At 42.8% G+C, this 461,373-nt stretch carries 407 protein-coding genes, 9 tRNA genes, 3 rRNA genes, 1 other RNA gene, 11 pseudogenes and 2 other annotated features (2 of these 433 running past the window's edge); of the genes and pseudogenes, 263 read left to right on the top strand and 168 right to left on the bottom strand.

The annotated features are described in order from the left end of the window. Positions 1-634: the 5' portion of a succinyldiaminopimelate transaminase gene (gene dapC / locus QJS82_RS09840; protein ID WP_281490351.1), read on the bottom strand. Its footprint begins 623 nt before the window's first position; only the first 634 of its 1,257 coding nucleotides appear in the window; its start codon is at positions 632-634; the stop codon falls past the left edge of the window. Positions 635-967: 333 nt separating this feature from the next. Between dapC and QJS82_RS09835 the strand changes: the two genes are divergently transcribed. The 5 genes and pseudogenes from QJS82_RS09835 to QJS82_RS09815 form a co-directional block, all read left to right on the top strand. Next, complete coding sequence (locus tag QJS82_RS09835) at positions 968-1,633, top strand: hypothetical protein (protein WP_281490350.1); 666 nt, start codon at positions 968-970, stop codon at positions 1,631-1,633. 91 nt (positions 1,634-1,724) lie between these two features. After that, positions 1,725-2,123, top strand: a pseudogene (locus tag QJS82_RS09830) (IS1595 family transposase); the annotation flags it as partial. A 35-nt stretch (positions 2,124-2,158) separates the two neighbouring features. Next, positions 2,159-2,479 carry an IS630 transposase-related protein gene (locus QJS82_RS09825; RefSeq protein WP_025651424.1) on the top strand — a complete coding sequence of 107 codons (321 nt, stop codon included), beginning with the start codon at positions 2,159-2,161 and terminating at the stop codon, positions 2,477-2,479. Positions 2,480-2,492: 13 nt separating this feature from the next. Further along, on the top strand, positions 2,493-2,996 hold the full coding sequence (locus QJS82_RS09820; RefSeq protein WP_068407314.1) for an IS630 family transposase: 504 nt from the start codon (positions 2,493-2,495) through the stop codon (positions 2,994-2,996). Between the two features lie 12 nt (positions 2,997-3,008). Then, positions 3,009-3,263: pseudogene (locus tag QJS82_RS09815) on the top strand (transposase); the annotation flags it as partial. Positions 3,264-3,584: 321 nt separating this feature from the next. Here QJS82_RS09815 and glnD read toward each other — a convergent pair. Together glnD and map are read right to left on the bottom strand one after the other, a co-directional pair. Continuing rightward, entirely contained in the window at positions 3,585-6,365 is a 2,781-nt protein-coding gene (gene glnD / locus QJS82_RS09810; protein WP_281490349.1) for a [protein-PII] uridylyltransferase, read from the bottom strand. Positions 6,366-6,572: 207 nt separating this feature from the next. Further along, the gene (gene map / locus QJS82_RS09805; protein WP_372830273.1) at positions 6,573-7,364 is read right to left on the bottom strand and encodes a type I methionyl aminopeptidase; all 792 of its coding nucleotides are present in this window, start codon (positions 7,362-7,364) and stop codon (positions 6,573-6,575) included. Positions 7,365-7,723: 359 nt separating this feature from the next. Between map and QJS82_RS09800 the strand changes: the two genes are divergently transcribed. The 7 genes from QJS82_RS09800 (at position 7,724) to QJS82_RS09770 (ending at position 13,045) form a co-directional block, all read left to right on the top strand. After that, complete coding sequence (locus tag QJS82_RS09800) at positions 7,724-8,821, top strand: esterase/lipase family protein (RefSeq protein WP_281490348.1); 1,098 nt, start codon at positions 7,724-7,726, stop codon at positions 8,819-8,821. 158 nt (positions 8,822-8,979) lie between these two features. Next, complete coding sequence (locus QJS82_RS09795) at positions 8,980-10,110, top strand: lipase secretion chaperone (protein ID WP_281490347.1); 1,131 nt, start codon at positions 8,980-8,982, stop codon at positions 10,108-10,110. Positions 10,111-10,407: 297 nt separating this feature from the next. Further along, positions 10,408-10,902, top strand: coding sequence for an META domain-containing protein (locus QJS82_RS09790; protein ID WP_281490346.1), 495 nt, complete (start codon positions 10,408-10,410; stop codon positions 10,900-10,902). Positions 10,903-11,140: 238 nt separating this feature from the next. Continuing rightward, on the top strand, positions 11,141-12,136 hold the full coding sequence (locus QJS82_RS09785; protein WP_281490345.1) for a Xaa-Pro aminopeptidase: 996 nt from the start codon (positions 11,141-11,143) through the stop codon (positions 12,134-12,136). 31 nt (positions 12,137-12,167) lie between these two features. Beyond that, the gene (locus QJS82_RS09780) at positions 12,168-12,338 is read left to right on the top strand and encodes a DUF2256 domain-containing protein (RefSeq protein ID WP_021813321.1); all 171 of its coding nucleotides are present in this window, start codon (positions 12,168-12,170) and stop codon (positions 12,336-12,338) included. Positions 12,339-12,377: 39 nt separating this feature from the next. Then, entirely contained in the window at positions 12,378-12,518 is a 141-nt protein-coding gene (locus QJS82_RS09775; protein WP_183621348.1) for a DUF2256 domain-containing protein, read from the top strand. Positions 12,519-12,544: 26 nt separating this feature from the next. Next, entirely contained in the window at positions 12,545-13,045 is a 501-nt protein-coding gene (locus QJS82_RS09770) for a hypothetical protein (protein ID WP_281490344.1), read from the top strand. Positions 13,046-13,144: 99 nt separating this feature from the next. On the opposite strand, the gene metH is transcribed toward QJS82_RS09770, so the two are convergent. After that, positions 13,145-16,801, bottom strand: coding sequence for a methionine synthase (gene metH, locus QJS82_RS09765; RefSeq protein ID WP_438656706.1), 3,657 nt, complete (start codon positions 16,799-16,801; stop codon positions 13,145-13,147). Positions 16,802-17,704: 903 nt separating this feature from the next. On the opposite strand from metH, the gene QJS82_RS09760 reads away from it, so the two are divergent. Further along, entirely contained in the window at positions 17,705-18,259 is a 555-nt protein-coding gene (locus QJS82_RS09760) for a fasciclin domain-containing protein (RefSeq protein WP_201620458.1), read from the top strand. Positions 18,260-18,339: 80 nt separating this feature from the next. On the opposite strand, the pseudogene QJS82_RS09755 reads toward QJS82_RS09760, so the two are convergent. Both QJS82_RS09755 and QJS82_RS09750 read right to left on the bottom strand, forming a co-directional pair. Further along, positions 18,340-18,723, bottom strand: a pseudogene (locus QJS82_RS09755) (transposase family protein); the annotation flags it as partial. Positions 18,724-18,731: 8 nt separating this feature from the next. Further along, the gene (locus QJS82_RS09750; protein WP_281490342.1) at positions 18,732-19,172 is read right to left on the bottom strand and encodes a transposase family protein; all 441 of its coding nucleotides are present in this window, start codon (positions 19,170-19,172) and stop codon (positions 18,732-18,734) included. A gap of 433 nt (positions 19,173-19,605) precedes the next feature. Between QJS82_RS09750 and QJS82_RS09745 the strand changes: the two genes are divergently transcribed. Further along, positions 19,606-20,214, top strand: a complete 609-nt coding sequence (locus QJS82_RS09745; RefSeq protein WP_281490341.1) for a fasciclin domain-containing protein — start codon at positions 19,606-19,608, stop codon at positions 20,212-20,214. Between the two features lie 278 nt (positions 20,215-20,492). Here the strand turns inward: QJS82_RS09745 and QJS82_RS09740 are convergent, their stop codons facing one another. Continuing rightward, a complete protein-coding gene (locus QJS82_RS09740; RefSeq protein ID WP_281490340.1) occupies positions 20,493-22,043 on the bottom strand; it encodes an alanine/glycine:cation symporter family protein in 1,551 nt (516 codons plus the stop codon). Between the two features lie 1,017 nt (positions 22,044-23,060). Here QJS82_RS09740 and QJS82_RS09735 point away from each other — a divergent pair. The 4 genes from QJS82_RS09735 to QJS82_RS09720 all read left to right on the top strand — a co-directional run bounded on the left by QJS82_RS09735 (position 23,061) and on the right by QJS82_RS09720 (position 26,892). Beyond that, positions 23,061-23,693 (top strand): LemA family protein, encoded by a 633-nt coding sequence (locus QJS82_RS09735; RefSeq protein ID WP_201562725.1) that lies wholly within the window; start codon positions 23,061-23,063, stop codon positions 23,691-23,693. A 138-nt stretch (positions 23,694-23,831) separates the two neighbouring features. Then, complete coding sequence (locus QJS82_RS09730; protein ID WP_281490339.1) at positions 23,832-25,055, top strand: TPM domain-containing protein; 1,224 nt, start codon at positions 23,832-23,834, stop codon at positions 25,053-25,055. A 77-nt stretch (positions 25,056-25,132) separates the two neighbouring features. Further along, entirely contained in the window at positions 25,133-25,657 is a 525-nt protein-coding gene (locus QJS82_RS09725) for a TPM domain-containing protein (RefSeq protein ID WP_201562721.1), read from the top strand. Between the two features lie 236 nt (positions 25,658-25,893). Beyond that, on the top strand, positions 25,894-26,892 hold the full coding sequence (locus QJS82_RS09720) for an adenosine deaminase (protein WP_201620379.1): 999 nt from the start codon (positions 25,894-25,896) through the stop codon (positions 26,890-26,892). Positions 26,893-27,022: 130 nt separating this feature from the next. Here the strand turns inward: QJS82_RS09720 and QJS82_RS09715 are convergent, their stop codons facing one another. Then, the gene (locus QJS82_RS09715; RefSeq protein ID WP_281490338.1) at positions 27,023-27,823 is read right to left on the bottom strand and encodes an SIR2 family NAD-dependent protein deacylase; all 801 of its coding nucleotides are present in this window, start codon (positions 27,821-27,823) and stop codon (positions 27,023-27,025) included. A gap of 35 nt (positions 27,824-27,858) precedes the next feature. Between QJS82_RS09715 and QJS82_RS09710 the strand changes: the two genes are divergently transcribed. Continuing rightward, a complete protein-coding gene (locus tag QJS82_RS09710; RefSeq protein ID WP_201620381.1) occupies positions 27,859-28,224 on the top strand; it encodes a hypothetical protein in 366 nt (121 codons plus the stop codon). A 163-nt stretch (positions 28,225-28,387) separates the two neighbouring features. Here QJS82_RS09710 and QJS82_RS09705 read toward each other — a convergent pair. Then, positions 28,388-28,464 (bottom strand) — tRNA-Arg (locus tag QJS82_RS09705). A 372-nt stretch (positions 28,465-28,836) separates the two neighbouring features. Here QJS82_RS09705 and QJS82_RS09700 point away from each other — a divergent pair. From QJS82_RS09700 to queF, 4 genes are all read left to right on the top strand, one after another. Next, positions 28,837-29,514, top strand: coding sequence for a c-type cytochrome (locus QJS82_RS09700; RefSeq protein WP_201562714.1), 678 nt, complete (start codon positions 28,837-28,839; stop codon positions 29,512-29,514). Between the two features lie 348 nt (positions 29,515-29,862). Continuing rightward, positions 29,863-30,825 (top strand): ABC transporter ATP-binding protein, encoded by a 963-nt coding sequence (locus QJS82_RS09695; protein WP_201562712.1) that lies wholly within the window; start codon positions 29,863-29,865, stop codon positions 30,823-30,825. Between the two features lie 17 nt (positions 30,826-30,842). After that, a complete protein-coding gene (locus tag QJS82_RS09690; protein WP_201562788.1) occupies positions 30,843-31,655 on the top strand; it encodes an ABC transporter permease in 813 nt (270 codons plus the stop codon). 99 nt (positions 31,656-31,754) lie between these two features. Continuing rightward, a complete protein-coding gene (gene queF / locus QJS82_RS09685) occupies positions 31,755-32,633 on the top strand; it encodes an NADPH-dependent 7-cyano-7-deazaguanine reductase QueF (protein WP_281490337.1) in 879 nt (292 codons plus the stop codon). 112 nt (positions 32,634-32,745) lie between these two features. On the opposite strand, the gene QJS82_RS09680 is transcribed toward queF, so the two are convergent. Next, a complete protein-coding gene (locus QJS82_RS09680; RefSeq protein WP_281490336.1) occupies positions 32,746-34,464 on the bottom strand; it encodes a proline--tRNA ligase in 1,719 nt (572 codons plus the stop codon). Positions 34,465-35,052: 588 nt separating this feature from the next. Between QJS82_RS09680 and QJS82_RS09675 the strand changes: the two genes are divergently transcribed. Both QJS82_RS09675 and QJS82_RS09670 read left to right on the top strand, forming a co-directional pair. Continuing rightward, a complete protein-coding gene (locus QJS82_RS09675; protein ID WP_281490335.1) occupies positions 35,053-35,802 on the top strand; it encodes a DUF4230 domain-containing protein in 750 nt (249 codons plus the stop codon). 222 nt (positions 35,803-36,024) lie between these two features. Beyond that, entirely contained in the window at positions 36,025-36,243 is a 219-nt protein-coding gene (locus QJS82_RS09670) for a hypothetical protein (protein ID WP_281490334.1), read from the top strand. 47 nt (positions 36,244-36,290) lie between these two features. On the opposite strand, the gene QJS82_RS09665 is transcribed toward QJS82_RS09670, so the two are convergent. After that, the gene (locus QJS82_RS09665; RefSeq protein WP_281490333.1) at positions 36,291-37,913 is read right to left on the bottom strand and encodes a cryptochrome/photolyase family protein; all 1,623 of its coding nucleotides are present in this window, start codon (positions 37,911-37,913) and stop codon (positions 36,291-36,293) included. Between the two features lie 238 nt (positions 37,914-38,151). Between QJS82_RS09665 and QJS82_RS09660 the strand changes: the two genes are divergently transcribed. The 9 genes from QJS82_RS09660 (at position 38,152) to QJS82_RS09620 (ending at position 49,656) form a co-directional block, all read left to right on the top strand. Further along, the gene (locus QJS82_RS09660; RefSeq protein ID WP_281490332.1) at positions 38,152-38,823 is read left to right on the top strand and encodes a phosphoribosylanthranilate isomerase; all 672 of its coding nucleotides are present in this window, start codon (positions 38,152-38,154) and stop codon (positions 38,821-38,823) included. A gap of 137 nt (positions 38,824-38,960) precedes the next feature. After that, positions 38,961-40,235, top strand: a complete 1,275-nt coding sequence (gene trpB, locus QJS82_RS09655; protein WP_281490331.1) for a tryptophan synthase subunit beta — start codon at positions 38,961-38,963, stop codon at positions 40,233-40,235. Between the two features lie 113 nt (positions 40,236-40,348). Next, positions 40,349-41,173, top strand: coding sequence for a tryptophan synthase subunit alpha (gene trpA, locus QJS82_RS09650; protein WP_201629462.1), 825 nt, complete (start codon positions 40,349-40,351; stop codon positions 41,171-41,173). A gap of 321 nt (positions 41,174-41,494) precedes the next feature. Further along, positions 41,495-42,448, top strand: coding sequence for an acetyl-CoA carboxylase, carboxyltransferase subunit beta (gene accD, locus QJS82_RS09645; RefSeq protein WP_281490330.1), 954 nt, complete (start codon positions 41,495-41,497; stop codon positions 42,446-42,448). A gap of 387 nt (positions 42,449-42,835) precedes the next feature. Next, entirely contained in the window at positions 42,836-44,203 is a 1,368-nt protein-coding gene (gene folC, locus QJS82_RS09640; protein WP_281490329.1) for a bifunctional tetrahydrofolate synthase/dihydrofolate synthase, read from the top strand. A gap of 291 nt (positions 44,204-44,494) precedes the next feature. Then, positions 44,495-45,703 carry an SPOR and LysM peptidoglycan-binding domain-containing protein gene (locus QJS82_RS09635; RefSeq protein ID WP_281490328.1) on the top strand — a complete coding sequence of 403 codons (1,209 nt, stop codon included), beginning with the start codon at positions 44,495-44,497 and terminating at the stop codon, positions 45,701-45,703. A gap of 328 nt (positions 45,704-46,031) precedes the next feature. Next, positions 46,032-46,562 (top strand): DUF2726 domain-containing protein, encoded by a 531-nt coding sequence (locus tag QJS82_RS09630; RefSeq protein ID WP_281490327.1) that lies wholly within the window; start codon positions 46,032-46,034, stop codon positions 46,560-46,562. A gap of 254 nt (positions 46,563-46,816) precedes the next feature. Continuing rightward, positions 46,817-48,277: a hypothetical protein gene (locus QJS82_RS09625; RefSeq protein WP_281490326.1), complete on the top strand. Its 1,461-nt coding sequence runs from the start codon at positions 46,817-46,819 to the stop codon at positions 48,275-48,277. Between the two features lie 92 nt (positions 48,278-48,369). Beyond that, positions 48,370-49,656: a hypothetical protein gene (locus tag QJS82_RS09620; protein ID WP_281490325.1), complete on the top strand. Its 1,287-nt coding sequence runs from the start codon at positions 48,370-48,372 to the stop codon at positions 49,654-49,656. A 67-nt stretch (positions 49,657-49,723) separates the two neighbouring features. Here the strand turns inward: QJS82_RS09620 and QJS82_RS09615 are convergent, their stop codons facing one another. Further along, on the bottom strand, positions 49,724-50,680 hold the full coding sequence (locus tag QJS82_RS09615) for a DUF1853 family protein (protein WP_281490324.1): 957 nt from the start codon (positions 50,678-50,680) through the stop codon (positions 49,724-49,726). 141 nt (positions 50,681-50,821) lie between these two features. Here QJS82_RS09615 and QJS82_RS09610 point away from each other — a divergent pair, with 141 nt between their 5' ends. Continuing rightward, positions 50,822-51,124: a monooxygenase gene (locus QJS82_RS09610; RefSeq protein ID WP_281490323.1), complete on the top strand. Its 303-nt coding sequence runs from the start codon at positions 50,822-50,824 to the stop codon at positions 51,122-51,124. 80 nt (positions 51,125-51,204) lie between these two features. Here the strand turns inward: QJS82_RS09610 and QJS82_RS09605 are convergent. From QJS82_RS09605 to gatC, 4 genes are all read right to left on the bottom strand, one after another. After that, a tRNA-Pro gene (locus tag QJS82_RS09605) sits at positions 51,205-51,281 on the bottom strand. Between the two features lie 114 nt (positions 51,282-51,395). Continuing rightward, a complete protein-coding gene (gene gatB / locus QJS82_RS09600) occupies positions 51,396-52,922 on the bottom strand; it encodes an Asp-tRNA(Asn)/Glu-tRNA(Gln) amidotransferase subunit GatB (RefSeq protein ID WP_281490322.1) in 1,527 nt (508 codons plus the stop codon). Next, positions 52,922-54,424 (bottom strand): Asp-tRNA(Asn)/Glu-tRNA(Gln) amidotransferase subunit GatA, encoded by a 1,503-nt coding sequence (gene gatA / locus QJS82_RS09595; RefSeq protein ID WP_201562663.1) that lies wholly within the window; start codon positions 54,422-54,424, stop codon positions 52,922-52,924. Before gatA ends, gatB begins: the two co-directional genes overlap by 1 nt. A gap of 69 nt (positions 54,425-54,493) precedes the next feature. Next, positions 54,494-54,808, bottom strand: a complete 315-nt coding sequence (gatC, locus tag QJS82_RS09590) for an Asp-tRNA(Asn)/Glu-tRNA(Gln) amidotransferase subunit GatC (protein ID WP_281490321.1) — start codon at positions 54,806-54,808, stop codon at positions 54,494-54,496. Positions 54,809-55,752: 944 nt separating this feature from the next. On the opposite strand from gatC, the gene QJS82_RS09585 reads away from it, so the two are divergent. From QJS82_RS09585 to rplQ, 34 genes and pseudogenes are all read left to right on the top strand, one after another. After that, the gene (locus tag QJS82_RS09585; RefSeq protein ID WP_201562784.1) at positions 55,753-56,790 is read left to right on the top strand and encodes a rod shape-determining protein; all 1,038 of its coding nucleotides are present in this window, start codon (positions 55,753-55,755) and stop codon (positions 56,788-56,790) included. A 576-nt stretch (positions 56,791-57,366) separates the two neighbouring features. After that, positions 57,367-58,227 (top strand): rod shape-determining protein MreC, encoded by an 861-nt coding sequence (gene mreC / locus QJS82_RS09580; RefSeq protein ID WP_281490320.1) that lies wholly within the window; start codon positions 57,367-57,369, stop codon positions 58,225-58,227. A 193-nt stretch (positions 58,228-58,420) separates the two neighbouring features. Then, entirely contained in the window at positions 58,421-58,906 is a 486-nt protein-coding gene (gene mreD / locus QJS82_RS09575; RefSeq protein ID WP_201619945.1) for a rod shape-determining protein MreD, read from the top strand. A 62-nt stretch (positions 58,907-58,968) separates the two neighbouring features. After that, complete coding sequence (locus QJS82_RS09570; protein WP_281490319.1) at positions 58,969-59,703, top strand: Maf family protein; 735 nt, start codon at positions 58,969-58,971, stop codon at positions 59,701-59,703. A gap of 119 nt (positions 59,704-59,822) precedes the next feature. Continuing rightward, entirely contained in the window at positions 59,823-61,415 is a 1,593-nt protein-coding gene (locus tag QJS82_RS09565) for an Rne/Rng family ribonuclease (protein ID WP_281490318.1), read from the top strand. A gap of 434 nt (positions 61,416-61,849) precedes the next feature. Then, on the top strand, positions 61,850-62,161 hold the full coding sequence (rpsJ, locus tag QJS82_RS09560; protein WP_010196670.1) for a 30S ribosomal protein S10: 312 nt from the start codon (positions 61,850-61,852) through the stop codon (positions 62,159-62,161). A gap of 48 nt (positions 62,162-62,209) precedes the next feature. Further along, entirely contained in the window at positions 62,210-62,848 is a 639-nt protein-coding gene (gene rplC / locus QJS82_RS09555; protein ID WP_201562653.1) for a 50S ribosomal protein L3, read from the top strand. Between the two features lie 14 nt (positions 62,849-62,862). Further along, a complete protein-coding gene (gene rplD / locus QJS82_RS09550) occupies positions 62,863-63,465 on the top strand; it encodes a 50S ribosomal protein L4 (RefSeq protein WP_149490930.1) in 603 nt (200 codons plus the stop codon). After that, positions 63,462-63,812, top strand: coding sequence for a 50S ribosomal protein L23 (gene rplW / locus QJS82_RS09545; RefSeq protein WP_183621135.1), 351 nt, complete (start codon positions 63,462-63,464; stop codon positions 63,810-63,812). The genes rplD and rplW overlap by 4 nt, the downstream gene beginning before the upstream one ends. A gap of 11 nt (positions 63,813-63,823) precedes the next feature. Continuing rightward, entirely contained in the window at positions 63,824-64,651 is an 828-nt protein-coding gene (gene rplB / locus QJS82_RS09540; RefSeq protein ID WP_149490928.1) for a 50S ribosomal protein L2, read from the top strand. A gap of 12 nt (positions 64,652-64,663) precedes the next feature. Beyond that, positions 64,664-64,939, top strand: a complete 276-nt coding sequence (gene rpsS, locus QJS82_RS09535) for a 30S ribosomal protein S19 (RefSeq protein WP_021813372.1) — start codon at positions 64,664-64,666, stop codon at positions 64,937-64,939. Between the two features lie 10 nt (positions 64,940-64,949). Further along, positions 64,950-65,279, top strand: a complete 330-nt coding sequence (rplV, locus tag QJS82_RS09530) for a 50S ribosomal protein L22 (RefSeq protein ID WP_068408473.1) — start codon at positions 64,950-64,952, stop codon at positions 65,277-65,279. A 3-nt stretch (positions 65,280-65,282) separates the two neighbouring features. Next, positions 65,283-66,075 (top strand): annotated as a pseudogene (gene rpsC / locus QJS82_RS09525) (30S ribosomal protein S3). Next, complete coding sequence (gene rplP / locus QJS82_RS09520; protein ID WP_183621137.1) at positions 66,015-66,428, top strand: 50S ribosomal protein L16; 414 nt, start codon at positions 66,015-66,017, stop codon at positions 66,426-66,428. The pseudogene rpsC and the gene rplP overlap by 61 nt, the downstream one beginning before the upstream one ends. Next, positions 66,428-66,625 (top strand): 50S ribosomal protein L29, encoded by a 198-nt coding sequence (gene rpmC, locus QJS82_RS09515; protein WP_011279794.1) that lies wholly within the window; start codon positions 66,428-66,430, stop codon positions 66,623-66,625. The genes rplP and rpmC overlap by 1 nt, the downstream gene beginning before the upstream one ends. Further along, entirely contained in the window at positions 66,622-66,897 is a 276-nt protein-coding gene (rpsQ, locus tag QJS82_RS09510) for a 30S ribosomal protein S17 (protein WP_201562651.1), read from the top strand. The genes rpmC and rpsQ overlap by 4 nt, the downstream gene beginning before the upstream one ends. A 181-nt stretch (positions 66,898-67,078) precedes the next feature. Next, positions 67,079-67,447, top strand: a complete 369-nt coding sequence (rplN, locus tag QJS82_RS09505; RefSeq protein WP_010196702.1) for a 50S ribosomal protein L14 — start codon at positions 67,079-67,081, stop codon at positions 67,445-67,447. 8 nt (positions 67,448-67,455) lie between these two features. Then, entirely contained in the window at positions 67,456-67,773 is a 318-nt protein-coding gene (gene rplX, locus QJS82_RS09500; protein WP_011279796.1) for a 50S ribosomal protein L24, read from the top strand. Positions 67,774-67,794: 21 nt separating this feature from the next. Beyond that, positions 67,795-68,331: a 50S ribosomal protein L5 gene (rplE, locus tag QJS82_RS09495; protein ID WP_102077550.1), complete on the top strand. Its 537-nt coding sequence runs from the start codon at positions 67,795-67,797 to the stop codon at positions 68,329-68,331. Positions 68,332-68,343: 12 nt separating this feature from the next. Beyond that, the gene (gene rpsN, locus QJS82_RS09490) at positions 68,344-68,649 is read left to right on the top strand and encodes a 30S ribosomal protein S14 (protein ID WP_011279798.1); all 306 of its coding nucleotides are present in this window, start codon (positions 68,344-68,346) and stop codon (positions 68,647-68,649) included. 11 nt (positions 68,650-68,660) lie between these two features. Beyond that, positions 68,661-69,059: a 30S ribosomal protein S8 gene (rpsH, locus tag QJS82_RS09485; RefSeq protein WP_201562649.1), complete on the top strand. Its 399-nt coding sequence runs from the start codon at positions 68,661-68,663 to the stop codon at positions 69,057-69,059. A 224-nt stretch (positions 69,060-69,283) separates the two neighbouring features. Next, positions 69,284-69,817, top strand: coding sequence for a 50S ribosomal protein L6 (rplF, locus tag QJS82_RS09480; protein ID WP_183621140.1), 534 nt, complete (start codon positions 69,284-69,286; stop codon positions 69,815-69,817). 11 nt (positions 69,818-69,828) lie between these two features. Beyond that, positions 69,829-70,179 carry a 50S ribosomal protein L18 gene (gene rplR / locus QJS82_RS09475; protein WP_149490924.1) on the top strand — a complete coding sequence of 117 codons (351 nt, stop codon included), beginning with the start codon at positions 69,829-69,831 and terminating at the stop codon, positions 70,177-70,179. Positions 70,180-70,181: 2 nt separating this feature from the next. Next, positions 70,182-70,697, top strand: coding sequence for a 30S ribosomal protein S5 (rpsE, locus tag QJS82_RS09470; RefSeq protein WP_010196711.1), 516 nt, complete (start codon positions 70,182-70,184; stop codon positions 70,695-70,697). A 20-nt stretch (positions 70,698-70,717) separates the two neighbouring features. Then, entirely contained in the window at positions 70,718-70,897 is a 180-nt protein-coding gene (gene rpmD, locus QJS82_RS09465) for a 50S ribosomal protein L30 (protein ID WP_068408453.1), read from the top strand. Continuing rightward, positions 70,897-71,337 (top strand): 50S ribosomal protein L15, encoded by a 441-nt coding sequence (rplO, locus tag QJS82_RS09460; RefSeq protein WP_068034621.1) that lies wholly within the window; start codon positions 70,897-70,899, stop codon positions 71,335-71,337. Before rpmD ends, rplO begins: the two co-directional genes overlap by 1 nt. Before the next feature lie 19 nt (positions 71,338-71,356). Next, complete coding sequence (gene secY, locus QJS82_RS09455; RefSeq protein WP_183621185.1) at positions 71,357-72,688, top strand: preprotein translocase subunit SecY; 1,332 nt, start codon at positions 71,357-71,359, stop codon at positions 72,686-72,688. A gap of 32 nt (positions 72,689-72,720) precedes the next feature. Continuing rightward, complete coding sequence (gene rpmJ / locus QJS82_RS09450) at positions 72,721-72,837, top strand: 50S ribosomal protein L36 (protein WP_010196721.1); 117 nt, start codon at positions 72,721-72,723, stop codon at positions 72,835-72,837. 66 nt (positions 72,838-72,903) lie between these two features. Next, the gene (locus QJS82_RS09445) at positions 72,904-73,113 is read left to right on the top strand and encodes a hypothetical protein (RefSeq protein WP_201624038.1); all 210 of its coding nucleotides are present in this window, start codon (positions 72,904-72,906) and stop codon (positions 73,111-73,113) included. Then, positions 73,092-73,448, top strand: a complete 357-nt coding sequence (gene rpsM / locus QJS82_RS09440; RefSeq protein ID WP_021813384.1) for a 30S ribosomal protein S13 — start codon at positions 73,092-73,094, stop codon at positions 73,446-73,448. Before QJS82_RS09445 ends, rpsM begins: the two co-directional genes overlap by 22 nt. Positions 73,449-73,468: 20 nt before the next feature. Then, positions 73,469-73,858 carry a 30S ribosomal protein S11 gene (gene rpsK / locus QJS82_RS09435; RefSeq protein ID WP_010196728.1) on the top strand — a complete coding sequence of 130 codons (390 nt, stop codon included), beginning with the start codon at positions 73,469-73,471 and terminating at the stop codon, positions 73,856-73,858. 48 nt (positions 73,859-73,906) lie between these two features. After that, positions 73,907-74,548, top strand: a complete 642-nt coding sequence (gene rpsD / locus QJS82_RS09430) for a 30S ribosomal protein S4 (RefSeq protein ID WP_011279807.1) — start codon at positions 73,907-73,909, stop codon at positions 74,546-74,548. Positions 74,549-74,629: 81 nt separating this feature from the next. Continuing rightward, a complete protein-coding gene (locus tag QJS82_RS09425) occupies positions 74,630-75,637 on the top strand; it encodes a DNA-directed RNA polymerase subunit alpha (RefSeq protein WP_068408445.1) in 1,008 nt (335 codons plus the stop codon). A gap of 19 nt (positions 75,638-75,656) precedes the next feature. After that, complete coding sequence (rplQ, locus tag QJS82_RS09420; protein WP_183621142.1) at positions 75,657-76,016, top strand: 50S ribosomal protein L17; 360 nt, start codon at positions 75,657-75,659, stop codon at positions 76,014-76,016. A gap of 68 nt (positions 76,017-76,084) precedes the next feature. On the opposite strand, the gene QJS82_RS09415 is transcribed toward rplQ, so the two are convergent. Both QJS82_RS09415 and QJS82_RS09410 read right to left on the bottom strand, forming a co-directional pair. After that, positions 76,085-76,705 carry an L-threonylcarbamoyladenylate synthase gene (locus QJS82_RS09415; protein WP_201624036.1) on the bottom strand — a complete coding sequence of 207 codons (621 nt, stop codon included), beginning with the start codon at positions 76,703-76,705 and terminating at the stop codon, positions 76,085-76,087. Positions 76,706-76,990: 285 nt separating this feature from the next. After that, a pseudogene (locus tag QJS82_RS09410) lies at positions 76,991-77,323 on the bottom strand (elongation factor P hydroxylase); the annotation flags it as partial. 362 nt (positions 77,324-77,685) lie between these two features. Here QJS82_RS09410 and QJS82_RS09405 point away from each other — a divergent pair. Together QJS82_RS09405 and QJS82_RS09400 are read left to right on the top strand one after the other, a co-directional pair. After that, positions 77,686-79,275 (top strand): class I SAM-dependent DNA methyltransferase, encoded by a 1,590-nt coding sequence (locus tag QJS82_RS09405; RefSeq protein WP_281490317.1) that lies wholly within the window; start codon positions 77,686-77,688, stop codon positions 79,273-79,275. Continuing rightward, entirely contained in the window at positions 79,265-80,371 is a 1,107-nt protein-coding gene (locus QJS82_RS09400; protein WP_281490316.1) for a restriction endonuclease subunit S, read from the top strand. The genes QJS82_RS09405 and QJS82_RS09400 overlap by 11 nt, the downstream gene beginning before the upstream one ends. Before the next feature lies 1 nt (position 80,372). Here QJS82_RS09400 and QJS82_RS09395 read toward each other — a convergent pair. Then, positions 80,373-81,592, bottom strand: a protein-coding gene (locus QJS82_RS09395; RefSeq protein WP_438655963.1) for an IS3 family transposase whose coding sequence is annotated in 2 segments (ribosomal slippage) — positions 80,373-81,316 and positions 81,316-81,592 — 1,221 coding nt in all. Because the reading frame shifts where the segments join, the coding sequence is not laid out codon by codon here. Beyond that, positions 81,201-81,317: a sequence feature (AL1L pseudoknot), on the bottom strand. Its footprint overlaps the gene before it by 117 nt. A gap of 52 nt (positions 81,593-81,644) precedes the next feature. Between QJS82_RS09395 and QJS82_RS09390 the strand changes: the two genes are divergently transcribed. The 4 genes and pseudogenes from QJS82_RS09390 to QJS82_RS09375 form a co-directional block, all read left to right on the top strand. Beyond that, positions 81,645-81,914, top strand: coding sequence for a restriction endonuclease subunit S domain-containing protein (locus QJS82_RS09390; RefSeq protein WP_281490315.1), 270 nt, complete (start codon positions 81,645-81,647; stop codon positions 81,912-81,914). Positions 81,915-81,967: 53 nt separating this feature from the next. Continuing rightward, the gene (locus QJS82_RS09385; RefSeq protein WP_281490314.1) at positions 81,968-82,807 is read left to right on the top strand and encodes a hypothetical protein; all 840 of its coding nucleotides are present in this window, start codon (positions 81,968-81,970) and stop codon (positions 82,805-82,807) included. 77 nt (positions 82,808-82,884) lie between these two features. Then, positions 82,885-86,067 (top strand): type I restriction endonuclease subunit R, encoded by a 3,183-nt coding sequence (locus QJS82_RS09380; protein ID WP_281490313.1) that lies wholly within the window; start codon positions 82,885-82,887, stop codon positions 86,065-86,067. A gap of 331 nt (positions 86,068-86,398) precedes the next feature. After that, a pseudogene (locus tag QJS82_RS09375) lies at positions 86,399-86,616 on the top strand (IS3-like element ISPar2 family transposase); the annotation flags it as partial. Positions 86,617-86,705: 89 nt separating this feature from the next. Here the strand turns inward: QJS82_RS09375 and QJS82_RS09370 are convergent. The 5 genes from QJS82_RS09370 to QJS82_RS09350 all read right to left on the bottom strand — a co-directional run bounded on the left by QJS82_RS09370 (position 86,706) and on the right by QJS82_RS09350 (position 92,187). Beyond that, the gene (locus QJS82_RS09370; RefSeq protein ID WP_068408280.1) at positions 86,706-87,149 is read right to left on the bottom strand and encodes an MgtC/SapB family protein; all 444 of its coding nucleotides are present in this window, start codon (positions 87,147-87,149) and stop codon (positions 86,706-86,708) included. Between the two features lie 56 nt (positions 87,150-87,205). Further along, positions 87,206-88,129 carry a DUF808 domain-containing protein gene (locus tag QJS82_RS09365; RefSeq protein WP_281490312.1) on the bottom strand — a complete coding sequence of 308 codons (924 nt, stop codon included), beginning with the start codon at positions 88,127-88,129 and terminating at the stop codon, positions 87,206-87,208. Between the two features lie 59 nt (positions 88,130-88,188). After that, complete coding sequence (locus QJS82_RS09360; RefSeq protein ID WP_011512374.1) at positions 88,189-88,713, bottom strand: TIGR00645 family protein; 525 nt, start codon at positions 88,711-88,713, stop codon at positions 88,189-88,191. A gap of 163 nt (positions 88,714-88,876) precedes the next feature. After that, the gene (locus QJS82_RS09355) at positions 88,877-89,944 is read right to left on the bottom strand and encodes a DUF475 domain-containing protein (protein ID WP_281490311.1); all 1,068 of its coding nucleotides are present in this window, start codon (positions 89,942-89,944) and stop codon (positions 88,877-88,879) included. Between the two features lie 452 nt (positions 89,945-90,396). Further along, positions 90,397-92,187, bottom strand: a complete 1,791-nt coding sequence (locus QJS82_RS09350) for a potassium/proton antiporter (RefSeq protein ID WP_281490310.1) — start codon at positions 92,185-92,187, stop codon at positions 90,397-90,399. Between the two features lie 172 nt (positions 92,188-92,359). On the opposite strand from QJS82_RS09350, the gene QJS82_RS09345 reads away from it, so the two are divergent. Beyond that, complete coding sequence (locus QJS82_RS09345; RefSeq protein ID WP_144297953.1) at positions 92,360-92,719, top strand: hypothetical protein; 360 nt, start codon at positions 92,360-92,362, stop codon at positions 92,717-92,719. Between the two features lie 97 nt (positions 92,720-92,816). Here QJS82_RS09345 and QJS82_RS09340 read toward each other — a convergent pair whose 3' ends face one another. Further along, the gene (locus QJS82_RS09340; protein WP_281490309.1) at positions 92,817-93,182 is read right to left on the bottom strand and encodes a MerR family transcriptional regulator; all 366 of its coding nucleotides are present in this window, start codon (positions 93,180-93,182) and stop codon (positions 92,817-92,819) included. A gap of 86 nt (positions 93,183-93,268) precedes the next feature. Here QJS82_RS09340 and QJS82_RS09335 point away from each other — a divergent pair, with 86 nt between their 5' ends. From QJS82_RS09335 to QJS82_RS09315, 5 genes are all read left to right on the top strand, one after another. Further along, on the top strand, positions 93,269-94,147 hold the full coding sequence (locus QJS82_RS09335) for an alpha/beta hydrolase family protein (RefSeq protein ID WP_281490308.1): 879 nt from the start codon (positions 93,269-93,271) through the stop codon (positions 94,145-94,147). Beyond that, positions 94,122-94,517 carry a hypothetical protein gene (locus QJS82_RS09330; protein ID WP_281490307.1) on the top strand — a complete coding sequence of 132 codons (396 nt, stop codon included), beginning with the start codon at positions 94,122-94,124 and terminating at the stop codon, positions 94,515-94,517. Before QJS82_RS09335 ends, QJS82_RS09330 begins: the two co-directional genes overlap by 26 nt. Before the next feature lie 74 nt (positions 94,518-94,591). Beyond that, positions 94,592-95,116, top strand: coding sequence for a PaaI family thioesterase (locus QJS82_RS09325; protein ID WP_193006322.1), 525 nt, complete (start codon positions 94,592-94,594; stop codon positions 95,114-95,116). A gap of 263 nt (positions 95,117-95,379) precedes the next feature. After that, entirely contained in the window at positions 95,380-96,558 is a 1,179-nt protein-coding gene (locus tag QJS82_RS09320; protein ID WP_404672168.1) for an acyl-CoA desaturase, read from the top strand. Between the two features lie 365 nt (positions 96,559-96,923). Continuing rightward, on the top strand, positions 96,924-97,514 hold the full coding sequence (locus QJS82_RS09315) for a recombinase family protein (protein WP_281490305.1): 591 nt from the start codon (positions 96,924-96,926) through the stop codon (positions 97,512-97,514). Between the two features lie 137 nt (positions 97,515-97,651). On the opposite strand, the gene QJS82_RS09310 is transcribed toward QJS82_RS09315, so the two are convergent. The 3 genes from QJS82_RS09310 to QJS82_RS09300 form a co-directional block, all read right to left on the bottom strand. Next, the gene (locus QJS82_RS09310) at positions 97,652-97,936 is read right to left on the bottom strand and encodes a putative quinol monooxygenase (RefSeq protein WP_025651774.1); all 285 of its coding nucleotides are present in this window, start codon (positions 97,934-97,936) and stop codon (positions 97,652-97,654) included. Between the two features lie 20 nt (positions 97,937-97,956). Then, positions 97,957-98,955: a zinc-binding alcohol dehydrogenase family protein gene (locus QJS82_RS09305; RefSeq protein WP_281490304.1), complete on the bottom strand. Its 999-nt coding sequence runs from the start codon at positions 98,953-98,955 to the stop codon at positions 97,957-97,959. A 73-nt stretch (positions 98,956-99,028) separates the two neighbouring features. Then, positions 99,029-99,769, bottom strand: a complete 741-nt coding sequence (locus tag QJS82_RS09300; RefSeq protein ID WP_034617111.1) for an SDR family oxidoreductase — start codon at positions 99,767-99,769, stop codon at positions 99,029-99,031. Positions 99,770-99,904: 135 nt separating this feature from the next. On the opposite strand from QJS82_RS09300, the gene QJS82_RS09295 reads away from it, so the two are divergent. Continuing rightward, positions 99,905-100,804 (top strand): LysR family transcriptional regulator, encoded by a 900-nt coding sequence (locus QJS82_RS09295; RefSeq protein WP_281491707.1) that lies wholly within the window; start codon positions 99,905-99,907, stop codon positions 100,802-100,804. Between the two features lie 50 nt (positions 100,805-100,854). On the opposite strand, the gene QJS82_RS09290 is transcribed toward QJS82_RS09295, so the two are convergent. Beyond that, a complete protein-coding gene (locus tag QJS82_RS09290; RefSeq protein ID WP_281490303.1) occupies positions 100,855-101,871 on the bottom strand; it encodes a zinc-dependent alcohol dehydrogenase family protein in 1,017 nt (338 codons plus the stop codon). Further along, entirely contained in the window at positions 101,861-102,856 is a 996-nt protein-coding gene (locus tag QJS82_RS09285) for a zinc-dependent alcohol dehydrogenase family protein (protein ID WP_281490302.1), read from the bottom strand. The genes QJS82_RS09290 and QJS82_RS09285 overlap by 11 nt, the downstream gene beginning before the upstream one ends. A 467-nt stretch (positions 102,857-103,323) precedes the next feature. On the opposite strand from QJS82_RS09285, the gene QJS82_RS09280 reads away from it, so the two are divergent. The 3 genes from QJS82_RS09280 (at position 103,324) to QJS82_RS09270 (ending at position 105,154) form a co-directional block, all read left to right on the top strand. After that, positions 103,324-103,599, top strand: coding sequence for a metal/formaldehyde-sensitive transcriptional repressor (locus QJS82_RS09280; protein ID WP_001133624.1), 276 nt, complete (start codon positions 103,324-103,326; stop codon positions 103,597-103,599). A gap of 21 nt (positions 103,600-103,620) precedes the next feature. Further along, on the top strand, positions 103,621-104,733 hold the full coding sequence (locus tag QJS82_RS09275) for an S-(hydroxymethyl)glutathione dehydrogenase/class III alcohol dehydrogenase (RefSeq protein ID WP_281490301.1): 1,113 nt from the start codon (positions 103,621-103,623) through the stop codon (positions 104,731-104,733). Positions 104,734-104,839: 106 nt separating this feature from the next. Next, on the top strand, positions 104,840-105,154 hold the full coding sequence (locus QJS82_RS09270) for a putative quinol monooxygenase (RefSeq protein ID WP_281490300.1): 315 nt from the start codon (positions 104,840-104,842) through the stop codon (positions 105,152-105,154). A 506-nt stretch (positions 105,155-105,660) separates the two neighbouring features. On the opposite strand, the gene QJS82_RS09265 is transcribed toward QJS82_RS09270, so the two are convergent. From QJS82_RS09265 to QJS82_RS09255, 3 genes are all read right to left on the bottom strand, one after another. Next, a complete protein-coding gene (locus tag QJS82_RS09265) occupies positions 105,661-106,059 on the bottom strand; it encodes a hypothetical protein (protein WP_281490299.1) in 399 nt (132 codons plus the stop codon). Further along, entirely contained in the window at positions 106,044-106,319 is a 276-nt protein-coding gene (locus QJS82_RS09260; protein WP_281490298.1) for an excalibur calcium-binding domain-containing protein, read from the bottom strand. Before QJS82_RS09260 ends, QJS82_RS09265 begins: the two co-directional genes overlap by 16 nt. 275 nt (positions 106,320-106,594) lie before the next feature. Then, entirely contained in the window at positions 106,595-106,804 is a 210-nt protein-coding gene (locus QJS82_RS09255) for a helix-turn-helix domain-containing protein (RefSeq protein ID WP_281491706.1), read from the bottom strand. Positions 106,805-106,888: 84 nt separating this feature from the next. Here QJS82_RS09255 and QJS82_RS09250 point away from each other — a divergent pair, with 84 nt between their 5' ends. Further along, entirely contained in the window at positions 106,889-107,569 is a 681-nt protein-coding gene (locus QJS82_RS09250) for a hypothetical protein (protein ID WP_281490297.1), read from the top strand. Here QJS82_RS09250 and QJS82_RS09245 read toward each other — a convergent pair. Further along, positions 107,542-108,423: an IS982 family transposase gene (locus tag QJS82_RS09245; RefSeq protein WP_281490017.1), complete on the bottom strand. Its 882-nt coding sequence runs from the start codon at positions 108,421-108,423 to the stop codon at positions 107,542-107,544. The two genes, QJS82_RS09250 and QJS82_RS09245, sit on opposite strands and share 28 nt — an antisense overlap. Before the next feature lie 82 nt (positions 108,424-108,505). On the opposite strand from QJS82_RS09245, the gene QJS82_RS09240 reads away from it, so the two are divergent. Next, positions 108,506-109,171 (top strand): hypothetical protein, encoded by a 666-nt coding sequence (locus tag QJS82_RS09240; RefSeq protein WP_281490296.1) that lies wholly within the window; start codon positions 108,506-108,508, stop codon positions 109,169-109,171. Positions 109,172-109,222: 51 nt separating this feature from the next. Here QJS82_RS09240 and QJS82_RS09235 read toward each other — a convergent pair whose 3' ends face one another. From QJS82_RS09235 to QJS82_RS13770, 5 genes and pseudogenes are all read right to left on the bottom strand, one after another. Further along, positions 109,223-109,732 (bottom strand): elongation factor P hydroxylase, encoded by a 510-nt coding sequence (locus QJS82_RS09235; RefSeq protein ID WP_281490295.1) that lies wholly within the window; start codon positions 109,730-109,732, stop codon positions 109,223-109,225. 102 nt (positions 109,733-109,834) lie between these two features. Then, positions 109,835-110,254, bottom strand: a complete 420-nt coding sequence (locus QJS82_RS09230; protein ID WP_281490294.1) for a hypothetical protein — start codon at positions 110,252-110,254, stop codon at positions 109,835-109,837. Between the two features lie 8 nt (positions 110,255-110,262). Beyond that, positions 110,263-110,988 (bottom strand): hypothetical protein, encoded by a 726-nt coding sequence (locus tag QJS82_RS09225; RefSeq protein WP_281490293.1) that lies wholly within the window; start codon positions 110,986-110,988, stop codon positions 110,263-110,265. Positions 110,989-111,045: 57 nt separating this feature from the next. Further along, positions 111,046-112,265 (bottom strand): IS3 family transposase gene (locus QJS82_RS09220; protein WP_438655963.1). Its coding sequence is split into 2 segments (ribosomal slippage): positions 111,046-111,989 and positions 111,989-112,265, totalling 1,221 coding nucleotides; the frame shifts between segments, so codons are not numbered across the junction. Continuing rightward, positions 111,874-111,990, bottom strand: a sequence feature (AL1L pseudoknot). It overlaps the preceding gene by 117 nt. A gap of 166 nt (positions 112,266-112,431) precedes the next feature. Further along, a pseudogene (locus tag QJS82_RS13770) lies at positions 112,432-112,707 on the bottom strand (elongation factor P hydroxylase); the annotation flags it as partial. 389 nt (positions 112,708-113,096) lie between these two features. On the opposite strand from QJS82_RS13770, the gene QJS82_RS09210 reads away from it, so the two are divergent. The 6 genes from QJS82_RS09210 to lysM all read left to right on the top strand — a co-directional run bounded on the left by QJS82_RS09210 (position 113,097) and on the right by lysM (position 117,649). Then, positions 113,097-113,690, top strand: coding sequence for a YceD family protein (locus QJS82_RS09210; RefSeq protein WP_281490291.1), 594 nt, complete (start codon positions 113,097-113,099; stop codon positions 113,688-113,690). 328 nt (positions 113,691-114,018) lie between these two features. Continuing rightward, entirely contained in the window at positions 114,019-114,201 is a 183-nt protein-coding gene (gene rpmF, locus QJS82_RS09205) for a 50S ribosomal protein L32 (RefSeq protein ID WP_079691010.1), read from the top strand. 397 nt (positions 114,202-114,598) lie between these two features. Further along, positions 114,599-115,567 (top strand): ACP S-malonyltransferase, encoded by a 969-nt coding sequence (fabD, locus tag QJS82_RS09200; protein WP_201624029.1) that lies wholly within the window; start codon positions 114,599-114,601, stop codon positions 115,565-115,567. After that, positions 115,558-116,292, top strand: coding sequence for a 3-oxoacyl-ACP reductase FabG (gene fabG / locus QJS82_RS09195; RefSeq protein WP_265088596.1), 735 nt, complete (start codon positions 115,558-115,560; stop codon positions 116,290-116,292). Before fabD ends, fabG begins: the two co-directional genes overlap by 10 nt. 283 nt (positions 116,293-116,575) lie before the next feature. Next, positions 116,576-116,812 carry an acyl carrier protein gene (gene acpP / locus QJS82_RS09190; RefSeq protein WP_025652201.1) on the top strand — a complete coding sequence of 79 codons (237 nt, stop codon included), beginning with the start codon at positions 116,576-116,578 and terminating at the stop codon, positions 116,810-116,812. Between the two features lie 327 nt (positions 116,813-117,139). Further along, entirely contained in the window at positions 117,140-117,649 is a 510-nt protein-coding gene (lysM, locus tag QJS82_RS09185; protein ID WP_201562638.1) for a peptidoglycan-binding protein LysM, read from the top strand. Positions 117,650-117,724: 75 nt separating this feature from the next. Here lysM and queG read toward each other — a convergent pair whose 3' ends face one another. Continuing rightward, positions 117,725-119,014, bottom strand: coding sequence for a tRNA epoxyqueuosine(34) reductase QueG (queG, locus tag QJS82_RS09180; protein ID WP_281490290.1), 1,290 nt, complete (start codon positions 119,012-119,014; stop codon positions 117,725-117,727). Positions 119,015-119,207: 193 nt separating this feature from the next. On the opposite strand from queG, the gene QJS82_RS09175 reads away from it, so the two are divergent. Next, positions 119,208-120,995: an NAD(P)H-hydrate dehydratase gene (locus QJS82_RS09175; RefSeq protein WP_281490289.1), complete on the top strand. Its 1,788-nt coding sequence runs from the start codon at positions 119,208-119,210 to the stop codon at positions 120,993-120,995. A 57-nt stretch (positions 120,996-121,052) separates the two neighbouring features. Here QJS82_RS09175 and QJS82_RS09170 read toward each other — a convergent pair whose 3' ends face one another. Further along, a complete protein-coding gene (locus tag QJS82_RS09170; RefSeq protein ID WP_201562632.1) occupies positions 121,053-121,553 on the bottom strand; it encodes a DUF4124 domain-containing protein in 501 nt (166 codons plus the stop codon). An 844-nt stretch (positions 121,554-122,397) separates the two neighbouring features. Here QJS82_RS09170 and QJS82_RS09165 point away from each other — a divergent pair. From QJS82_RS09165 to QJS82_RS09135, 7 genes are all read left to right on the top strand, one after another. Beyond that, the gene (locus tag QJS82_RS09165; protein ID WP_201562782.1) at positions 122,398-124,230 is read left to right on the top strand and encodes an acetolactate synthase 3 large subunit; all 1,833 of its coding nucleotides are present in this window, start codon (positions 122,398-122,400) and stop codon (positions 124,228-124,230) included. Continuing rightward, positions 124,230-124,727, top strand: coding sequence for an acetolactate synthase small subunit (gene ilvN, locus QJS82_RS09160; RefSeq protein WP_183621152.1), 498 nt, complete (start codon positions 124,230-124,232; stop codon positions 124,725-124,727). Before QJS82_RS09165 ends, ilvN begins: the two co-directional genes overlap by 1 nt. Positions 124,728-124,890: 163 nt before the next feature. Beyond that, the gene (ilvC, locus tag QJS82_RS09155) at positions 124,891-125,907 is read left to right on the top strand and encodes a ketol-acid reductoisomerase (RefSeq protein ID WP_201562628.1); all 1,017 of its coding nucleotides are present in this window, start codon (positions 124,891-124,893) and stop codon (positions 125,905-125,907) included. A 266-nt stretch (positions 125,908-126,173) separates the two neighbouring features. Continuing rightward, positions 126,174-126,599: a hypothetical protein gene (locus QJS82_RS09150; protein WP_201619956.1), complete on the top strand. Its 426-nt coding sequence runs from the start codon at positions 126,174-126,176 to the stop codon at positions 126,597-126,599. Between the two features lie 368 nt (positions 126,600-126,967). Then, on the top strand, positions 126,968-127,180 hold the full coding sequence (locus tag QJS82_RS09145) for a cold-shock protein (protein ID WP_057758834.1): 213 nt from the start codon (positions 126,968-126,970) through the stop codon (positions 127,178-127,180). An 847-nt stretch (positions 127,181-128,027) separates the two neighbouring features. After that, positions 128,028-128,777: an electron transfer flavoprotein subunit beta/FixA family protein gene (locus tag QJS82_RS09140; protein WP_201562624.1), complete on the top strand. Its 750-nt coding sequence runs from the start codon at positions 128,028-128,030 to the stop codon at positions 128,775-128,777. A 155-nt stretch (positions 128,778-128,932) separates the two neighbouring features. Then, the gene (locus QJS82_RS09135; protein WP_281490288.1) at positions 128,933-129,865 is read left to right on the top strand and encodes an electron transfer flavoprotein subunit alpha/FixB family protein; all 933 of its coding nucleotides are present in this window, start codon (positions 128,933-128,935) and stop codon (positions 129,863-129,865) included. 98 nt (positions 129,866-129,963) lie between these two features. Here the strand turns inward: QJS82_RS09135 and QJS82_RS09130 are convergent, their stop codons facing one another. Both QJS82_RS09130 and QJS82_RS09125 read right to left on the bottom strand, forming a co-directional pair. Beyond that, positions 129,964-130,758, bottom strand: a complete 795-nt coding sequence (locus QJS82_RS09130; protein ID WP_281490287.1) for a TrmH family RNA methyltransferase — start codon at positions 130,756-130,758, stop codon at positions 129,964-129,966. Positions 130,759-130,872: 114 nt separating this feature from the next. Next, positions 130,873-131,856, bottom strand: coding sequence for a class 1 fructose-bisphosphatase (locus QJS82_RS09125; RefSeq protein ID WP_281490286.1), 984 nt, complete (start codon positions 131,854-131,856; stop codon positions 130,873-130,875). Positions 131,857-132,284: 428 nt separating this feature from the next. Here QJS82_RS09125 and QJS82_RS09120 point away from each other — a divergent pair, with 428 nt between their 5' ends. From QJS82_RS09120 to QJS82_RS09105, 4 genes are all read left to right on the top strand, one after another. Next, positions 132,285-133,358 (top strand): aspartate carbamoyltransferase catalytic subunit, encoded by a 1,074-nt coding sequence (locus QJS82_RS09120; protein WP_281490285.1) that lies wholly within the window; start codon positions 132,285-132,287, stop codon positions 133,356-133,358. A 142-nt stretch (positions 133,359-133,500) separates the two neighbouring features. Beyond that, positions 133,501-134,595 carry an RNA-guided endonuclease InsQ/TnpB family protein gene (locus QJS82_RS09115; protein WP_281490284.1) on the top strand — a complete coding sequence of 365 codons (1,095 nt, stop codon included), beginning with the start codon at positions 133,501-133,503 and terminating at the stop codon, positions 134,593-134,595. 80 nt (positions 134,596-134,675) lie between these two features. Further along, positions 134,676-135,857 carry a dihydroorotase gene (locus tag QJS82_RS09110; protein ID WP_281491705.1) on the top strand — a complete coding sequence of 394 codons (1,182 nt, stop codon included), beginning with the start codon at positions 134,676-134,678 and terminating at the stop codon, positions 135,855-135,857. Next, a complete protein-coding gene (locus tag QJS82_RS09105; protein ID WP_281490283.1) occupies positions 135,850-136,407 on the top strand; it encodes a DUF2127 domain-containing protein in 558 nt (185 codons plus the stop codon). Before QJS82_RS09110 ends, QJS82_RS09105 begins: the two co-directional genes overlap by 8 nt. A gap of 298 nt (positions 136,408-136,705) precedes the next feature. On the opposite strand, the gene QJS82_RS09100 is transcribed toward QJS82_RS09105, so the two are convergent. The 4 genes from QJS82_RS09100 to QJS82_RS09085 all read right to left on the bottom strand — a co-directional run bounded on the left by QJS82_RS09100 (position 136,706) and on the right by QJS82_RS09085 (position 141,036). Further along, the gene (locus QJS82_RS09100; RefSeq protein ID WP_281490282.1) at positions 136,706-137,041 is read right to left on the bottom strand and encodes a cation:proton antiporter domain-containing protein; all 336 of its coding nucleotides are present in this window, start codon (positions 137,039-137,041) and stop codon (positions 136,706-136,708) included. Then, positions 137,029-137,430 (bottom strand): cation:proton antiporter domain-containing protein, encoded by a 402-nt coding sequence (locus tag QJS82_RS09095; protein WP_281490281.1) that lies wholly within the window; start codon positions 137,428-137,430, stop codon positions 137,029-137,031. Before QJS82_RS09095 ends, QJS82_RS09100 begins: the two co-directional genes overlap by 13 nt. A gap of 145 nt (positions 137,431-137,575) precedes the next feature. Next, complete coding sequence (locus QJS82_RS09090; RefSeq protein WP_281490280.1) at positions 137,576-139,213, bottom strand: DUF2254 domain-containing protein; 1,638 nt, start codon at positions 139,211-139,213, stop codon at positions 137,576-137,578. A 263-nt stretch (positions 139,214-139,476) separates the two neighbouring features. Then, positions 139,477-141,036, bottom strand: coding sequence for a YihY/virulence factor BrkB family protein (locus tag QJS82_RS09085; RefSeq protein ID WP_281490279.1), 1,560 nt, complete (start codon positions 141,034-141,036; stop codon positions 139,477-139,479). 432 nt (positions 141,037-141,468) lie between these two features. Here QJS82_RS09085 and wrbA point away from each other — a divergent pair, with 432 nt between their 5' ends. After that, positions 141,469-142,086 carry an NAD(P)H:quinone oxidoreductase gene (wrbA, locus tag QJS82_RS09080; protein ID WP_201562602.1) on the top strand — a complete coding sequence of 206 codons (618 nt, stop codon included), beginning with the start codon at positions 141,469-141,471 and terminating at the stop codon, positions 142,084-142,086. A gap of 62 nt (positions 142,087-142,148) precedes the next feature. Next, on the top strand, positions 142,149-142,646 hold the full coding sequence (locus tag QJS82_RS09075) for a hypothetical protein (protein ID WP_281490278.1): 498 nt from the start codon (positions 142,149-142,151) through the stop codon (positions 142,644-142,646). Positions 142,647-142,767: 121 nt separating this feature from the next. Here the strand turns inward: QJS82_RS09075 and QJS82_RS09070 are convergent, their stop codons facing one another. Beyond that, on the bottom strand, positions 142,768-143,538 hold the full coding sequence (locus QJS82_RS09070; RefSeq protein ID WP_201562598.1) for a DUF3108 domain-containing protein: 771 nt from the start codon (positions 143,536-143,538) through the stop codon (positions 142,768-142,770). Positions 143,539-144,103: 565 nt separating this feature from the next. Here QJS82_RS09070 and QJS82_RS09065 point away from each other — a divergent pair. Together QJS82_RS09065 and groL are read left to right on the top strand one after the other, a co-directional pair. Next, positions 144,104-144,394 (top strand): co-chaperone GroES, encoded by a 291-nt coding sequence (locus tag QJS82_RS09065; RefSeq protein WP_010196840.1) that lies wholly within the window; start codon positions 144,104-144,106, stop codon positions 144,392-144,394. Positions 144,395-144,536: 142 nt separating this feature from the next. Then, positions 144,537-146,186 (top strand): chaperonin GroEL, encoded by a 1,650-nt coding sequence (groL, locus tag QJS82_RS09060; RefSeq protein ID WP_281490277.1) that lies wholly within the window; start codon positions 144,537-144,539, stop codon positions 146,184-146,186. 207 nt (positions 146,187-146,393) lie between these two features. Here the strand turns inward: groL and yaaA are convergent, their stop codons facing one another. Further along, complete coding sequence (gene yaaA / locus QJS82_RS09055; RefSeq protein WP_281490276.1) at positions 146,394-147,194, bottom strand: peroxide stress protein YaaA; 801 nt, start codon at positions 147,192-147,194, stop codon at positions 146,394-146,396. A gap of 501 nt (positions 147,195-147,695) precedes the next feature. Here yaaA and QJS82_RS09050 point away from each other — a divergent pair. The 6 genes from QJS82_RS09050 (at position 147,696) to QJS82_RS09025 (ending at position 152,514) form a co-directional block, all read left to right on the top strand. Then, positions 147,696-148,853 (top strand): NAD(P) transhydrogenase subunit alpha, encoded by a 1,158-nt coding sequence (locus QJS82_RS09050; RefSeq protein ID WP_281490275.1) that lies wholly within the window; start codon positions 147,696-147,698, stop codon positions 148,851-148,853. Positions 148,854-148,969: 116 nt separating this feature from the next. After that, a complete protein-coding gene (locus tag QJS82_RS09045) occupies positions 148,970-149,317 on the top strand; it encodes a proton-translocating transhydrogenase family protein (protein WP_201625636.1) in 348 nt (115 codons plus the stop codon). A 14-nt stretch (positions 149,318-149,331) separates the two neighbouring features. Further along, on the top strand, positions 149,332-150,711 hold the full coding sequence (locus QJS82_RS09040) for an NAD(P)(+) transhydrogenase (Re/Si-specific) subunit beta (RefSeq protein ID WP_201619981.1): 1,380 nt from the start codon (positions 149,332-149,334) through the stop codon (positions 150,709-150,711). Positions 150,712-151,001: 290 nt separating this feature from the next. After that, positions 151,002-151,541, top strand: a complete 540-nt coding sequence (locus tag QJS82_RS09035; protein WP_281490274.1) for an acyl-CoA thioesterase — start codon at positions 151,002-151,004, stop codon at positions 151,539-151,541. A 174-nt stretch (positions 151,542-151,715) separates the two neighbouring features. After that, positions 151,716-151,925 carry a Fe-S cluster assembly protein IscX gene (gene iscX / locus QJS82_RS09030; protein WP_011279849.1) on the top strand — a complete coding sequence of 70 codons (210 nt, stop codon included), beginning with the start codon at positions 151,716-151,718 and terminating at the stop codon, positions 151,923-151,925. An 88-nt stretch (positions 151,926-152,013) separates the two neighbouring features. Beyond that, positions 152,014-152,514: a GyrI-like domain-containing protein gene (locus QJS82_RS09025; RefSeq protein WP_281490273.1), complete on the top strand. Its 501-nt coding sequence runs from the start codon at positions 152,014-152,016 to the stop codon at positions 152,512-152,514. Between the two features lie 363 nt (positions 152,515-152,877). Here QJS82_RS09025 and QJS82_RS09020 read toward each other — a convergent pair whose 3' ends face one another. From QJS82_RS09020 to QJS82_RS09010, 3 genes are all read right to left on the bottom strand, one after another. Next, complete coding sequence (locus QJS82_RS09020) at positions 152,878-153,183, bottom strand: hypothetical protein (protein ID WP_281490272.1); 306 nt, start codon at positions 153,181-153,183, stop codon at positions 152,878-152,880. Between the two features lie 176 nt (positions 153,184-153,359). After that, entirely contained in the window at positions 153,360-154,565 is a 1,206-nt protein-coding gene (gene dapE / locus QJS82_RS09015; protein ID WP_281490271.1) for a succinyl-diaminopimelate desuccinylase, read from the bottom strand. Between the two features lie 90 nt (positions 154,566-154,655). Then, entirely contained in the window at positions 154,656-155,411 is a 756-nt protein-coding gene (locus tag QJS82_RS09010; protein WP_281490270.1) for a 2OG-Fe(II) oxygenase, read from the bottom strand. Positions 155,412-155,551: 140 nt separating this feature from the next. Here QJS82_RS09010 and QJS82_RS09005 point away from each other — a divergent pair, with 140 nt between their 5' ends. From QJS82_RS09005 to rrf, 8 genes are all read left to right on the top strand, one after another. Next, a complete protein-coding gene (locus QJS82_RS09005; RefSeq protein ID WP_201562574.1) occupies positions 155,552-156,427 on the top strand; it encodes a 23S rRNA (adenine(2030)-N(6))-methyltransferase RlmJ in 876 nt (291 codons plus the stop codon). Between the two features lie 10 nt (positions 156,428-156,437). After that, on the top strand, positions 156,438-157,310 hold the full coding sequence (gene pssA / locus QJS82_RS09000; RefSeq protein ID WP_281490269.1) for a CDP-diacylglycerol--serine O-phosphatidyltransferase: 873 nt from the start codon (positions 156,438-156,440) through the stop codon (positions 157,308-157,310). A 673-nt stretch (positions 157,311-157,983) separates the two neighbouring features. Continuing rightward, complete coding sequence (locus tag QJS82_RS08995) at positions 157,984-158,325, top strand: hypothetical protein (protein ID WP_281490268.1); 342 nt, start codon at positions 157,984-157,986, stop codon at positions 158,323-158,325. A gap of 722 nt (positions 158,326-159,047) precedes the next feature. Then, a 16S ribosomal RNA gene (locus tag QJS82_RS08990) occupies positions 159,048-160,586 on the top strand. 76 nt (positions 160,587-160,662) lie between these two features. After that, positions 160,663-160,739, top strand: a tRNA-Ile gene (locus tag QJS82_RS08985). An 8-nt stretch (positions 160,740-160,747) separates the two neighbouring features. Beyond that, positions 160,748-160,823: transfer RNA gene (locus tag QJS82_RS08980), tRNA-Ala, on the top strand. 357 nt (positions 160,824-161,180) lie between these two features. Then, positions 161,181-164,043 (top strand): 23S ribosomal RNA (locus QJS82_RS08975). A 186-nt stretch (positions 164,044-164,229) separates the two neighbouring features. Further along, positions 164,230-164,344 (top strand): 5S ribosomal RNA (gene rrf / locus QJS82_RS08970). Together the 16S, 23S and 5S rRNA genes with 2 tRNA genes alongside form the textbook arrangement of a ribosomal RNA operon. 195 nt (positions 164,345-164,539) lie before the next feature. Here rrf and QJS82_RS08965 read toward each other — a convergent pair. Next, positions 164,540-165,290 (bottom strand): IS5 family transposase gene (locus QJS82_RS08965; protein WP_281490267.1). Its coding sequence is split into 2 segments (ribosomal slippage): positions 164,540-165,077 and positions 165,076-165,290, totalling 753 coding nucleotides; the frame shifts between segments, so codons are not numbered across the junction. Between the two features lie 140 nt (positions 165,291-165,430). On the opposite strand from QJS82_RS08965, the gene QJS82_RS08960 reads away from it, so the two are divergent. From QJS82_RS08960 to QJS82_RS08945, 4 genes are all read left to right on the top strand, one after another. Continuing rightward, a complete protein-coding gene (locus tag QJS82_RS08960) occupies positions 165,431-165,835 on the top strand; it encodes a hypothetical protein (protein ID WP_281490266.1) in 405 nt (134 codons plus the stop codon). 333 nt (positions 165,836-166,168) lie between these two features. Next, positions 166,169-166,579, top strand: coding sequence for an OsmC family protein (locus QJS82_RS08955; protein ID WP_281490265.1), 411 nt, complete (start codon positions 166,169-166,171; stop codon positions 166,577-166,579). A 68-nt stretch (positions 166,580-166,647) separates the two neighbouring features. After that, positions 166,648-167,112 carry a flavodoxin family protein gene (locus QJS82_RS08950; RefSeq protein ID WP_281490264.1) on the top strand — a complete coding sequence of 155 codons (465 nt, stop codon included), beginning with the start codon at positions 166,648-166,650 and terminating at the stop codon, positions 167,110-167,112. An 81-nt stretch (positions 167,113-167,193) separates the two neighbouring features. Then, entirely contained in the window at positions 167,194-167,844 is a 651-nt protein-coding gene (locus tag QJS82_RS08945; protein WP_281490263.1) for a DUF938 domain-containing protein, read from the top strand. 107 nt (positions 167,845-167,951) lie between these two features. On the opposite strand, the gene QJS82_RS08940 is transcribed toward QJS82_RS08945, so the two are convergent. Further along, on the bottom strand, positions 167,952-168,755 hold the full coding sequence (locus tag QJS82_RS08940) for a dienelactone hydrolase family protein (RefSeq protein WP_281490262.1): 804 nt from the start codon (positions 168,753-168,755) through the stop codon (positions 167,952-167,954). 424 nt (positions 168,756-169,179) lie between these two features. Here QJS82_RS08940 and QJS82_RS08935 point away from each other — a divergent pair, with 424 nt between their 5' ends. The 4 genes and pseudogenes from QJS82_RS08935 (at position 169,180) to QJS82_RS08925 (ending at position 173,256) form a co-directional block, all read left to right on the top strand. Beyond that, positions 169,180-171,267 carry a catalase gene (locus QJS82_RS08935; protein ID WP_281490261.1) on the top strand — a complete coding sequence of 696 codons (2,088 nt, stop codon included), beginning with the start codon at positions 169,180-169,182 and terminating at the stop codon, positions 171,265-171,267. Between the two features lie 187 nt (positions 171,268-171,454). Next, the gene (locus QJS82_RS08930) at positions 171,455-171,895 is read left to right on the top strand and encodes a transposase family protein (protein ID WP_281490260.1); all 441 of its coding nucleotides are present in this window, start codon (positions 171,455-171,457) and stop codon (positions 171,893-171,895) included. Between the two features lie 8 nt (positions 171,896-171,903). Then, a pseudogene (locus tag QJS82_RS13765) lies at positions 171,904-172,287 on the top strand (transposase family protein); the annotation flags it as partial. Positions 172,288-172,473: 186 nt separating this feature from the next. Beyond that, on the top strand, positions 172,474-173,256 hold the full coding sequence (locus tag QJS82_RS08925) for an MBL fold metallo-hydrolase (protein WP_281490259.1): 783 nt from the start codon (positions 172,474-172,476) through the stop codon (positions 173,254-173,256). Positions 173,257-173,360: 104 nt separating this feature from the next. On the opposite strand, the gene QJS82_RS08920 is transcribed toward QJS82_RS08925, so the two are convergent. The 7 genes from QJS82_RS08920 to leuS all read right to left on the bottom strand — a co-directional run bounded on the left by QJS82_RS08920 (position 173,361) and on the right by leuS (position 182,581). Next, positions 173,361-173,436 (bottom strand) — tRNA-Lys (locus tag QJS82_RS08920). Between the two features lie 161 nt (positions 173,437-173,597). Then, positions 173,598-173,673 (bottom strand) — tRNA-Lys (locus tag QJS82_RS08915). Between the two features lie 419 nt (positions 173,674-174,092). Next, on the bottom strand, positions 174,093-176,087 hold the full coding sequence (locus tag QJS82_RS08910; protein ID WP_281490258.1) for a MacB family efflux pump subunit: 1,995 nt from the start codon (positions 176,085-176,087) through the stop codon (positions 174,093-174,095). A 104-nt stretch (positions 176,088-176,191) separates the two neighbouring features. Then, positions 176,192-177,577 (bottom strand): permuted SH3 domain-containing protein, encoded by a 1,386-nt coding sequence (locus QJS82_RS08905; protein ID WP_281490257.1) that lies wholly within the window; start codon positions 177,575-177,577, stop codon positions 176,192-176,194. Positions 177,578-177,767: 190 nt separating this feature from the next. After that, on the bottom strand, positions 177,768-178,886 hold the full coding sequence (locus QJS82_RS08900; RefSeq protein WP_281490256.1) for a DNA polymerase III subunit delta: 1,119 nt from the start codon (positions 178,884-178,886) through the stop codon (positions 177,768-177,770). 115 nt (positions 178,887-179,001) lie between these two features. After that, positions 179,002-179,721, bottom strand: a complete 720-nt coding sequence (locus QJS82_RS08895; RefSeq protein ID WP_281490255.1) for an LPS-assembly lipoprotein LptE — start codon at positions 179,719-179,721, stop codon at positions 179,002-179,004. A 142-nt stretch (positions 179,722-179,863) separates the two neighbouring features. Continuing rightward, positions 179,864-182,581 carry a leucine--tRNA ligase gene (gene leuS / locus QJS82_RS08890; RefSeq protein WP_438655942.1) on the bottom strand — a complete coding sequence of 906 codons (2,718 nt, stop codon included), beginning with the start codon at positions 182,579-182,581 and terminating at the stop codon, positions 179,864-179,866. A gap of 227 nt (positions 182,582-182,808) precedes the next feature. On the opposite strand from leuS, the gene QJS82_RS08885 reads away from it, so the two are divergent. After that, complete coding sequence (locus QJS82_RS08885; protein WP_281490254.1) at positions 182,809-183,186, top strand: arsenate reductase; 378 nt, start codon at positions 182,809-182,811, stop codon at positions 183,184-183,186. Between the two features lie 97 nt (positions 183,187-183,283). Continuing rightward, positions 183,284-183,643 carry a hypothetical protein gene (locus QJS82_RS08880; RefSeq protein WP_281490253.1) on the top strand — a complete coding sequence of 120 codons (360 nt, stop codon included), beginning with the start codon at positions 183,284-183,286 and terminating at the stop codon, positions 183,641-183,643. A gap of 84 nt (positions 183,644-183,727) precedes the next feature. Here QJS82_RS08880 and argB read toward each other — a convergent pair whose 3' ends face one another. The 5 genes from argB to QJS82_RS08855 all read right to left on the bottom strand — a co-directional run bounded on the left by argB (position 183,728) and on the right by QJS82_RS08855 (position 190,698). Continuing rightward, the gene (gene argB, locus QJS82_RS08875) at positions 183,728-184,639 is read right to left on the bottom strand and encodes an acetylglutamate kinase (RefSeq protein ID WP_201625626.1); all 912 of its coding nucleotides are present in this window, start codon (positions 184,637-184,639) and stop codon (positions 183,728-183,730) included. A 121-nt stretch (positions 184,640-184,760) separates the two neighbouring features. After that, the gene (locus QJS82_RS08870) at positions 184,761-186,497 is read right to left on the bottom strand and encodes a phosphomannomutase/phosphoglucomutase (protein WP_281490252.1); all 1,737 of its coding nucleotides are present in this window, start codon (positions 186,495-186,497) and stop codon (positions 184,761-184,763) included. Positions 186,498-186,556: 59 nt separating this feature from the next. Further along, the gene (gene dut / locus QJS82_RS08865; RefSeq protein ID WP_281490251.1) at positions 186,557-187,021 is read right to left on the bottom strand and encodes a dUTP diphosphatase; all 465 of its coding nucleotides are present in this window, start codon (positions 187,019-187,021) and stop codon (positions 186,557-186,559) included. A 146-nt stretch (positions 187,022-187,167) separates the two neighbouring features. After that, on the bottom strand, positions 187,168-188,571 hold the full coding sequence (gene mgtE, locus QJS82_RS08860) for a magnesium transporter (protein WP_281490250.1): 1,404 nt from the start codon (positions 188,569-188,571) through the stop codon (positions 187,168-187,170). A 93-nt stretch (positions 188,572-188,664) separates the two neighbouring features. Continuing rightward, entirely contained in the window at positions 188,665-190,698 is a 2,034-nt protein-coding gene (locus QJS82_RS08855; RefSeq protein ID WP_281490249.1) for a UvrD-helicase domain-containing protein, read from the bottom strand. A gap of 943 nt (positions 190,699-191,641) precedes the next feature. Here QJS82_RS08855 and ndhC point away from each other — a divergent pair. From ndhC to QJS82_RS08775, 16 genes are all read left to right on the top strand, one after another. After that, entirely contained in the window at positions 191,642-192,265 is a 624-nt protein-coding gene (ndhC, locus tag QJS82_RS08850; protein ID WP_281490248.1) for an NADH-quinone oxidoreductase subunit A, read from the top strand. Positions 192,266-192,395: 130 nt separating this feature from the next. Continuing rightward, complete coding sequence (locus QJS82_RS08845) at positions 192,396-193,064, top strand: NuoB/complex I 20 kDa subunit family protein (protein WP_201562543.1); 669 nt, start codon at positions 192,396-192,398, stop codon at positions 193,062-193,064. Between the two features lie 198 nt (positions 193,065-193,262). Further along, positions 193,263-195,038 (top strand): NADH-quinone oxidoreductase subunit C/D, encoded by a 1,776-nt coding sequence (gene nuoC, locus QJS82_RS08840; protein WP_281490247.1) that lies wholly within the window; start codon positions 193,263-193,265, stop codon positions 195,036-195,038. A gap of 189 nt (positions 195,039-195,227) precedes the next feature. Further along, positions 195,228-195,737, top strand: a complete 510-nt coding sequence (gene nuoE / locus QJS82_RS08835) for an NADH-quinone oxidoreductase subunit NuoE (RefSeq protein WP_201562539.1) — start codon at positions 195,228-195,230, stop codon at positions 195,735-195,737. Beyond that, positions 195,734-197,158: an NADH-quinone oxidoreductase subunit NuoF gene (gene nuoF / locus QJS82_RS08830; RefSeq protein WP_281490246.1), complete on the top strand. Its 1,425-nt coding sequence runs from the start codon at positions 195,734-195,736 to the stop codon at positions 197,156-197,158. Before nuoE ends, nuoF begins: the two co-directional genes overlap by 4 nt. Before the next feature lie 10 nt (positions 197,159-197,168). Beyond that, positions 197,169-200,246, top strand: coding sequence for an NADH-quinone oxidoreductase subunit NuoG (gene nuoG / locus QJS82_RS08825; protein ID WP_281490245.1), 3,078 nt, complete (start codon positions 197,169-197,171; stop codon positions 200,244-200,246). Positions 200,247-200,295: 49 nt separating this feature from the next. Then, positions 200,296-201,291 (top strand): NADH-quinone oxidoreductase subunit NuoH, encoded by a 996-nt coding sequence (nuoH, locus tag QJS82_RS08820; protein ID WP_201562763.1) that lies wholly within the window; start codon positions 200,296-200,298, stop codon positions 201,289-201,291. A 68-nt stretch (positions 201,292-201,359) separates the two neighbouring features. Next, on the top strand, positions 201,360-201,908 hold the full coding sequence (gene nuoI / locus QJS82_RS08815; RefSeq protein ID WP_079691073.1) for an NADH-quinone oxidoreductase subunit NuoI: 549 nt from the start codon (positions 201,360-201,362) through the stop codon (positions 201,906-201,908). Continuing rightward, on the top strand, positions 201,905-202,675 hold the full coding sequence (nuoJ, locus tag QJS82_RS08810; RefSeq protein ID WP_281490244.1) for an NADH-quinone oxidoreductase subunit J: 771 nt from the start codon (positions 201,905-201,907) through the stop codon (positions 202,673-202,675). The genes nuoI and nuoJ overlap by 4 nt, the downstream gene beginning before the upstream one ends. 98 nt (positions 202,676-202,773) lie before the next feature. Then, entirely contained in the window at positions 202,774-203,082 is a 309-nt protein-coding gene (nuoK, locus tag QJS82_RS08805) for an NADH-quinone oxidoreductase subunit NuoK (protein WP_045445153.1), read from the top strand. 4 nt (positions 203,083-203,086) lie between these two features. Further along, positions 203,087-204,961: an NADH-quinone oxidoreductase subunit L gene (nuoL, locus tag QJS82_RS08800; RefSeq protein ID WP_281490243.1), complete on the top strand. Its 1,875-nt coding sequence runs from the start codon at positions 203,087-203,089 to the stop codon at positions 204,959-204,961. Position 204,962: 1 nt separating this feature from the next. Further along, positions 204,963-206,588 (top strand): NADH-quinone oxidoreductase subunit M, encoded by a 1,626-nt coding sequence (gene nuoM / locus QJS82_RS08795; RefSeq protein ID WP_281490242.1) that lies wholly within the window; start codon positions 204,963-204,965, stop codon positions 206,586-206,588. A gap of 3 nt (positions 206,589-206,591) precedes the next feature. Further along, positions 206,592-208,070 carry an NADH-quinone oxidoreductase subunit N gene (locus tag QJS82_RS08790; protein ID WP_281490241.1) on the top strand — a complete coding sequence of 493 codons (1,479 nt, stop codon included), beginning with the start codon at positions 206,592-206,594 and terminating at the stop codon, positions 208,068-208,070. A 222-nt stretch (positions 208,071-208,292) separates the two neighbouring features. Further along, entirely contained in the window at positions 208,293-209,141 is an 849-nt protein-coding gene (locus QJS82_RS08785) for a ferredoxin--NADP reductase (RefSeq protein ID WP_281490240.1), read from the top strand. A 304-nt stretch (positions 209,142-209,445) separates the two neighbouring features. Beyond that, entirely contained in the window at positions 209,446-209,931 is a 486-nt protein-coding gene (locus QJS82_RS08780; protein WP_281490239.1) for a winged helix-turn-helix domain-containing protein, read from the top strand. A gap of 29 nt (positions 209,932-209,960) precedes the next feature. Beyond that, the gene (locus QJS82_RS08775; RefSeq protein ID WP_281490238.1) at positions 209,961-210,482 is read left to right on the top strand and encodes an IS630 family transposase; all 522 of its coding nucleotides are present in this window, start codon (positions 209,961-209,963) and stop codon (positions 210,480-210,482) included. A 32-nt stretch (positions 210,483-210,514) separates the two neighbouring features. Here QJS82_RS08775 and QJS82_RS08770 read toward each other — a convergent pair whose 3' ends face one another. Further along, positions 210,515-211,285 (bottom strand): hypothetical protein, encoded by a 771-nt coding sequence (locus QJS82_RS08770; protein ID WP_201625283.1) that lies wholly within the window; start codon positions 211,283-211,285, stop codon positions 210,515-210,517. Between the two features lie 446 nt (positions 211,286-211,731). Here QJS82_RS08770 and QJS82_RS08765 point away from each other — a divergent pair, with 446 nt between their 5' ends. Both QJS82_RS08765 and QJS82_RS08760 read left to right on the top strand, forming a co-directional pair. Then, on the top strand, positions 211,732-212,619 hold the full coding sequence (locus QJS82_RS08765) for an energy transducer TonB (protein ID WP_281490237.1): 888 nt from the start codon (positions 211,732-211,734) through the stop codon (positions 212,617-212,619). A gap of 145 nt (positions 212,620-212,764) precedes the next feature. Continuing rightward, positions 212,765-213,640: a mechanosensitive ion channel family protein gene (locus QJS82_RS08760; RefSeq protein ID WP_281490236.1), complete on the top strand. Its 876-nt coding sequence runs from the start codon at positions 212,765-212,767 to the stop codon at positions 213,638-213,640. A gap of 29 nt (positions 213,641-213,669) precedes the next feature. Here the strand turns inward: QJS82_RS08760 and ybeY are convergent, their stop codons facing one another. Next, on the bottom strand, positions 213,670-214,314 hold the full coding sequence (gene ybeY / locus QJS82_RS08755) for an rRNA maturation RNase YbeY (protein ID WP_281490235.1): 645 nt from the start codon (positions 214,312-214,314) through the stop codon (positions 213,670-213,672). Between the two features lie 130 nt (positions 214,315-214,444). After that, on the bottom strand, positions 214,445-215,533 hold the full coding sequence (locus tag QJS82_RS08750; RefSeq protein ID WP_201628913.1) for a PhoH family protein: 1,089 nt from the start codon (positions 215,531-215,533) through the stop codon (positions 214,445-214,447). A gap of 703 nt (positions 215,534-216,236) precedes the next feature. Between QJS82_RS08750 and QJS82_RS08745 the strand changes: the two genes are divergently transcribed. The 5 genes from QJS82_RS08745 to QJS82_RS08725 all read left to right on the top strand — a co-directional run bounded on the left by QJS82_RS08745 (position 216,237) and on the right by QJS82_RS08725 (position 221,258). Further along, positions 216,237-217,484: an FAD-dependent monooxygenase gene (locus QJS82_RS08745; RefSeq protein ID WP_281491703.1), complete on the top strand. Its 1,248-nt coding sequence runs from the start codon at positions 216,237-216,239 to the stop codon at positions 217,482-217,484. Positions 217,485-217,591: 107 nt separating this feature from the next. Further along, positions 217,592-218,887 (top strand): FAD-dependent monooxygenase, encoded by a 1,296-nt coding sequence (locus tag QJS82_RS08740; protein ID WP_281490234.1) that lies wholly within the window; start codon positions 217,592-217,594, stop codon positions 218,885-218,887. 27 nt (positions 218,888-218,914) lie between these two features. Further along, complete coding sequence (locus tag QJS82_RS08735; protein ID WP_281490233.1) at positions 218,915-219,070, top strand: YajG family lipoprotein; 156 nt, start codon at positions 218,915-218,917, stop codon at positions 219,068-219,070. 268 nt (positions 219,071-219,338) lie between these two features. Next, positions 219,339-220,220 (top strand): IS982 family transposase, encoded by an 882-nt coding sequence (locus tag QJS82_RS08730; protein ID WP_281490017.1) that lies wholly within the window; start codon positions 219,339-219,341, stop codon positions 220,218-220,220. Between the two features lie 414 nt (positions 220,221-220,634). Beyond that, complete coding sequence (locus tag QJS82_RS08725; RefSeq protein WP_281490232.1) at positions 220,635-221,258, top strand: OmpA family protein; 624 nt, start codon at positions 220,635-220,637, stop codon at positions 221,256-221,258. A gap of 36 nt (positions 221,259-221,294) precedes the next feature. Here the strand turns inward: QJS82_RS08725 and QJS82_RS08720 are convergent, their stop codons facing one another. The 3 genes from QJS82_RS08720 to nadA all read right to left on the bottom strand — a co-directional run bounded on the left by QJS82_RS08720 (position 221,295) and on the right by nadA (position 225,383). After that, positions 221,295-222,206, bottom strand: a complete 912-nt coding sequence (locus QJS82_RS08720; RefSeq protein WP_281491702.1) for a LysO family transporter — start codon at positions 222,204-222,206, stop codon at positions 221,295-221,297. Between the two features lie 233 nt (positions 222,207-222,439). Beyond that, a complete protein-coding gene (gene nadB / locus QJS82_RS08715; RefSeq protein ID WP_281490231.1) occupies positions 222,440-224,242 on the bottom strand; it encodes an L-aspartate oxidase in 1,803 nt (600 codons plus the stop codon). Between the two features lies 1 nt (position 224,243). Further along, on the bottom strand, positions 224,244-225,383 hold the full coding sequence (gene nadA, locus QJS82_RS08710; RefSeq protein ID WP_281490230.1) for a quinolinate synthase NadA: 1,140 nt from the start codon (positions 225,381-225,383) through the stop codon (positions 224,244-224,246). A gap of 373 nt (positions 225,384-225,756) precedes the next feature. Here nadA and QJS82_RS08705 point away from each other — a divergent pair, with 373 nt between their 5' ends. From QJS82_RS08705 to QJS82_RS08695, 3 genes are all read left to right on the top strand, one after another. After that, a complete protein-coding gene (locus tag QJS82_RS08705) occupies positions 225,757-226,857 on the top strand; it encodes an NUDIX hydrolase (RefSeq protein ID WP_281490229.1) in 1,101 nt (366 codons plus the stop codon). A gap of 203 nt (positions 226,858-227,060) precedes the next feature. Then, positions 227,061-227,921 carry a carboxylating nicotinate-nucleotide diphosphorylase gene (gene nadC / locus QJS82_RS08700; protein WP_281490228.1) on the top strand — a complete coding sequence of 287 codons (861 nt, stop codon included), beginning with the start codon at positions 227,061-227,063 and terminating at the stop codon, positions 227,919-227,921. Between the two features lie 249 nt (positions 227,922-228,170). Continuing rightward, positions 228,171-228,812, top strand: a complete 642-nt coding sequence (locus QJS82_RS08695; protein ID WP_201625269.1) for a MarC family protein — start codon at positions 228,171-228,173, stop codon at positions 228,810-228,812. A 105-nt stretch (positions 228,813-228,917) separates the two neighbouring features. Here the strand turns inward: QJS82_RS08695 and QJS82_RS08690 are convergent, their stop codons facing one another. Both QJS82_RS08690 and QJS82_RS08685 read right to left on the bottom strand, forming a co-directional pair. Then, positions 228,918-229,280 (bottom strand): hypothetical protein, encoded by a 363-nt coding sequence (locus QJS82_RS08690; protein ID WP_281490227.1) that lies wholly within the window; start codon positions 229,278-229,280, stop codon positions 228,918-228,920. Beyond that, positions 229,277-230,206, bottom strand: coding sequence for a flagellar biosynthesis protein FlhF (locus tag QJS82_RS08685; protein WP_281490226.1), 930 nt, complete (start codon positions 230,204-230,206; stop codon positions 229,277-229,279). Before QJS82_RS08685 ends, QJS82_RS08690 begins: the two co-directional genes overlap by 4 nt. A 188-nt stretch (positions 230,207-230,394) precedes the next feature. Here QJS82_RS08685 and QJS82_RS08680 point away from each other — a divergent pair, with 188 nt between their 5' ends. After that, positions 230,395-231,699, top strand: a complete 1,305-nt coding sequence (locus QJS82_RS08680; protein ID WP_281490225.1) for an RNA-guided endonuclease InsQ/TnpB family protein — start codon at positions 230,395-230,397, stop codon at positions 231,697-231,699. Positions 231,700-231,982: 283 nt separating this feature from the next. Beyond that, positions 231,983-233,365, top strand: coding sequence for a trimethylamine monooxygenase (locus QJS82_RS08675; protein WP_281490224.1), 1,383 nt, complete (start codon positions 231,983-231,985; stop codon positions 233,363-233,365). 94 nt (positions 233,366-233,459) lie between these two features. Here the strand turns inward: QJS82_RS08675 and QJS82_RS08670 are convergent, their stop codons facing one another. Next, positions 233,460-234,062: a LysE/ArgO family amino acid transporter gene (locus QJS82_RS08670; protein ID WP_281490223.1), complete on the bottom strand. Its 603-nt coding sequence runs from the start codon at positions 234,060-234,062 to the stop codon at positions 233,460-233,462. A 247-nt stretch (positions 234,063-234,309) separates the two neighbouring features. On the opposite strand from QJS82_RS08670, the gene QJS82_RS08665 reads away from it, so the two are divergent. Continuing rightward, complete coding sequence (locus tag QJS82_RS08665) at positions 234,310-235,044, top strand: hypothetical protein (protein ID WP_281491701.1); 735 nt, start codon at positions 234,310-234,312, stop codon at positions 235,042-235,044. An 86-nt stretch (positions 235,045-235,130) separates the two neighbouring features. Here QJS82_RS08665 and QJS82_RS08660 read toward each other — a convergent pair whose 3' ends face one another. Beyond that, the gene (locus tag QJS82_RS08660) at positions 235,131-236,099 is read right to left on the bottom strand and encodes an IS4 family transposase (RefSeq protein ID WP_281491656.1); all 969 of its coding nucleotides are present in this window, start codon (positions 236,097-236,099) and stop codon (positions 235,131-235,133) included. A gap of 382 nt (positions 236,100-236,481) precedes the next feature. Here QJS82_RS08660 and QJS82_RS08655 point away from each other — a divergent pair, with 382 nt between their 5' ends. Beyond that, positions 236,482-237,177 (top strand): hypothetical protein, encoded by a 696-nt coding sequence (locus tag QJS82_RS08655; RefSeq protein WP_281490222.1) that lies wholly within the window; start codon positions 236,482-236,484, stop codon positions 237,175-237,177. A 38-nt stretch (positions 237,178-237,215) separates the two neighbouring features. After that, on the top strand, positions 237,216-237,773 hold the full coding sequence (locus QJS82_RS08650; protein WP_281490221.1) for a hypothetical protein: 558 nt from the start codon (positions 237,216-237,218) through the stop codon (positions 237,771-237,773). A 126-nt stretch (positions 237,774-237,899) separates the two neighbouring features. Here QJS82_RS08650 and rluB read toward each other — a convergent pair whose 3' ends face one another. Together rluB and QJS82_RS08640 are read right to left on the bottom strand one after the other, a co-directional pair. After that, positions 237,900-238,820, bottom strand: coding sequence for a 23S rRNA pseudouridine(2605) synthase RluB (rluB, locus tag QJS82_RS08645; RefSeq protein ID WP_281490220.1), 921 nt, complete (start codon positions 238,818-238,820; stop codon positions 237,900-237,902). Positions 238,821-239,119: 299 nt separating this feature from the next. Next, on the bottom strand, positions 239,120-240,001 hold the full coding sequence (locus tag QJS82_RS08640) for an IS982 family transposase (protein ID WP_281490219.1): 882 nt from the start codon (positions 239,999-240,001) through the stop codon (positions 239,120-239,122). Between the two features lie 193 nt (positions 240,002-240,194). On the opposite strand from QJS82_RS08640, the gene QJS82_RS08635 reads away from it, so the two are divergent. From QJS82_RS08635 to QJS82_RS08510, 26 genes are all read left to right on the top strand, one after another. Then, positions 240,195-241,289 carry a polysaccharide biosynthesis/export family protein gene (locus QJS82_RS08635; RefSeq protein WP_281490218.1) on the top strand — a complete coding sequence of 365 codons (1,095 nt, stop codon included), beginning with the start codon at positions 240,195-240,197 and terminating at the stop codon, positions 241,287-241,289. 11 nt (positions 241,290-241,300) lie between these two features. Further along, positions 241,301-241,732 carry a low molecular weight protein-tyrosine-phosphatase gene (locus tag QJS82_RS08630; protein ID WP_281490217.1) on the top strand — a complete coding sequence of 144 codons (432 nt, stop codon included), beginning with the start codon at positions 241,301-241,303 and terminating at the stop codon, positions 241,730-241,732. A 60-nt stretch (positions 241,733-241,792) separates the two neighbouring features. Further along, positions 241,793-244,036, top strand: coding sequence for a polysaccharide biosynthesis tyrosine autokinase (locus QJS82_RS08625; RefSeq protein WP_281490216.1), 2,244 nt, complete (start codon positions 241,793-241,795; stop codon positions 244,034-244,036). 51 nt (positions 244,037-244,087) lie between these two features. Next, positions 244,088-246,052 (top strand): polysaccharide biosynthesis protein, encoded by a 1,965-nt coding sequence (locus tag QJS82_RS08620; RefSeq protein WP_281490215.1) that lies wholly within the window; start codon positions 244,088-244,090, stop codon positions 246,050-246,052. A 64-nt stretch (positions 246,053-246,116) separates the two neighbouring features. Beyond that, positions 246,117-247,394, top strand: coding sequence for a Vi polysaccharide biosynthesis UDP-N-acetylglucosamine C-6 dehydrogenase TviB (gene tviB, locus QJS82_RS08615; RefSeq protein WP_281490214.1), 1,278 nt, complete (start codon positions 246,117-246,119; stop codon positions 247,392-247,394). 28 nt (positions 247,395-247,422) lie between these two features. Further along, positions 247,423-248,451 carry an NAD-dependent epimerase/dehydratase family protein gene (locus QJS82_RS08610; RefSeq protein ID WP_281490213.1) on the top strand — a complete coding sequence of 343 codons (1,029 nt, stop codon included), beginning with the start codon at positions 247,423-247,425 and terminating at the stop codon, positions 248,449-248,451. 9 nt (positions 248,452-248,460) lie between these two features. Beyond that, the gene (locus tag QJS82_RS08605) at positions 248,461-249,966 is read left to right on the top strand and encodes a lipopolysaccharide biosynthesis protein (protein ID WP_281490212.1); all 1,506 of its coding nucleotides are present in this window, start codon (positions 248,461-248,463) and stop codon (positions 249,964-249,966) included. 48 nt (positions 249,967-250,014) lie between these two features. After that, positions 250,015-251,160 carry a glycosyltransferase family 4 protein gene (locus QJS82_RS08600; RefSeq protein ID WP_281490211.1) on the top strand — a complete coding sequence of 382 codons (1,146 nt, stop codon included), beginning with the start codon at positions 250,015-250,017 and terminating at the stop codon, positions 251,158-251,160. A gap of 8 nt (positions 251,161-251,168) precedes the next feature. Next, positions 251,169-252,542: a glycosyltransferase family protein gene (locus tag QJS82_RS08595; RefSeq protein WP_281490210.1), complete on the top strand. Its 1,374-nt coding sequence runs from the start codon at positions 251,169-251,171 to the stop codon at positions 252,540-252,542. Then, positions 252,539-253,669 carry a glycosyltransferase family 4 protein gene (locus QJS82_RS08590; RefSeq protein WP_281490209.1) on the top strand — a complete coding sequence of 377 codons (1,131 nt, stop codon included), beginning with the start codon at positions 252,539-252,541 and terminating at the stop codon, positions 253,667-253,669. Before QJS82_RS08595 ends, QJS82_RS08590 begins: the two co-directional genes overlap by 4 nt. Then, positions 253,669-254,598 carry a glycosyltransferase family 2 protein gene (locus QJS82_RS08585; protein ID WP_281490208.1) on the top strand — a complete coding sequence of 310 codons (930 nt, stop codon included), beginning with the start codon at positions 253,669-253,671 and terminating at the stop codon, positions 254,596-254,598. Before QJS82_RS08590 ends, QJS82_RS08585 begins: the two co-directional genes overlap by 1 nt. A 27-nt stretch (positions 254,599-254,625) precedes the next feature. Then, a complete protein-coding gene (locus QJS82_RS08580) occupies positions 254,626-255,738 on the top strand; it encodes an EpsG family protein (protein WP_281490207.1) in 1,113 nt (370 codons plus the stop codon). Beyond that, entirely contained in the window at positions 255,735-256,037 is a 303-nt protein-coding gene (locus QJS82_RS08575) for a glycosyltransferase family 2 protein (RefSeq protein WP_281490206.1), read from the top strand. The genes QJS82_RS08580 and QJS82_RS08575 overlap by 4 nt, the downstream gene beginning before the upstream one ends. After that, positions 256,025-256,597 carry a hypothetical protein gene (locus QJS82_RS08570; protein ID WP_281490205.1) on the top strand — a complete coding sequence of 191 codons (573 nt, stop codon included), beginning with the start codon at positions 256,025-256,027 and terminating at the stop codon, positions 256,595-256,597. Before QJS82_RS08575 ends, QJS82_RS08570 begins: the two co-directional genes overlap by 13 nt. A gap of 4 nt (positions 256,598-256,601) precedes the next feature. Next, complete coding sequence (locus QJS82_RS08565; protein ID WP_281490204.1) at positions 256,602-257,336, top strand: glycosyltransferase family 2 protein; 735 nt, start codon at positions 256,602-256,604, stop codon at positions 257,334-257,336. Between the two features lie 254 nt (positions 257,337-257,590). Beyond that, positions 257,591-259,006 (top strand): mannose-1-phosphate guanylyltransferase/mannose-6-phosphate isomerase, encoded by a 1,416-nt coding sequence (locus QJS82_RS08560; RefSeq protein ID WP_281490203.1) that lies wholly within the window; start codon positions 257,591-257,593, stop codon positions 259,004-259,006. Positions 259,007-259,080: 74 nt separating this feature from the next. After that, on the top strand, positions 259,081-259,986 hold the full coding sequence (locus tag QJS82_RS08555) for a glycosyltransferase family A protein (protein WP_281490202.1): 906 nt from the start codon (positions 259,081-259,083) through the stop codon (positions 259,984-259,986). A gap of 9 nt (positions 259,987-259,995) precedes the next feature. After that, positions 259,996-260,562 (top strand): acyltransferase, encoded by a 567-nt coding sequence (locus tag QJS82_RS08550; protein WP_281490201.1) that lies wholly within the window; start codon positions 259,996-259,998, stop codon positions 260,560-260,562. Positions 260,563-260,833: 271 nt separating this feature from the next. Continuing rightward, on the top strand, positions 260,834-261,829 hold the full coding sequence (locus QJS82_RS08545; RefSeq protein ID WP_348651563.1) for an IS4 family transposase: 996 nt from the start codon (positions 260,834-260,836) through the stop codon (positions 261,827-261,829). A 66-nt stretch (positions 261,830-261,895) separates the two neighbouring features. After that, entirely contained in the window at positions 261,896-263,035 is a 1,140-nt protein-coding gene (locus QJS82_RS08540) for a glycosyltransferase family 4 protein (RefSeq protein ID WP_281490200.1), read from the top strand. Positions 263,036-263,063: 28 nt separating this feature from the next. Then, a complete protein-coding gene (locus QJS82_RS08535; protein WP_281490199.1) occupies positions 263,064-263,687 on the top strand; it encodes a sugar transferase in 624 nt (207 codons plus the stop codon). Continuing rightward, entirely contained in the window at positions 263,680-264,339 is a 660-nt protein-coding gene (locus QJS82_RS08530; RefSeq protein WP_281490198.1) for an acetyltransferase, read from the top strand. The genes QJS82_RS08535 and QJS82_RS08530 overlap by 8 nt, the downstream gene beginning before the upstream one ends. Positions 264,340-264,436: 97 nt before the next feature. Continuing rightward, the gene (locus QJS82_RS08525; RefSeq protein ID WP_281490197.1) at positions 264,437-265,636 is read left to right on the top strand and encodes a DegT/DnrJ/EryC1/StrS family aminotransferase; all 1,200 of its coding nucleotides are present in this window, start codon (positions 264,437-264,439) and stop codon (positions 265,634-265,636) included. A gap of 121 nt (positions 265,637-265,757) precedes the next feature. Continuing rightward, a complete protein-coding gene (locus tag QJS82_RS08520) occupies positions 265,758-267,200 on the top strand; it encodes a capsule assembly Wzi family protein (RefSeq protein ID WP_281490196.1) in 1,443 nt (480 codons plus the stop codon). Between the two features lie 250 nt (positions 267,201-267,450). Beyond that, positions 267,451-268,356, top strand: a complete 906-nt coding sequence (gene folD / locus QJS82_RS08515; RefSeq protein ID WP_281490195.1) for a bifunctional methylenetetrahydrofolate dehydrogenase/methenyltetrahydrofolate cyclohydrolase FolD — start codon at positions 267,451-267,453, stop codon at positions 268,354-268,356. 104 nt (positions 268,357-268,460) lie between these two features. Continuing rightward, positions 268,461-268,943 carry a phosphate-starvation-inducible protein PsiE gene (locus QJS82_RS08510; RefSeq protein WP_438656698.1) on the top strand — a complete coding sequence of 161 codons (483 nt, stop codon included), beginning with the start codon at positions 268,461-268,463 and terminating at the stop codon, positions 268,941-268,943. 136 nt (positions 268,944-269,079) lie between these two features. On the opposite strand, the gene corA is transcribed toward QJS82_RS08510, so the two are convergent. After that, positions 269,080-270,303 carry a magnesium/cobalt transporter CorA gene (gene corA, locus QJS82_RS08505; RefSeq protein WP_201618883.1) on the bottom strand — a complete coding sequence of 408 codons (1,224 nt, stop codon included), beginning with the start codon at positions 270,301-270,303 and terminating at the stop codon, positions 269,080-269,082. 104 nt (positions 270,304-270,407) lie between these two features. Next, complete coding sequence (locus QJS82_RS08500; RefSeq protein ID WP_201562997.1) at positions 270,408-270,797, bottom strand: DUF2237 family protein; 390 nt, start codon at positions 270,795-270,797, stop codon at positions 270,408-270,410. A 604-nt stretch (positions 270,798-271,401) separates the two neighbouring features. Here QJS82_RS08500 and QJS82_RS08495 point away from each other — a divergent pair. Further along, on the top strand, positions 271,402-272,718 hold the full coding sequence (locus QJS82_RS08495; protein WP_281490193.1) for an ATP phosphoribosyltransferase regulatory subunit: 1,317 nt from the start codon (positions 271,402-271,404) through the stop codon (positions 272,716-272,718). A 163-nt stretch (positions 272,719-272,881) separates the two neighbouring features. Beyond that, positions 272,882-274,171, top strand: a complete 1,290-nt coding sequence (locus tag QJS82_RS08490; protein ID WP_183619033.1) for an adenylosuccinate synthase — start codon at positions 272,882-272,884, stop codon at positions 274,169-274,171. A 228-nt stretch (positions 274,172-274,399) separates the two neighbouring features. On the opposite strand, the gene QJS82_RS08485 is transcribed toward QJS82_RS08490, so the two are convergent. Next, the gene (locus QJS82_RS08485) at positions 274,400-275,707 is read right to left on the bottom strand and encodes an RNA-guided endonuclease InsQ/TnpB family protein (RefSeq protein ID WP_281490192.1); all 1,308 of its coding nucleotides are present in this window, start codon (positions 275,705-275,707) and stop codon (positions 274,400-274,402) included. Positions 275,708-276,049: 342 nt separating this feature from the next. Between QJS82_RS08485 and ndk the strand changes: the two genes are divergently transcribed. From ndk to QJS82_RS08435, 10 genes are all read left to right on the top strand, one after another. Further along, positions 276,050-276,481: a nucleoside-diphosphate kinase gene (gene ndk, locus QJS82_RS08480; protein ID WP_193011877.1), complete on the top strand. Its 432-nt coding sequence runs from the start codon at positions 276,050-276,052 to the stop codon at positions 276,479-276,481. A gap of 366 nt (positions 276,482-276,847) precedes the next feature. Beyond that, the gene (rlmN, locus tag QJS82_RS08475; RefSeq protein WP_281490191.1) at positions 276,848-278,077 is read left to right on the top strand and encodes a dual-specificity RNA methyltransferase RlmN; all 1,230 of its coding nucleotides are present in this window, start codon (positions 276,848-276,850) and stop codon (positions 278,075-278,077) included. Positions 278,078-278,435: 358 nt separating this feature from the next. Beyond that, positions 278,436-279,299, top strand: coding sequence for a type IV pilus biogenesis/stability protein PilW (gene pilW, locus QJS82_RS08470; RefSeq protein ID WP_438656696.1), 864 nt, complete (start codon positions 278,436-278,438; stop codon positions 279,297-279,299). Continuing rightward, positions 279,296-280,114: a helix-turn-helix domain-containing protein gene (locus QJS82_RS08465; protein ID WP_281490189.1), complete on the top strand. Its 819-nt coding sequence runs from the start codon at positions 279,296-279,298 to the stop codon at positions 280,112-280,114. Before pilW ends, QJS82_RS08465 begins: the two co-directional genes overlap by 4 nt. Positions 280,115-280,338: 224 nt before the next feature. After that, positions 280,339-281,454 (top strand): flavodoxin-dependent (E)-4-hydroxy-3-methylbut-2-enyl-diphosphate synthase, encoded by a 1,116-nt coding sequence (gene ispG / locus QJS82_RS08460; RefSeq protein ID WP_201562989.1) that lies wholly within the window; start codon positions 280,339-280,341, stop codon positions 281,452-281,454. Between the two features lie 110 nt (positions 281,455-281,564). Then, on the top strand, positions 281,565-282,863 hold the full coding sequence (gene hisS, locus QJS82_RS08455) for a histidine--tRNA ligase (protein ID WP_281490188.1): 1,299 nt from the start codon (positions 281,565-281,567) through the stop codon (positions 282,861-282,863). Positions 282,864-282,943: 80 nt separating this feature from the next. After that, the gene (locus QJS82_RS08450) at positions 282,944-283,735 is read left to right on the top strand and encodes a YfgM family protein (RefSeq protein ID WP_281490187.1); all 792 of its coding nucleotides are present in this window, start codon (positions 282,944-282,946) and stop codon (positions 283,733-283,735) included. Between the two features lie 279 nt (positions 283,736-284,014). Continuing rightward, complete coding sequence (gene bamB / locus QJS82_RS08445) at positions 284,015-285,223, top strand: outer membrane protein assembly factor BamB (protein ID WP_281490186.1); 1,209 nt, start codon at positions 284,015-284,017, stop codon at positions 285,221-285,223. 393 nt (positions 285,224-285,616) lie between these two features. Further along, positions 285,617-287,059 carry a ribosome biogenesis GTPase Der gene (gene der / locus QJS82_RS08440; protein WP_201546843.1) on the top strand — a complete coding sequence of 481 codons (1,443 nt, stop codon included), beginning with the start codon at positions 285,617-285,619 and terminating at the stop codon, positions 287,057-287,059. A gap of 241 nt (positions 287,060-287,300) precedes the next feature. Then, positions 287,301-289,307, top strand: a complete 2,007-nt coding sequence (locus tag QJS82_RS08435; RefSeq protein WP_281490185.1) for a sensor histidine kinase — start codon at positions 287,301-287,303, stop codon at positions 289,305-289,307. Positions 289,308-289,453: 146 nt separating this feature from the next. Here the strand turns inward: QJS82_RS08435 and QJS82_RS08430 are convergent, their stop codons facing one another. Both QJS82_RS08430 and QJS82_RS08425 read right to left on the bottom strand, forming a co-directional pair. Continuing rightward, entirely contained in the window at positions 289,454-290,620 is a 1,167-nt protein-coding gene (locus QJS82_RS08430) for a D-alanyl-D-alanine carboxypeptidase family protein (protein ID WP_281490184.1), read from the bottom strand. An 876-nt stretch (positions 290,621-291,496) separates the two neighbouring features. Further along, positions 291,497-291,934 (bottom strand): MCR_0457 family protein, encoded by a 438-nt coding sequence (locus tag QJS82_RS08425; protein WP_201562977.1) that lies wholly within the window; start codon positions 291,932-291,934, stop codon positions 291,497-291,499. A 483-nt stretch (positions 291,935-292,417) separates the two neighbouring features. On the opposite strand from QJS82_RS08425, the gene QJS82_RS08420 reads away from it, so the two are divergent. The 6 genes from QJS82_RS08420 to QJS82_RS08395 all read left to right on the top strand — a co-directional run bounded on the left by QJS82_RS08420 (position 292,418) and on the right by QJS82_RS08395 (position 297,675). Further along, a complete protein-coding gene (locus QJS82_RS08420) occupies positions 292,418-292,810 on the top strand; it encodes a 5'/3'-nucleotidase SurE (protein ID WP_281490183.1) in 393 nt (130 codons plus the stop codon). 21 nt (positions 292,811-292,831) lie between these two features. After that, positions 292,832-293,167, top strand: a complete 336-nt coding sequence (locus QJS82_RS08415) for a hypothetical protein (protein ID WP_281490182.1) — start codon at positions 292,832-292,834, stop codon at positions 293,165-293,167. Between the two features lie 67 nt (positions 293,168-293,234). Then, positions 293,235-293,846 (top strand): IS607 family transposase, encoded by a 612-nt coding sequence (locus QJS82_RS08410; protein WP_281490181.1) that lies wholly within the window; start codon positions 293,235-293,237, stop codon positions 293,844-293,846. Continuing rightward, a complete protein-coding gene (locus QJS82_RS08405) occupies positions 293,843-294,997 on the top strand; it encodes an RNA-guided endonuclease InsQ/TnpB family protein (RefSeq protein ID WP_281490180.1) in 1,155 nt (384 codons plus the stop codon). Before QJS82_RS08410 ends, QJS82_RS08405 begins: the two co-directional genes overlap by 4 nt. Positions 294,998-295,416: 419 nt before the next feature. Next, on the top strand, positions 295,417-296,223 hold the full coding sequence (locus QJS82_RS08400; protein WP_281490179.1) for a peptidoglycan DD-metalloendopeptidase family protein: 807 nt from the start codon (positions 295,417-295,419) through the stop codon (positions 296,221-296,223). A 147-nt stretch (positions 296,224-296,370) separates the two neighbouring features. Next, on the top strand, positions 296,371-297,675 hold the full coding sequence (locus tag QJS82_RS08395; protein ID WP_281490178.1) for a lytic murein transglycosylase: 1,305 nt from the start codon (positions 296,371-296,373) through the stop codon (positions 297,673-297,675). Between the two features lie 138 nt (positions 297,676-297,813). Here the strand turns inward: QJS82_RS08395 and QJS82_RS08390 are convergent, their stop codons facing one another. Next, positions 297,814-298,668 carry a UDP-2,3-diacylglucosamine diphosphatase gene (locus QJS82_RS08390; protein ID WP_281490177.1) on the bottom strand — a complete coding sequence of 285 codons (855 nt, stop codon included), beginning with the start codon at positions 298,666-298,668 and terminating at the stop codon, positions 297,814-297,816. Between the two features lie 87 nt (positions 298,669-298,755). Further along, complete coding sequence (locus tag QJS82_RS08385) at positions 298,756-299,271, bottom strand: peptidylprolyl isomerase (RefSeq protein ID WP_348651549.1); 516 nt, start codon at positions 299,269-299,271, stop codon at positions 298,756-298,758. Positions 299,272-299,544: 273 nt separating this feature from the next. Between QJS82_RS08385 and QJS82_RS08380 the strand changes: the two genes are divergently transcribed. From QJS82_RS08380 to QJS82_RS08355, 6 genes are all read left to right on the top strand, one after another. Continuing rightward, positions 299,545-301,284 (top strand): glutamine--tRNA ligase/YqeY domain fusion protein, encoded by a 1,740-nt coding sequence (locus tag QJS82_RS08380; RefSeq protein WP_281490176.1) that lies wholly within the window; start codon positions 299,545-299,547, stop codon positions 301,282-301,284. Between the two features lie 142 nt (positions 301,285-301,426). Then, complete coding sequence (locus QJS82_RS08375; RefSeq protein WP_281490175.1) at positions 301,427-302,185, top strand: phospholipase D family protein; 759 nt, start codon at positions 301,427-301,429, stop codon at positions 302,183-302,185. Positions 302,186-302,430: 245 nt separating this feature from the next. After that, positions 302,431-303,069, top strand: a complete 639-nt coding sequence (locus QJS82_RS08370) for a peroxiredoxin (protein ID WP_281490174.1) — start codon at positions 302,431-302,433, stop codon at positions 303,067-303,069. 238 nt (positions 303,070-303,307) lie between these two features. Then, positions 303,308-303,970, top strand: coding sequence for a glutathione S-transferase family protein (locus QJS82_RS08365; RefSeq protein WP_281490173.1), 663 nt, complete (start codon positions 303,308-303,310; stop codon positions 303,968-303,970). 340 nt (positions 303,971-304,310) lie between these two features. Further along, positions 304,311-305,462 (top strand): IS200/IS605 family element RNA-guided endonuclease TnpB, encoded by a 1,152-nt coding sequence (gene tnpB, locus QJS82_RS08360; protein ID WP_281490172.1) that lies wholly within the window; start codon positions 304,311-304,313, stop codon positions 305,460-305,462. 163 nt (positions 305,463-305,625) lie between these two features. Continuing rightward, complete coding sequence (locus QJS82_RS08355) at positions 305,626-306,546, top strand: META domain-containing protein (RefSeq protein ID WP_281490171.1); 921 nt, start codon at positions 305,626-305,628, stop codon at positions 306,544-306,546. A 295-nt stretch (positions 306,547-306,841) separates the two neighbouring features. Here the strand turns inward: QJS82_RS08355 and ruvC are convergent, their stop codons facing one another. Continuing rightward, positions 306,842-307,426, bottom strand: a complete 585-nt coding sequence (gene ruvC, locus QJS82_RS08350) for a crossover junction endodeoxyribonuclease RuvC (RefSeq protein ID WP_045446965.1) — start codon at positions 307,424-307,426, stop codon at positions 306,842-306,844. A 153-nt stretch (positions 307,427-307,579) separates the two neighbouring features. Here ruvC and QJS82_RS08345 point away from each other — a divergent pair, with 153 nt between their 5' ends. Then, positions 307,580-308,200 carry an FxsA family protein gene (locus QJS82_RS08345; RefSeq protein WP_201562955.1) on the top strand — a complete coding sequence of 207 codons (621 nt, stop codon included), beginning with the start codon at positions 307,580-307,582 and terminating at the stop codon, positions 308,198-308,200. 135 nt (positions 308,201-308,335) lie between these two features. On the opposite strand, the gene ssrS is transcribed toward QJS82_RS08345, so the two are convergent. Continuing rightward, positions 308,336-308,531: non-coding RNA, 6S RNA (gene ssrS / locus QJS82_RS08340), on the bottom strand. Between the two features lie 245 nt (positions 308,532-308,776). Here ssrS and gpmI point away from each other — a divergent pair. From gpmI to QJS82_RS08325, 3 genes are all read left to right on the top strand, one after another. After that, positions 308,777-310,435 carry a 2,3-bisphosphoglycerate-independent phosphoglycerate mutase gene (gene gpmI, locus QJS82_RS08335; RefSeq protein ID WP_201624929.1) on the top strand — a complete coding sequence of 553 codons (1,659 nt, stop codon included), beginning with the start codon at positions 308,777-308,779 and terminating at the stop codon, positions 310,433-310,435. A gap of 357 nt (positions 310,436-310,792) precedes the next feature. Next, positions 310,793-311,947 (top strand): IS200/IS605 family element RNA-guided endonuclease TnpB, encoded by a 1,155-nt coding sequence (gene tnpB / locus QJS82_RS08330; protein ID WP_281490170.1) that lies wholly within the window; start codon positions 310,793-310,795, stop codon positions 311,945-311,947. A gap of 319 nt (positions 311,948-312,266) precedes the next feature. Next, positions 312,267-313,820 carry a S41 family peptidase gene (locus QJS82_RS08325; protein ID WP_281490169.1) on the top strand — a complete coding sequence of 518 codons (1,554 nt, stop codon included), beginning with the start codon at positions 312,267-312,269 and terminating at the stop codon, positions 313,818-313,820. A gap of 47 nt (positions 313,821-313,867) precedes the next feature. Here QJS82_RS08325 and QJS82_RS08320 read toward each other — a convergent pair whose 3' ends face one another. Continuing rightward, complete coding sequence (locus QJS82_RS08320; RefSeq protein WP_281490168.1) at positions 313,868-314,206, bottom strand: helix-turn-helix domain-containing protein; 339 nt, start codon at positions 314,204-314,206, stop codon at positions 313,868-313,870. Between the two features lie 308 nt (positions 314,207-314,514). On the opposite strand from QJS82_RS08320, the pseudogene QJS82_RS08315 reads away from it, so the two are divergent. Then, a pseudogene (locus QJS82_RS08315) lies at positions 314,515-315,263 on the top strand (IS5 family transposase). Here the strand turns inward: QJS82_RS08315 and QJS82_RS08310 are convergent. The 6 genes from QJS82_RS08310 to QJS82_RS08285 all read right to left on the bottom strand — a co-directional run bounded on the left by QJS82_RS08310 (position 315,256) and on the right by QJS82_RS08285 (position 319,190). Further along, a complete protein-coding gene (locus tag QJS82_RS08310; RefSeq protein ID WP_281490167.1) occupies positions 315,256-316,056 on the bottom strand; it encodes a sigma-54 interaction domain-containing protein in 801 nt (266 codons plus the stop codon). The pseudogene QJS82_RS08315 and the gene QJS82_RS08310 sit on opposite strands and share 8 nt — an antisense overlap. Before the next feature lie 30 nt (positions 316,057-316,086). Continuing rightward, complete coding sequence (locus tag QJS82_RS08305; protein ID WP_281490166.1) at positions 316,087-316,428, bottom strand: response regulator; 342 nt, start codon at positions 316,426-316,428, stop codon at positions 316,087-316,089. Positions 316,429-316,604: 176 nt separating this feature from the next. Then, positions 316,605-317,255, bottom strand: coding sequence for a sensor histidine kinase (locus QJS82_RS08300; RefSeq protein ID WP_281491699.1), 651 nt, complete (start codon positions 317,253-317,255; stop codon positions 316,605-316,607). Between the two features lie 45 nt (positions 317,256-317,300). Further along, on the bottom strand, positions 317,301-317,438 hold the full coding sequence (locus QJS82_RS08295) for a hypothetical protein (protein WP_281490165.1): 138 nt from the start codon (positions 317,436-317,438) through the stop codon (positions 317,301-317,303). A gap of 41 nt (positions 317,439-317,479) precedes the next feature. After that, entirely contained in the window at positions 317,480-318,478 is a 999-nt protein-coding gene (locus QJS82_RS08290) for a hypothetical protein (RefSeq protein WP_281490164.1), read from the bottom strand. Between the two features lie 76 nt (positions 318,479-318,554). Further along, on the bottom strand, positions 318,555-319,190 hold the full coding sequence (locus tag QJS82_RS08285) for a response regulator (protein ID WP_149488971.1): 636 nt from the start codon (positions 319,188-319,190) through the stop codon (positions 318,555-318,557). A 475-nt stretch (positions 319,191-319,665) separates the two neighbouring features. Between QJS82_RS08285 and QJS82_RS08280 the strand changes: the two genes are divergently transcribed. Further along, on the top strand, positions 319,666-320,775 hold the full coding sequence (locus QJS82_RS08280; protein ID WP_281490163.1) for a serine hydrolase: 1,110 nt from the start codon (positions 319,666-319,668) through the stop codon (positions 320,773-320,775). 93 nt (positions 320,776-320,868) lie between these two features. After that, on the top strand, positions 320,869-321,540 hold the full coding sequence (locus tag QJS82_RS08275) for a thiamine phosphate synthase (RefSeq protein WP_281490162.1): 672 nt from the start codon (positions 320,869-320,871) through the stop codon (positions 321,538-321,540). 29 nt (positions 321,541-321,569) lie between these two features. Here QJS82_RS08275 and QJS82_RS08270 read toward each other — a convergent pair whose 3' ends face one another. Further along, complete coding sequence (locus QJS82_RS08270) at positions 321,570-321,899, bottom strand: TraR/DksA family transcriptional regulator (protein WP_281490161.1); 330 nt, start codon at positions 321,897-321,899, stop codon at positions 321,570-321,572. 371 nt (positions 321,900-322,270) lie between these two features. Between QJS82_RS08270 and QJS82_RS08265 the strand changes: the two genes are divergently transcribed. The 5 genes from QJS82_RS08265 (at position 322,271) to ruvB (ending at position 327,641) form a co-directional block, all read left to right on the top strand. Continuing rightward, a complete protein-coding gene (locus tag QJS82_RS08265; RefSeq protein ID WP_281490160.1) occupies positions 322,271-323,485 on the top strand; it encodes a phosphoglycerate kinase in 1,215 nt (404 codons plus the stop codon). Between the two features lie 276 nt (positions 323,486-323,761). Then, positions 323,762-324,148: a hypothetical protein gene (locus QJS82_RS08260; protein WP_281490159.1), complete on the top strand. Its 387-nt coding sequence runs from the start codon at positions 323,762-323,764 to the stop codon at positions 324,146-324,148. Between the two features lie 432 nt (positions 324,149-324,580). Continuing rightward, positions 324,581-325,618 (top strand): class II fructose-bisphosphate aldolase, encoded by a 1,038-nt coding sequence (fba, locus tag QJS82_RS08255; protein WP_281490158.1) that lies wholly within the window; start codon positions 324,581-324,583, stop codon positions 325,616-325,618. Positions 325,619-325,737: 119 nt separating this feature from the next. Next, entirely contained in the window at positions 325,738-326,358 is a 621-nt protein-coding gene (gene ruvA / locus QJS82_RS08250) for a Holliday junction branch migration protein RuvA (RefSeq protein ID WP_281491698.1), read from the top strand. 302 nt (positions 326,359-326,660) lie between these two features. Continuing rightward, a complete protein-coding gene (ruvB, locus tag QJS82_RS08245; protein WP_201563046.1) occupies positions 326,661-327,641 on the top strand; it encodes a Holliday junction branch migration DNA helicase RuvB in 981 nt (326 codons plus the stop codon). Positions 327,642-327,864: 223 nt separating this feature from the next. Here the strand turns inward: ruvB and QJS82_RS08240 are convergent, their stop codons facing one another. The 5 genes from QJS82_RS08240 to QJS82_RS08220 form a co-directional block, all read right to left on the bottom strand. Beyond that, positions 327,865-329,301, bottom strand: a complete 1,437-nt coding sequence (locus QJS82_RS08240) for an FAD-binding oxidoreductase (RefSeq protein WP_281490157.1) — start codon at positions 329,299-329,301, stop codon at positions 327,865-327,867. A gap of 186 nt (positions 329,302-329,487) precedes the next feature. Next, on the bottom strand, positions 329,488-331,146 hold the full coding sequence (locus tag QJS82_RS08235; RefSeq protein ID WP_281490156.1) for an ABC1 kinase family protein: 1,659 nt from the start codon (positions 331,144-331,146) through the stop codon (positions 329,488-329,490). Between the two features lie 105 nt (positions 331,147-331,251). Then, positions 331,252-331,947 (bottom strand): ubiquinone biosynthesis accessory factor UbiJ, encoded by a 696-nt coding sequence (locus QJS82_RS08230; protein ID WP_281490155.1) that lies wholly within the window; start codon positions 331,945-331,947, stop codon positions 331,252-331,254. Positions 331,948-332,111: 164 nt separating this feature from the next. Then, positions 332,112-333,236, bottom strand: a complete 1,125-nt coding sequence (gene ubiE, locus QJS82_RS08225; RefSeq protein WP_281490154.1) for a bifunctional demethylmenaquinone methyltransferase/2-methoxy-6-polyprenyl-1,4-benzoquinol methylase UbiE — start codon at positions 333,234-333,236, stop codon at positions 332,112-332,114. A 136-nt stretch (positions 333,237-333,372) separates the two neighbouring features. Beyond that, entirely contained in the window at positions 333,373-334,083 is a 711-nt protein-coding gene (locus QJS82_RS08220; RefSeq protein ID WP_281490153.1) for an FFLEELY motif protein, read from the bottom strand. 285 nt (positions 334,084-334,368) lie between these two features. Here QJS82_RS08220 and QJS82_RS08215 point away from each other — a divergent pair, with 285 nt between their 5' ends. Further along, a complete protein-coding gene (locus QJS82_RS08215) occupies positions 334,369-336,015 on the top strand; it encodes an ATPase (protein ID WP_281490152.1) in 1,647 nt (548 codons plus the stop codon). A gap of 225 nt (positions 336,016-336,240) precedes the next feature. Here the strand turns inward: QJS82_RS08215 and QJS82_RS08210 are convergent, their stop codons facing one another. Further along, positions 336,241-336,387, bottom strand: coding sequence for a hypothetical protein (locus tag QJS82_RS08210; protein ID WP_201628795.1), 147 nt, complete (start codon positions 336,385-336,387; stop codon positions 336,241-336,243). Positions 336,388-336,683: 296 nt separating this feature from the next. Between QJS82_RS08210 and QJS82_RS08205 the strand changes: the two genes are divergently transcribed. Beyond that, a complete protein-coding gene (locus QJS82_RS08205; protein WP_281490151.1) occupies positions 336,684-338,291 on the top strand; it encodes an inorganic phosphate transporter in 1,608 nt (535 codons plus the stop codon). A gap of 225 nt (positions 338,292-338,516) precedes the next feature. On the opposite strand, the gene QJS82_RS08200 is transcribed toward QJS82_RS08205, so the two are convergent. Beyond that, on the bottom strand, positions 338,517-340,175 hold the full coding sequence (locus tag QJS82_RS08200; protein WP_281490150.1) for an aminotransferase class I/II-fold pyridoxal phosphate-dependent enzyme: 1,659 nt from the start codon (positions 340,173-340,175) through the stop codon (positions 338,517-338,519). Between the two features lie 585 nt (positions 340,176-340,760). Here QJS82_RS08200 and msrB point away from each other — a divergent pair. The 4 genes from msrB to QJS82_RS08180 all read left to right on the top strand — a co-directional run bounded on the left by msrB (position 340,761) and on the right by QJS82_RS08180 (position 342,352). After that, a complete protein-coding gene (msrB, locus tag QJS82_RS08195; protein ID WP_201562918.1) occupies positions 340,761-341,186 on the top strand; it encodes a peptide-methionine (R)-S-oxide reductase MsrB in 426 nt (141 codons plus the stop codon). A 152-nt stretch (positions 341,187-341,338) separates the two neighbouring features. Further along, positions 341,339-341,824: a glutathione peroxidase gene (locus tag QJS82_RS08190; RefSeq protein WP_281490149.1), complete on the top strand. Its 486-nt coding sequence runs from the start codon at positions 341,339-341,341 to the stop codon at positions 341,822-341,824. A gap of 321 nt (positions 341,825-342,145) precedes the next feature. Beyond that, positions 342,146-342,221 (top strand) — tRNA-Val (locus QJS82_RS08185). Between the two features lie 54 nt (positions 342,222-342,275). After that, positions 342,276-342,352 (top strand) — tRNA-Asp (locus tag QJS82_RS08180). Positions 342,353-342,753: 401 nt separating this feature from the next. On the opposite strand, the gene QJS82_RS08175 is transcribed toward QJS82_RS08180, so the two are convergent. Together QJS82_RS08175 and QJS82_RS08170 are read right to left on the bottom strand one after the other, a co-directional pair. Then, positions 342,754-343,497 (bottom strand): siderophore-interacting protein, encoded by a 744-nt coding sequence (locus QJS82_RS08175; protein ID WP_281490148.1) that lies wholly within the window; start codon positions 343,495-343,497, stop codon positions 342,754-342,756. A gap of 105 nt (positions 343,498-343,602) precedes the next feature. Next, positions 343,603-345,807 (bottom strand): TonB-dependent siderophore receptor, encoded by a 2,205-nt coding sequence (locus QJS82_RS08170; RefSeq protein ID WP_281490147.1) that lies wholly within the window; start codon positions 345,805-345,807, stop codon positions 343,603-343,605. A 422-nt stretch (positions 345,808-346,229) separates the two neighbouring features. Here QJS82_RS08170 and QJS82_RS08165 point away from each other — a divergent pair, with 422 nt between their 5' ends. After that, positions 346,230-347,729, top strand: coding sequence for a PepSY-associated TM helix domain-containing protein (locus QJS82_RS08165; RefSeq protein WP_281490146.1), 1,500 nt, complete (start codon positions 346,230-346,232; stop codon positions 347,727-347,729). Positions 347,730-347,824: 95 nt separating this feature from the next. Here the strand turns inward: QJS82_RS08165 and QJS82_RS08160 are convergent, their stop codons facing one another. From QJS82_RS08160 to QJS82_RS08130, 7 genes are all read right to left on the bottom strand, one after another. Beyond that, the gene (locus tag QJS82_RS08160; protein ID WP_281490145.1) at positions 347,825-349,537 is read right to left on the bottom strand and encodes a multidrug ABC transporter permease/ATP-binding protein; all 1,713 of its coding nucleotides are present in this window, start codon (positions 349,535-349,537) and stop codon (positions 347,825-347,827) included. 153 nt (positions 349,538-349,690) lie between these two features. After that, positions 349,691-351,823: a TonB-dependent receptor gene (locus QJS82_RS08155; RefSeq protein WP_348651548.1), complete on the bottom strand. Its 2,133-nt coding sequence runs from the start codon at positions 351,821-351,823 to the stop codon at positions 349,691-349,693. 355 nt (positions 351,824-352,178) lie between these two features. Next, positions 352,179-354,152 (bottom strand): Fe(3+)-hydroxamate ABC transporter permease FhuB, encoded by a 1,974-nt coding sequence (gene fhuB, locus QJS82_RS08150; protein ID WP_281490143.1) that lies wholly within the window; start codon positions 354,150-354,152, stop codon positions 352,179-352,181. Further along, entirely contained in the window at positions 354,149-355,114 is a 966-nt protein-coding gene (locus QJS82_RS08145; protein WP_281490142.1) for a TroA family protein, read from the bottom strand. Before QJS82_RS08145 ends, fhuB begins: the two co-directional genes overlap by 4 nt. Then, complete coding sequence (locus tag QJS82_RS08140) at positions 355,111-355,872, bottom strand: ABC transporter ATP-binding protein (protein ID WP_348651567.1); 762 nt, start codon at positions 355,870-355,872, stop codon at positions 355,111-355,113. The genes QJS82_RS08145 and QJS82_RS08140 overlap by 4 nt, the downstream gene beginning before the upstream one ends. 92 nt (positions 355,873-355,964) lie before the next feature. Further along, positions 355,965-357,134: a siderophore-interacting protein gene (locus tag QJS82_RS08135; RefSeq protein ID WP_281490140.1), complete on the bottom strand. Its 1,170-nt coding sequence runs from the start codon at positions 357,132-357,134 to the stop codon at positions 355,965-355,967. A 555-nt stretch (positions 357,135-357,689) separates the two neighbouring features. After that, positions 357,690-358,625, bottom strand: coding sequence for a LysR family transcriptional regulator (locus tag QJS82_RS08130; RefSeq protein ID WP_281490139.1), 936 nt, complete (start codon positions 358,623-358,625; stop codon positions 357,690-357,692). A gap of 98 nt (positions 358,626-358,723) precedes the next feature. Between QJS82_RS08130 and QJS82_RS08125 the strand changes: the two genes are divergently transcribed. Together QJS82_RS08125 and QJS82_RS08120 are read left to right on the top strand one after the other, a co-directional pair. Beyond that, positions 358,724-359,158, top strand: a complete 435-nt coding sequence (locus tag QJS82_RS08125) for a DMT family transporter (RefSeq protein WP_201621889.1) — start codon at positions 358,724-358,726, stop codon at positions 359,156-359,158. An 8-nt stretch (positions 359,159-359,166) separates the two neighbouring features. Further along, positions 359,167-359,628: a DMT family transporter gene (locus QJS82_RS08120; RefSeq protein WP_281491697.1), complete on the top strand. Its 462-nt coding sequence runs from the start codon at positions 359,167-359,169 to the stop codon at positions 359,626-359,628. Between the two features lie 44 nt (positions 359,629-359,672). On the opposite strand, the gene QJS82_RS08115 is transcribed toward QJS82_RS08120, so the two are convergent. Next, positions 359,673-360,578: an alpha/beta fold hydrolase gene (locus tag QJS82_RS08115; protein ID WP_281490138.1), complete on the bottom strand. Its 906-nt coding sequence runs from the start codon at positions 360,576-360,578 to the stop codon at positions 359,673-359,675. A gap of 61 nt (positions 360,579-360,639) precedes the next feature. Further along, positions 360,640-361,182 carry a PaaI family thioesterase gene (locus QJS82_RS08110; protein ID WP_281490137.1) on the bottom strand — a complete coding sequence of 181 codons (543 nt, stop codon included), beginning with the start codon at positions 361,180-361,182 and terminating at the stop codon, positions 360,640-360,642. Positions 361,183-361,814: 632 nt separating this feature from the next. Here QJS82_RS08110 and QJS82_RS08105 point away from each other — a divergent pair. The 3 genes and pseudogenes from QJS82_RS08105 to QJS82_RS08095 form a co-directional block, all read left to right on the top strand. Then, positions 361,815-362,410, top strand: a pseudogene (locus QJS82_RS08105) (IS3 family transposase); the annotation flags it as partial. A 45-nt stretch (positions 362,411-362,455) separates the two neighbouring features. Then, positions 362,456-363,196, top strand: a pseudogene (locus QJS82_RS08100) (IS256 family transposase); the annotation flags it as partial. Positions 363,197-363,565: 369 nt separating this feature from the next. Then, positions 363,566-364,570, top strand: a complete 1,005-nt coding sequence (locus QJS82_RS08095) for a D-cysteine desulfhydrase family protein (RefSeq protein ID WP_281490136.1) — start codon at positions 363,566-363,568, stop codon at positions 364,568-364,570. 61 nt (positions 364,571-364,631) lie between these two features. Here QJS82_RS08095 and modB read toward each other — a convergent pair whose 3' ends face one another. The 16 genes from modB to QJS82_RS08015 all read right to left on the bottom strand — a co-directional run bounded on the left by modB (position 364,632) and on the right by QJS82_RS08015 (position 383,804). Then, entirely contained in the window at positions 364,632-365,333 is a 702-nt protein-coding gene (gene modB / locus QJS82_RS08090; protein WP_201618824.1) for a molybdate ABC transporter permease subunit, read from the bottom strand. Between the two features lie 144 nt (positions 365,334-365,477). Then, the gene (modA, locus tag QJS82_RS08085) at positions 365,478-366,320 is read right to left on the bottom strand and encodes a molybdate ABC transporter substrate-binding protein (protein WP_281490135.1); all 843 of its coding nucleotides are present in this window, start codon (positions 366,318-366,320) and stop codon (positions 365,478-365,480) included. Between the two features lie 94 nt (positions 366,321-366,414). Next, positions 366,415-366,906 (bottom strand): molybdenum cofactor biosynthesis protein MoaE, encoded by a 492-nt coding sequence (locus QJS82_RS08080; protein WP_201628832.1) that lies wholly within the window; start codon positions 366,904-366,906, stop codon positions 366,415-366,417. A gap of 135 nt (positions 366,907-367,041) precedes the next feature. Next, entirely contained in the window at positions 367,042-367,332 is a 291-nt protein-coding gene (locus QJS82_RS08075; RefSeq protein ID WP_055125092.1) for a MoaD/ThiS family protein, read from the bottom strand. 60 nt (positions 367,333-367,392) lie between these two features. Continuing rightward, positions 367,393-367,830: a cyclic pyranopterin monophosphate synthase MoaC gene (moaC, locus tag QJS82_RS08070; RefSeq protein ID WP_281491696.1), complete on the bottom strand. Its 438-nt coding sequence runs from the start codon at positions 367,828-367,830 to the stop codon at positions 367,393-367,395. A gap of 190 nt (positions 367,831-368,020) precedes the next feature. Next, positions 368,021-368,803 (bottom strand): molybdenum cofactor guanylyltransferase, encoded by a 783-nt coding sequence (gene mobA / locus QJS82_RS08065; RefSeq protein ID WP_281490134.1) that lies wholly within the window; start codon positions 368,801-368,803, stop codon positions 368,021-368,023. A 3-nt stretch (positions 368,804-368,806) separates the two neighbouring features. Continuing rightward, a complete protein-coding gene (gene moaB / locus QJS82_RS08060) occupies positions 368,807-369,337 on the bottom strand; it encodes a molybdenum cofactor biosynthesis protein B (protein ID WP_201618819.1) in 531 nt (176 codons plus the stop codon). A 57-nt stretch (positions 369,338-369,394) separates the two neighbouring features. Further along, entirely contained in the window at positions 369,395-370,504 is a 1,110-nt protein-coding gene (gene moaA / locus QJS82_RS08055) for a GTP 3',8-cyclase MoaA (protein ID WP_281490133.1), read from the bottom strand. A gap of 367 nt (positions 370,505-370,871) precedes the next feature. After that, positions 370,872-372,167 (bottom strand): molybdopterin molybdotransferase MoeA, encoded by a 1,296-nt coding sequence (locus QJS82_RS08050; RefSeq protein WP_281490132.1) that lies wholly within the window; start codon positions 372,165-372,167, stop codon positions 370,872-370,874. Positions 372,168-372,320: 153 nt separating this feature from the next. Next, positions 372,321-373,331, bottom strand: coding sequence for a peptidylprolyl isomerase (locus QJS82_RS08045; RefSeq protein ID WP_201618816.1), 1,011 nt, complete (start codon positions 373,329-373,331; stop codon positions 372,321-372,323). Positions 373,332-373,576: 245 nt separating this feature from the next. After that, entirely contained in the window at positions 373,577-374,758 is a 1,182-nt protein-coding gene (locus QJS82_RS08040) for a globin domain-containing protein (protein WP_281490131.1), read from the bottom strand. 245 nt (positions 374,759-375,003) lie between these two features. Then, entirely contained in the window at positions 375,004-375,729 is a 726-nt protein-coding gene (narI, locus tag QJS82_RS08035; protein WP_281490130.1) for a respiratory nitrate reductase subunit gamma, read from the bottom strand. A gap of 14 nt (positions 375,730-375,743) precedes the next feature. Beyond that, a complete protein-coding gene (gene narJ / locus QJS82_RS08030) occupies positions 375,744-376,553 on the bottom strand; it encodes a nitrate reductase molybdenum cofactor assembly chaperone (RefSeq protein ID WP_281491695.1) in 810 nt (269 codons plus the stop codon). A 58-nt stretch (positions 376,554-376,611) separates the two neighbouring features. Continuing rightward, the gene (gene narH, locus QJS82_RS08025; protein ID WP_144297179.1) at positions 376,612-378,150 is read right to left on the bottom strand and encodes a nitrate reductase subunit beta; all 1,539 of its coding nucleotides are present in this window, start codon (positions 378,148-378,150) and stop codon (positions 376,612-376,614) included. 107 nt (positions 378,151-378,257) lie between these two features. Next, entirely contained in the window at positions 378,258-382,016 is a 3,759-nt protein-coding gene (locus QJS82_RS08020; protein ID WP_281490129.1) for a nitrate reductase subunit alpha, read from the bottom strand. Between the two features lie 408 nt (positions 382,017-382,424). Next, on the bottom strand, positions 382,425-383,804 hold the full coding sequence (locus QJS82_RS08015) for a NarK family nitrate/nitrite MFS transporter (RefSeq protein ID WP_201618812.1): 1,380 nt from the start codon (positions 383,802-383,804) through the stop codon (positions 382,425-382,427). A 513-nt stretch (positions 383,805-384,317) separates the two neighbouring features. On the opposite strand from QJS82_RS08015, the gene QJS82_RS08010 reads away from it, so the two are divergent. Both QJS82_RS08010 and narL read left to right on the top strand, forming a co-directional pair. Continuing rightward, positions 384,318-386,369: a histidine kinase gene (locus tag QJS82_RS08010; protein ID WP_201618811.1), complete on the top strand. Its 2,052-nt coding sequence runs from the start codon at positions 384,318-384,320 to the stop codon at positions 386,367-386,369. 196 nt (positions 386,370-386,565) lie between these two features. Next, positions 386,566-387,225, top strand: a complete 660-nt coding sequence (narL, locus tag QJS82_RS08005; protein ID WP_201624899.1) for a two-component system response regulator NarL — start codon at positions 386,566-386,568, stop codon at positions 387,223-387,225. Positions 387,226-387,432: 207 nt separating this feature from the next. Here the strand turns inward: narL and QJS82_RS08000 are convergent, their stop codons facing one another. Next, on the bottom strand, positions 387,433-388,914 hold the full coding sequence (locus tag QJS82_RS08000) for an MFS transporter (RefSeq protein ID WP_281490128.1): 1,482 nt from the start codon (positions 388,912-388,914) through the stop codon (positions 387,433-387,435). Positions 388,915-389,211: 297 nt separating this feature from the next. Between QJS82_RS08000 and QJS82_RS07995 the strand changes: the two genes are divergently transcribed. The 3 genes from QJS82_RS07995 (at position 389,212) to QJS82_RS07985 (ending at position 393,516) form a co-directional block, all read left to right on the top strand. After that, on the top strand, positions 389,212-389,640 hold the full coding sequence (locus tag QJS82_RS07995) for a TehB family protein (protein ID WP_281490127.1): 429 nt from the start codon (positions 389,212-389,214) through the stop codon (positions 389,638-389,640). 133 nt (positions 389,641-389,773) lie between these two features. Continuing rightward, a complete protein-coding gene (locus QJS82_RS07990; RefSeq protein WP_281490126.1) occupies positions 389,774-390,691 on the top strand; it encodes an HpcH/HpaI aldolase/citrate lyase family protein in 918 nt (305 codons plus the stop codon). A 551-nt stretch (positions 390,692-391,242) separates the two neighbouring features. Further along, positions 391,243-393,516, top strand: coding sequence for a nitric-oxide reductase large subunit (locus QJS82_RS07985; protein WP_281490125.1), 2,274 nt, complete (start codon positions 391,243-391,245; stop codon positions 393,514-393,516). A 63-nt stretch (positions 393,517-393,579) separates the two neighbouring features. Here QJS82_RS07985 and QJS82_RS07980 read toward each other — a convergent pair whose 3' ends face one another. After that, positions 393,580-394,881: an IS4 family transposase gene (locus QJS82_RS07980; protein ID WP_281490124.1), complete on the bottom strand. Its 1,302-nt coding sequence runs from the start codon at positions 394,879-394,881 to the stop codon at positions 393,580-393,582. A gap of 517 nt (positions 394,882-395,398) precedes the next feature. On the opposite strand from QJS82_RS07980, the gene QJS82_RS07975 reads away from it, so the two are divergent. The 3 genes from QJS82_RS07975 (at position 395,399) to copM (ending at position 398,277) form a co-directional block, all read left to right on the top strand. Continuing rightward, positions 395,399-396,394, top strand: coding sequence for an IS4 family transposase (locus QJS82_RS07975; RefSeq protein ID WP_348651563.1), 996 nt, complete (start codon positions 395,399-395,401; stop codon positions 396,392-396,394). Between the two features lie 137 nt (positions 396,395-396,531). Next, positions 396,532-397,209 carry a DUF411 domain-containing protein gene (locus QJS82_RS07970; protein ID WP_438655888.1) on the top strand — a complete coding sequence of 226 codons (678 nt, stop codon included), beginning with the start codon at positions 396,532-396,534 and terminating at the stop codon, positions 397,207-397,209. Positions 397,210-397,512: 303 nt separating this feature from the next. Further along, positions 397,513-398,277 carry a CopM family metallochaperone gene (copM, locus tag QJS82_RS07965; protein WP_281490123.1) on the top strand — a complete coding sequence of 255 codons (765 nt, stop codon included), beginning with the start codon at positions 397,513-397,515 and terminating at the stop codon, positions 398,275-398,277. A 158-nt stretch (positions 398,278-398,435) separates the two neighbouring features. Here the strand turns inward: copM and QJS82_RS07960 are convergent, their stop codons facing one another. Continuing rightward, complete coding sequence (locus QJS82_RS07960; RefSeq protein ID WP_201618804.1) at positions 398,436-398,951, bottom strand: hypothetical protein; 516 nt, start codon at positions 398,949-398,951, stop codon at positions 398,436-398,438. A 368-nt stretch (positions 398,952-399,319) separates the two neighbouring features. On the opposite strand from QJS82_RS07960, the gene recJ reads away from it, so the two are divergent. Then, positions 399,320-401,176 (top strand): single-stranded-DNA-specific exonuclease RecJ, encoded by a 1,857-nt coding sequence (gene recJ / locus QJS82_RS07955; RefSeq protein WP_201618803.1) that lies wholly within the window; start codon positions 399,320-399,322, stop codon positions 401,174-401,176. A gap of 18 nt (positions 401,177-401,194) precedes the next feature. On the opposite strand, the gene QJS82_RS07950 is transcribed toward recJ, so the two are convergent. The 7 genes from QJS82_RS07950 to QJS82_RS07920 all read right to left on the bottom strand — a co-directional run bounded on the left by QJS82_RS07950 (position 401,195) and on the right by QJS82_RS07920 (position 407,373). Beyond that, positions 401,195-401,857, bottom strand: a complete 663-nt coding sequence (locus QJS82_RS07950; protein ID WP_201618802.1) for a trimeric intracellular cation channel family protein — start codon at positions 401,855-401,857, stop codon at positions 401,195-401,197. 123 nt (positions 401,858-401,980) lie between these two features. Next, positions 401,981-402,616 (bottom strand): trimeric intracellular cation channel family protein, encoded by a 636-nt coding sequence (locus QJS82_RS07945; RefSeq protein ID WP_201618801.1) that lies wholly within the window; start codon positions 402,614-402,616, stop codon positions 401,981-401,983. A 14-nt stretch (positions 402,617-402,630) separates the two neighbouring features. Continuing rightward, complete coding sequence (locus QJS82_RS07940; protein ID WP_201618800.1) at positions 402,631-403,809, bottom strand: multidrug resistance efflux transporter family protein; 1,179 nt, start codon at positions 403,807-403,809, stop codon at positions 402,631-402,633. Between the two features lie 123 nt (positions 403,810-403,932). Then, positions 403,933-404,673 carry a 7-carboxy-7-deazaguanine synthase QueE gene (gene queE / locus QJS82_RS07935; RefSeq protein WP_201618799.1) on the bottom strand — a complete coding sequence of 247 codons (741 nt, stop codon included), beginning with the start codon at positions 404,671-404,673 and terminating at the stop codon, positions 403,933-403,935. 252 nt (positions 404,674-404,925) lie between these two features. Next, positions 404,926-405,747: a 2,3,4,5-tetrahydropyridine-2,6-dicarboxylate N-succinyltransferase gene (dapD, locus tag QJS82_RS07930; RefSeq protein ID WP_201618798.1), complete on the bottom strand. Its 822-nt coding sequence runs from the start codon at positions 405,745-405,747 to the stop codon at positions 404,926-404,928. Positions 405,748-405,925: 178 nt separating this feature from the next. Further along, positions 405,926-406,864, bottom strand: a complete 939-nt coding sequence (locus tag QJS82_RS07925; protein ID WP_201618797.1) for an alpha/beta hydrolase — start codon at positions 406,862-406,864, stop codon at positions 405,926-405,928. Between the two features lie 433 nt (positions 406,865-407,297). Further along, positions 407,298-407,373 (bottom strand) — tRNA-Asn (locus QJS82_RS07920). A gap of 359 nt (positions 407,374-407,732) precedes the next feature. On the opposite strand from QJS82_RS07920, the gene QJS82_RS07915 reads away from it, so the two are divergent. The 3 genes from QJS82_RS07915 (at position 407,733) to QJS82_RS07905 (ending at position 410,460) form a co-directional block, all read left to right on the top strand. Beyond that, positions 407,733-408,275 carry an acyl-CoA thioesterase gene (locus tag QJS82_RS07915; RefSeq protein WP_201562794.1) on the top strand — a complete coding sequence of 181 codons (543 nt, stop codon included), beginning with the start codon at positions 407,733-407,735 and terminating at the stop codon, positions 408,273-408,275. A 301-nt stretch (positions 408,276-408,576) separates the two neighbouring features. Then, positions 408,577-409,665: a cation diffusion facilitator family transporter gene (locus tag QJS82_RS07910; protein WP_201618796.1), complete on the top strand. Its 1,089-nt coding sequence runs from the start codon at positions 408,577-408,579 to the stop codon at positions 409,663-409,665. Between the two features lie 105 nt (positions 409,666-409,770). Further along, positions 409,771-410,460, top strand: coding sequence for a DUF2059 domain-containing protein (locus QJS82_RS07905; protein ID WP_227670368.1), 690 nt, complete (start codon positions 409,771-409,773; stop codon positions 410,458-410,460). A 144-nt stretch (positions 410,461-410,604) separates the two neighbouring features. On the opposite strand, the gene dps is transcribed toward QJS82_RS07905, so the two are convergent. Further along, entirely contained in the window at positions 410,605-411,087 is a 483-nt protein-coding gene (dps, locus tag QJS82_RS07900; RefSeq protein WP_193031191.1) for a DNA starvation/stationary phase protection protein Dps, read from the bottom strand. 537 nt (positions 411,088-411,624) lie between these two features. Here dps and uvrB point away from each other — a divergent pair. The 3 genes from uvrB (at position 411,625) to QJS82_RS07885 (ending at position 415,753) form a co-directional block, all read left to right on the top strand. Further along, on the top strand, positions 411,625-413,736 hold the full coding sequence (gene uvrB / locus QJS82_RS07895; protein WP_201562790.1) for an excinuclease ABC subunit UvrB: 2,112 nt from the start codon (positions 411,625-411,627) through the stop codon (positions 413,734-413,736). A gap of 226 nt (positions 413,737-413,962) precedes the next feature. Beyond that, a complete protein-coding gene (locus tag QJS82_RS07890; RefSeq protein WP_227670367.1) occupies positions 413,963-415,048 on the top strand; it encodes a pyridoxal phosphate-dependent aminotransferase in 1,086 nt (361 codons plus the stop codon). 321 nt (positions 415,049-415,369) lie between these two features. After that, positions 415,370-415,753, top strand: a complete 384-nt coding sequence (locus QJS82_RS07885; RefSeq protein WP_201618795.1) for a hypothetical protein — start codon at positions 415,370-415,372, stop codon at positions 415,751-415,753. A 217-nt stretch (positions 415,754-415,970) separates the two neighbouring features. Here QJS82_RS07885 and QJS82_RS07880 read toward each other — a convergent pair whose 3' ends face one another. Together QJS82_RS07880 and QJS82_RS07875 are read right to left on the bottom strand one after the other, a co-directional pair. Further along, on the bottom strand, positions 415,971-417,656 hold the full coding sequence (locus QJS82_RS07880; RefSeq protein ID WP_201618794.1) for an alkaline phosphatase D family protein: 1,686 nt from the start codon (positions 417,654-417,656) through the stop codon (positions 415,971-415,973). Between the two features lie 144 nt (positions 417,657-417,800). Continuing rightward, positions 417,801-418,187 (bottom strand): hypothetical protein, encoded by a 387-nt coding sequence (locus QJS82_RS07875; protein WP_201618793.1) that lies wholly within the window; start codon positions 418,185-418,187, stop codon positions 417,801-417,803. Positions 418,188-419,140: 953 nt separating this feature from the next. Here QJS82_RS07875 and QJS82_RS07870 point away from each other — a divergent pair. From QJS82_RS07870 to QJS82_RS07860, 3 genes are read left to right on the top strand one after another with little or no spacing between them, the layout of a single operon-like run. Then, on the top strand, positions 419,141-420,172 hold the full coding sequence (locus QJS82_RS07870; protein ID WP_201618792.1) for a TAXI family TRAP transporter solute-binding subunit: 1,032 nt from the start codon (positions 419,141-419,143) through the stop codon (positions 420,170-420,172). Then, positions 420,150-420,695 carry a DUF1850 domain-containing protein gene (locus tag QJS82_RS07865; RefSeq protein ID WP_201618791.1) on the top strand — a complete coding sequence of 182 codons (546 nt, stop codon included), beginning with the start codon at positions 420,150-420,152 and terminating at the stop codon, positions 420,693-420,695. The genes QJS82_RS07870 and QJS82_RS07865 overlap by 23 nt, the downstream gene beginning before the upstream one ends. Continuing rightward, the gene (locus QJS82_RS07860) at positions 420,667-422,784 is read left to right on the top strand and encodes a TRAP transporter permease (RefSeq protein ID WP_201618790.1); all 2,118 of its coding nucleotides are present in this window, start codon (positions 420,667-420,669) and stop codon (positions 422,782-422,784) included. Before QJS82_RS07865 ends, QJS82_RS07860 begins: the two co-directional genes overlap by 29 nt. 91 nt (positions 422,785-422,875) lie before the next feature. On the opposite strand, the gene QJS82_RS07855 is transcribed toward QJS82_RS07860, so the two are convergent. The 4 genes from QJS82_RS07855 to QJS82_RS07840 form a co-directional block, all read right to left on the bottom strand. After that, positions 422,876-423,715 carry an IS3 family transposase gene (locus tag QJS82_RS07855; RefSeq protein ID WP_281491693.1) on the bottom strand — a complete coding sequence of 280 codons (840 nt, stop codon included), beginning with the start codon at positions 423,713-423,715 and terminating at the stop codon, positions 422,876-422,878. Beyond that, entirely contained in the window at positions 423,703-424,221 is a 519-nt protein-coding gene (locus tag QJS82_RS07850) for a helix-turn-helix domain-containing protein (RefSeq protein ID WP_281490122.1), read from the bottom strand. The genes QJS82_RS07855 and QJS82_RS07850 overlap by 13 nt, the downstream gene beginning before the upstream one ends. Before the next feature lie 106 nt (positions 424,222-424,327). Beyond that, positions 424,328-425,371, bottom strand: coding sequence for a lipoyl synthase (gene lipA, locus QJS82_RS07845; protein ID WP_201618789.1), 1,044 nt, complete (start codon positions 425,369-425,371; stop codon positions 424,328-424,330). A gap of 213 nt (positions 425,372-425,584) precedes the next feature. Further along, a complete protein-coding gene (locus QJS82_RS07840) occupies positions 425,585-425,995 on the bottom strand; it encodes a carboxymuconolactone decarboxylase family protein (protein WP_438656691.1) in 411 nt (136 codons plus the stop codon). Positions 425,996-426,484: 489 nt separating this feature from the next. Here QJS82_RS07840 and acnB point away from each other — a divergent pair, with 489 nt between their 5' ends. The 3 genes from acnB to QJS82_RS07825 all read left to right on the top strand — a co-directional run bounded on the left by acnB (position 426,485) and on the right by QJS82_RS07825 (position 430,329). Next, a complete protein-coding gene (acnB, locus tag QJS82_RS07835; RefSeq protein ID WP_281490120.1) occupies positions 426,485-429,088 on the top strand; it encodes a bifunctional aconitate hydratase 2/2-methylisocitrate dehydratase in 2,604 nt (867 codons plus the stop codon). A 218-nt stretch (positions 429,089-429,306) separates the two neighbouring features. Continuing rightward, a complete protein-coding gene (locus QJS82_RS07830) occupies positions 429,307-429,735 on the top strand; it encodes a DUF805 domain-containing protein (RefSeq protein WP_281490119.1) in 429 nt (142 codons plus the stop codon). Between the two features lie 147 nt (positions 429,736-429,882). Continuing rightward, entirely contained in the window at positions 429,883-430,329 is a 447-nt protein-coding gene (locus QJS82_RS07825) for a PACE efflux transporter (protein ID WP_281490118.1), read from the top strand. A gap of 114 nt (positions 430,330-430,443) precedes the next feature. Here QJS82_RS07825 and QJS82_RS07820 read toward each other — a convergent pair whose 3' ends face one another. Then, positions 430,444-431,241 carry an enoyl-CoA hydratase/isomerase family protein gene (locus QJS82_RS07820; protein ID WP_281490117.1) on the bottom strand — a complete coding sequence of 266 codons (798 nt, stop codon included), beginning with the start codon at positions 431,239-431,241 and terminating at the stop codon, positions 430,444-430,446. 417 nt (positions 431,242-431,658) lie between these two features. Here QJS82_RS07820 and QJS82_RS07815 point away from each other — a divergent pair, with 417 nt between their 5' ends. Next, on the top strand, positions 431,659-432,471 hold the full coding sequence (locus QJS82_RS07815; protein ID WP_281490116.1) for an alpha/beta fold hydrolase: 813 nt from the start codon (positions 431,659-431,661) through the stop codon (positions 432,469-432,471). Positions 432,472-432,635: 164 nt separating this feature from the next. On the opposite strand, the gene QJS82_RS07810 is transcribed toward QJS82_RS07815, so the two are convergent. From QJS82_RS07810 to QJS82_RS07780, 7 genes are all read right to left on the bottom strand, one after another. Next, on the bottom strand, positions 432,636-433,337 hold the full coding sequence (locus QJS82_RS07810) for an IS1 family transposase (RefSeq protein ID WP_281490115.1): 702 nt from the start codon (positions 433,335-433,337) through the stop codon (positions 432,636-432,638). A gap of 112 nt (positions 433,338-433,449) precedes the next feature. Further along, the gene (locus QJS82_RS07805; protein ID WP_281490114.1) at positions 433,450-434,526 is read right to left on the bottom strand and encodes an HpcH/HpaI aldolase/citrate lyase family protein; all 1,077 of its coding nucleotides are present in this window, start codon (positions 434,524-434,526) and stop codon (positions 433,450-433,452) included. 182 nt (positions 434,527-434,708) lie between these two features. After that, a complete protein-coding gene (locus tag QJS82_RS07800; protein ID WP_281490113.1) occupies positions 434,709-435,908 on the bottom strand; it encodes a cysteine protease StiP domain-containing protein in 1,200 nt (399 codons plus the stop codon). A gap of 83 nt (positions 435,909-435,991) precedes the next feature. Further along, complete coding sequence (locus QJS82_RS07795; protein WP_281490112.1) at positions 435,992-436,813, bottom strand: HAD hydrolase family protein; 822 nt, start codon at positions 436,811-436,813, stop codon at positions 435,992-435,994. Positions 436,814-436,935: 122 nt separating this feature from the next. Further along, positions 436,936-438,261 (bottom strand): phosphoribosyltransferase domain-containing protein, encoded by a 1,326-nt coding sequence (locus QJS82_RS07790; protein WP_281490111.1) that lies wholly within the window; start codon positions 438,259-438,261, stop codon positions 436,936-436,938. 46 nt (positions 438,262-438,307) lie between these two features. Continuing rightward, entirely contained in the window at positions 438,308-439,561 is a 1,254-nt protein-coding gene (locus tag QJS82_RS07785) for a trypsin-like peptidase domain-containing protein (RefSeq protein WP_281490110.1), read from the bottom strand. 86 nt (positions 439,562-439,647) lie between these two features. Continuing rightward, entirely contained in the window at positions 439,648-440,811 is a 1,164-nt protein-coding gene (locus QJS82_RS07780) for an ATP-grasp domain-containing protein (protein WP_281490109.1), read from the bottom strand. Positions 440,812-441,126: 315 nt separating this feature from the next. Between QJS82_RS07780 and QJS82_RS07775 the strand changes: the two genes are divergently transcribed. Next, positions 441,127-442,410 carry a TerD family protein gene (locus QJS82_RS07775; protein WP_281490108.1) on the top strand — a complete coding sequence of 428 codons (1,284 nt, stop codon included), beginning with the start codon at positions 441,127-441,129 and terminating at the stop codon, positions 442,408-442,410. Positions 442,411-442,518: 108 nt separating this feature from the next. Here QJS82_RS07775 and QJS82_RS07770 read toward each other — a convergent pair whose 3' ends face one another. The 3 genes from QJS82_RS07770 to QJS82_RS07760 form a co-directional block, all read right to left on the bottom strand. Beyond that, positions 442,519-443,127, bottom strand: coding sequence for a TerD family protein (locus QJS82_RS07770; protein WP_281490107.1), 609 nt, complete (start codon positions 443,125-443,127; stop codon positions 442,519-442,521). 166 nt (positions 443,128-443,293) lie between these two features. Beyond that, positions 443,294-444,046 carry a TIGR00266 family protein gene (locus QJS82_RS07765; protein ID WP_281490106.1) on the bottom strand — a complete coding sequence of 251 codons (753 nt, stop codon included), beginning with the start codon at positions 444,044-444,046 and terminating at the stop codon, positions 443,294-443,296. A 217-nt stretch (positions 444,047-444,263) separates the two neighbouring features. Continuing rightward, complete coding sequence (locus QJS82_RS07760) at positions 444,264-444,839, bottom strand: TerD family protein (protein ID WP_281490105.1); 576 nt, start codon at positions 444,837-444,839, stop codon at positions 444,264-444,266. 365 nt (positions 444,840-445,204) lie between these two features. Between QJS82_RS07760 and QJS82_RS07755 the strand changes: the two genes are divergently transcribed. Continuing rightward, a complete protein-coding gene (locus QJS82_RS07755) occupies positions 445,205-445,870 on the top strand; it encodes a 7-cyano-7-deazaguanine/7-aminomethyl-7-deazaguanine transporter (protein ID WP_281490104.1) in 666 nt (221 codons plus the stop codon). A 436-nt stretch (positions 445,871-446,306) separates the two neighbouring features. Here QJS82_RS07755 and QJS82_RS07750 read toward each other — a convergent pair whose 3' ends face one another. The 8 genes from QJS82_RS07750 to queC form a co-directional block, all read right to left on the bottom strand. Beyond that, on the bottom strand, positions 446,307-447,371 hold the full coding sequence (locus tag QJS82_RS07750; protein ID WP_201618775.1) for a DUF475 domain-containing protein: 1,065 nt from the start codon (positions 447,369-447,371) through the stop codon (positions 446,307-446,309). A gap of 446 nt (positions 447,372-447,817) precedes the next feature. Next, positions 447,818-448,393: a TerD family protein gene (locus tag QJS82_RS07745; protein WP_025650997.1), complete on the bottom strand. Its 576-nt coding sequence runs from the start codon at positions 448,391-448,393 to the stop codon at positions 447,818-447,820. A 308-nt stretch (positions 448,394-448,701) separates the two neighbouring features. Then, entirely contained in the window at positions 448,702-451,008 is a 2,307-nt protein-coding gene (gene rlmKL / locus QJS82_RS07740; protein WP_281490103.1) for a bifunctional 23S rRNA (guanine(2069)-N(7))-methyltransferase RlmK/23S rRNA (guanine(2445)-N(2))-methyltransferase RlmL, read from the bottom strand. 212 nt (positions 451,009-451,220) lie between these two features. After that, on the bottom strand, positions 451,221-452,408 hold the full coding sequence (locus QJS82_RS07735) for a mechanosensitive ion channel family protein (protein WP_227692326.1): 1,188 nt from the start codon (positions 452,406-452,408) through the stop codon (positions 451,221-451,223). 215 nt (positions 452,409-452,623) lie between these two features. Continuing rightward, a complete protein-coding gene (locus QJS82_RS07730) occupies positions 452,624-454,120 on the bottom strand; it encodes a dihydrolipoyl dehydrogenase (RefSeq protein ID WP_281490102.1) in 1,497 nt (498 codons plus the stop codon). Positions 454,121-454,193: 73 nt separating this feature from the next. Continuing rightward, entirely contained in the window at positions 454,194-454,691 is a 498-nt protein-coding gene (locus QJS82_RS07725; protein ID WP_281490101.1) for a peroxiredoxin, read from the bottom strand. A gap of 170 nt (positions 454,692-454,861) precedes the next feature. Next, positions 454,862-455,191: a hypothetical protein gene (locus QJS82_RS07720; protein ID WP_201618771.1), complete on the bottom strand. Its 330-nt coding sequence runs from the start codon at positions 455,189-455,191 to the stop codon at positions 454,862-454,864. Between the two features lie 399 nt (positions 455,192-455,590). Further along, the gene (gene queC, locus QJS82_RS07715) at positions 455,591-456,307 is read right to left on the bottom strand and encodes a 7-cyano-7-deazaguanine synthase QueC (protein WP_281491692.1); all 717 of its coding nucleotides are present in this window, start codon (positions 456,305-456,307) and stop codon (positions 455,591-455,593) included. A gap of 646 nt (positions 456,308-456,953) precedes the next feature. On the opposite strand from queC, the gene ttcA reads away from it, so the two are divergent. After that, the gene (gene ttcA / locus QJS82_RS07710; protein WP_438656689.1) at positions 456,954-457,973 is read left to right on the top strand and encodes a tRNA 2-thiocytidine(32) synthetase TtcA; all 1,020 of its coding nucleotides are present in this window, start codon (positions 456,954-456,956) and stop codon (positions 457,971-457,973) included. A gap of 280 nt (positions 457,974-458,253) precedes the next feature. Here the strand turns inward: ttcA and QJS82_RS07705 are convergent, their stop codons facing one another. From QJS82_RS07705 to ccoP, 3 genes are all read right to left on the bottom strand, one after another. Next, positions 458,254-458,835 carry a FixH family protein gene (locus QJS82_RS07705; protein ID WP_201565695.1) on the bottom strand — a complete coding sequence of 194 codons (582 nt, stop codon included), beginning with the start codon at positions 458,833-458,835 and terminating at the stop codon, positions 458,254-458,256. Between the two features lie 200 nt (positions 458,836-459,035). Further along, the gene (gene ccoG / locus QJS82_RS07700; RefSeq protein ID WP_201618769.1) at positions 459,036-460,439 is read right to left on the bottom strand and encodes a cytochrome c oxidase accessory protein CcoG; all 1,404 of its coding nucleotides are present in this window, start codon (positions 460,437-460,439) and stop codon (positions 459,036-459,038) included. A 510-nt stretch (positions 460,440-460,949) separates the two neighbouring features. Further along, positions 460,950-461,373 carry the end of a cytochrome-c oxidase, cbb3-type subunit III gene (ccoP, locus tag QJS82_RS07695; protein WP_281490099.1) on the bottom strand. It continues 737 nt past the right edge of the window, so the window shows 424 of its 1,161 coding nt (coding positions 738-1,161); the start codon falls outside the window, past its right edge; its stop codon occupies positions 460,950-460,952.

The following is a 461,373-nucleotide window of genomic DNA, read 5'->3' as shown; positions in this document are numbered from 1 at the left end:
ATAGGTACTCCCAATCGTCCATGGTCATCACTGAGCCAGTTGGATTGTTCGGGCTACAGACAAACAATAACTGCGTGCGCTTCCAGACGTCTTTTGGTACAGCGCGGTAGTTACCTTTAAAATCATTATCAATGGTGCAAGGCATAAAGTACGGCGTCGCTTGCGCCAATATCGCCGCGCCCTCGTATATCTGATAAAACGGATTGGGCATCACAACCGTAGGTGGTTGCGCAGATTCCGGCGTTTTTTTACTGGCTGACTGATTAGAAATGCCTTCGGATAACTCGGTTGATGTATGGTCAATCACCGCTTGCACCAAGCTAAAAATCGCCTCGCGCGTGCCCATGACGGGCAATACTTGGCTATGGGGATCGAGATGATTTAAAAAGAAGCGCTTCTCTAGCCAATGGGCGATGGTTTGGCGCAGCTCGAACAGCCCATTAGTGGTTGGATATTGGCCTATTTTGTCCAAGTTTTCGCGTAGTACGTCCAACACAAAGGCGGGTGGCTCATGTTTTGGCTCGCCAATACCCAGCTTAATTTCACTGTGGTTATGGGCTGGCGTACTGTTGGCAAGTAAAGTCGCCATCTTAGCGAACGGGTAAGGATGCAGAGTCGTTAAGTTGTGATTCATAAGTAGGCTAACTATAATGGACAATTAATAATAAAGTTATAAAGAAAAATTACATTTGAGCAGTGTAGCACTTCTCTTATTTTTTGTCTTTTTCTTCTCATGCTTATCATTGTCCATCAAAAGTAACCTCTTCAAGCGATTTAGATAGGCGCTTTTTGAAAGACAGCGAGTAATGACAATAAGTTTTAACAACGAGTTTTAACAATGAGTTTTGAGTCTAGCCAATTTTCATCATGCTGTTAAGCATCGATAAGATTGAGCAGGTGTAACTTATTAACCAAGCAAAAAATAACTGTATGCATCAACGACAGATTATTTTAAGGATACTTTGATATGTCTAGTGTTTTACAAACTGATGAGCGCAGCGCTAAAGATATCAATGACAAAGGTTTTGATGGGAATCAGCGTGCCGAGCTGTACGCGCAATTAAAACAACGCGAGCACAATTGGTGGCAAGCGCGGCAGCAGCTGACACTATTAAAAGAACGGCAGATGTTTTGGTTCGGTGACAACAGCCTAATGATGTGGCTGCTTTGGCAATTGGTCAGCTATGTTATTGTGGCGATGGTACTGATGCTGCTAAGCAAGCTGTTAGATATCGCGCTGCCTTTATGGCAGTATATGAGTTTTTTTGTGGTACATACGCTAATCTTTATCGTTATGCTGGGCTTTAAAGGTCGTATTGCCACTCATTTACAGCATAAGATCAATCAAGCCGATGTCTTGCGTGAAGAAGCGCTTAACGAGATGACCATTTTGGCAGCTGACACGCTTTTTACGGATGTACATGCAAAAGCACCGATTTCTTTACAACAAATCTATGAGTACTACGATGCTGAATTTCATTTAGCCAGTTTGCATCGCTTGCTACAAAGAGAGGTGGATGCTGGACGATTGATGCTTGGGCAGCAGGTAGAAGCTGAGATTTTGCCGTTGGAGCTTGCCGATGAGGAGCTCAAAGAATTAGCAAGCGAGATGGTCTATAAAAGCGTGTTATAGAGATATGCTATCTATAAAATAGTTGATTGGATAATCTGCTTTAAAATATATGGGGCTGTCCTAGATAAGTAAAATAATCTAGGATAGTCATATGAGAAAGAGTAGATTAAGTTGGTACAAACAAACTAAGCTTATCGAACTATTTGTTGCCGGTTCTACCGCAAGAACAGCAGCAAGCTTAGTGGGTGTTAATAAAACAACAGCCAGCTATTACTTTCACAGGCTAAGACTATTGATTTATGAAAATAGTCAGGAGCCAGGCCTTCTAGAAGGCGAAATAGAAGTTGATGAGAGCTACTTTGGCGGCAGACGCAAAGGCAAACGTGGTCGCGGTGCTGGTAACAAAGTTCCTGTTTTTGGACTGCTTAAGCGCAATGGTAGCGTCTATGCTTGTATCATCCCTAATGCCAGAGCTGATACCTTAATCCCTATTATAAGAGAGAAAGTAAAGCCTGATAGTATCGTTTACACAGACTCCTTTAGAAGTTATAGTAAAAGAAACAAAAATCCGCTACAGTATATAATATGGCATACTCAAAAGACTACCGACAACTGATCCTCAATAAGCTTGCAGAAGGCTATAGCATTCGACAACTTGCAGAGGAATATCAAATTAGCACCAACACTATTCAGCGTTGGAAAAAATTTCCTGAGCGTAAAAAACGTCAGTTTACCCCAACTAAAATAGACGATGCATTACTGAGAGCGGATGTAGAGGCTTATCCTGATGACTATCAGCACGAACGAGCTCGGCGTTTTAATTGTACTCAAAGAGCGATAGGCATTGCATTAAAACGAATCGGCATCACTCAAAAAAAAGAGCTTAACTCATCCAAAAGCAGATGATAAAAAACGTTTAATATTTCTTGAAAAGTTAGCGCAATTTGAGTTTGATGATAAGCCTATTATCTATCTTGATGAAAGTGGCTTTAAGTCTCATGAGAACAGGCCTTACGGTTACTCTAATAGAGGTAAAAAATGCTTTGGACAATACAACTGGCAGCTTAAAAACCAAACCAATGCGATAGGTGCTATTTACAATAATCAGCTGTTCGCTGTTGGACTTTATGATCGCAGTGTCAATAGTGATGTATTTCATAGCTGGGTTGAACAACTGCTGCTACCAAGCTTACCGAAAGACAGTGTAATCGTTATGGATAATGCAACCTTCCATAAGCGCAAAGACACAACTGAACTTATAGAAGATGCAGGGCACACTATTTTATGGCTGCCACCTTACAGTCCTGATTTGAATCCTATCGAGCAAATGTGGGCTTGGGTCAAACAAAAACGTAAAGAGTGGCGGCTAGATTGCGTTGACACACTGTTCTTTTATTTCTTATGGCTGTGTGGCGATTTATAAGTTCTTTGACTATACAACGCACTTGATGTCAGTGAGTTTACCCATTACCGCATTAACCATTCAAAAGAGTTTGTACAAGACAGTAATCATATTAACGGAATAGAGAACTTTTGGAGTCAAGCAAAGCGTCATATGCGTAAATATAATGGCATCCCAAAAGAGCATTTCCATCTGTTTTTAAAGGAATGTGAGTGGCGTTTTAACTACAGTGATCCGAAACGTCAATTACGTCAGCTAAAACAATGGGTTAAAAAGGAACTGAACTAGTTATCTAGGACAGCCCCAAATATATATATCCTCTTTATATGAACGAGGTTTTATCTTATAAAAAAACGCTTGATAGTTAATAGCTATCAAGCGTTTTTTGTCAGTGTTTAACAGTTAGGCTTTTACCTTGTTAACGATAAATATTTAAGCTCAAATAAAACATAAATAAAGCACCTAAATATAAGCGCTTCAAAACAAAATCGACACCTAAAGAGTGATGTGCGACTGGTTAAATTTTTCTTGCTTGCTGTTATCACAGAGGCTACGAAAAATTCATCCCAGTCGCACTGTCGCGGCTTTAAAATGAATATCCTAGATACATTAAGCCTCGTTGCGAATGCTAAGACTTTCTATCAATGTCGCTTTTAACGTCTCAAGCTTATCAGCCGATAATGCCAAATCGTCTTGATCACTGATATAAAACATATCTTCGGCACGCTCGCCTAACGTGGTAATACGGGCGGCATGCACCTCAATCTTTTGTTGTAAAAACACTTGTCCGACGCGGGCAAGTAAGCCTGGTTGATCAAGGGTTTCTAAACTCATGATATGCTGATTTGAAGCTTCATTAAACTCAAAGTTAATCGTCGTTGCTACATCAAAGTGACGCAGCTGACGCGGAATCTTACGATGCGTCAGCTTAGGAACGGTCGGATTTTTAAAGGCATCGATTAAGCGCTGTTTAAGTTCTTGTTGGCTGTCGATATCGACCAATAACGTGCCGCTACGATCGAGCAATACATATGAATCCAAAGCAAAATCACGGGTGGCGGTAATAATACGCGCATCCAATACATCTAGATTCATCTGATCAAAGACTGCCATAGTAACGGCAAATAAATTGACCTGATCTTGGGTATAAACAAAAACTTGCACCGCATCCAGCGCCAGCTCACGATGCTCGCGCAATACCACCAGTGGCGTGCTATCGGCATCAGAGGCGCGACCAAGGGGTGGATGGTTTAAGATAGCTTCGGTATGCCATAAGATATCTTCTGCAATCTCGCGCAAGAAATACTCATCGCCCAAGTCATCCCACAGCCTTAAGACTTCATCGCGATTCATATGCTGATTGTCAACATTATCAAGCATGGCCAGCGCCTGTTTGCGTGTGGCACTAATCATATCTTGGCGGTTGGTCGGCGCGTCGATATCGGCGCGTAAGATGCGCCTAGTTTGTGAATACAACTGTTTCATCAAGGTCGCGCGCCAGCTGTTCCAAAGCTGTGGATTGGTGGCATTCATATCAGCAACTGTCAGAACATAAAGATGGTTTAGGTGGGTAACGTTACCGACTAAATCTGCAAACAGCGTCACCACTTCTGGGTCTGAGATGTCCTTTTTCTGTGCCGTCATCGACATCAATAGATGATAGCGGGTCAGCCAGCCGACCAAATGCGCGTCTGCGGTACTCATGCCGTGAGCAAGACAAAACTCAATTGATTCCGTTTCGCCAAGCAAGCTATGGTTGCCGCCACGACCTTTGGCGATATCATGGAACATCGCCGCCAATACCAAAATCTCTTTGCGCTCGATACGTTGGAAAATAGAGCTGACCAGTGGAAATTCTTCAGAAAAGCGCGGATCGGTAAAGCGGTGCAAAATACGAATTAAAAATAAAGTATGGGCATCGACCGTATAGCGGTGAAACAAGTCGTACTGCATCAGCCCTGTTACTTGGGCAAAAGCAGGAATGTAGCTGCCCAAAACGCCATAACGATTCATGGTGCGCAGACGATGAAATAGGTAGTTTTGCTCTTTTAAATTGGCTAAAAAAAGCGCTTGATGCGTCGGGTTGTCTCTATAAACCTGATCGATACCGCGAGCCGCTATTTTTAGCGCGCGCAGGGTATGGGTACGGACATTTTTGATGCCGTACTGACCCATGAGTAAAAACATCTCTAAAATTGACTCTGGGTGCTGGGCAAATACCCGATGATGTGACATCGCGATTTGTTCACCGACTTGATTGAAGCGGGCGTTGATAGGATGTTTTTTTGGCCGCTCTTCATCCGGTAATTGCGGCTCTATAATCGTCTCATAATAATGATTGGTCAGCATCTCAGACAATGTCGATATCTGCATGGCGCAGCGATAATAATCACGCATAAAGCGCTCAACGGCAGCATTAGGCTGATCATCGGGCTGCGTCTCGTAACCCATTAACTGGGCAATTTCACGCTGATAATCAAACAACAGCTTGTTTTCATTGCGACCGGTCAGCTCATGTAAATAATGACGTATTTGCCATAAATAGCCTTCGGCGAAGTTAAGCTCATCAAACTCTTTTTCCGTTAAAAAGTTTTGTTGTACCAAGTCATAAAGCTTACTGACCCGAAAGTAGCGCTTGGTCACCCAACCGATAATATGAATATCACGCAGACCGCCGGGCGCGGTTTTGATATTGGGCTCAAGATTATACTCGGTAGCATTGTGCTGTAAGTAACGCGATTTTGCTTCAGCGATTTTTACCTCATAAAAATCACGTGGTGACCACTGTGTATTGACGATTTTATGGGGTACTTCTTGCAGCTCCTCATTGCCGATTAATAGCCGTGCTTCTAATAGGGTGCTCGCAATAGTATGGTCTTGTGCCGCTTCCAAGCATTCACTAACGCTGCGTACGGATAGGGCAGGCTCAAGCCCGATATCCCATAGGAGCGCGACTAAATTATCAATTTTCTCACTGCTATCAGCCGTAATCTCATTTGGCGTTAGCAGTAAAATATCGACATCGGAATATAATGACAGCTCACCACGTCCATAGCCGCCGGTGGCAAACAATGCCAAGTCAGTCTTATCAAGCTCAAACCAGTTAAATAAAGCAATCAGTAAATCGTCGATGACGCAGGATCGCGCCGTGACCAATTGGCGAATATTGACGCCGCGTTCGAGCGCGCGGCTGATATCGTCATTGATTTGCACTAGCCATTCAGGAAGCGCGGCTATTGCTATATCCGTTGCATGAACGGCGTTGCTTCTCTCGCTGTCATCTACTAGCGGTGAAACAGTTGCCACGCTATCGGCTGAGAGTGTCGCGCTATTAGTTGAGAGTAAAGGCATGGGCGTTAAATCAATGGCCGCGACATCACAATTAAACATGAGTGTTATCCAGTTAAAAATTTGCAAATGAGGGTACTAAAACGAACGTGCTACTGAGAGTATTAACAGTGCTGTCATCAAACTTAGCACTAAAGTTATTATTAAAACTACTATTAAAATTATCAAAATAAAAATCAATAAGCAGCATGGTCAATATGCCTGAATTATAAGGCAAAAAAAAGACCGCCTAGGCGATCTTTTATGATATTACTGGGTCAAAAAGCTTAAGTCTTCTTCGGGGCGAGTGGTAAATACCTCACAGCCATTGTCTGTCACCACCATGGTATGTTCCCACTGCGCTGACAGCTTACGGTCTTTGGTGATAGCCGTCCATTCGTCCGGTAAAATCTTGGTCTGCCACGTACCTTGGTTAATCATCGGCTCAATGGTAAAAGTCATGCCAGTTTTTAGCTCAAAACCCGTGCCTTTTTTACCATAGTGCATGACTTGTGGCTCGTGGTGGAATTCATTACTGATACCGTGTCCACAGAACTCGCGCACAATACTAAAGCGTTCCGGTTCGACCACTTCTTGGATAGCCGCACCGACATCGCCCAAGCGTGCGCCGTTTTTGACCACACTCATACCAGCATAAAGGGCTTCTTGCGCCACTTTGCAAATACGCTGCGCCATGATTGAGCCATTGCCGACAATCCACATTTTTGAGGTATCGCCATAATAGCCGTCTTTAATGACCGTGACATCGATATTGATGATATCGCCATCTTTTAGCAGCTTGTTGTCGGTTGGAATACCGTGACAAACCACGTGGTTGACCGAGGTGCAGATAGATTTTGGGAAGCCATTATAGTTAAGGGGCGCAGGAATCGCTTCTTGTACATTAACAATATAATCATGGGCGATTTGGTTTAATGCTTCGGTGCTGATGCCCACTCTGACGTGTTCGTCGAGCATTACAAGGACATCACTGGCAAGTTTACCAGCCACGCGCATTTTTTCTATGGCTTCAGGAGATTGGATAAGGGATTTTTTAGTCATCATGGTCGTACTTATATTTATAGAATTTGGGTTGTCAATTATACCATAAATGTAGTAGGCACTGTTTTGCAAAGTGCTTAGCGAGTTTGTACGTATCTACCAAATCAGTGCAATATACTGATACCAATCGTCTCAGCGCATTTATATGCATATACGTGACTATAAAGTCATTGAAATAGGCTTTAGACATAAAAAAGCGGTTGAATGTTGCAGATTATAGAAGTATTGTAATTTTGTTTGCTAAATGAATTGGCAACGGTTTTTAGCGCTTGGTGCAGGATGCAATAACTGAGCGCTAAAAAATAAGCACGATAAAAACCTCTTTAAACCCCCGTTTTTACAATAACAAGGATGTTGTTATGACTCTCAAAGACCGTTTTCGCGCGCCGCTCACGCCACGTGCACTTTTACCATCATTAGGTGCCGCGGGCTCTATTGCCGCTGGTGTGCTGCTGATGACCCTGCAAACCACCTCCGCCCAAGCAGCTGGACAGTATTATAACTGCGCCAATCCAACGGGCTGTAAACTGGTCAGTAGCAAGTATTTTACCTCAAGCCATACCGATACCAAATATCCTGTCGTAATGGCGCATGGGCTTGGCGGCTGGACGAAGCTGTTTGGCGTGCTTGACTACTTTTATGGCATTCCTGAAACCTTGATGGCAGGTGGCAGTGAGGTTTATAGCACTAAGACCTCCGCTGTTAATAACAGTGAAGTGCGCGGTGAGCAATTGCTACAACAAATCAAAACCATTACAGCGATTTCAGGTAAACCCAAAGTAAATTTATTTGGTCACAGTATGGGCGGTATCGATATTCGTTATGTCGCTGGTGTGGCGCCTAATTACGTTGCCTCTGTGACCGCGGTTTCAAGTCCCGAGCAAGGCTCAAAAATGGCCGACTGGGTTATTAAGCAAGTCGTGGAAGGTAGCGCGAATAGTGGCTATGCTGAAGGTGAATTTAACGTAGGCTCTCAGATTGCTTTAGGCTTCTTTAAGTTCGTTGGTGGTTTTATGGACGTCGGCTCAGGTATCAGCTTTAAAGAGATACAAGAGCAAGATGGCTGGGAGGCGGTAACGGCGCTATCTACTGCATCTTCGGCGAAGTTTAATGCCAAGTTTCCAGCCGCTATGCCTAGCAGTTATTGTGGTCAACCTACCAATACTGAAGTCAACGGTATCAAGTACTACTCTTTTAGCGGTATCGGTCAAGTGACCAATGGCTTAGATCCCAGTGATTATCTCTTAGCATTGACTGGCACCACCTTTGATGGCGAGAGCAATGATGGCTTGGTTTCTGCTTGCTCTAGCCGTTTAGGCTACGTGATTCGTGATGACTATGAAATGAACCATTTAGATTCATCAAATCAAGTATTAGGCTTGACGGCATGGGGACAGCCAGACCCTAAAACCTTGTATCGCGATCAGGTTAACCGCCTGAAAAAAGCCAACTTATAAAGCTATTTTTTAAAGCTTGTTTTAGAGCTCATTTATAAGTTAGCAAATTAACCGCTTTTAAATAAAAGGGTCAGTTCATAGTGACCCTTTTATTTTATCCCATTTTATGGATAGTAACTTCCTATATAAACCGCTTAATTAAATAAGATATTCTCGTTATGTCACATAATCGCCGTGTACCATTTTTGCCCGTTATCATCGCTGTCATAGTCGTTTTAGTAGGAGCGATTATTTGGTGGTTTAAGCCGAATAATTCTAGTAATGCTTATTCTGAAGCGCAGTCTACAGCACTGGACAATCAAACAAGTGCCAGCTTTACAGACGAAGCAAATGTTAATAATGGCATTGACACATTATCCAAGCAAAGCAGTAGCCAATTTACGACAGGTCTTGAGAATCTACCGCGCTCCTTACAAGGGACGGATGTAGATGGTGAGATTATCATTGATGAAAATAAGCAGTTGGTCGTTACTGAAGGCTTAAGGCGCTTATTTGATTATTTCTTATCGGCGCTAGGCGAAGAAGAGGAAGCCGTCATTTATGCTCGTGTGGAAAGCTATATCCGAAGTCACACGCCAGAACCAGCGGCAAGCCAAGCGGTGACGATATTTGACCAATATGTGGCCTATCTTAAAGCGATTCCTACTATAGAAAACCGTTATGGCAATCTACAATTACAAGCGACAAAAACTGGCGATCTGGATTTAAATATGGTCGCACAGCAAAAACAAGACGTCGCCAAATTGCGCCAACAGCATTTTGATAAAGAGACCATTAAAGCCTTCTTTGGGGCAGAAGATGAGTATGATGATTACAGTCTTGCGATGGTCAAAATCAACCAGGACAAGCAGCTATCTGACGCGCAAAAAGAAGCGGCCAGACAGGATTATATTAGCCGTATGCCAGACAACGCGATTAAAACCAATATCGCTCAGCAAGCCAATCTTAATGAGCTAATTACTCGTACAGAACAGATGCAAGCCAAGGGCGCAACGGCTGAAGAATTATATAATATGCGTCGTGAGTTGGTTGGCGCACCAGCAGCAGCAAGGCTTGCGCAAGTGGATCAACAAGACGCTGACTTTGATCAACGTTTTAAGCAGTATCAAACACAAAAACAGCAGCTGTTAAGTCAAAATGCAGATAAAGTACAAGCGCAAACCCAAATCAATCAAATAGAGCAGCAATTATTTAATGAGACAGAACGCAAACGCTTAGCAGGATATGCGGCTTTACAAAAGCAAAAGGCAGCTGCTTTAAATTCTAGTGTCAATTCCAATCCTAATTAATTTAATGCTTGATTAAGCTCGATAAAGGCTTGGCTTCGAAATGAACTATTGGTTAAAGCGTTAGCAGGTAATACTTGTTCATACAAGGTGCGTTAGCAAAAAAACCATATAGTGGAACAAATATCGCGGTAATCGATACCCAATCTATAATGACAGTCAGCTATCATTTGTGCACAATAGCGCCATTGTTTAGGTTAATGAAGAAGACAATAAATTAATCATAATAAAAATGCATACTTAAAATAAAAGATAATGACTACTTTTTTATTTTGAATGTTAACCATTACAGGAGCTAATATGAAAAACATGACTAAAATGATGATGGCTGCAACCCTTGCTGTGGGTACACTTGCTGCAGCGGGTTGCCAAACCACGATCCCTAGTGTTACCGCACCTGTGACTCAGCCAATTACTGCTGATGCCCTACAAGCGCATAACTGGCAGCTTGTCGATGCTAAGCGCACCAATGGCGAGAAAGTAAGCCAATTATTCTTTGATCCAGCAAAACCATTAACGCTAAAATTCTTTAAAGATGGCACCACCAACCGTGTAACCTTTACTAATACTTGTAATAACATGGGCGCTAGTTATAGCGTCGTAAATGGCAATGTTGTATTAGGTAATGTCATGTCGACGATGATGGCATGCCCTGAGCCACAAGCCAGCTTTGATACCGCCACATTGGCGACGGTACAAGGTAAATACAGCATCAATAATAATGCTAATAATGTACCTGTTTTGACTATTAAAAACGACAATCAAGTCGCTTATTTTAAAGCCGTTGCTAAATAAAGCAGTCTGTAAGTAACTGATTTATTTAATACAAATGCTATAAAATTTAATATAAATAATGCCTCACTAATCAGTGGGGCATTTTTTTATCTAAAATTTGCCATGGTTTACGCTACACTGTCATGAGCTGCTAAACCAAATATTCAGGCAGCAATGATGTTTTTATGCTATTCATTTTTAACCTTATTTACTAAGATTCTCAGTACGCAATAATCAACACTTTATTGGATGTCATCTTATGTTTAAAATCTTTGTATCAGAGTCATTCTTCGATATACGTACGCTGAGTAGCATCACGGCGATAATGGCGTTTAGTTTGTTAGCGGGTTGTCAAACATTAACAACAAATAATATGGCTCAAACACCTGCTGATATGCGTGCAAGCAATTCACTGACGGCGCGCATGCCAGCGATAGATCGGCAAGGGCGCATTGCTTATGTCGAAGAGCAAGGGTCTGGTGCTGCAAAGATATCGACACTTTATAGCATTCGTCCTGATGGTAGCGACCGCCAATTGATAGATCAGTTAAATGGCTATATCTATGCGCCAGCGTGGTCAGCAGATGGTCAAATGCTGGCCTATAGTAAACAAGCAGCGCGCCAGCATCCCAAAATTTATCTTTATGAGCGCAAAAGCAACGCGCAACATCTAATCGTAGATGCGGAGGGCAGTAATTTATCAGCCTCATTTTCGCCAGATGGGCAAAAACTGCTTTACAGCTCAACGGTGGGTGGTAATGCTGATATCTATGAGATGCGCCTAAGTGACGGCAATACCAAACAGCTGACCACGCTGCCAAGTACTGAGGTGCAGCCAAGCTATGCTGCCGACGGGCAAAGCTTTGTCTATACCAGTGATAAAGTTCGCGCTGGTCGCCCAAGTATTTATCGTTATAACTTTGCCATGGGTCATGCGAGTATTATACCGACAGCCGGCTATGCGGCCAGTCCGCAACTGAGTTTAGATGGTCAACGTTTGGCATATCTTAATGGTCGTAAGGCAGCGGTGATGACGCTCGCCACAGGACAAGTTATCAATCTAGCAGAAACAGGACTTGATGAGCCCGCGCGACTGTCACCTTCTGCACAGTATGCTGTCTATCCCACCAAGCTTCCACAAGTGAGCGGTCAAAATGGCGGTAGCTTAGTTATTCACTCATTATCCGGTAATACAAGCTATGCGATTAGCAGTAAAACGGGCGGGGTAGTGCGCTCACCCATTTGGGGTCGTTAAACGTTTTTTTAATCTAAAGGTAATAAATATCATGGCGCACAAGAAAAAGAATGTCCGCAAAAAAGAGTGTCCGGTCTGTGAGCGCGAGTTTAGCTGGACTAAAAAATTGGATAAAAACTGGGAGAGTATGGTTTATTGCTCAGACCAATGTCGGCGTATTAAAAAATATGAGGGTCTGGATCATCAAAAAGAAGATAAATAGGGGTCAATAGTGAAGTAAAGATATAAAAGGGAGCAGACGATGGCACATAAAAAGGTAAACTTACCGCAAAAAATCTGCCCCGTTTGCCAGCGTCCTTTTACTTGGCGTAAAAAGTGGGAAAAGGATTGGGAGCAGGTGATTTATTGTTCTGAGCGGTGTCGGCGTGGGAAAGTAAACTAAGTTACTCCAAAATATTAAGGCAAAGTATGAGCAAACATTTCGAACATTCAAGCTTACGAGAAAAGCTTATTGAACATTTATTTATCGGTGAAATGCTTAAGTTATCGTGGCTAAAGGACGATTGTCAATTAGAAGTCATGAAACCTGAAGTTGATAACGCAGGTTGTGATGTTGTTCTTGAAGACAATAATATTATTCGCCATATTCAACTAAAAACTTCAAAATTAGGTGCTAAAGCGTCAGGCCAAAAAGTGAATGTTCGCTTAGCCACTAAGCCTTCGGGATGTATTGTTTGGATAGTATTTGATGAAAATACTTTAGAGCTGTGCTCGTTTTATTTTTTTGGTGCTGAGGCTGGAAGGCCACTAACTGGACTAGAGAATGCTAAAGTTGCAAAACATACTAAAGCTAATGTGGATGGTTTAAAAGCTGAGCGACCCAATATACGTATACTTAATAAAGGACAGTTTACTCGATACGATAGTATTGAAGATCTATATAAAGTTTTATTTTTTCCACAGAATTAGAGGTAATTCGATTCAAACCTTGGTCTGAATCGAATACTCTATAGTTTTTTAAAAATAGTGGTTTATTGATTCTAAAATGAACATAAACAAATTATTAACCTACAAATTCGGATTCAACCACTTCTCAGCCGTTTTCATATCCCAACCTTTACGCTCAGCATAGCTCTCTAACTGATCGCTGCTGATTTTACCGACGTTGAAGTATTCACTCTCAGGATGCGAGTAGTAGAAGCCGCTGACCGATGAAGCAGGCCACATCGCATAGCTTTCAGTGAGTCTCGTACCGATAGCATCAACGGTGCCTAGCCAGTCAAAAAGTTTACCTTTTTCGGTATGCTCAGGGCAGGCAGGGTAGCCAGGTGCAGGGCGGATACCGACGTATTTTTCTTTGATCATCTCATCATTGCTGAGTGACTCAGTCGGCTGATAGCCCCAATACTCTTTACGAATCAACTCATGTAGATGCTCAGCAAAGGCTTCAGCTAAGCGGTCAGATAATGCCTGTACCATGATGGCATTATAGTCATCGCCAGCGGCTTTATACTTTTCCGCCAATGCTTCTGTCCCAACGATTGAGACCGTAAAGCCACCAAGATAATCGGTATGAGCTTCCGATGGCGAGATAAAATCTGCCAAGCTAAAGTTTGGCTTGCCGCTGGCTTTGTCACTCTGCTGACGCAAATGCTCAAATTGATATTCTGCTGTGCCGCCCTCAGTCGGTGATTTGTCATAGACGGTGACGGTATCGGCACCGGTACGACGGGCTGGCATGAGCTTAAAGACGCCTTTGGCAACGATTAACTTCTCATCAATCATTTTTTGCATCAAGTCATTAGCATTATCAAACAAATCGCGCGCCGCTTCACCAACCACCTCATCTTGCAAGATTTTTGGATATTTGCCAGCAAGTCCCCAAGAGATAAAGAACGGCGTCCAGTCGATATAAGGCAGTAGGTTAGTGATGGGGTAATCATCGAATATCACTTGTCCGAGCTTATTAGGCACTGGCGGTACATAGTTGTCCCAATCATCTTTAAAACCAAGCTCTATTGATTCAGCATAGGATATTTTTGCCGCTTTTGGTTGACGCTTAGCAAGGCGCTCACGTACTTTGATGTATTCTTCGCGCGTCTCATCGATTAAGCCTTGACGGTGCTCTTTGGATAGCAGCTTAGTTACTACGCCAACTGAGCGTGAAGCGTCCGATACATAAATGACGGCATCGTTTTGATATTGTGGCTCGACTTTAACTGCCGTATGGGCTTTAGAAGTCGTTGCCCCGCCAATCATTAAGGGTAGGGTCATGCCGCGCTCTTGCATTTGCTTAGCGACATAGACCATCTCATCGAGGCTTGGGGTAATCAGACCTGATAGCCCGATGATATCGACTTCTTCAGCGATGGCGGTATCAAGGATTTTCTCACAAGGTACCATCACGCCCAAATCGACGATATCGTAGCCATTACAGCCAAGTACCACGCCGACGATGTTTTTGCCGATATCATGGACGTCACCTTTGACCGTTGCCATGAGGATTTTGCCTTTCTTTTCGCCCTCGACTTTTTCGGCTTCGATATACGGGTTCAACCACGCGACCGATTGCTTCATGACGCGAGCAGACTTCACCACTTGCGGTAAGAACATTTTACCGGCACCAAATAAGTCGCCGACGATATTCATACCGTCCATGAGCGGTCCTTCGATAACTTCTAATGGCTTGGGATACTTCTCCCACGCCTCTTTGGTATCGGCATCGATAAAGGTGGTGATACCTTTTACTAGCGCATGAGCAATACGTTCTTCGACCGTGCCTTCGCGCCATGACATATCGACGGTGCTGTCTTTTTTCTTACCGCCATCTTGATAGCTTTCAGCGATGGTCATCAGACGTTCGGTAGCATCTTGACCGCTCTCGCCTTGGTTGCGATTGAGCATGACATCTTCGATGGCGTCGCGGGCTTCCTTTGGAATATCATCATAGAGCTCAAGCATCGCTGGGTTGACGATACCCATGGTCAAGCCGTTTTGAATCGCATGATAAAGGAATACCGAGTTGATGGCTTCACGAATCGGGTTACCACGGAAACTAAACGAGACGTTAGAGACGCCGCCCGATACCATGGCGTTTGGTAAGTTTTCCGTAATCCATTTGGTGGCATTAATAAAGTCAGCACCGTAGTTATTATGCTCAGTGATACCGGTCGCAACCGCAAAGATATTGGGGTCAAAGATGATATCTTCACTCGGGAAGCCGACCTCATTAACCAAAACATCGTAGCTGCGCTGACAAATCTGAATTTTACGCTCGTAAGTATCAGCCTGACCGTCTTCATCAAATGCCATGACGATGACCGCTGCACCATAACGCATACAAAGCTTGGCGCGCTCGACGAACTCGTCATAGCCTTCTTTTAACGAGATAGAGTTGACGACGGATTTACCTTGGATACGTTTGAGACCTTCTTCGATAATGTCCCATTTAGACGAGTCAATCATCAAGGGTACGCGGCTGATATCCGGCTCACCAGACACCAGATTGACGAAGTGAATCATCGCCTGCTTGGAGTCGAGCATGCCCTCATCCATATTGATATCGACGATTTGCGCGCCGCCTTCGACTTGATCGCGGGCGACATCCAGCGCTTCGGTATAGGCTTCGGTTTTAATCAAGCGTAAGAATTTCTTTGAGCCAGTAACGTTAGTACGCTCACCGACGTTGACGAACAAGCTCTCAGGCGTAATAGTAAATGGCTCAAGTCCCGATAAGCGGCAGGCAGGGGCGATTTCAGGAATGACGCGCGGTGGATAATTGGCCACCATATTAGCGATTTGGCGAATGTGCTCAGGCGTCGTACCACAGCAGCCGCCGACGATATTTAAGATACCCGCTTTGGCAAAGCCTTCAAGCAGTGCCGCGGTTTCTCTAGCGCTTTCATCATACTCACCAAATTCATTGGGCAGACCAGCGTTCGGATGCGCAGATACATAAGTATTGGCAATATTTGATAGTGTCTGGATATGTGGACGTAGCGCATCAGCACCCAAAGCACAGTTGAAGCCAACTGATAATGGTTTGGCATGGCGAATCGAGTTATAAAACGCCTCAGCCGTTTGACCTGAAAGGGTACGACCCGACGCATCAGTTATCGTACCCGAAATCATAATCGGTAACTCAAAACCAATATCATCGAAGACGCCGGTTACCGCAAAGATGGCCGCCTTGGCATTTAGCGTATCAAAAATGGTCTCGATTAACAGGATATCGACGCCGCCTTCTATCAGTGCCAACGTCGCCTCGCGGTAGTTCAGTACCAATTCATCAAAGGTAATATTACGAAAGGCGGGGTCATTAACATCGGGAGATAATGAACAGGTACGCGACGTCGGACCAATAACCCCAGCGACAAAGCGCGGCTTTTCTGGGGTCTTAGCGGTAAATTCATCAGCAGCTTCGCGTGCAATTTTGGCAGCAGTTTTATTCAGTTCCGGCACCAGATGTTGCATATTATAGTCGGCCATCGATAGGCGCGTACCATTAAAGCTATTGGTCTCAATGATATCCGCACCGGCTTCCAGATGGGCAATATGAATCTCTTTAATCATTTGTGGCTGCGTGAGTACCAGCAAATCATTATTACCACGTACATCTTGCTCAATATCGGCAAAACGCTCACCGCGATAATCTGCTTCCTCGAGCTTATAGTTCTGAATATGCGTGCCCATCGCCCCATCTAACATCAAAATCCGCGACGCCATCTGCTCGGTGATACGAGCGCGCGCGTCCTGTTGCTGCGTCTTATAAGGAAACACAGCCGGCGGCGTGAGAATAAAGTCATTAGCCGTGTTTGATGCATTAGCTATATCTGCATTAGCTACATCTGTATAGCTATCAGCGGGAGAGGAGGTCGGTGATGTGGTGGTGTTTTGAGTCATAGGAGCGCTGCTTATAGAGTCAAGATAATAAAGGGAAGGAGGTAACGTTATTCAATATTTTTTAGGGTTAGCTTGGTAAATTAGCTTAGTAAGAAAATAGGGCATTTAAATCATATACTTTATAAAATAACGGCTTAAAACCGATAAGCAAATCTGGATTATTCTAGCATGAAATGTCTATGAATCACGGAATTGTACTTATTCCGCTTTGGCAAAACCATTGCAGCCATCGCATTTAAACATATTTGAAATTTGGCGTTTTACAAATAACTTTATGATTAAACGTGCCATGGCTCACACATGATAGTGTTAGATTTTATGGCATTGATTTTCTTGTATTGATTCTATTGGATAATGCCATTTGGTACAAATGAATATCCTTTCACGCAATGATTACATAAAGCTTTGCTTTCAATAGTGAAACTCTGATTATTCACCTAAAACACTGACAAAACTTACATCGATAGCACAAAAAATAGCGTAAACGTAAATTTATAAAGACCAGCTATATGTTAATTTAAGTTCAGAAGGATTGGCGTTTCATAAGCAATGCTTATTAGTAACTGCTAATGATTTTTATTTGTGAGTGATTAACAATTGGGAATCAACCAGCGATGTAAGCAGTGCTTCTGATATAAGCAGTGGTTCTAAGGAAAGACAATCTGACTGTAAGACGGTCATAAAAACTGAATAAATTATAGTCATTCAATCATTAAGGACAATGTTATGAAACTAGTTAAAATCGCCACCCTTGGCACTCTGGCACTTTCTATCGCAGGTCTTAGCGCTTGTAATAATATGATGCCAACCAAAAGCCCCACTATGAAAGCACCGATGCATAGCCAAGCTACCACCAGTATGAACGTGGTACAAATCGCTCAAAGCAATCCAGATTTTTCGCTATTGGTTGAAGCGGTGGTCGCTGCTGATTTAGCAGGCGCATTATCTGATACCAGTGCAAGCTATACGGTATTGGCACCGACCAATGCCGCCTTTGTTCAAGCATTACAAGAAACGGGCATGACCAAAGCTGAGCTGTTTGCCAACAAACCATTGCTCACTAAGATTTTGACTTACCATGTGCTAAAAGGTAACACGCCCGTTTATCAAAAACACGTCAGACCCGGTAATTACACCATGCTAAGTACGGATACATTGGTCATTACACCACAAGGCAGACTCATGGATGAAAATGGTCGCATAACCAAGATTCTAAAAACTGATATCGCTGCGAGTAATGGGGTGGTGCATGTGATTGATAGAGTACTGATGCCTAAATAAGTAATTAACTAAGTTCTTAAATAAGCTCTTATATAAGTTGTATAAATTCAAACAAGTATTTAATAGACCTCTTGCAAAAGTCATAGACCAAGCTCGAAATTAACAACACCGGCGAATAGCTTAATTCTAAGATCATAGCGCTGACGACGGTTGCGATATTTATGAGCAACAATTTTGAACAATTTAATTAAGCCTATTTTATGTTCAACCATAATACGAAACTTTGCCAGATAGTGATTGGCTTGTTTGCAAAGCTCTAACAGCTGACCCTCACGTGGCTTTTTAAAGGGGGTGAAGCTCTGTTCATGTAACTTTGCAATACCTTGATAGCCACTATCGGCTAATAGTTTAGCGTCACAAGGTAACCAGTCAGGACAAGTATCTTTATAGAGCTTAAAATCGTGAATAGACCCTTTAGACGTTTGAACATCTAATATCAAACCTGTTTTCCAGTGAACGATTACTTGAGCTTTTAAGGTGTGTTGTCTCTTCTTGCCACTGTAGTAATCTCTTTGGTTTTTTTTGGACGCTCAATAGGGGTTTCAGTGGCATCGACGATGACGACTGACCAATTAATATCGTCATCGACTCTACTAGGAAGCTTTTTAGGTAAATCAAACTTGCCTGAATTGATAAGAACATCTTCTACTTTACGAATGATACGGCTGGCAGAAGATTCATGAATCCCGAAGTCCATACTGATGTGGTACAGCTTCCGGTATTCACGCCAATAAGTAAGGGCCAGTAATATTTGTTCCTCCAGACTAAGCACGCTTGGTCTACCTGCTTTGGTCTTTTGGGTTTCATGCTGCTGCATGGCCTCAAGCATTTCATAAAAGGTCGCTTTATGAATACCTGTATAGCGTTTGAAGCCTGCGTTATTTTGTTCGAGTAGCTTATCTATGTTTGGCATGGTTCTTAGCCAGTTGTGAATGTATTAGTTATTGTAAAATCCTCTGCTACTTTTGCAAGAGGTCTAATAAGCTGCTTATTTAGGTAGTACACAAGCTCACATAGTACAAAGCGATATTATTAGCCTATAAGCCAATATTGGTTTTTAAGCTAAAAAGGGTTATTAACCTAACAAGGGCTTTGTACACGTGATCGATACAGTGGCGCTACCTAAGTAAGCACCAATTAAAAAATAATCAGCTAATATGGTAGTCATTGAAATCGTTGGCTTATTTCTAGAATCCACAAATTAACTAAGTGTTTAATTATTGAAATTCCACCTATTCACTAAATTACTTATTTATAAGCCATTCACTCAAATCCTTACCCATCCTCCAACCTTTACCCATTTATAAATATCCAATCACCAACCATTTACCCCAAAGGAATACCCTATGTTAAAGAAAAACCTATTATCTATCGCCGTCGTTACCGCTGCATTGTCACTAGCTGCTTGTAACGATAAAGAAGCCGTTACCGAGCCAGTTGAGCCAGAAGCGACTACTGACGTCGTCGTTGAGCCAGAAGTTGCCCCTGAAGCAATGGCTGAAGCAGACGCGACTGCGATGCCAGCAGATATGGCTACCCAAAGCATTGGCGAGATGGCGGCCGGTAATGAAAATCTAACCATTTTAACGGCAGCACTACAAGCCGCCGACCTTGATGACATGATGATGGCAGAAGGTCAGTACACCGTATTTGCACCAACTGATGATGCCTTTGCTGCTTTATTAACCAAGCTTAACATCACCAAAGAACAGTTATTGGCAGATAAAGAGATGCTCACTAGCGTCCTGACTTATCATGTCGTACCGATGGTAGTAAAAGCTGCTGATATCCCTTATGGCAATTCTATTGAAACCGCAAACGGTCAAACGTTCTCTATCAGCGATGCCAACGTCATTACTGATGCGAGCGGCAATACGGCTAATATCGTTGGCACAGATATGATGGCGACCAATGGTGTAGTCCATGTGATTGATAATGTATTGCTACCTAAATAATCTGATTTTATCGCTATAAACAACAGTAAAAGCATCTAAGTATTTGAGAAGCCCAGCCACCGAGCTGGGCTTTTTGTATTTAATGACTTATTTCATGACTCATCGCAAAATGTATCACTGTCTTTATGACAACATTACGTGCATAAAAAAGCCCGAGACGATGGGCTCGGGCTTTTGTTTTTTATCGATGTTATCAATGCTATCGATACTATTCATGCAATACTATCAATGTCATCGATACTATGAATACTGCTTAGACAGCACTACAGTAGGGTGAATTATAGACGCTCTTTATGTAGTGGATCTTGGGCTGCCATTCTTTGTTGTTGCTTAAGATGACGCTCTTCCCAATACGGCGCGTTTTTGATACCGAATTTTGCTGGATCAAAAGTATAGTGCTTCACGCCAGCTTTACGCTGTGCTTCATAGTCTTTAAGCATGGTAAGCGTTGGACGCGCGACAAAGAAGATGACCAAAATACCAACGATATTAAGCCAAGCCATAAGACCAACACCGATATCACCAATTGCCCAGATATAACCGGCTGAGTTAAGACCACCGTAGGCAACCATCACCATAATTAGTACTTTAACTAAGAATAGACCGGTTTTATTGGCACCGCGGCTGATAAAGCGCGTTAAGTACGCAACGTTTACTTCAGCGATATAGTAGTAAGCCAAGATGGTGGTAAAGGCAAAGAAGAATACGGCGATAGCGATAAAGGTGTTACCAAATTGACCGTATACTGATTCCATTGCCATTTGGGTAAAGGCAGGCGAGTTAATCTCAACACCCGCCGCAACGTTTTGTACGATATATTGACCGTCAGGTAGCGTACCTTGGATGTTATAAGTACCCATGGTCAAAATCATAAAGGCAGTCGCCGAACAAACCAATAAGGTATCAACATAGACTGAAAATGCCTGTACCAAACCTTGCTGTGATGGATGCTCAACTTCAGCCGCACCAGCAGCATGAGGACCTGTACCTTGACCGGCTTCGTTAGAGTAAATACCACGTTTTACACCCCAACCGATGGCCGCACCAAAACCGGCTTGAGCGGTAAAGGCATCACCAATGATTAAGCCAAATACTTCTGGAATCATCTGGTAGTTTGTAAACATAATGACTAGCGCTAGACCAATATAACCCAGTGCCATAAAAGGAACCGCATACTCAGTAAAGGTTGCGATACGTTTAATACCACCAAAGATAATAATCGCTAGTACCACTAGAATGATACCCAATGCGACAAGACGCATAGAGCCCACTTCTAAGCTACCGATACTCATCACGGTGCCTTCACCCATCACCTGTGCAAAGGCATTGATAACGCCGTTTGCTTGCACACCAGGTAAGAACATACCACAAGCTAAGATAGACGCGATGGCGAAAATAATGCCGTACCAGCGTTGACCAAGCGCGCGCTCAAAGTAATAAGCAGGACCACCACGATATTCGCCAGTGACGACGTCTTTTTCTTTATAAATCTGCGCAAGGGTTGATTCGACATAAGCGGTAGATGCGCCTAAGAAGGCCACAACCCACATCCAAAATACCGCACCAGGACCACCGAAGCCGATAGCTGCTGCTACCCCTGCGATGTTACCCATACCCACACGACCTGCTAAGGATACGGCAAGTGCCTGAAATGATGAAATACCCTGTGCACTCGACTTACCTTTAAATAGTAAGCTGATCATTTCACTGAATAAACGTACTTGTACGAAGCGCGTCATGATGGAATAAAATAAACCTGCGCCCAAGCATAAATAAATTAATGCCGGGCTCCAGATAATTCCGTTTACTACATTAACTAAACTTTCCATATGTATATATTCCTAGTACTGTCTCAAAGTGGCTATATATGATGATGCTTAGAGTAAGTTTGCTATTTAATTTCCTTATTAAAACCAACTTCTCAAATAATCGGCATCTACTTAAAGCTATCGATTAAGTTTCATACGCGCTTAGCCACCAAGAATGGACTGTAGTTTTCTGTCTTTATCCGCTGGGTCTATTAGCAATATTGATCGCAGGCAAGCGCTTATTGGCGCTAGCTAGTAATCAAATTCACTCCTTATTAACTGCTTATTTATAAATGGCAATAAATGAGCGACGGTTGCTATTCTTATCTATCTTTTTATCTATCTTTTTGCAGTTTGATAACGGCGATATTTTGTTATCACGTCATAAATGCTTAAGCAGTTATCAATAGATCAGCGGACAAAGCAGGCGGTTATAATATTAAATCTCCATCCTCAAGGTGATGGCAATCCACTTTCTATGAGTCATATCGGTCGCTTACATCTCTATGTTAAGATTGATAAGCAAGCATCTGTTTGCTTATCAATCTTTTTTTAAGGGGTTGTTATCAATTCTTTAGTACCAAAAATGTAACAAGTCCACTACCAAATGTATTCAAACCGTACGGCTACGTAACTGCAATTTGCCATATTTTTTAGCCAATTACTAGAATTTTCTTTATAAAGGCGTTTATATAGTATTGTTTATTCACACTGAATTTATGCCAGAGAGTGATAAAATCCTTTGTTTATCACGCTTTTTTCATCACTTCTTCAATGTTGCTGAAAATATCGTCAGGATTTATGAGTTAAGAAAGCTCGAAAAAAGCGCTCAAACTCTTGCTAGGAGCCGTGCCTTTGCGGTTGTGTTTTGGTAACGATGAATTGTAAAAGTAACCTGATAGCGCCATTATTAGCACAATGTATGGCAGGCGACACATTTGTAGCGGAGGCGATATACGTCTATATAAATGTGTATGATTAAAAAAGTGCTTAAAAAAACGTCTTGTTTGTTATTTATCATTTTTAGGAGAGTCAAAAATGACGCGTAAATCTATTGTAAAACCTATGTTGCTAGCAGCCGTATTGGCCACTTCTACCGTTGGCTTAACAGGTTGTGGTTATAACAATCTGCAAGCGCAAGATGAGCAAGTCACTGCGTCGTGGTCGGAGGTGGTCAACCAATACCAGCGCCGCTCGGACTTGGTGCCAAACTTAGTTAAAGTTGTGCAGCAATATGCGGAGCAAGAACAAGAGGTATTTACCCAAGTTGCTGCGGCGCGCTCACAAGCTGGCGGTATCACCATCACTCCAGAGCTGCTCAATGACCCTGAAGCGATGGAGCGTTACGCTGCTGCCCAAGACCAGATGACTGGGGCACTATCACGTCTAATGGCGGTTTCTGAGCGTTATCCTGATCTAAAGTCAGATGCGTTGTTCCAAGACTTGCAAGCTCAGCTTGAAGGCACGGAAAACCGTATCGCTGTGGCGCGTAATCGCTATATCCAAGAAGTTCAAGGCTATAACACCACAGTGCGCCAGTTCCCAACCAATATTACTGCCAAAGTATTTGGTATGGATCCAAAGCCAAACTTTAGCGTTGCCAATGAAAAAGAGATATCGACTGCACCCAGTGTAGACTTTGGTGATGACGATACGAAGACCGCTCAGTAAAGTAAAATCGTGGCGGATAAAAATAAGTGTTTATAGTGAGTTTTTCTATTGAGCGCTTTTATATCCGTCGCCTTGCCGTTAGCTTGGTTTTGCAGCCATTAATTTAGTCCAGATGTTATTTGAGGTGGTATAGATTAGATGAATAATTCAAAAGCACTTTTATCCGCATTATTATTCACCCTAAGCATCGCTAGTGGCTCGGTGCTGCATGCTGCGCCCAATACCGATGCTAATACCAACGGCAGTGTTAATGATAATATTGCTGTCGCTAGCGATAGCGCCTCAGATATGCAAAATCGTAGTGTCGAGGATTTGGTGGCGATTGCAAAAGCCGCAGAATCTAATGAAGCCCTTAACGATGCCGTCTTAGGTAACGAAGCGATTAATGAGGCCATCATTGGCAATGATGCTATTAATCCCAATGCGGCAAACGCTAATAATGGTAGTGGCGAAAAAGGGACAGGCGCGTCGACAGCCACTAAACCAGCTGTGCAGTCGAGTGCCAAAAGTGTCGATGCTGATAAGCTCATCCTAAATTCACCCGTTATTGATCAAGCCAATATCTTAAACCCGCAAGAAAAACAACGCTTAGAGGCGCAGCTAAGAGGTATTTATCAGCAAGGTTTGGCGCAAGCTGCGGTTGTCATTGTACCGACGACCAATGGCATGCCAATCTTTGACTATGCGTTACAGGTCGCCGAAAAATGGCAGCTTGGTAATAAAGACATTGATGATGGCTTGCTGATGGTCGTCGCCGTCAATGACCGCGATATGTACATTTTGACCGGTTATGGGTTAGAGGGTGTGTTGCCCGATTCTGCGGTCAACCGTATTATTCGTGAAGATATTACGCCGCTATTTAAGCAAAATGACTATGGCGCTGGGATATTGGCCGGCGTTGGTGCCCTGCAAAATCGTCTGACCGCTGACCCTGAAGTGTTGGCGCGTGCCGATGCGCAAGCGGCTGAACGCAGTCAAAGCCAAAGTGATATTGGTGAAAATCCATCACCGGTGTTTTTATTCGTGATGGCGATGATATTTGGTAGCTTTATTACCAGTATCTTTGGGCGCATCTTTGGTTCTATCCTGACTGCGGGCGGTTTCTTTGCAGGCTCGCTTGCCTTGGGCGGCGGTTTCTTTATGACCTTAATTATGGCGATATTTTTATGGCTGTTTTTAATTTCGCGCGGCTCAGGTGGCGGGCGCGGTGGTCGTGGAGGACGCGGCGGCGGTGGTATGGTGTTCTTACCGGGTATGGGCGGCAGTAGTGGCGGCGGCTTCGGCGGTGGTGGTTTTGGCGGCGGCGGCTTCGGAGGAGGTGGCGGCGGCTTTGGCGGCGGCGGGGCAGGCGGCTCTTGGTAAAGGCGGTTTTGATAAAGGCGTGTTAGGTTCAGACATTAGATGACTGCCAGCAATGGCGTACTTGAGGAAATAATATAATGGTAAAAAGCAATTCGTCGCAGGCAAGTTTTGCTCGTTGGTGGCGTCAAGTACTGTTTGTCCCTATGCTGCATAGCAAATGGCTAACGCCAGCGGCTAAAGCGCGGCTGACAGAGCAGGTGACGTTGGCTGAGCGTGGGCATCGCGGTGAGGTGTTTTTAATTATAGAAAATCACTTACCTGTCCAAGATGCCTATCGTCTTGATTGTCGTGATCGGGCGATTGATTTGTTTAGTGAATATCGCGTTTGGGATACGGAAGAAAATACGGGTGTTTTAATCTACGTCAATATCTGCGAGCATAAGCTTGAAATCGTCGCGGATCGCGGTATTAGCACGCATGTGAGCCCGACTGTGTGGCGCGCCATGTGTGAAAAAGCCGTTTCAGGTATTGCCAATCAAAAAACTGAAGAAAGCTTAGCGGAGCTACTAGATGAGGTGGGTCAGTTATTGCGTCAGTATTATCATCTAGGCGATGATCCCGCCGGTAATGAGCTGTCTGATACTGTGGTATTTTTAAAATAGCGTTTTTAATACTGTATTTTTGAAATGGCTTTTATGCAGTAGCCCTTATTATGAAGCAACCCTTATTATAAAGTTACCATTATTATAAAGTCACCCTTATAAAGTCGTGTTTATAGCTGAATGCAAGGGTTTGCTGTTTGTCTATGGGGTTTTACGGCCAATTGAAATATAATAGCCTTTATAGATATACCCCGCTGACAAACGCAGCGCTTAATAAAAGCCACTACTGGAACACTATGATTGAATTAATAAAGAAATTACCCAAAGCAGAGCTGCATTTGCATATTGAAGGCTCATTAGAACCGGAGCTGATGTTCAGATTGGCGAAAAAAAATAATATAGACATTCCTTATAATGACATCGAAGATGTACGCCGCGCCTATAATTTTACCAATCTACAAACCTTTTTAGATATCTATTATGCGGGCGCCAATGTCCTGATGACCAAAGACGATTTCTACGATTTAACGTGGGAATATATTCTAAAATGTGTTGAAGACAATGTCATTCATACTGAGATATTTTTTGATCCGCAAACCCATACCGCAAGAGGCGTGCCTTTTGCAGCCGTTATTACGGGTATCAAAGAGGCACTCGATGATGCTAAAGAAAAATACGGCATCACTTCTTGCATTATCATGTGTTTTTTGCGCCATTTATCGCAAGAAGAGGCCTTTGAAACCTTAGAAGAAGCGATGGCGTTTAAAGACGATATCATCGGTGTCGGTCTTGATTCTTCGGAGCTGGGTAACCCTCCTGCCAAGTTTAAAGAGGTCTTTAAAAAGGCAAAAGAAGCCGGCTTTACATTGGTCGCCCATGCTGGCGAAGAAGCCGATTTTTCGTATATTTATGAAGCGTTGGATTTACTGGGTATTAGTAGAATCGATCACGGCGTGCAATCGATAAAAAGTGCCGCATTGATGCAACGCCTAAAAGAGGAGCAAATGCCGCTGACGGTTTGCCCAAACTCTAATATCGAACTTAAAGTTTTTGACAGCTATCAAGCGCATAATATCAAAGCGCTGTTAGATTATGGTCTTAATGTCAGCGTCAACTCCGACGATCCTGCTTATTTCAAAGGCTATATCAATCAAAACTTTATCAATCTATGTGAAAATCTGCCGCTAACGGAAAACGATATCATTACTTTGGTAAAAAATTCTTTTAGATCATCATTCATAGATGATGAATTAAAAGAAGCGTACTTAGCGAGAGTTGATCTTGCGCTGCAATAAGCATTGATGTAGTAAAGCACTGATTGAATAAAGCACTGATTGTATATATCTTTAATAATAAAGGTTAACGATTGATATCAATCGTTAAGCCTTTTGTTTTGTAATTTGCTATTATTTTAGGGTCAAGCGATTATAACGCAGTGATTTTTTGGATTAATAACGGCATCACCATTCCTGCTTTTTCCGCTAAGGTGATATCCACGATGGCATTGGGTGTCGGATTTGGGTTTATCTCGATGATTTTGGCACCATTATCTTTTGCTAACTGTGCCAGCCCAGCGGCAGGGTAGACGAGACTTGACGTACCAATACTGATAAAAGCTTCGCAATCAGCCGCCGCTTGTTCAGCCGTCTCCCATGCTTGTACGGGCAACGCTTCACCAAACCAAACGATATCTGGTCTAATATAACCATCACAATGCGGACAGTTAATCAGCGCCTCACTATAATCCATAGTGTCGGCGCTGCTGTATGAGCCTCTAGACTGCTTCTGATAGGGTGTCTTACATTGGCTACAGCGATTACGCCATAGATGTCCATGCAGATGAGTGACTGTACTGCCAGCCTGTTCATGCAAGTCATCGACATTTTGAGTAATAAGCGTTATGTGCTGGCCAGAGGATTGGCTATGATACTGCCACTGCGCTAAGGCGTCATGGGCGGGATTTGGTTTTTTATCGGCGACCACTTGTCTGCGCCACTGATACCATGACCAGACCAGCTTTGGGTCACGTGCAAAAGCCTCTGGCGTCGCCAAATCTTCAGCGCCATAATTTTCCCAGAGGCCTGTTTGCTTATCTCGAAAAGTGGGAATACCGCTCTCTGCGGAAATCCCTGCGCCTGTTAAGATACAAATGCGCTGTTTTGCGCCAAGTAGTTTGGCCGCATGGTCGACTTCTGCTATTAACGCTGCTGATAATTCTGCTAACATGACCTAACCCTTATTAACAATGGATATAGACTTCTATGATAGATGGAATGTGGTGGCTTGTCATATTGCTGGCAGTCGTCGTTGGATTATGGTTTTTGGCAAAATCGCGCGCACCAAAAGTCGCTGATAAGCACAGTTCAAAGTCGACAGGTATGAAGACACCGATAAATGATGCGCTGCAAAAAACCTCAGAGTTGCTAAAGCAGCATTTTCCTGACTATCGTGTCAACCGCAAAGCCAATCATTTGCTTATCAGTAAACAAGATAAAAAAATTGCCATGATTACGATTGATAAAAAGATTGCCGCCGGTCAGCGCCGTTTGGGTGACGTACCTGTAATTAATTATCACCGTGTACCCAGCCGCGCTCAATTAACCGCAAATTTACAGGATGCAGAGTAGGGTTATATAAATTAAATGGTTTTAACAACTCTATGTACAACATTTTATCGATGTTAGCGCACAACGATAGGCAGCAGTTAAGAACGCCAAGCGTTGCTGTCAAAGGGTTATAGAGATGATAGGTGAGACTAGGAAAAGGTAAAATACTACTGATTATGGTGATTGGTGCGCTCGGCGGGAATCGAACCCACGACCCTCGGCTTCGGAGACCGATACTCTATCCAACTGAGCTACGAGCGCATAATTTATTGACTAACACCGTACTAATTAACGCCCTGTATAAACGAGGATAATTAGCTGTCGTTAATACTGCGAGACGTCTAAAAATTAAGACCGCTTAGTCTAACAAATAAAAGCCATAAAGCCAATGAATGAAGGTCGCTATTGAGGTTTTTTAAGAAAAAACACCATAGTCAGCAAACAGGCATGGCAATCTACCTGTCTTTTCCCTTATAATGTCAGGGAGAATCCATATTTATAATCACCGATTACAAGCGCGCCTGCATGCGGGATGGCTGTTTGCTATTGATAACTGGTTTGGTTGTCAAAGGAGGACAGACAGAATGTCCAAGCCGTGTCGGCCCTTGTATACGCAATAAGAGAACGTGACGAATGAGAAAAGTAGTTATGTTATCGGCAGCTGCCATTCTAGGAATCGCTAGTATCGCTGTGAGCCAAGCTGAAAGTGTTGTAGACACTCCTGTAACCATCTCTGATGTTGCAGAAGGGCAAGACGTTGTCGAAAATGCGCCGCAAAAACTGGGTGATGATACCCAAGCGGCTGCAGATACCACCGATGGGGCTGCACCTGCTGACGCCGCTGCAACTGCAACAGACGGTGCTGATGCCGCTGCGCCAGCTGAAGCAACTGCCGCTGCAGCACCTGCTGCTGAAGAGCCAATTCCAGAGGACACGCCGCAAGTACAAAAGCTGATTGCTTTGTATCCTAACTTGATTGCTCGTATTCAACCTGTTGCTAAAGTATGCTTTGAAGACGACGAAGTCTGTGACGTGACCGCACGTTCTGCTGGTCCAGCTGCAGGCGATGGTCCTCGTGATGGTAAAGATGTGTATAACGCTGTCTGCCAAACTTGTCATGCGTCAGGCTTACTTGGCTCACCTATGTTAGGTGACGCTGGTGCTTGGGGACCTCGTATCGCAAAAGGTACAGAGACTTTGTATACCCATGCTATCAACGGCTTCAACGCCATGCCGGCCAAAGGCGGCGCGGATATTCCTGATGAAGAAGTACAAAGCGCGGTTGATTATATGATTGGTGAAGCAAGCTAGTTATTAGTTATTATTTGCTAGTTATTATTTGCTAGATAATAAGCTACATTTAGCCAAATGATTTTTAGGCTGATGAGTTAACTGTGTAAGCATGATTTATTGCTAATAAATCTATTCAGCCCTTTAACGCCTGTATTGATAAAGCGTCTATTTCATTTAATGAGGTAGGCGCTTTTTTAATGATGAGTATTATCAATATGATACTTCTCATAGGGCACAGTTGAAATTCATTGCTAGTAGCCTCACTTTATGACATTACATCGTCTCTTCTAGATATTAGTATACTAAAAATACCAGTATGCTAAAAATCGCTGTCCATACAAATTTATAACCAATAAAGAGGTATTCATGTCTGAAGTACCAGCACTTGCTATTCAGAATTTATCCAAAACCTATAGCAATGGGTTTTCGGCACTCAAAGATGTCAGTTTAACCGTCCCGCAGGGTGGTTTTTTTGCGCTGCTTGGGCCAAATGGTGCTGGTAAGTCAACGATGATTGGCATTATTAGCTCACTGTTTAAGCCGACGGCCGGTAGCGTAAAAATTTTTGGCACGGATTTATTAGAAAATCCCTCGGTGGCCAAGCAATACCTTGGGGTCGTGCCGCAAGAGTTTAACTTTAATCAGTTCGAAAAAGTGGAAGACATCTTGATTACTCAGGCGGGTTACTTTGGTATTTCTGCCAAAGAAGCACGTCCACGGGCAAAACGCCTACTGACCGCGCTTGGTCTATGGGACAAACGTGATAGCAAATCACGCGAATTATCAGGCGGTATGAAACGCCGCTTGATGATTGCTCGTGCATTGATTCATAAGCCAAAACTGTTGATTCTTGATGAGCCAACGGCTGGTGTTGATATCGAGCTGCGCCGCTCTATGTGGGAGTTTATGCAGCAGATTAATATCGAAGAAAACACCACCATTATTTTGACCACGCACTACCTAGAAGAAGCAGAGCAGCTGTGTAAGCGTATCGCGATTTTGGATCATGGTGAGATTCGTATTAATACAGAGATGAAAGATTTACTCGCTCAATTGTCGGTTGAGACTTTTGTTTTTGATTTAGAGACGCCGCTTACGCGTCAATTAGATTTGACTGGGATAACGGGATTGTCGCAGCCAGATGAGCAGACGCTGGAAGTGACTTTAACAGAAGGCGAGTCGTTAAATGGTGTCTTTAACCAATTATCAGAGCAAGGCATTACTGTGGCGAGTATGCGTAACAAGGCCAACCGCTTAGAAGAGTTATTTATGCGCTTGGTAGACAAAAATATCGATAGTGCAGACAGTATGAAGGAGGCGGGACTATGAGTCAGGACATGAGTGATATGAATAAAGCAGCACAGGTATCTCGTCCTCATGACGGCTTAACCATCGCCCAAAAGTGGATTGCATTTCGCACTATCTTAGTCAAAGAAGTGCGCCGAATTTTACGTATTTGGCCGCAAACGTTGCTGCCGCCAGTCATTACTATGAGCTTATACTTTGTCATCTTTGGTAAGATGATTGGCTCGCGTGTTGGTGAAATGGGCGGCGTGCCATATATGCAATTTATCGTACCCGGTCTCATTATGATGTCGATTATCACCAACAGTTACTCTAACGTGGTTTCGAGCTTCTTTAGTGCTAAATTTACCGCCAGTATCGAAGAGCTTTTGGTCTCGCCGGTGTCTAAGCATGCGATTTTGATGGGTTATATCAGTGGTGGTATCTTTCGCGGACTGGCGATTGGTATTATCGTTTCGATAGTGGCGCTATTCTTTACTGACCTTGGTATCGAGCATTTATTTGTGACGGTATTTACGGTGCTTGGCACCTCTATCTTGTTTTCATTGGGCGGCTTTATTAACGCAGTATTTGCCCGCTCATTTGATGATATCTCCATCATTCCAAGCTTTGTACTAACACCACTGACTTATCTTGGCGGGGTGTTTTACTCGATGGAAAATCTGTCACCATTTTGGCAAAACGTCTCGTTATTGAACCCGATTGTCTATATGGTGAATTCGTTCCGTTATGGCATCTTGGGATATTCTGATGTCAATGTTTGGTATTCGATGGCGGCGATTTTTGTATTCTGTGCGATATTTTATACCATCGCTTATCGATTATTGAGTAATGGTTCACGCGTACGCTTGTAGCATGCAACGTTTAAAAGGTCGTGCTTTTACTGTCTGCTTGAGCTTATTGCTAAGTCACTAATTTTGTTAAATTTTAACGCTTTAATATTAGGAAGATAAATGAGTATTCACGGTATCTTGGGTGAGCAAACCACCGACTATCCGACTGAGTATAGTCCAGAGACGCTATATCCGATTGCTCGTAGTATGGGACGTGATGCGATTGGCTGGCATGATGAAAAACTAAAAGTCGGCGTTGATTGGTGGCAGGCGTTTGAGATGTCTTGGTTAAATTCCCAAGGTATTTCACAAGTGGCTATCGCTCGCTTTGGTATTCCCGCAAGCTCGCCATTTATCGTTGAGTCAAAGTCGCTTAAGTTATATTTAAACAGTATTAACTTTACTGAGTTTTCTGGCTGGGACGAGGTGCAAGCGCTGATAGCCAAAGACTTATCAGCCTGCGTACAAGCAGAAGTAACCGTTGAGCTATTTGATTTAAATGATGACCTGAACGATAAAGCAACAGGCTTATTGATTGCACAACCTGAAGGTGTTTGCATCGATGAGGCGCTTGCAAATAGTAGTGAGAAAGTAGCGCTAACGGAACATCCTGATGCGTCATTATTAGCTAAAAATGAAAGCGATTTGAGAGACTCTGAAAAAGAAGTTGGCAAAAATTTCAGCTTTTATTCTAACTTGCTGCGTAGTAATTGTCCGGTGACCAATCAGCCAGATTGGGGCACATTGGCGGTTTCAATAAGCAGTGAAAAGCCAGTTAATACTGCTAATATGCTGCGTTATATCTTAAGCTTTCGTCAGCATAATGGTTTTCATGAGCAATGTGTCGAGCAGATATTTGCTGATTTGAGTCAATACTATCAGCCAAGTACATTGATGGTTCGCGCATGGTATACACGCCGCGGCGGTATCGATATCAATCCTTGCCGTGTCAGTGATATGAGCTTATTACCTAAACCAAGCCGTTTAATACGTCAGTAGGTAAAAGGTTGGCTTTTCATCAGTTACTGAGCAATTAGTGTAGACATAAAAAAGCGCCTATCTTATTCACTAAGATAGGCGCTTTTCTATGACATAAGTTTTATTAATAAAACTATTTGCTGCTTACTTTTGAGATCACTTCTTCACGGCTGAGCATTTGCTTTTCTGCCTCACGGCGATTGACGTATTCGTATTTGCCTTCAGCCAAGTTACGGTCTGAAACCACGATACGATGTGGAATACCAATCAATTCAAGATCGGCAAACTTAACGCCTGGACGCTCGTTACGGTCATCAAGTAGGACATTGATGCCTTGCGCTTTTAGCTCTTCATACAAAGCGGTCGCCGTCTCCATGACGGTCTCTTCTTTTGACTTCATCGGAATGATAGCCACTTCAAAAGGCGCAATCGAGTCATCAACGGTTGGCGTTTTTGGCCACATGATGCCGTTTTCGTCGTTGTTCTGCTCAATAGCAGCAGCGATGATACGGCTAACGCCGATACCATAACAACCCATCATTAGGGTAACAGGCTTGCCATCTTCACCAGATACGGTAGCATTCAGCGCTTGCGAGTACTTATCACCCAACTGGAAGATATGACCGACTTCGATACCACGTTTGATTTTTAGCGTGCCTTTACCATCTGGAGAAGGGTCGCCTTCTTGTACGTTGCGCACATCAACAATACGAGTAATGCTTGCATCACGTACCCAGTTCATACCAACGGTATGTTTATTGACTTCATTCGCGCCCGTGACAAAATCTGACAAGGTGGCGGCTGAGCGATCAACAAATACTGGCATATCCAAATCAACACCGATAAAGCCTTTATGCAGACCCGCTGCTATGAGCTCTTCATCAGAGGCCATCGTAAGAGGCACATTGGCTTCTTCGATTTTTTCAGCTTTAATGGTATTGAGCTGATGATCGCCACGTAAAACGATAGCGATTAATTGTGGCTCACCATCTTCAGTATGACCATGAACGATTAAGGTTTTCACCGTCGTCTCTAGCGGTACGCCTAGATGTTCAGCAACCACTTTACAGCTGGTCATGTTTTCCGTTAAGACGTCTTCGCGCTCCATTTTTGGTGGCTGACGCTCAGCGGTGCTTACCGATTCAGCAAGCTCGACGTTGGCCGCATAATCAGAAGAATCTGAGAAGGCGATATCGTCTTCGCCGCTGTCTGCCAACACATGGAACTCATGCGAAGCAAAACCGCCGATAGAACCCGTATCCGCTTGTACCGCACGGAAATCCAAACCCAAACGGGTAAAGATTCGCGTATAAGCGTCATACATATCATGGTAAGTCTTAGCGAGTGACGCTTGGTCAACATGGAACGAGTAGGCGTCTTTCATGGTAAATTCACGCGCACGCATTACGCCAAAACGCGGACGAATCTCATCACGGAACTTACCTTGGATTTGGAAAAAGGTAATCGGTAACTGCTTATAACTGCGCAGCTCACCTTGGGCAAGATTGGTGATGACTTCTTCGTGCGTCGGGCCCAAAACAAAATCGCGGTCATGACGGTCTTTGAAGCGTAATAGCTCAGGACCATAATCGTCAAATCGACCGGTCATCTGCCAAAGCTCGGCAGGTTGAGTCATTGGCATCAGCACTTCTTGAGCGCCGACGTTTTGCATCTCTTCGCGAACGATGCGTTCGACTTTTTGCAACACGCGCAAACCCATTGGCAACCAGATATATAATCCAGAAGCGATTTTACGAATAAGACCTGCTCTTACCATTAATTGGCTTGAGGCGATATCAGCATCGCTGGGAGTTTCTTTTAGCGTGGCAAACAAAAATTGACTGGCTTTCATAAATAAAGCATAACCTTATCAACGATAAAATAAATAAGAAATAGTAGGATATTGAGCGTGTGCTTTGATGGCCGACGCAAGCTTACCTTTTATCACTTGGTAATAGTCTAGGACATGCCTAGCTAAAAAGTACTGCGACAAACAGTACATCAGTAGAAAGTGCGTTCATAAAACGCCTTGCAAAAAGGCTGGAACTTTTCATTTTGTATTAAACGTCCATATTGGCAACGTCATATTTTAGACATATAAGCCAGAAAAATAGGTGTACGCCAACATTTTGCTTATACAATCTGACTATGTTAGGTAAAGTTCGCCTAAGACGCAATGACTTTTTGTTTTTTCAGCCAGAACATTACTTAAAGAGCCAAATATGCTGGTTTTAATTCGATTATTTGCCAGTTTTAAGCATATTTATAGCAAATAATGAGCTGACTTCCTCGCCATAGCACTATTGAGAATTATGTAGAGTATTGGTAGTTATTACTTGAAGTTAACGCGCGCAACTAGCATTTATATCTTAGATTTTGATACTAAATATTTAGCTTTTTAACTCGCTTATAAAAACAAAAAAACTTTGAGGTAGCTTACATGACCAATCCTGAGAACCATTCTTCTATCAGTAATAATAATGCCAATCAGCCGCCTGCGAAAAAACCCATTGCACTGATGTCGTGGCTAGTATTGATTATTGGTCTTGCCGCGCTCATTTTTGCGATTTATAGTCTGCAAAAAAGTAGCAAAGAAGCGCCGATAGAGACCATTACCCGTGAAGGGGTGGTGATGCAGATTCAGAAATTGAATCGCTTGGAGACGGTGGCGTTTAGTGTTGATACTATCATTACCAGTCAAAAAGCAGGCAGTTGGATGAAGCTGTGGCAAGATGAGCAAAAGGGCTTGTTTATCGCTCGTGGGCGCGTAGAAGCGGGGATTGATTTGAGCGCTTTAACGCCTGAGATGGTACAAGTGATAGCGCCTGCTGAGGCTGCTATAAAAAATGCTGAAAGCGTTGATGCCAATAATCCTGTCTCTATCATGCCGCAGATTCATATTACTTTACCGCCATCAGAGATATTTTCGGTTTATCTAGACGATATCGAGATTTATGATTGGCAAACGGGCGCTTTTGGCATGATGCAGGTTGATCCAAAGATTTTGCAACAAGCGCAAAGTATGGCAAAAAAGGAAGTGCTTGAACGTGCTTGCCGCGGTGATGTGATGAATATGGCATTAGAAAATGCGCAAACCCAGTTGCAGCAGTTATTTTCATTAACTGGCGCAGTAGTAACGGTAACCACGCAGGGCGCAGGAGCATGTCAGATGCCAGTGACTAATGCTTAGACGGCTTAAATAGCTTAGATTTTAGCATTGTAAGGGGTTAGGACGAGGAGAGAGGTTTCGGTGTTCTGATAAATATCTTCGCCAGTTAACAGTTGTTGCTTGAAATGATGAGTAATAGGGTTATTATATTATATAGCAGGACTTATTTGTGATTAACGACAGACTTATAAATGCTGTCGTTCAAATAGGTCTATATCTCATATAATGTAAGAGGTGGCATCTATGACAACTTCTAATAATCAGCCGTCTGCCCATGAGAAGCGCAAATTAACCAAACATCCTAAAGCAAAAGGGTCGCTATCGTTTGCGACTTGGGTACTGTTAATCCTCAGTTTTACCTTATTCGCTTATGCCATTTACACCATTAAGACGCGGATATTAGAGTCAGATACTGATAGAGCGAGTGCGCCACAAAGTAGTTTGGTGCACATAGACAGCTAAGGCTTTTAAAATCATGACTGTTTTTTAAATTTAGAGCCGTTTACGTCTTATCTTTTAAATTCTGCAATCGCTAATTGCCGAGCCGCTTTGTGTTCAACTATTGGTATTGGATAGTTAATATTAGCAAACTTACTACCCTTAGCCAGTTCTTTACGCATTTTATCCTCGCTATGCAAGATACTGTCAGGAATATCTTTTAGCTCAGGCAGCCAAGTCTTGATAAATTCGCCATCGGTATCATGAGTTTTGGCTTGGCTAAAGGGGTTCATAATACGGAAGTAGGGCGCAGCGTCCGTACCTGTTGATGCACTCCACTGCCAGCCGCCGTTATTTGAGGCAAAGTCACCGTCTATCAGCTGCTGCATAAAGTAGCGCTCACCTAAGCGCCAATCAATCAGTAAGTCCTTGGTCAAAAACATCGCCGTGACCATCCGTAAGCGATTGTGCATAAAGCCAGTGGCATTTAGACAGCGCATTGCGGCATCAACTAAAGGCACGCCTGTCTTACCTGTATACCACGCCTCAAAATCATCCTTATTATATGACCAATGAATCTTACTATCTGTCTCTTCTTTATAAGCCTTGTGGCGGATGAGCGTTGGCTTATCTACTAAGACATGACGATAAAAATCTCGCCAAGCAAGCTCGCTTATCCAGCGATTAATGTCATTGTTGTCAGAGTTCTTAAGGGCGTTGCCATCATCACTGTGCAATTCTGCCAGCGCTTTTGTGGCTTGCAGATAACAAAGTCTAGGACTGATTGAGCCAATAGTCAGGTAGGCTGATAATTGACTAGTCGCGTGTAAGCTTGGCACATCGCGACTGATATCGTAGTTATCAATATCTTCGGCGATAAATTCCTCTAAACGCTGGCAAGCAGCAGCTTCACCAGCAGGGTAAGCTGCACGAGCGTAATCAAGCTGTGCGTCTGTATCAATGTGTGCTAATAGGCCAGTAGTTTGCAGTACCTTTTGATAGTCATCAACAGTTCCTTTACTTAATTTTTCGATATCTTTAATAGTCGTGGCGCTGGCTTTCGAGGTTTTTAGCTTGGCGTTGTTATTGTTATTTATAGCTGCTGCTTCATGCATTTGCATGGTGCTAACATCTAAGGTATGCCGCCATTTTTTATAAAATGGAGTGAATACTTTATACATGCTGTCGCCACCATTGGTGGTAATGCTGTGCGGCGGCAAGATACATTGGTCATGCCAGCGAATAAATTCGATATCGTTTTTTGCCAGTTGTTTGGTGAGTTTTTCATCACGCTCAATCTCATTGCCTTCGTACTCATGATTTGCCATCACACAGCTGATGTTATTGGCCTCACATAATGTGCTTAGCGCCTCGACACAATCAGAAAAGCTTGGACAAACCTGTACGTTCAATGTGATATTCAATTGTTTATGCAAAGATGTTGCTAAGATTGGCAAGGTGCGGGCGATGTGGTCGAGCTGTGTGAGTGACATATCGTGCGCTTGCCACTGTTCAGGCGTAAGGAAAAATATAGCACTGACTTGCGCCTTGTCTGCGTTCGCCCGCTCACAAAGTGCCGCCAACGCCGTATTGTCATGCAGCCGCAAATCACGACGAAACCACATTAAGTAATGCGGCATACTGACATTCGTATTACCCTGGTTTTCGCCCTTAGCTGACGCCGTGTTAGACATTCAATTATTCCTATTTTAGTCAATCGCAATCATAAACAAAACTACGAATAAAAGTATGCTAGGATAAGTTTTTGGATGCAATTGATTTGCTATGCGCTTAACAAATCAGCATCATTCCTTATGATTAGCATTTGGCGTAATATCGCTGTTGGTGGGATTTATAGAAGCTTTTATTTTTAGCCTATTATTTACTGCCTTTACCGAAATTTTAGCAAGCTTATAAAAAAAAGGTCATATAATGCACGTTAAGTTTTGCGGCTTTACCCAGCTTGATGATGTCAATACCGCTGTGCAGTTGGGTGTTGATGCAGTCGGTTTGGTATTTTATCCACCCAGTCCGCGTGCGGTGACGCTAGCGCAGGCGCAGATATTAAGCGCTGCCTTGCCTGCTTTTGTCAGTGTCGTGGCATTAGTGGTCAATATGCCTGAAGATGAGCTGATTGAACTGGCAAATAATATCCCTTTTGATATCATTCAATTCCACGGTGATGAAACGCCTGAGCAGTGTCAGCAGCTGGCAAGTGCCGTCAATAAACGCTGGATGAAAGCGCTACGTATCAATGCGGAGCAAGACACCCTTGCTAGTGTAAGCGCACGTATTGATAGTTTTGCTGCAGCAGGGGCGAGCAGTATTTTGCTTGATGCTTATCATCAGTATAAATATGGCGGTACGGGCGCGCGCTTTGATTGGAGCCTGATTCCAGATAATAGCTCACTGCCGATTATCTTAGCGGGTGGACTGGATGCCGACAATGTCGCTGCGACTCTTGATTTGCCTATTTATGGCGTCGATGTTAGCGGTGGCATCGAGGCTGATAAAGGTAAAAAAGACGCTGCTAAAATGCGTGCCTTTATGAAAGCAGTCAAGCGTGACCGATGGCAAAACGAGACGGTCACTGACGTCATCTAAGATAACTGCTATATTTGTGATATTTATTCTTATTTAAACGTTATTCCGACTTCCTGATTAAATCTAATTTTTCTTTATCCTAATATTTATACGACCAATCCTTATACTAAAAGATACCACCTATCGTAGGAATTATCATGAGTCATGCCACGAACAAAGCACCATCTGCTACTGCACAATCTATCAATACCTTTACCAATCCAACAGACGTACAAGACTTTAACCAATACCCTGACGCACGCGGACATTTCGGCGTTCACGGTGGTCGTTTTGTCTCTGAAACCCTGATGGCGGCATTAGAAGAGTTAGAGGCGCTATATACTAAAGTAAAAGCCGACCCTGCGTTTTGGGAAGAATATCATAATGACTTGGTCAATTATGTTGGTCGCCCAACACCGCTGTATCATGCTAAGCGTTTAAGCGATGAGGTTGGGGGCGCGCAAATTTACTTTAAGCGTGAGGATTTGAACCATACTGGCGCACATAAAGTGAATAACACCATTGGGCAGGCACTACTTGCCAAGATGTGTGGTAAGAAGCGTATTATCGCTGAGACCGGCGCAGGTCAACATGGCGTTGCGACGGCGACGATAGCTGCTCGCTTAGGGTTAGAGTGTATCGTTTATATGGGCGCGGACGATGTCGAGCGCCAAAAGATGAACGTTTATCGTATGCGTTTGCTAGGTGCGACCGTTGTGCCAGTGACTTCTGGTTCACGAACCCTAAAAGACGCGATGAATGAAGCCATGCGTGATTGGGTGACCAACGTCGATAGCACGTATTATATTATCGGTACGGTTGCCGGCCCACATCCTTATCCGCTATTAGTACGTGATTTCCAAGCGATTATTGGTAAAGAAGCGCGTATCCAGCATTTAGAAAAAACGGGCAAATTACCAGATGCACTAGTTGCTTGTGTTGGCGGTGGCTCGAATGCTATTGGTCTATTCTTTGATTTCCTAAACGATACTGAAGTCAAAATGTATGGCGTTGAAGCGACAGGTGATGGCATAGAAACCGGTCGCCATTCCGCGCCATTGGCTGCTGGCCGTATCGGCGTGCTACATGGCAATCGTACTTATCTGATGGCAGATGATGAAGGTCAAATTCAAGAAACGCATTCTATCTCAGCGGGACTTGATTATCCGGGTGTCGGTCCTGAGCATAGCTTCTTAAAAGATATGAAACGTGTTGAATATGTTGGCTGTACCGATAAAGAGTCATTGGCAGCCTTTCATGAAGCGACACGTAAAGAAGGTATTATCCCTGCGCTCGAATCTGCCCATGCGGTTGCCTATGCGCTTAAGCTGGCTAAAACCATGACCCCTAAGCAAACCATTATCGTTAATATGTCAGGTCGCGGTGATAAAGACTTGCATTCGGTAATGAAGGCAGAAGGGATTGAGTTGTAGTCGCGTATTTTATTGCGCACTATAAATCCGCTTTTATAAAATAAATTGATTGGCTCTCTCATCAAATCGTAGAGGGTCAATATAGCCAGTTTGAATTAATTGTAGAGAACACTATGACCCGAATTGAAAGCACCTTTGAAACCCTAAAAGCCCAAAATAAAAAAGCCCTGATTCCTTACGTGATGGCGGGCGATCCAACCCCTGATAACTTTGTTGGCTTACTACATGACTTAGTCAAGCACGGCGCAGATATGATTGAAGTGGGCTTACCGTTTTCTGACCCAATGGCCGATGGCCCAACGGTCGCATTGGCGGGCGAGCGCGCCTTAGCAGCGGGTACCAGTACGCGTGATGCACTAAAAATGGTGGCAGAATTCCGCAAGCAAGACACGCAGACGCCAATTATCCTCATGGGTTATCTTAATCCCGTTGAAATCATTGGTTATGATAACTTTGTCGCTTTATGCGAGCAGTCAGGCGTCGATGGTATTTTGATGGTTGATTTGCCACCAAGCGAGGCGGGCAGCTTTACTCAGCATTTAACTGAACATGCGATGAATGAGATTTTCTTATTATCGCCGACCACTTTGCCTGAGCGCCGTGAGCAAGTACTGACCCATTGCGGTGGTTATATTTATTACGTGTCGCTTAAAGGCGTGACGGGCTCAGCAACACTAGATACTGATGATGTTGCGACCCAAGTGCAAGCGATTAAAGCGGAGACCGATTTGCCAGTATGCGTGGGCTTTGGGATTCGTGATGCAGCATCGGCCAAAGCAATCGGTAAGCATGCCGACGGTATCATTGTGGGAAGTGCGCTGGTGCAAAACTTTGCTGATATCGATGCTAAAGATGCCTCTGCGGTTGCAAGCGCTCAGCAAAAAATCATGGCAAAAATGGACGAGCTACGCGGCGCACTCGATAGTTTAACGGTCTAATATTATATCGAACGTATTGGCATCAACGTGTGTATGGCTCAGCAACGTCATTATCTTACTATTTATAAGAGGGGCGATAGCTGTTTTTATAGAAAAGGTTATCGTAACTTTTATAACAATGTTTATAAAGACACGGTTAAATGACTTTGCTAAAGTTAGTTTACGTGTGTAAACTAACATCACATATAAATTGTTACAGTTGCGCGTAAGCGTACTTTATAACTGCTCATGTTATAAGGATATGTGACTTTTAAATTGATTCTTATAAACGGACTTCTTAGGGACAAGTAACTAAGCCAACTTGTCGATAAGCCTTTGATAATGGCGAATAATATGACTGATACCATAACACCAGACACTATAAATAATAATGCTGCGAATAACGGCGCTGCGCCAAATAATACCGCAGGACAATCGTGGTTTAACCGCCCGATACCAGGTATTAAGCAGCAACTGACCGCACCTTTAACGGCGGTAGAGACCGAACCGTCAACCAAATGTAGCAGTTGTCATTCAATGATTACCAATACCGCGCTGATTTTTAATTGCTATGTCTGCCCGCATTGTGACCATCATTTACCGATGAGTGCTCGTGAGCGCTTAAACTGGTTGCTCGATCAAGTAGAGGGTGAGCTAGGACAGCAGTTCACTGCCAAAGATCCATTGAGCTTTGTGGATAGTAAGCCGTACCCGCAGCGCATGACCGAAGCACAGGACAAAACCGGCGAGTCTGAAGCGCTAATTGTGATGTACGGTAAATTGCGCAATCTTGATATCGTTACTTGTGCCTTTGACTTCCGCTTTATGGGCGGCTCTATGGGCTCGGTGGTTGGCGACCGTTTTGTAGAGGCCGCTGAAAAAGCCCTTAAAGATAAATCTCCCTTAGTCTGCTTTGCTGCTTCTGGCGGTGCGCGCATGCAAGAAGGGCTACTATCATTAATGCAAATGGCTCGTACTGCGGCGGCGATTGAACGCTTACGAATTGCTGGCGTGCCATATATTGTGGTATTAACCAATCCTGTTTATGGCGGGGTGACAGCATCGCTTGCTATGTTAGGTGATATCCATTTAGCAGAACCAAAAGCCATGATTGGTTTTGCGGGCAAGCGCGTGATTGAACAAACGGTGCGTGAGACGCTAGAAGAGCCGTTCCAACGTGCTGAGTTCTTGTTAGAGCATGGCGTGGTCGATGAAGTGGTACATCGTCATCAATTGATTGATACCATTTATCGTTTGCTTGCAAAGCTATGCCGCGTACCGAATGTTGCTGCTTAACATGTGCTGAGCTGGTAAAAAAAACAGGCAATTGAGCTTATCAATACTTAATAGCAGGCTTAGCTTTGCCGACTAAGTAAAATTATTTCAGTATAAAATAAGAACGTTAGAAATAGCGTTCTGCTGGTATAAATTTTTCTCGCTTGCTGTGCGCTTCGCACTCCAGAGGCTTTGCAAAATTTATCCCAGCAGCACTGTATTCTTTTTAAACTGTATACTTTTTAAATTAAATCGACTAAGTAAGAATTACGAATAGCATTTATCGTTAATAACGGTAAATGCTATTTTTGCTTTTTGGTCAGGTAGTTATATACTATCTCTATTTTCTTAATGAATATCTTTTAAATAACTAGTTCCTAACCGACTATTTCAATATAGGTTCCGCTCATGTCTGACTCTTCACTTTCTACCTCTAACACTCCTACTGAGCACTCGAGTTTGACCGAATGGCTTGATTATATGCAGCAGATTCATGTCTCGGCGATAGATATGGGATTGTCGCGAGTATTGCCGGTTGCTGAGGCGTTAGGCGTGGTACAGTCAGCCAAAGACGATGCTTATGTATTTACGGTAGCGGGCACCAACGGTAAAGGCTCAACGACTGCGGTCATCGCACAAATGTGCCAAGCAGCAGGTTATAAAACGGCGCTGTATCAATCACCGCATCTGAGCGTATTTAACGAGCGCGTGCGTATCAATGGCGAGATGGTCAGTGATGAGACCTTAATTGATGCCTTTAGCAAGGTAGAGGCGGCGCGGTTGCGGTGCGCTTTAACCTTGTCATTCTTTGAGATGACAACACTTGCTGCATTATTAATCTTTGCCGAAGCAGATTGCGATGTCTGGGTATTAGAAGTTGGGCTCGGCGGTCGCCTTGATGTGGTCAATATTATTGACCCTGATATGGCAGTGATTACCAATATCGCTATCGATCATGTCGATTGGCTAGGGGATAATATCGAAGATATTGGCCGTGAAAAAGCAGGTATTTTACGTGAGGGCATTACTCTAGTTTATGGTGCTACTGCGATGCCAGCTAGTGTACAACAAGCGATTGATACGCATAAGGCAACTTGTTATCAAGCTGGGCAAGACTTTGATTATCGTGAAGTGGATGCCGACGTTTGGCAATACAGTAATGCCGCTGTCACCATGCAACTACCACGCCCAGCACTGTCATTGACCAATACGACCAATGCCTTATCAGCGGTGTTGGCAAGCCCATTAAATATTGATAAAAAGGCTATCGAACAGGCATTGCAGACGGTCAAGCTCGCTGGTCGTTTTGATTATCGTGAGACGCATAACCGTCATTGGTTGTTTGATGTGGCGCATAACGAGCAAGGCGTTGAGTTTTTATTGGCGCAATTATTACCGCTTTGGCAGCAGCATATAGCGAAGCAAGATGGCTCTGAACAAGTAACTAGTAAACCTGCCAGCATTAAAATGCTGTTTTCTATGTTGGGCGATAAGGATATCAATAAAGTCGTGCAACGTTTGACCGAAGCGGGCTTGCCTATTAGCGATTGGTTTATCGCTGAGATTGATTATCCACGGGCGGCGAGCACTGAGCAGCTGCAAAGTATCTTAGCAAGCTATGTCGATAGTGCGCAAATACATGAGTTTAAACGTTTATCAGAAGCCACCGATGCCGTTATAAATGACAGTCAAGCGCAAGACTTAATCGTGGTATGTGGCTCGTTCCATACGATTGGTGAGGCGCTAGCGGCAATTGCCGATGATGATTTAAGTTAAAATCGTATTTGTATAATGTTAATCTTAGCAGTAGCATGATGGCAGACAGTATGAAAAATATGCTTTATAATCAAATTGATTTAGCATCCTGCTATACAATGCTATGAGAGAGATGCTCGGCATAACCTTTATAAATGGATGGACGTAACCGGCGGCAATCGCAACTATTTAACTATCAAGGCTGTTTATCAAAGCGATTTAAACTATTTAAGTATAGTTTTAAGACGACAGCTTTGAAACGACAGTTGCGCCGCGCAATCAACCTTATTACCAACTAAGAGACGTAAACGGATGAACTTTTCGAGACAAGCCTTATTGGGCATTGGGATGATTATAGGCGGTAGCGTGATGCTATACGCCATGGTGCAACAAATTGGTGATAGCAACAAACTCCAACCAGCGTCAGCGATGATAGATAAGCCAAGCCCCGCACAAGAGTCTCCGCAGCCATTGACGACTGATATCGAGACTGAAAAGCGCATCTTGGCACAAAAACAAAAAGAGCGCGCTGCTCGTGTTGCAGAACAAGAAAAGCGTGCTCAGCAGTTCTTAACCGAACAAGAAGCGGCTGAAGCACAAGCATTGGCAAAAGCCCGTGCGGAAAGTCAGCAATATATGGCCAGTAGCGCACCAGCTGTTGAAGAAAGTAAAGAGTCAGAAGCTGCAAAAAACAACCTTGCAACGCCAACGGTAAAGCCTCGTACTGATAGCAACAGCAGCACTACTGCTTCAGCTGCAAATGATGCAAAAGCTCGCGAGCAGCAAAAAGCTGCCCAAGCACAACAAGAAGCTCAGCGCCAAGCCGCCCTTAAAGAACAAGCGGCTGCTAAGAAATTAGCAGATAGTAAAAAGGAAGCTGAGGCAAAAAAGCAGGCTGATGCTAAGAAACAAGCGCAAGCTGCCGCTGAGAAAAAGCGAGAGGTAGCAGAAGCAGCTAAAAATGAGCCACCAAAGTCGCCTTCTGATTACCAAGTAAAAAGAGGCGATGGGCTGATTAAACTGGCGCGGCAATATAACATGCCGGTAGAAGTCTTGGCACAAGCGAATAATCTATCACCTTCGACATCACTACAACTGGGTCAAAGTATTATCATTCCATCGCGCAAGCAGGTGGAGCGCTTAGCGCGTGAAGCAGCGGCAGCTGAGCAGGCGCGTGAAGACAAGCGTCAAAAAGAAGAAGCGTTAGCCAAGAAATCGGCCGATGCCAAGCGTGAAGCGCAACAGAAACTTAGTGAAGCGCGCAAAGAAGTGAAAGAAACCGATGCTAAAGGTAGCTTTGGCGTGCAAGTGGCCTTGGCAAATGACCAAGCCAAAGCGGATGAGCTGGCAAAAAAATTCCAATCTGCCGGCTATCAAGTAAAAACTAGTCCTACTAGTCGCGGTGTACGCGTTATCGTTGGTCCTGAGCGTGGTAAAGTTGCGGCATTGGCCTTAAAAGATAAGATTAATAGTGACCCCAAAGTTAATACGACAAGTGCTTGGGTCTTATACTGGCGCTAAAATAGCGTTTATGGTGCTGCAATCCGATAACTATTATTGCTAAATAAATAGCACAATTTTAATTAGGCTGGTTTATATTTTTATCGCTGTAGCTAATTTTATTCAAACACGACATCTATTGTCGTGTTTTTTGTTTTATCGTTTGCCGATTGGCGCAAGCTTGGTTACGATGAGCGCCGCTCTTTCCTATTTCTTTCTGTTCCTCTCTGTACTGTATAACCTGTCAGCCTACAAAGGCTGCCCTGTCGCGGTTGGCCATGTGTTGTCATTTTTTTTAGTGACATCAGCACACATAGCTGACGGCTTTCATTATGTATAAGGTAAAACCATGTCATTTGGCGTTATATTTTTAATATTGGCGGTTGGATTTGTAGGGCTGATCACCCTGCCAAAACTGTTTTCTTCTAAGCAAGTTGCTGAGCCTGAACCGCCGCCTGTACGCGGTGATGAGCTGGCTATTTGGCCCTTTGCGCCGATGCCCATTATGACGGACACGGAAGTGATATTTTTTAATAAGTTAAAAAATGCTTTGCCGGAATATCATATTTTTGTTCAAGTTCAGCTGTCACGTATCATCGAAGCCAGTAGCAGTGAAACCTCAGAACGCAGTTTTTGGTTTAATCGTATTTGTCGTCAAAGCGTCGACTATGTCATCGTTGATGTCGATGCACAGACTACTTTGCTCGCCATTGAGCTTGATGATTGGACGCATAGCAGTAAAGCGCGGCAAAAGGCCGATGATAAAAAGGATAAAGCGCTTGCCAGTGCGGGTATCGCTATCGTGCGTTTTCATGCCGAGCGTATGCCAAGTGCTGATATGCTGAGATATGAGCTGATGCAGGTGATTGAGAGTTATTAGTGTAAATTATTTTATTATCAGGCAAGTATATTTAAAAAATAAATCCTCATTTTTGTGTAATATTAATTATATATTTCTTTACTTTATAGATAGATTCCAAAAATAAATAGCTTATTTTTTTTAATAAGGAGTAAACTTAAGTTTCTTAGAATGGAGTGCAGTCTATGGTCTTAAGTGGATCTTCATAACTTAGATTCATAGGTTCATTTCTATCACTGTTTTTTGGAAGATATTTAAAATATAAGGATTATGTTATGAAGGTTTTTAAATTAACAGCATTAGCGTTTGCTAGCACTTTGGCATTGGCGGGTTGTGGTAGTGATAGCGACAACAATGGCTCTAATACTCCAACTGTTCCTACTAAACCTCCTGTCGATAACGGTCTTTCTGAGAGTGAGCAGGCAAAAGAGATGATTCGCACGGCCAAGCTTTTTGTCAGTGACAATAAGGCAGTCACAGAGGCTTATAAAGGTGCGAGTGATATCCTAACAGAAAAGCAAGAAGCACGTCTTAGCTATACCTTTGATGTGCCAAATAGCCTGCATTATTATATGCAGGAAAATGGTTTATCACAATTAAAGGCGACTGATATTATCGCTTTGGCTAATGATCAAGAGTTTAATAATACTTTAGGTGATTTTGTACTGACGCCAGAGAGTGGTTTTTTAGCAATATTAAATGCTGATGGACAATTTAAGCTATCAGGTACTACTAAGGTCGTGGTTAAAGAATACGATTATATCTATAATCCAAATACTGGTGTATATAACGAAACACTTGTTAGTCAAGATACTTTCACGAGTGCATTTGATGGTTTTGAAAATGCATTAAGTTCTAATACCAGCAATACTAGTTTCAATGGTGGTATTGGGTTTAAGAGTATAAAAATAGGGTCTGGAACTGACGCCGTCACTCTAAGCTCTACAACCAAAGGGTTTACGGTCAATGGTCAGTTCAGTGACAAAGTGGTGGTCGATGACGAATTTGATCTTAATGATGTCAACCGAGCGGGCATCACTTTAGAGAAGGCTACTATAAAATTAGGCAACTTGAAGCTGTCGGCTAATGATAGCGTAATTGAAGCGAAAGACTTTGAGTTTGCCGCGCTGGATATCAGTAAAAAGCTGAAAGATGGCCAATTGGTCGTTAGAACCATACCTTATAAATTTGCTGTCACAGGTAAGATGACCAAGCAAAAACCTAGCACGGATGTCACCATTACACTTAATGCTACTGCTAATGATGCAGATATCAAAAACTTTCTAACAGTCACTGACAACGGTAATATTGAAGAGACAGCCAATAAATATGTAGGTATGGAAGTTATATTGGTGCTTCAAGGTAAAGTAGCTAAAGAGGGTGCAACGGCGACGATTCCGCTTGACTTTCAAGCCAATCTTAAACGTACTGCACGTAACGTTGTAGAGCTTCGCGGTTTAACGGCTAGTGTAGACGGCAAAACACTTTTTGTCACCGGTAAGACTAATTTAGATAATGATTATAATGCAGTAAGTACTCAGTTTATCGTTGAGCAAAATAAAGCGTCGATTAAGTTAAGTGTCGATGCCAATGGTGATTTCATTAAAGATAAAATGGGCAAGCTAGGCGATATCATGGTTAATGGCAAAGATTACGGTGATTTAATGGATAATAAAGGCAAAATTACTGCTGTATTCCCTAATAGTAATGGTTCAGTTGACACTATTATTCTATAAATATAGTAATCATGTCAGTTCTCAAACGTGGTTAATAGCGATTGAGCGATAGCAATATCGAAAAAAGAGGCAGTAAGTACTGTCTCTTTTTTATGCCTTTTAATATACGTGAGAAATTTATGTCATTCTTTAGCCAAGCTATCTATATATTTTCACAACAGGATTTAGCGTTTTTCGCCAAACGTAAGCTGTCATTTATTGTTCCAACAACAATCGCTATCATGGCCTCAACGTCTACTTCAGCTCAGAGTGAAAATCCTAACTTATACTCTAATCTCAACTCGCCATCTAATCCTACTACAGATTTATTGAATAATCAGAATATAAACGAAAAGTCTCAGGTGGATTGGACAGTGATGGCAACCGCCCACAGCCCCGCACAGCCTATTACTGCTTTTATTGGTGATTGGGATGCCCCATTAGACTCAGGTGAGCACGCGTATTTACAAGGACGTGCAGATTTAAAGGTACGCCCTGCTGGTAGCGTAATGAGCTATGGTTTAGGCTGGCGCTACGATTACTTAATGACGTTTAGCGAAGAGACAGCAGAGGTATATTGGCAATATGAAAACAAACAGCCATCGAGCACTAGCCAATCATACCCATTATTTTTAGATGCTAAGCATAATGAGAGATTTGGCGCTAATGTCGGTTTTACCCAGCCACTAAGTCCTAATTGGCAGTTAACGACTCATGCCAATATATGGCAAGGATTACATGCACTTGAAGGTAAGGTTTCGGGCAATCTGACCACAAGAGTGTTGCCTGATACTGAAGTAAATAACATAAGGGACAGCGTTGATAAAGCCGATGCCTATGTTGATTACTACTATGATGAGCCTGCACTGGGTGAAGAAAATCTAAACTGGTATCCTGCTAAACCTTCTGGTTATGGCTATTCCTTAGATTTACAACTGGCAGGAAAACTATCTGATAAAACGCAGTTGACACTTAGTGGCTACGATATATTTGGGCGTATGTACTGGAAGAATATGCCAAGCACGCGCTATGCGTTAGATTATGATGCCAATGGTCGACCTTTATATACGATTGAGGGTCAGCTTAGCACTAAGGATGTCACACAGACGCTACCATGGCGAGTTGAAGGTAGTCTAATACATCAATTAAATAATCAGTGGCAGCTTGGGGCACATGCGCAAGTCAATGATATTCAAGACTTGTATCAACTATCGGCAGGTTATCAGCTGACCGCTAATAATTATCCCATGACCATCACTGGATTGATTGAGCCACAGACTAAAGCGTTAGGTATAGCGTTAGATAGTAAATATGGTGGCATCAAGTTATTAACGGATGATATTGATTCAGAAAAAGCCAAACGCAGCGAGATTAGTCTATATGGACGTTATGCTTGGTAAGGATTCAATTAAGTCAATCTCATTAGTTATCAAGAAAAATAACTGTTCAAATAAAAGCTAGGCAAAATCAATCATCTACACCATCACGCAGCCGAGGATAAATGACAATCGGTCTATCACCTTCAAAGTAGAGCCCTGTTTTTAAGATTCCGTTTTCAGAATTGATAAGTGGTAGCTGACGACCATCGTAGAAGTCGCGCTTGCTAAACCATTCGATATAATGGGCAGCGCGCAATACGCTGATATCAAACTTCGCAAGACTAGCGCTATCAGTGGTATCGCACCATTCGTGCATGGGAAAGCTAGGTGTTAGCCAGTGAGGATAGACGAAATTAGCGATATTCATTGGCAAAAAGAATCGCCCTTTTATGACGCCATAACGCTTATCAATCTTAACTTGTCCATGCTTCTCAGTATCGACCCAAACGCTACAAAACTGCTTGGTTTGCATATGGGTCATTTTGCGCTGTAGATTGTCGTTGGAGTTGATCCCAACCCAATTAATCGGCTCAAAAGGTGCGGCACCCATAAAAAACTTAATCGCCAATTCCCAATGTTCAGTGAGCTTTTCCTCATGATTATATAAAATCAAATCCAGCTCACCAATCGTCTGTTTGCCATTGTATAACTGCACGTTATTAGCAAGCGTCTCATACGGATGCAATTTGCGCGCAAAGCCATCTTCTAGCCAAAATGACAATAAGCCTTCAAAGTGAAAACCCAAGCGATTGGGGCTAGGACGTTTTAATAAATAGCGAGTCAGCGCCTGATAGTCATTGGTGGTATCCAACTCTTTTAAACGCTGCTGATAAGCTTCAAACTGCTGTTGCCAAAAGCTTGCGCTATGTACGAAGATAGCATGGGTGTTTTGGTACGGTGCTACATCTAGCCACTTCGTCAAGACGTTAGGGCAGGCAAGCACATACGCCAAATCGCGCACATAAGGTCGCTGGTACGCTTCCCAAGGCGCATAATTGGCATGAGTTGCGAGAGTTGTAGGGCGTGGCGCGCTAAGCTCAGACATAGGTCAAATCAGAATAAATATAAAGTATTTACCCTAGCGGCTCAATTGCTAAAAGTCTATAGGCAATCGTAATATGTTAAGATTGTGGTCATCTGGCGGCATGTATTTTGCCGACTATTTAATAATAATGAGGGTTAAAAAATGAAATATCTTTTGCAAGTCGACTTTCCTTATAGCGGACCTTTTGGCAGTGCGTTTTTTGACGCCATGAAAGAGCTGGCCGAAGACATCGCAACCGAGAACGGTCTGGTCTATAAGCTATGGACAGAAAATGAAAAGACGCAAGAAGCGGGTGGCATTTATGTATTTGATAATCTGAACGATGCCAACAGATATTTAGAAAAGCATACTCAAAGGCTGACCTCATTTGGTTTTAAAGACATTAAATCTAAAGTATTTGTCATCAATGAAGCGCTAAGTACGATTACTAAAGCATCTTTGTAATACTTAATGGAGAATAGTTAAGTATAAAAAAAGCCAACCATTAAAAATAATGATTGGCTTTTCTCTTTAACTACTATGTTTGGTCGGAACGGCAGGATTTGAACCTGCGACCACTACACCCCCAGTGTAGTGCGCTACCAGACTGCGCTACGCCCCGAATGACTGACTATTTTACGCAAAATTATGCATATTGCAAGGGCTATTTATTTTAGCCAAAATCTACAGTCGCATTTTACTTATCATAGTCAGCATAACCAATGAGCAGTTAACCTTAACCCAATAGCTCTTTTAGGATTTGGTTTACTTGTTGTGGATTGGCACTACCACGGCTAGCTTTCATCACTTGCCCGACCAGACCGTTAAAGGCTTTTTCTTTACCGCCGCGATACTCGTCGACCATCGCTTGATTTTTCGCGATGACCTCTTCAACGATGGCTTTGATAGCGCCGGTATCGGTTTCCTGCTTAAGCCCTTTTTCTTCGATGATTTTATCAGCGGCGTCATCAGCGGCGCCGCCTTCACGCTCATATAGAGCACTAAAGACTTTCTTAGCCAATTTGCCAGATAAGGTATCGTCTTTAATACGCGCTAGCATACCAGCCAATTGCTTGGCACTGATAGGCGAGTCGATGATGTCTTTATCATCTTTGTTAAGTGCACCGAGCAGATCGCCCATGACCCAGTTAGCCGCCATTTTGGCATCTTGTTGTCCAACCTCAGCGACGACATCTTCGAAATAATCGGCTAGCGGACGGCTACCGGTTAGGATACGAGCGTCATATTCTGATAGACCAAGTGCCTCTTCAAAACGTGCACGGCGGGCAACAGGCAATTCAGGCATCGCTGCACGAATGCTATCAACGGTATGCTGCTCGATACGGACAGGCAGCAAGTCAGGGTCAGGGAAATAACGATAATCGTTGGCGTCTTCTTTGGTACGCATGGTGCGAGTTTCATCGCGCTCTGGATCGTACAGCATCGTGGCTTGGATGACCTTACCGCCGTCCTCAATGATATCGATTTGACGCTCGATTTCACGATTAATAGCGCGCTCGATAAAGCGGAACGAGTTGAGGTTTTTCAGCTCAGTACGAGTCCCAAGCTCGCTTCCTGGCTTGCGCACAGAGACGTTACAGTCGCAGCGGAATGAGCCTTCTGCCATGATGGCATCAGAGATACCAAGCCATGTAACCAGTTGGTGAATGGCTTTGATATAAGCAAGGGCTTCATGAGCTGAGCGCATATCAGGCTCAGAGACGATTTCGATTAATGGTGTACCAGCGCGGTTCAAATCCACGCCCGTCATGCCATCGACAGCATCATGCACAGATTTACCGGCATCTTCTTCTAAATGGGCGCGGGTGATGCCCATGCGTTTAGGGTATTCGTTTTTATCGCCTTCATTGACCACGACATCTATATAACCCTTGCCAACGATAGGATTGGCCATTTGGGTGATTTGATAGCCTTTTGGCAAGTCAGGGTAGAAGTAGTTTTTACGATCAAACGTATTAAATAAACCCAGCTCAGCATTGACGCCAATGCCGAATTTTAAGGCGCGATCGACGACGCCACTGTTTAATACGGGCAAGACACCCGGCAGACCTAAATCGACGATACTGGCTTGGGTATTTGGCTCATGACCAAAGTCAGTCGGCGCGCTGGAAAATATCTTACTTTCGGTATTGAGCTGGCAGTGAATCTCAATCCCGATGACCACTTCATAGCCATCGACGAACAGCTCTTTACGGACGATTTCTTGGTGAGCGGCATTATCAGTAGTAGTTGCTGTGTTCATTATACCGTCTCCTTCGCGATGGTAGAGTGTTGTAAATGGTGGTCTGTATGCTGCTGGAATAGGTGCGCGGTAGAGAGCAACTTGCTCTCTTGCCAATATTGTCCAATCAATTGCAAACCAATAGGCAAGCCGTTTGAGGTTAAACCAACTGGCTGACTAAGCGCAGGTAAACCGGCTAAGTTAACACCGATGGTATATACGTCACCCAAATACATCGTTGCAGGGTCGAGGTCTTCACCAAGCTTATAAGCAGCGGTTGGCGCAGTTGGGCTGGCGATGACATCACAGTTAGCGAAAGCGTCTTCGAAGTCTTTGACAATGAGTCGACGTACTTTTTGTGCCTTGGTGTAATAAGCATCAAAGTAACCAGCAGATAGCGCGTAAGTACCGGTCAAAATACGACGTTGTACTTCAGGGCCAAAGCCTTCTGAGCGTGAGCGCGTGTATAAGTCGAGCAGGTCGGTTGGGTTTTCACAGCGATAACCAAAACGTACGCCATCGAAACGTGACAGGTTTGATGATGCTTCTGCGGGTGCGAGCATATAATAAGTCGCAAGGGTAATCTCAGGGTCAGTAATATTGACCTCTACAATCGTTGCACCAAGCGCTTCGTATTGCTTTAGCGCTGCACGTACCGCTTGTTCGACTTCCGTATCTAGTCCGCTCGTAAAGTACTCTTTTGCCACGCCAATACGTAAGCCTTCTAATGGCTTCGCATTATCACCAGCGGCAGTGACCGCAGCATTCAAATCTTGGACATAATCTGGCATATCATGTTTGATAGAAGTGGCATCGCGTGGATCATGACCAATCATCGGTTGTAGCAGATAAGCACAGTCCATGGCACTACGACCCATGCTACCTGCTTGGTCAAGACTTGAGGCGTAGGCAATCATACCGAAGCGCGAGATACGACCATAAGTTGGCTTGATACCGGTTAAACCACAAAATGACGCTGGCTGACGAATAGAACCACCCGTGTCACTAGCCGTAGCAACGGGCACAAAGCCTGCGGCGACGGCGGCAGCACTACCGCCTGATGAGCCACCGGGGACGTGATTTAGATTCCAAGGGTTGTGCACCGCGCCATAATGCGAGCTTTCATTGTCTGAGCCCATCGCAAACTCATCCATATTGAGCTTACCAAGGCTAATCATGCCCGCTTTATCAATATTGGTGACGATAGTTGCATCATAAGGTGAAATAAAGTTATGCAGCATTTTTGAGCCACAAGTCGTCAATACGCCTTGGGTACAAAAAATGTCTTTATGTGCCATTGGTACGCCAAGCAGAGGACGCTTGTCGCCTTGGGCACGCATCTCGTCGGCCGCTTGTGCTTGTGCGCGCGCGGTTTCAGAGGTATGAGTGATAAAACTGTTAATCTTGCTGTCGAGCGCGTCGATGCGCTTTATATAATGTTCAGTTAATTCCGCGCTGCTAAATTGTTTGTCTTGCAAGCCCGTAATAAGCTGCTGAGTACTTAAGAGGTGAAGTTCAGACATAAGGTGTCGTCCGTCAAAATGTGAGTAGCAGTAAATAGGATAAAATAAAGGTAAAAGTTATTAGAATAATTATTCAATCACTTGTGGCACAAGGTATAGACCCGCTTCAACAGCAGGGGCCATTGATTGATTGCGCTCGCGATTGATATCGTGTTTGGCGACGTCTGCGCGCAAATCTTGGCAAGCTTCATGAATGTTTGACAAGGGTTTGATATCGGTGGTGTCTACATTACCAAGCGTTTGCATCAGCTTTAGTACTTTGGTGATATCGTCGGCGTAGCTGCTGGCGGTGTCTTCATCAACACCTAAGCGCGCAAGGCGGGCAACTTCTAAGATTTCTTGACGGCTGACAGTATTCTCAGTCGTGGGGGTTGGCTGTGACATAATTTCTCCAGTTAAGGACAGTTTTTATTAGAGTAGGGTATGACTAAAATGGGTCAGTATTAAGAGAGATAATCGTTAAAACATACTAAAACAGGTTAAAAAATATGAAAACACAGGCTCTATCTGTATGTTTTATAGAGAGTGTCCTTATTATAAAGCATCTCAGCCAAGATTACAGAGCAGGGCTTTGTTTGATTGCTGCATTATTATCTATGCTTTATTGGTCTTTATGCTTCATTCATTTTTATGTTTTGCTCGTTGGCTTTATGAGGCGCTGCTGTCATTAAGCCTTGCTGTTACTAAGCGTGCAACTGTTTTTATTAATATAGTCAATCTTAAATGAAACAAGTACAAGTATTATAACGCGCTACTGGTATTCATTTTCCTTGCTTGCTGTGCCTATGCAGACAGAGGCTGCGCAAAATGAATACCAGTAGCTCTGTGTTCATTTTATAGCGGATCGCCTATAGGCTGACTTTATAAAATAGCCCTATTTGCAAAATTGACCGGATAGTTATGGATTGATTATCAATTACTCACTATTTGGTTATGAAATACGTTACAGTATGCACCCACTGCTAAGCAAATTAATAAGTAAAACACTCAGCAGAAATATCACATGGCTGTAGCGCCTTGTTAGTTATTGAATTAAATGATGTTTCATATAATGGAGTGGTATTGTCCGCCATTTCAAACTTTGTAACAAATTTTAGCGCTTAAGAGCAAAATCCTAGCGTACTGATGCAAATATCTGTGTTTTTTTTGAGCTAAATCGGTATAATTTAGCTCAGTTTTTGCATTTCATCATTATGGCTTCGGTTTGACTTGTTGCGATGATAAACTCTCGCCACAGGTCATGTCTAACGACGACCTGCTCAACACTGACGAGTAAACCCTCAGTCAATTTCGTTCGCCTCATTCGCCTCATTTGTAAGACGCTGGATATATTAGTCATGAACCTGTTTGGATTTTTATCAAATAATATCGCAATCGACCTCGGTACTGCGAACACCCTTATTTTTATTCCTGGTAAAGGCGTGGTGCTCGACGAGCCTACGGTGGTCGCGCTACGAAGTAATCGTACCCAGAACCCTACCGTTGCTGCCGTTGGTATTGATGCCAAGCAAATGCTAGGTCGTACGCCTGCCAATATTACGGCGATTCGCCCGTTAAAAGACGGCGTGATTGCGGATTTTGAAGTGACGCAAAAAATGCTCAAGCATTTTATCACTAAGGTAAGAGCCAAGCGTTTTATGGCACAGCCTAACGTGGTGGTTTGTGTTCCTTGCAAATCAACCCTTGTTGAACGTAAAGCGATTCGCGAAGCGGTCTCATCAGCAGGCGCAAGCAAAGTATTGTTGCTAGAAGAGCCTATGGCGGCAGCAATTGGTGCTGGCATGCCGGTTCATGAAGCCAGTGGTTCGATGGTCGTTGATATCGGTGGTGGTACCACTGAGATTGCTGTTATCGCCTTGTCAGGTTGCGTCTATGCGGAGTCGATTCGTATCGGTGGCGATATGTTTGATGAAGCGATTATCACTCATGTACGCCGTACCCACGGTTGCGTGATTGGTGAAACCACCGCTGAGCGTATCAAACAAGAAGTTGGCTCGGCATTAAATGAAGACAGCCAGCTAGAAGTTGAAGTTCGCGGTCGTAGTATGGCAGAAGGCGTGCCAAAGACCTTTACGGTCAATTCAGAAGAGGTGCAAAAAGCCCTTAGCGATCCATTAAGTGGTATCGTCAGCGCGGTAAAAACTGCACTTGAGCAAACACCACCTGAGCTGTCATCAGATATCGCAGAACGCGGTATTGTATTGACTGGCGGCGGCGCGTTATTAAGAGGTTTAGATAAGCTGATTTCAAAAGAAACCGGTCTACCTGTCACTGTCGCTGAAGACCCATTAACTTGCGTCAGCCGTGGCGGTGGTATTTCGCTTGATTTTATCAATAACAAAAGTCTTAATATGATTTTTGTCTAAATCGGTACTGCTTATATAGGTGGTGCTAACTATATAGTTGGTACTCTTTATTTCGTACTGCCTATATAGTTAGTAATCAGGCATGCCTATATTTGCTCTGTTTGATGAACGCTAGCATGACATTGCGTGCGCGCTTTATCATAAAAACCGTTTTTTCTTATTCGTTTTATCCTATTAAAGGTAGCCAATCAGGTTGCCTTTAATAACATTAATCCATGCCAAAACCTATGCCAAAATTCATGCTGAAACTAAGTAGCAGGACGATATTACTTGCTTGGTCGTTTTGGTCATTGGTTTTTAGCATTGCTATAGTTAGTTTAAAATAAAAGCGCGACGTTATAGCTATGTGCGACTGGTATAAATTTTCCTTGCTTGCTGTTATCACAGAGGCTACGAAAAATTCATCCCAGTCACACGGTATAGATTTTAAAATTGTATTGATTTTAAAGTAGTTCTACTATATCGAGATGCTAAGTACAAAATTTTGATAGGGTCATATTTTATATCTTGATATTTGCTATTGTTATGTCAAGTAGCCGTTATTGCTCACATTAAAACCTCTAGATTAGACCAACTATGATTCCAAGTATTTTTGCTCGCCAACCGCTAGCGCTTCGTAAGACTGCTATTGTATTGATAGTGGCGCTTATATTGATGTGGTTTGATAGCAAAAATCCAGAATGGTTCAATCCCATACGTACGACCACCCATGCCGCCATGCAGCCCATTTATGAGCTGTCGTTATTGCCAAGCTATGCAAAACACTGGTCAAGTGGCAGTCTGCAATCTAAAGAAGCGCTACGCCGCGAAAATATGCAGCTAAAGTCGCAACTTATCCATGCTCAAGCTAAGCTGCAGCAGCAAGATTATATCTTGGCACAAAACGCCCGCCTGCAAGGTATCCTATCGACCACACGTCCCGAACAGTTTGATTTAAATTTGGCCCAAGTGATTGGTACTGATACCAATCTGCTCAGGCAAATCGTGGTGCTCAATAAAGGTGAGCAAGATGGTGTGCAAGTGGGTCAAACGGTCATCGATGAAGATGGTATTTTAGGGCAGATTATTAATGTCTATCCCAATACCAGCCGCTTGTTATTGATTACCGATGAGCAGCAATCGGTTGCCGTGACCGTCAAGCGTACGGGACAGCGCGCCATTGTCACCGGTGAGGGCATACCAACCTCTTTACGCCTTAATTACGTCTTTAAAACCTCAGATGTGCGCGTCGGCGATGAGCTGGTGTCATCAGGATTGGGCGGGCGTATTCCGGCAGGCTATCGGGTTGGCCGCATTGCTCATATTGAAGATACGCAAGCCGATAACTTTAGAAGTATTGAAGTCACGCCAGCGGCAAACTTTATCGACAATGCTTACGTGCTGGTGCTACAAGATAAGCTGAGCAATAAACGCAATGAAGGCATCAGTGAAAATTAATAGCTTATTCATAAGAAAGTATAGCTTATTCATAAGCATGCATAGCTTGTCATAATCCATAGCGTGCATGTATGGATAGATGGATGAATGATATCCAAAGATATTATTAACCATTAACCGCCGTGTTATTCCCCTCAATGCTAGATTAATAGTCAAATAGCAGCCGCTAAACACTCGCTAAAGGTAAGTATTCATGGCATATCCTGATTCTGATAATGCAACTGGGCTGTTGCTTGCCGTGATTGTCCTGAGCTTTATTGTCGCCTCCTCGCTCAGTGTTTATCCGTTAAGCCCGAGCATGGCAACATTGCGCCCGATGGTTATGATGATGGTGCTGATTTTTTGGTTACTGTTTCAACCGCGTTATGTTGGGGTTTTTGCCGCCTTTACCATTGGCATCATCGCTGATTTGTTGATGGACACACACTTAGGTCAGCAAGCCTTTGCTGCCGTGATGGTGGCATTGGTGATAAAAGTCACTAGCATTTATATTAGACAGCTAAATACCATCAGTGCGTGGTTAATAGCCAGCCTAGGATTGGTTATCTTCCAAGTCACTCTATGGATACTACAGATGTATATCCAAGATACCTTTGTCGCCCAATCTGCCTTATCTTTATTGATGAGTATTATAAGTTGGCCATTGGTGCTATTTATATTACGCAAATTTGCGCGCTGATTTTAGGTGCTTATTAATCTGCAACAATAAACAGTCATAAATTTATAAATAAGAGAATAGCAATGAAACTTATTTTAGCGTCTGGCTCACCGCGCCGTCATGAGCTGTTAACCAGAGCGCAACTCGACTTCACGGTCATGAGCGTCGATATTGATGAGACGCCCTATATCGATGAAGCATCCAAAGCGTATATTGAACGCATGGTCGCTACCAAGGCAGAGGCAGCAGTCGAACAATTAAATAGAGCATTGAATAAAGATTTAAACGACAATCAAGCTGATTTACCCGAATCCATTATTATTTTAACCGCTGATACCATCGGTGTCTTAGCAGACGGCAAGACAGTGTTGGTTAAACCGGCTAATCGTAAAGATGCTTATCGCATGTGGCAGCAGATGTCTGATAATGTCCATGAAGTCTGGACAGCGGTGCAAGCAACCCATGTAATATTCTCCTCTGAGAATGCTAGCAGCCCAAATAATAAGCCAGTATTGCAAGTCGTTAATCAGCAAAAAATCACTGAGCGTACCGAAGTGACCTTTATACCTTTAACCATAGAGATGATGAGTAATTACTGGGACAGCGGCGAGCCGGCTGATAAAGCGGGTGGTTACGGCATTCAGGGTTTAGGTGCAGCATGGGTGAGCCGTATTAATGGCAGCTATACCAATGTGGTTGGTTTGCCGCTGGCACAGACATTGGCGCTTATAAATAAGATGCAAATAAATGACATGCAACTAAAAGAAATACCAGAGGATAAAGCTAATGCTGTCAATTCGCTAAAAGTAGATGGCTAACCCTTATGCACATAATGACACGGTAGGGTGATGGGCAAACGCAAGGTGCATTTGGTACACTGTGAGGCTACCAAACTATGAACGCTTCACAAGAAAGCTGAGTGATAAGAGAAAATATTATGTCCGAAGAGCTGCTGATTAATATTAGTCCCATGGAATCTCGGGTCGCCGTGTTGGATAACGGTGTCTTAGGCGAGATTTATATTGAGCGTCATCATAAACTGGGTTTGGTCGGCAATATCTATCTAGGGACGGTGGTACGTGTGCTTCCTGGTATGCAGGCAGCCTTTGTTGATATTGGACAATCGCGCACCGCATTTTTACATGTCAATGATATGCAGCGTGAGCCGCGTCCAGTCGCCGAAAAGAAAAACAAAGCCCAAGACTCGACCAATAACGAACGCACTATTATAGACGCTGCTACTGATGAATTAGCAATCACACCGCCCGTTGTCAGTGCGCAAAGTACTGAAGTCGTCCCCGTTACAAAAACTCTGATTCAGCATCGTCTGCACGAAAGCCAACGTATTTTAGTACAAGTCACCAAAGACCAGCTCGGTAGCAAGGGTGCGCGTCTAACCACCAATATCTCGCTGCCATCACGTTATTTAGTGTATCTGCCATCAAGTGAGCATATCGGTATCTCGCAACGTATCGATGGCGACGAAGAGCGCACACGGCTGAAAACTGAACTTGCTAGCCTGATGCAAACGGTCAACCTAAAAGGCGGTCTCATTGCCCGTACAGCGGCTGAGCGTGTCCCCGTTGATAAGCTTGAAGAAGATATTTACTATCTATTGCAGCTGTGGCGCACTATTTGTGCCCGTCGCCAAGAAATGAAGCCCAATCAAAGCTCCGAGCTTATCTATCAAGAGTTATCGCTGCCACTGCGCTCGATTCGTGACTTGGTACATGCCGATACCGAAAAAGTGGTGATTGATAATGAACAAATTTATGAGCAAGTTAGATACTTTGCCAAAGAATTTGTCCCCTTTGTCTATGACCGCATTGTGCATTATACCGCTGAGCAATCACTATTTGATGTCCACCGTGTCGAAGACGACTTACGCGACGCCCTAAAACGACGGGTTGACTTAAAGTCAGGTGGCTATTTGATTATCGATCAAACTGAAGCCATGACCACGATTGATGTTAACACCGGCTCATTCGTTGGCGCGCGCTCGTTAGAAGATACCGTTTATAAAACCAATCTTGAAGCCACCCATGCCATTGCACGGCAGCTACGTCTACGTAATCTAGGCGGCATTATTATTCTAGATTTTATTGATATGCTTGAGCAGCAACATAAAGACGATATCCTTGAGAGTTTGCAAGCACAGCTGACCCAAGATTATGCCAAAACCAAAATTACCCAAGTCAGTGAGCTTGGCTTGGTTGAGATGACGCGCAAACGTACGCGCGAATCGCTCGGTCAGCAGCTTTGTGAGCCGTGTTCAACCTGTCAGGGTCGCGGCTTTGTTAAGACCGCTGAAACCGTCTGCTTTGAGATTTTCCGTGAAATCATGCGCTGTGCTCGAACTTATAACTCACCAAAGAAATTTACCGTGGTCGCCCATGCTGCCGTGATAGATTTATTACTGACTTCAGAGTCGGACACCGTGGCAGATTTAGAATACCTATTGGGTCGGGTAATTACCTTTGATGTTGAGAATCTTTATACCCAAGAGCAGTATGATATTGTTCTAGATTAAAATGTGATTGTTAACTGCCTCAAATACATATTTAATAAGTTATTTTGCTATAAAGAGTAGGGATGTGTTTTACAAATAATGTTTTATATCAATTACTATCTAACATCATTCCAAATAACCTCCTTGCAATGGGTCAAAAATTATGTATAATACACACCACTGAATTATATATGCGCAGCCAATCAAACAGCTGGCGCTATGACAGCTAGAGCATCGTTTCTAGCACTATTTCATTATGCCTTTGCTGACATCCTATAATGGAAGGGTCGGCGGGGCTTTAAACTATTTTGCTTTTAGTACGCTATAAGTTCCGTTAACGAACTCATTCTGGTTTAGAACAGAAGGCCGCTTTAAGTGAATATTTAACCAAACGGCTTTTGCTCATTTACTTGCAAAGCAAGAATGACAAAGGCACATATTAGGAGCTTGCTGGCATGGCTAACCAGAGAATCCGTATCCGTCTTAAGTCTTTTGATCATCGTCTGATTGATCAATCTGCACAAGAGATTGTTGATACTGCAAAGCGCACCGGTGCGCAAGTTTGTGGTCCTGTACCGTTGCCGACTCGCATTGAGCGCTTCAACGTTCTAACTTCACCACACGTAAACAAAGACGCTCGTGATCAGTACGAAATCCGTACTCATAAGCGTATGGTTGACATCGTTCAACCTACCGACAAAACTGTGGATGCGCTAATGAAGCTTGACTTGGCGGCGGGTGTTGACGTTCAAATTGCTTTGGGTTAATGCACATAAACACCCAACCCATTAATATAAGATATAAAGAGGTCTAAAATGGCGATCGGTTTAGTCGGTAAAAAATGCGGCATGACCCGTGTCTTCACTGAAGCAGGCGCATCTATCCCTGTAACAGTGGTTGAGATCAGTGCTAACCGCATTACTCAAGTAAAAAATACTGATGTAGATGGCTATCAAGCCATCCAAGTTACCACAGGTACCCGTCGTGACAGCCGCGTAACAGCAGCTCAAAAAGGTCACTTCGCTAAAGCTGGTGTTGCAGCTGGCCGTGGTGTTTGGGAATTTCGTGCCAATGAAAGCGATCTTGAAGGTCGTGAAATTGGCGGTGAGATCCTAGCTGACCTGTTCGAACAAGGTCAGATGGTTGATGTCACAGGACAGAGTAAAGGTAAAGGCTTTCAAGGCGGCGTGAAGCGTCACAACTTCAGCATGCAAGATGCCACTCATGGTAACTCAGTATCTCACCGTGCCCTTGGTTCAACTGGTCAAAACCAGTCACCAGGTAAAGTCTTCAAAGGCAAAAAAATGCCAGGTCAGATGGGTAACAAACGTGTTACCGTTCAGGGCCTAGAAGTGATATCGGTTGATGTTGAAAAAGGGTTACTTGTCATCAAGGGTGCTATCCCAGGTGCCACCGGTGGCGATGTCATCGTACGTCCGTCAGTCAAAGCCTAAGCAAGGGGATTAACGTGGATTTAAAAACAGTTACAGGGGCGGCAGTTGAGCTTTCTGATACGGCTTTCGGTCGTGAATTCAACGAAGCATTAGTGCATCAAGTCGTCACCGCATATCTTGCTGGTGCTCGTCAAGGTACACGCGCTCAAAAAACCCGTGCCGAAGTTTCTGGCGGTGGCATTAAGCCATGGCGCCAAAAAGGTACTGGTCGCGCTCGTGCAGGTTCTATTCGTAGCCCAATCTGGCGTTCTGGTGGTCGTGCATTCGCTGCAAAACCACAAGATTGGTCACAAAAAGTTAACCGTAAGATGTATCGCGGTGCGATGCAGTGCATCCTAGCCGAATTGATTCGTCAAGATCGTCTAATTTTGGTTGAAGAGCTAAGCGTTTCTGGCCCTAAGACCAAAGAGCTGATTGCAAAGTTAAATGACTTAGGCGCACCTCGTGCACTAATCGTCACCAAAGAAGTTGACGAAAACTTATACTTAGCTGCTCGCAACATTCCACACGTCAATGTACTTGGTACAAACGAAGTGGATCCAGTGAGCTTGATTGCTTTTGATAAAGTAATCATGTCAGTTGAAGCTGCGAAACAATTTGAGGAAGCACTAGCATGAATAACGCAAGACTTTATCAGATCCTAAGAGGACCTGTATTCTCAGAGAAATCTCAAATGCTTGGCGATTCACTTGGTGTGCAGGTATTTAAAATTGACTCTAACGCTACTAAGCTAGAAGTCAAAAAAGCAGTTGAGATGATGTTCGAAGGCGTTGAAGTTTTAAAAGTAAACACTTTGAATGTTAAAGGTAAGACAAAGCGTTTTGGTAAGAATATCGGCCGTCGTAATGACTATAAAAAAGCCTACGTTACCTTAAAAGCTGGTCAAGATGTACAAATGGCTGATGCTGGTGAAGACGTCGCAAAAACGACTGCTTCTACTAGTGAAACAGCGAACAACGAATAAGGATTACACTCATGCCTATCGTAAAAGCAAAGCCAACATCACCAGGCCGTCGTTTTGTTGAAAAAGTGGTGCATCCACACCTTTACAAAGGTCGTCCTTTTGCAGCGCTTCTCGAATCAAAAAGTAAGTCAGGTGGTCGTAACAATAATGGTCGCATCACGACTCGTCACATCGGTGGTGGTCATAAGCAACATTATCGTATTATCGATTTCAAACGTACTAAAGACAATATCCCAGCCACGGTAGAGCGTATCGAATACGATCCTAACCGTACTGCGCACATTGCTTTACTTAAGTACGCTGATGGTGAACGCCGCTATATCATTGCTGCTAAAAAACAAGCAGTTGGTGATACAGTAATGTCAGGAGAGAACTCTCCAATCCGTCCAGGTAACTGTTTACCGCTGAAAAACATCCCATTGGGTACTGTGATTCACAATATCGAACTTAAAATCGGTAAAGGTGCACAGCTAGCTCGTTCTGCGGGTGCCAGCGTTCAATTACTTGGTCGTGACGGTATTTATGCTATTCTACGTCTACGTTCTGGCGAAACACGCCGCGTACATGTGAACTGCCGTGCCGTTATCGGTGAAGTTTCTAACACTGAAAACAACTTGAAATCACTTGGTAAAGCCGGTGCTTCACGTTGGCGTGGTGTTCGTCCTTCTGTTCGTGGTGTTGCTATGAACCCGGTTGATCACCCACATGGTGGTGGTGAAGGTCGTAACAAAGGTCGCCATCCAACCAGCCCTTGGGGTCAGAAGTCTAAAGGACTTAAAACGCGTCACAATAAGCGTACTGACAGTATGATCATCCGCCGCCGCGCCAAGAAGAAATAAAGGAAGAATTTCATGCCTCGTTCATTGAAAAAAGGTCCATTCATAGACGCGCACTTGTTTGCCAAAGTTGAGAATGCATTAGACACCAACTCACGCAAACCAATTAAGACTTGGTCGCGCCGCTCGATGATTTTGCCACAAATGGTTGGCCTAACCTTATCTGTTCACAACGGCCGTACTCATGTACCGGTTATCGTGAGCGAACAGATGGTTGGTCATAAACTAGGTGAATTTGCCCCGACTCGTACGTATCGTGGTCATGGCATTGACAGAAAAGCTAAGAAATAAGGTGCTTACCATGGAAGTAACTGCAAAATTACGCGGTGCCGCCATTTCGGCACAAAAAGTTAGACTCGTTGCTGATGAAGTTCGTGGCAAATCTATCGAGCGTGCTTTGGATATCCTAACGTATAGTAATAAAAAAGGCGCTGTCTTCGTTAAGAAATGTCTTGACTCAGCCATCGCCAATGCCGAACATAACAACGGTTTAGATATTGATACTCTTAAAGTATCAACCATCTACGTTGATGAAGGCATTACGCTAAAACGTATCCTACCACGTGCTAAAGGTCGCGCTGATCGTATCAGTAAGCGTACTTGTCACATCACTATAAAGGTAGGAGAATAAGTTATGGGTCAAAAAGTACATCCAATCGGAATTCGTCTTGGTGTTGTCAAAAAGCATAACGCAAACTGGTATGCTAACCCTAAACAATACTCAGAATACCTGATCAACGACATCCAAGTCCGCGAGTATCTACGCAAAAAACTAGATAATGCTATGATTAGCAATATCATGATTGAGCGTCCTACTGGTGCTGCTAAGATTACCATCGCCACTGCGCGTCCTGGTATTGTTATCGGTAAGAAAGGCGAAGATATCGAAAGACTTCAAAAAGAATTGACCAAAATTATGGGCGTACCTGCGCAGGTCAACATTGAAGAAATCACTTCACCTGATCTTGATGCACGTTTGGTCGCTGATGGTATCGGCAGCCAACTTGAGCGTCGCGTTATGTTCCGTCGTGCGATGAAGCGCGCGGTACAGAACAGCATGCGCTCTGGTGCTAAAGGTATTAAAGTTGAGTTGTCTGGCCGTCTTGGCGGTGCTGAGATCGCTCGTACTGAATGGTACCGTGAAGGTCGTGTGCCATTGCATACACTCCGCGCTGATATTGACTACGCGTCAGTACGTGCAGAGACAACTTACGGCACTATCGGTGTAAAAGTTTGGATTTTCCGTGGCGAAATCCTTGACGGCATGAACAGTGTATACAATCCCGTCAAAGAAGAGCAGACTCGTGCGCCAAAACGCCGTGGTCGTGGAAACGGAAACCGTCGAAACACAGACAGAGGTTAAACTATGTTACAGCCAAAACGTACCAAGTTTCGTAAAATGCACAAAGGTCGTAACACTGGGCTAGCTCATCGTGGAAGCACCGTTGCATTCGGACAAATTGGTCTAAAATCGTTGACTCGTGGTCGTATGACTGCCCGTCAAATTGAAGCAGCACGTCGTACCATCACTCGTAAAATTAAGCGTGGCGGTAAGATTTGGATTCGTGTATTCCCAGACAAACCAATTACCAATAAACCACTAGAAGTACGTATGGGTAAAGGTAAAGGTCCTGTAGAATATTGGGTATGCGAAGTCAAACCTGGTAAAATGCTATATGAAATCGAAGGGGTTTCAGAAGACCTTGCTCGCGAAGCGTTAACGCTTGCTGCAGCAAAACTGCCCTTTAAAACTACCATTGTTAAGCGGACGATAATGTAATGAAGATCAGTGAATTACGTGATAAATCATTAGAAGAACTGACCCAGTTACTTGATGAAAAGCAACTTGATGCTTTCCGTATTCGTATGGCTAAAGCAACTGGTCAGTTGGGGAATACCCATGAAGTGCGTGTCAATCGTCGTGCGATTGCTCAGCTTCAGACTTTGATTAACGAGAAACAACGAGGCGACTCATGAGCGATAACAATCAAACAGCGACCAATGCTAGCGTATTGACAGGACGAGTTGTCAGCGACAAGATGGACAAGTCCATCACAGTTTTGATTGAGCGTCTGGTTCGTCATCCTTTGTATGGCAAACAGCTTCGTCGTTCTACAAAAATCAAGGCTCATGATGAGAATAACGTTTGCCAACAAGGCGACCTTGTCCGCATCAAAGAAACGCGTCCAATCTCAAAAACCAAGTCTTGGACTTTGGTTGAAGTGGTTGAAAAAGTAGAAAAAATCTAAGTAAATTGCATTAAAAGCCAGAAGCTGTTAAAATAGCCGCCTTTTTAAGGATGCTGATTGCGCCGAGCGTATATCACTCACATTAAGAGTAGCAGCGGTTATTATTATTAAAATGCCGACTACTCATACTGTGCTAGCGGCAGCAACTGGTTTTTATTGCTCATACGTGTGGAGTAACGCTATGATTCAGGTTGAATCGATGCTGGAAGTTGCAGATAATAGCGGTGCAAGACGAGTTCAGTGCATTAAAGTACTGGGTGGCTCTCATCGTCGTTATGCATCAGTTGGCGACATTATTAAAGTAACGGTTAAAGAAGCCATTCCGCGTGGTCGTGTTAAAAAAGGCGACGTGATGAATGCTGTAGTTGTACGTACCAAAAAAGGCGTTCGTCGTCCTGATGGTTCTGTTCTGCGTTTTGACGACAATGCTGCGGTATTGTTGAACCAAAACAAAGCACCGATTGCAACTCGTATTTTTGGACCGGTAACTCGTGAACTACGTGGTGATCAGTTTATGAAAATTGTATCACTAGCACCAGAAGTATTGTGAGGTAATCCATGTCAAAATTACGTAAAGGCGATACAGTTATCGTGATTGCTGGGAAAGACAAAGGCAAGCAAGGTACTGTACAAGCTGTAAAAAATGATCGTATTAAAGTTGAAGGCATTAATATTGTCACTAAACATCAGAAGCCAAATCAGGCAACTGGCGTTGAAGGTGGCATTCTTAAGCAAGAAGCTTTTCTGCATATCTCAAATGTCGCAATATTAAATGCGCAAACCCAAAAAGCTGATCGTATTACTTATCAGTTCGGCGAAGACGGCAAGAAACAACGCGTCTATCGTTCGAACGGTGAAGTAGTGGCGACTGCGTAAGACACTAAGGGTGTAATGGTAATGGCAAGATTAAAATCTTTATATAACGAAGAATTAAAGCAGCAAATCAAAGAAGAACTTGGTTTGGCGAACGTGATGCAAGTGCCTAAAATCACTAAAATCACACTAAATATGGGTGTAGGCGGCGCGTCTCAAGACAAGAAATTGCTTGAAGGTGCAGTAGCTGATATGACCGCTATCGCTGGTCAAAAACCTGTCGTCACCAAAGCGCGTAAATCAGTTGCTGGCTTTAAAATTCGTGAAGAATGGCCAATTGGCTGTAAAGTAACGCTACGCGGTGAGCAAATGTACGAATTTTTAGATCGTCTCATTGCCATTGCAATTCCTCGTATTCGTGATTTCCGCGGTTTTTCACCTAAAGCCTTTGACGGACGTGGTAACTACTCATTGGGTATCAAAGAACAAATCGTATTCCCAGAAGTAGACTTTGACAAGATTGATCGTATCCGCGGTATGGATGTGACAATCACCACGTCAGCTGGTACTGATGAAGAAGGTCGTGCGTTGCTTAAAGCATTCGGCTTCCCATTTAAATAAGGTAAAGACGTTATGGCAAAGAAGAGCATGATTAACCGCGAATTAAAGCGCGAAAAAATGGTTGCTAAGTACGCTGACAAGCGTATCAAGCTAAAAGAAACTATCAGTGATATGACTGCAAGTGACGAAACTCGTATGGAAGCGATGTTAGAGCTACAAGCTCTACCACGTAACGCATCACCAGTACGTCTGCGCAATCGTTGTGCTATCACAGGTCGTCCTCACGGTTACTTCCGCAAGTTTGGCTTATCACGCAATATGCTGCGTGAGCGTGTCATGCAAGGCGATGTGCCTGGTGTTCGTAAAGCAAGCTGGTAAGGAGTAACTATATGAGTATGCAAGATACCGTTGGGGATATGCTAACCCGTATTCGTAACGCACAAATGGCCAATAAAGTATCGGTAGCAATGCCGAGCTCTAAACTACGTAAATCAATCGCTGACTTATTGGTTAGTGAAGGTTATGTAGCTAGCGCTGTTGTTACTGAAGAAGACAACAACAAAGCAACTTTATCTATCGAACTGAAATACTTCGAAGGTAAAGCTGTTATCGAAACGATTCAACGTTTTAGCCGTCCTGGTTTACGCCAGCATCGCGGTAAAGACGCTATCCCTACTGTTAAACAAGGTATGGGTGTTGCTATCGTATCAACTAGCCAAGGTATCATGAGCGATCGTGCTGCACGCGCTGCTGGTATCGGTGGTGAAGTCGTTGCATTCGTTGCCTAATTAGCAATTGTTGCTATGGGTAATGAGACGATAAAGTCTACTTGAACCCCTTTGAGCTGATGATAACTCTGTATAGAATTAACGAAGCTCAAAGAACGCTAAGCATTTGATATTGATAAAATTGAATGATGTTTATTGGGAACAATTATGCTAAACTAGCAGGCTTTTTAGCCTGTTAGTTTTTTCGCTAATATAAAGAAGTTAATTTTTTAAGGAATATTCCTATGTCTCGTGTGGCTAAAGCCCCAGTGACGCTGCCAAACGGCGTAAGCGTTACTTTGAACGATCGGCAGGTCGAAGTTAAAGGCAAGAACGGCAATTTGTCTTTACGCCTGCATGATTTGGTCGAGCTGAAACAGGAAGATGATGCAATCATTTTCTCACCTACAGTCGATTCAAAAGAAGCCATGATGCACACTGGCACCATGCGCGCTCTGCTTAACAACTATGTTACAGGCGTTAATGAAGGCTTCGAAAGACGTCTTCAGCTAATTGGTGTTGGTTATCGTGCTCAAGCTACTGGTAATAAAGTAACGCTAAACGTTGGTTACTCACATCCAGTAGAATATACGTTACCTGAAGGTGTATCGGCTGAAACACCAACGCAAACTGAAATTGTTTTGAAATCAAACAATAAGCAGCAGCTTGGTCAAGCAGCGGCTAATATCCGCGCTTTCCGCCCACCAGAGCCTTACAAAGGTAAAGGTATTCGTTATAGTGACGAGCATGTGATTCGCAAAGAAGCCAAGAAAAAATAAGGTGAGTTGAAATGTTTGATAAAAAAGCAGCTCGTCTACGTCGAGCTAAGAAAACCCGCGCACATATCCGTTTCTTGGGCGTTCATCGTCTAACGGTTAACCGTACGCCGAAACACATTTATGCCCAGATTATCTCTCCGAACGGTGGTGAAGTGATTGCTCAGGCATCTACCTTAGACAGCAGTTTGCGTTCAGGCGCAACTGGTAACGCTGATGCAGCGACGTCTGTGGGCCAATTGATCGCAGAACGCGCAAAAGCAGCTGGTATCACTAAAGTTGCCTTTGACCGTAGTGGTTTTAAATATCATGGTCGAGTTAAAGCTTTAGCTGAAGCTGCTCGCGAAAACGGATTGGAGTTTTAATCATGGCTAGAAATGATAAAAATGATAAAAATGAACAGACTGACGGTCTAGTAGAACGCTTAGTTACCGTTGATCGCGTTGCAAAAGTTGTTAAAGGTGGTCGTATTTTCTCTTTCACCGCGCTAACTGTAGTTGGTGATGGCAATGGTCGTGTTGGTTTTGGTCGCGGTAAAGCACGTGAAGTGCCAGCTGCTATTCAAAAAGCACTAGAAGCTGCCAAACGTAATATGATTACTGTTGAGCTAAATGATGCAACTTTGTATCATCCAATCAAAGCACGTCATGGTGCTAGTAAAGTTTATATGCAACCTGCATCTGAAGGTACTGGCGTAATCGCTGGTGGCGCAATGCGTGCTGTATTAGAAGTTGCTGGTGTCAAAGATGTTTTGACTAAATGTTATGGTTCTACCAATACCGCTAACGTTGTTCGCGCAACGTTCAATGGTTTACGTGATATGTCAACTCCAGAAAAGATGGCAGCGAAACGTGGTAAATCTGTAGACGAAATCTTGGGTTAACTTAGACTAGGTGAGTTACGATGAAAAAAATGAAAGTCACTCAATTTAAATCGGGTGCCCATCGCCTCAAGAGCCACAAAGCGAGCTTGAAAGGATTGGGTTTACGCCGTATTGGTCATACTGTTGAAGTAGAAGATACTCCTTCAACACGTGGTATGGTCAATCGCGTCAACTACATGGTAAAAGTGGAGGAAGCGTAATGGGACTTAGATTAAATGAATTATCACCAGGTGTTGGCGCAAAGAAAACTGCCCAACGTCGTGGTCGCGGTATCGGTTCAGGTCTTGGTAAGACTGGTGGTCGTGGTGTAAAAGGTCAGAAATCTCGTTCAGGTTCTAGCATTCGCTCAGGATTTGAAGGTGGTCAAATGCCTTTATATCGCCGTCTACCAAAATTTGGTTTTACCAGTAAAATGGCCATGACGACTGCTGAAGTTCGTCTGTCTGAACTGAACAAAATCGAAGGCGATGTGGTTAGCATTGAAACATTAAAAGCTGCTAACCTTATCCGTCATGACATGAAGCGCGCTCGTATTATGTTGTCAGGCGAAGTTACTAAAGCTTATACCTTTAAAGGTATCAAAGTGACTAAAGGCGCCAAGCAAGCAATCGAAGCTGCTGGTGGTAGCATCGAGGAGTAGTAACGTGTCAAAACAATCAATGTCATCGGCTGGTATACCGCTCAATCCATTTGCATTTATACGTAAGTATGATGAATTATGGACGCGTTTATTATTCTTAATCGGCGCATTGATTGTTTATCGTTTAGGGTCACATATTCCAGTGCCGGGTATCAATCCGGTTAACTTGGCTGATCTGTTTTCGCGCAACGAAAATACCATTCTGAGTATGTTTAACATGTTCTCAGGTGGTGCACTAGAGCGTATGTCCATCATGGCGCTTGGCATCATGCCATATATTTCAGCATCAATTATTGTACAGATGATGTCTGCAGTACTGCCATCGCTTGAAGCCCTCAAAAAAGAAGGTGAAGCGGGACGACGTAAGCTAAACAAGTACACCCGTCAGGGCACACTTGCGTTAGCGCTAGTACAGTCATTAGGAATGTGTGCTGGCTTAATCAGTCAAAATCTTACCTTATCTTCTGGTCTGACTTTTTATATTCCAGCGGTTACCTCATTGGTAGCTGGTGCTATGTTCTTAATGTGGCTTGGTGAGCAGATTACAGAGCGCGGCGTAGGTAATGGTATCTCAATGCTCATTTTTGCGAGTATTGTGGCTGGTACGCCAGGTATGATTTCGCAGTCTATCGAACAGGTCAATCAAGGGCAGATGAACTTGATTGTACTCTTTATCTTTGTATTGCTAGGCATCGCAGTGACTGCTGGTATCGTTTATATTGAACGTGCTCAGCGCCGTGTACCAGTGAACTATGCACAGAAGCAACAACAAGGCCGCAAGATATATGCTCAGCAGCAGTCACACTTGCCGTTGAAGCTGAACATGGCAGGGGTTATCCCGGCCATTTTTGCCAGCTCGTTATTGTTGTTTCCAGCAAGTTTGGGGCAGTGGGTTGGTCAATCGGCTGATCCTACCTTAACGCAAAAGATATTGCAGAATATGGCATTGGTGTTGTCTCCAGGGCAACCGCTATATTTGGTTCTGTTTGGCGCAATGATTATTTTCTTCTGTTACTTCTATACGGCATTGGTATTTAGTCCGCGTGAAGTTGCTGAGAACCTTAAACGTAGTGGTGCGTATATCCCAGGTATTCGCCCCGGACAACAAACTCAGCGTTACCTAGATCATGTATTAAACCGACTGACCTTTATTGGCGCGATGTATATGACGGTTATTTGTTTAATGCCAATGGTCGTCCAGTCATCGTTTGGTGTACCGTTTCAACTTGGTGGTACGTCGTTACTGATTATGGTGGTTGTGGTGATGGACTTCATCTCGCAAATCCAAGCGCATTTGATGACCCATCAATATCATGATCAGACGTTAATTCAATCGCCCACTCAACCTTAAATGAGCGGTACGATATCTCAAAGGAGTATGCTATGAAAGTTCAAGCATCAGTTAAGAAGATTTGTGGTAGCTGTAAAGTTGTGCGCCGTAAAGGCCGTGTACATATTATTTGTACCGCAGAACCTCGCCACAAGCAACGTCAAGGTTAATATTTAGTATTCTAAAGTGTTAAGCTTTAGTTACTAATTAAATTAATACTTGAAAAATGACGGCGGATGGGATATCATCCGCCACTTGCCGTAGTTTATGCAAAATCTTTTATAACATGGTCAATGAATGGGCTTGGTTACCAAGTCAAAACAGCGATAATAATTATAAAAGCTTTAGTATTGACAGCAACAAATCTGAAAAATAACGCCTTATCTATAGATAAAGCTTATTTTTCTTTAATGGAGAGAAATCAATGGCTCGTATTGCCGGCGTAAACATTCCGGATAATAAGCATGCTGTTATTTCACTAACTTACATCTTTGGTGTAGGTCGTACCACTGCTCAGAAAATCTTAGAAGCAGTTGGCATTGCCCCTACTACTAAAGTTAGTCAGTTAGATGATACACAGTTAGACGCTATCCGTGCACAAGTTGCAAATTACATGACTGAAGGTGATCTTCGTCGTGAAGTGTCAATGAATATCAAGCGTTTGGTTGATCTTGGTTGTTACCGTGGCATCCGCCATCGCCGTAACCTACCAGTTAGAGGTCAGAACACCAAGAACAACGCTCGTACTCGTAAGGGTCCGACACGCCCTCTCAAAAGATAATTAACTTAGGAAGCTAAAAGATGGCAAAAGACACTCGCAGTCGCAAAAAGGTGGCTCGTCGTTCAGTATCGGAGGGCATTGCCCATATCCATGCGTCTTTTAATAACACCATTGTTACGATTACCGATCGTCAGGGTAATGCATTGGCTTGGGCCACTTCAGGTGGACAAGGCTTCCGTGGTTCACGTAAATCTACACCATTTGCAGCTCAGGTTGCAGCTGAAGTCGCTGGTAAAGCGGCTCAAGAATATGGTGTTAAGAATATCGACGTTTTGGTCAAAGGACCAGGACCGGGTCGTGAGTCTGCGGTAAGAGCACTAGGTGCATTGGGTTATAAAGTCAACAGCATCTCTGATGTAACCCCAATCCCACACAATGGTTGCCGTGCGCCGAAAAAGCGCCGCGTCTAATATTAAAGACGAAGCTTTTTATCATAAGAGCTTATAGGAGACATAACAATGGCCCGTTATATTGGACCAAAACTCAAATTATCACGTCGTGAAGGTACAGACTTAGGCCTTAAGTCTGGTGTTAAACCATACGACGTAAAAACGAAAAAATCGGCTCGTCCACCTGGTCAACATGGTGTTAGCCGTAATAAAAGTTCAGAATACTCTCTACAGTTACGTGAAAAACAAAAAGTTAAGCGTATCTATGGTGTATTAGAGCGTCAGTTTGCAAACTACTACAAAGAAGCTGCTCGTAAGCGTGGCGCTACTGGTGAAAACTTGTTAGCAATGCTTGAGAGCCGTCTTGATAACGTAGTATATCGCATGGGCTTCGGCTCAACTCGCGCTGAAGCACGTCAGCTAGTTAGCCATCGCACTGTGATGGTAAAAAAAGCTGGCCGTGATGAGTTTGTTCGTGTGAACATTCCATCAATTCAGTTGCAAGATGGTGATGTCATCGCTATCCAAGAGAAGTCTCGCGAACAACTACGTATTAAAAACGCTATCGAACTAGCGACACAACGTGGTATTCCAGAATGGCTAGATGTTGACCACAGCAAACTACAAGGCACGTTTAAGAAAGCGCCTGATCGTATTGATCTACCTGCTGAAATCAACGAAAGCTTGATCGTTGAGCTATACTCTAAGTAAGTAACGTGATGCTCGATGTTATGAAAATAGCATTGAGCAATTGACGTTAATTAAACCAGTTTAATAAATCGAGGTGACATCATGATGCTAAGTGCAACTGAGTTTCTAACGCCGAATGCCATTAACGTGGATACGGTTAATGAAACGATTGCGAAAGTCACGCTCGAACCGTTAGAACGCGGCTTTGGGCATACCTTAGGTAATGCCTTACGTCGCATCTTGTTATCTTCATTACCTGGTGCTGCAGTCATTGAAGCTGAGATTGATGGTGTTGACCATGAATACTCAACGCTTGAAGGACTACAAGAAGACGTGCTTGACTTGCTTTTGAACTTAAAAGGCTTGGCAATTACTCTTCATGACCAAAATGAAGTATTTTTGACCTTGGATAAACAAGGTCCAGGCACTATTACTGCTGCAGACATCACCTTGCCGCATAATGTTGACATTATCAATCCAGAATTGGTATTAGGCACATTAAGCGATCGTGGTCATCTTAAGATGCGTTTGCGCGTAGTAATGGGTCGTGGATATGAGCCAGCAAACCAGCGCCGTGAAGATGGTGATACTAAAGCGATTGGACGCTTAAAGCTTGATGCAAGTTTTAGTCCAGTACTTCGTGTTGCTTATCAGGTTGAGAACGCACGTGTAGAACAACGTACCGATCTTGATCGTCTTATCATTGAGCTTGAAACTAATGGCACTATAGATCCAGAAGAAGCAATTCGTAAAGCAGCCACTATTTTACAACAACAGATTTCTATCTTTGTTGACCTAGAAGCTGAAGAAGCGCCTGAGCCTGTGAAAGAAAAAGAAGAGGTTGATCCGGTGCTATTACGCCCTGTGGACGATCTCGAACTAACGGTTCGCTCAGCCAACTGCTTGAAAGCTGAAAACATTTACTATATCGGTGATTTGGTACAGCGTTCAGAGACTGAACTACTAAAAACCCCAAATCTTGGTAAGAAATCATTAACGGAAATCAAAGACGTATTAGCGTCTAAAGATTTGGAGCTTGGTATGCGCCTAGATAACTGGCCGCCAGCTGACCTTCGTGTTGATGATCGCTTTTCTTATCGTAGCCGTTAAACTTTAAGGATTTTTGACTATGCGCCATCGTAAGAGTGGAGTCAAGCTGGGTCGTACCGGCAGTCATCGTAAGGCAATGTTTCAGAACATGACCAACTCATTATTTGAGCATGAACTGATCAAAACAACTTTACCAAAAGCAAAAGAGTTACGTCGCGTTGCTGAACCATTAATCACTATGGCTAAAGAAGACAACGTTGCTAACCGTCGTTTGGCATTCAGCCGTATGCGTAGCAAAGCTATGGTAGGCAAACTATTTGGTACTCTTGGTCCTCGTTACCAAGCTCGTCCAGGTGGCTATTTGCGTATCGTAAAATGCGGTTACCGTGATGGTGACAATGCGCCAATGGCTTATGTAGAACTGGTTGATCGTGACTAATTTTACACGCTAATTGTAAGATAAAAAAAGCTCCAATTAATTGGAGCTTTTTTTTATGCGTTTTTTATTTATAACAATAGCGAGCTGACATCAGCCGCACCTTGTCTGATAACCTCGGGCTGGCCACTGGTCATATCGATAATGGTAGTTAGCTTAGTGGTTTTAATACCGGCGTTTATCAAACCATCTATTTGATTACCCAGTAAGTCTTCGATCTCAAAGGGATCGTCCAATATATCATCGCGATTGGGTAGTATTAAGGAGCTGGTCAGGATAGGTTCGTCCATGGCTTCTAACAGCGCCTGCGCAATAGGGTTGCTCGGTACTCGAATGCCGATGGTTTTTTTCTTAGGATGCGCCAATTTCTTAGGCACGTCTTTGGTAGCGTTTAAAATGAACGTAATCGGTGCTGGTGTATGGGCTTTTAGCTGTTTAAATTGTACATTGTCTACGCTTGCATAATTAGCAATTTCACTCAAGTCGCGACATAGCAGCGTAAATTGATGCTTATCATCAAGCGCGCGTATTTGCTTGAGTTTTTCTAGCGCATCTTTGGCACCTAGCCGGCAACCAAAGGCATAACTGGTATCGGTAGGGTAGATAAGTAGCTGATCACTTCGTAATAAATCCGCCGCTTGTTCAATAAGTCGCGGCTGTGGATTCTCTGGATGAATGTAGAATACTTGCATAATCATTCCTTATTTTATAATTATAGATTATTTGATATGGGGTTTTTTAATATAAAAGATTTAATCCATCATGATTGAATCGAACAATTTTAATATCAGACTTTTTTCTGACTAACTATGCTAATAAATTATTAATTATAGAAAAAATTAAAACTACCTATCCAGTATAGCGCAAAGCAAATATAAGTTTATTGGCACGGCGTTACTATGAGTAGGGAAACGTTAACGCTATAAAATGGATTGTTTTTGATAAGTAGCAAATATGAGGTGAGCAGCATTGTGCAACTAAGCAGCGCTACAGATAGTCAATAATGCCTGCAATAACGTTTTGGCATCACGCGGTAGCGTATGAGGCTCAGCAATATAAGCTTTGGCTTGTTGATAGACGTCCTGCGCAAAGGTGCTAGTGCTGGTATCAAAGTCTGCAAATAGATTGTCCTGTGAGACTTGAAAATTACGCCCGCAAGCCAAGCTAAACAAACACTCCAGTGCCTGTGGTTTAATCTCTACACGCTCAAATGCCTGCTGCTGCGCTGCCGTGCGTCCATCAGGCGCATACCAGTAGCCAAAGTCGCTCAAGCTCCTACGCTCGCTACCAGTGAGGCTCCAGTGACTTACGACTAGTCAACTCATAACTTTTAATGTACATGTGTGAGGCCTTGATATATATAAGGATACACTAAAAGCATAATATTCTGAAATTTCAATAAAAAATGTACATTAGCTCATTAAAAAGTTAGCTGATGTACATTTTTTTAATTAAAGAATTATCACTTATATTCAATACTGGACAGGAGGTTATCTACCTCCGCACTTCAGTTTTCTTATGATAAGATGAAAGCTAATAAGACGGTTTTAGTGTAACTACTATAAAATATCGAAAACCTATATTTTGGTTAATAAAAAATAAAGCTTCCTTATAGAGCTAAGCATCTACTCATCTTCTAAAACCAATAAATACCAATCGAGAATAAAGAAACATGGCTAAAACACCTGCAAATAAGAATGAAAATATAAAAGATGGTCGATTTGAAGAAGCCCTTTGGGATGCTGCTAACAAGCTACGCGGTAGCGTTGAATCCTCAGAATATAAGCACATTGTCCTTAGCCTGATTTTCTTAAAGTTCATCAGTGATACCTTTGAGCAGCAAAGACAGAAACTTATCGATACTGGCTATGAAAAGCACATCGAGATGGTGCAAGCTTATACCAAAGATAACGTCTTCTACCTACCAGAAGAGAGCCGTTGGAGTTTTATCCAGCAGAATGCCAAGCAAGAAGACATCGCCCTTAAAATCGATACGGCGCTTAGCACCATTGAGAAGACCAACCAATCATTGAAAGGCGCATTGCCTGATAACTACTTCTCTCGTCTTGGCTTAACGGCTAGTAAGCTTGCCGCATTGATTGATGTGGTGAATAACATTGACACCATCGGTAATCCTGAAGAGGACACCGTCGGGCGCGTGTACGAGTATTTCTTGGGTAAGTTTGCCGCGACTGAAGGCAAGGGTGGAGGTGAGTTCTATACGCCCAAGTCTGTGGTCAATCTGATAGCTGAAATGCTTGAGCCGTATCAAGGCAAAATCTATGATCCGTGCTGCGGTTCGGGCGGTATGTTCGTGCAGTCGATTAAGTTCATTGAGAGTCACCACGGCAATACCAAAGACGTGTCTATCTATGGGCAAGAGTATACCAGCACGACCTACAAGCTCGCTAAGATGAACCTTGCTATTCGTGGTATCTCTAGCAACTTGGGCGATGTGGCAGCCGATACGTTCTTTAAAGATCAGCATGAAGACCTCAAAGCGGACTTTATCATGGCAAACCCACCTTTTAACCAGAAGGATTGGCGCGCCTCTGATGAGCTGGTCGATGATCCACGCTGGGCAGGGTATCCGACGCCGCCTACGGGCAATGCCAACTATGCATGGATATTGCACATGATATCTAAGCTCTCTGAGCATGGGACTGCTGGTTTCGTACTAGCCAATGGTTCAATGTCTACCACTACCAGTGGTGAGGGTGAGATACGCCAGCAAATCATCGAAAACGATTTAGTCGATTGTATGATTGCGCTACCAGGTCAACTGTTTTATACCACCCAAATACCTGTGTGCTTATGGTTTATCAGTAAAGACAAACAAGCCACATCAGCTGACAGTAAAGCAAAGGGGCTGCGTAACCGTAGCGGTGAGACGTTATTCATTGATGCACGCGATATCGGTAGCATGATTAGCCGCACGAATAAAGAACTCACTAAGGATGATATCGAGGCGATTGCTAAGACTTATCATGCATGGCGCGGTGAGGCGGAAGCAGGCGGTTATGAAGCTTATGCAGACGAAGCAGGGTACTGTAAATCTGCCACACTTGATGATATCAAAGCTAATGATTATGTACTCACTCCTGGGCGTTACGTAGGCGCAGCAGCGATTGAGGATGACGGTATTCCGTTTGAGACTAAAATGTTAGAGCTAAGCCAAACGTTATATGCACAAATGCAAGCGTCACAAAAGCTCGATGCGACTATTCGTCAGAATTTGGAGGTATTGGGTTATGGCGAGTGATTGGGACACCTATCCGATAAGCGACTTTGTAACGCTTTCTCAGGGTTTGGCCATTAATGCTAAGAGCAAATATCTTCTAGAAGAAACAGGTTTACCACTTCTCAGAATTACAGACTTGATAAATGGAACGCAGGTTCACTTTGTTAATGAAGAGAAAGCACCTCCAAAGTGTATAGCAACTGACCATGAACTTATTTATACAAGAACTGGACAAGTCGGTTTGGTGTATAGAAATAAAGTCGGTGTGGTTCATAATAATTGTTTCAAAGTTATTCCGTCACCTGAACTGGATAAAGATTTTCTATATTGGTTCTTATTTCAAGAATCTACAAAAGCACACGTTAATGCAGTTGCATCAGGTTCAGTTCAAAAAGATCTTAATCACGCAGCTTTTTTAACTCTATCAATCCCAAAACCTGAACTTTCAGAACAAAAAGCTATTGCCTCCATTCTTGACTCTTTAGATGACAAAATCGAATTAAACCGCCAAATGAACGAAACGCTAGAAGCGATGGCACAGGCGTTATTTAAGAGTTGGTTTGTTGATTTTGATCCTGTGATTGATAATGCGTTAGCTGCTGGTAATACTATCCCTGATGAGTTCTCTGAACGTGCTGAACAGCGTAAAGGCATTGAGAAAAAAGATGATTCAGATATTCAGGATTTATTCCCTGATGAGTTTGAGTTTACGGAAGAAATGGGTTGGATTCCGAAGGGATGGGGTATTAGCGAAGTCAAAGATTTTGGACAGGTCGTTTGCGGAAAAACACCTTCAAAAAAGAAAGCTGAATACTATGGTAATGATATCTCATTTATAAAGATACCAGACATGCATGATGTTGCTTGGGCCACTACGACGACTGACAACCTTAGTTTTGAAGGTTCTAACTCCCAAAAGAATAAACTTATACCTAAAGGCAGTATTTGTGTTAGCTGTATAGCTACTGTCGGAAAAGTATTGATAACAAGTAGAGAAGCACATACTAACCAACAAATTAATTCAGTGATACCAGCAGAAAAAAACACACTGTATTATCTTTATTCAAGTTTTTTAGCTATGAACCGCCCCGACTTTATCGGAGAGTGTTTTACTTGAGTCAGGCAGCAATGCCTGACAGGGTTAAATTATCATAATACCGCTTTTCAAATTCAAAAGGTGACACATATCCAATCGTGCTATGCAAACGGGTTTTGTTAAACCAGTCCACCCATTCAAGGGTTGCCAATTCAACATCGTTCACGCCATGCCATTGTTCTTTTAGATACTCAATCACCTCAGACTTATAAAGCCCGTTAACCGTCTCAGCCAATGCGTTGTCATAAGAGTCGCCTGTTGTACCAACAGAGGCGATCACGCCAGAGTCAGCCATCTTATCAGTGTAGCGAATGGATAAGTACTGAACCCCTCGATCACTGTGATGAATCACATCTTTGGGATGGTTTCTATCTGCTATTGCTTGATTTAAAGCCGCCATCACCATATTCGTGTTCATACGATTAGATACCTTCCAACCAACGATAGCACGGGCAAACACATCAATAATAAAAGCGGTATAGACCCATCCGCTTGTCGTCTTGATATAGGTAAAATCTGCAACCCACAGCTGGTTAGGACGACGGGCATTAAAGTTACGATTGACCAAGTCATCAGCACGCTTTTGATCATCACGGCTGTGAGTTGTTATTTTGCCCTTACCGCGCCAGACACCTTGTAGGCCATGCTGTCTCATTAAACGCTCTATGGTACAACGAGCAACCTTTAACCCGTCAGCTTTCATCTGCTGCCATACTTTACGCGCACCGTAACGGCACTTGCTGTCCTGCCAGATACGTTTAATCTCGCTGATGTAAAAGTCGTCATGTTGACTGCGCAGTGAGCGTTTTTCAGGGTAGCTCTCCAAGTCTTTAGCACGGTGATAGGTTGATGGGGCAATCGGTAATACTCTACAGATCAGCTCGACCCCATAATTATTCTTATGATCGTCGATGAATTGAATCATGATTTTAGTCAGCGGTCGAGCTCCGCCTGGGCGAAAAAAGCCGCTGCCTTACGAATGATCTCATTAGCTTGCTTGAGCTCTCTATTCTCGCGTTCAAGCTCTTTAATACGTTGCTCTTGGCTTTGAGCTTGCACTGAAGCAGGAATGGTTTGATCGATGTGCTTTTTATGCCAAGACCGCAGAGTTTCAGGCGTGCAGCCAATCTTAGGGGCAATGGCTTGAATAGCTGACCAGGTAGAGGGATAGTCATTTGCTGCTTCAATCAGCATGCGAACGGCGCGTTCTTTAATCTCAGGAGTGTAGTTTCGTGTTTTCATTGTCGTATTCTCTCAGAATGTTAAGTCTCCGACAATCCCGGGGCGGTTCACTATGGAAAAAAACCTCCAAGACCTAGCTAGCGGTGGGGCTGTAACATTAAATTTAAACACTTCTAATTTCTCTAAAATAAAGATTATACTTCCTCCAAGTCTAGTATTAGACGCTTATGATTCAGCAGTTAATTCTTTATATGTGAAGAACCTAAAGTTATTAATACAAAACCAAGAATTAGCCAAAATCCGCGACACGCTTCTACCCAAGTTAATGTCAGGTGAGTTACGTATTCCAGACGCTGCCGCACTTGTGGATGAAGCTATATAGATTTTGAAAGTGAGTCGCTATTTAAAAAAACATGATGTTTGATGGAGTTCCGCATGAAAAAGCTTTTACTTAGTTTGGCGCTCAGCTTAGGCGTTCTATCTACGGCTCCTGTAATGGCTGCGGCTCCTGTTTTCTCTACCAGTCAAATGGCTCAGGTCAAAATAAAAGACTTAAGCTTCAAAGAAGTCATGCGTGAGTTCTATAGTGGTCAGATGTTCGATATTCATGTGGATTATATGGAAGATACACCGTATATCGGATTAGGGAAGTATGATGATTCTGACAGGGCGACTATTGCCTTAATGCGCCCTGTTATTCAATATAAAAATACAGCAGGTGAAGATCGTTATCTGATTATCATTGAAAAGAAACAAGTTTCTGATGGAGAAATTGACTCTTGTCATATTTGCAAGGCAACAGCGAATTTATACAGCTTTAAAAAACTGAAGAATGGATTGTTTCAGTTAGTGAGTCAAACACCAAAGAACGTAGAGGAATCGGGTAGCAATGGAAGTTCGGGACTTTATGCTGAAGATATTCAGGAAGGTATGCAGCCGTTAGGTAAGAACCTAATAGGAAGTGTGTTTACGAATTTCTATATGGGTCAAGGTGCAAGGGATGACTGGTGGAAAGCCTTACATTTACCTGAGAATGATTTTATTAATGTTTATTATGTTGGTGATGCTGGCTCAAGCAATGAGCGTTACGATGAAGACTCACCTTTGTATTATGGTTATGAAGGGACTTTAAAAGTATTGTCGGACAATACCACTTATTATCCTATTATGTTGACTTACAAAGGCGAAAAGCCTACTGAAGATGATGAGCGTATTGAGCATGTTAATTATAGCAAAATCATGAAATTCAATCCGGTGAAAAAGGCTTATGAATAATTTAGCTTTGGTTTAGTCGTGGACTGGCGTATTAATTGTTGATAAAGATAATACAAAATAATAAAAAGGACAAAGCATTGAAATTCACCGAAGACAGACTTGAACAAGCCATTATTGAGCTACTAGCAGCTGAGGGCTATCCACATACAGTTGGCGAAGCACTCGACTGCAACCCTGACGATGTGCTGATTAAGTCTGATCTTCGACAGTTTCTAGCGACCCGTTATAAAGATGACTTGATCACAGAATATGAGATTGAGTCTATTATTCATAAGCTTGAATACCTTCCTGCCTCCGACCTTTACGACACTAATAAAACCATCATGAAGCTTGTTGCGGATGGCTTCACACTCAAGCGTGAAGACTATACCCAAAAAGATTTATACATCCAGCTGATTGATTATGAAGCACTCGATAACAATCGCTTTCGCATCGTCAATCAGATGGAGATACAAGGCTTTGAGCTGCGTATCCCTGATGGCATTCTGTATATCAACGGCTTACCACTGGTGGTGTTTGAATTTAAGAGCAGCATCCGTGAAGATGCCACCATGTTTGATGCCTACACCCAGCTGACCACCCGTTATAAGCGCGATATCCCAGAGCTGTTTAAATACAACGCCCTATGCGTGATTAGCGATGGGGTCAACTCAAAGATGGGCTCATTCTTTGCGCCTTATGAATTCTACTACTCTTGGCGCAAAGTCACGGGCGATGAGAAGTTAGAGAAAGACGGTATCCATTCCTTATTGACCATGATGAGCGGTTTATTTGATAAAACGCGTTTGCTCGATGTTATCCGTAATTTTATTTACGTACCTGACAAATCAAGCTTTGATGCAAAAATCGTTTGTCGCTATCCGCAGTATTATGCCGCCACCAAGCTATACGACAATATCAAGCAGCACATGAAGCAGCTCGATAGTCATGGCAATTTAATTAACAATAATGGCTTACGTGACGGGAAGGGTGGTACCTACTTTGGCGCGACTGGCTGTGGTAAGAGCTTTACCATGCTGTTTTTAGCCCGTCTACTGATGAAAGACGCGGCGCTTGGTAGTCCCACCATCATCTTAATCACTGACCGTACCGACTTAGATGATCAGTTATCCAAAACCTTTACCAATGCTAAAACCTATATCGGTGATGAGAACATCATCAGTGTCGAGAGTCGTGCTGAGCTACGAGAAGAGCTCAAAGGACGTAAGAGTGGCGGCGTATTCCTAACCACCATTCATAAGTTCACCGAAGACTTAGCCCTACTAACAGAGCGTACCAACGTTATCTGTATCTCAGATGAAGCGCACCGTAGCCAAATCAACCTCCAGCAAAAAATCACCGTTACCGAAGATGGCGTCAAAAAGACCTACGGCTTCGCTAAGTATCTGCATGACTCATTACCCAATGCCACTTACGTTGGCTTCACAGGCACGCCGATTGACGCCACCCTTGATGTCTTCGGTCCCGTCGTTGATAGCTACACCATGGTCGAGTCGGTATTCGATGAAATCACCGTGCGTATCGTCTATGAAGGTCGCGCCGCTAAAGTGCTACTCGATAGCAAGCAGCTTGATGAAGTCGAAAAATACTATACGGAGAGCGCCGACGCTGGCACCAATGAATATCAGATAGAGAAAAGCAAAAAAGCCATGGCGAGCATGTCTACCATACTTGGTGACCCTGACCGCATTAGAGCTATAGCAGAAGACTTTGTTCAGCATTATGAAGCACGAGTCGCTGAGGGCACCACACAAAAAGGCAAGGCTATGTTTGTCTGTAGCAGCCGTGAAGCCGCCTATCAGTTATATAAAGACATCATAGCGCTGCGTCCTGAATGGGATGAGGTGCGAGCGTGCGAAGAAGGTTCAACCTTATCTGAAAGCGAGAAGAAAAAAGTTAAACCTATGGAGCGCGTCAAGATGATCATGACTCGTAACAAGGATGACGCAAAAGGCATGTGGGATAATCTTGGTAATAAAGACTACCGCAAAGAGCTCGACCGTCAGTTTAAGAACGGCAAATCTAACTTTAAAATCGCCATCGTTGTCGATATGTGGCTCACAGGCTTTGACGTGCCATTCCTCGATACCATCTACATTGATAAACCTTTGCAAAAGCATAGCCTGATTCAAACCATCTCACGGGTCAACCGTAAGTTTGAAGGCAAAGAAAGCGGCTTAGTGGTTGATTATATCGGCATCAAAAAGCAGATGAACCTGGCGCTCTCGCATTACACTGGCGGTCAGATTCAAAACCTAGAAGATATCCAAAAGTCAGTGGTGGTGGTCAAAGACCATTTGGATCTACTAGATACCGTCTATCATAAGTTTGACTCTAGCCTGTACTTTAATGGCACGCCATTAGAGCAGCTCAATTGCTTGAATGCAGCGGCTGACTTTGCATTGCAATCTAAGAAGCTAGAAAAACGCTTTATGGATTTGGCCAAGCGTTTGAAGTCTGCCTATGATATTTGCGTCGGTAGCAGTGAGCTCACAAAGGCGCACAAGGACAAGATTCATTACTACCTAGCCATTCGTACCATCATCTTTAAAATCACCACTGGTGGCGCACCTGACGTTGAACAAATGAACCAAAAGGTACGTGACTTGGTGAAAGACGCGCTGCTGAGTGATGGCGTTGAAGAAATCTTTAAGCTGGGTGATAACACCGACGGTGAGATCGATATTTTCGATGAAGACTACCTAGCCAAGCTTGAGGTGATTAAGCAGCCCAATACTAAGCTGGAGCTACTACAACAGCTACTCGCTAAAGCCATTGGTGAGCTGAAAAAGACCAACAAGGTTAAGGGCGTCGATTTCAGTAAGAAGATGAATGCCTTGGTTGAGAAGTATAATGACCGTGACGAGCAGGACTTACTACGTGCTGAAGTCATTGGCGATTTCTCTGATGAGATCATCAAGCTGTATCACGAGCTGCGCGAAGAGATGGCGTCGTTTGGTGAAATGGGTATCGACTTTGAAGAAAAGGCATTTTATGACATTCTGCTGTCACTGGCACATAAATACGATTTTACCTATCCCGAAGACAAGCTGATTGAGCTGTCCAAAGAAGTAAAAAAGCTTATCGATGAGAAAGCCAAATACACGGATTGGAACAAGCGCGACGACATCAAAGCGGAGCTACAATTTGATTTGATGGTGCTTCTCGATGAATGGGGATATCCACCTGTTGATTCCAAAGAGGTCTATAAAGAGATATTTGAGCAGGCTGAGAACTTTAAGAAGCATCGGGTGGTTTAGTATAAACAAGAAATTGAGTCTAAAGGTTTTGAAACGAAAGGGGTTTGCTACTTCATAAATGCACTAAGTTAACGTTTATATACTTGAATTCATATCCTGCCTGATATGCTGCTGAAATGAGTAAATGAGTAAATGAGTAAATGAGTAAATGAGTAAATGAGTAAATGAGTAAATGAGTAAATGAGTAAATGAGTAAATGAGTAAATGAGTAAATGAGTAAATGAGTAAATGAGTAAATGAGTAAATGAGTAAGGATGCTGTATGTACTTAGTTATTCAATAAGGGTTAAAAAGCTTCTCCAAAAACTATCTAAGAATGATTTTAATAATAAAGTGCTCGTCTGAAGAAGAGATATGCTGATGAATCTCTTAAAACAAATATATTGCAGGATGCCATGTCAAAAAAGTGGTAGGGCCCTGAGGCGCAGAGCCTTAGTTTGTTACTATATTAAAGAGCATGACATCAGTATCCGCAGAGCTTACTTGATCTTATAAGAATTGGGGCTTTGGATTGTGCTCTTTAAGCCTGCGTAACGTGCTGGGACTGCCATAATAGTAAATAAAAAATATGAAATAAGTCCATTTATCGTTTCTAGCTATTTGATCCGTTTAAAGTATACAAACCGGGGTAAATAATAATTATTCAAGCTTATCTTTCACTTTGAAAGGTTCTGAGAATTGTAGAATTAAGAAATTAACGACTGATAATATGATCGCTATCTCATAACGTCCATAAGCAACAGAGATGCCAATAGCAGCAGTATTCCATAGACTCGCAGCTGTCGCAGTGCCTTTTACCGTATTATCACCTTTAAAAATCGCCCCACCACCGATGAAACCCATACCTGTAATAATTGCGTACATGATTCTCGCTTCGGGTTCTGCTGCACCTCCATGATAGATATCGACAGCCACTAGCATGAAAGCACAGGATGCAATACTGACTAATGGGAAAGTTCTGAGTCCTGCACCCTTATCTTTCATCTCACGATTAAGCGCAATCGGTAGGGAAAGCACGAAAGCAATTGCTAATTGAATTAGGTGATACACCATTAATTTTAAGTTTAAATCAAATTCAAACATGGTTTATTGCACTCTTTAAAAGAAGGTTAAATGAACAAGGGTGATTATCGTTATTTTTAATGCGTCGAAGATGACTTATTACTGCGTAATTTACCAATCATGGTGACCATAGCCACGACAATAACACCGACGGCTAAGCCTACTAACGCATTTAATAGCATCGTTGTTATGCTTTCAAATATGCCAGTTAGGTGCGCTAAGTCTTCCACTTCATGATGTAAAAAACTGATCCCGTGCACTAAGATACCGCCGCCCACTAGAAACATTGCTAATGTCCCAGCAATGGATAAAAACTTCATCAGCTTTGGTGCCGCAGACAATAAAATCCCACCTATTTTCTGCTTTGCACCGTTCGTCTGTTTCATTAGGTAAAGACCTAAATCATCCATTTTAACGATACCCGCTACTAAGCCATAAACGCCTACTGTAATGCCAATAGCAATAATAGACAGCATCACGCTCTTCTCTAAAAGCGTCGCTCCAACTGCTGAGCCGAGTGCAATTACGATAATTTCAGCCGATAGAATAAAGTCGGTGCGCACCGCACCTTTGATTTTGTCCTTTTCAAAAGCAACCAAATCAATCGTCTCATCAGCATTGGCACGTAGACGGGCGATTTGTTCTTCATCGTGAGGTAAGATATGTGGCCAGAACTTATGAATGATTTTTTCAGCACCCTCATAAGCCAAATAGACACCTCCGCACATCAATAAAAACGTGACTAATGGCGGGTAGATGGCACTAATCAGCAACGCTAATGGTACTAATATAAGCTTGTTAACGAATGAGCCTTTGGCGACGGCCCAAACTACTGGTAGCTCACGGTCGGCTTTAACGCCTGAAACTTGCTCAGCATTAAGGGCCAAATCATCACCCAATACTCCTGCCGTTTTTTTAACGGCAACCTTGGTCATGATTGACACATCGTCTAGTATCACACTGATGTCGTCAAGCAAGGTTAATAAACTGGCTCCTGCCATGTGTGCTCCTTTGCGTCTATTTATATAAATTAATTGATAGGTTTTTTATTAAAATCTTTCTAATGTTTTTTGGTATCACCGACAATCTTGTCCATCAAAGCAAATAACAGGCCTGACAGTACAAACGTCATATGGATAATCACTTTCCACATCAATCTATCAGCATCACCTTCGCTCATCTCTTTAGGTATATCCATAAATGATTTAAGAAGATCAATCGCAGAAATGGCAACGATGGCACCAATCACTTTGAGTTTCAGCCCAGAGAAATTGATTTTCCCCATCCATTCAGGGCGGTCCTCATGATCTCCGGTATCAATTTTTGAGACAAAAATCTCATAACCACTAAATATGATGATAAGCAATAAACTTGCGACTAATGACATGTCGATAAGCGCCAACGTACCAACGATGACATCGGCTTCAGATGCACTGAACACATGAGTCGTCATATGCCACAGCTCTTGAAAAAACTTAATAAATAATAAAATGATACCGAGCACCAATCCCAAATAGAACGGGGCTAGCAGCCAACGACTATTAAATATGGTTTTTTCTAATCTTTGTTCAGCTTTCTTCAGCATTTGTGTCTCTTGTTGTTGGCAATATAAATGTTTGAATATAATGTCTATTATTAGGTAATAAAAAGCAATGCATGTTAGAAAAAAGGTTATACCAATTATTTGGCATAACCTGTTATTAACGATATTCTAAAATAATAATTTTTTGCTTTACATTGTCTACACTCTAAGCAGTGAGTTTTGCCTGTTGCTTACGATGTTTCAGTGAAGCAAGCAGGGCCCAACCAATAAAGGCAATACCGATCAGTCCTGTAATAAGCTCTGGCACATGAAATTTCACCGATAGCAGCATGATAATGGCTAAAGCGCCGATAGCATAATGCGCGCCGTGTTCAAGATAGACAAACTCATCAAGCGTGCCTTTATCAACTAAGAAAATAGTCATCGAACGCACGAACATCGCACCGATAGCAAGACCCAGCATAATCACGATAACGTCATTGGTAATCGCAAAGGCGCCAATTACGCCATCGAAACTGAATGAGGCATCGAGGACTTCTAGGTATAAGAAGCCGATGATACCGCCTTTCATAATCGCACTGGTCGCTGCTGCGCCCGAGCCATTTTCTTTGTTTTCTAAGTCCTCTTCGAGATCACCTTCAAGCATACCCGAGACCACTTGTACGCCAAGGTATACCAAGATACCCCATACGCCAGCGATTAGAACAGCGGCGGATTGCTCAGGGTCAGCAAATGATACCGCAATCATCAACACAATAAGCGCCACAAAGACGCTCATGGCATCGACTTTGCCAAGCTTTGCCAAACGGCTTTCAAGCCAGTTAAACCAGTGCACTTCTTTTTCATCAAAAATGAAGTTTAAGAAGACGAGCAATAAGAAGATACCACCGAATGCGGAGATTTCAGCATGGTGTGCCATTAAACGGGCAGAGTATTCTTCTGGTTGATACAAAGCCAGTTTGATGACCTCTACCATAGCAAGCTCAGCAGTTACCGCGACAATGACAATAGGAAATACCAAGCGCATCCCAAATACAGCAATCAAAATACCAACGGTTAAGAATATCCTTTTCCAAAACTCATCCCAGCCTTTAAGAACTGAGGCATTGACCACCGCATTATCGAATGATAATGAGATTTCCATGACGGCCAAAATTGCGGTAATAGATAAGGTTGCGATCAAACCACCCATCCCGCCATGTGAATATCCCCACCATGCCGCGATCGCTAATGCAATGGCGGTAAAGATGAAGTCTAAATAAAAATGTCTCATGACACATCCTGTCTGGTTGCGTAAAGCTAAGTGTATCTACTAAAAGTATGAGGCATAAAAAAAGTGGCTATCGTGAGCCACTTCCCTATGTGATTTTTAATAGAATATAAAGTATTTTTTTAAAATATTCTATGCAGAATTGTCACTGTATTTTTTATGCTTTGGCGATTAAAAACACCTTATATTTTAATAATAATTCTAAGCATAAGATACTGATCAAATAGAGTTATGCTGCGTAGTTTAGCTTCTGTATTAGCATTACTTAGAAAAATGCGAATTCCACTCACAAATAAAAATTTGCTATTTTGGGTATACCCTAGCGATACCAGTAAAACAAACCATAATTTGAGCTAATGAGTTACCTAGAATGGACAATGTTAACAGGACTATTAATTATCTTAAATGGTTGCCTTTTGGCTACTAGTCCATGTTATGTCTAATAATGATAGAAACTATGCCACCGCTGGCCCCTCTAGTTGTTTTAGGCCAATCATTCTCAGTATTCCTTGGTCATCAACTTCTTTAATAACCAACAACCATTCCTCATTAATCGCAACCGTATCGCCTGCTACGGGTGCCATCTTTAAGCTATCCTTAATGTATTCAGCAACCGTTTGTTCCCACATATTTTTTGAGCTGCCTTCATTTTTAGTGTTCAAGCCATCGTCCAGAGACTCGGATTTCATCCTATCGGTAAAGAATGGCACATCTTTAAGTTTGACACTCGGCGATAGCATCCAATCGCCATAAAAATCATCGATGGCTCTACGGTCTAACGTCGTGTCATTAAAAACATCCGCAATCTGACCGGCATAATCGCCGCTCATGGCATACCAAACGCTATCGCCAAATTTGAGCTTGGTGTCTTCATTAATTGCCAAGATTTGCTGACCGCGCACCAAGGCAAAAACACGGATTTCCTCAGGGCTGATGCGCGTAGAGATGTCCCTTGGATGACGACCAATTGCAAACGCACCTAACTTTACTTCAAATTCATACAACGTAATGCTTGCTCTGTCTGACACCCACACTTCATGCTCTTCTTTTGGGTCTTTATTGTTTGGAATACGCACCTTAAACAGATTGGCCATAAAAGGAATGGTCGTCCCTTGTAATACTAATGATAAAACTACCACACCAAAAGCAATATCAAATAGCATAAAGGCATTATCTACCCCTGCAATCACTGGCAACATGGCAAGGGTAATGGGTACCGCACCGCGTAAGCCAACCCAAGAGATGAAACCGATCTCTTTGTTTTTAAACTTAAAAGGTAAAACACTGGTATAGACTGCAATAGGACGAGCCACTAAAATCATAAAGGCAGCAATGGCCACTGAATAAGGCCAAACTTCAAGAACGTTCGATGGTGTGACCAATAAACCTAATACGACGAATAACACCGCTTGCGACAACCACGCAAAGCTGTCCATTACGCGCATGACATGCTCAGTTGAGCGTACCTTATGGTTGCCAATCAGAATACCCGTGACAAAGACGGCTAAAAAGCCACTTCCGCCTAGTAAGTTGGTGGCAGCAAACACCGCTAAACCAGCCGATAATATCAAGATGGCATACATACCTTCTGCCAAGTGTATTTTGGGTAATAACCGAGAGAGGAAGTACCCGAAGAACAAGCCCATTCCTAGACCAAAGCTAAGCTGCTGTAATAGCAGCCCTAAAAAGCCTAGCGCTGTCTGTCCGGCAGGATCAACATTTAAAGCAATTAATCCAGTTACTAACAGAATTGCTAAAGGGTCGTTGGCGCCCGACTCTAATTCAAGCGTGGCTTGGACACGATCATTTAATTTAACACCGCCATTACGCAGCAGTGAAAACACCGCTGCCGCATCAGTAGAACCAACGATTGCCGCTAGCAATAGCCCAAAGCGCCAATCGACATCAAGCAGCCACGTGACGAATACACCCAGTATCATTACGGTCGCAAGTACGCCCCAAGTAGCTAGCGTAATTGCTGGTTTTAGTCCAACTCGAAACGATTTAAAAGAAGTACGCAGTCCACCGTCTAGCAAAATACAAGCCAATGCCGCCTGCCCGACAAAATTGGCTATCTCATATTGAGAAAACTCAATACCCAATATACCCTCTTCACCGGCAAGCATCCCAACCACTAAAAACAATAGCAAAAGTGGAACACCCAAACGCGCCGATAACGTACTTGCCATGATACTGGCGAAAATTAATACTGCTCCTACGAGATACACGATATTTAAGGTATCCATGTTTCATTAAGCCCTATTTTATAATACTAAGCTGAACTAACCAGAACGGGAGTAACATTTACCCATTGCTTTCAACGGTTAATTATTGTTTTAACATGCTTCTTAAGAATAACTGAGCTATGCTTGTATGTTAGTAAATATCTTATTCTATTATTGCTAAACGAGTCATATTATGAAAAAAGAGACACTGACAGGACTATCTATTATTACATTTGCAGCATTTTATATTTGGATTCAAAATGGCAGTAACCCATTTGATAAAAAAAGAAATACTGAACTCGAACAAGCTCAAAAAACATCAAAGATTGCATTGCTAACGAAGTGCCAGAAAGCAGTACAGCCCATGCTTAAAGGCTTTAAGTCTATGGACATTAAACGAAAAAACACAGACTACAGACGATTAAATAATGGTAACTTTGAAGTCATAACACATTACTACGCTGAAGATAGTTTGGATGCGGCTCCGCTCATTATCGTCGACTGCTTATTCGATAAAGATGGCAGTTTATTAGAAACAGCGCAGGTTAAATAACTTCCAGTATAGCTATGGAGCTGTAGTAGATGAGACCATCCCAGATTCTGTGTAACTGACGTTTAGATTAAATACTTACACAAAATTTAGGAAGGTCTCAAAGCGCCAACTTATCCTTATATTCACACATACCTTTTAATGCACTATCGATTAACGTTTTCATCTTAGACAGTTCTGAAATTTTAATTTCTAGCTGTTTGTTTTTTTCTAGAAGCTTTTCACCCATTTGTGATTGCGTCAGGTTGTTTGAATACAATAGCTCTGTTAGCTCTCTAATCTCTTTTAAGGTGAAACCTAACTCCTTCGCCATAATAATCATATTGAGCTGTTCCATAATCCTGTTATCGTAATCTCTATAACCATTAGATTTTCTAGATGGTGACGAAATTAATCCTTCCCTTTCGTAAAAACGGATCGTATCTCTGCTTAGTCCGACTGTTTCAGTTAATTCTTTTATATTCATTATCGAGCACCCTCAATTAACGCTTGACTATGGAGTAATGTCCATAGTGTATAGTAGGCGTTAATTAACAACAAGTAGGTTCTTTTATGGATATAAATATTCTGACGGACGACAACGTCGAGCTGCGTGCAACCCTCTATAAAGCGAATAACCCTAAGGCCGTTGTTCTAATAAATCCAGGAACCGCTACTAAAACTTCTTATTATTTGCCGTTTGCTAAATACTTAAGAGAGCATGGTTTTCATGTCATTCTTTGGAACTATAGAGGTTTTTGCGATTCTAAAACAAGTCATCTAAAGGAGTGTCATTATCAGTATTCTGATATCGGACGGTACGACATTCCAGCTGCCATCGATACAGCTAAGCGCCTGTTCAATGACTTACCCTTGTATTGCGTAGGGCATAGCGCTGGAGGTCAACAAGTTGGCCTTGCTCATAACGCCGATCAATTAGATGCTCTAATTGCAGTGGCTGTATCGGCAGGATATTTTAGCTATATGCCGCTTCGCTATCGTCTTAAAGCCAATTTCTTTTTCCGTTTTTTAGCACCGCTTAGTAATAAAGTCTTTAATTATGTGCCGGCTAAAAGCTTCAAACTCATGGAAGATTTGCCAGCTGGTTTTACAGAGGAATGGGGTGCTTGGTGCCGAGAAAAAGAGCTGTTTTTCTCAGATAAATTCTATGGGAAAACCATTCCCCTTGGTACTTACAAAAATTTTAATGTGCCAACTTTCGTCTTCACTGCCGATGATGATGAAATCTGTACTGAACGCAACCTGCATAATTTTTGGAAAAATGTGACCAGCGATCGACCTATCACTTTTAAACGCTATAGCATTGGCAGGAGCTCAGACCAATCAGTTGGACATTTTGGCTACTTTAGAAGTAAAAACACTCATATTTGGCAAGATATTTTAGAGACGATCAACAAGGTACATCATGATAAACCGTTACAATCACTATAAAACCCTGATTTTCATTGTATTACTTAATGTGTTTTCGAGCATTTTACACTATGTTCATAATGTGATTCATTTCGATCACTATCCTGAGCCTGATTGGTTATCTCCTCAGCTTGTAGATGCCTTCTGGTTCGTCATGACACCAATTGGTATCTATGGTCTGATTGTGGCTGTCAAAAGCCAGATGACCAAAGGAGGTTGGTGGCTTTATTTGTACGCCTTAATGGGGTTGTTGTCGTTACTGCACTACAACATAGAGACTGATAATATCATGACTGTTACCATGCACAGTCTTATCTGGTTTCAAGCAATTTGTGCCTTTTGGTTAATCGCCTATGTAACGATGTACTTTAAAAATAAAAGTGGGCATTAAGAGTACTAATTGGTGAAACTTTAGCCTTTATAAAAATAGCCTAACCTCTTATTTATCGTTTTAAGGAATTGAAAATGAATGTCGAAGAAACAATAGCAACATGGGAAGCAGAAGAAGCACGTATTAGAGAAAAGCTAGGTAACGCTGATGTTATTCCATTATCAGACTTAACCACTCGCAGTGGTATGGATATTTTTAATGCTATGTTTGCAGGAGAGCTGCCTCATCCTCCTATTGGTCTGACACTTGACTACACTCCTATCCATATGGAAAAGGGTATTGCGGTTTTTCAAGGACGTCCAAAGCGTCATCATTACAACCCATTGGGTACAGTCCACGGTGGCTGGTTTTGCACGCTTTTAGATTCTGCTGTTGGTTGTGCTGTACATACCCTCTTACCAGCAGGAAAAACCTATACAACTTTAGAGATAAAAGTAAACATGGTGCGAGCTTTGACAGTGGCAACACCTTTAGTTCGGGCTGAAGGTAAAGTAATTCATGCTGGTCGAAGAACAGCGACTGCTGAAGGCAAAATTATAGGGCCTGATGGCAAGTTATATGCTCATGCCACCACAACCTGCATCATTCTTGATGTTTAGATAAGATTTTCGATAGTTAATAGAGCTTATCTGTCAGTCTCAAGTCTAATAGCTTCTAAACCAAAGAAAAACGCTAAGAATATAATGGGTATTATATGAGTATAAAAAATACGGTAGGCTGGCCGCTTAAATTCAGTAGAAAATCTCTAAAAACCATCAATGCCCATGTCACAGCTTTTAGGACATACCTAAATAACAGAGTAACTAAGAACATACCCAAACAGCCAAATGAGACTGACATTTCGAATATCCAGACTACTTCTATGAATGAAGCGATTGATATTAGAGAGCTTGAGTATAAAAAAGCACCAATTAACTGGATACCTGCTGCTATTTTGATAGCAACGCCAATTGCAGCAGTCATTATCACCCCTTGGTATTTGATGACTCACCAAGTCAGTGCGCCTGTTTGGGGTGTATTTGGTGCTTTTATGGTATGGACGGGTATGAGTATTACAGCAGGATACCATCGCTTATTGTCACATCGGGCTTATAAAGCTCATCCGATAGTGAGAAATTTTTTATTATTAGGAGCGACTTTTGCCGTGCAAGGTTCAGCTTTTGATTGGGCCTCTAGTCATCGTGACCATCACCGATATGTGGATGATCCATTTGGTGATCCTTACTCCGTGAAGCGCGGCTTTTTCTTTAGTCATATGGGTTGGATGTTACGCAACTACCCAAGCCGTAAGATGGATTTTAAGAACATTCCAGACTTAACTAAAGATAAAATCTTACAGATTCAACATAAATACTACGGCCTATGGGTATTGGTCACGAATGTAGGTCTAGTTGCGGCTCTTGGTTGGTTACTTGGCGATGTATGGGGCTCATTAGTGATTGTTGGTCTATTACGTTTAGTATTAACCCATCACTTTACTTTTTTTATTAACTCGTTTTGCCACATGTTTGGCTCACGTCCTTATACCGATACGAATAGTGGACGTGACAACTTTTTCCTCGCTATATTCACATGGGGCGAAGGCTATCATAATTACCATCACTTTTTTCAATACGACTACCGTAATGGGGTAAAATGGTGGCAATATGACCCAACTAAATGGTTGATTGCTGGTTTATCTAAAGTGGGATTAACTACTGAGCTACGTACCGTTGATGACACTACCATTAAACATGCCGAAGTAAGAATGCAATTTAAACAGGCTCAGCAAAAGATCAATACGGCAATGTCGGCAGGTTTAGACATTTCTCATACTATGAAAATTTTTCAAGATCGTATCAATTTTGAGCATGACGCCTTCATGCAAACAGTGGCAGAATGGCAAGCACTAAAAGCGCAAAAAATTGAAATGAAAAAGAATCAGTACTCTGAACGTTTGCATGAAATTGATGACAAATTTAAGCAAGAATATACGAGAATTGAGGAAAAAATTCTTGAGCATAATAGTAATCTAAAAATGATTTTTCGCCCTATAGGCTAGAATGACAAGGTTGTTTAATAGCACTTCACTAAGGAGTTTATATTATTAGAGATATAACCAATTAGATATCCTAAGGGTAGTTCTTCTAAGCTAAGCTATACCCCAAGGGAACTACCTATTTTACCTTTCAAACCTATTAACAGACTACTTAAAGCAGACTGTTAGCATGGAACCATCTATAACAGACTTTTGAATTATAAGACTATCTGCTGTGCTTTTTTCCTATCATTAGCCTATACCTAAAAAATAAAACCTCTAAACGATACTCCATCTATCATTAGACTTGTTATTAATATTAAAAGATAGTAATATCTTATTATTATCAGTGAATATTTGTTATTAAGTCTAAGTGATAGGTTGGCGTTATGACCGTTCGTATTTATGTGAGAGCCAGCACTAAGGATCAAGACGCTAAGAGAGCCTTGTCTGACTTGATTCGCTTTAGCCAAAGCTATAACGATAACCATGTTGAGTACGTTGAGCATTTCAGTGGTACGAAGCTTGATAGACCAGCACTCACTCTGTTACTCAATGACGCTGAGGAAGACGATATTCTGCTGGTTGAAAGCGTGGATAGATTAAGCAGGCTATCTCAAGATGATTTTGCAATTCTAAAGCAGCGCATCAAAGACAAGGGCTTGCGATTGGTGGTGGCTGATCTACCAACTACGCATACGGTAAGTAAAGGCATGACAGGTGAGATCCTAACAGTGATTAACCATATGCTGATCGACTTATTAGCAACGATGGCAAAGCTTGATAACGATAAGCGTAGAGAGCGTATTAAGCAGGGGTTGGCGAACAGTGGTTATAAGCCCACTGGTAAGAAGCCTAATACAACGAAACACAATCGTATTAAAGAATTAGCCAGTCAAAACAATATGACAAAAGAGGAGATCGCTAAGGCGGTTGGTGTTGGGGTAGCTACGGTTTATCGGGTGTTAAAGCAGGGCTAGACGACACTATGTCGGAGGGTCTCCAAACCCGGTACGGTTCACTCAAAAAATAGGAGCTTAGAGCTCCCATTTTTATGTTAGCTTTCTAAGTCTCTATGTTAATTTGAAGAATACTTCATCATAACGTCCGAATACAGCTATATTTTTTTGATTTCTACAATATCATTTGATTCAATTAGCGATTGGATATTACCAAATAAACTTTGAATATAATCAGACGCTATATGGATATCTAAATCCTCCCTGCTACGCCATTCTTCTAAGAAGAAATATCTACTCGAGTCATTTTCGCTAATATAAAGCTCATATTTCAAGCATCCTTCTTCTTGAAGCGTAGGCTCTATTACACTTTGTAAAAGCGCTTCTAACCTCTCTTTTTGATCTGATTTTGCCTTAAAGTTCGCAATTACTGAAATAGTCATTATTTCACCTTGAATTTGTTTTAGAAGTTTTCTAGTACAATTTTGCCTTTTGACTTACCTGATTCAAGCAACTTATGCGCCTTCTCCAAGTTTGCAGCGTTAATTTTGCCTAGATTTTGGTTGAGGGTACTTCTAATTTTTTGCTGGTCAACTAATTGGGCAACCTGTTGCAATAGATCACCTTGCTTTTCAATATCATCGGTTTCATACATTGAACGGGTGAACATCAATTCCCAATGGATAGAAATAGATTTAGTCTTAAACGGCATAATATCAAATGTTTGTGGATCATCGATCAATCCAAGCTTGCCTTGTGGTGCAATCAGAGAAACTATTTGCTTGATATAGGTTTCTGTATGATTGGTAGAGAATACGTATTTTGGTTTTTCAATGCCTAGTGTCTCGATTTGTGCATTTAAATCTTTGCTATGATCAATGACATGGTCGGCACCAAGTGATTCCACCCATGATTTCGTTTCTTCACGTGAAGCTGTTGCTATAACGGTCAGATTTGTTTTTGCTTTTAGGAGTTGAATAGCGATTGATCCTACACCGCCTGCACCACCAATAATTAGAATACTGCCAACTTCTGTTTCTGAAATTTGAAACCGATCAAACAGCATTTCCCATGCCGTTATTGCAGTTAATGGCAATGCTGCTGCTTCTGCATTAGATACTGTAATTGGTTTAAGACTGATAATTCGTTCATCGACTGCTTGAAACTCAGCATTACTACCATCTCGGGTTAAATCGCCAGCATACCAAACAGAATCTCCTACTTTAAACGAGGTAACTTTTGAGCCAATTTCAATAATTTCCCCAACGGCATCCCAACCTAAAATAAGATTATTTGCTTCAGACGAATTTTTTCTCACTTTGGTATCAACTGGATTCACAGAGATTGCCTGAACTTTTACCAGTACATCACGCTCCTTAAGCATAGGCTTCGCTTTTTCAATATCTACCAATGAATTTTTAAAATCATCATGGTTATTTATAACATGCGATACGGCTTTCATAGATTTATCCTCAACTTTAAAAAAATATAGTAAAAATGGGAGCGAAGTGCTCCCATTTTATGTTATTCAATAATTAAAACTCTTGGCTCGTTGGGCGCAAAACAATTTCATTAATATCTACATCCGCAGGCTGTTCAATTGCATAAGCAATTGCTCGAGCGACTGAGTCAGCTGGTATGGCTTGTTTGTAGAAATCAGTAACAAACTCTGAACTTTCTTTATGAGAAGAACCGAATTTTAGTTCTGACTCAATTGCACCAGGCTCAATAGTAGTCGTTCTAATTGTTCCCCCAACTTCATGACGAAGGCCTTCAGAGATGGCTCTTACAGCAAACTTAGTACCGCTATAAACAGTACCTCCTGGACTAAATACTTTTAACCCTGCAACAGATGCGAGATTAATAAAGTGTCCAAAGTTTTGTTTTTGGAAAACAGGTAGGGTAGCTGCTATACCATAAAGAACACCTTTAATATTAATGTCGATCATACGATCCCATTCATCAACTTTTAGCTCACTTAATGGTGCAATAGACATTAATCCAGCATTGTTTACCAATACATCGATTTGACCAAATGCGCTTAATGCCTTTTCAATAAGTGCTTGTACTTCATGTGGTTTGGTTATATCCATACCAATAAATTCAGCTTGACCACCTTCAGCACGAATGTCGTGAACAATAGCCTCTAATTTTTCAGTACGTCTAGCACCAAGTACAACCTTTGCACCTTTTTTAGCAAGTAAGCGAGCAGTAGCTTCACCTAAACCACTACTTGCACCAGTGATAACAATAACTTTATTTTCTATATTATTCATACAAGTAACCTTCAACCTATTTGTCAATCATATTTGATGGATTAATTATTGCAGCCTTGTTAGGTATAATAAATGAATAATATTATCTTTCAGAATTCCTATTTACGGAATAATTGCCATAACACAGGATTGGACATGCAGAACAAATTGGAAATGATGCGTATCTTTTGTGTCGCAGCAGAGTCTCGAAATTTTAAAGAGGCAGCAACTCAGCTGGGTATTTCCCCGCAGGTAGTGACACGGGCAATAAAGGAGCTAGAAGAGCAGCGCGGAGAGATTCTGTTTTACAGGAGTACTCGACAAATTAAAATTACTGCTGATGGTGAGCGTTTGGCAAAGCAAGCACGTCTTGCGGTGGGATCGATTGATGCTCTGCTTGTAAAAGACACTAAGGAAAAACGAGATGAAATGCGTGGGACTGTCCGTCTTACTGTGTCGTCAGTGTTAGGGCGTAAATTGGTAGTACCTGCACTAGCAGAATTTGCCACACGTTATCCAGATATTGTCGTGGATTGTGTGCTAACAGATTCACACTCGGATGTGATCGATGAGCGAATAGATATCGGGATCAGATTTGGATTTTTGCCGGACAATCGATATGTGGCAAGGGAATTGGCGAAAGTGAACTTTTATTCTGTGGGTACGCCAGAGTTAATTGATAAGGTTGGAATGCCTAAAAAAATTATTGACCTTGATAAATACCCTCTAACAGCACTAGTCGATCATAAAACAGGGCGTTACTGGCCATGGACATTCACCGAAAGTCGAAGCTTCACGCCATCAAAGCCTCGTTTTATTACAGATGATCTAGAAGCTGAATTTCAAGCTATTCTCGCTGGAGTCGGATTCGGACACATGCCTGGATTTCTAGTTTTGCCGTGGCTTAGGAGTGGTAAGCTCATTCAGATACTTCATGAGGAAACCTCTCCCGTTTGGCGCCTGTATTTATATCGTCCACAGCGGGGCCCGACACCTTTGCGAATCCGAGCATTGTTTGATTACTTAGCGGAAGTGTTGGGCCATATAGAAAACTGAATCAGATAGAACTAACCTTTTTTCTAGAAAGTAGAAATCAGATAAGACCATCATGTATTTAGAGTAACTACAATTTTTCCTATTTGCTGATTTGATTCAAGATAGCGCTGAGCGTCATGCATGTCCTCAAAGTTAAAGCAACAGTCGATCACTGGACGAAGATATCCTGCACCTATACTGCTAAGAATAAATCGTCTGGCTTGCTCCCTTAAAACAGGGTCATGGAGAACCTCAAGGAACAAAAAACCTCGCATGGTTAAGCTCTTGCGTAATGCAACCTTAAGGGGAAATGGTGTGATCTCCGGGCTAAGTGCACCATGCATAACCATAGTTCCTCCCACAGACATCGCTTTTGCAATCTGCTCAATATGTGGCCCTCCTACAGCATCGAAGGCGACATCAAGATGTTCTCCACCTAAACGTAAAACAAGCGCCTCATACAAATCTGGTTCATCTTCACTGGCTATAACATTTTTAACACCGAGATCCAGTAAACGTTGCTTTTTCTCTATCGTCTGTGTACTTGCAATGACCTTAGCACCCGCTGCTTCAGCTATCTGTATCGCAGCTAGTCCTACGCTACTTGAAGCTGCTGTGATCAAGATCGTTTTTCCTTTCGAAACTCCACCAGCATGGATTACACCACCCCAAGCCGTCAAATACTGCATCCAGACTGAAGAAGCTTCTTCCCAGCTTAAACTATCGGGTTTGTGAACTAAAAAAGTTTCTGGAATCAGAAGCTTGTCCGCATATGTCCCATATTTGGCTAGATTGTCAGTCGGAAGAATCGATACTGCATCTCCTGGAGAAAATTGGCGTACACCTTCACCTATCGCAAGAACTATGCCTGCTCCCTCATATCCCAGACGAGAAGGGAATACTGCCTTTTGAATATAAGTACCACGCCGAAACATTACATCAGCCCGGTTGAGTCCGATCGTTTTCATCTGTATTAGAACTTCTCCTGCGGCTGGTAAAGCAACAGGAAGTGTTTCTAATGTCAGAACATCTGTATCTCCAATACAATTGAAGCGCCAAGTCTTGGCCTGAAGTGCGTTAAATGACATCAATAACTACCTTAATATTGGCAGAGCGATTTTGAACAGCATCATGAGCCTCAATCGCTTGGTCTAGAGTAAAATGACGAGGATCAACAATAGCACGCAGTTTACCTTCCTCAACGAGACGAGTTGCGGTCTTAAGGACATCACCATGATGAGAACGGCGATTGCCTGTTAACGTCGGCATTAGGACGAATACGCCAGACACTGTGGCACACCGTAGAGATGAATTCGCTAAATTATGATTGCCAAATGCAGCACAGCTGGTGATGTGGCCATAGTGAGTCGTCATGGAAAGTGAAGCTTCGAGTACTGGACCACCCACAGTGTCGTAAACAATGTTAAAACCTTGACCCTCAGGGCTTGCAGCAATAATGTCATCGGAAGATGCTGTTGTGTAATCGAGAGGTGTTGCACCGAGTTCTGAAATCAGTGATTGATCAGCTGTACGAGCAGTCGCCCAAACATTTGCATCAAGTGCTTTTGCAAGCTGAACCACCATATAACCAACGCCACCAGCACCACCCTGAACCAGTACAGTTTGCCCTGGTTGGACCTTAGCATTATCCACTAAACCTTCCCAAGCGGTGAGGAACGTCAATGGTAGTACTGCTGCCTCGCGCATAGAGATATTCCGTGGCTTTAATGCGATCAGATCAGCATCTGCTACAACATATTCTGCTAAAGATCCTTGAAGACCACGAACGCCACCAATCAGACCGTAAACTTCATCTCCGACGTTGAAGTGGGTGACACCTTCACCCACAGCAGTTACAACTCCAGCCATATCCGTTCCCAACACGGCAGGAAGCTCTGGCATAGCATATGTTGCTTCACCAAGACGAATTTTATAATCAATAGGGTTTACACCACTGGCATGAATACGTACTAGAACTTGCCCAGCCTCTGGTTGAGGTATAGGGAGTTCTACACGTGTAAATTCATGATCACCAAAATTTTCTAGGATAAGCGCATTCATCATCTTATTCATAGTTGTTCCTTATTCTTAACTGGGGGATGATATGCACAATACCAAAGTAAATTAATCCAATAAATGATATTTATAGGATTTAATAATTCCTAAATAATGAATAATGAATATCATCCGCTCACTAAAAATATTCTAGTACAGTCTGTAAAGGCAGTTTAATCTAAACTGTCGGTAGTATTTTCAAGGCTTGAAACGTTCAAAATATCTACAAAGTGGCTAAAATTTGAAACATAATTCTAAAAGGTCACAGCATTACAAAGAACATTAGCCAAAATAAAAAATGGGAGCTAAAAGTCCCATTTTTTTGTGACTTTCGCATAAGCTCTATGATGTTAATTTAAAAAAAACTAAAAACAGGGATAGAAAATTTTCGCTAAAGAGCTTTTTGATTTTCGATTTATAAAAAATATTGCTCTTTTTATACTATGGGGTACTATAGTATAAAAGCTAGCAAATAAGGAGGTCTGATGCCTAATCAGGTTGAAGACAAAAAAAAGATTCTTCTACGCGTCAGAAAGATCAAAGGTCAGACGCAAGCGATTGAAAAAGCGTTAGAAGACAATGTGGAATGTGGTGCAATTCTGCAACAAATATGCTCTGTGCGTGGTGCTATTAATGGTTTAATGAATGAGATGTTAGAGGTTCATTTAAAGGACACTTTAGTATCAGGTGAAACCACAGAACAACAACGAAAAGAAGAATTGGCTGAAATCGCCAAGATTCTAAAATCATATTTAAAATAGATCTGTATAAGGAATTATTCCATGAAGTCACGTGCTGCCGTTGCGTTTGGTCCTGGTCAACCTCTTCAAATTGTTGAAGTTGATGTTGCACCACCGAAGAAAGGTGAAGTATTAATCAAGATCTCCCATACCGGTGTGTGTCATACAGATGCATTTACTTTGTCTGGCGATGATCCTGAAGGTGTTTTTCCGGCTATTCTCGGGCATGAAGGTGCTGGCGTTGTAGTTGAGGTGGGTGAAGGCGTGACTAGCGTCAAACCAGGTGATCATGTAATTCCGCTTTACACCGCTGAATGTGGCGAGTGCGTATTCTGTGAATCTGGAAAATCGAACTTGTGTATTGCTGTTCGTGAAACTCAAGGTAGGGGCGTAATGCCAGATGGTACCACTCGTTTTTCCTACAATGGTCAACCGATTTACCACTATATGGGCTGCTCAACGTTCAGTGAATACACTGTAGTGGCAGAAGTATCATTGGCTAAAATCAATCCTGAAGCCAATCACGAACATGTCTGCTTACTGGGTTGTGGGGTAACAACGGGTATCGGTGCAGTACATAACACGGCTAAAGTACAAGAAGGTGATAGTGTTGCGGTCTTTGGTTTAGGTGGTATTGGTTTGGCAGTCGTACAAGCCGCACGTCAAGCTAAAGCAGGGCGTATTATTGTGGTTGACATGAATCCAGATAAATTTGCGCTGGCAAAAGAGTTTGGTGCAACGGACTTCTTGAACCCTAAAGATTACGATAAACCAATCCAGCAAGTAATTGTCGAAATGACTGGCTGGGGTGTAGATCATTCATTTGAATGTATTGGTAACGTGAATGTGATGCGTGCAGCCCTTGAAAGTGCACACCGTGGCTGGGGACAATCCGTAATTATTGGTGTAGCTGGCGCAGGTCAGGAAATCTCTACCCGTCCATTCCAGCTTGTTACTGGTCGTAAATGGCTAGGTTCTGCCTTTGGTGGCGTAAAAGGTCGTACGCAACTTCCAGGAATGGTTGAAGATGCCATGAAAGGTAAAATTCAATTAGAACCATTTGTGACACATACGATGGGCTTGGATCAGATCAATGAAGCCTTTGATCTAATGCATGAAGGTAAGTCAATTCGTACTGTAATTCATTACGAATAATTCCGTCAGACCTTATACTTTTCCATGCATGTGAATCATGATTGACATGCATACATTAGCAATGTCAGAATCAGTTTTAATTCTAATCAATTGTGGAGTTTTAGTTATGCTTAAAACAGCTTTATATGTCCGTCTTGAAGCTAAACCGGGTAAAGAAGACGAAGTGGAAGCTTTCCTTAAAGCCGGTTTACCTATTGTAATGGAAGAACCTGCGACAGTTGCGTGGTTTGGCCTACGTCTTGGACCTACAACATTTGGTATTTTTGATGCATTTCCTGATGAGGCGGGTCGCCAAGCACATTTATCTGGCAAGGTTGCAGCTGCTTTGATGGCTCAGGCCGATGAGCTATTTTCAGAGCCACCGTCTATTGAAAAAGTAGATGTTTTGGCTAGTAAGCTACCAGCTCATACCAACGCTTAAATGTATGAGGGTGCTGCCTGAAATTTTGAATGAAAGGCAGCACTTCAACCCTGTGAGGTTTGTCAGAGGCTTTTTATTCAAGTTGGGCTACTTTATTTGGTGGTGTTCTAAAAAGTATGCTGGCGATAGAAGTCAATAAGAAATCTATGCTAAGTTCTCTGATTCTATAGGGCTTTCAAGGCTTCAAAAATTGTTCAAGTTTTAATCAGCATACTTTTTGACACACCACCTGTAAGCTTAATAATGGAGAGCATCCTATATTCTGTGTAACAGCTATGTGGCTTTCATCAATAATTACACAAAATGTAGGATGCTCTCATCAGTTAGTAAAATAACCTCCTATAGTGGCACTTAAAACTTCAGCAATAGTTCTATCCAAGGCTTCTTAAGCTTGGAAAACTAACGTTCTGTACACCATGAAGTACATTGTGACTATTCCAATGTTTTAAAACGTTGATACCATTAGCTCACAGCTAAATATTCAGGTCCTCACTAGGGTACCGAACTTAATAATTCGCAAGCTCATCCTCTTGCTCATCACACACTCTCAACCCAATTTGTACGGCCTCACGCAGATCAGCACCTTCCTTGACACTATGAGGCACATTTGGCGTCAAACGACTTAGCTTTAAGCCATCTACCGCTGCTTTGTTAAGCGGTATACCAACGTAAGATTCATCGGTGTAACCCTTAGGATGAAAAAACACCTCACGACCAAAGGAAGGATTTGAGGCACACGCAATTTCACCCTCAGGCACCGTAAACGGATAAGGTGTTGTGTAATCTTTACTCCATATCTGCTCACTCACTACGATATAGCCTGAACCATACAAAACATCTTCTGTATTGCCTGAGCTGCACCCAATCATAACGATAGACGCTACTGCGATTAACCACCTGGACATATTGATTCGCATGGTACGCCGTCCTTATCACGATCTAGCTTGGTATTTCCACATTTAAGTGCTTGTTTGGCTTGTTCACAGCTAACCATCTGCCCACAAGTGCGCGGTAAGCCTTTGCATTGAGAGCCACCAGCACCTTTAGCAAACAACGGATGCTCTACCTCAACATCACTATAAAATGGATTATCAGTGACTGTAACTGCTGACTGAGAAGATAAGGCAAAGAGAGATAACGCCATACTTAGAATAAATTTTTTCATAGAACCTACTTTCTTTAATACCCAAAACACTGCTTTCAAGTATTAATAATACCCTATATTTGTTCAATAAAGTGAGTGCTGTATAACTAAACGTCTGATTTGCACAGCAGTTTATTTATAATTTGCCTGATAGACGGGTTAGTGCCATAGTTGTTCACTGAACGTTCTGGACAGTTGTACTGTACAGACACTAAAAACGTACTTGAACACTAGGTGAAGAATGTCCAAAGTACGCCTCTGAACAATATATAACTTCACAAGATTTAGTCAGAACCTCAGACTAAATCCTGTATCTCAATCTCTAACGCATCGCATATCTCATACGCCTTCTTTAGCGTAATATTCTTCTCTCCACGCTCGATATTCCCCATATAGCTTCGATCAATACCAGCCATCTCTGCCAGTCTCTCTTGAGATATTCCTTTGCCTTTTCGCACCTCACGGATACGCCTTCCAAAGGCAATCATACGCTCATCTGTCGTCATCTCATTAACCACTGCTAAAAATAGCAATACTCACAGTGGTGGGCTATAATATCCACGGGATATAGTCGGTATTAAAAGGCGAGTATGAAAACAAAATTAGAGTACCAATCAGGCATTGCAGACGCTACTAAGCTTATCTGTGAGAAGTACTGGTTAATGAGGCGCAATAAACCCAACGAGTTTGTACATACCTGTCAAGAAATCGGTCAAGCATTTGGATTTAGACCTAATGATATCTCTAATATTGCTAAAAACAATTCTCACCTTGTCGTACTCGACAGCCAATGCATCGATTGCGGCAAAATACATATCTGCCATAATCGCGCACAGTTTAATCAATTGACATTAGAGAGTTGGCGGTGTGATCCGTGCTGGAAAGCACTTAGTAAAAGAACAATACAAGCGCAATCACTTTTAGAAAAACCTGTTGAGAAAGAGAGTTTAAAAGAAGAGCAAAAACAGGCGTTTCTCCAATACATTAATAGCCATCGGACTACTCAACTCACTGAAATTCCGTCAGTAACCACACTTAGCGAAGCTGACAGGCTTCTATTAGCAGCAACTATAGAAAGCCTAGGAACAGACGATTTAAAAACCACCATCTCTTTACATGACATTCAGTCATTACCTTTATCGCCAATCTTTCTGTTGGATAAACATCTCCTTCAACATCTTTTCGAGCTAAACCTGCTCTTATTGGTTCCTGAAGATAATTTTGAATATATCAAACCCCACTCTCAACTTGAAATAAGCAAATCAAACTGAAGAGGCGGATTACCAAGTTTTTTGTTGAGTACAAAGCACAGATTGTGTGAAAGAATCTTACGAATCAATCGATGAGACAAATGCCATAAATCTCTTGCTCGTACCCTTTGTATATTAAATCGTTCTGATAGCTGACCAATGACTGTTTCAACGATACGGCGGGCTTTCATTAGCCGCCTTACCACAGGTTTGGGTCTATCCTCTTTCATGTTGGCTCTGAGTGGCGTTTGTAAATCCACGCCTTGAGCGTCGTAGTACGATGTCAGACTAGGGCTGATATACCCTTTATCAGCGCCAAGTAGCCCATGAATATGAGTGGTGATTTCTGGGGCAACCGCTCTTTCATCAACATTGGCAGGAGCAAAGGTAAAGCCTTTAATCATGCCCGATAAGTTAACAAGCAAATGGCCTTCAAAGCCATAGTACCTCTCTTGCTTAGCGGCACAGTAGCTAAAAGCTGCTAAGTCTTGATAATTCTTATGCCGATAAGCGCGTCCATAATGACAGACGGGTATCGGAAAGCCATCCATAAAATGAATGTTGTCACGGCCTTCAATTTGACTGACTTTATCTTGTATCTGCTGTTTGACTTGCCACAGATTAGCGCAATGCTTTGCGAAGTTAGGATATGAGCCGATGGCTGGAAACCAGGCTTGCCAATGCTGGGTAAAGTATTGCCAAATTTGTTTGTCTTGATCAAGGTGTAAAAATTCACCGACCATCTCCATGCAAATAACCTCAGGATCACTTAGCTTTGGCGCGTAACCTGCACTTCGCAAGGGTTTGGTGACGACTATTTTGTAATATTGCTCTACCATTAAATAGATATTGATGATAAATTCGTCTATGGGCATCTCACAACTCCATTGTATTCTTGGTCGAAAACAATAGATTAGTGAGGTGCTCTTCTTTTTTCAATTACTTTCGAAGTTGAGAGTGGGGTATATCAATATCAATGAGGAACAGGAATTAGAGATTGATTATCAACGGGCGACTTTTGAGTTCGCTTATGACACCAACGATCTCAATAAAGTAATGGTGGTTGCTAAATCTAAGAAAGACATTCATGCCTTAGTCGCCGATAAACAGTTTAGAATGTGGTGTGCAGACATCCAACTAGCAGAATGTTTAAACTATCTGACTACTAGAACAAAATTAAATAACTTAGAGCCGTCTATTACTGAGAAATTATTCAGTATTTTTAGATCGTGTTTGGCAGAGAACTCTGTATCGGTTGTGTACTATGTAATATATAGAGCAGTTGAAATGGCTGCTAAATCCTCTCAAACATTGGATACTACTCAGAAACATCCATCCAGTTCTATTTCCAGCAATATAGAACTGGTTTTCGGTCAGATATCTACTGGGGTATGTCGACGCAACAATTCTTTTCGAGACGATAGCCACCCGCAGTCTGCTATAACCAAGTTGTTTTTTGATTATGTATTTGGAATAGAAGATGGCGGTTTTCACTACACTCTAGATGAGCTGTTTAATCCGTATAGGAGTCAGAAGGCTTGTGGGCAGGTGAGCTATTCGATGTTAGGAAGTGCTCAAAGTACTAGCTATTCAATTAAGTTCGATGATTTGAAGGTAGTATAGACATCTTAATATATTAGGTCTATTCATGACTGATAACTAATCAAAGTTAGTCTATATTATTTCACTTTTATAAGCAGAATCTATAGCATTAATATTTCGTAAGGCTAACAAAACTTTTCTAGCTGTAGGTGGAGGGCTTTTTAGCATTTCCTGATAGGCACAATTTAGGTTGTATAAAAATTCATCGGATGGAGGATTTCCAGAAAAATCATCTAAACTTGGTGAGAATTTAATACCTATAGCTTCACACATTGCTTTTTCTAAACCTTGTGGTCTAGCTTCAACTTTCTCGAAAAGTGATTGTTCATCAGTATTTCTACCACATGGAGAATACCAATAACCGTAATCGTCTAGTTTGCGACGCTTTTGTCCAGCCAAGCAATAGTGCGCCATCTCATGTAATAGACTTCTTGGATAGTTCTCTTTAAAGAATATTTTTGCTTTTTCACTCTCTTTAGGAGCTTGATAATAAGGCTCATCTGCACCGCCAGTTATACTCAACGTGGGTAGTAAATTTTCGAATATATTGATTAGGTTGGTGCATAAATCATTGTCGTTCATAAAAATGCTTATAAAATATCTCAATTACTGTATTATGCCAAATAACGTTATAGTAAGCTATATCGCTAAAATATATCTCAGTTGAGTGAGGATAAGGTTAAACTAATTGTCAGATCCTTTAACTAATATAGTATTAGAAGAGTCTGCTAGTTCTGATTGAAGCTCAAAGTTCTGTCTTAAAATATTAAGATAATCCTGCATCAGAAGATCATATTCTTTTTTAAGTGTGTCATACTTCAACCTTGCTTTTAATTTAAGCTCTTTTTCGTGTTTTAGCTTAGCAGTATCGTTAGGTGTTTTTTGAGCAAGTTTTCCACGATTTTCTTCTGCATCTTTTATTGCTTGGCATAGTTCTGGATATCGTTCATGACGAACATACCCTTTACCTTTACCTGACTCTCTACTTATAGCGTCTCTAGTGAACTTAAAACGTGACGACTTAGTATCGACAACTTTAGCTTTATTAGTGATTAGACGGTCTAAGGCCTCCCAATAAGCTTGTTCCGCTTTACTAGTTTTCATGTTTTTCCTTAGCCTATTACTAATACTGAAAGAAGGCTATCAATTTTTTTAATGCTTGTTTCGTACTCACGATGGACACGCTTTGGAATATCTAAAGTGAGCTGCGACTCATAGAAGCTTTTGGTTTGTAATAAGCTACTTCTAGATTCTGGTAAGAACACACCATTTTCACAGCTAATGCAAGCAGATGCTAAGATGCCTGCACCTTTATCGCAAGGCCTAAGAGACATACACCCACCAACCAGAGTGGTACGATACCGAATTTTGCCATTTTTAACAGCTTTTTTAGTATCCCTCCTATTTTCTAAAAACTTTGGTAACTTGTTCTCTAACCTTTTCATTTGTAGGCTTTTGCCAGCAGCACCTGCTAAAGTTACGCCACTATCTAATAGCTTATGTAAGTTATCTGACTCTACTCTCGCTTTAGCATCCTGCCATTCTTTTCGCATAGCTTTTACTTCAGGGCCATCTTCTAGAATATTTATTGCTCTGGAGTTTGAATCCGTATAGTAGACTGTCATTATCATACTAATATGTTTCAACTGAGATTTAAGAGTAGGATATGAAACATGACCACTAGAGGCAGCATATATAGCTAGAGAGCGTCTAAATTGATGGAATCCTAATGGCCAAGGTTGTCCTAGTTTGATTTTATTAGATATTTCATCTCCATATAAAAAATGACTAACTTCATCTAAGTCTTGCTCTAAAATTAAAAGGTGCTCTGATGACATAATCCTTTGAATAAGGTTTGAACCGCCCCGACTTTATCGGAGAGTGTTTTACTTGAGTCAGGCAGCAATGCCTGACAGGGTTAAATTATCATAATACCGCTTTTCAAATTCAAAAGGTGACACATATCCAATCGTGCTATGCAAACGGGTTTTGTTAAACCAGTCCACCCATTCAAGGGTTGCCAATTCAACATCGTTCACGCCATGCCATTGTTCTTTTAGATACTCAATCACCTCAGACTTATAAAGCCCGTTAACCGTCTCAGCCAATGCGTTGTCATAAGAGTCGCCTGTTGTACCAACAGAGGCGATCACGCCAGAGTCAGCCATCTTATCAGTGTAGCGAATGGATAAGTACTGAACCCCTCGATCACTGTGATGAATCACATCTTTGGGATGGTTTCTATCTGCTATTGCTTGATTTAAAGCCGCCATCACCATATTCGTGTTCATACGATTAGATACCTTCCAACCAACGATAGCACGGGCAAACACATCAATAATAAAAGCGGTATAGACCCATCCGCTTGTCGTCTTGATATAGGTAAAATCTGCAACCCACAGCTGGTTAGGACGACGGGCATTAAAGTTACGATTGACCAAGTCATCAGCACGCTTTTGATCATCACGGCTGTGAGTTGTTATTTTGCCCTTACCGCGCCAGACACCTTGTAGGCCATGCTGTCTCATTAAACGCTCTATGGTACAACGAGCAACCTTTAACCCGTCAGCTTTCATCTGCTGCCATACTTTACGCGCACCGTAACGGCACTTGCTGTCCTGCCAGATACGTTTAATCTCGCTGATGTAAAAGTCGTCATGTTGACTGCGCAGTGAGCGTTTTTCAGGGTAGCTCTCCAAGTCTTTAGCACGGTGATAGGTTGATGGGGCAATCGGTAATACTCTACAGATCAGCTCGACCCCATAATTATTCTTATGATCGTCGATGAATTGAATCATGATTTTAGTCAGCGGTCGAGCTCCGCCTGGGCGAAAAAAGCCGCTGCCTTACGAATGATCTCATTAGCTTGCTTGAGCTCTCTATTCTCGCGTTCAAGCTCTTTAATACGTTGCTCTTGGCTTTGAGCTTGCACTGAAGCAGGAATGGTTTGATCGATGTGCTTTTTATGCCAAGACCGCAGAGTTTCAGGCGTGCAGCCAATCTTAGGGGCAATGGCTTGAATAGCTGACCAGGTAGAGGGATAGTCATTTGCTGCTTCAATCAGCATGCGAACGGCGCGTTCTTTAATCTCAGGAGTGTAGTTTCGTGTTTTCATTGTCGTATTCTCTCAGAATGTTAAGTCTCCGACAATCCCGGGGCGGTTCAAGCTAAAAAAATGGATAGACTGCCTATAACATATGTTAGTAATAGTTAGAGGTATGCAATATGTACACCATTAGAATAAGAGGTTTCTAGCATGTCAACCTATAAGGAGGTGTGTGAATTTCATGCAATGCACTTTGAAAGAAACCATGGGCAAATTCAATACGTGCTGGCTGATTGTCTTTGGCAGGAAAATACTCTGGTTCGCCCGCGCCGCGCACTAAGATAACTTCTTGATCCGCAAACAAGGGATTGAATAAATTTATCAGCCAATCGGTCGCTGCTTCTTCATTTTTATCATTAAAGATATTTGCACTTTGCGCATTTTTACTGAGCTTATCATCAGAAGTGTTTATATGTTGAGCATGGATAATTTGCTGCCATTGCTCCGCCAGTGCTTTTAGCTGCGGTTTTACTTTGACCCTATCATTGGGTTTTTTATTGTCCAATGCCTGAAGACGTTTTAGTAAACGTTTGGCGTCAGGCGCAGAAAGTAAGTGAGAGAAATTAAGCTCAATAACAGGCGATATCATATTAAAATAGTAACCAAGTAAGAGGTTTATGGCGCTTTATACAGGCACAATAGAGTCACGCCGATAAAACAAAGCAAGAGGCAAACCTTTTGCGAAAATTAGTGTACAACAATTAGCATCAAAACCAGTGCTATAACTATTACTAAAGTTAGTGCCAAAAAATCTTAACATACTAGCGCTAGCGCTAATCAGCGCTTTCCGTTAGTATGGCAGGCAATATTATACACCGTTTTTGATGAATGAGGCCGCGCATGTCAAGCACCCTAACAAACAAGCCCTCAGCGCTTCAGGCTGATAAAGCATCAGCCCCTACGTCAGCGAATCTGCCAGAACATATTTCCTTAAGTAAATGGGAAGACAGTGGTTTTGAATGGGTAGGGCAAGTCGCACCGCGCTCTTTTGAGCGTCTTAATGCCTTACTGACGACCGAGCATCTACAGTCAGAGCTTGAGATTAAAGCCAATCTTTATCGCCGTAATAATGTTTTGCATCTCTCTTTTACCTTAACCGGTGAGATATGGTTAACCTGCCAGCGTTGTTTGCAACCGATTGCGATTGATTTGACCGATGATTATGATATCGCATTGCTCGATAATGAAAGCCAAGTGCGCTTGGTCGGTGAAGAGCAGGATTATTTATTGCTTGATGAAATTATCACTGAGCCGGCTCCTGAGCGTTTATTACCGCTTAAAAAACTGATCGAAGATGAGATTTTATTGAAAACACCCATGGCACCAAAGCATGATGATTGCGAGATGAGTGTTGAGCAGTTTGGTGAGATACCAGAAGAAGAAGAAAATGAAAATCCTTTTGCGGCGTTAGCCTCGTTAAAAGGTAAGTTGTAGTCGTATAATTTGCAGTATGGGCATAATTAATGGCGGCTTTATACCTTTTATCAGCTTTCTGCAGAAGAGTGGAAAGCAGGGCTTTATTAATTCGCGAAACATGCGTATAATGTCCCGTTTATTGCATTCTAGCAACCTGCCGCTGGCAGAGAGAAGCTGACCTTGCAAACGAACTATAGATTTTAGACGTAGTCAGCACTTTAATACGTGTGGCAATCTATTTAACTAATGATGCGTAAGACTTAGGTTGTTGTGATTATATAGCCTCTGTCAGTATCGATTAAAGCTGAATTTCAAGCTTATCCCTTTTAAGTATAGGAGCTATATCATGGCTGTTCAAAAAAGTCGTAAAAGTCGTTCTCGTCGTGACATGCGCCGTTCACATCATCGTATGGAAATCGCTGAGTTAAGCATCGACGCCACCACTGGTGAAAAACATCGCCGTCATCACATGACTAAAGATGGTTTCTATCGTGGTCGCCAGTTGTTTAAAGTTAGTCAAGACGCTTAAGTTATTTGCTAATTGATGGTTGATGCAAAATGATGATAGTTCCGATAACTATCTATGATTTTACACAGTTATTATTGGGCAAGCAGTTTGAGCAAACGAAAGCCAAGTTATTTCGCTATCATATATTATGTAGCTAGATAACTTGGCTTTTTGTTATTCGTTTTTTAACAGTAATTTATTTTAAGTAGTAAATATTATAAATAAACCGTTTTACGCCATTGGCTTGTTGGTAGCTATGCTAATTGCCTGCGTCAGTGTATAGTTTAACCACCGTTAGCTGTCTTAAAGGAATAATGATAGCCATCACTTTATATCATAAATCTTCTAATTATTTTCTAATTCTATAATGCACCCCATTAATTAAGGGGTATTTCCAATTAAATAAGGAATATTGGTTATGGCCTCTGTACCCGATATGATAAAGAAACAACCCACTCGCATCGCAGTTATGTTCCCAGGACAAGGCTCGCAAGTCGTCGGAATGCTGAGTGAGCTTGCTGAAACCTATCCTGAAATTCGTGATACCTTTGCTGAGGCGAGTACAGCGCTTGGTGAAGATTTATGGGAAATTTGTCAGGACGAAGACAAGCTCAATCAAACCCAATACACTCAGCCGGCTTTATTGACTGCTAGTATCGCTGTGTGGCGCATTTTACAACAAAAAATAAAAGACAAGCCTTGTTACCTAGCGGGTCATTCGTTAGGGGAATATAGCGCCCTTTGTGCGGCTGGTGTGATAACGCTTGCTGATGCCGTCAAGCTGGTGCATAAACGTGGCCAATTGATGCAAGAGGCGGTGGTTGGTATTGATACCGCAATGGCAGCCGTACTAGGTCTAGAAGACCACCGGGTTGAGAACTTGTGTGAACAAGCCACCGAGCATGTTGATGATGCCATTGTCGGGGCAGCAAACTTTAACAGTCCCGGACAAGTGGTGGTTTCAGGTAATGCCGCAGGCGTCAACGCCGTCATTGATAAAGTTCAAAATACTGGCAAAAAAGCCATTCCATTAAAGGTTAGCGTACCATCGCATTGTGCCCTTATGGAACCTGCAAGCAGTGCCTTGGCAGAAGAGCTAGCGGCTATTCAGTTTGATCAAGCGACTATTCCTGTGATTCAAAACCGTCATGCACGGGTCGAAACCAGCGCCACAGGCATCAAGCAGGCATTGACCGAGCAGTTAAGCGAACCTGTCCTATGGTCAAAAACCATGCAAGAGCTGTCGGATAAACAAATTAATATTTTAATCGAGTGTGGCAGTGGAAATGTCCTGAGCAATTTGGCCAAGCGTCAAGCGCATCCTATTGCCAGTTATCCTACCGACAAGCCCGCCCGTCTAGATAAGTTAATGGAGGTATTATCATGAGCCGTACGATTACATTAGTGACCGGTGCTAGCCGCGGTATTGGCAAAGCCGTTGCCAAACGTTTTGCCAAAGAAGGCCATTTTGTCATTGGCACAGCGACCACAGAAAAAGGCGCGGCACTTATTGATGATTATTTACACGATAGCGGCGGTATTGGTCGAGTATTAGACGTACGTGATACCGCACAGATTGATAAGCTGTTTGAAGAGATTGAAAGCGTCTATGGCGCGGTACAAGTATTGGTCAATAACGCCGGTATTACCCAAGATGGCTTATTGATGCGCATGAAAGATGAAGATTGGGACAATGTGCTTGATACCAATTTAACCTCAGTTTATCGTATGAGCAAACGTGCGGTACGCGGTATGATGAAAGCGCGCCGTGGTCGTATCATCAATATCACCTCTGTCGTCGCCCAAATGGGCAATGCGGGCCAATCTAACTATGCTGCGACCAAAGCCGGTGTAGAAGGTTTTAGCCGTACGCTGGCGCGCGAGATTGGCTCAAGACAGGTGACCATTAACTGTGTCGCCCCAGGTTTGATTGAAACAGACATGACCGATGAGCTCGATGAGCGCTTACTCAATTCAATGCTCGATGCGGTGCCGATTAGCCGTTTGGGTCAACCAGAAGATATCGCCGCAGCGGTCTCATTCTTAGCAAGTGATGAAGCCAGTTATATCACCGGTGCGATTATTCCAGTTAATGGTGGCATGTATATGTAGCATTAGGATTTATTATTCTAATTAAGCGTTACATACTTATAATAAAAAACTCTGTGAACGAGTGTAAACTATAATAAAGGGTGCTATAATGACGGATACTTTTTTGTCAAAGCCCTGTATGATAGCAAGGCTTTACCAGACATTAGTCAAAACGTATAATTGGTTATAGTGCACTCAGACAGCCATATTAATCTGAACATCCCATTTTATATATAATGCTATAGTGCCCAATACGGGACTATAGCAATTTGTCAAAATAATAGATCAAAAAGGAGAAATCTACATGAGTAATGATACCGAGCTAAGAGTTAAAGCGGCAGTAGCAGAACAATTGGGTATGAATGTTGAAGACATCAACAACGATGCATCATTTATGGAAGACTTAGGCGCTGATTCATTAGACCTAGTTGAATTGGTTATGTCATTTGAAAGCGATTTTGGCATCACTATTCCTGATGAAGATTCAGCAGAACTAACCACTGTTCAAAAAGCGATTGATTACGTGCAAGCGCAGCTATAATTAGCGATTAGCTTAAACCGTTTGATATGACCGTTTATCTTAATAGATAAGCGGTTTTTTTTGCTTATTTTTATAAATATCGTCTAGCTATCTATTATCGTCTTTCTTAATTTGCCGTAATAGCTTTTATACAGTACTCGTTACCATTAACGATTACGTTAACATAAGCTACGCCAAATCAACATTACTCAACATACTATTACTATTCATCGCTGATACCTTTGCTTATACTCATAATGGTAAGCAAAAAAGGATGGTAACCGCTAGGCGTTATCATCGTAAAAATAACCATGCATAATAATTAATAATATTTTAAGGAGCAGTTATATGGGTATGTTCAGTTTTGCAAAAGATATCGGTGATAAAATCTTTAACCGTGATGATGCCAAGCATGACGCTAAAGCAGAAACCAAAGCGGATGCCAACACCCCAGTACAAAGCAGTGAGCCTTCAGCTCAGTCAGTTGCCAATATTTTACTGCGTCGTATTCAGCAACAAAACCTGAATATCAGCGATTTAAAAATCAAATACAACGGTTCAACCGATACTGCTGAAATCAGTGGTAAAGCGAAAACACAAGCAGACCGTGAAAAAGCCATTATTGCTATCGGTAACGTGCAAAACGTTGCTAAAGTCATCGATAATATCGATATCGAAGAAGATGCGCCTGAATCTACTATGTATACGGTAAAATCTGGTGATAGCTTATCTAAAATTGCAAAAGACGTTTATGGTTCAGCGAATGATTATATGAAAATCTTCGAAGCCAATAAGCCGATGCTTTCTGAGCCAGATAAGATTTATCCTGGTCAAGTACTACGTATCCCTAAGCCATAAGATGATTTTGAATATTAAAAGATAGATTTTTAAACATAAATATTTAAAGTTACATGCTAATAAAAATGCCTCTTACTAAAATAAGAGGCATTTTTTTTGGTATATTTGATATAGACGTGATGGCTCAAAGCTTTCTAACTTTTCCTGCTGCTCTTTGATAGCCCAAGTAATATGTTCATCGAGCATAGCATCATGGATGCCCAATTTTTGCTGTAGTTGAAAAGTTATTTCTTTATTTCCATCCGCATTGCCAAGAGCAATGGCAATATTACGTAAAAAATTCACGTAACCCGTGCGTCTCAGTGGGCTACCTTCGGTCTTCTTCATAAACTCTGCTTCCTGCCATCGCCATAGCTCAAGTAAACTGCTGCTATCAAGATTGTGCCTCGGCGCAAAATCCTCTACCGATGTCAGGTTGGCATAGCGATTCCATGGGCAAATGAGCTGACAGTCATCGCAGCCAAAGATACGATTACCAATGGCGCGGCGGTATTTGGTGTCTATAATGCCATCGTGCTCAATGGTGAGATAAGAGATACAGGCAGAAGCATTAAGCTCGTAGGGTGCGATAATCGCTTGGGTAGGGCAGATGTCGATACAAGCGCTGCAGCTGCCACAATGCTCTTTGACTGGCTCATCATCGGGCAGCTTGAGGCTCATAAACAGCTCACCCAACACGAAGAATGAGCCAGCTTGTTTGTTAATGAGTAGGGTATGTTTGCCCGTCCAACCAAGACCTGCTGCATCGGCAATAGGGCGCTCAAAGATAGGAGCAGAATCACTAAAGGGTCTAAAGATAAAATCTTGCTCTGAGCCAATATTAAGGTGCTGCCATTCAGGAAGCATGGCTTCGATTTTTAATGCCAATTGCTTAAGGCGACTACGCATCGTTTTATGATAATCACGGCCTCGAGCATAACGGGCGATGATACCTTGATTGGGATAAGCATTATCAGTGACCGCTCGCGGCGTGGGAGTTTGGGTTAAATAATCCATGCGTACGCTGATGATGGTTTTGGCGCCTTCTACCAGCTGTTCGGGATGGGCACGCAAATGATGGTTATTATGCATAAACTGCAATTGCCCCTCATAACCTTTAGCTAGCCATTGCTGTAGTCGCTCAGTCTGCTGAATAAATAAAGGGTGATGCACCGATAAAAAACCACAGTCAGCAAAGCCTAATGCTTGGGCTTGGGCTTTAATCCATTGCTTTACCTCAGCTGGCGTTGTAAAGGTCGGCGCATTATTAACATCAATTTTTGTTTGTCGTACATGATTGGGCGTAGACGTCTGCGCTGCTAACGCTTGTATGTTTGGCTGTATTGACTGAGACTGAGACTGAGTAGGTTGGGATTTGCTATTCATAGTGAGCTATAAATGATAATGTGAATAGCTGTATGATAAGCCAGTGAGCTAAGAGCGCAAGTAGCAAAATAAATAAATCTGGATTTATACTGATATCTAATCGAACCTAACATTTGAATAAGCTCATAGGGATGATACGTCATCCTATTATTAAAATAATAAAGCTATTCAATAAAATAAGCGAGAATCAGCCATGCCATTACCAGTCAATTTATTAGCAAATACCGCCATGCCTATTGCGCTGTATAACAGTAAACAACTTTATGCTATGGAGCAGGCATGGTTTACCGACGGTCATGATAGTTTTGGACTGATGAAACAAGCGGCATGGCAAATGGCGCAGTATATTGCGGCGCTGTATGAGCAAAAATCCATCAATATTCATGAATCAGATAATATTAATTTTTACAATCGTCCTGCTTATTCGCATCGAGTCAGCATTTGGGTGGGCAAGGGAAATAATGGTGGCGACGGTTGGATGATTGCTTATTATTTGCAGCAAATGGGCTGGCAAGTAGAGGTCATAGCCGTTGGTTTTGATAGTCATGAGTTTGAGATAGTTAATACAACGCAATATCTTAATAAGGAAAGTGCGCTATCGGATGCAGAAAAGGCGCTACAGATAGCGTTGTCTGCTAACTGTTCTTATCAGTGCTTTGAAGACAGTAATTATAATGACAATAACAATAACAATGAGAAAGTAAATAAGCAGTGGCAAGCGGATGTTTATATCGATGCGCTATTCGGTATCGGTTTAGATCGTGCGCCTACAGGTATTTATAAGCAGGCAATTTGCGCTTTTAATGCTGCTATTCAGGATGATAGTGCTTTGGCGATTGCGGTTGATATTCCCAGCGGATTGGTTGCTTCTACGGGTCAAGTATTCGACCAAATAGCGGTGCAAGCTGATGCGACGCTATGCTTAATTGCGCGTAAATTTGGTTTGCATACCAAAGATGGTATGGATTATAGCGGAGAAGTAATGGATATACCGCTGATACCGTATCAAATGGATAATAAAGAATTTAAGCCAGTTGCCAAATTAACGACGACTGCGCATCCTTTAAATCCTCGTCGGCAAAACAGCTATAAAGGCAGTTATGGACACGTATTAATCATTGGTGGTAATCGTATTGATGGCTCCCAAGGGATGGGCGGTGCCGCTATCCTTTCTGCCTCGAGTGCGATGGCAACAGGGGCTGGTAAAATTACTGTCGCCTGTCACGAGGCATTTCATGGGGCGCTATTAACCTCACTGCCAGATGCAATGACGATGAATTTACATGATACCGATGGGGTAAAGAACCTTATCAAGGAAGCCAGTGTGGTTGCTATCGGTATGGGACTGGGCCGTGATGAAAAAGCAAAAGCAGTGTTTATCACTTATATTGAAGCTGCGATAAGAGAAGGTAAGCCGATAATCATTGATGCGGACGGTCTTTATCATCTGGCAGCATTACATCTCGATGAACATCAATTAATCACACAGCTAAAAGAGCATAGCGCTAAGCATCAGGTTTGTTTCACCCCGCATAGTGGTGAAGCCGCTAAGTTATTAAATAAAAAGATTAGTGAGCTAGAAGCTGATAGGTTAGCAGCGATAAAACAGTGTACCAAGATATATGGTGGAGATTGGGTATTAAAAGGCGCCGGGTCGTTGATTTTGGAACAAGGTAAAGCAGAGCATCATGTTTATGTTTGCGGCGTCGGTAACGCTGGCATGGCAAGCGCTGGCATGGGCGATGTGCTATCAGGTGTGATTGCAGGTCTACTAGCTCAAGAAGATTTAAACCAAGCAGCGCGTAGTTTACACCAAGCGGTGCTTCTTCATGGATTGGCAGGAGACTGCTTAGTCAAACAAACGGAAAAATTTAGCAGTATGACCAATAATGATAGGTCATTATTGGTCGGTCAACGAGGCTTACAAGCGCAAGATATGCCCGCTGCTATTCGTCATGTTATGCAATTGCTGACTAAATAACTAATAACGGATAAGCATTAAATAGAGCGGTGCTAACATTGTTTAAAATAATTAAAATTAGGTCTTGGCACCATTACAATATTGGTTGATGGCTTGTTGTACGCGCTCACGCTTAAGCTCAATTTCACGGCCATCTAAATATTGACGTTTACCGTTGGCATCCATCTCATAAATACGTCCGCCAACATTGAGGTTGGTCAAATTGTTACGTAATGACTGGCAACGCTGGGCATTGGCCTGCGCCTCTTGCTCTTTGATACGCGCCTCTAACTGCGCCACACGCTGTTCTTCTGCGCTTTGCGGTGCCGCTTGATTGGCTTCAGTTTTACCGGCCAATTGCCCAGCGTTACTTTGTCTACCGTCACTGCGAAATTCAATCACTTCGATATTCCTACCATCTTGCGGGGCATGTTGGCTGTATTTTACCTCACCATGCGCACCGATAGACTTATAAACCTGAATGGCATGACTGGCATTGATTGGTAGCATGAGCATACACGCCGTGCTGATACTCATAAGCAGTTTGGCAGCCGTATTTATCGTAGACGCATATGCCATGGTAACAATCCTCTTAATAGGTAAAAAACGGATATATTTATCAGTTAAGGATAATATTTAAACGTCTTAATAACAATATAAATACATTAGCGTTTGATTCTAGCAAATAATACTTATAAATGTACATTATTTAATAACTAATAGTTAGGTATAGGGTTTAGAAGTTTTTCTTGACAATGGTGCCCAAACCACCGAATATAATAGCAGTTGATTGGTCAGTGAGCGGCTTTTATGATATTGCCGTGGCACTTGAAAATAAGGACTAGCGGTTGCTTATCAGTAGCTCGCTTAGCTTTATTTTCTTTGTGACAAGAATATAAAATAGATGGTCATTATCGCAATGGTTATCAAATGCTATATTTATTGTCTCCGGACTTATCCGTCTACAATGACTAAGATAAACTTATTATTAGTATGTTTGCTAAGATTTGGCTGTAGTAAAAATAGGGCATAATGTGTGGCTGTAACATCTACTCATAAACAGGTTATATGATTTAGAAATCCTATAACGTGTCACCATTTTGAGATTTGTTTTTTCATGCGCTATCGATTTATTTATTACTAGCGTAAGCTCGTATTCATCACAAATAATAAGCTTCTTTTATAGATGCATTCGCATCTTGTCACTTGTCTATCGATAAACTCCTGTCACAATACTGACCTTACATATATTGCTGTGTTTGAGTGGCTTGCTGTCTTATAAAACAGCGTTACTTAGATATGGTGGGCACACATTCTTGATATGGACAAGGATTCGTATTTATTTTAAGAGCCAGACAACCCTATGTAAATATCGTGGTTTTCTCTTATAAATAAACACCAATACTTGCCACAAAAAAAGGTGATGACAGTGACGCAAACCACGCAAAGTCCAAATATGACTGGACATACCCAAACGGGTAATGCCGCCAAAAATTTTGAAGAGAAGCAACAACGCCTTGCTGAAGGTAGCGATCAGCCCGTGATGCTATCTGGTGCTGAGATGTTGGTGCAATCACTAACAGATGAAGGGGTCAAATATATTTTTGGCTACCCAGGCGGTGCTGTTCTGCATATTTATGATGCCTTGTTTCAACAAGAGAATATCGAGCATATTTTAGTACGTCATGAGCAAGCAGCCGGTCATATGGCAGATGCTTATTCGCGAGTCACAGGGCAGACAGGGGTGGTCTTAGCGACTTCAGGTCCGGGCGCTACCAACACGGTGACGGCTATTGCCACCGCCTTTATGGATTCTGTGCCGATGGTGGTCATCGCAGGTCAGGTACCTAGTAGCCTAATCGGTGAAGATGCCTTCCAAGAAACCGATATGGTTGGTGTATCGCGTCCTATCGTGAAGCATAGCTTTCAAGTGCGCCATGCTAGCGAAATTCCTATGATTGTCAAAAAAGCCTTTTATATTGCCCAGTCTGGACGCCCCGGTCCTGTGGTCATCGATGTGCCAAAAGACATGACCGCGCCTAGCGAGAAATTTGCTTATGAATATCCAAAAGAGGTATTTATACGCTCATATCAGCCGTCATTAAAAGGTCATAGTGGTCAGATTAAAAAAGCGGTTGAAACGCTGCTTGCTGCTAAGCGCCCGATCATTTACTCTGGTGGCGGGGTAGTTTTAGGTAATGCACATAAAGAGCTGACTCATCTTGCGCATCGCTTGAATTTACCAGTAACCAATACCCTAATGGGCTTGGGTGCCTTTCCTGGCTCTGATAGTCAGTTCTTAGGAATGCTTGGTATGCATGGCACGTATGAAGCCAACATGACCATGCATCATGCTGACGTCATTTTGGCAATTGGGGCGCGTTTTGATGACCGCGTAACCAATAATGTCAAAAAATTCTGTCCGAATGCGACGATTATTCATATTGATATTGATCCTACGTCTATTTCAAAAACGATTAATGCCCATATTCCGATCGTGGGCGATGTCAAATCTGTCCTTACCGATATCATAGAGATTGTCGGTGATGATAAAGAGCTAGAACAACATGCATTGTTAGATTGGTGGTCACAAATTAACGAGTGGCGTAAGCGTCATGGCCTGCGTTATGACACCAGTACTGACAATGGCATTAAGCCACAAGCGGTCGTGCAAGCTTTAGATAAAGTGACTAATAGTAACGCGATTATCACCAGTGACGTCGGTCAGCATCAGATGTTTGCGGCGCTTTACTATACCTACAATGAGCCGCGTCAATGGCTAAACTCAGGTGGTCTTGGTACCATGGGCGTTGGCCTGCCATACGCAATGGCGGCGAAGCTTGCTAACCCTGAGCGCGACGTGGTTTGTATTACCGGTGAAGGCTCTATTCAAATGAATATCCAAGAGCTCTCAACCTGCCTACAGTATAATTTACCAGTTAAAATCTTAAACCTAAATAACGCCCAGTTAGGTATGGTAAAACAGTGGCAAGACATGCTGTATGAAGGTCGTCACGCACAGTCTTATATGAATTCATTACCGGATTTTGTCAAATTGGCCGAAAGCTATGGTCATGTCGGTATCAAGATTACTGATCCTGCGACCATGGAAGCACAGTTGGCGGAAGCCATGGCCATGACAGATAAATTGGTATTTATCGACGTTTATGTCGATCGTAACGAGCATGTATATCCGATGCAAATCGCTGGGCAAGCGATGCGTGATATGTGGTTAACAAAAGGGGAGCGTACCTAATGCAACAACAACATCTGATTTCGGTATTGATGGAAAACGAAGCGGGTTCGTTGTCGCGAGTGGTTGGTTTGTTCTCTCAACGTGGCTACAACATCGAAACTTTGAACGTTGCCCCAACAGACGATCCGAGTATTTCTCGCTTAACGTTAACCACTATTACGTCACCTGAAAAAATTGAACAAATCACCAAGCAATTGCATAAATTGATTGAAGTGGTTAAAGTGCTTAATCTATCAGATAACGTACACGTCGAACGCGAGCTTATGCTAATCAAAGTACGAGCGACAGGCGGTGTACGTGAAGAGATTAAACGCAGTGCCGATATTTTCCGCGCACAAATCGTTGATGTAAATTCAAACCTTTATACCATTCAAATCGTCGGTGACAAAGCCAAGCTTGACGGCTTTATCGATGTGATTGGCCGCGAACGTATCATGGAAGTCGTGCGTTCGGGTGTGATTGGTATTGCACGCGGCGAAAAAACGCTAAGCTTATAATCAGCGTTTATTGCAAAATATACGGTTTTAAGCTTGGTATTTTAAACTTATTTATTCAACACTTAACATAGCGCTTATATAGCAAATCACTTTACGACAGTGACTGTAATCTAGGCGTTTATTTATCCATGGCCCGCCATGATTGAGGAAAAGGACTCTACTTATGAACGTTTATTATGACAAAGACTGTGATCTATCGATTATCCAAGGCAAAAAAGTTGCTATTATCGGTTACGGTTCACAAGGCCATGCACACGCACTTAACCTACAAGATTCAGACGTCGATGTGACCGTTGGTCTACGTGCCAACTCTGGCTCATGGAAAAAAGCGGAAAACGCTGGTCTAAAAGTTGCGGAAGTAGAAGAAGCGGTAAAAGCTGCTGACGTCATCATGATTTTGACACCTGATGAGTTCCAAAAAGAGCTTTATCAAAATGAGATTGAACCAAATATCAAAGAAGGTGCAACATTGGCTTTCGCTCATGGTTTTGCGATTCATTACAACCAAGTCGTTCCACGTAGCGATCTTGACGTTATTATGGTTGCGCCTAAAGCACCAGGCCATACTGTACGCTCAGAATTTACCAAAGGCGGCGGTATTCCAGATTTGATCGCTATCTACCAAGATGCATCAGGTCAAGCTAAGCAGTTAGCCTTGTCTTATGCTGCTGGTGTTGGTGGTGGTCGTTCAGGTATCATCGAAACCACGTTTAAAGATGAAACTGAAACTGACTTATTTGGTGAGCAAGCGGTTCTTTGTGGCGGCGCTGTTGAGCTAGTAAAAATGGGCTTTGAAACCCTAACAGAAGCAGGCTACGCACCAGAAATGGCTTACTTTGAGTGCTTACATGAGCTAAAGCTTATCGTAGACCTCATGTATGAAGGCGGCATCGCTGACATGAACTACTCAATCAGTAACAACGCTGAATACGGCGAATATGTGACTGGCCCTGAAGTTATCAATGAGCAATCACGTGAAGCCATGCGTAATGCGCTAAAACGTATCCAATCTGGCGAATACGCAAAAATGTTCATCAGTGAAGGCGCAACCAACTATCCATCAATGACCGCACGTCGTCGTAACAACGCTGAGCATCAAATCGAAGTGACTGGTGCTAAATTGCGCGGTATGATGCCTTGGATTGGCGGCAACAAAATCATCGATAAAGACAAAAACTAATTGGCTAGTGAGCGATTAGGTAATTAATCACTCATCTAGAAATCAAAACCCGTGTTATCACTTGATGGCACGGGTTTTTTAACGGCTATTATTTCAATAAGCTAAGTAAGGTTTTCATGTCAATTACTTCGATATTGGTTGAAAACACAGCATCTCTGCCTCATATAGACAGCCTTCATCATTTTTATCAATGACTTTGTCTTACTTAAAGCGTTATTTCATGTCGCTTCTTATTCTTATTTTTTCTTGATTACAGGTTGTCTGTTGTGCAAATACCAAATCCTAACTGGCTAACGCCGCAATTCGCATATATTACTCTGAGCGCTATCGTGGCTGTTTTGATATGGATAGAAGGGGAGATGCTCAAAAGCAATCAGGGTAAGCTGCCAAAGTCCAAATTTTTCCAAATCAGCTCCTTGATTGATACCGCTTGGTTTTTTGTCTCGACAGTCGCCTTATATGTTATCGATCTAGCGCCATTAGCGCTCGCAGTTCCGGTTGCTTATAGTATCTATACTATCTATGGTTGGATATACGGCACACGGCTACTCAAACGCAAAGGCATACCAGATTCACCGAAAGACTTGGTGGTTCCAGCTAAGTACATCGCTTATAGCCAATCGTTTTCCTTGATATTTTTTGCCCTATGTCTACTGGTATTATCGTCACCATGGCTACCGCTACCGCAATAGATATCGAGTTAAATAGTTAATTTATTAATTTTATCATTAAGAAAAACGTGATGAGTGTTAGTTATAGTTTGCTAAATAACGACAAATAGTTATGAAAATCAATAGCTTGGATAGATTAACGTCATCCTAACCATTCCCTTTACATAAGAAGTGAATTATTTACAAAAAAAAGTAATTTAACCTGTTGCAGTTGAGAAAAGCTGTTATAATCAGCTTGTACTCAAAGGATTTGAGGCGAGAACAGATAGTATATCTTCTAGATATATCAAGGGTTTAAGCCGACGCATTCAGCAGAAAATACTTGAGTATATATCAATTAATCGGTGATGACACACGTCTCGCCAACAGTTAAAGAGTTAGGAAAATTTATGTCAGATAAAGTTGAAGGCACTGTAAAGTGGTTTAATGAAGCTAAAGGTTTTGGTTTTATCGCTCAAGACAATGGCGGACAAGACGTATTCGCTCACTACAGCGCTATCCAAGGTAACGGTTTCAAAACTCTAGCCGAAGGCCAAAAAGTGTCTTTCATCTTAGGTGATGGCAAAAAAGGCCCACAAGCTGAGCAAATCGAAGCTATCTAATCTTACTGATTATTGAGTCATACTGATTTATCAGTTTACTTAATAGCAAAAGATTATTAATAAGCATTGATTCCTTTGTTTGTTAAAACAATAAAAATACTGTTTAGACTTTAAAAAAAAGCAACCTCTCATCAGGTTGCTTTTTTTATGCAATTTTCTAAGAAAATAGACTACATATTTAATATCACTAAGCTTGTTCTCATTGATTTTAAATAGAATATAGGCGATCCGCTATAAAATGAACACAGAGCTACTGGTATTCATTTTGCGCAGCCTCTGTCTGCGTAGGCACAGCAAGCAAGGAAAATGAATACCAGTAGCGCATTATAATACTTGTACTTATTTTATTTAGGACTGACTATAGTAGGTTTTAAATGTAATAAAAGCCTAAATCAAGAGGTAATTATCCAGTTAAGTGATTCGTAAAGCATAGAAAGCATAATAAATATTATACTGCTAACGGTTTTTAATAAGATAAATGGTTCATTTATGCGCTTATAGACGCTTTTTGCAACAGTGGTGACAAATTTATGACGCATTATTCACGGCGTTGCCTTGACCTTAGCACTGTGCTCACGCAAGATAGATGGGTCTGATAATTACGGTTGGCTTAGCTTTAACAGGTTTTAATATTTTACTTTTAAATTTTGATTATTGGTAAAAAGCAAGTATTATGCCAAGACACTTTTGGTGATTGGCTTATGAGTGTTTAGTTAAAATTTCTGTTACTGTAGTAATAACCTTTAGTGGTATTTTGAACGACGATTTGAACAACAGTTTGAAAAAGATGAACCTCTGGTTCTTAACTGGCAATTTTTAATTCATAACATTAATAAACGAGGAACGTATGAAAGCATTAGTAGCGGTCAAGCGTGTCATTGATTACAACGTAAAAGTTCGTGTAAAAGCTGATAATTCTGGCGTAGATTTATCTAACACTAAAATGTCAATCAACCCTTTTGATGAAATTGCTGTTGAAGAAGCGGTTCGTCTAAAAGAGGCGGGCGTGATTGATGAAATTATTGTGGCATCAATTGGTCCAAAAGAGTCACAAGAGCAGATTCGTGCAGCTTTGGCATTGGGTGCTGACCGTGGTGTCTTGGTAGTGACTGACGCAAAACCTTATCCACTACAAATCGCTAAAATCCTAAAAAGTATCGCAGAGGCTGAATCTACCGATATTATCCTGTTGGGTAAGCAAGCTATTGATGATGACAATAACCAGACCGGTCAGATGCTAGCGGCATTGATGGGTATTGGTCAGGGTACGTTTGCGTCAGAAGTGAAAGTTGACGGCGGTAAAGTAAATGTCACTCGTGAAATCGACGGTGGTTTACAGACCCTAGCGCTTGATCTACCAGCGGTTATTACCACTGACTTACGTTTGAATGAGCCACGTTATGCTAAATTACCTAACATCATGAAAGCGAAGAAAAAGCCACTTGATGAGAAAACGCCTGCTGATTTTGGTGTTGATATGGCATCTAAGCAAGAAATTATCAAAGTCGTGCCACCTGCTGAGCGTAAAGCTGGTATCAAAGTGGGTTCAGTTGACGAGTTGGTCGATAAGCTAAGAAATGAAGCAAAAGTTATTTAATTGTTAATACTTTGCTACGGCATATCCTGTGCAACGTTATGAGGTCTGAGTATTTTAATATTTAAGCTATTTAATATTTAAGCTAAATGGATAAATAACGCTGTACACAAACAACCGCATGAATAGATGATACGAATAAATAAAGGACAAAAACAATGGCAATTTTGGTATATGCAGAACATGACAATGCCAGTCTAAAAAAGGCAACTTTAAACACGATCGCTGCTGCTAAACAAATGGGTGATGATGTCCATGTATTGGTCGCGGGTAGTGGCGCACAAGCGGCAGCTGATGAAGCCGCTAAAGCCGCAGGCGTGACTAAAGTATTATTAGCAGACAATGCCGCTTATGAGCATCAATTGGCTGGTAACGTTGCGCTATTGGTTGCTGATATTGCTGGTGATTATAGCCATATCCTTGCACCTGCTACCACCACTGGTAAGAACTTTATGCCACGTGTGGCAGCTTTACTTGACGTGAGCATGTTGTCAGAAATCTCAGCTGTAGTAGACGCGCAAACGTTTGAGCGTCCTATCTATGCAGGTAACGCCACGGCAACGGTTAAAACCACAGAAGATAAAGTCGTCATGACAGTACGTACGACAGCGTTTGACCCAGTAGCAAGTGAAGGTGGTTCAGCGACTGTTGAAACTATCGACAACGTGCAAGAAACTGGTAAAGCAAGCTTTGTTAATGAAGAGATGGCCAAATCTGACCGTCCTGAATTAACTTCAGCAGGCATCGTTGTTTCTGGTGGTCGTGCTCTAGCAAATGGTGAAAACTTCACTAAATACATTGAGCCATTAGCTGACAAGCTTGGTGCTGCTGTTGGTGCATCACGTGCTGCTGTTGATGCAGGCTATGTACCAAACGATATGCAGGTTGGTCAAACGGGTAAAATCGTGGCACCGCAGCTTTATATCGCGGCTGGTATCTCAGGTGCTATTCAGCATTTGGCTGGTATGAAAGATTCTAAAGTCATCGTTGCTATCAACAATGACCCAGAAGCACCTATCGCTAGCGTTGCTGATTACTTCTTAGAAGCTGATTTGTTTGAAGCATTACCTGAGCTGACTAGCAAGATTTAGTTCTTACTTAATAAGTAATTAAGCATAAAAAGACCCGCTATTTTTATAGCGGGTTTTTTATCAACTCGAAAATGTTTTTTGTCATTTTTTAATTTGTGCTAAGTATATTTTCTCTGGCGCAACGTCTCATATAAGCATAATGAGCCAGCAATGGCGACATTAAGACTTTCTTGCCCATTAGGCTGCGGTAGAGCGATAGGGGTGGCGCACTGCATCAGCTCATCACATACGCCTTGGCCTTCATGCCCCATAATCCAAGCAATAGGTTGCTTTAAGTCGTGTTGATAAATGACGGTATCTGTATGCGAGCTGGTCGCAAATAGCGGCGTTTGCACATAATCCAAAATATCTTGCACACTGAGATCTTCATAAATGGTTAGGGCAAACTGTGCGCCCATACCTGCTCTGAGCGTCTTTGGTGACCATGCTTGCGCGGTACCACTGGTACATAGGATATTGCGTATGCCAACTGCGGCAGCAGTGCGCAACAGCGTGCCCACATTACCGTTATCTTGTACATCATTAAGAATAAGACAATCGTCACTAATGGCCGCTAAGTTGGGCGTTGGTATAGTAATCAGCGCCATAATGTCAATGCCCGTACCTAAACTACGAATACTCTCATACAGTACATCGGACAAAGTCAAAATAGGTGTGTAGGTTGGCAGTCGCGTTAAAATCTGCTGAACCTCAGGATGCTGATGCGCTGAGTCTGCAAGGAGTATTTGCACGAACGGATAATCGCTACGCAGCGCCGCATCGATTAGATGCACACCCTCAATGACGGTTTGACCTTGCTTTTTGCGTTGGCGCGCTTGCGTTAATAACCCTTTGACAAGCTTGACGGTCGTATTTTTATCTGAGGTAATAAGCTCGGTGGGATTTGCTACCATAATGGATCGCTTAGAAAAAATAAAAAGTTTAAACCGTCATTATAAGGACTATCAATATAAGGTATATCGATTATATCGCTTTATAATGACGGTTAGCAGATTGGCGCGGCTGAATTATTTATCAGTATAATTTACATGTAAACTCTTAACATACTCGACTTCATTTTTGCTACCAAGTACCACAGGGACACGTTGGTGAATATCGGTTGGCGCTATATCCAAGATACGATTGACTGCGTCAGTGGCAGCGCCGCCAGCACGCTCAATCAACAAGCTCATCGGGTTGGCTTCATACATAAGGCGTAACTTGCCCGCTTTATTGGCATCTTTAGTATCAAAAGGATAAGTAAAAAGCCCGCCGCGACATAAAATACGATGCACATCACCGACCATCGCCGCTACCCAACGGGTATTGAAATCGCGACCACGAACACCAGTTTTGCCAGCGATGAGTTCGTCGATATATTGTTGCATCGGCGCGCGCCAATAACGATAGTTTGAAGCATTGATAGCGTATTCGCTGGTATCAGCATCGATGGTGACATTTTCTTCTATCAGCACATAGTCATTGGTATCAGGGTCTAAGCTAAACATCACAACATTATCAGTAATAGTCAGCGCCAATACTGTAGAGGTACCATATAGCAAATAACCGGCGGCTAGCTGTTGGTTGCCCGCTTGTAAGAAGTCGCTATTTTCACTGGTTTGACCTTGGCGTTGGTACGGTAGGATAGAGAAGATAGTACCGACGGCCATATTAATGTCGATATTTGATGAACCATCAAGCGGGTCGAACAATACCAATAAACTGCCATCGGCATTGGCAGGGGTGGCATCGTCGAGCTCTTCTGAAGCGACGCCCGCACAATGGCTGTTTTTTGCCAAAGCGTCTAATAATAAATCATTAGCCAACACGTCGAGTTTTTTCTGCTCTTCACCTTGGACGTTTTGATTGCCCGCTTCACCTAAGATATCTGCAAGCGCCCCTTTTCTTAATAACTGTGAGATGGTCTTACCGACATCAGTCACGGTAGTAATCACGTCATTGAGTGCAGAGTTGCTTGCATGAGCGTTTAGATAGTTTGCTAAGGTTGTCATAATGCTTCCTGATAAAGGCTATTGAAATGAATATGATTTAAAATAAAGGCTGGTAAATTTAAAGCAAAAATGAGCGTTTGAGAAATATTTTAGCTCGTACTTAATGCCCTTAAATCTGGTAAATTTTTAAATACCCCACACGGCATCTTTGTCCTGACCACAAAATCAGCTACACTAGCGCTATTATTATTTATTTATCGTTTGGATAAGCGGATTTTAATGATGGTTATGACAGGTCTATGGCTATTACCCAAGAAGATGACAAATGCTGTTTTTTGCGGTGTTATGTCTATCACTGCCACTGGGGTAAATTGTAGCAAATAAGTGCCAAAATGTCCTTGTCTCTGTGCTTATCGACCGTAAATCGCCAAAAAATGCATCAATGATGCTTAGCAAATCATATAAACCAACAATAAAGACCTGCCATTATGTCAAATTCTATCGATAGTCGCTCAACCCAGACCGTCTCGCCAACGGATTACGCTAAATTCGACCCTGATACCATTCATCAAAAGCTTAATAGCTCGTTAAGTCGTCCGCAGCTTAATAACGATGGTAGTATTCGCCATTTCTTAGGGGTAGAAGGTCTTAATAAGGCGCAGTTGCAGGCAATTATTGCCAAAGCTGAGACGTTCTTTGATGAAAATGGGCAGCTTATTAACCGTCCTGAGCTTGAAGGCTATACGGTGATGAATTTATTTTTTGAACCGTCAACGCGTACCCGTACAACCTTTGAAGTCGCTGAAAAGCGTCTTGGTGCCAATGTGCTAAACATCGATATCGAGCGCTCTAGTACCAAAAAAGGCGAAAGCTTGCGCGATACGCTGTGGAATCTGCAAGCGATGACTGCAGATATCTTTGTGGTACGGCATTCAGCGTCAGGCGCGGCCCATTTTATGGCAACCGAAGTGACGCCGGATATTGCTATTATCAATGGCGGTGATGGCTGGCATGCGCATCCAACCCAAGGGATGCTCGATATGCTGACCATTCACCGTGAAGCGCCGCGCCCATTTGAAGAATTGTCAGTGGCTATCGTTGGTGATATCAAGCATTCACGGGTCGCACGCTCTGATATCAGTGCGCTACAAACGTTAGGCGTTAAAGACATTCGCGTCTGCGCGCCGCGTACCTTGTTACCTAAAGGTATTGAGCGTTTTGGCGTACAAGTGTATGAAAATATGAATGACTGTGTCACGGACTGTGATGTCATTATGGGATTAAGAATACAAAATGAGCGTATCGGCTCGCCGCTATTAGCGTCGTCGAGTGAATATTATAAACACTATGGTATTACACCAGAGCGGCTGGCATTGGCTAAACCTGACGCCTTGGTGATGCACCCAGGGCCGATGAACCGCGGTGTTGAGATTGCCTCAAGCGTCGCCGATGGAGCGCAGTCTGTGATTTTAAAGCAGGTAAATAACGGTATCGCTATTCGTATGGCGGTCTTGTCACTGGCAATGGAAGGTCAGCGCGCCCATCAAGCTGCGAGTCAATAATCCTCTGCTGCCCTATTTTATATTTATCAAAAAGCGCCGTAAAACCATCTCCCTTCTAGGGCGTGGATATCAGGCGTCAGCTATTGTCGCTCAGCCTTAAAACAGACTTGTCAACCAAACTCATTAAGACCATAATCACTCTATGAAAACGCTCAAGTTACGCATCAAAGACAAACACGCCAATCAGCTAAATACCTTAGCGGGCGCAGTTAATTTTGTGTGGAACTATGTGAATGACTTGAGTTTTAAGCATCTTCAACGCACCAATCATTTCTTTTCAGCTTATGATATTGCAACTTATGTAAAAGGCAGTGGTGAGTTTTTGAATTTGCACAGTCAAACCTTGCAAGCTGTTACTGAAACCCATGCTAAATCTCGAAAGCAATTCAAAAAAGCCAAACTAAACTGGCGAACCAATAACCCAAAATCTAAGCGCAAATCACTTGGTTGGATTCCCTTTAAAAAAACAGCAATCAAATACTTAGGTGTCAAAAAAGCAGGAAAGAAAAGTCTTAAATCCACCATTCAATTCAGCTTGGCTAAAGGTAAGAAACTGACCATCGATGTGTGGGATAGCTACAATCTAGCACTCTACACCATTAACACCTGTGAGCTTGTACAAGACAGTCGCGGCCACTGGTATGCCTGTATCACCGTTAAAGAGTACCCAAAAATTGAGTGCGGTACAGGAGAAACTGGTATTGATTTAGGCTGTAAAGACTCAGCAATGACAAGTAATGGTGAGGTACTAAAAACCAAAGTCACCCAGCAATACGCTAAAAAACTAGGCATTGCTCAGCGGGCTAAAAACAAACAAAGAGTTAAGGCGATTCACGCCAAGATTAAAAATACACGCCAAGACTTGATTCATAAATTTACCACCAACCTTGCTAAGACTAATAAAATAATCATCATTGGCAAACTTCAATCAAAATCATTCACTAGGGGCAAGCTAGCCAAGTCCGTCTATGACGCAGGTTGGTTTGAGATTAAGCGGCAACTGACCTATAAGTGCGAGAACGCAGGTTGCTACTATGATGAGGTAAATGAAAGTTACACCACCCAAACTTGTTCGTGTTGTGGCTCACGCCAAAACAGTCCGAAAGGTAGGACGGGTCTTGGAATAAGAGAATGGCTTTGTGAGTGCGGTGTCACTCATGACCGCGATATTAATGCGGCAAAAAACATTCTCGCGCTCGGGCTTGAGCGTCTAGCGGTAGGAATCCCCTCACTTTAGGGAGGGGAGGAAGTCAATTATCCCATTTTATTGATACGGTAATAACGCTCATGGTTCACATTACGAATTCAGATATTCATATGCACGACTTACTTCCAAAAGCATTTAAAGACGTGCTACCAAGCACAGTAACCAATAAACTGGCTTCTCTTGAGTCAGAGCGCGAAATGTGGCTACTGCCTCCTTTGGTTGATTTGTGCGCGCGCCTACGTGAACCGGGGCAACAACAACACGGTACGTTGGAGTCAGAAGGGCGCGCTGCTCGTGGCAATGGTTTTTTGCATGTAGTGATTCCGCCTGATACCAATCCTATTTTAGAAAACGGCTCGCTGTTAAAAGGCTTGCGTGAGCGGGCGCTTGGTGATGGCGGTATTTATTTGCATATTTTAGGTGCGTTGACCGCAGGCTTAGAAGGCGAGCGCCCATCAAATATCGCTGGGCTTAAAAAAGGTGGCTGTATCGCGGTATCTAATGCGCGTCGACCTTTTCGCAATGATTTAGTATTACTGCGTACCTTGGAATATGCGGCTACTTTTAATATGAAAGTATTCTTTTATCCTGATGAGCTAAGTCTCTCTGGTGATGGCGTGGCACATGAAGGTTATATCGCGTCATATCATGGTTTGCAAGGGATTCCTTGGATTGCTGAAACCGTCGCTTTATCGACGCAGTTATTGATGGTGGAAGAAACGGGTATTGCCGCACATTTTAGCCAGTTATCTTGTAAGTCTTCGATTGAGCTGATGCGTTGGGCAAAAGACAAAGGGCTGCCGGTGACTTGTGATGTGGCGATGCATCAGCTGTACTTAACCGATGATAATTTAAAAGGCTTTAATGCCCAAGCTTATGTGCTACCACCGCTGCGTAGTAATACCGATCAGCAAGCCATTCGCCGCGGGCTAAAAGATGGCACCATTGATGCGATTTGCAGCCATCATGAGCCATTAAATAGTACGGCTAAAAAAGCACCATTTGCTGAGAGTACGCCCGGTATCTCAAACTTTGATACCTTTATGGCGCTGGCGTGTCAGTTGGTACGTGATGAAGTATTAACTTTAGAACAGTTGGTCGATAAAATCTGTCTTAATCCAGCAAAAATTGCTGGTATTAATGATCAGTATGAAAGTATCGGCGGCGCAGTATTGGTCGACCCCAATCTCGAATGGCAAGTGACCACAGAATCCATGCTGTCAAATGGTAAGAATACGCCATTCTTTAATCAGCAGTTGCAAGGCCGCGTTGTGGAGACTTTCTTTGGCTAACTTGCCCCGACAGGATGATAATCTGCAACCATCCTCGAAGGATAACGACCTAGATATAATCAGCCAGCAGCATAAACCGCACAGTCGTGCTAGTACCTCTAGCGAATCTATTAAAGCGGTCGCAATATATGAGGTGGTCAAAGGTGTTGGTGCGCTATTAGGGGCGGGAGCTTTATGGTCATGGCATAGTGACCTTGAGCATTGGCTTACGACAGCGACCGCTTCTTGGCAACAGAGCTTTGGCCAGCTACTGGCACCGCAAGTTGATAGTGCGGTACGCATTGCTCAGCAGGCAAGCAAAAATTGGCCAGTATTTTTATTGTTGATTTTTGCTTATGCCAGCCTGCGCTTTCTTGAAGCCTATGGTCTATGGCAAGATAGAACGTGGGCATATTGGTTTGGGGTGTTAGGCTACGGGATATTTATTCCTATCGAGCTTTATTATCTGTTTGCTAGCCCATTTGACTGGTTTAAACTTGCCATCTTGGTATCGAATATTATTATTGTAATCGTGGTTTATCGCAATATGAAGCGCAAAGGTTTGATATAACTAGGCTGCTATAAAAATAGATAAACGCGTTCAATAGACCTAAAAAAGCCAGTATAAGCGATGATACTTATACTGGCTTTTATTTTACTAAAACGACTAAATCAATACTCTTTAAAGCCTATATTTCTGCTACTTTTTCATCAGTACGAATACTTTTGGCGACTTTACCGACGCTCAAACCTTGCACCAAGATAGAGAATATCACCACCGCATAAGTCAGCGCTAACAAAATATCACGCTCGCTGCCTGCCGGTAGCTGTAAGACCAGAGCAACCGAAATGCCGCCACGTAATCCGCCCTATGTCAGTACTTTCCATGCCCCTGTCGGTAAATCAAGCTGACGGTGAAAGGTTTTGGTGGTCATACCTACCACGATAAAGCGCGCAAGCAGAGCGATAACAATGGTCAAACCAGCGGCGATAAATAAATTGCCCGAATAAGCTATCATCACCACTTCTAAACCAATTAACACAAATAAAATAGCATTGAGAATCTCATCAATTAATTCCCAAAATAGATCAATATAATGGCGTGTTTTATCGCTCATCGCTAGTGCCCGTCCGCGATTACCAACCATTAATCCCATCATTACCATCGCAAGTGGACCTGATAAATGCCAATCTAGCGAGTGCATAACCACCTATCACGCCTGCCAGCGTCAATTAATAGCGCCGATACGATCGTGCCAATACAAGCAAGGATACCAATGGGCAATTTATAACGTTTTAAATCGCCAATATTGACGTGTAGCGCCCCGGCAAATAACAACATAGACAGCATGCCGTCTAATAAGACTTCGGTAAAATCAAGCTGCTCCAATAAACTCACTTCGTAATCAATCAGCTCATCAAAACCTAAAAAGCCCAAAAATATCGCACCGATAGATAGTAAAATGGAGATAACCATTACGCCAATAGTCGTTGGCAGACCGATAAATCGATGGTTTACGTAAGTCAGTAAGGCGGTAATCGATAAAAAAATAGCGCTGATTTCTAGTATGGTCAAGCTGCTGGTAGGAGCCATAAAAAAGGTCTCAAATAATGGTAATAAATTGTCCTAAGATTAGAACTTATAAAGATTGACTGGGTTTTTATTTTAGTTATTTTCGCGCTTGCATGCCAGTTATGAATAGCAAACTTATTTTTAGTAATGCAACTTGATTTAGGGATTATCTTGATTGCGCTTGTAGCGTTTGACGAATATGAGCATCAAACTTAGGGACATAAGCAAAGTATTGATGCTGGGCATCCTCATCGAGAATAAATTGCTTAGCTTGTTGGCACATGGCGCTTAAGTCATCGACCAATTCTTGATAGCTGAGATTGTCTTGTCCCGCACGTTCAATCAATGTCAGCTCATGTAGTAGCATTTGCTGCTGGGCGTTATTAACTTTAGCATAATTGAGATCCACCAATGCCTGACAAAGCGCCTTTAATACCATCAAGTCTGCGGTCGCGTAACGGCGTATCTCGCCAAGCGATGCATCGATAAAGTCAGATATTTTAGGAGTATGGGTCACGACGGCCAATATGGCGACGCGTGGTTTATTGTTTATGCTTTCAATATTGCTGTTGTCTGGGTTTGTTTTATCTGGCGCAGGTTGCTTTGACGTTAATTGCTTTGACGTTGATTGATTTGAGGTCGAATGATCTGGGCTTGATGTATAAAAGTGATAGGGGCTGGGAGGCTGACGCCGCATCATAATGCTTAAACAAGCGGTCAAAGACTGCACACAGTTGACCGCTGTTTTTGGATCATTAATCCCTGGTGAGAGGGCGCGTACAGCGATTTCAGTCATTTGTCCTAAGCTATAAGCGATATCGTTGGGGTGGCTTAAGCGTTGCTTAATACGTATACAGCCAGCAAAGCGCTGCCAGAACAGCGCATCAGGCGCACGCAGGACGATAGCCAGATTTGGCGTATTGGTTTGATGGCGATTGTTTGAATGGGCGGCTGGACGCTGATAAAAATAGCCAATAATATTTCTATCGGTGACAAAATCACCAAGATTGGCGTTCATGTGCACCACGCCGCCATAATCTTGGGTCAAGGTGATCAGTGACTCTAGATAAATTTGCTGCAAATAGCCTGAGCACGGTGGATAAATTGGCGTGGCAGGCCAAGTATGAAACTGTTCGACGTCATGATGTTTAACGTCACGTTGATGCTCAATATCGCAGCGGTCTTTATACCAGTAGTGAATATTTTTAATCGCCTCATTACTGGCGCCTTGAATCACATGCGATGCCTGAATCGCATGTACCATATGCTGCACGAAATACACCAATAATAACGCGCAAATAATCGCCATGATAATGGCAAAGGTCACCGCCAATTGCGGCACCCCAAAACCAACATCATATTTATGAATGGCTTTTAACACCAATAAACTATAGCTAAAAGTGCCAATAAACGCACCTAAGACAAACTGATTGGGGGTATCTGTCAAAAAATTACGCAGCAATCTGGGGCCAAATTGCGAAGACGCCATCGATAACACGGCAATCGTAATCGAAAAAGTGGTCCCAGCGACACCAAGTACGGCACCGGCAATGGTGGTCATAATAGCGCGGGCGGCATCATCATCACCTGTAAAGGCAAAGGTGATTTCTCTAACTGTCTCGCGGTCGAAATGTTCATCAATGGTGACCAATACAGGCGCCAGTAGAATACCTAGCACCACACAAGCAGTTGGAATAAACCAATAAGAGCCAATAAGCTGCTGCCATATATTTCTTAGGCGATCAGGCAAATCGGTCAGTGTCTGCAATGACCAGAGCTGGTTAAATTGCTTTAACCTGTGCATGAGTGTAAGCCATGCAAATTTAAGCCAGCCATTCTCAGGGTGTTTATCCAATGTTATGTGCTCCACAAATGACCTAAAAACTAACCTAAGAAATAATCCCATTTTTATTAACAATTAAGGATTCTATTTGGCTGATAAAATCTCTTAAAAGTAAATTACCTTACCATATAAGCCATAACGATTAAAAATTTAGTAAAAAAATAAGCCCCTATAGTAGGGGCTTATTTATGTCTCATTACGGTTATGAGTAAATTTATATTGAGCTAATTTGCTGTAGGATTATCTGCCTCAGTAATGATATCTCCTCTATGGGTAGCGTGCCTGCTGTCAGCATTCACTTTGTCACTATCAATATCAACATCTTTAGGTAGGATAATTTCATTATTATGCTCGTCATACTCTATGTCACTGTCTTTATCATAAGCGACTGGCTCAAAACGTGGCGTGACGTCATCACTATCTTTATCTTCCTTAATTAAGTGATTAGGAGTCGCAGCGCTAGATTTTCTAAAGAGTTTAGAGCGCTCTTTTTTAGCTAAATCGGCTTCATTTTCTGCTGATTTTTTTCGCGGTTCACTATGAGCAAAAATAGTATTTAACGGCATATTTAATTGCTGCTTGGCATAGGCTTCTGTATTTTCAAAGCGATTGACCAACAAGCTTAGCCATGGTTTTTGGTCTTCTGGGCTCATCTCATCCAGCTCATCTTTGATAGGCAAGGGATAAGGTAGGGTGCGATAAAAGTCCCATAAAGTCATTTTGCTCAAATCTTTTTTCAGCACATAATCCTCTTCTTCCGTCATGGTAATCAAGTTGCTGTCTTGTAGATAATTAAGGTAGGTATACCATTTTGGCAGCTCTTTGCGCCCCAAGACATTGCGTAATGCTTGTTCGCTCACCGCTTCACCTTTTAAATGATGGGTATAAACGAGGTTTAACATATCAAGCAAACTTAAGAGCGGGTGGCGCGGATAGACTTCTTCGGTTTCAAAAATAGTCAAGGTATAGCTAATCTCAACGCCCAATAAAATCAAATTCCACGACAGATATATCCATAATAAGAAAATTGGTAGTGCTGCAAACGCACCATAAATGACTTCATAGCTGGTAAAGTTTGCCATTACGGTACCAAAAAGATTCTTCATTAGCTCAAAGATAATCGCGACAAACACACCGGCAATGGCGGCATTTTTTGCAGGGACACGCGCTTTTGGAATGAACCAGTACATACTGATAAAGCCGGCTACCGTGATGGTAAAGGAAACGACTTGTACCCAAAATGACCAATCGATACCATAACCAGCAATTTGTCGGTTTAAAAAACTTAGGCTTTGTACTGCGCTTGAGGCAAGGAATGCTGTGCCTAATACTAACGGTCCTAGCGTGACGATGGTCCAATAGCGCAGCATACTTTTCATACCACCAGAGCGGTTTTCTACCCGCCATATTTGATTAAAAGCGCGCTCAATAGTTGTCAAGGTCATGATGGTGGTAAAGAATAAAACCATCGCGCCGATAATGGTTAGATTTGATGATTGCTCAGCAAAGGTATTGATATATTTACTGACCTGTAAGCTCGATTGGGGTAGCAAATTGCTATAAATAACCTCATAAATCTGCGCTCTGACGGAAGCCAAAGCTGGAACAGAGGACAAAATCATTAAGAGTACCGTTAGGATAGGTACAATGGATAATAAGGTCGTATAGGTCAGCGACGCGGCTTTTTGTTGGCAGTTGTCTTCAAAGAAATGCCGCGTCAAAAAACGCAGAAATTGAAACCAGCTTTGGTGTAAAAAGGGGATTTTTTTTAATAAGTTTTCCATGACGACCATTTAACGCGGATAAGAGTGCGAATAGTGTAGCAAAAATGGGCATTGAGAATCTGCCGCTTAATTGTGTCGAAATGCATTTAAGCGGCTTTCATATCATTCTATAGTGGATTAAATATAAAAAATATGTAGCGGAACAGGGATGAATTTTTTGCAGCCTCTGTCTGCGTAGGCACAGCAAGTCAGAAAAATTCATCCCTGTTCTGCATCATGATTATAATCGATTCAATTAGTATGGATTATATATAACAGCACTTAAACTACACGGCTAAGTGCGCTTTGTTTGCATGTCAGTGAATGACTCGGGCATAATGTGCACATCTATTTATAATGCCTGTTGCCCGCTATAAGTTGCCCGCTATATATGATGCAAATAACACATATATCAAATAACAACGTCAATGATTTTAGAAGGAAGTTTTGCTAATGAGTCAGACCGCCCCTTATGTTTTGGTACTTTATTATTCAAATTATGGTACGACTAAGACATTAGCATATGCCATCGCCCAAGGTATTGAAGACGCTGGCATGACGGCGCGTATTCGTACGGTGCCGACAGTCGCGCCTGAAACCACGGCAAGTAAGCCTGCCATTCCTGATGAAGGCGACCTTTATTGCACCATGGATGATTTAAAAGATTGTAGCGGTCTGGCGCTTGGTAGTCCGACGCATTTTGGTAATATGGCCGCGCCCATGAAGTATTTTTGGGACAATACCGTGACGCTTTGGCTGGCTGGTAATCTACAGAACAAACCAGCAGCCGTCTTTACCGCCACCGGTTCGATGCATGGCGGGCAAGAGACGACCTTGCTGACCATGATGATGCCGCTATTGCATCATGGCATGATGATTGTGGGCGTCCCTTATGCTGAGCCTGCCCTAAATCGTACCCGTGGTGGTGGCTCACCTTATGGCGCAAGCCATGTCAGCGGCGCCTTACATGATCAGCCGGTATCGGCAGATGAGCGCGAACTGGCTATTGCCCAAGGACGTCGTTTGGCGATTACGGCGTCTGCCTTAGCCCAAGCCAATTGGAATCGTTAATTGCTGTCTAGTTAATTAACCTCTAACTATTGCTGCTATCAATTAGGAAATAAATATCTCTCATGGCTACTAACCGCTCCAATCAGGACAATAACACTCAAACACCAACTGAAAAATCAACTCAGTCTAGCAATGCTACTAAGGCGCAAAAACCGATAGCGCCTATTCGTCAGCGGTTGATGGTGACGTGGTTGGTATGGCTGGTTTTTAGATTATTGGCGCTGCCGATTTTAATCAGTGTCTTTAATCCCAGTAATCCAGATATTATCGGCGGTATTGCTTGGCAAGCGCTATGGTTGGTGCCGGCGTTTGTCTTGACGCCATCGGTATTACGTGGACGTTCGCCGTATGCGCTATTGATAGGCAGTATGTTTACCTTGGTTTATCTTGGGGCGAGCGGTGTGGTGCTGTTTACGCGCATCTATGGCAGCAGTTGGGCTGAGATAGTGGTATATCTACTTGATTTTGTGTTATTGCTGGCAATCAATGTTTGGTTATTTATCTTACTAAAACGCCTGCCATCAATGAATAATGTCGTTAAGCAGCCACGTTCTCGCTAGATGAATCTTGGTATCCTGTGTTGTTGTAACCTATATTGATAGCAAGATTGATAGCAAAAAAGCGGCACTCTACTTTAGAGCGCCGCTTTTTTATGTTAGTCATTTATGCAGAAATAATGGCTTAATTAACCTTGGTTAATTCTAAATCCATCTTTTTACCATCGTTAATCTGGCTGACTTTAACCGGTAGATAATCTAAGCTTGGTGCCAACCAAAAACTGGTTGAGCGGCTGTTGTCATCATGGACACGGTCGACACGCACGGTGTCAAAGGTACCTGCTGGCACGGTAATCTTAGTATTACCTGATTTTTTAAACGGCGTTTTTTCTACTTTGTCTTTTTTCGCCATGTAATAGTTGCCAGAGAATTTACCGTTTAGCAAGTCTTGGCGAATTTGCACCTCGAGGCTCAAATCATCAAAGGCTTGCTGCGCCATATTCATGGTGGTCGATTTGCCGCGATAGTTACTTACCACCTTTTTACTGCTTGGATTAAAGTCCAGTTTATGGGTACGACCAACACCTAGTAGCTTATAAGTGGTGCTTGCTTGGGTTGGAACGACATTATTGCCGTTAATGCTAAAGGTACTGTTTTGCGCAGCACTTGCGACACCGGCTACCCGCGCATTGACGTTATATTTCCACGTATTGCCGGCTTTATTTAACGTACGCGTAGCCGTCCCTTTGTATTTGTCTTCAACGGTAAAGCTATAATTGGCGCTTGATGGTTCAATGTTCTTGGCGCTCGCGAGGGTAGGTGCGGTCATACTTAAAGCTCCAATCGCAGCAATGCTCGCCCCAGTGGTTAATGCGGTTAAAAATTTAGATGGGCTGCGTTTCGGGTTATTAGAATCGGTTGCTAGGGATTGTTTATTGTTTAATAAAAAACTCATGGATATTCCTTAATTTGGTTTCAGGCTGTGTTATCAGCTTTTATTTATAGGTCTTGTTATGTGCTCAGTCCTATATATGGTCATACTCTGTTACATTTTCAAGGGCAGCGACAGAGTCAAGCGTTTGGCTAATGTAGTTAATGTTGCTGGTTTTGCTAAATAAAGCAGGCGCAGTAACTTGCTGTAATCTTAGTAAGACGGCGTAAATGAAATAGATAGTAATAACCAAAATGCACTCACGTCTCAGCGCTTACATTTACGGCCGCTATTCGATAGTAAATCCGATGTTTTAGAATAATGCTGAGACCTTTAATAGCATGCAATTCAATCAAATGATTTTTTAAAAACATCATTACTGACTGAATAAGCGACAATGTGCAAAATTCTTGTAAATTTTTGGTCTTTACACTTGAACCGAACTTACCTTGCCCCCACTTTTTGATACAAGCTCAAAGCTTATCTAAAGAATGCTGTTTTTAAGCAGACATTCTGACAGATCTTGGTATTGAGATCATTAATTCAAATAAACCCTTACTTTTAATAACCAACTTTTGGAGTCATATCGATGAACATTCGTCCTTTACATGACCGTATTGTCGTCCGCCGTATAGAAGAAGAAACAAAAACTGCGGGTGGTATCTTACTTCCTGGTTCTGCTCAAGAAAAACCTTCACAAGGTGAAGTGCTAGCAACCGGTAACGGTCAGATTCGTGACAACGGTGAAACTCGCGCGTTAGATGTAAAAGCTGGCGATAAAGTCTTGTTCGGTCAATATGCTGGTCAAACGGTAAAAGTTGACGGCGAAGAGCTATTGATTATGAAAGAATCTGATGTATTGGGTGTGCTTGAAGGCTAATTGTCCACGAGGCAATGTTAGCTAACATTTTTTTGGCTAACAACTTTTAGCTGACACCATTTATACCTCAAGAGCATTTATAAAAAATTTCTTTGAAACATTTAATTGCATTCTCATACTTATAATAGTGGAGTAATTTAACATGGCAAAAGACGTAAAATTCGGCATTGATGCCCGTAAACAAATGATGGACGGCGTAAACGTTCTAGCAAATGCGGTAAAAGTAACGCTAGGCCCTAAAGGTCGTAACGTGGTTATCGATAAGTCATTTGGCGCACCTACCATCACTAAAGATGGTGTTTCAGTTGCCAAAGAAATCGAGCTTGAAAACAAATTTGAAAACATGGGCGCGCAATTGGTGCGTGAAGTTGCTAGCCGTACCAACGATGTTGCTGGTGATGGTACAACGACTGCGACCGTATTGGCTCAGTCAATCTTGCAAGAAGGCATGAAATCAGTTGCTGCTGGCATGAACCCAATGGATCTAAAACGCGGTATCGATAAAGCCGTTCGCGCTGCTGTTGAGCAAATTCATTTGCTATCAACGCCAGCTGATGATTCAAAAGCGATTGCTCAAGTTGGTTCTATCTCTGCTAACTCAGACACCAAAATCGGCGAACTGATTGCCCAAGCGATGGAAAGAGTCGGTAAGCAAGGCGTTATTACTGTTGAAGAAGGTTCAAGCTTTGAAGATACCCTGGAAGTTGTTGAAGGTATGCAGTTTGACCGTGGTTATATCAGCCCATACTTTGCTAATAAGCAAGACAGCTTAACCGCAGAATTTGAAAACCCATATATCTTGCTTGTTGATAAAAAAATTAGCAATATCCGTGAAATTGTGCCATTACTTGAGCAAGTTATGCAGCAAAGCAAACCGTTGCTAATCATCGCTGAAGATGTAGAAAACGAAGCGTTGGCAACGTTAGTTGTAAACAACATGCGTGGCGGCTTAAAAACTTGTGCCGTTAAAGCACCAGGTTTTGGCGATCGTCGTAAAGCCATGCTAGAAGATATCGCAACGCTAACTGGTGGTACGGTTATCTCTGAAGAGATTGGCCTAAGCCTAGAGACTGCTACTTTAGAGCAGCTTGGTACCGCTAAGAAAGTCACTGTTGGTAAAGAAAACACCGTTATCGTTGATGGCGCTGGTAACAAAGCTGACATCGAAAACCGTGTTGAATCTATCCGTCGTCAAGCTGAAGAATCAACGTCTGACTATGATAAAGAGAAGCTTCAAGAGCGTATGGCGAAACTTGCTGGCGGCGTTGCCGTTATCAAAGTTGGCGCTGCGACTGAAACTGAAATGAAAGAGAAGAAAGACCGTGTTGATGATGCGCTACATGCGACTCGTGCAGCGGTTGAAGAAGGCGTTGTCCCTGGTGGTGGTGTTGCCCTAGTTCGTGCGATGAATGCATTGTCTGAACTACGTGGTGATAACGACGACCAAAACGCTGGTATCAATATCTTACGTCGCGCAATGGAAGCTCCATTACGTCAAATCGTCACCAACTCTGGCGAAGAAGCCTCAGTTGTGGTTAACGAAGTGAAGAGTGGTAGCGGTAACTACGGTTACAACGCAGCTTCTGGCGAATACGGCGATATGCTAGAGATGGGTATTCTTGACCCAGCGAAAGTATCACGTTCAGCACTAGAAAATGCGGCTTCTGTAGCAGGCCTCATGCTTACTACTGAAGTCATGATTACTGATTTACCGCAAGGTGATGATGGTATGGCTGGCATGGGCGGTGCTGGTGGAATGGGCGGTATGGGTGGAATGGGCGGCATGATGTAGTTCTATTTCTGCTACAAAGCGATTTCTCTTTGTCAGACGCGCTTAATGTACGATAAGTACTATTTTCGAGCGTCTTCCTCGACAAATCGCTTTTCGCTAGAAGTATGACTTTGTCATAACGTACTTGTTAAACCTAGTTCAAATAAAACCCCGATAGGCTTTGGCTTATCGGGGTTTTTTTATGCAAATTAGATATTGTTTTAAAAATTACTGACTTGCTTCATCCCGTCTAAACGTCCACGTTTTATCATCAGACAACTCATCGATAAAATAATACCCGGCCAAATCAAACTGCTTTAATTGTTCCGCATTGGTCAGCTTATTATCAGCAGCATATTTCACCATCAGTCCACGGGCTTTTTTGGCATAAAAGCTAATCACTTTATATTGACCATTTTTCTCATCTTCAAATCGTGGCGTGATAACTTCTGCATTCAGTGCTTTCTTTTTTATTACTTTAAAATATTCATTAGAAGCAAGGTTAACCAAAACTTTATCATCACTATCTGCCATGCGTGCATTGATAGCGTCAGTCACTGCCTCGCCCCAAAATTCATAGAGATTATCACCGCGCTCATTTTTTAGCTTAGTACCCATCTCTAGGCGATAGGGTTGGATTAAATCGAGCGGTTTTAGCACACCATAAAGCCCTGACAAAATACCCAAATGTTCATTGACGTAAATAGCGGTTTCTTTGTCCATCTGATACATATCAAGACCGCTATAAACATCACCATCGAATAAATAACCCGCCGGTTTGGCGTTGTTATCCGTAAAGGCTTCATTCTCACTCCAAGCCCAGTCTTGATTACGCTTAGCATTCAGCTGCGCCAAATCGTCAGAGATGCTCATCAGCTCTTGCAAATCAATCGGCTCTTTTGCTTTTAGATTTTTCATTAGCACTTGCGAGTGCTCAATCAGCTCGGGCTGACTATAGTAATTGCCAAGATTGACTGGTACTGGATCTTTCTCATTAAGAGATTTGGCAGGGGAAAGTAAAAAATACATAGTTATTCCTTATTTATAATGAGTTAAATGGTGTTCTAATTAAGTGTCAAGTTTTCTTATTATACGGTAGACAGTATTTTATCTTGACTTAGTCGTAGCTGTTTTGTATTTTTAAGCGTCATCGTAGACATATGTCAAATATTAAAACCATTTATGCGTTGGCTCAGAGCTAATAGCTTACAGGCTTTACACGCTTTTGGAAAAAATAAAAGTTTTTAATATAACAATAAAAGTTATGATGATGGTGTAAATACCTAACTTTTTATTTTACTTGTGGGTCATCATTAGACAATGAAAGTTAGCAGACGATATCTCTATAATAAAAAGGCATGATGGCAAAGGCGTCATCATTTATTAAATTGATAATCTTTGGTCTTAAGTGTTAAACCAACCATGACCAAAGATTTTTTTGTCCCCTGTGCTTTTTAAATATGCGTTGAGGGTGTTAAAAGGTAGTCATTAGACGTGAGTATAGTCATTAGACGTAAGTAAGGAGACGGTATGAAAATCGGTGTTATTAGTGCAGATAGCGCAAGTGAAAGTCGGGTAGCGCTAACCCCTGAGGCGGTAAAAAAATTACGTAAACTAGGGTTTGAAGTCATCATTCAGTCAGGTGCAGGTCAAGCAGCATATTATGCTGATGAGCTGTATCAAGCGGCGGGTGCTGACATTGCCAACAGTAGTGCCGAGGTCGTCACACAGTCTCAAATTATTACCACGGTCAACGACTTGCCAGCGACGGTAACTGAGCATTTAACGGCCGGTCAAGTAGTTATCGGTATGCTTGACCCGTATCGCAATAGCCAGCTAGATACTTATGCGGCAAAAGGTGCAACCGCTTTTGCAATGGAGTTATTGCCACGTACCTTGTCACGCGCACAGAATATGGACGTTTTGTCCTCGCAAGCCAACCTTGCTGGTTATAAAGCAGTATTGCTAGCCGCCAACGAATATTCGCGCCCGTTCCCCATGTTTATGACCTCAGCTGGTACGGTTAAACCTGCCAAAGTCGTCATCTTAGGTGTCGGCGTTGCAGGCTTGCAAGCGATTGCAACGGCTAAGCGTTTAGGCGCTGTCGTTGAAGCAAGTGATTTACGTCCGACTGCTCGCGAGCAAGTAGAATCATTAGGTGGTAAGTGGCTTGATGTGCCGATGAGTGCAGAGGAAGCTGAGACAGCTAAGTCTACAGGTGGCTATGCGTGGACGCCATCAGAGCAATACGTCAAAGATCAAGCGGCAGTGGTTGACAAGGCATTAAGCAATGCTGATATCGTCATTACCACGGCGCAAATTCCTGGTCGTAACGCACCGCGTTTGGTGCACGGGGCAACGCTTGCCAAAATGAAAGCGGGCTCAGTGCTCATCGATATGGCAGCTGGTACCGGTGGTAACGTCGAAGGCAGTGTGCCAGATGAAACCATTACCACGGCAAATGGCGTGCGTATCGTTGGTGCGGCAAATATTCCATCGCAACTGGCAGCGCAGTCTTCAGACTTATATGCCAATAACCTTGTCAATTTTATCACCACTTTAATTGCTCCTGCAGCTACAGACGACGCTTCAGTAAATACACTGGCACTAAATTTAGATATGAATGATGAGATTCAAGGGGCGTTAGCAGTGACACATGATAACCAAGTACGCCTTGCTAAACGCTAAGCCTTGAACATCAAGTCTCGACTACCTCATTACCCTACATTTGCCAGACACGAACAAAATTTTAGGAGGATTAGATGATTGCCACTATTTTAGCTGCAGCGCCAGCCGGTGCGGCCATGAGTAGCACACCGTTTGTAGCGATTTTTACCGTATTTGTGCTCGCTATTTTTGTCGGCTACTACGTCGTTTGGGGCGTTACCCCTGCATTACATACACCATTGATGGCGGTCACCAACGCTTTATCAAGTATTGTCATCGTCGGTGCGATGCTACAGACCGTCACTATCGATGGTTCGATGTTCACCCCGACCAGTTTGCTAGGTGCCTTTGCGGTATTTTTAGCCAGTATCAATATCTTCGGTGGTTTTGCTGTGACTGAACGTATGCTTGCGATGTTTAAACCTAAAGTAAAGAAAGCAGCCGCTCTTGAAACTGGGACGACTGAAAGTGGAGGCGATGCATGAGCGATTTAACAAATATGATTGCAGCAAATGCAGATTGGTTTTACTTAATCGGTGCCATTCTTTTTGTCTTAACCTTACGTGGTCTATCTAGTCCAAAAACTGCTATTCGTGGTAACCGCTTTGGTATGGTGGCGATGGCGATTGCGGTAGCAACGACATTTTTCTTAGCTGAAGGTCCTGTGCTGTGGTTAATCATCGGTGCGATGGTGTTAGGTGCTATCGTCGGTATGTGGAAAGCAAAAACGGTCGCCATGACCCAAATGCCAGAAACCGTGGCTTTGATGCATTCATTTGTTGGTTTGGCAGCGGTAGCGATTGCCTTAGCAACCGTACTGCATACTGAACAACAGCATGGCGCGGTTGCCCGTGTTGAATTGTTTATCGGTTGCTTTATTGGTGCGATTACTTTTTCAGCGTCTGTTTTTGCCTTTGGTAAACTGGCAGCAAAAAGCTGGGCGAAGACCTTGGTTGGTAGCTGGGTCAAACCAGTACAGGCGCTGTTATTTATTGCCATGATTGGCTTTGGTATCGTCTACTTTATGACCGATTCATTGCCCGCTTTTTATGCAATGGCAGTGATAGCAGTCATCTTTGGTTGGATGTGGATTGCCCCAATCGGTGGCGGCGATATGCCAGTGGTTGTGTCACTATTGAACTCATTCTCAGGCTGGGCGGCAGCCGGTATTGGTTTTACGCTTGGCAACTCAATGCTCATTATCGCAGGTTCGCTAGTCGGTTCATCAGGTGCGATTTTATCTTATATCATGTGTAAAGCCATGAACCGCTCATTACTCAACGTCTTATTTGGCGGTATGGGCACATCAGCCGTTGCAGCAGGCGGCGATGATGGCGCACCAAAGAACTACAAAGCAGGCTCAGCAGAAGATGCAGGCTTTCTTATGGCCAATGCCAGTAGTGTGGTCATTGTTCCAGGTTACGGTATGGCGCAAGGTCGTGCACAAAACGCGGTCAAAGAATTGTATGAGCTATTAAAAGACGAAGGCGTCAATGTGCGTTTTGCTATTCATCCAGTTGCTGGTCGTATGCCAGGACACATGAACGTACTATTGGCGGAAGCCGATGTACCGTATGATGATATTCTTGAGATGGACGAGATTAACTCTGACTTTGCTAGTACTGATGTGGTCTTGGTCATCGGTGCCAATGACGTTGTTAATCCATCTGCAAAAGATGATCCATCGTCGCCAATCTTTGGAATGCCGATTCTAGATGTTACCAAAGCGCAAACCGTAATGGTTATCAAGCGTTCGATGAATACCGGTTATGCAGGGCTTGATAACAGCTTGTTCTATATGGACAAAACCATGATGATCTTTGGCGATGCTAAGAAAATGGTTGAAGAGATGGTGCGTAGTATCAATGGCGCGCATTAATCTTTAAAGTAAGCGCTTAAAGATAAATTACTAAATCTAAGCTTTGCCATAAAAAAGTCACTGAGGTGGCTTTTTTTGCGTTAAGGTAGCCAGTATTTATATTCAACTATAGTCAAAATATCCTAAAAACGCTACGGTATTGCTGATATCTATTTTTTGTAGCCTCTGTCTGCGCAGGCACAGCAAGCAAGAAAAATTGATATCAGCAGTGTGTGATGTATCGATATTACTTTTCACTCACTATATATGCAATCATGATTAATAAATAATAATAGTTAAGAGATTTCCTTATGAACATGTTGATACGTTTTTTTATTATGGTCAGCTTATTAAAGCAGCAACTTAAACAGCAATCAGCTAGCGAACACCTAAGTGTCGAAATCTTGTCCGCACCAATTGTGCGCCACTATCGAGTATTGCCACATGACATGGGCTTTCGTGATCATCTGCCTAATTATCGCTACTTATCTTTTATTGAATTAAACATCACTAAATGGCTGATGGCATGCTGTCATCAAAAAGGCCTTAAAAATCTCGGCTGGATTATTGCCATGCAAGAAATGGTCTATCTCAAAGAGATTAATTTTCTGAGTAAAATGACGGTAAATAGTACGCTTGTCGGGTGGGATAAAAAATACGTTTATTTTGAAACACGCTTCTTTGTCAAAAATCAGTTGATGGGCGTTGGTATGACTAAGTTTGTATTGACCAATAAAAAAGGTAAGTGTGCGCCAGAGGTATTGGATATGCTTGGTGAGCAGACAAATGAGGTCATTGATTCTTGGAATCAGCATCAAGTAGCGATTAAATCTTCTGAATCTGCTAAATAGAGAAAATAAGCCAAATCAACAAAAGCTCTATAACGAACTTGTCTATAATCAGCTGGCGAATTTTGCTACGATAGGGCTTATTAAATCGTCAAGAAAATCGTCAAGTAAATAACCAGCTTAAATGACCATCAATTCGATGACAATTATAAAATGATGACAAGTTAAGGAGCTACCATGACCCCGCAGAAATTAAAATGGACAGACAGCTTAGATATCGCTATTGAGCTTTACGAGAAATTCCCCGAGACCGATCCGCAATACATTCGCTTTACCGATTTGCATCGCTGGGTGACTGAGCTTGAAGGCTTTGATGATGATCCGCAGCGCTCAAACGAAGGTATCCTGGAAGCTATTCAAATGAACTGGATTGATGAAGCAGATTAGATGCACACTGCAACGTTAATCGTATTAAAACTCATTTTAAATATTTTTTAAACACAAAACAGCATCAATATATAGGATAGGCCGCATTATGACATCAGAAATCAAAGAGCTACCCGAAGCGATAGCGTGCAAAGGTATCAGCGTTCGTACCACCAATAATGCTGAAATTAGCCAGGAAACAGCCAAGTTAGGTCGCTTATGGCAAAAGTTTTATCAAAATCATGCCGGCAATCTTCCTGAGGGCGAAGATATTTACGGTATCTACCATAATTATGAGAGCGATGACTTGGTCGGTGCTTTTGATGTTGTGGCCGGCTGGAAAGTAGATAGCGAGCAAGAGCAGTCAGATAATAGCGCTAGTGCTAAGAATGGCACTCTAGTCAGCGTAGATATTCCTGCAGGTAAGTATTTGGTCTTTTCTGAAGAAGGCAGAATGCCCAACACCGTGATGAACGCTTGGGAAAAAGCGTGGACTTATTTTAATGACCGAAGCTGTGAGCATGTACGAACGTACAATGTTGATTTTGAGCATTATATCGGTGGCAACTTAGAGTATGGGCAAGTAGATCTCTATATTGGTATTGAGTAGAAGTTTTAGAATATAGCTATGATATTTGAAGGTGTTGTAGGGTGGGTTAGCTCAAGCGTAACCCACCAATTGAACAATTATGTATGAAGGTAGATTAAAGCGGTTTAATGATTATGCTTTTTTTAAACACTGTGACTTTAAGACCGGTCAGGACTTCTAAATCTGACTCTAAGCTTTCAAACTCAGATATAGTGAATTTGTTTGGTTAATAGCTGATTGAAAGGCTAAGTTCTGAATCGCCTGAGTAACCAAGAGATTGCAATTTAGCGCCATACCTTTCTACAATACTCGCTACTTCGTTAACATGTTCGTCATTATAAATCGAAAAATTTGCTATCTGATCTTTATTAATTGCTGATAGCTCTAGCTTCCCATTTCTTGAGTTAGCTTGCTGTCTTGAATATTAATTACTACAGGAGTGCCTATTAATTTTGATAATTTTTCTGTCAGTTGTAGATGCCTAGCTGCTGATATGTCGGCATTCAAGACATAAACATCAGCTACTGCTATGACTCCTGTATCTGAATAAGCAAGCCCTTGCAATTCACCGCCATAATTTTCGATAATACGTTTTATTTCATTAACTTGTTCATCTCTATTGAATGTAGACCATTGTGTTTTAGCTGCAGAATTAGCTGGAAAGTTGACTTCGCTTTGCGGCGTTTGCACTTTATCGAGATCATTACTCTTCTCTGGTTCAGTTAGTTTTTCAGAAACTACCTTTTCGGCATATATTTCAGGCTACATTTTTTTGATATTGTCACAACCACTGACTACTAAACTAAAGCTTACGAGTACCAAAAGTAAATGAGGTTTATTGATTTTCATAACCGCTTTCCTATAGATTACTTATCACCTAATAACAAATTCTCTAAAATCCCTTCATAAATCTGCGCCAACTTTCCTAAGTCGTCTACTTCAACTTTTTCATCGACCTGATGAATCGTTGCATTACGCACGCCAAGCTCAACGACTTGCGCACCTGTTGGCGCGATAAAGCGTCCGTCTGAGGTACCGCCTGATGTAGATAATGTGGTATCAACATCGGTCACAGATTTAATCGCTTGCTGGCAGGCTGATACGAGCTTTCCTTCAGGGGTTAAAAACGGCTGACCGGATAATTTCCAGTTAATATCATAACTGGCTTTGCTATTCTCAAAATATTTATCGAAGATAGCATGGGTTTTTGCTTTTAGCTCATCTTCGCTTGTTTCTGTCGAAAAGCGAAAATTAAAAATAACTTTTAGTGTTTCAGGAATAACGTTGGTCGCGCCTGTGCCACCATTAATATTAGAGACTTGCAGGGAAGTCGCAGGGAAATACTCATTACCATTATCCCAAGTCGCTGCTGTCAGATCCGCTAAAGCTGCCATCGTTGCATGTATCGGATTGCAAGCCAAATGCGGGTAGGCAACATGACCTTGTTTACCCGTGACGGTAAGCTCTGCGCCCAATGAGCCGCGGCGACCATTTTTAATGATATCGCCAAGCGTGTCGGTACTTGATGGCTCGCCAACGAGGCAATAGGTAATTTTCTCATTTCGTGCCTCCAAGGTTTCAATGACTTTGACCGTGCCATTGATGGAGGGACCTTCTTCATCTGAGGTGATTAAAAAAGCAATAGAGCCATTGTGCTCTGGATAATTAGCGACAAAACGCTCGGCGGCAACGGTAAAAGCAGCAATACCGGTTTTCATGTCAGCTGCACCGCGCGCCCATAAACAACCATCGGCAATGGTTGGCGTAAATGGCGGATAGGTCCAATTATTTTCATCACCTGTAGGTACGACGTCGGTATGACCAGCAAAACAAATAACGGGATCAGTTTTGCCACGGCGCGCCCATAAGTTTTTGACTTCAGCGTGTTCGCCTTTCGCCTGTCTATCACCGTAATACATAAACTCACAATCAAACCCTGCTTGTTGCAAGCGCTCTGACAATATATCTTGGCAGCCATCATCATCTGGTGTGACCGAAGGACGCTCAAGTAGGGCGATACTTAACTCTAATGTTGCTTGTTGATGAGTTGGATGTTTATTAAAGTCAGACATGAATAGACCTTTATTATAAATTAAGATGATAAGCTTTTAGTACTAAACGCCAAGATAGAAGCAGTCGTTGCTTTTGATAGATTATGAATTTTAAATATTGTCTTCAACAAAAGGCACCAGACCATCACGGCGCATCCAAGTCGCGATAGAATAACGCTGACGATAAGCGATTTGCACCTGATGTTGTAGGTCGCTATCAAATATGACCAGTCGATTGGCAACTGGCATGACATTATGATGGACACCGTGCTTATCGACGACTTCTAAAGCGCCGCCATCACTAGCTGTCCATTCATCATTAAGATAAAACACCGCCGAAATAACGCGTTCATCACGACCAGCCGGATTGTCACTATGCCATTGATAGCCAAAGCCCACCGGATAACAAGCGTAATGTGCTTCACTATGGCGAATACCAGCGAACAAGCTGCGATTAAACAGCATGCCAAGCGCATTAATGCTTTGTAGATAGAAGTAACCAGCAAAAAAGTTCTCAGTAATCCAGCGAATTCTATCACCGCGAATATCGCTGACCCGAATACCAGCCGTCAGCTCTGCGTCACGGTAGTCGATAAAACCGCTTTCCGCTTGCAAGGCTAATAGTGCTTTATTCTCAAACACTTCATCAATAATCATCCAGCCATCATCTACAAATTTATCCAGCTGTTTATCGGTCAGCTTATCTTGCCAAGCGACATCAAAGTCTGATAACTCTAATACGTGCTGAGTCGGCGGCTTTTGGTTATCGTCGCCATTATGCGGAAACAGTAATGGTGGGTTATCCTGTCCAATCGGATTATCGACGACTAACTTTGTCACCTCAAGATTGCTAATAATCTGCGTCATTTTGTCTCGCCGTTATCAATAAACATGCCATTCGCTGTCCATACACAGCCAATCCATGCCTTTTTACCAAAACCATCGTTATCTTTTACCCTGTCTATGCTACCATAGATGCAATTTTTCTTATTTAAACTTTTGATCTTATGAATTATAAACACGCCTATCACGCTGGTAACTTTGCCGATGTCGTTAAACACATTTTATTGGTACAACTACTGAATCAATTGGGGCAAAAAAACAAACCTTTTTATGTGCTGGATGCTTATGGCGGTCGTGGACTGTATTCGCTCGGCAGTGAAGAGGCGCGCAAAACAGGTGAAGCCAAAGGCGGTATCCAAGCTTTGGTAAAAGCTGATGTTGAAAAAGCACCGACGGCAGTCAAAGACTATATGGAAGGCATTAAGCAAGCCCGTTTCACTTATGACAAAAAAGTCTATCCCGGCTCACCGTGGTGGATTGCTCATCATGTCGAAAAAAATCCTGACGCTGGCGTACGCGGTGAAGCGTTTGAAGCCAAAGCTAGCGAATATGATGCCTTAAATTATCAGCTGCATAAATTGCCGATTGGCATTCATCATCGCAATGCCTTTGAAGGTATCGCTGCCGTTATTCCACCAAAAGAGAAGCGCGGTCTGATTTTCCTTGATCCTCCTTACGAGCAAGAGCATAAAGACTTTACCCGCCTGATTAATCTATTGGTCGCCTCTTATGAGAAATGGCCACAAGGCACTTATGCGTTATGGTATCCGATTAAAAATATCGAAGCGGTTGAGCTGTTCTATAAAAAGCTTAAGCGTACTGAGATGAGACGTCAATTGGTCTGCGAGCTCAATATTTATCCTAATGATATTGCTGTCGGTCTTAACGGTACAGGTCTACTGGTTATCAATCCGCCTTGGCAGTTTGACAATCATGCGCGTGAGATATTGCGTTTCTTACAGCCGGTATTAAAAGTTGAAGATGCGCCAGACTTGTCTGCAGACAGTGCGACCAATGTGCGCTGGCTAGTTGGCGAATAAGGATATCGTTATGAATGACGGTTTGGTAAAAGAGCCACTATTACAAGATAGCGCCGCCACTCAGCCCCCTTTTGTTGATGAGCATGAGTTCAATATTCGCCTCGCAGATAATGACAATTATGATGGCCTAACCTTTGAGGTGATTGAAGCAGAAGTTGCAGAAGGCAAGCGTGTGGTCAGTCGCGGTGTGTATTTAGCGCCCAATCTCATCACAACCTTATCGTTACTATCGGGTTTTTATTCTATTTTAGCCAGTACCCAAGGCGAGTTTTATAAAGCATCACTGGCGATTTTTTTATCCGCCATTCTTGATGGCGCTGACGGGCGGGTCGCGCGTATGCTTAATGCGCAAAGCCCTTTTGGCGAGCAGTATGATTCACTTGCTGATATGCTGGCCTTTGGCGTTGCACCTGCCATTTTAATTTATAGCTTTGCTTTAGAGCCTTTAGGTCGTGTCGGGTTAGGGTGTGCATTTGTCTTTACTGCATGTGCCGCTTTCCGCCTCGCGCGTTTTAACGTTCAAGTTGGCATTGTCGATAAGAAGTACTTTGTCGGTTTAGCAAGTCCGCTTGCTGCTATCTTAGTCACGGCAGCGGTCATGGTTGCGGTCGATCATAACGAATGGATCGGACAATACGATAATGCCGTCATGTTCTTATTTGCTGCGTGGGTCGTTATCTGCGGCTTATTGATGGTCAGTAACGTCAAATATTATAGCTTTAAAGAGTTCGATAAAAAGAAAGTACCTTTTGTGGTGCTTATCATTGGCGTATTGGTTATGAGTATCATTTTATATGATATCCCTGTGGGCATCTTAGCCATTGGTATCATCTATGCGTTATCAGGTATCTTTACCACGCTAAAAAGCAAAGCCACCAGTTAACGCTATGATTGCTTTATAGTAGATGTTAGCTTAAGACATGCACATACAAACCGCTTATTTTTTAATAGGCGGTTTTTATTTGCGTGCTAGGGTGGTGAGTTGCATACCAATATACGGCTCTAATAGAGATAATCATAACCACTGAGATGGTTATAATAAAAAGACACAAATAATACTTGATTGGAGTTATTATTAAAATAATTCAAATATGTTATTGTATGGTATAGCTATATAAACATTATATGACTAGGGCGTGTCCTCATTTTAAAAATGGTGATAAAAATGAGATAAATTGTAGCCAAACAAGGAAAATAGTGCAGTTAATATCGGGATATTACCAAGCTATTTGACGAAGTTTGGCAAAATTTAGCCATTTTTAGACCATTTAGATGTCCATCGATTGAATTGAGGACACGCCCTAGCCTTTTTATAATGCTATTTGATAATAAATGTCGAGGTTATTATGCTGAACTTAAATAGTTTTAATCATCTATTGCCGGTCTCAAATACCTCAACACACTTGATAAGAGGTTTGATAGCGAGTGCTTTACTTTCATTATCACTGGTTTCAGCATCTTTACATGCCAATGCTAGCAACTCAATAAGTCCCATATCTCGGGCTGAAGCTGCAAATCCAGCCAACTTTAAGTATTTAAGCGTTAATGGCCGCGCAGTGACTTATGCATCAGCGCCGTGTCCTATTAAAACAGGGCTGATCTCTTGTGGTCTTGAAAAGCTCAAACTCATCAATAGCAGTATTAATGAGGTGTCTACGGATTATGATTTGGCGCAAACTTTCTTCTATCCATCAAAAGCCCAGCCCAAGACAGCCGTTGTTGTCATTACCCGTTCAGGTCTCATGGATGATAGTGTTAGCGCAGAACGTTATCGTATTAGCTTTACCTTAAAAGGTGCGCCATCTAAATTAAGTTGGCATTGGGTTCAGTATGGTGTGCAATATCAATGTGTTCGCGGTAACAAAGCAGGGATATGGACGAAGAATCTTTGCCCTTAATAGCGTCTTAAATAGCGTCTTGGATTGATACACAGATTTAGCATTATCAAAAAATCAGAAATAAACCTTCAAACCCCTTGACCCCCATCCTAAACCGCGTATAATGCCACCCAGTCGGAAGGGAAGGCGGATTGGAAAGTGGATTACCACTGATTACCAATAGCGGGTTTTAACCAAGCTACTACTTAATCATCCAGTCCAGAAAATTCATTTTAGATTAACCTAGTTTAAAATAAAATAATTTACCTCTTGACTTACTGATTTAAACGTCTATAATACGCACCTCATTAAGACGAACTGGAATGACTTATATGTAGATTACATATAACAAACCCAGATAACTTATTGAAACAAATTATAAAAAAGCTTGACAAACCAAATCATTATGATATGATAGTCGGCTCGCTAGATAGGATAAGTTATTAACTTAGACTGAATAGCAAAGAGAAATACCCTATATAATCATCTACTGGACGACAGTAGCGTGACACTATTTAAAAGCATAACTAAAGAACAACTTGTGTGGATTTTTGCTGATTCAGAATGCTAAAAAATAAAGTTGACTATCTTTTCTTTTCGGAAAGATTATTAACTATAAAAATTATCATTTAAGACAGCAGAAAAACTCAAAGTTAATTCATTACGAACATAATTTTTAGCGATTTTGCCAGATTAGATGAGCCAAGTTTAGAAGCTTCTTTAAAGAGCTTCATAGCAAGATTAAACTGAAGAGTTTGATCATGGCTCAGATTGAACGCTGGCGGCAGGCTTAACACATGCAAGTCGAGCGGAAACGATGATAGCTTGCTATCAGGCGTCGAGCGGCGGACGGGTGAGTAATACTTAGGAATCTACCTAGTAGTGGGGGATAGCTCGGGGAAACTCGAATTAATACCGCATACGACCTACGGGAGAAAGGGGGCAACTTGTTGCTCTCGCTATTAGATGAGCCTAAGTCGGATTAGCTAGATGGTGGGGTAAAGGCCTACCATGGCGACGATCTGTAGCTGGTCTGAGAGGATGATCAGCCACACCGGGACTGAGACACGGCCCGGACTCCTACGGGAGGCAGCAGTGGGGAATATTGGACAATGGGGGCAACCCTGATCCAGCCATGCCGCGTGTGTGAAGAAGGCCTTTTGGTTGTAAAGCACTTTAAGCAGTGAAGAAGACTCCATGGTTAATACCCATGGACGATGACATTAGCTGCAGAATAAGCACCGGCTAACTCTGTGCCAGCAGCCGCGGTAATACAGAGGGTGCAAGCGTTAATCGGAATTACTGGGCGTAAAGCGAGCGTAGGTGGCTTGATAAGTCAGATGTGAAATCCCCGGGCTTAACCTGGGAACTGCATCTGATACTGTTAGGCTAGAATAGGTGAGAGGAAGGTAGAATTCCAGGTGTAGCGGTGAAATGCGTAGAGATCTGGAGGAATACCGATGGCGAAGGCAGCCTTCTGGCATCATATTGACACTGAGGTTCGAAAGCGTGGGTAGCAAACAGGATTAGATACCCTGGTAGTCCACGCCGTAAACGATGTCTACTAGTCGTTGGGTCCCTTGAGGACTTAGTGACGCAGCTAACGCAATAAGTAGACCGCCTGGGGAGTACGGCCGCAAGGTTAAAACTCAAATGAATTGACGGGGGCCCGCACAAGCGGTGGAGCATGTGGTTTAATTCGATGCAACGCGAAGAACCTTACCTGGTCTTGACATATCTAGAATCCTGCAGAGATGCGGGAGTGCCTTCGGGAATTAGAATACAGGTGCTGCATGGCTGTCGTCAGCTCGTGTCGTGAGATGTTGGGTTAAGTCCCGCAACGAGCGCAACCCTTGTCCTTAGTTACCAGCGGGTTAAGCCGGGAACTCTAAGGATACTGCCAGTGACAAACTGGAGGAAGGCGGGGACGACGTCAAGTCATCATGGCCCTTACGACCAGGGCTACACACGTGCTACAATGGTAGGTACAGAGGGCAGCTACACAGCGATGTGATGCGAATCTCAAAAAGCCTATCGTAGTCCAGATTGGAGTCTGCAACTCGACTCCATGAAGTAGGAATCGCTAGTAATCGCGGATCAGAATGCCGCGGTGAATACGTTCCCGGGCCTTGTACACACCGCCCGTCACACCATGGGAGTTGATTGCACCAGAAGTGGATAGCCTAACCGTAAGGAAGGCGTTCACCACGGTGTGGTTGATGACTGGGGTGAAGTCGTAACAAGGTAGCCGTAGGGGAACCTGCGGCTGGATCACCTCCTTATAGATGGCATTCGGTCAGCAAGAATTCACAACAAGTTGTTCTTTAGTTTAAGCTTACGTTTATAACAAGCGTAATTGGGTCTGTAGCTCAGCTGGTTAGAGCACCGTGTTGATAACGCGGGGGTCAGTGGTTCAAGTCCACTTAGACCCACCATTTTACATGGGGCCATAGCTCAGTTGGTAGAGCGCCTGCCTTGCACGCAGGAGGTCAACGGTTCGACTCCGTTTGGCTCCACCACTATAAACGCAGTAAGCTTTAAATGCCAATAAATACAATAGGTATTCAACAGAAACAAGTGATTTGTATAAGATTACTTCTTTCTGTTTTATACAGAACTTATGACTCGACGAGAGCGTAAGAACTATTTAAAAACATAGATATGAGTCTGGGTTAGGAACACGTGTTCACGCGTTGTTCCTAACCTTAATAACTCACTACTTAACGACATCAGTTGTTATCCCAGTAGTGAGTTATTAAAAAAGTAAAGAGAACTGAATCAAGCGTATAAACATAGGTGATATCGTTATCATAATTAGACTTTATAACACTTAGAAGTTAAGACTTATTTAAAGTCGAGACTACTTGGGGTTGTATGGTCAAGTAATGAAGCGCACATGGTGGATGCCTTGGCAGTCAGAGGCGATGAAAGACGTGACAGCCTGCGATAAGCTTCGGGGAGGCGGCAATATCCTGTGATCCGGAGATTTCTGAATGGGGAAACCCACTTACCATAAGGTAGGTATCTTGTACTTGTACAAGAAGCGAACGAGGGGAAGTGAAACATCTCAGTACCCTTAGGAATAGACATCAAATGAGATTCCCCTAGTAGCGGCGAGCGAACGGGGAGAAGCCGATTAATTCTAATGTAGAAGAACAGCGTGGGAAAGCTGACCGTAGTAGGTGATAGTCCTGTATTCGAAACATTAGAGTTAACATATTAAGTAGAGCGGGGCACGAGAAATCCTGTTTGAAGATGGGGGGACCATCCTCCAAGGCTAAATACTCCTGACTGACCGATAGTGAACCAGTACCGTGAGGGAAAGGCGAAAAGAACCCCTGTGAGGGGAGTGAAATAGAACCTGAAACCGTGTGCGTACAAGCAGTGGGAGCCTTAATTTATTAGGGTGACCGCGTACCTTTTGTATAATGGGTCAGCGACTTATGTTCTGTAGCAAGGTTAACCGTTTAGGGGAGCCGTAGGGAAACCGAGTCTTAATAGGGCGAATTAGTTGCAGGGCATAGACCCGAAACCGAGTGATCTATCCATGAGCAGGTTGAAAGTGCCGTAACAGGCACCGGAGGACCGAACCCACTGTCGTTGAAAAGCCAGGGGATGACTTGTGGATAGGGGTGAAAGGCTAATCAAACTCGGTGATAGCTGGTTCTCCCCGAAAGCTATTTAGGTAGCGCCTCGGACGAACACCATTGGGGGTAGAGCACTGTTTCGGCTAGGGGGTCATACCGACTTACCAAACCGATGCAAACTCCGAATACCGATGAGTGATATCCGGGAGACACACAGTGGGTGCTAACGTCCATTGTGGAGAGGGAAACAACCCAGACCGCCAGCTAAGGCCCCAAATTCCTAGTTAAGTGGGAAACGAGGTGGGAAGGCATAGACAGCTAGGAGGTTGGCTTAGAAGCAGCCATCCTTTAAAGAAAGCGTAATAGCTCACTAGTCGAGTCGGCCCGCGCGGAAGATGTAACGGGGCTCAAACTAGGAGCCGAAGCTGCGGATTTGAATTTGTTTTCAAGTGGTAGGGGAGCGTTGTGTAAGCCTGTGAAGGTGTGTTGTAAAGCATGCTGGAGGTATCACAAGAGCGAATGCTGACGTGAGTAACGATAATGCGAGTGAAAAGCTCGCACGCCGGAAGATCAAGGGTTCCAGTCCAACGTTAATCGGGGCTGGGTGAGTCGACCCCTAAGGCGAGGCCGAAAGGCGTAGTCGATGGGAAATCGGTTAATATTCCGATACTTGTTTATAATGCGATGGAGGGACGGAGTAGGTTATGTCAGCCTGGCGTTGGTTGTCCAGGTGAAAGGATGTAGGTAGACAGTTTAGGCAAATCCGGACTGTCATTATACTGAGATCTGATAGCAAGCTGTACTTGTACAGCGAAGTGGCAAATACCATGCTTCCAGGAAAAGCTTCTAAGCAATAGTTATAAACGAATCGTACCCTAAACCGACACAGGTGATCAGGTAGAGAATACCAAGGCGCTTGAGAGAACTCTGCTGAAGGAACTAGGCAAAATGGTACCGTAACTTCGGGAGAAGGTACGCTGCCGATGGTGATAGGACTTGCTCCTTGAGCTGTTGGCAGTCGCAGATACCAGGCTGCTGCAACTGTTTATTAAAAACACAGCACTCTGCAAACACGAAAGTGGACGTATAGGGTGTGATGCCTGCCCGGTGCTGGAAGGTTAATTGATGGGGTTAGCGTAAGCGAAGCTCTTGATCGAAGCCCCAGTAAACGGCGGCCGTAACTATAACGGTCCTAAGGTAGCGAAATTCCTTGTCGGGTAAGTTCCGACCTGCACGAATGGCATAATGATGGCAGCGCTGTCTCCAGCAGAGACTCAGTGAAATCGAAATCGCAGTGAAGATGCTGTGTACCCGCGGCTAGACGGAAAGACCCCGTGAACCTTTACTACAGCTTTACATTGAACTTTGACCTGACTTGTGCAGGATAGGTGGGAGGCTTTGAAGCCGAGACGCTAGTCTTGGTGGAGCCAATCTTGAAATACCACCCTGGTCATGTCGGGGTTCTAACTCAGGTATAACAATACCGAGGACAATGTATGGTGGGTAGTTTGACTGGGGCGGTCTCCTCCTAAAGAGTAACGGAGGAGTACGAAGGTGCGCTCAGAACGGTCGGAAATCGTTCATAGAGTATAAAGGCAAAAGCGCGCTTAACTGCGAGACCCACAAGTCGAGCAGGTACGAAAGTAGGTCTTAGTGATCCGGTGGTTCTGTATGGAAGGGCCATCGCTCAACGGATAAAAGGTACTCTGGGGATAACAGGCTGATACCGCCCAAGAGTTCATATCGACGGCGGTGTTTGGCACCTCGATGTCGGCTCATCTCATCCTAGGGCTGAAGCAGGTCCTAAGGGTATGGCTGTTCGCCATTTAAAGAGGTACGCGAGCTGGGTTTAGAACGTCGTGAGACAGTTCGGTCCCTATCTACCGTGGGCGTTGGAAATTTGAGAGGATCTGCTCCTAGTACGAGAGGACCAGAGTGGACGAACCTCTGGTGTTCGGGTTGTCACGCCAGTGGCATTGCCCGGTAGCTACGTTCGGATGGGATAACCGCTGAAAGCATCTAAGCGGGAAGCCCACCTCAAGATAAGATTTCCCTAAAGAGCCGTTGAAGACTACGACGTTGATAGGCAGGGTGTGGAAGCACAGCGATGTGTGTAGCTAACCTGTACTAATTGCTCGTTTGGCTTGACCATACAACACCCAAGTGGTTTGTATCAAAGCTCTAATTAATCTATCTTGTAAAGCGAAAGCTTTAGAATAAGAGAAAGAATATTTCGATATCACCTTAAACCTTGATTCAGTTAGGTTTATGTTGATGAGACTAAAAGATAATACTTAAAGTCAAAATAACAACATCAGACTCATATCTAACCCCCTTTGCTGACGACAATAGCATGATGGCACCACCTGATCCCTTCCCGAACTCAGAAGTGAAACATCATCGCGCCAATGGTAGTGTGGCTCCGGCCATGTGAGAGTAGGTCATCGTCAGCTTTCTATTCTAAGTAAAACCCCCTTAGCTTAATTGCTAAGGGGGTTTTCTTTGTCCAGGGGTTGGGAAAGGTTTGTCTAATTATACTTATACTTTCAAGTAGACAGTGTCTAACGGTTGATTGCTGATATACTACTGTATTATTTGTTTTTATATCGCTACGATTATATTTTTATTTGTAATATTAGGGCGTGTCTTCAATTCATCTTACAATGAATGATAGTACACGCCAGATAGAGCATTGACTTGAAATTACGAGCTAACTTCTCATATCTAGTAGCGATACTACGAAAGTGCTTAAGCCTTGCAAACATATTTTCAACAAGATGACGCAGTTTGTACAAATAGCTATCAAACTCTGGATTAGGCGCTTTAGCATTGCTTCTTTTAGGGATTATAGGGATCATGTCATGCATGTAAGCTTTATCCCTAATCGCTTGTGAATCATAGCCCTTATCAGCGATAAAGTAATCAGCATGCCCAATCATGTCAATCAATTCACCTGCAACTTGACTGTCGTGGACGTCACCCCCAGTGATTTTAAAATCGAGCGGATATCCATCGGCATCACAGGATAGGTGTATCTTTGTAGTTGCGCCGCCACGGCTTCGTCCAATTGCTCTATCTTCACCACGCCGAGCTCCACTTGCATGCTGGTGACAGCGAACATAGCTTCCGTCTGTGAATACCCATTCCGTATCAATTTCTTTGCGTAAGCTAAAAAAAATTCTCCCATAAGCCAGTTTTCGACCATCGACTAAAGCGACTATAAGCTGTTTTCCAAGAACACAATTCTTTAGGTATGTCACGCCAAGGCGCGCCTGTGCGTAGTTTCCACAGTATGGCTTCCATGATCTCTCGGCTGTTTTGAGTTTGATAGCAGCCATGGTCTTTCATAGTTGATTGTAGCTGCTCCCAAAGCGTATCTGTTAATGCTTTTCTTGCCATAACTTGTATTTCTCGCATCGACTCAGTAGATGCGGTATTGTAACTATTATTTATGCCTTATCCAATTGAAGACACGCCCTAGTGTTAAATGTCATGGGATAAATACCTGTTAGCCAACTTAATCAATTTGAAGGAAGAAAATGTCCAATTTCTTAAAAGTTTTAATCACATTCGCTTTTATTACATGTATTTCGGGTTGTGCAGTCTTTATGGCAGCTGATCAACCAGATAAAAAAGACGTTGAACTTTTTAAGGTTGGAACTCCACGTAGTATGCTTCTTGCGGAATTTGGCCTTCCAACAGTCACTGAAGTTCGTGAAGACGGAAAGAAATATGAAATCTACTCATTTACTCAAGGATATAGCAAAGGGGCTAAAGCTGGTAGAGCTGTCCTTCATAGAACTGCAGATGTATTAACTTTGGGCTTATGGGAGGTTATTGGTACGCCAGCAGAAAGTGCGTTTGACGGTAATAAGATGGCATATGAAGTTAGGTATAATTCAAGTGATTTAATTGATCAAGTTGTTTTACTGAAAAGAAAATAATTCTCAATAATTTCATCTGATCCAAAACATCTTCTTTTTTTAGCTTGAAAATAAAGTACTGATGATATGTAACGGATTACAGCGCTGATGGTGATTATGAGCTGTTAACGATGTGAAGTTTCATATACTTTAAGGTAAATTGGCTTGGCTATGTGGAAGTAGATTTTCGTTAGTTGATTATATTTAAAAGCCCTTAGCATATTTACTTGTTAAGGGCCTTTTAATGCCTGATTGTTAATAAGATTTTCAGTAAACTGATAACTAGTCATTCTTATGTGCTTTCGGTACACTATTAATAAATTAAACTTATGACTAAAAAAATAGGCCTAAAAAATGACAACCTCAAAAGTAACCTATCAAGGCGACTTGCGTACTAGCGCTATTCATTTGCAATCAAACAATGAAATCATTACCGATGCCCCAACAGATAATCAAGGCAAAGGTGAGGCGTTTTCACCGACTGATTTATTGGCGACGAGTTTAGCCAGTTGCATGTTGACGATTATCGGGATCAAAGCGCGTGATATGGAAGTCGATATCGCAGGTACTACGAGCGAGGTGACCAAAGTGATGGCAGCTGATCCAAGACGCGTTAGTGAAGTGCATATTGCCATTACTTTTAATCAAGAGTTAGATGACAAGACGCAAAAAATATTTTATAACACTGCGCTTACTTGTCCGGTTGCGAAAAGTATCCATCCTGATATTATTCAAAGAGTGACTATTAATTCTAAGAGCTATTAATTCCAAAAGCTATTGAATCTAAGAACTACTAATTCCAAAAACTAGTGACCTCTATAAGGGTGATTGATATGGCTAGTAAAACCTTACTTATTGTTGCACATGCGCCGTCGCCTAATACCAAAAAATTGGCACAAGCGGCTTACGATGGTGCCAATCATCCCGATATAGATATCAATGTCATACTCAAATCTCCCCAAGATACCCAGCCTGAAGATGTGCTAGCAGCCGATGCACTGTTATTAGGGACGACTGAGAACTTGGCTTATATGGCAGGACTGACCAAAGATTTCTTTGATCGCTGTTATTATCCGGTGTTAGAGAAGAAGCAGGGCATGCCGTTTGCTTTATATATTCGCGCAGGTCATGACGGTACGGGTACTAAACTTGCTATGAAAACCATTACGACCGGCTTGCGTTGGGAATGGATTCAAGAAGCGTTAATTTTACAAGGTGATTGGCAAGAGGGATTTACTGAGCAAGTCGAAGAGCTGGCGATGACATTGGCAGCTGGGGTCGAAGCGGGTATTTATTAGTGCTTAATCTTTAATTTATTGATACTTGGTTGGTAATTCACATCCCGTTGCTATTTAGTTATTATCAAGATAAGAGGTTTTATGCTTAATCGTAGCTCAGATAATAAACAGTCTACTCTTACGGCTGGACTGCCATTCTCTCAAGCGTGTGAAAATAATAAGCAGCCGATTCTAGAAGTCTTAGAGCAAGAGTTGCAAGACTTTACTCATGTGTTAGAAGTGGGTTCTGGAACTGGTCAGCATAGTATCTATTTTGCACCACGATTGGCGCATTTAATCTGGCAGACCAGTGATGTGTTTGCTTATCATGCGACTATCAACGCTTGGCATGCTGCTTATCCTGCTGCTAATTTATATGCGCCGCTTACTTTTGATCTATCGTGTGATTCAGTGCCAATGAATAAGGCTGTTGCTGCGCCTTACGATGCAGTATTTACCGCCAATACTTTGCATATTATGTCGTGGTCTTTGGTTAGTAAGTTATTTGAATTGGTCGGCGATATGCTACCTTTAAATGGTAAGTTTATCATTTATGGACCCTTTAACGAAAATGGCTGTTATAGCAGTGAAAGTAATCGTCAATTTGACCATAGTTTACGGCAACGCGATAGCAACAGTGGCATTCGTCATCTAGAAGACGTTATAGCTTTGGCAAATACACATAAACTGAAACTATCTGATAAATATGCGATGCCCGCTAACAACCAGCTACTAGTATTTGAAAAATATTAAATCAGCGAAGCTTTGGAACAAAAAAGACCTCTCAATCAAGATCTAATAACGATCAATTGAGAGGTCTTTTTATGTAAATCTATTTAGATTATTTGCATACAGTCAAATTATTTATAGGTTTCTGCTAAAAAATCCAAATAACGCTTCCAAGAACGCTGATCAGCTCGAGCATCATATCTATCGCTATCGAACACGCTAAAGGCATGTGGCGCACCACTATAAGTAACCATTTCATGAGGTATTTTGGAAGCTTCTAAGGTCTTGCCCAAAGTAGCAAAACTTTCTAGGGAGACGGAATCATCTGCAGACCCATGAAACACCAATATCTCGCCAGTTGTCTTATCATAGCTTTGACCCGTTGGCGTATCGAAGGCACCATGGAAGGGTACAAATGCCTTTTGCGGGAATCCTGAGCGTGCCAACTCTAAAGCAACTGTCCCACCAAAACAATAGCCCATAGTGATGCCTGTGCGTGCATTATTGCCTTGGGCTTGACCAGCATTTAAAGCACCTTGAAGTAAGCGGCGCATTTTGCTGCGATCGTCATATAATGCTGCAGTTAAGCGTTTGTTATCTTCAATAGTCGTTGGGCGGATTCCTTGCCCAAACATGTCTGCTGCCAATACGTTGTAGCCTTCAGTCGCTAACATATCAGCGCGCTTGCGCTCATAGTCGGTTAGCCCATCCCAATCATGAATCAGTAAGATAAACGGTGCATTCGCTTTGTCTGCTTTGGCATAATAGCCCTCATAGGGTTGGTTATCTACTGTGTAAGTAATATTTTTAGTAGTAATAGCAGTAGCAGTTTGGCTGAGCAAAAATGCCGCTAAGCCTAAAGAGGCGCTGCACAGTAACTTTTCGCCGTAGCGCTTAGACGATTTGGTAAAAGTGGATGTTGATATCAATGTCATAGCTAGCCTCATTATGTCAGTGAAAAATAGCGTACTTAACAGCCAATCTACTCTTTTAACACTCATGAGCAGACATCTATTACAGAATAGCGTAAAGAATAACTACATGACAACGCTATATTGTTAAAAATACTAGAGATTAGTTTTTTTTAATGCTGAAATAATCGCTGTTCTGCTTAACCAAATATCAACACGCTTAACGATATATGCGACATACCTGCCGTAGTTTTTGAGTAATATAATTGATGAGCTTAAGTGTCTTAATATTTAAAAGCTTTTTCATCTTTTAAAATCAGCCGTGCGACACAGAAAATTAAACGACATTTGAAGTCACTACTACTCCTACGGATATAAAACTGTGTTGGCGCTTATTGAATGGTCTATTAATAGCCCATTTTTACTCATTAGCTAGCTAGGATATTTTATGAATAATAATATTGATCATACCGACCCCGCTAAAGATATGAATACCACACGAGGTCATGGCGGTGAAACCCATCAGCGTGCCGATGGCGATACTAAAGCGATGACAACCCAGCAAGGCGTGGTCATCTCTGACAATCAAAACTCCCTGAAGGCGAGCGCACGTGGTCCGACGCTATTAGAAGATTTTGTCTTACGCGAAAAAATTAATCACTTCGACCATGAACGTATTCCAGAGCGTATCGTTCATGCACGCGGTAGTGCTGCCCATGGTTATTTTGAATTGACTGAATCGTTAGAAGAATTTACCACTGCTAAGATTTTGACTGAAACAGGTAAACAGACGCCATTATTTACCCGTTTTTCTACGGTTGCTGGTAATAAAGGTTCAAAAGATACGCCGCGTGATGTACGTGGTTTTGCGGTGAAAATTTATACTGAAGAGGGCAACTGGGATATCGTTGGTAACAATATGCCGATTTTCTTTATTCAAGATGCGATGAAATTCCCTGATTTGATTCATGCGGTAAAACCAGAGCCGGATCGTGGTTTCCCGCAAGCGGCCTCTGCCCATGATACTTTTTGGGATTTTATCTCGCTTAGCCCTGAGACCATGCACAATGTCATTTGGCTGATGAGTGATCGTGCGCTGCCGCGTAGTTTTGGGATGATGGAAGGCTTTGGTATTCATAGCTATCGCTTTATCAATAAAGATGGCAAGAGCACCTTTGTGCGTTTCCATTGGAAGCCGGTACTTGGCGTACAGTCGCTGATTTGGGATGAAGCGGTTAAAATCTCTGGCGCAGATCCCGATTATAATCGCCGTGATTTATTTGAATCGATTAATAATGGCGATTATCCAGAGTGGGAATTTGGCGTCCAGCTATTTACTGAAGAGGAAGCCAATGAGTTCCCGTTTGACCACTTAGATGCGACCAAGCTGATTCCAGAAGAGATGGTGCCGGTACGTATCGTAGGTAAAATGGTATTAAATCGCTATCCGGATAACTTCTTTGCTGAAACGGAGCAAGTGGCATTCTGTCCATCGCATCTGCCACCGGGCATCGACTTTAGTAACGACCCTTTATTACAAGGTCGCCTGTTTAGTTATTTAGATACGCAGCTGTCACGTTTAGGCTCACCAAACTTTGCGCAAATTCCGATTAACGCGCCGAAATGTCCGTTTGCTAATAATCAGCAAGACGGTCATATGCAGATGCACGTGCCAAAAACTCGCGTCCTTTATGAGCCACAAAGCCTTGATCCAACAAGGCCGCGTGAAAGTATTAAAAAAGGCTTTGAGTCGTTCCATGAGCAGCTAGACGATGGCGTCAAAGGTCGCGTGCGCGCTGAAAGCTTTGCTGACCATTATAGCCAGCCGCGTATGTTCTACCTTAGCCAAACGCCAACTGAGCAAGCGCATATCGCCTCAGCCTATGCCTTTGAGCTGGGTAAAGTAGATACCGCCCATGTTCGTACGCGTATGCTCGGCCATTTGCTGAATATTGATGAAGATTTGGCACAGCGTGTTGCAAAAGTATTGGGCATGGAATTACCAGAAGCGGCAGAGCCTGCTGCGCCGATACAAGATATGGCGACTTCTGAGAAATTACAAACGATTGGCTTGACGCCTAAAACCCTAAAAAGTCGCTTAATTGGCATTTTAGTCGCAGAAGGCTCAAAACACAGTGAGATTAAGAAGTTTGAAGAGGCGGCGAAAGCGGAGGGCGCTCGCGTTAAAATCGTTGCGCCAAGTAAAGAGGTAGTTTTAGACGATGATACTCGCATACAAGCCGACGAGCGCGTAGCTGGTGGCCCGTCAGTGATGTTTGATGCGGTAGTCAGTATTATTATGCCTGAGCAAGCAAAGAAGCTGGCTAAAGACAGTGCCACGCTCGATTGGTTTAATGATGCTTATGCGCATTGTAAAGCCATTGCTTATTGCGGTGCGACCGATGAGTTTATCTTAAGCAAATTGCCAATTGAAAAAGATGCTTTTGTCACGCCACTTGCTGAACTCGATACTTTTATCGAAAATGCCAAATCGCGTCTATGGGAACGTGAGCCAAAAGTGCGTGACTTGGCTTAATTGATAGTTTAGCTTAATAGTTAGCTCTTTTAATAATAAAAAACTCAGCCGTTAGTAATAACTAGGTGCTGGGTTTTTTATTATGTCCGCGCTTTAAATGTCCAATAAAAGCCATATAAACTAGACCTCTTGCAAAAGTAGCAGAGGGTCTTACAATAACTCATACATCCATAATTGGCTAGGAACCATGCCAAACATAGATAAGCTACTCGAACAAAATAACGCAGACTTCAAACGCTATACAGGTATTCATAAAGCGACCTTTTATGAAATGCTTGAGGCCATGCAGCAGCATGAAACCCAAAAGACCAAATCAGGTAGACCAAGCGTGCTTAGTCTTGAGGCTCAAATATTACTGGCCCTTACTTATTGGCGTGAATACCGAACGCTGTACCACATCAGTATGGACTTTGGTATTCATGAGTCTTCTGCTAGCCGTATTATTCGAAAAGTAGAAGACATACTGGTTGATTCAGGTAAGTTTGAATTGCCCAAAAAGCTCCCTAGTAGAGTTGATGACAATATTAATTGGTCAGTCGTCATCGTCGATGCGACCGAAACCCCCATTGAGCGTCCAAAAAAAACCAAAGAGACTACTACAGCGGTAAGAAAAAACAACACACCTTAAAAGCGCAGGTTATCGTTCATTGGCAAACCGGTTTAATATTAGATATTCAAACGTCTAAAGGGTCAATCCACGATTTTAAGCTCTATAAAGACACTTGTCCTGATTGGCTTCCTGACAATGCTAAATTACTAGCAGATAGTGGCTATCAAGGCATTGCAAAGTTACATAAACAAACCTTCACCCCCTTTAAAAAACCTCGTGGGGGTCAGCTGTTAGACCTTTGCAAACAAGCCAATCAGTATCTGGCAAAATTCCGTATTATGGTTGAACACAAAATAGGCTTAATCAAACGATTCAAAATAGTGGCTCACAAATATCGCAATCGTCGTCAGCGCTATGATCTTAGAATGAAGCTGTTTGCTGGTATCGTTAATTTCGAGCTTGGTTTATGACTTTTGCAAGAGGTCTACTATTTATCTCTAGTCACAAGCGTTCACTCAAAGTCATTTATTTTAAAGGGATGGGCGCTATACTAAAGGACGAATTTTCATTTTATTAGCCATAAAGTGAATAAAACATATTATTAGTATGTTACTGGTTTGCTAGTGGAATGACAGAAAAGCGGTTAAGGAAGATAAATGAGTTTATGTCATATCGTACGCTTGGACGGCTATATTCAAAGTAGCTATCTCGCGGTTTATCCAAATAAATTGATGCTATTAGACGGCGGCTGTCGTCCTGATGTGGCGCTGGTGCTGGGTTATATTAAAAATACTCTTAAGCGCCCAATCAGTGATTTAAAAGTAGTGGTCGTCACCCATATGCATCCAGATCATGCGGGCGGCGCACATAAACTGCGTACGGCAACAGGCTGCTTGATCGTCTCTGCTGCGAAAGAAACCCAGTGGTACAGCGGTGTTGGCGGCCGAGTTATGCATCTGGTAGATATCGGTTTAGCGCATTATGTGGCCAAGCGGCAAGGGCGTGCTATTACAAGGCTGTGGTATAGCGCGCATCTGCAACCTGATTTGACGGTTGGCGATAGTGACACGATACCCCAGTTTGACGATTGGCAAGTACTTGAAACGCCCGGCCATACGGATCGTGATTTATCCTTGTTTCATCTGCCAAGCCGTCAGGTGTATACCGCTGATTTAATCATCAAGCTGCGCCATAAATTTGTCGCGCCATTCCCTATTTATGATCCTAAAGTTTATATTCAGTCGCTACAAAAGGTAAAAGATTTAAAACCGTCAAATGTCATGATGGCGCATGGTTGTGAGTTGGCTATTGATGCCGCCACTTTTGACAAGCTGATTGCTCAAGCGCCTAAGCATCGGCGTACCATTAAAGATACCATTAAGCATAAATTGCTTTGGCGACAAAATGACGGTTTTAGCCTTCGTAAGCGTAAACGTTAAAAATTAAGAATGTTAAGGTTATAAGCTACAGCTTTAATAAAAGATTTAGCCAAAAAAAGCATAAAAAAAAGCCCAATCATTAAATGATTGGGCTTTTCTAAATATGGTGGGCCGACCGCGACTCGAACGCGGGACCAATTGATTAAAAGTCAACTGCTCTACCAACTGAGCTATCGGCCCTGAAGAGTGTATAAAAAAAGCACTGCTTTTTTAACTCTGCAAGAGAATTTACATTTTCGTAAATTCTGTAAAGCATTCTAAAAGAAAGCTTCTTAAAACGTTTAAACTTATTACGCTACTACCGGATAGGGTAGCATACATGATAAGGGTAATACTAAAGATGGTGGGCCGACCGCGACTCGAACGCGGGACCAATTGATTAAAAGTCAACTGCTCTACCAACTGAGCTATCGGCCCTGAGAAGCGTTAAAAAATTGCATGACAATTTTAGCTTCGCAAGATAAATTTCCTTAAAGGGAAATTTATTAAAACCAGACATCAAAAACAATGTCTTAAAGCTTCATTTCTTTATCTATTCATGAATCAATATCAAAAGAGACAATAAGCTTGTTTACCCGTTTAGATTATTTGTATCTCTAAACGTGAGAGCACATTATATATATAATTATGACAATTACAACCCCGAATGCTAAAAAAAGTGCAAATCCGTGCAAATTAATCATATTTTTTTAAATTTAAGGATTAATAGCTTTTGAAGTACCCTAAATCCTATCAATTCGAGGTTTTAAGCCGTAAGTTTTGAATGCTTAGTTTTAAACAGCTGGTTTTAAAAAGTTAGTATTAAACGTGGTATTCATCAATGCGCTCAAAATATCTTAATCTCGAGAAAGTGCTTCTACTGGATCTAGTTTGGCGGCATTGCGAGCCGGTAAGAAGCCGAATACAACTCCAATCAGCGTTGAGCATACAAAGGCGGCAATAATAGAGGTTGGTGAGTAGATGACTTGAAAGCTATCACCGCCGACACGGTTAATCAGCTCACCGATGGCAAATGCCAGTCCGATACCCAATAAGCCCCCTAAAATACAGACTAAAACGGCTTCAATCAGAAACTGCTGCATGATATCGCTTTGACGGGCACCGACGGCCATGCGGACACCAATCTCATTGGTGCGCTCGGTCACGGAGACTAGCATGATATTCATCACGCCAATACCACCGACAATTAACGAGATAATAGCGATAGAAGATATTAATAACGTCATGGCAGCTGTGGTAGATTCAATGGTTTGACGAATAGAATCGGAGTTACGTATGCGAAAATCATCGGTGCCATGACGGCTAGTCATTAGCTCAGCGATGGCAGACTCAGCGGCAGCAGAGGAGATGTTATTATCAATCAGTGCGACAAAGCTCTCAATATAGGCACTGCCTATCAGCCGCGACATCATGGTGGTATAGGGCATATATAACGTAGGCGAATCAACGCTGCGACTAAAGCCACCATCGTTTGGCTCTAAAACCCCAATCACACGCCCAGGAACGCTACCTATCAGTAATACTTCGCCAATCGGATTGGCATTGTCAGGAAAAAAGGTTTTATTGGCATTATCATCGATAATGATATCTTGGGTGCGGCGTAGGATACTTTGCTCATCGAAGCCTTGACCTAGTGCCAGCTTTTCACCGCTGACATCAAGATAATCTTTACCGACGCCGCTGATACTGGCGGCTTCTTGGATATTACGATAGCGCACGTTCATATTGCTATTGAGCTGCGGGCTGACACTGACCACATAAGGTTGGTCAGCGACCGCTTGGGCATCTTGTGGGGTTAGATTGTCATCGTTGTACTGCCGCCTAGGATCGCCGTAGGGATAGCCGTCGGTAACAGTAATGGTATTAGTACCTAAGGAGCTGATATTGGACAATATCTGCGCTTGAGAGCCTTTGCCAAGGCCAACAACTGATACCACCGAAGCAATACCAATGATAATCCCTAACATCGTCAATAACGTGCGCATTTTATGGGCGCGCATGGCAAGCAAGGACATTTTGAAGGCTTCAAATAAGCGGTCGATAAAGCTGCTAAAGGCGCTTTTACGGTGCTTATCTATCATTGCCGCTGGCTGGGCTTCTGCTTGCTTATAATCTTCATTTTTATAATCAGCGATAATATAACCGTCTTTGATTTCAATGACGCGTTCAGCTTGGGCGGCAAGGCTAGGGTCGTGGGTGACCATAATAATGGTATGACCTTGCGCGTTTAAATCTTTGAGAATTTGTACGACATCTTCACCGGATTTGCTATCTAAAGCGCCTGTTGGCTCATCGGCTAAGATGATATCGCCGCCATTCATCAGCGCCCTTGCGATAGAAACACGCTGCTGCTGACCACCTGAGAGCTGGCTTGGACGATTATTCACCTTGTCCGCCAATCCTAAATCTGACAATAGCTTTTCGGCACGGTCACTACGCGCTTGTCCATCCATCCCTGCGTAAACAGCCGGTACAGATACGTTGTCGCGGGCGTTGATATCGCCCAATAAATGATAGCGCTGAAAAATAAAACCAAAGTGTTCACGGCGTAGTTTTGCCAGCTCATCTGCATCTAGGCGGCTGACCGATTGACCAAATATTTTATAATCGCCAGCAGTCGCTTGATCTAAGCAGCCCAAGATATTCATCAAAGTTGATTTACCTGAGCCTGATTGCCCGATGATAGCGACCATTTCGCCTTGATTGATGGTCAAATTGATATCATGCAAGACGCGAATGGTCTGCTCGCCAGCTTTGAACTCTCTAATCAGTCCTTTGACTTCCATCAACGGCGTATCAGTTACATTAGAAGTCGGGTCTTGGTTGCTCATTTTCTATCCTGCTTATCTCAAATCTCAAGTCATTATCAAAGCCAAAGCTGATGTTTTGCTAGCGACGATTTTATTTAAAGCGGTTCTCTATCACCTTTTAAATATTAAAACGGTCGTCCGCCTCTGCTACCTTTACTGCCTTTGCCACTATCCGGTCCTTCTTCGCTTAATATAACCTCATCGCCTTTATTAAGACCGCTTAAGATTTCAGCATTGACGCGGTTATTGATACCGACTTTGACGGTTTGCTCGACCACTTTGCCATCGGCTTTAAGTACACGCACCATGGCCATAGTTGCAGCCGAGTCATTGTTAGCATTCTTGTTGGCAGTATTATTAGCAGTGAGTGACTCTTTTTTAGCCTTGCTGGATTTTTTAGATTTACCGGCAGGCTGCAGAGCAGCAGAGGGGATAAGTAGCGCGTCTTTTGCTTGATTAATAACGATATAGACTTGCGAGGTCATATCGATGCGAAAGCGGCGCTCGGTATTGGGCACTTCGATATAACCGACGTAATAGATGGCGGCATCGGTCGAGCTGGTATCGCTGATTTTCTCAGGAGCCGGTTCAATGGCTTTAAGGGTGGCATCATACTTTTGGTCGGGATTACCGATGATATTAAAATAGACAGGCAAGCCTGCTTTGACGTTAATGACGTCGGCTTCAGAGATTTGCGCATTGATACGCACGGTCGACAAATCGGCTAAGGTAACGATTGTTGGCGCGGTTTGGTTGGCGTTGACCGTCGTCCCTTGCTCAGTGGTCACCGAGACTACCGTCCCTGACATTGGCGCGCGAATGGTGGTATAGCTTAAATCTTCCTGCGCGGTGCTAACGTTGGTTTGAGATTTACGTAATGCAGCCTGTTGGCTATTGATATTCGCCTCGGTAGTCGCTATTGCGGCTTTTGCCGTCTCAATGGCAGCGCGGGCATTAGCGACCGATGCCTGAGCGGTGGCAACCTTTGTCGCTTGCGTATCATAATCCTGCTGCGAGATCGCATCGATAGCCAGTAAGCCTTGTAGGCGCGAGAAATCTGCTTGTGCTTGTCTGAGCTCAGCTTGACGGCTGGCAAGATCTGCTTGCGCACTTTTTAGGCTTGCTTGACGGCTTAGCGACTCGGCACGGGCACTCTGTAGCGCCGCTTCACTTTGCTCAAGGCTCGCTTGCTCATTACTTAAATTATTCTTTTGGGTAACCTGATCAATCTGCGCAATTAAATCGCCTTTTTGCACTTCATCACCGACTTCAACAAACAGCCGCGTCACCTCACCCGATACCTGAGCACCAACATCGACGGTATTTAACGCCTTAACTTTACCGGAGGCCATGACGTTATTTTCGATATCGCCAATCTCAGCGGTCGCTGTTAGATAGTTGGGTGTGGTTTCTTTTGGTTTAAAGGTTTTATAGGCCAAAGCCCCTAAAGCTATGATGACCAGGGCAACAATACCCCATTTGATAGCAGACTTTTTGCTCATTTTGCGCATGACAACAATCCAATCACAGTTAAATCAAGTGTAGCTATAGTAGAGGCTTGCTGGACAAAAGGGAATGGCAATTAGTTTGCGAAACGTTAAGAGAGAAAACCGTGGTAGTAATAATGCGACAAATTGCAGACAAAAAATAACCCTATGAAAAGGGCTAAGTAAGAAAACGTGATGTTTTATCTTTAATAAATTATGGCGTCTTGAATAAACGCTGCCCTGATAGCTCAAGCGCTGCTTGCAGTAATAACTCCCACGCTGGCTGGCGCACCAAGCCTTTAATCGCTTGATCACACTTATAAAGCAGAGCAGGCCATGCAGCAGTTTGAGCTTTTGAGTGGCGGCGGCATGCTTGCTGGTATAAGCCTTGCTTACTACGCCAAATGCCAAGCGCTTGCGGGTCTTGTCCATCCATTAACTGCATAATCTGCCGCATGTCTTTACTAATTGACCATAAAACTAAGGTGGTTGGCTCATCAGTCGCTTTAAGCTGAAATATAATTTTAGCAACTTGGACGCTATTGCCAGCAAGCATCGCATCGGATAAATCAAATACACTGAACTGGGCATCGCTAACCAATGCCGCTTGCAAGTCATTAATATCTAATGCCACGTTTGTCACAGGCTGGCTAGAACTATTATCAAGATTTGCACTGTGGCTATTGCTATTAGGACTGTCACTGTTACTAGGACTGTCAATGTCACTATTTGCCATCAATTGCGGCGCAAATAAATACGATAGCCGCCATAAAGTTTGATAAGCACTGAGCAAATGATGCTCGGTATGTGACATCAGTAGCTGCCAAGCTTCTTGCGACAATGTTAAGCCAAACTGCTGGGCTTGTATTTGCAATAACTGCTGACGTTGTTGCTCGTTATACAAATTGCAGTCAATAACGTGACCATATTGTGCAAATGGCGCAAACCATTTGCTGGTTTGGGCGCGTTTATCTTGCTTTGGCGTGAGCCATAACAAGCTATGACTATGAGCACCTGTCTGTGCATCGACGGCAAAACGTTCTAACTCGGCAATAACGGCTTTATCAGGTTTATGATTGCCCGTCACGATAAGCGCACTAGCATCATCGAATAAAGACTGACTGCCAAGCTCTGATAACACTTCTTGCCAGCTCTTAACTGACACCAGCTCGATACGTTTAATGGCGTAATTCTGCGCGCGCCAATGCGGACGCAGCGCATCGATAAGCCATTGACTGAGTAAAGGCTCATCACCGTGCGCCAACCACAAGCCTGCTACTGCAACGGAGGGCTGTAGTAGTTTTGGATAAGCTTGTATAAAAGTATCTTGCATAGACGAAGAAGGACACAAGGTTATGAGTAGGGGAGTAAAGCTGTCTTTATTTAAAAAAGTACTTTAAATAAAGAAGTGTTTAAAAAATGAACGTTTAAAAATGAAGAAACTAACATTAAGATTGCGGTACGATAACAGCAGTAGATGCTGAACCTTTACCATTTTGCATAGCTGGTTTGGCGCTATTAGGGGCAATCTTAGGCAGCGCAATCGCCACATATTGGTCCGTAATTCGGCGTGCTAAGCTGTCGTAAAGCCAATCACGAATTTGCTCGCCTTGCTGATCATCGGTACTCACCGATGCCTCATTATATTGATAGCTGCGCTCAACTTGGATAGGGTTGGTCAGTGTCACAGGTTTGCCATTCTCTACGCTTTGATAGCTGACATCAGCTGACATTACCAAGCGAATCTCTGTCAAGACACCAACCAGCTCATAACGCTTAAAACGGACATTATTAACCGTAATGGCTGCAATGCTTTCTGCGCCCGCTTTTTGGTTATTGCTAGCCACATCAGCCAAGGTCATATTATCAATAACCTCAACACCCAATGATTGTAGACGCCGTGTTAGGGGGAGTTTCAACGGAAATGAGGTGCGATTGTCTTCGATAATTACCGCTGTCTTAGCAACATCAAATAGCATGGGTGCATCATAGCCGCGTAGCTGAAAACCGCAACCACTGAGACTGGCACCTGCACCCAATACCGCAAACATTGGCAAAGCAGTCAGTAACGCTGTTACCAGTTTTTGGGTGCCTGATTTACGAATCATGCTGCTTTGTCCGTCTGATTTTGCTTGATGTGCCTGCAAAGCTCGGTGTTTATACGACATAATCGCTATCCTTATTTTGATAAGAAGACCTAAAACGCAATGTCTAAAAATACTGGGTTTAAAAACCCTAGGTTTGAAAACGCTGCATTTAAAAGCGCAACGTCTAAAAACCCAGTGATTGAAAACATAACGTTGAAAAGGTCTAGCCTGCAACCACAATATTAACCAGTTTGTTCGGTACGACGATTTCTTTTTTAATCTCGCCTGTAAGGAATTTTGCCACACCTTCAAGCTCTTTTGCTTGCGCTTTCAGCTGCTCAGGATCGCTATTAGGCGCGACATCCATTTTACCGCGCATTTTACCGTTAACCTGCACCACCATAGTAATCATGTCTTGCACTAGAGCGCTTGCATCGACTTCTGGATAGTTTAGGGTGACGGTATCCATTCCTAACTGCTCAAGCAAATGCTCACCGATGTGCGGCGCGTATACCGATAGGATAATCAATAAATCAATCAGTGCTTCATGCTGTACTTGCAGGTCTTGCTCACTGTTTGCTTTAAAGTTACTCAGCTCGTTAGCAAGTTCCATCAGGCTAGAAACTGGCGTATTAAGTGCTAAACGTTTACCCAAATCACTATCAATTTTGCCAATCGTTTCATGGGTCTTACGGCGTAGGGCTTTCGCTTCTTTGCTTAAGTTATCCGTATTTAATGCTTCATTATTTAGCGTATCAAGATTTAAATTTGCGTCGGCAAGTGCCTGCATATGCTCGGTCGCAATGCGCCATACTTTTTTCACAAAGTTATAAGGACCTTTTAACGCATCGTCTGACCATTCTAGCGTTTGGTCGGCAGGCGCAGTAAATAAGGTATAAAGGCGCACAGTGTCTGCGCCATATTTATCAATGGTAATCTGAGGATCGACACCGTTATTTTTCGACTTTGACATCTTTTCGATTTTACCAATCGTAACTGGCTGACCGTCTGATTTTAAAATGGCTTTAATCGGCTGACCACGCTCGTTAAAGTCAATATCGATGTCTTCGGTAAAGTAATAAGTGGTACTGCCATCGCTATTCACGCGGTAGAACGTACCAGCAAGTACCATACCTTGAGTCATCAAATTGGCAAACGGTTCATCGCCTGATACCAAGTTTTCATCACGCATCAATTTATGGAAGAAGCGTGCATAAAGCAGATGCATAACCGCATGCTCGACACCGCCGATATATTGGTCAACCGGCAGCCATTTATTGGCAGCAGACTTATTGACCATATTGGTCGTATCGTGTGGGCTGGCAAAGCGTGCATAGTACCAGCTCGACTCTACAAAGGTATCAAAGGTATCGGTTTCACGCTCAGCAGGATTGCCACATTTAGGACAAGTGGTATTGACAAATTCTGGGAGATTTTTTAGTGGATTACCGCGACCGTCAGGGACGACGTCAGTTGGTAGGACCACTGGTAAGTCTTGCTCTTCAACTGGTACCGTACCGCAATGCTCACAGTTGACCATTGGGATAGGGCAGCCCCAATAACGCTGGCGTGAGACACCCCAATCGCGTAGACGGTATTGGATTTTTTTCTTAGCAAGAGATTGTGGCTCAAGCTTAGCTAGCATGGCTTCAAACGCTTGGTCAAAATTCATGCCGTCAAATTCAGCTGAATTGACTAAGGTATTGCGTTCGGTATAAGCACGATTGCTCTCAGTATCATTCGCTTTGGCGTCTTCTTCTACCTTATCAAGAAAGCCAGCAGGAATGTCAATCACTTGTTTAATAGGTAGATTGTATTTGGTCGCAAACTCGTAATCGCGCTCATCATGAGCAGGAACCGCCATCACCGCACCTGAGCCATAGCTCATCAGTACATAGTTGGCAACCCATACTGGCACTTCTTCGCCCGTTAAGGGATGCGTTACGGTAAGACCCGTATCCATACCGATTTTTTCAGCTTTAGCCAAGTCTGCTTCTGCAACTGAGCCTTTTTTGCAAAGGGCACAGAATTGGGCAATCGCTTCATTTTGTTCAGATGCGTATTGTGCCAACGGATGCTCGGCAGCGACTGCGACATAAGTCACACCCATCAAAGTATCAGGACGGGTCGTGAACACATCTAACGTATTGGTTTCGCCAGCCAGCTCATAAGGGAAATGGACTTCCATGCCGGCACTACGACCAATCCAGTTACGCTGCATGGTTAGCACTTCAGATGGCCAGTGACCTTCTAACTGGTCTAAATCATCAAGCAGCTCATCAGCATAATCGGTGATGTTAAAGTAATACATTGGGATATCGCGCTTTTCGACCGCCGCGCCACTACGCCAGCCTTTACCATCGATGACTTGCTCATTGGCTAATACGGTATTGTCGACTGGATCCCAGTTAACGGTGGCAAGCTTTTTATAAACCAAGCCTTTTTTGTATAACTGCAAAAACAACCACTGCTCCCATTGATAATACTCAGGGCTACAGGTTGCAAATTCACGTGACCAATCAATAGACAAACCAAGCAATTTAAGCTGCGCGCGCATACTGTCAATATTGGCAAACGTCCATTCGGCAGGCGGCGTCTGATTGGCAATCGCCGCGTTTTCTGCTGGTAGGCCAAAACCATCCCAACCCATTGGCTGCATGACCTCATAGCCTTTTAGGCGATAATAACGGCTCAGGACATCAGAGATAGTATAGTTACGCACGTGACCCATATGCAGCTTACCGCTTGGGTAAGGGAACATCGACAGCATATAGCGACTTGGCTTGTCGCTTGGCTCATTACTTACTTCAAAACGCTTGTCCGTTGCCCATTTGGCTTGTTGCGCCGCTTCAATAAGTTGCGGCTGATACTGGGCGTTATCGATAGAAGTATTATTGGTATGGGTAGTATTAGCAGTTTCTGCTGTCACGGCGTTGCTCATAGTTGGCTCGGAATAGGTTGTTACAGATAAATTGGGTAAAATTTTACAATGCCATAGCATAGCGTAATTTGGCAAAAATTGCGACGATATGATGGGGTGTTTGCTCATCGTAAAGGCGATAAATCTGCAAAGTGAATACGCTTATGAATGTTTTCGTCGTCATAAACCAAATGCTGATGTCAGTTAGGTATAATAAACAAAATAATGATAATTGATTTGGAGTTTTTATGACCATCACTATTTACGGTATCAAATCTTGTGGCACGATGAAAAAAGCTTTTACTAAGCTTGATGCGCTGGGCGTTAGCTATGACTTTCATGACTATAAAAAACAAGGCATTGATAAAGATAGCGTACAGCGTTGGGTGGATGAGCTAGGTATTGATAAAGTATTGAATAAGCGTGGTACGACATGGCGTAAGCTGACTGATGAGCAAAAACAAGCCGCTGATGAAAACCTCAATAACGCTATCGATTTGCTGATAGAAAATACCAGTATGATTAAACGCCCAATAGTTGAAGGACAGCTGGCAGATAAAAATAATGGTCAGCCGATACTATTATGTGGTTTTGATGAAGCTGCGTTTGAGGCGGCTTTTTTATAAATAAGTGCTCATAAAAAAGCTATCAGTTTGGTAATTTATAAATTATTATTAGAATTAAGTTTGCTGGCTCATTATGTTCACGGACGAGGATAAGATTATGAGAAAATTAATATTGATATCAGCGTTTGCGTTAGCGCCTTTATTAACTATCACCGCGCAAGCTGCTGATACGTCAACCAAAATCACCTTTGCTAAAGACAGCTATTGCGGTAATTTTAGTGGCAATCTCAAAAACGGCAAAGTATTTCGTTTATGGTTACTGCCTGATCAAAACTTAGTGATTCGTAACGTCGGTGACGACCAAATCAGTGTCGCTTATGTCTCAGGGCCAGATGGGCGTTTGAGCGGCGATCGCTATGAAAATGAAAACTCTTATATCACCCAGCGAAAAGGCAATCACCACATGAAAGTATATGGCAACAGTAGCCATAGTAACGTAGAGTTTTGCGCTTATTAAACGATTCTAAATTAAGCAGCTTTGATAAATAAAAAAGCCCGAGCTTAGTATCTAAGTTCGGGCTTTTTTCATAAACTATTACAGCTATTCGTTAAGTAAGTCTAAATCACGACTGATCAAGGTACCAACCCCTTTATTGGTAAAAATCTCCAACAGCGTGGCATGCGGGACACGACCATCGACGATAACCGCACTTTTTACGCCGCTACGTACCGCATCAAGCGCACATTGAATCTTAGGAATCATACCGCCTGAAATCGTACCATCTTCAATCAGGCTGTCGACTGTCTTTGGCGTTAATCCAGTCACGACTTCACCGTCACGCCCTAATACCCCTTTAATATTGGTCAACAGCATGAGCTTTTCTGCCTGCAAAAACTCTGCAACCTTACCCGCGACCAAATCGGCGTTGATATTATAAGTATTGCCTTCTTCATCGACGCCAAGAGGGGCGATAACAGGGATAAAATCAGAGGCAATCAGCATATTAATCACATCTTTATTGACGCTGACCACATCACCGACGAAACCCAAATCGACGGGTACGGCAATACCATCTGCGCCGATTTTTTCCATCATTAACTTTTTAGCTAGGATTAAATTGGCGTCTTTACCCGTCAGACCAATCGCGCGTCCACCGTGCTTATTGATTAAGCTAACGATAGACTTATTAACGCTACCGCCGAGCACCATCTCAACGATATCCATCGTGCTTTTGTCGGTCACGCGCATACCGTCGATACGATCAGATTGACGACCAAGCTCTTTTAACAGATTATCAACTTGTGGACCACCGCCATGTACGACCACAGGATGCATACCGACGGTTTTTAATAAGACGATATCACGGGCAAATGAGCTTTCAAGCGCAGGGTCGGTCATGGCATTGCCGCCGTATTTGACAACGATGAGCTTATCAACAAAGCGTTGAATATAAGGCAGCGCCGTGGTTAATACTTCTGCGGTAATTTTGGCTTCATCCAAATTAAGCGTCATGACAAGCTCCTAAAAGACAGGGGTAAGCGGTGGATTAATTGAGGGTTTCTGTTTCTGTGTGGCGTTCTCTAATAAGACGTTCTCTAATAAAATAAAAGGTAAACAATCAGTTAAATGACATTTACTCAGCAACAATAGCCAAAATTTGCGTGGCTAAATGCTCGTTAAATGGGCGGCATAAAGCGGCGAACCTTGTTTGAATATCGGTAAGATCGGCGATGCTATCACCGGCGAAGCGCACGGTCAGATTTTGACTGGTATTTGATTGACGTAATACGCCAAACCCGCGCGCGAAATCCAAACGTACCCCATCGATACAGCTGAGCTTGGTGCCCACTGGTAATAATTTTTGCGCCTGCTCTAAAGTGGTATATTGGTTTTTAGCAGAACAGGTACAAATCGATGGCGCACAGCTAATGATTGCTTGTTGGTCAGGTTGGGTAATAAAAGCAGCTGATGTCGCATGAACCAATTGCTGTAAATACTGGCAGAATCTTGCCAGTTGCTGCACGATGGAACAGTCGGTAAGAGCTGTTTCTGTTAGCGGTAAATAATGGTCAGCTGTACTGACGATAATGGGTAAAGCATCAATAATACCAGCTAAGTTTATTGCACAATTTGGCTTAGTAGGCATTGGTTTAGCTAACCAATGGAGCAGTCGTAACGCGGCATACATGGCATCATCATAAAGAATAAAGTAGCTATCATTAAAAATGAAGTGCCCAGATAACTCGCCGGCAAAGATGATTTGACCGTCAGACTGCTGCATTTGTTGCCGCATTAAGCTGCTACCTGTTTTACTAATCACAGGCGTTGCGCCAAGCTCAGCAATAAGCTTTGGTAAATGATGGCAGCATTTAATATCAAAGAGTACTTGAGCGTTTGATAATGATTTCTTTAACGGCTGAGGGCGCTGATTGACAGCTACCGTTGCCAACAGATAAAGCAGATGGTCAGGAGTAACAACTTTGCCCTGATTATCAACCACCATTAACCGATCGCCATCACCATCAAAGGCGATACCTATATCTGCTTGATGCAGAAGTACGCTTTGCTGCAACTGCTTAAGACGCTGCGGCTCAGTCGGGTCCGGATTGCCGGCAGGAAAGTCACCGTCTGGCGTATCATTAAGTGCAATGACCTGCTGACAAAAATGCGTAAATAAAGGCTTAGCAATATTGCTAGTCGCGCCGTGCATACAGTCAATGACCACCACCAAATCAAGCTTGGAGAAGAGTAGGTGACTATCTTCTGCGGTCTGATTAAGAGGCTGATTATTATGTTGATAAATTTGCTTAAAAACTTTTGTAATAGCGTCGATATAAGCGCTTGCAACTTGCTTAGCAGGTAAATGCTGCTGTTTATGATAAACGGGCTTAGCAATGCTGTCCAAAAACGGGTTTTGCGTATCGTAGCTAGTCAGCTGACGATAGAGAACTTGAATATCTGCGCTGCTAGGCGAGATATGATTGACTAACCATTTAACCCCTAAAATGTCTTTAGCGGAATGGCTGGCAGTGATAATAATGCCATGTCCCTGATATTGCTCCGCCCAAAAAATCATCATGGGCGTGGTCACTAAGCCCAGTTGAATGACTTGTATACCTTGCTGAGACAAAATATGAGCAAGTGCCTGCGCAATGGTATCGCTATCACAGCGCACATCATAACCAATGACAACGATGGTTTTTTCGTTAGCGCTTTGGCTATTATTTTCGTTATTGGTTTTTTGCTGAAGTTGATAAAGATGAGCAAAAGCGTGCCCCAATGCGTGAATAAAATCATTGGTAAAATGCTGGCGCGAACCACGAATATCATAAGCACGAAATAAGGATTGCTGCGCAGCAAAAGACGGCATCGCTTACTCTCCTTATTGTCGTGATTGTTAAGTTATCATGATTGTTAAATCAGTACGGACTACTGACGACCAGAGTGCCCAAAACCACCAGCACCGCGCGCGCTGGTATCACTAAATTCTGCCACCACTTCAAACTCAGGACGAGCAACCGGTACAACCACATATTGCGCCATACGCTCAGCAGGGTTTAAGACAAAATCTTCATTGCTGCGATTCCAAATACTGACCATCAGCTCACCTTGATAATCGGCATCAATTAAGCCAACCAAGTTACCCAAGACGATACCGTGCTTATGACCGAGACCTGAGCGCGGTAAAATCATGCCAGCAAAATTAGGGTCTTGAATATAAACCGCAAGTCCGGTGCCAATCAAAAGCGTCGCACCGGCTTTAATCGTCAATGGCTCATCAATGCAGGCACGCAAGTCGATACCTGCGCTGCCATCGGTTGCACGTGTCGGTAGCGAGAACGCTTTATCTTCAGTAATTTTAGGGTTTAATACTTTAACTTGTACAGCTTGCATAACGCACTCACTTAACGATGTAATGGTGTTGTAAACAGAATGAAACACATTTTTAACTTTTAGGTTTTAAATGCTTAACAACAACTATTTTTATAAATAGCTGCTGATTGTTAACTTTTAGTTTTCAGATTTTCATAGGCGATTGACTAAAGAATCAACACGCTCGCCAAGCCCAAAAACGACATAAAGCCGACAATATCGGTCACAGTAGTCAAAATCACCGAGGCGGATAGCGCAGGGTCGATATTCATATGTTTGAGCATTAGCGGAATACTGATGCCTGAAACGTTGGCGGCGGTCATATTAATCGCGATAGCAAGCCCAATGACAGCACTGATTTTAATGTCATGAAACCACAATTGGGCAATAAACGCCATGATTATCGCCCATATGATACCGTTTATCGCCCCAACCCACAGCTCTTTATTTAATAACCATAGGCGGTTTGAACCACCGATTTGACCCATCGCCATACCGCGAATGACCACCGTCAGCGTCTGTGAGCCTGCAATACCGCCCATACTGGCAACCACTGGCATCAATATCGCTAGCGCCACTACTTTCGCCAGTACCGCTTCAAACTGGCCGATCACTGCGGCAGCTAACAGCGCGGTGCATAAATTAATACCTAGCCAAATACTACGGCTCTTAGCACTGGTCAAAATAGGTGCAAACAGCTCTTCATCTTGGCTGACACCAGCAAGGTTTTTCATGGTGCTATCGACATCATCTTGGATAATCTCCATGATATCTTCACCATTTAACTGTCCGACCAGCTCGCCATGACTGTTAATCACAGGGGCAAAGCGAATGTCTTCTGAACGGAAAATCGCTGCCGCATCTTGAATGTCTAAGCGGTCATTAATGGTAATGGCCGCATCAATTAATGCCGATACTAGGGTACGTTGGTCATGTTTAATCAAATCGACCAAACTTAGTAGCCCGAGTAATTGCTGGCTTTGGTCGACGACCAATAGCTCTTGGCTTTCGTCATCGAGCAAGTCGTCGTTTTCTCGCAGCCAGTTTTGTACTTCCGCTAGCGTAATATCGTCCCTAACCTGAATAAGATCAGGATCCATATAACTACCAACTTCCCAGTCGGCATAGGTATCAAGCTTATTAACCTGAATGCGGATATCTTCATCCAAAGTCGCCATCACCGAGGTACGCACACTTTCGGTAACGGTATCTAAAATCTCGGAGATATCTTGCGCATCAAGGTCTTGGGTAAAAAGCGATATCTCTTTTGAGGAGATATTTTCCATCAATGGCTGGCGCGTATCAAACTCTAGCTCAGCAAGCACTTCACCCTTAATGTTTTCTGGTACTTGTGCCCAAATCAATAAGCGATTTTGACTAGGAAACGACTTTAATAAGCTGGCAATCTCATACTCTGATTGCTTTGCTAAAAACTCGGTAATAGTCTCATAGGCTTTATTCGCGACCAACTCTTGCAAATACAGTAGCTTATATTCGCCGTTAGATTCCGCCGGATTATAGTCTCCCTGTCGTATCGATAGTCGTTCAGCATTCGGCGTCGAGGTGGGCATAAAGGTTCCAAATTTTTCAAAGGTATTAATATAAAAATTGAGTTTACCGCTCATGTAAAGAGCGGTAAGCATGATATCGCTTAAGTTTTAAACTTAACGATTACCTAATAAAGCACGAATATTGGCCAAGTATTCATCAGCAACTTTTTCAGGATCTTTGCTGGCCTTTTTCTTTTTCGCTTTGGCTGGCCAGTCGATATGATCTTCTGGTAACTCATCTAAAAAGCGTGATTCAGACGTGACGCGCATCTGACCGCCTGCTCGGCGTTGGGTGGCAAGCGTCAATGTCAGCTCACGACGGGCGCGGGTAATGCCCACGTACATTAAACGACGCTCTTCTTCGACCGTCTCGCTAAGAATAGAGTTGCGGTGCGGTAGCATTTCTTCCTCAAGCCCCATGATATAAACAAAATCAAACTCCAAACCTTTTGCCGCATGTAAGGTCATGAGGTTCACTTTATTGGTATTTTCTTCTTCTTGCTGCTGCTCAAGCATATCGAGCAATACCAGCTTACGAATGATGGTATCAATGGTACGGTCTTCATCTTCTTCGGCGCGATTAATCAGCGATTGAATACTGGTATAAAGCATGTCGATATTATCGATACGGTTTTTTTCTTGTTGTGGCGTTTTTGAGTCGCTACGGACAAAGTCGATATAACCCGTCTCGTCAATCATTTGGCGCACGATAGGCACAGGATCAGGATGCTGATCTAGCTCACGGGTATAATGCTCGATGAATTCACCAAACTCTTTTATGGTGCCATAGGCTTTAGACGGCAACACATGACTGAGACCCGCATGCGTACAAGAGGCCAATAGCGAGATGCTATGTTCTTGCGAAAATAAACCTAGTTTTTCTAGCGTTGCTGGTCCCATACCGCGCTTGGGCGTATTAATAATGCGCAAAAACGCACTGTCATCTTCTGGGTTGAGAATCAAACGCAGGTAGCCCATGATGTCTTTTATTTCGCTACGGGCAAAGAACGACTGACCACCAGACAATTTATAGGGCACTTGCAGTTGACGCAATTGCGCCTCTAGCATGCGTGCCTGAAAGTTACTGCGATATAGAACGGCATACTGTTCCCACTCATTGCCAAAACGCAGCTTGTGGGTAACAATTTCTTTTGCCACGCGCTCAGACTCATCGTCGTCATTACGGCAATTAATAATGCGAATTTTTTCGCCTTGACCTTTATCTGACCACAGCTTCTTTTCAAATAAATGTTCGTTATTCATAATGACGGCGTTGGCAGAGGTCAAAATACGCGTGGTCGAGCGATAATTTTGCTCAAGCATGACAATTTTTAACTTCGGGAAATCTTCTTTTAGCAGCGCCATGTTTTCAGGCTTAGCGCCGCGCCATGCATAGATAGACTGGTCATCGTCACCAACCACGGTAAAACGCCCTTGTGGTCCGACCAGATATTTGATCATTTCGTACTGTGCGGTATTGGTATCTTGATACTCATCGACGAGCAAGTAACGAATACGATTTTGCCATTTGTCGCGCAGCTCTCTGTTTTCACGCAGTATTTTGGTCGGTAATACAATCAAATCGTCAAAATCAACAGCATTATAAGCACGCAGATTGCGTTCATATAAAGCATAAAGGGTGGCAAAAATCATATCTTCTGGATCGTCCAAAGTTTCCATCGCCTTGTCCGGCTCAATCAGATCGTTTTTCCAATCAGAAATCATTTTTATCGCTTTGCCGACCAACTCACGACTTTCCGCACCGCTTAAATTGTCACGCATCATCAGCTCCATCAGCAGACGTTTGCTGTCGTCGCTGTCCATGATGGAGAAGTTACCTTTAAGCGGCGTATGAGTCAGTTCATAACGTAAAAACTGTAGCCCAAATTGGTGAAAGGTAGACACTGTCAGCCCGCGAGTTTTTTCACTTGGCAGCAATTTACTGACCCGGGCTTTCATCTCGCGCGCCGCTTTATTGGTAAAGGTCACCGCGGTAATGCGCTCGGCTGGCATGTTGCATTCTTCAATCAGATAGGCAATTTTACGGGTAATCACCGATGTCTTACCAGAGCCGGCACCTGCTAGCACAAGCAATGGACCAGATACGTAGAGCATCGCTTCTTGTTGTTTGGGATTAAGTTGACTCATAAGGTGACCTGTAAGACAAAAGCAAAAAAAGTAAGCAAAAGGAGGCGAGCTTCGATATTAACAGCCGCTAATTTCAATCAGTACTGCACGTATTACGCAAATCGATAGCGCAACATGACAACATAGCGTTATAGCTTGTTGCCTCATCTCGATATCAAAATATGGCGTCGGTAAGATTATTCAATCCGTCTGTTAATTTAGCTCATGGCAGTTAATATTTTGTGACAATTAATCATAACCGCTGTCGTTAAAATAGCTGCCGATACTACCATGAAATTCAGTGGGTCATTATAAAGCAAAAACCCCATCTTTGGGTGAGGAGTTGAAGGATGAGTGCCGAGTAAAAAAGCGTTTGGATTGCGTGACTTACACTATATATACCGGCGCCTTTTTAGAAATATGGATTTGGGCTTAATATAAGGTAACGTGTATATCATAGTTTATGGTAAAAAAAACATATTTTTTTTGCAGAGAAAATGACCGTTCAATGCAGTTAAAAACTAGCTTTTGATTACCGATATGCGTATAGTACGTAAATAATTTATGCCAGTTGTCACGTCATTGTTGACCACGTGTAATGAGCTATTAAATCAATTAAGTAAACACCGAATATGATATTGATTTAATACGTTGATCTTACGTTGTTACAAGATGCGTTGGGCGACCAGCCTTTTTATCCGTGTACAGAGCGGAACATCTACAGTTGGTCACGTCTGACATCGTCGTCAATAAGCTTGATAATTGGTTATTACCAGCACAGTAGCTATAATAGTCATTGATTTATACAATCACTGAGTTATTTAAACAAATTTACTCAAATAAAGTGACTCAATGACAGTTACTTTGTGTTTTCGTCTGCGTTACGCCTGTCGCCATTACTACCATTATTTGTGAGTATTTGCGGTGCGCTTGACACTCGATTGGGTGAGGAGCACGTATTATCATGTCTGCTTTTAATTGGTCAGCAATCGCTTTTATTTTAGCCGCCATTGGGCTAGTTGTATTTATGCTGGTCGTTCCGCGCTTACTTGGCGGTCGCTCTCAGGGCTCACAAAAAGAAGAGATATTTGAAGCGGGTGTTGTCGGAGCTGGCAACGCCCGCATTCGTTTGTCTGCCAAATTCTATTTGGTGGCAATCTTCTTCGTTATTTTTGATTTAGAAGCGCTGTATCTATACGCCTATGCGGTTTCCGTTCGTGAGGCTGGCTGGCTTGGCTTTGTCGCTGCCGCGATATTTATCACTATCTTGATTATTGGCTTGGTATACGAGCTTAGTCTGGGTGCGATGAACTGGGCACCGGCGGATAAACGCCGTAAGCAACCTCGCTTACACGCGGCTCCAGCAGGTTTCAATTTGGCAGACATCACCAAATTTGATGGCGTTGATGAGCTGATGGTTGATCCGACGGGTAAAATACCGGCGCAATCTTCAGGGCAAATTAATGTCTCGAACAACATTGAGACCAATCGTCGTCATTTGCAGAATATCGATCATATTAATACCACAGGTAATATAACCTCCGTGGATTTTGCCACCTCTGCGCAGCCCGATAAGGTCGAACGCTAATTGCTTATAGCTAGATTGCTTTAGCCTTATTCCAGTATGTCAGCACGATTAATTTATTCATAATAGAAGTTATGGCGCTCGTAGTGGCAATCTGATTGCCGCATGGCGCTTAAAATAAAGGTTGTATGTTATGAAATACACATTAACAAAAGCCAACCCTGATGCAGATACCTATCCTGCACAGACTAGTCAAACGGTCAATGATCCGCTCGAAGACGAAGTCAATAAAAACGTCTTTATGGGTCGTCTCGAAGACCTTGTCCATTCAACAGCAAACTGGGGGCGCAAGCACTCACTGTGGCCATTTAACTTTGGTACCTCTTGCTGTTATGTCGAATATGCAACTACCTTAACTGCGGTTCACGATTTATCACGCTTTGGTGCCGAAGTTATTCGTGCCTCGCCCCGTCAGGCGGACGTGATGATTGTTGCTGGTACTTGCTTTGTAAAAATGGCACCGGTTATTCAGCGTCTATATGAGCAAATGCTTGAGCCAAAATGGGTCATCTCAATGGGTGCTTGTGCCAACTCGGGCGGCATGTATGACATCTACTCAGTGGTGCAAGGCGTAGACAAAATCATACCTGTTGATGTTTATGTGCCCGGTTGTCCACCGCGTCCAGAAGCCTTGATTCAAGGCTTGATGCTGCTGCAAGAGTCGATTACCAAAGAGCGCCGTCCGCTGGGTATTCATGTCAATGAGCAGGGTATCTATCAGCCACAAATGACGCCTGAGCGTGACCGTAAGCAAGCAGATCGTATCGCTGTGAAAAACTTGCGTAGCCCAGATAGTATTTAATCAGCAAGTATGTAGCCAAACTGTATGTGAAAAAGCAGTATTTAAGCATAAGGTATTTTATTTGCTTGTTTGGCTCAATCATTCATAATCCGTAAAAATGCTCAGTACGCATATATTCATCGTAGTTCAGTTATGATCAACATAGTTCAGTTGTGTTCAACATAGCTTAATTATGATTAATGAAGGAATACATCATTCATGGTCACGGTAGTCGAAAACATAGATCCTAAGATTAAGCCTGTCCCAGCGGTTATCACCGAGCTTGAGCAGAAGTATGCCGGTAAGTTTGTCGTACAGCACACGGTGGATGAGATTCCAACGGTGTGGGTTGCGCGTGCCGACTTATTAGATGTTCTATTATACCTGCGTAAATTGCCAAAACCTTATGTCATGCTATTTGACTTATCAGCGATAGATGAGCGCTTGCGTCAACATCGCCAAGGGTTGCCTGACAGCGATTTTACGGTGTTTTATCATTTGATGTCGCTTGAGCGTAATAGCGATGTGCGTATCAAAGTCGCGCTAAGCGAAGACGATCTTAATGTACCGAGCGCTACCAAGATTTGGCCAAATGCCAACTGGTATGAGCGTGAAGTGTGGGATATGTTCGGTATTGTCTTTAGCGGTCATCCGCATTTAACCCGTATCTTATTGCCAAAATATTGGGAAGGTCATCCACTGCGCAAAGAATATCATGCGCGGGCCACTGAATTTACCCCATATTTCTTGAATACCGCCAAACAACAATACGAGCAAGAAAACCTGCGCTTTGTCCCTGAAGAGTGGGGCATGAAACGCTCGGGTCGTGATGAAGACTTTATGTTCCTGAACATCGGTCCTAACCATCCATCGGCTCACGGTGCATTCCGTTTAGTGCTACAGCTTGATGGTGAAGAAGTGGTCGATTGTATTCCTGATATTGGCTATCACCATCGCGGCGCCGAAAAAATGGCTGAGCGTCAAACGTGGCACTCATTCATTCCTTATACCGACCGGATCGACTATCTCGGCGGCGTAATGAATGAGCTGCCGTATATCATGTCGGTTGAAAAGCTTGCAGGTATTACCATACCGCCGCGCGCTGAAACCATCCGCGTGATGATGAGTGAGTTTTTCCGTATTACCAATAACTTGCTATTTGTCGGTACCTTTATTCAGGATGCAGGCGGTATGACCCCAGTATTCTATATGTTTACCGACCGCCAAAAAGCCTATGACGTCATCGAAGCCGTTACCGGTTACCGTATGCATCCAGCGTGGTTCCGTATCGGCGGTACAGCGCACGATTTACCGCGCGGCTGGCAGCGTTTGGTTCGCGAGTTCCTAGAATGGATGCCAAAACGTCTGGATGAGTATGTCAAAGCAGCGCTGCAAAATAGTGTGCTTAAAGGTCGTACCCAAGGCGTTGCGCAATATAATACCAAGCAAGCATTGGCATGGGGCGTCACTGGAGCAGGTTTACGTGCGACTGGTTTAGATTTTGATTTGCGTAAAGCGCGTCCGTACATGGGCTATGAGAATTACGACTTTGAAGTTCCAGTCGGCTATAACGGCGATGCTTATGATCGTTGTATGGTAAAAGTCGAAGAGATGCGCCAGTCGCTACGTATCATCCGTCAATGTATGGATAATATGCCGCAAGGTCCTTATAAGGCGGATCATCCATTGGCAGTACCACCGCCAAAAGACCGTACCTTGAATGACATCGAAACCTTGATTAACCACTTTATCTCCGTCTCTTGGGGTCCTGTGATGCCAGCGGGTGAGTGCACCACGATTGTGGAAGCCACAAAAGGCTTAAACAGTTATTACATCACCTCAGATAAAGCGACGATGAGCTATCGTACCCGTATTCGCACGCCGACATTTGCGCACCTGCAGCAGATGCCATCGGTGATTAATGGCTCACTGGTATCCGATGCCATTATGTATCTGGCATCGATTGATATTGTGATGGCCGATTGTGACCGCTAAGTGTTAGCCGTAATGCATTTATCATCATCTTTTATGACTGCTAAATGCTAAATGCTAAATATTAGAAGTTATAAATTAAAAGTAAGACACGTTCATTAATATGTTATCGCCAAACTGGCACACCAAAACGCTGTCGTTGCGCCATGAGCGCAACCTTAACAGTGGGCTGAGTGAGGAAAGAAAAAGATTATGAGAATTGTTTCCGATAAAATGCCAAAAGTAGATGTGGCAAGTATCTTAACCGCTGAAGAAATTGCAGCTATCCATGAGTTTATGCATCATTATCCTCATCCACGGGCAGCGTCTTTAGATGCACTAAAAATCGTGCAAAAGCGTAACGGCTGGGTCGATGATGCACAAGTCAATGCCATTGCTAATATCCTAAATATTCCTGTGACCGATATGGATGGGGTAGCAACCTTCTTTAACCGTATTTATCGTCAGCCAGTCGGTCGCAATGTCATTCTTATCTGTGATTCGGTCGCTTGTTATCTAACTGGTTATGAAGCGCTGGCGGCTGAATTAAAAGCGCAGCTGGGCATCGACTATGGTCAGACTACCGCTGATAACCGCTTTACGCTATTGCCGATTTGCTGTTTGGGCAACTGTGACAAAGGTCCTGCTGTCTTAATAAATGAAGACACCTATGGTCCTGTGCAGCCCACCGAAGTCGCCCAATTGTTGGAGCTATACGCATGAGTTTAACGATTTCAGAGCAGATTGCTCGTCGCGGTCAAGGCAAAGCGCCAAGCCAATTAAATGACCAGCGTATTCCTGTTTATGGCGATAAAGCGACCGCAACTAGTGAAACCAAACCGCTTACATGGCGCCTCGCCCATCACGATGCGGTATTGGATTTAGCCACTTATGAATCACTACGCGGATTTGAAGCTTTAAAGATGGCTTTAAACCAATCGCCAGCCGACACTTTAAATACCATTAAAGAATCAGTGGTCAAAGGTCGGGGCGGTGCAGGTTTCCCAGCTGGTATCAAATGGTCGCTCATGGCACCACCCGATGGCGGTCCACGTTATCTCGTCTGTAATGCCGATGAGATGGAGCCGGGTACTTTTAAAGACCGTCTCTTGATGGAGCGCCTACCGCTACAGCTTATCGAAGGTATGCTGATTTCTGCCTACGCGATTGGTGCAACGGCAGGTTATATCTTTATTCGTGGCGAGTATATCTTAGCAGCAGAGCGTCTAACGGCGGCGCTTGAAGAATTGCGTGCCAATAATTTGGTCGGCGACAATATCTTAGGATCTGACTTTAGCTTTGATTTGCACGTCCATACCGGCGCTGGTCGTTATATTTGCGGTGAAGAAACCGCTTTGATTAACTGTCTTGAAGGTCGCCGTGCCAATCCGCGTACCAAACCACCGTTTCCACAGGTGGCAGGTGCATGGGGTCGTCCAACCGTAGTTAATAACGTTGAAACTCTGCATAACGTTTCAGCGATTATTTTGCACGGTAGCAAATGGTATCAAGACTTACCAAAAGCCAAAGGCGTGGTCGAAACTCCGGGTACCAAGCTATTTGGTTGTTCAGGTCTGGTCAATGATCCCGGTCTATGGGAGCTACCATTTGGTTATACAGCGCGCGAAATTATCGAAGATTTTGCTGGTGGTATGCAGGAAGGTAAAAAGCTTAAAGCATGGTTACCGGGCGGCGCATCAACCGACTTTTTAACCGCTGATCATCTAGATACCGTCGTCGATTTTGACACCATTCAAAAAGCCGGTAGCCGTATGGGTACTGGGCTAATCATGGTCGTCGATGAAGAACAAGATATGGTGCCATTACTGCGCAACCTTGAGATTTTCTTCCAACGTGAATCGTGCGGTTGGTGTACGCCATGCCGTGATGGTCTACCGTGGGGCGTAAAAATATTGACCGCCATTAATGATGGTCAAGGTCAAATCGGTGACGTTGAGAAGTTAGAAGGCTTAACCCGTGATTTATGGATCGGTAAAACCTTCTGTGCCCATGCGCCGGGTGCGATGGAACCACTAATGAGTGCAATTAAATATTTCCGTCCTGAGTTCGATCAAAAAATTGCGCAGGCGGTTGGTGAAGATGTCATTGAGGCTGCAGCCAATCAACAGCCAGAAGTGAAATAAGGAGAGCGGCATGGCAGTCATACATATTGATGGAACCACTGTCGAAGTAGATAGCGCAGATAACTTGCTGCAAGCATGTTTATCACTCGGCATTGATGTGCCGTATTTTTGTTATCACCCCGCCTTAGGTTCAGTCGGCTCTTGCCGTCAGTGCGCGGTTAAGCAATATCAGTCTAAAGAAGATATGGAAGCGGGTCGCGGTCGCCTGGTGATGTCATGTATGGTTGCTCCGGGCAATGATATGTACATCTCGGTCACTGACGATGAAGCCAAAGCCTTTCGTAAGTCGATGGTTGAGCTGTTGATGGTCAACCATCCGCATGACTGTCCAACTTGTGAAGAAGGCGGACATTGTCATTTGCAAGACATGACCTATATGTCAGGTCATAGCCGTCGACGCTATCGCTTTACTAAGCGTACCCATCATAATCAAGAGCTTGGGCCGTTTATCGCTCATGAGATGAACCGCTGTATCGCTTGCTATCGCTGCGTACGTTTTTATAAAGACTATGCGGGCGGCGAAGATTTGGGCGTTTATGGCTCAAATGAGCGCGTTTATTTTGGTCGTGATAAAGACGGTCAGTTCGAAAGCGAGTTCTCTGGTAACTTAACTGAAGTATGCCCAACCGGTGTCTTTACCGATAAAACCCACTCTGAGCGCTATAACCGTAAATGGGACATGCAGTATGCGCCAAGCATCTGTCATGGTTGCTCAGCCGGTTGTAATATCTCTCCGGGCGAGCGTTATGGTGAATTACGCCGTATTGAAAACCGCTATAACGGTGAAGTAAACCGTTACTTCTTATGTGACCGTGGTCGCTTTGGTTACGGTTATGTCAATCGCGAAGACCGTCCAACGCAAGCGCTAGAACGTATCAATGATAAGCATGTCAAAATTAATATTGATTATGCGTTAGACGAAACCATCAAACGTATCAAAGATAAAAAAGTCATCGGTATTGGCTCACCACGTGCCAGTCTTGAGACCAACTTTGCGCTAAAAAATATGGTCGGCTTTGATAACTTTTCAACTGGTTTAAACCATCAGCAGCAAGCACTGGTCAATAAATGCATTGAAGTATTGAGTACTGAGGGTATTTATAACCCGGGTATGACGGATATTGAAAGCCATGATGCGGTATTGGTGCTAGGTGAAGATATTACCCAAACTTCATCACGTGTGGCGCTGTCGATTCGTCAAGCAGCAAAAAATGAAGCCATTAAAATGGCTGCAGCGACCAAAACGCAATCGTGGTTGGCCGAGCCAGTCAAACGTATTGGTCAAGGCGTACAAAGCCCGGTATATGTCATCGATGTTATCCAAACTAAGCTAGAAGATATCAGTAAAGTCAGCGTTGTTGCGACACCTGAAGATATTACCAAGCTTGGCTTTAAAGTCGCCGATGCAATTGCTGATTTTGCTGATGATTTAGCAGAAATCGCAGAACCAACGTCAGATGACGATGCTAATGTTGATGCTATGCAAGCGTTGGCACAGCAAATTGCTTATGACTTGATTCAAGCCGATAAGCCGTTAGTTGTCTCTGGTAGCAGCTTATCATCGACTGCTTTGATAGAAGCAGCGGCACAAATCACTCAAGCATTGAGCCAAAAGCGGGCAGCGATTAAAGCTACTGAGCAGCAGCAGGTTGAGGAACATAACGCGAAGGTTGCAGCCGCTGAAGCACAAGCAGCAACTGCTCAGCAAAGCGAAGACAAAGACTTGTCTGCTAAACCGAACAAACCTGAAACCGGTGTTGATACAGAAGCGCAAGACGACGTCGAACGTAAACCGGCAACCAAGCTTGAGCTAAAAGAAGTTAATAAACAATACCATGCGCAAGCCGGTATTTATTTAGCGGTTCCTGATGCCAATAGTATTGGTGTTTGTATGCTTGGCGGTCAATCAGTCGAAGAGTTATTAGCCACTGATTTCGATGTGGTTATCGTTGCTGAAAACCAGTTAACGGATGCCATTGATGCGCATAAATTAACCCAGTTATTGACCGATAAAACCGTTATCGCCCTTGACCATCAGCTCCTTGATTGGCATAAAGATGTCGATATCGTATTACCAGCTGCCAGTTTTGCGGAAGCGGACGGTACGCTTATCTCTGCTGAAGGTCGTGCGCAGCGCTTCTTCCAAGTTTATGATAACGAATATTATCATCCGATGAGCAGTATCAAAGAAGGCTGGCGCTGGTTACATGCTGTTCATAGCAGCTTAGAAGGTCGCGATGTCGACTGGACACAGCTTGATGATGTCATCAATGCATTGGTTGCCACCCATCCTAAACTTGCTGGTATTAAGGGCGCTGCTCCTGATGCTGATTACCGTATGACTGGTCTAAAAATTGCCCGTCAGCCGCGCCGCTACTCAGGTCGTACTTCTATGCGTGCACCGGTATCTGTGCATGAGCCGATGCAGCCAAAAGATTTGGATACCGGTTTAACCTTCTCAATGGAAGGCTATAGCGGTAAGCAAACGCCAAGCTCGATGATTCCTTTTGCCAGTGCAGCCGGTTGGAACTCACCGCAAGCATGGAATAAATACCAAGATAAAGTCGGTGGTAGCCTCAAAAATGGTGATCCAGGCGTCCGTCTGTTTGATCAATTAGAGCGCCTAGCCACGCGTCAATATGTTGCCCCAGAAGTTACTTCGGTGACGACCACGGATATGCAGCAAGGACAAGCAAAACTGGTACCGATTTATAACCTTTATGCCAGCTCTATGATGGCATCACGTAGCCCAGTGGTTGCTGAGCAATTACCGCTAGCAACATGGCGCGTCGGTATTGACGATGCAAAAGACTGGGGTCTTGCAGCGGGTGATTATCTGGCGATTGAGATTGATAAACAGCAAATTACCTTACCCGTTGAGCTCGTTGGTTACTTAGCAGAAGGTTGTATCGGCTATCCGGTTGGGCAGGTGGATATCATTCATCCGTCAATGCCAGCATCGGTACGTAAAGTTGATGCACCGGTGACGATGATGGGCAGCATAGCGACTGATAGTGCTTTAACCGCCAATACCAATAACCGCGCAACGCCAGTAAGCAGCGCGCCGACCACCACACAGGAGGTGTAATATGCAAGTTACCCGTATTATCCCTGATGTGCCAAGCTTTTTGGCTGGTATGATGACCTTTGATACCTGGTCGATACTTTTTATGGTCGTGCAATCGCTGGTCATCTTTTTGGTGGTGGTCATTGTCGCGGCAATGATGATTATTTATGAGCGCCGCATGCTAGCACTCTGGCAAGACCGTTACGGCCCTAACCGTGTTGGTCCGTTTGGCTCGTTGCAGCTGGTTGCTGATATGCTCAAAATCTTCTTTAAAGAAGATTGGACGCCAAACTTTACCGATAAGTTTATGTTTACCTTGGCGCCTGCGGTTGCCATGTTTACCGCTTTGGCCTCTTTTGCCATTATTCCTATCTCGCCATCCCTTGGGGTTGCTGATTGGGATATCGGTATTTTGTTCTTCTTTGCTATGGCAGGTATTGCTGTCTATGCGGTGATGTTCGGTGGCTGGGCATCTGCCAATAAATTCTCTTTACTTGGCGGCTTACGTTCTGCGGCGCAAACCATCAGTTATGAAGTCTTTTTAGGCTTATCATTGATGGGTGTGGTTGCACTGACTGGCTCATTTAACCTACGTGAAATCGTTGAATCGCAAATTGACGGCTGGTATATCATTCCGCAATTCTTTGGCTTTTTAACCTTTGTCGTTGCTGGTGTTGCCGTTACCCATAGACATCCATTTGATCAGCCGGAAGCCGAGCAAGAATTGGCCGAAGGTTATCATGTCGAGTATTCTGGCATGAAGTTTGGTATGTTTTTTATCGGTGAATATGTCAACGTCGTACTGATTTCTGCGTTGATGACTTGTTTGTTCTTCGGTGGTTGGCTTGCGCCGTTTAATTTAGATATTCCGTTTATTCCACCAGCTTTTTGGTTCATGATTAAGACACTATTCTTTATGACCATGTTTATTTTGGCTCGAGGCTCACTCATGCGTCCGCGCTATGATCAGGTGATGAACTTTGGCTGGAAAGTCTGCCTGCCGGTAACCTTGATTAATCTGTTGGTTACTGCTGCAGTCATTTTGATTTTTTCCCCAACGTTGTAGTCATTACTAGTAGCCATTACTAGCCATCACTGATGAACTAGGGTAAAGCTGATAAGGATAATAATCCCATGTTTACTACGATAAAAAAGACCGTCATTGGTATGTTTACCATTGTCCGAAGTATGTGGATGGTCAATAGTCATGCAATCAGGCCACGCGACACCATTCTTTATCCAGAAGTGCCGGTACCAGTACCGCCGCGCTTTCGCGGACGTATCATTTTGTCTCGTGACCCTGATGGTGATGAGCGCTGCGTCGCTTGTAACCTATGTGCTGTGGCATGTCCGGTCGGCTGTATCTCATTGCAAAAAGCAGAACGTGAAGATGGACGCTGGTATCCAGAGTTTTTCCGCATCAACTTTTCACGCTGTATCTTTTGTGGTTTGTGTGAAGAGGCGTGTCCGACGACCGCGATTCAGATGACCCCAGATTTTGAGATGGGCGAATACGTCCGTCAAGACTTGGTCTATGAAAAAGAGCATTTGCTGATTTCAGGACCGGGTAAATATCCCGATTATAACTATTATCGCGTGACGGGTATGGCGGTAGCAGATAAACCAAAAGGCGCGGCACAAAATGAAGCTGCACCGATTGATCTAAGGAGCTTGCTACCATGATGAATATCTTAAATAGTCCTGAATTGGCAGGGTTTTATGCGCTGGCAGCGGTGGCAATTTTTGCCAGCTTGCGCGTGGTGACCCTCGCCAATCCAGTGCATGCTATTTTATCGATGATTGTGTCGTTATTGGCCATCTCAGGTATTTTCTTTGTATTAGGGGCACCTTTTGCTGGTGCGCTTGAAGTGGTCGTTTATGCCGGTGCCATTATGGTGTTGTTCGTTTTCGTTATTATGATGCTAAATCTCGGCATGAGTAATGATGAGCGCGAAGAGCGCTGGCTTGATGCCAAAACTTGGGCGGTACCGACGGGGCTAACGATTATTATCGCGGTTGTGCTGTATGCGATGATTGGTCTTAACCATGATGATACGGCGATGATTGGCGGTACAACGATTTCAGCCAAAGCAGTAGGTACGGCGCTGTTTACCAAATATATTATGCTGATAGAAGTGGCGGCATTGCTCTTATTAGCCGCTTTGGTTGCCGCTTATCATTTGGGTAAAGAGTCTATCGATGATGAGATTGTCGGTAACGCAAGTCAAGGTAATGCAAGCCGAGGTGCTAGCCAAGCAACCAATCCAAATGTCGCCAGTATCAAACATTACGATGATAACGGCATGCCCATAGATACTGATGCAGTAAACATGGCTGAACCATACGAATATAAAGATGTTGACCCGCATGACTATGTTGGCAAGAAAGTCGGCATGAAAGCAGGTACGCAGGTAGGTGTGAATAAAGTCACGCGCAAGGAGTCGGACTGATGGTACTAGCAGCGAGCGTGGCACAGGAGGTTGCGAATGTGCCGTTTGCCCACGAGGTAGCAGGCTTAGTGCAGCCGGTTGCTGAGGCGCAAAATGTACTGGGTATGATACCCATGAGCCATGGATTGATTTTGGCCGGTATTTTATTTGCGATAGGTCTGTGCGGTGTCATGGTAAGGCGTAATTTCTTATTTATGCTGATGAGCCTTGAGATCATGATGAATGCGACGGCTTTGGCATTTGTGGTCGCAGGTAGCCGCTGGGTTGATCCAGATGGACAGATTATGTTTATCTTTATTCTGACTTTAGCAGCGGCAGAGGCGGCCATTGGTTTGGCAATATTATTGCGGTTTTATCATCAGCGTGGGCATCTTGATGTCGATAGCGCCAATGAGATGAAAGGATGATGTCATGAGTTTATTACCATTAACCTTTATATTCCCGCTCGTTGGCTTTTTGATTCTAGCCTTTATGCGCGACAAGTTAAGCGAGCAGGTAGCAGCGATTGTCGGTGTCGGTAGCATGCTGCTATCAGCACTTTGCACGCTGATGGTCAGCTATACCTTTTTAACAAGCAACCCTGCCGGTACGGTCATCGAGATTCCGCTATGGACTTGGTTTCAAGTCGGCGATTTTGCGCCAAGTTTTGGTCTAAGCTTTGATGGCTTAGCATTGACGATGACGGGTGTTATTACCGGTATCGGCTTTTTGATTCATCTTTTTGCCGCATGGTATATGAAAGGTGAAACAGGCTTTGCGCGCTTCTTTAGCTATATGAACTTATTCGTCGCCAGCATGTTATTGCTGGTATTGGCGGATAACTTGTTCTTGCTCTATCTTGGCTGGGAAGGCGTCGGTATCTGTTCTTACTTGCTGATTGGTTTTTATTATCAAGACCGCGCTAATGGTCGGGCAGCGATTAAAGCCTTTACCGTCACCCGCGTTGGTGATGTGTTTTTAGCCTTTGGTTTGTTTTTATTATTCCGCGAATTTGGCACGCTTAATATTCAAGAAATTATTACCCGTGCGCCGGAAATCTTTGATATTAATAATCCAACGATGATTTTGACCACCATGATGTTGGTTGGTGGGGCGATGGGTAAATCAGCGCAGTTACCACTACATACGTGGCTTGCTGATGCAATGGCAGGTCCAACGCCTGTATCGGCTTTGATTCACGCAGCGACGATGGTTACTGCGGGTGTTTATCTGATTGCGCGTCTACATCCATTATTTCTCCTCACACCGGGCGTCTTGTTGTACTGGGTTGGGGCAGTGGGTGCATTGACGCTCGTCGTTGCTGGATTTTGTGCACTGGTACAAACCGATATTAAACGTATCCTTGCTTATTCGACCATGAGCCAAATCGGCTATATGTTCTTAGCATTGGGCGTTGGCGCATGGCAAGGGGCTATCTTCCACTTGATGACACATGCTTTCTTTAAAGCCTTGCTATTCTTATCATCAGGTGCGGTGATTCTTGCGGTTCATCATGAACAAAACATCTTTAAGATGGGCGGTTTACGCAAAAAGATACCGTTAGTATTTTGGTGCTATGTCGTCGGTGGCGGTGCGCTTGCGGCGATACCTTGGGTTACCGTTGGTTTCTATTCTAAAGAAGCGATTTTGTGGGAAAGCTACGCAACCGGTCACCAAGTCTTATTCTATATGGGCGTATTTGGTGCTTTCTTAACCGCACTTTATACCTTCCGTATGATTTGGATCATCTTCTTTGGTGAAGAAAAAACCCCTGCGCACAAGCTATCTGGTGTGTCATATTGGCTACCGCTGACAGTATTGCTGGTATTATCAACCGCCGTTGGTGCATGGATTACGCCACCATTGCAAGGCGTATTGCCAGAGAGCGTTGGGCATTTATTAGAAGTGGCTGGTCAAGCACATGACAAACATACGGCGGAATATATCGCCATGGGCGCCATGCTTGCTGGTTTGATTCTCGCAGCATTCTTATATGTCGTCGATAAAGGTCGCATGTTGACCCGCTTTAAGCGCACCTCTATAGGCGCAGCGTTATATCATTGGTGCTATCACGGTATGGGCTTTGATGCGCTATACGATATAGTTTTTGTAAAACCCTTTTTGTTCATCGGCCGCTTATTTAAAGCCGACCCTATCGATAAAACGTGGCTGTTATTACCTAAGCTGGCATCTGTTGGTAACAAGGTATTGTCGGCGACGCAAACAGGGTCACTTCGAGGTTACGCTGCAAGCTTTGGCTTGGGTGTGGCTGTGCTGTTGGTGCTGGTAATGATGACGGTGGTATAAGATGATTGAGTTACAACAAACGTGGATGCTACCAGCATTAATCGCAATTCCTTTTATTGCAGGATTGCTATGTTGGTTGGTCGAACGCTTTAATAAACGTCTACCGCGCTGGATTGCTTTAATCGGTATGACGTTGACCTTTGCCTTGTCACTGGTATTGTGGCATTACGGCGATTATAGCGGTATGAGTCAGCAAGTGATTGCGCCAGATGCAAATGTGCCATGGGTCGCTGAATTCAGTGTGCCGTGGATACCCAGTTTTGGTATCAGCTTTCACTTAGCGTTAGATGGCTTATCGCTATTGATGGTTGGCTTAACAGGTCTGCTTGGTATTGCTGCCGTTGCCTGTTCGTGGAATGAGATTCAACGCCGTGTTGGTTTCTTCCATCTAAACTTGCTCTGGAGCTTGGGCGGCGTTATTGGTGTTTTCTTAGCCATTGATATGTTTTTATTCTTCTTCTTTTGGGAGATGATGCTGGTTCCAATCTACTTCTTGATTGCCATTTGGGGTCATGACGTCGTTGGTAAAACCAAAGAATACGCCGCAACTAAGTTCTTTATATATACCCAAGCATCTGGTCTTATCATGCTGGTCGGTATTTTGATATTGGTCATTATCAGCTACGCCCAAAAAGGCGTAGTGAGCTTTAATTATAATGACTTGCTCGGTACGTCACTTGGCGGCTGGGAATATCCGATTATGCTGTGCTTCTTTATTGGCTTTGCCGTGAAGTTGCCGATTATTCCATTCCACGGCTGGTTGCCTGACGCGCATGCGCAAGCCCCAACCGCAGGTTCGGTGGATTTGGCCGGGGTTTTGATTAAAACTGCCGCTTATGGTTTGATTCGTTTTGTCTTACCATTATTCCCAGCAGCGTCACAAGATTTTGCCCCGATTGCCATGACTTTAGGTACCATTGGTATCTTCTATGGCGCGTGGCTGGCCTTTATGCAAACTGATATGAAGCGCTTGCTTGCTTATACCAGTATCTCGCACATGGGCTTTGTGGTATTGGCAATTTATGCAGGTACCTTACTGAGCTTGCAAGGTCTGATGATTCAGATGCTTGCGCACGGTTTAAGCTCAGCAGCACTGTTTATCATGGCAGGTCAGCTATATGAGCGCTTGCATACGCGTGATTTGACCTTGATGGGCGGTATGTGGGGTCAGTTCCGTTATTATGCGCCGATACTGATGTTCTTCTGTGCCGCTTTACTGGGTATCCCAGGGACAGGTAACTTCATTGGCGAGTTTATGATTTTATTTGGTGCCTTTGCTGATTATCCGGTGTTTGTGGTCTTAGCGACATTCAGCTTGGTATTGGCAGGTTTATACTCGCTTATCTTAATTCATAAAGCGCTATTCGGTACCAATAACATTCAAGAAGTGGCGTTACAAGAAACCAAGCTACACGGTTTGCCAACGCGTCCGTTAAAAGATTTGGGCAAACGTGAGCTGTCTTTATTATTGATGCTAGCGGCGGGCTTGGTCTGGCTCGGACTGTATCCACAACCGTTCCTTGATACCTCAAGTCACGCGATGCAGTGGATTAATAACGCCTATATATACAGTCAAGTAACACAAGTAGATGCCTCGCAGCTGCTTGATGCAATGGAGGCACGTTAAGTCATGAACGATTTTACGATGAATGATTTGATGGGGCTGCTGCCTTATGCACCAATCATTGCGGTAGTCATTACGGTATTGGTGGTGATGGTTGCCATCACGATTAAACGCTCTCATATGGTGACCGGTACTATCTCGGTCGTCGGTCTGAATGTCGGTTTGTTTGCCTTGCTTGGACAAATGGCAGGCATTATCGATAGTGGGCCTTTAGTACCAACGGCGGAGCAGTTATTTGTTATTGATAACTTCGCCCAGTTTAATATGGTGGTTATCTTTATCTGTGCATTGGCCTGCTTTACGCTGTCTTATGCCTATTTAGCTGATTTAAAAGATCATAAAGAAGAGCTATATTTATTGATGCTGCTATCGACCGTTGGCGCTTTGCTCATGGTCAGTGCTCAGCATTTAGCCTCATTCTTTATGAGCCTTGAGATGCTATCGATACCGCTATACGGCATGCTGGCATATACTTATATGCGTAAACGCTCGCTTGAGTCGGGGCTGAAGTACTTGGTGTTATCAGCGACGGCATCGGCAACCTTACTGATGGGAATGGCGTTTATTTATGCAGAAGTAGGCTCGCTCGCCTTTAAACCTATCAGTATGACATTGGTCGATCTCTTTGAGTCGCCGCTGTTGATTTTAGGGGCTGCAATGATGATGTTTGGTATTGCCTTTAAATTGTCGGCAGCGCCGTTTCATATGTGGACGCCAGATGTTTATGAGGGCGCACCAGCACCTATCGCTACTTATTTAGCTTCGGTATCAAAAGTGGCAATGATGGCGTTGGCAGTTCGTTTCTTAATTGATACGTCGTTATTGGCACTGCCATCGGTACAGATGCTGCTTATGGTCATGGCAACCTTGTCGATCTTGGTAGGTAACTTACTAGCCGTTCGTCAGACTAGCCTTAAACGTCTACTCGGTTATTCGTCTATTGCCCATATGGGTTATGTGCTTATCGTGATTGTTAGCATTGGTTCTGCCGCTGATAGTATCTCAAGCATGTATATGGCGATTTATGCCTTTACCTCTATTGGTGCCTTTGGTGTCGTAACCTTGATGTCGAGCCCTTATCGCTTGGCTGGTGAAGCCGATGAGCTGACCCATTACCAAGGATTATTCTGGCGCCGTCCAGTATTGACCGCTGTCATGACCATCATGATGTTGTCATTAGCAGGTATTCCATTGACCGCAGGCTTTATCACCAAGCTATTTGCGATTCTTGCCGCCGTACAAGGTACCAACTGGTTCTTGGCTGCGATGATTATCTTGGGTAGTGCCATTGGTCTATTTTATTACTTGCGCGTCATGCTCACACTATTTAAACGTCCAAAACAATTTATTGAATTTGACGTCTCGAAGCAGTGGGGTCTACGTACCGGTGGTATTATGGTCATCGCTGTCACCGCTATCATCGTCTTCTTCGGTGTGCTACCGAACAGTATGATTGAGTGGGCAAGTTTGGCTCGTATATGGTAATGGCATCATAGATGTGAGTTAAGTATCAGTATTAATATCAGGTAAGACGCCGCATTCTTATGGCGCTGCTTATCTGCTGTTACGGTTAGAAAACCAAGGTGCGCCAGCTTTATGATAAGCTTGGCGCATCTTTTAGTTTGACCCCTTTAAAAATTTATAAAAATAGCCATCTACACTAGAGTAGCCATCATTATTAATAAAAAAAGAAGGTAAGTCATTATTATGAGTGACAATATTCAAAAAGTAACGGTGCTCAGTAAAACTACGTGGACGCCCAACCTATTTAGCTTTACCGTCAGTCGTCCTGATAGTTTTAAATTTACCGCTGGGCAATTTGTGCGTTTGGGCGTTAATCCCAGTCAATTAAAATACTATAAGCAGTTGAGTGCAGTAGCTGATACTGATGAAGATGATGATGAAGAGCTGAACGAGGCCCTGAATGAAGATATTTTCCGCGCCTATTCGATTGTATCGTCACCCTTTGATGAGGTATTAGAATTCTTCTCCATTGTCATCCCTGATGGCGCTTTTACTTCGCAGCTGCAACACCTAGAGGTAGGCGATGAGCTGTTATTAAACACCATGCCATTTGGCTTTTTAACCTTGGCGCGTTATCAAAAACCACTACCAAAAGACTTATGGCTGCTGGCGACGGGTACGGGTTTAGCACCATTTTTATCGATGCTGCAAGATTTAAAAACATGGGAAGATTACGAGCATATCATCCTTGCTTATAGTGCGCGCTCGACAGAAGAACTGGCATATATTGAGAAGATTGAAAGCTTACAAGAAGAATTTGGCTCCTTGGTTGATAATCCAGCCAAGTTGATTTTTATACCCATCGTGACTCGTGAGCCGGTTGAAGGGGCTTTGACAGAACGTCTGCCAAAACTCTTATTAGATGGAACGCTACAAGAGCGCGCCGGTATTGCTTTAGATATCGATAGCACCCACGTCATGCTCTGTGGCAACCCTGACATGGTAGAGGATACCAAAGAGACGTTAAAGAGCTTAGGACTGGTGATGAATCGCCGCGGTGAAGGCAATATCGCGGTAGAAAACTACTGGTAGTCTTATGATTGTCCTGAATCTACTATAGACGGGCTTCATTAAAAAAGCGCTGACCTTTAAAGACAATAATCTTTAAAGGTCAGCGCTTTTTTATGGGTGGCATATAGTTCGCTTGTATTTCAATATAGTCCATATTTTATAAAATGAACACAGTGCTACTGGTATAAATTTTGCGCAGCCTCTGTCTGCGTAGGCACAGCAAGCAAGAAAAGTTTATACCAATAGCACGTTGTAATATTCGTACTTATTTTATTTGGGACTGACTATATAATACCAAACCCAAAATATATAGTATAATCCATTTATGACTATACCAATACATAACCTAGAAGATCATGACTTTGGCAAACACTCAAAGACCGAGAGTAACCCCAGAGCCCGACTACGCCTGCTTATCTTATACCAATATAGTATAGGCAAAGCCACTAACGATATTGCCAAAGATCTTTGTATTCACCCTGAAACTGCCAGACGTACATTGAAACGATATCATGAACGAGGACTTGAGAGTCTCTATGATCGTCATCGCAAAGGTCGCCATAGTAAACTGGCAGAAGCAGACACAGACGCTTTTAAAGCCATGATAGTCTCTGAACAAGACAAGCGAGCTGGCGGTCGTTTGACCGGTAAAGATATTCAGCAATTGGCTAAAGAACACTACAACGCCCACTATACCGTCAATGGTATCTACGAGCTGCTTAAGCGTATCGAGATGAGTTGGATAAGTGCTCGTAGTCAGCATCCAAAAGCAGACCTACAAGCTCAAGACGCTTTTAAAAAAACTTTATAGCACAGGTTAAGGCGTCCTTACCCACTGATGTGAGCCTAGATCAAGTGGACATCTGGTTTCAAGATGAAACTCGAATAGGACAACAAGGCTCATTGACCAGAGTTTGGCATTACCGAGGACAACGACCTCGACTCATCAAGCAGCAACAGTTTAATTCCGCTTATCTGTTTGGTGCCTTTTGTCCAGCGACAGCAGAGGCGGTAGGTTTAGTATTGCCTTCAGTCAATAAACACACAATGTTATTGCATATGCTTGAGATTAGTAAAGCCGTACCAAAAGGACGCCATGCGGTAGTAGTGATGGACGGCGCATTGTGGCATCAACCAAGCTTGAATCAGGGCAATGTCACTATGCTTAAATTACCGCCTTATTCACCTGAGCTTAATCCCTCTGAGAGAGTATGGCAGTACCTTAAGCAAAATGAGCTATCTAATCGTTGTTATGAAAGTTATGAGGCTATTGTCGATGCCGCATGCTTGGCTTGGAATAATCTGCTTAAACAGCCACAGAGAATCCGGTCTTTAACTACTCGTACTTGGGCGCAATTTTAATTATTGGGATTGGTATAAGTTTAAAATTGATTTTAGACCTGACTTGGCTCCGTAGCATCCGCAATCGGATTGATAGGACCTTGCATTAGCTGCGGCTCATCTTTATCACTAATGATATCTTCGTTAGCACTACTGGCTAGTAGGTCACGATAATTAATTTGCGTTTTAAGTACCAATTGTTCTTCTTCAAGCTCGCCGTAATTGACCTGTACCTTATGTAAGGTGCTGATGATTTTCTTATTCTTTTTCAGCCAGCGATTGATATCAAGATAGATGATTTCCTCTTTGGCACGGGCAATATTAATATAAGACAAAATAAAGCCTAACGGGTCTTTTTTCAGCACGCTATGATAAAACCAGATAAAAAGCTTGATACCTTGGCGCTTGATAAAGGATTCGCAGCGTAGATTAAGGACGTCGGTATAAGTTTGCTGACCAAACACAAGGCGCTGAACGTTGCGATCAAGCTGTACATGAACCAGGCTAAAATTACTCGCCACTTCCGCATAGATACCGCCAGCATCGACGGTACAGTACAAGCGAAACCAATCATCATGTATCTCAACGCGCAGCTCTAAAATGGCTTTGACATTGTCCGTGACAAACTTTTGCAGGGCATCGTTGACGTAGGTTTGGGCAACCGGCAAGGATATCTCATCCTCAAGCTTATCCGTGGTTTTATTATAAATGTTTTTAATCGCTTGGGTAAGACGCTCCCAGCCATCGCTAAATGACTCGTCAAAACGATAGCCAATATTTTCAAAGAATTCATCAAAACTGTCTGAATCATTCATATTGTCCATATTATCAAAGTTACTCAAACTTATTATCCTTATAATGATGGGGGTCGTCACCTAAGCGTGAAACTGCAACTGTGTTTATATCTCATATTATACAGGCGTAAAATTCGTATTTGCTAATAGCTCACTTATAAAACAGTATATATGAAAAAGGTAGCGTGCAAAATGAACGTCTAGGTTTTGTCTGATTGAGGAGGCTTACTATTTGCTCTAGCTGATGCGATGTAGTTAGAGAGTACGTCGCACTTAATATGCAGTAGTTAATATAAAACCGTTAACATAAACATCAGCTGATAGATAAGCAAGTAGCAAGTTAAGAGCTGCAGTATACGGTTGTGCTAGCGACACAATTCTTTGTCATGTTATGATAGCGCCGGCATTGGTCGACAGACGCTTATATTATCATGCTTCTTGCCGATAGCCCTTATATTCATTAGTTGAGTACAACTGTGGCCTCCATTAAAGACTCGCAAAGCTACCATTTTTCAGCGCAAGCACCTAAGCGTGATATCGGCTTGCCGATGGCGATTGTGATTGCCGTCAGTGTCCATGCGCTGATTATTTTTGGGATTAGCTTCTCGATGGGGCAAGACCCTGCTGGCATGATGCAAGACGTTGCGAAAGCGCTGACCGATAATATGCAACCAAATGAAGATGCACAATTTATCGCCAATGCTTCACAAGAAGGCGGTGGCACGGTGCAAGAGCAATTGCGCCAAGAGACCGACCAAAGCAGTCCGTTATCTGCCGAGCAAATGAGCGAGACGCAAGATGTGATTAACTTACAACGCCAAGTCCGTCAACAGCGCTATCAAGAAAGCTATCTGCGTACGACGCTAAGTTGGCGTGAAGCAAGCGTCGAGTCTGATAACGATAGTAAGCAAGAGCAAGATGACATGAAGGCGCAGGAAGAGCGTCTACGTAAGCAAATTGCTACTTTAGAGGCGCAGCTGTCTCAGCGGCAACAGCTGTATGCAACCAAATCAAAAGTCGTGACCGTTGATAGCAATTCGACAACGCGCGGTGCGGCAGCGGATTATATCAATACCTTTCGTGAGCACGTCGAGCGGATCGGTAACTTGCAATATCCTGCCCAAGCACGCGCTCAAGGTATCACGGGCGAAGTACGCTTGATGGTCGTCATCGGTAATGATGGTAATATTAAAGCCATTCGTTTGCTTGAGAGTTCAAACTCGACGATATTAGATGAGGCTGCCAAACAATCGGTCAGACAAGCGGCGCCCTTTGGTAAATTTACCGAAGATATGAATGATATCGTCGAGTTGCGTCTGATACGTACGTATCGCTACAGTGATAAAGTAGACATCACTTATTAAGCTCATTGAGAGCCAGAAATATTTTATCGGGCTTTAATTTAGCTTTAACTTCAATTTAGCGTTAAACAGTCATAAGCATCATGTTTATGACAAAGCTTTTATAAAAATACATTTTTAAAAATCAGTAATAGAGTAAAGAGTCAGTATGGAATTTTTAGGTTTTACCCTTGATATAGCCAGCTTAACAGAGAGTGCTTTGAGCATTGCGCTTAAAATTGCTTTTGCCTTAGTGATATTTATCGTCGGGCGCTGGTTGGCAAAAAAAGTCGTAACCATCAGCAATCGTATTATGTTACGTAGCCGTTTAGAGGCGACGGCGGCTAACTTTTTAAGCCGCTTATTATATAGTTTATTATTGGTTGTCGTGATTTTAGCAGCGCTGAGTAAAGTTGGCGTACAGACCACGTCGGTCGTTGCTATCTTAGGTGGTGCAGCGGTGGCGATTGGTTTGTCACTTAAAGACCAGCTATCGAATTTTGCCGCTGGTATCATGATTGTGACTTTTCGCCCGTTTGTCCGCGGCGACTATGTACAGATTAGTAGTTTTACCGGTACCGTGACTGAAATCACCTTAGTCAACACCCATTTAACAACCATTAATAATCACGATATCATCATTCCAAATGGCGATATTACTACCTCAGCGGTGATTAACTATACGGCGTTACCCAATCGCCGCGTCGATATCACGGTCGGTATTGGTTATGATGCCGATATCAAAACCGCCAAAGATATTATGCTAAATTTGGCAAAAAATAATCCACTGGCGTTTACTGATCCTGCACCGGTGGTACGGGTGACCAACTTGGGCGACAATTCAGTCGATTTGACTTTAAATATTTGGACCACCAACGATGATTGGTGGTCGATGCAATGCGATTTATTAGAAGAATTCAAAAACGCCCTTGATGACAATGAAATTGACATTCCATTCCCGCAGCGCAGTGTGCATGTCAAAGGCTTAGACCAGATGATTAACCAAATGGATCAAGCACAAAAAACCATGTTAAAAAAGAGTTGAAGAAGGATTAAAAAAGGGCTAAAGACAAGCTAGAGATAAGGATTTGGCAGCGCCAATCCTGCCAAAATATCAATCTCAAAGCTTTCCATCTCATCTTGCTCGGCTTGTCCGAGCTCGTGGTCAAAACCAAGCAAGTGCAGCACACCGTGTGTCAATAAATGGCTGATGTGCTGATTGACAGTCTTGTTTTGCTCAGCAGCTTCACGAACCACCACGCCATGGCAAATCACCAGCTCACCTAGCGGTAACGTTGGCATCAAGCCAATGATTGCCGCTGGCAAGTCGCTTGGGTAGGATAGGATATTGGTGGCATAATCTTTGCCGCGCGCCTCTAAATTAAGCTCTTGCCCTTCCACTGCATCCGTAATATAGATATCGAGCGCTTTCGATTTTTCTTGCCATACTTCAGTATCGATATCGGCATAATAAGGCAGCGTCAAACCATTTTTAATACGCTCATCTATATTATCCAAAGTCGCCATCATGACCTTTAACAAGTTTTCGCGACTATAAAAGCTCTCAAGTATATCGTCATCAATACTATCGGCGGCGCTGATATCAAGTACAGCTAAGCTGTCATCATTATTAAAGCTACTATTCAAACTGTCATTAAAACTGCTATTAACATTCTCATCAACATTATTGTCAGTATCATTCTGTTCAGCTTGGCTCATGCCATTATCCTTTTTCATATCAACTTAAAAATATTCAACAATAAATATCTAACAGTAAAAAACCGGATATCAAATCCGGTTTTCTTGCCATATTTTCTTAAGTTTTCTCATATAGCTATATTCATATAGTTTACAGCTTAGCGGCTGCATCGTTTATTGCCTGTTTACGCTCTTGCTCTTTCATGCGCTCAAATTTACGTTTTTCTTGCAAGGCGAGTTGCTCTTCATCAAAGACATCATAAGCTTCAACAATTTTTTGTACCAATTGATGGCGCACGACGTCTTTTGAATCAAACTTGGTGATATGAATCTCTTCAATACCGCTTAAGATTTCCATCGCTTGCGCTAAACCAGATTTACTACCGCGCGGTAAATCGACCTGCGTAATGTCACCGGTAATAACCGCACGTGAACCAAACCCTAAGCGCGTCAAAAACATTTTCATCTGTTCGGGCGTGGTATTTTGTGCTTCATCCAAAATGACAAATGAGTTATTCAAAGTACGACCACGCATATAAGCAAGCGGGGCGACCTCGATGATTTGCTTTTCAAGCATTTTGCCCACTTTATCAAAGCCTAGCATCTCATATAGCGCGTCATATAAAGGACGCAAATACGGATCGATTTTTTGGGTTAAATCACCCGGTAAAAAGCCTAACTTTTCACCAGCTTCTACCGCAGGACGTACCAGTAAAATACGCTCAATCTCATTGCGCTCAAGCATATCGACAGCACAAGCGACGGCAAGATAAGTTTTACCAGTACCGGCAGGTCCAATACCAAACGACACATCAGACGATAAAATATCTCTCACATAACGCTGCTGATTGCCACCGCGCGGAATGATTTTACCATTACGGGTGCGCAGGCTAACTGGCGTAAAGTCACTGGCAGCATCCAAGTTATCGGCATCTTCCTCGTCAGCCAATTCTTCATCGGCTGCTATATCTTCATCGCGTGAGATACTCGATTGGATGATTAAGTGCAGCTCTTCTGCGCTGATATCTTTGGTATTTTGCGCTTCATCGACCAGCTTATAAATAATACGTTCGCCGCGCTCAACACCCAATATATCGCCGCTCAGGCAAAAGTCGCCTTGGCGTTGGCTGATTTTAATATCGAGGCGTTCTTGGATATATTTCATGTGGTTATTATATTCGCCGAGCACGGTTTTAAGCTGTGCTGGGGTCAACGATTCGAACTTTATACGGCGGCTCATGGAATCAGTCAAGCGATTATCCTTGTATTTGGTTGCCCGCGGCTATGGCCAATCTTCTATGGTTTAGTTAATAAATTGCGATAGATTAACGGGCTTCAGAGATAAAATAATTAATTGTGTTTCATTGCTTTTAAATAGTTTTTATAACGTTTGTTGCTTAGCTGATAGAAATTAAAATGACGGTAAATGGCTGATAAAAATGGTTATTCGTAAAATGACGGGTAATAAGTAACTATCCTGCCTTCATTATGGTAGATAGATTTGAAAATTCAAGCGATATAAGGGAGGTAGCGCTTTGTTTTTGTATGGCGATTGCAACTACTGACTGCGTTTTTGCTGTTTTTAATGTTGAGTCATTTTAAAAGCTAGTGTTTTGGAGGTTTGAGCTTTCTAAGATACAAGCCGTTATTAGATGAAAAGTGAAAATCAGAAATCCTATACACTCGCTGTGGATACTGTCAAGAGCACGGCATGCGCGGTAATTTGTGGTAATCTATTGCTTAGATAAGACAGCTATAAAAGCCAAGCTGAAAAGCGGCAGACAACGATAAATTTTCTAAAAAAATAACATTTTTGAGTGCGTATTCATCACGTCTAAACGCGTGTTAAAAGGGTCATATTAGGAATAATAACCATGCAAAATACTGAAGCAAATTTGTCAAAATCTAGTCATATTAAATCTAGTCATATTAATAAAGCTGCTATGACTGAGCAGCAAGTACTTATCGCGGGCGGCGGTCATGTCGGTTTGTCGTTTGCATTGTTACTTGCCCATCATGGTATCGCTAGCACCTTACTTGAAAAGAACAGCTATCCAACCATCAGCCCTAATGATGATGCTAAGCGTAGCCACTATTTGGACAGCCGCAATACCGCGCTGTCACGGCGCACCGTACAGATTTATCAAGAGATTGGGCTATGGGCTGAGCTGCAAAGCCATGCTTGCCGTATTGATGCGGTACAGATCAGTGAGCAAGGCAGCTTTGGACGCGCGCAGTTAAGTAAAGCTGAAGAACAGGTCGAGTCGTTCGGACAAGTGATGGAAAACGCGTGGCTTGGACGTAAGCTGTTATTGGCTACCCAGCAAGAGCCGTTGATTACGCTGATTGATAATGCCAATGTGATAGCAGTTAGCCAACAAAGCGATGGCGTGTCGCTAAGCTTTAGCTATTACGGTGAAGAAGAGCATGAGCAGCAACTGCAAGCCAGCGTGTTAGTCGCTTGTGATGGTCGTGACTCTACCGTACGTCAGCTATTAGGTATTGGCACTACAACTTATGACTATAAACAGACCGCTATCGTCGGAGTGGTAGAGACCGATCAGCCGCATGAACATATTGCCATTGAGCGCTTTAGTCCGGCAGGGCCGCTTGCGGTGTTGCCATTGACCGATTCAGAAGGTGACGGCAATGATGAGTACCAAAAAGGTTATAGACGCTCGGTAGTTTGGGTTTGTCCAACTGGCGAAGAAACGCAATATTTAGAAGATGATGCGCATTTCTTGGCGACCTTGCAGCAAGCCTTTGGCGAGCGCGCTGGCACGTTTAAAAAAGCCGGTCGCCGCGGCGCTTATCCATTGACACGGGTACTGGCAGATAAGCAAGTAGAGGGTCGCTGCGTCATCATGGGTAATGCTGCACATACGTTACATCCAGTTGCTGGACAAGGCTTTAACCTATGTATGCGCGATGCCCATGTACTGGCGCAAATGATGAGTCGGCAAGTGCTCAAAGGCGAAGATATCGGCGATCCGACTTTGCTCAAGCGCTATGAAAAAGCCCGTCAAACCGATCAAAAACGCGTCATTCGCTTCTGTGATGCCGTCGTACATGGCTTTACGCATCCAAATCCAGCGGTGAAGCTGGCACGTAACGTGGCCTTGGTTGCCTTTGATAAACTGCCAAATATTAAGCCATTGATTGCCAACTATGCGATGGGCTTAAAATCTTAGTTCAACATACTGGTAAGTTATTAAGCAAATAAAATCTATAATTTCAGCTGCTGCTAAACCACATAAATATGAGCGGATAGCATGAATAACGCGACAAAGGATATTTTATGAAAAATAACCATACGCTCATTATCGGCGGCGGTATCGTCGGTGCAACCCTTGCGCTAAAACTGGCACAAGCTGAAATGCCAGTGACCCTCATTGATGCGCGCCCGCAACATGATGAATCAGATTGGCAACAGGTGCTTGGCAAGCGGGATGCGCGCGTTTATGCATTAAGTCTTGCCAGTATCAACTTACTCAAAGATGTGGGCGCTTGGCGAAAGATAGCGGCATCAGAGCGTAAAGCCGATTATTCGCAAATGCAGGTTTGGCAGTTAAACGGTAGGGGCGAGTTACTGTTCGGCGATAGTGGCGATAACAGTAATGGCAATAATAGTAGTAATGGCAGTAATCAAAGCTCTGAGCCAAAAATGCTCGGTAGTATGGTTGAGCCCGCCGTTATCGAATACGCATTGTGGCAGCGTTTAACTGCCGCTGATGTCAGTCAATATCTAACCGTTATCGATGGGCAGAAGGTTGTCGATATGGACTGGCTTGGTAGCGCGCAAGGTTACCGTGTGACCTTAGATAATGGCAGTGTGATTGACACGCGTTTATTGGTTGGTGCTGACGGTCGCGGCTCGTTTGTACGCAGGCAGGCGGCAATTGAGCTGGATGTGCTTGATTATAAGCAAACGGCGATTTGCTGCGCCATTCAAACCGACAAGCCGCATCGAGCAACCGCCCGTCAAGCCATGCTACCGACAGGTACATTAGCCTTATTGCCGCTTGCTGATATCACGGATGAAGATAAAGCCAATCCGCAACACTGGCAGTCGATTGTATGGACATTACCACGCAACCAAGCATTGGCATTGTTAGAAGAATCGCCGCGCTATATCGCTGATAAATTGGCTGCTGCCAGCAATTATGAGCTGGGTGCTATCCATCAGATTGAATCCATCGCCAGCTTTCCGTTAGCAGCGCAGCAAGCAAAAAGCTACGTCGCGGATAATTTAGTATTAATTGGAGACGCCGCGCATGGCGTGCATCCGCTGGCAGGTCAGGGGCTGAATTTGGGTATGCTCGATGTGAAGGCATTAAGTGAACAACTCACCCATGACTATGCGCGCAGTGGCAACAAGCTGTGGGGTACGAACCAAACCTTGCGTAGCTATGAGCGTCTGCGTCGTCCGCATAATAGCCTGATGATGCACAGCTTTTCGGCGCTTAATTGGCTGTTTGCCGGCTCGTTTGCGCAGATGCGTCCGATTCAACAACTTCGTAATGAAGGCATGTATCGCGTGAGTAAAATTAAACCCTTGATGCGCCTGTTTGCCAAGCAGGCAAGTGGGGTTTAGGGTTTTAAACTTAAGGAAGAGTAAAGTATGAACGTGAAATTATGGACAATAGCGCCGATGATAGGCGCTTTAGCACTGACAGGTTGTCAAACCGCTGACTTGTCTAAGCAAACAAGTCAAACTATCGATATGCCAACGGTTGTGATTAATTCGGATAGCGACGGCGATGGCGTTCCTGATTAGTTAGATCAGTGCCCGAATACGCCAGAAAACGTAGTAGTAGATGACAGAGGCTGCCCTTTTACGATGCCTGGGGTTGGTTTAAAAATGGAATATCGCGCCCTTTTTGACAAAGGTAGCAGTGAGCTGCTGCCAAAATATCAAGCTGAACTTGATAAGGTAGGAATGAGGTTACAAGAGTAACCCCACTCTCAACTTCGAAAGTAATTGAAAAAAGAAGAGCACCTCACTAATCTATTGTTTTCGACCAAGAATACAATGGAGTTGTGAGATGCCCATAGACGAATTTATCATCAATATCTATTTAATGGTAGAGCAATATTACAAAATAGTCGTCACCAAACCCTTGCGAAGTGCAGGTTACGCGCCAAAGCTAAGTGATCCTGAGGTTATTTGCATGGAGATGGTCGGTGAATTTTTACACCTTGATCAAGACAAACAAATTTGGCAATACTTTACCCAGCATTGGCAAGCCTGGTTTCCAGCCATCGGCTCATATCCTAACTTCGCAAAGCATTGCGCTAATCTGTGGCAAGTCAAACAGCAGATACAAGATAAAGTCAGTCAAATTGAAGGCCGTGACAACATTCATTTTATGGATGGCTTTCCGATACCCGTCTGTCATTATGGACGCGCTTATCGGCATAAGAATTATCAAGACTTAGCAGCTTTTAGCTACTGTGCCGCTAAGCAAGAGAGGTACTATGGCTTTGAAGGCCATTTGCTTGTTAACTTATCGGGCATGATTAAAGGCTTTACCTTTGCTCCTGCCAATGTTGATGAAAGAGCGGTTGCCCCAGAAATCACCACTCATATTCATGGGCTACTTGGCGCTGATAAAGGGTATATCAGCCCTAGTCTGACATCGTACTACGACGCTCAAGGCGTGGATTTACAAACGCCACTCAGAGCCAACATGAAAGAGGATAGACCCAAACCTGTGGTAAGGCGGCTAATGAAAGCCCGCCGTATCGTTGAAACAGTCATTGGTCAGCTATCAGAACGATTTAATATACAAAGGGTACGAGCAAGAGATTTATGGCATTTGTCTCATCGATTGATTCGTAAGATTCTTTCACACAATCTGTGCTTTGTACTCAACAAAAAACTTGGTAATCCGCCTCTTCAGTTTGATTTGCTTATTTCAAGTTGAGAGTGGGGTAAGAGTATAAAACCGCCACCATATTGATTGAAGGTCATAATTCAAGAACTGAAGTCGATAGCGCCTCTATAGACGAAGCGAACGCCTTAGCGCAATAAAGAGCGAATAAGGTTAAAAGTTATTTAGTATCGAAATATAACATTGCCTCTGAGCGCATCACAGCGACTGAGTATGGCGCAAGAAGACCAATTGCGCCGTCTGACTGATAGTGAAGAGGGCAATATGTTGAACCGGCGCGTATATGCGTTTGCGTCTGAATCTCAGGAATAAAAAAACTTTATTACTGAAACGATTTGAGGTAACTCATCAAATCTAATTGAATAAGGGCTTCCATTCGATATGAAACTAAATTTCTATCTAGCCAGTACCATTTTTTGTAGTTCTTTAGGGTTATCGGCGTGTCAAATGACTATAGCTGTGCCGTCTAAAGTTATACCTCAGCATGAAAATGTCAGGACGATGCAAGCAGAAGTTGATTCAGATGGTGACGGTGTGTTTGATGCTATAGACGAGTGTCCTGAAACCCTACCTAACAGAGTGGTCGATATTAAAGGCTGTGAAATAATAATTGAGGGAGGCGAGGCGCTTGAGATGGAATTACAGGGATTTTTTGCACCGCTGAGTAGTCGATTAATTAACACCTATGATAAAGAGTTTAAAAAAATTGAAGAAAAGCTTAACGAATATCTAGATGCTAATGTCTTTATTTTTGGGCATTTGTCATCGAATGAGCTTGCATTATCAAAGAGCAATGACAACTTATCACGCCAACGTGCACTCACTATTAAAAACAGACTTATAACAGAGCATCATATCGCATCTGATCGTATTACTACTTACGACTGCTTAGATCGGTATCCTTCTACCAATATAGATCTGAGTTATGATGATCCTGAACAGATGGAATCCAAAAACAGAAGAGTCGTTCTTAAGGCAAGTAGACAAGTCAAAAATTTATCGAATCTAAAATACGCGAGTTATACAGAGAGTTATGGTAAGTACGCCAAGCACTGTGAGCTCTTTGAATAATAACGACTGATTTTCATCAACCTTTAAAACTTAACCTTACCCCAACGCCGAAAATAGCACCATCAGCACTGGCGAGACAATATTAATAATAAAACCAAAGCTAATCGCCAGCGGCACAACTTTTAGACCACCTGATTGTTGAATAATCGGTAAGGTAAAATCCAAACTGGTCGCGCCGCCAAGACCGACCGCTGCTGATGGAAATTTACGCATAAAGACGGGGATAAATAATAGCGCAAAGAACTCACGTATTAAGTCGTTAAATAGCGCCACACTGCCCCAAACGGCGCCATAAGCATCGGTCATGATAATCGCTGATAGCGAATACCAACCAAACCCTGATGCCAGTGCCAAGCCTTTCGTCCATGATACATCGGTAAACATCAGCGCGAAAACAAGTCCGCCAACCAGAACTGCTAGTGTAAAGATGATACTCATCTCGACACCACGTTTATTGAGTAGTACTTCTTTAAGGGTAATGCCCGAGCCTTTTAAGCCAATACCGACCAGTAAGATTAATACCATTAGCATTGCGGTCATGGTGTTTTCAGGTGGCATATAATCCACGGGTAAGAGATAGCCAATCACCATGCCAATCACCACACAAATCACTTGCGCCAAGCTGCCGCGAATACTCACACGGTGCTCTTTGGATTTGACGCTGGGCTTTTTGGCATGCCACGGGCGCAGGCGGTCAAACAGCATGAGAGCAAATAAGCCAGTGCCAATTGTCAGTATCGATAGGATGGTGACGTACAGGGCGATTTCGCCTATTTGACTGCCCAGCCCTTCGACTTGTGACAGCTCAATACCGATGAGGGTTAAGATGACATAAACCAAGTACGATAAGCCTTTATCAGCAAGCTTAGTCATGGTTGGGTTTGAGGGGATGGCAAAGCCAATAAACATTGGCATTAATACCAGAACAAGGGTAATCAGGCTTTGCATGTCGGCAGACTCGTCATTTTTAAACAAGGCGTTTTTGGGAGGGCATTTCTCAGAAGCTGGGGATTGTATCATATCAGGCAAGCAATACTGACACTACTCAAGCAAAATTCGACATGAATGTGCCAGTTTAGGGCGGACTAGCAGCCAATTGTCAATGCATCATCTTTGTTAATTAAAGAAAGGTGGTCTTGGCTATGTTTAACGGATTTATCTACGCAAAGATTCTGCTCATCTCATTGCTTTAATAGAGGCTCAATCACACTCGTCCGAGGTGTGCTTGTTAAGTCAGGATAATCCTTTCGATAATGTCCACCGCGGCTCTCATGACGCTGATAAGCAGATCGTATAATCAAGGTCGCTAATTGTAATTGTCTTGCTAACTGAAAGTAGGGCAGCTCATTCAAAATAGTAGCGTTATCTTTATTGTCGATATCTAACTGATTAGAGTTACAACAGTTAAGCTGTTGTTGCCATTGCTGTATTTGTACCAACGCTTGTTCTAACAGCTGAGCATCACGAGTAATACCCATATGAGAGGTCATTAAAGCTTTTAGTTCTGCGGTTATTGCAGTGGTGTCAGCATTTATGTTGACGTTATCATTAGTATAGCTTTCATATTCAACAGACGATGGCAAGGTAATGCGCTGACTATCTTTAAGCGTTGGCGCTGTCCACATATCATAGATTGATTCATTTAAATCAGTATTAGGTAAAGTTGCTTCTAACGTTTCTATTGCTGCTAAATAGCGCGGTAAATCAGCAGCGATATTGCGCCCAACGACCACACATTCTAATAGAGAATTACTCGCTAAGCGATTTGCACCATGCAGACCTGTATAAGCGACTTCGCCTGCCGCATAAAGCCCTACCACATCGGTCAAACCATTGGCAGACGTCACTACGCCGCCGCAGCTATAGTGAGCGGTAGGGGCGACTGGAATGGGGTCGGTAGTGATATCAATGCCGAGCTCTAATAGCGTTTGATAAATCTGCGGAAAATGCTCTTGTAAAAAATCCGCTGGCAAGTGACTGACATCAAGATGTACATAGCCAAGTTCATTCTTATTAATTTGCTCAGCGATGGCACGGGCGACGATATCTCTTGGAGCCAGTTCTGCACGGTTATCAACATCGAGCATAAAACGCTTGCCCGTTTGCGGACAATATAACCGTCCACCTTCACCACGCAGTGCTTCGGATATCAGAAAGCTACTGTCATCTAAGGCTAAGCCAGTCGGGTGAAATTGAATAAATTCCAAATTAGCCAAGCGGCAACCCGCTTGCCATGCCATCATCACACCATCGCCGACACAGACATTCGGCGCACTGGCACGCTTAAATAACTGTCCTAAACCGCCACTTGCCAATACGACAGCGCGACTATGAAAGGTAAGTTTACGTTGATTGTGATAATCAAAAACAAGCGCACCTTGGCATTGCTTATTTGGGTTAGCGTTATTTTTTAAAAGGCTCAGTGCTTCATGGTAGGGCAAGATAGTAATATTGGATGCAGCTTGTGCTTTTAGAGTCAAGGCTTCCATAATATGCCGACCAGTTGCATCATCGGCATGAGCAACTCGCCGACAGCCATGACCGCCTTCTTTGGTCAGATGCAAATCGCTAGTCTGTAATGCCGCTAAAGGATTTGCATTATTATATGGCTGTCTTTCTTGTTGCGGAATCAGGGTAAAGAGCACACCCTGCTCACATAACCATTGTACGGCTTGCTGTCCAGCGCTGAGGATATTAGTGGTATTATCAGTCTCACATAATCCTGCGCCAGCGACTAACGTATCAGCGATATGATCAGCGACACGGTCATTCTTGTCTAGACTGGCTGCAATGCCGCCTTGGGCATAATGGCTTGAGCACACTTCTATCGCGGATTTACTTAGTACTGTCACACTTAGCGATTTTGGTAAGGCAAGCGCGGTACTTAAGCCTGCAAGACCAGCACCAATGATAAGGACGTCTATCTGGACAGTATCCTCAGCATTATTAGTATTTACCTTATCCGCTGACCATGCCTCGTTCATATTACGCCGCTCCAACATTGGCAAATAATTTACGGTCTTTAACAATGTCACCACTTGCAGCCACCCGTTGCTTTTGCGCTTCGGCAAAATCAAGCATGCGTTGTAATGGTTTTCTAGCTGCTGCTGCGAGCTCAGGCGTTATGAGCACTTCACCGCTGCGCTGAGACAGACATTGCTCAATCCCTTTTAGGCCATTCATTGCCATCCAAGGACAAAATGCACAACTTTTACAACTGGCGCTCTCACCAGCGGTAGGCGCAGCTAAGAAACGTTTGTGTGGCGAGCGCTTTTGCATCTCGTGCAAGATACCCAAGTCGGTAGCGACAATAAAGGTATCGGCATCCATCTCATAAGTTGATTGTAATAGCTTACTGGTTGAGCCAACCACGTCGGCCAGCGCGACTACACTATCAGGTGATTCAGGATGTACCAACACCTTAGCGTCTGGATGCTCTTCTTTTAATTGCATCAGCTCAGTTGTTTTAAACTCGTTATGAACCAAGCAAGACCCTTGCCACAGCAGCATATCCGCGCCAGTCTCTTGCGCGATGTATTTACCCAAATGACGGTCAGGGCCCCAAATGATAGGCTCGCCTTGCGCATGCAGATGACGAACGATATCGATACCAACGGACGAGGTCACAACCCAATCAGCACGAGCTTTTACCGCCGCACTAGTGTTGGCATAAACCACCACGGTACGCTCAGGATGGGCATCACAAAATGCGGAGAACTCATCAGCAGGGCAGCCTAAATCAAGCGAACATTCAGCCTCCAAGTCTGGCATCAGTACTGTCTTTTCCATACTTAGTATTTTTGCCGATTCGCCCATAAAGCGTACGCCAGCGACGACCAAGGTTTGCGCGCTATGCGCTTGCCCAAAGCGTGCCATCTCCAATGAGTCACCAACACAGCCACCCGTTGCTAACGCCAAGTCTTGAATAAAAGGGTCGACGTAGTAATGGGCAACTAGCACCGCATTATTATCTTTTAATAGCTGCTTAATATTATCTTCAACTGCGAGACGTTCGGCACGTGGCAGGTCTGCCGGTATTTTAGCTTTGGCATATTCGATGTTCATTTGAGTCGCAATGCGATTGTCATTGCTCATGATCGGCGCGTCATAGGGATAAGTTTTCATAAGTGCAACCTTTAGTACATTAACGACAAATGAGGTGTCGTTAGGAATAAGACGACAGTTAAATATGGTAAATAAATAAAGTGTTTTAATTATGCTCATTTTGAGCATAAATACAAGTATTTTTTATAATTAACTTTAAAATTGAACTAAATCTTTGTGGATTTCTTCTATTTGTGGATTTCTTTTAAATAGCGCCGTTTCTTATACTGTTTCTCTTGCATTTATCTTCCAGTATTTATTACATGCCATTGGTATATTTACAACGGCAGGCTATGATAGTTTTAGATTCACGCTATACTAAGCCGTGTTATAAAAGTCATAATTTGTAGCTTTTTCACTGCATTCTTCAAGATAAAGGATATTTACTAAAGCCATGACGTTGTCTTACTCACATGCACATCAACAGGGTAGTGGCACCACAGAAGTGGTCGCCGTGTTGGTGGCGATTACTGAGCATACCGCTCGGGTCTTAACCGTTGATCAAGGTAAGCTATTGCCCAATGGGCCCCTTATGCCATTACATCGCTCACTACAAGCGGGCGTACGTCAATGGGTCGAAGAGCAAACGCAGCAGCCGCTCGGTTATTTAGAGCAGCTATATACCTTTGTCGATACCAATAGACGCAACGTTGATGGCCATGCGTTGGTGTATGTGAGCTACTTGGGATTGGTGCAAGAGACGCAAACGCAGCAGCTACAGAGCCAAGCTCTATGGCGAGATTGGTATGATTATTTTCCTTGGGAAAATCACTTGGAGGGTAGGCCAAGTATCATCATGGATTTCATTGTGCCAGCACTATTAGAGTGGGCGAATAAAACAACAGATGCCATCGTTCAGCAGCGTCGTCGTCAGCGCATTGGCTTGTGCTGGGGATTGAGTGAAGCGTTCTTAGCGGGCAATGATTTTGGGAATTGCGAAAATAAAAATGCTGGCCTTAATACAGCGAGTGATAACAATCAGGACAATCGAGAGTGGGTTGCCGAACACGTACTGCTACGCTATGAGATGCTATATGAAGCGGGGCTGATTCCTGAAGCGCCCACCTATCCACCCAGTTATTCAGCCAACACTCAAATTAGTACCCAAACCAGTACCCAAACTAGTGCTCAGACCAGACTTTTACCTGAAAATTGGTCGCAGCTGATAGGTGCGCCCATGTATTATGATCATCGCCGCGTGATTGCTACCGCCATTTCACGTCTGCGCGCCAAGATTGAATATCGACCGCTTATTTTTGGTTTGATGCCAGATGTTTTCACCTTGTCGCAATTACAGCAAAGTGTTGAGGCGTTGTCAGGCGTGCGCTTGCATAAGCAAAACTTCCGTCGTTTGCTAGACTCACAAAACCTTGTCATGGAGACGGGGCAGAGTAGCAATGCCCAACGCGGTCGACCTGCCAAGCTTTATCGCTTTCGCCACGACATTGAGCTACAAAGCCTACTCATGGATAGTAAATTGCCCAAACGCAAATAGTGCCGATAGTATTAATGCCTGCATAACGCTTCCCCCATTAGCCTTAAATATAAATTGTTAAATAAATAAAATAACGCCCTTTTCTTGCGAGGCTAGGCGCTTTACGTTATATTTATGCTCATTTTGAGCTTAATAGAATAAAGCTCGGATTAGTAATGCGCATTTACCATGTAAAAGCCATCACACAAAAATAAGGGTGAAATATGACAGTTAAACAAGAGCCAGCATTGGATGAAGTATTACTTAAGCCCTTAGTGGAAGCCGCTTTAACTGAGGATTTGGGTAGACGTGGTGATGTGACGTCGCAAGCAACCATCCCAGATACTATGCAAGCAAAACTACAAATCAAAGCGCGCCAAGCAGGTGTGATTTGCGGTATGGATCTGGCAAGACTGTCTTTTGCTTTGGTTGATGCGCAGATAGAGTTTATTGCTCAGGTTGTTGATGGTGAAACGGTTGCAGCGGGTACGGTATTGGCGATTGTCAGCGGCAATGCGCGTCATCTATTAACAGCGGAACGTACCGCTCTAAACTTTATGACTCATCTCAGTGGTATTGCAACGGCAACACGGCAGATTGTCGATAGTGTGGCAGAGTATCCTGCGCAAATTACCTGTACTCGTAAGACTATTCCAGGTCTACGCACGGTACAGAAATATGCGGTACGCTGCGGCGGCGGGCGCAACCATCGTTTAGGATTAGACGATGCAATTTTAATCAAAGACAATCACATTGCCATTGCAGGTGATATAAAGACCGCTATTCAGCAAGCGCAAGACTTTGCAGGTCACCTGATTCCGATAGAAGTTGAAGTCGATACGTTAGCGCAGTTAGAGCAAGCCTTAGAGGCTGGCGTGAGCTTGGTGCTGTTAGATAATATGTCGCCTGAGATATTATCTAAAGCGGTCGCTATGTGTAAAGGTCGCGCCAAGACCGAAGCGTCAGGTGGTATCACGCCTGAAACTGTGCAAGCCGTAGCAGAGACAGGTGTTGATTTTATTGCCATGGGTTATTTGACTCATAGCACAACTGCGCTAGATATCGGCCTTGATTTTAACGCCTAACGTCAGCGCTTAGTCTGAGTTTATATTTGCTTTTATAGGTTAAATCTCGGACTAATAGTCTATTAAAAGGGCAGATTTGTATGGATATCCTATGGATTTGGTAAGGCGTAAGGATTAAGCGAAGTTAATGATTTAATTGGCTTATCTGCCTATGCTACAATGCCGCTGCTACCGACTATAAGGTCATCGTACACGCGCACGACGACCTTATCTTTTGCCCGATTTGCCCAATAGATAAGCGAGCGCTTAGTGAATACTGAAATCATCAAGATAATCTTAGCTTTTTTGGTATTGATTAATCCCTTTGGCGCATTGACGTTATTTTTGGATTCAACTCGCGGTTATTCGATGAATAATCGCCGTAAAGTGGCGCGAGTAGCTTGTTTAACCATTTTCATCACCATCAGTTTCTTTACTATAGTAGGTGAAACGCTACTAAAAGCTTTGGGTATCTCGATTGGCTCGTTCCAGTTGGCAGGTGGTATTTTAGTATTCTTAATTGCCTTAAACATGATGAATGGTGAAGGCAACCCTGTTAAACCTGATCAAGAAAATTTCGATGTTGATCATCTGCACGGTGCACCGCCAACAATGGCTGCAGCAGTCGTGCCTATAGCCATTCCAATGATGATTGGACCTGGTGGTATCTCAACAGTAATTATTTACTCTTCGCAAGTTTCCGGTATGTTGCAAGTCTCTGCTATTTTGATTGCGGGTTTATTTATCAGTTTATTCTGTTATTTAGCCTTGATGGCGGCAGGTCGCATCAGTCGTCTATTAGGCGATACAGGCTTAAACATCATGAGTCGAATCATGGGTATGTTACTCGCGGCAGTTGCTATCGAAATTATCGTGAATGGCTTACGAACCTTATTTCCTGATTTAGTTTGATTAATTCCTAAGTGCTCATTGCTTTTATCTGGCTTTTTAATAACGGCTATTACAAGCTATCTAAAAGCGAAAGAGGACTCCACCCGACATTAGGGTCATAGGTATCTACACAAGTTTTCTAGCCGCCTCAGCAAAGTATTTTAGATCATCAGGGGAGTAGTGATTAACGAGCTCGTTAAAGTTAAGCCATTGGAACAAACCAGCCATTACCGCAGGGGCAGTTATGGGTTTACTGCGTTTCATTTGCCGACCTGACAGGCGTACTAAAAACAGAACAAACTCTCGCGATTGTTTATCTGATGCTTGCATAAGTCGCCACACTAACGTACAAGCTTGTGATGCAATCAATAAGCGTTTAAAAAAGGCATCCCCACTTTGCTGTAACCACTGCTCTAAATGCTGACCTGCACTTTTAAGCAATTTAAAATACGACTCGATCTGCCAGCGCCAGTAATACCATTGACTCACCTCACCTCACCTGCAGGCACTTCATCGCCTTGCAGATTGGTGAGTAGATACCAAGTGGCTAATAGCTTATCTTTGTTATCATAAATCCGGCTAACAACAAGCACTAGCGAGGTGGGCTCACCCTTGATAGGCGTCACTCTTTTGCCTGTGTTAGGATCAACTGCCTTAGGTTTGGCAGGACGTGTTAAAACAACATTGGCACTGGCTATGTACTGATGGGCAAGTCTGCCCTTATAACTTACTTGACGTTCATATTTAAAGTCGAGTTGTTCCGCTATCTGACTAGAGCGCTGAGATTTGCCTTTATAACTAAGGTAAGAGCCTGCTTTGGATCTGATGATAAAGTGATGGTTACCTTCCTCCCACTGGCGCATATGAAACGCTGAATCGGCTTCTCTATCAATAATATGAACCAAGGGCTTATCAAATCCCTGCTGGTCTAAATACTCAATACGATCCGTTAATTCATTGAGGTGGGTTTGTTTGGTAGGCGTCTTCTGATAGCTGCTATGTACGCTATTTGCTGTAATGAGGTTTTGAGCCGGTGTGGCGATTGGGCTACCATTGATGTCACTTACTAGGATACTTGATTGCAGTTCATATCCAACATCTGTTTTATGACTCATTGCATACGTATCTGTCTTATTGCTATGAGTTAAAGCTATCCGCGACCAGTCATGCATCACAAGTCCATAGCGTTTGCACTCCTCCCGACATCCTTGTAAGCTATTTTTAAGTAACGGCTTACTAAGCTCTTGATAGCTGATATTGTCATTGTGAACAAATCGCCATAAAGCTTGGGTTTGAGCTAAACTACTTTGTGTATTAATACTGGCTTTCATACCCGCTTGTACTTTACTATTTGGATGAGTGTGATTGTGTACGAGTTGTTGATATCGTTTGATGAGCCTCGTATCTAGCTCCATTTTATCTATACCATACTGGAAGATTCTATCATTCTTTTTTGCTCTTTTTAAGTTGTGTAGATACCTATGCATTAGGGTGGAGGTGAATTTCGCCTAGTGTTTATTATATTTTTATACAAATTAGCTACTGTATGAAATCTAAATAATCTTTAGAATTTATATTCTATCAAACAAAATTAGTTGCGGTAATGAAAATCAACAAGGCGTATAAATTTAGGCTTGAGCCTAACGTAGAGCAACGGGTTATTTTAAATAACCTTGTCGGCTCTGCGCGTTTTGTTTGGAATCAAATGCTAGCAATGTCATTCGAGATGCTTGCCAACAATGAGTTTATTAATGCCACCAACTTGGTTAATAAAATCATGGATCTAAAGAACAATCCTGATTTTGAATTCTTAAAAAGCCACTCAAATGCGGTGTCTTTACAACAAAAAGTTCGTGACTTGGCATCGGCTTGGTCACGCTTTTTTGATCCGAAAGTTCATGCCAGGTTAAAAGAAAATAAGAAAAAACCTAAAAAGCCCAAATCCTTTAAGTTGCTTGATGGCACTGAGCTTCAATTACGACCCCTGATGCCGCAGTGGAAACGTAAAATTGACCGCCGCGACTCAATTCGCTTGGTTCAGTTTGATAAATATTGCCGTGTTGAGGGTAATCGCGTCAAATTACCGAATGGTATTGGTTTGGTGAAATTTAGAAAGTCGCAAGATATTATCGGCGCCATCAAAAACGTCACTATTAGCAAGAAATCAGGGCGCTGGTCCGTGTCTTTTGGGTGTGAGCGCGAGATTGAAAACCCAATTCACCCTTCTAAAACCGCCATCGGCATTGATTTAGGCATCACCAAACTCATCAGTACCTCAGACGGTCAGTACATTAAACCCAAAAATAGCTTTAAATCCAATCAAGTCAAACTGGCAAAGTTGCAACGGCAGTTGAGTCGTAAGGTCTTATTTAGCCAAAACTGGCAAAAACAAAACCGTAAGATTCAAAAACTTCATCATCATATCGCCAATATTCGCCACGATTACTTGCATAAAATCACCACCAACATCAGCAAAAACCACGCCATGATTGTTGTTGAGGATTTGAAAGTAGTCAATATGTCGCAGTCAGCTAGCGGCTCTGCCGTTCAGCATGGGCGCAATGTCAAAGCTAAGTCAGGATTGAATAAGTTGATCTTAGATCAAGGCTGGGGCATGATGGTTGATATGCTTGAGTATAAGCAGCACTGGCAAGGCGGATTACTTATAAAAATTAATCCACGATATACCAGCCAGACCTGCTTTGAATGCAAGCATATCGCCAAAGAGAATCGACAAACTCAGGCCAAGTTCGAGTGCGTCAAATGCAGGTATGTTGCGAACGCTGATTTTAATGCGGCTCGCAATATATTAGCGGCAGGACATGCCGCTTTGTCTGCGGAGGGAGGATGCGGTAAAGGTCGCCCGATGAAGCAGAAAACTTGTGGCCTTCGTGAGAAAGCCACCTAACAGCATTTGCTTTTAGAATCCCACACTTGAGCTTGGCGAAAGTGGTGAGAGTATGTCAAATTCTATCAAAATTGCAGCCCAGTCCTCGCCAAAAGATAGTATTCATCAAAAACCTCCTGTCTATTTCCTAAGATACTGCCTCCTAAAAGATCATCTCTTAGGTAAATTTTAAAATTAATTTCTGACTTTAATACCTACGATCAATTACCAAAAGTATCAGCAAAAAACGCCAATTATGAAATTATGTTATAATAGGGGTACGATAATTTCATAGGAGTTAGTTTTGAGTAAGAAAAGGATTGCTATTTTAGGTGCAGGTCCAAGTGGTTTGGCGCAGTTGCGTGCTTTTGAAGCAGCTCGTTTGGCTGGCGCAAAGAACTTGCCTGAGATAGTTTGTTATGAAAAGCAAAACGCTATCGGCGGCATGTGGAATTACAGCTGGCGCACAGGTTTAGACAGAAACGGTGAGCCTGTCCACGGTAGTATGTATCGCTATTTATGGTCAAATGGCCCTAAAGAGTGTTTAGAGTTTGCCGATTATTCGTTCGATGAGCATTTTGGTGAACCCATCCCATCATATCCACCACGTGAAGTCCTAAAAGACTACATCATGGGTCGTATCGATAAGCAAGATATTCAAAAATACATCCGCTTTGAGTGCCCTGTACGTTGGGTGTCATTTGATGAGGAAACGCAAAAATTCACCGTGACGGTGATGAACCATAAAACCGATGAGCAAGAAGTGGAAGAGTTTGATTATGTCGTGGTTGCGACCGGTCATTTCTCAACGCCAAACATGCCATACTTTGAAGGTTTAGAAGCGTTCCCCGGTCGTATCCTACACGCTCATGATTTCCGTGACGCACTAGAATTTAAAGACGAAGATATCTTACTTATCGGTAGCAGTTATTCTGCCGAAGACATTGGCACGCAGTGCTACAAGTATGGCACCAAATCAGTCACCATTAGCTATCGCACACAAGCGCTTGGCTACGACTGGCCAGAAGGTATCAAAGAAGTGCCATTAGTAACGCATTTTGAAGATGATGTGGCACATTTTGCTGATGGTACGAGCCAAAGCTTTGACGCTATTATCATGTGTACGGGTTACTTGTTCCACTTCCCATTTATGCCAGATGAGCTACGTTTGCAGACGCATAACTGCTTGTATCCAGCCAACTTATATAAAGGTGTTTTTTGGCAGCCGAATCCAAAGCTGATTTATTTAGGTATGCAGGATCAGTATTTCACCTTTAATATGTTTGATGCGCAAGCGTGGTACGCACGCGATGTGATGCTGGGCGATATCGGATTGCCTGATTTGGCGACTCGTGAAGCAGATGAGCAAAAGTGGTTGGCGACTTATGCTAAGTGCGTGACGGTCAGTGATTCTATTGATTTTCAGGCTGCTTATATCCGTGACTTGACCAATGGCACCGATTACCCAGAGTTCGCGGTAGAAGAGCAGGGCGAGATTTTAAAGGAATGGCAAAAAGATAAAGCTGAGAACATCATGACCTTTAGAGAAAAGTCATATCGTTCTACTTTAACTGGAACGCTATCTCCTGAGCTACCAGAGCCATGGTTAGATATTCTTGATGATTCGCTAGAGCATTTTTTAAATTTAACCTTTGTTAAGCCTAAAAAGCGCAAAAAAGCGTCCTAATAAGAAGTCATTAGTTTCAAAGTAATAAAAAACCAAACACGTAATGTGTTTGGTTTTTTCGTTTTGATAAGCTGTGTTTATTTCTTACGCTGCATTAACTTTGATATAGATGCCAAGCCAAATACAGCATTAAAATACCGACCAAGGCATCGAGTATATTCCAAGCTTTTGGTTTGGCAAATAGTGGTCGAAGTAATCGCGCACCATAACCAAGTGCAAAAAAGAAAAAGAATGATGCGCTTACTGCACCAGCGGCAAATACGACTTTGCTAGTTGCGCCTGTTGAAACCATGCCGACGAGTACCAATGTATCTAGGTAGACGTGCGGGTTAAGCCAAGTAAAGCCAAAGCATAATAACAGTGCTTTTTTTAAGCTGGTGACGACTTGTCCTTCAACGTTAAGCGCATGCGATACGCGTACACTGGCGTATAAGCTTTGCAGTCCATAGCCAAGTAAAAATACCACGCCTGCAAATTTGGCAATGTCTACAACTTGCGGATAACGTGCTGTCACTGCGCCAAAACCGCCAACGCCAGCGGAGATTAGCAGCGCATCACTGACTGCGCAAAATAAGCAGACGAAAAAGATATGTTCGCGTTTCAGTCCTTGTTTGAGGACAAAGGCATTTTGCGAGCCGATGGCAATGATGAGCGATAGCCCAAGTAAGAAGCCAGAAATATAATCGGGAGCATTCATAATAGTGCGCTTATAATGTTTTAAGATTTGGTGTTTTTAGGGCTTTGTCTTTCACATGATTTGAGAGGTTGTGATGTGAGAATCTTGACATTTTGCTTACTGGCAGCGCCGTAAAAAGCTGTTAAGATACGCTATTAAATAAATCGATGCAATATGAAAAAACGCAATATGAATAAACGCACTACGAGCAAAATATGAATGCATTGGAAGAGGGGCAGAGTCGGTCATGGTGGTAAGTTTGGCAAGAATGCTACAGTCCTTTGGGCAAGCTCAAGACCTGCCAACACTCGCGGCTAAAAATGCTCAGAAAATGGCAAGTAGTGATGACGCAACTGCTAATGATAAAGCAGCCGATAATGAGCAGACTCAAGCGAGCAGCAAACGTTCTACGCTTACGCCGCCTGAGCGTGCGGATCGTATTTGCGCTGCGTTAGCACAAGTAAATGATATCCGCTCGGCAACGCCATTGACCGATCGCTATTTAGCCAATCGTGCTCAGATGCGCCCGACCAATCGCCCTCCTTTTGACCCTGATACGTTATGGTATCTCAAACATGGACGCTGTCCGATTATGACTGAGCTTGTTGATGTGGTCGATGAGGCCACCCTAAATGCTATGCCTATTGAGGCCGTTGCGATACTAGATAGGATTAATGGTAAGTTAAAGCGCTACCGTGAGTGGAGTAGCGAGCTCAATGCTGAGCAACAACAGCAACATAATGAGCGCCAGTTTGTTATCGATAAACTGGTGTCCGAAAGTATCCCTGAGGCGCTACATCACTATGAGCAGTTGCAACGCTTTAGTCCGCACCGTACCAAAAATAATGTGGTGCAAGGAAAAATGACCGCAGGCGATATGTTGACCGATTTGTTTTTAGAGATTGATTACGAGCTTGATGAATTACTAGATGAGCTCCACCAAATGGTGATGAATAAACTGGCTTCAACGCACCGTTATGTTAAAAGCCGCACCCAAAGCTAGTGGTTGCTTGCTTTTTAATTATGGGCTTTTACTCATGAACTTTGAATTGGCGTTATAAAAGTAATCTCTGCACACGACAAAAAAAATCATCCCCACCCGATTTTCATAGGTTTAGGGGTTAAAAAGCTAACTAACTGTCGAAATACAGTCTTATCATTATTAAAAAACACCAAGCGAAGGCCTTCAATCAATATATCCAGGCCAAGCGCAAACAAACTGGCTTGAGGTCGAGCGTTTGACTTCAACTTGCGTTTTAACGGCTTATCTTTGTCTTTATAAATACCGACATGATAAGCCCAACAAAATGCTAAGGCGTTCACTGCGACTAATTTACTGACCCGATCAAGATGGGTTAAGTGGGTATCTTCAAGATTAAAGCCACGGCCCTTTAGACAAGCAAATAAAGTCTCAATTTCCCAACGCTTGCCATAGCTTGTCATCGCATCCACTGTTTCTAGTTGATTGGTTGCGACAATCACTAAACCGTAGTCTTTATCACGCTTGGCAAATACTCGGACCAAACAACCATCGACAGTCAGTATTCGCCCATGTCGATATGTTTCTTGATGGCTAACATGGCGCAATAATTCTTTAATCTGTACCAGCTTGCCATGATGATTCCTAACTTTACTGTTCTTCTTAATCCGTATGGCAAAGGGTATGTGATTATTGGTGAGCCAGTTAAACCATTTTTCGCCAACAAACTCTCTGTCTGCTACTATCATCTCAAGGTTATCTTTGCCAAATTGTTTGATAAACCGCTCAATAAGTTCACAGCGTTCAAGATGGTTTGTATTACCTCGCTTATCTAGCATTTGCCAGTATAAGGGGATGGCTATCCCTTTATATACCACCCCTAGCATAAAGATGTTGAGGTTACTTTTACCCCATTTCCAGTTGGTGCGGTCAATGGTTAAGGTGACTTTGCCTAGCCCAAATAGTCGATATATCATCAAAGCCAGTTGATCGTAGTCTATCCTGGCTTCGGCAAAAAATCGCTGTAGTCTGCGATAGTGACTGTCGGTCTTGCCACCCTTAGGGAGGTGTCTTGCTATTTTTTTTAAGATTACTGCTTTGAGCAGTAATCAGGGCTATTATCATTAGGCTCAAACATGTGATTCTTGCCTTGTTCATACTCAGGTTTTGGGTTAAAGTTTCACTAAGTCTGTTAAAGTTTGGCATGGTCTGATTCGTCTTGAAAATTACTATTATGCCTTTGCTTTAACAGACTTTTTTGTTTTTTTGTCGTGTGCAGAGAAAAGTAATATAAATCAGCATGATTAAACACAATCGATTCAATGTATAACAATATAGGGCTTTAATAGAGCCTTATTTTTTTGTTTAATGATAGCTATCAATTTTTATTTAGAATAATAGGTTTATTTAAAATAATAAGAAATTTGCCAAACAATTTGGCTAAGCAATAAGGACAACCTAATGACCCAATTGACTGCGATGTTCGTAATGTTTGTTTTATATGGCGTGTTGCCAGCCGCTGGGTTGTACCTAGGATATCGTGGTATCAAGAAAGTGACGGCGCCCAAAATGCTTGAGTATAAAGCGATGCCGCAGTTAGGCTATATTCCCGAAAAAAGCTTGCCAGTTGAGGTCAAGACAGCGCTCGACCAAATCAATGACAAAGGCGAAAAGCTGCGTGTTATTTATGGTGATACCAATAATGATGGCAAAATCGATGATAAAGATACCGTCACCGAAACCTATATCATGATTCAAAATCTAATGGATAGACATGTGCCACTAGCGGTGGCTGATTATCGCCGTTTGCATGACTTAGATGTGGGGGAAGGCGCGCTTGCTGATAGCACTAAAATTAAGCACTCCAATGTCACTGGCAAAGAAGCATTGTTAGATGTGTTGAGCACGATTAATACTCAGTTTGATGATTTGCTTAGTGCTTCCTATCATCAAGATGGACAAAAGCTGCTTGCAACCAACCGTTACTTACAAAAACGTTTTAACAATCCTGCCGTTAATGCGGATATTCAAGAGGTTCAAAAGCTTACCAACAGTGAGGATACTGTTAATAGTAATGTAGATATCGAAGCGCTTGAAATTCCAACTGATGCAAGTGGCAAAAGCGCGAATACGAATGCTAAAGATATTAAATTGTAATTACCCAATCGTATGAGCTAAATAAAGGTTAGGCGTATATGAGTGTTTTAATTGGCGTTGGCATTGTGACGACGGTCACTACTATTTATTTAGGTAGAAAAGGCTGGCACGCATTGCATAAAGCGGTCGGCATTACCCCAGGTGTGCTTACGTATCAAGATAATAATACGCCATTGGCACTATCTGCGGTAAATTGGCAGCAGCTAACTTTAAATAAAAAGCACTTAAAGGTATTGCCAGATAACCAACTACGTCAATTGCAGCGTATCGATGAAAAGGTCAGCAACTATCAATCTTATCAAAAAATACTACAAGCTCAGAATAAAATGCCTGCGGTCACAGAACAGCAGTTTGTGTTAAATAAAATGTTGCATACCCGTTTACCTGAAATGCTAGCCAGTCACTATCAGCTAGTGAATATAAATAGAAGTAATAATGAGGTAAATCAGCAAAAAAAAGCTGAAGCTAGTGAGTTATTACAAGATGCATTAAATAATATAGAGCATCGTCTAGATGAACTATTAAAGCAAATAGAGGTTCAGCAGTTGCAGGAATTACGAGTCATGAAGAACTATATTAATAGTCATGATAGCTAAGCTTTGGGGTAGTAACGTTATTAAGAAAACGCATAAAAAAGCGGTCAATGAATGAATCATTGACCGCTTTTTTTATTAACTACTTCAAATTTATAAAAGATTCAAAGTAAGGTTAAATTAATCCGATTAACGCTTGTTGTCACGGGTATTACGGGTGCCGCGACTGGCAGGACTAGCACTGCTCTTAGGTTTTGCGCTGCTAGGACGGCTATCGCTACGAGTGTCAGTACGACGTGCTTTAAGCGGTTTATTTTTAATACGTTCTTGCTTCTCTTTAGCTGCACCATGCAGACCTGTACCGTGACGTGGGCGTAAGCTCACTAAATCCGTCAAAGTATTGATGTCTTTTTTGTCGAGCTCTAAGAAGCGACCGGTACGTAGCTCTTTTGGTAAGATAATCGTACCGTAACGTGTACGCAGTAGGCGGCTAACTTTAAGACCTTGCGACTCAAACAAACGACGTACTTCGCGGTTACGACCTTCTTTTAGCTTGACGTGATACCACTTATTGACGCCTTCACCGCCACCTTCTTTAATATCTTCAAACTGTGCCATGCCATCTTCTAACATGACGCCAGACGTTAACGTACGAGCGATATCTGGTGTCACTTCACCAAGCACACGCACGGCATATTCACGTGTCACTTCGCTAGACGGATGCATTAAGCGATGCGCCATTTCGCCATCATTGGTAAATAATAGCAGACCAGTCGAATTAATATCCAAGCGACCAACCATTACCCAGCGGTCATGAGTCAATTTTGGCAAACGCTCAAAAACGGTTGGACGGCCTTCTGGATCATTGGCAGAACATACTTCGCCTTCAGGTTTGTAATAGGCTAAAACACGACGACGCTTTTCATTTTCGGCAGTGTATTTGATCTGACGACCATCAACACGAATCTCATCGCCTTGTTCCACACGGTCGCCGATAGTCGCTGGACCATTATTAACGGTCACGCGACCTGCTTTAATCACTTCTTCCATCTGACGACGTGAGCCAAGTCCCATACGGGCGAGGGCTTTTTGGAGTTTTTCATCTTTCATAACGATATCCTTGAGTCGGTGGGTTTACATTTCTCAATGTATAAATTTGGACTGACTATTATACGCTATTTATCAAGGCTTTGTTTAAGAGAAATTTTTTAAGGCTATCGTTATTGGCAATAAGTTATTTTTTTATTAGATAGTTATGGGTTTAAACAAGGTCTCTATATTTGGCGAAAGCGAATATACATTGATTGTTACTCTTACGTAATTTTTGCCAAAAACAGCCCATTATTATTCAATATTTAATCACTTAACCCCAGTTCGGGATAAGCCACATTGTAACTCATTGATACTATTTACAATGTGGCTACCTGTCCCTGCTGAGGCATGTTTTTGATGGTGGGTTTATAGGGAAACCAGCAATAAGCAATCAAACCTGACAGCAAGTTTGTGACAAACCCCGTGACACTACGATGGCGTGAGTGTTCGATTTGGCACAAGTTTTTAAGCTCTCCAAACACCGTTTCAACCAAAGAGCGATGATTGAGTAGTGCCTCATCCATAGGCTCAAGTAATTGGGGTTTCATATTACGCCGAAGTTTGGTTATCAGCGTGGTATCACTGTGTTTTGTGAGCCACGCGTTTAGTGCTTTACTGATGTATCCTCTATCACCAAACACCTTGCCAAACACAGACGTTGCCATATCCTTAATAGGCACTCTGTCATCGGTATTACCCGCAGTGACTTTAATGGATACAAGCTCGCCCTTATGATTGATAATGGCGTGCAGCTTAAAGCCATAGAACCAGCCCATGCTGCTTTTGCCTCGGGTTGCAAGTCCTTTAAAGACTTTATGACGGTAGATACGCTTGTTATGACAAACTGCTATCTTGGTTGAATCAATATAGCTGATACCCGTACAGTCGCCCATTATGCTTTGCAAGTAGCTGCACAGTGGCATGATACTGCGCAGCACTAGCTCTATAAATCGCGAGTAGCTCGGCAGATTTGGAAACTCCCGTTTCATCATGCCAAGCATGTGATGGTAGTAAAACGCCTTAAACTGTCGATAACGCAGTTGATGAAACAGTACCAAGATGGTCATAATCTCTGCTACACTTATCTGGCATGCTCTTAACCTTTGGTGTCCCGTTGCGATTAAATGAGCGTCAAACTCAGGTTTGAATTGCTGATAAAAGTCGTCAATATGGCAGTATAGTTCGGTTAGGTTGTCCATGTAAGAAGTCCTTTTTGCTTAAGTGGTCTTGGTAAACTTACTTTAGCAACTTTGGACTTCTTTTTTATCTTTTTTTTGAGCCCTTATCCCGAACTGGGGTTCACTTATGTTATTATGGCTTTTTTATGTGGCTAATGTAACCCTTTAGTATAGTTGTCCCAATTGGTTTAATCGGTAGGCGCTACTTATACCTATGATTTATAAAGGTTTTTCTATGTTTTTCAATTCATCAAAGTTATTAAGTGTAGCGTGTCTACTCATGATTAGTCTGATCTCAGGTTGCAGTAGTATCAATGCTGGGCTACAGGCAGGTGAGTTACCGCCTAGTGGGACATTTGTCGCTGACAATGGTATTCAGTTTAATGTGCAACCGTTAAATCTAGCTACTTTGCCGCCTAAGCAAGGAGTTGTTACTAATAATGATTTATATACGCTAGCTAAAACCTCTGGACGAGTAGAATACCGTATTGAGCAAGGGGATATTCTTAGCGTTACCCTTATTGATTACCCAGATATTAATGCATCGACATCAAGTCTGACAGTTGATCAACAAGGCTTTATTCAATTCCCTCTGATAGGGCGTATTAAAGCCAGTGGTATGAGTGTGCCACAATTTACCGCTACCTTACAAAGCAAATTACAACGTTATCTTAAGTATTCTGATCCACAAGTGAAAATTATAAATTATCGTGGTAGTAAATTCTTTGTTGATGGAGATGTTAAGCAGTCTGGTGAGTTTGCTATTGCTGATGTACCAGTATCTCTATACAGTGCAATTTCTATGGCAGGTGGAGCAACGACTACCGGTGATTCAAATAATATAGTGCTTAATCGAAGAGGAAAGAATTATAATTTTGGATTACAGTCGTTACGCCAAATGGGCCTATCGGCTAATCAAATATATCTGCAAGATGGCGATTCTATTCATGTCAACAGCCAAGACCGTAACAAAATATATGTATTAGGGGAGTTTGGACAAGTAGAACCTGTGCCTATTTTAGAGCATGGTATCAGTTTAGCGCAGGTGTTGGGTGAGTCTAAAGGGCTTAATTCCAGTACTGCGAATGCCGCAAAAATATATGTTGTTCGTGATAATCTAAATACACGAGCGACGGATATTTATTATGTAGATATGCAAACGATCACTAGCTTTGCACTTGCCAATCGTTTCGAGATGCAGGCCAATGATATTGTGTATGTTGATCCAACTGGTTTAACGCGCTGGAATCGTGTTATTAGTTCACTACTTCCTTCCACTGCTGCTGTCAGAGCTTTCTCAGGTTTATAGGAATTACTCCAATGGCATTTGATAACATTCTCGTTGTTTGTGTCGGTAATATTTGTCGTAGTCCAATGGCAGAAGCTTTATTAAAACAACGCTATCCTGATAAAGCTATTGACTCTGCTGGCGTCGGCGCATTAGTCGGCCACCCTGCGGACCCTGCTGCACTAGAAATCATGACAAAGCAACAGCTTGATATTACCAATCACGTGGCAAAACAGATCGATGAAAAGTTGGTTTTAAAAGCAGACCTTATTTTTACTATGTCAGATAGTCAGACTAAGTGGATCGAAGAACGCTGGCCGTTTTGTCGTGGTAAAACCTTTAAGTTAGGTCATTGGACAGATAATGATATTGCTGACCCCTATAGGCACGAAATTACTGCCTTCGAAACTGCATACCAAGATATCGTTGATGGTCTTGAACAGTGGGCAGATAAAATTAGTTAAATAGCTACTATTAACTACCTAACCTTTAAACGAATAACCTTAAGTGATGAACATACCGTTATGAATACAGATTCCAGAAACTTATCAAAGCCTTCTTCTAAACAAGAGGATGACGATATTGATCTAATGGCGCTGCTGTTTGCCATTTTGCGTGGCTGGAAAGTCATCGTATTTTTTGCTGTATTGGGTTTGATAATAGGGATTTTATATAGTAGGTACGTCAACCCTACTTTTCAGTCAGATGCACTTATTCAAATTGAAGAAAGCTCTCAAGGTATTGCAGCATTAGGTAGTGATATTTCAGAGTTAATTGGGTCAGAAGCGAGTAAAGCGCAGACAGAGGCTGAGCTCATAAGATCACGGATGATATTAGAACCCGTCGTCAACTTATTACATCTGCGCATTCGGCTTTCTGACCCTACGATCGGGTATTTGGATCGAATAAAAAGCAACGTTACGAGCACCCAAATAAACACTCCTGAAGGAGTCGCAATTGAAACCGAAAATGGCCAAGCCTATATCAGTCAATTTAATGTATCGCAAGCTTACCTAGATAAATCATTTACATTAACGAGATCTGCTACAGGTTTTGTATTAAGTAATGGTTTCGATGAGTTCAAGGGTCAGTTTAATCAACCACATCAATTCAGCGGCTCAAATGGTCAGATTCAGATTACGGTTGCAGATCTTCCTGTTAATGCCCACCCTATTAGTATAATGAAACAATCACTACAAAATACTACTAACGCCATTAATAGTGCCCTTACTGTCACAGAAAAGGGTCAGCAGACAGGTATTATCCAGTTGTCAATGACCGGTTTACGTCAGCAGCAAGTGACTTTAGTATTAAGACATATTGTTCTATCTTATATCGATCAGAACCAATCTCGTGGCTCTCAAGAAACCACAAAAACGATTCAGTTTATGGAAACTCAGATTCCAACACTAAAAAAGAAATTAGAGGATTCTGAAAAGACTTTTAATAAATTTCGCGAAAAGTCTGGAACTATCGATGTTGGTCAAGAAGCAGGCATATTATTAACTGAAAACTCGCAAATTGACGCACAGCTTAATGAATTAAAGCTTAAAAAAGCGGATCTCACGACTTATTATACCGAAGATCATCCATTAGTGATCCAAATCAATGAGCAACTCGACGTACTTAATAGTCGGAAACAAGAGATCGATAATACTATCGCCGGTCTACCTGAAGTACAACGAGAATTCTTGCAATTATCAGAAGACACGGCTATTAACAGAGAGATTTACCTCACTTTGCTTAAAAACTATGAGCAATTGAAAATAGTAAAAGCTGGTCAAATTGGTTTTGCACGTATTATTGATTTGCCTATCAGTACTTTTAATACTATTGCGCCTAAAAAGCTACAGATTTGGGTATTAGCAACGTTATTGGGTGCTATGTTGGGCGCAATATTAGCGTTGATTAAAAGTTTGCTTAGAAATGTGGTCAAAGATCCTGAGCGTCTGGAATCTAGAACAGGTGTGCCTGTAATAGCAACGATCCCACGCTCACCATTATTAACGCGATTAAATAAAAATAAGAAAGCAGGAAATCGCCTGCTAGCTTATGCTGATAGTAACAGTTTAAGCTACGAGGCAATCAAAAGCTTAAGAACAAGCCTTATGTTTGGTGTGCCAAAAAAAGTGCATGCAGATAAACGAGCCACTGTCATTCTTATTACTGGCGAGAGTCCTGGTGTCGGTAAGTCCTTTATCTCTGCTAACTTGACAGAAGTATTTGCCCAGTTAGATAAAAAAGTTCTGATTATAGATGCTGATATGCGTTTAGGTGAATTGCATCAAATGTTTAATATGGATAGAAATAACGGTCTGGCCGATTACTTATTGCAGGATCATAATGATACAAAGCAAGTTAACGATGTCCAACAAATAGCCAGTGCTACCAATTTCATTCATCCTACTAGTATGGATTATATTGACTTTATGCCACGAGGTCAGCATCCACGTAACCCAGCATCACTTTTGGCCAACGGACGCTTTAATACGTTAATGGCAGAGCTAAACCTGCATTACGATTATATTATCATCGATTCCCCACCAGTCTTAGCTGCCTCTGACGCTATGATATTAGCGCAACACGCTGACAAGGTATTGATGGTCACTAGATACGATGATTCGATAGAAGGGCAGTTGGTTTATGCGGTCAATCAGATGAGTAAAGCCAATATACAAGTTGACGGTATTATCCTTAACGATGTACAGCAAGGGATTATGAGCAAATATAGTTATCACTATAGTTATGCTTATGGTAACAATAATTAATTATTTTTAGATTCTTTAGCTAAATTAATATCCTTTGAGTAGTTGAGTGTTATGTTGATAAAGTCAGAAACCAAAAGTGCGTACCAATCACTGAACGGTAAAAGCGGTTGGTTACAAGGTATAGCAGAATACTTGTTGTCATTACCTCGTAGCGTTAAGCGCGCCATTTTGCTTAGTATAGACCTTGTCCTGTCATTGACTTGTTTGTTTTTAGCCTTATCTTTACGCTATGGCTATCTTGGCAATCATATTGGTTTATTGGCACTATGCTTTTATGCCATTATCCCTATCGTAGGGTTGTATGCGATAGGGTTTTATAGAGGGGTGGCTAGAGGTTTCTTTGATGCTGTTATGGCAAATGTCTCACAGCTGTTTTTTTTGCTGATTGTATTGTATGAAGTCGTTCTATTCATTGACTTCTTTCCCACCATGCCGCGCTCAGCCCCTATCATATTCTTATTTCTATTCTTTATATGGTTGTGGAATAGCAGACTGACTATTCGTGAGTTTCTAACGCGCCTACAAGGTAAGAGCCAACAACGTACTAAAAATGAGGATGGTTATGAAAATGTCGTTATTTATGGGGCGGGAGAGGCAGGTCGAGACTTATTAGAAGGCTTAAGAAACTCGCATAAATATAATGTTGTGGCCTATATTGACGATGATCCTCAGCTTACGGGTGCTTATTTACTCGGCAAAAAGATTTATGCTGCTGATGAGTTAGTAGGCTTGATTGATGAACTAGACGTTGCACAAGTGTTTTTGGCCATTCCTTCTATCAGTCGCGCGCAGAAACGCCAGATTATAGATAAGCTCTCAGGCATTGCCATAAAAATAAAAGAATTGCCAAGCTTAGAAGAAATCGCTGACGAAAAAGTGACCGTTAGTAGTATGCGTAAAGTAGATATCTTGGATGTGTTGGATAGACAGACTGTTGAACCTGATGCCAAATTGCTGCAGATGAATATTAAGGGTAAGTGCGTGTTGGTCACTGGTGCTGGTGGCTCTATCGGTAGTGAATTATGCCGTCAAGTGATTAAAAACCAGCCCAAATGTCTTGTACTTTATGAGCTGTCCGAGTTTGCGCTTTATAGTATCCATCAAGAGCTAATCATCAAACAAGCCAATACCCCAGCCTATCAAGATATTAAAATTGTTGCTGTTATCGGTAATGTCACCAATGAATCGAACCTGCTTAGAATACTGAAACTCCATAATATACAGACAGTTTATCACGCTGCTGCCTATAAACATGTGCCAATGGTAGAGCACAATCCCTTTGAAGGCGTTATCAATAATACCAAAGGCACTTATCACTGCGCCCGAGCTGCGATTGCAGCAAATGTTGAGACCTTTGTTTTAATATCGACCGATAAAGCAGTAAGACCAACCAATGTGATGGGCGCTTCTAAGCGTCTAGCAGAGTTGGTTTGCCAAGCGCTCAGCCAGACGGATAGCCAGACCTGTATCAGTATGGTGCGTTTTGGTAATGTCCTAGGCTCATCAGGCTCTGTTGTGCCGTTATTTACCAAACAGATCGAGCAAGGTAAGCCGATTACGGTCACCCATCCTGATGTGACCCGTTATTTTATGACGATTCCAGAAGCGGCAAACTTAGTCATCCAAGCAGGTGCAATGGCATCAGGTGGTGAGGTGTTTGTGCTTGATATGGGAGAGCCGGTCAAGATTGTTGACTTGGCACAGCGAATGATTCACTTAAGTGGTTTTGATATTAAAGATGCTGCCCATCCTGAGGGCGATATCGAAGTCATCTTTACTGGACTTAGAGATGGAGAAAAGCTCTATGAAGAGCTCATCATCGGTGAAGATAATGTTGAATCAACTGATCATCCCCTTATCATGCAAGCGCTAGAACACCACTTTCCATTGGATGAGCTTGAATCGATATTGTTTGAGCTGACTGAAAAGCAAAAGCAATTTGATGTTCCTTGGCTGAAGCAGCAGTTTAAGCAGTTTGTAGCAGGTTATCATCAAGAAGGCTCTAAAGCTGCATAGCTGTTAATAAGCACCCTAAATACTATTTTTCAACTAAAATTGGTTAGATGAACAAAGGAAAATTATGCTAGATATTAACAATATAAAAATAGCAGTTATCGGACTTGGCTATGTGGGTTTGCCTTTAGCCGTTGAGTTTGGTAAACATCTGCCAGTAGTAGGCTTTGATATTAATGCCAGTCGTATAGCGGCCCTGTGTGCAGGGACAGATCATACCTTGGAAGTTAGTGATGAAGAGCTGACCCAAGCATCGCATTTGAATTATAGCTCCGATATACAAGCGCTTAAGGATTGTAATTTTTTTATTGTTACGGTACCGACGCCTATCGATGATTATAAACAGCCCGATCTTACTCCTTTAATTAAAGCCTCAGAAGTTATCGGTAGTCTGCTTAAAAAAGACGACATTGTGGTTTATGAATCGACCGTTTACCCTGGGGCCACAGAAGAAGTTTGTATTCCGGTGTTGGAGAAAGTCTCGGGATTAACCTTCAATCAAGACTTTTATGCCGGTTATAGTCCTGAACGTATTAACCCGGGCGATAAAGAACATCGCGTTACTAATATTTTAAAAGTAACGGCGGGCTCAACACCTGAAGTCGCTGATTTTGTGGATGAAGTATATAATTTAATTATTACTGCCGGCACTCATAAAGCAGCAAGCATCAAAGTAGCGGAAGCGGCAAAGGTGATTGAAAACACCCAAAGAGATGTCAATATTGCCTTAATTAATGAGTTAGCCGTTATCTTTAATAAAATGGGTATCGATACCCAAGCAGTCTTAGAAGCGGCTGGCACCAAGTGGAACTTTTTACCGTTTCGTCCAGGCCTCGTCGGTGGTCATTGCATCGGTGTAGACCCTTATTACTTGACTCATAAAGCGCAAGCGATTGGCTATAACCCAGAGATTATATTGGCTGGTCGTCGCTTGAATGACAGCATGGGTGAGTATGTGGTCACACAGCTGGTTAAAACAATGATTAAAAAGCGTATTCAAGTTGAAGGTGCCAAGGTATTGGTCTTAGGCCTGAGTTTCAAAGAAAACTGCCCCGACGTGCGTAATACCAAGGTCATCGACATTGTCCATGAGTTAGAAGAATATAATATCGACGTTGATGTCTATGACCCTTGGGTAGATAAAGCAGAAGCTGAGCGTGAATATAATGTGACGCCTATCAGCAAGCCCGCTGTAAATAACTATGATGGTATCATCTTAGCCGTCGCGCATAATGAGTTCGTCGAGCTGGGTGTAGATCAGATTAGAGCGTTTGGAAAGAATGAACACGTGCTTTATGATTTAAAGTATGTCTTTACCAAAGAAGACACTGATATCCGCTTATAAATCTATAAAAATACGGAAAATAATTATCATGACGTCAACTGCATATGAAAAAGTTCAAAAAGTATTAATTAACGAGTCAAAGACATGGCTGATTACTGGGGTAGCGGGGTTCATTGGTTCTAATTTACTTGAAACTTTACTATTACTAAATCAAAAAGTAGTCGGTTTAGATAACTTCGCGACTGGCTTTCAGCATAACCTAGATGAAGTACAGAGTTTAGTAAGTAAAGATCAGTGGCAGAACTTTACCTTTATAGAAGGCGATATTCGTAATCTAGATGACTGTCAGGCAGCATGTATAGGCGTAGACTACGTACTGCATCAAGCAGCACTAGGTTCAGTACCACGTTCTATCGCTGATCCCATTAATACTAATGATACGAATATCTCAGGCTACTTAAATATGCTCGTAGCAGCTCGTGATGCAAAGGTTGCTAGCTTTACTTATGCGGCTAGTAGCTCAACGTATGGCGATCATCCAGCATTGCCAAAAGTCGAGGATAACATTGGCAATCCGTTATCACCTTACGCAGTGACTAAATATGTCAATGAGCTTTATGCAGATGTATTCTCACGTACTTATGGGTTTAAGACGATTGGTCTGCGTTATTTCAATATTTTTGGTAAACGCCAAACACCAGATGGTGCCTACGCAGCGGTAATACCAAAGTGGACGGCTGCTATGATCGCAGGTGATGAGGTGTTCATTAATGGCGATGGCGATACCAGTCGCGACTTTAATTTTATTGAAAATGCCGTACAAGCTAATATCCTAGCAGCAACTGCTACTGAAGAAGCTAAGAACCAAGTGTATAACGTAGCTGTTGGTGGTCGTACTACCCTTAATACGCTGTTTTCAGCACTTAAAGAGCATTTAAGTGCTAACGGAGTTAGCTACACTCAAGAAGCAGTCTATCGAGATTTTAGAGCAGGGGATGTGCGGCATAGTCAGGCTGACATAAGCAAAATACAAAATGCGTTAGGCTATGCGCCGCAGTTTAATATTATTCAAGGTATTGAGAAAGCAATGCCTTGGTATGTTAGTTTTTTGAGATAAGAAAAGTTTATGAGTAATAATGAGGCAAACCCTCCTTCAGAAGATAATATCGCTAGTGTTAATTCAAATGATGTCGGTAATCGTGCTCGTAAAGGGGTCAAGTGGACAGCTCTACAAATTATTGCTCGTAATCTATTAAGTCTAGGTACAACGGCAGTACTAGCTCGGCTACTTAGTCCCAGTGATTTTGGGCTAGTAGGTATGGTAGCTACGCTCACAGCTCTACTAATGGTGTTTTCTGATATGGGCTTGAGCTGGGCGACCATACAACGGAAGCAATTAAATAAAATACAAGTTAGTAACCTATTTTGGATTAATTTTGGTGTTGGTGTATTTCTTTGGCTCATATGTATATTAGGTTCACCTGCTGTTGCCAATTTTTATAATCAGCAAGAGTTAGTAGCAATTACTGCTGCCTTAGGAGCTGGCTTTGTATTGAGTGGTATTGCCGCTCAGCCTATGGCTTTACTTAATCGTACTATGAACTACAAGGCGGCTGCTCAAGTAGAAGTCTTTGCTATTGTTATAGGTGCAATATTTGCTTTAGTCGCTGCTTTCTCAGGCTTAGGTTACTGGGCTTTAGTAGTTCAAAGTCTGAGTACTGGTATAGCAAGAGTACTATTAGCCTTACCGATGAGTAAAATACAGATATCCAAACCGCGTCGAGGAGTCGGGACGCTAAGCCTAGTAACTTTTGGTGGTATGTTGGCTATAAATGGCTTATTGATCTATATAGCTAGAAATTTAGATAGTGTTTTAATTGGGAAGTATTGGGGAGCAGAAGAGCTAGGGTTTTATAATCGAGCATACTTTTTAATGTTATTACCTAGTATGTTGGCTACAGGTGTGCTTACTAATTTAATGGTCCCCTCGCTCTCTGCTTTACAAGATGATAAAGAAAGGTTTGCTAATGCCTATCGTAAAGCTTTAAAAATGATAGCTCTTATCGGCTGTCCGATGGCTCTTGGATTTGCTCTTACTGCCGATGAAATGGTAAAACTAATTTATGGGAGTCAATGGCAGGAGGTTGTTCCTTTGCTTATATGGCTGAGTATTGCAAGTGTCACCCAACCGCTCTATAACACTACTGGATGGTTATTCACAGCAGTAGGTAAAGCCAAAGCGTATTTGTGGCTAACAGTAATCAGTGGTGCGTTATTGAGTGTCAGCTTTTATTTGGCTTTACCATATGGAGCTTTAGGGATTGCTAAGGCATACGGTATTGTAATGGGTATTGTTATTTTCTTCCCCGCTTTATGGTTGGCTCACAAAGTCGCTGATTTATCTTTTATTCAATCATTGAAAGAATTGCTACCAGTCGCTATTAGCCTTATAGCGATGACTTTTACGGTAATAGCAGTAGAAAAAATTGCTAATATTTTACAACTTACTTGGTACAGTATATTGATTACAAAAATAATTACGGGAGTAGCTAGTTATACTTTAGTTGCATTCTTATTAATGAGAAAGTTTGTTTTAGAATCTGTATTTTCGATGTTTAAGCATAGATTATAGTAATGTTTTTACTTTAATTATCGAAAAACTAAACTAATGGAATCGTAAATGTCTAATAAATTGAATATTGTTTTCATTTGTAATGAGTATCCACCTGGTAAAAGCGGAGGAATAGGTGTTTTTACTAAAAAGATTGCTGAAGGCCTATGTGTGCATGGTCATGATGTACATGTGATTGGCACTTATCCAAGTATTGAAAATAAATTACAAGAGGAGGTTAACAAAGTAAAAGTGATTCGTATTCCCCACGTAACAGGCAGAATAGGCCTTATTGCTAATAGAGTAGCTATTTATAAACATTTGAAAAAAATAGCATTAATTAAACCAATTGATATTATAGAGTGTCCTGATTTTGAGGCTAGTATTTCCTATATACCCAAATTAGCTAAAAGTAGTATTACTCGTTTACATGGTAGCCATACATACTTTAGTTCTGAAAGAAATATGAAGCCATCTGCTATTATTAAGCATTTAGAAGAAAAACAGCTGAAATCAGCTTCTGATATTGTATCAGTGAGCCAGTATACAGCTGAAGAAACTAAGCGTTTATTTGGTTTACCTGAAAACCCTTGGGTAATATATAATTCGATAGATGTAGATAGCTTTAAAGCCTATATCAAAATAGATTATAGTGAGAGTAAAAAAGTCATTTACTTTGGTAGCTTATCTGAAAAAAAGGGTATTTATCCATTAGCAGAGGCTTGGCGATCTTTTAGTTTGGAAAATCCAGATTGGGTTTTAAGTGTTGTTGGTAAAGATACCTATGAGAATGGTTATTCAAGTAAAGAGGAAATGATTAAAATTTTAGGAGAAACAAAGGGGTCTATTGAATTTATAGATCACATAGATAACAAAGACTTAATAAAATCGCTGAGGAATTATGATTTTGCCATACTACCTTCATTTTCTGAAGCATTTGCATTAGCTCCTTTAGAGGCAATGGCTGTTGGCTTACCAGTAATTATCTCTAATATGTCTAGCGGTCCTGAACTTGTGGAACATGGTGTGGACGGTTGGCTTTGTGACCCTCGAAAGCCAAAAACAATTCTTAATATGATTGAGCTAGTAGTTGAGTCCGAAAGATTAAGAGAGAGTATTGCTAAAGCTGCAATAGAAAAAATAAAAAATAAATTTAATTTTCAATGTTTTATAGAAAGTAATATTAACATGTATAAATACACACTCACAAAATAGGTAGTTTCGTGAAACAGGATAACTTGACTCCAATATTGATAATTACACCTTTTTTTGCTCCTCAAACACATGCAGCTATGTTCCGCATTCATAAGCTTGTAAAATATCTACCACACTATGGATATAGACCTATAGTTTTAACTACTGATACTAATTATCTATATAATAATAACAAGGAATTATTATTAGAGTTACCAGACTGTGTAGAAATAATTCGTACACGTCATATCGAACCGAGTTTACGTGGTTTACGTATGGCGTTTGGTGGTAAAGATCGTAGTTTTTCCGCCATAAAAAACTCCAAAAAAGATATAGATATAAATGAGATCTTACCAAATCGCCTATTTTCAAGTAGACCTGGTGGAATATTGTCTGTAATCAATTCATCTGTTTCAAGAACTCTTTGCAGTATTCCTGATGCCCATTGGGCATGGGCTTTGGCCTCAATGAGTACTGCTAAAAAACTAGTTGAAAAATATGATATTAAGATTATGTATACAACTGCTAACCCGTATAGTCATTTAGGTATAGCAATTGAACTTAAAGATAAACTAGGGGTTAAATGGATAGCAGATTTTCGAGATCCTTGTGGCTATGGTTATAAAAATAGTGTTAACAACTATTTTGGGCAAAAAGTTCAGCAAAAAATACTGCAAAGTACTTTTGATAAAGCTGATAAAGTAACAGGTTTATCAGAAACCTATAGCTCTATATTTTCTGATCTCTATGGTTTGAATGATAGTCGCTATACATTTATCCCTACAGGAGTTGATAATGATTATCTTTCTTGCATTAAAAATGTAAATGATAGCTATGCTAGCAGTATTGTTTTTGCAGGTGAAGTAATGCCTGAACAAGACTGCTATATATTCCGTATACTTCATAATCTACATAAAAATAATCCATATTTAAAAATGATATTTGTAGGTCGGTCAGATGTTAATAGACCAATTATCGATAAGGTTTTGGAAAATATAAGTGATTGGAAGATTGAAGTTGAATACGTAGATCATTTGCCACAATTGGAGCTCTACAGTATTTTACAATCAGCTAAGGCATGTATTCTTGCTCCTGGTAGTAATCGTTATTGGTGGACTAACTTTGCAAAAATGGTTGACTATATTGCTTTAGGAGTGCCGGTCATTGCGGACGTTCCAAAACTTAGTGAAGCCAGAAAAGAGCTTACTAAAGCTGGTCTTGGTTTTTTCTTAGAAAGAAATAGTGTAGAGGAAGATGCTTTACGTCTTCAAGAATGGTTAGAAAATAACGATAGAGATGAAGATGATTTATGTGCTGACTATCGTAATCGTTACTTAGCTAGTTCACAAACCAAAGCTTTTGCAACACTATTTGATGAAATTGCAAAGGATATCTCAACATGAAAGAGCAATTAATTATTTTAAGCTATGACTATCCTCCTAATGATGGTGGCATCAGCCGTTTAACATCTGCTTTTGCTAAGCAGTTAGCTGATAGTGGAATGAATCTAGAAGTATGTACTCTTAAAGCTGATAATGTTGAGCAGAGGCTATCAAGGCCAGAGTTGCCAACAATTGAGTTGTCTCGTAAAAAAGGTTTGCGGGAACTAGAGTTGATTAAGTATTTAATATCTAAACCTAAGCAAATTAAGGTAATTACCACAGTATGGAATCCTGAAGGTACCTTGGCCTTGTTACTTCGTCGGACCAACCTTTATATATTAGCTCATGGTAATGAAGTAATGCCTTACCCTAAAGGTCCAAAATATTTATTAAAATCTTGGCTGCGCAAAAAAGTTCTCACATCAGCTCGCTGTGTTGTATGTAATAGTCAGTATACTGAACAGCTAGTCGCTAATATTTCACCTAATATCAAAACTGAAGTGATTAACCCTGGAGTTGATTTAGAAAATTTTGCGACAAATATAACTCAGGCTGAGGCTCGGCAGACACTAGGCTTGCCGTTTGATAAGTCTATAGTACTCAGTGTATCGCGTATTGATGATTATAAAGGACATGACGTCATACTTGATGCTCTAGCCTCTCTTTCTAAAGAGCAGTTAGAGCATATTCATTACGTTGTAGCTGGAAAAGGTAGACATCTAGAGAATCTCAAGCATCGAGCCAAAGAGTTGCAAATTAATGATTATATTAATTGGTTTGGGTTTGTTTCAGATGAGGATTTGCCAGCGTTATATAAGGCAGCAGATTTATTTATATTGTGCACCCGAGAAGATAAGCAACAAAGAGGTGTTGAAGGGTTTGGAATGGTATTTTTAGAAGCACAGGCAGCAGGTCTGGCTGTAGTTGGTACGCGTGCTGGGGGTATACCTGATGCTATTAAGAGTAATGAAGGTGGTTGGCTAATCGATCAAAATGATAGTCAAGCGGTTGCAACATATCTTAAAAAACTGGTCAATAATCCCCAAGAGTTTTATGAGCAAGGTAAGCTTGGATATGAGCGTGTACAGAATCATTGCACTTGGCAACACTATACACGAGCCCTACTGACTATATTGGAGAAATACTAATGACAGAAACAAAGAATGTTAATGGAGTCTCTGTTATTATTCCTACCATTAATCGTGCAGAGGTCTTGTTAGATACTATCAAAGATATCTTGAAGCAGGACTTTACGGATTTTGAAGTAATAGTGGTTGATCAGTCAGACGATATAAATAATGAGGCAGTTGAGTTACTTAAAAAATCATCAGTACCTTGTCGTTATTTCAAAGCGCATTTTAAGGGTTTGCCCCAAGCACGTAATTTTGGCCTACAGAAAGCCAGTAACGATATCATCTTGTATATTGATGATGACATACGCTGCAGTACAGACTTGGTCGAAAATCATTATAAAGCGCATCTAAATACGGGTGCCACACTAATAGCCGGCGGAATCACTGAAAAGAATGGTGAAGTGCTTACTTCTGCCTTACCTGGCTCTTTCAATAAGTGGACAGCAACAGCAATTCGTAACTATTCGTCAAAGAAAGAAGGTTGGTGCTGTCATGCACCAGGTGGCAACTTTTCGATTAAACGAAAAGCATTTATTGATGTTGGTGGGGTTGATGAAAACCTTAGCGTTGGTGCGGCACTTTACGAAGAGTCCGAACTTGCTTTACGGTTAGAAAAAGCGGGCTACCAAGCATGGTTTGAGCCAAATGCGCATCTTATTCACCTCGCTGCACCAATGGGTGGCTGTAGGGTATTGAAAGACTGGCCTAAATATATGTATGGTCTTGGTCATAATAGAGGTATCTTAGTTTTTAGGCATTTAGCACCGATTTACTGGCCGACATCTTTAGCTCGGACACTATTATTAGGTATCTCATATAGCAGGCTAGATAAATCTATAAATCCGTTTATCTCTGTCATCAAGGGTGTCAATGCGGGTAGGAAAGTAGCTAAAAAACCACCGCTCAACACAACGCTCAGTGCTGAAGAAGTACTAATTCACTAGTGGCTTAAAAGCTAAGGTCAGGATACCGTGATAGTATTTAATTTCACATTCTATAGCATGATATGCCTAGTATTCTTGGCTCTTTTTATCAAAAGAGAAAATGCTACTGCACGAGCTGGTGTTATTATTTTCTCCATCCTGACAGTAGTTTGGTTATGGATTACTTTGTCATTTAGAGAGCCGGCAGGTGATCCTTGGCGTTATATGTTAGGGCTAAACAATATAGCTAGGCTCAGTTTTTCTGAACTGCTTGATTATGATAAAAGCCCTTTCGGTTTTGCATTGTTTAACTGGCTTACAGCGCTAATAAGCACTAACTCTATACTGTTTTTCTCTTTAGTGTATTTCTTATGCCTTGTACCCCTTTATTTAGCCTTTAGAGAGCGGGTAAATAAGTTCGATGCAGCATCATTAATGATGCTTTATCTACTTTATCCCTATTATATAAACTATTTAGCAAGTGGCTTTAAACAAGGTATAGCTTTTGGTTTTATGCTATGGGGATTGAATTGCATCATAGACAATGAAAATCCCAAGTGGTTAAAAGGAATAGCACTGCTTTTTACGGCAACTCTTTTTCACTCATCTCTTTGGTTAGCCAATATAGTATTTTTGGTGTGGTTTTTTCTTTATAGAAGGGTTTCTTTATCGTGGTCCATTTTGACATTGGTTTTTACGATTATTCTTGCCGCTACCGGTATGGTTGAGTCAATAGTTGCGCTTATCCTTCCTGAGAGTATGATTTCTGAATTAGGGTTTGATACATATTTTGATGAAGATTTCATTTCTGGTAGTGAATTTCAAAGTGTTGGTTATCAGTTGGGTTTTAGACTGGATTTCACTATTTTTACGGTTTTACCATTAATGGTTATTTGGTATTTACAAAAGAAAGTTAAGGATTTTAGGCTCTCTATCGACATGATTAAAATTTACTCAATAATGGCATCCGCTTATTTTTTATTGGTATTTATTCCTTATTCTGACCGAATTGCTGGATTCTCATGGTTTTTAATGCCTTTCATGATGTTTACTCAGATATCAAACTTAAATTCACGACAATATAAAAATATCTTGATGCTTGTTTTTATTTCTTTATATCCTATTTTAATGCTTGATCATATGAGAGTTTACTTCCAATGATAACCATACTGACACCAACTTATAACCGTGCTCATACATTACCTAAGCTGTACCAGTCTTTGATAGAGCAAACTAATTACAGTTTCGAATGGTTAATTATTGATGATGGTAGTAATGATGATACCGAAGCATTAATCAAGACATATCAAGTTGAGTCTAATTTTAGTATTAGATATTATAAAAAAAATAACGGAGGCAAATGCTCAGCTATTAATACAGGTGTTATACATGCCCATTATGAGTGGATATTTATTATGGACAGTGATGATAGTCTTTTGATGAAACTGTGGGGCGAATAATTAATATACTAGATAATGAAATCGATGAAAGTATTGGTTCTATTTTTGGTTTAGCTAAAATAAATGATAAAAACGATAGGTTTTTTAAAAAAACCGGTAAAAGTAAGTACTGTAAATGGGTTGAATTAGACGGTTTATTTGATACTGCTCCATTAATTAGAAAGAGTATAGCAATTAAATATCCCTTTCCAGTCCATGAAGAAGAAAAGTATATGGCAGAAAGTTGGCTTTCTAATCATATTGATAAGACACACTTTTCATATTTTGTGAACCAATATCTTATGCGTGCTGAATACCAAGAAGATGGTTTATCAGCACAGTCTTTAAAACTGAGGACTTGCGCTCCTATAAACGCTATGAGTGTGTATTCTAGCTATCTAGATAGCGAGATTAGATTTATAAAAAAAGCAAGGTATGTTATAAACTATTGGAGGTTCTACTATCATGCCAAGGATAAATATCAAAATATAAGATATAGAGATCACATAAATAAATATTTTATGTTTACCCCTTTTGGAAAAATTTTTTTTCTAGTAGATAAATATATAGCTAAACGGTGAACATATGAAGAAAATTAGTATTTCTATAGTTATACCTTTATATAATAAGGAGGATACTATAGGCAGAGCTATTGAAAGTGTTTTATGCCAAAAATACAATCTTTTTGAACTTATTATTATAAATGATGGGTCTACAGATAATTCATTACATATAGCTAAAGAATACGAATATGATGACAGGGTGAAGGTATATTCTATACCTAATCAAGGAGTATCCTTTGCTCGTAATTATGGTTCAAATATTGCATTTTCAGAATATATTTGCTTTTTAGATGGTGATGATGAGTGGCATCATGAAAACTTGGAAGAAATCGTAAGACTTATTTTGAATAATAAAGATTCAGTCCTTTTTTCAACTCGGTCTTATGTTGAAGGCTCTTTAAAGAAGTTTGATATGATGAATAAAGCTGAACTAACAGGTGATTTTTTTGAAGATTACTCAAAGGTTAACTACTTAATAAACTCCTCATCTGCATGTGTAAGAAAAGAAGACTTTAAGGCTATCAAGGGTTTTCCAGTTGGATTTGGTAGAGGAGAAGATATTTATGTTTGGTTTCGTTTAGCTTTATTAGGTAAGACAGCTCATAGCCTTCGTACACTAGTTACTGTACACAGTGATGGGAAGAGTAGATGTGCGAACGATAAATTGAAAGAAATACCGTATCATATTTATTATTTTACATTACGAAACTCTAAAATTTATAAATCAAAAAAATTCATTTACAAAAGCCTTAAGTAAATCAGCTTTAAGAAATGGTCTGATAACTCTTTCTTATTTTGATAATTTTTATCTATCTATATTTTACTTGTCACGTGTTTTTTATATAAATAAAGTTAATTTTTTAATTTTTTAATTTTAAGCTCTTTATTTCTTATACCTGTGAATATAAGAAGAGTTTTATTGAAAAAAAATAAAAAAATTAAGTGGAAAATTAATTCATCATCATACTAATTATCTAGTATATTTCTATTATAAGTTTTTTAGGTTGCTTTATGCTTATTCCAGTAGTTCTTGCAGGTGGTACCGGTAGTCGTTTATGGCCTCTATCTCGAGCGATGTATCCTAAACAGTTTTTGTCATTGGCAGGTGAAGGTACTATGCTGCAAGAAACCTTTTCTAGGATCGATGGACTAGATATCAATCAAAGCATCGTTATTTGTAATGAAGAGCACCGTTTTATCGCAGCCGAACAGCTACGCCAGCATAATGAAATGCCTACTATAATACTAGAGCCATTTGTAAGAAACACAGCACCTGCGGTCGCATTAGCAGCTATATATGCAACCAAAAATTCAGAAGACCCAATCTTGCTAGTATTAGCAGCAGATCATGTTATTGAAAATAAGCCAGTTTTCGAAGCAGCAGTACAACAGGCAATACCATTAGCTGATTCAGGTAAGTTAGTCACATTTGGTATTGTGCCAACTGCTCCTGAAACAGGCTACGGTTATATAAAGCGGGGTATGCGATTAGAAGATAATATAAGCTTTTCAGTTTCGAATTTTGTAGAAAAGCCTAATATTGAGACTGCAGAAGGATATATTGAAAGTGGCGAATACTATTGGAACAGTGGCATGTTTATGTTCCGTGCAAGCCGCTATCTAAACGAACTTGCTAAGCATCGTCCAGAGGTACTAGCAGCCTGTGAAGAGTCTATGTTAGACCTTACAAATGATTTAGATTTTCTGAGAGTTGATAAATCTGCATTTGAACGTTGCCCTGTAGACTCTATTGATTACGCAGTAATGGAGAAAACTCAAGATGCTGTGATAGTACCATTAGATGCAGGATGGAATGATATCGGCTCATGGTCTGCGTTATGGGATATCAGTACAAAGAATGAGGAGGGTAACGCAATACATGGGGATGCGCTAGTAAGAGACTGCAAAAATAGCTTTGTATATTCTAGTGATCGATTGGTAACTATGGTGGGTATGGAAAATACTGTGGTCATAGAAACTAAGGATGCGATACTTGTTATTGCTAAGGATCAGGTGCAAAACGTAAAAGAAGTTGTCAGTATTTTAAAAGAACAAGAGCGTGTCGAAGTTAGTTTACATCGAGAGGTATACAGGCCTTGGGGTAAGTATGACTGTATAGATATAGGTCATCGTTATCAAGTTAAGCGTATTACAGTTGACCCAGGTGAGAGATTATCTATTCAGATGCATCACCATAGGGCTGAGCATTGGATCGTTGTTTCTGGTACGGCTAAGGTTATTAATGGTGATAAAGAGTTGATATTGACTGAAAACCAATCAACTTACATCCCCGTTGGTGCGATTCATGGTTTGGAGAATCCTGGAAAGATTCCTTTAGAGATTATTGAAGTACAGTCAGGAAGTTATTTAGGTGAAGACGACATTGTTAGATTATCTGATCAATATAACCGTATAGAAATTGAATAAAATATGCTTTCAGCTAGGATGTTTTAAATAGATTTCAACTAACTTTTAAGCGTATGCGATGAGACGATTAAATTATGATTATAACTATATTTACTCCTACATTTAATAGAAAAGAAACTCTTGCTAGATTATATAACAGTCTGCTTCGTCAAACTTATAAAAGTTTTGAATGGGTAATTGTAGATGATGGCAGTACTGACGATACGGAGAGTTTAATCCGTAAGTTTATTAAAGAAGATTGTATTAAAATAATATATTACAAGCAAGCCAATGGAGGTAAGCATAGGGCTATAAATAAGGGTTTACAGCTAGCTGATGGAGAATTGTTTTTTATCGTCGATAGTGATGATTATTTATTGGATAATAGCTTAGAAATAGTTTCTTCCTATTATCATGCAGTTAAAGATGATGATAATATTATTGGAGTTACAGGATTCAGGTGTTATCCAAACGGAGATATTATAGGCGGTAAGCTATTCCCTGATAAGGTAGTAGATTCGAACCTACTCGAAAGAAGACGTTTTTATAAAATTAGTGCTGATATGGCTCATGTTATAAAAACTGAACTATTTAAAGAGTTTCTATTTCCTGACATTTCTAATGAGAAGTTTGTTGCTGAATCTATAGTTTGGAATAAGATGTCAACTAAGTATAAAATGAGATATTTTAATGAACCTATATATGTTGGAGAATATCTTGAAGGAGGGTTATCTCATAATAGTATTAAAAACAGGAGAAAGAATCCAAAATACTCAAGCTTACTATACAGAGAACTCGTTAATAACCCAATTGCAAGTAGTATGCTGAAGTTTAAATCTGCAGTTAATTACTGGCGCTTTTCATTTTGTAAAAGCAAAAATATTTTATTGTTAATACATGAGATTGGTAATTATAAATATTCGCTTCCTGCATTACCATTAGGGTTTGTCTTTTTTGTTAAAGATAATATAAATGATAATGTGGACATAAATATGAAATAAGGAGTTGCTATGAGTGGTAAGATTCAGTTTAAAAAATACAAAAACGCTTTGAGTATAGTATCTAAAGTATTTGCTATTTCACCACTATCTATCAGATATTTCTTGTGGGATTGTTCATCTATATCTAGCAGTAAGTTAGCTGTTGGTTTAAGATATTCATTATTAAAATCTATGTCTGATAATGTCGGAGATAATGTATACATTGGCAAATATGTGACTATTAAAAACTTCCATAATATCCAAATTGGTAACAACGTTAGTATTCATGACTGTTGTTATATCGATGGTGCTGGTGAACTAACTATAGGCAACAATGTATCAATAGCGCATCACTGCTCTATTTTAACAGTTAATCACCAATGGAACGATAGTGAAAAACCTATCAAATATAATAGTGAAGTTTTTAAACCTGTCGTTATTCACGATGATACTTGGTTAGGCTGTGGTGTAAGAGTTTTAGCAGGAGTGACAATTGCAAGTCGTAGTATATTAGCCGCTGGATCTATAGTAAATAAGAACGTTGAACCAAATAGCATATATGGTGGTGTACCTGCTAAATTAATCAAAAATTTATAAATCTATATGATTGTTTTTTTTGAAATTAAAATATACTAAATATAATTCCATCAATGCTTTAACTTAGCATGCCTTTTATACAAGTATATAGTTTTTCTCTGCACACGACAAAAAAACAAAAAAGTCTGTTAAAGCAAAGGCATAATAGTAATTTTCAAGACGAATCAGACCATGCCAAACTTTAACAGACTTAGTGAAACTTTAACCCAAAACCTGAGTATGAACAAGGCAAGAATCACATGTTTGAGCCTAATGATAATAGCCCTGATTACTGCTCAAAGCAGTAATCTTAAAAAAAATAGCAAGACACCTCCCTAAGGGTGGCAAGACCGACAGTCACTATCGCAGACTACAGCGATTTTTTGCCGAAGCCAGGATAGACTACGATCAACTGGCTTTGATGATATATCGACTATTTGGGCTAGGCAAAGTCACCTTAACCATTGACCGCACCAACTGGAAATGGGGTAAAAGTAACCTCAACATCTTTATGCTAGGGGTGGTATATAAAGGGATAGCCATCCCCTTATACTGGCAAATGCTAGATAAGCGAGGTAATACAAACCATCTTGAACGCTGTGAACTTATTGAGCGGTTTATCAAACAATTTGGCAAAGATAACCTTGAGATGATAGTAGCAGACAGAGAGTTTGTTGGCGAAAAATGGTTTAACTGGCTCACCAATAATCACATACCCTTTGCCATACGGATTAAGAAGAACAGTAAAGTTAGGAATCATCATGGCAAGCTGGTACAGATTAAAGAATTATTGCGCCATGTTAGCCATCAAGAAACATATCGACATGGGCGAATACTGACTGTCGATGGTTGTTTGGTCCGAGTATTTGCCAAGCGTGATAAAGACTACGGTTTAGTGATTGTCGCAACCAATCAACTAGAAACAGTGGATGCGATGACAAGCTATGGCAAGCGTTGGGAAATTGAGACTTTATTTGCTTGTCTAAAGGGCCGTGGCTTTAATCTTGAAGATACCCACTTAACCCATCTTGATCGGGTCAGTAAATTAGTCGCAGTGAACGCCTTAGCATTTTGTTGGGCTTATCATGTCGGTATTTATAAAGACAAAGATAAGCCGTTAAAACGCAAGTTGAAGTCAAACGCTCGACCTCAAGCCAGTTTGTTTGCGCTTGGCCTGGATATATTGATTGAAGGCCTTCGCTTGGTGTTTTTTAATAATGATAAGACTGTATTTCGACAGTTAGTTAGCTTTTTAACCCCTAAACCTATGAAAATCGGGTGGGGATGATTTTTTTTGTCGTGTGCAGAGATAGTTTTTACAATAATATAGAATTTAATTTTAATACGGTAAAATATGAAGTTTCTAATAATTGCTAGCTATCCTGCCTCAATTTCAAAATTCCGTGGTCATTTAATTAAAATGCTACAGAATAAAGGTTTTGAAGTTCATATTGCTTCTCCTGAGTTTAACAATCATCCTGAAGAGGCTAAAGAGCTTAAAGAATTGGGTTATATTCTTCACGATATTCCAATGCAGCGTACAGGGACCAACCCATTAAACGATGCTAAAACCTTGTCTGCTTTATACTTATTGATGAAGAAGATTAAGCCCAGTCATGTTATGGGTTATACCATTAAACCAGTCATCTATGGATCATTGGCAGCCAAACTCGCTCGTGTGCCGCATCGTTTTGCTCTGATTACAGGTCTTGGTTACGCGTTTCAAGGAGCAGATGAACAGGACTATAAAAAGTCTACTCTACAAAAAGTAATGCATAAACTTTATTCAGTAGCATTAGCATCGACTCATAAAGTGTTTTTTCAAAATCCTGACGATGAAGCCTTGTTTAGAACTATGAAGATTTTGCAGCCTAAAGCCTCAACTACCGTGGTTAATGGCTCAGGCGTTGATATATCAGAATATAGTGTCCAGCCTTTTGCCACTATAGATGATATATTGATCCCTAGGTTTCTATTGATAGCTCGCTTGCTGGGTGATAAAGGAGTACGCGAATATGCTCAAGCTGCTAAAACTATTAAAGATAAATATCCGCAAGCTCAATTTGACTTAGTAGGCTGGATCGACGATAACCCTGATGCTATCGAGCAACAAGAGTTAGATAGTTGGATTAATGAAGAATTATTTAACTTTTGGGGTAAGCTTGATGATGTGAAGCCAGCCATTGCAGCGAGTTCTATTTATGTATTGCCTTCTTATCGAGAAGGCACACCGCGCACTGTACTAGAAGCGATGGCAATGGGTCGCCCAATCATTACGACGGACGCACCAGGTTGTCGTGAAACAGTGATTGATGGTTATAACGGTTATTTAGTTCCTGTTAAAGCGGTAGAGGAATTAGCGGCTGCGATGGAACGTTTTATCGTTAATCCAGCGCTTATTATTGAAATGGGTAAGGCATCACGCCAATTGGTAGAAGAAAAGTTTGATGTGGATGCTGTCAATCAATCTATGCTAGAAGCGATGGGCTTATAATTTATACAGTAGAGTCACAGGAAGAAAAATGATCAAACGCCTTTTCGATATCACTGCTGCGACCACCGCTTTGGTCGCTTTATCTCCGGTATATGTCATCACCGCTTATAAAGTCAAAAAAAACTTAGGCTCGCCAGTGCTATTTCGTCAAACACGCCCGGGTCTAGACGGTAAGCCGTTTGAGATGATTAAGTTTCGTACCATGAAGGATGCCATAGATAGTGCTGGCAATCCTTTGCCTGATAGTGAGCGCTTGACTGACTTTGGTAAAATGCTACGTAATAGTAGTTTGGATGAGCTGCCTGAGCTGTGGAATGTTGTCAGAGGCGATATGAGCTTAGTCGGACCACGCCCGTTATTGATGGAATACCTACCGTTATATAGTAAAGAACAAGCGCGTCGTCATAATGTACGCCCTGGTATTACCGGTTATGCGCAAGTGAATGGGCGTAATGCCATCGGTTGGGATAAGAAGTTTGAGCTTGATACGTGGTATGTAGACAATCAATCGCTTTGGTTAGATATCAAGATACTACTTAAAACAGTAAAAAAAGTGGTTATCAAAGACGGTATTAGCGCTGACGGCGAAGCGACAATGAGTAAGTTTACCGGTTCTCAAGATCAATCAGCTTTAGAAAATAGCTATGAGTAAAGTATTTGCCGTCTACGGTGCCTCAGGCTGTGGTCGTAGCTTAATGCCGGTAGCCGTTGATCAATTACAAAGATTAGATGCTCAAGTAGATAGCCAAATCGTATTTATTGACGACGCATTAGATAAAGATACTAATGTTAACGGCTATACGGCGATGAATTATGCAAAATTTAAGAGTATAAATTGTGATGATAAATTTGTCCTGATTGCCATTGCTAATAGCAGCATTCGTCAAAAAATTGCAGATAAATTGGTTCAAGATGGTATCTCGTTGTGGACAGTAAAAGGAATGACCACCTTAATTATGGATGAAGTGATTATCGCTGCTGGTGCTGCGCTCAGTCCATTTGTCACTATTGCTGCTAACGTCACTATCGGTAAATGCTTCCATGCCAATCTATATAGCTATGTCGAACACGATTGCGTGATTGGCGACTATGTCACCTTTGCCCCGCGCGTTAGTTGCAATGGCAATATTCATATCCATGACCATGCCTATATCGGCACAGGGGCAGTCATCAAACAAGGCACACCTGATAAGCCATTGATTATCGGTAAAGGTGCCATTATTGGAATGGGAGCGGTTGTTACCAAAGACGTCCCAGCTGGGACAGTTGTGATTGGTAATCCTGCAAGACCCCTCAATAAATAAAAACTATAAATAAAAAATCAGAATCAAATATTTCGTTATAAAACACTAATCGTCAATGATAAATCATCAATTATAAATAAGCACCATCGAGGCAACTATGTTAAACACCCCATTTTCACCTTGGCCAAGCTTTACTCAAGAAGAGGCTGATGCGGTCAGTCAAGTATTATTATCCAACAAGGTAAATTACTGGACAGGGCAAGAGTGTCGTCAGTTTGAGACGGAATTCGCTAAATGGGCTGATAGCAAATATGCCATTGCGATGGGTAATGGTACATTGGCATTAGACGTTGCCTTACAAGCGTTAGATATTGGCGCAGGCGATGAAGTCATCGTCACGCCGCGTACCTTTATTGCAAGTATCTCATCAGTCGTCAATATTGGCGCTACACCAGTATTTGCTGATGTCGATGAGGCTACCGGTAATATCACCCCTGAGTCGATCGAGGCAGTATTAACGAATAAAACCAAAGCTATCGTCTGTGTGCACTTAGCAGGTTGGCCTTGTGATATGGATGGCATCATGGCGTTAGCAGAACAGCATAATCTATATGTGATAGAGGACTGTGCTCAGGCGCACGGTGCACGTTATAAGGGTCGTAGCGTTGGTAGTATTGGGCATATCGGTGCGTGGAGCTTTTGCCAAGATAAAGTAATGACCACAGGCGGTGAAGGCGGTATGGTTACCACTAACGATGAGCAATTATGGCGCAAAATGTGGGCTTATAAAGACCATGGTAAAAGCTACGCCGCTGTCTATGAGACCGAGCATCCACTAGGCTATCGCTGGCTACATGAAAGCTTTGGTACCAATTGGCGCATGACTGAAATGCAAGCGGTGCTTGGTCGCATTCAATTAACGAGAATGTCTGAGTGGACAGCCAAACGTACGGCTAATTCTCAAGCTATTTTAGATGCCTGTACTAAATGGGAAGCAAAAGGCTATCTTTCTGTACCAAGATTAGAAGAGTCGCCGCAGTTTGCAGATTCGACCCACGCCTATTATAAGCTCTACGTCTATGTGCAGCCAGACAACCTACCGAAAGAGTGGTCACGAGATCGGATTATTGAAGAGATAAATAAGTTAGGGGTTCCTTGTTTTTCTGGTTCCGCTTCGGAAGTTTATCTGGAAAAGGCCTTTGATAATACAGGTTTACGTCCTGAAAGTAGATTACCAGTCGCCAAGCAGCTCGGCGAAACCAGCTTGATGTTTCTTGTGCATCCAACGTTGACGGCAGACGAAATTAAGCAAACCGTACAGGCGATTGATAGTGTATTCACTAAGATTGATGACTAATAATTTATAATTTGTTAGGTTAAATTTAATTTAATGACGTTATTTTAATTACGTTAATCCATATTACTGTTTGAGCGATAGCCTTTATAATAAACCCCTTTTAACCAAAGAGTATTTGATCATGTACAAGAAGCTAAGTATTTTATTGGGTTTTGGTGTCTTATCATCAGTGTCAATGCTGGCATCTGCACAAAACCTGTATATGAACGATCTAAAGCTTAAGGCCGATCTTGACTGGCTAAATACTCAAGGGGTCGCGCAGATTAGCACCAGCACGTGGCCACTGACGTCCAATGAGATCAAGCGCGCTTTAAATACGGCTAATGCTCAGACACCTGCGCAGCAGCAAATCCTGCAGTCGGTACAAACGCGCCTAGCTCAAAACCGCAATTCTGTGGTAAAAGGGACGGCCGCCCTGCATATACAAACCGATAGAGATCAGCTACCACAAAAATTTGCTGATGATAAGCTGGCGGGTCAACAAGCAAGCGTTGGGGTGTCACTTAGCGAAGCAGAGTGGGAATTTAATCTACAAGCCAATCTAAAAAATGACAAACTCATTGAAGATGGCTCAGACGTTAGCTTTGAAGGCTCATATCTTGCTGGTACCGCAGCTAATCAATGGTTGATTGCAGGTAAAATTCCTACATGGTGGGGACCTGGTCATGATGGTAGCCTGATTCGAGGCGATGCAAGCTTGCCGGTCGCAGGTTTTACCATGCAGCGTGACCAACAATCTGCACCGACATCACCATATTTATCGTGGGTCGGACCTTGGCAGTATCAGCTATTTGCTGGTCAGTTTGAAGATTATGAAGCAATTCCTGATGCTAAGCTGTTTGGCGCAAGGCTGACGGCTAGTCCTTGGGAATGGTTAGAAGTCGGGGCTTCTCGTACCTTTATGTGGGGCGGTGAGGGTCGTCCAGAGAGTCTTGGCTCCTTTACTGATGCTCTTTTAGGAACTAAAGATAATGGTGGTAACGAAAGAGGCGATCCGGCTAATCAGTTAGGTGGATTTGATGCGCGCTTAAGTTTAGCGCCATTAGTCAATGTGCCTGCTGGCGTTTATGCTCAATATGTGGGCGAAGATGAAGCAGGCGGCTTGCCAGCGAAAAATATGTATTTAGCAGGTGTTGATTATGCGTCTGCTGCTTACGGAAAACCTTATCAGCTGTATGCGGAGTATACAGATACCCGCACTAGCGGTGAGGTAAGAGGTATCTCTTATGACCATAGTATTTATACCGACGGCTATTATCAGCAAGGCTTTCCATTAGGCTATGCGCTAGGCGGCGATGCGGAAAGTATCGCGCTTGGAGGTCGCTTATGGCTCGATAACCGTAATTTTATTAATGTAAAAGTACAGCATGCTAAGGTGAATCAAGCCGATGAAGCCATTAATCAAGCCTTCCCAACGATTGATAAGCTGACTGGTATTGATGTGGCTTGGGAGCATCAATACAATCCAAAGACGCTGATATCTAGTAGACTTTGGGCAGTTGACTCTGATACCCAGTCCACTGATGTCGGCCTAGGTGTAGGTATTGAGCTACAGACTTATTAAATGGCTGTTTAATCAGTTTATGAACATGAAAAGTCGGTCTATTAGGATTTAATGGCTCGACTTTTTTATGGCCATGTTATTAATTTTTAATAAGGCCTTTGAATAGGGTGCTAGGATTTTTTAGCCCAGACAGGTACAATATCAGTCTCAATTAACGGTCAAAAAGAATTGACCGAGCATAAGACAGGCATGCAAAGATACTGCAGGCGCTGTCTTTACTTTTTTTATCGCACCCTCTATTGGAGTTACTATGTCAATTGCGTCTATTACGTCAACTGCCCAAGGATCTGCTACCGTTTTGGACGGTAAAGCACTTGCTAAACAAATAGAACAGCAACTGAGTACGCGTGTAGACGCTATTAAAGCTAAGACAGGACGTACCCCAAGCCTAGCGACGATATTGGTCGGTGACGATCCTGCGTCTGCGACTTATGTGCGTATGAAGGGCAATGCTTGTAAGCGTGTCGGTATGGATTCTATTCGCGTTGAAATGCCAAGTGCGACAACGACTGCAGAGTTGATGGCAAAAATAGACGAGCTTAATAGCAATCCAGACGTTCATGGTATTTTGCTGCAGCATCCAGTACCGGCTCATATCGATGAGCGTGCTTGCTTCGAGCAGATTGACTTAGCAAAAGATGTCGATGGTGTGACCTGTCTTGGCTTTGGTCGTATGGCGATGCAGCAGTCCGCTTATGGCTCATGCACCCCGCAAGGTATCATGCATTTACTAGAGCATTATAATATTGAGCTGTCAGGTAAAGAGGCCGTGGTCGTAGGGCGTAGTGCTATTTTAGGTAAACCAATGGCAATGATGCTGTTAAATGCCAACTGTACCGTAACGATTTGCCATTCAAGAACGCAAGATTTAGAATCCCATATTAAGCGTGCTGATATCGTGGTTGGGGCAGTGGGCGTACCTGAATTGATCAAAGCCGATTGGATTAAAACCGGCGCGGTAGTCATCGATGCAGGTTTCCATCCGACTGATAATGGCGGCGTTGGTGATATCGAGCTGCAAAGCGTAGAAAATATCGCTAGTGCTTATACGCCAGTACCAGGTGGCGTTGGCCCTATGACGATTAATACGCTTATTCGCCAAACCGTTGATGCGGCTGAAAAATCTGCTGGTTTAGACAACAGTGCAGTTAGCTAATGAAGCCGCTGTCAGAGCAAGAACCAGAACAGCAATCGGAACAGAAAAATAACCAAGCGTATCAAGCCCAACAAACCAATACCCCTCATGTATCAAAGCCAAATATGGGAATACATGAGCGCATGCAACATATCGGCCGTGAGTTTGTCGATATTTGCCACTATATTATTTTATTTTTGATTAGTGTGGTGGTGGTTTGGACAGCGGGCAAAGAGTTCTTTGTGATTTTTCAAAAAGGCTCAGCAGATTTAAAAGATATCTTATTACTGTTTATTTATCTTGAACTACTGGCGATGATTGGTATTTACTTTAAAACCCATCGTTTGCCAGTGCAGTTTTTGATATTTATCGCGATTACAGCTTTGTCACGACATTTGGTCGTCGATGTGCAGGCGGTATCAGATAATTTTCATCTGTGGCTATTGGCAACGATTTCCTTTGCCATCATGGTGCTGAGTGCGTCAATTGTGATATTAACGTGGACGGCGAAGATGTTTGGGCGACCAGAAGATTATTTGGATGATCATCAAGTGACCAGTACTGAGCATCATCTGCCGAGTGTTGATAGTAAGCATTATCGTAAATAAGGTTTGTTTGATAAATACCATTGATGAATGGTTGTTACTAAATCGCTGGGAATGAATAGTCGTTAATTTTTAATAAAAAAGGGTTGCCAATTAAATGGCAGCCCTTTTTCTGTTTTAAATGAAGACATGCTCTGACTTATAACCAACCCAACCTTTTAAAGTTAAAGTATAAAAAGCTACATAACGAGATAATAACTGCCATGATAACGAGATAAGAGTACTGCCAATGGAGCTCTGGCATAAAATCAAAGTTCATTCCATAGATACCAGCAATCGCCGTTGGTACCGCTAAAATACCTGCCCAAGCGGCAAGCTTACGTACCACCTCATTCTGTCCCATATTGACTATAGCAAGATAGGTATTCATGACCACGCTTAGCATCTCATTTAAGCCGTTAATGGCATCCAAAGAATGTAGCAAATGGTCATTCACATCTCGGAAGTAGGGTTTAGCAGCGTGAGAAAACGGGGAGATTAAGTCGCTTTTATCGTGATTGATAAAGAAGCTACATATATCTTGCACCGGTAAAATCACCGCACGCATATGTACCAGCTGGGATTTTAATTCATATAAGTTTCTAAGCGTTTCTTTATTAAACTCATAAGTAAAAATATTACGTTCTTGCTCGCGTAGATAACTGCCCAAACGATCGGTAATCGGCATATAGTTATCGACGATAAAATCGAGAATGGCATGCAGGACAAAGATAGGTCCCATGCGCAGCTTTTCTGGGCGACGATGACAGTGTTCGCGTACCGGCATATAAGAGTTAGACGGACCATTACGAATGGTAATCAGGTAGTTTTTGCCCATAAATATCGCGGTAGTGCCATAGCGAATGATATTGTCTTTGAGCTTGGCGGTACGTAGCACCACAAATATCATGTCATTTTCGTAGTTCTCAACCTTGGCGCGCTGATGTTCGGCAAAGGCATCTTCAATCGCCAGCTCATGTAATTCAAAAGCATCTCTGACTTTGACCATGGTTTCTAAACTGGGGTCATAAAGACCAAGCCAGATAAACTGACCACTATTGCTTAAAGCGCGACTGACATCATTCAGCGCCACCTTATTCACTTTTTCGCCCGTTTTACGCGAGTAAGCATAGCAATTGACCACTTCGTCATCGCTGGATAAATCGATATCCTCATAGCGCTCAGAGTCGGGGTCATAGACGGTCATCGTCTCAATCGTATCCTCGACCGTCGCGTCCGCATCGCCATAAATATAGCTGTCATAGCTATCATAATTGTCTAAATAAGAGCGCTCATCGCCCATGTTAGGGTCGATAAGGCTGACATTAGAGTCAGGTGTGATACGAGTTGTCGGTTTGACAATCAGGTCATCATCTTGCTTCATACCTTCTCCTTTAGTCTGTGGTTAATATTAAATAAATATTAATTAAAATAGATTATGACATGCGACCAAAATGAATTTTTTTCTGCACACTGCTTCTCTGCAAACTACAGTGCAAAGCGTTTTAGCGTCTCGATATCCACCAGACTTAATAAGCTCTCGTGACAGGCTTCTAGCTTTATTTGCGGAGCAATATCGAAGTCTAAGGCTTCAACCCAGCGTAGCGCACAAATACACCAATAGTCACCAGGCTGTAGACCGGCAAAACCATATTCAGGCAGCGGCGTAATCAAGTCATTGCCGCGACTGGCAGAAAAGTTTAAAAATTCGCTGGTCATCTTAGCGCACACGGTATGCTGACCAACATCGTGGTTGCCGGTATGACAAAAGCCATTGCGATAATAGCCAGTAAGCGGATCAAAACAACAGCTGGCAAGGGCAGTGCCGAGGACGTTGGTTTGATTAATGGCAGGATTTGGGTGGTAATCAGTTGACATAAGGCTTTCCGAGATAAAATATGGGTTAGTGTAACATGAGTCTACCGATAAGGCGTTATGCAAGCAACAGACTGCAAACGCTTCAGGCTAACAGAAACAGTAATACTAATAAGCAGTGATGTTAAGAAACGGGGTTCTAGAAAATAAGTAAAAATCATGAAAGATAGTTAGCATAAATAACTCCGTGTTACTCTTATCATTGATAGGTATTACTTTTTATTTTCATTTATTCGTTCTGAATGCATACCTTATTAATAATGAAGGCTATAAACCTTTTGACCAAGAATTAGATAGTAATTGGGGTTAATTGTCACTAGGCGAAGCTTGGCTGCTATGCTAAACTAAAGCATAAAGTGCCTTGATTATTTATCATAGTTTTCTATCGCATAAATTTTAGCGCATAAAGATACTCGTCTTATCATCCTAACTTATACTTATTACTCACCCTTTTGCGGTCACCTAGTTTGCTTATAGATAATTGGGTCAGTGATGTTGCGCGTCAAAAATACAAAACGCCTTACATCCCTGCAATTGTAAATACAACCTTTTAGTACCGCATCAGTACCGCGTTTTTGGTAAGCGATACGCCAAACAAGGATTCATTGTGTCTGCCAGTTCTGATTCTGCAAAACCTGCCCAGTCAAATACGACAAAACCAGCTGCGACTCAGCCTGCTGATAATCGTGCTACCGCTAATGGCCTGCCATATCTAAGCAATTTTGCCAGCGATGTTGCCAATAACAGCTGGCTGCTGCCTGATGGGGTTGTCGATGTGTTGTTTGAAGATGCACATAAGCAAGAAGTACTTAGACATCAATTGATCCAGCAGCTTATTAGTCATGGCTATCAGTTGGTCAATCCGCCGATGATTGAGTTTACTGAATCTTTATTAAGTGAAGCCTCAGAAGATTTAAAGCGCCAAACCTTTAAGATTATCGATCAGCTGACCGGTCGTTTGATGGGCGTGCGCGCTGATATTACCCCGCAGATTTTGCGTATTGATGCCCATCACGGCGGTAATGGTATTGCGCGTTATTGCTACGCAGGGGACGTGATTCATACCTTGCCTTCAGGATTGTTTGGCTCACGTACCCCGTTACAATTGGGTGCAGAGATATTTGGTTGCGGCGAACTTGCAGCCGATATTGAGCTGGTAGATGTGCTGTTTAGTATGGTCAATAGCTTAGATATGAGCGCGGCGCTGCATATTGATTTGGGTCATGTGGCTATATTTAAGCGTTTAGCGGCACTGGCTGAGTTGTCTGATAATGACACCGAGCAATTGATGCATCTTTATGCCAATAAAAATTTACCAGAACTAAAACGTGTTTGTCAGTTACTCACAATGGGTGATGATTTTTACGCATTGGCGCGCTTTGGTCATGATATGGCAAAGTTATTATACACACTGTCAGATACTGCCAAGCAAGATACGCACATTGTGACGGCTGTCGATGAGTTGCAACGTTTAAAAGCACATTTAGAGATGCAATGGCAGACGCCAGTAAGTATCGATGTGACCGAACTGTCGGGCTATCATTATCATACCGGCATTATCTTTAACGGCTATATCAATAGCGAAACTCAGCCGCTGGTACGTGGCGGGCGCTTTGATGGTATGCAGAGCGTGGGGCAACTAAGTGCGAAGCAGCCACGTGAAGCGACAGGCTTTAGTATGGATGTAAGCCGTTTGCTGGCGCATACGCAGCTTGAGTCACCAATTATTGTATTGGTTGATTATGAGGCATTAAAGCAGGCTAATGCTGATAAAGCACAAATGCAAATACTATTGCAGCAGGTCACAAGCTTACGTCAGCAAGGTTACCGCGTCACTATGCCATTAACGTGCGATGACCGTCCAGCAGCGATGACGCATCGTTTAAACTTTGCGAATAATCAGTGGCAGTTAGAAGCTATCTAATTTTAAACGCTATATCTTGAATCTAAAATCTATTTAAAGAAATATCATTAAATGACTGGGTTATTAAACCGCTAAAGAATGACTTTTAATTATATTTTTTAGCATAATTTCAGTTTTAAACCGTTATTGCACACACCTCAATACATCAAGGTAAGGATTAATCATGGGTAAGAATGTCGTAGTTTTGGGTAGCCAATGGGGCGATGAAGGTAAAGGTAAAATCGTTGATTTACTGACCGAAAAAGCCGCAGCAGTTGCACGCTTTCAAGGCGGACATAACGCTGGTCACACCCTAGTCGTTGATGGTAAAACCACCGTTTTACATCTAATTCCATCAGGTATCTTACGTGAAGGCGTGACTTGCTTCATCGGTAATGGTGTGGTGTTAGCACCTGACGCATTATTAAAAGAGATGAAAGAGCTAGAAGACAACAACGTGCCAGTACGTGAGCGCCTACGTATTTCACCAAACTGCCCATTGATCATGCCTTATCACGTAGCGCTTGACCAAGCACGTGAAGCAAAACGTGGCACTGGCAAAATCGGTACGACAGGTCGCGGTATTGGACCAGCCTATGAAGATAAAGTTGCGCGCCGTGCGATTAAGCTTGCTGACTTGTTCCGTGATGACTTAGAAGAAAAACTACGTAACTTAATCGAATATCATAACTTCCAATTGACTCAGTATTATAAAGTTGACGCCATTGATTTTGATGAGACGTTTAAGCTTTGCCAAGAGTGGAAAGAAGAGATTAAAGGTATGGTTACTGATGTGACCGAAGACCTAAATCAATTACGTCTTGCTGGCAAGAACCTGATGTTTGAAGGTGCGCAAGGTACGTTGCTTGATATCGACCATGGTACTTATCCGTTTGTCACCAGCTCTAGCGTAACTGCGGGCGGTGTATCTACTGGTACGGGTATCGGTCCACTGTATTTAGACTATGTATTGGGTATCACTAAAGCGTATACCACGCGTGTTGGTAGCGGTCCGTTCCCAACTGAATTGTTTGATGATGTTGGCGCGCATTTAGCCAAAGTCGGTCATGAGTTTGGTGCAACGACTGGACGCGCCCGTCGCTGTGGTTGGTTCGATGCCGAATCATTACGCCGTGCTGTGGTACTTAACTCTATGTCAGGTATCTGCTTGACCAAGCTTGACGTATTAGACGGTCTAGAAGAATTGCTAATCGGTGTCGGTTATAACCTACCTGAGACTGAGTGTGCTGGCGCGCATGATGCTGAATTCTATGAGTCAGTAACGCCTAAGTACGAAACCCTACAAGGTTGGAGCGAGTCAACCGTTGGTATCACAAACTATGACGACCTACCAGAAAACGCCAAAATATATATCAAACGTATCGAAGAGTTGATTGGTTGCCCAGTTGATATCATCTCAACTGGTCCTGACCGCGAAGAGACGATTGTATTACGTGATCCGTATGATGCTTAGTCAGTGATAACCCTATGTTATAAGTAATTCATAAAACCCTAATGCTGAGCATTGGGGTTTTTTGTTATAATAATGAATGAGTAATGATAGATAAATAAGTAGCGGTTTTTGGCTTTATACAAGCGACTTTCCTAAATTAACCCTATCATTTATAGCCTCAATCATTATATTGACATACTCCCACCACTTTCGCCAAGCTCAAGTGGGGAATTCTAAAAGCATAAGTTCTTAGGCGACATTCTCACGAATATCACAAGTTTTCTGCTTCATCGGGCGACCTTTACCGCATCCTCCCTCCACAGACAACACGGCATGTCCTGCCGCGAGTATATTACGAGCCGCATTAACATCTGCGTTCGCAATATATGTGCATTTGACGCACTCAAAGTTTGCTTGAGTGCGTCTATTTTCCTTAGCAATATGCTTGCATTCAAAGCAGGTTTGGCTGGTGTAGCGTGGGTTTACTTTAATGAGCAACCCACCTTGCCATTGCTGCTTGTACTCAAGCATATTAACCATCATGCCCCAGCCTTGATCTAAGATAGATTTGTTCAATCCTGACTTGGCTTTGAGATGACGACCTTTTTTCTCCTTCGTTCCGCTTGCTGATTTCGACATATTGGCGACTTTTAAATCCTCACAAGCAATCATGGCGTGGTTTTTGCTGATTGTGGTGGTAATTTTATGCAAGTAGTCATGGCGAATGTTAGCGATATGATGGTGGAGCTTTTGAATCTTACGGTTTTGCTTTTTCCAGTTGGCACTGAATTTTACTTTCTTTGCCAATCCACGTTGCAGCTTAGCAAGTTTAACTTGATTAGCTTTAAAACTGTTTTTGGGTTTGATGTATTGACCGTCTGAGGTGGTAATGAGTTTAGTGATACCTAAATCAATACCTATGGCGCTTTTAGAGGGGTGAATTGGGTTCTCAGATAATGCTCGCTCAGTGCCAAACGACACGTACCAGTGTCCTGATTTCTTGCTGATGGTGACGTTTTTAATGGTGCCGATGATATCTTGTGATTTTTTAAATTTCACAAAGCCCACGCCATTAGGTAGTTTGACGCGGTTGCCCTCAATACGGCAATATTTATCAAACTGAACCAAGCGAATTGAGTCGCGGCCATCTGATTTACGCTTAAAGCGTGGCATCAGTGGGCGTAGTTGAATCTCTGTACCGTCTACTAGCTTAAAAAACTTGGGTTTACGAGGTTTCTTTTTATTTTCTTTTAACCTGGTATGAGTTTTAGAGTCGAAAAATCGTGCCCAAGCAGAGGCGAGATCACGTATTTTCTGCTGTAAAGACACGGCATTGGCATGAGTTCTTAAGAAAGAAAAATCAGGATTGTTCTTTAGATCCATGATTTTATTAACCAAGTTGGTGGCATTAATAAATTCATTTTTGGCAAACATCTCAAATGAGATCGCTAGCATTTGATTCCAAACAAAACGTGCAGAGCCGACAAGATTATTTAGAATAATCTGTTGCTCTGCATTAGGCTCAAGCCTAAATTTATACGCTTTGTTGATTTTCATAACGCCGATTCATTTTTTTTGATATAATATAAACTCTAAAGTTTACAATAATTTATTTCAATATATTATTTGTGTAAAGATATAATATAATAAACGAAACGCTAGGCGAAATTCAATTCCACTCTAACATCAAGTGGAGTCCTTTTTCACGTTTTGATAAGCAATAATTCTGTGTTGGTCTGTCTTGAATTTATATTGATAAATCATGAATCATTTCAATAAGTCTAAGCCAATATAGTAGTCGGAGATAAAATGAGAGGTTCGTGATAAAGCGACTTCTTTATTATTTCATTTCTTATTTTAGTGTAATTTTTTAACCCCCTCATCCATTAGGAGCTTTTCATGGCTAACGAACGTACTTTATCTATCATCAAACCTGACGCAGTTGCTGGCAATAACATCGGCGCTATCTACGACCGTTTTGAAAAATCAGGTCTAAAAATTGTTGCCGCTAAAATGATGCAACTTGATGATAAAAAAGCAGGTGGTTTCTACGCTGAGCACGCTGAACGTCCATTTTACAATGACCTAGTTTCATTTATGACTTCAGGTCCAGTATTGGTATCAGTATTAGAAGGCGAAAACGCTATCGCTAAGCATCGTGATATCATGGGCGCTACTAACCCAAAAGACGCCGCTGAAGGCACTATCCGTGCTGACTTCGCTAGCAGCATCGATGAAAACGCCGTTCATGGTTCAGATTCAGCTGAATCAGCAGCCCGTGAAATCAGCTACTTCTTCAATGAAGATGAAGTTTGTGCACGTACGCGTTAATACCAATAATTATTGATATCAGCTTATGATGTTGGTTATTAATAATTAGTGTGGCGAGACGGCTTATATCTTAGGGTATAAGCCGTTTTAGCTATTATAATATTCCGGTATTTTATTATGAATCATTAAAATGACTCATTGAAATTTCGAGTCACTTGCCTCACTATTAGTTTTACTGAGCATTATCAATCCCTTATCAGCATGTTTTTATGATTTCTAAGCATTTACCAATGCCTCGATAAAAAATGCGCTCATAACGGATTGCTCCTGCACTCATACATAACGTATATACATAATGTATGACTGGCAACGCCCATCTCAATAATTGCAGCGCTTATCGCAATGGCTGCAAAAAGGTTACCTATTATGTCGACTTCTCAAACACCCATCCAACATATCCCAACAAAGCCTGCGAATAGCATTAAGCTCGTTGATGAGGCGCAGGCGAAAACCAATCTATTGGGCATGACCCAAGCGCAACTGGCGGTTTATTTTAAGAGCATCGGCGAAAAGCCGTTTCGCTCGACGCAAGTCATTAAATGGATTTATCAGCAGGGTGTAACCGACTTTGAGCAGATGACTAATTTGAGCAAATCATTGCGTGATAAATTGTCAGCCAATGCCTGTGTTGTTCCGCCAAAAGTCATTCATCGTCAATATAGTGATGATGGTACGCGTAAATGGGTTTTTGAAGTGACGGGCGGCTCATTGGTTGAGACAGTATTGATACCAGCTGACGACAGTAAATTAAACGGTCGTAAAACCCTATGCATATCGTCGCAAGTGGGCTGTGCGTTAGATTGCAGCTTTTGTAGTACTGGTAAGCAGGGTTTTGAGCGTGATTTAAGCGCCGCTGAAATCATCGGACAATTATGGGTGGCCAATGCCTCTTATATGACTGATGACAATGACAGTTTAGAAAACGTTGACCATAGTTTATGGGAAAATAACGTCACCAACGTCGTAATGATGGGCATGGGCGAACCATTGTTAAACTATAAACCCGTGGTTGGTTCGATGGAGTTGATGCTGAGCGACCATGCTTATGGGCTATCAAAGCGCCGTGTGACGTTATCAACCTCGGGCGTGGTGCCAAAAATGTATCAATTGGCGCAAGATATCGATGTAGCCTTGGCGATTTCCTTGCATGCGCCAAATGACGAGCTGCGTAATGAGCTGGTGCCTATTAATAAAAAATATCCGCTAGAAGAGCTGATTGCCGCAGCAAAAAACTACGTTTATGATGTCAATCCGCGTCATAAAAAGCATGTGACGATTGAATATGTCATGCTTGATGGCGTCAATGATCGTAATGAGCATGCCCATCAATTAGTGGCGTTATTAGAAGGTTTACCAAGTAAAATTAACCTAATTCCGTTTAATCCGTTCCCACATGCGCCGTATGACAAATCAAGCAATAATCGTATCCATGCCTTTAGTGATATCTTAAGCCAAGCGGGTTTTGTTTGCACCATTCGCCAAACGCGCGGTGATGATATTGATGCCGCTTGTGGTCAATTGGTTGGACAAGTCGCTGACAGAACGCGCCGCTCAGCCGCTTGGCAGCAAAGTATTAAAGATCGCGAAAATATTTAGGGCAGCGTTAATAGTGCAGGACTAACATTGTAGAGTTAAATACTACAGCGTTAACTATTTGCTGATTGAGCATTTAGATGTAGTAATGGGCTTAAGCATTCAGATTAAATGCTTAGCTGTCGTTTTTGTCTCACAACAGTAATAAAATGTAGTCATTAGCAGTAATAATTGAGTGCGGCGCAATTAATCACAATAAATTGTACTTATGGGGGCTAAATCTATTAAACTGAGGCCTCGAAGATAGAACGCATTGAATCTCAGTTTTATGATGGCGGCTATGATGACTTTTAAAAATCCTTGTCAGTTCAAATATCAAACATTCATTTCTCAAACGGTGCAGCAATCGAGTGTCAATGCTATGAGTATTGCCAAAAAGCGCGGCGTAAACGTTATTTTGTTAGCCAGCGCTTTAAGTGCCTTGCTACTTAGCGGTTGCCAGAGTACAACGACCACGGATTTAACCGGTGGCACGCCTTATCAAACCTCGACGCGGCCGAGTGACAATCGTAATTTGGATCAGCAAGAAATTGCTCGCGTTCGCACCTCACTTGCGGCACAATATATCCGCAAAAATGAGCTTGATACCGCTCAGCGTCAACTTGAAAAAGCCTTTGCTGCCGATAGCCGTTATGCGCCAGCCTATGATATGATGGGCGTTTTGTTGCAGCAAGAGGGCAGTCGCCTCAATCTTGAAAAAGCCGATCAATATTTTAAAAAAGCCATTATGCTTGATAAAGATTTTGATCAAGCCCACAACAATTATGGCGTTTATCTGTCGCAGATGAAGCGCTATAAAGAGGCGGCGGCGCAGTTTGAGATTGCAGGGGCCGCACTTGGCTACGAAGGTCGTATTGGGGCGTTAGAAAACTTAGGCCGCACTTACCTTCAGCTAAATGATCATCCAGCCGCTGCCAAAGCGTTTTTGCGTGCCTTAGATGGTAACCGCAATAGTGTGATTGCACACATTGAATTGGTCGATTTATTACTCGAGCAGCAGCGTGTGCAGCAAGCACAAAGGCTTTATGACGAAACTTTGATGCTGGTACAAGGGCAGGGTATTAGTCCGCGCTTGCTATTGCAAGGTATCAAACTTGCAGCAGCACAAAATAACATAGCAACCCGCCAGCAATTGGCACAGCAGCTTTTATCCGCTTATCCACTAAGCGATGAAGCAAAACAACTTAAGACTTGGCTTAACAATCCAGAGGCACCATGGAAATGACCACCCCATCATCAAACACTCAATCTAACGCTCAGGGATCATTTGGTGCCATGTTGCAGCAAGCCCGCAAAACTAAGCAAGTCAGCTTGGAGGACGCGGCCGCCGAGTTATTTATTTTAAAACGACATTTGCAAGCCTTAGAAAATGAAAATTTTGCGGATTTACCGCAGGCGGCGTTTGCGCGTGGTTTTGCGATTAACTATGCAAAGTTTTTGGGTTTAGATCCAGTCAAAATAGCCAATAGCTTCGATGCTGCTTACCCAACTGAGCTAAAGTCGCGCTCAACCAATAATATTGAGTCGCCACTACGCCCGATGGGTACCCTACAGCGCGATACTCATAACCGTATCCGTTTTAATCCATTATTAATCATCGCGGTCATTGGCGTCATTATCTTAGCGATTTTCCTATTTCGTATGGTCAGTAATGCCAGTAAAGACAATAATGAACAGCCAGTAACCAGCAGTGAAGACATCTCAGCGCTAGAACAAGCGCAAGGTGCGGCGATTGATACCGATGCTAATGGCGTTGGTGCTTCTGGTTCAGCACTTAACTTGGGCGGCGATGCAAGCATGGCACCAGCTACGCTGGATGTTAAGCTGACAGATGCCGCTGTCGTCACTATTACTGACGCTACTGGTAATAGCTTGATAGCTGGCTCGCAGACTGCTGGTAATTATCAATTATCTGGTATGCCGCCCTTTAATGTACAGATTGATAATGTTAAAAATGTCAGCTTGATGCTTAATCAAGAAGCGGTAGCTCTAGACAGTTATGCTACAGGCACGCAAGCCAGTTTTGAGCTAGCGCCTTAGTTTTTAAATAACGGGTTTATTAATTTGTTAGTTTATTAAATGACTGGTTTTAAAGTGAGCGCTAATTTTTTCAGTGATTGCTATTTTTAAAACCGTTATTGTTAGTGTTAAATAGTAATTAGTCTTAAGAAAATTATTGGTGTTAAAAAGCTATTAGCGTTATAAAAGCGATGTTTGTTTCCAGTTTTTTTCGTTCCAATTTGTTCCAATGAAAGGGTTTGTCTATGTCAACGTCAGCGCCTATTAACCGTCGTCTTACTAAAAAAATATATGTCGGTGATGTCGCGATTGGTGGTGATGCACCGATTAGCGTGCAAAGTATGACCAATACCGATACTTGTGATGTAGCAGCGACCGTTGCCCAAATCGAGCGCTGCGTTGAAGCAGGGGCGGATTTGATGCGCGTATCGACGCCGACGATGGATACGGTAAGAGCCTTTGCGGAAATTCGTAAGCGTGTCAGCGTACCCTTGATAGCTGACGTGCATTTTGATCATAAAATTGCCTTGGCCGTTGCTGAAGCCGGAGCGGACTGCCTGCGTATTAACCCGGGTAATATCGGCAGCGACGCCAAAGTACGTGAAGTAGTCGCTTGTGCCAAGCATTATAATATTCCCATTCGTATTGGTGTTAATGCCGGCTCATTGGAAAAAGACATTCAGCGTAAATATACCGAGCCAACCGGCGCGGCGATGCTCGAATCAGCCATGCGCCATATCGATATATTAGAGCGCTTGAACTTTGATCAATATAAAGTGTCGGTGAAAGCCAGCAATGTGTTTTTAACATTAGATGCTTATCGTCTTATTTCTGCGCAGATTGATAATCCGCTGCATTTAGGCGTTACCGAAGCGGGTGTTTATCGTACAGGCGCGGTTAAATCTGCGATAGCCTTAGGCGGGCTATTATTAGATGGCATCGGTGATACCATTCGTATCTCCTTAGCCGCAGAGCCGGAAGAAGAGATTAAAATCGGCTTTGATATTTTAAAATCGCTAAATATTCGCTCAAATGGCGTTAACTTTATCGCTTGCCCAAGCTGTTCGCGCCAAGAGTTTGATGTCATTAGAGTGATGACGGCGTTAGAATCACGTTTAGAAGATATCCGTGAACCGATGAACTTGTCAGTGATTGGCTGTAAAGTAAACGGTCCGGGTGAAGCGAAAGAAGCGGACATTGGTATTGTCGGCGCGGCGCCAAAATCACTGGTCTACCGTATGGGCGAAAAAAGCCATTTGATTGATACCAATAATTTGGTCGATGAGATTGAAGGCATGGTACGTGCGCATGCTGAAGATTTGGCGAAAAAACGTGAGAATGAAATCATTCGTGTAAAGTAATAAAGTAAGCGTAAGACGCTGAGCTATTTAAAGCTTAATGTATAAACGTCACGACAAAAATAATTAGTAATAGAGTACTTTGTTAAAAATTTTAAGGATGCGACCGTACCATGATTAAAGCTATCAAAGGGTTTAATGATATTTTGCCTGAACAGTCTGCAAAATGGCTGCACTTAGAGTCGATATTGGCTGATGTGCTGGGTAGATACGGTTATGAGCATATTCGTCTGCCTATCGTTGAGCAAACCGACTTGTTTGCCCGTGCTATCGGCGGCGCAACCGATATCGTCGAAAAAGAGATGTATAGCTTTACCGATAAGTCTGAGCCACCAACGCCATTGGCCTTACGTCCAGAAGGTACGGCAGGGGCAGTACGCGCAGTGATTGAGCACAATTTATTGCGCGGTGATACGCCGAAACTTTGGTATATCGGTCCGATGTTTCGCTATGAGCGTCCGCAAAAAGGTCGCTACCGTCAGTTTCATCAATTGGGTGTCGAAAGCTTTGGTAGTGCGCTACCGGATGCCGATGCCGAGCTGATTGCTATGACGCATCTAATGTGGCAAGAATTGGGTCTAAAAGACGAGATGCGCTTAGAGCTTAATAGTTTGGGCGAGCTTGATGAGCGCCATGCTTATCGCGAAGCACTGGTTGCTTATCTGACTGACAAACAAGAGCAGCTAGACGAGGACAGCAAGCGCCGTTTAACGACCAATCCGCTGCGTATTTTAGACAGTAAAGAAGCAAGTACCCAAGCGTTATTGGTAGATGCGCCAAAGCTTGCTGAGTTTTTGGGTGCTGAAAGTAAAGCGCATTTTGAGCAAGTGCAAGCGTATTTAACCGCACTTGGTATTGAGTTTGAAATTAACCCGCACTTAGTACGCGGTCTTGATTACTATAATAAAACCGTTTTTGAATGGGTAACTGATAAGCTTGGTAGCCAAGCGACCGTTTGTGCTGGTGGTCGTTACGATGGTTTGATTGGGCAATTAAAATCTATCGGTAGCCCTGATGACAAAGGGCATAATAAACCAGTGAAGTCTGAGCCAGCCGTTGGTTTTGCGATGGGTCTTGAGCGTTTATTGTTGCTTATCGAAGCCGTGGCGCCGATTGCAGAGTTGCCAGCTTGTGACGTTTTTGTGGTTGCTCATCCAGAAGTCTATAGTGCGGGTATTGGCTATGCGCAAGAGCTGCGCTACAGCCGTCCTGACCTACGGGTAAAAATGGCGAGCGCAACCAGCTTAAAAGCACAAATGAAAAAAGCGGATAAGTCAGGCGCTGCATTAACAGTGATTATCGCCCAGCAAGAGCTCGATGATAATACCATTAGTATTAAAGATATGCAGACGGGTGAGCAACAAACGGTTGCGACAGATTGGCTATCGAGTAAAGAGAACTTTGATCGTTAGTAAAAGAAAACTTGGTTCGCCAATAATCGATGGTGGCTTTAGCATTCGCATTTAATAACACTTTTATCAGGTAAAAATATATGGCTCTGACACCCAATTCGCCAAATACAGACAATTCAATGCAAGCATTAAAGCAGTATGGCAGCTATATTGTCACCGCGATTTTATTGGCGTTGGCCGCCTATTTCGGCTGGACCTATTGGCAAAATAACCATGCGCGCGTCGATACCGTCGCAGCCGACCATTATGCTGATATTCAGCGTTTAAATGAAGAAGTCAGCTTAGCATCACAGAATCCAGATTTAGAAGCAGAGGCGCAAGCGTCACTGGCTGAGAGCCGTAAACAGTTAGACAAAGATATTGATGCTTTAGTGAGCACTCATGGTAACTCTGTCTATGCATGGCAAGCGCTGATGATTAAAGCCCGTCAACAAGTGGATAACGATGACTTTAAAGGTGCGGGTGAGACCTTTAAAAAGGCACTAGCAATCGATTTGGGCGATGCAGGCTTAGAAGCGATTACCCGTCTGCGCTATGCGAAGACGTTACTAGCGGCTGGTGATGCCGATGCCGCCTTGGCTGAAGCCAATAATGATATGCCAAGCTCGTTTGAAGCGAGTCAACAAGAGCTATTGGGTGATATTTATCTGGCACAAGATAATAAAGACTCAGCGGTTAAATCTTACAATAATGCTTGGGAATTGTTACGTAACCGTCAAGAAACACGTGCAGTATTGGCATTAAAGATGGAAAGCTTGGGTATCGTGCCTGAACCTATTGCGGCGCCAGCCAGTCTTATCCAAGAACCTGCAGCACCTGCACAACAGCCATCAATGGTTGAAAATGAAAATACGGTAGTAACTGCTGAATAGTAGAGGTTGAAAATAAATCTTAAAAAGGTTTTCAATAATAATCGCTGCTGCTAGATATGAGCGCTAACGCTTTAATAAGTATTTTAATAAAAATTGTAATACCTCAAATCGTTCTACAAGCCGTTTTAAAAAACTGTTTTAAAAAACTAAGTAGCGCAGTAAGTCAGGAGGGTAGTATTAATAATGAGTGCTTATTTATGTGCTGGTTATTATTGTTCACCGTTTACTTGCTGATAGCTAATTTATTAATGATTAATTTATTGCTAGTGAGACCCTATAATGACTCAAGCTATTCGCTCTAACAGAACTATAAACGCTAAGACCATCAAAACGACGGCCATGCATGTCGCCGTCATCGCAGTGATGGCAACTGCAGTCGTTGGGTGTAATCGAGGTATCAAACCAGTCGTCAATGACCCTGTCAAATTGGTGCAAATCGCGCAGCCAATTAGTGTATTGCAGCCGGTTTTTAGTACCGATGTTGGTAGCAAAAAAGCCAGTAGTAAAGATCCGCTTGACCTGCAAGTGGGCTATGCCAACTCGCAAATCGTTACTGCATCACGCGGTGGTGATTTAATAGGCTTTGATAATGCCGGTCAACGCCTATGGTCAGTCAATGTTGGTGATCAAATTACCGGCGGCGTGGCCTTAGATGCCTTGAGCCAAACCGCTATTATCAGTACCCGTGGCGGCTTGGTGATGGCGTTTGATAGTGCCACTGGTGCTAAGCGTTGGCAGACACAGCTTAGCGGTTCGGTGCTAACACCTGCTTTAATCAGCAATAACCGGGTGGTTTTATCGGCGAACGATGGCTTCTTACATGGGTTATCGTTACAGAATGGTCAGTCGGTTTGGCAGTTTGCCACCCAAGTGCCTGCTATCAGCGTACGCGGTAGTGCAGCGCCAACATTGCTAGATGCGAAAACCGCACTATTGGCTACGGCTGATGGTCGCTTGCATGCCGTTACTATCGATAATGGCTTACCGCAATGGTCACGCCGCGTTGGTGTCGGTGCAGGCAGTAGTGAAGTTGAGCGTATGAGCGATGTCGATGGCATGCCTATCGTCGATAAGAACCAATTGTTTGCCATCAGCTATAGTGGTCAGCTGTTAGGTATCGACTTAGCTTCTCGTCAAGTGCTGTTCGTTAACGAGCTTGCAAGCTTAAAATCACTGGCGGTGAACAATCAGCAAGTCATTGCAACCAGCTTAGACGGCAAAGTAGTTGCTTATAATCGCAGCAACGGTGAGGTTTTGTGGGAAAGCGAAGAGTTGGCTTATCGTCACTTAACCAACCCTGTGATGATTGGTAATTATATTGCTGTTGGTGATTTTGATGGCGTGGTGCATTTATTTGACCCTGCTAGCGGAAAAATTGTCAGCCGTGTACAGACTAAAGGCGCATTAAGTAGCTTGCAAGTACAAGGCAGCCGTTTGCTCACCCAAAGCACTTCAGGGCAAGTCGCTATTTGGCAATTGGCGCGCTAGATTTTTATAAGTCATTGCTTATTTGATTGTACTGATTAAAAAAGCCTGCTTATAGTGACATCAATACAAAACGCTGCTCAGTCAGCGTTTAGTGCCTTGTGTAAATTGCTTGTTTAAGCGGTCGCTTTCGCGTACTCTATGCGACCGCTATGTAGTAGGCGTTATTCATATATAATAGCGTTATCTATATAGTCGATTCATTTTGGAATTTATATTTATAGCCCGTGGCCATTAATATCTCGATATTATTTCGCACTGACTATATTTGCTATTATCTAATTTTATCGTTTTATTTCTATTATTTATTTAAATTCGCGGTCAAGTGCAGCTATTCATCTTTATGATAAGAGTCAGCGACCTGTCCGCCATTGTGCCCTTCACTGAGAGTAACCCATGAGTATCAAGCCTGTGGTCGCCTTAATTGGTCGTCCAAACGTCGGTAAATCTACCTTATTTAACCAGTTCACTAAAAGTCGGCAGGCATTGGTTGCTGATTTATCAGGGCTGACTCGTGACCGCCAATACGGTGATGCAACCTATGAAGACAAATCTTTCATCGTTGTAGACACCGGCGGTATCGGTGAAGCGGATGATGGTAGCGGCAATATTGATGACTATATGTCTGAGCAGTCGCATACGGCCATTCATGAAGCCGATATTATTGTCTTTGTGGTCGACGCCCGTGCCGGTATGATTGGTGCTGATGCTGAGATTGGCAAGTTTTTGCATACCCTTGGTAAGCCTGTTTATGTCGTTGCGAATAAAGTTGATGGCGCGCACGATGCCGCGCCTGCAGAATTTTATGCCTTAGGATTGGGCGAGCCGTATCCGATGGCAGCCAGTCATGGTCGCGGTGTTGGTAACTTGCTAGAAGTTCTGACTGCTGATATGCCAACGCAAGAAAACGTTGTCGAGCCAAAAGGCTTAAAGCTAGCTATTATTGGTCGTCCAAACGTTGGTAAATCCACGCTGGTTAACCGCCTATTGGGTGAAGACCGTGTGGTAGTATTTGATATGCCTGGTACGACGCGTGACAGTATTTATATTCCTTATACACGCGAGGGTAGAGACTACGTTTTGATTGATACCGCCGGTGTCCGTCGCCGTGGCAGAATCGATGAAAAGGTAGAGAAATTCTCAGTCATCAAGACCTTGCAAGCAATTGACGATTCTAACGTCACGGTTATTGTGATTGATGCCCAAGAAGGTATCGTCGACCAAGATTTGCATATGATTGGTTATGCGCTTGATGCGGGTCGTGCCTTGGTAGTCGCCATCAATAAATGGGATGGTCTCACTGCAGATCAAAAGAACTATATTAAGATTGAGATGGATCGCCGTTTCAACTTTATCTCTTACGTAAAAGTCCATCAAATCTCAGCATTGCACGGTACCGGAGTGGGTAACTTATATCCTTCTATCTTGCGTGCTTATCAGTCGTCGATGTTTGAGGTGTCAACCAACCGTTTGACGCAGATTTTACAAGATGCTGTGGCTGCCAACCCGCCACCAACGGTTGCTGGCCGCCGTATCAAGCTGCGTTTTGCGCATATTGGTGGTCATAACCCGCCAGTGATTGTGATTCATGGTAATCAAACGTCTTCGCTACCGAAGAGCTATCAGCGCTATCTTGAAAACCAATTCCGTCAAGTATTTAAGCTTGAAGGCACGCCGCTGAATGTTATCTTTAAACAAAATGATAATCCGTACGCCAATAAAAGCGACACGCCAACCAAAGCAAAAGCTCAACAGCTACGCCAACGCGAACGCAATCGTGCGCAGAAATTTACTACCAAAGATAAGCCGAGATTTACTAACAAAGATAAAAAACGTTAATTTTGCAAGATAGTGAGCGTCTTTATAGTTTTTAGCCAATAAAGACCGTTTTATTTTATCTTTACTATTTCTCCATCCTTGGCTTTTCTGTAATATAATTTGCCATGATGACTATACTAGCCATCATGGTATTTTTTAATTTAATAGATTCTTAAGTTACATTAAAATGTCGCATTCCGCTCATCACCCTTATAGAATACCTGTACTATAATCAAAAGTTGTCTTAACTCAGTTGAGTGATATGAACAACCGCCCACCACAAACCCTTCCTATGCTTGTTTGGCAATCTATCGTACAGACCATGATTTTGGCTGTATTGGCAGGTTTTCTATTGTCTTTTGTTTATGGTTTGGTGCAGTACTATAAAGAAGAGCGTCAGCATATCCAGCAATTGGCGAACTTGCTGACGATTAGTGCCGCAAGCATCGATGGTGACAAGATGGTCGCGGAGCAAGTGCGCTTCTTGTTAGAGCATGAGCAGAGTGTTGAGAGTATTTTGTTTTATTCAACCTCTCAGCCTATTGCCGATAGCAATCAGTCCAGAGATGATTGGAAAAACGCCTTATTTGCCAATACGGTCAGCTTTAACTATCCGGTGGTCGGCGATTATATTAATGGCAGCCGCAGCCTATCTATGGTTAGCGATACGCTAAACCCCGCACAAAAAAGCATCGCCGCGCAGAATATCTCCCAGAATACGCTTCAGCTAAATTCAAGCCTGCAAGCTGCAAGTAGTCCGCTGAGTAATAGACATGAATCAAATTCAGCCAGTGATTTAAATACTGAAAATACCTTGGTTGGCTATATTAATATTACCTTAGATGTGGCGACCCTACGTTCAAATTGGCTACAAAACAATCTATGGTTGTGGTTAATGACCACAGCACTGGCCATTATTTGGGCGCTGTATATTTTACGTAAATTAAATTGGCCGTCACAAGATATCGCCGTGCTTACGGAAGTCTGTGACATTGTCATTAAAAATCCTGAGCTTGAGCAGCTGCCCGTGATTCCGCAGCGCTTCAAGTTTCAGGAGCTGGTGCAGATTAAGCAGGCTTTTACGACGCTGTTCAATCGTCTGCAAGAATCGAAACAAGATTATGAAGCGCTTGCCGCTTTCGAGCAGCAATTGCATCAAAAGGATTTGTCTTTAGATGTGCAGCTGCATAATTTTCAAAGCATGATTACGCATGAGCTAAAAACCTCGCTTAATGCCATTGTCGGCGGCTTACAGCTGTTAGATGATGAGCACCTCAATGATGAGCAAAAAGACGCGGTCGATATCATTCATAATGGTAGTGACAAGTTAGTTTTGGCATTGGATCAAATTATTCAGCTTAATCAGATACAAAAAGGTCAGGTCAGCCTACAGATAAGCGAGTTTAATCCGCTGCAATTAATTGCTGATTTGTTGGCAGATTTTGAGCCTATTGCCAGACAAAAAGGCTTGGCATTAATCAGTCATATCCATCATATTGATTATAGCCTTGAAGGCGATGTCGGAAAAATACAGCAAATATTATCGATACTGCTGAGCAACGCGATTAAATTTACCCCCGTAGGTGAAGTCAGTATTACCTCGCAATTGACCCATTTTGATAATAGCAATCGTTGGCAGATTCGAGTCAAAGATACGGGCATCGGTATCGATAGTGGCTTTATCGATGATATTTTTAATCCGTTTTTTCAGGTAGATTCATCACAAACTCGTCAGTATGAAGGCACGGGCATTGGCTTGCCAGTCGTCAAACAAATGACGCAGTTGATGGGAGCCAGTATTAGTGTCGAGAGCACGCTTGGCGTCGGGACTGAGTTTATTATTACTATTCCGACGTCCAATCTACGCCAATCGCGCCAGCAACAGCTCCTGACGGGACTGGTCATTGTCTACTACTATGATCAAGATAGCGGCGCTTTGTTGGATGAATTACAGCGTTTAGGCGCGCGTGTTATCTGTTATCAACATGAACAGCTCGTTATTGATGAGATGCAGCATAGAAAAGTCGATATGGTGATGTTCGCGGAAGATGTATTAGCAAGCAAAGCGGAATTAGTGGCCAAGCGTATTCGTGCCTCTGAGACCGACTATCGGGCTTTATTGGTATTTTGGTATCCACAGCAGCGTGCACGACATTTAGACAGCTTTGAGCATAGCTTAAAAGCGGCCGGAGTGGATTACTGTCAGGTGGCGACCTATGAAGATAAAGCGCTGAGTAATTTATTAAAGAGCTGGCTCGCTTGGTCTTAATGATGGCGGTAGGCATGAACATAGTGATAAGCATAGACAAATAAAAAAGACGCCCATAAACAGGCGTCTTTTTTAATACTAAAATCACTGCTAACTATTATAGTTACATGCAGACATGTTTTTATGCAGATTATTAAATAATGAGCTTAAAATAAGTTTTGTGCCCAGCGGGTAAAACGTTGCCAGATACGGCTCATAAAGCCTGATTGTTCGATATCGCTAGTGGCTACGATAGGCACGGAAGCAACCGCTTTACCATCAATAACCGCCATCATTTTGCCAATTTCTTGACCTTTTTTGATAGGCGCTTCTAAGCTCTCAGGAATATCGACCACAGTAGTGATTTTATTCTTTTGCGTTTTATCGGTCAGAATTTGCAAACTATCGCCAGTGGCAAGCTCTACTTCTGTCGCTTCGCCAAACCATACTGGTACTTTACTAACAAACTGTCCAGCAGGTGCTTTAGTTACGGTAGTAAAATGACCAAAACCCCAGTTAAGTAGCTCACGTGACTGATCGGCACGGGCTTGCTGGCTTTCTGTACCCATAATGACAGAGATTAGGCGCATGCCATCACGATTACTAGAGGCGGCTAAGCAGTAACCCGCTGCATCGGTATGACCTGTTTTTAGACCATCAACCGTAGGGTCAGTGGCTAGTAGGGCATTACGGTTACCTTGGGTAATACCGTTATAAGTGAACTCTTTTTCCGAATAAAGACCGTAATAGTCGCCACTGTTTTTGATAATTGCACGTGACAATATGGCCAAATCTAACGCTGATGCTTGGTGCCCTTCGTCTGGCATACCTGTCGAGTTGACGAAATGGGTATTTTTCATCCCAAGCTTTTCTGCCTGCTCATTCATCAAGATTGCAAATGAAGCTTCGCTACCAGCAATATGCTCAGCCATCGCTTTTGAAGCATCGTTGCCTGATTGAATAATGATACCGCGTAACATATCGATGACGCTGGCGGTTTTATTGACCGGCACATACATACAAGACTGACTGCTACTACCGCGGCACCAAGCATTTGGGCTCATCAAAACTTGTTCGTCTTCTTTGAGGTCACCTGATGCTAAGCGCTGCTCGATGATGTAACTGGTCATCATCTTGGTCAAGGACGCTGGTGGTAATGCTTGATTGGCATTTTTTTGTGCCAATATTTCACCAGTATTATAGTCCATTAATACATAAGCCGTATTTTCCATCTCGGGTGGCTGTATGGCTGCGCTCGCCATCACTGCACTCATAGAAACACTGACACCCACTACCAGCTGTACTAACTGTTTTTTTACACGCTTTACTGTCATAGATTGTTACACCGCATCATAAAACCAAATGTATCTATCGCTTATATTTCGTGCGGATTCTCACGGTTAATCTATTGTGGCCCGCTTTAAAGCTGACTCTAAAGCTAAGATTTAAAACAGATTTTTGATGAGAGACTTAACGACTAAGCGATGGACATAAAATTAACGCCTTATCTTAGCAAAATGCCGACCGATGGGGAATCGATAAATACAATAAAATAGGACGCGACCAAAAACAGCGCATCATTGTGATAAACCATAGCGTTTAGAAGGGCAAAAATATGGGCATATAAAGCCTTTAGCTATAGATTGCATTTCGATGCACGAATGCTTTTCTAACTGCCACAAAAAAGCCTGCTGCACCACCTGCGATACGCAGACCAGATGACAGCAAGCTTGATACTATACTATAGGTTAATTAATAGGTGGTGTGTCAAAAAGTATGCTGATTAAAAATTGAACAATTTTTAAAGCCTTGAGAGCCCTATAAAATCAGAGAACTTAGCATGGATTTCTTATTGACTTCTATCGCCAGCATACTTTTTAGAACACCACCAATTAATAAACTTATAGCGTTTTTTAGTTGATTAACATTGATATAGTAAAAACCAGCGACTTGACGGTGATATGAGCAGTAGTTTTATTATGGTTATTTATCGCTACTTATCGCTACTTATCGTGCATATAAAGTAATGCTGGTTTCTGTTTATATCAATGCTTTTTATATCTTTATATCAGCAGTGCTTGGGCTACTACTTTATTTATACTTCTCTAAAAAACAAGCTTCACTGTTTTTTATAATAGCTTATGAAGAATACTTTTTAATAGTAGCCTTTATGAAAGGCAGATTTATTAAAAGCATCTTCTATTAATTTCTTAAGAATACTCAGCATTCGCCAAATCTTCACATAACGCTTTGTTATCTTGTCTAGAGAAACCCATCGTCCAACTGCGAATACCTTGCAATATCTGACGGTAATCTTGCTGGGTAGATAGATACTGAATAGCCGCTTTTGGGTCTTCTAACGACGGCATCAACTCATGCAACTGTACGTTATAAGATTTATAAAAACGCTGTTTTTGTTTGCCCGTCAGCATCGGCGGACATATCTCTGACAGTACTTGCATCACTGCAATTTCATGCTTGGTGATGTTAATACCAGATAAATCCAGAGGAATGGTCGTCGCTGAATTAGACGCGGCATTGGTAGCTTGAGACAGCATAGCAATAGACGTTATCAGTCCTGCTAGACCTACTTTTGAGGCGGTCTTCGCTATCACAGAAGCTATAGATAATATCGATTGATTATTCATTCAGTATTACACTCGCTTATCTTTGTTTGATGCTGCTATGTTAATCGGTAAAAAAATAAAAGTCACATAAAATATTGATTTATGTGTAGATATATTGTGAGCTAAGCCACGTTTACAGCAACATATTAGTAGTATGTAGTACTAAGTTACCTCAACATAAAAATATTCATTGATAATGTTGTACCTTGTTGCCTATTGTAACTCTATCGCCATGTTTTTATACTAAAAAGTGGTCATTGTTGCTACTGAAAAAACGCCTATAAAAACTCGCCTATAAAACCGAATATCGGGAAAATTCTAGCCCAAGACTGGGTTCGTCTGGTGGCACTATTAGGGTATAATCGGCCAAAATATTTTGAGTATAGCCACTGACTTAGTCTCGATAAGAGGGATTATAGCAATTTTACGATAACAAAGTAGCTAAGTGGACAGACGGTCATTAATAACGGTATTGGGCAGAATTGAGCAAAAATGAAAATTTTAATGAGTAATGATGATGGGGTGCATGCTCCGGGGTTGTTGGCACTGTATCACGCATTGTCAACCATTGCAGAGGTGGTGGTGGTTGCGCCAAGTAATGAGCAAAGCGGCTGCGCAAGCTCCTTGAGCATCTCAACGCCGCTATATACTCATGAATTGGAGTCTGGTTTTATTGCGGTGAATGGTTCGCCTGCAGACTGTGTGTATTTGGCGTTACATGAAATTTACCGTTATACCGATTTTGACTGTGTGATTACAGGTATTAATTCAGGTGCCAATTTTGGTCAGGATGTTTTATTTTCTGGTACGTTCGGCGCTGCATTGACCGCGCAGCTTTTTGGCTTGCCAGCGATTGCCACCTCTTTAGTGGGCGGCGGGGTCAAAGGTGCAGGGTAGGAGCAGGTAAGTCATTATCAAATGGCGGCCAACGAGATTGTCAAATTATTGACCGAAACTCCGATATTAGATGCTTGCAAAAATTTGCCCTATCATGTATTAAACGTTAATATTCCTGATGTTGATAGTGCCGATGCGATTAAAGGTCGAAAAATCACGGCTTTAAGTCACAGTGAGATTGCACGTCCTGTGGTCGACCCACGCGGCTGCGATGCCTACTGGTTATCGCTACGCAAACGTACATTATCAAGTGAGCTATCAAGTGAAATAGCAACAGAAAATGTAGACGCTCAAACATCGTCCATAGAAATGACGGATGACCAAGCGGTGGCAGCAGGGTTACGATCAGTTAACTAAAATATAGCCAAATCTATTCATTTATGTCTATAATAAACAGATTGTATCATGATATAGAGATTAAGTTATGGGAAAGCTGGTTAGTATTGGTGAGGCAGCCAAACATTTCGGAGTTGCTCAATCCACACTAAGACGTTGGGATGAGGATGGCACGTTAGTCGCCAAGCGAACCAAAAATGGGCATAGGCGATATGATTTAAGTGAAATTAGACCACATCCTTTGAGTACACCACCTAAATTAGACAGAAAAACTGTTGCTTATGCTCGGGTATCAAGTCGTGATCAAAAAGATGATTTACTTCGCCAAGCTCAAGCTTTGGAACTTTATTGCGCCAATCAAGGTTGGGTTTTTGAGACGATTACCGATCTTGGTAGTGGAATGAATTATAAGAAAAAGGGCTTGAAAAATCTGCTGGATGACATACTAGACAACAAAGTTGAACGACTGGTAATTACTCATAAAGACAGACTTTTGCGATTTGGTGCAGAATTGGTTTTCATGTTGTGTGAGGCGCGTGATGTTGATGTGGTAATAATCAATAAGGGCGAGGAAGTGAGTTTTGAGCAAGAATTAGCTCAAGATGTATTAGGGATTATCACCATATTTTCAGCAAGACTCTACGGATCTCGCAGTAAGAAAAAACAACAGTTAATAGAGGCGGTTAAAAAAGCATTATGATCCGTGGTCACATCATCGAACTCAAACCAAACAACGTACAGGCAAATCACTTTGCTCGGGCTTGTGGCGTGGCGAGAAAAGCCTACAACTGGGCTTTGCATGAGTGGCAACGGCAGTATGCGCTTGATAAGGCGTATCGTGATGCGTGTTTAGCGGCTGGCATAGAGATTGATACCAAAAAGCTAAATAAGCCCTCACAGGCAAAGCTCAGACGCGAATTGAATGCCATTAAGCGCGATTTATTCCCTTACATGTTAGAAGTGACCAAATGTGCTCCGCAACTGGCAATCATGCAACTGGGTGATGCTTATAATAATTTTTTTAAGGGCTTGGCGAAATATCCAACAGCTCGCAAGAAAGGACGTGACGATAGGTTTAGCTTATCCAATGACCAATTTGCCATTAAAGGCAAGTCCATTCGCATACCCAACTTAGGCTGGGTTCGTACAAAAGAACTGCTACGTTTTGACGGTAAGATTATGTCGGCCACCATCTCTAAGCGTGGCGGCAAATGGTTTGTCAGCGTGGCTGTTGAGAGGCAAGAAGTTGCACTTCCTGCTAAAAAGACAGGTAAAAGCGTGGGTATTGACCTTGGTATTACTGATTTATTGGTTTTATCAGATGGTACTAAAATCAAAGCACCAAAACCATTGGGTAGGTATTTAAGCAAATTAAGAACACTCAATAAAAACCTAAGTCGTACCAAGAAAGGCAGTAAAAACAGAGAAAAAGCAAAAACCAAGCTCTCTCGTTTGCACTACAAAATCAGGTGTATTAGGCAGGATTCTCTCCATCAGATCACAACAAAGCTGGTTAAAAAGTTTGATGTGATTGCAATTGAGGATTTAAACGTCAAAGGCATGGTTAAAAATCGCAGATTGTCACGGGCCATTAGTGATTTGGGTTTCTTTGAATTTAAGCGACAGCTTATTTACAAAGCCGATGAGCAAGGTAAGACAGTTAAATCGGTTGGGCGCTTTTATCCCAGCTCAAAAACCTGTTCAAACTGCAATCATATCCTTGGTAAAGATGAGCTAACGTTGAAAATGCGCGATTGGATCTGTCCTGTATGTCAGGTTTCTCATAACCGCGACCTCAATGCCAGCATCAATATTTTAAATAATGCGACTGTCATCTTAACAGCCGCATGACCCCCTTTTATTGGACGGTGAGTTCCATCGCCAATTAAAAAAGTCTGTGGAGTCGTGGTCAGTCTAAGTCTCAAACGAGAGGTAGCGCGTGACATTGAAGCAGAAAGAAAACATCAAACCTAACCAATAGTTAATATTAATTAGGTTTGAGTAAGATTTTTGGAACGGTACATCAGTCTATCGCCTGTGCGCCTGCATCATACGCCAACCGAAACCCTTGATACGCTCTCGGCGTTGGTGCTATAAATTGATAGGTTTATCCGTAGTGATATTTATCAGTACTTAAAAATCGCTAAAAAACCATTGGTTATCCAATAATTAATCATGGTATCTGAGACATTAAACGTTATAACCGTTAGCAAAATGCTTGTGAGTAACACAAGGAATTTGTGAGCAACATAAAGAATAGGAAATCTTGTATGAAGAAGCTTATTGCTGGATCGCGCTTGGCAACAGTGGCATTGATGGGTACGTTGACAGCAGCCACATTAACGATGGTCGGCTGTGCTACTAAGCCCACTTATCAGGCAGCCAACCAAGTAGGACCTAAGATTATCACCAACGGACAAGGTGTTCCCAATTATCATCGCGTCCAGCGCGGTGATACGGTCAGCCAAATCGCGGCGCGCTATCGCTTAAACTATCGCCAAATTGGTGCGCTAAATGGCTTAGATAGTAAATATACGATTTATAGTGGTCAATGGCTCAAATTATGGCAAGGTGAGCCAGTACGCGCCACCAATAACAATCGCTATAACGCCTCTACACCAACGCAAGCACAGCCAACCTATACGCCGCCTGTGACTAATACGCCCAATTATTCACAAAATCCTGTCTATGAAGTGACAGCCAACGCCACTTCAGGTTATGAATATCCGAGTCGCAACCAAGTGACGCGTAACTTTGATGCCGCCGCCGGTAACATGGGTATGTGGTTTGCTGGCACCATGGGCGATCCTGTACTTGCGAGCCAATCGGGAACGGTGCTTTATTCGGGTAATGGTCTGCCAGAATATGGCAACCTGATTATGATTCGTCATAGCGATAACTATATCACCGCTTACGCGCATAACAGTGCGCTGCTGGTCAAAGAAGGTGAGGCGGTACAGCGTGGTCAGCGTATTGCAAATATGGGTAGCAGCGGTCAGACCAATCAAGTAGGCTTGGAGTTCCAAGTACGCTTAAATGGCAATCCTATCGACCCACGCGCGGTATTGGGTCGTTAAAAAAGCTCGTTGAAAAAGACGGTAATAAAGGCGTTAAAAAGGACGTTAACTCTGTGGCAGCTTTTATAATAACTTTGCTATGTTAATTGGCAATTATTAAAGCTGTGCCCATTAAGCTACTTTACTTATTCATACTTGAGATCTCTTATGTTATTAAAAAAACAATATCTGGCTTTGTTTCCCGCCTTAGTTATGGTTGGCTGTACCAGCCAGCAGGCGATGCAAAAGCCGAGCAAACCCGTACGCCAAGGTAATGTGCAAATTACCCAGACCCAAACCATTCAGGTGAAGCCAACGCCAGTACCTGTCGTTAAACCCACACCCGTTGCCAAACCAAGCTATAACAGTTTTTCTGATTGGAAATCTGATTTCTCTATGCGCGCGCTGGCATCGGGTCATGATGCATCGACAGTGCGTCGTTTGCTTGATACGGCTTATTTAAACCAACAAGTCATCTCGCTTGACTCAGGACAGCCAGAGTTTTCTAAGATGCCTTGGGAATATGTCGATTCTGCCGTATCAGATGGCCGTGTCAGCACAGGTAAGCGTAAGTTTGCCGAGCAACGGGCGTTTTTATCACAGTTAGAGTCGCAGTATGGCGTCAATGCAGAAATCATCGCCGCGATTTGGGGCATGGAGTCATCATACGGTGTGGTAACGGGCAACAGCAGTATTCCAAGCTCGCTTGCCAGCCTTGCTTATGATGGCCGTCGTCAAGAGTTTGCTGAAACCCAGCTATTATCATTAGCAACGCTATTGCAGCGCGGTGATGTTTCGTGGTCACAGCTCGATGGCTCTTGGGCAGGCGGCATGGGGCAAACGCAGTTTATCCCTGATACCTGGCTTAAGCATGGCGTTGATGGCGATGGTAATGGTCACCGCAACCCATGGTCGACGGGTGATGCTTTGGCGTCTACTGCTAATTACCTGAGTAATTCAGGTTGGGTGCGCGGTCTTGCGCCATTTTATGAAGCGACTGTTCCTGCGTCATTTGATTATTCATTGGTGGGTACCAAGCAGCCTGCCGCCAGATGGGCTTCTATGGGTGTCGATACCATAGCCGATGTCTATTTGGATGCCAATACTCAAATGGAGCTGTGGCTGCCTGCTGGTAAAGATGGTCCAGTATTGCTACTTAGCCCAAACTTTGATGTCATCAAAGTTTATAACAATTCATCAAACTACGCGCTTGGTGTGAGCTTATTGGGTAAAGCGCTTGCCGGTCAGAGTGGATTACAACAATCATGGCCGCGCTATGAGCGTCCGTTATCAACGGCGCAAGTTCGAAATTTACAGCAGCGTTTGACCAGCTCAGGTTATGATACCAAAGGCACAGATGGTATCGTCGGTACCAATACGCGACTGGCATTCCAACGCTGGCAAGCAGATAATGGTCAAACCCCAGATGGTTTTATCACTCAGCGTAGTGCGTCTTCATTAGCAGGATGGTGAGACAGAGTAAAGTCACTGTTTTTGGATAATCGTTATTTTCAGCGATGGTTTAAAAATAATAACTCTAATAAATAGAAAAACTCCGTTAATGACGGAGTTTTTTTATTGGTGGATTTTTATAAAAATTGCAGCAGCAGGTTAGATAGTCATCTTAAACTCGTACATATCAAACTCAGCGTTATTATCATCTGAATCCTCATCTGAATCCTCATCTGCTATCACCGCACCAATCACCGCAATGACTTTTGGCTGGCGTGTATCGCCATCTAGCAGTCGCCAATCACCAAGTACGTAGCGTTTTTTATTACTCGTGGCTTGATGAATATCTGGACGATGGGTATGACCATGTAGTAACGCATCGCTATCAGCCACTGCTTGTATCACCGCATCTTCATTGACATCCATGATGTACGCCGCTTTATTGGCATTATTCTGCTGGCTTTTTTGGCGCATTTTATCGGCGATAGCCAAGCGTTTTTCTAGTGATTTATTGAGCAAATACCACTGGGTTAACCGATTGCGCATGATTTTGCGAAAAAACTGATATTTCTTATCATCAATACATAACGCATCGCCGTGTTCTAAGCGATAATTCTGCTGTCCAACGCTTAAAGTATACGGCTCATAAATAAGCTCACCACCGAATAGATTGCAAAATGGCTGACCTAACAAAAAATCACGGTTGCCATGCATGATTAAAATCTCACAGCCAGCTACCCGTAATTGTTTTAATTTAACGATAAGCGGGGTGAGCCAATGGGTTTGGCGCTCATCTTCTGATAATAATAAATAAGCATCATCACCAATCCATACTTCAAACCAATCGCCCAAGATAAATAAGCGTTTAAGCGCAGGCAAGGCAAGGCAATCATCAAGCAGCGCCAAAAAAGCCTGCACTAAGGCAGGCTCTTCAGGCGATAAATGCAAATCGCTAATCAATACTTGCCGCACCTTATGAGGGCGGGTGGTAATTAGATGGTCAAAACTTTGCATTTATCCTTATCCTCATAACTTTAAACAGTAACGACTCATAAGCTTCTACTAACTCATCGCTACTGCGTAATAACTATTGAAGAATGATTACTGAGTGATGATGGTGGCTGAATTGATAACCACAGGCTCTTTTGGCACATCAGCATGCATGCCGAAACGACCAGTAGGTACGCCGCGCATTTTTTCGATGACGTCCATACCGCTTGTTACTTTACCAAATACCGTATAGCCCCAACCTTGCATGTTTTTGCCAGAATGGTTTAGGAAATCGTTGTCTTTTACGTTAACAAAAAACTGGCTGGTTGCTGAATGTGGGTCTTGCGTACGTGCCATCGCGATGGTGCCTCTGTCATTCTTTAGACCGTTATCCGCTTCGTTTTCAACGGGCGCGTTGGTCGCTTTTTCATTCATCTCAGCGTCCATTCCGCCGCCTTGAATCATAAAGCCATCAATGATGCGATGGAAAATCGTACCGTCATAATGACCAGATTTTACATAGTTTAAAAAGTTTTCTACCGTTTTAGGTGCTTTTTCTTCATTGAGTTCGATAACGATGGCACCCATATTGGTGTCAAGTTCTACTACTGGTGGCATGTCTACCATGTGATATTCCTCTTTGATTGCAGCGCCTAACATGACGCTGTTAAGTGGTGGATGAAAAGTTGGTGATTAAAAAGTTATGGCTAGTCTAACGGCTTTTTTATCCCGTGTCATGTATCAGGCTGTTAATGCCTTTGCAAAAGCTGATAGAATAACGCAACTTTAACTTTTTACTATCATTTTTAATAACTTGTTTTTAATGATTTGGTTTGAATTTTCCATGCTGCGTGATGGCACGTAGCATGAACTGACAATTTGCTTTAGGAGCAATGCCCGATGAGTGAGCACTCAAGCAACAATGCACAAAAAGACGAACAAAAAAACGATTTTATTCGTAATATCATTCGTGACGATGTCAATGCGCAAAAATACCCACAAATCGTGACGCGTTTCCCGCCTGAGCCAAACGGCTACTTGCATTTAGGTCATGTTAAATCCATCTGTCTAAACTTTGGTGTGGCTAAAGAGTTTGGGGGTGTTTGTAACCTACGTTTTGATGACACCAATCCGACTGCAGAAAAGCAGGATTACATCGATAATATTAAGAACGATGTGAAATGGTTAGGATTTGAGTGGGCAGGAGAGGCGCATCATGCGTCAGGCTACTTCGACCAGTTGTATGCATGGGCCGTGCAGTTGATTGAGCAGGGCGATGCCTATGTAGACTTGCAGTCACCTGAGCAAATTAAAGAAAACCGTGGCTCCTTTAATGAAGCTGGCACGCCATCACCACATCGTGATGCCAGTGTTGAAGAAAACTTGACCCTTTTTAATGATATGAAAGAAGGTAAGTTTGCGGAAGGTAAAGCGGTGCTGCGAGCCAAGATTGATATGGCCAGCCCAAACATGAATATGCGCGACCCTGTCATCTACCGCGTCATGCATCAAGCGCATCATCAAACGGGTGATAAATGGTGCATTTATCCGATGTATGATTTTGCCCATCCGCTCTCGGATGCACTCGAAGGCATTACCCATTCGTTATGTACGCTGGAGTTTGAAGACCATCGTCCATTCTATGATTGGGCGGTTGAAAAGATCGGCTTTGATGTACCGCCGCATCAGTACGAGTTTAGCCGCCTAAATGTCGACCATACCATGACCAGTAAGCGTAAGCTTAAGCAGTTGGTTGATGAAAATATCGTTAGCGGTTGGGATGATCCGCGTATGCCAACGATCGCTGGTATGCGCCGCCGTGGTTATACGCCAGAGGGTTTACGTGATTTTTGTGAGCGTGTTGGCGTGACCAAAGTAGACAGCGTTGTTGATTTTCGCTTATTAGAATTTAGTATTCGTCAATCATTAGAGACGACTACGGCGCGTGGTATGGCAGTGCTTAAGCCATTAAAAGTGACGATTACTAACTTTCGTGATGCGGTCAGTAGTTGGGAATCGCAAAAGGCTGATAGCGTTAATGCGCGTTGGGACGATGATGCACAGACTTTATGGTTGACGCAGCCAAATCATCCTAACGTCGATATGGGCGAGCGTGAAATTCCGTTTACCGAAACCCTTTATATTGACCAAGGCGATTACGAAATTGAGCCGCCAGCAGGTTATAAGCGTCTATCACCAGAAAAGCCAGAAATTCGTCTGCGTAATACTTATGTATTGGCAGTGACTGAGCATATTCTTGATGACGCTGGCAATGTTGTTGAGCTAAAAGCCACGATTGATCCTGCAACGTTAGGCAACAACCCTGAAGGTCGTAAGGTTAAAGGTGTTATTCACTGGGTATCTGCCAGTCAAGGCGTCCCAGCGACCGTGCGTATGTATGAGCAATTATTTAGTGTCGAAGATCCAAGTAGCGTCGCTGATGTGCATCAAGCATTGAATGCTAATTCGTTGACTGAGCTCGATGCCGTGGTTGAGCCGTCATTAGCTAATAGTGATGCTGGCACGCGTTTCCAGTTTGAGCGTGAAGGTTACTTTATCGCTGATACAGCAGACCATAGCAGCGATAAGCCGGTATTTAACCAAATTGTTAGTTTGCGCGACAGCTATAAACCAGCTTAGTGTATAACTATTGGCTTTATTAACCGTGTTTAAAACAGCACTGAACAATAGTAGTTTTCAAACTTGCCCATTTCTAGTACGCTAGAGATGGGCTTTTTTTGTATAAGCATGGATTTTAATCGTTGATGTTGAGGGTAAAGGAATGGCAAAGTTTTTAAATAGCAGTGGTACAACTTATCATTTAGAGGAATTGATTAAAAATGCTTCTGACCGCTTGATTATTATTAGCCCGTATTTAAAGCTAAATGAGCGTATTAAAGAGCTATTAGAAGACCGTAATCGTCTTAAAATTGATATACGTATTGTTTATGGCAAAAACGATTTACACCCTGAAGAAATAAATTGGCTCAAAAACCTAACATTTATTCGTACCAGCTTTTGTAAGAATCTACATGCTAAATGCTACCTCAATGAAAATGAATGCATTATTACTAGCTTGAACCTGTATGAGTTTAGCCAAGTGAATAATAATGAGATGGGTGTGCTGATTTACCGTAACGAAGACGCGAAGCTTTATGCCGATACTTACGAGGAAGCCCAGCGTATCATTCGTATCAGTGATGAAGTGCGCATGTCGCTTGAAAAAGTAACTGAATCTGATAGTAGTGTTGATAATAAAGCCACTGTCAACCATAAGACCGTTAGCCATAATGCTAATACAACGGTTAAACCTGCGGCAGAAACGGCAACACCTAATTACTCGAAGCTGACAACTGCAAAGCTTGCTAAAGAGTTGGGCTTTAAGACCCAAGAGTTAAATGATAAATTGCTAGCAGCTGGCTATGTACAAGAGCAAGAAGGAGAGCTTACATTAACAGATGCTGGACGTGCCGCTGGCGGTACAAGTAAAAAAGGAAAGTTTGGTGAGTTTTGCTTGTGGGATTCAGGAATGGTGATTTAATTACTTTGCTAACAATACATTTATTCAGTTAGGGATAAACGGAATAAGCGCATTACAATCCGTCACAAGACATTCATAACCAGTTTGTTAATATAAAGTGAGTTCTTACTGATGTGCTTAGCGCTATTTTGATACCTGAGCATATCGATGATAATAATAGAGCGCATAGATACTTTCTAGCATTAGATACTTTGTAGTATTAATGGGTATTAACGCTCATCACAAACATAAATAAGGAATTAAGCATGGCAAATTTACGTCTGGGTGATACTGCACCAAATTTTGACGCCACAACCACTGACGGTGATATCAATTTCCACGAATGGGCAGGGGACAGTTGGGTTGTCTTTTTCTCACATCCTGCAGATTATACGCCAGTATGTACTACTGAGCTTGGTCGTACCGCAGCACTAGGCGGTGAGTTCCAAAAGCGCAATGTTAAACCAATCGCGCTATCGGTTGATGGTTTAGAAGATCATAAAGGTTGGGTAAGTGATATTGAAGAAACCCAAGGTACTGCTGTCAATTTCCCTATCATTGCTGACCCTGAGCGCAAAGTCGCTGATCTCTATGACATGATTCATCCAAATGCTGATAGTACGGCGACGGTCAGAAGTGTGTTTATTATTGATCCTAAGAAAAAAGTACGCTTAACGCTGACTTATCCAGCCAGCTGTGGCCGTAACTTTGATGAGATTATTCGCGTGATTGATGCGCTGCAATTGTCTGATGAATATAACGTAGCAACGCCTGTTGATTGGAAAGATGGCGACGACGTTATCATTCCACCAAGTGTGAAAAACGAAGACATCGCTGCTAATTATCCTAAAGGTTATACCGAAATTAAGCCTTATTTACGTACTACACCTGCGCCTAACAAATAAGTTAAGCGTATATGATAGTTGTAATAGATGAAAAGTGAAAAGCCCTCTGACTTAATGTTATGGGGCTTTTTTTACGTTTCAGCTTTTTATTGGCGTTAAGGTTTTGCTATGATGAGCAGAGTAGGCTATAACTGTTATATAGTGCATTGATAATTTTATCCAAACGCTATTTGCAATAATCATAATAAAGCCTAGCAGCGCTGAGTCGCTTTTGAGACCATCTTACAAGGAGTTTGCCATGAAAAAACTATACGTTACCCGTACTGCGCCCAATCCACGTAAAGCCCTGATTTTATTAGCGTCAAAAGGTATCGATGTTGACGATATGGATGATGTCGATGTGGTCGATATAGATTTTGCTACTAATGAGCAGATGTCTGATGAGTTTACCAAGATGAATCCGATGCAGACAGTGCCAGTATTAAAATTGGATGATGGCACCATACTCAATGATTCGCAGGCAGTGTGCGAATATCTCGACCGTGTCTATGGCGAGCGTTCAGTGATGGGTAATGATGTGGTACAACGGGCGCAAGTATGTTCTATGCGCCGTATTGCTGAGTTTGAGGTGCTGTATAACTTTATGCTGGCGTTTCAGCACAGTCACCCATCTAAAGCGCAGCGGGTTGAACAAGTGCCAGAATTTGTCGCGCCGTCTATCGCGCGCGCTGTTAAAGCATTGCCCTATTTTGAAAATATATTAGATGGCCACGATTACTTAGTTGGTGATCAGTTAAGTTTTGCTGATATTGTGCTGTATTTAGGTTTGGACTTTGGCAAAATACTCAAGGTTAACCCGAATGAACAGGGCGAAAATCTGGCGCGGTTTTATCAAATGATGAACGAGCGTTTTAGTATTAAAAATATGGCAAAAGCCAAGCCTGCTCACGAAAGTGAGTAAAAACGGCATGGTATTATAAATTTAACAGCAAACTTAGCAATAAATAACGCCGATAGCCTTGGTTCGCTAATATCATTGTTAGCGGCCCGAGGCTTTTTTAATCCACAGCTTAAATGAGAAATCAAACGATAATAGTTACTATTGATATATAAGATTACACACTTCGTTACAAAACTTACCATCATCGGCGCTATAGTGGTCAAATTATGAACACTTTGCCAAAAACCGCGCAGAAAGCCCCTACTTCTAAAGTATCGGGATGAATGCGTTATTGGTAGCAGTCCTTACTACCTATGGTATTATAATTAATAATCATACCACTTATTAACAACAAGCAGCGATGCCAAAGCAAATCCTAAAAGCCTATAAAGTCAGACTATATCCGACCATTGTCCAGCAAGTATTCTTTGCCAAGTCATTCGGCTGTGTGCGCTTTATTTGGAATAAGATGCTTAGCGATAAGATTGAGCACTATAAAGAAACTAAAACAACCCTCAAAAACTACCCTGCTCAGTATAAAAAAGAGTTTGAGTGGCTACAAGAGGTCGATAGCCTGGCATTGTCTAAAGTTGAACGTCATTTGCAAAAAGCCTATCAGTCGTTCTTTAAAAACGGCACAGGCTTCCCCAAGTTCAAGAAAAAAGGGCAACGCGATAGCTACACCACCAACAACCAAAAGGGCACAGTGGCGATCACAGAGAGCACCGTTAAACTGCCTAAGATTGGCCATATCCCCGCTAAATTCCCGAATAAAATAAACGGTTTGATTAAGAGCGCTACCATCAGTAGAACCCCATCAGGCAAATACCATGTCAGCTTATTGGTTAAAACCATTGCCACACCACTACCAAAAACACACTCTAACATCGGTATTGATTTAGGATTAACTGACTTCATCGTCTTATCGGACGGCACTAAAGTAGCTAATCCTAAGTTTTTATCGAAGCTGCAACACAAGTTGGCAAGAGAGCAAAAGATTTTAGCCAAACGTAGAGCAGTTGCCAAAGTTGCTAATCGCAAACTTAGTGACAGTCGCAATTATCAAAAGCAAAAATTTAAAGTCGCTAAAGTTTATGAGCAAATAACCAATAGCCGCACTGACTTTCTACACAAACTCTCATTTAATCTCATCAAAAACCACGATGTGATTGCCATAGAGGATTTAAACATCAAGGGTATGGTTAAGAACCATAAACTCGCCAAAGCCATCTCAGACAGTTCATGGTCAACATTCACCACCATGCTTGCTTATAAAGCGCAATGGTATGGCAAAACGCTTGTTAAAATAGACCGATGGTATCCATCCTCTAAAACCTGCTCAGGCTGCAACCACTTACTGACCAAGGCTGAATTACCCTTGTCATTGCGATCATGGGATTGCCCTAGTTGTTTGCAAACCAATGATCGGGACATTAACGCCAGTATCAACATTCTCAATGAAGGTTTGAAACTGGCCACACTCAAAACCGTCGGTTCGACGGAGTTAGCTTAGTCAATTTACCTAACCGCTGATACAGAATACTGTATCAAGTATGGGTATTACCTAAGAAACCCCTACTTCTAAGGTAGTGGGTAGTTCATAAAAATAGATATAATCACTCCTTGTATAGGCAACAGTGAATTATGAAAAAGTTTAATCACAAGGTATGACGCTCATGACATCATCTTTTACCACGCTATCTTCTATCCGCTCATTTTCTAGGTTTGCTTTAGTGCCAAGTATTTTAGCAGCAAGTTTGGCCTTGGGTGCTTGTCAAAAAGACGCTGCGCCTACTGGCGGTGACGCACCAGACAACACTGAAGCGGGCACATTAACTGATGCCACATTAAACACCGATGCGGCATCTGATACAAGTAGTGATACTAAACTGACTTCAGAGCAAGAGATAATTAAAGATTTAGCGCGTTATCGTTGGACATTAATGGATATCGATGACAAAAGTGGTGGACCTGTCATAACGACGCTTATGGATATTAAGGAGCAAGTCATGCTGCTGTTTAGTCAAAATCAAGGTCAAAACACGCTGAACTATAGTGTAGGTTGCAACACGATAAGTGCTGTGTATCAGTTGCAAGGTCAGACGCTAACGATCGAAGAGAGCATGAGCACCAAAATGCTCTGCGAAGATCTCAATAAAGCAGAGAATCTTTTAAATACCTTGATGCAAGGTAGCAGTCAGCTGAGTGTGACTGAAGGTGAAAACCCAGTGCTTACACAAGTGACCAGTAATGCGATTACGTTGACTTGGCAAGGTAAGCTTACCTCACAAGCCAAATATAACAGTAAAGGTGAAACCGTATTTTGGGCGGTAAATGCTAAGAAAGTAGCGTGTGCTGATGATAGCTCAGAGATGTGTTTACAAGTGAAGCCCGTCATTTATGATGACCAAGGTATTAAAGTGAGTGAAGGAGAATGGTCAGCATTTACTGGTGAAATTGATGGCTATCAGCATGACGGCATGCATGACGAAGTATTGCGTCTCCAGCGTTATGAGTTAGATAGTAACGAAAGCACAGAAGGCGAAGAATATGCTTATGTGTTGGACGCGGTGATTGAGAGTGCGGTAGCAGAGTAACTCGGTTAGTTGCTTATACTATATAGTCAGTTCAATATAAAAGAGATACGTTCAAAATAACGTTCTGCTGAGATAAATTTTCCTAGCTTGCTGTGCGCTTCGCACTCTAGAGGCTTCGAAAAATTTATCTCAGCAGCACTGCATTCTTTTTAAATCGCATCCGCCATAGTAAAAACATAGCATAAATAAATAGTCAGATAGTTTAAATAAAAAACACGCGCCGTTTGGACGCGTGTTTTTTTATGGTTATTTGCTATGTTCTATTATCTTTTGCCTTCTTATCTTAACGCCAATACTAACGCAAATTGCCTAAGTCTTCTTCTGTCAAACGCCAGCGCCCTTTTTTCTTAGAAGCACCGCGTCCACGCATGGCACTATTTAAAATTAATTTGTTCATTGAATGGCTTGAGTGCGCATGACAAATGGCGCAGGCAAGACCATCAGCGGCGTCTTGTTGCGGAACCACGTCTAAAGACAGTATGCGGCAGACCATTTCTTGGACTTGCTCTTTTGCTGCTGCCCCATAACCACAAACCGCTTGTTTAATTTGGCGAGCGGTATATTCGGATACTTCTAAATCAAGAGCGACCATGGCAGCAATCGCTGCACCGCGTGCTTGCCCAAGCTTCAGCGCTGAGTCTGGGTTTTCTGCCATAAACACTTGCTCGATAGCGGTATAAATAGGCTCATCGGCATATTTTAGATGATGCTGGGTAATACGGGTCAAGCCATTAAAAATACGCTTAAGACGCTCAGGCATCTCTTTGGTATCCGTACGAATAGTGCCGGCATCAATATATGTCAGCTTATCGCCCGTTTGTTGAACAATGCCATAACCGGTCATGCGCGAACCCGGATCAATCCCGATAATAATTGCCATAGTATTCCGTCTTGCTTACATTTTGTTTTATGGCTTAAAAATCAGCCTTAAGTTTGATAGTATAGCAATCAATCCCCATATACATCATATGTTAGCCATTTTAATTTTCATGGCGCTCAATTTTTTAGATTTTATCTTATAGGACGACACTTTATGGGTCAGATAGTTGGTATTGCCATCGTTTGGTTTATTATCGAGATGCTACTGTGGTATTTGCTTGCTCAATTTATGAGCGGTTGGTGGGTGTTTATGTGGTTTATCATCGCCGCCGTCATCGGTATCTCACTGATGCGTAAAGGGATGGCAGCACTCAATCCAATGGCACAGCAGATGAAAGCGGGCGGTATGATGAATCCTGCGATGCGTCCGCAAGAATCAACCATGATTAAAAGTGTCGCCATGGCAGCTGCCGGTATTTTGCTGCTGATTCCGGGTGTGCTGAGTGATTTATTGGCGTTATTGGTAATATTGCCGCCAGTGCAGAAAAAGTTGAAAGACTTTGCTAATAACTACGTCATGAACAATCAGCAAAAAATGATGGAGATGATGGCGAAACAGATGGGCGGCGGACAAAATCCGTTCGGTGGTGCTGGCGGCATGGGTGGTCAAAACCCATTTGGCGGTGCAGGTGGTATGAATAACCAAAACCCATTTGGTCAGCAACAGCAAAACCCATTCGGCGATGTGTTTAAACAGCATACCACCGTTGATGGTACGGCAAAAACCATTCCGAAAGATGTGAAAAAAATCACCAAATCTGCCAATGATGAATAGTTCATTTATTAATAAGTAGGTAGATAAGCAGACATAAAAAAAGCCCCTTTCGTCAATGACAAAAGGGGCTTTTTGAGCGTTAAAACTATTTTTTATAAAGGTAATATTTATAAACAAAATAGTTAATAACTGAATGAAACAACCGAAGTGCCGCCGCAAGATGGTGACCCATGAACCGTGAAGTTCAGGGCGGATGCGTCACTGCCTCTGCAGGTTTCCTGAGACACCGCAAGCGGTGCAGGCATACACAATGAAGCAATAGGTACCACATCCTGGTAAAGCATTATCGGCTCAGGGAATAAACATCTACTAGCCAACACTTCAGAATATAATTATCTTAACCAATGGTTTGAGTGATTGCAAGTATGATTTACAGATTACTACGTAGGTTTAGATCTTAGCATTATTGTTGTCGAGTTTTAAGCGTCTTTTTTAGCCAATAAAAGCGCTCAAAACTTTAATTACGGGCTTAAAGGGGCGTTTTTTCAGCTATTTGGAGATGTGTGGTAATATAGAGGGCTTTAAACATCCTAATATAGCATTATAGGCGTTCATTCACTTGAGGAGCGGTAATCCATGACCCATAACCAGCAACAATCAGAATTCATCGACGATAGTCAGGCCCAGCTCAATAATAAGCAGGATAGCGAGCAAAATAAAAAAGTGCCGCATGTCTTAATGATATTAGATGGTTTTGGGCATCGTGAAGACGACAAGGATAATGCGATTGCTGCCGCCGATATGCCAAACTTGGATAAGATTTACCAGCAATATCCGCATGGATTGATATCGGCTTCCGGAGAAGATGTCGGTCTGCCAGACGGACAGTTTGGTAACTCAGAAGTTGGGCATATGAATTTGGGCGCGGGCCGTGTGCTGTATCAAGACTCAACCCGTATCTCAAGTGAAGTGGCCAATCGTGAGTTTTATAAAAACGAAGCCTTGGTCAATGCGGTGAAAGCAGCAAACGAGCTTGGCGGTAACGTGCATATTATGGGACTGTTGTCAGATGGCGGCGTCCACTCGCATCAAGACCATATCGAAGCAATGTGCCATTCAGCGTTGGTACACGGTGCCAAAAATGTCTTTGTCCATTGTTTTCTAGACGGTCGTGATACGCCGCCAAAATCTGCTGATAAGTATATCAATCGCTTACGGGAGCATATTGGGAAACTCAATGCCCATTACGAAGGTGGTCGCGTCCAGATTGCCAGTATCATCGGGCGCTACTATGCGATGGATCGTGACAATCGTTGGGATCGCGTGCAAAAAGCCTATGAGCTTATCACCGAAGGTAAAGCCGATCGCTTAGCAACGCGTGCAGATGGCGCGGTACAAGCGGCGTACAAAGCACGTGAAACTGATGAGTTTATCAATCCAACCATTGTCATTGGTCGCGATGAAGTGCCATATACCGTCGATGATAATGATGCGCTTATCTTTATGAACTTCCGCGCTGACCGTGCCCGTGAGCTTGCGCAAGCATTCGTGCTACCAGATCATGAGTTTTCAGGCTTTGCCCGTCATAAGCAACCAAGGCTTGCCGCTTTTGTGATGTTGACGAAATACTCTGACGTTTTAGCAGCCAATCCAAAAACCAGCATTGCTTATTATCCAACGTCATTGACCAATACGCTTGGCGAGTATTTGCAGAATAAAGGTAAAACCCAGTTACGTATCGCTGAAACTGAAAAGTATGCGCATGTGACGTTTTTCTTTAGTGGCGGCCGTGAAGAAGAGTATAAAGGCGAGACGCGGATTTTAGTGCCATCTCCCGATGTTGCCACTTATGATTTAAAGCCAGAAATGAGCGCCCCTGAGGTGACGGATGAATTGGTGGCTGCCATTGAGTCTGGTAAATATGATGTATTAGTAGTCAACTATGCCAATGGCGATATGGTTGGGCATACAGGTATCTTTGATGCGGCGGTTAAAGCGGTAGAGGCGTTAGATGTCTGTATTGGTCGCGTAGAGACCGCGGTACGAGCAGCTGGCGGTAATATGCTTATCACGGCTGACCATGGTAACTGTGAGCAGATGCAAGATTATGAAAGCGGGCAGGTACATACGCAGCATACTACTGAGCACGTGCCATTGATTTATATTGGCGAGCAGTCAGTAACAGTACGTAGTGGCGGTAAGCTGAGTGATATTGCACCAACTATTTTGGCGTTGATGAATATTGAGCAGCCAGATGAGATGACCGGTGAAAATTTATTGGTTCCAGCATCATAATACGGCTACGTAGTATTAATGTTTAAGGCTAATGCTTAATGGTAAGGCTTTAACAGCTTATTAATACGGCTGAGCATTTTAAAAGAGGGAAGGATATTTATTATCCTTCCCTCTTTTTATGTGCTTTTTTAGATATTTTCTGCTGCTTTGTTTTTGATGCATCTTGCCTGATACATTTTGCCTAAATTATTTGCAATACTATCCTAGTTTAAGATAGCCGCTTGGTGTTATTTTAACATCTTAGCGCAGAGTTCTCCCACCTCTAAGGTGGTGAGATGAATGCGTTGTTGGTTATAATAACCTCTACCTGTAGTATAATTAATAATAAATATAACACCAACTAACAATAAGTATTTCATGCCAAAGCAAATCCTAAAAGCCCATAAAGTCAGGCTGTACCCTAATGAAGAACAGCAAATATTCTTCGCTAAATCATTCGGCTGCACACGCTTTATTTGGAATAGGATGCTTAGTGACAAGATTGATCATTACAACGAACATCAGACCGAGCTTAAAAACACTCCTGCTCAGTATAAGAAAGAATTTGAATGGCTAAAAGAAGTCGATAGCTTGGCATTGGCTAATGTGCAGCAAAACCTAAGAGCTGCTTATAATAAGTTTTTCAAGCAAGGCGCCCGATTCCCTAAGTTCAAGAAAAAAGGGTTTAAAGACAGTTACACCACCAACAACCAAAAGGGTACAGTGGCGATCACAGATAGCACTGTCAAGCTGCCTAAGGTTGGTCATATCAACGCCAAGTTCCCCGATAAAATAAACGGCTTAATTAAGAGCGCCACCATCAGCCATACCCCATCAGGTAAATATTTTGTCAGCTTACTGGTTGAAACCATCGTTAATGAATTACCAAAAACCCACTCTAACATCGGCATTGACTTAGGATTGACAGACTTTATCGTCTTATCAGACGGCAGGAAAGTTGCTAATCCTAAGTTTCTATCGAAGCTGCAAGACAAGCTTGCGCGTGAGCAAAAAATTTTAGTCAAACGCAGAGCCGTTGCTAAAGCGGATCAACGCAAGTTGTCAGAGAGCCGCAACTATCAAAAGCAAAAAATAAAAGTCGCCAAGGTCTATGAGAAAATAACCAATACTCGCAAAGACTTTCTACATAAACTCTCATTCAATCTCATCAAAAACCACGATGTTATTGCTATTGAGGACTTGAACGTCAAGGGTATGGTTAAGAATCACAAACTTGCAAAAGCAATCAGTGACAGCTCATGGTCGTCATTTACCACCATGCTTGCCTATAAAGCAGACTGGTACGGCAAAACGCTTGTCAAAATAGACCGATGGTTTCCATCGTCTAAGACTTGCTCAAACTGCAACCATCTACTGACTAAAGCTGAATTACCGCTGTCGGTTAGAATGTGGAATTGTCCAAGTTGCTTGCAGCAAAATGACCGCGATATCAATGCCAGTATCAATATCTTACATCAAGGATTGATACTGGCTAAACAATCAAAAACTGTCGGTGCGACAGGGTTAGCTTAGTTGATTCGCTTAACCGCTGATACAGAATATCGTGTCAAGTAAGAGCGTTACCTAAGAAATCTCTACTTCTAAGGTAGGGGGTAGTTCATCGGACATTGTTGATTAATAACTCTATAATTTATTCATCACCCTACAATCATAAATAACCATATAATGATTTGATTCGTCTAACAAAATTATAACAATAATAACCAAACCAAAATAACCAAGCCAACTTTTTTAAGGGGTTTCTTTTATGCTTCCTACTAGCTCTTTATCCTTATTGATGTTTAAGAGATTGGAAAACCCAATGCTGACACTATTTATGAGCGCTCGGTTTATGAATTCTCAATCTTTTGGCTTTAAATCTATTAGCTCGCAGGTATTAAAGCCAGCTATTCTTACAAGCTTACTGGGTTTAGGCGTTGTGACCATGTCTGCCCAAGCGGCTATTAATAACAACGGTAAAATCAATAATAATAAAAACCCTACTTCAAGTTTGCAATTAATCAGTCTTAATGCCGATGATGTGCCATTGGACAACGGTGCGGACGATTTTTCAGATATTGCAGATATGCTCGAATCAGCCGATCAAGTCGATGACTCAATAGATGCTGTCGCTGATGAGAGTGCATTGGATAATGGCTCAGATGCCATTAATACTGATATTCCAAATGAAGTGGCACAGGTGTCATTAAATGCCATTTCGCCTGAAACTCTAAAAACCTTTGTTGCTGTCGTTGATTTGGTACGCCGTGAATATGTTGACGCGGTAAAGGATGAAGAGTTATTTAACAATGCCATGAGTGGTATGTTGACCAAGCTTGATAGTCATGCTGAGTTTTTAGATGCAGAGGCGTATGAGAATTTGCGCGCTTTTACCGAAGGAGATGTCGGTGATATCGGTATCAAAGTGCAATATCACCCAAAAGAAGGTTATTGGGTGATTACGGAGGTGATTGATGGTTCACCTGCTGATAAAAAGGGCATTGCTGTTGGCGATTATTTACATCAAGTCGATGAGTTTAAGCTTGGTGAAGAGGAAGAAAGTAATGATATCGAGCAACTCTTGACAGGGATTGCCGGCACGCAAATAGATGTAGTAACGTCAAAAGCAGGTCGCCGTAAACATACCACGACTTTACAGCGTAATAACAATCATCCGCAGATTATTGAAACTCGATTTGTTGATGGTATGGCGATTATTAGATTGCCCGCCTTTCAAAACAACAGCCGTGAGAAATTACTACAAAGTTTGATTGATTTAGATGCGCCCGTCACCGGAGTATTATTAGATATGCGCGATAATCCCGGCGGCGTATTGGCGTCAGCCGTAAGCGTTGCTAGCTTGTTTATGAGCGATACCGATGTGGTACAAGTGAAAGGTCGCCAAAGTGACTCGCGCACGCTATCGACGCAAGGCGCAGCGTTATTAGAAGCGTTGCCCGTCGTGGTTTTGCAAAACCGTTATTCAGCATCTGCCGCCGAGGTATTAGCCAGCAGTTTGCAAGCGCAGAAGCGCGCCACAATTTTGGGCGAGGTCAGTTATGGAAAAGGCTCAGTACAGTCCGTTATCCCGCTCAATGATGAGCAGGCGGTCAAGCTGACGGTTGCCAACTATATGACCGCATTGGGTAAAAAGATAGATGGGGTTGGGGTAGAGCCTGATGTGACGTTGTTGGGTAATGAGAGCACATGGGAGCAACAGGCGCTTGATTTACTCAGACAGCAAGCACTGCCTTCGGGTATTCGCTTTGTACGTAAGGCACAGGCAGACAGCGGTGCTAAGCAAGATAAGTCTATTAAAGACGAAGCGATTAAAAAGAAAGTCACTCAAAACAATACTGTTATCGATCATGTGATTGATAAACCGACTGCTAAAGACAAACGTTAATTTAAGTAGAGTTTAAATCAAGGCATAGCTTGAACAGTCGCTATTATTTATGATTCAGATTGATCTTCGGCAATCTCTAGCTTGGTCATGCGATAGCGTAAAGAGCGAAAGGTCGTACCCAATAGTTCGGCAGCTTGGGTCTTATTCCAGTTGGTTTGCTTAAGCGCTGTAATGATCAGCCGTCTTTCTTGTTCTTGTAGATAATGCTCTAAGCCTTGGGCAGGTAATTGACCAGCGGCAATATCTTCTTTATGCATGGACTTACTTATAATGTTTTGCTTATCAGCTTGACTGTTTATTGACGCATCTAAGTTGCTACCTACTGAGTTATCAGCAGTTTTTTCGGCATTTTCTGCTGAGCGCGTACTCGCTGGGCTTGTATTCATGGAAGGATAATGCTGAGTGGTGGTTCGATAAGGATGTATATTCGCTTTTGCTTGTTGCGTGCTGTCTGTTTCTACCTTACTTTTTATGGCATTATCTTGTATTGAGTCAGCTACCGAGCTTTCACTTTTATTTGAAAGAGAAGCGTTCGAGATGCTTGCTTTATTGGTACTGATATTTTGACAGGCAGAGGTTATCCTTTCTTGGTGGCTATTAATATCAGGTAGACCTAGGGCGTGTCATCAAATAGAACAGTTATTTTAGAATAAGCTATACTAATTTTATATATAGCAAACTGAGCTCAAGTATTATGACAAGACGACATGCCCTACGAGATGACCAATGGGAGAGAATTAAAGACATCCTTCCAGGTCAACCAAGTGACGTTGGTGTTACTGCAAAAGATAATCGATTATTCATAGAAGCAGTACTGTACCGCTATAAAACCGGCATACCTTGGCGCGACCTACCTGAACGCTTTGGCGACTTTAGAGTGATTCATACTCGTTTTAGCCGTTGGTCAAAAAAAGGCGTATGGGAGCGAGTGTTTAATCAGTTGTCTGAACAATCCGATGATGAATATGCCATGCTAGATGCCACTATTGTTAAAGCCCATCAGCATAGCGCTGGAAAAAAAGGGATCAAGCCATCAGCCGCAGCAAAGGTGGACTGACCACTAAAATACATACTCGTACAGATGCGCTAGGCAATCCTACAGGCTTTTATCTAACAGGTGGCGCAGCGCATGACCTGTGTGGCTCAGATGAGCTATTAGATGTCAGTATTAGCCAAACCTGGCTTGCCGATAAGGCTTACGATGCTGATGCCCGCGTCATTGAACCGATTAAAGCAGTACAAGGCCATGCAGTCATACCATCCAAGTGTCATCGGCTGCAGCAAAGAGACTTCGATAAAGCGCTCTATCAAGCACGACATTTAATTGAGAACTTCTTTGCCAAGATTAAGCAGTACCGTGCGATTGCTACTCGCTATGACAAGTTAGCCAGTCATTTCCTCAGTGCGATTCATCTGGTTTCTTGTGTCATTTGGCTTAATTGATGACATGCCCTAGATGACTGGCATCGATAGTCGACGTTTCTGCCAAGGTTACCGCGCGCTCAAGGACGTTACGCAACTCACGAACGTTACCAGCAAAGTCATGATGTTGCAGGCGCGCGCAAGCAGCGTCAGTCAGTGTTGGCGGCGATTCTAATTGCCATTCATCGGCGATGAGTACCAAAAAGTGCTTAGCCAATACAGGGATATCATCACGCCGCGCGTTGAGCGTTGGCAGTTTAAGCTCAATCACATTAATACGATAATACAAATCTTGGCGAAAATTGCCCGCTTGTACCAGCTGATTTAAATCCTTATGGGTCGCCGATAAAATACGAATATCGACCGGTACTTCTTTGGTATCACCGATTGCGCGCACGGTTTTCTCTTGAATAGCCCGTAGTAATTTAACTTGTATCGCTAGTGGCAAGTCGGCGACCTCATCTAAAAATAAGGTGCCGCCATTGGCTTGTTGAAACAGTCCTTGTTTATCGGCAACAGCGCCGGTAAAGCTGCCTTTTTTATGACCAAAAAACTCCGACTCCATCAGCTCTGACGGTATTGTCCCGCAGTTGACCGGCACAAAGCTGCCATCGCGGCGCGGGCTTAAGTCATGAATCAAGCGCGCCACCACTTCTTTTCCTGTACCTGAAGCCCCTGATAAAAAAACCGGCGCTTGTGAGCGTGCAAATTTTAAAATGGTGTTTTTTAGCGGATGCATGACAGCAGAGTCGCCAATCAAACGGCTATCGAGCATTTGCTGCTCAGGTGAACGCTCAGGCGTTGACTTGGACACATTATCTTGATGAACAACCTTAAGGGCGCTTTAAACCAATTGACGCAGGCGGGGCAGCTCAAGCGGTTTATTCACGAAATCAAAAGCGCCTAGCTTTAACGCTTCAATCGCCAAATCCATACTGCCGTGTGCCGTAATCACTGCAATCGGCGTCGTTGAGCTACCGCTAATATGCTTAACCAACTCTAATCCTGAACCGTCAGGTAATTTTAAATCGGTTAGACAAAAATCATAGTCATTTTCTTGCCAATAAGCTTTGGCTTGCGACAAAGTATAGGCCACATCACTTTTGATGCCCATCTTGGTCAACGTGATTTGTATCAAGCGGCATAAATCTACTTCGTCATCAACGACTAGCGCGGTTGTGGTCATACATCATCTCATTGTTTTCAAGTACTTCATTGTCTTCAAGTACTACAAGGGTGTCAAAAAGGTATTAAAAAATCATCGTATCAAAGTTTATAGTGCATAAGTATCAAGGTTTATAGTGCATAAATAGTAGCGTTTATAAAACATTTATAGGTTTTCAATTATTAGGCAAACGCTTCCTATATGCTTTCATCTGTACTTTCATTGACGTCATGCTGGATGGCAGGGGCAATCAAACGGAAGCAGGTTTTTTTATGTTCTGGAATATAAAGCAGGCGTGCATGGTTGGCCTCACAAAATGCTTGCGATAAGTATAATCCCAAACCTGTGCCAGCTTTATCGGTGGTAAAAAATGGATTAAACAAATGGGTTAAATCTACATCACTAACGCCTGTACCATCATCCAACACATCAATTATAACATCGTTATCAGCACAATAAATCTCGATTTCCACAATGGCATGAGGGTTAGCATAGCTGCTATGACGTAAACCATTGTTAATTAAATTGATAAGAATTTGTTCTAACTGGTGCGTGTCAAATGAGATTGTCGGCTGCGTATGGCTGCGTAAAAAAACATCGTGACCTTGAAAGTAATTGTCTAAAAATGTTGGCATCCAATCCGCAAGGACAATCATTTGCTGGTTGGCAATCTGCTGACGAGACAGCTTTAAGACATCTTCAATAATACGATTGACGCGCTTGGTCTGCGTAAATATCATTTTATAAAGCTCGTGGTTGCCAGCCATTTTTTCATTAGCGCTTGTGTCGTTATCTGCTGTCTGACTTTCTTTGATATCTTCTATTAATAATTGGCTGGCTTGGGAGATTGCTGCTAAAGGATTTCTTATTTCATGGGCAATACTAGCGGTCAGCTATCCTAAAGAGGCCAATTTTAATTGCTGCGCGCTGGCTTGTTCACGGCGTAAATCTTCTAATATGATTAGCTTGCTGTCATCTTTTAAGGGGATAATCTCGACACGCAGCTTTCCGACGACTGAAGCATTGGCCACGGCTGGTAACTCATAAATAAAAGTGCGAGATTGCCCAGCCTCTACCGATAAGCAGGCTTCGAGTAGTTGCAGATGTTGTGCGCGCAGCTGCTGCTGAAAATGAGATACGGGTTGGTTATCATTATAGTATGAGACTTTTTTCGCTGTTTCGCTGTTTCGCTTGGGGTTTTTAGCATCTGACTGATATCGACCGCTTCTGTCGCCGCTAGTGGGGAAGGGTTTGGAATGCTGAGCAGCTGATGGGCGGCAAGGTTTGCCAACACAACATGCTTAGAGTCGATGACGATAACGCCATTGACCATTTGCGTGATGACTTCTTGATTAATAACATTTAAGCGTTCGACTTCTTTTGCGTGGCTTGCCGCTACCTTTTCAAGCTGGACCAAACGCTGTGAGATTGACCAACTTAAACCACCAACTGCCAAAAAACTGGCTGACATCAGTAGCGCATCACCCAAATTTGCCAAACTCATACTGTTGGCAATGGCATAAAAAAACTGCTGATAGATAACAAAGATAATCGCAAGCAAGGTAATGATAAGCGCTTGCGAGCTATGTAAAAGCATAAAGCTGGCGGCGACCACAACCATATATAGCATGGTCAACTGCAAATCGGGCGCGCCAGCGGTATAAAGTAATAAGCTTAAAATGATGACGTCTACTACTAAACCAAAAGCCAGCTGTCGCCGTAGATGCTTGGTCACCACATAAAATAAACCGAGCAAAATCAGGCTCAGCAGGACATAAAAGCTGAGCGCGGTTTGCTGCAAAAAGCTTGGTAATGATGAGCCATCGCTAGAGCGAGCTGTGATATAAACCATCAGCATAGAAAATAGGCTGAGAATAAAGCGATAGCTGCTATAGATCAAACCCAACCTGCGTAGCTGCGGCAACGGCAAGGTATCGTCGCGCTGCAAATAATCCGTGATAGCGGTTATAACGCTAGGAGCAGATTTCTTATGCTGCTCATGTTGCCCATGTTGCTTAGACTTTGACGATGGCACAGGCTTTGAAGGTTTCATAGGCTTTAAAGTTTTCACTGGCTCTAAAGCCTTTTAAGTTGAGCGTGATAGAAGGAGAGGTACTTACTAAACTTAGTAGCTTATGCTTAGTAACTTACGGTTGAATAAGACCATGACGAATGGCTAGATGGGTCAATTTCACATCGCTATCGACGCCGACTTTTTCATAAATACGATAGCGATAAGTGTTGATAGTTTTTACACTGACAAACAACTGATCAGCGATTTGCTGCGGGCTTTGGCAGTTGACTACCATCATAGCGACTTGTTTTTCGCGGTCACTTAATAAGTCAAAAGGCGAGCTGGCGTTATCAGATAAAAGTACGTCTGCCAATTGCTCGGCGACGTCTTGGCTAAAATAGCGCCCACCTTGATAGATTTTTTTGACCGCACGTATCATCTCATCAAGTGGTGTACCTTTGGTAATATAACCATTAACGCCCGCTTTGATGAGCATCGAAGGATAAGGCTGCGCTGACATACTGCTGACGGCCAATATTTTGATGCCCATATCTAACTGAACCAAGCGTTTGGTTGCTTCAAGACCGCCAATATTGGGCATATTGACATCCAGCAATATTACATCAGGGCGCAGCTGTTTCGCCATTTTAATCGCCATATCGCCGCTATCTGCCTCGCCGACGACTTCGATATCGGCACTATCTGCCAACATACGGCTAATGCCCATCCGCACCAAATCATGATCATCTACTACTAATACTCGAATCATAGTTATACTCTTTTCTATCTGTCAGAATAAAGGGCGCACTGCTAATGTTAAGCTGCTTAGCGTGTCTTACTTTGGGTGCTTTATTGAATTAATTTATTGTATTGATTTATTGCAATACTCTAAAAATTCGCTACTGTAAGTATATCAATTAACAAAGACACTGATATTATGCGTCATAGTTTAATATTAACTTTGCAATTAAGAGGTTATAAGCTTAAATGTAAGGCTATATTGCGCCAGTGTTAATAAATATTGCTGTAATATAAAGTAAATGTAGTAAAGTTTGAATGTGGCTAAAAAATGACATCTAATTGATTTAGTAGATTAAACTTAAATGCAAACCATGATACACTAAAAATACAAAAACTCTATGTGAGTATCTACAAACACATCCATAAACGCTACGTACGTGGTTGCTGTTAGTGAGTATGTAACTGACTCTCTAACTAATGGCAGCGCGGCAGCAGGAGGCATAATGAAGCAACTACCATTAACCAAACAGCAATTAATCGCTGCTCTGATTTCATTGAGTTTGGGCAGTGTTGCACAAGCCGCACTTACAATTAATGGTGGTTCTAGCTCAGAGTCTAGCGCTCGTGTGAGCTGGGGCGGTGCCGATAGCCTGTCTGAAGCTCGCAGCATCATGTATAAAGCCAATAATAGTAATAGCGGCTCGGCGATTAAAAAAGTAGATAACGGTCACGGTACCACCAACATTACCAATACCCGCACGTTTGGTAATAGTAATAACAGCTTTAGCAATACGACTAATGCCAACAGCTATAACACCACCTATCGTGGCAGCTTTGGTAGCAGTAGTATGATTCCAATCAGCACCGATTCGCGCAGTGTTGCGGTCATCGATGCTGAAACGGGCGAATCTATCTACGAAAAAGACGCTGATATTGCCCGTCCAATGGCCAGTATCACCAAAGTCATGACGGCGATGGTGGTTTTAGATGCCGGTCTCGACATGCGTGAAGAGCTTACCCTTGACCCAGAAGATTTCGTCGGTCCTAAACGCGCCAGCTCAAACCTTAAGTCGGGCGACCGTTTAAACCGTGCTGAGATGTTACTGATGGCATTAATGAAATCAGAAAATCCTGCGGCAAAAAGTCTAGCGCGTAATTATCCAGGCGGTTATAGTGCCTTTATCCGTGCTATGAATCGCAAAGCACAAGACTTGGGTATGACTACTGCTTTCTTCGGTGATCCAACCGGTCTTGATAAGCGTAACGTTGCTTCGTCAAATGATTTGGTAAAAATGGTGCGTGCTGCTGGTAATTACGATGTCATTCGTCGTTTCTCTACCACCAAAAGCTACGACTTCTATGTCTCTAACTTTTCAAGCGGCAACCGTACTTATAAAGCCAATAACACCAGCAGCTTAGTGCGTGATGGTAGCTATCCGATTGGTATCTCAAAAACAGGCTTTATCAATGAAGCTGGTCGTTGTGTGGTGATGGAAACTCGCGTTAATAATCGCCCTGCAATTATTGTGATTTTAGGCGCGAACAGCTCAGCGACGCGTTGGGGCGATGCTAAAAACATTCTAAACAGCTTGGCGACTCGCCGTACGGTGTAAGCTTGCTGTTTTAGTATCTATAAAAAAGGCTGTTATGCGATATAACAGCCTTTTTATTGTGTTGAATTTAGGGCGTCTTTTAGGAAAAATCATATGACTCAAGCATCGGCTGTTACGCGAGCTCCCAAACTATACTTACTCACCAATGATGATGAGTTTGCAGTTTTATATGCCAAACTAGAAGCAGCATTCGTGACAGGGTTGATAGCGCTATTGCAAATCCGCCGTAAAAAGACTTTACAGCTGCCTGATGGCGCCACAAAACTCTATGATGAAGCGCTGCAAATAGTCCGTTTGGCAAAAACTTATCATGTTCCAGTGGTCATTAATGATGACATTGAGCTTGCCGAAAAACTTGGTGTTGGGGTGCATTTAGGTCAGCAAGATGGCGATATTAACGATGCCAAACGTCAACTAGCGCCCAAACAGATTATTGGTCGTACTTGTCATGGTGATATAGAACTGGTCAAAGAAGCCAAAAAAGAGGGCGCAAGCTATGCGGCGATGGGGGCGGTTTTTGCCTCAAACACCAAGCCCAACGCCAATATTATCTCACGCCAAGAGCTTATTGATGGCTGCCAGCAAGGGATTGATATATGTGTGATTGGAGGCTTAAGCGCAGAAAATATCGTTGAGCTGGCAGGTTTGCCGATTGCTTATGTGGCAGTCGTTGGGGATATTATGGACTTGCCCGTGCAGCAAATCGCGGCGCGCTGTCGGCAATGGCAGCAGGCGCTCGATACTTGGCGTACGCCTGCTGGATAAAAAGTTAGTTTGATAGTAGCGATTTAGGGTTATTTAGCGTGTTCCATACAAAGAGTTGCGTAAGGTAATGCTTTTAAGCGTTGTTCTTCAATTCTTTCACCGCAGACTTCACATTCACCGTAAGTGCCGTTTTCAATACGGCTTAGGGCGTTTTCAACATAGACTAAACTTTGACGTGCCTCGCCCATTAAGTTTGTGCGCATGTCGTTTTGACGGTAAGAGATGGCTTGATCTTCCCAATGTTCATTGAGGTCATCTTGTGGGTTTTGGATATGGTCCTCGATTTTATTGATACGAGTCTCATACTCTTCTTTGAGTTTTAATAGTTCTTGTTTAGCCGTTTTAAGGTCGATACTCATTGGGTTCTCCTAATGGGTTATTTTTATTGTTGGGGTCATTTATTATTACTAGCAGTTTATTATCACTAACCGCTTTATCATAAATAGCCTAACGATTGAGTACCACCACGAAATGTTACTGATTTTTATTGAAATTTCGCCCATTTTTTTATTGTCTAAGCTTACTGGGCGAAATTTATGCAGGTTCTTTATGAGCATCTGCTAGAAAACTGCTAGAATACACCGCCGCAAATTCTTGTTGGGTTGTCTTTATAAAACCATAAGCAACATCAGCCAAAGACCAACCCATTAGATAATTTGAACAATATTATTCAGACATTAATAAAAAGCCACACGGCAGATTAACCATAGATGATACATAGGAGCAGGTAATGAATTTTTTGCGTATGAGTGAGCTGAGCTTAACCGATAAAGTGGTATTGATTCGTGAAGACTTAAATGTGCCTATTAAAGACGGTAAAGTCAGCAGTGACGCTCGCCTGCAAGCCAGTTTGCCTACCATTAAAATGGCGCTAGAAAAAGGCGCGGCGGTGATTGTCTGCTCACACCTTGGTCGTCCGACTGAAGGCAGCCCTGAAGCCATATATTCGCTCGCACCGGTCGCTGAGTATCTAAGCGATAAATTAGCCGCACAACTATCAAAGCCAGTAAGCTTAAATACTGACTATTTGACTGCAGGCGTGACAATCAACGCCGGCGAAGTCGTATTACTAGAAAACGTGCGCTTTAATAAAGGCGAGAAGAAAAACGATGCCGATTTGGCGCAGAAATACGCTGAGTTGTGCGACGTATTTGTCATGGATGCCTTTGGCACTGCCCACCGTGCGCAAGCATCGACAGAAGGCGTGACCCAAGCCATGCACCAAGCAGGCAAAGTAGCTTGTGCCGGACCTTTACTGGCAGCAGAGCTTGATGCGTTGAGTTTAGCGCTTGAAACGCCTGCACAGCCGATGCTAGCAATCGTTGGTGGCTCGAAAGTATCGACCAAACTTGAAGTACTGCATAGCTTGGCTGAAGTCTGCTCGCAGATTATCGTTGGTGGCGGTATTGCCAACACTTTCCTAGCAGCGCAAGGTCATAGCGTTGGCGCTTCTTTATATGAGGCGGACTTGGTGGACACTGCTCGTGACATCATGAGTAAAACTGAGATTTTATTACCTGAGTATGTGGTCGTTGCTGATAAAAATGACATCAACTTTGATGACTTTACCGGCTCATTACAACAAGCTACTGCAACTATCAAGTCTGTCGATGCGATTGGCGATAATGACATGATCTTAGACATTGCGCCGGCAAGTGCTAAGCAATTGGCTGATGCTATCATCAAGGCAAAAACCATCTTATGGAATGGTCCGGTCGGCGTTTTTGAAGTTGACGCTTTCGGTCAGGGCACCCAAATCGTAGCAAATGCTGTTAAAGACAGCCAAGGTTTCTCGATTGCTGGTGGCGGCGATACCTTAGCGGCGATTGATAAATATCAAGTGGCTGATGGTGTCAGCTATATGTCAACAGGCGGCGGCGCATTCTTAGAATTCGTAGAAGGTAAGTTGTTACCTGCTGTCGCTGCCTTACAAATTCAGGAATAGCGCTTAACGATACTTCAGCAGTTAAGTAACAGTAGACGTACAACTTATCGTGAGCATCTAGGTTAGGCTATAAAAATAATAAGGTGAATGCCATTTTTAGCTTTCAATTGATACTCAACTGTCAATATGAAAGCAATAAGTAAAAGTGGTCACTGATTATTATTAAGTGGTAATTATTTGTTTCTATACTGAAAATTGTTATTGCATGTCTAATTTGCACTCTATAAAATAGCGCAAATCATGTATTTGACATGCTTTATTTACGAGAGGTTTATTATGTTAAAACGTCATTTATTACTTGCTAGCGTACTTGCTGGTACTTTTGCAATCACTGCATGTAGCCAAGAAACACAAGATAAAACGGCAGCTGCTACTGATTCTGCTGCTGAAGATACTGCTGCTAACGCTGATGCTGCCGCTGCTGAAACAGAAGCCGCAGCTGCTGAAGCTGAAGTTGCTGCTCAAAACGCCGGTGCTGAAGTTGCCGAAGGCGCTGAAACTGCCGGTGCTGCTGCGACTGATGCATTAGCAAATACTGGCGAAGCGGTTGTGGTAGGCGCAAATGAAGCCGTGTCTGCTACTGCTGGAGTGGTTGCCGATGGCGCAGCTGCTGTTGAAGATAAAGCCAGTGAAAACGCAGTAGAAGCAGAGCAACAGTACTAATTAGTAATTTTAAGCATTGGTTATAAATACTAATTGCTTTATAAGCCCTCAAAATATTTAAAAAGCTTTGGTAATAGCCAAGGCTTTTTTGTATTTAAAACATTCATCTAGCACAGCCAAATCAAAGACATAAGGTATTTGGTTTTATACGTATTTTTAATAGACCTGTATATGCGATAAGTTTTACCAAATAGATTGATAAAAACCGACCGTATTTTTTATAAATTAAGCAAAGAAATAAATAGTCGGCTAAGCGCTACGAAGCGGTGACAATTTTTGCTATAATCACGGCGTAATAATTACGATAAAAAAACACCAGTTTTTCGCTGGTCTGGCTATATAAGGCTAGGATTTTAGGGCAATTGTTGCAACATCGTATTTTTAAGAATGATTTCTTAATATCATATTCAAAATTTAATCAGAGAGCGTCTTATGGCTTTAATATCGTTACGTCAACTTCTAGATCATGCCGCCGAGCACAGCTACGGTGTTCCTGCCTTTAACGTCAATAACTTAGAGCAGATGCGTGCAATCATGATGGCGGCCGACGCCTGTGACTCACCTGTCATCGTTCAAGCCAGTGCCGGCGCCCGTAGTTATGCAGGTTCTGCGTTTTTACGTCATCTGATTATTGCTGCGATTGAAGAGTGGCCGCATATTCCTGTAGTGATGCATCAAGATCATGGTATGTCACCTGCTATCTGCCAGCGCTCAATTCAGCAGGGCTTCTCGTCAGTAATGATGGATGGCTCGCTTGGTGAAGATGGCAAAACGCCAATGGACTATGATTATAATGCCAGCGTAACCCGCGAAGTGGTCAAAATGGCACACGCATGTGGTGTCTCTGTCGAAGGCGAAATCGGTTGCTTGGGCAGTCTTGAGACAGGAATGGCAGGCGAAGAGGACGGGTCTGGTGCAGAAGGAATCTTAGATCATGAGCAACTATTGACCAGTGCTGATGAAGCCGAGCAGTTTGTTAAAGATACCAATGTGGATGCGTTAGCCATCGCTATCGGTACCAGTCATGGTGCGTATAAATTTACCCGTCCACCGACAGGCGATATCTTATCAATTGAGCGCGTAAAAGAGATTCATGCCCGTATCCCGCACACCCATTTGGTTATGCATGGCTCGTCGTCAGTACCGCAAGAGTGGCTAAAAGTCATCAATGAAAACGGCGGTAACATTGGCGAGACTTATGGTGTACCGGTTGAGCAAATCGTCGAAGCAATTAAGCATGGTGTGCGTAAGGTAAATATCGATACCGATTTACGTTTGGCATCAACGGGCGCTATCCGTAAATTCCTTGCAGAAAATCCAAGCGAATTTGATCCACGTAAATACTTTAAAGCCTCTATGGTTGCGATGTCAGATATCTGTACCAATCGCTTTGAAGCTTTTGGTTCTGCTGGTCAAGCACATAAGGTTCGCCCAATCAGCCTTGAAGGTATGGTCGATTTTTATAAATAAGCGTTGCCAACAAGATATGCTCATTTAATCATAGCAGCGTGGCTTATTTTTAGCGCAGCTTCTATATTTAAGCTTTGTACTTATGTACTGTACGTCGGTTCTATAAAAGGTGATGAATGATGATTGGATTGGTTAGCGGACAGGTGCAATATTTGATGGCGCCGACTGCCTGTGTCATGACCACCTCTGGCGTAGGCTACGATATAGAGCTGCCGCTACCGTCGTTTTGCCAGTTGCGTCTTAATGAGCAGGCGAGCATTTGGACGCATTTTCATGTGCGCGAAGATGCGCAGCTGCTTTATGGCTTTATCGATCGTAAAGAGCGCGATGTCTTTCGTCAATTGATTAAAATCAATGGTGTTGGGGCAAAAATGGCATTGGCTATGCTGTCTGCGATGTCAGCTGCTGAGCTAAAAATGCACGTCGAGCAAGAATCAGAGGCGGCATTGACGCGGATTCCTGGTATCGGTAAAAAGACAGCGCAGCGCTTATTAATTGAGCTAAAAGACAAGCTAAAAAATATCGAGGTTGATAGTAGTAATTTAGAGTTTGCGATTCAGCCTGCGCCCATTTCTGCTGAAGGCAGTATCATCGCTGAGGTGGAAGGCGCGTTAATTAGCTTGGGTTATAAAGAAAGAGAGGCGCAGCAAGCGATTAAAGCCGCTAAGAGTAATGGCGCTACCTTTGCAGATACGCAAAGCTTGCTAAAAGCCACCTTGCAACAGCTATCTGGTTTTTAAGTAATGTGAGCGCGTTATTCTATAGTATAAATAAGTCTTCAATAGATAAGCGACATTCATTGTCGCTTATTTTCGTTTTAGGCTGTGTTTCTTTGACTAGCTGCTTTATGATGTTTTGCATGACTTATACGTAGCGTTTGGTTATGCTGTTTATACCAATCCCAAAAAATATGATTAGCTTCGTCAATCTCGTTTAGTCTCTTAGATGTAGTACTGGCACTCGCTTTCCTAGCTATTAAAAGCTAGTCAAATTTTTGGCAACGGTATTATTTCACCTTTTTAATATAATGATAAAACCTATGATGCAAGATCGTTTGATTAATCCGTTAGAAGGGGCAGGTGATGCGCCTGATTCCAATATTCGACCGGCATTATTGGCTGAATATATCGGTCAGCCGGTGGTGCGTGAGCAGATGGAAGTGTTTATTAGCGCTGCCAGAGGCCGTAACGAGCCGTTGGATCATACACTTATCTTTGGTCCACCGGGCTTAGGGAAGACAACCCTTGCCAATATCATTGCTCGTGAGATGGGCGGCAATCTGCGCTCAACGTCAGGGCCAGTGCTTGAGCGTCCAGGTGATTTAGCCGCCATGCTGACCAATTTAGAAGAAGGTGATGTACTCTTTATCGATGAAATTCATCGCTTGAGCTCTGTTATTGAAGAAATCCTTTATCCTGCAATGGAGGATTTTCAGCTCGATATTATGATTGGTGAAGGGCCTGCAGCGCGTTCTATCAAGCTTGATTTACCGCCGTTTACTTTGGTCGCAGCAACCACGCGAGCAGGGCTATTGACCTCGCCATTACGTGATCGTTTTGGGATTGTGCAGCGCTTAGAGTTTTATAATATTGCTGATTTGACGACGATTGTTAGCCGTGCCGCGCGTTTGATGCGGGTACCGATGAGTGAAGATGGTGCGGTAGAAATTGCTCGCCGTGCGCGTGGTACGCCAAGGATTGCCAATCGATTATTACGCCGTGTGCGTGATTATGCGCAAGTGAGGGGCGACGGTAGTATCAATGGCGCGATAGCCGGTAGTGCGCTCGATATGCTGGCCGTAGATAGACGTGGGCTTGATCATTTAGACAGACGTTATATCGAAATATTGCAAGAGCGTTTTGATGGTGGTCCAGCAGGGGTTGAAGCAGTAGCAGCAGCCATGGCTGAGGATCGCGGTACGTTAGAGGATGTGATTGAGCCGTATTTGATTCAGCAAGGCTATGTACTGCGAACCGCTCGTGGTCGGGTATTGACGCAAATGGCGATTGATCAGATGTTATAGAATAGTCAATTCAAAACGCACGAGGTATATCTTTAATAGCATTGTGCAGGTATAAATTTTTCTCGCTTGCTGTGTGCTTTGCACTCCAGAGGCTTTGAAAAATTCATACCTGCAGCCTCGCATTTGCTTCAAAATAAATGAACCATATTAAAACTAAAAAGCGCCTACCTTTAATCTATCAATTAAAGGTAGGCGCTTTTTTATACTTATTCTTATAAGCTTATTAAATAATCGGTAATGTTTCAGGCCATATCTTGCCGGGATTTAAAATGTTTTTGGGGTCAAGCGCTGACTTAATGGCTTGCATCAGCACTAAGGCATTACCGTGCTCTTGCTGCATATATTTTTGTTTGCCTTGTCCAATACCATGCTCACCGGTACAAGTGCCATCCATCTCAATCGCACGGTTGGCAAGGCGGCTGATGATACCGTCAGCTGTGGCGACTTCTTCAGGATTGTTGGTATCGACCAATAAGAGGACATGAAAATTACCATCGCCTACGTGACCGACGATAGGTCCAATCATGCCAGATGCTTCGATATCTTTTGCTGTCTCACTGACGCATTCTGCCAAGCGTGAAATGGGCACGCAGGCATCGGTGGATAAAGCACTGGCTTCAGGTCTGAGAGCTGAGCTGGCATGATAGGCATTATGCCGTGCTTGCCACAGACGTTTACGCTCAGCTTCATTGGTATCCCAAGCAAAATCCGTACCGCCGAATTCTTCGATGATATCGGTAAAGATTTGAGCTTGTTCAGCGACGCTGGCTTCTGTGCCATGAAACTCTACAAATAGCGTAGGCGTTTCAGTGAGATTGAGGTTGGCGTATTGATTACAGGCTTTGATTTGCATGGCATCGAGCAGCTCAATACGGGCAATGGGCAAGCACATTTGAATGGTCAACATTACCGCCTGACAAGCATCTTCAATCGTTGGGAAGTGGCAGATACCACTGCCAATACACTCACTGATACCAAATAGTTTAAGCGTAACCTCGGTGACGATACCAAGCGTGCCTTCTGAACCGATCATCAATCGCGTCAAATCATAACCAGCAGCAGACTTTTTAGCACGGGTGCCGGTGCGGACAATCTCTCCACTTGCGGTAACGACTTCAAGTGCAAGTACCACATCTTTCATGGTGCCATAGCGGACAGCATTAGTGCCTGAGGCGCGAGTAGCGACCATACCGCCGATACTGGCATTGGCACCGGGGTCTATGGGAAAGAACAAGCCGGTATCACGTAAATAATGGTTAAGTTGCTCACGTGTGACTCCAGGTTGTACGGTAACGGTCAAATCTTCATTATTAACCTGTAATATCGAATCCATCGCATGCATATCGATACACAGCCCGCCATAAGGCGCATTTAATTGACCTTCTAAGGATGAACCAATACCAAAGGCAATCACTGGCATCTGATACTGATTGCAAATCTCAACCGCAGCAGCAACCTCGTGTTTATCTTGTACTGTCAATACCGCGTCGGGTGGCTGATTGGCAAGCCACGTCATGGTATGACCATGCTGCTCACGTATTGTGGTATTGGTGCTCAGTTGTTTGCCAAAGCGTGTTTGCAAAGCGGCAATAGCATCACTATGATTTGGTTTGACTGAATCATGAGGCTTGGAAGGTGATGTAGATGATATGGTCGACATAGGTAAATTCTCCATATAAGACGTATTTTAACTGACCAAACAAGGTGTCAGATAAGATAAAAAGTTAAGCTCTAATTCATTTTGATTGCCGTTAAAGGACAATTAAAATGAATTAGAGCTTATTAGATTAAAATTTAACTTTTATAACTATTAATGAGTATTCACAGCCATTAAAAAATCAGCAATCTAAGCTAGAACCCGCCAAATAACGACAATCATAGCCAATAAATAAAAGATAGGCGCAAACCAACCGACTTGTGTGGCGATGGCAATAAACACGGCAAAACCTGACAGCGCTAGCCAATCACGGCGACGATCATTAAGCATATCAGCGCGTATTTGTTGTATTTCTCGTAGCTGACTGTCTTGGCGCGACCCTTGAGAAGCAAGGCTTTGTAGACCTTGGTCTAGCAGCTTAGGAATATCAGTCGTTGATAATAAAATCTCTGGCAACTGCTGGCGTAAGTGTTGCAAGTTACGCATCGGATCGAGCTGCTCTTTAATCCAGCCGCTTAAAATGGGCTTAGCAAGTGACCAGATATCAAGGTCAGGATATAAATCACGACCAAGTCCTTCGACATGCACTAAGGTTTTGAGTAGCAGCATTAATTGTGGCGGAATACTCATATGATGGCGACGGGCAATATCTAAAATCTGCATCAAGACACCAGCAAAGTCGATATCATTAATGGATTTTTGTAGCATCGGACCGACAGTGCGTTTCATATCACGCATTAAAGCATGCTTATCGGTATTGGGCGGTATCCAACCAGCACGGCTAACGATATCAACCATCGCCGTAAAGTTGTTATTCATCACCGCCAAAAGCATGCGCGCGACAATAAGCTGGTCGTCTTTTGATAGCGTACCCATAATGGCGCAATCAAGGCCGATATAGCGCGGCTCATGACCCAAGTCAACCGCTACCATATTTGCAGTGAGCGTCTTAACCGGCGGCGTTTCTACAAAGACATTACCCGGATGCATATCAGCATGAAAGAAATTATCGCGGAATACTTGGGTAAAAAATATCGTTAAGCCTTTTTTTGCCAGTGCCGCCCGGTCATAACCAAGCTTATCAAACACCTCAACTTGCGAGATAGGAACGCCTTGAATACGCTCCATGACCATGACGTTTTTGGCCGCATCATAAACTTCAGGCACATACATCAGTGCTGAACCCAAGAAGTTATTACGCATTTGGGTGGTATTGTCCGCCTCTAACGTTAAATCCAATTCATTAAGCATGACTTGGCGATAGTCTTCGACAATATCAACGATATGGATGGCACGCGCCGCTTCGATACGCGCCGATGCCCAATTGGCAAGCTCACGCAGTAGCTCAAAGTCTGCAACGATGGTGGTGCGTATATCAGGGCGAACGACCTTTACCACCACTTCACGCCCATCATGTAGAGCCGCCGTATGTACTTGAGCGATAGAGGCTGCTGCTAACGGTTTAACGTCAAAGCGAGCAAATAGCGTGGCGATAGATTGACCCAAACCATATTTCGGGTCTTGAATTTGGGCAATGGCAACGTCAGAGTCGAAAGGCTTGACCTTATCTTGCAGCTGCACCAGTTGTTCGATAATCTCAGGCGGCACCAAATCGCGGCGCGTCGAGAGCAATTGACCCAGTTTTAAAAATAACGTACCCATATCTTCAAGCGCATACTTTATGGCATTGGGCTGATGTTTTTTACCCCAAGCAGCTGGATGCAAGCGAATTAAACGCGCTAAAGGTTGCAGCTGCGGCGCTTCTTCGACAGACAAATGGGTATCAATGCGATAAGCGGCGGCAATACGCCAAAGTTCAAGCAAGCGGGCGCGATGGGATAATAGCATGGGATATAGGTACTCTAAAAATTCGAAAATAGGCTAAATGTTGTATTTTTTATAACGGTATGTGTTTATAAAGAGCGTTTAAACAATCGTAGCATCTACGTATTATTATCTATTATTGCTTAAACGTGCTTGCTCATCTTTGATAGCAGCAAGCTTAGCTTCTTCTCGCTCAATGTCAGCACGCAGTTTTAATAACTGCTGCTTTAAATCATTGACTTCGGCAGCTTCCATCGGGTCAGGAGCAACATTACCGGCTACATCATTGGCCCAGTCGCTGACATCATTAAAGGCGCGTTTAGCACTATGACGCCAGCTGCCTTTTAGCTGTGAGATGAGAAGATGCAGTTGGCTGGCCATCGGTTTACCAATAAAGGGCTCAAGCTGTCCAGCGACATCAGGGTCAAAACCTGCGACCAGTTGTTTAAGTTGCATCAGCACTTTGTAATCACCTGCGATAGGCAAGTTGCCTTCTGTGCCGCGCATCAGGTTGAGCAGTTGGGCAGGATTATCAACGGTAATGATGCAGTCTGGACGACTATGGCCAAGACGCGCACGCTCTAGACTGGCTTTTTGGCGCTCATTCATATTGCCGCTTGGTTCAAACACACTCTCAGTCATGACCGGCTCAAAGCGCAAACGCTCATCGGTAAATAAGACGTCCAAATTCACTTCAGGCGCGCCCATATTTAGACGCAGCACTTTGCCCGCAAGCGGTGCCAGCCCAGCTTTGGTAATCTCATCACTGGCAATGGCGATATTAATCAGCTTTTCGGCACCCGCCAAAAGTAATACAGTCAGCATAAGGCTCTCGCATGTTTGGTTGAGCGCCATAAGCGTGGCGCATATTTCAAAATTGGCTGTTATGCCGATTATCAAACGCCTGCCTAATGACAGACGTTTTTACATTATGAATAAGCTTGTATAGCCAGCTTTTATCACTAGACATTAAGCATAAACAAGCGTGTTTATGCTTTAAAGCCGCGATGGACCGCGACGATACCAGCAGTCAAGTTATGATAATCACAATTTTCAAAGCCAGCTTGTTGCATCATCTGTTTAAGTGTCTGCTGATCAGGATGCATACGAATCGATTCTGCCAAGTATTGATAGCTTTCTGCATCATTGGCAATCAGCTTGCCCATAATTGGCAAAGCAGTAAATGAATACAAATCATAGGCTTTTGATAAAGGCTCAAAGACAGGTTTTGAGAATTCTAAAATCAGTAAACGGCCGCCTGGCTTTAGCACGCGATACATAGATTTTAGGGCTGCGTCTTTGTCTGTGACATTACGCAGACCAAAGCTGATAGTCACTAAATCAAAGCTTTCATCATCGAATGGCGCCAATGTTTCAGCGTTTGCTAAGACAAAATCAACATTATTAGAGCCAGCATTGATTAAGCGCTCACGACCGACTTCTAGCATCGCCGCGTTGATGTCTGATAACACCACATGACCATTGCGACCGACTTCACGGCTGAATACTTTAGCCAAATCGCCTGTACCACCAGCGATATCAAGCACATGCTGACCGGCGCGTACACCTGATAAGCTAATCGCATAACGCTTCCATAAACGATGAATACCAAATGACATTAAGTCATTCATAATGTCGTATTTTTTGGCGACTGAGGTAAAGACATCAGCAACGCGCGCTTGCTTTTCAGCTTTATTAACCGTCTTATAACCAAAATGCGTTTGCTCATTACCATCAGTATCAGGCGTATGCGGGTTTTTGATGTCATCACGCTGGTTAAATAGCGTTTGTTTGGCGGTTTGTGCTTGCGCAGAAGTAGGGTTGGCGCTGTTGTTTAATGTGGCGTTAGCGTTAGTGGTATGGTTTGGCATAGTCGTTTGTTGACCTTGTGGGGTTCCAGTTGGTAAATCTTGCACTTGGGTGAAGTCATTATTATTGTTGTTATCGACTGCGGCATTTTCATTAAGCGTCGTATTAGAAACATGGTTTTGACGCGCTTTTACTTGCGCGGTGATATTTTGATTGTTGGCGATACTGTCTTTGACCAATTTATCTTGCAGGTGACCATGAGAAGTCGCATCAGTTGCAGCATTGTTATTTGAGTTGTCAGTCATACGATTATCCTAATATTCGTTTTTATGATGGCGTATTTTAGCGCTGTTTAAGCCTCACTTGAGCATTGTTGAATCATTATCTAAGTATAGTTTAATCAGTAACAGCGCCGTGAGCCACGTGCATTATTTGACCCTATCATACACCAAACGTTGCTGCCTTACCGCCATTATCCGTGTTGTGAACTTCGTCAATAATCTCAAGCTCACGCTCACAAAATGGTTCGATAAAGCTGCTGACGCTTTTTAGCGGTTTCATGGCTTTAAAGCCTGCATCAATAAAGTCGTAAAGCGGTTGGAAGTTATAGCGATACGCGGCGCCTTTCGCCATTGCAAAGGCTTTTTTGAGCATAAAGGAATTCAGATCTTTATCGGTACGATAGCAGACTTCTTTTAGGTTGTTAATTTGCACACGGCGCTCATCTGCCTCATCAACAGCGCGGTAGGCGGCAAGCATATTCTCTTCATTAACCGCTAAATCTTGAGCAACCAACCACTCGGCCAAATGCAAATCAAGCTCAATGGCCAAGATAGATGCTTGAATGCCCATACTACCGGCTTCTAAAGAAGACTCTTTGGCGAGGCGCTCAAGTTTTTTGGCTTTAGGAAGGATACGTCCTAATTGCTCTGCCAATACTTTAAATTCATCACCACCATACAGCTGGGTTAAGAAATAATCTGCCATTAATTGGTTTTTTGGTTGTTCAAATAGCACGCTGTGCGTACGCTTAATACGCGCTTGTTGCCATGCTTGCACTTCTTTAAGTTTCGTATTTAAGGCAGCATCTTCATGGTGTGGCAGCGCCCAAAAACGGTTTAAGTGCTGTTGTAAATTGGCTAAAGCAGTCATGGCAGGTAATCCTATAAAAAGTAAAAATAACAATCAATCAAATTGATGGTAAAAGGGGTGAGATGGTACTAAATTTTATACTTATAGGCAGCTATTAAAGCATGCTCGCAAGATTTTGTTCACCTTAAAAGAAAATACCGCAGAATACAAATGCCAAACTGTTACATAGCAGGGTTATTTACTGAATTTACGCAATGCTATGATTAACTGTATAAATAAGACAGCTTATAAAACTATAAATAAGACCTGTATAAAAAATTATCTAATAATAAAGCGAGTATGGACATGAGCAAAAAAAATGATACGACTGAGGACCAAGCGCCACAAGCCGTGAGTGACCAATTTAGTAAGCAAGTCATCGAGCAGCGCTTAACGCCCAATCCGTTAAATCTCTTTTCTATGGACAAAGATACGCTGCGATTGGCATTGGTCACCGCACAGTTTGCTCTGCGTGCCACGCGGCAGCAAACACCGCCAACTATGAATAAACCAACAGGGTTATTGGTGCTGGTCAACGGTATGGAGCAAGCAGGCAAGGGCACAGCCGTCACCCAGCTGCGGCAATGGGTCGACCCGCGTTTATTGAAAGTCGAGGCAACCATTGGTGATTGTCCCTTAGAGCATCAGCCGATTTGGCAGGCGCATACCAAGGCGCTGCCGCGTCATGGCGATGTCATGGTTTATTTTGGCAACTGGTATGCTGATTTGCTCTATAACGTCATGCGTATGGCAACGCTAGATAATGAAGCTAAGGAACATAAAGAAAGTGATGAGAAGAATAATGAGCAGCTGAAAGATAAAGCCTTGCCTATTGGCCAATGGCAAGACTATTTAAAACAAGCGCTGACTAAGTTACAAGCCTTTGAACAAGACCTTGCTGCTAATCAAACCAAGCTGCTTAAATGCTGGTTTCATGTCGAAATCGAAACCTTGCAGGCGCGGCTAAATGACGACAAGGCTGATCCAGAATTTTTATATCAAATTGATTGGAAAAACAAAAAGGTCGTCGAAACTTTTAATGAAGTGGCAACGGCGCTATTACGCCAGCAGGGAGATTGGATTATTATCGATGGTGATGACAAATCACAAGCAGCCATGCATTTTTGTCATCAAGTGTTGCAAGCGATGCAAACAGCGTTAGCAAGCAGTCGCATAGAGGAAAGCGAACAGCTAGAAAATGTTAAAAAATTCGAGCCAGTAAAAGTCCCTAAAACTTTGATAAATATCGATGATACCGAGATAGATAAGTCTGAGTACCATGAAGCGCTTGCCGATAAACAAGCGCGCCTTGCTGAGTTGCTACGTGCGCGCAAGGGTAGGCATGTGGTCTTTGCCTTTGAAGGTATGGATGCGGCTGGCAAGGGTGGCGCTATTAAAAGACTGGTTGCGCCGCTCGACCCACGCGAGTATCAGATTTATAATATTGGCGCACCGATGCTGTATGAATTACAACACCCTTATCTATGGCGATTTTGGACCAAACTGCCCAATGAGCAGATCGATCGTATCAGCCGTATCGCTATCTTTGACCGTACGTGGTATGGGCGCGTATTGGTCGAACGTATTGAGGGTTTTGCGACTGATGAAGAATGGCAGCGCGCTTATGATGAGATCAATCGCTTTGAGGCGGATTTGGTAGCAGCTGGCACGATAGTTATAAAATACTGGCTTGCCATCGATAAGAAAGAGCAGCTTAAGCGTTTTGAGGCGCGTGAAGAGACCCCGCATAAGCAATTTAAATTGACCGATGATGATTGGCGTAATCGTGATAACTGGGCAGATTATGTGCAATCGGCAGCTGATATGCTGGCACGTACAAATACAGAGGATGCCCCTTGGTGTGTCATCGCCACCAATGAAAAGCGGCAAGCGCGCCTAGATGTATTAGACCATGCCATTGAGCAGCTATTTTTAGCACTGTCTGATAACTGATTAAAAAGTTTGAGAATTGATTATATTTTGGCTCAGCCAAATTATAAAATATAACAACAAATTTTCACTAAATTGATAGGTTTTATCGCGCTTACATTCACAGTTACAAATCTCGCAATATCATCATGCATTCTGTGTCTATATTTAATATAATAGGCACATTATAAATTCTGCTTTCTACAAAATAGCTCAGCAGTCGGATACTGTATTTGTCATATAAATGCTTTAATCATTACTCACATATTTGTCATAACCAACGCTATCACTATAAAAACCTAAGCCGCAAGCTGCTGTAATCGGACGATTTGGCAATACTACTTGCGGCTTTATGGCATTTTGTGTGATGGTTTTTTTACCTGATATTTTTATCACAAGCAAACTAAGCTAGATATTAGTGCTAGGTATGAGTAGAAAATAATGGTAAACAGACGAAATCGTCTGAGTGATGGATCAATAAGGTATTGCAGGCTAGTTATTCAAACCAATTTTCAAAGCAGTGGTTTAAAAAGTACTTCAATAAACAAGTTCAAAAAACAGTATTTCAAAAACAAGTTGCGTACACGCTATCATAATATTGGGTGGTGAAAACAACACCGTTCATATCCATAGCGCCGCAATGTCATCAATCACATATAATTTCAATCAGCTTACGCAGGACGTATCAACGTATGGGTATTAGCAGCAGTTCTACAGGACCAACCAAAGCAGTCGGTTCTATGAGAATCAATCTATTTTTTGCCATGTTAATGATTGGGATGACCGCTTACTTTTTATGGTGGGGTCTAGATTACACAATGCATCAGCAGACGATGCTATTTATTGTCGCCACTGCTTTTGGTATTTTCATGGCATTCAATATCGGCGGTAATGACGTCGCTAACTCCTTTGGTACCTCAGTGGGTGCGGGGACGTTGACCATTCCGCAAGCCTTGGGTATCGCAGCGATATTTGAAGTGTCGGGCGCGGTGTTGGCAGGCGGTGAAGTCACCGATACCATCCGTAGCGGTATTGTCGACCTAGATGGTCTGTCGGTCACGCCCAACCAGTTTATTTATGTCATGCTGTCAGCGCTCATTGCTGCGGCATTCTGGCTATTATTTGCGACCAAAAAAGGTCTGCCAGTGTCAACCACTCACGCCATTATCGGCGGTATTGTTGGTAGCTCTATTGTTCTTGGAATCACGTTGGGTGGTACCGAGATGGCATTGTCGACTGTCAATTGGGGCACCATTGGCACGATTGCTATCTCTTGGGTCATATCACCATTACTCGGCGGCGTTTTTTCTTACCTTTTATACGGACAGATTAAGAAAAATATCATTGAGTATAATGATAGAACAGAAGCGCACATTGCGACGCTAAAAGGTGATAAAAAAACCTTAAAGCAAAATCACAAAGAGTATCTGGATGGTCTGACCGAATCAGAACAACTGGCTTATACCTCAGCGATGTTACGTGATCAGGAAATCTATAAAGATGATGATTGCGACATTGAAGATTTAGAAACCGATTATTACAAACAGCTTTATGAAATTGAAAACGAGCGCAGCAACCTCGATACGCTAAAAGCATTAAAGCAATGGGTACCTATTATTGCGGCTGCTGGCGGCGCGGTCATGGCCTCTCTGGTTATCTTTAAAGGCTTAAAGAATGTCAATAATGGCATGACGACGCTGCAAGGCTTTTTAATCATGGGCATGATTGCAGCGCTAGTATGGCTTGCGACCTATATCTATACCAAGAGTATCCGCGGTAAGCATAAGGAAGATTTGACCAAAGCGACGTTTATAATGTTTAGCTGGATGCAAGTCTTTACCGCATCAGCCTTTGCCTTTAGTCACGGCTCAAACGATATCGCCAACGCCGTCGGTCCTTTTGCGGCGATTATGGACGTTATCCGTACCAATAGCATTGCTACTGAAGCGGCAGTACCACCTGCAGTTATGTTGACCTTTGGTGTGGCGCTAATCGTTGGTCTTTGGTTTATCGGTAAAGAAGTTATTCAAACCGTTGGTACCAATCTGGCAAAAATGCATCCCGCTTCTGGCTTCTCAGCGGAATTGGCTGCTGCTGCTGTGGTGATGGGCGCTTCAACCATGGGGCTGCCGGTATCGAGTACGCATACCTTAGTTGGCGCGGTACTTGGCATCGGTATCGTCAATAGAGACACCAACTGGGCACTGATGAAGCCTATTGGTTTGGCATGGATTATTACCCTTCCAGCAGCGGCAGCTATGTCAGCAATCAGCTATATTTTCTTAAGTAATATTTTTTAAGACAAAATTTTTTAAATTTGACTTTTAAAGTAGTATTTTTAAAGCCATATTTTTAGAATAGTGTTCTTAAGGTGGTTTTTTAAATTATAGCCGTATGAGTTTTTAACAAGATTTTAACGGTGAGACTTTACTACTTTATCTAACAGCATAAAAAACGCTTATCAGCATCATGCCGATAAGCGTTTTTTTATATCAAAATCAGAGTTAATTTAATCAAAATGAGTTCTATTCGGTGCCAAACTGTTTGCGTTTTTTGGCAAAGAAGCGGTCTAAGCGATCCATGGCATCTTCTAAATCATGCAGGTTGGGCAAAAACACCAAGCGGAAATGGTCGGGTGCATCCCAGTTAAAGCCGGTACCTTGTACCAGTAAGACGTTTTCTTCTACCAATAAATCCATCATAAATGCCATATCATCTTCGATAGGATAGACTTCAGGATCCATCTTTGGAAAGCAATAAAAAGCCCCTTGCGGCATGGTACAAGAGATACCTTTAATGGCGTTTAAGCGTGAGACCGCCATTTCGCGCTGCTTATAGAGACGGCCTTTTTTAGAGGTCAAATCCTTCATGCTTTGGTAACCGCCCATCGCGGTTTGAATGGCATATTGCCCTTGGACGTTTGAACATAGGCGCATAGACGCCAGCATATCCAAACCTTCAATAAAGTCAGCAGCGTGGTGTTTTTTACCAGAAACCATCATCCAACCAGCGCGGAAACCTGCGATACGATGCGACTTTGATAGACCGTTGTAGGACAGCACAAGCACATCATCGGTCAAGGTGCTCATCGGCGTATGCTCCATATCATCATAGAGAATACGGTCATAAATCTCATCGGCCATGATGATTAAATCATGCTCTTTTGCCACCTCAATAATCTGCAGCAGTAATTCATCGCTATACAGTGCACCCGTTGGGTTATTGGGGTTAATAACCACGATGCCTTTGGTTTTAGAAGTGATTTTAGATTTGATGTCCTCGATATCAGGATGCCAATTGTCGTCTTCATTACAGCGATAATGCACGGCTGTACCGCCTGCTAAGTTGGCGGCAGCCGTCCAAAGTGGGTAATCAGGCATTGGCACCAGGACTTCATCGCCATCATTCATTAGCGCCTGCATGGTCATGACAATCAGCTCAGAGACGCCATTGCCCAAATACACATCGCGTACATCGACAGCAGATAGCAGGCCTTTTGATTGATAATATTGCAAGACCGCTTTACGAGCCGCAAAAATTCCTTGTGAGTCTGAATAACCCGTCGCTTCTGGCAGGTTCATCGCTACATCACGCAAAATCTCATGCGGTGCTTCAAGACCGAACGGGGCAGGGTTACCAATATTAAGCTTTAAAATGCGCTTGCCTTCGGCTTCCATTTTATTAGCCGTCTGCAGCAGAGGACCGCGAATATCGTAACAAACGTTTTGTAATTTATCGGATTTTTTTATTGTGTTCATAGAGTGCCCACTTATAGGGTTGTTTTGTGAATTTGGTGCTGCTTGATTTGTCATTGGTTGAGCGTTGCTAACTTGCTTGCTAGAGGCTGCATTTTTATTATGAGCATTTATGCTTTGAGTTGAATCTGCGTTGCTAGCAATATTGCTATCGATGTCGGTATTGATATTAGCTGCACTTTGCAGGTCACCACGCAAAAGGTACCCTTCGCTACAGCCTAAGATACGCGCTAAGGTCGGCAGCTTCGATGATACGATGCCATTGGTGCCGCGCTCCCAGTTAGAGATAGCACCGCGACTGACCTTTGCGCCTGCTGCGGTCATCGCTTGCGCCAATTGCTCGGCAGTCATGCCTTTATCGCGGCGCAGTTGTACCAATCGTTCGGCTTGCGTGCCTTTGTTCGCCTGCAACTCTTTGCTATCAGCCATCGTTATTTACACCTTTTATTAACCAATCAATGCGTTTGTAATGGAATATCTCAATAGAATACTTAGCCATAAACCAGTACTAATGCAAGATATTATTGCAAAGCAACTGCTAATGCAAGTATCAAGATGAATATCCGTAAAATTAATTTTAAATTTATAAGTAAATGCAAGAATAACTTGCATTTAAGGTTGGATGATTAGCTTTTAGAATTTTTTAAACAAATTTGGTGCTAAATGGTGAGTGAAATAAGAAGTCATGAAGCCAGTACTTATTAAGCCAGCACCAATGAAGCGAAAATAATCAAGCATACGACATACGGGCTCAATAAAATTACAACTTTACTCATTTAGGCGGCAAGATAATTTGTTATATTTTACTTCTCTATCTAAATAATTTTCCCAAGACTTTAAGCTCTCAGCTGGCAAGTTGCGCACCTTTATAATAACTACCTTGAATAGTCAGCTGGTAAGCAGCAGATAAAGGCTATCGTTTTTATAAAACGAGCGATAACGTTTTGCGAGAAAATGACAAACAACAAACGAGATAGCCACTCATTTCATCCAAATATTCCATAAGGATAAACGATGCAAGATAATCAATTAAGCAAAGAAGAAATCAGCCAGTTGACCGAAGCGGACTGGAAAGAGCGCCTGAGTGCCGATGAGTATCATGTGATGCGTGAGAAGGGCACAGAGCGTCCATTTACTGGCGTTTATAACGACGTCAATGATAAAGGTATCTACCGCTGTAAAGGCTGCGGTGCAAGCTTATTTGAGTCGGACAGTAAGTTTGATGCCGGTTGTGGCTGGCCAAGCTTCGATCAAGGTATCGATAATGGCGCCATCGATGAGCACGTCGACGACTCGCTAGGCATGCGCCGTACGGAAGTCACGTGCAGCAATTGCGGCGCGCATTTAGGTCACGTATTCCCTGATGGACCTCGTGAGACCACTGGCATGCGCTACTGCATCAACTCGTTATCTATCGATTTAGATAAAACTGAAGAATAAATGTCAATATAGTCAGTAGTTTGGCTTAAATCAGTATTTTAGCCAAAGTTAGACTGATAAGAAGGAAGTACGTGGTGCTTCCTTTTTTCTTCTAAGCCTGCAAATTTCTTATCAACCTGAAAACAATAAAACAATCAATTTAAGGATGAATGATGGGCACTATTTACGATTTTACCGCTGAGCGTATGGACGGCACCTCGCAAGCCTTTGCTGATTATAAAGGTAAGGTGCTATTAATCGTCAATACCGCCAGTAAATGTGGCTTTACCCCGCAATTTGAAGGGTTGGAAGCGTTGTATCAACAATACAAAGATAAAGGCTTGGTCGTGATTGGTTTCCCTTGCAACCAGTTCGGCGCTCAAGACCCCGGCACTAACGATGAGATTGGTGCGTTTTGCCAAAAGAACTATGGTGTCAGCTTTCCGATGATGGCTAAGGTTGATGTCAATGGCGATGAGGCCCATCCGATTTTTGCATGGCTAAAAAATCAAAAGGGCGGGCTGCTGACAGACGGTATCAAATGGAACTTTACTAAGTTTTTAATTGGTATAGATGGGCAAGTCATTGACCGTTATGCGCCAACCACCAAGCCTGAAGCGCTTAAGTCCGATATTGAGCAAGCGCTAGCAGGGAAATAGCCGATAAGCTGAAAAAATTATTGGTTTTGTATAAAATATAAAACCAATGAAAACAGAGGCTTGCCCGTAAAATTGATAAATTCAGCAAAAATAGTTAAGAAAAGGGCAAATACTGTTTGACAGCCATGTGTAAATCTATATAATACACACCCACAGCAAGGGGCTTTATTGATAAAGCAAGTTGCTGTCGGAAACGCTCATTAAGACGTTTCAAAATTAACCATAGCGTGACAACTATAGTTAATAAAAGCTTTAGAAAATCCTATTTAAACGATTTTCTTTTGCGAAGCTAAAAAGCACTGCTTTTTGATATGCTTCTCAGGGTGATTAGCTCAGTTGGTAGAGCGTCTGCCTTACACGCAGAATGTCGGCGGTTCGAATCCGTCATCACCCACCACTCTTTTAGCGAGTGCGTCCTGTTGATAAGGACAAGATGCTAAAAACGACCTAAGCAGCGGTAGTTCAGTTGGTTAGAATACCGGCCTGTCACGCCGGGGGTCGCGGGTTCGAGTCCCGTCCGCTGCGCCATATTTAAAACGAATTTAGACTTTCGAGTTTAAGCAAGTTTCGCCTCAAGTATTCGTTTACTTGAGGTTTTTTTGTGTCTGATTTTTCTTTTAGAGCTTTTGTCTATAAGGGCTTGGCGCCTTCCCTCGATTGGTCTTTACGAAATGGTCTACTCTTTAACAATGCATAAATGATAATTTTTTATGCATGCATTCTGCCTTTTGGAAATCGGTGACCAAGTGCTCAGTGACCAAACGGTGACCATTTTGTGACCAAGGTTGTTAAAGTTTGATGACGTTCATAAAGTAATCGACGTCTAGGATATTATAATCTAGCCTACGAATGAGTTAATGAAAACATCAGAACTAATAGCCCTCAAATCATTGTTAACACAACTCGGATTTTTGAAGGTGGATAGCATATTATTCTAGGTTTTGCGCATCTTCCTGCTTCTCAATTTTATGCTGATCTTCTGTACGCTCTACTTTCCAGTAGCTAGATATATATAAATGCGTTTTAGCTATGGACCGGTTGAATTTAAAATAATCACGCAGTACACGCATACTATGGAATTCACAAGCAGCCCAAACAGCAGGTTGCCCTTCAAGCCAAGTAATGGTTTTAACATACTCAAGTAAAGGGCTGCTTGCGGAGTTTGGAGTAGGATTTATAACCCAGTAAATGTCAACGTTCTTAGGTTTTTTAAGATTTTGTCGATCTGCCTCGCTGCTGATCTCAAGGATGGCATAGCCGCGTGCATCGTCAGGTAATTGTGCAAGATTGACAGCAATCGCAGGTAGTGCAGTCATGTCACCTATTAATAAAAACCAATCTGCCTCATTATTAATCAGCTTCTTTGGTCCTGGTCCGCCTACCAATATTTGCTCACCCACTTGGGCGTTACGTGCCCACATTGAAGCAGGGCCTTCAGCGTCGTGCAAGGCAAAATCGATATCTATTTCACCCTCACGTTGACCACTTATAGTATAGGTGCGCATTAGTGGTCGAGCCCCATGGCCTTGAGGAAATATGAGTTTGATATAAGCGCTTTCTTGATCTGTTGGAAAGTCAATCAAGCCAGCACCGCCAAGCGTGACGCGGTACATCTGTGGCGTGATGTATTTGGTACAAATAACATCCAGTATTCTTGGAGCGGGTTTTGCCATTTTGATACCTTTCTTAATTTAAGTGTTTCATTTTTTAAGTCATCAGTTTGGATAACGCCAGTATATAAAATTGACATTCTCTAGTAATGATAAGCTCTACGTTGTTTAAAAGCTGGCCTTTAGACTGACGGACATTTGGCGCTCGGGTCCCATCCAGCAGTTATTGCTATCGTAGCAAGTACCGACATAGGTTTTATCAAACAAATTATTGATACTAGCGCTGACCGTGAGCATCGGATTGACCTTATAGCTGCCACCAATATCTACCAATGTCACACTTGGCAGCTCGTCTGAATTTTGCTTATCAAGTTGCATGCCGTTTTCATAGCGAACCCCTGCATTGAGGGTAAGCTTATCTGTGGCGTAATAGTCTGCCCACAGTGTCGCCTTGTGCTTAGCGGTTTGGGCAGGAGTGTTACCGACCACGTCAGGGTTGAATTCATCTTCGGTAATCTCTGCATCGATATAGCTGTAGCTTGCAGCAATATCTACCCAATCACTTAGCATATGGCTGCCTGAAACCTCGAAACCTTTAGAGGTAATTTCACCCGTTTGAACTTTCTGTTGAGAATTAGCAGGGTTTGTTACTACGACGTTCTTTTGCGTGATATCAAACACCGCCAACGTTCCTTGTGTGGCGCGATCTGGGGACAGATATTTGATACCAGCTTCTAACTGGTCAGCGGTGGTTGGCTCAAATGCCTTATTAGTAATGAAGTTGCTACCGACAACAGGCTGAAACGACTGTGAATAGCTGGCATAAGGAGAGAAGCCATTATCAAAGTCATAAATGGTAGCAAGACGACCACTGGTTTTTGATGCGTCATTAAAAACAGTTTTTTCGCCAGGTGTACCTAGGTAGCTTGATTTTTGCTCATTGGTGCTTTCAAAATCGTCATGGCGTAATCCTGCTACTACCGTCAAATCTTGCCACTGTATCTCATCTTGTATATAAAACCCCAGCTGGCTTTGTTCGATATCATCTTTCTGTCGATAAATATCTAATGGCAAAGTGTCAGCATTGATTTGGGAAGAATCGGGTTTGGACAAATCAAGGTTTGGTGTGCCATCTGTGCCAGCATCATAATAAGTGGCGCTACTGTCAGTTTCTTGATATTCCACACCAAATAATAAATTATGCGAAGTATTGGCAGTATCTAACTGATAAGCCAGCTGATTGTCTGTGGTCCAGTTGTTCATCTTTTCATCAGTGGTATAGGCCACACGATTTAAAATCTTGTCGCTACCCGTGATAAACCCTTCTTGATTGTACATATTGCGCTGCTGCGCTTCGGCATCGGTATAGCGTAGGATATGCTTAAAGGTTAATTTGTCATTGATAGCCCAGTTGACAGTCACACTTGGCATTATTACTTCTTTGCTAAAATGATTCCACTCGTCACCTGCGTAGGCATCACTATCTAGCTTGCCATAGCTGGCATTGTAGACTGTCCCAACAGCAGGAAGCGGAGTAGAAGGCACCATCTCTGGATCGTCTTGGTAAAAAAGATTGGCAAGAACGGAGACATCTTCTGTCGGTCGCCATTCAAGTGACGGATTAATTAAAGTGCGCTCTTCTTCTGTGGTCTGCATCTGTCCCTCTTTTTTACGTTTTAATGCCACCAAGCGATAATTGAGCGTATCTGAAATAGGGCCTGTCGTATCGACTGCCATTTCTTTGAGATTTTGGTTGCCAAGTCGTAACTGCACTTCAGATGCTTGGGTGCTTTTTGGTGTTTTGGCGACCTGATTGACCATGCCACCTGGAGCCGCGTAGCCGTAAAGTGAGGAAGCCGGACCTTTTAAGATTTCTACCGCTTCTGTCGCATAAATGTCTACTTGCGGCATCAGGTTCCAAGCACCGTCATAGGGGAGGCGTAATCCATCATAAAAATTGGAATAAGTCTTAAAACCGCGAATATTGTATTCATCAAAAATAGATACCGTACCACGGCTCTCAGTACTCACGCCGGGCTCGTAACGCAAGGCCGCGTTGACACTGTCTGCTTGGCGTTTTTGTAATAGTTCTTGATTGATTCTCGTATAACTTATTGGGGCATCATTAGGGTCTAATGCGGTTTTGGTGCCCGTACTACGGTAGCTATCGGCATAAACAGTAATAGTATCTAAGGTCGTCACTGGTGTCGGATTAACCGTAGCAACATTCTCATCTTTGTTTTGGATATCTTCAATATGATTTGTCGTTTCTTCTGCATATGCAGCATGGCTAATACTCATTAATAAGCCAATCCTGACTGCCATTTTTAATTGTTTTTTTCGGGCAGATTCGGAACGTAAAAGAGACGGCATCGTATTTCCTTTCAGATAGAAGTAGTTGACGGTTTTAAATTAAAAGATAAGTATATAAATATGGGGATAATGATAACACTAATGATTATTGTTATCATTAAAAAATTACAATAAGAGTTTTTATAGAAGCATTGGAGGTATTTATTGTCAGCACTTATACAGAATACATAAGGTGTAAGTGAGGAAAAATCATTACTGATTAAAATTATAAAAAGTTAAAAAGCACCTCATATAAGGCCAATTATTTCCTATAAATCGCAGTGTTTTGATGAGTTTTCTTGTATGATGCTGCCATCTTTAAAAACACGTTATAGGCTTGGAAATATTTTGGGTCGAATCTAACAATCAGCTATTTTATATTACTATTATCAATGCGTTCATGACGTTAATTGAGCAGCTAAAGATGGTTAAAGGTCATATTTATGAGTAGAGATACACGTCAACCCCCTAACAATCAACGCTATTTTACAGTATGGAGATGGCATTTTTATGCAGGCATGTTTATTGCCCCTTTTTTGATTATTTTAGCGTTTACAGGACTTGGCATGCTGCTTATGTCCAATACAACAGGCCGAGATAGTGATCGTTTAACCGTTACCCCTCTACAGTCTATGGTTCAAGCACCAATCGCCAATCAAGCAAAAAACGCCCTTCAAACCTTACCAGATAGCACGCTGATTAAATATATCGCACCCCGCAACACCGATACGGTGGCCTTGTTTCAAGTGATATCAGATGGGCATGACAATATGGTGGCGGTGAATCCGTACACAGGTGATATTGTTAAAAGTACCCCCACTAATACGGGCTTGTACAATACCCTTGATAGTATTCATAGCGATTTGCTGTTAGGGAAGGTTGGTGATTTTATTCAAGAAGCCACCGCCTCATTAACTATTTTGATGGTTTTAACGGGTTGGTACTTGTGGTGGCAAAAACGCAAATCTGTCAAAGCTATGTTGATTCCTGATGATAGTAACCTAAAGAAAAAGCGTTCATTTTTCCGTACTATTCACGCCACCTTAGGCACTTGGATATCCATTGTCTTGTTGTTTTTTTGCATTTCAGGCATGGCTTGGGCAGGTATTTGGGGCGAGCGAATCATACAAGCTTGGAGTCAGTTTCCGGCCGGTAAATGGGGCGTGGCCCCCATGCCACTTTCGATTGACCATGGTCAGCGTCATGCGGGTATGGATATGGATAACGCCAATGCCGCGCTGCACGTTCATGGAGCAGCACCAACGCCTGCAGCAACACATGGTCGTGTATTAAATACGGGCAGCACCAAAGAGGTACCTTGGGTGCTAGAACTGACACCGATGCCGCTGTCAGGGTCAACGAAAGGTGAGAACGGTATCGCGCCTAATATTCCCATTATGATTGATACGGTAGATAGGTTTGCTCGTGAGATTGGCTTTGAAGGGCGTTATCAGCTGAATCTACCACAAGGCGCGACAGGAGTGTGGACGATTAGCCAAGATTCTATGAGCTACGATATGAAAAGTCCAACCGCTGACCGTACGGTACATATCGACCGCTATTCGGGGAAGATATTGGCTGATATCCGCTTTGAGGATTACAATGCTTTTGGCAAGTTTATGGCAGCGGGTGCGGCTATTCACATGGGAACGCTGGGATTATGGAGCGTGTTAGCCAATGGACTGTTTTGCTTATCAGTGATTGCAATTTGTGTGAGCGGTTATGTCATATGGTGGCAACGTCGTCCTCGTAATGCCAACGAAATCATTGGACTAAATCCGCCAGCACGTGGACAAGATTTCTCCATATGGTGGCCGTTTGCCATTCCATTGCTTGTTGTGGCTATTATATTCCCAGCAGCAATCATTGTGATTATGGCTATTGCGTTGTTGGATTTTTTGATAATTTCTCGGGCGCACTTTGTACAGAAGCTATTCAAATAAACGATATGCTTAAATTTCTCCTGCTTGATATAGGTGTTACCTGGCAATGGTTATGCTTTGGTATCAGATATTTTAGTGATATGACTTATCATCAATTACTCTAGCATAGCAATGGCGTCCGCACTGGCACGCTGGCGTTCTTCTGCATTTAACTCCGTCAGTTTTCCTTCTTTCATCATCAGCAAGCGGTCAGCATGCTCAAAATAACCGTCGTCATGACTGATAATAAACAGTGTTTTGCCCATGGCTCTTAATTCAGGAATCAGCGTTTGATAAAATACTCGGCGAAAAGCAGGGTCTTGGTCAGCGGCCCATTCATCGAGCAGCAGAAAGTCCTTTTGTTCGGCGACAGCGAGCAGCATAGCCAAGCGTTTGCGTTGTCCTTGTGACAGCTTGTCGGTAGACAGTCGATGGTCAGTTACCGTCACTTTATCTTGCAGGTTTAATTTATGCAGCCACTCGGTCACTAAAGACATATCAGGGTCATTGTCTTGACTGCCGATTAATTGTTTAAAAAGATGTTGATCGCTAAAAATGGCAGAAAATAGCTGCCGATAATGGCTATTATTGTCCGAATCAATCACCTGTTTGTCTACTTTTACAGCGCCTGTCGTAGGTGTAAAAATACCAGTAATTATTTTTGCAAGGGTAGACTTACCGCTACCATTAGAGCCTATCAAAAATACCACTTCGCCGCGCCTCAAGGTGAGATTGATATTTTTTAAAATGTCATCAGTAAGCGCCTCATTTTCAGGTACACCTTCTTGTGTGTGATGGTTTATACCTTGATAGCGATAGCTTACATTGTTCAGTGAGATGGTCTGCCAGTCACTTTTTGCGATATTAGTTAAAAACGCTGGCTGATAATCAGCAAGCGCCAACGTCTGTATTTTATCTAACGCGACTTGCGCCGTTTGTAAAGTGGGATAAGCGCCAACGGCTTGTAGTAGGGGCGATTGCATAAATAAAATGGTCAAAGAAAAAGTGGTGGCAACGCTCATGGGAATATTAAAATAGTTTGAGACCGCAAAGACGACGCCAATCGCTGCAAACATCATAATGTTCGACCAATTCACTGCTGATAAGTGAAAGGTATCTGCTTTAATAACACGCTCTTTATAGAATTGGGCGTGACTCAAAAACTCATTGGTATACAGCTTTTGCGCGCGGTGCTGATTAAGTGCAAGCTCTTTTCGCCCTTCGATAATAGATTGATAATCTTGATACAAAAGATCATTAATCTCCCTTAATTCCGTTAAATGCTTATAAACGTGCTTCACCAAAATGGTGCTTATCCAAATCGTCATTACAATCCAAACCATGATGATTAGCAATAGTGGCAATGACAACCAACCCAAATATAAGGCGACTCCGCTAGATAAAATAATCCCCTGAACCAACTCTGGCATACGAACAAAGGCCACGGTAATCGATTGGATATCGGTAGATAAGCTGGCGAGTAGTTGGGCGTTCCCTAACTGGTCAATTTGCGGAACGTTGGTATCGATGATTTGTTTGACCAGTTTGGTTCTGAGCTCATACACAAATCTATGACCCAAGCGGGTTAGGGCATATTGTGATAAAAAAGTCGTGACTAATAGGAGAACGACTAACGCTGAAAAATAACCTAAACTTTGCCATGACAAGGTATTAAAAACAGGCTGACTGATAAAAGTGTGATTAATATAAGCAATAATACCCACACTGACCGCCGCATTGACTAAATTTAATAAGATAACTTTGAGAAAAGGCAGGCGGTAATGCGACCAGATCATATGATATAGAGAGGCTGTAGCGCGAGAGGACATAAGGACTCAATAATAAAATGAATTTTGCATATTTTTAGATAGCACAAAAGGGAGTAGGTGGCGCCTAATCCCTTTTATTCAAACCCGATAATGATTCTATAACGACAGTTTATTCAGTATAGTCGTTTCATTGGCGAAGCTTAGCGTTCAAATTTAAAAGTCAAACGTCGCTGAAACTTTTAACGCAGTGGGTTCGCCCGCATTTAAATAACCAGCATCTGTATAACCACCGACTGACTGCCAATAATCTTCGCCCGTGACATTGGTTACCATGCCTTTTAAGGTAACATCTTGACCTGCTAGCACGGTTTTATAGCGAGCACCAAGATCTAACGTCGTATAACCGTCAACTTTTAAGGTATTGGCATTATCGGCATAACGAGGGCCTGTATGAATGATATCACCTGTTAAGGTTAGTCCTTCGAGTGCCGCAACATCATATTCTAGATTGACATTACTTTGTAAGGTAGGCAGACCGATGACTTTATTACCATCTAGCGCTGAATCACCGGTGTCTTTTTGTTTGGCACTTAAATAACTGACGCCCGCATTTAGACGCATATTCTCGCTAGGGCTACCAAATACGGTCAGTTCTACACCTTGGTGACGGTTTTTACCAGCAGATATAAGGGTGTTTGAAGCATCGATATAGTCACGTGCGGTATCAGTGCGGTACACGGCTAAACTACTGCCAATAAGCCCGTTGTCATACTTTACGCCAATTTCAGTTTGTTCGCTCACGTAAGGGTTCAAAGCTTGACCCGCATTAGTAACAGGTGCACTATTATTTGTTTGCGGGGCTGTTTTTCCTGGCGCTAAGCTTTCGATATAGTTACCGTAGAACGACCAGTCCATGTTTGGTTGATAGACAATACCGATACTTGGTGTCCACTCACTCTTATCGTAATGAGCAGTTTCTACCTGCGTGTTGGCATCATAGCTGGTGGTTTTTATATTTTGATGACGCACACCTAACGTGGTTTTAAGTTTGTCATCGAACAGCGATATGGTATCTGCTAGCGCAAAGCTTTGTAGTTGTTTCTCATTGGTTAACTTTGGATCATCTAAGTTACCGCCAAACGTAGCTGTACTTGTAAAAGGGACTTCAGTATAGTCGGTAGGACGGTATAAATTGGTCGCAGGTTGATTGCCAAGATCAAACGCGAATGCGCCTTTTTCTTCTTGATCATATAGGTTTGCTGCCAGAACCAAATTATGAGCCACTTCACCGGTTTGCAATTTACCACGTAGACCAAGTTCGGCACTTTGTACCAAATCTTCTCTAGAGTTATCAAAACGATAAATTGTGCCCGCACCATCAGCATTGTTGACGGTTAAGGTGGCTAGTGAGTTTTCTTCCTCGCCACTTCGCATGCCGTAAGCACCATAAGCGGTGAGATTATCATTAAAATCATATTCTCCTCGAATGGTACCAAAGATATCTTTTTCATCTGAGTACGTCCAAGGCTGAGCCCAGTTTTTTGAGCCGTCTGGCGCTTTTGGTATGCTAGAAACACCACCAAGATTGACGCTAGGACGAGTCTCTTTAAGTTTATTATCTTGCCAGCCCAAATCTGCTGATAATCGGTATTGCTCGCCTTTATAATCTAGCCCAAGCGCTGCCAATCCTAACGTTGAAGATTCATCATCGATGGCACTATCGCCATCTTGATAAGCGGCGTTAAAGCGCACGCCAAATGCATCCTCAGTGCCAAAACGGTCACTCACGTCGACGGCAACTTTACCTTGGTCACCTTGACCATAACCAAGCGTTAATTGGCGTAGGGGAGCATTACTAGCACGCTTTGGTAGTAGGTTAATCGTACCACCAGCATTGCCGCCACTGGGTGCTGCACCGTTTAGCATAGCAGATGCGCCGCGTTGAACTTCAACACGCTCGAATAGTTCGGTGGCGATATACTGTCTAGGCAATATACCGTATAGACCGTTAAACATCGTATCATCTGATGTGGTGATGAAACCGCGCATAAAGTAAGCTTCTTGAAAGTTGCCAAAGCCCCTTGCAACGCGAACAGTGGGGTCTTTTTTAAGCAGGTCGCCAACACTTTGGGCTTGTTGGTTGGCAATGTATTCGTTGGTATATGATGTGGTAGAAAATGGCGTATCCATAATATCTTGATTGCCTAAAATCCCTACGCGGCTTCCCGTCGCAACTTGGCCACCTTCATAAGCATCTGGCAATCCATCTGCTGACGCGTCAGCACTACTGGTCACCACGATCGTATCAAGCACCACGCTTGGAGTATCAGATTGGGCGTCGACCATTAAATCCGTTTGTGCTAATGAAGCTTGGCTTGCACACAGTATGATGACTGAGGTAGATAAACAAGAGTAACATACGGATTTTAATAACAGAGGATGAGAAAAACTCGATGGTTTAAGGTGAAATAAAGCGGAGTATAAGCGAGACAGTTGCATCAATATTTCCAGCGCATAAGTTAAATGCTTATTATAATGATAATCATTTCCATTGCAATATATTGCTGCATTAATACTAAATATATTTGTGAGACTACAAAGGGTTGTCCATCAACCTTAAAGTGCTTGTGATAGTATTAATGAATCTCAGTCATATAATATGATTTGAAAGTTAGCTAGTGTTTTTACCAATCTAAGCGGATTAAGCCTTAATACGCCGCATCAAATATAGAAAATATGCCCCCCCAATAATAGCAGCAATGGTGCCTGCAGGAATCTCATAGGGAAATATAAGATAGCGCCCGATCCAGTCCGCTATAACCATTAGGCCTGCGCCTAAAATAGCAGACAATTGAATTTGCCGTTTGAGTTGTACTGCGCCTAAGGTGGTCGCAAGGTGAGGGATCATCAGACCCACAAAACTGAGCGGACCCACTGCTAACGTTGATATCGTACTAAGTAATGCTACAAGAATGAGTACCAAGCTTTGATACAATCTCAAAGATACCCCAAGCTCACGGGCGATCCCACTACCTAGGCTCAATATCTCTAATGGTTTTATGACCATAAAGCTTAATAGGAAAAGTATAAAAGCCAATCCTACTAAAATCCATGCCGTTTCTGGACTGGCAAGATATGTAGAACCTGATAGCCAACTTAGCACCGCTTGTAACCGTTGATCGCCAGATATTTTTACCAGGCTTAATAATCCGCCCATCAATGCGGCAATGGCCACACCAACTAATAATAAATAAGCCGGATTGATACGACGGGCAAGCCATAAGATCAAACTGAGCACGATAAAAGCACCCAATAATCCTGATAATATAATACCTGTATAGCCAAAACTGGGCAGGAAAACAAAGGCCAGTACCACTCCTATCGCTGAGCCTGAGCTAATACCAAGTACTTCAGGGCTGGCCATCGGGTTACGTGTCAAGGTTTGTAGCAGCACGCCAGCAGTTGCTAGCATTATGCCAGTGGCGGCTGCGCTTAAAGTACGAGGCAATCTAAAATCAACAATTAAATGTCCTAGCGTACTAAGCTGCCAGCCATTTGAAGTAGCCGTAAAGATAAGTACGCCTATGAGCAACAGTATTAAGGCGATACTCCAACCCATTAAATGAGTGTCACGGCGTTCTGAAACTAAAGTCGGAATAACCTCATCGGTATGTTGACGACTTTGGCTCACGATTAACCATATCACCAATGGGGCACCAAGAATGGCCGTCATTGCATCAGCGGGGATATTTAGGCTTAAATAATGTTGTAACAGCGTCGTAGCATTACTGGTGATCCATAATAACAGTGCCCCAAACACATAACCCAATAGCAAACGGTAACCAATACGCCTTACTGAAAACACATTCACCAGTGTAGCAGCCCCTAAGCCAATAAAACCAATAGGCCCCACGCGACTGACGACAAGGGCGGTCAGTATTGCCACCAATCCTACTACCAAACCACGAATGAGATTGATAGGAACGCCCAAACTTTTGGCTTGCCTATCATCTAAGCTCATTATTTCTAATGGTTTTAATAAAGGCATTAAGCTAATAAAGGTGACCACACTAGCGATGCTTAATACGGCCGATACTTGCCAGTTATTCTGCGTGAGACTGCCCGCCGCCCACACCATGACGTTTAAGGTTTCTTCAGCATAATAAATCAATAATAAAGCAGTAATAGCGCCCAATAAAATATTGGTCACCAGTCCACCTAGTACCAATACCAAAGGATTCATGCGACTAGGCGCAGCTAGAAGAAAAACAATCGCCATACTACCAAGTGCGCCAACAAAGGCGACCCAGAAACTTCCCCCTAACGCCAAACTAGGCAGGAATAACGTGACAATGAGCAGCGCTATGTTTGCACCGCTACCGACTGCCAATGTTGTGTCTGAGGCCAGAGTATTTTTTACCAGCTGTTGTAATAAAACACTGACCAATCCTAAAAGACCACCAGCGGTTAATGCTACCAACATGGTCGGTAGGATTTGTAGCTGGATACTCATGTCCGAAAGCGATAGCTCAAATGAGGGTATGAATAATTCTAAAAAAGGCAGCTGCCAAAGTTGATGTACGACTGCATAACTGCTCACTACTGCTAGCAGCATTAAGAAAACGACCATCATATAAATACGGTTAGCAGACAAAAAATTATTTTTATTCATCATAAATCGGTATTGCCTACAAAAGTGACATTCGTTAAGCGCTCGGCTAAAACATTCATAGAAGCCACGCCACTATTGTTCCATGTCGCAGGCAGTAAGGTGATACAACGGCCTTTTTTGCTAGATGCATGCGCTTGATCAAAGGAATAACCCAAGCGCTGCCACACTAAGCTGTCTTCTAATTCAAGTTTGAGAAGGTCACTAAGAGGTTCAACGACCACAAGGCAAGTATCGTCATCAAGCTGCGCTAAGTCTCCTAGCATAATGGGCGTAAACCCCCATTGATTGCCATCTGCCAATGCCACTAGCTGTAGTCCCATCGTCTCTAAAGCAGGTTGAAACAAGCTATTATACGAAAACATACGCAAATTATTGGTGTCGGCAAATTGCACGACAGCCAATTTTTTGACATGAGGATAACGCGCATGAAAAGTCTGTCCCGCTTGTAAGATTTGTTTCTTACTGGTGTCTAAATAATCTTGCGCGGCTTGCGGTTTATTGATAGATCGGCCCAATTCTAATGTGGGTTCTATAAAGTCCTCCCACTTTGCGATTTGGTTGGGACTGGTCAATTCAATAGAGTGGATAGGCAAATCGCCGTACATAGGACGCAGGTGCGCATAAAAATCGTTGTCTATGACCAAATCCAAATCTAACTGAGAGAACATTTCAGGGTTGGGCTGATAGCGTGTTCCTACGTCGAGAGTTGTATCAGGTATAAGAGGCTTACCGACCCATTCTCTATAGAAAGGTTTATCGCCCATAGCAACTGGTGGGTATCCCATGGCAGTCAGCGTCGCCGCAATACCCCAATCGGGCGTCATGACTTTAGGCGTTTTTTGACTGTTTTTAGGTGACACTGCTTGTGGTGCTTGTGAGGTGGCGTCAGACGACTGGCAACTGCTTAACAATAAACTTGAGCATAATGCCACACATAGCCCGAACGAAAAGGTGAGCGCTTTCATATAACTGCGACTTTATGAGTAGTGGTAGGATGGGTTAGTAGGGTAAAATCGACACCAAATATCGAGCGCAGTACATCCTTTTCCATGGTGTGTTTGACATCATTCATATGGCACAGCTTGCCTTGTTTTAGGGCGATAAATTCATCACAAAACCTTGCTGCTAGATTTAGGTCGTGCAGGATAATCACAACACCTAAGCCTTGCTCATCGACCAATTGACGAATCAGTTTTAACACTTCTATTTGATAGACCACATCCAGCGCTGCTAGTGGCTCATCCAATAGAAGATACTTTGTTTGCTGGGCAAGGCACATCGCCAGCCAGACGCGCGCACGCTCACCACCTGACAACGTCGATACTTGGCGATCTCTAAAGGCGTCAACTTGAGTGAGGGCGATGGCTTTTTCTACTTGTTGATGGTCGTCGGCAGTCGGCTTTTGCAGCCATTTTTGATGAGGGTATCTGCCCAACATCACAAGCTCATAGACCGTAAAAGCACCCGCATCAGGTAGATTTTGCGGTAAATAGGCAAGATGCGTGGCCAGTCTTTTAGCGGAAAAACTACGCAAATCTTGACGTTCTATTTCAATACCACCTTGCGTGGGCGTCATCTCTCCTGCCATAGCCTTTATAAGGCTGGATTTGCCGGAACCATTATGCCCAATGAGGGCATAAAGTTTATTTGGTTCGATGATAAAAGAAGTCGGGTGAAGCAAAACTTTTTTTTGACGTATTAAGCTTAAATTATTGATGTGCATCATAGTGAGCAGTCGAAAGTAAATGGGGCATTTTAAAGAAAAGTAGCTAGTTAACGCAAATGATTTTCATTTTATTTATGAATATACGGCAGTTATTGAGCGCGCCAATAGACTTTTATGACCATATCTTGACGAGATAGACCAAGGGTTGCTTTTAATTGTTGTCTTAATGACTTGATGTCCGCCGCTTCAAGCGCACCCCATACCTTGCCAATCTTAAGAGGCAATGTTATTAATCTTGCATGTAATAAGCTTATGATTTGTTCAGGAATTTCGGTTGTTGGTGTCTTAATGATATGAAGTAGATTGTCTTGTAGAAAATGCTCATCATGACCTAAGCACGGGCAAAGGTTTAGAGTATGTAAATAATTGATATCTTTTGGATCTTCAGTGATAGCAATGACAAGGGGTGGTAACGGATTTTGCCAGTTCTCTAATAGATTGGCGACTGTAGGTAGAGAGGTTTCATCACATATTAATAAGCATTGACCCTCATTGAGGTGTTCTGTTTTCTCAGGATAGTCGCGCACCGTTTTTATTGGCATACCGCAAGCGAGAGAACGTGCCCAATTGCCACCTGGTGTGTCGCCATGGATATAAACATCTATCCAAGCTTGAACAGACAAGCTGATTGGATCTTGCCATGCTTTTCGCAGGGTGTAGTAGCGCTGTAAAGGCTTGTCATTATTACTTGACTCATCATTTAGGGTGGAGAAAACGTCAGAGTTTAACTCAAATAAATAAGCATAACCGGGATGATTGAGTGGGATAGTATCGGGTGCTGTGACCACCAGTCGATACATATTAGGGCTGACATAATAACCATCAATCACACTAAAATGCTGTTCTTGAAGTTTGATCGTACGCTTACCAAGCTTAGTAGCGGATGACTGCAATAACGCTATATATTGTTCATGTAGTGTCTCAGCGTCGCTAATAGGCACAAAAAAGTTGATAAAGTATTGATGATTAGAACTAGAAATGTTTTCAGGGAGGCTGTTATCTGTAGAACTGCTATCTTTTAACGCATTAGAGTTATTTTGATAGCGATTCATCGTCATAACATCTAACAGAAGACCGTCAGGATACAGTTCTGTTATTGATACTATATCGTACTCGCCGACTGAGGCCGAGGTAAAGGCATTGATAAACATCGCAAGTTCATCTTGATGCTCTTCATTGAGATGATGAATGAACATGGCTTTATCAGCAATGGCTAATGGGGTTTTATCGGTATCATAACGAGTAAGCGTTTCAGCCATAAAGGGTCATCCAAGCCAAAAAATCACATAACGGTTACTTCATATAACAGTCGATTAGGTGGCATTTGAAAATATAAGGATGTTACTGATAATCATTAACATCTAGATTATTATTACGTTAATTTGATTGTATGTCAACGTATTTATAATCTTAAGCGGGCTATTGTCATAGGATTATTGATATTTTTCTTTCAATCATAAGCGATGGTGATGATTGTTTCTGAAATAATACGAATCTTTAAAAGCGTGTTTAGCCGAGTTAAAGTCAGAGATTGGGAGGTTAAGGAGCGGTCTAAATGTTTATTTTAAATTCCCATGAAGTCGCAGTTGCCACTTAGCCATCAGGATGGTTTATTTTATTCAAACGCACGTGCGCATAGCTATTGCCTTGCCAAATCAGATTATAATCTAGTCTGATAGTCCAAAAAACATCCCGATTTTTCAACAATTAATAATCTGATTAGAAATACTTCTGAATGGGTGTAATGACATCTTTGTATTTCACCTTTTTGTCATAAAATTCATAGATGCTTATTACCTTTAAACTCTCGCTCTTTAATTGAGCTTCCAATCAAGAGGCGTGCCATAAGCCTCAGTAAAGTAATCAATCAACGTTCTTACATTTAGAGAGACATGGCGGGTGTTAGGATAAATAGCTGCGACATGCTGAGGTGTGGTTTTGACTGCCGTATCATAATTAGGCAGCAGCTTAATGAGCTCGCCGTTCTTTAAATACTCACCGATGAGCCAATCTGGAAAAAGCACAATCCCCATACCTTTGAGTGCAGATACCAATAAAGATTCTGCATTATTAGACATCAATAAGGCGGGCGCTAAGAATGGCGTCCAATCTTCACTTTCTGTTTTAAAAAGCCAACGATTGGGCCCTGTTGAGCCTTTATATACTAGGCATTTATGATGCGTCAGATCTGCTGGTGTTTGTAGCTTACCGTGTATGCGTATGTACGCTGGAGAAGCGGCAAGATGATAAGTTTGCTCGCCAAAGATACGCGCATGAAAGGTCGAGTCATTTAGAGTACCGATTCTAAAAATAACGTCAGTTGCATAATGATGAGGATCAATAAAGTCATCCGTTAACGTCAAGTCTATCTGTAATCTAGGATATTGAGCACTAAGCTGTGGCAGCCAAGGTGCGATATGTTTTTGTCCAAAAAACACAGGGGCGTTGATTCTGATTAAACCACCCGGTTCTAAAGTCCTGTCTTGAAGTTCCTGTTGTGCCGCATTCATGCTTTCAGTCATGGATTTTGCATAGCGCATAAACACATGCCCCGCTTCAGTCGGAATGACGGCACGTGTATTGCGATGAAAAAGCTGTTGCCCTAAAGAGTCTTCTAACTGTTTGATAATACGAGACACTTTAGAAGCTGACACGCCTTCTTTTCGAGCCACTACAGAAAAACTCTGAGCGTCAAAAACTTCTATAAAAAACAATAGTGTTTTTATGTTGATGGTATCTACCGTATTCATTTGTGCAACTTATGCAAAGGTCATTTCTATATTATAGCGTTTTTTAATGGGTATAGGCTGCGATACACTACGCCGCATCACTCATTAAGGATTGCTATATGCAAATTTTATTAATACTCATTGTTGTTTTAGGCGGCATGGGGTTGTCAGTTGAAGCGGGATTGCTTGGACCCTTAGGAAGTGAGGTAGGCGAGCTGTGGGCAACGTTGAGTATTTTTGGCGTTGGCGCTGCTCTGACATTCTTTTTGATGTTGTTTTTTAGTCCGCGAGACAGCCCTTCCTTTTTCTCACAGCCCCCTTTACTGCTGGTTGGCGGTATTTTAGGTCCTGTTTATGTGGTGGTATTAACCGTGGTGACACCGGTCATTGGTATTGCGTTGACGATGATTGGCATACTGGCTGGGCAAGTGTTTCAGAGTTTACTCATAGATCATTATGGTTTGTTTGAGACCATGGAGCGAAAAATAGACAGCAAACGAATTATTGCTTTATTTTTCATTATTGCCGCACTTATTTTTATGGCAAAAGGATAACCTAAATGATGCTTATTTTAATGATTGTATTGGCAATAATTGGCGGCGCGGCTTTAAGTGTTCAGGCAGCATTAAATGGTCGCCTTGGCAGCAACGTTGGGGTGTTTAAAAGTGCTTTTTTAACCTTTTCTGTGGGTGCGGTTGTGACCGCTTTGCTTATTTTCTTTTTTGAACCAAGTCATACTGTGACTTTGATGGATGTGCCTAAGTGGCAGCTGCTTGGTGCTTTATGCGGCATTCCTTATATCGTCATTATGGTGGTTGCGGTTCAGCGTATTGGTACTGCTGTAGCAACGGTAGCGGTTATTTTTGGTCAGCTGAGTATGAGCGTACTGATCGATAATTTTGGTTGGTTGGGTAACGAGGCGATTAGCCTTACAATCAGTAGGATGGCGGCGTTGGCTTGCTTAGCTATTGCACTTTATTTTATTTATGCCAGTAGTAAGTCTGAGCCTAAAGAGGCTCAGTAGTTCATATGTATTGATTATAACTAGACATATTTTTCACTTTGTAGCTATGAAGAACTGGGTGTATTACTACTGAATCTTTTTATAATGATAGTCGCACACTGTTCAGGCGCTTCCATTGGCAGAAGATGTCCATTATCTGATAGCTCAATGATGCGTTCAACAGGGACGAGATCTTCCCAAACTTTACGAACCTCATTGCTAATAAACATAGAGGGTTTGCCAACAATAATGGTGTAGGGGACATCAAGGTCGTTGAGCTCTTTTAAAGCATCATTGACAAAAGGAGTGTCAAAGTAACTTGCCAACTCTTGCTTAGGGTCGAACAGTAGGCTGTATTGCCCTTGCTCATTTTGGACAAGACTGTTTTTTGCAACGACATAAAGATTGTTGTCATCAATACGTTTGAAGGGGCGATGTGCCCGTAGATAGTTGTAATATGACTCAATACTCTCCCAATTCGTTTGCTTGGCTAACGTGCTTTTGAACGGTTCTTGACCAACCTTTAAGTCGTCAGGCGCAGCGTTCATCATGAGAGTTTGCGATTTGGTAAAAGTCACAGGCTCTATCAAATAAAGCTCTGAGAACAGCTCTGGACGTTTGGCTGCGGCGATGGCAGTGGCGGTAGCACCTTGAGAATGTCCAATACCGACGATAGGGCTGTCTTGTGTCTTCTCTAAAAAATCAATCAATATATCGGCATCTTGCTCGCGGGTAAGCTTCTTAACGGATGGTAAATCATGCCAGTAGCCGCGCATGGCAAGACTGGTGATAGCAAAGTGCGCACTGAGCTTGGTTAATAGTGGTAAATAGACGCCAGTCGTAAAGCCGTTGCCACCATAGAAATGAGCCGCGGTCCTCGATTTGTTTTTATCCTTATTACCCAACGCAGACAGGTCGTAATAGCGCGCTTGTTTGTCATCTAATGTGTTGGTGCGTTCGAATGTTTGCATGAAATTAGCCTTAGAGTTTATCAATAGTCAAAACCAGTGAAGTAAAATTTTGATATTGTTTTTACTGTGGCATGTCAAATATTAAACAAGTCGTGGTGGCGTGCGCATATAGTTTGCCATTAGGACCAACGATGCGACCTTCAGCCGTAGCTGTCTGACGCCCCACATGGATGATCTTGGCCTCAGCACGCACCAGCGGAATAGCTGTCGTCAAGGCGCGAATCATATTTACCTTAATCTCTAGCGTGGTATAGCCTTTACCAGCGGGTAAAGTTGAGTGAATAGCGCAGCCGACAGCGGAGTCGAGAATGGTACAAAACCAACCACCATGCACACTGCCCAGAGGATTGTAATGTTGCTTACCTGGCCGACCCTGAAAAATAGCACTACCATCCTCTATATGGATAGGGATAAAATCCAGTGTCTCGCCAATCGGTGGCGAGGGCAACTCTCCAGCAAACATCGCCTCAAAGAGTGCCTTACCGCTCATACTCGCCAATTGATCAGGTGACGTGACCCCTGAAGCGCCTAATGTCGCGCGTACTCGTAATTCGTCGGCTTCCCAAGTAGAAAGCTCCCCCACCACACCTGTATCTGTTTTCATGACATCCATTTTCTTGTCCTTCATTCTATTAATTGTTTTTCAGACTCAATATTCCCAAGGTGGGAAGGGTAGTTTACGTCTACGTAAGTAAGACTTAGTGAGTCATATCTAGTCCAATAACCAAATAATAATCTAAAATGGATTAGTTAGTACTAAAAAGATAGTGACTATAGGATTTTTTGTGCATTTATGACAAGTTCAAACCCCAATTTTCATAAAGCCACCTGACAAATATTATTATTACTAGTTTTGACGTAAGCTTTACAATCACGGACGTAGAAGAAGTAACAGTATAATGTTTGTGTATTTCACTTAGTGATAGAAGTATCTATACATGCTATTTTTAGACTCGCAATATTATAGGTAATCGTATCTAAAAATTTTAAATTTTAGATATAAACTAAGTTTGCAAAAGTTCATTGTTTTAAAACTACCTTGCCAGCTGTACCATCCATTCGATAGTTTTTAATTTCCTCGACAATAACCAGATTAATGCTGTCTTCTATCTCATCAAGGATAACGTTGAACTACTCTGTAGGCTTGTAGAGGTTATCGTTAGCTGCTTTTGAAGACACCTTGACCCTCTGATCACAGAAGAAGGCGTGCAATACACCTTTCACACTGCAGGCATTGGCATCATATGCTATCGCTACAAACTCTTTAAGATTACTATCGACTCTAATCATAACAAGCTAGCTTATCCAAATGTGCTGGATCGGAAGTTTGACATCGGTCGACTTAATAAGTCTTGGGTTGGCTATATTACTTATATTTGTATAAAGGCTGGCTGTACCTAGCCGGAGCGAAAGATTTATATACCAAAGAGTTGGTCGGCTATGAGATCAATAAGCGTATGACTGTTGATTTAGTCTGTAAAGCGTTGAACATGGCCATCAAAAATAAACGACCCAGCCAAAGACTGATTGTGCATTTTGATAGAGGCCGTCAATACTGTAGCCATTCATACTACAAGATCATTGATTAGCACCAGTTTATAGGCTCAATGAGTGGTAAAAATAATTACTTTGATAATGCGTCAATAGAGAGTTTCTGGGGTATATTGAATAATGAGCTTGTGTATCATTAGGGCTATAAAACAAGGTTTACAGCAACCAGTAAAATCACAAAATATATAGAGCTGTATTACAACCAAACTAGGATTCATAGAGGCTTAGACTATAGATCGCCAAGACAGATGTGGTTTGTCTTTTATCGTCAGGCTGCGTAACTAAAATCTCTCAAGCTTAACTGTACGGATTTGACGGCAGGGGTCAGCGTCTATCCTATCGTCTATCTGGACTGCATCGTCGTGAAGATACATCAAGACAAGCAGATCATCAACAAAGCCATTTACTTAGCGCTAGGTGTTGCTCTTGATGGTAAAAAAGAGCTGCTTGGTATGTGGTTATCAGAGAATGAAGGCGCTAAGTTCTGGCTGGGTGTTCTCACTGAATTACAAAACCGCGGGGTACAAGATATCCTCATTGCCTGTGTCGATGGCTTAAAGGGCTTCCCCGATGCCATCAACACCGTTTATCCCAACGCTCAGGTTCAGCTGTGTATCGTGCATATGGTGCGCTATTCAATGAAGTTTGTACCTTGGACAGATAAGAAGGCCGTAGCGGCTGATTTAAAGGCCATCTATGGCGCTGATACGCTTGAGATAGCAGAGGCCAATCTTGAGCATTTCGACGAGGTGTGGGGTGATAAGTACCCGCATGTGGTCAAGTCTTGGCGCAATAATTGGGAGGGCTTAACGGTGTTCTTTGGTTACCCTAAGGACATCAGAAAAGTGATTTATACCACCAATGCTATTGAGTCTTTAAACAGCGTGATTCGGACAGCTGTGAATAAGCGTAAGGTGTTCCCATCTGATCAGGCAGCATTCAAGGTGGTGTACTTAGCCACCCAGCAGGCATCCAAAAAGTGGTCGATGCCAATCCGTAACTGGACGTCTGCCCTTAATCGCTTTATGATTATGTTTGATGACCGTATCAGTAAGCATTTAATCTAAATGGCAGTTACACAGAATCTGGGATGGTCTCGTCTAGCCTGTCACGCCGGGGGTCGCGGGTTCGAGTCCCGTCCGCTGCGCCATATTTAAAACTTAGTTTTAATACAAAAGTTTCAACCTCAAGTATTAGTTTACTTGAGGTTTTTTTGCGTCTGCTTATTTTTTATGCGCCTTTGATTAAAAGTACGCTCATTTTTTCTGTTAGCCCTATCTACTATTGATCATTCGTCGGATCAAAATATATCGCCTATTCTTCATGTTAAGTTTTATACTGGCTTTAAGGTAGCAGACAGCACAGCTCGCTCTGCTTTTGTGGCTGTGCCAATATGCAAATTTTAGATAAATAATATAATAGGGATAAAATAAAATATGGACTATAACCACCTACCTAGAGAGCCATTAGGCTTCTTCCCAACCCCGTTAATTGAGCTGAAACGATTGAGTAGAGCCCTTGGCGGTCCCAAAATTTATATGAAAAGAGATGACAATACGGGGCTGGCATTGGGTGGCAATAAGACTCGCAAGCTTGAATTCATCATCGGTGATGCGCTTGCGAAAGGTGCTGATACGATTATCACCGCAGGCGCGATACAGTCAAACCATTGTCGTCAGACGGCAGCGGCGGCGGCAAGCTTAGGGCTGGAATGCCATTTAGTCTTGGGCGGCGAAGAGCCAGCGCTGGCAAGTGGCAATCTGTTGCTAGATAAGCTATTCGGTTGTCATATCCATTGGGCAGGCAATCATCGCAAAGGCGAAGATATTCCTCGCATCGTTGAGCAATTAACCAACCAAGGCAAAAACGTTTATGTGGTGCCGTACGGTGGCTCAAGTGAGCAAGGTGCGTTAGCCTTTGTAGAGGCGTTTAAAGAGCTAGAGTCGCAGCGTCAAAGCATGGGTATCTCCTTGACGCATATCGTGTTTGCGTCGAGCTCTGGCGGCACGCAGGCAGGCTTGATGCTTGGCAACAAAATCTTTAACTCACCTTATCAAATCGTGGGCATCAATATTGATAAAGGCGAAACCGATAAAGTCTCTTTTGATCAATATACACTGGCGCTTGCCAATAGCACGGCAAAATTAATCGGTGCAGATTGTGAATTTACTGCGTCAGATTTGATTCTTAACTCAGATTATGTTGGTGAAGGTTATGGCGTGGTGGGTGCATTAGAAAATGAAGCGATTGCCATGACTGCCCAAACGGAGGGGATATTGGTAGATCCTGTTTATACCGGTCGCGCGATGGGCGGGCTCATAGATATGATTCGTACGGGGAAAATCAAAGAAACCGATAGTGTTCTATTCTGGCATACTGGCGGTGCGCCGGCTTTATTTGCTTATGCCAACGAGTTGGATTTGGCGAAAAAACCCCAGTAATCTAGAAATTTAATTTCTTAAATGAAAAAGTTGAATTGTTATTAATTGATTAATTAAATGGTTATGGGCGTTGATTGAGCCGGCTGACACTGGCTATCAGCGCCACCATAATAATACCCATAATGATAAGAATCCCCGACATCATGTGTGCCGCCTCATAATTTAGCGCTTCTACTTGCTCGTAGATAGCGATAGAGACAACCTTGGTCTCATCTGAGATACTGCCGCCTATCATAAGCACCACGCCAAACTCGCCAATCGTATGGGCAAAGCTGATTAAACTGCCCAAAATAATTCCGATACGCGCCTGTGGTAGGGCGACCCTTATAAAACGTCTAAGACGGCTGGGTTCTAATAAATGCGCGACTTCCATGACGCTTGCTGGAATACGTAAAAACTGGGCGTAAACGGGCTGAATATAAAAGGGTAAGGAGTAGATAATGGAGCCGATAACCAGTCCTTCAAAGGTAAAAACTAAAGGGCTGATGTTGTGCTCGATAAGCCATTTACCAATACCGACGCTGGGGCTTAGCAGTAATAATAAATAAAAACCAATCACGGTAGGCGGTAAGACCAGCGGCATGGCAATGATGCCCATCAGTAAAACTTTAAGACGAGATACCGTTTGCCCACGGCTGGGTTTGGCAAGCCAATAGGCCACAGGAGTAGCGAACAGCAGTAAGCATAAGGTGGTGATAGCAGCAAGCTTGATACTTACCCAAACGGGGCTTAGCATGTCTACTATCAGAGATTGAGCAATCATAGCGTCACTTATCAACTGGCTTAGTCCATGCTAACCGTTTCATTTATCCTAACCGTCTACTTAATCACTTTATTTGCAAGTGTATCAATAAACGCATGTATTTAATTTATTAATCAATCCGTCAATCCGTCAATCCACAAAGCCTTATCGGTCAACCACAAGATAGCCGGCTTTAGAAAAATACTGCTGTCCAGCAGGCGCGCGCAGATAGTTGGAAAAATCTGTCGCGGCAGTAGCCTCACTAAGCACTATTCCATCTTGCAAAATAGCTGGATAAGACTCTGGCGCTAACGTATAAAATTGCTCAGGCGTGGCTTTAATCGCCGTCAGTTGTGATTGGGCGACAAAGCCATAATCGACATTGCCAGTATGCGCATATTGAAACGCTTGCCCGATATTTTCAGCTTGTATAATACGATTTTGTTCAGTGAGTGTGTCAAAGATATTCTGCGCTTGTAGATACGCTTGTGCTGACTGGCCATAAGGGGCAAGTTCTGGATTGGCAATGGTGATTTTACTATCAGAACCCGTCGTCAATAATTCATTTAAGGCAGTAGGGTTGAGTCCTTGTAGAGATTTAGTCGTGCTATACAGTGCCAGTTGACCTTGGGTATAGGTAAACGGCTGATAAGTTGTTTTGTCAGCAGACTTTAAATTATCTAATTTCTCTTTGGCAAGTTTGGCAGGGAATTCTTGATTGGCAGATAAGAATATATCGTACGGTGCGCCAGAAATAATTTGCGCATATAGCTTACCTGAAGAGGCGTAAGTCACCTCAATCTCTTGCGCCGGCAAGTTTTTATCCGTTTTATATGCAGCAATAATCTCAGGCAATACATCAGATAAGTTGGCAGCAGCAGCGATACGCAGCGTTTGATTCTGCTCAGTGGTGTTGTCGGCATCTGATTGGATAGGCTGAGTGGTTTGCTCTTTGCTACAAGCAGTTAGCATTAATGCTAAGCAAGCTGAGGTTATTATTTTAGTCATTATTATGGAACCTTCCTGTTATTGCTTGCCATTATTGCTCATTGTTATTGCTAAAGGTTAGCTATCGCCTTGAGCAGTTATTTGAAGCGCATTTTTAACCGTTATTGCTAAGCCATTTTGAAGAGTCATCTTGGTAATATTCTTGCTTCCAAACTGGAATATCAGCTTTTATGGTATCCAATATCCAGCGGCAAGCATCAAAAGCAGGATAGCGATGGGCAGAGACCACGCCAACCCAAACGGCGACATCACCAATCTCTAGCGCACCGATACGATGGATGGCAATCGCATGGGTAATCTCAAAGCGCTTTTTGGCCTCTTTAATAATGGCGCGACCTTGATTGATGGCGAGGTCTTCGTAGCCATAATAGGTCAAACGATTGACGCTACTGGCATTATTATGATTGCGAACGCGGCCCTCAAAGCATACAAACGCGCCGCAGCTGTCATCATCAAGGGTGCTTTTAAGCCGACTTTCATCAATATCGGTATCTAACAGCGCAAAACCATCACGTTCAGCGATGAGATACGCCTCATCGATGCTACGCTTGATGCTCATCGACTGCCCATGTACATTGTCTGTCATTTTTTCTGCCTATTATTTAACAATATTGTATAACGAGGTTTTTAACTTTTAAGCATCGCGTAAAGTAACGCTGCTCATAAAAAGTAGATTGATAAAGAAGGATAGGTGAGTAGGTTAATAAAAAGCTATTTTAAATTAACCACCAGCAACAGGGGTGATAAAAACCACGCTATCGCCGTCATAAATCTCATCCGTCCACTTGGCAAAATAGTCATTTACCGCCACGCGCAGCTCTGACTGCGGGCGACTAAAGCGATGCTTTTGGCGCAGCTGCTCATACAATTCGGTCAATGATGTTGACTGTGGCACCTTGATTTTTTCTTCATGACAATTGGCTTCATCGGCTAAGCTGGCAAAGTATAAAACGTTAATATTCATCAAGGCATCTATCTCTGAATTTGTATTGCTTTCTACTAAAGTGCTCATAGAAATCTCCATTATTTATTCATTACTAAGCTTTTTGTAGATGGTATTCATAAAGCCAATTTAAGCATGTTGATAATCGGATTTACCGCCGGTTTTTTTCATGAGATGGATATTATCAATCACAATGTCATGCGAGATGGCTTTGGTCATATCATAAATGGTTAAGCAGGCGACGCTAACGGCGGTTAATGCTTCCATTTCTACTCCAGTCTTATGAGTAACTTTAACCGTGGCGGTCACGGCAATGCTATGGTTTGCATCATCGTATGCAAAGCTTAAGCTGATTTTATCTAAGGGCAGAGGATGGCAAAGTGGAATCAGGTCCTGGGTGCGTTTGGCAGCCATAATGCCAGCGATATGAGCAGTTTGGGTGATACTGCCTTTTTTGGTCATACCGTCCGCGGCTTTGATTTGCATATAAATGTCGGCAGGAAAAACCACTTGTCCGCTTGCATGTGCTTCTCTGGTGCTCGTCGTTTTACCACTCACATCAACCATGGTGATATCACCGTCGCTGTCTAAATGGGATAAGCCAGATTGGTTGCTTGTTTGCTTGGTTGGTTGCTTGCTTGCTTGATTACTGTTTTTTTGACTGTCGCTATTCATCTTTATTTCTCTTAAATGGCAGGTTTTTCTTAAAGTTGCTTTCTTTAACTAAACCTTTAACTAAACCTTTAAATAAACCTTTTTATAAGTTGTTTAAGGCTAAACAAGCACGGGAAAAATCTTTAGGCGTATTGAAATTGGTTAACTCTTGCCATGCTTTTGCAAAAGGGACAGGCTGCACAATCGGCTTAATAAACTTCATTACTTGCCGCTGCCCATCGTCAATATAACGCTTTAAATCAGGCTCCATATCCAAGCGGTATAGACCTAACAATGGATATAAATGACTGTCATCGGTCAGGCAAATGACAGATTTGTCTGCAGCTTGCGTGATATAAGGTTGCAGTTTTTGCCATAAATCGGTGACAGGAATCAAGCTATCGCAGCTAATGACCAGCAGCCAAGATTGCTGCCAGCTTGCGTCTTTTGTTAATGGGTTTGACCTTGCCAAACGCTTTAATGATTGCAGCGCTGCTTCAATCGCTACCAACGCGCCGCCGGTTTCAATCGATTTGTCATCTTTATTAGAAAGATTTTTGCCAGATATATTTTTGCTAGAAAGAGCGTTAGCAGATAGATAATCCCTAATACGAAAAATTGATGACTTCGAACTCTTAATCAAATTTGGATTGATGCTAAAGCCACGTCCATTATCGGCAATCATAATAGGTATATTGCTCATCATCGCAGCACTTAATTCAAGCGCTTGTCTGACATGATAATCAAGCAAACGCTCACCTGTTGGTAAGATAAGCTCAGCTTTTTGCGACCCCATACGTTTGGATGCGCCGCCCGCCAAAATAACGATACCTGCTAAATGATTGAATCCATCTGCTTTGATTAAGCTATCCGCAACTTCAAGCATGAATCAATCGTGACCTGGATTGGTGCGCATAAAGTGCGGCACAAAGTTACAAGGACGCGTACGGCTGTCGAGCTGCTCTTGTAAGATACCTTCCCAAGCGGTGCGGCAAGCGCCTGATGAACCGGGTAGGCAAAAAATACCCGTGCCATTTGCCATGCCAGCTACGGCGCGAGATTGAATGGTAGACATACCGATATCGTCTTTTGAGATTAAGCGGAACATTTCACCAAAACCATCGACTGATTTATCAAATAAGACGCCAACCGCCTCTGGCATGCTGTCTCTAATATAAAAGCCAGTACCGCCCGTGGTGATGATAGCGTGCACATCTGGGTCGGCAATCCAGTTACTGATGACGGCTCTAATTTTATAAATATCATCAATAATCAGCTGACGATCGGCAAGTTGGTGCCCTGCGGCGGTCAGTTGGTCAACCAAATATTGCCCTGAGGTATCTTCTGCAATAGTACGACTGTCAGAAACCGTTAAAATAGCGATATTAAGCGGGGTAAAGGGGGCTTGCAGCTTACTCATGGATATTCCTTAATAAATGCGCTTGCTGTGAAAATAAAAGTTTTTATTATTAATAAATCAACCGCCAATCATCGACAAGTTATTCATCATGCCACTGTTTGATTCGTGAAGATGATGATGCTCAGGTTTAATCGGCATAAAGCTATGCAGGGTATTAACGAGCCCTGCCACATCGTCTTGTTCGAGATACTGACGAATATCGTAGTTACCTTGGTCGAATAGACACAGATGCACCTTGCCTTGACTACTTACCCGCAAACGATTGCAGCTATCACAAAAATGGGCAGCATAAGGAGCAATTAGTCCGATACGCCCTTGATAATCTGGATGGCTATATTCTATCGCTGGACCGTCGTTGCTACCACGTATATGGGTTTGCCAGCCGTGTTTACTTAAATAATTGGTAATGATATCGGACTGTGCATGCTGGGCAAAAAACAAATCGCTGTTGTCACTGGTCTGCATAAATTCAATAAAGCGATAAGTAATAGCTCTATCTTTGACATAGTCGATGGCATTCATTAGATTTTCAAAGGCGGTTTCAGCCATTAAAATACTGTTTATTTTCAGCTTAATATCTGTGGTTGCCAGTAAGGTATCCATATCAGCCAGCAATTGTGGCAACATATCAAAGCCAGTCATCTTATGGAAGGTCGCGGCATCAAAGCTGTCCATACTGATATTCAGCTGATTCAGCCCAGCCGCTTGCCAGCTAGCTAAGTGCTTACCAAGTTTATATCCATTACTGGTCATGGCAACCGTTTCAATGCCTTCGGTGTTTTTGATGGTTTTAATAATGTCGACCACGTCACGGCGTATAGAGGGTTCACCGCCAGTAATCCTAACTTTTTTAGTACCGACTTGGGCAAAGCCGCGGACTAAGGTAGCAATTTCAGTAACACTGAGCTCGTTTTGTGGTGGTTTGCCTTGATAGCCATCAGGCAGGCAATATTCACAGCGGAAATTACAGAAATCAGTAATCGATAGACGCAAATAGGTGAGACGTCGTGCGAAACCATCGGTTAATGGTTGAGAGAGCGTGGCCGGAGAATACGTCGATGTGATAGCAGTTTTCGATGAGTCACCATCAAAAATAGCGGGTGCAGCGGCAGGCGAATACAATTGCGCATTACCTACGTTACCTGCGTTGGGGGCAAGATGGTTCATAGATGATTACCATTAATATTAAGTATAGTGTGTACTTTTAGGCGTTGCCTCAGGTTGTGAGTGGGAAAATCCATTTAAATACGATTATGACAGCTTGCTAGCAAATAACCATTCACCATAAGTGAGCTGAAAACTACCACCAAAGTAGTAGATGCTCATTGGTTATGATTTTTAAAATCAAGATACACCCTAAGCAGTTTCTCATGATTTATGGCTAATCAACAGTATAAAGAGTTATTAACTGTGTAACTCGTTATACCCTTGATTAGCCATGCAACTTTTTACCTATACCGTTATTAATGATTCAATTGTTTAGCTGTTGTTTAGCTGTTGTTTAGCTGTTGTTTAGCTGTTGTTTAGCTGTTGTTTAGCTATGCAACCAAGGGAAGGGCTGCACTTTTACGGTTTCACCGGCAGCTATATTGCCAGATTCTTGCGCCAAGACAATAAAGCAATTGGCGTGGCTAAGCTGTTTGATACGGTGCGATTGTTGCTTGCTAAAGCTCTCAACGTGAAATTCGCCAGCGTCATTCTGCGACAAAATTCCTCTTTGGAAATCCATCCGTCCGGCTGATTTTTTAATATCGTTTTTAAGCGTTGCGGTTAGGCTAAGCTGCATGGGGCGCTCTTGTGGCGCAGCGCCTGCCATCTGCCATAAGGCTGGAATGACAAATTGTAAGCTACCAACGACGGTTGATAGCGGATTACCGGGTAAGCCAAAATATAATACCGGCTTGGCAAGATTTTGTGTCAGCTCGCCAAAGACAAACGGCTTACCGGGTTTCATCGCCACTTTATAATGATTAATTTGCCCAAGCTGTTCAATGACGGTAGTTAAAAAGTCATAGTCGCCAACCGATACGCCAGCCGTAGAGATAAGGGCGTCGCACTCTTGCATCGCTTGGGTTACGGCAGTGGTAGTCTTTTCTAAATCATCAGCAATGATGCCATAATCACGAATAGTGATAGGCAAATGGGCGAGTAAGCTCTTTAGAGTAGGGGTGTTGGAGTTATAGATTTGCGCCAAGCTGGTCAGCTCATTACCAATTGCAACGAGCTCATCACCCGTTGCCAGTACCCCAACGATTAAAGGCTGATATACCTTCACTTTATCTAGGCCTAAATTAGCCAGTAAACTGATATCAGCAGGATTTAAGCGCTTACCTGTTAATAAAATCGCTTCGCCAGTTTCAATCTCTTCGCCTTGCTTGCGGATATTGTCATCAGGTTTAGCGTCTTGACTGAGGGTAATAGCATAAGGCTGTGATTTATCAATACTCTCTTTTATTGCGGTAAAGTTGGTGTTCTCTTGCATAATGACCGTATCACAGCTATCAGGAACGACCGCACCGGTAAATATACGCACCCCTTGTCCTGCTGTGATGTCACCATCATAAGGGCTGCCCGCTTGTGACTCACCGACGATATCAATCGTGCTGTTTGCTGCAAGCACGCTGTCTTTAGCAATCGCATAACCATCCATCGCCGATAGATTTTGCCTTGGTATTGCAAAGGGCGAAACAATATCTTCTGCCAATATATGATTGCGGCTGTCTAATAAGTCGTAACTAACGACGTCTCTTTTATATAGCGGATAGTCGTTAGTATTATAAGTTTCTATGCGCTGCTGTATTTCAGAGATAAGCTCTGCAACCGTAATCATAAACGTCTACTCATTTTATTAATATTGAACTGTGTTATTGATATCGAACGACACATAGCATAAATAGCATAAGAGGTAGGTAATGTCTTAAGAACCTTTATACCATAACAGCTATTTTATAACATAAGAATTAAGTGACCGACAGCGCATTGCTTAACCACGGAAGATATTCTCTTGCTCAAGCGTCATCTCGATACCTTCGATATCCGCCTCATTCGCTAAGGTAAACAAATAATCGCATAATGCTTGGTGAAAGGCTTGCTGGCTCAGCTTATTATGGATCGCAGGGCTGACTTGCTCGTAAGTCATCTGAATACCAGATTCTTTATTTAGCACCTCAACGATATGAAAACCGTAACGGCTCTCGATAGGGCTTGGGGCAAGTCCTTTGTCTAGCTTAAATAACGTGCTTTCAAATTCTGGTACGGTTTGTCCTTTGCTAATAACGCCCAGCTCACCACCTTGCTCTTTTGAAGGGCAAGCCGAATGCTGGCGTGCCAATTGGATAAACTCGGCATCAGGATTGGCGTTATTTTTGATTTGTTCGATAAACTCGTAAGCGGTCTTTTTGAGCTTTAGGCGCTCATCGCCATCTTCAGGCGGGCAGGCTAATAAAATATGGCGTACGGTCATGATGGGATCGGTCTTAAAGTCCGTAATATTTTGGCTATAATAGCGCTCACAGGTTGCCATATCTGGCATCGTTGCTTGAACGTTTTTGTCTATTAAAGTAGAAATCGCTTGCTCTTCATCGTTTTCCCATGCCGTCTCACCAAGACTTGGCTCGTCCAAAACCGCCAATCTGAGTAATTCACGCACCACCAGTGCTTGCGTCGCTAAAAATACCGCATCTTCTTTGTTCTCCGCTGGATGATATTGCAGCTCTTGGGCGATATTGGTTCTATCTATCATCACACCATTGACCGTCACTGAAGGCAGCTCATCACGGCTAGAGGCAATCAGGTTCTTATGATTGCTGCGTTCTTCCGCCATCGCTTTTTCGATAAATTCTTGGTCAGAATGTGGTTTTTGCAAGTCGGATAGGGTTGGCATGACCCGCAGAATATCATCCCCATTACCAGTTGCTATATGATTGGCAGCAGTAGAGGCATGAGCGTTTTGGTTGCTGGTATGATCGGCTGGATTGTAGGTACTAACAGTCATGGCTTTTGCTCCATTAAGGGTTCTGATAAAAGGAATCGGATGATAAATATCGTTAAATACGATTAAAGTTTTACGTCAAAAATTAAATAAAAAAATAGAGCCGCCTTTAAATTATTTACGCACTGATGAAGCGTTTAAAGGCGGCTCTATGGCTGTTGCTAATTGACTTTGTATTATCTTTAACCAAGTATTGAGCGCATTTTCTATCTTACTCAATGCTTAAATACTTAGTTAGACTGATAATATTAAGCCAACTCTAGGCTCATCTTCGGACCAAAGGGTTCGTAATGAACGCTATCAACGCCATGGTCGAGAGTCATTAAACCGTCGATGATGCTTTCCATAAACATCATAGAACCACAAACATAAATATCGGCAGGCTTCGGTAAAGTAGCAAGCCATGCTTCGTCTAGAATTTGCCCTGACTCAAAGTAGAAGATATGCTTTTCGACGTTTTCAGCGGCGGCAAGCAACTCATTAACCTTGCTGTCAAAGGCATGATGTTCCTTATTCTGACAAGCATAAACCCAAATAATAGGGCGTAGTGGATTGGCCGCTACTTGCGCCTCTAACATTGATAAAATTGGCGTGACGCCAACACCGGCACTGACCAATACCAATGGGATTTCGTTTTGTTGTACTAGCTCTTGGTTAAGCTCAAAATCACCGGCAGGGGCAGATAGTAAAATCGTATCGCCAACGTCTAAGTGGTCATGTAAGTAGTTCGACACTAAGCCATTATGCTCGTTACGGTTGTCGCGTCTAACGGCAAACTGAATACCTCTATCGCTATTCGCTGAATATAAAGAATAATGACGGAGGGCAATATGCTTACTGTCTTTTGGGTCAGTTTTAACCGTGATGTATTGACCAGCAGACAATTTGAGTTTGCTTAAATCAATATCAGCATTTACGGGAACGACGGTAAAGGCAGCAATGTCAGTCGCGGCTTCTGCTTTTTCGGTAATTTTAAACGGCGCAAAACCTGACCACATTTCTTGCTCGTACATGCCGTGTTCGATTTGGATAAATACCGAAGCGATTTCATCATAGGCTTCTGTCCAAGCATTGATGATGTCATCGTTCGCCGCTTCACCCAGTACTTCTTTAATAGCACCCAATAAATGATGACCAACAATCGGGTAGTGCTCTGGCAAAATTTGCAAAGCGCGATGCTTATGGCTGATTTGGGTAACTTGCGGCAATAATGTCGCCAATTTTTCCAAATGCTTAGCCGCGGCCAAAACAGTCATGGCAAGTGCGGTTTGCTGACGACCTAGTTTTTGGTTGGTCTCGTTAAAAATATCCAGTAGTTCAGGATGTTCGTTAAACATATTTTTATAAAATACGGTCGTAATCGCGGTTCCATGTTCTTCGAGTACAGGAACGGTTGCTTTCACGATTTCTAGGGTTTTTGGTGACGCCATGGTGGATCCTTTAGTGATATTTCACATTGATAAGTTTTGGGATTAAAGCTCAAACTATGAATCTGACAACTGTCATTAAGAAAACCATCATTAAACTGTTAAAAAAGCGCTGGGATTAAGCATTTAACCGTCTAATAATTGAGTGGTTTCTATAAGATTCATTAAAAATGAATCTTATAGTATCGTAACTTCATCCAAACATCAATGCTGTATCGCTATTGTGGCTATTTCTATTGGCAACGTTTCTATTGCGAACGTTTCTCTCTGACAATCTGATAACGGCGACCGAAATACCAGATTGGCGCGCTGATAATATGGATAAGCCGTGTAAATGGAAATATCGCAATCAGGGTGATGCCGAGCGCCATATGCAGCTGATAAATAAGGTCAGTTTGCTCAATACGTGCTGCTGCCTGCCAAGGTCTTAAGATAGTGATGTCTTGTGCCCAGCCGGCCAAATTCATCATGGTGTAGCCATCTAGATGCTTCACTGAGGTAAAGATGGAAATAAGACCTAAGTTAAGCTGAATAAATAACAGCACCAGTACCAATTTGTCCGAGAACGATGAAGTGTTTGAGATGCGGTCATCGGTAAAGCGTCGCCACATCAGCATGACTAAGCCAAACCAACAAAACACCCCCGCGATACCACCGACAACCACCGCTAAAATCTGCTTATGCCCAGCGCTGATAAAACGATCATAAAGAAAATGTGGCGTCAACATCCCAAATAAATGCCCGAGCAAAACCACAATAATACCGACGTGGAATAGGTTGCTGGCAAGGCGCATGTTTTTGGTTCTGAGCATTTGTGTCGAACCAGATTTCCATGAATACTGAGATAAATCAAAACGTACCCAAGTACCGATGATAGCGATGGTCAAGGCTACGTACGGATAAACGCCAAAAAGGAAAATTTGCAGCCAACTGAGGTTGGCTAAAGACTGTACACTAGGATCTGCGATATTCATGTCCTTTCTCCTTATTAGGGTTTAACCGGTTGGTTGGTTTTAAAGTCTACCCAGTGCACAGGGGCATCGACCGCATTTGCAGCAGCGGCGTTTTTTATCCCCGCTTTTGCCGCAAGGTTTTGGGTACTCGTCTGTGACGGGCAGCGCTCTTCTTGTTGCACATCCAAAAACGTCACCACTTCTTCTTCCCATTCTTTATCTAAGGCTTCAAAGCTGTCATCGCGCTTTTCTTTGCTGATTTTTTCTTGATACTCTTCAACAATCTCAAGCGGTTTACCCGCGATTTGCAATAGCGCATTAAAGCAGCCTTTATACAGGCTACCGCGATCCTCTAATCTGGCAGCAAGCAGCGCAATGATATGGCTGACGTCAGCGATATCCATACGAATTTGAATGTCGTCTTCGATAATGGTCGCTTGATAGGCTAAAAATTCAAGGTATAAAGGCAGATAATCAGGCAGCTCTTTGACGCTAATCTCAAAGCCAGCTTCTTGATACTGACCCATCAAATCGACCATCGCTTGACCACGGTCGCGCGATTCGCCATGTACATGCTCAAACAACCACAATGATAAAGAACGACCGCGCTCAAACAGACCGTCATAACGCGCTTGCGCCTCAAGAGAGCCGGTATCGATTAAATCTTCAATCAAGTCGATGATTTGCGTGCGTACTTCTGGGCTAATCAGCGTTGATGTGGCGACAATCTCGGTGCAATCGGCAAGCGTATCGCCTAAAAACAGCTCATTGCTTGGATAGTCGATAAGTAAGCTTAAGACCTTGAGTAGCTTCAAATCAGAGTTACCGATAGTTGGTGACTCCATCGATGAAGTAATAGGTTCATGCACCGAAGTATTATTATTAAATTGAGTAGTTTGCATCTTATGACTCCCACTTTTGGACAGTATCGATGAAATCGCGGCGATTGGCTTTACGTTGGCCAAACATACTGTTGTCAGAATGTCCTGAACAGCCCTCGCCAAAGGTAAATCCGCAACCATTACGTTCAGCAAAAGCGTCACTTAACGCCTCTTCACGATGCGCCGTTGGAATCACAAAGCGGTCTTCGTAATTGGCAATAGCTAAGTAGCGATACATTTCCTCAACTTGTAGCTTGGTCAAACCAACATCATCTAAAATGCTTTGTACTTCTTGTTTTTCGACCAGTTGCATACGCTTATAGCTACGCATCGCCAGTAGGCGTTTTAATGCCAAACGTACTGGCTCTTCATCACCGGCGGTAAGCATATTGGCAAGATAGCGCAGTGGAATACGTAAGCTGTCGACATCTGGAATGAGGCCATCCATACCGACTTTGCCCGCTTCAGCAGCGTTTTGAATCGGTGATAACGGCGGCACATACCAAACCATAGGCAGCGTGCGGTACTCAGGGTGTAGCGGTAGCGCAAGTTTCCAATCCATCGCCAGCTTATAAACTGGTGAGCGCTGCGCTGAATCAATAACCGATTGCGGGACACCGTCTTTTAACGCTTGAGCGATAACGGCAGGGTCGTTAGGATCTAAGAATACGTCCAACTGCGCTTGATAAAGGTCTTGCTCGTTAGGCGTGCTTGCCGCTTCGGCGATTTTGTCTGCGTCATAAAGCAGTACGCCCAAGTAGCGGATACGACCAACACAGGTTTCTGAGCAAACTGTCGGCAAGCCTGCTTCAATACGCGGATAACAGAAGATACATTTTTCAGATTTCCCCGATTTCCAGTTATAGTAAATTTTCTTATAAGGGCAGCCTGAGATGCACATGCGCCAGCCGCGACATTTTTCTTGGTCAATCAAGACGATGCCGTCTTCTTCACGCTTATAAATCGCGCCACTTGGGCATGATGCGACGCATGTAGGGTTCAAGCAATGCTCGCACAGACGCGGCAAATACATCATAAAGGTGTTTTCGTATTCGCCATAAATCTCCGCTTGAATGTTGTCGAAGTTTTTATCTTTGCGACGTTTTTCAAACTCTGAGCCGAGGATTTCTTCCCAGTTAGGACCCCATTCAATCTTTTGCATGCGTTTGCCGGTGATGGCTGAGCGCGGGCGGGCGATAGGTTGATGGTTGCTGATAGGGGCGGTATGTAGATGCTGATAATCGAAATCAAACGGTTCGTAATAATCATCAATCTCTGGCAAATCAGGGTTGGCAAAGATATTGGCCAATACTCGAAATTTACCACCGATGCGCGGATTGATGGTGCCGTTGGCATTACGTATCCAGCCGCCTTTCCATTTGGTTTGGTTTTCCCACTCTTTGGGGTAGCCGATACCGGGTTTTGACTCAACGTTGTTAAACCACGCATATTCCATACCTTCACGGCTGGTCCAGACGTTTTTACAGGTGACTGAGCAGGTGTGACAACCGATACATTTATCAAGGTTAAGCACCATGCCGACTTGCGAACGAATTTTCATGGATCTGTGCTCCAAATATTAGTAGAAAAAGCAGCCTTTATTCTTCATTGATGTCGTTTTAAAAATATGTCTTTTAAAACGACGGGTTTTCAATAGAAGAAAACGCTTTAATCCTCAATGGTGGTTGGTAGTGGACGCGGTAATTCGTTATCTGGCTTATCTTCTAGCCAATCGATTTTTGACATTTTACGAATCACGACAAACTCGTCACGGTTACAGCCAACGGTGCCATAATAGTTAAAGCCATAAGACTGCTGGGCATAGCTACCAATCATGTGGGTCGGCTTCAAAATCGTCCGAGTGACTGAGTTATGGATACCGCCGCGCGTGCCTGTTTGCTCAGAACCGGGAATATTGACCAGTTTTTCTTGGGCGTGATACATCATGGTCATGCCTTCTTTGACCCGCTGGCTAACGATGGCACGAGCCGTAATGGCACCATTAGCATTGAACAGCTCAATCCAATCGTTATCGACGATGTCAGCTTTTTGGGCATCGACTTCTGACATCCAAACACAAGGGCCGCCACGGCTTAGGGTTAGCATGAGCAAGTTTTCAGAGTAGGTACTGTGGATGCCCCATTTTTGGTGCGGTGTTAAAAAGTTCAGTACAATCTCTTTATTACCATTTGGCTTAGCGTCTTTGAGCAGCTCAGTGGTCTTAGTATCAATCGGTGGACGATACTGCTGCATTTGCTCGCCAAACGCTTGCATCCAAGGATGGTCTTGATAAAACTGCTGGCGACCAGTAATCGTGCGCCAAGGAATCAGCTCATGGACGTTGGTATAACCGGCGTTATAACTGACTTCATCTGACTCAATACCTGACCACGTTGGGCTTGAGATGATTTTGCGTGGTTGGGCGACGATATCTTTGAAACGGATTTTTTCATGTTCGCTAGATTTGGCAAGGTGAGTATGGTCGCGACCGGTGAACTCAGAGAGTGCAGCCCAGCCTTTTACCGCCACATGACCATTGGTTTCAGGCGCGAGCATCAAAATCATCTCAGAAGCGTTAATCGCCGTATTAAGACGCGGTCTGCCTTCAGAGATACCCGTTTCAGTCACACGGTGATTTAAATCGCCAAGCTGTTTGACCTCGGTTTTCATATCCCAATTCAGACCTTTTGAGCCATTGCCTAATTTTTCTAGGGCAGGACCAAGCGAGGTGAATTTGGCATAAGTATTCGGATAGTCACGCTCAATCACTTTAATCATCGGGCAGTTTTTACCCGGCACAGGTTTTTCGCCAGCGGTTTTCCAGTCAGTGCCACCAAATGGCTGCGCAAGCTCGCCCGGCGTGTCATGTTGCATCGGCAAAGTAACGACGTCGGTTTCAACACCTAAGTGACCTTTTGATACTTCAGAGAAGCTCTTGGCAATGCCTTTATAAATTTCCCAATCGGTTTTAGATTCCCACGCAGGGTCGGTTGCCGCAGTTAATGGGTGGATAAAGGGGTGCATGTCCGAGGTATTCATGTCATCTTTTTCGTACCACGTTGCTGTTGGTAGTACGATGTCAGAATACAAGCAAGTAGAAGACATACGGAAGTCTAGGGTGACAACCAAATCTAATTTGCCAGTAGGGCCTTTTTCTACCCAATCGACTTCTTTTGGTTGCAGGTGACCCTCTGCATTTTCTTTATTGAGCAAGCCGTTTTTGGTGCCCAAGAAATAATGCAGCATGTATTCATGGCCTTTACCTGATGAGCCCAATAAGTTTGAGCGCCAGATAAACATATTGCGCGGGAAGTTGTCAGGATTATCAGGGGATTCACAAGCAAAGCGTAAGCTGCCGTCTTGTAGAGAATCGACCACATATTCTTCCACATCTTTGCCACTTTCTTTGGCTTTGGCGGCGATGGTCAATGGGTTACGATTGAGTTGCGGCGCTGAAGGTAACCAGCCTGCGCGTTCTGCTTGAATGTTGTAATCAAGCATATGCTCAGGGAAAAACTTTTTATCGACGAGAGGCGAGAGGATTTCATGGGCAGAGATGGTCTCATGACGCCACTGTGAGCTGTGATTGTAAAAGAAGCTCGTGCCATTCATATGACGCGGTGGACGATGCCAATCAAGGGCAAAGGCCAATGGCAACCAGCCGGTTTGAGGGCGTAGTTTTTCTTGCCCAACATAATGCGCCCAGCCGCCGCCAGATTTACCGATACAGCCGCATAGCATGAGCATGTTAATCACGCCGCGATAGTTCATATCGAGGTGATACCAGTGGTTCATACCCGCACCAATGATAATCATCGATTTACCATGAGTCTTATGGGCGTTTTCAGCGAATTCACGCGCGACTTGGATGACGCGCTCACGGCTCAGACCGGTGATGACTTCTTGCCAAGCAGGCGTGCCCGGTACGGTGGCATCGTTATAGTCGTCGGTGACGTGCTCGCCGCCAACGCCATTATCAACCCCAAGGTTGGCCACGGTTAAATCAAAGACGGTCGCCACGATAGCGGTTGTGCCATCGGCCAAAGTAATGGTTTTACAAGGGACGGTTTTTTGCTGTATCGCTTCGCCCGGTACCGAGGTAAAATGCGGATGATCTACATGACCAAAGTAATCAAAGCCGACTTTGCAGGTTTCATTGCTGTCTTTTAAAGTCAGCGTTAGGTCAATATCTGCGCCTGTGGTGCCATTTTTTTGTTCAAGATTCCATTTGCCTTTTTCGCCCCAACGATAACCGATAGAGCCAAGCGGAGAAACCAGCTCGCCATCACTATTTAGACCGATGGTTTTCCATTCTGGGTTGTTTTCTTGACCTAAATTATCGATTAAGTCAGAAGCACGCAGATAGCGACCCGCATGGCGTGCGCCTTCTTCACCTTCTAGCATGACGAGCACAGGTAAGTCGGTATAGCGTTTGGCATAGTCTAAGAAATATTCACTTGGCTGCTTAAGATAAAACTCTTTGATAATCACATGACAGAATGCTTGCGCGACTGCCGCATCGGTCCCTTGTTTTGGGTTTAGCCATAAGTCAGTTAATTTCGATACTTCCGCATAGTCGGGCGTGATAGAGACGGTTTTGGTACCTTTATAACGCACTTCGGTAAAGAAATGCGCATCAGGGGTCCGCGTTTGCGGAACGTTTGAGCCCCACGCAATAATATAGTCAGAGTTATACCAATCGGCTGACTCTGGCACGTCAGTCTGCTCGCCCCAAACCATTGGCGATGCTGGTGGCAGGTCACAATACCAGTCATAAAACGATAAGCAGACGCCGCCAATTAATGATAAATAACGACTACCAGCAGCATAACTGACCATCGACATCGCAGGAATCGGAGAGAAACCGACGATACGGTCAGGACCAAAGGTTTTGGCGGTATAAACATTACTGGCAGCGATGATTTCATTGACTTCCGCCCATGTCGAGCGGATAAAGCCACCCAAACCGCGCTTAGATTTGTACTGTTCTGCTTTGATAGGGTCTTGGACAATACTGCCCCACGCATCGACTGGATCAGGATACTGTGCTTTGGCTTCACGCCATAATTTTAATAGTGGCTTACGTACTTTAGGGTATTTCACACGGTTCGCTGAGTACATATACCAGCTGTAGCTTGCGCCACGAGGACAGCCGCGCGGTTCGTGGTTTGGTAAGTCTGGACGGGTTTCTGGATAGTCGGTTTGCTGCGTCTCCCACGTCACCAAGCCGTTTTTGACGTAGATTTTCCACGAGCAAGAACCGGTACAGTTGACGCCATGCGTTGAGCGCACAACTTTGTCATACTGCCAACGGCTACGATACACATTTTCCCAATCACGAGACTCATCGCGCGTCTCGCCATGCCCATCGGAGAATTCGCCCTGTTTACGTTTAAAAAAACGGAATTGGTCGAGTAAATGGCTCATTTCGCTATCCTCTGTTTTATTGCCTAAGGTGTATCTAGAGCTGAGTGCAGAATGCTTCTATCTTGATAGTGCTTGATATCGGTATGCAGCTAAGCCGTAAATATTATTTCGATAGCGTCATTTTAAGTAAGCCGTCACCCTCTTACTATCAGCTAACATGAGCAGGGCACTACCACCTTAGTAGTAGCGGCAAGTTATCAAATTTGCTTAAAAAAACTGTTAAGTGTCTAATTATTGAGCGTCTAATCGTTAAACGTCCATGAGCCATGCTTATTTAGCAGCTGGAAATTACTTAGCAAAAATTTAAAACAAAAAAAGTGCTACTCACATCAGCAAGTAGCACTTCATAGGGTTGGTTATTGCTCATTCAAAAGACGGTTGTTAAAGGGTTGTTATAAAATATCTGCTTTAACAAGGAATCTCAGCATTAGCACGGCTGTAATACCACCAAGTCAATACGATACAGAGAATGTAAAAGACAATTAAGGCGATAAAGGTGCCATCAATACCCAGTCCTGAACCGAACATTTTTGGTATAAAGAACGCGCCATAAGCGGCGATTGCTGAGGTGAATCCAACCACCGCTGCAGACTCTTTACGTATTTCAATAAATAGCGGCTCTGTCCCTGCTTTTTCAGGCTCAAGGCGCTCATGAAAGGTTCTAAAAATAACTGGAATCATGGTAAAGGTAGAGCCGTTACCGATGCCCGTGGTAATAAACAACACCATAAAGGAGATAAAGTAGCCGACAAAGCTGCCCTCATGGGTCTCGCTAGGTAGGAAGTACATCACCGCCAATACCGCCAACACCATCACGATATAGTTCCAAAAGGTGACTTTTGCGCCGCTGGTTTTATCAGATATCCAACCACCTAGTGGACGAAATAGCGCACCAACCAAGGGACCTAAGAAAGCAAATTTAAGCGCATCAATGGCAGGAAATGAGTTTTTAATCAACATCGGAAATGCGGCGGAAAAACCAATAAAGGAGCCAAAGGTTGCCATATAAAGAATACACATAATCCAGTTATGTTTGCGTTTAAAGATAACGGATTGGTCTTTAAACGAGGCTTTGGCGGTGGCAATGTCGTTCATGCCAAACCATGCCAATGCTGAAAATAGCAGAATAAAGGGTACCCAAATAAAGCCTGCATTTTGTAGATAAAACAGCTGACCGCTGGCAGAGACTTGTGGGTCGCCGCCTAAGCTACCGAATGCTGCTACCAATATAATCATCGGGACGACGAACTGCATCACTGACACGCCCAAATTACCCAAACCAGCGTTTAGCCCAAGCGCTGTGCCTTGTTCCGCTTTTGGATAAAAGAACGAGATATTGGACATGGACGAGGCAAAGTTACCACCGCCAAAGCCGCAAAGCAGCGCAATAATGGCAAATATCATAAACGGCGTATCAGGATTCTGAACCGCAAAGCCCATCCATAATGCCGGAATTAACAGAGACAAGGTTGATATCGCTGTCCAACGCCGACCACCAAAAATTGGCACCATAAAAGAATAAAAAATCCGTAGCGTCGCCCCTGATAGTCCGGGTAGCGCGGCGAGCCAAAACAGCTGCCCGCCATCAAAATCAAAACCAATCTCAGGTAAGCGCACGATGACCGCGCTCCATACCATCCATACTGCAAACGCCAGCAGCAAGGATGGAATGGATATCCATAAATTGCGAGTGGCGACTTTTTTGCCGCCCCCTTTCCAGAACTCATCTATCTCAGGTCGCCAGTCAGTGATGAGCTTACCACCTTTGAAGTTGTAATCATTGCCCATACTATTCCTCACTTAATATCATTTATGCTTAGTTATAATGGATAGTTTTATAACCTTAAGCCGTTATAAAAATTACCGTATGCAGTCGCTTTGATTGTTGTTAATGACCGCTCGTATATGGGTTAGGTTGATCCGGTAGATTGATGTCTGTGACCAATGCGCCCTTGATAACAGCAAATCATCACAATCAATGGTTTTATAGAAACGATAACTCACGGTACTGCGTTATCCCGATGATGAGTATTCATACATAGTGGTATACTGATGGCTAAAAGAGGTATGTTGCGGGCAGAATGATTACTAAAAGTTTGCTCTGAATGGACTGATGTAGTTTTTATTTTTTGAAAAGTGTGGAGTTTTTAACCAGAACTGGTTTGAGATTGGTTAGGCGCACTTGGTGTTTCTAAGATGTTTTTAAGGCTTTTTTTAAGATGCCTTTAATACTTTTAGTAAGTTGTTAACGCTGATACTGAGCACCTCTTTTTTACTAATTTTGATGGGTAAATGCTATTCATGAAGTCTATTCAACGCCGCCAGTCTTTAACCCTTCATGCTTGGGGCGCTATTATTATCATCGCCATCTTATCCTTGATGTCAGCGTTGGGGAGTGGGGCGCTGGCTTGGGTAGCACGGTCTGATGCGGAGGCGATTAATACCGCAGGCTCGATACGCATGGCCACTTATCGCATTAGCTTTCAGATTGCGACTGGTTTTTCCGATGACCATCCTTTTAGCTCAAGTTTAAATATTAACCAAGATAGCGTCAGCGACCAAGAAAATGAGACGTCTGTTAAACAAGGTAAATTAGATTTTTCTAATAAAAACACCGCCGAAAAGACCGCTATCTTGATTAAGGATATGGAAAATCGGCTGGCAGAATTGCAGATCTATCAGCTAACGAGTGCCAATAGACATACGCTCATCAATGAGCAGCTTAATAAGATAAAAGACCAATGGTATCAAGACTTAAAGCCGACTTTATTGGCGCAGGATAAAGCGGCGTTTTATGGCGTTTCTGCCAGTTATATCGAAGATGTGAACCGCTTTGTTGGTGAGCTGCAGTACCGAAACGAGCAGCGCCAGACATGGCAGCAAAACCTGCAAATCCTCTCGTTGATACTGACCATCATTATTGTGCTGATTGGCATGCGCCGTTTGCAAAAATCGGTACTGCTGCCCATTCAGCAATTGATAAAAGCCAATAACCAATTTAAAGACGGTCAGTTCAATACCAGAGTGTCCATCGCAGGCTATCGAGAGTTTGAAGTGCTTGGCAATTCTTTCAATGATATGGCAAGTACGATTGAGACCTACCAGCGCTCGCTTGAGAGTGAGGTGCAGGTAAAAACCCAGCATTTGGTCAAAGCCAACCAAGTGCTGTCGCTGTTTTATGACTTTTCAAAATCGCTGACCACCAGCCAAGTGAGCTTATATCAGCTCGATGCTTTGATTGCAGATTTCAGTAAGACCTTGCCGCATCTAGAATTTACCTTGTGCATACAGAATAAATATATCACCAGTAAAAATGCCATCGTTCTGCATGGCGAAAAAATGAAAGAGCTGTGTAAAAAGCTCAACTGTGATAACTGCGCAACGAAAAACGGCGAACATACCAAGTCTTATCCTATTGTTCATCAACAAGAAGAATTTGGCGAATTGCGCGTGCGACCAAAGTCGACGCTGGTCATGAATCGCTCTTTTGTCACTGATGGCGACGATAATGCTGATAATCATAGCAATATAACACCAGAACAGCTTATTCAAATGACCGAAGCGGGCAGCATTTTCCCATTTAGCAGTCCTGAATTGGATGCGCAAAATAACGAGCTCATCGTCTCACTGACCAACTTAATCAGTACCGCCTTATCGCTGCGTAAGCAAAAACAGCAAGAGCATCAGCTGATTTTATTTGAAGAGCGCTCGACCATTGCTAGAGAGCTGCATGATTCTTTGGCGCAGTCGTTGTCTTATCTAAAAATCCAAGTCAGCGTCCTTGAGAGACACCTTAAAAACGCTGGCAGCGAGCCCGTCAAAGCACCGGTAGCGCAAAATATCGAACAGATAAAAATGGGGCTAGGCTCCGCTTATCAGCAGTTAAGAGACTTGTTGGTGACCTTTCGCTTGACCATCGATAACGATAATTTCGACGAAGCCTTGCACGATGCTGCCAGTGAGTTTGCCTCAAAAGGCGATTTTAATATAACGGTGCACAACCATATTATGACGCTTAATTTGAGCGCCACTGAGCAGATAGATTTGATTCAGATTGCCAGAGAAGCGCTGTCAAATATCAGCCGCCATGCAAAAGCACAAAACGTCGCAATTCATTTGGAATACGAGGACGGTGATAAATATATCGTCATGAGTATCATCGATGATGGCGTTGGCATATCTGGCGGTGTCGATCAAACCCAGCATCATGGCTTGATGATTATGAAAGAGCGCGCCCATAATATCGGCGGCGAACTTATCGTGACCGATAACGAGCCACGCGGCACTATCGTTACGGTCAGATTTGAGCCCAATTTCTTTGATGAAGAGAGTAATAAAGATGCTTATTTATAAGCTCATAATATTGTGATTTTAAGCGATTGAATGGTCTTTTTTAAAGTTGTTGATTGGCGTTTTTTTGGCGGATTTTTCTAACCAGTTTCATTTTTAAATATGATTTCTGCTAAGCAGTTTTTAAGCATTGTAATCCTGAATTATTAAATTTAAATCATTAAATTTTTGTACCATTTTTTTAATTTGTGAGTATGTTATGAGCACCAAAGTTTATACCAGCACGTCGCCTGCGCGCCTATTATTGGTTGATGACCATCCGATGCTACGCCGCGGCATATCTGAGTTATTAAGTCTTGAAGACGATGTCAAAGTCGTTGGCGAAACCAGTAATGGTCAAGAGGCATTAGCATTTTTAGAAAATAATGACGTCGATTTGGTGATACTTGACCATAAAATGCCGGTGCTCACCGGAATCGAAACTTTACGAGAAATCAAAGCCAGAAACATCAATACCAAGACCGTATTGTTCACCGTTTCTGATAGCGGTGAAGACGTACAGGAGGCGTTAAAATTGGGCGTCGATGGTTATCTGCTAAAAGATATGGAGCCTGAGCTGATTATTATTGATATCAGAAAAATACTGCGCGGCGAATTGGTTATCAGTCCCAATCTAGCCTCGATACTTGCTCAAACGTTGCGCACACCCAGTATCCAAGATATCGCCAGTAATCTGACCAGCAGAGAGTTACAAGTTATTCAGATGATTGCTGAGGGGCTGAGTAATAAGATGATTGCCAATAATTTGGATATTGCCGAATCAACGGTAAAGGTACACGTCAAGCATATCCTCAATAAAACCGGTCTGCGGACACGGGTAGAAGCGGCGGTATGGACGGTTAACCATTTATCTAAGTAGCCATTTATCTAAGTAATCATTTATCTAAGTAATCATTTATCTAAGTAATCATTTATCTAAGTAATCATTTATCTAAAACTAAAAACCCACCTAACAATATGCTAGGTGGGTTTTTAGTTTTGGACATCACAATCTGAGAGTATGATTGTTATGTCTTAGTTTTTGATATAAGCATTAACGGCTAATATCAGCTTTTAGTACTTATTTCTAGTACTTACTCTCTGCCGCAATTTGACGATCAACGGATGACATTTTATATTCATCACCAAAGGCGTCTTCTGGTTCTGCCAACCAGAAATAACAGACAACCCATGCAATCAGCGCACCAACTGCAATGATATAAAAGAACTGATTGGGCTCTACAAAGGTGTAAATAAATAAGTAGAATACCGCGCCAACGTTACCATAAGCGCCTGCCATGCCTGATATTTGACCGGTCAAACGACGTTTAATTGAAGGAATAATTCCAAAGGTCGCGCCTTCTGCCCCTTGTACAAACACCGAGCATAGAATGGTAAAGACCACGGCGATAAATAGCGGCCATTCGGCATTAAGCATGCCCATCAGCGCAAAACCAATGCCAATACCGAACATATAAATCAGCATCACCAAACGACGATTACCGACTTTATCAGAGATATAACCGCCAAGTGGCCGCGCCCATAAGTTAACAAAGGCAAAGGTAGAGGCAATCAAACCAGCCGCCGTCGGGTCAAGTTTCCAAGTCGCAGCAAAGAACATCGGTAGCATAGAAACCACCGCCAGCTCTGCGCCAAAGTTAGCAAAATAGCTGACATTCAGCGCCGCCACCGATTTAAAGGGGTATTTATCGTCTTCTGGAATACCAGCTTTAAGCATGGGCACATTGACACTGATGGCTTTATAAATCTGATAAATGACCATCAATACAATCACGCTATAAGCAATGATAGCGCCCGTGGCACTCAAAAACCCCATCGCTTGGGTGCGATACACCAGCAATCCCAATACACCGTATAAAGGAACGATAAATAAGCAATATAACCACAAGTCTTTCCAAGTCGACACTTCTAACGCGCCAGCTTTACGGGATTTTTTATGCGTACCGACTTCCGGTCCATCGGTGATTAAAAACCAATAAGCCACGCCGTATAGCGCCATTAATAGACCAGATAGTGCAATTGCCCAGCGCCAGCCATCATCGCCGCCAAAAAATTGTAAGGCTACGGTTGGAATGGTAATCGCCGCTGCCGCTGAACCAAAATTTCCCCAGCCAGCATAAAAGCCTTCAGCAAAGCCAATGTCTTTTGGTTTAAACCATAACGCCGTCATATGAATACCGACGACAAAACCTGCACCGACGATAGACATGAACAAGCGCGAAACGAATAGTTGCATGGCAGAGTCGCCAAACGCGAAAAACCACGTCGGTATCGCCATCACCACCATTAATATAGAAAACACGCGACGCGGACCAAAACGGTCCAATGCCATGCCGACGATGACGCGCCCCGGAATCGTCAACGCGACGTTGGCAATTAAAAATAATTTGATGTGATCAGGGGTTAAATAGCTTTCTGTCTGTAGCATCGAGGTTGCCAGCGGTGCCATATTAAACCAGACATAAAAGGTCAGAAAAAAAGCAATCCACGTATAGTGTAGCGCCCTTATCTCACGGCGTTCAACCTCGAGTAATTCTTTTGCATGCATGATAATGTCCCCATTATAAATTCTGATGCCGGTAATGGGCACAAGATAGCAATAAAGGGGGCGTCATAACTATTGAGCGAAAGCAGTATAGGGTCTACTTTCTATACTACTTAATGGGGAGTAGGCAGGCATTTTCGGGCGTTATATTTTTATTAATAATCAAACTCCTACAAGGCTGGTAAAGCCTTTTAAAAAGTGCTATTTTATATTAATGATAATTATTCTCAATTGAATATTAACCTTTAAGGCAGATTGAGAAATAAAATCTATATTAAGCAAACTAGCCAAGGAGTTATCATGAGTGCCACTACGAATACTAAAAATACCACTAGCACCACCAATCCCAATCCCGTCATTCCAAGCCATTGGAAAATAAAACGTTCAACCCATTTCTTCACCAAAGATAAAGTGCCTAACGCCTTGTTAACCCATCACAATACGGCGGAAGGCGTCTACGGACAAATTTGTGTCATGCAAGGGACGGTAACTTTTTATGGCTTTGCTGATGAAGCGGCCACTGAGCCTGAAAAAACAGTGGTTATTAACGCTGGACAGTTTGCGGTCAGCCCGCCTCAATATTGGCACCGCGTAGAATTAAGTGACGATGCCCAGTTTAATATCAACTTTTGGACAGAAGGTGATAGCGGTAATAAATCACTGTTTAATAGCTCGAAAATCCATAGTAAACCTATCGAGAAGTTATTTGATAAACCAGAGGAATCTTAATCATCTAGGTTAGCTATACAGTGATTGTGCTATGACAAGCGCTTTTGTCATGGCACAATAATGCTAAATGTTGCTAAGATGATTATTTACCTATTCATCTATTTATTTACCTATCTATCTATGGGAACTAAGCATGTCAGCTTTTAGCAATCAGCCTGTCAATAAAAACACGAGAAGCGATACCCATACTGAATCGCAAAATTACCGAGTAATGATTGAATCGCTTGCGGCTACCAAGACATGGTTATTTGTTCCTGCAACGCGAATAGATCGGGTAGCAAAAGCCTTTGCTAGCGGGGCTGATGCGGTGATTGTTGATTTAGAAGATGCGGTTGCGCAAGTAGATAAAGCCCAAGCTCGCGTAGCACTAAAAGCATATTATGATGCTGAGCATGACGCTAAAAGCTATCGTCCGATTTGGCTACGTATTAATCAAGCGAGCAGTGCAGAATTTGTTAAAGATTTAGCGCTATGTCAACAGCTGCCTAAGTTAGCAGGTGTATTACTGGCAAAAGCAGAGCAGCCAGCAGATATCGAAAGGGTGTATCAAGAAACGGGGCTGCCCGTGATTGCGTTGATAGAAAATGCTATGGGCTTATACTGTATTGAAGATATGGCAAAAGCTTCAGGGCTGCTTGCATTTAGCTATGGTTTTTTAGATTTATGCAATGATTTACAAGTGCAAGTGGGTACAGCATCAGCGGATATTATTGCCAATCAAATTCGTTATCAGCTTATCCTGACCTCAAAAGTCCACCAACTGCTCGCGCCGATTGATAGTGTGTATGCAGATTTTAATGATAATGAAGGGCTGCATCATCGTGTGCAGCTATGGTCGCAGATGGGCATGTCCGGCATGCTTTGTATCCATCCTAAGCAAGTTGACGTCGTCAAGCAGTCACTACAACCAACGGTTAGTGAGCTTGAATTTGCGCAGCGCGTGGTCGCAGAATATGAGCGCAGTGGGCAGGCAGTCTTTAAAGTTGATGGTAATATGGTTGATGCGCCGGTGATTGAGCGTAGTTATCAGGTGTTATCAAGCGCTAAATAATTAGCACGATATTGGTTTTAGAGTAATTTAACCACGTACCAGATAGTTCAATGCTATCTGGTTTTTTTATGCCTATTTATTATGCACAATCCCTTAACTGGCTTTGAGATTCGCCCCAGTATTTTGAAGATTTATAGCGAATTTAATAGGTTGTTTTATAAAGAATGAGCGGTACAGTTTATTATGATTATAAGAATAAATAGAAATAACTCTTAACATTCATATTAAATGAATGTTATTATGTTTCCAGTTTGATGCTAGATGTAAATACTCATCAAATACTTTTAGCCATCGAAGCGATAAAGTCTATCAATGGGTCAGTGAGGTAATCTTAAATTTAAGCCATTAACCTTGACTCTTATCTAAATATCAAGACTAAGACTAAGGTAGTAGGCTTAATATTTGCAGAACTATTAATCAGAGCTATCAATAGACTTATCGCAACGGGCAACATTATTTTTTTCATTTTTGGAATCATGACGCTTATAAAAATTCATTTAAAATGAATTTTTAAGTGTTCAAATCATCTATCTAGCCAGTAGGAGCAAGATATGGGCGAGTACAAGAAGTATTGGTGGGGCTTAATCGCCGTCCTCGTGGTTACCTTTACCTTTTTAGGTTGGGGCGGCGTGGAAGTGTATCGTACCGCACCTCCTATCCCTGATCAGTATATTGACAGCAATGGGAAGGTTTTAATCACAGAAGAAGATATTTTAGATGGTCAATCTGCTTGGCAGCGTACCGGTGGTCAGCAGCTTGGCTCAGTGCTCGGGCATGGTGCCTATCAAGCGCCTGACTGGACGGCAGATTGGTTACATAGAGAGCTTGTCGCTTGGTTGGACATCAGGGCACAAGAGTTATATGGGCATGATTTTGCCGCCACCACAGACGATCAAAAAGCGGTGCTCAATGCGCAGTTGAAAAAAGAATATCGTGGTAGCAATACCAATGATAAAAATCAAGTGGTGTTATCAGATACACGTATCGCCGCCATCAATGAAGTCGCGCCTTATTATATTGGCTTGTACGGTAATGAGCCGTCCTTGCAAAAGTCGCGTGAAAACTTTGCCATGAAAAACAATACCTTGGCGGACATTGAAGACAGACAAAAACTGACCAACTTTTTCTTTTGGACCACGTGGATGGCGTCTACCGAACGTCCGGGTACCAATGCCACTTATACTAATAACTGGCCGCATGAGCCGCTAATTGATAACGTCCCAACCTCAGAAAATATCATGTGGTCTATCGCCAGTGTAGTGTTCTTAATTGCTGGGGTTGGATTCCTTATTTGGGGCTGGTCGTTTTTACGTAAAGAAGAAGACGTCAAGGAAATCACACCAAACGCTGACCCATTAACCAAAATAGCGTTAACGCCGTCGCAAAAAGCCTTGGCAAAATACGGCGTTTTAGTCATGGGGTTGTTTGTTTTTCAGGTATTTATTGGCGGTTTCGTCGCGCATTATACCGTTGAAGGACAAGAGTTTTACGGTATTGCCGTCGCCGATTACTTCCCGTATTCGCTGGTGCGTACGTGGCATATTCAGGCAGCACTATTTTGGATTGCTACTGCTTTCTTGATGGCAGGGTTGTACTTAACGCCGCTTATCAATGGTGGTAAAGATCCTAAATACCAAAAATTGGGCGTAGATATACTTTGGGTGGCTTTAATTATCGTCGTCGTTGGCTCATTTATTAGCCAATACTTTGCCATTGCTGGCATTATGCCGGCGAAATACAACTTCTGGTTTGGTCATCAAGGCTATGAATTTATTGACCTTGGTCGCTTCTGGCAGATTTTAAAATGGGTCGGTATATTGTTCTGGTTGGTATTAATGACCCGTGGTTGCTTACCAGCATTTAAACAACCGGGCGATAAAAACTTATTGGCAATCTTCTTTGCATCAGTCGTTTGCGTTGGTTTATTTTATGGTGCTGGCTTGTTCTACGGCGAGCGTACACATTTAACCATCATGGAATACTGGCGCTGGTGGGTGGTACATTTATGGGTAGAAGGCTTCTTTGAAGTATTCGCCACCGTATCATTGGCTTTCATTTTCTATAACTTAGGCTTGGTTAATAAAAAAATCGCCACTGGTTCTGCCATCGCTTCTGCGGCGCTATTTATGCTCGGCGGTGTACCCGGTACCTTCCACCATTTATACTTCTCAGGCACAACCACGCCAGTTATGGCAATCGGCGCCTCATTTAGTGCCTTAGAAGTGGTTCCCTTAGTTGTACTAGGTTATGAAGGGTATGAGCATTGGTCTATGCAGCGTCAAGCGCCATGGATGGATAAGCTCAAATGGCCTATCATGTGTTTCGTTGCGGTCGCGTTTTGGAATATGTTGGGAGCAGGCGTGTTCGGCTTTATGATTAACCCGCCTGTGTCACTGTTCTATTTACAAGGGTTGAATACCACAGCCGTTCACTCACATGCCGCTTTATTTGGGGTCTATGGGTTCTTAGCAATCGGCTTTGTCTTACTGGTCATGCGTTATATTCGTCCAGACTATGTGTTTAGTGAAAACCTTATCAAAACCGGTTTTTGGGCGCTAAATGCAGGCTTGGTATTGATGATTGTCACCAGTTTATTACCGATTGGTATTTTCCAAGCGCACGCATCAATGACCGAAGGCTTATGGTACGCTCGTAGTGAAGGCTTCTTACAACAAGATTTCTTACAAACACTGCGTTGGATTCGTACCTTTGGTGACGTGGTCTTGATCACTGGTGCTGTTTGTGTGGCATTGCAGGTGGTTAAGTTTGCCTTTGCAAAACCCTCACATTCAAACTACCAACCTGAAAACCCTGTAAATGATTAATATCTAAGTCATTAACAAGGTTAAAGAATGAAAAGGCTCTGCAATGGCAGTAATGCCAGTCAGTTAAGGCTGACTGGTATTTTTTTTGGGATATTTTTGTGGTTTACCCTTAACCACCCTCGGGCAAGATCGCTTTCTGCGTTCAGGAATGACAAACAATTTTCCTTCCTCTAAAACTGCATCTAACAACTTAGGGAAGAGTCCTGCAGCCTGTAAAGGCGCAAACCGTAACAGATCAACAATCGTAATAGACGCCATATGAAAGCTAATTCGTAGAGGGCTAACCTTAGCTCTAACTGCCATATAGCGCATCAAACGTCTTATCAGATTATAAGCAATCATAAGCCCCCAGAACTCTTGTAACACAAGCTGTGGCAGCTTACTTCTTAACAACAGCCCCTGCTGTAGATCAGACTTAATTTCCCTAAAAGCCATCTCGATCTCCCAGCGCTGCAAGTACAGCTGTGCCACTTTATCCTTAGTAAAGCGTTTATCATCTATTAAAGAGGTGATGTATCGTCTTGTCTTACCCTCATAACTACACTCAATTAATCGAGCTTGCCAAGTATCGGGTAGGTTTGGATTTTTCTTTTGAGCTTGGGGAGAAACCGGCATTTGTATCAAGTAGTCCCCTTCACTAAAGGTTTCAATTACACTGTAACGCAAATTATCTTTAGCCCGCATGAGCCAGTGACTGTTTGGATGGGTTTGTTGCCAACTAATCAGTAGGTCTGCTGAGAAATAGGCTCTATCAAAGAGCGTAATGCTGTTGTCTTGAATATTTAGCTGACGGGCTAATGTGATCTCTCCTTGACCCATATCTCCAAGGGTTGTGTCAATGATCTCATGCGTGTCAGTATTGATCAGGCATACCGAACGCATTTGGGGATAGGGCGCCTCTTTAGTTCTGCCTTTGCTTGAACTAAAGTACTGAAGGTTCTCATCAGTATAGGGTAGTGAGTATACGACACCGTCTACAGCTTGGACGCTAAGTCCCATAAAGTCTTGCTGCTCGGCTCGTGATTCTGTTTGGTAGTGAGCACTTAGTTGATGAAATAGCTGCTTTAGAGGCTCATGCCCGAGGCGTTGTCTTGCTTGTACCACTGCACTGGGTACGCAGGCCTGTGAGTCTATATTAAGCCGCATCTGCTCTGTGATATACCAAATTGAACGGTTTCGATATAAAGCTGTGCCGATGACTATCCAAACAACGTGTTCGGCAGGTAGCTTACGCCTTCTAATGCTCGCTTTGCCGGTATACTCTAAAGCTTGCTGTATCCACTCAGGGTCTATTAATTCACTAAATTGTTCTAGGGTGTCTGGAATCCTTTTATGCGTCTCATTAATAGCGTCTTGTAGTCTCATAGTAAAATAGCCCATCTACTTATTAGATGGGCTATTTTATTACTTTTATTGAGTTTTTGCCTTAACTGACTGGCATTACTGCAATGGCAGGGCTTTTTTAGGGTTTAAATAAAGGTGTTTTCTAATAAAAAATGGCTAATGAAAAGCGGTTAATGAAAAGGCGGTTTAACTTCAGACTCTTTGCTTTTTTTTATTATGCTAGTGCGGTTGCGATATGGCTGGATTTTCTGCCATCAATCATAAAGTAATGTGAGCGCTATTCCTATGCTAAGCTGGCAAGATGACAAAATTGTCATCTTAGCGTCATCTGCTTGTCAGACTGACATTGTTATACTTTTTATCTCTGCACACGACAAAAAAAACAAAAAAGTCTGTTAAAGCAAAGGCATAATAGTAATTTTCAAGACGAATCAGACCATGCCAAACTTTAACAGACTTAGTGAAACTTTAACCCAAAACCTGAGTATGAACAAGGCAAGAATCACATGTTTGAGCCTAATGATAATAGCCCTGATTACTGCTCAAAGCAGTAATCTTAAAAAAAATAGCAAGACACCTCCCTAAGGGTGGCAAGACCGACAGTCACTATCGCAGACTACAGCGATTTTTTGCCGAAGCCAGGATAGACTACGATCAACTGGCTTTAATGATATATCGACTATTTGGGCTAGGCAAAGTCACCTTAACCATTGACCGCACCAACTGGAAATGGGGTAAAAGTAACCTCAACATCTTTATGCTAGGGGTGGTATATAAAGGGATAGCCATCCCCTTATACTGGCAAATGCTAGATAAGCGAGGTAATACAAACCATCTTGAACGCTGTGAACTTATTGAGCGGTTTATCAAACAATTTGGCAAAGATAACCTTGAGATGATAGTAGCAGACAGAGAGTTTGTTGGCGAAAAATGGTTTAACTGGCTCACCAATAATCACATACCCTTTGCCATACGGATTAAGAAGAACAGTAAAGTTAGGAATCATCATGGCAAGCTGGTACAGATTAAAGAGTTATTGCGCCATGTTAGCCATCAAGAAACATATCGACATGGGCGAATACTGACTGTCGATGGTTGTTTGGTTCGAGTATTTGCCAAGCGTGATAAAGACTACGGTTTAGTGATTGTCGCAACCAATCAACTAGAAACAGTGGATGCGATGACAAGCTATGGCAAGCGTTGGGAAATTGAGACTTTATTTGCTTGTCTAAAGGGGCGTGGCTTTAATCTTGAAGATACCCACTTAACCCATCTTGATCGGGTCAGTAAATTAGTCGCAGTGAACGCCTTAGCATTTTGTTGGGCTTATCATGTCGGTATTTATAAAGACAAAGATAAGCCGTTAAAACGCAAGTTGAAGTCAAACGCTCGACCTCAAGCCAGTTTGTTTGCGCTTGGCCTGGATATATTGATTGAAGGCCTTCGCTTGGTGTTTTTTAATAATGATAAGACTGTATTTCGACAGTTAGTTAGCTTTTTAACCCCTAAACCTATGAAAATCGGGTGGGGATGATTTTTTTTGTCGTGTGCAGAGACTTTTTATTTAATATTTTAATGCTAGAGCTTTATTGCTCTAACTATTACTACAACTATCAACGCCATGCATTTCTAAAAATACCTGCCATTTTTATCATTAACGAGATATTTACTATGGTTATCCTTGCCACTAAATTTAGTCGTCAGTTTAAATCGCGCCAGCTAAAACCTAATCAGCTCGTAAAGACAGCCCTACGCGGCAGCTTTATAATATTAGCGGCGTCGACACTTTTTGCCTGTAATCAAGCAGATACTAATGCTGATAGCAGTGCCGCTGATATGAACTCGGCGCAAACCCAAGTTTCGGTGAATAAGACGTCGGCGGATAATTTAGAAAACACTAACCAGTCTGCTACGATAAATGCTAAAGCCCAACATTCTGATTTACTCAAAAACGTTTCAGCGACCGTCTATAAAGATGTCAATTGTGGCTGCTGTAAAGACTGGATAGAGTATGCGCAAAATCATGGCCTTACAGCGACAAGCCAGCATCCAAAAGATTTGTCATTATTCAAAGACCGTTATGGCGTGCCGACAGAGATGCGCTCGTGCCATACTGCGGTCACAACCGACGGTTATGTATTTGAGGGGCATGTACCAGCTAAATATGTCGCTCAGTTTTTAGCCAATCCACCGGCACAAGCCATCGGGCTTGCCGTGCCTGGTATGCCAGTCGGCAGTCCGGGTATGGAATATCAAGGGCAATTTGCACCTTATCAGATTATGCAAATAAACAAAGACGGTACAAACCAAGTATATGCAGATATTGAATCTGCTGAGCAGCAGTTATAAGCTCATACAATATGAAACTTATTAAAGAAGCTAATAAAAGAAGAAGTACCTTTTGCAATAGGTTGACTTTTAAATAGCCTAAGCAATATAAAGGCAGTCATAACAACAATCATAACGACCTGAGTCGTGTAGAGGAAGACTGCTTTATGAATCATTCAAAACAAGAAAAAATGAATCCATAGGTAGAATTCTCACTGATGACTCTAACGTAGCGGCGTTTAGCACATTCGTTTAATAGTTTTTTATTGGTAAATCTTAACTGATTTACCATTTTTTATTGTCTACTTACAAAAAGGATATACCATGAAAATCACTCATCATTCACGTCTTGTTGTTCTCACCGCTAGTATCAGTGCGGCATTGCTGCTTAGTGCCTGTCAGCCTACCAATGACAAAGTTGAAACTGCACCTGCTACAGAAGAGACAGCGGTAGTTAATGATACTGATAATGTTAACGATACTGCAGCCGCCACAGATCCACACGCCGGTCACGATATGTCAGCGGGCACGATGGCAGGTGCTGAACATATGACGCCGATGCATCAAGCGTACAATGACTCTATGGCAAAGATGCATGACGAGATGATGGTCGGGATGGAGTATAACGATCCAGATGCCGCCTTTGCCAAAGGGATGCTAGGTCATCACATTGGCGCCGTTGATATGGCAGAGATTCAGCTGAAATATGGTACTGATAAAGAGATGCGCCAGCTGGCACAAGACATCATCGATGCTCAACAAGCAGAAATTGAGCAAATGCAAACGTGGCTAGCGAGTCATCCTGATGCAGCTGAAGCCACACCCGATACCAAAGCCATGCAACAAGCCTATGCCGACGGTATGGACGCCATGCATGATGAGATGATGGCGGGTATTGCTGATCCTAATCCTGATATGGCCTTTGCACGTGGTATGTTGCCGCATCATGTTGGCGCGGTTGATATGGCAAAAGTACAGCTGAAATATGGTAAAGATGCCGAAATGCGTAAGCTAGCGCAAGCTGTTATTGACGCTCAGCAGTCTGAGATTGAGCAAATGCAAAACTGGATTGCCAAACAAAGTGGTTAGAAGTTTGGTGTAAAAAGTAGCTAGAAGTTTGCCATAATATACTGATTATGTAATTAAATTTAAATAGAAAACCCAGCTAAGAGATTCTTAGCTGGGTTTGTTTTTTAGCTTATTATTAAGTTATTAATTAGTTATTAAGCTTTCGATTTGTTATGCTTTTAGACGTTTTTACCATGTTGCTTTTGCTGAATATCTTTTGCCAAGTTATAGCATTCATTGATATGGTCGGTAGCGATTTTTTTGAAAATCATATAACCCATGGTTGCCGCAACCATTTGTCCGCCAAGTGGAATAAATTTGGTCACTTGCTTGGCTGCGATACGACCACCAAAGCCTTGGACGGTTTTTTTCACGATACCACGTGTCGCCATTAAGCCTGCAAAGTCGACGGTACGGTCTTTTAGCGCCGCCCAATGAATGGCACGTGACTCTAAATCAATGGCAGATTGACGACCTTCAATCAGACCAAAACGTTCGCTAATCTCAGGTAACAGCATGGTTAGCATGCTGGCATCAACTGCCACGTCAAAAAATGGTACTGGAACGATGGCAACACCCGCTGACAGCTTGGCGCGTTTTTTGACCAATTTTTCGCAGTCTTTTTTAACTTGTTCAAGATCTAGATTTGGATCGATGGTATTAGGCAGTTTTTCAGCAAGTGGAGTGGTTTTCATAAAGCGTCCTTAAAATGTTTAAAAAACAGAAAATGGTTAATATATTAAAAGAAAAAATTGCAAAATGATAAGTATCTTATGATTTTCTAATAAGTCATCTTAGATGTTTACCATTTTATGGATTTATACGCCCCATACAATCATTGCTTTGTAGCAAAATGCAGAAAATTACAGTCACTCTGCACCGTTTTTGTAAATAAGTAACGGCTTAGCAAGCAGGGATTTAGAAATGAGCCGCTTCGAATCTTTGTGTGGCATGCATGGAATATAAGTTACGCCATCAGACCTACCAACGCAATCGTTAAACCTAGACGATAGTACTAAAAATTCCCATTGTGGCTATCTGCCAAAGCCAGTAGAATACCAACATGCTAAATTTAACCCCCCGTTATACCAGCACTCGCATCGACGAGTTGCCCGCCGCGTTGCAACCACTTGCCGCCCAATCATTTACCCTTGCTAGGCTTTATGCTGGTCGCGGTATCACTGCGCCTGATGAGCTTGAAATAGGACTGTCTGGTTTACTGCCAGCCGAAATGCTGCATGGCGTCACGGAAGCGGTGCGTCTATTAGATGTCGCTATCGATGAAGGGCAGCGTATCTTAATCGTAGGTGATTTTGATTGCGATGGAGCAACCAGTACCGCATTGATGATGCGTGCGCTGACAAAGATGGGCGCAGTCGTTGATTTTTTAGTACCTGACCGTTTTAAATATGGTTATGGTCTGACGCCAGAGATTGTCGAGTTAGGTATCAAGACTTATAAGCCCGACATGATTGTGACGGTGGATAATGGTATCTCAAGCCACGACGGTGTGGCGCGGGCGCAGGCTGATGGTATCACTGTTATTATTACTGACCATCACCTGACCACCAAAGAGACACCGCCTGCCGAAGCGGTGGTCAATCCCAATCAGCTCGGCTGTCACTTTAGCAGTAAGGCATTGGTCGGCGTTGGCGTGGCGTTTTATGTGCTGGGACGCTTGGCAAAATTACGCCGCGAAGCAGGCAAGTCTAGCGTGCAAGTCAGTCAGTATTTGGATTTGGTCGCGCTTGGGACGATTGCCGATGTGGGCGTACTTGATAAAAACAATCGCATTTTAGTCCATCATGGGTTAAATGCCATTCGTCAAGGGCGCTGCTCGCTTGGCATATTGGCATTGCTTGAACAAGCAGGTCGTGACCCTAAGCAATTACAGGCGCAGGACTTTGGTTTTGTTTTAGGTCCGCGTATCAATGCCGCTGGGCGTATGGACAATATGCGTATCGGTATCGAGTGCTTATTGACCGATGACTGGAGCACCGCACAGCGTTTGGCACAAGAGCTCGAGCAGCTTAACCGTACCCGCCGTCACGTCGAAGGCGAGATGCGCGCGCAAGCAGATAGCATTGTGCAAGCGTTAGCTACTGCTGAAAATGATAATGATGTTAATACTGCTGATGTTAATAATAGGGCTGACGAGAGCGATGAAATTCTTATTCAGCCTAAAACTGAGAAACAGGCGGCTGATAATCAAAACCGCAGCATCATTTTATATCAAGACGATTGGCATCAAGGGGTTATCGGTATCGTCGCTGGTCGTTTAAAAGAAAGTCACTATCTGCCCAGTATCGTTTTTGCGCCAGCGGATACAGAACGCACGGGTGACGACGATGCCATCAAAGGCTCGGCGCGCTCTATCGCAGGCGTGCATATTCGTGATGCGATTGAGCAAGTGGCCGAACGTTACCCTGATTTAATCAGCCACTTTGGTGGTCATGCTATGGCGGCAGGTTTAACCATTAAACGGCGTCATTTCGATGGCTTCGTAACCGCGTTTAACGAAGTGATGGCGCAGATGGATGAGGAAGTCTTTGCCGAGCAGAAATTTACCGACGGACCCTTGCAAGCGGCTGACTTTAGCTTGTACTTTGCAGAGCATCTAGCGAATGCCAGTATATGGGGTCATGGCTTTGCGCCGCCGATATTTGACGGCGTATTTGAGGTATTGAGCTTTAAGATATTAAAAGACAAACATCTTAAATTGTCGTTACGTTATCCTGAGGTGCAATATCCGATTGAGGCAATCCAATTTAATTTTGATAGTAGTGCTTGGGATTACCGCGCCGAAAAAGTGCATGTATTATTTCAGCTAGACATTAACGAGTGGAACGGTAAACAAAGCCTGCAGTTGATGGTCAAAGATTTGGCGCTGGTAAAAGAGACAGTAGAGGAAAGCAAGTAGTTGCTAGGCTTGAATACTTTAATATTTCCATTCAATGGTTGGAAATTGCCAGTCATAACGAATGGCAAGCATCCGCAAAGTAAAAATCGTCGCCATTGCTGAGATATCGGCAATCCAAGCGCTTACGCCAAGATTGTGCAGGGCAAAATAAAGAATGCCGCCCGTTAAAGACGCACTAATATAAATCTCTTGCTGTAGCACCAACGGAATCTCATTACAAATCATATCGCGGATGATACCGCCGACAATAATCGTAATCACCCCGAGTAATAATGCCACCGGCACATTCGCGCCCATACTATCAGCAACCTTGATGCCGATTAAGGTAAAGGCTGATAGCCCAATGGTATCGGAGAGCTTAAGGAATTTATCAACGCGCCTAGAGTTGGGATGAAAGAATATCTGCATCACCAGCGAAGAGATGGTGATAACCGTCAAATAACTCATGTCTACCATCCAAAACAGCGGATGACGATCCAAAATTACATCGCGCACCGTACCGCCGCCGATGGCAGTCACAATCGATACCAGTAAGCAGCCAAAGACATCAAATTTCTTATGCTTGGCCAATATCGTTCCTGAAATACTACAAGCGACAATCCCAATCATATCAAACAGATAAATCAGCGAGCGCGGGTCAAAAGTAGTAATCAATTCAGAATCTAAAGCAATGGTGAGCATGCGTTTTTCTCATTAAAGCCCGGATATTAAAGCCCTGATATTAAAGCCCTGATATTAAAGCACTGATATTAAAGCACTGATATTTTTTCGGCCATGATGATAAGCGGCTAAACGACTAATTCGTTAATCGACCAAGCGAATAGAAGGCAGGTGCCAATCGAATTTAAGCGCCAACATACGCACGGCAAAGATGATAAATAACATCATAAACTCATTGGTAACCGCGTCAACGCCCCAGTAATCAAGCGCCAGATAAGTTACAGACCCTGCAATACTGGCAGTGATATAAATCTCACGCTGTAGCAGCAGAGGTATCTCATTACAGATAATATCACGTAATAAGCCACCAATAATCGCCGTCCAAACTCCCATCATAACCGCAATAACCGGCGACACATCTTGCGCCAAAGCCACTTTAAAACCAATCACACTAAAAGCCGCCAGCCCAATCGCATCAAAGAACTTAAGCGCTTTATCAATCTTATGATACAAATGAAAGAAAATTTGTAGAATAAGGGAGGTGACGGTAATGACGATGACATAGTTAAGGTCAGTCATCCAAAATAGCGGATGGCGATCTAGCGCCATATCACGTAATGTACCGCCGCCAATGGCATTGACCATAGAAACCAAAATACAGCCAGCAATATCAAAGCCTTTATGCTGCGCCAGCAAAGTGCCCGCAATGGCACAAGCAATGACGCCCACCATATCCAATAAATACAGCAGAATATCAGGAAAAATAAAGTTACTTATCATGATTTATTTGAGCCTCAACCGTCTTTTGCAAACAATATAAGCCCTAGCATAATTAGCCCAATACCGACCAATCCCAATGCTGAGGGTAGCGTGTTATTCAACAATAGTATACCGCCAATTAAAGCAAAGATTACCTCGCTGGCTTGGGTCGAGTCAACGCCTGCCACTTCACTTGAGGTTACCGCTTGTTCACGGGCGTAAAGAAATATGCTCGTCGCTGCCACTCCAGCCAACAGTGCGACTAGCAAGGTGTTAAAAATTTGTGTGGTTGCGGGTGGCTCGGGATGTATAAGTACGCCTAAAACCACCCAGAACGGCAAGCTACCGAGGGTCATGAGCCAGATTTTGTTAAAGGCATTTTGTAGGAGTGTCGTCTCGATAGCCGGAATACGGGCAATGAGGTTTTGTAAGGTAGAGGCGGGCTTAGCTTCGATGGTAGGATTTGTATTTAACGTCATGCTATTATCTACCAGACTATTTATAGCAGTAGATAAATCGTAAGCTTCTGAGATAAGCGGTTGGTTGCTATGCTCGTGATGACTTTGTTCACTGTTGAGTTTCTTATCTTCTGTTACTTGTTGCATTTTAGCCCCATCTTTATGGGGATGGTGTTTGCGCGAGTTGTGTGAGACTTGCCAGACCAGCTGATTGCCGATTGGGTAACTAAAAGCCGCAATTAGCGCAGGTAGGGCACCGTAAAGCAGCATTTCTGCCATCGGCGCGCTATCAATATCGGCGAGGGCAGAGGCGCGTAAGCCTTCGCTGACATTGACCAATACCACTCCGATAAAGACCAAAAAGGCATAAATGATAAATTTCTTGTCAAACCTTTGTCCAAATGCCATTAATACAATAAGGCTTGTTACCACGGTAAACATAAAGGTAGCGGCAACGACCCAGCCTGCGACGTGGTCGCCCGCATAGCAAATGCCTGTATAAAATAACCCAAAGCCAATACTGCCGGTAAGGCACCAAAAGCCCCAGTGCTGACGAAAGATAAGCGCAAGCTCTTTGATGCGAGCAAAGCTATGTTGCAGGATAATAATGGCGGTAATAATCAGCCACATAAAGACATAGCGTAGGCTTGCTGACCAAAACCAATGACCACCGGCATTACTCATCAGCTCATTTAAAATAAATGTCGAGCTAAAGAACGCCCCCGCCAATAAGCCCAATAAAATCAGTTTGACCATTCATGCGTCCTTGCAGTTGGCTCGTTAGCTATTTAGAGTGTATTTATCTTTTATCTTTAGGTTGCTAATTTATCTTATCTACTTGGACTGTCGTTTTGCGTGACTTATGCAGATGTTAGACGGTTATTTACCTTTGGCATCGGCCCAAATAATCTTATGTAATTGCAATTGGAAACGTACCGGTAAGGCGTCTGCTAGCATCCATTCAGCCAGCTCGCGCGCCAGTACGGGCACCTCAGGGCTGCTCATTAATTCGCTATCGGCTACATCGTCTGCAACATTAAACATCGGTGAAAACCAAACCGTACCAACCAATTTATCCAGCTGATGTTTAAGCAGTTTTTCTTTCGCCCACTCATAATCAGCGCGGTTCATAATGACAAATTTGATTTGGTCGTGCGCCGTAAGATAGTCAAGATTTGACCAAAGGTTTTTATCGACTTCACCCGAGCTTGGCGTTTTCAGGTCCATCACTTTACTGACTGCGGGCGGCACATTTTCTACCGTCAGCGCCCCTGCGGTTTCAAGTGAAATCTCATAACCCTCATTTAACAAACGCTGCATTAATTCAATGGCATTTGGCTGCGCTAATGGCTCGCCACCAGTCAAGCAGATACGCTTACACGGATAGCTTTTTATGGTCGTGATAATGGCTTCTAATGACTGGCGTTCGCCGCCACTAAAGGCATATTCGGTATCACAATAGACGCAGCGCAGCGGGCAGCCGGTCAAGCGCACAAATATCGTCGGCAATCCTGAGGTCAGCGCTTCACCTTGCAGCGAATAAAAAATTTCGGTCAAACGTAACCCTGCTTCAGGGTCGGTGACAGGAATCAATGATGTGCGTAAAGATAACTCACTCATAATATTTCAAATACAGTTAGAGATTGATAATGCCGTGAGCATTTATCAAATAAAAAGGGTTTAATAATCTGTCTAACGCTAGGGGTTTCAGTGTCCAAACGAGATGCAGATTATAACGTAATGTCTTACATTAAGCTTGCCATTAAACTTGCCATTAAGCTGCTATTAACCTGCCATAAAGCATTAAAAAAGATGCTGGAGTCAGCCCCAGCATCTTTTATGATAAAAACAATTAACGTAATAAATAAAGCATTAGGCTAAACGTAATAACTCATTGACTGAGGTTTTAGCACGGGTTTGCGCATCGACTTTTTTTACAATAATCGCAGCATATAAGCTGTGAGTGCCGTCTTCTGATGGCAAGCTACCGGGCACAACGACTGAGCCTGCTGGTACACGGCCGCGATGAATCTCGCCCGTTTCGCGGTCATAAATGCGCGTTGATTGCCCGATAAACACACCCATAGAAATCACTGAGCCTTCTTCTACAATCACGCCTTCAACGATTTCAGAGCGTGCACCGATGAAGCAGTTGTCTTCGATAATCGTTGGATTGGCTTGTAGAGGTTCTAAGACACCGCCGATACCAACGCCGCCTGATAAATGCACATTTTTACCGATTTGGGCGCACGAACCAACCGTAGCCCACGTATCTACCATCGCACCTTGGTCGACATAAGCGCCAATATTGACGTACGATGGCATCAAGACGGCACCCGCTGCAATGTATGAGCCTTTACGAGCAACCGCTGGTGGTACCACGCGTACGCCGGCTTCTTTAAACTGCGCTTCTGTCCAGTTGGCAAACTTCGTTGGCACCTTGTCATAGAACTGCACGTGTTCGCCCGCAGCTTGGACATAGTTATCATTTAAACGAAATGATAATAAAACCGCTTTTTTAGCCCACTGATTGACCACCCATTCGCCATCTTTTTTCTCTGCCACACGCAAGCTACCGTTGTCTAATTGCTCAAGCACTTCATTGATGGTATCGCGTACGTCTTTTGGCATGGTTGCTGGGCTATATTCGTTACGATTTTCAAAGGCTTGTTCAATGGTTTGTTGCAATGACATAAATATTCCTAAAATTGATGGAAGGTAAATAAAAACGAATAAAAAGAACGATGCTAATAAAGTGAATAAAAGCGTTTTAACTAAAAAACGGGCTTGCTGTATTGTCGCTAATTTGGCGGCTTTTAGCAAATAACTTAAGCGCCAGTAGCAGTGCTGTTATTGATGCTTAATGCAGTTATTAATTAGGAGTATGGCTAATTATCCATTCTAAGATGTCTTGATAAACCAATGTTTTATTCTGCTCATGAAGTGGCTCATGGCGCATATGCGGGTAAAGCTGTAGCTCGACATCACTAAAGTTCTGTTTTTCTAAACGGCTGGCAATTTTGCGAATGCCTTTGCCCATATCGCCAATAGGATCGTTCTCACCACTGACCAATAATATAGGAAAGCCTTTGGCAATCGTGGTCGCCCAGTTTTTATTGAGACCAGCGTCCATTAAGGTGAACAAGGTCAAAAAGCCATTGTTGGTAAAGTCAAAACCCGTCAATGGATCGGCTTCGTACGCTTCGATAGCCGCAGGATCTTCATTTAGCCACGCAAATTCCGAAGTAGAAATACGATTATCAAGCTTACTATTGAGCACTTTATTCATCACGTTGGCAAAGACAGTATTTGGCTTTCTAGGAGCGGCTTTCGCTAAGATTCTATTAATCGGCAACAGCACTTTGGTCAATGGATTGGCGTCAGCCGTGCCCATTAGAATTGCACCAGTAAAGTTCTGTGCATGATGCTTGAGGACGTTACGCACAATAAACGAGCCCATCGAGTGACCCATGACAAAATGCGGTACGTTAGGATGGCGCGCCTTTAGGCTGTCTGCCATGATAATAACGTCTTTTAACAATGACTGTACCGGATGCTCTTCAGCAAAAAAACCCAAATCATCGGCTGATTTAACCGTCTGTCCATGACCAAGCTGATCATAAGTGGCAACCGCAATACCATTATCCGCTAAAAACTGCGCAAACTCTGCATAGCGTCCACTGTGCTCCGCCATCCCATGCACAATCAGCAAGGTAGCAGTAATCGCCGTGCTAGTATCGCTTGGCTCAAAAAAAGTATGGTGTAAATAATGAGTGTTATCAGAAGAAGTAATTTGTTCAGTGTGACTCATAAAAATCCAGTCCTTGAATGGTGAAGGGTTAACATACAGACAGTATATATAGGTATAAATATTTTATTATAAAAATAAATAATGGGGACGAACACTCTAATCGCCAAGCGTTACAGGGTCAAATTATTTGCTCGTTTAAGGTTATCGTACAATAGTCTGGGTATAAATGCTTTTAATTTATGTTTTGATGGTTAATAAAGGTCGAGTGGAGTGGGGCAAAATCTATTTGCGTGCATTGCATATATTTAAGAATGTAGCTGAGGTTATAAGCTCTGCAGAACTAAGAGAAATGGATACTAGATTAACGATTTTATGCTTTAGATATTTATAAAATGGAAAAACAGCCATAAAAAAACCCCCATCAAAGTGATGAGGGTCTTGGCAAATGCCATAATCGAATCAAAGATGACTCAAAAAATTTACTACTAAAATATGGCTCTCCAACCTGGGCTCGAACCAGGGACACACGGATTAACAGTCCGTTGCTCTACCAACTGAGCTATTGGAGAATAAGCGGTAAGTGTTTAATGGCTTACTGCGAGCTTAGAAAGTCTCTAACGAGTTCTTGCTAAGTGGGGCGTATTCTAGCAAAGATAAAAAATACGTCAAGCTTTTTTTGCATATTTAGCAAATATTGTTCTTTTACTTGCTAGATAAGCCCTTTTACAAGGGTTTTAGCCAAAAGTTAGCAATTGAGATATCCATAAAAGTTATATGCCTATAAATAAAATAACAGGCCAATACTGTGCTGAATCATTACCTTTTCATAAATAATATCTTCTAATAGGCATTTATTTGCGATTTATCAGAGGCTACTGTATAACGGACATTCAAAATAGATAGGTCTCTGATAACGGTAAGGAATATTATGTCGCAATACAATACCAGCTCCACTGCCAAAAGCGCCCCTTTAAACCATGAATTGTATATGTCAGTACTGATGACGCCTGATATGGCAAACTTTATAGGCAATGTGCATGGTGGTGATTTGCTCAAGATGCTCGATCAAGTCGCTTATGCTTGCGCGAGTCGCTATAGTGGTAGTTACGTTGTGACGCTATCGGTCGATCAAGTGATGTTTCGTGAGCCTATTTACGTCGGTGAGCTGGTTACCTTTGCGGCAAGTGTCAACTATGTCGGTAGAACTTCCATGGAAGTGGGTATCCGTGTGGAAGCAGAAGACGTGCGCGCCCGTACAATTCGCCATACCAATAGCTGCTATTTTACCATGGTGGCGATTGATGATAACGGTAAGCCAACGCCAGTCCCTGCGCTTGAGATTAAAAATGAGATGCAGCAATGTCGTTTTGATGCCGGCTTAGCGCGTAAAAACTTGCGTATGGAAGTCTCGCATCGTCCTAGCTGCGATATTAATAAGATGATTGGTGATAATTCAGATAGTAAGAGCTAAACTCTAATCACATGACGGACAAACCATGTCATCGAAAATGTATGATAGGCGAGTTTTCTTAGCATCGCTATATCGAGTAGGGTCCTCGTAAAATGGGAAACTCCCAAACCCTTAAAGCTATTAAGACCATCAAGACTTAAACAAAGTCTCACGAAAACCTTACTGACCAAGGCTAGGTTTTTGGTTAAATTTAATGGTAAACAAGGCAGGTAAATAAACAGTTAAAACCATTCATACTTATGGTTCGACTGTGTTATTTGACTGCTTTAACCCATTAAATAGACCATTGACCGAGACTCACATGAGTTCAAAACCTACAAAGTCATCAGAATCCCATTCTACAGAGCAATCAATACCGCAAACTGGTCGTGCGCGCGGCGTTGATAGCGTGCCCTTTGATACTACAAGCACTTCCTCCTATTCTGCAACCAATGCTGATAAAAAAGAGGATGACAAAAAATCTTCCTCATTACTCACTGTGCTGATTGCGGTTGGGGCAAATCTGATTATTGCGATTGCTAAAACGGTTGCGGCATTTATGACCGGTTCAGCTTCTATGATAGCGGAGTCGGCGCATTCGTGGGCAGATGCAGGCAATGGCACGTTGCTGATTGTGGCCGAGAAAAAAGCGGTTAAGCCTGCCGATAGGAGTCATCCATTAGGCTATGGTAAAGAGGCGTATGTGTGGTCGATGATTGCTGCCTTTGGCGTTTTTATGGCAGGTTCTATTGTCTCCATTTATACCGGTATTACCGAATGGAACGCGCCCGAAACCGAAACCAACTATACCATCGGCTTTATTATCTTAGCAGTGGCTTTTGTGCTAGAAGGATTCTCGCTGACGCAAGCTTATTTGCAAAGTAAAAAGCATGGCAAGGCCATCAATGTCAGCGCCCTTGGTTATGTTGTTGATACCTCAAACCCAACGTTGCGCGGTGTATTCTTTGAAGATTTAGCCGCGGTTATTGGCTTGGTGGTCGCGGCAGCGGCGATGGGTATGCATGCTTATACGGGACAGCCGTTTTGGGATGCGCTTGGGTCGATTGTGGTTGGTATCTTATTGGGTATGGTCGCCATCTTTTTAATCAATCGTAATCGCGACTTTTTGGTTGGCTATAAAGTCTCAGAAACAATGCATGACTACATATTAACTGAGCTATTAAATCATCCTGATATCGATAGTGTCTCTTATTTACACTTAGAATGGGTTGGACCCAAAAAAATATTTATGGTCGCCGCAGTAGACATCGCCGGTAACCAAAAAGAGCAGCAAATCGCACAAAAATTTGAAGATATTGAAAATCAGTTCCGTGCCAAGCCGCTATTTCAAGAAGCTATTATAACGTTGTCAGTGCCTAATGCTGAGATTTTACGCTTACCAAATAGCTGATACTGTTTAAAGCGTTCATTTGCTACTGAATATTAATAATTGAAAACTGATAGCCATAATATTTAAAAAATATAATACCGAAAACTATAATAATGAGAACCTAATATGAAACGTTTTAATAACGCTACGATAAAAAAATCACGCCAGCGTACTACCATTATAAATCCGTTACTTAGCTTGGTTGTGGTAACGCTGATGTCAGCTCCAATCGTAAATGCCAATGCAGAATTGATTATCCATAGCGAGCCCAATACAGTTAATAAGGACGTCAATAAGATTGCCAATCAGCATAATAATAAACAAGCACCGACCGATGTATCTATCATTAAGCTGATGCAAGTGATGCATATTGACGAGCAAATCGAATCTATCGTCAACGGCCAACAGGCAGCTATCGATGCCATCAATATGCAAACGCAAAATCAGGCTAAAAAGGGCAGCCAGCAGATAAATGATAAGTCATTAAACAAGCGTCAACGTCAGCTACAAGAGCAAATCCGAAGTGTTTTAGGTCAATATGCGAAGATTATGAGTAATGGAATAGGCGATGCGACAGACGCGCAAACCTTGACCCAAGCTTATATCAGCGCAGCGAAGACTTACTATACGCAAGCGGAAGTCGATGCCCAAATTAAATTTTACGACACTGAAATGGGTCAAAGTATCCTTGCCAAGCAACCACAAATTACCGCTGCCTTTTTACAGCAATCATTGCCTGAAGATACCAGTGAAACCGAAGCACAACTAGGCGAGCTGTTGCCGCAAATGAAGCAGATTATTAAAGGTATTTTTTAAACCGGTTATTTTCAAATCTGAGTTAAGCGTAACGCTTTTATATCAAATGACTGTATAAAACTAGCCCACATAAAAAAGGTCACTATTAAAGTGACCTTTCTATTTCTATAACTTATTATAATATTTCATTTTTCTATAAAATGCTTATTTCTTTGGCGCATTGGCACCGATAAACCAAGCATCTTTATCGACAATACGGCTAACTTCAGTCAATAAGTCGGCGGTATCCTCATCGCCCGCATCGCTAGCAACATCAATCCCTTCGCGCAATGAAGCGGCAATGGTTTTATAGCGGTTGGTAAGCTCGCGCACATGCTCATCCACTGCTGTAATATCAGTCGGGTAAGTCTCTAAAATAGAGTCCTCAACGACACGCTTAGAGATACCATTGGCTTTACCACCAAGGATAACAATGCGTTCAGCAACCGTATCATAAGCTTCTGTTAGGCGCTCATAAGTGTCATCTAATAGCTGATGCACCCCAATAAAGCCTGTACCTTGCAAGTTCCAATGGCACTGTTTGCTGTCCATGCTTAGGTCAATCAAATTTGCCAAGTTGGCATTCAATAAATCGACCATTTTTTTAGCTGTTTTGTCATCGATACCACTTGCGTAACGTTCTCTCATGTTTTTCTCCATTGTATTATTTTACTAAATTTATATCGTTAGTGAATAAGCCGTTAATGAATAAATTGTTATTAATATTTTACTAAATGGCTATTCATTAAATGCTGATTAGCCAATTTAATATTTACTAATCGTGTTGCTGCTTATATGCTGCTACTTACTTAATTCACTACCGATGATAACAGCTTAAATTCGCTATAGAACCCTTGCGCGTTAGGCTTTATTGAGTGGTCGTGTAATGAGTTTGTTAATCGTGAAAAGCTTTGTAAATTTAGCCGTCGCTCTGTGCGTTTTTTATAAATAAAGCATACTTATAGTGCAGGCAGTATTCTAGAAATACTCAGCCTAATGCTTCTGTCTTGGACGTTATTTGCTTATTTACACTGGGCTGACTTGACTCTTCACTTTGGCTTTTAGATAGCATGAACGTTAAAGGATAAACCCAGATATTATCCTTTAAAAACTGTAGTTTAGACCCCATATTGTTATAAACCTAAGCTCTTATAAGCTTTTATAAAAATCAGGAAGAAAACCATTATGCGAATGCCTGAACCGCGCTCGTCGCGTCAGTTAAACCAATTGGCCACTCAGCTCCAAGGCGAAGCTGAAATTAGTGGTGTCAATGCGTCTGGGACGCAAATATCGAGCCGCGCCTTTGAGATGGTCACCGAATTTGAGCCAGCAGGCGATCAGCCGCAAGCGATTGAAAAGTTAGTCAAGGGTATTAATTCTGGCATGGATGAGCAGCTATTACTCGGTGTGACGGGTTCTGGTAAGACGTATACCATGGCAAAGGTCATCTCGGAATGCCAACGTCCAACGATTATTATGGCGCACAATAAAACCCTTGCCGCTCAGCTTTATGGTGAGTTTAAAGCGTTCTTTCCGAACAATGCGGTCGAGTATTTTGTCAGCTATTATGACTATTATCAGCCAGAAGCCTATGTCGCCGCTAGTGATACCTTTATCGAAAAAGACAGCGCCATTAACGACCATATTGACCAAATGCGTCTGTCAGCCACGCGTGCGCTACTTGAGCGCCGTGATGCGATTATCGTCGCTTCGGTATCCTGTATTTATGGTTTGGGTGACCCGGAAAGTTATCTAAAAATGCTGCTGCATGTGGTGGTGGGCGATAAAATCGATCGTACTGCTACGATTAAGCGCTTGGTTGAAATGCAATATACGCGCAACGAGCTGGACTTTGGGCGTGGTACATATCGCTTGCGCGGTGAGCTGTTGGATATCTATCCTGCTGAGTCTGAGCAGCTGGCGGTACGTGTGCATTTATTTGATGATGAAGTGGAGAAAATCACTTGGTTTGACCCTTTAACGGGCAAAACTGTGCGTAGCGTGCCGCGTATTACCATTTATCCAAAATCGCATTATGTGACCCCGCGTAATAAATTGGAAGCGGCCAGCCATACGATTCGCGCCGAGCTTGAGCCGCGTCTTGAGTATTTCCGTGAAAATAATAAATTGGTTGAAGCGCAGCGTCTGAAAGAGCGTACCCAATATGATCTTGAGATGATTCAGCAGCTTGGCTACTGTAATGGTATCGAAAACTACTCGCAGCATCTCTCTGGTCGTCCATCGGGGGAGGCGCCGCCGACGTTGTTTGATTATATTCCAGAAGATGCACTGTTATTCCTCGATGAGTCGCATGTGACGGTGTCGCAAATCGGTGCGATGTATAAAGGTGATAGGTCGCGTAAAGAAAATCTTGTCAATTATGGCTTTCGCCTGCCAAGCGCGATGAATAACCGCCCGATGAAGTTTGAAGAGTGGGAACGTATTAAGCCCAAAACCATTTATGTCAGCGCCACGCCGGCACAATATGAGCTTGAGCATAGCGAGCAAGTGGTTGAGCAAGTCGTGCGTCCAACCGGTTTGATTGACCCTGAGATTGAGATTCGTCCGGTACTGACCCAAGTCGATGATGTGCTATCAGAGATTACCAAACGCCGTGAAAAAGACGAGCGCGTATTGATTACCACTTTGACCAAGCGTATGTCAGAGGATTTGACCAGTTATCTAAAAGAGTACGATGTCAAAGTCGCGTATTTGCACTCGGATATTGATACGGTTGAGCGTATGCAGATTATTCATGAGCTGCGTACTGGTGTCCATGATGTGTTGGTTGGTATTAACCTCTTGCGTGAAGGGCTTGATATGCCAGAGGTGTCGTTAGTGGCGATATTTGATGCGGATAAGGAAGGCTTTTTACGTTCTGAGCGTGCGCTGATTCAGACTATCGGTCGTGCGGCGCGTCATATTAATGGCAAGGCTATTCTCTACGCTGATCGCATCACACCGAGTATGGAGCGGGCGATTGAAGAAACCGACCGTCGCCGCGAAAAACAAGTCGCCTTTAACCTTGAGCATAACATTACGCCAAAAGGCGCACGCCGTAGTATCACCGATAAAATCGATACGGGCGAAGATCAGAATGCCAATGACAATCAGGTGATTCCTATCAAGAGCAATCTACCTGATGTCGATATCAGTATTTTACGCAGCCCTGATTTGCTCGCCAAAGAAATTAAACGCCTTGAGAAGCAGATGCAGCAAATGTCACGGGATTTGAAATTTGAAGAAGCGGCAAAAACGCGTGATAAAGTTTTGGAGTTAAAAGCGCATTTAATCTAATAGGTTCATTCCGACTGAATGTAAACGTAGAGAAGGTGAGTTGCATAGGTTGCAGCTCACCTTTTTTGTATTTAACACTTAAACCAAGAAGGCTTTTACCCATTAAAATTGATAACTAATAATTTGCCGTTAGATAACTTGTAATTATACCAAATGCCACTTAATATGATATTAAGCAGCTGCATGCGCTTTATTACTCACGGACGACTTAGGCGGACTATCTACCATGCATACCAGTACCCATAATAAAACCAATGAAATTAAAACCAATGAATTACTCAGATTAGACTTCAATGAAAACTCCTTAGGCATGTCAGACTCTGCCAAAGAAGCCATCCTCAATGCTTTAGGTGGTGCTGCTCGTTATCCCGATAAGCCGCGCGCTCAACTGCTGAGCAAAGTAGCCGAAATCAACGGCGTACCTGAAAAGCAGGTCTTATTGGGCAATGGTTCAATCGAGAGTATCAGGGCTGTCGTGCAAATGCTGTATGACAAAGCCTTGAAAACAGATAAAAGGTTTCAGCTAGTCATCCCAGACCCAACCTTTGGCTGCGCAGAGTTGTATGCACATTCTCTAGGCGTGCCAGTGGTCAAAGTACCATTAACTCACGATAACTATGATTTAGATTTTGACAACCTACAAAAAGCTGCCGCTGAATTTGACGGTATTAGCCTGTTTTATCTGTGCAATCCTAATAATCCAACAGCCATCATTACCGCGACAGATACGCTCAAAGCTTGGATAAAAAATGCACCAAAAAACCACTATTTCTTATTGGATGAAGCCTACTTCGGGTATGTCACAAACCCAAGTTTTGAGAGTGGTGTTGAATGGATAAAGCAAGGGCTATCAGATAACCTAATTGTCGTTCGTACCTTCTCAAAGTTATTTGGCCTTGCAGGTTTGCGCGTCGGCTACGCGATTGGACATCCGCAGATTATTGCAGAGATTGGGTCTTTAATGTCTACGGATAATATCAATGTGTCAGGTGCGGTTGCTGTAATCGCAACGCTCGAAGATGAGGCGTTTTTGGCGCACAGTTTGCAAACCACCAATCAAGCAAGGCAAATGATGGAGACGGCACTCGATGAGCTAGGACTGCGTTATTTGCCCTCGCAGACCAATTTTATTTTTTATGAAGTCAAGGGTGATGTGCAAACATACATAGATAGAATGAAAGAGCATGGCATCGCGGTCGGTCGTGAGTTTCCTTCTATTCCAGGTTTCAACCGTATTACCCTTGGGACACCCGAAGAGATGACGGTTGTTATTGACACGTTGCAATTGTTTCGGAAGCAAGGCTGGGTCTGAGTAAGCTAAATCGTATGATTTAATTCACCAAAAAGGAAAGCGGCTTAGACTGCAGCTTTCCTTTTTTATTTTTCTAATTTTGTTTTTCTCTAATGAATTTTATATCCCCTCGCTAAAATGAGCAGCATTTTTTACCAACAGCAAACGCAGCTTTACATATCCGGTCTTAAAAAATAGCACTACCTCTTATAGTCTAAGTAAACAAAGCATGACCTATTAGCCAATTAACCAATAACTAAAGGTTAGTGAAAGTTAAAAAAATAGGTCTGCTAATGGATACTTCATCATAATTATAATTTTGTAAATGCTAGGGATATAGAAATGTTCGATATAAAAGCGTTGTTAAAGCGCGAGGTAGAAAAAAAGCTTATTGATGTAGATGATTATATATTTATGCCTGAGCGCATAGAGATGGCACTCGAAGGTGGTAAATTAAACTGTGTGTTGAATAGTGATGGTCGCGTTGATGTTTTTTATACTAAGCAAGGGGTGACGGAAGTCAGTTCAGCGGCGCGTAAACACCCTTATACGCCGTTTGAAAAGGAGTTAAGTCATGGGATATACGATGATATTATTCGTGATTTGGTTAAAGCGGTGAATAAAGTCCTAGACGGAAAATCCAAATACTTTCATCATAGAGTGTTGCCTATAAAGACGCCGCAACTGCCAACGTCAACCATTATTAAAGAGGATAGCTCTTTTTAATTTAACGGATTCTTAGTGGCTGTTTAACGGCTATTTAGAATTATGGCTTTATAAATGGTAAGTAAAATATATTCAGTTAGGTTTTTTAAAGAGGGCGCGTTATATGCATATAACGCGCCCTTTTTATTGGGAATTTTCTTTATTAGGTGTTTTTTTAGTACACGCCATTACTATGAGCCATTATTATTTTAAATAGCAGATTGCTCTCGCCTATACTTTAACCAGCGCTTAGCGAGGCTGATTTTTTCATCGCTATAGAGGTGTCTTTACTGGCTAAAGCAGCCGTTTTAGTAATAGGGCGCGATTGACCACCTTCAACTAAATGATTGCTACTTGCTTGGGTTATCAGCCCTTTGGCATAACGACAGCGGTCATCACGCTTTTTTAACGTCTCGGTATAATACCACTCGCATTGCAAAGCCTGCTCATTGATGTCCAATAACATATAGCCATGGTCGGTTTGGTTATTGAATTTTTGATGTGGATTTTCTTCTACTCCTGCGCCACTTTCTGGAAAGGCTAAAGAGGTCAGGGCAGGGCAGACAAATTCGACCGCAATGGAGCCTTTACCAGTCGCTGGATTGTAGCTATTGGCATCAAAAGGATTTTGACAAACATCAAACGCAAATGAGGCATGATAGTCACCGGTTAAGACCACCGTATTATCGATGGCATTTTCTTCGATAAAGTCTAATAAACGCGTCCGCGCGCTGGCATAGCCATTCCAAATATCGCCAGAATTGGTCGCAGATGAGCCTTTAAAGGGCGCTAAAATGACTTGCTGTCCAAGGATTTGCCACGTTGCTTGCCGGCGTTTGCTCTCTAGCATCTTTAAATATAGCCAGTTTTCTTGCTCAAGCCCTAGCAGTTGACGTTCAGGCTCATTACTGGCAGCCGCATCAAGTTTTTCACGGCCAAATATGCGCGTATCTAGCATATTTAAATCAAACAATTTGCCAAACTCGAAACGTCTATAGATGCGTAATTGGCTGTCCAGCTCGTTACTACTGTCGTCGCGAATGGGCATCCACTCATGATAGGCACGTACGGCGGACATTTTACGTTCTAAATAACTGCCTTTGCTATCGGTGTGGAAGCGCGCGCCACCCTTCCATGAGTTATCTGCTATCTCATGATCATCCCAAACAGCTATAAAGGGATGCTGGCGATGACATTCTTGTAAATCAATATCGGTACGGTAGCAAGCATAGCGGCGCCGATAATCGTCTAAACTAATGATTTCGTTTTTAGGAAACAGCGTGCGTTCTTCTTTTAAATCGTTATCGCGATAAAAGCCTTCTGGATACTCATAGATATAATCACCTAAATGTATAACGGCAGATATGTCGACTTGCTTGGCGATATTGGCATAGCCGTTAAAGTAACCAAAGCCATAGTTCGAGCAGGAAACCACTGCCAAGCGCACGCGATCAACTTCGCTCGCTGGCAGGTCTGGGTGCGGTATGGTACGTGTACGACCGATAGGAGAGAGATAACCCAGTGCTTCAAAGCCATAGTAATAAGTGGTATTGGGTTTGAGGTTTTTAGGGTCAACTTTTACGGTAAAATCAGATGCGGCGCTGGCTTTTGCTCGCCCTTGAGCGACGATGTTTTTAAGCGCTGGGTCTGTTGCAATCGTATAAGCAACAGGGATACTAGAGGCCTCAATACTACCGTCGTTGGTAATCCGTGTCCACAGTATCACGCGATCATGTAGCGGGTCGCCACTGGCAATACCATGCACGAAAGGCGCTGCCCCTTGATAGCCTAAGTCGTCTAAATCATCAAGCTGATTTGGCGGCTTGACGTTATCGTCATCTGACGAACAAGCGCTCAGCTGCGTCAGTACCGTTCCGGCTACTGTTACCTGACCACCCAGTTTTATAAATGCACGTCTTTTCATGAGTCATCCTTGATATAGATTACAGATAAATTCCATTTATCCTTAATGATACTAAATAATCTATATGAATAGGCTGGGTTAAGCAATCGCTAACCCAGCCTATTTCGTTAAAAAACGCTCTTAATCGGTGACTTTATCAGTTGCTTATTTGACGATGCTGCTGTAGCAACTTTGCAGCGATTTTGCCACCACTCTAGCGACCAGCTGTGTGCGATAGCTGGCATCTATTGCAGCATTGCCAAGCTCGACGATAGTCACTTGCTGCGGTGCTTGCTCACTGACGCAGCCACAAACTCTCCCTTTTACTTCTTCTTCTTGGGCGTCAGTCATCGCCACACTCGCAATGCGCCACGCGTTTTGTTTTTCAATTTGGCTACGGCATTGATTATCAATGGCGGCTTTAAAGACATTCATACCAATCTCGTTTGCCGTGCCAATTGCCGTACCGGCATTAGAATTGACATCGGTTGTGGCACAGCCAGCTAGCGCAAATGTGGCCAGCATCATGGTTGAAGTAAGTAATTTTTTCATAAATTTTCCTATAAGGTTGTTCAGTATTATTGGCGGTCGTAAGCGCTATTTTTAGCTGCTTATTGTAGTGCGTAGCTATAAAGCGAATACAGCGTTTGCACTGTAGCATAATAGAGATGGATTTTGCCTTCAAAAAAATGAGTATGCAATAAAAAATATTGTCTAATTTAGGTGTCGTTATTCTGATAAAGGGCGGTTATATAAGCGGCATTAACGAAGTAAATAAATGGCTAGCAGTAGCGTTATAAGAAAAGTGCTATTGATATATTTTTTAATAAAATATGATGTTAATAAACATAGCTTGGCGCATTTTTATGAAAAGCAGCGCGGATAAAGGTTTACAACCCCGTCAAAATTTGTTTAAATCATTTATAATATGAAACTTAGTATCGCATAGCGAAACTATAGATATGGTTTCGGCTGTTGATATATAGTTAAAATACTATGAAAACGGTACAGTGCTGCTAGGGTTAATTATGCGCAGCCTCTGTCAGCGTAGACACAGCATGCCAGTAAAATCTATACCAGCAGCACGTGACAAAAAAGGTTTCAGTTGTGTTTAGGATTAACCATAGCTTTGGTACAGGGTATAGCTTAGATTTGGATTGCAACTTGCGATATATTGCTTAGCTCATTAAATATAGAGAACCATATCACTGGCTGTTTTTTGAACATAAGCACTCGCATCCATTAAAACATCGTAGCAATATATGACATGCCATGTTTTAATTGAGGAGACCCTAGGTTATGGAACGCTTAACTCCTGAGTTTATAGCGAAGGTCAGCGTCATAGACTGAGGTTGGTAGTCAACAAGAATGAGTTGCTACTACAGCTTTGTATTTAAGAACCATGTATTTAAGAACTTTGTATTCAAGAATCGTGTATTTAAGAACCTTGTATTCAAGTTTTTTTTATAAACCCATTTTGCTTTATTTTATCAAGGAAGAAAATAATGAAGTCTATTTATAAGATGCCTCTATTAGCCGCCATGATTGCAGCCAGTATGACTCTGGTTGCTTGTTCAGACAAAGCGCCTGCGGATAATGCCGCTACTGACAGTGCTGCTACCGACACTTCTACAGATACTGCCGCCACAGCAAGCGACAAGCTCGAAACCAAATTCGTCACCATTGCTACAGGGGGCGCCTCCGGTCCTTATAATATTATTGGAACGTCTTTAGCAGAGATTTATGCTAAAACCTTTGGTGTTAACGCCAAAACCCAAACGACAGGGGCGTCAGTAGAAAACGTCAATCTATTGACCCAAGGTAAAGTGGATATGGTGCTGGCACTTAGTGATGTCGTCACTGATGCGATAGAAGGTAAAAATGACTTTAAAGCGCCCATTACCAATATTCAGCAAATTGCTGTCCTATACCCCAACGTGATCCAAGTGGTTGCCTCAGAGAAGTCTGGTATTAAAAATATTGAAGATTTAAAAGGTAAGCGTATTGCAGTTGGCGATCAAGGCTCTGGTACAGAGGTCAATGCTCGCACCCTGTTAGAAGGTTTTGGTATCACTTATGATGATGTCAAAGTCGACTATTTAGGCTTTGCCGATGCAGCCGATGCGATGAAAGCGGGTAAAATTGAAGCGGCGTTTTTTAGTAGTGGCTTACCGAACTCTTCATTATTAGAGTTAGAGCAAGGCATCAAATTGCAGCTGGTCACCATCAATCAAGATAAGCTCAAAAAAATTATCGAAACCAAGCCTTACTTTAAGACTTTTGAGATTCCTGCCGGTACCTATGGTAATGCTGCTGCTATTCCAACCACAGCCGTCATGAATGCCTTATTGGTGCGTTCTGATATCTCTGAGGATGATGGCTATAAGTTGACCAAAGCGTTATTTGAAAACTTAGAGGGCTTGAAAAACGCTCACCAAGCGGCTAAAGATATCAGTTTAGAGACCGCTCAAGTCGGTATGGTAGCTCCTATTCATCCTGGTGCCAAAAAATACTATGATGAGCAAGCAGCCAAATAAACCTTTATGGTGGATAGCTGGCGCAGCAGCGATGGCTGCGCTGGTTTTATTGATAATATGGGCGATTTTTAGCCGCCAATCTGTCATTGAAATACGGGTAGCGGGCGTTACTGATAGCGATAGCTTGGTATGTTATTTTGTTGAGCCTGACTTTCAATTACGCTGGATTCATTCAGTAGAAAAACAGTGGTGGGAAGAGCAGTATCTTCGTGAAGCGGAGGGTTTACTACTAACCAATACCTATTTTCAAGCATTTGGTGCCGGTACGCCGTCTACCGAAAACGTTGCTCCTATCAAAAAGGATGGCTACGTCGGCTATCAAATCAACCAAAGGTTTCCCCATCTTAATTGGGTGGTATCAAGATTAACTCAAGGCGAAATTGATTATGCCGGTCAGCGTATTTTGATTCACCAATGGGTACCAGATTATTCAGAAGTAACTATTATGCCCAAGACTTATAGTCTAATCGATAGATTTAATAAGGATTTTTGTCATGAACTCCCAAGTGATGGATCACAATAGCGGGACTCCTATTTATAACGATGATGTGAATGCTAACGATGATGTGAATGCTAATGAAAATGCGATATTGGCACAGCAGACAAATGCGCATGTAGAGACTGAAGATTACGACAACGTTGATCCTAGTGTGACGCAAGCGATATTAGAAAAATATGATCGCGAGTCTATCACGCGTCATATTACCCAAGGCCCAGTGAAGTATATTATCGCTGCCATCTGCATCTTATATTCCCTTTTTCATTTATATATTACCTTTAACCCCATGCCGTCACTATTGCAGCGCTCCGTGCATGTGGGCGTTGGCTTTGCGTTGATTTTTTTAATCTTTCCTGCCAGTAAAAAAAGCAGTCGTAAGCGGGTAGCATGGTATGACTGGATTTGGTTTCTGTTGTCTTTATCTGGCATGACCTATCTGATATACGAGTACCAAGATATTGTCACCAGTCGCGGCGGCATGGCAAATTCGATCGATGTAATATTTTCTATTATCACCGTCATCTGCGTCCTTGAGGGCAGTCGGCGTATTACTGGCTGGATATTGCCCATACTGGCCTCTATATTTTTGCTATATCCCTTTGTCAGTCATCTGGACTTTATGCCGGATCGGCTACTCACTCGTCCTTATGATATGGGCGATATTTTTGGTCAATTATTCCTAAAAACGGAAGGATTGTATTCAGTCGCAATCGGCGCCTCAGTCACCTTTATCTTTTTATTCATCCTCTTTGGTGCATTTCTAGCGCGTTCTGGCATGGGTCAACTATTTAATGATTTGGCATTGGCGCTGGCAGGCGATAAAAAAGGCGGCCCTGCTAAAGTGGCTGTCATTTCAAGCGGCTTTATGGGCAGTATCAATGGTTCAGCCTTATCAAACGTCGTTAGTACCGGCGCGTTTACTATCCCATTGATGAAAAAGGTTGGTTATCATAAAGATTTTGCGGGTGCTGTAGAGGCAAGTGCATCAGTTGGTGGTCAAATCTTACCACCGATTATGGGCGCTAGTGCGTTTATTATGGCGGAAACCACAGGGCTACCGTATAGTACTATTGCTTTGGCAGCATTATTACCTGCTATCTTGTATTATTTGGGCGTTATCGCTCAGGTACATTTTCGTGCCGGTCGCCGAGACTTAAAAGGTATGGCAAAAGAAAGTTTGCCGCAGGTAAAAGAGGTATTAAAAGCGCGCGGTCATATGCTATTGCCGATTGTGTTTCTGATTTACTTATTGATACAGAATGTTCCTGTAGGGTATGCCGCGGCTTATACCATTGGTTTTACTGTCATCGTCAGTATGCTACGCAAAGAAACACGTATGGGCTTCAAGGATATTTTAGGTGCTCTAGAAGATGGGGCACGTCAGTCATTAGCAGTGATGGCGGCTTGTGCGGTTGTGGGTATCATTATTGGGGTCGTTAGTTTGACAAGCTTTGGTACGGTGATGACATCTTCGATTGTCACCTTAGGGGCAGGGTCGTTATTGCTCACCTTAATTTTGACCATGCTGGCTTCGATGGTGTTAGGGATGGGGTTGCCATCTATTCCTGCCTATATCATTACCGCAACGATGGCGGCACCCGCGTTGGCAGGGTTTGATATTCCTATTTTATCAGCGCATATGTTTGTCTTCTATTTTGGCGTGTTTGCCAATATTACCCCGCCAGTTTGTCTGGCCGCCTTTGCTGGTGCTGGTATTTCGGGCGGCGATCCGATGAAAACAGGATTCTTGTCATTAAAGTTAGCCTTAGCAGGTTTTATCGTGCCGTTTATGTTTATTTATAATCCTGCGATGTTGATGATTGACCCGACAGGTCTTGCGGTCACGGCGAAAGAGTTTCCATTACCACCTGTTATCGATATTATTATTGCCGTTGTAACGTCTGTCGTTGGTGTAATTGGACTTAGCGCAGCGTTAGAGGGTTATTTTAAAGGTGATATGAATGTCGTTACGCGCTTAATATTGGCGTTAGGTGCATTACTGCTGATTTATCCTGGGCTTATCACAGGTTTAATAGGGGGTGTTATAATACTCGGTATCGCGTTATTAAATATAAAAACCAGTAAGACGCCCGTGTTACCTCTAAACGTTTAACCTTATTTAGAGCGATAGTTTAGAGGCATAAAAAAGGGCGGATAGTAACTCTCTACTATTGAACTGACCCCCAAATATTGGACGGTTTAGTTTACCCCAAGGACTGAGTTCTGTATTGCACAGGACTCAGTCCTTTTAGTTTAAGTTGAATACGCTCATTATTATAATAATGCATATAGTCATGAATCTGTTGTTCTAACTGATCCATCGTTTTCGGTTTCTCAATATAAATCGTCTCGCACTTCAGCGTACCGAAGAACCCTTCCATAAGCGCATTATCTAAGCAATTGCCTTTTCTGCTCATACTTTGCTTAATGCCATTCTGTTTAAGCGTCGTGCTAAACGGTTTCATTTGGTAATGCCACCCTTGATCTGAATGCAGCATTAATCTCTTACCACGGCACGCCTTTGTCTTATTTAAAGCACTAGCTAGCATCTTACCAACTAAGTCATAAGTGGGTCTCTTTGAGAGCGTATAGCTGATGATCTCATTGTTATAACAATCGAGTATGGGCGATAAATACAGCTTATGATCACCCACCTTAAACTCAGTAATATCGGTGAGCCAGCGTGTGTTCGGTTTATCTGCATGATACTGGCGCTTCAAATAGTTCTTCGCAATCTTGCCTTGTTGTCCTTTGTAAGAGCGGTACTTCTGACGTCTTATCTTTGCGCTAAGCTTCATGTCATGCATCAGCTTAGCAATGAGCTTATGGTTATGATAAACCCCTAACTGCTTTAGCGCTGCCGTAACTCTACGATAACCATACCTGCCTTTGTGCTTGTGGTATATCTGAGCAATATGATGTTTTAAGTCTGCATATTTGTCTTTAACATCAAACTGACACCTATGGTAGTAAAAGACACTCTTAGCCATCTTAGCGATGTTTAGCAAAGCAGATAAAGGGTGCTCTTGTCTTAGTGCTTCGATGAGCCTTGCTTTTTGCCTGCTTGTTCCTCCGCTTTGAGCAAGGCATCGAGCTTTTTTAGGTAGGCATTCTCTGCACGCAAATATTCCAGTTCACGCTTAAGCTCTACTAGCGTCTTTTCATCATCTGGCTTGTCTGTAATAAAGGGTTTACTCATGGCGGTTCTACCTTTAGGTTTGGATATGAGGCCAGACATGCCGTGTAGTCGATAAGCTTTGTGCCAATGACTAATGAGCGCCGGTGAGCTGATGTTAAACTTCAGTGCCACCTCAGATTGACTTAAATCTTCTTTAAGCATGGTGGTTAGTACGTTAAGTTTAAACTCACTGCTGTATTTGGCCTTACTTGTCTTTGGCTTAATGGCTCTTATGCCACCGCTTTGGTATTGCTTAACCCATTTGAGTACAAACTCTGGATTGACGTTAAGCTTCTTAGCGGTGGCGTGACTACTATGGCATTGCCGATAGTATGCGATGACTTGCATCTTAAAGTCTAGATCGTAACGCATAAAAATACCCCCATAAGTTGTGTCCAACTTATGGGGGTAAGTTCATATTCGCCCTTTTTATATTTTAAGAGTCGTCATTCTACTTTAATATAATGACGAATTTCAATTAGCAGCCAAGTTTACCTTCTGCGGCCAAGGCTTTTTTGCTACGAATGGGTGCTGGGCAATCTTCGCCATAGTATTGACGATCAGCAAAGTAGCTTGAGCGCACCATAGGACCTGCCCAAATGTTAAAGAAGCCAATCTTTTTGCCATAGTCCATATAACGCTGGAACTCATCTGGATGGACATAACGATCGACAGGTGCATGGTCTTTACTTGGTTGCAGGTACTGACCAACGGTAATCATGTCGACGTTATGGGCTTTTAAATCGTCAAGCAATGCATAGATTTCTTCTTCGGTCTCACCAAGTCCAACCATAAAACCACATTTGGTGGCAATATCAGGACGGCGTTCTTTATACAGCTTAAGCAAATCGAGCGAATGCTGATAATCAGAGCCGGGACGGAAAGCTTTATATAAACGAGGCACGGTTTCGATATTATGATTAAAGACATCTGGCGCAGTTTCAGTCAATAAGTCCAAAGCGATATCCATACGACCACGGAAATCTGGCACGAGTATCTCAATCAAGCAGTTTGGGCTTAAAGCGCGAGATTCATTCAATACTTCAACGAAATGGGCAGCACCACCGTCTTTTAAATCATCACGGTCAACCGAGGTAATTACCGCATATTTCAGACCTAGACCCTGAATGGTCTCAGCGGTATGGCGTGGCTCGTCTTTGTCTAACTCATTTGGGCGACCATGACCGACATCGCAAAACGGGCAGCGACGGGTACAGATATCACCCATAATCATAAAGGTCGCCGTACCATCGGCAAAGCACTGTGGCAGGTTAGGGCAGGCGGCTTCTTCACAGACGGTATATAGCTTTTGCTCACGCAGAGTTGCTTTAATACGCGCCACTTCCGCAGGCGAGGACATTTTAACCCGAATCCAATCTGGCTTTTTCTTGGCCTCGACGGTCGGAATCACTTTAATTGGGATGCGTGCTACCTTGTCGTAGCCACGTAGCTTTTCGCCTTGGATGGCTTTTTTCGGTTTTGCACGGGCAGCGGGGACGTGGGTTTGTACGGCGTTTGTCATAATCAAATGTTCTCTTAACCCTTGATAGAATAAAGGTTTATGGCATTATTAGAATGTTTTATGAATGCAGCTATTATAGCAGATAACGGGTCAATATTTTTTAGGCAATCTTGTTAAGATAACTAAGAAAGCTACTAAGGATAAAAAGGCTTCCATGAATAAAAAAGCTTGCGTAAATAACAGGGTACTACGAAGCATACCTTTATCGTAGTTTTATTTATTGATATCAATGTCCATGTCATTTAGCACTTCTATGGCAGCGCGAAACGCTTCTTGGCTGGCAGGTGCGCCGCAATAAGGGAGGCTATGCATCAATACTTCTCGGATTTCAGCGACGCTAGCACCATTATTTATCGCCCCACGGATATGACCCTTTAGCTCAGCGGAACTTTTTTGCGCAATTAAAAACGCCATGGTAATCAATGAGCGGTATTTTCGTGGCAATACGGCGTCATCTTGCCACGTGCTGCCCCAAGCATGTTCGATAATCCAATCTTGTAAGGGCTGAGTAAATGGCGTCGCTGAATCAAGCGAGCGTTTAACATGCGCGGCGCCCATCACTTCAGTACGAACTTTTAGACCATTATCGTAATGAGCGTTATTGTCTTTTTCGCTCTTTTTCATACTGCTATTTTTTATACTACTATTGTCCATATTGCTATTATCCTTAATATTCACTCATGGCGTTTGTGTTATAAAACCCTGTATTAAAAAATCGTCTTAGAAAAAATATTTTAATAAAGTCGTAGACGTTTAGATAATAAGAGTATAGCAGTCGCGCCATTTTTATTTAACCGTCAATGTAGAAGTCTATGCAGAAACTAATGCAGAAATGAATGCAGCAGTCTATGCAGAAAAAGAGCAGGGCAAAAATGAGCGGTAAGGCGACAGGTTTGCTATTTAAGGGCGTCAATCATATTAGTTATGGCACTATTTTTATAATAAATGTCCAATATGGCCTTATTCTGCGCCTTTTCGCCGCACAGCCATTAACATTTTGAGCGTTTTGAGCTATGATTGCACGGATAATTATTCAATGCAGTACATCGATGTAGGCTGTCATCCTGACTACTCACGTGATGTACTGGTCACCAACCGACGAGGACGACTATTGTGTTAGAAGCTTATCGTAAACATGTCGCAGAACGTGCTGAGCTAGGAACTGTACCACTTCCACTAAATGAGAAGCAGGTAGCAGAATTGGTTGAGCTACTCAAAAACCCACCAGCGGGCGAAGATGCGTTCTTAATGGACTTGTTAGAAAACCGTATTCCTGCCGGTGTTGACCAAGCCGCTTATGTTAAAGCTGCATTTTTAGCCGCTATCGTTAAAGGCGAAGCGACTTCACCACTTATCAGCAAGAAAAAAGCCGTTGAAATCTTGGGCACTATGCAAGGTGGTTACAATGTTGCGCCATTAGTTGCGGCATTAGACGACAGCGAAGTCGCACAAGAAGCCGCTGATGCGTTGAAAAAGACATTACTCGTATTTGATGCGTTCAATGACGTGACCGAAAAAGCCGAAGCTGGCAATGACATCGCAAAAGAAGTCGTACAATCTTGGGCTGATGCTGAATGGTTCTTGAGCCGCCCTGAAGTACCAAAGAAAACCACTTATACAACGTTTAAAGTGACTGGCGAAACTAACACTGATGACTTGTCACCGGCGCAAGACGCGTGGAGCCGCCCAGATATTCCATTGCATTCATTAGCCATGCACAAAAACTCTCGCGACGGCATCTTTGCTGACGAAGAGGGCGTTGTTGGTCCAATGAAGCAAATCGAAGCTTTGAAAGAAAAAGGTCATCCACTTGCTTATGTCGGCGACGTGGTTGGTACGGGTTCTAGCCGTAAATCTGCAACCAACTCAGTCCTTTGGTTAATGGGCGATGATATCCCGAACGTACCAAACAAACGTGGTGGCGGTCTAGTATTGGGTAACAATATCGCTCCTATCTTCTTTAACACCATGGAAGATTCTGGCGCGTTACCAATTGAAAAAGTAGCGGTTGATAACCTAAACATGGGCGATGTGTTTGACATCTATCCGTATGAAGGCAAAATCACTAAGCATGATTCTGACGAAGTATTGTCAACGTTTACGCTAAACTCGCCAACATTGCTTGACGAAGTTCGTGCAGGCGGCCGTATTCCATTGATCGTTGGTCGTGGTTTAACTAACCGTGCTCGTGAATATATGGGTCTTGGTCATTCAGACGTATTTGCTAAGCCAGAAGAGCCAGCTGATACCGGTAAAGGCTTTACCCTTGCACAAAAAATGGTCGGTAAAGCTTGTGGTCTACAAGGCGTGCGTCCAGGTATGTACTGTGAGCCAAAAATGACGACGGTCGGCTCGCAAGATACCACTGGTCCTATGACCCGTGATGAGCTAAAAGACTTGGCATGTTTGGGTTTCCAAGCAGACCTAGTGATGCAGTCATTCTGTCATACTGCCGCTTATCCAAAGCCAGTTGACGTTGAAACTCAGCATACACTACCTGACTTTATCATGAACCGTGGCGGCGTAAGCTTGCGTCCTGGTGATGGTATTATTCACTCATGGTTGAACCGTATGTTACTTCCAGATACCGTTGGTACTGGTGGTGACTCGCATACTCGTTTCCCAATGGGTATCTCGTTCCCAGCTGGTTCTGGTTTGGTTGCATTCGCAGCGGCGACTGGTGTGATGCCACTTGATATGCCTGAGTCTGTTCGTGTACGCTTCGTTGGCGAACGTCAGCCTGGTATCACGCTACGTGACTTGGTCCATGCGATTCCTTATCAAGCCATCAAAGAAGGTTATTTGACGGTTGATAAGAAAGGTAAAATCAACGAGTTCAACGGTCGTATTCTTGAAATCGAAGGTCTAGAAGACCTAACTGCTGAGCAAGCGTTTGAATTGTCTGATGCATCAGCTGAGCGTAGTGCTGCTGGTTGTACCATCACTCTATCTGAAGCGTCTGTGACTGAGTACCTAAACTCAAACATCACCTTGCTTAAGTGGATGATTTCAGAAGGCTATGGCGATGCGCGTACGATTAGCCGCCGTGTTGAGCAAATGCAAGAGTGGCTAGCAAGCCCAAGCCTATTGCGTGCTGACGAAGATGCAGAATACGCCATCGACATGACAATCAATATGTCTGATATCAAAGAGCCGATTCTTTGCTGCCCGAACGATCCAGACGATGCTAAAACATTGGCTGACGTTGCCGGTGATACCATTGATGAAGTATTCATTGGTTCATGTATGACCAACATTGGTCATTTCCGTGCAGCGGGTAAACTGCTACAAGACGTACCAGCAGGTAGCCTCAAAACTCGTCTATGGATTGCGCCACCAACGAAAATGGATGCGCGCCAATTGATGGAAGAAGGTTATTACAACATCTACGCACAAGCCGGCGCTCGTACTGAGATGCCAGGTTGTTCACTATGTATGGGTAACCAAGCACGTATCGCACCGAACTCTACTGCGGTATCGACGTCAACTCGTAACTTCCCGAACCGTCTAGGTCAAGGTGCTGACGTTTATCTAGCGTCTGCAGAGCTTGCAGCAGTCGCAGCGGTACTTGGTAAATTGCCAACCAACGACGAATACCAGCAGTACGCTGGCATGCTTGATAGCATGGGCGAGGAAGTCTATCAGTACATGAACTTCGACCGTATGGATTCTTATACGGAAGAAGCGGACAAAATTAACGTTGCTCAGTTGACCTAATTTTGCTTAAAGCTTAAGTTAAGTATTTTTAAGTTTTACAATTCTTATTTAAATAGAAACCCCGTATCATGATGATGCGGGGTTTTTTTAAATTTAAAATAAATCAATAACGGTTTGCAAACTTTTATTGAGTGCTTATAATCAAAGTGGCTGATTAAATTTTTTGGTTGGCGACTTTACCGTTAAGGTTGACGACAAATCCTAGGGAAAATAAAAATATGCTTGATAAAACGACGCCGCCACCTTTACCGAATTCTGCAATGGTTAATAATCATAGTGCTGAAGCAAACTACGGCATCCTTGACTGGTTTAAAAAAGCTTTAAGAAATTATACCAATTTCTCTGGTCGTGCTCGACGTAAGGAGTATTGGTATTTCGTATTGGTACAAATGGGTTTGATTATTGTAGCGATGATTTTAGATGCCATTATATTTAATTCAGAAACGGGGCTATTCTATATTGTTGTAGTGCTTGGTTTGTTTTTGCCGGGCTTAGCGGTGACTATTCGCAGGTTGCATGATACCAGCCGTTCAGGATGGTGGTTTTTGCTATCCATTTTGCCATTGATAGGCTCTATTATATTACTGGTATTTTTAGCGAGCGATACCAAGCTTGAAACCAATCAATGGGGTCCACCAGCAAAATAAGCTGCGACTGGTTTCTCTCGTTATCTTATGTATAATATAGGGGCAGGCGGAAACCGTAGCTCTGCATTTTTTTCTCTTTTCTATCTCGGGACGGACCGATACTTTGCTGGGCAACTTTTTTTATACTTAAGTGCTTTGGAGTTTTGGTTGATTACTTTATCCCCACTCAAACGTCGTATCGTCTATGTGACTGTTTTTGAGCTTATTGCTATCATTGCTTCTACCTTTGTACTAATGAAACTCAGCGGCGGCGATGCGGCAGAGTCGTTACCCGTTGCTATCATGGTTTCATTAGCCGCTGTTATCTGGAACTTTTTATACAATACGGCTTTTGAAGGCTGGGAGCGGCGCAAGCAGGTTAAAAAACGCACATTATTAATCCGCAGTGCTCATGCGTTAGGGTTTGAAGGCGGATTGGTATTGATTTGCTTGCCGCTATATATGATTTGGTATGATGTTGGTTTGATCAAAGCCTTCATGATGGAGGCGGCGTTACTGCTATTTTTCTTGGTTTATACCTTTGTTTTTACCTTGGGTTTTGACAAGATATTTACCTTACCGCATCACTATAAGACCGCTTCTGCTTCTTCATAAGTAAATAGATTAAAGGTATTAATATAGACTTGTCTTTATATTGTTTTACCCAAAAAAAGGCTACCTAATGGTAGCCTTTTTGCTGATAGTACAAAATATAGCGTTAAAAGGCTTTTATTTACCTTGATAAACGGGCTTACGTTTTTCCATAAAGGCGGTGATACCTTCAGCAAAGTCAGCGGTTTTGGCCATCATAGTTTGTTGGTCAACTTCCATATCGAGCGCTTCATTTAGGCCTTCAAAAGCATGAACGTTAATCATATGCTTCATTGATGCCAAAGCTTTACCGGGCAGGTTGCTTAGGCGTGTTGCCAATGCCAATACGCTGGCGTCAAGCTCATCTTTGCTTACGACGCTATTGACTAAGTTTAGACGCGCGACATCGTCGCTAGTCAGTTTATCACCTAACATCACAAGCTCAGTTGTTTTCGCCGCCCCAATCAACTGATTCAATAAATAAATGCCACCCGCATCTGGAATCAAACCGATATTAACAAAAGCTTGTACAAATTTGGCATCATCAGCGGCAATACGGAAATCACACGTTAATGCCAAGTTCATCCCAGCGCCAGCCACGGCCCCTTCTAACTTGGCGATAATTGGCTTATGAATATTACGCAGCTTTAAGCTCACTTCTGCCACTTCTCTGAGCATAAAATCAAGCTTTGCCACGAGTGCCTCAGATTCCATGCCGTTTTCTAGCATCTCACCGATATGACCGCCACTAGAGAAGTTGTTATTTGACCCTTGCAGCACAATCACGCGGACGTCAGCATCTTGGTCTGCTTGATCAAGAGCCTCCATAATGGCGCCTTTTAATGGCGTGCTAAACGCATTTAGCGTCTTAGGATCATTCATGGTAATGGTGGCAATATGGTTTTCGCTGTGATATTCGACCAGAGGTTGTGACATATTTGGTTTCCTTAGTGAGAAGTTTTAGATAAGCATTGCTGATAACAATGGACGTTATGATGAATAGGGTTGTGATGGATATGGTGGTTAGGTGTAATAAATCGTTCAAGCTGATTACTATATCAGCTTGTTATGATTATAAAAGCGGGTTTTGTAGGCGCTTAAGGCACGCTTAGAAGGGTTTAAGTTTTATCTATTTTGTTTTATATTTAAATTTTTGAATATAATTAGTCTACTGTGTGAAAATAACGCTATGAACTATCTGCTCGCTGCATTATGCTAAAAGGCAACAGTTTTTAAGGCAGTATTTTAAGTAGGTGTTTTTCAGGAATTTCATTCATTGAAAAATGAGCATCAGATAAATAAGCCCTAAACAAATAAGTATTCAATAAACAAGCAAAAAACAAGGAAGTTATTATGCCAATGATAAATGTAAATAACGTTGATATTTATTATGAAGACAGTGCGCCGGAGGATAAGCAAAAGCCAGTGATGGTATTTGCCCATGGACTGCTATGGAATACGCGGATGTATGATAAGCAGGTGGAATACTTTAAATCTGGCTGCCGCTGTATTGCGTTTGATTTTCGTGGGCAAGGTCAGTCTGAGATTACCAAATCAGGCTATGATATGGAGACGCTGACCGAGGATACGCTAGCATTGTTGGATGCGCTAAATATTAAGAAATGTCATTTTTTAGGGTTATCCATGGGTGGCTTTGTCGCTCAGCGTATCGCGCTAAAACGTCCAGAGTTACTGTTATCGCTGACCTTACTTGAAACGTCAGCAGACCCTGAAGACCCAAAAAACGTCCCGCAGTATCGAAAATTGATGAAAGCTATCCGCTGGCTTGGTATGAAGCGGGTCAGCCAAAAAGTCATGCCTATTATGTTTGGCAATAGCTTTTTGAACGATAAGTCGCGTAAGGCTGATCGCAGAGAGTGGCTCGCGATGCTACAAAGTAATCGTAAAGGCGGGGTCGTTAAGGCGACCACAGGCGTCATTGAGCGCTCGGCCACTTATGATCGGCTAGGGGAAATTACCACGCCGACACTGATTATCGTTGGTGATGAAGATACGGCAACGCCTTATGCAAAGGCGGAGCGGATGCATTTTGCGATTAAAGGCTCTAAGCTTGCGGTTATTAAAGGCGCTGGGCATACAGCGACGGTAGAAGAACCTGAGCAGGTTAATAAAGTGATTAATACCTTTTTAGCAAACTGTGTCTAACTTTGAGCGAGACTGGAACCAGTTTTGAATCAGACATAGCAATTAATAAAGTGTTTATACGAAAAAAAGCCGTTATCTTAAATAGGATAACGGCTTTTTTTATTGAAACTATTTAAGAAATTAACATTAAAATATTAGGTGGTGTTCTAAAAAGTATGCTGGCATCAGACATAGCCATAATTGACATAGAAGAATACCAAATCAAACACCTTAAAGTGGTTATCAAACTTCTTTGAGAAGCAACAGGTCTTTCGAACGGCTCGTCGCAATCGGTGTCTAAGGCGACAGTTATTACCTTCTATGCCTACCGTATGCTGCTTGCCGATTTGTTTCTTGTCAGGCTTGAATGCGGTTTTAAAGCTATCCCAGTTATCCATGCTAATAGAACCATAGCTGACTTTCAGTTGTTTAAGACGGGCTCTTAGCTTCTTAGCTGTTTTCAGGTCACGTTTGCCCCAAACATAAGCAACAATCTCATTGGTAGCGCGGTCATAAGCATAAATAAGCCAAACTTTACGCTTTTTGCGATACACGTAAGTCCAAAACTCATCAACCTCTAAGCGTTCATAATAGCGCTTTTTAGGTGTAATCTTATAGACCGATGAGCCTATGGTGCTAAGGACTTTACCAATACTAATAGAGGCTATAACGGCTATGTCTCTGACGCCGCAACCTCTAACCGTCATTAGCCGTATGATGTCTTCTATTTTAGAGTGACAGCCATGATAAGTTAAGGCATGGTCGCCAATGAATTGACGTTTGCAGTTCTTACACTGGTAGTTCTGCTTGCCATAGCTTTTTATACCATTTTTCTTTAAACTGGAGCTGTGACAGTCGGGGCATATGATATCTATTTGTGTCTTCATAACCTCAAATATATCATCTTGCTTTGGCTGTCACCCTCCTTTCATCTCCTCAGCATACTTTCTGACACACCACCTAATATTAATTTCAAAGCAGCAAAGTTAACATCTTTATTTATAACCGTGCGGTGTAGTCATTATTAATATCATCAAGGGTGCCAAAAACCTCAGCGCGATTGACGATTTCAGTAGCCCATGCACGGTGCGTGGCAGGCTCGAGCATCGTATCGTTATATTTAAATACCGCTTTTGCCTCGCTATGCAAGATTGCCTGCGCTTCATCCAAGGTGCTTAACGGTACGCAATACGCTTGCTGTACCAAAGCAATCTGGCTTGGGTGAATGACCGTTTTGCCGACCAATCCCAAGTTCACATCACGCATCAGCTCTTTCATAAACAGTGTTGGCTGCTCTAAGTATTCAAATACTGGCGCGGTAAGATAAAAACCATGCGGTACAAAGCAGCCAAGCAGCTGATAGGCGAGCGTACCAATCGGGGTGTCATAGACAATGCTGTTTTTAGGACGGCGTAAACGCAGCGCTGCAAATAAGTCATTACCACCGATACGCAGGGCAAAAACTGGCTGGCTAAAGGCTTCTTTAAAGCCAATCGCTAACTCTTGATTGTGATGCGGATTAAATAGCGCTGCCGTCTCAAGCGTCGGCATCAATAGCTGCTCAGTGCTTAAATTCTGACAGGCCATACGCCAATTAGACAAGCTATACATATCGACTTTAGGTAAAACAAAGCCATCAACCAAATCAATATGGGCAAAATCTGCGAGCTGCTCTAGCATCGCCGGATGACGCGGGCGCACGAAGACCAAAGGTCTGGTTGGCTGATCGGTGTGCACTTTTGATTGAATGCCATCTTTTTTTGCTGGGTCATTGATACTATCGACATGCGCGGCCCACGTATGGAGCAGCGTTTGTAGACGCTCAAGTGCCAACTCAACATCGCTATGGCTGACCGCATCTTCTAAGCAGATAATAATACTGTTAATCGTCGGCAATTTATCACGCGTAATGACTTGCCAAATATCTTGCCGCGTCGCAGGCATATATAGGCTAGCACCCAGCTGATACGGGTGATGGGTATGCGGTTTGAGCATCGCATGACGCTCAGTAATCAGGTGGGCATAAGACTGATTGTTATTATAAAGATTGGACTCATTGTGGGGCATATCGGACATAGTTGGCATCGTAAATAGTGATAAGTGAATGGTTATAGCAAGAAATCATAGCGTAAGGACGTATGATAAAAACAGCGGTGCTGATGCAGTACTGATGCGGTATTGATGCATTTCTTTCGCAAGGCATCAATACATCAAGGCATCAATACATCAATACATCAAGGCATCAATACATTAATGAATCATGAGCGATCTGTTGCCCGCTGCTTGATCAGCGTAATCGCTTGATAGGGGAGTATTTTAGCACCTAATACCGTGATATTGATATCACGCTCGCTACATAAATGCCGCAATAACACAGTATCTGGGTGATCGGCGGTGGCCAACAAGATGCGCTCAGGATCACGGCGTAATATCGCCCGTGTCGCCTCTGCAATGGTCGGCTTAATACGGTTGCGATTGCTAATGTCATACTCTGCTGCCAGCGTATCAATTAAAGCAGCTGTCTGATAGCGTGGTTGCTCAAACGTTTGCAAGTATTGTGGAGACGTAGACAGTGCACGCCGCGTGCTATCAATATGATCAACAAAGGCTAGGCTATGATCTACCGCAACCAAGTTATCATAAAAGACGCTACGATGTAGTCCCGATTGTGGCTCGGTATATAAACTGCGTGATATCAGCCCCGATACGGTACTGTTTAATAAACCTGATGGAATCAGCCAATCTTCCTCACTTGCCGCCAACCAAGCAACGCCTGCGGGGTCAGCAAGGGTTACTAGAGGAATAACATTCTCACCTTGATGGAAAATATTGGCAAAATTTGGATGATTAGGGTCACTAAAGACTTCTAAACTAAGAGCCAGCTCTTGATAAATTGCCCCTTTACCCGTCCAGCCGTCGACAAATATGATTGTGCTGTCTGGATGAGCATCCAATATCATCTGCAGCGCGACTGGATCAAGTCCGCGATCGCGAATGATACTGATACCATAATGCACACTTGGCAACGCATAGCTGCTATTAGTATCTGACTTTTCATTGTCTAATAGGGCACGTTGTAATAATACGCCAACTGGTAAACCTGCGCGTACCAAGCTGACTAATATTAATGGACGTTCAGTACTTACCGTTTGCTGAAAAATATGGTGTAGCGTATAAGCCAAGTTAGCAATATCAGTTGCGGTTCTCGTTGTACCTTGCGCTAATGCCTGCTGATACAATTGCTCATGCATGGCAGTTGGCGCATGCTCTAAGGTTAACATGTCAGAATAATGGCGCTGTCCACTTTGGATGAGCGCTTCTTTTTGACTGACGGGTACATCGGCAACGGCGTTTTTATCAACGATATCAAGCAGCACAGTCACATCGCTAGCAAGATAGCTGCCCGAGCCATATTCCTGCATTTTTTGAATATTAGGGTTCGTTATAGGATGGGTCATAAGATAGTTTCTACTTACAAAAATGCGTTCGATTATTGTTTTTAAAATGAGGACACGCTCTAGGAGAGGCTAAGCGTTTAGAATTACTGCGAGCTAAAGCGCTCATGTAGCTGACCATTATTCGGCATGCCGTACCAATCAAGCAATTGCAAAAATGGTAAATCGGCCAAGCTATCACCAAAACCAAAGCTCGGACGCTGGTTGTCTAAATGCTGGTCTAATAAAAACTGCACCGCATGGTGTTTATGAACCGCGTGCGGCAATATCGCAAGATTGTTCGCATTCACATGCACATAAAAATCTTGCTCAAAATCACGTATTAACGTTGGTAACTTTTTAGCGAGCTCTACTAACGCTTGATGGTCCTTTTGCGCATGCTTAATAGCCAGATAAATGGTCAGCTCTTCATTAACAGCGCCATCATTAAAGCTATCGATATGCGGTGTAAATACCAGCTGACTGTTGTCATTTCTACTGTGATTGGCAAATAATTGGCTCAGCTGCTGTAATTTATCTTGCAGTGGCGCAAGTTCACTATGCATACGCTGTTGCCACTGAGCTTGTAGCGTGCCGTCTCTATCAAGAATAATCGCACCATGAGTTAAGACCTGCCAGCTATCAAAAGGCAGCTTAACGCGTTTGATTTCACTGCGATCGCGTGCGGTGACCACTATCAGCTCTGTACTAAGCAGCAGCCAATTAAAGAACGCAGCTTGGCGCTGACTCATAAAACTTAGTGGCTTACCTTGTTTATTAACGGTCGCGCAAACTAAGTTTTCAGGTTCAGACGTTGGCAAATCCCATGCATCAATTTTACGTTGGGTTTGAAAAAGCGTATCGTCCAAATCCATCAGCGTGTAGGGTTTGATAATATCGGGATTGGCTTGAAAAAATGGGCTAGTCATAGTATTTGCCATAAAAGCGTGCGTAAGGGTTAAATGTGAAAATCAAAGCAGAACTTAAAGGATAGTTTTAATAGGACAGCTTTTATAAGATAGCCTTTGTAAGCTAGCTTTTATAAAACAGCTTAAAGCGTCGGACTCACCACCAACACATTATCCAAACTTTGCCACATGTCATCGACGCTATCCGCTGATGTTTCAACGCACAAAACAATCAAATCCCAATCGTTAGGCTCAACATTATAAGCAAAGTTGGTCATACCAAGCCCATAGTTGTCGCTAAAACTGAGCATCGTGGTAATCGCGCCACCAAGGGCAATCGGCGAGCGCGTTAACGCACTAAAATTAACGGTAGAGTTCTGAGTTTGCGTCTCAAGCCATTCAGCCAATAAAAACGGCAGCCAAACAAACTCATTACTGCCCAATACTAAAATCCGCTTGGGCAACTGCTCTTTATCAAACTGTTCTTTCTCAGATTGTTCTTTCTCAGATTGGGCTTGCTTATTAAACACCTTGAATGCGGTTTGAAAATTCAAAAGGTAATTATCAAAGCCGTCGGTACTGTCTAGGGTTGGGAAGCGACCCCAATTGCCAGTATCACCTAGCGTATGACTGCCAGCCTCAGTGGTATCGACCGATGGCATGGTAATCGGCTCAGGATTAGGCGCATCCGTCCATGTCCATGCACCAGATAACAAGTGATGACGTTGAAACTTAATATTAGGTAGACGTTTAGCGATTTGATCAAACACAGTGTCATCCGAGTCAGCTGTATCCTGATGCTGATGTCGTTCCTGATTTAGGGACCAATCCACCAAAGTGGTCAGATGTACTTGCTCTAAATGATCAAGCCCTGCGTTACGTAAGGCTGTGACGACATTGACGCAAGTATTGCCCGTTGACGCTTCGTCATCCACCATAATCAAGGTTTTGCTGGCAAGTAGCTGTGCTTGAGTCACTCTATCTGCACTTTGATAAATCAGATGCTGGCTTGCGTGACTGTGATCTTCGCTAAACGTGGTCAATAAAGAGTGGCTGCTTTTGTCATGATTGCCATCATGTTGCGCATGACGGGTAGAATTTAATAATAAAGCTTGTGGATAGCGAGTTTGTAGCGCTTGATGTACCCCCGCAGATAGCCCAACGGCTGTCTCTGCCATGCCGATGACCAAAATGGGTTCAGGCAAATCATATGGTACTAGGTTTGCCAAATCAGTAAAAGCATGACGCATGGTGCTAGGCGCGACTGGAATATGGCGACCTAAGACTTTTGAGACAAACAAAAATGCGCGTTTAGGATTAATGCGCTGCGCAAATCCAAGCAAGTCTTCTAATTGATAGTGATTGCTTTGTTCTATTCCATCTTTTGCAGTGGCTGAATTGGTTTGATAAGTCAGATCAAGAGTGCCGCGTGGTAAGTTAATGGTTGTGCTGTATTGCTTATTTAGCATTTATTTTCCTTTGGTCTTTCAATTTTTATATCGTTGCAATGACTACTTAACCCTGACATCCTACTAACCACAAAGCACCGCGACTTTGCTTACTCAATTGCGGTGTGGTCAGCGTGGCAGCTGTCGTGCGTGACATGCCATCTGAGCCAGAGGTCTCAGATAAGTTATCTAAACTCATTCCAGCGCTCGCGAGTAGGGCGGATAATAACTGAAATTTCACCGCATAGTTCATATTTTGTGCATGCTCGTGCACAAGGCTGGACGTCACCATGCCGATAACCTCGCCAGTCGGTAGTAATAAAGGGCTGCCACTAGAGCCGGGTTGAATGGGCGCGGTAAATTGCATATAGCGAATATCATCACCAAACCCCGTCAGTCCTGAGATACAACCTTGTGTCACTTGTAGTTGGCTGCTCAATCCTGATAATGGAAACCCTAAAGTCGTAATGGTTTCACCCAAATTATCAGTACAACGCTGTGCTAATGGTAAATAACTTGGTAGCGGCTCGCTTACTCTAATAATGGCTGAATCACTACCGATATCGCTAAGCACCACTTGCGCCTCACGATCAGGCTGCCCTTGTTGTCGAATTCCAATCATCACCGCCGACTCAATGACATGATAGCAAGTCAGTAGATGATAAGGGTCAATAGCAAAAGCCGTCCCTGTCCAAGTTTCACCAGACTGAACGTGTCTTGGCGGGCGCGTATCACTGTTAGGATAATCTTGCTGCTGCGCGCGCTGGGCATCTTGGATAAGGGCGTGCGTATCTGGCGGACGCATATCGAGGCTAATTTGCACATGATGCTCTAGGCTTGCCAGCCCTTGGGTAGAGCTCTCACCAAGGGCGCGGCATTTAAATTGTCCATTGCGCCGATATATTTCTAATATGATTACTGCTTTAACATGGCGCTCACTTGCGGTAAATTCATAACGAATATCACCATTGTTTAGCGTTAAATTTACCTTGCTTAGTTCGACGGCAGGTAAGTTGAGGCTTGGCTCATGATAAACATAAGCAATCAGTTGTAAAAAGCTTACGCCTTGTTTATCAAACAATGCAGGCAAATCCAATTGCCATGCGTTTGGGTTATCCTTGCTATTGAGCTGCGCCCACTCTTTTGGTTCGTGCAGATAAGCAGGGCTACAAGCCGCTTTACGATGCTCATCTAAAGGCAGCCATAATAGCCCAAGCTGCTCGCCAAACTTTGACTGATTTGTCGTCGCAAAAGCGACCGAACAATTCGATTGGGCGATAACCGTATTTGCCCCTAACACTAACGTGGTTTGTGCTGTCATCGCCTGCCTCTTATTGAACATATTCGGTTGCCGTCGATTTTTACCGCGGATTTATTACTGCTGATTTTTTATTTCATTGTTTTTACTTACTCGCTAGCATTTTCTTCAATTTTTACGCTAACCATGATTGAGCGTACTTGGCAGGGAGTGATTTGCTGTGCAATATCCGCAAGCTTTGGTTTATCGGTTAAGCCCAGCCAGTAGCCAAATCCAACTTGGGTTAAATCGACCCCGCTATGGCTGGTGTAATCAATGCCACCAGAGGGGCGACTGTTAATTTCAAGCACACGATGCTGCCCGTCATCATCGGCCTTGGTTTGTACGCTGACGATACCATCGCAGCCAAAGGCTTTTATTAGTGGAATAACCACATCCATGACCGCTTGCTCGTAGCCGATATGCTGAATTTTCCCTGTTTTATAACGGGTGATGGCAGCCAATACTTCACCATATTCGCAAACGACATCGATAGAGTATTCTTGCCCTGATAAATAAGGCATTAGCAACATAGGAATAGGGCGCTCGTGCACCATCAGACTGTTCGCGTAGGCATTGATAAACTGCGCTGTATTGATTTTTTTCTCTTCGGTAAAGTATAAGTGCTCAAAGCTATCGTACTGTTCACCATCGTTTTTGGCTAAATCTAGCCGCCAAAAACCTTGGGCAAAAATACCTGTCACTGGTTTGATGCATAAAGGCTGATGACCGTGCGTAGCAAGTAGCGCTTCAAGCTCTGCGACATTATCAAAGCGCCACGCTTCTGCCACGGGAATATCATGCTCATGACACTGCTGCATAAAGGCAAACTTATCATCTATCGCTTCTAACGCCGCCACACTTGTCGCGCCAGTCAATAAACGAATGCCAGCCGCGTCAAATGTCTCACGGTGGGCTTCATAATCAATGCCATTGCGTCCAGTCAGTAACACTTTAACGTTATTGTTTTTGGCTTGCTCTAAGACAAACTGCCAACGCGGCATCAATGGCTCTAAAGGTTCGAGCATTGCTTGCTCATCGCTATCTGTGGCGCTCGCAGAAGGCTCACGGTAAACGCTATCGGCAAATTCAAAAATCTCAGGTCTATTATGGCGGTGTGACGCGATGATGTTAAATGGCATCTCAGATTGGGCTTTTAATGTTTGCAGGCTGGCTAACATATCACGCTGGCTTGACTGACCTTCAGCTAACCAAGCGGCAGATGGCGCGGCAGTCGACGTTGTATGAGGGCTTTCGTTAGCAGGGGTTTTCATAATTCTCTCAGCGTTATCATAAATTTTAGAGGGCAATAACTGGGACTGGCATTTAATAAGGTAATAACCCAAGGCGCGATACGGCGTTGGTTAACAGTATTGGTTATAGCAGGGTCTATTATATACAAATGCTAAGCGTTATAAATGCTGCTGACAAAATAGCATTAAGGATTTGTAAAAATGTTTTTGCAGCGTTGTTAACGCCTTGTTGAACTGTGCCGTGTACTGTAAAAATCAGGCGCTATCCATGCTACTATATAGCGATAGCCAATCTCACCTATATAAACAAATAATAAATAACCTAAAGGATAAATGATGAGTCAACCTCAAAAACTGATTGCTGGCGCTAATGCACCGCTGCCAACGGATAATATCAGCATTCGTATTTTAAGCCAAAGCGCCATCGATTGCGCCGCTTATCGCCTGACCACTGAAGGCAAAGTACGTGGCGATGGCGACATGATATTTTATGGGCAGACGCGTAGCGATGATGGCAGCGTCAGTTTCCGTGGTCATGATAGCGATGGATTTTTTGATATTAACTTACCTGCGCAGCCTGCGAGTATTGAAAAGATAGCCCTTGCGTTTTCTAGTGCGCAAACGCTTGCGCAAGTCGGTGATGTGGATATCCAAGTATTACAAGGCAGCCAAGTGCTGATGACTTGTCAGTTAAGTGCTGCTGGACGTAATGAAAAAGCGATTATCTTAGCAGAGTGTTACCGCCGCCAAGGCAGTTGGAAATTCCGTTTTATCGCCCAAGGTTTTGAAGGTGGCTTAAAGCCGTTATCTGAACATTTCGGTGTTGAAATTGCCGATGAAGCCCCAGCTCAAAGCCAGTCACAAAATCAAGCGCAAAGCCAATCTCAATCTATCAATACGCAAAGACCTATTAACACGCAAAAAGCGGGTAGTGCGCCTCAAACAACTACGCCGCCGCCAATTCCTACAGCTTCTCAAAATCCATCAATTAACCTAAGTAAAATAACCTTAACTAAAAACCAATCTAGTATCAATCTAAAGAAACGTGATGATTTTGGTAAAATTTCTGTCAACCTTAATTGGAATCAACGTCCAGATAGCAGTACGCAAGCCCCTAAAAAAGGCTTGCTAGGCGACCTATTTAAGCAGCATAAAGCCGCTGGTATTGATCTTGATGTTGGGGCGATGATTCATCTGAAAAATGGCGAAAAAACACTGATTCAGGCCTTGGGAAATCGCTTTGGTAATCTACAATCAGCGCCTTATGTATTGTTACGTGCCGATGATAGAACCGGACAAGTCAGCGGCGGTGAGTGGCTCGATATCAATGGACAACAGTGGTCGCAGATTGAGGAAGTCTTTATCTTTGCTTTTATCTACGAAGGTGCACCAAACTGGGCGCAAACCGATGGCGTCGTAACCATTCATGTACCCGACCAGCCACCGATTGAAACCCGTTTGACAGAAGGTGCGGGTAATTTACCAATGTGCGCGATTGCGCGTTTGGTCAATCAGCAAGGCAGTATCAATGTTGAACGTATTAATGAGTACTTTAAAGGCCATCAAGAGATGGACAAAGCCTTTCATTGGGGCTTTAGCTGGAAACGTGGTAGTAAGTAAGCGCTTTAATAGTATTGTTTAATACAAAAAATCAGCCCGTCTATTATAAATAGACGGGCTGATTGCTTATAGATTACTAAAACTCTTACTTCAGATTGCTTAACCTATTTACGCATGCGGAGTGATAGCAGGCATCAAGTCATGAAAGGTACGACCAGAAGCCGTTTCACCAATGGCATGCATCTTCCACTCATTATTATGGCGATAAACTTTGGCCATAATCATTGCCGTATGAGTACCTTGTGACGATAAGTTATAGCGCGCCACTTCAGTATTATTATTGGCATTGACGATACGGCAAAAGGCGTTTTCTACGGTTTCAAACGTCTGACCAGTGAAGCTATTGACCGTAAAGACCAGTGACACTACGTTCGCTGGAACTTTTGATAAATCAACATTGATGACTTCATCATCGCCGTCGCCATCACCAGTGCGGTTATCGCCGGTATGGACGATACTGCCATCTTTTGATTTCAGCTGACTGAACCAAATCGCATCGACGGCTTGTTTATTGGCATCAAACATAATGCATGAGGCATCTAAATCGATCGAGTCGCCGCCGCTGCCGCCGCCAAATAATTTGCCTAAAAAGCCGCCTTTTTTCTCTTGCGCTCCTTGAAAGATATCCCAACCTAAACCCAATTTTACTTGAGTAAGCTCACCACCAGCTTCTTTGCTGAGGGAGATTTTTTGACCCTTTTGTAAACTAACTGCCATGGTAAAATCCTTATAATAATTGTGAGTAGAATACTTAAGTTTTCAGTGCTGTTTTCGGTTATTGATTTCAGTATCAGCTTTCAGTTGTCAATTTCTGCGCTGGTTCATAGCTGTAATATTAGCTGTAATTCTAGCTATAAATTTAAATTATAAAATGAAACTTAAATTATAAGATGTTATTTAAAAAACCACCGCTGCCACCACGACCACCTGAGCTAGTACCTAAGATGCTTTGTAGCCAACCTTGATAGCTGTCACGATTGCGCGAGCAGATGATAACTTTGCCCGTGCCTGAGAAGTTTAAAACCATGCCTTCGCCACTGGTGACGGAGTTAATAATATTGCTCATGATGCCTTTTTTCTTGCTGGTCGATACCGAAAGCTTATAATCAAGGTTTGAATCCCAGCAGACCACATGGCCGTTATCAATGATGACGTCTTTATCAGGCGTTACATCAATCTCAAATAGTGAGCCAAAACCTGACACCACTACCTGACCTTGACCTTGGGTTTGCATAACCATAAATCCACCCGTATCACCAAATACCGCGCCGCCGAGGTTGCGCTGGATATTGGCTCTGATATCGACGCCAGTTTGTGCGGCAACGAACGCGCCATCGCTCAAGGTATATTGCTGAGCGCCGCAATCGATGATTTGCATATCACCATCGAGCGTTGGTGCCAGCAAACAATCACCTTCACCATTCACGGCTTCAATTTGCTGTTGAAAAAGTGACTCGTCGTTAGCAAAGCGGCGCATCAGTGATTGCATGAGTCCGCCTTGTAGCTTACCTTTCAGCTCAAGGTTCGACTCCATCATTACCATGGCATTGGCTTCACAATAAATTGAATCGCCTTTTTTTAAGTTACAATGCAAAAAAGGTTCAATAGTGCCGATTAAGCTAAACGTTGCGGCCATGGGGTTCAAATCCTTATTCTGGAATTTTTAAATGCTTCGTTCTCTATAAAAATCATCGTTGTTAATTTAAGCCTGCCAATTACATTTAAAGCCATCAAATGCTTTAAACAGGCACACTTGATGGCTTATTAACTATCGCAATCAAATAATCGATTGCGATAGGGGGCTTGATAGCGGTCTTACAGTTATCGTATAAAACGATGACGTTATTTTAACGTTAAACGTTTACGCCGTAAGAGGCGGCTAATGGTCCAAGACCACCGCTAAAGCCTTGACCGACCGCGCGGAATTTCCAGTCACCGCTATGGCGATATAATTCACCAAAAATCATCGCTGTTTCAGTGCTACCGTCTTCTGATAGGTCGTAACGGGCGATTTCAGCTTCGCCGTTATCGTTTATCACACGGATGTAGGCATCGCCAACTTGACCGAAGTTTTGGTTACGAGCTGTGCCTTCATAGATGATGGCGCAGATAGCGACTTTGCTGACATCAGCTGGGATACTAGCTAGGTTGATTTTGATTTTTTCATCATCGCCGTCGCCTTCACCAGTACGGTTATCGCCGGTGTGCTCAACCGCGCCATTGTCTGACTTTAAGTTATTAAAGAAGATAAAATCTTGGTCGTTACGGACTTTGCCTGCTTCGTTGACCAAAAAGCCAATCGCATCTAAGTCAAATTCTTGACCGTCAGTAGCACGTGGATCCCAGCCAAGACCGACAGTGATATTGGTTAAACCGGGCGCTTCTTTTGATAAGTTTACGTTGCCGCCTTTTGTTAAGCTAATAGCCATATAAATATCCTTTGGATTAATAATTAAGTGGATTTGGTTTTATAAAACAAACTAAAAATAGTGCAGTGATTACTCTCTTAGATAAAGTAACTATCTTAGCGAAAGTATCTTAGCGAAAGTATCTGAGCGCAAAAGGTCAGTAAATCGACCTGTACGCCACGTCCTGCATATCATTACGGTTTACTATACTAAGCGTTTGCTTACTAAGCAAGGCGTATTTTGTGTGACTATATGACATTTATATGTTTGTTTAGAAAAAAAGGGTTTTATGGCTATATCAGACCTATTTTGGCTATTTATCTTAATATGATTTATAATAGCGCGCTCAGGTTCCCTCTACCCTGACTTAAAAAAAGGACTCTTCTATGAGCAGTAGTACCCTTTCAACCACCTCGATTCGATCTATTCGCTATAGCCGTGCTTTATTCTGGCTTGTCAGTTTGCATATCTTTATTATTGCTATCAGTAATTACTTGGTGCAAATACCTGTTGGACTATTTGGTTTTATTACCACATGGGGCGCCGTCACCTTTCCCTTCATCTTTCTGATTACGGATTTGACCGTACGTATATTTGGTCAAAATCTCGCTAGACGCATTATCTTCTTTGCTATGCTGCCAGCGCTGGTGATTTCCTATTATTTCTCAGTAGTTTTTTCAAATGGTCAGTTTGTTGGTCATGAGCATCTGCTGGATTTTAATCTGTTTGTCTTTCGCATTGTTCTTGCAAGCTTTAGCGCTTATGTCGTCGGACAGCTGTTAGATATCCAAGTGTTTAATAAATTACGCCAGCTTAAAACATGGTGGATTGCACCCCTTGCATCGACGTTTATTGGCAATCTTGTCGATAGCTTTTGCTTTTTTGCTATCGCCTTTTATAAAAGCCCTGACCCCTTTATGGCAACGCACTGGGTTGAGATTGGTGCGATGGATTACTTGTTTAAGTTAGTAATGGGCGTGCTTATTTTCTTACCTTTATATGGTGTGATATTGGCAAAGTTGCAGAAAGTGCTTGCCGGGAAGGAAAAATAAGAAAGCAATAAGCTATGTTGAGCGCACTGCTGATGATAGAGATTAAAGGTGTGCGCCATGCATCAAGCGTGTAGACAGACTCAAATTTAACGCCAAAGATTTAGCTAACTATTCAGAAACATCTGCGCATTCAGAAATATCTAAGTATTCAAAAATATCTAAGTATAGTCAGTGAAAAGTAATATCGATACATCACGCGCTGCTGATATCAATTTTTCTTGCTTGCTGTGCCTGCGCAGACAGAGGCTACAAAAAATTGATATCAGCAATACCGTAGCGTTTTCAGGGTATTTTGACTATATTCAAAAATATAGTATGCAAATACAGATAAAAAAACAGGTTATACCAATTGCTTGATATAACCTGTCATTACTACGATTTTCTGTCAAAGCGCTTTTTGCTTAATGTGAACTTAGCGTTGAAACTAAAATTCAAACTAAGTAATCGACTTTGCTTCTCGCTTACGATAATTGAGTGAAGCGACAAACGCCCAACCAATAAAGGTAATACCGATAAGGCCAGTGATAAGCTCTGGCACATGGAATTTCACCGATAACAACATGATGATGGCTAAAGCGCCAATGGCATAATGCGCACCATGCTCAAGGTAAACAAACTCATCAAGCGTGCCTTTATCAACTAAGAAAATAGTCATCGAACGCACAAACATCGCACCAATAGCCAGACCTAGCATGATGACGATAACGTCATTGGTAATCGCAAATGCGCCAATCACGCCATCGAAACTGAATGAAGCATCAAGGACTTCTAAGTATAAGAAACCGATAATACCGCCTTTCATAATCGCGCTAGTTGCAGCACCAGTACTATTACCTTGAGCGTCTAGTTCTTCTTCAAGATCACCTTCAAGCATACCCGAGACCACTTGTACGCCAAGGTATACTAAGATACCCCATACGCCTGCAATCAATACCGCTGCTGATTGCTCAGGGTTAGCAAATGATACCGCAATCATCAACACGATAAGCGCCACAAACACGCTCATGGCATCGACTTTACCCAGTTTTGCCAAGCGGCTCTCGAGCCAATCAAACCAGTGCACTTCTTTATCATCAAAGATAAAGTTCAAGAACACCAATAGTAAGAAGATACCACCAAAGGCTGAGATTTCAGCATGGTGTGCCATTAGTCTTGCCGAGTATTCTTTAGGATCGTTCAATGCCAAATCTATAACTTGCATCATACCAAGATCAGCGGTAACCGCGACGATGACAATAGGGAATACCAAACGCATACCGAAGACGGCGATTAAAATACCGACGGTTAAGAAAATCTTTTTCCAAAATTCGTCCCAGCCTTTAAGGACTGAAGCGTTGACCACCGCATTATCAAATGATAATGAAATCTCCATGACGGCCAAAATAGCGGTAATAGATAAGGTGGTTATCATACCGCCTATACCGCCGTGTGAATATCCCCACCATGCCGCTACCGCTAGGGCAATAATAGTGAAGATAAAGTCTAAATAAAAATGTCTCATGACACATCCTGTCTGGTTGCATAAAGCTAAATTCGGTCTATTATAGACACAAACCGCAAAAAAAGCGGTTATTGCTAACCACTTTTTTGCATAATTTTAAACGAAACATAAAGCATTACCAGTCTTTTAGCTATGAATAATTGTGACTATTTTGCAACCATATTTTACCGTCAAAATAGCGGCTTATAATTACTGTTGAAGTACCTGTTTAAAGGTGCTGTAAACAGTGACTGTTTATAGTGGTTTTAAATAGTGGTTTTAAATAGTGGTTTCAAATAGTGATGTTAAATATTGATTTTCAATAATCACTTTAAAATAGCCACTTTAATTTAAAATAGCCACTTTAAATAGCCACTTTAAATAAATAGCTAAGATCTGCTTTAGGTCTTGGACGTGATCATTCTATAAAAGTCGATTTACGGTAAGGATAAAATATCAAGACCGTGTTAGATATCGACGCCATACTGCTGACACATGGCTTGCAAGCCACCTGAATAGCCTTGACCAACGGCGCGGAATTTCCACTCACCGTTATGACGATAAACTTCGCCAAATACCATCGCGGTTTCAACAGAGTAATCTTCTGCTAAATCAAAACGTACCACTTCCGTGCCAGTTTCTTCGTTCACAACACGGATAAAGGCGTTGGCGACTTGACCAAAGTTTTGGCTACGAGCGGCTGCATCATGAATAGTGACGGTAACGACGATTTTATCGACATCAGCAGGCACTTGGGTTAGGTTTACTTTAACGACTTCATCATCGCCGTCGCCTTCGCCAGTACGGTTGTCGCCGGTATGCTCAACTGCGCCATTGTCAGATTTGAGCTGGTTGTAAAAGATAAAGTCATGATCGCCGCGTACTTTACCCGCCGTGCTGAGTAAAAATACACTGGCATCCAAATCGAACTCAGCGCCAGACGTTGCGCGCTCATCCCAACCAAGACCGATAAGCAGCTTGGTTAAGTTTGGGTCGGTTTTGGTTAGCGATAAGTTACCGCCTTTATTAAGGGATAATGCCATGGAATTGTCCTTGTTATTAGAGTAGGGAAGGTTTAACTATTACAGCGTTAGGAAGGAATGCTATAAAAGCCAAAGTCTATAAATATAAGCGATAGCGGGATTAAACTGTACATAAAACTATCGTTTAACGGTTGTCTAACTATTGCTTAACTATTACTTAGTGACGCTCTATCATAACAACAAAAAATGACCCAATCAAAGCCGATTGGGTCATTGTTATGTGTACGGTTATGTGTACGATAAGACTGATGATAAAGGACAGCGTTTACATGCAGTGCTTAACCTTTACTCGCTTCTATAAATCTAAATTATAGGCTTTGACGATGGCGAATCTCAAAGCTCTGATGAATCGGCTTTTTAACATCAAAATCAAAACCAATGGTTTTTTGGGTGATATCAACAATATCATAGCGCTCAGTCAACTGCTCATCGAGCTCAAAGCGGGTAAAGTTATTGGAGAAATACAACACGCCGTCTGAGGTCAAGCGGTTCATCGCGCGGTTGATGAGAGCCGAATGGTCGCGCTGTACATCAAAGGTACCTTGGAACTTTTTCGAGTTCGAAAAGGTTGGCGGATCAATAAAGATAATATCAAATTGTTCCGTATTGTCTTTAATCCATTCAAAAATATCAGCAGCGACAAACTGATATTTGTTGCGGCTAACGTCAAGACCATTTAGGACAAAGTTTTGCTTGCCCCAATCGAGATAATTCTGTGATAAATCAACGCTGGTGACTTTTTTCGCGCCAGCCAAGGCCGCATGGACACTTGCCGTACAGGTATAAGCAAATAAGTTCAGTACGGATTTATTACGACTGTTGTCTTTGATACGGGCGCGCATATTACGGTGATCAATAAACAAACCGGTATCGAGATAATCGGTAAAGTTGACATAGAAGTACGCGCCATCTTCACGAGCGACATAGAACTTGCCACGCTTTTCAGTATTGCCTTGCTTGCTATATTGGTCATTACCAGACTGACGCGCACGGGTTTTGATAAAGATTTGTTCGCGGTTAATGCCAAAGACTTCACGAATACCCATTAACGCCAAATTAAAGCGTTTTTTCGCCGTTTCAGGTGGAATGGTTTTTGGTGGCGCGTATTCTTGCACGTGCACATAATCGCCATATAAATCGACCGCTACTTTGAAATCAGGCAAATCAGCGTTATAAACGCGTAGATTACTGACAGTGTCTTTTTTAGCCAGCTTCTTCAGCTTGGCAAGATTTTTTTGCAAGCGGTTGATGAAGTCTTGTCCTTCTTCCACTTCAATCTCACGCTTCTCAAAGCGGCTGACCAAATTACCCGTTTGCCCCGCAATCAACGTACCGTAGCGGAAATAAACCGTAATAGCACCGTTATGACAGCGTAAAGTTTTTGGCTCTTTAATCGGCAAGATATCGACTTGTTCGACATTGGCCGCCAAGATTCCAACCATAGGGTCGATATCAATACCAGCAAAACTGTCTTGTAAAATCAGCCCAAGCGCATGATATAACGGCTTAATCATCTCTTCATCACCTAAGCGCTCACCATACGGCGGGTTGGTAATGACTAAAGGATTGCTTAAGCGACCATCATCAACCAGCGGCTTTAGGACGCTGCTGAGTTGGTCAAGAGCGCGAGTCTCAAGGTCAAGCAGTGGTAATAAGTCCTGCAAACCGGCGGCTATCAAGTTCTTTTCTGTCGCCAAAATTGCGCCGCTATCGGCATCAAAGCCCAAAATCAGCGGTAAAGTATCTGGCTGCTCGTTGGTAATGGCCAACGCATCACGGAAACGCGTCTGGGCATCATCAATCATCTGTTGCCACAGCGCATCGTCATGATGCTGCCATTGATAAAAACCAAATTGATTGGCGGCTTTATCAATACCGACCGCATAATCGCAATGCATGAGTAGGGCTTCAATAATAAAAGTACCAGAACCACACATTGGATCAATCAGAGCGTTATATAAAGGGGCATTACCTTGTTCATTTTTCTTATGCCAGCCTGCGCTGTAAAGCAACGCTGCCGCTAAGTTCTCTTTTAATGGCGCTTCGGTCATCGCCACACGGTAGCCACGGCGATGCAAACTGGTGCCTGATAAATCTAGATACAGCTCAGCTTGCTTATCATTGACCGTTGCAAACACCGAAAAATCTGGGTTTTTACTATCGACGTTAGGACGGCTGTCATATACTTCGTTAAAGGTATCGGCAATCGCATCTTTGATACGCAGCATGGCAAATTGCTGACTGACGGCAACGCGTTTATCAACCGATAGACGAATGGCAAACGTTTGCTCTAGCTTAAATTGTTCCGTCCAATCGACCGATTTTGCCAAACCATAAAGCTGCTCTGCCACATCGTATTCAGTATTGATGTTTTTGCGTTTAATCAGCATCAATACCCGTGACGCAACCCGCGACCATAAGCAAATGGTGTATAGGTCACGCAATGTACCAGTCACCGCCAAACGACCAGTACTCTTGATCTCGCTTGCAATACCAAAACTGGTCAGCTCAGTTTGTAGCGGTGCCTCAAGCCCATCGGCACAGGTAATAATAAGGTCAAGCGACAACTCTGCTGAAGCGGCTGGTAAGGAGTTGGGCGTGGTTGTTTCGGTCATACGGATACCTGTGGGCTAAATTGATAAATATTGATAAATAAGGCACATCATAAAATAAGATGTTTAACCGCCAATTTTACCATAATTACGCCATGGATAGTTTAAAGCGGCATTGTTTAAAAGACTGTTTTTAAGAAATGGCTTTTTGTTTTTAAACTAAAATCATGGCGCACCATTGTTTTTTAATATCGTTAAGCAGCTAATGACACTGACTACTTACCGCCTTTTTTTAACGCGGCTGTTTCTGTGACCAATTGCGTAGGAGTCGCAACTGGCTTGGTAACGATAGGGTAAACCTGCTCTGTTGGCATCAGCAGGCGCATATGCGGATAAGGGGTTGAGATATCAGCGGCATCAAAGGCACGTTTGATATTCTCGCGTAAGACTTCTTTGATTTTAGGCATACGTGCAACAGCCGCAGGCTTGACCCAAAAACGCACGATAAAGAATACGCCGTATTCGCCAATCTCATCAACAGTCGCTGAGGTTTCAGGGCGATTTAATACCACGTCGCTCTCAGACAATACTTGTAAAATCACCTCACGTGCCTTGTCGATATCATCTTCAAAAGCAATGCGCATACGGATATCAAAACGTATAAAGTTTTTCGAGGTTAAATTGATGACCACAGAAGAAGCGACGTTTGAGTTGGGGATAATAACGGTGATATTGTCACGGGTTAAGACATGGGTCGTGCGTAAAGCGATAACCACGACGCGCCCTTCATTGTCATTGATATTGACCCAGTCGCCGACTTGAAACGATTGCTCAAGCAAAATGGTAATCCCCGCGATAAAGTTAGCAAGCGTTGATTGGGCGGCAAAGCCCACGGCAATACCGGCAATACCCAAACCTGCCACTAACGATACGATATCAAAGCCAAATTGCGCCATGACGCTGGCAAGTCCGAATACCAATAATAGTACGGACAAGATATTTTTCAGTAGCTGTTCGATAGAAGCGTTTAGACCATAATGCTGCAAAACTTTATGGATAATTTGCCCAGATGATGTCCATAGCACATAATAAATACCCGCCCAAGTACTGGCTTTAGCAGTGGCTTTGACCGTATCTGGCTCAAAATTAAGCTGGCTCATGATAGCTATTAAGCTGGTCACAATCCAAATATAGCGTAGTATTGAGCGAACAATTTTAGATCGGCGCTCATTTAAGCGGATTCTGGTTCTGCTTTTTTTGACAATGTAGATAGCAAGCCAATAAAAAAATCCCAATACCGCCAGTAGTATTAGGATTTTGATGCCCGTACTCACCAATTCTACCGATTTAGCTGACCAGTCTAACGAGTCTTCATCTATGGTGCCGCCGATAGCAAGGTATAGGCTAGTATGTAGGTCGCGAACAATCTCTTGAAAGAAGTCAGTAATACCAGCGATTGCCATTGTTTCATCCATGCAGGGTTTAGGTCTAAATAAAATGGGTATTAAAAAGTCTGATTGTAAATTAACTCAAATCGCTCAGGCAAATCAACTATGACCTTGATTGCCTTGAGCGTTCATTTGAGCACTAACTTAAAGTGACATAAGTCAAAACGACAAAAGTATGAAGCATAATTTTATTAAAAAAAATTGCCGCTTATCTTGTTAAAAGCAAATACTTAAAAATTGCCTTCTTGGGTATCATGCGATTGATAAGGTATCTTCATCATACGCTGAACATCACGTAATGCGGTACGCAAACCTTCTAATATCGTCGGATGATAAAAAGGCGTATCAAGCATGTCTTTGATACTTAAATCATTGGTAATTGCCATCGCCAATATATGTCCAATATATTCCGCATCAGGGCCAACCATACTAGCGCCCAAGATTCTATCGGTCTTTTTGCAACCATAAATATGCAATAAACCGCAGTTAACACCCATCACGCGGCTACGTCCTTGATTGTCAAAGCTCACTTTGCCAATCACATGCTCAAGCTCTGAGTCTGCTTGGATTTCAGGTAGCGACATGCCGACGTTCACGATTTGTGGCGCGCAAAATACAATGGAAAATGGCGTGGCAGGCGGGCGAATATAGGCGTCTGTCTTATTGTCGCAAACAAGGCTGCCGGCGCTAAACCCTTCATCACTGGCTACATGTAATAAAGGAAGATTGGCATTGGCATCACCAACGATATAGACTTCTAAATCACCGATTTTACCAGTCTTTTTATCAAGCTGCTTTGGGCGATTTTTATCATCAAGCTCAACGCCTAGGTTTTCAACACCAAGCTCATCGATGTTATTACGGCGACCTGTGGCAACCAGTACGTATTCGCCTTGCCACTGCTGCGTTTGACCCGCGCTATCTTCATAATTAATAAAGGCAACCGAGCCTTTATCGATTGAATTTTCCTGAATACCAACCTCGGTAATGTTACTACCTAAATGCATGGTTAGTTCGCGACTTAAGCAATCGATGGCTTTATTATTAATGTCATCGTCTTTTAAACTGGCGACGCGTTTGACACGATTAAATAAAGTAACGTCGACGCCTAAGCGTTTAAAGGCTTGGGCAAGCTCTAAGCCGATGGCACCTGCACCAACCACCGCCAGTGACTTTGGTAAATCAGTTAGCTCGAAGACAGTGTCAGAGGTAAGCATGGTATCGCCAAGCTTATCTGCCCAGCCTTCTGGGATAAAGGTTGAGCTACCAGTCGCGACAATGATTTTATCCGCTTCGATTAGCTCATTGTTAACCTCAATCAATCCCTGTTCATTGATATAAGCGCGACCCGCTATTTTCGTTTCTGCAGGCCAACTTTCTACTTGCTCCTCAACGTAGCTGGCAAAATGATCACGCTCAGCGCGAACCCGCGCCATGACTTGTTTGCCATCTATTTGCGCGCTGGCATGCACACCAAACTCGCCAGAATGATAGGCCTCATGCGCGCGGTCAGCAGCAGCAATAAGCAGTTTACTTGGCATACAACCGACCGCAATACAGGTGGTTGTCCAAAATCCATCATTAATAATTATGACGTCGTCTTTTAATTTGCGGGCTTGGCGAAAGGCGTTTTGACCAGCAGTACCTGCACCAATGACCGCAACCGATACCTTGCGTGTCACTTTTGTATGGCTACTGTCAGCAGTGTTATCAGGCTGTTTATTCATAATATTCTCAAAGGCGAATGTGATATTAGGTGATAGATTTGCACAAAAAACGATGAAAAAGGCTATTGAGAAATTAAGGCGTTAACGTATTCAGTAAACGCTCAGTATAGCCTGCCGCGCGTAAGTTACGCTGCGCATGGGTAAGCGTACCATTTTTATCAAAGACAAATGCTGAACGTACTAGACCTAAGCTGACTTTGCCATACATATTTTTTTCTTTAATCACATCAAAATATTGGCATAATTTCTCATCACTGTCGCTAATCAAGGGAATATGCAAATTGTACTTAGCGATGAATTTTTCGTGAGACTCAACGCTATCGCGCGACACACCGATGATATCGTAGCCCAATTCATCAAACGCATTGATATGAGTAGTAAATTCTGTCGCTTGCGTGGTACAGCCTGGGGTATTGTCTTTTGGATAAAAATATAAGATAAGCCCCTTATCGGTATGGGCAACCAGCTCTTTTAGGCTGATATCGTCATGAATAAAATTGTCGTCTAGCTCGCGCACGATAGTGACCGGAAAATCGGGCAGGGCAAGGTTCTCTGTAGTGGGCTTAGCCATTATAAAATCCTTATTAGTTTCGGTTATGCGTATATTATAGTAGGTGGTCTTATTATAGGCAGATTGGCAGAAATAAATACTCCGTTTTACACATCACTTATTCATTCGCAACAAAAAAGACTGGCGATGACCAGTCTTTTGTATTTTGCAGCAAATATCTTTTACGTGCTTTAAGCAGGTTTTTGTGGCTGCTTTAAATCCAAACCAACCGTGCATTGCTGCAGGTCTTTTTGCATTTTTTTCACGTAAGGTAAGCTTGATGGGTCTTTTTTATCTTGCGCGTAGCTTTCAATTTCCCACATCTGACCAATGGTCATCTCGCTACGAACACCGATGGTGCATTTACATAATTTGGTCGCAGTATTTTTGTCAGCGACCTTATATTTGACCGCGCCATTAACACAAGTATTGATATTATTTTGCTTGATATTGGCAGCGTTTGCTTGTGGCAATGCAAACAGAGCAGCTAGGGCTAGGGGTAATACGGGTAACAACTTCATAAACATCCTCTATAGGTCGCGTCAATTTTTCAGATTTTATAGGCAAAAATCTTGGTCGTTTTATTTGGTTACTGGTCTAAGTATTGATTTTAGCACTGATTTTAATAATGGTTAGGACACTAGTTTTGTCACTTATTTTATAACTTGCATGAGCAAATATATAGGCAATTCTCCATCTATATAGCGCTCATTACATTTAGCTAACTATCAGTACGATTATCTTGTCATTGATATAGTCGCCCATACCATAGCAAGTAAATTGCTTAAAATACAACGCCAGCGTGCTGTGTTAATGCAAGCAAATGTTGCGCAAATATTTAATGAGCTGCGCTATTAAGACAATCATACTCGTACTTTAAGGTAGCTATAAGCCTGTTTTTACAGTATTTATTCAGGCTATTAAGGCTGATAATGAGTAGGATCAGCAACGCCAGCTTGGGCAAATCCTTGGCGGCGCAGCACACAGCTGTCGCAAATGCCGCAAGCCAACCCATCGATATCTGCTTGATAACAAGAAATCGTCTGCCCATAATCGACCCCTAACGATAAACCAAGCTCGATGGTTTTGGCTTTAGATAACTGCTGCAGTGGTGTTTGAATCGATAAATGGTGACCGGTGACGCCAGCTTTGGTGGCAAGATTGGCCATGTGCTCAAAGGCAGCGATATATTCGGGACGGCAATCAGGGTAGCCTGAATAATCGACGGAGCTTACGCCAATGACGATATGGTTGGCATCGGTCACTTCAGCAACTGCCAAGGCGTAAGATAAAAATATGGTATTACGCGCAGGCACATAAGTGTTTGGGATAGCGTCGTTATCGATCTCATCACGTTTTTTACTGGGGAATTTATCGGTATCGCCATCAGGGACAATCATGCTGTGGTCGGTGAGTGATGAGCCGCCAAGCTGCGCGATATCGATATCAATAATGCGATGATTGACTGCTGCGGTTTCAGCGATGGCTTTAGCGGCGACCAGCTCACTATTATGACGTTGACCATAATTAAAACTGACCGCCGTCACAGAAGCATAGCGCGCCTTTGCCCAATACAAACAAGTCACGGAATCAAGCCCGCCTGATAGTAGCACCACGGCATTTTGGCTTTTATACAGCGCCGTCAAGTTAGCGTCGTTTGCTGGATTGGTAGAGGAAGTCTGTGCAGTAACATGAGTCATAGTGGTATCTATTATTAGTTTGAAAGTATTGGTTCAAAAATATGGATTTACGAAAGCCGTCTATTTTAGCAAAAATAGCCCCGTTACAGAACCTTGAAGGTGTTATTAAAAGAGGGCTAAAGCGTGATTAAGTAGTGGCTAAAGGATGGTTCAGTCAGCACTGTATTTATATTATCCATCAAACACTATTAATCAGACATAGGGCAATCAAACAGGCGATTAGGCATAAGTGCTGTTATCAAGTTAAATAACAGTCTTAAGTAGCCTTCTTAAGTTGCCCTGATGTTTATCCTTATCAATTAACGTCATATTTTCAATCTGTTAGCAAAATTTGTTATAATCGCTGCTTTTAAAGCCCGCGTGCTAAAAAATATTGCTAACTACTTTATAGTAAAATCAACCTTGTAAAGATATTGAGTAACTTATGACCGTAGCAACCTTGTTTACGCCACAAATCATCCCTCAGTTGGATGCTGCTTCTACGGATGCTAGCTCTGCCGAGACTGGTTGGGATAGCTATGCATTAGATACGGATGTCGCTGACGAATCTAACGAATCTGATGGAGTTGCGCATGACAATGATATGGCTGAGCAATTATCATCTAATCAGCTGCTACCGACTGAAACGGCACAATTTCGCAAGCTACAAAAAAAGCTACGCCGCCAAGTATCATGGGCGATTCGCGATTTTAATATGATTGAAGATGGCGACGTCATCATGGTTTGTGTGTCAGGCGGCAAAGACAGCTATACACTGCTAGATATCTTGTTGTTACTTAAACGTATTGCCCCGATTAGCTTTGATATCGTCGCGGTCAATCTTGACCAAAAGCAGCCCGGTTATCCTGAAGATATTTTGCCTGCTTATCTGAATGAGCAGGGTATCGCGCATTATATTTTAGAAAAAGACACTTATAGTATCGTCAAAAGCGTGGTGCCAGAAGGTAAAACTTATTGCTCGGCTTGTTCACGTCTGCGCCGTGGCTCGCTATACGGCTTTGCCAAACAAATTGGCGCAACTAAAATCGCCCTTGGCCATCATCGCGATGATATGCTGGCGACGTTCTTTTTAAACTTATTTCACGGCGGCGCGCTTAAATCGATGCCTCCTAAACTGCTCAGCGATGATAAGCAAAACTTGCTGATTCGCCCGCTTGCCTACGTTGAAGAAAAAGACATCATTGAATATGCGCGTTTAAAAGAATTTCCGATTATTCCGTGCAATCTATGCGGTAGCCAAACCAATCTACAACGGGCGATTATCAATGACATGCTACGCGAATGGGATGACGCCCATCCGCAGCGCTTAGCGTCTATTTTTAAAGCCATGCAAAACGTCGCACCGTCGCAATTAGCCGATCGTGAATTATTTGATTTTGAGACATTAAGCATCGAGCGTGATGATAATGAGCGCTTATTTGAAGGCGATAATATCCAAGCAGGGCAGACCGATAGTCTGGCTGAGATTGGCTTACCTGTAGCACCAAAAACTCAAGTCTTTAATCCAAAATTTGCCAATAATCAGAACACGGGCGCAGCAGATGAAACGGAAAAAAACAGCCGTATAACGCAGAAAATTCCAACGATTAATCCTGTCATTTAATGAGCTGATGGTTTAAAGCTATAGTCAAAATATCCTAAAAACGCTACGGTATTGCTGATATCAATTTTTTGTAGCCTTTGTCTGCGCAGGCACAGCAAGCAAGAAAAATTGATATCAGCAGCGCGTGATGTATCGATATTATTTTTTACTGACTATATGTTGCTTCAATAATCTTAAGTTAATTTGATAACGTTAAATCCATAAAAGTTAGCCCCAAAAAAACCAGCCCTTAATAACTATGGGCTGGTTTTTTTAATCTAAAATAGCTATTTAAATAACACTAGCTTTCGGCAAACACCGGTAGCGGATTAAAACTTACCTCTGAGCGTGGCAATTTTGCTACATCTTGCATACGCCAATCATCCTTACCATCATTACTAACTTGTAAGTAATATTTGGCTTTGACTGGGTCAATATTTACCTGAGCGCTATATTTGTTGCCTTCTTCATGTTTTAACACAACATCACGATCTTTTTTGATATCGGTGGCATGTGAGATAGATAACTCTAAGGTATCAGGATAAGTAACCGGCTCACCATTTGATAATTTACCAGACTGCAAGCTCTGCTCAGGATAATTTAGATAAAACACGATATCACCATTATCGGCAAACTGCATTTGACCGTGTAAGTCTAAATCATAGGTGAGCTTGTCGCGCGAGACGTCATGATAGAGGGTTTTACCATCCATATACCAATCGTCACGTACCACACTGTCACGTATTTGGTAAGAATAATAGACAAACCAGATGCAGGCAATAACGACTAACGCTGGCATGCCAATGACAAAAATAACCACCATATAGTTTTTGTACCATGGCTGGCTATCTTGATGCTTAAAGTTGGGGGCTGGACTAGACATAACATACCTATTAATCAGATATTCGTTTATAGCTGTCTATTAGAGAGTTATAAACGGTATCAACGGATAAAATGATGGCTCAATACTGCCAGATTAATGACGAAATATTCACCCGCTAATCATTGATGGATAGTCATCAACCAACAGCTAATAACTAACGGACGAGAGTTATAAAATATAGTAATTAAGCACGCAAAGACTTATTGTCCTTGCGTGGTAAAGATGTTTTGTTTGCTGACATTATACTGACCATTTTCGCTCTTCACATTTAAAGTAACTGGTGTTTGACCAAACTCAATCACATCAGGGTCACCATAAATACTCACTGGCATATCAAAGCTTTCACCAGCCTCTAACGGCACATCGTTAAAGCGTAACTCTAAGCTCAAACCGTCTTGTGGCTCAAGGGTTATCTTATAAGTGTGAGGCTCTTGCGTTTTGTTGGTTAATTTAACGATATAGCTGTTCTCAATCATGCCTTGCTGATTCAATGACGACAACTGGTTGCGGTCACGGCGAATATCAATCTCTAGCGGTACGCGATCATTCAAGGCATAAATTACGCCGCCACAAAGCACGGTCAGTAAGGTTAAGTAGGCGAAGAAGCGCGGACGGAATATTCGGCTTGGCTCTTTTTCGACCAATTGACGCTCTGTTGTATAACGAATCAGCCCGCGTGGGTAGCCAACTTTATCCATTACATCATTACACGCATCGATACAGGCAGCGCATTGGATACAAGCTACTTGCAAACCATCACGAATATCAATACCCGTTGGGCAGACCTGCACACACATCTGACATTCGATACAGTCGCCTAAATCCTCAGGGTTGGTGCCTTTTTTGCGCGCGCCGCGAGGCTCACCGCGTTCATAATCGTAAGAAACGATTAACGTATCTTTATCGAACATCACGCTTTGGAAGCGACCATAAGGACAGATTTGCACGCACATCTGCTCACGCATATAACCTGCATTGACGTAGGTCGAGAAAGCAAAAATAAATATCGATACCCATATCCACGTTGACCAATCAGGGAAGGGGATAAACCCTATCATCTGCCAATTTTGATACAACGCCTCAGTACCCGACACATAACTGACGAAAGTCGTGGCGGTAATCATCGAAAACACAAACCAGATAAAATACACTAAAAAACGCTTAAACACTTTCTGTGCGCTCATAGGCTCTTTATCGAACTTCATACGCTTGTTACGATCGCCAATCACCAGCTTTTCAACATATTGGAACATATGCGTCCAAATGGTCTGGGGACAGGCATAGCCACACCACACCCGTCCGGCGTAGACAGTCACCATAAATAGGGCAAAGGCAGCAATAAGCGCAAAAGCAGCAATAAAGTAAAAATCTTGGGTTAAAAAGGTCATGCCAAAAATATAATAATGCTGCGACGGCACATCAAACCAGATTGCTTGCCTACCGTTATAACGTAGCCACGGTAAAATCAGAAATAATGCCAAAAACGCATACATGCTAATGACACGGATGTTTTGATAAAATCCGGTGACAAATCTGGGATGCACACGTTTTTTATTGGCGTTAAGATCGACGACAGGGATTTTATTGGATTGTTGTGCTGACATAAACGTGCCTCTTTAAAAAAAGAATCAGTCTGCTGGCATGATGAACAAATACCCTAAATAACTGGATATATGAATGTGCGATGTTATCAATGTCAGTAAGTAGCTAGACATACTGAAAGTCAAAATATGCTGACTCGACTACCAAATGAGCGATTGTAAATAATGGGTTTAAATATGCTTAAATGGATGATTCAATAGTGTTTCTCATAGATAGCTATTTTAACATTCTCCCTACTATAAATGGGGCAATAATGCTAGAAAGCAACATTAATCTCATCATTATTGATAGCCAAATGCAATAATAGCATCTACTTATGAGAAACAAGTCATAAGTAAGGGACAAATGACCGAGTCTAATTATTGCTAATGAGAGTATTAAGGTTTTTATTGAATTTACTCACTATAACCAACATTTAGCCCTCAGTGAATAACTAAAAAGGGAGAACTGCAATAACAGTCCTCCCTTTTTTAAACTTACTTATTTACGATATAGCGACTGACTAAATATGATTAGTTAGCGGCTGTTGTTTCTGCTGTAGCGGTTGCGGTTGTCGCTGCCTGAGGAGCAGGGGCAGAGACTGTTTTTGCTTTAGCAGGTTGAGCGCTTCTGTCTGATAGAGAGTAAACATAAGCAGCAAGCAACATAATGCGCTCATTACCCAGTTTGGTTTCCCACTCAGGCATTACGCCTGCACGACCATAACGTACCGTTTCGCGAATGGTTTCACGATCGCCGCCGTATAGCCAGATTTTATCTGTCAAGTTTGGCGCGCCAGTAGAAGTCATACCTTTTGCGTCTGGACCATGACAAAGTACACAGTTGGTTGGCTCGTTGAAGATTGCCTCACCCTGAGTGACTTTGGCTTTATCCAACTCATAACCTGGTTGATTGCCAGATATTGATAGGACATATTCAGACACGGCACGAACACCG

It is taken from the genome of Psychrobacter maritimus (genome assembly GCF_029953575.1).
Lineage (GTDB): Bacteria > Pseudomonadota > Gammaproteobacteria > Pseudomonadales > Moraxellaceae > Psychrobacter > Psychrobacter maritimus.
This window is presented reverse-complemented; position numbering and strand designations above follow the sequence as displayed.

Bases quoted from the DNA above. Each gene is read 5' to 3' on its own strand.
- QJS82_RS09835 (WP_281490350.1), top strand. From the start codon at position 968: ATGTCTAGTGTTTTACAAACTGATGAGCGCAGCGCTAAAGATATCAAT.
- QJS82_RS09825 (WP_025651424.1), top strand. From the start codon at position 2,159: ATGGCATACTCAAAAGACTACCGACAACTGATCCTCAATAAGCTTGCA.
- glnD (WP_281490349.1), bottom strand. From the start codon at position 6,365: ATGTTTAATTGTGATGTCGCGGCCATTGATTTAACGCCCATGCCTTTA.
- map (WP_372830273.1), bottom strand. From the start codon at position 7,364: ATGACTAAAAAATCCCTTATCCAATCTCCTGAAGCCATAGAAAAAATG.
- QJS82_RS09800 (WP_281490348.1), top strand. From the start codon at position 7,724: ATGACTCTCAAAGACCGTTTTCGCGCGCCGCTCACGCCACGTGCACTT.
- QJS82_RS09795 (WP_281490347.1), top strand. From the start codon at position 8,980: ATGTCACATAATCGCCGTGTACCATTTTTGCCCGTTATCATCGCTGTC.
- QJS82_RS09790 (WP_281490346.1), top strand. From the start codon at position 10,408: ATGAAAAACATGACTAAAATGATGATGGCTGCAACCCTTGCTGTGGGT.
- QJS82_RS09785 (WP_281490345.1), top strand. From the start codon at position 11,141: ATGTTTAAAATCTTTGTATCAGAGTCATTCTTCGATATACGTACGCTG.
- QJS82_RS09780 (WP_021813321.1), top strand. From the start codon at position 12,168: ATGGCGCACAAGAAAAAGAATGTCCGCAAAAAAGAGTGTCCGGTCTGT.
- QJS82_RS09775 (WP_183621348.1), top strand. From the start codon at position 12,378: ATGGCACATAAAAAGGTAAACTTACCGCAAAAAATCTGCCCCGTTTGC.
- QJS82_RS09770 (WP_281490344.1), top strand. From the start codon at position 12,545: ATGAGCAAACATTTCGAACATTCAAGCTTACGAGAAAAGCTTATTGAA.
- metH (WP_438656706.1), bottom strand. From the start codon at position 16,801: ATGGCGTCGCGGATTTTGATGTTAGATGGGGCGATGGGCACGCATATT.
- QJS82_RS09760 (WP_201620458.1), top strand. From the start codon at position 17,705: ATGAAACTAGTTAAAATCGCCACCCTTGGCACTCTGGCACTTTCTATC.
- QJS82_RS09750 (WP_281490342.1), bottom strand. From the start codon at position 19,172: ATGCCAAACATAGATAAGCTACTCGAACAAAATAACGCAGGCTTCAAA.
- QJS82_RS09745 (WP_281490341.1), top strand. From the start codon at position 19,606: ATGTTAAAGAAAAACCTATTATCTATCGCCGTCGTTACCGCTGCATTG.
- QJS82_RS09740 (WP_281490340.1), bottom strand. From the start codon at position 22,043: ATGGAAAGTTTAGTTAATGTAGTAAACGGAATTATCTGGAGCCCGGCA.
- QJS82_RS09735 (WP_201562725.1), top strand. From the start codon at position 23,061: ATGACGCGTAAATCTATTGTAAAACCTATGTTGCTAGCAGCCGTATTG.
- QJS82_RS09730 (WP_281490339.1), top strand. From the start codon at position 23,832: ATGAATAATTCAAAAGCACTTTTATCCGCATTATTATTCACCCTAAGC.
- QJS82_RS09725 (WP_201562721.1), top strand. From the start codon at position 25,133: ATGGTAAAAAGCAATTCGTCGCAGGCAAGTTTTGCTCGTTGGTGGCGT.
- QJS82_RS09720 (WP_201620379.1), top strand. From the start codon at position 25,894: ATGATTGAATTAATAAAGAAATTACCCAAAGCAGAGCTGCATTTGCAT.
- QJS82_RS09715 (WP_281490338.1), bottom strand. From the start codon at position 27,823: ATGTTAGCAGAATTATCAGCAGCGTTAATAGCAGAAGTCGACCATGCG.
- QJS82_RS09710 (WP_201620381.1), top strand. From the start codon at position 27,859: ATGATAGATGGAATGTGGTGGCTTGTCATATTGCTGGCAGTCGTCGTT.
- QJS82_RS09700 (WP_201562714.1), top strand. From the start codon at position 28,837: ATGAGAAAAGTAGTTATGTTATCGGCAGCTGCCATTCTAGGAATCGCT.
- QJS82_RS09695 (WP_201562712.1), top strand. From the start codon at position 29,863: ATGTCTGAAGTACCAGCACTTGCTATTCAGAATTTATCCAAAACCTAT.
- QJS82_RS09690 (WP_201562788.1), top strand. From the start codon at position 30,843: ATGAATAAAGCAGCACAGGTATCTCGTCCTCATGACGGCTTAACCATC.
- queF (WP_281490337.1), top strand. From the start codon at position 31,755: ATGAGTATTCACGGTATCTTGGGTGAGCAAACCACCGACTATCCGACT.
- QJS82_RS09680 (WP_281490336.1), bottom strand. From the start codon at position 34,464: ATGAAAGCCAGTCAATTTTTGTTTGCCACGCTAAAAGAAACTCCCAGC.
- QJS82_RS09675 (WP_281490335.1), top strand. From the start codon at position 35,053: ATGACCAATCCTGAGAACCATTCTTCTATCAGTAATAATAATGCCAAT.
- QJS82_RS09670 (WP_281490334.1), top strand. From the start codon at position 36,025: ATGACAACTTCTAATAATCAGCCGTCTGCCCATGAGAAGCGCAAATTA.
- QJS82_RS09665 (WP_281490333.1), bottom strand. From the start codon at position 37,913: ATGTCTAACACGGCGTCAGCTAAGGGCGAAAACCAGGGTAATACGAAT.
- QJS82_RS09660 (WP_281490332.1), top strand. From the start codon at position 38,152: ATGCACGTTAAGTTTTGCGGCTTTACCCAGCTTGATGATGTCAATACC.
- trpB (WP_281490331.1), top strand. From the start codon at position 38,961: ATGAGTCATGCCACGAACAAAGCACCATCTGCTACTGCACAATCTATC.
- trpA (WP_201629462.1), top strand. From the start codon at position 40,349: ATGACCCGAATTGAAAGCACCTTTGAAACCCTAAAAGCCCAAAATAAA.
- accD (WP_281490330.1), top strand. From the start codon at position 41,495: ATGGCGAATAATATGACTGATACCATAACACCAGACACTATAAATAAT.
- folC (WP_281490329.1), top strand. From the start codon at position 42,836: ATGTCTGACTCTTCACTTTCTACCTCTAACACTCCTACTGAGCACTCG.
- QJS82_RS09635 (WP_281490328.1), top strand. From the start codon at position 44,495: ATGAACTTTTCGAGACAAGCCTTATTGGGCATTGGGATGATTATAGGC.
- QJS82_RS09630 (WP_281490327.1), top strand. From the start codon at position 46,032: ATGTCATTTGGCGTTATATTTTTAATATTGGCGGTTGGATTTGTAGGG.
- QJS82_RS09625 (WP_281490326.1), top strand. From the start codon at position 46,817: ATGAAGGTTTTTAAATTAACAGCATTAGCGTTTGCTAGCACTTTGGCA.
- QJS82_RS09620 (WP_281490325.1), top strand. From the start codon at position 48,370: ATGCCTTTTAATATACGTGAGAAATTTATGTCATTCTTTAGCCAAGCT.
- QJS82_RS09615 (WP_281490324.1), bottom strand. From the start codon at position 50,680: ATGTCTGAGCTTAGCGCGCCACGCCCTACAACTCTCGCAACTCATGCC.
- QJS82_RS09610 (WP_281490323.1), top strand. From the start codon at position 50,822: ATGAAATATCTTTTGCAAGTCGACTTTCCTTATAGCGGACCTTTTGGC.
- gatB (WP_281490322.1), bottom strand. From the start codon at position 52,922: ATGAACACAGCAACTACTACTGATAATGCCGCTCACCAAGAAATCGTC.
- gatA (WP_201562663.1), bottom strand. From the start codon at position 54,424: ATGTCTGAACTTCACCTCTTAAGTACTCAGCAGCTTATTACGGGCTTG.
- gatC (WP_281490321.1), bottom strand. From the start codon at position 54,808: ATGTCACAGCCAACCCCCACGACTGAGAATACTGTCAGCCGTCAAGAA.
- mreC (WP_281490320.1), top strand. From the start codon at position 57,367: ATGATTCCAAGTATTTTTGCTCGCCAACCGCTAGCGCTTCGTAAGACT.
- mreD (WP_201619945.1), top strand. From the start codon at position 58,421: ATGGCATATCCTGATTCTGATAATGCAACTGGGCTGTTGCTTGCCGTG.
- QJS82_RS09570 (WP_281490319.1), top strand. From the start codon at position 58,969: ATGAAACTTATTTTAGCGTCTGGCTCACCGCGCCGTCATGAGCTGTTA.
- QJS82_RS09565 (WP_281490318.1), top strand. From the start codon at position 59,823: ATGTCCGAAGAGCTGCTGATTAATATTAGTCCCATGGAATCTCGGGTC.
- rpsJ (WP_010196670.1), top strand. From the start codon at position 61,850: ATGGCTAACCAGAGAATCCGTATCCGTCTTAAGTCTTTTGATCATCGT.
- rplC (WP_201562653.1), top strand. From the start codon at position 62,210: ATGGCGATCGGTTTAGTCGGTAAAAAATGCGGCATGACCCGTGTCTTC.
- rplW (WP_183621135.1), top strand. From the start codon at position 63,462: ATGAATAACGCAAGACTTTATCAGATCCTAAGAGGACCTGTATTCTCA.
- rplB (WP_149490928.1), top strand. From the start codon at position 63,824: ATGCCTATCGTAAAAGCAAAGCCAACATCACCAGGCCGTCGTTTTGTT.
- rpsS (WP_021813372.1), top strand. From the start codon at position 64,664: ATGCCTCGTTCATTGAAAAAAGGTCCATTCATAGACGCGCACTTGTTT.
- rplV (WP_068408473.1), top strand. From the start codon at position 64,950: ATGGAAGTAACTGCAAAATTACGCGGTGCCGCCATTTCGGCACAAAAA.
- rplP (WP_183621137.1), top strand. From the start codon at position 66,015: ATGTTACAGCCAAAACGTACCAAGTTTCGTAAAATGCACAAAGGTCGT.
- rpmC (WP_011279794.1), top strand. From the start codon at position 66,428: ATGAAGATCAGTGAATTACGTGATAAATCATTAGAAGAACTGACCCAG.
- rpsQ (WP_201562651.1), top strand. From the start codon at position 66,622: ATGAGCGATAACAATCAAACAGCGACCAATGCTAGCGTATTGACAGGA.
- rplN (WP_010196702.1), top strand. From the start codon at position 67,079: ATGATTCAGGTTGAATCGATGCTGGAAGTTGCAGATAATAGCGGTGCA.
- rplX (WP_011279796.1), top strand. From the start codon at position 67,456: ATGTCAAAATTACGTAAAGGCGATACAGTTATCGTGATTGCTGGGAAA.
- rplE (WP_102077550.1), top strand. From the start codon at position 67,795: ATGGCAAGATTAAAATCTTTATATAACGAAGAATTAAAGCAGCAAATC.
- rpsN (WP_011279798.1), top strand. From the start codon at position 68,344: ATGGCAAAGAAGAGCATGATTAACCGCGAATTAAAGCGCGAAAAAATG.
- rpsH (WP_201562649.1), top strand. From the start codon at position 68,661: ATGAGTATGCAAGATACCGTTGGGGATATGCTAACCCGTATTCGTAAC.
- rplF (WP_183621140.1), top strand. From the start codon at position 69,284: ATGTCTCGTGTGGCTAAAGCCCCAGTGACGCTGCCAAACGGCGTAAGC.
- rplR (WP_149490924.1), top strand. From the start codon at position 69,829: ATGTTTGATAAAAAAGCAGCTCGTCTACGTCGAGCTAAGAAAACCCGC.
- rpsE (WP_010196711.1), top strand. From the start codon at position 70,182: ATGGCTAGAAATGATAAAAATGATAAAAATGAACAGACTGACGGTCTA.
- rpmD (WP_068408453.1), top strand. From the start codon at position 70,718: ATGAAAAAAATGAAAGTCACTCAATTTAAATCGGGTGCCCATCGCCTC.
- rplO (WP_068034621.1), top strand. From the start codon at position 70,897: ATGGGACTTAGATTAAATGAATTATCACCAGGTGTTGGCGCAAAGAAA.
- secY (WP_183621185.1), top strand. From the start codon at position 71,357: ATGTCATCGGCTGGTATACCGCTCAATCCATTTGCATTTATACGTAAG.
- rpmJ (WP_010196721.1), top strand. From the start codon at position 72,721: ATGAAAGTTCAAGCATCAGTTAAGAAGATTTGTGGTAGCTGTAAAGTT.
- QJS82_RS09445 (WP_201624038.1), top strand. From the start codon at position 72,904: ATGGGATATCATCCGCCACTTGCCGTAGTTTATGCAAAATCTTTTATA.
- rpsM (WP_021813384.1), top strand. From the start codon at position 73,092: ATGGCTCGTATTGCCGGCGTAAACATTCCGGATAATAAGCATGCTGTT.
- rpsK (WP_010196728.1), top strand. From the start codon at position 73,469: ATGGCAAAAGACACTCGCAGTCGCAAAAAGGTGGCTCGTCGTTCAGTA.
- rpsD (WP_011279807.1), top strand. From the start codon at position 73,907: ATGGCCCGTTATATTGGACCAAAACTCAAATTATCACGTCGTGAAGGT.
- QJS82_RS09425 (WP_068408445.1), top strand. From the start codon at position 74,630: ATGATGCTAAGTGCAACTGAGTTTCTAACGCCGAATGCCATTAACGTG.
- rplQ (WP_183621142.1), top strand. From the start codon at position 75,657: ATGCGCCATCGTAAGAGTGGAGTCAAGCTGGGTCGTACCGGCAGTCAT.
- QJS82_RS09415 (WP_201624036.1), bottom strand. From the start codon at position 76,705: ATGCAAGTATTCTACATTCATCCAGAGAATCCACAGCCGCGACTTATT.
- QJS82_RS09405 (WP_281490317.1), top strand. From the start codon at position 77,686: ATGGCTAAAACACCTGCAAATAAGAATGAAAATATAAAAGATGGTCGA.
- QJS82_RS09400 (WP_281490316.1), top strand. From the start codon at position 79,265: ATGGCGAGTGATTGGGACACCTATCCGATAAGCGACTTTGTAACGCTT.
- QJS82_RS09390 (WP_281490315.1), top strand. From the start codon at position 81,645: ATGGAAAAAAACCTCCAAGACCTAGCTAGCGGTGGGGCTGTAACATTA.
- QJS82_RS09385 (WP_281490314.1), top strand. From the start codon at position 81,968: ATGAAAAAGCTTTTACTTAGTTTGGCGCTCAGCTTAGGCGTTCTATCT.
- QJS82_RS09370 (WP_068408280.1), bottom strand. From the start codon at position 87,149: ATGTTTGAATTTGATTTAAACTTAAAATTAATGGTGTATCACCTAATT.
- QJS82_RS09365 (WP_281490312.1), bottom strand. From the start codon at position 88,129: ATGGCAGGAGCCAGTTTATTAACCTTGCTTGACGACATCAGTGTGATA.
- QJS82_RS09360 (WP_011512374.1), bottom strand. From the start codon at position 88,713: ATGCTGAAGAAAGCTGAACAAAGATTAGAAAAAACCATATTTAATAGT.
- QJS82_RS09355 (WP_281490311.1), bottom strand. From the start codon at position 89,944: ATGAGACATTTTTATTTAGACTTCATCTTTACCGCCATTGCATTAGCG.
- QJS82_RS09350 (WP_281490310.1), bottom strand. From the start codon at position 92,187: ATGGATACCTTAAATATCGTGTATCTCGTAGGAGCAGTATTAATTTTC.
- QJS82_RS09345 (WP_144297953.1), top strand. From the start codon at position 92,360: ATGAAAAAAGAGACACTGACAGGACTATCTATTATTACATTTGCAGCA.
- QJS82_RS09340 (WP_281490309.1), bottom strand. From the start codon at position 93,182: ATGAATATAAAAGAATTAACTGAAACAGTCGGACTAAGCAGAGATACG.
- QJS82_RS09335 (WP_281490308.1), top strand. From the start codon at position 93,269: ATGGATATAAATATTCTGACGGACGACAACGTCGAGCTGCGTGCAACC.
- QJS82_RS09330 (WP_281490307.1), top strand. From the start codon at position 94,122: ATGATAAACCGTTACAATCACTATAAAACCCTGATTTTCATTGTATTA.
- QJS82_RS09325 (WP_193006322.1), top strand. From the start codon at position 94,592: ATGAATGTCGAAGAAACAATAGCAACATGGGAAGCAGAAGAAGCACGT.
- QJS82_RS09320 (WP_404672168.1), top strand. From the start codon at position 95,380: ATGAATGAAGCGATTGATATTAGAGAGCTTGAGTATAAAAAAGCACCA.
- QJS82_RS09315 (WP_281490305.1), top strand. From the start codon at position 96,924: ATGACCGTTCGTATTTATGTGAGAGCCAGCACTAAGGATCAAGACGCT.
- QJS82_RS09310 (WP_025651774.1), bottom strand. From the start codon at position 97,936: ATGACTATTTCAGTAATTGCGAACTTTAAGGCAAAATCAGATCAAAAA.
- QJS82_RS09305 (WP_281490304.1), bottom strand. From the start codon at position 98,955: ATGAAAGCCGTATCGCATGTTATAAATAACCATGATGATTTTAAAAAT.
- QJS82_RS09300 (WP_034617111.1), bottom strand. From the start codon at position 99,769: ATGAATAATATAGAAAATAAAGTTATTGTTATCACTGGTGCAAGTAGT.
- QJS82_RS09295 (WP_281491707.1), top strand. From the start codon at position 99,905: ATGCAGAACAAATTGGAAATGATGCGTATCTTTTGTGTCGCAGCAGAG.
- QJS82_RS09290 (WP_281490303.1), bottom strand. From the start codon at position 101,871: ATGTCATTTAACGCACTTCAGGCCAAGACTTGGCGCTTCAATTGTATT.
- QJS82_RS09285 (WP_281490302.1), bottom strand. From the start codon at position 102,856: ATGAATAAGATGATGAATGCGCTTATCCTAGAAAATTTTGGTGATCAT.
- QJS82_RS09280 (WP_001133624.1), top strand. From the start codon at position 103,324: ATGCCTAATCAGGTTGAAGACAAAAAAAAGATTCTTCTACGCGTCAGA.
- QJS82_RS09275 (WP_281490301.1), top strand. From the start codon at position 103,621: ATGAAGTCACGTGCTGCCGTTGCGTTTGGTCCTGGTCAACCTCTTCAA.
- QJS82_RS09270 (WP_281490300.1), top strand. From the start codon at position 104,840: ATGCTTAAAACAGCTTTATATGTCCGTCTTGAAGCTAAACCGGGTAAA.
- QJS82_RS09265 (WP_281490299.1), bottom strand. From the start codon at position 106,059: ATGTCCAGGTGGTTAATCGCAGTAGCGTCTATCGTTATGATTGGGTGC.
- QJS82_RS09260 (WP_281490298.1), bottom strand. From the start codon at position 106,319: ATGAAAAAATTTATTCTAAGTATGGCGTTATCTCTCTTTGCCTTATCT.
- QJS82_RS09255 (WP_281491706.1), bottom strand. From the start codon at position 106,804: ATGACGACAGATGAGCGTATGATTGCCTTTGGAAGGCGTATCCGTGAG.
- QJS82_RS09250 (WP_281490297.1), top strand. From the start codon at position 106,889: ATGAAAACAAAATTAGAGTACCAATCAGGCATTGCAGACGCTACTAAG.
- QJS82_RS09245 (WP_281490017.1), bottom strand. From the start codon at position 108,423: ATGCCCATAGACGAATTTATCATCAATATCTATTTAATGGTAGAGCAA.
- QJS82_RS09235 (WP_281490295.1), bottom strand. From the start codon at position 109,732: ATGAACGACAATGATTTATGCACCAACCTAATCAATATATTCGAAAAT.
- QJS82_RS09230 (WP_281490294.1), bottom strand. From the start codon at position 110,254: ATGAAAACTAGTAAAGCGGAACAAGCTTATTGGGAGGCCTTAGACCGT.
- QJS82_RS09225 (WP_281490293.1), bottom strand. From the start codon at position 110,988: ATGTCATCAGAGCACCTTTTAATTTTAGAGCAAGACTTAGATGAAGTT.
- QJS82_RS09210 (WP_281490291.1), top strand. From the start codon at position 113,097: ATGTCAAGCACCCTAACAAACAAGCCCTCAGCGCTTCAGGCTGATAAA.
- rpmF (WP_079691010.1), top strand. From the start codon at position 114,019: ATGGCTGTTCAAAAAAGTCGTAAAAGTCGTTCTCGTCGTGACATGCGC.
- fabD (WP_201624029.1), top strand. From the start codon at position 114,599: ATGGCCTCTGTACCCGATATGATAAAGAAACAACCCACTCGCATCGCA.
- acpP (WP_025652201.1), top strand. From the start codon at position 116,576: ATGAGTAATGATACCGAGCTAAGAGTTAAAGCGGCAGTAGCAGAACAA.
- lysM (WP_201562638.1), top strand. From the start codon at position 117,140: ATGGGTATGTTCAGTTTTGCAAAAGATATCGGTGATAAAATCTTTAAC.
- queG (WP_281490290.1), bottom strand. From the start codon at position 119,014: ATGAATAGCAAATCCCAACCTACTCAGTCTCAGTCTCAGTCAATACAG.
- QJS82_RS09175 (WP_281490289.1), top strand. From the start codon at position 119,208: ATGCCATTACCAGTCAATTTATTAGCAAATACCGCCATGCCTATTGCG.
- QJS82_RS09170 (WP_201562632.1), bottom strand. From the start codon at position 121,553: ATGGCATATGCGTCTACGATAAATACGGCTGCCAAACTGCTTATGAGT.
- QJS82_RS09165 (WP_201562782.1), top strand. From the start codon at position 122,398: ATGACAGTGACGCAAACCACGCAAAGTCCAAATATGACTGGACATACC.
- ilvN (WP_183621152.1), top strand. From the start codon at position 124,230: ATGCAACAACAACATCTGATTTCGGTATTGATGGAAAACGAAGCGGGT.
- ilvC (WP_201562628.1), top strand. From the start codon at position 124,891: ATGAACGTTTATTATGACAAAGACTGTGATCTATCGATTATCCAAGGC.
- QJS82_RS09145 (WP_057758834.1), top strand. From the start codon at position 126,968: ATGTCAGATAAAGTTGAAGGCACTGTAAAGTGGTTTAATGAAGCTAAA.
- QJS82_RS09140 (WP_201562624.1), top strand. From the start codon at position 128,028: ATGAAAGCATTAGTAGCGGTCAAGCGTGTCATTGATTACAACGTAAAA.
- QJS82_RS09135 (WP_281490288.1), top strand. From the start codon at position 128,933: ATGGCAATTTTGGTATATGCAGAACATGACAATGCCAGTCTAAAAAAG.
- QJS82_RS09130 (WP_281490287.1), bottom strand. From the start codon at position 130,758: ATGGTAGCAAATCCCACCGAGCTTATTACCTCAGATAAAAATACGACC.
- QJS82_RS09125 (WP_281490286.1), bottom strand. From the start codon at position 131,856: ATGACAACCTTAGCAAACTATCTAAACGCTCATGCAAGCAACTCTGCA.
- QJS82_RS09120 (WP_281490285.1), top strand. From the start codon at position 132,285: ATGTCAAATTCTATCGATAGTCGCTCAACCCAGACCGTCTCGCCAACG.
- QJS82_RS09115 (WP_281490284.1), top strand. From the start codon at position 133,501: ATGAAAACGCTCAAGTTACGCATCAAAGACAAACACGCCAATCAGCTA.
- QJS82_RS09110 (WP_281491705.1), top strand. From the start codon at position 134,676: ATGCACGACTTACTTCCAAAAGCATTTAAAGACGTGCTACCAAGCACA.
- QJS82_RS09100 (WP_281490282.1), bottom strand. From the start codon at position 137,041: ATGCACTCGCTAGATTGGCATTTATCAGGTCCACTTGCGATGGTAATG.
- QJS82_RS09095 (WP_281490281.1), bottom strand. From the start codon at position 137,430: ATGGCTCCTACCAGCAGCTTGACCATACTAGAAATCAGCGCTATTTTT.
- QJS82_RS09090 (WP_281490280.1), bottom strand. From the start codon at position 139,213: ATGCACAGGTTAAAGCAATTTAACCAGCTCTGGTCATTGCAGACACTG.
- QJS82_RS09085 (WP_281490279.1), bottom strand. From the start codon at position 141,036: ATGGAAAACTTATTAAAAAAAATCCCCTTTTTACACCAAAGCTGGTTT.
- wrbA (WP_201562602.1), top strand. From the start codon at position 141,469: ATGAGTCAGACCGCCCCTTATGTTTTGGTACTTTATTATTCAAATTAT.
- QJS82_RS09075 (WP_281490278.1), top strand. From the start codon at position 142,149: ATGGCTACTAACCGCTCCAATCAGGACAATAACACTCAAACACCAACT.
- QJS82_RS09070 (WP_201562598.1), bottom strand. From the start codon at position 143,538: ATGAGTTTTTTATTAAACAATAAACAATCCCTAGCAACCGATTCTAAT.
- QJS82_RS09065 (WP_010196840.1), top strand. From the start codon at position 144,104: ATGAACATTCGTCCTTTACATGACCGTATTGTCGTCCGCCGTATAGAA.
- groL (WP_281490277.1), top strand. From the start codon at position 144,537: ATGGCAAAAGACGTAAAATTCGGCATTGATGCCCGTAAACAAATGATG.
- yaaA (WP_281490276.1), bottom strand. From the start codon at position 147,194: ATGTATTTTTTACTTTCCCCTGCCAAATCTCTTAATGAGAAAGATCCA.
- QJS82_RS09050 (WP_281490275.1), top strand. From the start codon at position 147,696: ATGAAAATCGGTGTTATTAGTGCAGATAGCGCAAGTGAAAGTCGGGTA.
- QJS82_RS09045 (WP_201625636.1), top strand. From the start codon at position 148,970: ATGAGTAGCACACCGTTTGTAGCGATTTTTACCGTATTTGTGCTCGCT.
- QJS82_RS09040 (WP_201619981.1), top strand. From the start codon at position 149,332: ATGATTGCAGCAAATGCAGATTGGTTTTACTTAATCGGTGCCATTCTT.
- QJS82_RS09035 (WP_281490274.1), top strand. From the start codon at position 151,002: ATGAACATGTTGATACGTTTTTTTATTATGGTCAGCTTATTAAAGCAG.
- iscX (WP_011279849.1), top strand. From the start codon at position 151,716: ATGACCCCGCAGAAATTAAAATGGACAGACAGCTTAGATATCGCTATT.
- QJS82_RS09025 (WP_281490273.1), top strand. From the start codon at position 152,014: ATGACATCAGAAATCAAAGAGCTACCCGAAGCGATAGCGTGCAAAGGT.
- dapE (WP_281490271.1), bottom strand. From the start codon at position 154,565: ATGTCTGACTTTAATAAACATCCAACTCATCAACAAGCAACATTAGAG.
- QJS82_RS09010 (WP_281490270.1), bottom strand. From the start codon at position 155,411: ATGACGCAGATTATTAGCAATCTTGAGGTGACAAAGTTAGTCGTCGAT.
- QJS82_RS09005 (WP_201562574.1), top strand. From the start codon at position 155,552: ATGAATTATAAACACGCCTATCACGCTGGTAACTTTGCCGATGTCGTT.
- pssA (WP_281490269.1), top strand. From the start codon at position 156,438: ATGAATGACGGTTTGGTAAAAGAGCCACTATTACAAGATAGCGCCGCC.
- QJS82_RS08960 (WP_281490266.1), top strand. From the start codon at position 165,431: ATGTCCAATTTCTTAAAAGTTTTAATCACATTCGCTTTTATTACATGT.
- QJS82_RS08955 (WP_281490265.1), top strand. From the start codon at position 166,169: ATGACAACCTCAAAAGTAACCTATCAAGGCGACTTGCGTACTAGCGCT.
- QJS82_RS08950 (WP_281490264.1), top strand. From the start codon at position 166,648: ATGGCTAGTAAAACCTTACTTATTGTTGCACATGCGCCGTCGCCTAAT.
- QJS82_RS08945 (WP_281490263.1), top strand. From the start codon at position 167,194: ATGCTTAATCGTAGCTCAGATAATAAACAGTCTACTCTTACGGCTGGA.
- QJS82_RS08940 (WP_281490262.1), bottom strand. From the start codon at position 168,755: ATGACATTGATATCAACATCCACTTTTACCAAATCGTCTAAGCGCTAC.
- QJS82_RS08935 (WP_281490261.1), top strand. From the start codon at position 169,180: ATGAATAATAATATTGATCATACCGACCCCGCTAAAGATATGAATACC.
- QJS82_RS08930 (WP_281490260.1), top strand. From the start codon at position 171,455: ATGCCAAACATAGATAAGCTACTCGAACAAAATAACGCAGACTTCAAA.
- QJS82_RS08925 (WP_281490259.1), top strand. From the start codon at position 172,474: ATGAGTTTATGTCATATCGTACGCTTGGACGGCTATATTCAAAGTAGC.
- QJS82_RS08910 (WP_281490258.1), bottom strand. From the start codon at position 176,087: ATGAGCAACCAAGACCCGACTTCTAATGTAACTGATACGCCGTTGATG.
- QJS82_RS08905 (WP_281490257.1), bottom strand. From the start codon at position 177,577: ATGCGCAAAATGAGCAAAAAGTCTGCTATCAAATGGGGTATTGTTGCC.
- QJS82_RS08900 (WP_281490256.1), bottom strand. From the start codon at position 178,886: ATGCAAGATACTTTTATACAAGCTTATCCAAAACTACTACAGCCCTCC.
- QJS82_RS08895 (WP_281490255.1), bottom strand. From the start codon at position 179,721: ATGTCGTATAAACACCGAGCTTTGCAGGCACATCAAGCAAAATCAGAC.
- leuS (WP_438655942.1), bottom strand. From the start codon at position 182,581: ATGAGCAACGCCGTGACAGCAGAAACTGCTAATACTACCCATACCAAT.
- QJS82_RS08885 (WP_281490254.1), top strand. From the start codon at position 182,809: ATGACCATCACTATTTACGGTATCAAATCTTGTGGCACGATGAAAAAA.
- QJS82_RS08880 (WP_281490253.1), top strand. From the start codon at position 183,284: ATGAGAAAATTAATATTGATATCAGCGTTTGCGTTAGCGCCTTTATTA.
- argB (WP_201625626.1), bottom strand. From the start codon at position 184,639: ATGACGCTTAATTTGGATGAAGCCAAAATTACCGCAGAAGTATTAACC.
- QJS82_RS08870 (WP_281490252.1), bottom strand. From the start codon at position 186,497: ATGCCGTCTTTTGCTGCGCAGCAATCCTTATTTCGTGCTTATGATATT.
- dut (WP_281490251.1), bottom strand. From the start codon at position 187,021: ATGCAAGCTGTACAAGTTAAAGTATTAAACCCTAAAATTACTGAAGAT.
- mgtE (WP_281490250.1), bottom strand. From the start codon at position 188,571: ATGCCCACCTCGACGCCGAATGCTGAACGACTATCGATACGACAGGGA.
- QJS82_RS08855 (WP_281490249.1), bottom strand. From the start codon at position 190,698: ATGAGTCAACTTAATCCCAAACAACAAGAAGCGATGCTCTACGTATCT.
- ndhC (WP_281490248.1), top strand. From the start codon at position 191,642: ATGTCTGCTTTTAATTGGTCAGCAATCGCTTTTATTTTAGCCGCCATT.
- QJS82_RS08845 (WP_201562543.1), top strand. From the start codon at position 192,396: ATGAAATACACATTAACAAAAGCCAACCCTGATGCAGATACCTATCCT.
- nuoC (WP_281490247.1), top strand. From the start codon at position 193,263: ATGGTCACGGTAGTCGAAAACATAGATCCTAAGATTAAGCCTGTCCCA.
- nuoE (WP_201562539.1), top strand. From the start codon at position 195,228: ATGAGAATTGTTTCCGATAAAATGCCAAAAGTAGATGTGGCAAGTATC.
- nuoF (WP_281490246.1), top strand. From the start codon at position 195,734: ATGAGTTTAACGATTTCAGAGCAGATTGCTCGTCGCGGTCAAGGCAAA.
- nuoG (WP_281490245.1), top strand. From the start codon at position 197,169: ATGGCAGTCATACATATTGATGGAACCACTGTCGAAGTAGATAGCGCA.
- nuoH (WP_201562763.1), top strand. From the start codon at position 200,296: ATGATGACCTTTGATACCTGGTCGATACTTTTTATGGTCGTGCAATCG.
- nuoI (WP_079691073.1), top strand. From the start codon at position 201,360: ATGTTTACTACGATAAAAAAGACCGTCATTGGTATGTTTACCATTGTC.
- nuoJ (WP_281490244.1), top strand. From the start codon at position 201,905: ATGATGAATATCTTAAATAGTCCTGAATTGGCAGGGTTTTATGCGCTG.
- nuoL (WP_281490243.1), top strand. From the start codon at position 203,087: ATGAGTTTATTACCATTAACCTTTATATTCCCGCTCGTTGGCTTTTTG.
- nuoM (WP_281490242.1), top strand. From the start codon at position 204,963: ATGATTGAGTTACAACAAACGTGGATGCTACCAGCATTAATCGCAATT.
- QJS82_RS08790 (WP_281490241.1), top strand. From the start codon at position 206,592: ATGAACGATTTTACGATGAATGATTTGATGGGGCTGCTGCCTTATGCA.
- QJS82_RS08785 (WP_281490240.1), top strand. From the start codon at position 208,293: ATGAGTGACAATATTCAAAAAGTAACGGTGCTCAGTAAAACTACGTGG.
- QJS82_RS08780 (WP_281490239.1), top strand. From the start codon at position 209,446: ATGACTATACCAATACATAACCTAGAAGATCATGACTTTGGCAAACAC.
- QJS82_RS08770 (WP_201625283.1), bottom strand. From the start codon at position 211,285: ATGGACAATATGAATGATTCAGACAGTTTTGATGAATTCTTTGAAAAT.
- QJS82_RS08760 (WP_281490236.1), top strand. From the start codon at position 212,765: ATGGAATTTTTAGGTTTTACCCTTGATATAGCCAGCTTAACAGAGAGT.
- ybeY (WP_281490235.1), bottom strand. From the start codon at position 214,314: ATGAGCCAAGCTGAACAGAATGATACTGACAATAATGTTGATGAGAAT.
- QJS82_RS08750 (WP_201628913.1), bottom strand. From the start codon at position 215,533: ATGAGCCGCCGTATAAAGTTCGAATCGTTGACCCCAGCACAGCTTAAA.
- QJS82_RS08745 (WP_281491703.1), top strand. From the start codon at position 216,237: ATGACTGAGCAGCAAGTACTTATCGCGGGCGGCGGTCATGTCGGTTTG.
- QJS82_RS08740 (WP_281490234.1), top strand. From the start codon at position 217,592: ATGAAAAATAACCATACGCTCATTATCGGCGGCGGTATCGTCGGTGCA.
- QJS82_RS08735 (WP_281490233.1), top strand. From the start codon at position 218,915: ATGAACGTGAAATTATGGACAATAGCGCCGATGATAGGCGCTTTAGCA.
- QJS82_RS08730 (WP_281490017.1), top strand. From the start codon at position 219,339: ATGCCCATAGACGAATTTATCATCAATATCTATTTAATGGTAGAGCAA.
- QJS82_RS08725 (WP_281490232.1), top strand. From the start codon at position 220,635: ATGACTATAGCTGTGCCGTCTAAAGTTATACCTCAGCATGAAAATGTC.
- QJS82_RS08720 (WP_281491702.1), bottom strand. From the start codon at position 222,206: ATGCAAAGCCTGATTACCCTTGTTCTGGTATTAATGCCAATGTTTATT.
- nadB (WP_281490231.1), bottom strand. From the start codon at position 224,242: ATGAACGAGGCATGGTCAGCGGATAAGGTAAATACTAATAATGCTGAG.
- nadA (WP_281490230.1), bottom strand. From the start codon at position 225,383: ATGAAAACTTATCCCTATGACGCGCCGATCATGAGCAATGACAATCGC.
- QJS82_RS08705 (WP_281490229.1), top strand. From the start codon at position 225,757: ATGACGTTGTCTTACTCACATGCACATCAACAGGGTAGTGGCACCACA.
- nadC (WP_281490228.1), top strand. From the start codon at position 227,061: ATGACAGTTAAACAAGAGCCAGCATTGGATGAAGTATTACTTAAGCCC.
- QJS82_RS08685 (WP_281490226.1), bottom strand. From the start codon at position 230,206: ATGGAGCTAGATACGAGGCTCATCAAACGATATCAACAACTCGTACAC.
- QJS82_RS08680 (WP_281490225.1), top strand. From the start codon at position 230,395: ATGAAAATCAACAAGGCGTATAAATTTAGGCTTGAGCCTAACGTAGAG.
- QJS82_RS08670 (WP_281490223.1), bottom strand. From the start codon at position 234,062: ATGAATGCTCCCGATTATATTTCTGGCTTCTTACTTGGGCTATCGCTC.
- QJS82_RS08665 (WP_281491701.1), top strand. From the start codon at position 234,310: ATGCTACAGTCCTTTGGGCAAGCTCAAGACCTGCCAACACTCGCGGCT.
- QJS82_RS08655 (WP_281490222.1), top strand. From the start codon at position 236,482: ATGACCCAATTGACTGCGATGTTCGTAATGTTTGTTTTATATGGCGTG.
- QJS82_RS08650 (WP_281490221.1), top strand. From the start codon at position 237,216: ATGAGTGTTTTAATTGGCGTTGGCATTGTGACGACGGTCACTACTATT.
- rluB (WP_281490220.1), bottom strand. From the start codon at position 238,820: ATGAAAGATGAAAAACTCCAAAAAGCCCTCGCCCGTATGGGACTTGGC.
- QJS82_RS08640 (WP_281490219.1), bottom strand. From the start codon at position 240,001: ATGGACAACCTAACCGAACTATACTGCCATATTGACGACTTTTATCAG.
- QJS82_RS08635 (WP_281490218.1), top strand. From the start codon at position 240,195: ATGATTTATAAAGGTTTTTCTATGTTTTTCAATTCATCAAAGTTATTA.
- QJS82_RS08630 (WP_281490217.1), top strand. From the start codon at position 241,301: ATGGCATTTGATAACATTCTCGTTGTTTGTGTCGGTAATATTTGTCGT.
- QJS82_RS08625 (WP_281490216.1), top strand. From the start codon at position 241,793: ATGAATACAGATTCCAGAAACTTATCAAAGCCTTCTTCTAAACAAGAG.
- QJS82_RS08620 (WP_281490215.1), top strand. From the start codon at position 244,088: ATGTTGATAAAGTCAGAAACCAAAAGTGCGTACCAATCACTGAACGGT.
- tviB (WP_281490214.1), top strand. From the start codon at position 246,117: ATGCTAGATATTAACAATATAAAAATAGCAGTTATCGGACTTGGCTAT.
- QJS82_RS08610 (WP_281490213.1), top strand. From the start codon at position 247,423: ATGACGTCAACTGCATATGAAAAAGTTCAAAAAGTATTAATTAACGAG.
- QJS82_RS08605 (WP_281490212.1), top strand. From the start codon at position 248,461: ATGAGTAATAATGAGGCAAACCCTCCTTCAGAAGATAATATCGCTAGT.
- QJS82_RS08600 (WP_281490211.1), top strand. From the start codon at position 250,015: ATGTCTAATAAATTGAATATTGTTTTCATTTGTAATGAGTATCCACCT.
- QJS82_RS08590 (WP_281490209.1), top strand. From the start codon at position 252,539: ATGAAAGAGCAATTAATTATTTTAAGCTATGACTATCCTCCTAATGAT.
- QJS82_RS08585 (WP_281490208.1), top strand. From the start codon at position 253,669: ATGACAGAAACAAAGAATGTTAATGGAGTCTCTGTTATTATTCCTACC.
- QJS82_RS08575 (WP_281490206.1), top strand. From the start codon at position 255,735: ATGATAACCATACTGACACCAACTTATAACCGTGCTCATACATTACCT.
- QJS82_RS08565 (WP_281490204.1), top strand. From the start codon at position 256,602: ATGAAGAAAATTAGTATTTCTATAGTTATACCTTTATATAATAAGGAG.
- QJS82_RS08560 (WP_281490203.1), top strand. From the start codon at position 257,591: ATGCTTATTCCAGTAGTTCTTGCAGGTGGTACCGGTAGTCGTTTATGG.
- QJS82_RS08555 (WP_281490202.1), top strand. From the start codon at position 259,081: ATGATTATAACTATATTTACTCCTACATTTAATAGAAAAGAAACTCTT.
- QJS82_RS08550 (WP_281490201.1), top strand. From the start codon at position 259,996: ATGAGTGGTAAGATTCAGTTTAAAAAATACAAAAACGCTTTGAGTATA.
- QJS82_RS08540 (WP_281490200.1), top strand. From the start codon at position 261,896: ATGAAGTTTCTAATAATTGCTAGCTATCCTGCCTCAATTTCAAAATTC.
- QJS82_RS08535 (WP_281490199.1), top strand. From the start codon at position 263,064: ATGATCAAACGCCTTTTCGATATCACTGCTGCGACCACCGCTTTGGTC.
- QJS82_RS08530 (WP_281490198.1), top strand. From the start codon at position 263,680: ATGAGTAAAGTATTTGCCGTCTACGGTGCCTCAGGCTGTGGTCGTAGC.
- QJS82_RS08525 (WP_281490197.1), top strand. From the start codon at position 264,437: ATGTTAAACACCCCATTTTCACCTTGGCCAAGCTTTACTCAAGAAGAG.
- QJS82_RS08520 (WP_281490196.1), top strand. From the start codon at position 265,758: ATGTACAAGAAGCTAAGTATTTTATTGGGTTTTGGTGTCTTATCATCA.
- folD (WP_281490195.1), top strand. From the start codon at position 267,451: ATGTCAATTGCGTCTATTACGTCAACTGCCCAAGGATCTGCTACCGTT.
- QJS82_RS08510 (WP_438656698.1), top strand. From the start codon at position 268,461: ATGGGAATACATGAGCGCATGCAACATATCGGCCGTGAGTTTGTCGAT.
- corA (WP_201618883.1), bottom strand. From the start codon at position 270,303: ATGAAGCAAGATGATGACCTGATTGTCAAACCGACAACTCGTATCACA.
- QJS82_RS08500 (WP_201562997.1), bottom strand. From the start codon at position 270,797: ATGTCAACTGATTACCACCCAAATCCTGCCATTAATCAAACCAACGTC.
- QJS82_RS08490 (WP_183619033.1), top strand. From the start codon at position 272,882: ATGGGTAAGAATGTCGTAGTTTTGGGTAGCCAATGGGGCGATGAAGGT.
- QJS82_RS08485 (WP_281490192.1), bottom strand. From the start codon at position 275,707: ATGAAAATCAACAAAGCGTATAAATTTAGGCTTGAGCCTAATGCAGAG.
- ndk (WP_193011877.1), top strand. From the start codon at position 276,050: ATGGCTAACGAACGTACTTTATCTATCATCAAACCTGACGCAGTTGCT.
- rlmN (WP_281490191.1), top strand. From the start codon at position 276,848: ATGTCGACTTCTCAAACACCCATCCAACATATCCCAACAAAGCCTGCG.
- pilW (WP_438656696.1), top strand. From the start codon at position 278,436: ATGAGTATTGCCAAAAAGCGCGGCGTAAACGTTATTTTGTTAGCCAGC.
- QJS82_RS08465 (WP_281490189.1), top strand. From the start codon at position 279,296: ATGACCACCCCATCATCAAACACTCAATCTAACGCTCAGGGATCATTT.
- ispG (WP_201562989.1), top strand. From the start codon at position 280,339: ATGTCAACGTCAGCGCCTATTAACCGTCGTCTTACTAAAAAAATATAT.
- hisS (WP_281490188.1), top strand. From the start codon at position 281,565: ATGATTAAAGCTATCAAAGGGTTTAATGATATTTTGCCTGAACAGTCT.
- QJS82_RS08450 (WP_281490187.1), top strand. From the start codon at position 282,944: ATGGCTCTGACACCCAATTCGCCAAATACAGACAATTCAATGCAAGCA.
- bamB (WP_281490186.1), top strand. From the start codon at position 284,015: ATGACTCAAGCTATTCGCTCTAACAGAACTATAAACGCTAAGACCATC.
- der (WP_201546843.1), top strand. From the start codon at position 285,617: ATGAGTATCAAGCCTGTGGTCGCCTTAATTGGTCGTCCAAACGTCGGT.
- QJS82_RS08435 (WP_281490185.1), top strand. From the start codon at position 287,301: ATGAACAACCGCCCACCACAAACCCTTCCTATGCTTGTTTGGCAATCT.
- QJS82_RS08430 (WP_281490184.1), bottom strand. From the start codon at position 290,620: ATGACAGTAAAGCGTGTAAAAAAACAGTTAGTACAGCTGGTAGTGGGT.
- QJS82_RS08425 (WP_201562977.1), bottom strand. From the start codon at position 291,934: ATGAATAATCAATCGATATTATCTATAGCTTCTGTGATAGCGAAGACC.
- QJS82_RS08420 (WP_281490183.1), top strand. From the start codon at position 292,418: ATGAGTAATGATGATGGGGTGCATGCTCCGGGGTTGTTGGCACTGTAT.
- QJS82_RS08415 (WP_281490182.1), top strand. From the start codon at position 292,832: ATGGCGGCCAACGAGATTGTCAAATTATTGACCGAAACTCCGATATTA.
- QJS82_RS08410 (WP_281490181.1), top strand. From the start codon at position 293,235: ATGGGAAAGCTGGTTAGTATTGGTGAGGCAGCCAAACATTTCGGAGTT.
- QJS82_RS08405 (WP_281490180.1), top strand. From the start codon at position 293,843: ATGATCCGTGGTCACATCATCGAACTCAAACCAAACAACGTACAGGCA.
- QJS82_RS08400 (WP_281490179.1), top strand. From the start codon at position 295,417: ATGAAGAAGCTTATTGCTGGATCGCGCTTGGCAACAGTGGCATTGATG.
- QJS82_RS08395 (WP_281490178.1), top strand. From the start codon at position 296,371: ATGTTATTAAAAAAACAATATCTGGCTTTGTTTCCCGCCTTAGTTATG.
- QJS82_RS08390 (WP_281490177.1), bottom strand. From the start codon at position 298,668: ATGCAAAGTTTTGACCATCTAATTACCACCCGCCCTCATAAGGTGCGG.
- QJS82_RS08385 (WP_348651549.1), bottom strand. From the start codon at position 299,271: ATGGTAGACATGCCACCAGTAGTAGAACTTGACACCAATATGGGTGCC.
- QJS82_RS08380 (WP_281490176.1), top strand. From the start codon at position 299,545: ATGAGTGAGCACTCAAGCAACAATGCACAAAAAGACGAACAAAAAAAC.
- QJS82_RS08375 (WP_281490175.1), top strand. From the start codon at position 301,427: ATGGCAAAGTTTTTAAATAGCAGTGGTACAACTTATCATTTAGAGGAA.
- QJS82_RS08370 (WP_281490174.1), top strand. From the start codon at position 302,431: ATGGCAAATTTACGTCTGGGTGATACTGCACCAAATTTTGACGCCACA.
- QJS82_RS08365 (WP_281490173.1), top strand. From the start codon at position 303,308: ATGAAAAAACTATACGTTACCCGTACTGCGCCCAATCCACGTAAAGCC.
- tnpB (WP_281490172.1), top strand. From the start codon at position 304,311: ATGCCAAAGCAAATCCTAAAAGCCTATAAAGTCAGACTATATCCGACC.
- QJS82_RS08355 (WP_281490171.1), top strand. From the start codon at position 305,626: ATGACATCATCTTTTACCACGCTATCTTCTATCCGCTCATTTTCTAGG.
- ruvC (WP_045446965.1), bottom strand. From the start codon at position 307,426: ATGGCAATTATTATCGGGATTGATCCGGGTTCGCGCATGACCGGTTAT.
- QJS82_RS08345 (WP_201562955.1), top strand. From the start codon at position 307,580: ATGGGTCAGATAGTTGGTATTGCCATCGTTTGGTTTATTATCGAGATG.
- gpmI (WP_201624929.1), top strand. From the start codon at position 308,777: ATGACCCATAACCAGCAACAATCAGAATTCATCGACGATAGTCAGGCC.
- tnpB (WP_281490170.1), top strand. From the start codon at position 310,793: ATGCCAAAGCAAATCCTAAAAGCCCATAAAGTCAGGCTGTACCCTAAT.
- QJS82_RS08325 (WP_281490169.1), top strand. From the start codon at position 312,267: ATGAATTCTCAATCTTTTGGCTTTAAATCTATTAGCTCGCAGGTATTA.
- QJS82_RS08320 (WP_281490168.1), bottom strand. From the start codon at position 314,206: ATGAATACAAGCCCAGCGAGTACGCGCTCAGCAGAAAATGCCGAAAAA.
- QJS82_RS08305 (WP_281490166.1), bottom strand. From the start codon at position 316,428: ATGACCACAACCGCGCTAGTCGTTGATGACGAAGTAGATTTATGCCGC.
- QJS82_RS08285 (WP_149488971.1), bottom strand. From the start codon at position 319,190: ATGATTCGAGTATTAGTAGTAGATGATCATGATTTGGTGCGGATGGGC.
- QJS82_RS08280 (WP_281490163.1), top strand. From the start codon at position 319,666: ATGAAGCAACTACCATTAACCAAACAGCAATTAATCGCTGCTCTGATT.
- QJS82_RS08275 (WP_281490162.1), top strand. From the start codon at position 320,869: ATGACTCAAGCATCGGCTGTTACGCGAGCTCCCAAACTATACTTACTC.
- QJS82_RS08270 (WP_281490161.1), bottom strand. From the start codon at position 321,899: ATGAGTATCGACCTTAAAACGGCTAAACAAGAACTATTAAAACTCAAA.
- QJS82_RS08265 (WP_281490160.1), top strand. From the start codon at position 322,271: ATGAATTTTTTGCGTATGAGTGAGCTGAGCTTAACCGATAAAGTGGTA.
- QJS82_RS08260 (WP_281490159.1), top strand. From the start codon at position 323,762: ATGTTAAAACGTCATTTATTACTTGCTAGCGTACTTGCTGGTACTTTT.
- fba (WP_281490158.1), top strand. From the start codon at position 324,581: ATGGCTTTAATATCGTTACGTCAACTTCTAGATCATGCCGCCGAGCAC.
- ruvA (WP_281491698.1), top strand. From the start codon at position 325,738: ATGATTGGATTGGTTAGCGGACAGGTGCAATATTTGATGGCGCCGACT.
- ruvB (WP_201563046.1), top strand. From the start codon at position 326,661: ATGCAAGATCGTTTGATTAATCCGTTAGAAGGGGCAGGTGATGCGCCT.
- QJS82_RS08240 (WP_281490157.1), bottom strand. From the start codon at position 329,301: ATGTCGACCATATCATCTACATCACCTTCCAAGCCTCATGATTCAGTC.
- QJS82_RS08235 (WP_281490156.1), bottom strand. From the start codon at position 331,146: ATGCTATTATCCCATCGCGCCCGCTTGCTTGAACTTTGGCGTATTGCC.
- QJS82_RS08230 (WP_281490155.1), bottom strand. From the start codon at position 331,947: ATGCTGACTGTATTACTTTTGGCGGGTGCCGAAAAGCTGATTAATATC.
- ubiE (WP_281490154.1), bottom strand. From the start codon at position 333,236: ATGACTGACAACTCAAATAACAATGCTGCAACTGATGCGACTTCTCAT.
- QJS82_RS08220 (WP_281490153.1), bottom strand. From the start codon at position 334,083: ATGACTGCTTTAGCCAATTTACAACAGCACTTAAACCGTTTTTGGGCG.
- QJS82_RS08215 (WP_281490152.1), top strand. From the start codon at position 334,369: ATGAGCAAAAAAAATGATACGACTGAGGACCAAGCGCCACAAGCCGTG.
- QJS82_RS08205 (WP_281490151.1), top strand. From the start codon at position 336,684: ATGGGTATTAGCAGCAGTTCTACAGGACCAACCAAAGCAGTCGGTTCT.
- QJS82_RS08200 (WP_281490150.1), bottom strand. From the start codon at position 340,175: ATGGCTGATAGCAAAGAGTTGCAGGCGAACAAAGGCACGCAAGCCGAA.
- msrB (WP_201562918.1), top strand. From the start codon at position 340,761: ATGCAAGATAATCAATTAAGCAAAGAAGAAATCAGCCAGTTGACCGAA.
- QJS82_RS08190 (WP_281490149.1), top strand. From the start codon at position 341,339: ATGGGCACTATTTACGATTTTACCGCTGAGCGTATGGACGGCACCTCG.
- QJS82_RS08175 (WP_281490148.1), bottom strand. From the start codon at position 343,497: ATGGCAAAACCCGCTCCAAGAATACTGGATGTTATTTGTACCAAATAC.
- QJS82_RS08170 (WP_281490147.1), bottom strand. From the start codon at position 345,807: ATGCCGTCTCTTTTACGTTCCGAATCTGCCCGAAAAAAACAATTAAAA.
- QJS82_RS08165 (WP_281490146.1), top strand. From the start codon at position 346,230: ATGAGTAGAGATACACGTCAACCCCCTAACAATCAACGCTATTTTACA.
- QJS82_RS08160 (WP_281490145.1), bottom strand. From the start codon at position 349,537: ATGTCCTCTCGCGCTACAGCCTCTCTATATCATATGATCTGGTCGCAT.
- QJS82_RS08155 (WP_348651548.1), bottom strand. From the start codon at position 351,823: ATGGTCGACGCCCAATCTGATACTCCAAGCGTGGTGCTTGATACGATC.
- fhuB (WP_281490143.1), bottom strand. From the start codon at position 354,152: ATGATGAATAAAAATAATTTTTTGTCTGCTAACCGTATTTATATGATG.
- QJS82_RS08145 (WP_281490142.1), bottom strand. From the start codon at position 355,114: ATGAAAGCGCTCACCTTTTCGTTCGGGCTATGTGTGGCATTATGCTCA.
- QJS82_RS08140 (WP_348651567.1), bottom strand. From the start codon at position 355,872: ATGCACATCAATAATTTAAGCTTAATACGTCAAAAAAAAGTTTTGCTT.
- QJS82_RS08135 (WP_281490140.1), bottom strand. From the start codon at position 357,134: ATGGCTGAAACGCTTACTCGTTATGATACCGATAAAACCCCATTAGCC.
- QJS82_RS08130 (WP_281490139.1), bottom strand. From the start codon at position 358,625: ATGAATACGGTAGATACCATCAACATAAAAACACTATTGTTTTTTATA.
- QJS82_RS08125 (WP_201621889.1), top strand. From the start codon at position 358,724: ATGCAAATTTTATTAATACTCATTGTTGTTTTAGGCGGCATGGGGTTG.
- QJS82_RS08120 (WP_281491697.1), top strand. From the start codon at position 359,167: ATGCTTATTTTAATGATTGTATTGGCAATAATTGGCGGCGCGGCTTTA.
- QJS82_RS08115 (WP_281490138.1), bottom strand. From the start codon at position 360,578: ATGCAAACATTCGAACGCACCAACACATTAGATGACAAACAAGCGCGC.
- QJS82_RS08110 (WP_281490137.1), bottom strand. From the start codon at position 361,182: ATGAAAACAGATACAGGTGTGGTGGGGGAGCTTTCTACTTGGGAAGCC.
- QJS82_RS08095 (WP_281490136.1), top strand. From the start codon at position 363,566: ATGGACTATAACCACCTACCTAGAGAGCCATTAGGCTTCTTCCCAACC.
- modB (WP_201618824.1), bottom strand. From the start codon at position 365,333: ATGATTGCTCAATCTCTGATAGTAGACATGCTAAGCCCCGTTTGGGTA.
- modA (WP_281490135.1), bottom strand. From the start codon at position 366,320: ATGACTAAAATAATAACCTCAGCTTGCTTAGCATTAATGCTAACTGCT.
- QJS82_RS08080 (WP_201628832.1), bottom strand. From the start codon at position 366,906: ATGACAGACAATGTACATGGGCAGTCGATGAGCATCAAGCGTAGCATC.
- QJS82_RS08075 (WP_055125092.1), bottom strand. From the start codon at position 367,332: ATGAGCACTTTAGTAGAAAGCAATACAAATTCAGAGATAGATGCCTTG.
- moaC (WP_281491696.1), bottom strand. From the start codon at position 367,830: ATGGTTGATGTGAGTGGTAAAACGACGAGCACCAGAGAAGCACATGCA.
- mobA (WP_281490134.1), bottom strand. From the start codon at position 368,803: ATGCTTGAAGTTGCGGATAGCTTAATCAAAGCAGATGGATTCAATCAT.
- moaB (WP_201618819.1), bottom strand. From the start codon at position 369,337: ATGAGTAAGCTGCAAGCCCCCTTTACCCCGCTTAATATCGCTATTTTA.
- moaA (WP_281490133.1), bottom strand. From the start codon at position 370,504: ATGAACCATCTTGCCCCCAACGCAGGTAACGTAGGTAATGCGCAATTG.
- QJS82_RS08050 (WP_281490132.1), bottom strand. From the start codon at position 372,167: ATGATTACGGTTGCAGAGCTTATCTCTGAAATACAGCAGCGCATAGAA.
- QJS82_RS08045 (WP_201618816.1), bottom strand. From the start codon at position 373,331: ATGACTGTTAGTACCTACAATCCAGCCGATCATACCAGCAACCAAAAC.
- QJS82_RS08040 (WP_281490131.1), bottom strand. From the start codon at position 374,758: ATGGCGTCACCAAAAACCCTAGAAATCGTGAAAGCAACCGTTCCTGTA.
- narI (WP_281490130.1), bottom strand. From the start codon at position 375,729: ATGAATATCGCAGATCCTAGTGTACAGTCTTTAGCCAACCTCAGTTGG.
- narJ (WP_281491695.1), bottom strand. From the start codon at position 376,553: ATGGAGTCACCAACTATCGGTAACTCTGATTTGAAGCTACTCAAGGTC.
- narH (WP_144297179.1), bottom strand. From the start codon at position 378,150: ATGAAAATTCGTTCGCAAGTCGGCATGGTGCTTAACCTTGATAAATGT.
- QJS82_RS08020 (WP_281490129.1), bottom strand. From the start codon at position 382,016: ATGAGCCATTTACTCGACCAATTCCGTTTTTTTAAACGTAAACAGGGC.
- QJS82_RS08015 (WP_201618812.1), bottom strand. From the start codon at position 383,804: ATGGGCAATGATTACAACTTCAAAGGTGGTAAGCTCATCACTGACTGG.
- QJS82_RS08010 (WP_201618811.1), top strand. From the start codon at position 384,318: ATGAAGTCTATTCAACGCCGCCAGTCTTTAACCCTTCATGCTTGGGGC.
- narL (WP_201624899.1), top strand. From the start codon at position 386,566: ATGAGCACCAAAGTTTATACCAGCACGTCGCCTGCGCGCCTATTATTG.
- QJS82_RS08000 (WP_281490128.1), bottom strand. From the start codon at position 388,914: ATGCATGCAAAAGAATTACTCGAGGTTGAACGCCGTGAGATAAGGGCG.
- QJS82_RS07995 (WP_281490127.1), top strand. From the start codon at position 389,212: ATGAGTGCCACTACGAATACTAAAAATACCACTAGCACCACCAATCCC.
- QJS82_RS07990 (WP_281490126.1), top strand. From the start codon at position 389,774: ATGTCAGCTTTTAGCAATCAGCCTGTCAATAAAAACACGAGAAGCGAT.
- QJS82_RS07985 (WP_281490125.1), top strand. From the start codon at position 391,243: ATGGGCGAGTACAAGAAGTATTGGTGGGGCTTAATCGCCGTCCTCGTG.
- QJS82_RS07980 (WP_281490124.1), bottom strand. From the start codon at position 394,881: ATGAGACTACAAGACGCTATTAATGAGACGCATAAAAGGATTCCAGAC.
- QJS82_RS07970 (WP_438655888.1), top strand. From the start codon at position 396,532: ATGGTTATCCTTGCCACTAAATTTAGTCGTCAGTTTAAATCGCGCCAG.
- copM (WP_281490123.1), top strand. From the start codon at position 397,513: ATGAAAATCACTCATCATTCACGTCTTGTTGTTCTCACCGCTAGTATC.
- QJS82_RS07960 (WP_201618804.1), bottom strand. From the start codon at position 398,951: ATGAAAACCACTCCACTTGCTGAAAAACTGCCTAATACCATCGATCCA.
- recJ (WP_201618803.1), top strand. From the start codon at position 399,320: ATGCTAAATTTAACCCCCCGTTATACCAGCACTCGCATCGACGAGTTG.
- QJS82_RS07950 (WP_201618802.1), bottom strand. From the start codon at position 401,857: ATGCTCACCATTGCTTTAGATTCTGAATTGATTACTACTTTTGACCCG.
- QJS82_RS07945 (WP_201618801.1), bottom strand. From the start codon at position 402,616: ATGATAAGTAACTTTATTTTTCCTGATATTCTGCTGTATTTATTGGAT.
- QJS82_RS07940 (WP_201618800.1), bottom strand. From the start codon at position 403,809: ATGGTCAAACTGATTTTATTGGGCTTATTGGCGGGGGCGTTCTTTAGC.
- queE (WP_201618799.1), bottom strand. From the start codon at position 404,673: ATGAGTGAGTTATCTTTACGCACATCATTGATTCCTGTCACCGACCCT.
- dapD (WP_201618798.1), bottom strand. From the start codon at position 405,747: ATGTCATTGCAACAAACCATTGAACAAGCCTTTGAAAATCGTAACGAA.
- QJS82_RS07925 (WP_201618797.1), bottom strand. From the start codon at position 406,864: ATGAGTCACACTGAACAAATTACTTCTTCTGATAACACTCATTATTTA.
- QJS82_RS07915 (WP_201562794.1), top strand. From the start codon at position 407,733: ATGTCGCAATACAATACCAGCTCCACTGCCAAAAGCGCCCCTTTAAAC.
- QJS82_RS07910 (WP_201618796.1), top strand. From the start codon at position 408,577: ATGAGTTCAAAACCTACAAAGTCATCAGAATCCCATTCTACAGAGCAA.
- QJS82_RS07905 (WP_227670368.1), top strand. From the start codon at position 409,771: ATGAAACGTTTTAATAACGCTACGATAAAAAAATCACGCCAGCGTACT.
- dps (WP_193031191.1), bottom strand. From the start codon at position 411,087: ATGAGAGAACGTTACGCAAGTGGTATCGATGACAAAACAGCTAAAAAA.
- uvrB (WP_201562790.1), top strand. From the start codon at position 411,625: ATGCGAATGCCTGAACCGCGCTCGTCGCGTCAGTTAAACCAATTGGCC.
- QJS82_RS07890 (WP_227670367.1), top strand. From the start codon at position 413,963: ATGCATACCAGTACCCATAATAAAACCAATGAAATTAAAACCAATGAA.
- QJS82_RS07885 (WP_201618795.1), top strand. From the start codon at position 415,370: ATGTTCGATATAAAAGCGTTGTTAAAGCGCGAGGTAGAAAAAAAGCTT.
- QJS82_RS07880 (WP_201618794.1), bottom strand. From the start codon at position 417,656: ATGAAAAGACGTGCATTTATAAAACTGGGTGGTCAGGTAACAGTAGCC.
- QJS82_RS07875 (WP_201618793.1), bottom strand. From the start codon at position 418,187: ATGAAAAAATTACTTACTTCAACCATGATGCTGGCCACATTTGCGCTA.
- QJS82_RS07870 (WP_201618792.1), top strand. From the start codon at position 419,141: ATGAAGTCTATTTATAAGATGCCTCTATTAGCCGCCATGATTGCAGCC.
- QJS82_RS07865 (WP_201618791.1), top strand. From the start codon at position 420,150: ATGATGAGCAAGCAGCCAAATAAACCTTTATGGTGGATAGCTGGCGCA.
- QJS82_RS07860 (WP_201618790.1), top strand. From the start codon at position 420,667: ATGAACTCCCAAGTGATGGATCACAATAGCGGGACTCCTATTTATAAC.
- QJS82_RS07850 (WP_281490122.1), bottom strand. From the start codon at position 424,221: ATGCGTTACGATCTAGACTTTAAGATGCAAGTCATCGCATACTATCGG.
- lipA (WP_201618789.1), bottom strand. From the start codon at position 425,371: ATGACAAACGCCGTACAAACCCACGTCCCCGCTGCCCGTGCAAAACCG.
- QJS82_RS07840 (WP_438656691.1), bottom strand. From the start codon at position 425,995: ATGAAAAAGAGCGAAAAAGACAATAACGCTCATTACGATAATGGTCTA.
- QJS82_RS07830 (WP_281490119.1), top strand. From the start codon at position 429,307: ATGCTTGATAAAACGACGCCGCCACCTTTACCGAATTCTGCAATGGTT.
- QJS82_RS07820 (WP_281490117.1), bottom strand. From the start codon at position 431,241: ATGTCACAACCTCTGGTCGAATATCACAGCGAAAACCATATTGCCACC.
- QJS82_RS07815 (WP_281490116.1), top strand. From the start codon at position 431,659: ATGCCAATGATAAATGTAAATAACGTTGATATTTATTATGAAGACAGT.
- QJS82_RS07810 (WP_281490115.1), bottom strand. From the start codon at position 433,337: ATGAAGACACAAATAGATATCATATGCCCCGACTGTCACAGCTCCAGT.
- QJS82_RS07805 (WP_281490114.1), bottom strand. From the start codon at position 434,526: ATGTCCGATATGCCCCACAATGAGTCCAATCTTTATAATAACAATCAG.
- QJS82_RS07800 (WP_281490113.1), bottom strand. From the start codon at position 435,908: ATGACCCATCCTATAACGAACCCTAATATTCAAAAAATGCAGGAATAT.
- QJS82_RS07795 (WP_281490112.1), bottom strand. From the start codon at position 436,813: ATGACTAGCCCATTTTTTCAAGCCAATCCCGATATTATCAAACCCTAC.
- QJS82_RS07790 (WP_281490111.1), bottom strand. From the start codon at position 438,261: ATGCTAAATAAGCAATACAGCACAACCATTAACTTACCACGCGGCACT.
- QJS82_RS07785 (WP_281490110.1), bottom strand. From the start codon at position 439,561: ATGACAGCACAAACCACGTTAGTGTTAGGGGCAAATACGGTTATCGCC.
- QJS82_RS07780 (WP_281490109.1), bottom strand. From the start codon at position 440,811: ATGAAAACCCCTGCTAACGAAAGCCCTCATACAACGTCGACTGCCGCG.
- QJS82_RS07775 (WP_281490108.1), top strand. From the start codon at position 441,127: ATGAGTCAACCTCAAAAACTGATTGCTGGCGCTAATGCACCGCTGCCA.
- QJS82_RS07770 (WP_281490107.1), bottom strand. From the start codon at position 443,127: ATGGCAGTTAGTTTACAAAAGGGTCAAAAAATCTCCCTCAGCAAAGAA.
- QJS82_RS07765 (WP_281490106.1), bottom strand. From the start codon at position 444,046: ATGGCCGCAACGTTTAGCTTAATCGGCACTATTGAACCTTTTTTGCAT.
- QJS82_RS07760 (WP_281490105.1), bottom strand. From the start codon at position 444,839: ATGGCTATTAGCTTAACAAAAGGCGGCAACGTAAACTTATCAAAAGAA.
- QJS82_RS07755 (WP_281490104.1), top strand. From the start codon at position 445,205: ATGAGCAGTAGTACCCTTTCAACCACCTCGATTCGATCTATTCGCTAT.
- QJS82_RS07750 (WP_201618775.1), bottom strand. From the start codon at position 447,371: ATGAGACATTTTTATTTAGACTTTATCTTCACTATTATTGCCCTAGCG.
- QJS82_RS07745 (WP_025650997.1), bottom strand. From the start codon at position 448,393: ATGGCATTATCCCTTAATAAAGGCGGTAACTTATCGCTAACCAAAACC.
- rlmKL (WP_281490103.1), bottom strand. From the start codon at position 451,008: ATGACCGAAACAACCACGCCCAACTCCTTACCAGCCGCTTCAGCAGAG.
- QJS82_RS07735 (WP_227692326.1), bottom strand. From the start codon at position 452,408: ATGGCAATCGCTGGTATTACTGACTTCTTTCAAGAGATTGTTCGCGAC.
- QJS82_RS07730 (WP_281490102.1), bottom strand. From the start codon at position 454,120: ATGAATAAACAGCCTGATAACACTGCTGACAGTAGCCATACAAAAGTG.
- QJS82_RS07725 (WP_281490101.1), bottom strand. From the start codon at position 454,691: ATGGCTAAGCCCACTACAGAGAACCTTGCCCTGCCCGATTTTCCGGTC.
- QJS82_RS07720 (WP_201618771.1), bottom strand. From the start codon at position 455,191: ATGAAGTTGTTACCCGTATTACCCCTAGCCCTAGCTGCTCTGTTTGCA.
- ttcA (WP_438656689.1), top strand. From the start codon at position 456,954: ATGGCTGAGCAATTATCATCTAATCAGCTGCTACCGACTGAAACGGCA.
- QJS82_RS07705 (WP_201565695.1), bottom strand. From the start codon at position 458,835: ATGTCTAGTCCAGCCCCCAACTTTAAGCATCAAGATAGCCAGCCATGG.
- ccoG (WP_201618769.1), bottom strand. From the start codon at position 460,439: ATGTCAGCACAACAATCCAATAAAATCCCTGTCGTCGATCTTAACGCC.